General features: G+C 69.5%; 396 protein-coding genes, 1 tRNA gene, 38 pseudogenes and 2 riboswitches. Of the genes and pseudogenes, 213 read left to right on the top strand and 222 right to left on the bottom strand.

The genetic code is table 11. The annotated features are described in order from the left end of the window. Positions 1–553 precede the first annotated feature (553 nt). From ABZ840_RS08095 to ABZ840_RS08080, 4 genes are all read left to right on the top strand, one after another. On the top strand, positions 554–2035 hold the full coding sequence (locus ABZ840_RS08095) for an FAD binding domain-containing protein (RefSeq protein ID WP_361555077.1): 1482 nt from the start codon (positions 554–556) through the stop codon (positions 2033–2035). Continuing rightward, positions 2032–4461, top strand: coding sequence for a xanthine dehydrogenase molybdopterin binding subunit (xdhB, locus tag ABZ840_RS08090; protein ID WP_361555074.1), 2430 nt, complete (start codon positions 2032–2034; stop codon positions 4459–4461). The genes ABZ840_RS08095 and xdhB overlap by 4 nt, the downstream gene beginning before the upstream one ends. Before the next feature lies 1 nt (position 4462). After that, on the top strand, positions 4463–5272 hold the full coding sequence (xdhC, locus tag ABZ840_RS08085; RefSeq protein WP_361555071.1) for a xanthine dehydrogenase accessory protein XdhC: 810 nt from the start codon (positions 4463–4465) through the stop codon (positions 5270–5272). A gap of 166 nt (positions 5273–5438) precedes the next feature. Then, entirely contained in the window at positions 5439–5816 is a 378-nt protein-coding gene (locus ABZ840_RS08080) for a nuclear transport factor 2 family protein (protein WP_361555068.1), read from the top strand. 121 nt (positions 5817–5937) lie between these two features. Here ABZ840_RS08080 and ABZ840_RS08075 read toward each other — a convergent pair whose 3' ends face one another. From ABZ840_RS08075 to ABZ840_RS08065, 3 genes are all read right to left on the bottom strand, one after another. Then, positions 5938–8802 carry a M48 family metalloprotease gene (locus tag ABZ840_RS08075; protein WP_361555065.1) on the bottom strand — a complete coding sequence of 955 codons (2865 nt, stop codon included), beginning with the start codon at positions 8800–8802 and terminating at the stop codon, positions 5938–5940. Further along, complete coding sequence (locus ABZ840_RS08070; RefSeq protein WP_361555062.1) at positions 8799–9320, bottom strand: hypothetical protein; 522 nt, start codon at positions 9318–9320, stop codon at positions 8799–8801. Before ABZ840_RS08070 ends, ABZ840_RS08075 begins: the two co-directional genes overlap by 4 nt. Positions 9321–9503: 183 nt before the next feature. Further along, complete coding sequence (locus tag ABZ840_RS08065; RefSeq protein ID WP_361555059.1) at positions 9504–10442, bottom strand: SDR family oxidoreductase; 939 nt, start codon at positions 10440–10442, stop codon at positions 9504–9506. A gap of 245 nt (positions 10443–10687) precedes the next feature. Here ABZ840_RS08065 and ABZ840_RS08060 point away from each other — a divergent pair, with 245 nt between their 5' ends. Next, positions 10688–11530 carry a helix-turn-helix transcriptional regulator gene (locus ABZ840_RS08060; RefSeq protein ID WP_361555056.1) on the top strand — a complete coding sequence of 281 codons (843 nt, stop codon included), beginning with the start codon at positions 10688–10690 and terminating at the stop codon, positions 11528–11530. A gap of 91 nt (positions 11531–11621) precedes the next feature. Here ABZ840_RS08060 and ABZ840_RS08055 read toward each other — a convergent pair whose 3' ends face one another. Next, a complete protein-coding gene (locus tag ABZ840_RS08055; protein WP_361555053.1) occupies positions 11622–12179 on the bottom strand; it encodes a DUF3291 domain-containing protein in 558 nt (185 codons plus the stop codon). Between the two features lie 268 nt (positions 12180–12447). Between ABZ840_RS08055 and ABZ840_RS08050 the strand changes: the two genes are divergently transcribed. Next, complete coding sequence (locus ABZ840_RS08050) at positions 12448–12936, top strand: helix-turn-helix domain-containing protein (protein WP_361555049.1); 489 nt, start codon at positions 12448–12450, stop codon at positions 12934–12936. A gap of 115 nt (positions 12937–13051) precedes the next feature. On the opposite strand, the gene ABZ840_RS08045 is transcribed toward ABZ840_RS08050, so the two are convergent. Beyond that, a complete protein-coding gene (locus ABZ840_RS08045; RefSeq protein ID WP_361555046.1) occupies positions 13052–13711 on the bottom strand; it encodes an NAD(P)H-dependent oxidoreductase in 660 nt (219 codons plus the stop codon). Between the two features lie 456 nt (positions 13712–14167). Here ABZ840_RS08045 and ABZ840_RS08040 point away from each other — a divergent pair, with 456 nt between their 5' ends. Beyond that, positions 14168–15214: an XRE family transcriptional regulator gene (locus ABZ840_RS08040; protein ID WP_361555043.1), complete on the top strand. Its 1047-nt coding sequence runs from the start codon at positions 14168–14170 to the stop codon at positions 15212–15214. A gap of 74 nt (positions 15215–15288) precedes the next feature. Here the strand turns inward: ABZ840_RS08040 and ABZ840_RS08035 are convergent, their stop codons facing one another. From ABZ840_RS08035 to ABZ840_RS08010, 6 genes are all read right to left on the bottom strand, one after another. Further along, the gene (locus ABZ840_RS08035; protein WP_361555040.1) at positions 15289–15930 is read right to left on the bottom strand and encodes a S26 family signal peptidase; all 642 of its coding nucleotides are present in this window, start codon (positions 15928–15930) and stop codon (positions 15289–15291) included. 12 nt (positions 15931–15942) lie between these two features. Beyond that, positions 15943–17955, bottom strand: a complete 2013-nt coding sequence (locus ABZ840_RS08030; protein WP_361555037.1) for an ABC transporter ATP-binding protein — start codon at positions 17953–17955, stop codon at positions 15943–15945. Next, entirely contained in the window at positions 17955–18503 is a 549-nt protein-coding gene (locus ABZ840_RS08025) for a hypothetical protein (RefSeq protein WP_361555034.1), read from the bottom strand. The genes ABZ840_RS08030 and ABZ840_RS08025 overlap by 1 nt, the downstream gene beginning before the upstream one ends. Continuing rightward, positions 18500–19219, bottom strand: coding sequence for a MauE/DoxX family redox-associated membrane protein (locus ABZ840_RS08020; RefSeq protein WP_361555031.1), 720 nt, complete (start codon positions 19217–19219; stop codon positions 18500–18502). Before ABZ840_RS08020 ends, ABZ840_RS08025 begins: the two co-directional genes overlap by 4 nt. Positions 19220–19284: 65 nt before the next feature. Then, positions 19285–19485: a hypothetical protein gene (locus tag ABZ840_RS08015; RefSeq protein ID WP_361555028.1), complete on the bottom strand. Its 201-nt coding sequence runs from the start codon at positions 19483–19485 to the stop codon at positions 19285–19287. A 622-nt stretch (positions 19486–20107) separates the two neighbouring features. Then, complete coding sequence (locus ABZ840_RS08010; RefSeq protein ID WP_361555025.1) at positions 20108–20701, bottom strand: helix-turn-helix domain-containing protein; 594 nt, start codon at positions 20699–20701, stop codon at positions 20108–20110. 103 nt (positions 20702–20804) lie between these two features. Here ABZ840_RS08010 and ABZ840_RS08005 point away from each other — a divergent pair, with 103 nt between their 5' ends. The 3 genes and pseudogenes from ABZ840_RS08005 (at position 20805) to ABZ840_RS07995 (ending at position 22903) form a co-directional block, all read left to right on the top strand. Then, positions 20805–21494, top strand: coding sequence for a nitroreductase (locus ABZ840_RS08005; protein ID WP_361555022.1), 690 nt, complete (start codon positions 20805–20807; stop codon positions 21492–21494). Positions 21495–22060: 566 nt separating this feature from the next. Then, positions 22061–22486, top strand: a pseudogene (locus ABZ840_RS08000) (GNAT family protein); the annotation flags it as partial. 75 nt (positions 22487–22561) lie between these two features. Then, positions 22562–22903 carry a PadR family transcriptional regulator gene (locus ABZ840_RS07995; RefSeq protein WP_361555414.1) on the top strand — a complete coding sequence of 114 codons (342 nt, stop codon included), beginning with the start codon at positions 22562–22564 and terminating at the stop codon, positions 22901–22903. A gap of 7 nt (positions 22904–22910) precedes the next feature. On the opposite strand, the gene ABZ840_RS07990 is transcribed toward ABZ840_RS07995, so the two are convergent. After that, positions 22911–24185, bottom strand: a complete 1275-nt coding sequence (locus ABZ840_RS07990; RefSeq protein ID WP_361555019.1) for an APC family permease — start codon at positions 24183–24185, stop codon at positions 22911–22913. A 358-nt stretch (positions 24186–24543) separates the two neighbouring features. On the opposite strand from ABZ840_RS07990, the gene ABZ840_RS07985 reads away from it, so the two are divergent. Together ABZ840_RS07985 and ABZ840_RS07980 are read left to right on the top strand one after the other, a co-directional pair. Further along, positions 24544–24807, top strand: a complete 264-nt coding sequence (locus ABZ840_RS07985; protein ID WP_361555016.1) for a hypothetical protein — start codon at positions 24544–24546, stop codon at positions 24805–24807. Beyond that, a complete protein-coding gene (locus ABZ840_RS07980) occupies positions 24804–25541 on the top strand; it encodes a hypothetical protein (protein WP_361555013.1) in 738 nt (245 codons plus the stop codon). Before ABZ840_RS07985 ends, ABZ840_RS07980 begins: the two co-directional genes overlap by 4 nt. Before the next feature lie 483 nt (positions 25542–26024). On the opposite strand, the gene ABZ840_RS07975 is transcribed toward ABZ840_RS07980, so the two are convergent. The 5 genes from ABZ840_RS07975 to ABZ840_RS07955 all read right to left on the bottom strand — a co-directional run bounded on the left by ABZ840_RS07975 (position 26025) and on the right by ABZ840_RS07955 (position 30887). Beyond that, a complete protein-coding gene (locus ABZ840_RS07975) occupies positions 26025–26924 on the bottom strand; it encodes a phytanoyl-CoA dioxygenase family protein (RefSeq protein ID WP_361555010.1) in 900 nt (299 codons plus the stop codon). Between the two features lie 6 nt (positions 26925–26930). Continuing rightward, on the bottom strand, positions 26931–27818 hold the full coding sequence (locus ABZ840_RS07970; RefSeq protein WP_361555007.1) for a class I SAM-dependent methyltransferase: 888 nt from the start codon (positions 27816–27818) through the stop codon (positions 26931–26933). After that, the gene (locus ABZ840_RS07965) at positions 27815–28564 is read right to left on the bottom strand and encodes a class I SAM-dependent methyltransferase (protein WP_361555004.1); all 750 of its coding nucleotides are present in this window, start codon (positions 28562–28564) and stop codon (positions 27815–27817) included. The genes ABZ840_RS07970 and ABZ840_RS07965 overlap by 4 nt, the downstream gene beginning before the upstream one ends. Positions 28565–28603: 39 nt before the next feature. Further along, a complete protein-coding gene (locus ABZ840_RS07960) occupies positions 28604–29815 on the bottom strand; it encodes a YcaO-like family protein (RefSeq protein ID WP_361555001.1) in 1212 nt (403 codons plus the stop codon). Positions 29816–29930: 115 nt separating this feature from the next. After that, complete coding sequence (locus tag ABZ840_RS07955) at positions 29931–30887, bottom strand: HEXXH motif-containing putative peptide modification protein (protein ID WP_361554998.1); 957 nt, start codon at positions 30885–30887, stop codon at positions 29931–29933. A gap of 705 nt (positions 30888–31592) precedes the next feature. Between ABZ840_RS07955 and ABZ840_RS07950 the strand changes: the two genes are divergently transcribed. The 7 genes from ABZ840_RS07950 (at position 31593) to ABZ840_RS07920 (ending at position 38060) form a co-directional block, all read left to right on the top strand. Next, positions 31593–32735 (top strand): glycosyltransferase family 4 protein, encoded by a 1143-nt coding sequence (locus tag ABZ840_RS07950; RefSeq protein WP_361554995.1) that lies wholly within the window; start codon positions 31593–31595, stop codon positions 32733–32735. An 11-nt stretch (positions 32736–32746) separates the two neighbouring features. Continuing rightward, entirely contained in the window at positions 32747–33739 is a 993-nt protein-coding gene (locus ABZ840_RS07945) for an NAD-dependent epimerase/dehydratase family protein (RefSeq protein ID WP_361554992.1), read from the top strand. Then, entirely contained in the window at positions 33736–34347 is a 612-nt protein-coding gene (locus ABZ840_RS07940) for a sulfotransferase family protein (RefSeq protein ID WP_361554989.1), read from the top strand. Before ABZ840_RS07945 ends, ABZ840_RS07940 begins: the two co-directional genes overlap by 4 nt. A gap of 649 nt (positions 34348–34996) precedes the next feature. Next, on the top strand, positions 34997–35440 hold the full coding sequence (locus tag ABZ840_RS07935) for a cyclic nucleotide-binding domain-containing protein (protein WP_361555411.1): 444 nt from the start codon (positions 34997–34999) through the stop codon (positions 35438–35440). A gap of 137 nt (positions 35441–35577) precedes the next feature. Further along, positions 35578–36258, top strand: a complete 681-nt coding sequence (locus tag ABZ840_RS07930; RefSeq protein ID WP_361554986.1) for a CBS domain-containing protein — start codon at positions 35578–35580, stop codon at positions 36256–36258. 335 nt (positions 36259–36593) lie between these two features. Beyond that, a complete protein-coding gene (locus ABZ840_RS07925; RefSeq protein WP_361554983.1) occupies positions 36594–36854 on the top strand; it encodes an SHOCT domain-containing protein in 261 nt (86 codons plus the stop codon). Positions 36855–37163: 309 nt separating this feature from the next. Further along, positions 37164–38060 (top strand): universal stress protein, encoded by an 897-nt coding sequence (locus tag ABZ840_RS07920; RefSeq protein WP_361554980.1) that lies wholly within the window; start codon positions 37164–37166, stop codon positions 38058–38060. Between the two features lie 245 nt (positions 38061–38305). On the opposite strand, the gene ABZ840_RS07915 is transcribed toward ABZ840_RS07920, so the two are convergent. Further along, positions 38306–38899: a TetR/AcrR family transcriptional regulator gene (locus ABZ840_RS07915; RefSeq protein WP_361554977.1), complete on the bottom strand. Its 594-nt coding sequence runs from the start codon at positions 38897–38899 to the stop codon at positions 38306–38308. 96 nt (positions 38900–38995) lie between these two features. Between ABZ840_RS07915 and ABZ840_RS07910 the strand changes: the two genes are divergently transcribed. Then, positions 38996–40477 carry a carboxylesterase family protein gene (locus tag ABZ840_RS07910; RefSeq protein WP_361554974.1) on the top strand — a complete coding sequence of 494 codons (1482 nt, stop codon included), beginning with the start codon at positions 38996–38998 and terminating at the stop codon, positions 40475–40477. A 1116-nt stretch (positions 40478–41593) separates the two neighbouring features. Then, positions 41594–41830: a hypothetical protein gene (locus ABZ840_RS07905; RefSeq protein WP_361554971.1), complete on the top strand. Its 237-nt coding sequence runs from the start codon at positions 41594–41596 to the stop codon at positions 41828–41830. A 437-nt stretch (positions 41831–42267) separates the two neighbouring features. Here the strand turns inward: ABZ840_RS07905 and ABZ840_RS07900 are convergent. After that, positions 42268–42507 (bottom strand): annotated as a pseudogene (locus ABZ840_RS07900) (flavoprotein); the annotation flags it as partial. 647 nt (positions 42508–43154) lie between these two features. On the opposite strand from ABZ840_RS07900, the gene ABZ840_RS07895 reads away from it, so the two are divergent. The 3 genes and pseudogenes from ABZ840_RS07895 to ABZ840_RS07885 all read left to right on the top strand — a co-directional run. After that, complete coding sequence (locus ABZ840_RS07895) at positions 43155–43301, top strand: hypothetical protein (protein ID WP_361554968.1); 147 nt, start codon at positions 43155–43157, stop codon at positions 43299–43301. 154 nt (positions 43302–43455) lie between these two features. Further along, positions 43456–43818, top strand: a complete 363-nt coding sequence (locus ABZ840_RS07890) for a metalloregulator ArsR/SmtB family transcription factor (protein WP_361554965.1) — start codon at positions 43456–43458, stop codon at positions 43816–43818. 397 nt (positions 43819–44215) lie between these two features. After that, positions 44216–44341: pseudogene (locus tag ABZ840_RS07885) on the top strand (MerR family transcriptional regulator); the annotation flags it as partial. 39 nt (positions 44342–44380) lie between these two features. Here the strand turns inward: ABZ840_RS07885 and ABZ840_RS07880 are convergent. The 3 genes and pseudogenes from ABZ840_RS07880 to ABZ840_RS07870 all read right to left on the bottom strand — a co-directional run. After that, positions 44381–45365: pseudogene (locus ABZ840_RS07880) on the bottom strand (ArsO family NAD(P)H-dependent flavin-containing monooxygenase); the annotation flags it as partial. Beyond that, a complete protein-coding gene (gene arsB / locus ABZ840_RS07875) occupies positions 45362–46465 on the bottom strand; it encodes an ACR3 family arsenite efflux transporter (protein WP_361554962.1) in 1104 nt (367 codons plus the stop codon). The pseudogene ABZ840_RS07880 and the gene arsB, both read right to left, overlap by 4 nt. Next, positions 46465–46776, bottom strand: coding sequence for a metalloregulator ArsR/SmtB family transcription factor (locus ABZ840_RS07870; protein WP_361554959.1), 312 nt, complete (start codon positions 46774–46776; stop codon positions 46465–46467). The genes arsB and ABZ840_RS07870 overlap by 1 nt, the downstream gene beginning before the upstream one ends. Positions 46777–46867: 91 nt before the next feature. Here ABZ840_RS07870 and ABZ840_RS07865 point away from each other — a divergent pair, with 91 nt between their 5' ends. Then, positions 46868–47281: an arsenate reductase ArsC gene (locus ABZ840_RS07865; RefSeq protein WP_361554956.1), complete on the top strand. Its 414-nt coding sequence runs from the start codon at positions 46868–46870 to the stop codon at positions 47279–47281. A 294-nt stretch (positions 47282–47575) separates the two neighbouring features. Here ABZ840_RS07865 and kdpB read toward each other — a convergent pair whose 3' ends face one another. Beyond that, the gene (gene kdpB, locus ABZ840_RS07860) at positions 47576–49678 is read right to left on the bottom strand and encodes a potassium-transporting ATPase subunit KdpB (RefSeq protein WP_361554953.1); all 2103 of its coding nucleotides are present in this window, start codon (positions 49676–49678) and stop codon (positions 47576–47578) included. Between the two features lie 803 nt (positions 49679–50481). Between kdpB and ABZ840_RS07855 the strand changes: the two genes are divergently transcribed. Then, complete coding sequence (locus ABZ840_RS07855) at positions 50482–50571, top strand: K(+)-transporting ATPase subunit F (RefSeq protein ID WP_361554950.1); 90 nt, start codon at positions 50482–50484, stop codon at positions 50569–50571. Between the two features lie 22 nt (positions 50572–50593). On the opposite strand, the pseudogene ABZ840_RS07850 reads toward ABZ840_RS07855, so the two are convergent. After that, a pseudogene (locus tag ABZ840_RS07850) lies at positions 50594–52406 on the bottom strand (amino acid transporter). Positions 52407–52665: 259 nt separating this feature from the next. Beyond that, complete coding sequence (locus tag ABZ840_RS07845; RefSeq protein WP_361555408.1) at positions 52666–53040, bottom strand: hypothetical protein; 375 nt, start codon at positions 53038–53040, stop codon at positions 52666–52668. A 577-nt stretch (positions 53041–53617) separates the two neighbouring features. Between ABZ840_RS07845 and ABZ840_RS07840 the strand changes: the two genes are divergently transcribed. Continuing rightward, entirely contained in the window at positions 53618–55468 is a 1851-nt protein-coding gene (locus ABZ840_RS07840) for an APC family permease (RefSeq protein ID WP_361554947.1), read from the top strand. Positions 55469–56330: 862 nt separating this feature from the next. Here ABZ840_RS07840 and ABZ840_RS07835 read toward each other — a convergent pair. Beyond that, positions 56331–56456, bottom strand: a complete 126-nt coding sequence (locus tag ABZ840_RS07835; RefSeq protein ID WP_361554944.1) for a hypothetical protein — start codon at positions 56454–56456, stop codon at positions 56331–56333. Positions 56457–57582: 1126 nt separating this feature from the next. Between ABZ840_RS07835 and ABZ840_RS07830 the strand changes: the two genes are divergently transcribed. The 3 genes and pseudogenes from ABZ840_RS07830 to ABZ840_RS07820 all read left to right on the top strand — a co-directional run. Then, positions 57583–57828, top strand: coding sequence for a hypothetical protein (locus ABZ840_RS07830; RefSeq protein ID WP_361554941.1), 246 nt, complete (start codon positions 57583–57585; stop codon positions 57826–57828). 334 nt (positions 57829–58162) lie between these two features. Next, positions 58163–59266 carry an alcohol dehydrogenase family protein gene (locus ABZ840_RS07825; protein ID WP_361554938.1) on the top strand — a complete coding sequence of 368 codons (1104 nt, stop codon included), beginning with the start codon at positions 58163–58165 and terminating at the stop codon, positions 59264–59266. Positions 59267–59367: 101 nt separating this feature from the next. Next, positions 59368–59586 (top strand): annotated as a pseudogene (locus tag ABZ840_RS07820) (hypothetical protein); the annotation flags it as partial. A gap of 281 nt (positions 59587–59867) precedes the next feature. Here ABZ840_RS07820 and ABZ840_RS07815 read toward each other — a convergent pair. Both ABZ840_RS07815 and ABZ840_RS07810 read right to left on the bottom strand, forming a co-directional pair. Next, positions 59868–60647 carry a 2-keto-4-pentenoate hydratase gene (locus tag ABZ840_RS07815; protein WP_361554935.1) on the bottom strand — a complete coding sequence of 260 codons (780 nt, stop codon included), beginning with the start codon at positions 60645–60647 and terminating at the stop codon, positions 59868–59870. Positions 60648–60738: 91 nt separating this feature from the next. Then, positions 60739–62079: an MFS transporter gene (locus ABZ840_RS07810; protein ID WP_361554932.1), complete on the bottom strand. Its 1341-nt coding sequence runs from the start codon at positions 62077–62079 to the stop codon at positions 60739–60741. Positions 62080–62646: 567 nt separating this feature from the next. Here ABZ840_RS07810 and ABZ840_RS07805 point away from each other — a divergent pair. From ABZ840_RS07805 to ABZ840_RS07785, 5 genes are all read left to right on the top strand, one after another. Then, entirely contained in the window at positions 62647–64053 is a 1407-nt protein-coding gene (locus ABZ840_RS07805; RefSeq protein ID WP_361554929.1) for an LLM class flavin-dependent oxidoreductase, read from the top strand. Between the two features lie 81 nt (positions 64054–64134). Next, positions 64135–64695, top strand: coding sequence for a flavin reductase family protein (locus ABZ840_RS07800; protein ID WP_361554926.1), 561 nt, complete (start codon positions 64135–64137; stop codon positions 64693–64695). Positions 64696–64816: 121 nt separating this feature from the next. After that, positions 64817–66307: an aldehyde dehydrogenase (NADP(+)) gene (locus tag ABZ840_RS07795; protein WP_361554923.1), complete on the top strand. Its 1491-nt coding sequence runs from the start codon at positions 64817–64819 to the stop codon at positions 66305–66307. 136 nt (positions 66308–66443) lie between these two features. Continuing rightward, positions 66444–67760 (top strand): NAD(P)/FAD-dependent oxidoreductase, encoded by a 1317-nt coding sequence (locus ABZ840_RS07790; RefSeq protein WP_361554920.1) that lies wholly within the window; start codon positions 66444–66446, stop codon positions 67758–67760. 206 nt (positions 67761–67966) lie between these two features. Further along, entirely contained in the window at positions 67967–68206 is a 240-nt protein-coding gene (locus ABZ840_RS07785; RefSeq protein WP_361554917.1) for a helix-turn-helix domain-containing protein, read from the top strand. Positions 68207–68231: 25 nt separating this feature from the next. On the opposite strand, the gene ABZ840_RS07780 is transcribed toward ABZ840_RS07785, so the two are convergent. Beyond that, positions 68232–69023: an IclR family transcriptional regulator gene (locus ABZ840_RS07780; RefSeq protein WP_361554914.1), complete on the bottom strand. Its 792-nt coding sequence runs from the start codon at positions 69021–69023 to the stop codon at positions 68232–68234. A gap of 450 nt (positions 69024–69473) precedes the next feature. Here ABZ840_RS07780 and ABZ840_RS07775 point away from each other — a divergent pair, with 450 nt between their 5' ends. Together ABZ840_RS07775 and ABZ840_RS07770 are read left to right on the top strand one after the other, a co-directional pair. Further along, positions 69474–70127 carry an HD domain-containing protein gene (locus ABZ840_RS07775; protein WP_361554911.1) on the top strand — a complete coding sequence of 218 codons (654 nt, stop codon included), beginning with the start codon at positions 69474–69476 and terminating at the stop codon, positions 70125–70127. Then, positions 70115–71113 (top strand): DJ-1/PfpI family protein, encoded by a 999-nt coding sequence (locus ABZ840_RS07770; protein ID WP_361554908.1) that lies wholly within the window; start codon positions 70115–70117, stop codon positions 71111–71113. The genes ABZ840_RS07775 and ABZ840_RS07770 overlap by 13 nt, the downstream gene beginning before the upstream one ends. A gap of 21 nt (positions 71114–71134) precedes the next feature. Here ABZ840_RS07770 and ABZ840_RS07765 read toward each other — a convergent pair whose 3' ends face one another. After that, positions 71135–72337, bottom strand: coding sequence for an MFS transporter (locus ABZ840_RS07765; protein WP_361554905.1), 1203 nt, complete (start codon positions 72335–72337; stop codon positions 71135–71137). A gap of 84 nt (positions 72338–72421) precedes the next feature. Next, positions 72422–73294 carry an alpha/beta hydrolase gene (locus ABZ840_RS07760; protein WP_361554902.1) on the bottom strand — a complete coding sequence of 291 codons (873 nt, stop codon included), beginning with the start codon at positions 73292–73294 and terminating at the stop codon, positions 72422–72424. A 99-nt stretch (positions 73295–73393) separates the two neighbouring features. On the opposite strand from ABZ840_RS07760, the gene ABZ840_RS07755 reads away from it, so the two are divergent. Further along, positions 73394–73948 carry an ABATE domain-containing protein gene (locus ABZ840_RS07755; RefSeq protein WP_361554899.1) on the top strand — a complete coding sequence of 185 codons (555 nt, stop codon included), beginning with the start codon at positions 73394–73396 and terminating at the stop codon, positions 73946–73948. A gap of 156 nt (positions 73949–74104) precedes the next feature. Here the strand turns inward: ABZ840_RS07755 and ABZ840_RS07750 are convergent, their stop codons facing one another. Continuing rightward, a complete protein-coding gene (locus tag ABZ840_RS07750) occupies positions 74105–74800 on the bottom strand; it encodes a flavin reductase family protein (RefSeq protein WP_361554896.1) in 696 nt (231 codons plus the stop codon). Between the two features lie 65 nt (positions 74801–74865). On the opposite strand from ABZ840_RS07750, the gene ABZ840_RS07745 reads away from it, so the two are divergent. Further along, positions 74866–75585: a winged helix-turn-helix domain-containing protein gene (locus tag ABZ840_RS07745; protein WP_361554893.1), complete on the top strand. Its 720-nt coding sequence runs from the start codon at positions 74866–74868 to the stop codon at positions 75583–75585. A 45-nt stretch (positions 75586–75630) separates the two neighbouring features. On the opposite strand, the gene ABZ840_RS07740 is transcribed toward ABZ840_RS07745, so the two are convergent. The 4 genes and pseudogenes from ABZ840_RS07740 to ABZ840_RS07725 all read right to left on the bottom strand — a co-directional run. Next, positions 75631–76236: a class I SAM-dependent methyltransferase gene (locus ABZ840_RS07740; protein WP_361554890.1), complete on the bottom strand. Its 606-nt coding sequence runs from the start codon at positions 76234–76236 to the stop codon at positions 75631–75633. Positions 76237–76430: 194 nt separating this feature from the next. Further along, a complete protein-coding gene (treS, locus tag ABZ840_RS07735; protein WP_361554887.1) occupies positions 76431–78659 on the bottom strand; it encodes a maltose alpha-D-glucosyltransferase in 2229 nt (742 codons plus the stop codon). A 194-nt stretch (positions 78660–78853) separates the two neighbouring features. Beyond that, positions 78854–79855: a Gfo/Idh/MocA family oxidoreductase gene (locus ABZ840_RS07730; protein ID WP_361554884.1), complete on the bottom strand. Its 1002-nt coding sequence runs from the start codon at positions 79853–79855 to the stop codon at positions 78854–78856. A gap of 44 nt (positions 79856–79899) precedes the next feature. Further along, positions 79900–80079 (bottom strand): annotated as a pseudogene (locus ABZ840_RS07725) (methylmalonate-semialdehyde dehydrogenase (CoA acylating)); the annotation flags it as partial. A 37-nt stretch (positions 80080–80116) separates the two neighbouring features. On the opposite strand from ABZ840_RS07725, the gene ABZ840_RS07720 reads away from it, so the two are divergent. The 3 genes and pseudogenes from ABZ840_RS07720 to ABZ840_RS07710 all read left to right on the top strand — a co-directional run bounded on the left by ABZ840_RS07720 (position 80117) and on the right by ABZ840_RS07710 (position 80867). Then, positions 80117–80341 carry a hypothetical protein gene (locus tag ABZ840_RS07720; RefSeq protein WP_361554881.1) on the top strand — a complete coding sequence of 75 codons (225 nt, stop codon included), beginning with the start codon at positions 80117–80119 and terminating at the stop codon, positions 80339–80341. 144 nt (positions 80342–80485) lie between these two features. Further along, positions 80486–80587, top strand: a pseudogene (locus tag ABZ840_RS07715) (cysteine hydrolase); the annotation flags it as partial. 121 nt (positions 80588–80708) lie between these two features. Beyond that, positions 80709–80867 (top strand): hypothetical protein, encoded by a 159-nt coding sequence (locus ABZ840_RS07710; RefSeq protein WP_361554878.1) that lies wholly within the window; start codon positions 80709–80711, stop codon positions 80865–80867. 521 nt (positions 80868–81388) lie between these two features. Here ABZ840_RS07710 and ABZ840_RS07705 read toward each other — a convergent pair. From ABZ840_RS07705 to ABZ840_RS07685, 5 genes are all read right to left on the bottom strand, one after another. Continuing rightward, positions 81389–82747: a SidA/IucD/PvdA family monooxygenase gene (locus ABZ840_RS07705; RefSeq protein WP_361554875.1), complete on the bottom strand. Its 1359-nt coding sequence runs from the start codon at positions 82745–82747 to the stop codon at positions 81389–81391. Beyond that, the gene (locus ABZ840_RS07700; protein WP_361554872.1) at positions 82744–83340 is read right to left on the bottom strand and encodes a GNAT family N-acetyltransferase; all 597 of its coding nucleotides are present in this window, start codon (positions 83338–83340) and stop codon (positions 82744–82746) included. The genes ABZ840_RS07705 and ABZ840_RS07700 overlap by 4 nt, the downstream gene beginning before the upstream one ends. Beyond that, entirely contained in the window at positions 83337–85202 is a 1866-nt protein-coding gene (locus ABZ840_RS07695; RefSeq protein WP_361554869.1) for an IucA/IucC family protein, read from the bottom strand. The genes ABZ840_RS07700 and ABZ840_RS07695 overlap by 4 nt, the downstream gene beginning before the upstream one ends. Then, complete coding sequence (locus ABZ840_RS07690) at positions 85199–86710, bottom strand: aminotransferase class V-fold PLP-dependent enzyme (protein WP_361554866.1); 1512 nt, start codon at positions 86708–86710, stop codon at positions 85199–85201. The genes ABZ840_RS07695 and ABZ840_RS07690 overlap by 4 nt, the downstream gene beginning before the upstream one ends. 109 nt (positions 86711–86819) lie before the next feature. Continuing rightward, positions 86820–88634 carry an IucA/IucC family siderophore biosynthesis protein gene (locus tag ABZ840_RS07685; RefSeq protein WP_361554863.1) on the bottom strand — a complete coding sequence of 605 codons (1815 nt, stop codon included), beginning with the start codon at positions 88632–88634 and terminating at the stop codon, positions 86820–86822. A gap of 193 nt (positions 88635–88827) precedes the next feature. Here ABZ840_RS07685 and ABZ840_RS07680 point away from each other — a divergent pair, with 193 nt between their 5' ends. Next, the gene (locus ABZ840_RS07680; protein WP_361554860.1) at positions 88828–90333 is read left to right on the top strand and encodes a DHA2 family efflux MFS transporter permease subunit; all 1506 of its coding nucleotides are present in this window, start codon (positions 88828–88830) and stop codon (positions 90331–90333) included. A gap of 94 nt (positions 90334–90427) precedes the next feature. Here ABZ840_RS07680 and ABZ840_RS07675 read toward each other — a convergent pair whose 3' ends face one another. From ABZ840_RS07675 to ABZ840_RS07665, 3 genes are all read right to left on the bottom strand, one after another. Then, positions 90428–92491 (bottom strand): iron ABC transporter permease, encoded by a 2064-nt coding sequence (locus ABZ840_RS07675; protein ID WP_361554857.1) that lies wholly within the window; start codon positions 92489–92491, stop codon positions 90428–90430. Beyond that, positions 92491–93483 (bottom strand): iron-siderophore ABC transporter substrate-binding protein, encoded by a 993-nt coding sequence (locus ABZ840_RS07670; protein WP_361554854.1) that lies wholly within the window; start codon positions 93481–93483, stop codon positions 92491–92493. Before ABZ840_RS07670 ends, ABZ840_RS07675 begins: the two co-directional genes overlap by 1 nt. Positions 93484–93599: 116 nt before the next feature. Then, positions 93600–94385, bottom strand: a complete 786-nt coding sequence (locus ABZ840_RS07665) for an ABC transporter ATP-binding protein (protein ID WP_361554851.1) — start codon at positions 94383–94385, stop codon at positions 93600–93602. 184 nt (positions 94386–94569) lie between these two features. On the opposite strand from ABZ840_RS07665, the pseudogene ABZ840_RS07660 reads away from it, so the two are divergent. Then, a pseudogene (locus ABZ840_RS07660) lies at positions 94570–95034 on the top strand (IclR family transcriptional regulator C-terminal domain-containing protein); the annotation flags it as partial. A 170-nt stretch (positions 95035–95204) separates the two neighbouring features. Here the strand turns inward: ABZ840_RS07660 and ABZ840_RS07655 are convergent. Both ABZ840_RS07655 and ABZ840_RS07650 read right to left on the bottom strand, forming a co-directional pair. Next, on the bottom strand, positions 95205–96719 hold the full coding sequence (locus ABZ840_RS07655) for a carboxylesterase family protein (RefSeq protein WP_361554848.1): 1515 nt from the start codon (positions 96717–96719) through the stop codon (positions 95205–95207). Positions 96720–96742: 23 nt separating this feature from the next. Beyond that, a complete protein-coding gene (locus tag ABZ840_RS07650; RefSeq protein WP_361554846.1) occupies positions 96743–97657 on the bottom strand; it encodes an MBL fold metallo-hydrolase in 915 nt (304 codons plus the stop codon). A gap of 177 nt (positions 97658–97834) precedes the next feature. Here ABZ840_RS07650 and ABZ840_RS07645 point away from each other — a divergent pair, with 177 nt between their 5' ends. Beyond that, complete coding sequence (locus ABZ840_RS07645) at positions 97835–100642, top strand: AAA family ATPase (RefSeq protein ID WP_361554843.1); 2808 nt, start codon at positions 97835–97837, stop codon at positions 100640–100642. A 404-nt stretch (positions 100643–101046) separates the two neighbouring features. Here ABZ840_RS07645 and ABZ840_RS07640 read toward each other — a convergent pair whose 3' ends face one another. Then, a complete protein-coding gene (locus ABZ840_RS07640) occupies positions 101047–101430 on the bottom strand; it encodes a hypothetical protein (RefSeq protein WP_361554840.1) in 384 nt (127 codons plus the stop codon). A gap of 397 nt (positions 101431–101827) precedes the next feature. Further along, complete coding sequence (locus ABZ840_RS07635) at positions 101828–102376, bottom strand: TetR family transcriptional regulator (RefSeq protein ID WP_361554837.1); 549 nt, start codon at positions 102374–102376, stop codon at positions 101828–101830. Between the two features lie 110 nt (positions 102377–102486). Between ABZ840_RS07635 and ABZ840_RS07630 the strand changes: the two genes are divergently transcribed. Beyond that, on the top strand, positions 102487–103731 hold the full coding sequence (locus tag ABZ840_RS07630) for an MFS transporter (RefSeq protein WP_361554834.1): 1245 nt from the start codon (positions 102487–102489) through the stop codon (positions 103729–103731). A gap of 112 nt (positions 103732–103843) precedes the next feature. On the opposite strand, the pseudogene ABZ840_RS07625 reads toward ABZ840_RS07630, so the two are convergent. Further along, positions 103844–103924, bottom strand: a pseudogene (locus tag ABZ840_RS07625) (sugar O-acetyltransferase); the annotation flags it as partial. Positions 103925–104256: 332 nt separating this feature from the next. Here ABZ840_RS07625 and ABZ840_RS07620 point away from each other — a divergent pair. Continuing rightward, entirely contained in the window at positions 104257–105390 is a 1134-nt protein-coding gene (locus ABZ840_RS07620) for a serine hydrolase domain-containing protein (protein WP_361554831.1), read from the top strand. A gap of 1163 nt (positions 105391–106553) precedes the next feature. On the opposite strand, the gene ABZ840_RS07615 is transcribed toward ABZ840_RS07620, so the two are convergent. Both ABZ840_RS07615 and ABZ840_RS07610 read right to left on the bottom strand, forming a co-directional pair. Next, the gene (locus tag ABZ840_RS07615) at positions 106554–107222 is read right to left on the bottom strand and encodes a nitroreductase (RefSeq protein ID WP_361554828.1); all 669 of its coding nucleotides are present in this window, start codon (positions 107220–107222) and stop codon (positions 106554–106556) included. A 328-nt stretch (positions 107223–107550) separates the two neighbouring features. Beyond that, the gene (locus ABZ840_RS07610; RefSeq protein ID WP_361554825.1) at positions 107551–108036 is read right to left on the bottom strand and encodes a MarR family winged helix-turn-helix transcriptional regulator; all 486 of its coding nucleotides are present in this window, start codon (positions 108034–108036) and stop codon (positions 107551–107553) included. Between the two features lie 204 nt (positions 108037–108240). Between ABZ840_RS07610 and ABZ840_RS07605 the strand changes: the two genes are divergently transcribed. After that, a complete protein-coding gene (locus ABZ840_RS07605; protein ID WP_361554822.1) occupies positions 108241–109821 on the top strand; it encodes an MFS transporter in 1581 nt (526 codons plus the stop codon). Positions 109822–109988: 167 nt separating this feature from the next. Here ABZ840_RS07605 and ABZ840_RS07600 read toward each other — a convergent pair whose 3' ends face one another. Next, positions 109989–110195 carry an EF-hand domain-containing protein gene (locus tag ABZ840_RS07600; RefSeq protein WP_361554819.1) on the bottom strand — a complete coding sequence of 69 codons (207 nt, stop codon included), beginning with the start codon at positions 110193–110195 and terminating at the stop codon, positions 109989–109991. A 406-nt stretch (positions 110196–110601) separates the two neighbouring features. After that, a complete protein-coding gene (locus ABZ840_RS07595) occupies positions 110602–111540 on the bottom strand; it encodes an aldo/keto reductase (RefSeq protein WP_361554816.1) in 939 nt (312 codons plus the stop codon). Between the two features lie 92 nt (positions 111541–111632). Between ABZ840_RS07595 and ABZ840_RS07590 the strand changes: the two genes are divergently transcribed. Next, positions 111633–112253, top strand: coding sequence for a TetR/AcrR family transcriptional regulator (locus ABZ840_RS07590; protein WP_361554813.1), 621 nt, complete (start codon positions 111633–111635; stop codon positions 112251–112253). Positions 112254–112347: 94 nt separating this feature from the next. Further along, entirely contained in the window at positions 112348–113112 is a 765-nt protein-coding gene (locus tag ABZ840_RS07585; protein WP_361554810.1) for an SDR family oxidoreductase, read from the top strand. A gap of 12 nt (positions 113113–113124) precedes the next feature. Here the strand turns inward: ABZ840_RS07585 and ABZ840_RS07580 are convergent, their stop codons facing one another. From ABZ840_RS07580 to ABZ840_RS07530, 11 genes are all read right to left on the bottom strand, one after another. After that, positions 113125–115404, bottom strand: a complete 2280-nt coding sequence (locus ABZ840_RS07580; RefSeq protein WP_361554807.1) for a M20/M25/M40 family metallo-hydrolase — start codon at positions 115402–115404, stop codon at positions 113125–113127. After that, positions 115401–116234, bottom strand: a complete 834-nt coding sequence (locus ABZ840_RS07575) for an SDR family oxidoreductase (RefSeq protein ID WP_361554804.1) — start codon at positions 116232–116234, stop codon at positions 115401–115403. Before ABZ840_RS07575 ends, ABZ840_RS07580 begins: the two co-directional genes overlap by 4 nt. After that, positions 116234–117562, bottom strand: a complete 1329-nt coding sequence (locus ABZ840_RS07570; protein ID WP_361554801.1) for an MFS transporter — start codon at positions 117560–117562, stop codon at positions 116234–116236. Before ABZ840_RS07570 ends, ABZ840_RS07575 begins: the two co-directional genes overlap by 1 nt. Continuing rightward, complete coding sequence (locus ABZ840_RS07565; protein WP_361554798.1) at positions 117559–118515, bottom strand: polysaccharide deacetylase; 957 nt, start codon at positions 118513–118515, stop codon at positions 117559–117561. Before ABZ840_RS07565 ends, ABZ840_RS07570 begins: the two co-directional genes overlap by 4 nt. Before the next feature lie 106 nt (positions 118516–118621). Beyond that, a complete protein-coding gene (locus tag ABZ840_RS07560; RefSeq protein WP_361554795.1) occupies positions 118622–119641 on the bottom strand; it encodes an Lrp/AsnC family transcriptional regulator in 1020 nt (339 codons plus the stop codon). Positions 119642–119672: 31 nt separating this feature from the next. Continuing rightward, positions 119673–119888 carry a hypothetical protein gene (locus tag ABZ840_RS07555; protein WP_361554792.1) on the bottom strand — a complete coding sequence of 72 codons (216 nt, stop codon included), beginning with the start codon at positions 119886–119888 and terminating at the stop codon, positions 119673–119675. 58 nt (positions 119889–119946) lie between these two features. After that, on the bottom strand, positions 119947–120918 hold the full coding sequence (locus ABZ840_RS07550; RefSeq protein ID WP_361554790.1) for a cyclase family protein: 972 nt from the start codon (positions 120916–120918) through the stop codon (positions 119947–119949). A gap of 15 nt (positions 120919–120933) precedes the next feature. Then, on the bottom strand, positions 120934–121689 hold the full coding sequence (locus ABZ840_RS07545; protein ID WP_361554787.1) for an IclR family transcriptional regulator: 756 nt from the start codon (positions 121687–121689) through the stop codon (positions 120934–120936). Positions 121690–121847: 158 nt separating this feature from the next. After that, entirely contained in the window at positions 121848–122129 is a 282-nt protein-coding gene (locus ABZ840_RS07540) for a hypothetical protein (RefSeq protein ID WP_361554784.1), read from the bottom strand. Between the two features lie 15 nt (positions 122130–122144). Beyond that, positions 122145–123482, bottom strand: a complete 1338-nt coding sequence (locus tag ABZ840_RS07535; protein WP_361554781.1) for a TRAP transporter large permease subunit — start codon at positions 123480–123482, stop codon at positions 122145–122147. After that, entirely contained in the window at positions 123479–124870 is a 1392-nt protein-coding gene (locus ABZ840_RS07530; protein WP_361554778.1) for a DUF1932 domain-containing protein, read from the bottom strand. Before ABZ840_RS07530 ends, ABZ840_RS07535 begins: the two co-directional genes overlap by 4 nt. Before the next feature lie 89 nt (positions 124871–124959). Between ABZ840_RS07530 and ABZ840_RS07525 the strand changes: the two are divergent. Further along, positions 124960–125231 (top strand): annotated as a pseudogene (locus ABZ840_RS07525) (helix-turn-helix transcriptional regulator); the annotation flags it as partial. Positions 125232–125419: 188 nt separating this feature from the next. Here the strand turns inward: ABZ840_RS07525 and ABZ840_RS07520 are convergent. Then, positions 125420–126163: a LamG-like jellyroll fold domain-containing protein gene (locus tag ABZ840_RS07520; protein WP_361554775.1), complete on the bottom strand. Its 744-nt coding sequence runs from the start codon at positions 126161–126163 to the stop codon at positions 125420–125422. A 299-nt stretch (positions 126164–126462) separates the two neighbouring features. Between ABZ840_RS07520 and ABZ840_RS07515 the strand changes: the two genes are divergently transcribed. The 6 genes from ABZ840_RS07515 (at position 126463) to ABZ840_RS07490 (ending at position 135990) form a co-directional block, all read left to right on the top strand. Then, positions 126463–127344: a hypothetical protein gene (locus ABZ840_RS07515; RefSeq protein WP_361554772.1), complete on the top strand. Its 882-nt coding sequence runs from the start codon at positions 126463–126465 to the stop codon at positions 127342–127344. Between the two features lie 5 nt (positions 127345–127349). Continuing rightward, entirely contained in the window at positions 127350–128663 is a 1314-nt protein-coding gene (locus ABZ840_RS07510; protein ID WP_361554769.1) for a hypothetical protein, read from the top strand. Between the two features lie 11 nt (positions 128664–128674). Continuing rightward, positions 128675–130681, top strand: a complete 2007-nt coding sequence (locus ABZ840_RS07505) for a hypothetical protein (protein ID WP_361554766.1) — start codon at positions 128675–128677, stop codon at positions 130679–130681. Positions 130682–130685: 4 nt separating this feature from the next. Beyond that, positions 130686–132191 (top strand): penicillin-insensitive murein endopeptidase, encoded by a 1506-nt coding sequence (locus ABZ840_RS07500; RefSeq protein ID WP_361554763.1) that lies wholly within the window; start codon positions 130686–130688, stop codon positions 132189–132191. Positions 132192–132204: 13 nt separating this feature from the next. Beyond that, complete coding sequence (locus tag ABZ840_RS07495; RefSeq protein WP_361554760.1) at positions 132205–133074, top strand: amidohydrolase family protein; 870 nt, start codon at positions 132205–132207, stop codon at positions 133072–133074. Positions 133075–133236: 162 nt separating this feature from the next. Then, positions 133237–135990, top strand: coding sequence for an AAA family ATPase (locus ABZ840_RS07490; protein WP_361554757.1), 2754 nt, complete (start codon positions 133237–133239; stop codon positions 135988–135990). A gap of 100 nt (positions 135991–136090) precedes the next feature. Here ABZ840_RS07490 and ABZ840_RS07485 read toward each other — a convergent pair whose 3' ends face one another. Next, a complete protein-coding gene (locus ABZ840_RS07485; protein ID WP_361554754.1) occupies positions 136091–136684 on the bottom strand; it encodes a TetR family transcriptional regulator in 594 nt (197 codons plus the stop codon). Positions 136685–136794: 110 nt separating this feature from the next. Here ABZ840_RS07485 and ABZ840_RS07480 point away from each other — a divergent pair, with 110 nt between their 5' ends. Then, positions 136795–137010, top strand: a complete 216-nt coding sequence (locus tag ABZ840_RS07480; protein WP_361554751.1) for a hypothetical protein — start codon at positions 136795–136797, stop codon at positions 137008–137010. A 96-nt stretch (positions 137011–137106) separates the two neighbouring features. On the opposite strand, the pseudogene ABZ840_RS07475 reads toward ABZ840_RS07480, so the two are convergent. Both ABZ840_RS07475 and ABZ840_RS07470 read right to left on the bottom strand, forming a co-directional pair. Continuing rightward, a pseudogene (locus ABZ840_RS07475) lies at positions 137107–137961 on the bottom strand (IS5 family transposase). Positions 137962–138095: 134 nt separating this feature from the next. Then, entirely contained in the window at positions 138096–140156 is a 2061-nt protein-coding gene (locus tag ABZ840_RS07470; RefSeq protein WP_361554748.1) for an NACHT domain-containing protein, read from the bottom strand. Between the two features lie 197 nt (positions 140157–140353). On the opposite strand from ABZ840_RS07470, the gene ABZ840_RS07465 reads away from it, so the two are divergent. Continuing rightward, entirely contained in the window at positions 140354–141394 is a 1041-nt protein-coding gene (locus ABZ840_RS07465) for a vWA domain-containing protein (RefSeq protein WP_361555405.1), read from the top strand. Between the two features lie 160 nt (positions 141395–141554). On the opposite strand, the gene ABZ840_RS07460 is transcribed toward ABZ840_RS07465, so the two are convergent. Both ABZ840_RS07460 and ABZ840_RS07455 read right to left on the bottom strand, forming a co-directional pair. Next, positions 141555–142109, bottom strand: a complete 555-nt coding sequence (locus ABZ840_RS07460; protein WP_361554745.1) for a hypothetical protein — start codon at positions 142107–142109, stop codon at positions 141555–141557. A gap of 266 nt (positions 142110–142375) precedes the next feature. Continuing rightward, a complete protein-coding gene (locus ABZ840_RS07455; RefSeq protein ID WP_361554742.1) occupies positions 142376–143206 on the bottom strand; it encodes a helix-turn-helix transcriptional regulator in 831 nt (276 codons plus the stop codon). Positions 143207–143383: 177 nt separating this feature from the next. Between ABZ840_RS07455 and ABZ840_RS07450 the strand changes: the two genes are divergently transcribed. Further along, positions 143384–144127: an SDR family oxidoreductase gene (locus ABZ840_RS07450; protein WP_361554739.1), complete on the top strand. Its 744-nt coding sequence runs from the start codon at positions 143384–143386 to the stop codon at positions 144125–144127. 42 nt (positions 144128–144169) lie between these two features. Further along, positions 144170–144949, top strand: a complete 780-nt coding sequence (locus tag ABZ840_RS07445) for a glucose 1-dehydrogenase (protein ID WP_361554736.1) — start codon at positions 144170–144172, stop codon at positions 144947–144949. A gap of 43 nt (positions 144950–144992) precedes the next feature. Here ABZ840_RS07445 and ABZ840_RS07440 read toward each other — a convergent pair whose 3' ends face one another. Beyond that, positions 144993–145904, bottom strand: coding sequence for an alpha/beta hydrolase (locus tag ABZ840_RS07440; protein ID WP_361554733.1), 912 nt, complete (start codon positions 145902–145904; stop codon positions 144993–144995). A 67-nt stretch (positions 145905–145971) separates the two neighbouring features. Here ABZ840_RS07440 and ABZ840_RS07435 point away from each other — a divergent pair, with 67 nt between their 5' ends. After that, a complete protein-coding gene (locus ABZ840_RS07435) occupies positions 145972–146568 on the top strand; it encodes a CGNR zinc finger domain-containing protein (RefSeq protein ID WP_361554730.1) in 597 nt (198 codons plus the stop codon). 159 nt (positions 146569–146727) lie between these two features. Here the strand turns inward: ABZ840_RS07435 and ABZ840_RS07430 are convergent, their stop codons facing one another. Next, the gene (locus ABZ840_RS07430; RefSeq protein ID WP_361554727.1) at positions 146728–148080 is read right to left on the bottom strand and encodes an MFS transporter; all 1353 of its coding nucleotides are present in this window, start codon (positions 148078–148080) and stop codon (positions 146728–146730) included. A 45-nt stretch (positions 148081–148125) separates the two neighbouring features. Between ABZ840_RS07430 and ABZ840_RS07425 the strand changes: the two genes are divergently transcribed. From ABZ840_RS07425 to ABZ840_RS07400, 6 genes are all read left to right on the top strand, one after another. Further along, positions 148126–148470, top strand: coding sequence for a helix-turn-helix domain-containing protein (locus ABZ840_RS07425; protein WP_361554724.1), 345 nt, complete (start codon positions 148126–148128; stop codon positions 148468–148470). A gap of 37 nt (positions 148471–148507) precedes the next feature. Beyond that, a complete protein-coding gene (locus ABZ840_RS07420) occupies positions 148508–149062 on the top strand; it encodes a hypothetical protein (protein ID WP_361554721.1) in 555 nt (184 codons plus the stop codon). 280 nt (positions 149063–149342) lie between these two features. Next, on the top strand, positions 149343–150365 hold the full coding sequence (locus ABZ840_RS07415; RefSeq protein WP_361554718.1) for a DUF2599 domain-containing protein: 1023 nt from the start codon (positions 149343–149345) through the stop codon (positions 150363–150365). A 389-nt stretch (positions 150366–150754) separates the two neighbouring features. Continuing rightward, a complete protein-coding gene (locus ABZ840_RS07410; protein WP_361554715.1) occupies positions 150755–151279 on the top strand; it encodes a hypothetical protein in 525 nt (174 codons plus the stop codon). 318 nt (positions 151280–151597) lie between these two features. Next, positions 151598–152827, top strand: a complete 1230-nt coding sequence (locus ABZ840_RS07405) for a serine hydrolase domain-containing protein (protein ID WP_361554712.1) — start codon at positions 151598–151600, stop codon at positions 152825–152827. Between the two features lie 186 nt (positions 152828–153013). Continuing rightward, complete coding sequence (locus ABZ840_RS07400; protein ID WP_361554709.1) at positions 153014–154576, top strand: AMP-binding protein; 1563 nt, start codon at positions 153014–153016, stop codon at positions 154574–154576. Between the two features lie 51 nt (positions 154577–154627). On the opposite strand, the gene ABZ840_RS07395 is transcribed toward ABZ840_RS07400, so the two are convergent. Next, positions 154628–154966, bottom strand: coding sequence for a hypothetical protein (locus ABZ840_RS07395; protein ID WP_361554706.1), 339 nt, complete (start codon positions 154964–154966; stop codon positions 154628–154630). 481 nt (positions 154967–155447) lie between these two features. On the opposite strand from ABZ840_RS07395, the gene ABZ840_RS07390 reads away from it, so the two are divergent. Both ABZ840_RS07390 and ABZ840_RS07385 read left to right on the top strand, forming a co-directional pair. Continuing rightward, a complete protein-coding gene (locus ABZ840_RS07390) occupies positions 155448–156398 on the top strand; it encodes an L-histidine N(alpha)-methyltransferase (RefSeq protein WP_361554703.1) in 951 nt (316 codons plus the stop codon). A gap of 105 nt (positions 156399–156503) precedes the next feature. Continuing rightward, positions 156504–157112 carry a TetR/AcrR family transcriptional regulator gene (locus ABZ840_RS07385; protein WP_361554700.1) on the top strand — a complete coding sequence of 203 codons (609 nt, stop codon included), beginning with the start codon at positions 156504–156506 and terminating at the stop codon, positions 157110–157112. 54 nt (positions 157113–157166) lie between these two features. On the opposite strand, the gene ABZ840_RS07380 is transcribed toward ABZ840_RS07385, so the two are convergent. Together ABZ840_RS07380 and ABZ840_RS07375 are read right to left on the bottom strand one after the other, a co-directional pair. Continuing rightward, the gene (locus ABZ840_RS07380) at positions 157167–157931 is read right to left on the bottom strand and encodes a glucose 1-dehydrogenase (protein ID WP_361554697.1); all 765 of its coding nucleotides are present in this window, start codon (positions 157929–157931) and stop codon (positions 157167–157169) included. Between the two features lie 254 nt (positions 157932–158185). Continuing rightward, entirely contained in the window at positions 158186–159217 is a 1032-nt protein-coding gene (locus tag ABZ840_RS07375) for a phosphotransferase (RefSeq protein ID WP_361554694.1), read from the bottom strand. Positions 159218–159465: 248 nt separating this feature from the next. Here ABZ840_RS07375 and ABZ840_RS07370 point away from each other — a divergent pair. The 7 genes and pseudogenes from ABZ840_RS07370 to ABZ840_RS07340 form a co-directional block, all read left to right on the top strand. Beyond that, a pseudogene (locus ABZ840_RS07370) lies at positions 159466–161730 on the top strand (type I polyketide synthase); the annotation flags it as partial. Next, positions 161718–162083, top strand: a pseudogene (locus tag ABZ840_RS07365) (acyltransferase domain-containing protein); the annotation flags it as partial. The pseudogenes ABZ840_RS07370 and ABZ840_RS07365, both read left to right, overlap by 13 nt. A gap of 260 nt (positions 162084–162343) precedes the next feature. Beyond that, positions 162344–162862, top strand: a pseudogene (locus ABZ840_RS07360) (polyketide synthase dehydratase domain-containing protein); the annotation flags it as partial. Positions 162863–164037: 1175 nt separating this feature from the next. After that, positions 164038–165048, top strand: a complete 1011-nt coding sequence (locus ABZ840_RS07355) for a zinc-binding dehydrogenase (protein ID WP_361554691.1) — start codon at positions 164038–164040, stop codon at positions 165046–165048. Further along, a complete protein-coding gene (locus ABZ840_RS07350) occupies positions 164952–165788 on the top strand; it encodes a beta-ketoacyl reductase (RefSeq protein WP_361555402.1) in 837 nt (278 codons plus the stop codon). Before ABZ840_RS07355 ends, ABZ840_RS07350 begins: the two co-directional genes overlap by 97 nt. Positions 165789–165856: 68 nt before the next feature. Further along, positions 165857–166327, top strand: a complete 471-nt coding sequence (locus tag ABZ840_RS07345; protein WP_361554688.1) for an FAD-dependent oxidoreductase — start codon at positions 165857–165859, stop codon at positions 166325–166327. Then, complete coding sequence (locus ABZ840_RS07340; RefSeq protein WP_361555399.1) at positions 166239–167111, top strand: hypothetical protein; 873 nt, start codon at positions 166239–166241, stop codon at positions 167109–167111. The genes ABZ840_RS07345 and ABZ840_RS07340 overlap by 89 nt, the downstream gene beginning before the upstream one ends. 179 nt (positions 167112–167290) lie before the next feature. On the opposite strand, the gene ABZ840_RS07335 is transcribed toward ABZ840_RS07340, so the two are convergent. Together ABZ840_RS07335 and ABZ840_RS07330 are read right to left on the bottom strand one after the other, a co-directional pair. Further along, positions 167291–168403 carry a SagB/ThcOx family dehydrogenase gene (locus tag ABZ840_RS07335; protein WP_361554685.1) on the bottom strand — a complete coding sequence of 371 codons (1113 nt, stop codon included), beginning with the start codon at positions 168401–168403 and terminating at the stop codon, positions 167291–167293. Positions 168404–168786: 383 nt separating this feature from the next. Further along, positions 168787–169797 carry a RimK family alpha-L-glutamate ligase gene (locus tag ABZ840_RS07330; RefSeq protein WP_361554682.1) on the bottom strand — a complete coding sequence of 337 codons (1011 nt, stop codon included), beginning with the start codon at positions 169795–169797 and terminating at the stop codon, positions 168787–168789. Between the two features lie 1005 nt (positions 169798–170802). Between ABZ840_RS07330 and ABZ840_RS07325 the strand changes: the two genes are divergently transcribed. From ABZ840_RS07325 to ABZ840_RS07315, 3 genes are all read left to right on the top strand, one after another. Further along, the gene (locus ABZ840_RS07325) at positions 170803–171234 is read left to right on the top strand and encodes a hypothetical protein (RefSeq protein ID WP_361554679.1); all 432 of its coding nucleotides are present in this window, start codon (positions 170803–170805) and stop codon (positions 171232–171234) included. 39 nt (positions 171235–171273) lie between these two features. Next, the gene (locus ABZ840_RS07320) at positions 171274–172770 is read left to right on the top strand and encodes a hypothetical protein (RefSeq protein WP_361554676.1); all 1497 of its coding nucleotides are present in this window, start codon (positions 171274–171276) and stop codon (positions 172768–172770) included. 180 nt (positions 172771–172950) lie between these two features. Beyond that, complete coding sequence (locus tag ABZ840_RS07315) at positions 172951–174051, top strand: glycosyltransferase family 4 protein (RefSeq protein WP_361554673.1); 1101 nt, start codon at positions 172951–172953, stop codon at positions 174049–174051. Between the two features lie 100 nt (positions 174052–174151). On the opposite strand, the pseudogene ABZ840_RS07310 reads toward ABZ840_RS07315, so the two are convergent. Together ABZ840_RS07310 and ABZ840_RS07305 are read right to left on the bottom strand one after the other, a co-directional pair. Then, positions 174152–175004: pseudogene (locus ABZ840_RS07310) on the bottom strand (arsenical-resistance protein); the annotation flags it as partial. Next, complete coding sequence (locus ABZ840_RS07305; protein WP_361554670.1) at positions 175001–175405, bottom strand: metalloregulator ArsR/SmtB family transcription factor; 405 nt, start codon at positions 175403–175405, stop codon at positions 175001–175003. The gene ABZ840_RS07305 and the pseudogene ABZ840_RS07310, both read right to left, overlap by 4 nt. 79 nt (positions 175406–175484) lie before the next feature. Here ABZ840_RS07305 and ABZ840_RS07300 point away from each other — a divergent pair, with 79 nt between their 5' ends. Further along, a complete protein-coding gene (locus tag ABZ840_RS07300; RefSeq protein WP_361554667.1) occupies positions 175485–175934 on the top strand; it encodes an ArsI/CadI family heavy metal resistance metalloenzyme in 450 nt (149 codons plus the stop codon). A gap of 2 nt (positions 175935–175936) precedes the next feature. On the opposite strand, the gene ABZ840_RS07295 is transcribed toward ABZ840_RS07300, so the two are convergent. Then, complete coding sequence (locus ABZ840_RS07295; protein WP_361554664.1) at positions 175937–176368, bottom strand: hypothetical protein; 432 nt, start codon at positions 176366–176368, stop codon at positions 175937–175939. Between the two features lie 337 nt (positions 176369–176705). Between ABZ840_RS07295 and ABZ840_RS07290 the strand changes: the two genes are divergently transcribed. Then, the gene (locus ABZ840_RS07290) at positions 176706–177365 is read left to right on the top strand and encodes an ANTAR domain-containing protein (RefSeq protein ID WP_361554661.1); all 660 of its coding nucleotides are present in this window, start codon (positions 176706–176708) and stop codon (positions 177363–177365) included. 286 nt (positions 177366–177651) lie between these two features. Further along, positions 177652–178281 carry a GAF and ANTAR domain-containing protein gene (locus ABZ840_RS07285; protein ID WP_361554658.1) on the top strand — a complete coding sequence of 210 codons (630 nt, stop codon included), beginning with the start codon at positions 177652–177654 and terminating at the stop codon, positions 178279–178281. A gap of 64 nt (positions 178282–178345) precedes the next feature. Here the strand turns inward: ABZ840_RS07285 and ABZ840_RS07280 are convergent, their stop codons facing one another. The 10 genes and pseudogenes from ABZ840_RS07280 to ABZ840_RS07235 form a co-directional block, all read right to left on the bottom strand. Then, positions 178346–178690: a MerR family transcriptional regulator gene (locus tag ABZ840_RS07280; protein ID WP_361554655.1), complete on the bottom strand. Its 345-nt coding sequence runs from the start codon at positions 178688–178690 to the stop codon at positions 178346–178348. 400 nt (positions 178691–179090) lie between these two features. Further along, positions 179091–179408: an SCO5918 family protein gene (locus ABZ840_RS07275; protein WP_361554652.1), complete on the bottom strand. Its 318-nt coding sequence runs from the start codon at positions 179406–179408 to the stop codon at positions 179091–179093. 157 nt (positions 179409–179565) lie between these two features. Further along, positions 179566–181059: a DEAD/DEAH box helicase gene (locus ABZ840_RS07270; RefSeq protein WP_361554649.1), complete on the bottom strand. Its 1494-nt coding sequence runs from the start codon at positions 181057–181059 to the stop codon at positions 179566–179568. 241 nt (positions 181060–181300) lie between these two features. After that, a complete protein-coding gene (locus ABZ840_RS07265) occupies positions 181301–181504 on the bottom strand; it encodes a cold-shock protein (RefSeq protein WP_361554646.1) in 204 nt (67 codons plus the stop codon). A 397-nt stretch (positions 181505–181901) separates the two neighbouring features. Then, the gene (locus ABZ840_RS07260) at positions 181902–182543 is read right to left on the bottom strand and encodes a DNA alkylation repair protein (RefSeq protein WP_361554643.1); all 642 of its coding nucleotides are present in this window, start codon (positions 182541–182543) and stop codon (positions 181902–181904) included. Positions 182544–182715: 172 nt separating this feature from the next. Further along, positions 182716–183036: a toxin Doc gene (locus ABZ840_RS07255; RefSeq protein WP_361555396.1), complete on the bottom strand. Its 321-nt coding sequence runs from the start codon at positions 183034–183036 to the stop codon at positions 182716–182718. Between the two features lie 408 nt (positions 183037–183444). After that, positions 183445–183885 carry a TrmO family methyltransferase gene (locus tag ABZ840_RS07250; protein WP_361554640.1) on the bottom strand — a complete coding sequence of 147 codons (441 nt, stop codon included), beginning with the start codon at positions 183883–183885 and terminating at the stop codon, positions 183445–183447. Between the two features lie 79 nt (positions 183886–183964). Then, positions 183965–184570, bottom strand: a pseudogene (locus ABZ840_RS07245) (endo-1,4-beta-xylanase); the annotation flags it as partial. A gap of 305 nt (positions 184571–184875) precedes the next feature. Next, the gene (locus ABZ840_RS07240) at positions 184876–185970 is read right to left on the bottom strand and encodes a non-reducing end alpha-L-arabinofuranosidase family hydrolase (protein WP_361554637.1); all 1095 of its coding nucleotides are present in this window, start codon (positions 185968–185970) and stop codon (positions 184876–184878) included. Between the two features lie 898 nt (positions 185971–186868). Further along, entirely contained in the window at positions 186869–188029 is a 1161-nt protein-coding gene (locus ABZ840_RS07235; protein WP_361554634.1) for an agmatine deiminase family protein, read from the bottom strand. A 285-nt stretch (positions 188030–188314) separates the two neighbouring features. Here ABZ840_RS07235 and ABZ840_RS07230 point away from each other — a divergent pair, with 285 nt between their 5' ends. Continuing rightward, positions 188315–188896, top strand: coding sequence for a helix-turn-helix domain-containing protein (locus ABZ840_RS07230; protein WP_361554631.1), 582 nt, complete (start codon positions 188315–188317; stop codon positions 188894–188896). 270 nt (positions 188897–189166) lie between these two features. Here ABZ840_RS07230 and ABZ840_RS07225 read toward each other — a convergent pair. The 4 genes and pseudogenes from ABZ840_RS07225 to ABZ840_RS07210 form a co-directional block, all read right to left on the bottom strand. Continuing rightward, positions 189167–189456, bottom strand: a pseudogene (locus ABZ840_RS07225) (sodium-independent anion transporter); the annotation flags it as partial. Next, positions 189417–189644: a hypothetical protein gene (locus ABZ840_RS07220; RefSeq protein WP_361555435.1), complete on the bottom strand. Its 228-nt coding sequence runs from the start codon at positions 189642–189644 to the stop codon at positions 189417–189419. The gene ABZ840_RS07220 and the pseudogene ABZ840_RS07225, both read right to left, overlap by 40 nt. Positions 189645–190152: 508 nt before the next feature. Then, the gene (locus tag ABZ840_RS07215) at positions 190153–191130 is read right to left on the bottom strand and encodes a polyphosphate kinase 2 family protein (RefSeq protein WP_361555393.1); all 978 of its coding nucleotides are present in this window, start codon (positions 191128–191130) and stop codon (positions 190153–190155) included. Positions 191131–191357: 227 nt separating this feature from the next. Further along, on the bottom strand, positions 191358–191891 hold the full coding sequence (locus ABZ840_RS07210) for a histidine phosphatase family protein (RefSeq protein ID WP_361554628.1): 534 nt from the start codon (positions 191889–191891) through the stop codon (positions 191358–191360). 287 nt (positions 191892–192178) lie between these two features. On the opposite strand from ABZ840_RS07210, the gene ABZ840_RS07205 reads away from it, so the two are divergent. Together ABZ840_RS07205 and ABZ840_RS07200 are read left to right on the top strand one after the other, a co-directional pair. Beyond that, complete coding sequence (locus ABZ840_RS07205) at positions 192179–192409, top strand: DUF1269 domain-containing protein (RefSeq protein ID WP_361554625.1); 231 nt, start codon at positions 192179–192181, stop codon at positions 192407–192409. 43 nt (positions 192410–192452) lie between these two features. Further along, positions 192453–193433, top strand: coding sequence for a S8 family serine peptidase (locus tag ABZ840_RS07200; protein WP_361554622.1), 981 nt, complete (start codon positions 192453–192455; stop codon positions 193431–193433). Between the two features lie 80 nt (positions 193434–193513). Here ABZ840_RS07200 and ABZ840_RS07195 read toward each other — a convergent pair whose 3' ends face one another. From ABZ840_RS07195 to ABZ840_RS07155, 9 genes are all read right to left on the bottom strand, one after another. Then, on the bottom strand, positions 193514–194788 hold the full coding sequence (locus tag ABZ840_RS07195) for a diacylglycerol kinase family protein (RefSeq protein WP_361555390.1): 1275 nt from the start codon (positions 194786–194788) through the stop codon (positions 193514–193516). A gap of 490 nt (positions 194789–195278) precedes the next feature. Then, positions 195279–196406 (bottom strand): serine hydrolase domain-containing protein, encoded by a 1128-nt coding sequence (locus tag ABZ840_RS07190; protein WP_361554619.1) that lies wholly within the window; start codon positions 196404–196406, stop codon positions 195279–195281. Positions 196407–196450: 44 nt separating this feature from the next. Then, a complete protein-coding gene (locus ABZ840_RS07185; RefSeq protein WP_361554617.1) occupies positions 196451–197395 on the bottom strand; it encodes a hypothetical protein in 945 nt (314 codons plus the stop codon). Next, positions 197392–198159 (bottom strand): hypothetical protein, encoded by a 768-nt coding sequence (locus ABZ840_RS07180; RefSeq protein ID WP_361554614.1) that lies wholly within the window; start codon positions 198157–198159, stop codon positions 197392–197394. Before ABZ840_RS07180 ends, ABZ840_RS07185 begins: the two co-directional genes overlap by 4 nt. A 44-nt stretch (positions 198160–198203) precedes the next feature. Then, the gene (locus ABZ840_RS07175) at positions 198204–198407 is read right to left on the bottom strand and encodes a hypothetical protein (RefSeq protein ID WP_361554611.1); all 204 of its coding nucleotides are present in this window, start codon (positions 198405–198407) and stop codon (positions 198204–198206) included. Between the two features lie 205 nt (positions 198408–198612). Continuing rightward, positions 198613–199836 carry a glycerate kinase gene (locus ABZ840_RS07170; RefSeq protein ID WP_361554608.1) on the bottom strand — a complete coding sequence of 408 codons (1224 nt, stop codon included), beginning with the start codon at positions 199834–199836 and terminating at the stop codon, positions 198613–198615. A 146-nt stretch (positions 199837–199982) separates the two neighbouring features. Continuing rightward, entirely contained in the window at positions 199983–201590 is a 1608-nt protein-coding gene (locus ABZ840_RS07165; protein ID WP_361554606.1) for an SLC13 family permease, read from the bottom strand. A gap of 391 nt (positions 201591–201981) precedes the next feature. Beyond that, the gene (locus ABZ840_RS07160; RefSeq protein WP_361554603.1) at positions 201982–203349 is read right to left on the bottom strand and encodes an AMP-binding protein; all 1368 of its coding nucleotides are present in this window, start codon (positions 203347–203349) and stop codon (positions 201982–201984) included. A gap of 225 nt (positions 203350–203574) precedes the next feature. Beyond that, positions 203575–204108, bottom strand: a complete 534-nt coding sequence (locus tag ABZ840_RS07155) for a hypothetical protein (protein ID WP_361554600.1) — start codon at positions 204106–204108, stop codon at positions 203575–203577. Positions 204109–204287: 179 nt separating this feature from the next. On the opposite strand from ABZ840_RS07155, the gene ABZ840_RS07150 reads away from it, so the two are divergent. Then, positions 204288–204737: a DUF6314 family protein gene (locus ABZ840_RS07150; protein ID WP_361554597.1), complete on the top strand. Its 450-nt coding sequence runs from the start codon at positions 204288–204290 to the stop codon at positions 204735–204737. Positions 204738–204806: 69 nt separating this feature from the next. Here the strand turns inward: ABZ840_RS07150 and ABZ840_RS07145 are convergent, their stop codons facing one another. Then, complete coding sequence (locus tag ABZ840_RS07145; protein WP_361554594.1) at positions 204807–206003, bottom strand: cytochrome P450; 1197 nt, start codon at positions 206001–206003, stop codon at positions 204807–204809. A gap of 135 nt (positions 206004–206138) precedes the next feature. Between ABZ840_RS07145 and ABZ840_RS07140 the strand changes: the two are divergent. Next, a pseudogene (locus tag ABZ840_RS07140) lies at positions 206139–206384 on the top strand (helix-turn-helix domain-containing protein); the annotation flags it as partial. A gap of 93 nt (positions 206385–206477) precedes the next feature. Continuing rightward, positions 206478–206861 carry a MarR family transcriptional regulator gene (locus ABZ840_RS07135; RefSeq protein WP_361555387.1) on the top strand — a complete coding sequence of 128 codons (384 nt, stop codon included), beginning with the start codon at positions 206478–206480 and terminating at the stop codon, positions 206859–206861. A gap of 69 nt (positions 206862–206930) precedes the next feature. Here ABZ840_RS07135 and ABZ840_RS07130 read toward each other — a convergent pair whose 3' ends face one another. Both ABZ840_RS07130 and ABZ840_RS07125 read right to left on the bottom strand, forming a co-directional pair. Further along, positions 206931–208052 carry a serine hydrolase domain-containing protein gene (locus tag ABZ840_RS07130; protein ID WP_361554591.1) on the bottom strand — a complete coding sequence of 374 codons (1122 nt, stop codon included), beginning with the start codon at positions 208050–208052 and terminating at the stop codon, positions 206931–206933. A 150-nt stretch (positions 208053–208202) separates the two neighbouring features. After that, a complete protein-coding gene (locus tag ABZ840_RS07125) occupies positions 208203–208874 on the bottom strand; it encodes a DUF4097 family beta strand repeat-containing protein (protein ID WP_361555383.1) in 672 nt (223 codons plus the stop codon). Between the two features lie 267 nt (positions 208875–209141). On the opposite strand from ABZ840_RS07125, the gene ABZ840_RS07120 reads away from it, so the two are divergent. After that, entirely contained in the window at positions 209142–209894 is a 753-nt protein-coding gene (locus tag ABZ840_RS07120; RefSeq protein WP_361554588.1) for a helix-turn-helix domain-containing protein, read from the top strand. Between the two features lie 15 nt (positions 209895–209909). On the opposite strand, the pseudogene ABZ840_RS07115 reads toward ABZ840_RS07120, so the two are convergent. Further along, a pseudogene (locus tag ABZ840_RS07115) lies at positions 209910–210649 on the bottom strand (HTH domain-containing protein). A gap of 128 nt (positions 210650–210777) precedes the next feature. On the opposite strand from ABZ840_RS07115, the gene ABZ840_RS07110 reads away from it, so the two are divergent. Continuing rightward, positions 210778–211239 (top strand): VOC family protein, encoded by a 462-nt coding sequence (locus ABZ840_RS07110; RefSeq protein ID WP_361554585.1) that lies wholly within the window; start codon positions 210778–210780, stop codon positions 211237–211239. 48 nt (positions 211240–211287) lie between these two features. Here the strand turns inward: ABZ840_RS07110 and ABZ840_RS07105 are convergent, their stop codons facing one another. Next, on the bottom strand, positions 211288–211818 hold the full coding sequence (locus tag ABZ840_RS07105; protein ID WP_361554582.1) for a hypothetical protein: 531 nt from the start codon (positions 211816–211818) through the stop codon (positions 211288–211290). A gap of 155 nt (positions 211819–211973) precedes the next feature. On the opposite strand from ABZ840_RS07105, the gene ABZ840_RS07100 reads away from it, so the two are divergent. The 4 genes from ABZ840_RS07100 to ABZ840_RS07085 all read left to right on the top strand — a co-directional run bounded on the left by ABZ840_RS07100 (position 211974) and on the right by ABZ840_RS07085 (position 214879). Continuing rightward, the gene (locus tag ABZ840_RS07100; protein ID WP_361554579.1) at positions 211974–212540 is read left to right on the top strand and encodes a Chromate resistance protein ChrB; all 567 of its coding nucleotides are present in this window, start codon (positions 211974–211976) and stop codon (positions 212538–212540) included. A 47-nt stretch (positions 212541–212587) separates the two neighbouring features. Continuing rightward, on the top strand, positions 212588–213733 hold the full coding sequence (locus ABZ840_RS07095; protein WP_361555380.1) for an MFS transporter: 1146 nt from the start codon (positions 212588–212590) through the stop codon (positions 213731–213733). A 112-nt stretch (positions 213734–213845) separates the two neighbouring features. Next, positions 213846–214226, top strand: a complete 381-nt coding sequence (locus ABZ840_RS07090) for a DUF393 domain-containing protein (protein ID WP_361554576.1) — start codon at positions 213846–213848, stop codon at positions 214224–214226. Between the two features lie 140 nt (positions 214227–214366). Continuing rightward, a complete protein-coding gene (locus ABZ840_RS07085) occupies positions 214367–214879 on the top strand; it encodes a hypothetical protein (RefSeq protein WP_361554573.1) in 513 nt (170 codons plus the stop codon). 33 nt (positions 214880–214912) lie between these two features. Here ABZ840_RS07085 and ABZ840_RS07080 read toward each other — a convergent pair whose 3' ends face one another. Continuing rightward, positions 214913–215842, bottom strand: coding sequence for a LysR family transcriptional regulator (locus ABZ840_RS07080; protein WP_361554570.1), 930 nt, complete (start codon positions 215840–215842; stop codon positions 214913–214915). Positions 215843–215956: 114 nt separating this feature from the next. On the opposite strand from ABZ840_RS07080, the pseudogene ABZ840_RS07075 reads away from it, so the two are divergent. Beyond that, positions 215957–216483, top strand: a pseudogene (locus tag ABZ840_RS07075) (sugar O-acetyltransferase). Between the two features lie 155 nt (positions 216484–216638). Then, positions 216639–217145 (top strand): DinB family protein, encoded by a 507-nt coding sequence (locus ABZ840_RS07070; RefSeq protein ID WP_361554567.1) that lies wholly within the window; start codon positions 216639–216641, stop codon positions 217143–217145. Positions 217146–217163: 18 nt separating this feature from the next. On the opposite strand, the pseudogene ABZ840_RS07065 reads toward ABZ840_RS07070, so the two are convergent. From ABZ840_RS07065 to ABZ840_RS07045, 5 genes and pseudogenes are all read right to left on the bottom strand, one after another. Continuing rightward, positions 217164–217372: pseudogene (locus tag ABZ840_RS07065) on the bottom strand (IS5/IS1182 family transposase); the annotation flags it as partial. Between the two features lie 77 nt (positions 217373–217449). Further along, the gene (locus ABZ840_RS07060) at positions 217450–218256 is read right to left on the bottom strand and encodes an inositol monophosphatase family protein (RefSeq protein ID WP_361554564.1); all 807 of its coding nucleotides are present in this window, start codon (positions 218254–218256) and stop codon (positions 217450–217452) included. A 65-nt stretch (positions 218257–218321) separates the two neighbouring features. Beyond that, positions 218322–219941 (bottom strand): TIGR03086 family metal-binding protein, encoded by a 1620-nt coding sequence (locus ABZ840_RS07055; protein WP_361554561.1) that lies wholly within the window; start codon positions 219939–219941, stop codon positions 218322–218324. 193 nt (positions 219942–220134) lie between these two features. Continuing rightward, on the bottom strand, positions 220135–220632 hold the full coding sequence (locus ABZ840_RS07050) for a hypothetical protein (protein WP_361554558.1): 498 nt from the start codon (positions 220630–220632) through the stop codon (positions 220135–220137). Positions 220633–220714: 82 nt separating this feature from the next. Then, the gene (locus tag ABZ840_RS07045) at positions 220715–221245 is read right to left on the bottom strand and encodes a hypothetical protein (protein WP_361554555.1); all 531 of its coding nucleotides are present in this window, start codon (positions 221243–221245) and stop codon (positions 220715–220717) included. Between the two features lie 586 nt (positions 221246–221831). Between ABZ840_RS07045 and ABZ840_RS07040 the strand changes: the two genes are divergently transcribed. Then, positions 221832–222542 carry a hypothetical protein gene (locus ABZ840_RS07040; RefSeq protein WP_361554552.1) on the top strand — a complete coding sequence of 237 codons (711 nt, stop codon included), beginning with the start codon at positions 221832–221834 and terminating at the stop codon, positions 222540–222542. 173 nt (positions 222543–222715) lie between these two features. Here ABZ840_RS07040 and ABZ840_RS07035 read toward each other — a convergent pair whose 3' ends face one another. Further along, entirely contained in the window at positions 222716–223117 is a 402-nt protein-coding gene (locus tag ABZ840_RS07035) for a PPOX class F420-dependent oxidoreductase (protein WP_361554549.1), read from the bottom strand. A 408-nt stretch (positions 223118–223525) separates the two neighbouring features. Between ABZ840_RS07035 and ABZ840_RS07030 the strand changes: the two are divergent. Beyond that, positions 223526–224062: pseudogene (locus tag ABZ840_RS07030) on the top strand (sigma factor-like helix-turn-helix DNA-binding protein); the annotation flags it as partial. 144 nt (positions 224063–224206) lie between these two features. Here the strand turns inward: ABZ840_RS07030 and ABZ840_RS07025 are convergent. Further along, positions 224207–225151: an NADP-dependent oxidoreductase gene (locus ABZ840_RS07025; RefSeq protein ID WP_361555377.1), complete on the bottom strand. Its 945-nt coding sequence runs from the start codon at positions 225149–225151 to the stop codon at positions 224207–224209. A 288-nt stretch (positions 225152–225439) separates the two neighbouring features. Here ABZ840_RS07025 and ABZ840_RS07020 point away from each other — a divergent pair, with 288 nt between their 5' ends. Further along, on the top strand, positions 225440–226180 hold the full coding sequence (locus ABZ840_RS07020) for a class I SAM-dependent methyltransferase (protein ID WP_361554546.1): 741 nt from the start codon (positions 225440–225442) through the stop codon (positions 226178–226180). A gap of 116 nt (positions 226181–226296) precedes the next feature. Next, positions 226297–226773 (top strand): SRPBCC family protein, encoded by a 477-nt coding sequence (locus ABZ840_RS07015; protein WP_361554543.1) that lies wholly within the window; start codon positions 226297–226299, stop codon positions 226771–226773. Here ABZ840_RS07015 and ABZ840_RS07010 read toward each other — a convergent pair whose 3' ends face one another. Further along, positions 226774–228231 (bottom strand): MFS transporter, encoded by a 1458-nt coding sequence (locus ABZ840_RS07010; protein WP_361554540.1) that lies wholly within the window; start codon positions 228229–228231, stop codon positions 226774–226776. Positions 228232–228372: 141 nt separating this feature from the next. On the opposite strand from ABZ840_RS07010, the gene ABZ840_RS07005 reads away from it, so the two are divergent. Then, positions 228373–228870: a helix-turn-helix domain-containing protein gene (locus tag ABZ840_RS07005; RefSeq protein ID WP_361554537.1), complete on the top strand. Its 498-nt coding sequence runs from the start codon at positions 228373–228375 to the stop codon at positions 228868–228870. A gap of 73 nt (positions 228871–228943) precedes the next feature. Continuing rightward, positions 228944–229017, top strand: a tRNA-Met gene (locus ABZ840_RS07000). A gap of 255 nt (positions 229018–229272) precedes the next feature. Here ABZ840_RS07000 and ABZ840_RS06995 read toward each other — a convergent pair. From ABZ840_RS06995 to ABZ840_RS06985, 3 genes are all read right to left on the bottom strand, one after another. Continuing rightward, positions 229273–230622 carry a DUF4157 domain-containing protein gene (locus tag ABZ840_RS06995; protein WP_361554534.1) on the bottom strand — a complete coding sequence of 450 codons (1350 nt, stop codon included), beginning with the start codon at positions 230620–230622 and terminating at the stop codon, positions 229273–229275. A 143-nt stretch (positions 230623–230765) separates the two neighbouring features. Next, on the bottom strand, positions 230766–231206 hold the full coding sequence (locus ABZ840_RS06990) for a VOC family protein (RefSeq protein ID WP_361554531.1): 441 nt from the start codon (positions 231204–231206) through the stop codon (positions 230766–230768). A gap of 132 nt (positions 231207–231338) precedes the next feature. After that, a complete protein-coding gene (locus tag ABZ840_RS06985) occupies positions 231339–231953 on the bottom strand; it encodes a LysE family translocator (RefSeq protein WP_361554528.1) in 615 nt (204 codons plus the stop codon). A gap of 320 nt (positions 231954–232273) precedes the next feature. Here ABZ840_RS06985 and ABZ840_RS06980 point away from each other — a divergent pair, with 320 nt between their 5' ends. The 4 genes from ABZ840_RS06980 to ABZ840_RS06965 all read left to right on the top strand — a co-directional run bounded on the left by ABZ840_RS06980 (position 232274) and on the right by ABZ840_RS06965 (position 236091). Further along, positions 232274–232999 (top strand): DUF4232 domain-containing protein, encoded by a 726-nt coding sequence (locus ABZ840_RS06980; RefSeq protein ID WP_361554525.1) that lies wholly within the window; start codon positions 232274–232276, stop codon positions 232997–232999. A gap of 209 nt (positions 233000–233208) precedes the next feature. Then, positions 233209–233916 carry a tRNA-dependent cyclodipeptide synthase gene (locus tag ABZ840_RS06975; RefSeq protein ID WP_361555374.1) on the top strand — a complete coding sequence of 236 codons (708 nt, stop codon included), beginning with the start codon at positions 233209–233211 and terminating at the stop codon, positions 233914–233916. After that, a complete protein-coding gene (locus ABZ840_RS06970) occupies positions 233900–235093 on the top strand; it encodes a cytochrome P450 (protein ID WP_361554522.1) in 1194 nt (397 codons plus the stop codon). Before ABZ840_RS06975 ends, ABZ840_RS06970 begins: the two co-directional genes overlap by 17 nt. Before the next feature lie 131 nt (positions 235094–235224). After that, positions 235225–236091 carry a GNAT family N-acetyltransferase gene (locus ABZ840_RS06965; RefSeq protein WP_361554519.1) on the top strand — a complete coding sequence of 289 codons (867 nt, stop codon included), beginning with the start codon at positions 235225–235227 and terminating at the stop codon, positions 236089–236091. 95 nt (positions 236092–236186) lie between these two features. Here ABZ840_RS06965 and ABZ840_RS06960 read toward each other — a convergent pair whose 3' ends face one another. Beyond that, a complete protein-coding gene (locus ABZ840_RS06960; protein WP_361555371.1) occupies positions 236187–236510 on the bottom strand; it encodes a rodlin in 324 nt (107 codons plus the stop codon). Positions 236511–237213: 703 nt separating this feature from the next. Here ABZ840_RS06960 and ABZ840_RS06955 point away from each other — a divergent pair. After that, complete coding sequence (locus tag ABZ840_RS06955) at positions 237214–237903, top strand: PepSY domain-containing protein (protein ID WP_361554516.1); 690 nt, start codon at positions 237214–237216, stop codon at positions 237901–237903. 252 nt (positions 237904–238155) lie between these two features. Here the strand turns inward: ABZ840_RS06955 and ABZ840_RS06950 are convergent, their stop codons facing one another. Continuing rightward, positions 238156–240483 carry a hypothetical protein gene (locus tag ABZ840_RS06950; RefSeq protein WP_361554513.1) on the bottom strand — a complete coding sequence of 776 codons (2328 nt, stop codon included), beginning with the start codon at positions 240481–240483 and terminating at the stop codon, positions 238156–238158. A 23-nt stretch (positions 240484–240506) separates the two neighbouring features. After that, positions 240507–242510, bottom strand: a complete 2004-nt coding sequence (locus ABZ840_RS06945) for an FAD-dependent oxidoreductase (RefSeq protein WP_361554510.1) — start codon at positions 242508–242510, stop codon at positions 240507–240509. A gap of 526 nt (positions 242511–243036) precedes the next feature. Here ABZ840_RS06945 and ABZ840_RS06940 point away from each other — a divergent pair. After that, positions 243037–243375 carry a peptidase inhibitor family I36 protein gene (locus tag ABZ840_RS06940; protein WP_361554507.1) on the top strand — a complete coding sequence of 113 codons (339 nt, stop codon included), beginning with the start codon at positions 243037–243039 and terminating at the stop codon, positions 243373–243375. Between the two features lie 100 nt (positions 243376–243475). Here ABZ840_RS06940 and ABZ840_RS06935 read toward each other — a convergent pair. The 5 genes and pseudogenes from ABZ840_RS06935 to ABZ840_RS06915 all read right to left on the bottom strand — a co-directional run bounded on the left by ABZ840_RS06935 (position 243476) and on the right by ABZ840_RS06915 (position 247923). After that, a pseudogene (locus ABZ840_RS06935) lies at positions 243476–244038 on the bottom strand (cysteine hydrolase). Between the two features lie 405 nt (positions 244039–244443). Continuing rightward, positions 244444–244917: an NUDIX domain-containing protein gene (locus tag ABZ840_RS06930; protein ID WP_361554504.1), complete on the bottom strand. Its 474-nt coding sequence runs from the start codon at positions 244915–244917 to the stop codon at positions 244444–244446. A gap of 36 nt (positions 244918–244953) precedes the next feature. After that, entirely contained in the window at positions 244954–245403 is a 450-nt protein-coding gene (locus tag ABZ840_RS06925; RefSeq protein WP_361555368.1) for an NUDIX domain-containing protein, read from the bottom strand. Positions 245404–245408: 5 nt separating this feature from the next. After that, positions 245409–246326, bottom strand: a complete 918-nt coding sequence (locus ABZ840_RS06920; protein WP_361554501.1) for an alpha/beta hydrolase — start codon at positions 246324–246326, stop codon at positions 245409–245411. 139 nt (positions 246327–246465) lie between these two features. Beyond that, positions 246466–247923, bottom strand: coding sequence for a cytosine permease (locus tag ABZ840_RS06915; protein WP_361554498.1), 1458 nt, complete (start codon positions 247921–247923; stop codon positions 246466–246468). A 336-nt stretch (positions 247924–248259) separates the two neighbouring features. Between ABZ840_RS06915 and ABZ840_RS06910 the strand changes: the two genes are divergently transcribed. From ABZ840_RS06910 to ABZ840_RS06895, 4 genes are all read left to right on the top strand, one after another. Then, positions 248260–249384 carry an LLM class flavin-dependent oxidoreductase gene (locus ABZ840_RS06910; protein WP_361554495.1) on the top strand — a complete coding sequence of 375 codons (1125 nt, stop codon included), beginning with the start codon at positions 248260–248262 and terminating at the stop codon, positions 249382–249384. Then, entirely contained in the window at positions 249381–249980 is a 600-nt protein-coding gene (locus ABZ840_RS06905) for an amino acid synthesis family protein (RefSeq protein ID WP_361554492.1), read from the top strand. Before ABZ840_RS06910 ends, ABZ840_RS06905 begins: the two co-directional genes overlap by 4 nt. Next, the gene (locus ABZ840_RS06900; RefSeq protein WP_361554489.1) at positions 249977–250528 is read left to right on the top strand and encodes an amino acid synthesis family protein; all 552 of its coding nucleotides are present in this window, start codon (positions 249977–249979) and stop codon (positions 250526–250528) included. Before ABZ840_RS06905 ends, ABZ840_RS06900 begins: the two co-directional genes overlap by 4 nt. 218 nt (positions 250529–250746) lie before the next feature. Beyond that, entirely contained in the window at positions 250747–251436 is a 690-nt protein-coding gene (locus tag ABZ840_RS06895) for a GntR family transcriptional regulator (RefSeq protein ID WP_361554486.1), read from the top strand. Between the two features lie 93 nt (positions 251437–251529). Here ABZ840_RS06895 and ABZ840_RS06890 read toward each other — a convergent pair whose 3' ends face one another. From ABZ840_RS06890 to ABZ840_RS06870, 5 genes are read right to left on the bottom strand one after another with little or no spacing between them, the layout of a single operon-like run. After that, positions 251530–252573: an LLM class flavin-dependent oxidoreductase gene (locus tag ABZ840_RS06890; protein WP_361554483.1), complete on the bottom strand. Its 1044-nt coding sequence runs from the start codon at positions 252571–252573 to the stop codon at positions 251530–251532. Between the two features lie 19 nt (positions 252574–252592). Beyond that, positions 252593–252862, bottom strand: coding sequence for a tautomerase family protein (locus tag ABZ840_RS06885; protein WP_361554480.1), 270 nt, complete (start codon positions 252860–252862; stop codon positions 252593–252595). A 1-nt stretch (position 252863) separates the two neighbouring features. Next, positions 252864–254351: an aldehyde dehydrogenase gene (locus ABZ840_RS06880; RefSeq protein WP_361554477.1), complete on the bottom strand. Its 1488-nt coding sequence runs from the start codon at positions 254349–254351 to the stop codon at positions 252864–252866. Continuing rightward, a complete protein-coding gene (locus tag ABZ840_RS06875) occupies positions 254344–255075 on the bottom strand; it encodes an alpha/beta hydrolase (RefSeq protein ID WP_361554474.1) in 732 nt (243 codons plus the stop codon). Before ABZ840_RS06875 ends, ABZ840_RS06880 begins: the two co-directional genes overlap by 8 nt. A gap of 6 nt (positions 255076–255081) precedes the next feature. Further along, positions 255082–255633 carry an amino acid synthesis family protein gene (locus ABZ840_RS06870; RefSeq protein ID WP_361554471.1) on the bottom strand — a complete coding sequence of 184 codons (552 nt, stop codon included), beginning with the start codon at positions 255631–255633 and terminating at the stop codon, positions 255082–255084. A 794-nt stretch (positions 255634–256427) separates the two neighbouring features. Between ABZ840_RS06870 and ABZ840_RS06865 the strand changes: the two genes are divergently transcribed. The 4 genes and pseudogenes from ABZ840_RS06865 to ABZ840_RS06850 form a co-directional block, all read left to right on the top strand. After that, positions 256428–256853, top strand: coding sequence for an ester cyclase (locus ABZ840_RS06865; protein WP_361554468.1), 426 nt, complete (start codon positions 256428–256430; stop codon positions 256851–256853). A gap of 26 nt (positions 256854–256879) precedes the next feature. Beyond that, positions 256880–257383 carry a flavin reductase family protein gene (locus ABZ840_RS06860; RefSeq protein ID WP_361554465.1) on the top strand — a complete coding sequence of 168 codons (504 nt, stop codon included), beginning with the start codon at positions 256880–256882 and terminating at the stop codon, positions 257381–257383. 7 nt (positions 257384–257390) lie between these two features. Further along, positions 257391–258116: a GntR family transcriptional regulator gene (locus ABZ840_RS06855; RefSeq protein WP_361554462.1), complete on the top strand. Its 726-nt coding sequence runs from the start codon at positions 257391–257393 to the stop codon at positions 258114–258116. Between the two features lie 35 nt (positions 258117–258151). Further along, positions 258152–258511 (top strand): annotated as a pseudogene (locus ABZ840_RS06850) (hypothetical protein); the annotation flags it as partial. A 128-nt stretch (positions 258512–258639) separates the two neighbouring features. On the opposite strand, the pseudogene ABZ840_RS06845 reads toward ABZ840_RS06850, so the two are convergent. Next, positions 258640–258849 (bottom strand): annotated as a pseudogene (locus ABZ840_RS06845) (TetR/AcrR family transcriptional regulator); the annotation flags it as partial. A 124-nt stretch (positions 258850–258973) separates the two neighbouring features. Between ABZ840_RS06845 and ABZ840_RS06840 the strand changes: the two are divergent. Together ABZ840_RS06840 and ABZ840_RS06835 are read left to right on the top strand one after the other, a co-directional pair. After that, positions 258974–259378: a cupin gene (locus tag ABZ840_RS06840; protein ID WP_361554459.1), complete on the top strand. Its 405-nt coding sequence runs from the start codon at positions 258974–258976 to the stop codon at positions 259376–259378. Positions 259379–259492: 114 nt separating this feature from the next. Further along, complete coding sequence (locus ABZ840_RS06835; RefSeq protein WP_361554456.1) at positions 259493–259627, top strand: hypothetical protein; 135 nt, start codon at positions 259493–259495, stop codon at positions 259625–259627. A gap of 249 nt (positions 259628–259876) precedes the next feature. On the opposite strand, the gene ABZ840_RS06830 is transcribed toward ABZ840_RS06835, so the two are convergent. Continuing rightward, a complete protein-coding gene (locus ABZ840_RS06830; protein WP_361554453.1) occupies positions 259877–260371 on the bottom strand; it encodes a DUF6233 domain-containing protein in 495 nt (164 codons plus the stop codon). A 58-nt stretch (positions 260372–260429) separates the two neighbouring features. Between ABZ840_RS06830 and ABZ840_RS06825 the strand changes: the two genes are divergently transcribed. Then, a complete protein-coding gene (locus ABZ840_RS06825; protein ID WP_361554450.1) occupies positions 260430–260945 on the top strand; it encodes an NUDIX hydrolase in 516 nt (171 codons plus the stop codon). Between the two features lie 77 nt (positions 260946–261022). On the opposite strand, the gene ABZ840_RS06820 is transcribed toward ABZ840_RS06825, so the two are convergent. Continuing rightward, entirely contained in the window at positions 261023–261529 is a 507-nt protein-coding gene (locus ABZ840_RS06820) for a hypothetical protein (RefSeq protein ID WP_361554447.1), read from the bottom strand. 2 nt (positions 261530–261531) lie between these two features. Here ABZ840_RS06820 and ABZ840_RS06815 point away from each other — a divergent pair, with 2 nt between their 5' ends. Together ABZ840_RS06815 and ABZ840_RS06810 are read left to right on the top strand one after the other, a co-directional pair. Next, positions 261532–262617, top strand: a complete 1086-nt coding sequence (locus tag ABZ840_RS06815; RefSeq protein WP_361554445.1) for a terpene synthase family protein — start codon at positions 261532–261534, stop codon at positions 262615–262617. A gap of 195 nt (positions 262618–262812) precedes the next feature. After that, positions 262813–263541, top strand: a complete 729-nt coding sequence (locus ABZ840_RS06810) for a response regulator transcription factor (protein ID WP_361554442.1) — start codon at positions 262813–262815, stop codon at positions 263539–263541. Here ABZ840_RS06810 and ABZ840_RS06805 read toward each other — a convergent pair whose 3' ends face one another. Further along, positions 263542–265263: a GAF domain-containing protein gene (locus ABZ840_RS06805; protein ID WP_361554439.1), complete on the bottom strand. Its 1722-nt coding sequence runs from the start codon at positions 265261–265263 to the stop codon at positions 263542–263544. 126 nt (positions 265264–265389) lie between these two features. Further along, positions 265390–266259: a universal stress protein gene (locus tag ABZ840_RS06800; protein WP_361554436.1), complete on the bottom strand. Its 870-nt coding sequence runs from the start codon at positions 266257–266259 to the stop codon at positions 265390–265392. 618 nt (positions 266260–266877) lie between these two features. Between ABZ840_RS06800 and ABZ840_RS06795 the strand changes: the two genes are divergently transcribed. Beyond that, entirely contained in the window at positions 266878–267603 is a 726-nt protein-coding gene (locus ABZ840_RS06795) for a CBS domain-containing protein (protein ID WP_361554433.1), read from the top strand. A gap of 298 nt (positions 267604–267901) precedes the next feature. On the opposite strand, the gene ABZ840_RS06790 is transcribed toward ABZ840_RS06795, so the two are convergent. Continuing rightward, the gene (locus ABZ840_RS06790) at positions 267902–268372 is read right to left on the bottom strand and encodes a DIP1984 family protein (RefSeq protein ID WP_361554430.1); all 471 of its coding nucleotides are present in this window, start codon (positions 268370–268372) and stop codon (positions 267902–267904) included. Positions 268373–268684: 312 nt separating this feature from the next. Here ABZ840_RS06790 and ABZ840_RS06785 point away from each other — a divergent pair, with 312 nt between their 5' ends. Continuing rightward, positions 268685–269593, top strand: a complete 909-nt coding sequence (locus ABZ840_RS06785; RefSeq protein ID WP_361554427.1) for an aldo/keto reductase — start codon at positions 268685–268687, stop codon at positions 269591–269593. 36 nt (positions 269594–269629) lie between these two features. Here ABZ840_RS06785 and ABZ840_RS06780 read toward each other — a convergent pair whose 3' ends face one another. From ABZ840_RS06780 to ABZ840_RS06765, 4 genes and pseudogenes are all read right to left on the bottom strand, one after another. Next, positions 269630–270112, bottom strand: coding sequence for a spore-associated protein A (locus tag ABZ840_RS06780; protein ID WP_361554424.1), 483 nt, complete (start codon positions 270110–270112; stop codon positions 269630–269632). A gap of 244 nt (positions 270113–270356) precedes the next feature. Beyond that, a complete protein-coding gene (locus ABZ840_RS06775) occupies positions 270357–272213 on the bottom strand; it encodes a coagulation factor 5/8 type domain-containing protein (protein ID WP_361554421.1) in 1857 nt (618 codons plus the stop codon). A 17-nt stretch (positions 272214–272230) separates the two neighbouring features. Then, positions 272231–273109 (bottom strand): annotated as a pseudogene (locus ABZ840_RS06770) (chitinase); the annotation flags it as partial. Between the two features lie 605 nt (positions 273110–273714). Then, positions 273715–275532: an NAD(P)/FAD-dependent oxidoreductase gene (locus ABZ840_RS06765; protein WP_361554418.1), complete on the bottom strand. Its 1818-nt coding sequence runs from the start codon at positions 275530–275532 to the stop codon at positions 273715–273717. 233 nt (positions 275533–275765) lie between these two features. Here ABZ840_RS06765 and ABZ840_RS06760 point away from each other — a divergent pair, with 233 nt between their 5' ends. Beyond that, entirely contained in the window at positions 275766–276890 is a 1125-nt protein-coding gene (locus tag ABZ840_RS06760) for a GAF domain-containing protein (protein ID WP_361554415.1), read from the top strand. A 145-nt stretch (positions 276891–277035) separates the two neighbouring features. Here the strand turns inward: ABZ840_RS06760 and ABZ840_RS06755 are convergent, their stop codons facing one another. The 4 genes from ABZ840_RS06755 to ABZ840_RS06740 all read right to left on the bottom strand — a co-directional run bounded on the left by ABZ840_RS06755 (position 277036) and on the right by ABZ840_RS06740 (position 281017). Beyond that, entirely contained in the window at positions 277036–277812 is a 777-nt protein-coding gene (locus ABZ840_RS06755; protein WP_361554412.1) for a chaplin family protein, read from the bottom strand. A gap of 411 nt (positions 277813–278223) precedes the next feature. Further along, positions 278224–279684: a family 43 glycosylhydrolase gene (locus ABZ840_RS06750; protein WP_361554409.1), complete on the bottom strand. Its 1461-nt coding sequence runs from the start codon at positions 279682–279684 to the stop codon at positions 278224–278226. A gap of 21 nt (positions 279685–279705) precedes the next feature. Further along, positions 279706–279840 carry a hypothetical protein gene (locus ABZ840_RS06745; RefSeq protein WP_361554406.1) on the bottom strand — a complete coding sequence of 45 codons (135 nt, stop codon included), beginning with the start codon at positions 279838–279840 and terminating at the stop codon, positions 279706–279708. Between the two features lie 148 nt (positions 279841–279988). Continuing rightward, positions 279989–281017 (bottom strand): LacI family DNA-binding transcriptional regulator, encoded by a 1029-nt coding sequence (locus tag ABZ840_RS06740; RefSeq protein WP_361554403.1) that lies wholly within the window; start codon positions 281015–281017, stop codon positions 279989–279991. Positions 281018–281191: 174 nt separating this feature from the next. On the opposite strand from ABZ840_RS06740, the gene ABZ840_RS06735 reads away from it, so the two are divergent. From ABZ840_RS06735 to ABZ840_RS06705, 7 genes are all read left to right on the top strand, one after another. After that, a complete protein-coding gene (locus ABZ840_RS06735; RefSeq protein WP_361554400.1) occupies positions 281192–283018 on the top strand; it encodes a sugar-binding domain-containing protein in 1827 nt (608 codons plus the stop codon). 41 nt (positions 283019–283059) lie between these two features. Continuing rightward, positions 283060–284379: an extracellular solute-binding protein gene (locus ABZ840_RS06730; protein ID WP_361554397.1), complete on the top strand. Its 1320-nt coding sequence runs from the start codon at positions 283060–283062 to the stop codon at positions 284377–284379. Between the two features lie 21 nt (positions 284380–284400). Beyond that, positions 284401–285357: a sugar ABC transporter permease gene (locus ABZ840_RS06725; protein WP_361554394.1), complete on the top strand. Its 957-nt coding sequence runs from the start codon at positions 284401–284403 to the stop codon at positions 285355–285357. A 1-nt stretch (position 285358) separates the two neighbouring features. Then, a complete protein-coding gene (locus ABZ840_RS06720; RefSeq protein ID WP_361554391.1) occupies positions 285359–286306 on the top strand; it encodes a carbohydrate ABC transporter permease in 948 nt (315 codons plus the stop codon). 48 nt (positions 286307–286354) lie between these two features. After that, a complete protein-coding gene (locus ABZ840_RS06715; protein WP_361554388.1) occupies positions 286355–289276 on the top strand; it encodes an alpha-glucuronidase family glycosyl hydrolase in 2922 nt (973 codons plus the stop codon). Between the two features lie 72 nt (positions 289277–289348). Next, entirely contained in the window at positions 289349–290212 is an 864-nt protein-coding gene (locus ABZ840_RS06710) for an alpha/beta fold hydrolase (protein WP_361554385.1), read from the top strand. Positions 290213–290350: 138 nt separating this feature from the next. Beyond that, complete coding sequence (locus ABZ840_RS06705; RefSeq protein WP_361554382.1) at positions 290351–291973, top strand: amidase; 1623 nt, start codon at positions 290351–290353, stop codon at positions 291971–291973. 152 nt (positions 291974–292125) lie between these two features. Here ABZ840_RS06705 and ABZ840_RS06700 read toward each other — a convergent pair whose 3' ends face one another. The 3 genes from ABZ840_RS06700 to ABZ840_RS06690 are packed head-to-tail and all read right to left on the bottom strand — an operon-like array spanning position 292126 to position 293742. After that, positions 292126–292407 (bottom strand): DUF6510 family protein, encoded by a 282-nt coding sequence (locus tag ABZ840_RS06700; RefSeq protein ID WP_361554379.1) that lies wholly within the window; start codon positions 292405–292407, stop codon positions 292126–292128. A 1-nt stretch (position 292408) separates the two neighbouring features. Then, positions 292409–293173 carry a ferredoxin reductase gene (locus tag ABZ840_RS06695; protein WP_361554376.1) on the bottom strand — a complete coding sequence of 255 codons (765 nt, stop codon included), beginning with the start codon at positions 293171–293173 and terminating at the stop codon, positions 292409–292411. Beyond that, positions 293143–293742: a sulfite oxidase-like oxidoreductase gene (locus ABZ840_RS06690; RefSeq protein ID WP_361554373.1), complete on the bottom strand. Its 600-nt coding sequence runs from the start codon at positions 293740–293742 to the stop codon at positions 293143–293145. The genes ABZ840_RS06695 and ABZ840_RS06690 overlap by 31 nt, the downstream gene beginning before the upstream one ends. A gap of 246 nt (positions 293743–293988) precedes the next feature. Here ABZ840_RS06690 and ABZ840_RS06685 point away from each other — a divergent pair, with 246 nt between their 5' ends. After that, the gene (locus ABZ840_RS06685) at positions 293989–294162 is read left to right on the top strand and encodes a hypothetical protein (RefSeq protein WP_361554370.1); all 174 of its coding nucleotides are present in this window, start codon (positions 293989–293991) and stop codon (positions 294160–294162) included. 34 nt (positions 294163–294196) lie between these two features. Here the strand turns inward: ABZ840_RS06685 and ABZ840_RS06680 are convergent, their stop codons facing one another. From ABZ840_RS06680 to ABZ840_RS06670, 3 genes and pseudogenes are all read right to left on the bottom strand, one after another. After that, on the bottom strand, positions 294197–295426 hold the full coding sequence (locus ABZ840_RS06680) for a cation:proton antiporter (RefSeq protein WP_361554367.1): 1230 nt from the start codon (positions 295424–295426) through the stop codon (positions 294197–294199). A gap of 461 nt (positions 295427–295887) precedes the next feature. Next, positions 295888–296568 (bottom strand): annotated as a pseudogene (gene cobF, locus ABZ840_RS06675) (precorrin-6A synthase (deacetylating)); the annotation flags it as partial. 74 nt (positions 296569–296642) lie between these two features. Then, the gene (locus ABZ840_RS06670) at positions 296643–298067 is read right to left on the bottom strand and encodes a DUF2254 domain-containing protein (protein WP_361554364.1); all 1425 of its coding nucleotides are present in this window, start codon (positions 298065–298067) and stop codon (positions 296643–296645) included. 300 nt (positions 298068–298367) lie between these two features. On the opposite strand from ABZ840_RS06670, the gene ABZ840_RS06665 reads away from it, so the two are divergent. The 3 genes from ABZ840_RS06665 (at position 298368) to ABZ840_RS06655 (ending at position 302111) form a co-directional block, all read left to right on the top strand. Then, positions 298368–300269 (top strand): alkyl sulfatase dimerization domain-containing protein, encoded by a 1902-nt coding sequence (locus ABZ840_RS06665; RefSeq protein WP_361554361.1) that lies wholly within the window; start codon positions 298368–298370, stop codon positions 300267–300269. Positions 300270–300291: 22 nt separating this feature from the next. After that, positions 300292–301515, top strand: a complete 1224-nt coding sequence (locus tag ABZ840_RS06660; protein WP_361554358.1) for a cation:proton antiporter — start codon at positions 300292–300294, stop codon at positions 301513–301515. A 119-nt stretch (positions 301516–301634) separates the two neighbouring features. Next, positions 301635–302111: a hypothetical protein gene (locus ABZ840_RS06655; RefSeq protein WP_361554355.1), complete on the top strand. Its 477-nt coding sequence runs from the start codon at positions 301635–301637 to the stop codon at positions 302109–302111. Between the two features lie 98 nt (positions 302112–302209). Here ABZ840_RS06655 and ABZ840_RS06650 read toward each other — a convergent pair whose 3' ends face one another. Further along, positions 302210–302548: a DUF664 domain-containing protein gene (locus tag ABZ840_RS06650; protein ID WP_361554352.1), complete on the bottom strand. Its 339-nt coding sequence runs from the start codon at positions 302546–302548 to the stop codon at positions 302210–302212. Positions 302549–303202: 654 nt separating this feature from the next. On the opposite strand from ABZ840_RS06650, the gene ABZ840_RS06645 reads away from it, so the two are divergent. From ABZ840_RS06645 to ABZ840_RS06615, 7 genes are all read left to right on the top strand, one after another. Further along, the gene (locus ABZ840_RS06645; RefSeq protein ID WP_361554349.1) at positions 303203–303910 is read left to right on the top strand and encodes a BTAD domain-containing putative transcriptional regulator; all 708 of its coding nucleotides are present in this window, start codon (positions 303203–303205) and stop codon (positions 303908–303910) included. 114 nt (positions 303911–304024) lie between these two features. Continuing rightward, positions 304025–304147 (top strand): lasso RiPP family leader peptide-containing protein, encoded by a 123-nt coding sequence (locus tag ABZ840_RS06640; protein ID WP_361554346.1) that lies wholly within the window; start codon positions 304025–304027, stop codon positions 304145–304147. 15 nt (positions 304148–304162) lie between these two features. Next, the gene (locus tag ABZ840_RS06635; protein ID WP_361554343.1) at positions 304163–306007 is read left to right on the top strand and encodes an asparagine synthase-related protein; all 1845 of its coding nucleotides are present in this window, start codon (positions 304163–304165) and stop codon (positions 306005–306007) included. Between the two features lie 15 nt (positions 306008–306022). Then, positions 306023–306277, top strand: coding sequence for a lasso peptide biosynthesis PqqD family chaperone (locus ABZ840_RS06630; RefSeq protein WP_361554340.1), 255 nt, complete (start codon positions 306023–306025; stop codon positions 306275–306277). After that, positions 306274–306810, top strand: a complete 537-nt coding sequence (locus ABZ840_RS06625) for a lasso peptide biosynthesis B2 protein (protein WP_361554337.1) — start codon at positions 306274–306276, stop codon at positions 306808–306810. Before ABZ840_RS06630 ends, ABZ840_RS06625 begins: the two co-directional genes overlap by 4 nt. After that, positions 306797–308566, top strand: a complete 1770-nt coding sequence (locus ABZ840_RS06620; protein ID WP_361554334.1) for an ABC transporter ATP-binding protein — start codon at positions 306797–306799, stop codon at positions 308564–308566. The genes ABZ840_RS06625 and ABZ840_RS06620 overlap by 14 nt, the downstream gene beginning before the upstream one ends. A 43-nt stretch (positions 308567–308609) precedes the next feature. Next, positions 308610–311597, top strand: coding sequence for a BTAD domain-containing putative transcriptional regulator (locus tag ABZ840_RS06615; protein ID WP_361554331.1), 2988 nt, complete (start codon positions 308610–308612; stop codon positions 311595–311597). A gap of 22 nt (positions 311598–311619) precedes the next feature. On the opposite strand, the gene ABZ840_RS06610 is transcribed toward ABZ840_RS06615, so the two are convergent. Both ABZ840_RS06610 and ABZ840_RS06605 read right to left on the bottom strand, forming a co-directional pair. After that, positions 311620–311961 (bottom strand): hypothetical protein, encoded by a 342-nt coding sequence (locus ABZ840_RS06610; RefSeq protein ID WP_361554328.1) that lies wholly within the window; start codon positions 311959–311961, stop codon positions 311620–311622. A 396-nt stretch (positions 311962–312357) separates the two neighbouring features. After that, on the bottom strand, positions 312358–312549 hold the full coding sequence (locus tag ABZ840_RS06605) for a DUF1272 domain-containing protein (protein WP_361554325.1): 192 nt from the start codon (positions 312547–312549) through the stop codon (positions 312358–312360). Between the two features lie 322 nt (positions 312550–312871). Here ABZ840_RS06605 and ABZ840_RS06600 point away from each other — a divergent pair, with 322 nt between their 5' ends. From ABZ840_RS06600 to ABZ840_RS06580, 5 genes are all read left to right on the top strand, one after another. Then, positions 312872–313387, top strand: coding sequence for a hypothetical protein (locus ABZ840_RS06600; protein ID WP_361554322.1), 516 nt, complete (start codon positions 312872–312874; stop codon positions 313385–313387). Positions 313388–313692: 305 nt separating this feature from the next. Then, positions 313693–314115, top strand: coding sequence for a hypothetical protein (locus ABZ840_RS06595; protein ID WP_361554319.1), 423 nt, complete (start codon positions 313693–313695; stop codon positions 314113–314115). Positions 314116–314159: 44 nt separating this feature from the next. Then, a complete protein-coding gene (locus ABZ840_RS06590; RefSeq protein ID WP_361554317.1) occupies positions 314160–317642 on the top strand; it encodes a hypothetical protein in 3483 nt (1160 codons plus the stop codon). A 160-nt stretch (positions 317643–317802) separates the two neighbouring features. After that, a complete protein-coding gene (locus tag ABZ840_RS06585) occupies positions 317803–318699 on the top strand; it encodes a hydrolase (protein WP_361554314.1) in 897 nt (298 codons plus the stop codon). A gap of 26 nt (positions 318700–318725) precedes the next feature. Continuing rightward, positions 318726–319184, top strand: coding sequence for a GNAT family N-acetyltransferase (locus tag ABZ840_RS06580; protein ID WP_361554311.1), 459 nt, complete (start codon positions 318726–318728; stop codon positions 319182–319184). Positions 319185–319251: 67 nt separating this feature from the next. On the opposite strand, the gene ectB is transcribed toward ABZ840_RS06580, so the two are convergent. After that, positions 319252–320529, bottom strand: coding sequence for a diaminobutyrate--2-oxoglutarate transaminase (gene ectB, locus ABZ840_RS06575; protein WP_361554308.1), 1278 nt, complete (start codon positions 320527–320529; stop codon positions 319252–319254). Further along, entirely contained in the window at positions 320526–321005 is a 480-nt protein-coding gene (locus ABZ840_RS06570) for a hypothetical protein (protein ID WP_361554305.1), read from the bottom strand. The genes ectB and ABZ840_RS06570 overlap by 4 nt, the downstream gene beginning before the upstream one ends. Positions 321006–321929: 924 nt before the next feature. On the opposite strand from ABZ840_RS06570, the gene ABZ840_RS06565 reads away from it, so the two are divergent. Then, positions 321930–322613, top strand: a complete 684-nt coding sequence (locus ABZ840_RS06565; RefSeq protein WP_361554302.1) for an AfsR/SARP family transcriptional regulator — start codon at positions 321930–321932, stop codon at positions 322611–322613. Between the two features lie 111 nt (positions 322614–322724). On the opposite strand, the gene ABZ840_RS06560 is transcribed toward ABZ840_RS06565, so the two are convergent. Beyond that, entirely contained in the window at positions 322725–323546 is an 822-nt protein-coding gene (locus ABZ840_RS06560) for an APH(3'') family aminoglycoside O-phosphotransferase (protein ID WP_361554299.1), read from the bottom strand. Between the two features lie 484 nt (positions 323547–324030). On the opposite strand from ABZ840_RS06560, the gene ABZ840_RS06555 reads away from it, so the two are divergent. From ABZ840_RS06555 to ssuE, 7 genes are all read left to right on the top strand, one after another. After that, positions 324031–325722 carry an amino acid adenylation domain-containing protein gene (locus ABZ840_RS06555; RefSeq protein WP_361554296.1) on the top strand — a complete coding sequence of 564 codons (1692 nt, stop codon included), beginning with the start codon at positions 324031–324033 and terminating at the stop codon, positions 325720–325722. Continuing rightward, entirely contained in the window at positions 325719–326936 is a 1218-nt protein-coding gene (locus ABZ840_RS06550) for an acyl-CoA dehydrogenase family protein (RefSeq protein WP_361554293.1), read from the top strand. Before ABZ840_RS06555 ends, ABZ840_RS06550 begins: the two co-directional genes overlap by 4 nt. 66 nt (positions 326937–327002) lie before the next feature. After that, complete coding sequence (locus ABZ840_RS06545) at positions 327003–327572, top strand: hypothetical protein (RefSeq protein ID WP_361554290.1); 570 nt, start codon at positions 327003–327005, stop codon at positions 327570–327572. A gap of 39 nt (positions 327573–327611) precedes the next feature. After that, on the top strand, positions 327612–327842 hold the full coding sequence (locus tag ABZ840_RS06540) for a phosphopantetheine-binding protein (protein ID WP_361554287.1): 231 nt from the start codon (positions 327612–327614) through the stop codon (positions 327840–327842). 33 nt (positions 327843–327875) lie between these two features. Continuing rightward, entirely contained in the window at positions 327876–328610 is a 735-nt protein-coding gene (locus tag ABZ840_RS06535; RefSeq protein WP_361554284.1) for an alpha/beta fold hydrolase, read from the top strand. 115 nt (positions 328611–328725) lie between these two features. Continuing rightward, positions 328726–329583 (top strand): PAS domain-containing protein, encoded by an 858-nt coding sequence (locus ABZ840_RS06530; protein WP_361554281.1) that lies wholly within the window; start codon positions 328726–328728, stop codon positions 329581–329583. Positions 329584–329674: 91 nt separating this feature from the next. Then, a complete protein-coding gene (gene ssuE, locus ABZ840_RS06525; RefSeq protein WP_361554278.1) occupies positions 329675–330208 on the top strand; it encodes an NADPH-dependent FMN reductase in 534 nt (177 codons plus the stop codon). Between the two features lie 19 nt (positions 330209–330227). Here the strand turns inward: ssuE and ABZ840_RS06520 are convergent, their stop codons facing one another. After that, a complete protein-coding gene (locus ABZ840_RS06520) occupies positions 330228–330458 on the bottom strand; it encodes a hypothetical protein (RefSeq protein WP_361554275.1) in 231 nt (76 codons plus the stop codon). Then, a complete protein-coding gene (locus ABZ840_RS06515; RefSeq protein WP_361554272.1) occupies positions 330455–331675 on the bottom strand; it encodes an MFS transporter in 1221 nt (406 codons plus the stop codon). Before ABZ840_RS06515 ends, ABZ840_RS06520 begins: the two co-directional genes overlap by 4 nt. A gap of 54 nt (positions 331676–331729) precedes the next feature. On the opposite strand from ABZ840_RS06515, the gene ABZ840_RS06510 reads away from it, so the two are divergent. The 3 genes from ABZ840_RS06510 (at position 331730) to ABZ840_RS06500 (ending at position 334850) form a co-directional block, all read left to right on the top strand. After that, on the top strand, positions 331730–332488 hold the full coding sequence (locus tag ABZ840_RS06510) for a helix-turn-helix transcriptional regulator (protein ID WP_361554269.1): 759 nt from the start codon (positions 331730–331732) through the stop codon (positions 332486–332488). Between the two features lie 288 nt (positions 332489–332776). After that, positions 332777–334081, top strand: coding sequence for a radical SAM protein (locus ABZ840_RS06505; RefSeq protein WP_361555365.1), 1305 nt, complete (start codon positions 332777–332779; stop codon positions 334079–334081). Between the two features lie 103 nt (positions 334082–334184). After that, positions 334185–334850, top strand: coding sequence for a 1,4-alpha-glucan branching protein (locus tag ABZ840_RS06500; RefSeq protein WP_361554267.1), 666 nt, complete (start codon positions 334185–334187; stop codon positions 334848–334850). Between the two features lie 76 nt (positions 334851–334926). Here ABZ840_RS06500 and ABZ840_RS06495 read toward each other — a convergent pair whose 3' ends face one another. The 7 genes from ABZ840_RS06495 to ABZ840_RS06465 all read right to left on the bottom strand — a co-directional run bounded on the left by ABZ840_RS06495 (position 334927) and on the right by ABZ840_RS06465 (position 344566). Then, complete coding sequence (locus ABZ840_RS06495) at positions 334927–337197, bottom strand: AbfB domain-containing protein (protein WP_361555362.1); 2271 nt, start codon at positions 337195–337197, stop codon at positions 334927–334929. Between the two features lie 157 nt (positions 337198–337354). Continuing rightward, on the bottom strand, positions 337355–338389 hold the full coding sequence (locus ABZ840_RS06490; RefSeq protein ID WP_361554264.1) for an ABC transporter permease: 1035 nt from the start codon (positions 338387–338389) through the stop codon (positions 337355–337357). Next, entirely contained in the window at positions 338386–339348 is a 963-nt protein-coding gene (locus tag ABZ840_RS06485; protein ID WP_361554261.1) for an ABC transporter permease, read from the bottom strand. The genes ABZ840_RS06490 and ABZ840_RS06485 overlap by 4 nt, the downstream gene beginning before the upstream one ends. Next, positions 339341–340900 (bottom strand): sugar ABC transporter ATP-binding protein, encoded by a 1560-nt coding sequence (locus ABZ840_RS06480; protein ID WP_361554258.1) that lies wholly within the window; start codon positions 340898–340900, stop codon positions 339341–339343. Before ABZ840_RS06480 ends, ABZ840_RS06485 begins: the two co-directional genes overlap by 8 nt. A gap of 93 nt (positions 340901–340993) precedes the next feature. Beyond that, positions 340994–342088, bottom strand: coding sequence for an ABC transporter substrate-binding protein (locus ABZ840_RS06475; RefSeq protein ID WP_361554255.1), 1095 nt, complete (start codon positions 342086–342088; stop codon positions 340994–340996). 205 nt (positions 342089–342293) lie between these two features. Beyond that, positions 342294–343325, bottom strand: coding sequence for a LacI family DNA-binding transcriptional regulator (locus tag ABZ840_RS06470; protein ID WP_361554252.1), 1032 nt, complete (start codon positions 343323–343325; stop codon positions 342294–342296). A gap of 170 nt (positions 343326–343495) precedes the next feature. Next, positions 343496–344566, bottom strand: coding sequence for a glycoside hydrolase family 43 protein (locus ABZ840_RS06465; RefSeq protein WP_361554249.1), 1071 nt, complete (start codon positions 344564–344566; stop codon positions 343496–343498). A gap of 199 nt (positions 344567–344765) precedes the next feature. Here ABZ840_RS06465 and ABZ840_RS06460 point away from each other — a divergent pair, with 199 nt between their 5' ends. The 3 genes from ABZ840_RS06460 to ABZ840_RS06450 all read left to right on the top strand — a co-directional run bounded on the left by ABZ840_RS06460 (position 344766) and on the right by ABZ840_RS06450 (position 348149). Beyond that, complete coding sequence (locus tag ABZ840_RS06460) at positions 344766–345899, top strand: DUF1269 domain-containing protein (protein ID WP_361554246.1); 1134 nt, start codon at positions 344766–344768, stop codon at positions 345897–345899. Positions 345900–345929: 30 nt separating this feature from the next. Beyond that, entirely contained in the window at positions 345930–346349 is a 420-nt protein-coding gene (locus ABZ840_RS06455) for a PLDc N-terminal domain-containing protein (protein WP_361554243.1), read from the top strand. A gap of 75 nt (positions 346350–346424) precedes the next feature. Further along, positions 346425–348149, top strand: coding sequence for an alpha/beta-hydrolase family protein (locus tag ABZ840_RS06450; protein ID WP_361554240.1), 1725 nt, complete (start codon positions 346425–346427; stop codon positions 348147–348149). A gap of 53 nt (positions 348150–348202) precedes the next feature. Here ABZ840_RS06450 and ABZ840_RS06445 read toward each other — a convergent pair whose 3' ends face one another. The 6 genes from ABZ840_RS06445 to ABZ840_RS06420 form a co-directional block, all read right to left on the bottom strand. Continuing rightward, complete coding sequence (locus ABZ840_RS06445) at positions 348203–348874, bottom strand: CPBP family intramembrane glutamic endopeptidase (protein ID WP_361554237.1); 672 nt, start codon at positions 348872–348874, stop codon at positions 348203–348205. 73 nt (positions 348875–348947) lie between these two features. After that, positions 348948–350648 (bottom strand): MFS transporter, encoded by a 1701-nt coding sequence (locus tag ABZ840_RS06440; RefSeq protein WP_361554234.1) that lies wholly within the window; start codon positions 350646–350648, stop codon positions 348948–348950. Then, on the bottom strand, positions 350641–352134 hold the full coding sequence (locus ABZ840_RS06435; protein ID WP_361554231.1) for an alpha-amylase: 1494 nt from the start codon (positions 352132–352134) through the stop codon (positions 350641–350643). The genes ABZ840_RS06440 and ABZ840_RS06435 overlap by 8 nt, the downstream gene beginning before the upstream one ends. Continuing rightward, a complete protein-coding gene (locus tag ABZ840_RS06430; protein WP_361554228.1) occupies positions 352131–354824 on the bottom strand; it encodes a glucosidase in 2694 nt (897 codons plus the stop codon). Before ABZ840_RS06430 ends, ABZ840_RS06435 begins: the two co-directional genes overlap by 4 nt. Positions 354825–354943: 119 nt before the next feature. Beyond that, on the bottom strand, positions 354944–355705 hold the full coding sequence (locus ABZ840_RS06425; protein ID WP_361554225.1) for a sulfite exporter TauE/SafE family protein: 762 nt from the start codon (positions 355703–355705) through the stop codon (positions 354944–354946). Between the two features lie 87 nt (positions 355706–355792). Next, positions 355793–357466 carry a glycosyl hydrolase family 28-related protein gene (locus ABZ840_RS06420; protein WP_361554222.1) on the bottom strand — a complete coding sequence of 558 codons (1674 nt, stop codon included), beginning with the start codon at positions 357464–357466 and terminating at the stop codon, positions 355793–355795. Positions 357467–358149: 683 nt separating this feature from the next. Between ABZ840_RS06420 and ABZ840_RS06415 the strand changes: the two genes are divergently transcribed. Then, positions 358150–358545, top strand: a complete 396-nt coding sequence (locus ABZ840_RS06415; RefSeq protein ID WP_361554219.1) for a helix-turn-helix transcriptional regulator — start codon at positions 358150–358152, stop codon at positions 358543–358545. A gap of 33 nt (positions 358546–358578) precedes the next feature. On the opposite strand, the gene ABZ840_RS06410 is transcribed toward ABZ840_RS06415, so the two are convergent. Beyond that, positions 358579–360138: a PucR family transcriptional regulator gene (locus ABZ840_RS06410; RefSeq protein WP_361554216.1), complete on the bottom strand. Its 1560-nt coding sequence runs from the start codon at positions 360136–360138 to the stop codon at positions 358579–358581. Between the two features lie 249 nt (positions 360139–360387). Between ABZ840_RS06410 and ABZ840_RS06405 the strand changes: the two are divergent. Together ABZ840_RS06405 and ABZ840_RS06400 are read left to right on the top strand one after the other, a co-directional pair. Then, positions 360388–360507: pseudogene (locus ABZ840_RS06405) on the top strand (FAD-binding molybdopterin dehydrogenase); the annotation flags it as partial. Next, positions 360504–361936 (top strand): annotated as a pseudogene (locus ABZ840_RS06400) (molybdopterin cofactor-binding domain-containing protein). The pseudogenes ABZ840_RS06405 and ABZ840_RS06400, both read left to right, overlap by 4 nt. Here the strand turns inward: ABZ840_RS06400 and ABZ840_RS06395 are convergent. After that, the gene (locus ABZ840_RS06395) at positions 361912–362601 is read right to left on the bottom strand and encodes a M24 family metallopeptidase (RefSeq protein ID WP_361554213.1); all 690 of its coding nucleotides are present in this window, start codon (positions 362599–362601) and stop codon (positions 361912–361914) included. The pseudogene ABZ840_RS06400 and the gene ABZ840_RS06395 overlap by 25 nt on opposite strands. A gap of 103 nt (positions 362602–362704) precedes the next feature. Next, positions 362705–363352 (bottom strand): phenazine biosynthesis FMN-dependent oxidase PhzG, encoded by a 648-nt coding sequence (gene phzG, locus ABZ840_RS06390; protein WP_361554210.1) that lies wholly within the window; start codon positions 363350–363352, stop codon positions 362705–362707. A gap of 294 nt (positions 363353–363646) precedes the next feature. On the opposite strand from phzG, the gene modA reads away from it, so the two are divergent. Genes modA through ABZ840_RS06375 form a run of 3 tightly spaced genes read left to right on the top strand, consistent with a single transcriptional unit; the run spans position 363647 to position 366416 of the window. Further along, positions 363647–364459: a molybdate ABC transporter substrate-binding protein gene (modA, locus tag ABZ840_RS06385; RefSeq protein ID WP_361554207.1), complete on the top strand. Its 813-nt coding sequence runs from the start codon at positions 363647–363649 to the stop codon at positions 364457–364459. Then, complete coding sequence (modB, locus tag ABZ840_RS06380; RefSeq protein ID WP_361554205.1) at positions 364456–365304, top strand: molybdate ABC transporter permease subunit; 849 nt, start codon at positions 364456–364458, stop codon at positions 365302–365304. The genes modA and modB overlap by 4 nt, the downstream gene beginning before the upstream one ends. Beyond that, positions 365301–366416, top strand: a complete 1116-nt coding sequence (locus ABZ840_RS06375) for an ABC transporter ATP-binding protein (protein WP_361554201.1) — start codon at positions 365301–365303, stop codon at positions 366414–366416. Before modB ends, ABZ840_RS06375 begins: the two co-directional genes overlap by 4 nt. Positions 366417–366497: 81 nt before the next feature. Here ABZ840_RS06375 and ABZ840_RS06370 read toward each other — a convergent pair whose 3' ends face one another. Then, complete coding sequence (locus tag ABZ840_RS06370) at positions 366498–366998, bottom strand: peptidylprolyl isomerase (protein WP_361554198.1); 501 nt, start codon at positions 366996–366998, stop codon at positions 366498–366500. A gap of 182 nt (positions 366999–367180) precedes the next feature. Here ABZ840_RS06370 and ABZ840_RS06365 point away from each other — a divergent pair, with 182 nt between their 5' ends. Beyond that, on the top strand, positions 367181–367609 hold the full coding sequence (locus ABZ840_RS06365; RefSeq protein WP_361554195.1) for a hypothetical protein: 429 nt from the start codon (positions 367181–367183) through the stop codon (positions 367607–367609). Between the two features lie 55 nt (positions 367610–367664). Continuing rightward, positions 367665–368422, top strand: a pseudogene (locus ABZ840_RS06360) (alpha/beta hydrolase). A gap of 83 nt (positions 368423–368505) precedes the next feature. Here the strand turns inward: ABZ840_RS06360 and ABZ840_RS06355 are convergent. Continuing rightward, positions 368506–368979, bottom strand: coding sequence for a carboxymuconolactone decarboxylase family protein (locus ABZ840_RS06355; RefSeq protein ID WP_361554192.1), 474 nt, complete (start codon positions 368977–368979; stop codon positions 368506–368508). Positions 368980–369216: 237 nt separating this feature from the next. Here ABZ840_RS06355 and ABZ840_RS06350 point away from each other — a divergent pair, with 237 nt between their 5' ends. The 4 genes from ABZ840_RS06350 to ABZ840_RS06335 all read left to right on the top strand — a co-directional run bounded on the left by ABZ840_RS06350 (position 369217) and on the right by ABZ840_RS06335 (position 372926). Beyond that, entirely contained in the window at positions 369217–370428 is a 1212-nt protein-coding gene (locus tag ABZ840_RS06350; protein ID WP_361554189.1) for an FAD-dependent monooxygenase, read from the top strand. A 201-nt stretch (positions 370429–370629) separates the two neighbouring features. After that, on the top strand, positions 370630–372153 hold the full coding sequence (locus ABZ840_RS06345; protein ID WP_361554186.1) for an NAD-binding protein: 1524 nt from the start codon (positions 370630–370632) through the stop codon (positions 372151–372153). Further along, positions 372154–372345 (top strand): hypothetical protein, encoded by a 192-nt coding sequence (locus ABZ840_RS06340; RefSeq protein ID WP_361555432.1) that lies wholly within the window; start codon positions 372154–372156, stop codon positions 372343–372345. 107 nt (positions 372346–372452) lie between these two features. Beyond that, positions 372453–372926 carry a carboxymuconolactone decarboxylase family protein gene (locus ABZ840_RS06335; RefSeq protein WP_361554183.1) on the top strand — a complete coding sequence of 158 codons (474 nt, stop codon included), beginning with the start codon at positions 372453–372455 and terminating at the stop codon, positions 372924–372926. A 260-nt stretch (positions 372927–373186) separates the two neighbouring features. Here ABZ840_RS06335 and ABZ840_RS06330 read toward each other — a convergent pair whose 3' ends face one another. Beyond that, positions 373187–373960: a TetR/AcrR family transcriptional regulator gene (locus ABZ840_RS06330; RefSeq protein ID WP_361554180.1), complete on the bottom strand. Its 774-nt coding sequence runs from the start codon at positions 373958–373960 to the stop codon at positions 373187–373189. An 89-nt stretch (positions 373961–374049) separates the two neighbouring features. On the opposite strand from ABZ840_RS06330, the gene ABZ840_RS06325 reads away from it, so the two are divergent. Then, positions 374050–375726 (top strand): CocE/NonD family hydrolase, encoded by a 1677-nt coding sequence (locus ABZ840_RS06325; RefSeq protein ID WP_361554177.1) that lies wholly within the window; start codon positions 374050–374052, stop codon positions 375724–375726. 44 nt (positions 375727–375770) lie between these two features. Here ABZ840_RS06325 and ABZ840_RS06320 read toward each other — a convergent pair whose 3' ends face one another. Beyond that, on the bottom strand, positions 375771–376055 hold the full coding sequence (locus ABZ840_RS06320; protein WP_361554174.1) for a hypothetical protein: 285 nt from the start codon (positions 376053–376055) through the stop codon (positions 375771–375773). A gap of 234 nt (positions 376056–376289) precedes the next feature. On the opposite strand from ABZ840_RS06320, the gene ABZ840_RS06315 reads away from it, so the two are divergent. Further along, positions 376290–377672 carry a PAS domain-containing protein gene (locus tag ABZ840_RS06315; protein ID WP_361554171.1) on the top strand — a complete coding sequence of 461 codons (1383 nt, stop codon included), beginning with the start codon at positions 376290–376292 and terminating at the stop codon, positions 377670–377672. A 19-nt stretch (positions 377673–377691) separates the two neighbouring features. On the opposite strand, the gene ABZ840_RS06310 is transcribed toward ABZ840_RS06315, so the two are convergent. Together ABZ840_RS06310 and ABZ840_RS06305 are read right to left on the bottom strand one after the other, a co-directional pair. Next, positions 377692–378420, bottom strand: a complete 729-nt coding sequence (locus ABZ840_RS06310; RefSeq protein ID WP_361554168.1) for a GAF and ANTAR domain-containing protein — start codon at positions 378418–378420, stop codon at positions 377692–377694. 3 nt (positions 378421–378423) lie between these two features. Continuing rightward, positions 378424–379194 (bottom strand): hypothetical protein, encoded by a 771-nt coding sequence (locus ABZ840_RS06305; RefSeq protein ID WP_361554165.1) that lies wholly within the window; start codon positions 379192–379194, stop codon positions 378424–378426. 300 nt (positions 379195–379494) lie between these two features. On the opposite strand from ABZ840_RS06305, the gene ABZ840_RS06300 reads away from it, so the two are divergent. Continuing rightward, complete coding sequence (locus ABZ840_RS06300; protein WP_361554162.1) at positions 379495–380253, top strand: DUF6071 family protein; 759 nt, start codon at positions 379495–379497, stop codon at positions 380251–380253. Here the strand turns inward: ABZ840_RS06300 and ABZ840_RS06295 are convergent. Genes ABZ840_RS06295 through ABZ840_RS06280 form a run of 4 tightly spaced genes read right to left on the bottom strand, consistent with a single transcriptional unit; the run spans position 380234 to position 385702 of the window. After that, positions 380234–381205 carry an endo-1,4-beta-xylanase gene (locus ABZ840_RS06295; RefSeq protein WP_361554159.1) on the bottom strand — a complete coding sequence of 324 codons (972 nt, stop codon included), beginning with the start codon at positions 381203–381205 and terminating at the stop codon, positions 380234–380236. The two genes, ABZ840_RS06300 and ABZ840_RS06295, sit on opposite strands and share 20 nt — an antisense overlap. Then, positions 381202–382257, bottom strand: a complete 1056-nt coding sequence (locus tag ABZ840_RS06290; protein ID WP_361554156.1) for a UDP-glucuronic acid decarboxylase family protein — start codon at positions 382255–382257, stop codon at positions 381202–381204. Before ABZ840_RS06290 ends, ABZ840_RS06295 begins: the two co-directional genes overlap by 4 nt. Next, a complete protein-coding gene (locus ABZ840_RS06285) occupies positions 382254–383609 on the bottom strand; it encodes a glycosyltransferase (RefSeq protein ID WP_361554153.1) in 1356 nt (451 codons plus the stop codon). The genes ABZ840_RS06290 and ABZ840_RS06285 overlap by 4 nt, the downstream gene beginning before the upstream one ends. Before the next feature lie 41 nt (positions 383610–383650). Next, entirely contained in the window at positions 383651–385702 is a 2052-nt protein-coding gene (locus tag ABZ840_RS06280; protein ID WP_361554150.1) for a carbohydrate binding domain-containing protein, read from the bottom strand. Positions 385703–385974: 272 nt separating this feature from the next. Here ABZ840_RS06280 and ABZ840_RS06275 point away from each other — a divergent pair, with 272 nt between their 5' ends. Then, a complete protein-coding gene (locus ABZ840_RS06275; protein WP_361554147.1) occupies positions 385975–386394 on the top strand; it encodes a TOBE domain-containing protein in 420 nt (139 codons plus the stop codon). 40 nt (positions 386395–386434) lie between these two features. Here the strand turns inward: ABZ840_RS06275 and ABZ840_RS06270 are convergent, their stop codons facing one another. The 3 genes from ABZ840_RS06270 to ABZ840_RS06260 all read right to left on the bottom strand — a co-directional run bounded on the left by ABZ840_RS06270 (position 386435) and on the right by ABZ840_RS06260 (position 393248). Beyond that, positions 386435–390283 (bottom strand): bifunctional nitrate reductase/sulfite reductase flavoprotein subunit alpha, encoded by a 3849-nt coding sequence (locus ABZ840_RS06270; protein ID WP_361555359.1) that lies wholly within the window; start codon positions 390281–390283, stop codon positions 386435–386437. 210 nt (positions 390284–390493) lie between these two features. Continuing rightward, on the bottom strand, positions 390494–391708 hold the full coding sequence (locus ABZ840_RS06265) for an amidohydrolase family protein (protein ID WP_361554144.1): 1215 nt from the start codon (positions 391706–391708) through the stop codon (positions 390494–390496). Between the two features lie 148 nt (positions 391709–391856). Next, positions 391857–393248: an MFS transporter gene (locus ABZ840_RS06260; RefSeq protein WP_361554141.1), complete on the bottom strand. Its 1392-nt coding sequence runs from the start codon at positions 393246–393248 to the stop codon at positions 391857–391859. Positions 393249–393422: 174 nt separating this feature from the next. Between ABZ840_RS06260 and ABZ840_RS06255 the strand changes: the two genes are divergently transcribed. After that, positions 393423–394367 (top strand): MurR/RpiR family transcriptional regulator, encoded by a 945-nt coding sequence (locus tag ABZ840_RS06255; RefSeq protein ID WP_361554138.1) that lies wholly within the window; start codon positions 393423–393425, stop codon positions 394365–394367. A 26-nt stretch (positions 394368–394393) separates the two neighbouring features. Here ABZ840_RS06255 and ABZ840_RS06250 read toward each other — a convergent pair whose 3' ends face one another. From ABZ840_RS06250 to ABZ840_RS06235, 4 genes are all read right to left on the bottom strand, one after another. Further along, positions 394394–394801 (bottom strand): hypothetical protein, encoded by a 408-nt coding sequence (locus ABZ840_RS06250; RefSeq protein ID WP_361554135.1) that lies wholly within the window; start codon positions 394799–394801, stop codon positions 394394–394396. Between the two features lie 155 nt (positions 394802–394956). Next, positions 394957–395592: an SUKH-4 family immunity protein gene (locus tag ABZ840_RS06245; protein ID WP_361554132.1), complete on the bottom strand. Its 636-nt coding sequence runs from the start codon at positions 395590–395592 to the stop codon at positions 394957–394959. Between the two features lie 237 nt (positions 395593–395829). Continuing rightward, the gene (gap, locus tag ABZ840_RS06240; RefSeq protein WP_361554129.1) at positions 395830–396828 is read right to left on the bottom strand and encodes a type I glyceraldehyde-3-phosphate dehydrogenase; all 999 of its coding nucleotides are present in this window, start codon (positions 396826–396828) and stop codon (positions 395830–395832) included. Between the two features lie 136 nt (positions 396829–396964). Then, entirely contained in the window at positions 396965–397921 is a 957-nt protein-coding gene (locus ABZ840_RS06235; protein ID WP_361554126.1) for a helix-turn-helix domain-containing protein, read from the bottom strand. Positions 397922–398433: 512 nt separating this feature from the next. Between ABZ840_RS06235 and ABZ840_RS06230 the strand changes: the two genes are divergently transcribed. After that, a complete protein-coding gene (locus ABZ840_RS06230) occupies positions 398434–398790 on the top strand; it encodes an STAS domain-containing protein (RefSeq protein ID WP_361554123.1) in 357 nt (118 codons plus the stop codon). Between the two features lie 88 nt (positions 398791–398878). Here the strand turns inward: ABZ840_RS06230 and ABZ840_RS06225 are convergent, their stop codons facing one another. Further along, positions 398879–399487: a TetR/AcrR family transcriptional regulator gene (locus tag ABZ840_RS06225; protein WP_361554121.1), complete on the bottom strand. Its 609-nt coding sequence runs from the start codon at positions 399485–399487 to the stop codon at positions 398879–398881. Positions 399488–399650: 163 nt separating this feature from the next. Here ABZ840_RS06225 and ABZ840_RS06220 point away from each other — a divergent pair, with 163 nt between their 5' ends. The 3 genes from ABZ840_RS06220 to ABZ840_RS06210 all read left to right on the top strand — a co-directional run bounded on the left by ABZ840_RS06220 (position 399651) and on the right by ABZ840_RS06210 (position 400982). Continuing rightward, positions 399651–400238, top strand: a complete 588-nt coding sequence (locus ABZ840_RS06220) for a hypothetical protein (RefSeq protein WP_361554119.1) — start codon at positions 399651–399653, stop codon at positions 400236–400238. Between the two features lie 292 nt (positions 400239–400530). Beyond that, positions 400531–400785, top strand: a complete 255-nt coding sequence (locus ABZ840_RS06215; protein ID WP_361554116.1) for a hypothetical protein — start codon at positions 400531–400533, stop codon at positions 400783–400785. Beyond that, positions 400770–400982: a MarR family transcriptional regulator gene (locus tag ABZ840_RS06210; protein ID WP_361554113.1), complete on the top strand. Its 213-nt coding sequence runs from the start codon at positions 400770–400772 to the stop codon at positions 400980–400982. The genes ABZ840_RS06215 and ABZ840_RS06210 overlap by 16 nt, the downstream gene beginning before the upstream one ends. A gap of 484 nt (positions 400983–401466) precedes the next feature. Here the strand turns inward: ABZ840_RS06210 and ABZ840_RS06205 are convergent, their stop codons facing one another. After that, positions 401467–401928 carry a MarR family transcriptional regulator gene (locus tag ABZ840_RS06205; RefSeq protein WP_361554110.1) on the bottom strand — a complete coding sequence of 154 codons (462 nt, stop codon included), beginning with the start codon at positions 401926–401928 and terminating at the stop codon, positions 401467–401469. A 143-nt stretch (positions 401929–402071) separates the two neighbouring features. On the opposite strand from ABZ840_RS06205, the gene ABZ840_RS06200 reads away from it, so the two are divergent. After that, positions 402072–402443 carry a VOC family protein gene (locus ABZ840_RS06200; RefSeq protein ID WP_361554107.1) on the top strand — a complete coding sequence of 124 codons (372 nt, stop codon included), beginning with the start codon at positions 402072–402074 and terminating at the stop codon, positions 402441–402443. A gap of 78 nt (positions 402444–402521) precedes the next feature. On the opposite strand, the gene ABZ840_RS06195 is transcribed toward ABZ840_RS06200, so the two are convergent. Together ABZ840_RS06195 and ABZ840_RS06190 are read right to left on the bottom strand one after the other, a co-directional pair. After that, positions 402522–403118: an MBL fold metallo-hydrolase gene (locus ABZ840_RS06195; protein WP_361554104.1), complete on the bottom strand. Its 597-nt coding sequence runs from the start codon at positions 403116–403118 to the stop codon at positions 402522–402524. A gap of 78 nt (positions 403119–403196) precedes the next feature. Further along, positions 403197–403538, bottom strand: coding sequence for a VOC family protein (locus tag ABZ840_RS06190; protein WP_361554101.1), 342 nt, complete (start codon positions 403536–403538; stop codon positions 403197–403199). Positions 403539–403704: 166 nt separating this feature from the next. Between ABZ840_RS06190 and ABZ840_RS06185 the strand changes: the two genes are divergently transcribed. Further along, positions 403705–404340: a GNAT family N-acetyltransferase gene (locus ABZ840_RS06185; protein WP_361554098.1), complete on the top strand. Its 636-nt coding sequence runs from the start codon at positions 403705–403707 to the stop codon at positions 404338–404340. 67 nt (positions 404341–404407) lie between these two features. Here ABZ840_RS06185 and ABZ840_RS06180 read toward each other — a convergent pair whose 3' ends face one another. Further along, entirely contained in the window at positions 404408–405817 is a 1410-nt protein-coding gene (locus tag ABZ840_RS06180) for a short-chain fatty acyl-CoA regulator family protein (RefSeq protein ID WP_361554095.1), read from the bottom strand. A 426-nt stretch (positions 405818–406243) separates the two neighbouring features. On the opposite strand from ABZ840_RS06180, the gene aceA reads away from it, so the two are divergent. The 4 genes and pseudogenes from aceA (at position 406244) to metE (ending at position 412745) form a co-directional block, all read left to right on the top strand. After that, positions 406244–407527 carry an isocitrate lyase gene (gene aceA, locus ABZ840_RS06175; RefSeq protein WP_361554092.1) on the top strand — a complete coding sequence of 428 codons (1284 nt, stop codon included), beginning with the start codon at positions 406244–406246 and terminating at the stop codon, positions 407525–407527. Positions 407528–407622: 95 nt separating this feature from the next. Next, positions 407623–409220 (top strand): annotated as a pseudogene (aceB, locus tag ABZ840_RS06170) (malate synthase A). Then, positions 409217–409824: pseudogene (locus tag ABZ840_RS06165) on the top strand (3-hydroxyacyl-CoA dehydrogenase family protein). Before aceB ends, ABZ840_RS06165 begins: the two co-directional pseudogenes overlap by 4 nt. A 218-nt stretch (positions 409825–410042) precedes the next feature. Next, positions 410043–410262: riboswitch (cobalamin riboswitch) on the top strand. A gap of 164 nt (positions 410263–410426) precedes the next feature. Beyond that, positions 410427–412745: a 5-methyltetrahydropteroyltriglutamate--homocysteine S-methyltransferase gene (gene metE / locus ABZ840_RS06160; RefSeq protein ID WP_361554089.1), complete on the top strand. Its 2319-nt coding sequence runs from the start codon at positions 410427–410429 to the stop codon at positions 412743–412745. 74 nt (positions 412746–412819) lie between these two features. Here metE and ABZ840_RS06155 read toward each other — a convergent pair whose 3' ends face one another. From ABZ840_RS06155 to ABZ840_RS06135, 5 genes are read right to left on the bottom strand one after another with little or no spacing between them, the layout of a single operon-like run. Next, positions 412820–413611, bottom strand: a complete 792-nt coding sequence (locus tag ABZ840_RS06155; RefSeq protein ID WP_361554086.1) for an enoyl-CoA hydratase — start codon at positions 413609–413611, stop codon at positions 412820–412822. Then, positions 413608–414504 (bottom strand): 3-hydroxyisobutyrate dehydrogenase, encoded by an 897-nt coding sequence (gene mmsB, locus ABZ840_RS06150; protein ID WP_361554083.1) that lies wholly within the window; start codon positions 414502–414504, stop codon positions 413608–413610. The genes ABZ840_RS06155 and mmsB overlap by 4 nt, the downstream gene beginning before the upstream one ends. 20 nt (positions 414505–414524) lie before the next feature. Beyond that, positions 414525–415622, bottom strand: a complete 1098-nt coding sequence (locus tag ABZ840_RS06145) for an enoyl-CoA hydratase/isomerase family protein (RefSeq protein WP_361554080.1) — start codon at positions 415620–415622, stop codon at positions 414525–414527. After that, positions 415619–416767, bottom strand: coding sequence for an acyl-CoA dehydrogenase family protein (locus ABZ840_RS06140; RefSeq protein WP_361554077.1), 1149 nt, complete (start codon positions 416765–416767; stop codon positions 415619–415621). Before ABZ840_RS06140 ends, ABZ840_RS06145 begins: the two co-directional genes overlap by 4 nt. A gap of 6 nt (positions 416768–416773) precedes the next feature. Next, the gene (locus ABZ840_RS06135) at positions 416774–418297 is read right to left on the bottom strand and encodes a CoA-acylating methylmalonate-semialdehyde dehydrogenase (protein ID WP_361554074.1); all 1524 of its coding nucleotides are present in this window, start codon (positions 418295–418297) and stop codon (positions 416774–416776) included. 227 nt (positions 418298–418524) lie between these two features. Further along, a riboswitch (cobalamin riboswitch) is annotated at positions 418525–418704 on the bottom strand. 166 nt (positions 418705–418870) lie between these two features. Between ABZ840_RS06135 and ABZ840_RS06130 the strand changes: the two genes are divergently transcribed. The 9 genes from ABZ840_RS06130 (at position 418871) to ABZ840_RS06090 (ending at position 429628) form a co-directional block, all read left to right on the top strand. Further along, positions 418871–420679, top strand: a complete 1809-nt coding sequence (locus ABZ840_RS06130; protein ID WP_361554071.1) for a methylmalonyl-CoA mutase family protein — start codon at positions 418871–418873, stop codon at positions 420677–420679. Then, the gene (gene scpA / locus ABZ840_RS06125) at positions 420679–422859 is read left to right on the top strand and encodes a methylmalonyl-CoA mutase (protein WP_361554068.1); all 2181 of its coding nucleotides are present in this window, start codon (positions 420679–420681) and stop codon (positions 422857–422859) included. The genes ABZ840_RS06130 and scpA overlap by 1 nt, the downstream gene beginning before the upstream one ends. Before the next feature lie 12 nt (positions 422860–422871). Beyond that, complete coding sequence (meaB, locus tag ABZ840_RS06120) at positions 422872–423858, top strand: methylmalonyl Co-A mutase-associated GTPase MeaB (protein WP_361554065.1); 987 nt, start codon at positions 422872–422874, stop codon at positions 423856–423858. 178 nt (positions 423859–424036) lie between these two features. Then, positions 424037–424390, top strand: a complete 354-nt coding sequence (locus tag ABZ840_RS06115; RefSeq protein ID WP_361554062.1) for a hypothetical protein — start codon at positions 424037–424039, stop codon at positions 424388–424390. 95 nt (positions 424391–424485) lie between these two features. Beyond that, the gene (locus ABZ840_RS06110; protein ID WP_361554059.1) at positions 424486–425046 is read left to right on the top strand and encodes a DinB family protein; all 561 of its coding nucleotides are present in this window, start codon (positions 424486–424488) and stop codon (positions 425044–425046) included. Between the two features lie 55 nt (positions 425047–425101). Beyond that, a complete protein-coding gene (locus tag ABZ840_RS06105) occupies positions 425102–426253 on the top strand; it encodes a hypothetical protein (RefSeq protein WP_361554056.1) in 1152 nt (383 codons plus the stop codon). A 120-nt stretch (positions 426254–426373) separates the two neighbouring features. After that, positions 426374–427402, top strand: coding sequence for an L-threonine 3-dehydrogenase (gene tdh / locus ABZ840_RS06100; protein WP_361554053.1), 1029 nt, complete (start codon positions 426374–426376; stop codon positions 427400–427402). Positions 427403–427529: 127 nt separating this feature from the next. Then, positions 427530–428717, top strand: a complete 1188-nt coding sequence (locus tag ABZ840_RS06095) for a glycine C-acetyltransferase (RefSeq protein ID WP_361554050.1) — start codon at positions 427530–427532, stop codon at positions 428715–428717. Beyond that, positions 428714–429628: a LysR family transcriptional regulator gene (locus ABZ840_RS06090; protein ID WP_361554046.1), complete on the top strand. Its 915-nt coding sequence runs from the start codon at positions 428714–428716 to the stop codon at positions 429626–429628. Before ABZ840_RS06095 ends, ABZ840_RS06090 begins: the two co-directional genes overlap by 4 nt. 283 nt (positions 429629–429911) lie before the next feature. Here ABZ840_RS06090 and ABZ840_RS06085 read toward each other — a convergent pair whose 3' ends face one another. Further along, positions 429912–430439 carry a winged helix-turn-helix domain-containing protein gene (locus ABZ840_RS06085; protein ID WP_361554043.1) on the bottom strand — a complete coding sequence of 176 codons (528 nt, stop codon included), beginning with the start codon at positions 430437–430439 and terminating at the stop codon, positions 429912–429914. A gap of 223 nt (positions 430440–430662) precedes the next feature. Between ABZ840_RS06085 and def the strand changes: the two genes are divergently transcribed. Next, a complete protein-coding gene (gene def / locus ABZ840_RS06080; protein ID WP_361554040.1) occupies positions 430663–431349 on the top strand; it encodes a peptide deformylase in 687 nt (228 codons plus the stop codon). 36 nt (positions 431350–431385) lie between these two features. On the opposite strand, the gene ABZ840_RS06075 is transcribed toward def, so the two are convergent. From ABZ840_RS06075 to ABZ840_RS06065, 3 genes and pseudogenes are all read right to left on the bottom strand, one after another. Then, on the bottom strand, positions 431386–431838 hold the full coding sequence (locus ABZ840_RS06075; protein WP_361554037.1) for a GNAT family N-acetyltransferase: 453 nt from the start codon (positions 431836–431838) through the stop codon (positions 431386–431388). Positions 431839–432022: 184 nt separating this feature from the next. Then, a pseudogene (locus ABZ840_RS06070) lies at positions 432023–432391 on the bottom strand (GNAT family N-acetyltransferase); the annotation flags it as partial. Positions 432392–432452: 61 nt separating this feature from the next. Continuing rightward, positions 432453–433625: an epoxide hydrolase gene (locus ABZ840_RS06065; protein WP_361554034.1), complete on the bottom strand. Its 1173-nt coding sequence runs from the start codon at positions 433623–433625 to the stop codon at positions 432453–432455. 103 nt (positions 433626–433728) lie between these two features. On the opposite strand from ABZ840_RS06065, the gene ABZ840_RS06060 reads away from it, so the two are divergent. Continuing rightward, positions 433729–434304, top strand: coding sequence for a CGNR zinc finger domain-containing protein (locus ABZ840_RS06060; RefSeq protein WP_361554031.1), 576 nt, complete (start codon positions 433729–433731; stop codon positions 434302–434304). 29 nt (positions 434305–434333) lie between these two features. Here the strand turns inward: ABZ840_RS06060 and ABZ840_RS06055 are convergent, their stop codons facing one another. Beyond that, positions 434334–434693, bottom strand: coding sequence for a GNAT family N-acetyltransferase (locus ABZ840_RS06055; RefSeq protein WP_361555356.1), 360 nt, complete (start codon positions 434691–434693; stop codon positions 434334–434336). 226 nt (positions 434694–434919) lie between these two features. Here ABZ840_RS06055 and ABZ840_RS06050 point away from each other — a divergent pair, with 226 nt between their 5' ends. The 3 genes from ABZ840_RS06050 to ABZ840_RS06040 all read left to right on the top strand — a co-directional run bounded on the left by ABZ840_RS06050 (position 434920) and on the right by ABZ840_RS06040 (position 436767). Beyond that, positions 434920–435459, top strand: coding sequence for a GNAT family N-acetyltransferase (locus tag ABZ840_RS06050; RefSeq protein WP_361554028.1), 540 nt, complete (start codon positions 434920–434922; stop codon positions 435457–435459). 99 nt (positions 435460–435558) lie between these two features. Next, a complete protein-coding gene (locus ABZ840_RS06045; RefSeq protein ID WP_361554026.1) occupies positions 435559–436011 on the top strand; it encodes an Rrf2 family transcriptional regulator in 453 nt (150 codons plus the stop codon). A 6-nt stretch (positions 436012–436017) separates the two neighbouring features. Next, complete coding sequence (locus ABZ840_RS06040) at positions 436018–436767, top strand: glucose 1-dehydrogenase (protein ID WP_361554023.1); 750 nt, start codon at positions 436018–436020, stop codon at positions 436765–436767. A gap of 11 nt (positions 436768–436778) precedes the next feature. Here ABZ840_RS06040 and ABZ840_RS06035 read toward each other — a convergent pair whose 3' ends face one another. Beyond that, positions 436779–437264 (bottom strand): GNAT family N-acetyltransferase, encoded by a 486-nt coding sequence (locus ABZ840_RS06035; protein WP_361554020.1) that lies wholly within the window; start codon positions 437262–437264, stop codon positions 436779–436781. A gap of 98 nt (positions 437265–437362) precedes the next feature. On the opposite strand from ABZ840_RS06035, the gene ABZ840_RS06030 reads away from it, so the two are divergent. Further along, positions 437363–437632 (top strand): hypothetical protein, encoded by a 270-nt coding sequence (locus ABZ840_RS06030; protein WP_361554017.1) that lies wholly within the window; start codon positions 437363–437365, stop codon positions 437630–437632. A gap of 27 nt (positions 437633–437659) precedes the next feature. Here the strand turns inward: ABZ840_RS06030 and ABZ840_RS06025 are convergent, their stop codons facing one another. Beyond that, positions 437660–438220 carry a DinB family protein gene (locus tag ABZ840_RS06025; RefSeq protein WP_361554014.1) on the bottom strand — a complete coding sequence of 187 codons (561 nt, stop codon included), beginning with the start codon at positions 438218–438220 and terminating at the stop codon, positions 437660–437662. Positions 438221–438288: 68 nt separating this feature from the next. Then, positions 438289–439545 (bottom strand): MFS transporter, encoded by a 1257-nt coding sequence (locus ABZ840_RS06020; RefSeq protein ID WP_361554011.1) that lies wholly within the window; start codon positions 439543–439545, stop codon positions 438289–438291. A 178-nt stretch (positions 439546–439723) separates the two neighbouring features. On the opposite strand from ABZ840_RS06020, the gene ABZ840_RS06015 reads away from it, so the two are divergent. The 4 genes from ABZ840_RS06015 (at position 439724) to ABZ840_RS06000 (ending at position 443382) form a co-directional block, all read left to right on the top strand. After that, the gene (locus ABZ840_RS06015) at positions 439724–440725 is read left to right on the top strand and encodes an ArsR family transcriptional regulator (protein ID WP_361554008.1); all 1002 of its coding nucleotides are present in this window, start codon (positions 439724–439726) and stop codon (positions 440723–440725) included. A 174-nt stretch (positions 440726–440899) separates the two neighbouring features. Continuing rightward, the gene (locus ABZ840_RS06010) at positions 440900–441463 is read left to right on the top strand and encodes a hemerythrin domain-containing protein (RefSeq protein WP_361554005.1); all 564 of its coding nucleotides are present in this window, start codon (positions 440900–440902) and stop codon (positions 441461–441463) included. Positions 441464–441648: 185 nt separating this feature from the next. Continuing rightward, positions 441649–442248: a hypothetical protein gene (locus tag ABZ840_RS06005; protein ID WP_361554002.1), complete on the top strand. Its 600-nt coding sequence runs from the start codon at positions 441649–441651 to the stop codon at positions 442246–442248. A gap of 27 nt (positions 442249–442275) precedes the next feature. Next, on the top strand, positions 442276–443382 hold the full coding sequence (locus ABZ840_RS06000) for a hypothetical protein (RefSeq protein WP_361553999.1): 1107 nt from the start codon (positions 442276–442278) through the stop codon (positions 443380–443382). A gap of 24 nt (positions 443383–443406) precedes the next feature. Here ABZ840_RS06000 and ABZ840_RS05995 read toward each other — a convergent pair whose 3' ends face one another. Both ABZ840_RS05995 and ABZ840_RS05990 read right to left on the bottom strand, forming a co-directional pair. Next, positions 443407–444729: an amidohydrolase gene (locus tag ABZ840_RS05995; RefSeq protein WP_361553996.1), complete on the bottom strand. Its 1323-nt coding sequence runs from the start codon at positions 444727–444729 to the stop codon at positions 443407–443409. A gap of 81 nt (positions 444730–444810) precedes the next feature. Next, on the bottom strand, positions 444811–446073 hold the full coding sequence (locus ABZ840_RS05990; RefSeq protein ID WP_361553993.1) for an amidohydrolase family protein: 1263 nt from the start codon (positions 446071–446073) through the stop codon (positions 444811–444813). Positions 446074–446364: 291 nt separating this feature from the next. Between ABZ840_RS05990 and ABZ840_RS05985 the strand changes: the two genes are divergently transcribed. The 3 genes from ABZ840_RS05985 to ABZ840_RS05975 all read left to right on the top strand — a co-directional run bounded on the left by ABZ840_RS05985 (position 446365) and on the right by ABZ840_RS05975 (position 448527). Further along, positions 446365–446580, top strand: a complete 216-nt coding sequence (locus tag ABZ840_RS05985; protein ID WP_361553990.1) for a cupin domain-containing protein — start codon at positions 446365–446367, stop codon at positions 446578–446580. A 44-nt stretch (positions 446581–446624) separates the two neighbouring features. Further along, positions 446625–446921, top strand: a complete 297-nt coding sequence (locus ABZ840_RS05980) for an antibiotic biosynthesis monooxygenase family protein (RefSeq protein WP_361553987.1) — start codon at positions 446625–446627, stop codon at positions 446919–446921. 94 nt (positions 446922–447015) lie between these two features. Next, on the top strand, positions 447016–448527 hold the full coding sequence (locus ABZ840_RS05975) for a cellulase family glycosylhydrolase (RefSeq protein ID WP_361553985.1): 1512 nt from the start codon (positions 447016–447018) through the stop codon (positions 448525–448527). Here ABZ840_RS05975 and ABZ840_RS05970 read toward each other — a convergent pair. The 3 genes and pseudogenes from ABZ840_RS05970 to ABZ840_RS05960 form a co-directional block, all read right to left on the bottom strand. Further along, positions 448502–449443: an FGGY-family carbohydrate kinase gene (locus ABZ840_RS05970; RefSeq protein ID WP_361553982.1), complete on the bottom strand. Its 942-nt coding sequence runs from the start codon at positions 449441–449443 to the stop codon at positions 448502–448504. The genes ABZ840_RS05975 and ABZ840_RS05970 overlap by 26 nt on opposite strands. 289 nt (positions 449444–449732) lie before the next feature. Beyond that, a pseudogene (locus tag ABZ840_RS05965) lies at positions 449733–449999 on the bottom strand (FGGY family carbohydrate kinase); the annotation flags it as partial. 126 nt (positions 450000–450125) lie between these two features. Then, positions 450126–450293 carry an FAD-linked oxidase C-terminal domain-containing protein gene (locus tag ABZ840_RS05960; protein WP_361553979.1) on the bottom strand — a complete coding sequence of 56 codons (168 nt, stop codon included), beginning with the start codon at positions 450291–450293 and terminating at the stop codon, positions 450126–450128. Between the two features lie 211 nt (positions 450294–450504). On the opposite strand from ABZ840_RS05960, the pseudogene ABZ840_RS05955 reads away from it, so the two are divergent. Together ABZ840_RS05955 and ABZ840_RS05950 are read left to right on the top strand one after the other, a co-directional pair. Further along, positions 450505–451608: pseudogene (locus ABZ840_RS05955) on the top strand (pectate lyase); the annotation flags it as partial. A gap of 139 nt (positions 451609–451747) precedes the next feature. Continuing rightward, positions 451748–452173, top strand: a complete 426-nt coding sequence (locus tag ABZ840_RS05950) for a pyridoxamine 5'-phosphate oxidase family protein (RefSeq protein WP_361553977.1) — start codon at positions 451748–451750, stop codon at positions 452171–452173. Between the two features lie 16 nt (positions 452174–452189). On the opposite strand, the pseudogene ABZ840_RS05945 reads toward ABZ840_RS05950, so the two are convergent. The 5 genes and pseudogenes from ABZ840_RS05945 to ABZ840_RS05925 all read right to left on the bottom strand — a co-directional run. Continuing rightward, positions 452190–452743: pseudogene (locus ABZ840_RS05945) on the bottom strand (response regulator transcription factor); the annotation flags it as partial. Beyond that, a pseudogene (locus ABZ840_RS05940) lies at positions 452743–453185 on the bottom strand (ATP-binding cassette domain-containing protein); the annotation flags it as partial. The pseudogenes ABZ840_RS05940 and ABZ840_RS05945, both read right to left, overlap by 1 nt. A gap of 147 nt (positions 453186–453332) precedes the next feature. Further along, entirely contained in the window at positions 453333–454856 is a 1524-nt protein-coding gene (locus ABZ840_RS05935; protein ID WP_361553974.1) for a GMC family oxidoreductase N-terminal domain-containing protein, read from the bottom strand. Positions 454857–454961: 105 nt separating this feature from the next. Beyond that, the gene (locus ABZ840_RS05930) at positions 454962–455744 is read right to left on the bottom strand and encodes a PIG-L family deacetylase (RefSeq protein ID WP_361553971.1); all 783 of its coding nucleotides are present in this window, start codon (positions 455742–455744) and stop codon (positions 454962–454964) included. Between the two features lie 57 nt (positions 455745–455801). Next, entirely contained in the window at positions 455802–456290 is a 489-nt protein-coding gene (locus ABZ840_RS05925) for a hypothetical protein (protein WP_361555429.1), read from the bottom strand. Between the last annotated feature and the right edge of the window lie 123 nt (positions 456291–456413).

Here is a 456413-nt window from a genome sequence, read left to right as displayed (position 1 = left end):
ACGTCCGCAGGGTTCTTGCCGTCGCGCATCCGGACCGAGAGCCGGCGCGTAGACAGACGCGATGACGACGTGATGGCCGACAAGACTGCGTCCTGGCTGCCCGGCAGCCGTCGGCTCCCTCTGCCCTGGCGCTGCGCACGACGCTGAGGCCGCAGTCGACGCCAGGTCGAGATGGCCAATAGCAACCTCTTGACGCGTGTACTCACTGCGGCTAGCTTTCCGTAGGAACTGCGTCATGATCACTGAGAGGAGGCGACCGGCAGATGTACACCAGCTCTGATCTGGGTCGCCTCGCCCAGTGCACGGTCTGGGTTCCGGGCCGCATCGCGCACGGCTGCTGAATACGCTGTCTTCACGTGCCCTTTGACGGCACTTTCCGGGTGTCCCGCCACCTCTTCTCCGGGTACCCGTCTTCCTCCTTTCCGCATGCCGACACTGTCGTTGCGTGCGTCTAGCTTCCGCTTCTCTCGCGTGGCGGGCCTGACACAGAAAGCTGCCTTGAATTGGCGAACATAATGAATCGACCGGTCGTGTGCCGAAGGGAAGGCCTGGCATGGTAGAGGCGCAGATCACGGTCAACGGAGAAGAAACACCGATTTCACCTGCCGCCCCTCACACCACGGTGTTGGATTTCCTGCGTGAGCGTGGCCTCACGGGCACCAAGGAGGGCTGCGCCGAGGGTGAGTGCGGCGCGTGTTCGGTGCTGGTGGCGCGTCCCGGAGTGGACAAGCCCACCGACTGGGTGGCGGTCAACGCCTGCCTCGTCCCGGTCGCGGCGCTGGATGGTCAGGAAGTCATCACCTCTGAAGGTCTGGCCGCGGAGGGCGAGCCCGGTACGCCGCCTGCTCTGCATCCGGTGCAGGAGGAGATGGCCGTCCGCGGCGGCTCTCAGTGCGGCTACTGCACGCCAGGGTTCATCTGCAGCATGGCAGCCGAGTACTACCGGCCGGGCCGCTGCGCACACGCGGAGCAGGAGCAGGAGCAGGGACCGGCCGAGAACGCCGACGCCGAGCACGGGCCGAACGGCTTTGATCTGCACTCGCTGAGTGGAAACCTTTGCCGCTGCACCGGCTACCGGCCGATCCGCGACGCCGCGTACGCGGTCGGCCTGCCCACCGACGAAGACCCGCTGGCACAGCGTCGCGACCAGTCCCCGCCCGTGCCCGTCGCCACTGAGTACGCCCGGGACGACAGGGTTTTCCTGCGTAGGAACACGCTCGCCGAGACGCTGCACGAATTGCGCGAACGGGCCGATGCCATCGTGGTCGCCGGCTCCACCGACTGGGGTGTAGAGGTCAACATCCGTTCCCGCAGGGCGGATTGTGTGATCGCCGTGGACAGGCTCGCCGAAATGCGCGAGCTGCGCGTCGAACCGGATTACCTCGAGATCGGCGCGGCGCTCACCCTCACCGAGATCGAGCGTCGTCTGGATGGCGACGTCCCGCTGCTGGCGGAGTTGTTCCCGCAGTTCGCGTCCCGGCTGATCCGCAACGGTGCGACCCTCGGCGGCAACCTGGGCACGGGGTCCCCCATCGGCGACAGCCCGCCGGCGCTGCTCGCGCTGGAGGCGTCGCTGGTGCTTGCTGACGCCGACGGCGAGCGCGTGGTCCCGCTCGCGGAGTACTTCACCGGTTACCGGCAGAGTGTGCGCCGTCGGGACGAGCTGATCCGCGCGGTGCGTATCCCGCTGCCGCTGTCACCCGTCGTGGCCTTCCACAAGATCGCCAAGCGGCGTTTTGACGACATCTCCAGCGTGGCGGTCGCCTTCGCGCTGGACATCGAGGACGGAATCGTCCGCAAGGCGTGCATCGGCCTGGGCGGCGTGGCCGCCACCCCGATTCGCGCCCTCACCACGGAGGCAGCTCTGGTGGGCAAGTCGTGGACGGAGGAGACTGTGGCGGGTGCAGCCAGCGTGCTCCAGGCAGAGGGCACGCCGATGAACGACCATCGCGCCAGCGCCGACTACCGCTCCGCGATGCTCGGCCAGAGCCTGCTGAAGCTGTACGCGCAGACCACCGAGGCGGTGTCGTCATGAGCCAACTGTCCCAGCGTCCCGAGAAGCCCGTCGTCGGCGTCCCCATGCCGCACGAGAGCGCCAACCTGCACGTCACCGGTACCGCGCTCTACACCGACGACCTGGTCCAGCGCACCAAGGACGTGCTGCACGCCTACCCGGTGCAGGTCATGAAGGCCCACGGCAGGATCACCGCGCTGCGCACCGAGCCCGCGCTCGCCGTGCCCGGCGTGGTACGCGTACTCACGGGAGCCGACGTGCCCGGCGTCAACGACGCCGGCATGAAGCACGACGAACCGCTCTTCCCGAATGAGGTCATGTTCCACGGCCACGCCGTCGCCTGGGTGCTCGGCGAGACCCTGGAGGCGGCCCGGCTCGGAGCGGCGGCCGTCGAGGTGGAACTCGACGAACTCCCCTCCCTGGTAACGCTGCAGGAAGCAATCGCGGCAGGCAGCTATCACGGCGCCAAGCCCTTGATGGTGCACGGCGACACCGACGCGGGCTTCGCCGAATCCGCCCACGTATTCACCGGCGAGTTCCAGTTCTCCGGACAGGAGCACTTCTACCTCGAGACGCACGCCGCGCTGGCCCAGATCGACGAGAACGGGCAGGTGTTCATCCAGAGCAGCACCCAGCACCCCTCCGAGACTCAGGAGATCGTCGCGCACGTGCTCGGCTTGGCCAGCCACGAGGTGACGGTGCAGTGTCTGCGGATGGGCGGTGGCTTCGGCGGCAAGGAGATGCAGCCGCACGGGTTCGCTGCCATCGCCGCGCTCGGCGCCAAGCTGACCGGCCGCCCGGTCCGGTTCCGGCTCAACCGGACCCAGGACCTGACCATGTCCGGCAAGCGCCACGGTTTCCACTCCACGTGGAAGATCGGCTTCGACGCGGACGGCCGCATCCAGGCCCTGGACGCCACGCTGACCGCGGACGGCGGCTGGAGCCTGGACCTGTCCGAGCCGGTGCTGGCCCGCGCGTTGTGTCACATCGACAACACCTACTGGATCCCGAACGCACGCGTCGCCGGCCGTATCGCCAAGACCAACACGGTCTCCAACACCGCATTCCGCGGCTTCGGCGGCCCGCAGGGCATGCTGGTGATCGAGGACATCCTCGGCCGTGTCGCACCGCAGCTCGGGCTGGACCCCATGGAGCTGCGGGAACGCAACTTCTACCAGCCCGGCCAAGGCCAGACGACACCGTACGGACAGCCGGTCACGCAGCCCGAACGCATCTCCACTGTCTGGCACCAGGTGCAGAACGAGGCCGGCCTCGCCGATCGTAAGCGCGAGATCGCCGCCTTCAATGCCGCACACCCGCACACCAAGCGGGCCCTTGCGCTCACCGGCATCAAGTTCGGTATCTCCTTCAACCTCACCGCCTTCAACCAGGGCGGCGCGCTGGTGCTGATCTACAAGGACGGCTCCGTCCTGATCAACCATGGCGGCACCGAGATGGGCCAAGGCCTGCACACCAAGATGTTGCAGGTGGCCGCGACCACACTGGGCATTCCGCTGCACAAGGTCCGCCTCGCCCCGACGCGTACCGACAAGGTGCCCAACACCTCGGCCACCGCCGCGAGTGCCGGTGCCGACCTCAACGGTGGGGCGGTGAAGAACGCCTGCGAGCAGTTGCGCGAGCGGCTGCTCCAGGTGGCCGCCACTCAACTGGGCGCGAACGCCTCGGACGTACGCATCGTCGAGGGCGTCGCGCGAGCTCTGGGCAACGCCACGGAGCTGGCCTGGGACGACCTGGTGCGTACCGCGTACTTCCAGCGCGTTCAGCTGTCGGCGGCCGGTTTCTACCGGACCGAGGGTCTGCACTGGGACGCCAAGACCTTCCACGGCTCACCGTTCAAGTACTTCGCTCATGGCGCTGCCGCGACGGAGGTCGAGGTGGACGGCTTCACCGGAGAATACCGCATCCGCCGCGTGGACATCGTGCACGATGTCGGCGACAGCCTGTCCCCGATGATCGACATCGGTCAGGTCGAGGGTGGCTTCGTACAGGGTGCGGGCTGGCTGACCCTTGAGGACCTGCGCTGGGATACCGGTGAAGGTCCGAACCGTGGCCGGCTGCTCACCCAGGCCGCGAGCACCTACAAGCTGCCGAGCTTCTCGGAGATGCCCGAGGAATTCAACGTCACGCTCCTGGAGAACGCCACCGAAGAAGGTGCCGTCTACGGGTCCAAGGCTGTGGGAGAACCTCCGCTGATGCTGGCGTTCTCGGTGCGCGAGGCACTGCGGCAGGCCGCTGCCGCGTTCGGGCCGAGCGGGGTCGGTGTCGAGTTGGCATCACCCGCAACGCCGGAAGCGGTGTACTGGGCAATCCAGAATGCTCGTCGGGCTGCTCTCCAAGCCGACGCCTCTCAGGAGGAGGTTGCCACCGGCGGACGGGCCGTCGGCCGCCGAGCAGGAGTCGCTGCTGAAGAGTTGAGCGGTGCCTGACATGGCCTGGGTCGCTGCGGTCGCACGGTTGCGGGCCCGCCGGGAGTCCGGCGTGCTCGTGACCGTGGCGACCGTGCGCGGCCACGCGCCGCGCGACGCCGGCGCGAAACTCGTCGTGGGTCAGAGCGAGACGTGGGGTTCGATCGGTGGGGGCAATGTCGAGGCCGTCGCCATCGACCGGGCCCGGGAGATGATCGCCGCGTCCAAGCCGGAGCCGGAACTGCTGGATTTCGCCCTGAATGACAAGGTGGTCAACCGGCACGGCGTGCAGTGCTGCGGTGGCACGGTTTCGATCCTGCTGGAGCCGCTGCCGGCCGTGCAGGCGGTGGCAATCTTCGGCCTCGGCCACGTCGGGCTGGAACTGGCGCGCATCCTGTCGCGCCAGGATCTCGACCTCCACCTCATCGACACACGCTCCGACATGCTCACGCAGGAGCGGCTCAACCCGCTGTCGGACGCGGTGGCGCAGGTCCATGTGCATCACACGCCGTTGCTTCCCGAGGAAGTGCTGGCGGAGCTGCCGCGCGGCGCCCACGTCCTGATCATGACCCACGATCACGCCGAGGACGCGGCGTTGTGCGACGCCGCTCTGCGCAGCCAGCAACTCGGCTCCATCGGGCTGATCGGATCGGCAGCCAAGTGGGGCCGGTTCCGCAAACGCCTCGCCACAGAGGGCGGCCACGACGAAGCAACCATCGCTCGCATCAAGACCCCGATCGGGATGGCAGACATCACCGGCAAGGAACCAGCAACCATCGCTGTGAGCGTGGCTGCCGACTTGCTGCGCACTTTCGAAACCGAGGTGACCTGAACTCGGGCTCGTGAGCGTCACCGGGCGTACCGGATCGGGACGCCCGCAGCTTGTGCTGCCGGGGCTTCCCCATTCATACTGCCTGCCGCCTGTTGTCGGGAGCAGAGGCTCCCGACAACGGCCCGCCTCTCGTAGACAGCCGAGTCTTTCACGGCATACTACGCTTATGGATCATGTAAAGGCGCAAAGCTTCGTTGCCTCCTGGATAGCAGCGTGGAACGCGCACGACCTGGACGCTCTACTGACACACTTCACCGACGACGTGACCTTTCGCTCGCCGGTAGCCGCGCAGCTGCTCGGCGGTGACGGAGTCATCCGCGGAAAAGAGGCGCTGCGCGCCTACTGGGCGGAAGGGCTACGACGCATACCCGACCTGCGGTTCGAGGTGGTCGGCAGCTACGTGGGTGTGAACAGCCTGGTCATCAACTACCGCAACCAAAAGGGCGGCTTGGTCAACGAGGTGCTGCTCTTCGACGGTCCGCTGGTGAATGAGGGGTACGGAACTTACCTGGGCGAGGACGCCAACCCCGCTGGCGCCCGGTGAGTTGAGTCTGTGGGTTTGCCCCCAGGCGGTCGTCGCATGGGGGCAATTGGACGCCGGACAATTCAGGTCGGCGCAGGAGGCAACGCGCCGGGCTGTTGGGCACCGCTCCCACCCTCAAGGCCTACGGGCTGGGATTCGGGGCCGCTGCCCGGATCTCGTCGAAACGGCGTCCCATCTTCTCGCTGAAGGCTGCCGCTTTGTCGATGTCGTCCATGGACTTGTTGAATTCTCGTTCATCGCCCTGGTCGAAGCTGTGTGAGCAGGCCTTTGCCGCCTTCTGCATGAGGGCGTTGTGCTGCTGCCACTGCTCGTCGGCGCGGGCGTCCGGGATCGGGAAGTATTTTCCGGCGTCCTTGGCGATCCGGCCGAATTTTCGGCAGATCGGCTCGAAAGCGGATTCTTCGATGATTCCTCCCGCGTCGGCGCCTTTGGTGAACGCATCACCGAGAGCATGATGGGCGTCACCGAAGCGGTTCAGGAGGTCTCCCCCACCGAACTTCAGCCAGTACTCCAGTTGTGCTCTTTGGATTACCGGGGTGCCGGCCGCGGCGCGGGGTACCTGCGAATAGGCGCGGTTCCGGTTCTCCAGCCCCTCGCCCGATGTTCCCTCCCGGTCGGTCTCCGCCGCGGCCGCCACCGTGGCGGACATGACGACGGTGCATATGGTGGCCACGGCAGTCCGCCGGAGGTAGAGCCTTCGCCGGTTCTCCGGCTGCCGAGCGGCCACCGAATGTCCCTGGTCGCGGCCTCGGAGTCGTTGAAACGCCAGCACGGCCGTAGCGGCGATGGTGACGACGAGTGCAGTGGAGATGAGCACAGGTGCCAGGAGTGGCCAGGTGACAGTCCATGCGGGCGACGGCACCCAATGGCACGTGGAGGCCAGGGTGCTGAGGGGCTCGATGCATCCGTCGACGGACATCAGGAGGTGGGCCCCCAAGAGACCCGTCAGCGCAGTGATTTCGGCGGTCAGCAGGGTGCTGTAGAGCGGGTAGCGACCCAGCCGGTTGGCGAGGAGCGCACCGGTCGTCGCCGAGAAGGTCACCAGGACGACGAGCATCCAAGCGCTCAGGCTCACCGAGTACAGGCCGCCACGCTGCCCCGATGGCGGCTGCCAGGTGTGCAGGTATGCCTTGGCGACAGCGATGCCGCCCCAGCTGGCAAGGCCGCCCAGCAGCGCGGCCAGCAGCACGGGCCGCAGCGGCGGCAGTGCCGGCCTGGACTCCTCCGCCGTGCTCTCTCCCGAAGCTTGCCCCTCTCGGTGGCCCCGTCCGGTCGTCCAGGCCAGCAGCGGCACCACGCACAGCGCGCAGACAGCAGTCAGAACAAGGGGCTGGATGAATCCGGTGAACACTTCGAACCACACAGAAAGCGCAAACACCATGCCCTGGTGCTCAGCGACCGGCCCGGGGAAGGTCAGCTCCGTCTCCCGGCGGGCCGCATCCATGTCGAACCATCCGCCGACCAGATTGATCCCGAACGTGTCCCACCAGACCATCCACGCCGTCAGCAGCAGACAACCCACCGCCATGACCAGCAGCATGGCCGGCCCTCGTACCCGCCGGGGCCATGCTCTCAGCCACAGCTGCGAGGACTCCGCAATCCACCAGGCGAAAAGCACCCCCGCGGCCACGACCGCGGCAAGAACTTCAGCATGGGGCGGCAACCAGCGCGTAGTGGATACCTGCTGCGTCGCCACTGCGCCGACAGCCATCCCTGCACCCAGCCACAATCCAGCACGCACACCGGACAGCACGCGCCTTTCGGTGAGCACGGCATGGGCCACAGCACGCCACAGCGCAATCCCCGCAACCGCGGTGACCGCAGCGGCCCCCAGCAGCGGCACCACATACTCACGCCATCCACTGCCGCCGCCCAGCAAGGTCCCTGCCTGATTGGTGATCACCGGCGCGGCGATGCCGGTCAGGAGCATCGGCAGTGCCTGCACGCCGAACAGCATCGCGGGATCCTCCAGCGCGCCCCGCCGCAGGTCCCAGCGGGGATGGGTACGCCACACCTCGACAAAGCGGGCCCAGCTGCGCCTGAGCCGCCCTTCGGGCCCGGGCGGCACCGGAACCGCCCAGCCGCGCGGGTCCGCGCCCCCGCTCACCGCCGCCAGGTCGGCGTACACCTCGCGCATCCGCAGTACGTCGGCGCGGGCCAGGTACACCAGCACGGTCAGGAACGCGGAAACGATGAGCGCCCGCCACACGGTCATCTGCTCGGCGTGCCGGATGGGCGACTGGAACGATGTGACGATGGCTGCCACGCACCACACCAGGTACGGCAGCAGGACCAGGGCGAGGAACACCCGCCACAGGGCGACGGTGGCGTACGTCAGCGTGACGTCGCCGTTGCGCACGTGGGCGAACTCGTGCAGCAGCACCGCCCGGAAGCCCTCCGGGTCACCGGACCTGCGGGCCAGCAGGCCGGCGTGGAGGCAGACGGTCGGACGCCGGTTGCTTCCGTACACCGCCGCGCCGGCCGACAGCGCGGTGGGCGCGACGACGAACCGCGGTGTGCGGGCCAGCCCGGCCTGGGCAGCCGCTTCGTGCAACGTACTGCGGATCTCCCCCGTACGGTCGACGTCCTCCAGCGGAACGTGCCGGCCGCGCCACATCTTCCAGGCCGGCAGGGCCCGGAACACCAGCGCGGACGCTAGAAGTACCAGGACGGGCCACAGGAGGCCGAGGAGGTCCGGCGGCGGCTCCGGGGCGTACCGGGCTTGGCAGGCCTCCAGGGCTTCGGCGTGCAGGACCATGCCGATGCTGCTGGCCATGTCGTCGATCCGGTTCGGGTCAACGCCGGCGGCGAGCATGCAGCCGAACGAGTTCGCGTCCGTCTCGCTGAGGCGGCGGGTGAGCGAGACGCTGATCATCATCGAGCCACTGCTCACCAGCAGCAGGATGACCAGCAGTACGAAGCGCGGGGTGGTGCCGGCGCCGATCGCCCGCTCATCGAACCGGCGCCGCAGGTCCGGCGTGGTCATCGCGGCTGGTCCTCGTCCGCGGCTTCGTCCGCAACGTCGTCGGCGGGCCTGTCCTGCCCGCCCTGGGCGGTGAGCGCGAGTCTGACCACCACCGCGTCGGCGATCGTCTCCGCGCGCCGCGCGCTCAGACCGCGCTCAGCACCCACCCTGAGTACCAACTCGTGTACCTCACGCAGCTGTTCATGACTCAAGGCCGGGACCACCGTTGGTTCCGCCCGCCTGCGGAAGACCCTCCGGCCGACCGCCTTCACGCCCCTGGTGGCGCTGATCGCGGCTTGGCCGCCGAGCTGGCGCGCCGCTTCATGCACCGCGAGCCACACCACGGGGGTGACCAGTACAGCCACCTCGTCCAGCCCGAACCCGAGCGGATCCTGCTCACTGCGCCCGCGGCCCATCCGCCGGGCCACGACCTCCTCGTCCAGCGCCATCAGCCCGTCCACCACGGGCAGTTCCACCGCGGCGATTTCGGCCACCACGTCCCTGACCACATCGCCGGCCCGTACCCCACCAGAGGTCATGTCCCCCGCCCTCCGTGCCACCGCCTGAAAACCGAAGCCTCAGGATGCACTCCCACAACAGATTCGCCAACAGCCGTGCATGGCAACGGACATCGCAACCAAGGGCGGCAGCGCCTCGCGGCCGATGAGGAGAGGCAAGAGGAACTGAACTGGGGCCCACAGAGCCGCCCGCCGCCTCCGCCGTCACGCGCAGCGCACCCCGGCCAGCTCCTCGGACACTTCCCAGATCCGCTGGGCATCGTTCGTGCTGCGCAGGCGGCTGTAGAGCTTCTGCTGCGCGGGTGGGCCGCCGAGGTGGCCCGGGCCGCTGGGGCCGTAGAACGCTCCGCGTTCGGCGTGCGGCGACGTGGCCGCGTACAGCGCGGGCAGCGCTGCGGTGCGGACCGTGCCGAGGAGGATGCCGCTGGCGGACAGGGCGCGGATGACGCGTACGCCCCAGGTGTCCCTTGCGCGGCCCACCTCTGGGCGGGCGGCGAGCAGGTTCGAGGGGGCGACGCCCGGGTGGGAAAGGTTGCTGGTGATTCCCCAGTCGCCGACTGCGCTGCGACGATCGAGTTCCCTTCCGAAGAGGCCGAACGCAATCTTCGATTGGCTGTAGGCGCGCATGCCGTCGTAAGAGCGTTCCCAGTGCAGGTCGTCCCAGTTGATGGCGTTCCGGTTCGCCGCGACGCTGATCTGCGACGTCACGCGCGCCCGACCGGCCCGCAGCAGAGGCAGCAGGTGGGCGACGAGCGCGAAGTGACCGAGGTGGTTGGTGCCGAATTGCAGCTCGAATCCCTCCGCGGTCGTCTGCTGCTCGGGCGGTGTCATGACGCCGGCGTTGTTGACGAGCAGGTGGATCGGGCGGTCCTCCGCCAGCAGCGTCTTCCCCAGCGCGGCCACGGAGGCGAGCGAGGACAGATCCAGCGTACGCAGTGACACGTCCGCGCCGGGGACCTGCGCACGGATGGCGTCTAGAGCCGCCTCGCCCTTGCTCGGGTTGCGGACAGGCAGCACCACCTCTGCGGCGGCGGCCGCAAGACGGGTCGCGATGCCGAGTCCGATGCCATCGCTCCCGCCGGTGACGACCGCGCGCTTACCGGACAGGTGGGGAACGGTGATGTCGAAGTCGGTGCGTGGCATGGGTTCGCTCCTTCGGTGTCGTTGCTTCCACCGTGACCGAATCCGCCGAAGCGGTGCAGGGCCTGCCGATCCCTGATCGGGAGGCCGGGGATATGCCGACAGCTTGCCGTGTCCGCAGGTCAGCGCCGATCCGCTAGCACACTGCGGTCGTCTCGTGGCCGGAGAGGGGGATCGACAATCCGTGGCTACGCCGCCGCAGCGACGGTAGAAAGGGAAGTGGCACAAAGGAGAGGACGCAAGGACCCGTGGAGATCGACAGGACCGGACTGGCTGCCTTCCTCCGGCGTAGGCGGGAGCTGCTGCAGCCCGAGGACGTCGGACTCCTGCGGGGACAGCGCCGCAGGACCAGTGGCCTGCGCCGCGAGGAGGTCGCGGCGCTGTGCCACATGTCGACCGACTACTACGCGCGGCTGGAACGGGAGCGCGGCCCGCAACCCTCCGAACCGATGATCGCCTCGATGGCGCAGGGCCTGCATCTGTCCCTGGACGAACGTGACCACCTGTTCCGTCTGGCCGGACACAACCCACCCGTCCGCGGCGCGGTCAGCCAACACGTCGGACCCGGCCTGCTGCGCATCCTCGACCGCCTGGCCGACACCCCAGCCGAGATCGTCACCGAACTCGGGGAGACCTTGCGCCAGACTCCGCTCGGCGTCGCTCTGACCGGCGACACCACCCGGTTCACCGGACCGGAGCGAAGCATCGGCTACCGCTGGTTCACCCTCCCGCCCACCCGCGCACTGTACGCGCCGGAAGACCATGCTCTGCTCTCCCGCATGTTCACCTCCGGACTGCGCCAGGTCGCCACCCTGAGGGGCCCGGACTCCCGGGCGGCCCACTACGCCGACCTCCTCCTGGAACGCAGCGAGGAGTTCCGGAGCCTGTGGGACACGCACGAGGTGGGCGTCCGCCCCGCCCAGGTCAAACGCTTCCTCCACCCCGAGGTCGGGCCCCTGGAGCTGAACTGCCAGTCCCTCCTCGACCCCGACCAGTCACACCACCTGCTCGTCTATACCGCCACCCCCGGCACTGAGAGCCACGACAAGCTGGGCCTGCTCTCCGTCATCGGCACCCAGACGGTCGGCTGACTCTGATGCGGACGCGGTGGCAGACACGGGGGTGACTGTGGAACCTGTGTTGTGTCTTCGGGGGGCCGGCGAAGCCGCTCGGGCTTCTTTGTCAGCGAACCTGGTCGCTCGTCGGCCCGATGCCTTTGATCCTGGGTGGAGTTCCGTCCGGGGCAAACGAGTGCTGGAAGGTGAAGGCGTGCGGCGTGGAGCCGTGGTCGTGAAGGTGTTCCAGTCTGGAAACCCCTTCCTGCCAGGTGGGTATCACGCCGTCGGAGACCCACCAGAACACGTAATTCGGGTGTGCTGTCCTCTCGAACCAGTCGTAACGCCTGTTCAGCGCGTCACGGTGCAGGCCGGTGTAGATGGCGTCGAAGGCGGGGCGCAGGTCGGTCCAGAGTGAGAGGGTCGCGGCCAGGGCGATGGTTTCCACCGTACGGCCCTTGCCGTACCAGGTCGGTACGGCGAACTGTCCCCATGCGCCCCAGTCCAGGTCGAAGTGCGCGCCCCGGCTCCCGTCTGCCGCTTCAGCGTGAGCGAGGTACCCGGGGTGCTGGCTGATCTTCCGATAGACGGCCTCACCAATGTCGTAGAACTCGCACGTGAGAGGTGTGGGATCGGCGAGAGGTGACTTCAGGACGCTGAATGTGTACAGCGCAAGATGGGGCATGCGTCTCTCCTGAAGGAACTCCTGGGCGACCGTGGGCGATCGCCGAAGACCAGGTGAAGGTAGCCGCTTCTGTGAGCCATGTCGACGTTGCGTTTTTCCTGTTCAAGTGCCTTCGTGCATCGATCATTTCGAGGGCTGGGGCGGCTATGGGCGGGGCAGGCTGCGAGGTACCAGTGATCCACTTCGGCTGATCGGTTCGCCCGCCATGCCCGCCCGCACCCCCTGACCGCCGGCCCCAAGTGCCACCGAACGCGTACGGTGAAAGACCGTGGCCTATTGCCACAAGACCGAGCACCGGCTGCGGGTGCGTGCGCAGGTCGTGCTGCACGCCGCGCGTCGACGTTCCCACGCGTGCATCGCCCGGGAGACGGGGCTGCATGTGGACACCGTGCGCCGCTGGCGTGGCCGGTTCGCCCAGGCGGGCCTGCCCGGGCGCAAAGACCGCAGGCGCTGCGGCCGGCCAGCCTCGGGCACACCACTGCATGCCGCCGAGGCCAAGGCGCTGACCTGCCGACTTCCTGCAGAGACTGGTGTGCCGCTCCCACACTTGTCGTGCCCGGAAGTGGCCCGCGAGACCGCTCCGGCGGGGCATCCATATGCAGCTCAGCCACGGCTCCACGCCGCCCCGCGGCACCAAGGCACAGCCCCACCCCACACACACCGCCCGGCCCCGGAGAAGGCAGCATTCAACGTGACGAGACTTGCCCCGCACGGTCTTGACGCAGAGATCCAAGGTCCCCACATCAGCCGTACCTAAGGCCGAACGCCGACCACACAGCCGACTACAAACAAGCAGGAACTCCGCCCCGTCGAGGGCATTCGTATGCCACTGGCTCCACGGCTGCCACGAAGCCAATGGCAGCCGGCCCGGGTCAGTCCTCGGCGCGCTGGGTCACTGGTGCGTCGGTGCGGTCGCCGGGGAATTCGTACCAGCGACGCTGCAGGCAGACGAACTGCACGTCGGCGCAGACCAGCCGCATGAACCCGGCGACGGTTTCGGCCAGCCGCTTCTCTGCTCCGGGGTGGGAGAGCCGACCGTCCTCGGTGAAGCCCTCGTGCGCACGCGGCAGGCTGAACATGTCGGGGTAGACCCGCGTCCCCAGGTGCTCCAGCGGGACCCGCAGCGCCCACAGACCGCGGTTGCCGCCGATCATCGACGGTGAGGACGAGAGCAACAGCGCGTGCTTGGTCTTGAAGGGCTGTGGTCGGACACGTGACACCCAGTCGATGGCGTTCTTCAGCAGTCCCGGAACGGAGGCGTTGTACTCGGGAGACGAGATCACGAACGCATCGCAACGATTGATCCGCTCGGCCAGGGCCAGGGCGCCGGCCGGCAGCCCTTCCGTGTCCTCCACGTCGCCGTCGTACAACGGCATGTCGAATTCCCGCATGCCGGCCAGATCGACCTCGGCGCCACTCTCGGCGACCAGGTGCGATGCCAGGGCGGCCAGTCGCGCGTTGGTGGAGTGAGCGCGCAGGGCCGCGCCGAACACCAGGACGCGAACAGCAGCCGGTTCCATCTCTGCAGCCATTGCGGCCCCTCCCTTCCGTCGGGCGGCCGTACCAGCGGCCAGTCTTCCGCAGCCCGGCCCGCCGCACCAGACGGCAGAAAGGCCGCCGACGCACACGTGACGCTGTTCGGGTGACGTCGTGAGTCGTGACGTCGTGAGTCGTGACGTCGTGAGTCGTGACGTCGTGGCGTTGTGACGACATCACCATGCGATGCCCCAGAGGCCCCACGCTGCACCGGCTGCGACACATCGCGGACTGTTTCGCGGACGCTCACCGAAGCCACCGCCCGATCGCGGCGAAAATGAGCGTGTCCTGGAATACGTACGCACGCTCCCCTTCCCTCCGCGTCATGACAGCGGAAGACCTCCTGCAGGCGCTGCAAAAGGCCACAAACCGATAGACCACATCTGTCCCTGCTTCCTCGGGAGTGGCAAGCTTCTCGCCCAGACAGCTCTTACGGCAGGGCAGGGGGAACGATGAGGGACGAACGATTAGAACCGGAAGGCATCACCGAGGTGGCCGCATTCATGGCGGGGCTGCGTCGGCTGCGCGCACTGTCCGGACTGACCTTCCGGGAACTGGCCCGCCGGGCCGAATCAGAAGGGCGCACCCTGCCCGCCAGCACGCTCGCCGCCGCTCTTGGCCGGGAGAAGCTGCCCAGGGCGGAAGTCGTGGAAGGGCTCGTCCGTGCCTGCGGCTGTCCGCCGGACACCGTCGCCGCCTGGCTGGCGACACGCAGCAGGCTTGCCTGCCCCGGCCCTGAAACCCCCGCGAGCACCGCCTCGGCCACAGCCCCTGACCAGGGCACCCCGGCCGATGCGACGACCGCGGTACGACGCAGCCTCCTGGGCCTGCGCCGGCGGACGGGAACGTACATCGCTGCGGCGGGTGTCGCCACCGCTGTCACCCTCGGACTGGTCCTGTACGCACAGACCGGCTCCGCGGCCGATGGGGCCGATGACACCAGGCCGGGGCGGACCGCCGCTTTGAGTGAGACCACCGCGCCGCTGACCCGTTCCGCGTCCGTACCGGAGGGCAAGTACCTTATCCGCGCCGCGCATTCAGGACTCTGCCTCGCCGAACGCGTCGGCGAGGGGTCGGGACAGGTCCATCAGGACGAATGCGCCAATGCGATACCGGATTACGCCCTGGAAAGATTCCCCGACGGCACGTATCAGATCCTCTCCCAGCACCCCGAGTTCGGGCCGGGATGCATGGGCGTGACGGACCGGCGTACCTCCGACCTCGCCCCGGTCGCCGACGACTTCTGCGGACGGCGGGGCCCTGCCGAGCGCTTCGTACTGGAACGTGTGGACGACACGGCCGTCACCGGCACGGCAAAGGCCGGCCTCGGCACCTCACCCGACAACGACTTGTACCGGCTGCGCCCACGCCATTCGCAGAAGTGCCTGGGGTTCACGCCATCGGCGACGTCCGGCGGGCGCGAAGGGCAGCCGCTGCTCCAGTTGTCGTGCGACCCGAAAGCCGAGGGGCAGTTGTTCGCCTTCGACCCGGTGACGTGACGTGACGAGGGTGACAGCGGTTCCGGCCCAGGGAGGTGCCATTCCTGGCAGTGGGGCCGCTCCTGGCGTTCGTGCTAGCCCGGCAGGCGGCGATGTCCGTGATGTCCGCGACGGCGGTCCTGGCGGGAGCGCCGGGCGGCCCGGCCGAGCGGCCGTACGACGACACCGAGCACCTCCTCGGTCGAGTAGTAGCCGAAGCGGCGTGAGTCGAAGCTCTGTGCCTGGTTGTCCCCGAGCAGCACGAGCCTGCCCGGCGGAACGGTGGTCTCGGGAACTTCCGCCAAAGACGGGACGCGGTCGCGCGGTACCGCGTCACCAGGCACCGCGGCGACCCGCTTGATGATCCACTCGAAGTAATCGGGGTCGTCGGGGCCCATCACAGCGCGCCCGAGCACCGCGAGCTCCCCCACCGCCCGGACGGGGCCACGTCGGACGAGAACACGGTCCCCGCCCAGAAGCGTGGGCTGCATGCTCGCGCCCCGGACCGTCACGACCACCCATCGGCCGCGCAGCAGCGCACGGCCGATGGCCAGAGCCACCCAGGGGACGGGCGCCAGGAGGAGCAGCCACACCACAGGTGCGGGCCGGCGCAGCACCGCCAGCAGTGCGGCTGCGGTCAGCAGGGCCAGTCCGATGAGCAGAGGACCGCGTACCGGGCGGGCGAAGCCTTCGCTTCGGCGGTGCGCAGGAGGCGCGGGAGGTGCAGGAAGGGTCATGGTCGTGTGTCCTCAGTCGCGCGTGGCAGCCCGGTAGCCGGATGCCTGGAGTGTGAACAGCCGTGCGTACGTCCCGTCGAGTTCGAGCAGTTCCTCGTGGCTGCCTGCCTCCGCGACGCGGCCGTCCTCCAGAACGACGATCCGGTCGGCACCCCGTAGTGCGCCGAGGCGGTGCGAGATGAGCAGGCTGGATCGGCCAGTGCGCGTACGCTGCAGGGAAGTGTGGATCTCGGCCTCGGCCTCGGCGTCGAGACCGGAGGACGGCTCGTCAAGTATCAGAAGTTCGCTGGCATTGCGCAGCAACGCCCTTGCCAGCGCGAGCCGTTGGAACTGTCCACCGGACAGCACCACGCCCGTCTCCGGGTCGTCCTTGTCGCCTTCCATCATGAATGTGCGGGAGAGCAGGGTGTCATAGCCGTACGGAAGGCGGCTGAGGGCATCGTGGATGCCTGCCTCGCGTGCGGCGCTGGTCAGACGCTCGCGGTCGTCCAGCGCACTGAGGTCCCCCAGGGCAATACTCTCGGCAGCGGTGAGGTCGTAGTTCATGTAGTCCTGGAACACGACCCCGATCCGTCGGCGCAGTTCCACCGGGTCCACGTCGCGCAGGTCCACGCCGTTCCACCGGATCGCACCTCTCACCGGGTCGTAGAGCCGGCAGAGCAGTTTCACCAGGGTGGTCTTGCCCGCGCCGTTCAGGCCGACCAGCGCAACGGCCTGTCCGTACGGGATGCGGAGGCTGACGCCCCGCAGGATCCACGGATGGTCCGCCGAGTAACGGAACCACACGTCGTCGAACTCGATCTCCCCGCTCAAGGCGGGCAGATCGCGGGGCTTCTCGGCGACCGGCAGGTCCTCCGCCGCGGTGGTGACGGCGACGAAGTGGCCGAACATCAGCAGCGACTGGTGGGTTCCGGCGAGCGCCCCCGCCAGGCCCACCAGCGCGCCCTGCACGGCGACGACGGCGGTGAGAAACATCGCCACGTCCCCCAGGGACAGTGCGCCCCGGCTCGTTGCTGTCACCGCCCAGATCAGGCCGCCGCCCGAGACGAGGGCCCCCAGCACTCCCAGCCCCGCCTGCCAGGTGACTTCCCTGCGGTCCACCGTCCGCCGTTCGGCGTTGGCGGCGCGGCGCTCCGCCAGCATCCGGCTCCTCAAGTGGGAGGCGGTTCCGAACAGCCGGATCTCCTTGGCGGCCGCCGCACTCGACAGCAGGTGGCTGTAGAACATCTCGCGGCGTTCGATGGGACCGACCGTGGCCGAGGCCCGTGCGCGCTGCCGGGACAGCGCCACCTCCGCGATCAGCGTGGGGATGCCGGCGAAGAGCACCAGGACCGTCATGCCCGGATTCAAGGTCCACAACGACATCAGGAACCCGGCGAGCACGAGCGCCGACTGGCCCAGGCGCAGCAGGCCGTCCACCGCCTGGAGGGGCATCGTCCCGCCTGCCTGTTCGGCCAGGCGCAGCCGGTCGAGGAATGCGGGGTCCTCGAAGCGGGCGAGACCCACGAACCGCTCAACCGCACGGAACAGCTGGTCCTGTGCCCGCAGGCCGACCGAGCGGTCGAGTTCCGTACGCAGGTACTCGGCTCCCTGGGGCCCGACAGCGAGGAGGACTCCCGCGAGGGCGAACCCCACCGCCGACCACATCGGATCGAAGGCAGGGGTACGGCCCGAGCCCGACAGGCCGTCGAGGATCAGCTTCGTCAGCCAGGCAGCCGCGACCGGCAGGACACCACCCACCAGAGTCATGATCACGTAGAGGGAGAAGGTCCCGGGCGCCGCGGCGCAGGCCAGGCGGCAGGCCGTCCGTAGGACTGCCGGCCCCCCGCCCTCCCCCGAGTCCTTCGGGCCGCCGTCCCCTCCTGGGATGTTCGGGCCGCCGTCCTCTCCCGGGGCCTTCGGGGCGCTGTCCCCCTGCGGACGGAGCGTCTCCCCCTTCACGGCGGTGAGGCCCATTGCCGCGCCCCCGGAAGCGCCCGGCGGCCCGTCGGCTGCTGCTGCGGCGGCGATCGCAGGCTCGGCCATCAGATAAGAGCACCCACCGGCTGGTCCAGGTCGATACTGTTGGCGCTGACCCGTACCTGACCGAGCTCGTCCCGTGCGACGCGCAGCATCGTCGGGAAGGCCGACACCTTGAACGCTCCGGCGACAGGGCCCATGCCGTTGGTCACCACGACTCGCGCGACCGGAGCCAGCGCCGAGGCGAACTCCTGCTCCTTGCCGCCGTCCTCGTCCACCACCACGAGTGTCTGGTTTCGGCCGCCGGGCAGCTTCTTGGCGTACTCGACGAATCGCGGCATCTTCTCCCGGCAGGGCGAACAGTCGTGCATGAAGAAGGCCACGACACAGTCGTCGCCGAGGTCGTCGCGGCCCACTTCCTCACCGTCAAGCGTGACGGCGGCGAACTCACCGACCTCCAGCCCGACGGGTACGTCCGACTCGCTCGGGCCGCCCCGCTGGGCCAGCATGTCGCTGTGCGCGCGCAGCCGCTTGACCACACCGATCGTCAGCAGGATGTTCAGGCAGCACAACAGCCCCAGGACTACAACGAGAGCTATGAACAGCGCATTCATCGTTTCACTCCATTTCGGATGTGCGGACATTTCGGAGGCGTGGACGCATCGGATGCATCGGCCCCTTCGAGCGCATCGGATGCTTCAGGGATGACGAGCGGGGCGGAGGGAGCCGAGCGCCCCGAGCGGGAACGTTCACGGGCCGGAACGGGGACGACGGTCCGGTCCCGGGCAACCGGGGCAGGTACGGCGCCACCCGGCCGGAACAGCGAGGCGATCTCATCGAGCACGGTGACCAGGCCACCCAACGCGACTCCGGCACAGACAGCGACCAGCACCCCGGCCCACTCCAGCGGCCCGCGGGCCGCGGTCGATGCGAAGGCACCGGTGGCTGCTGCCGCGGCGAGCAGCACATTGCGCAGTACGTGGTGCGGCGCGAGCGCCGTCGCAGACGACCCGAAACAGCGGCACGGCCTGTTGTTGCCGCGTCGCAGCAGGACCGCGATCGCACCGGAGAAGACGAGCAGAAGCAGGCCCGCCACAGCGAAGCCCGCAACCACGAGGAAGCGCGAGGGGGCGGCGAGGCAGAGGACCAGGGCGAGTTCACCCGACACGACGCAGACGGCGGCCGGCGCTGTCAGGCGGTCCGGCAGCAGCCTCATGGCCCGCAAGGACGCCCGGAATTCCCGGTGCGACGATGGGCCCAGCTTGCTCAGGGACGAGATCAGGAACACGACGCCGACGAGGCAGCGCAGGCCGATGGCCAGGTAGTGCATGACAGACATCCACCTCTGCTGGGAAGAGCGGCGCCACGTGGGCGCCGCCCCCGTTTCAGACCCGGTCAGCAGGAGCGCGCGCCGCACCAGGTGCTCTTGACGACACAGCCCTGTCCGTCACAGCAGTACGCCTTGCACTGCTGGTTGCTGGGGCACTGCCAGCACGCCTTGAACCACTTGCAGCCACATTGCGCCGCGGACGCCTCGATGCTGGGCACGAACCGCTCCAGCAGACCTGCGCCGATGGCTTCCAGCTTCTTCAGCAAGGGAATGTTCCTCTCTTCCGGGTCACTCAGCCCTTCGTGGGCCGAGCCGGAACGAGATTCACCAACCCCGAGACACCTGGGCAATCCCTCCGGCGCACCGGGACAGTACGGAACGGTTCCGTCCCCGTTCCATAGCGAACATGCAGGTCAGAGCAGCATTCGGGGCTGTCCCGGACAGTCCGGTACACCGCCGCACGACCATGCGCTCGCCCGCCTGACCGGCCAGGCGGGCGATGAGGGCCTTGATGACGTGTTGAACGCTCACGGTGGATCCGATGGCCCGTTTCGCTCTCACCGCCCACAGCAGCAGGAGCTGTTTGGTGGCCAGACCACCCGGGAGGACTCCAGCGTCCCAGCGCCACCACCCGACCGTACGGACGCTCGAACAGAGTCGTCTGAGGCAGCCGACGCCGCATCCGGATAGCCTGCCCCTTCGGCCCGGTCCGCGTTGTTGCGGTCGCCCGCGGGCCTTGAGTCGGCCAGGCTTCGGCGGCCTCTTTTGGATCATTCGCTGGGTAAGCGAGCTGACAGACTTCTCCCCCGGCCCTGGAACCGCCGGGGGCGATGTGCGAGTGCAGGCTGTGCCGGCACCGGGTGCTTCCCACCGCGAGCGTCGTCCTCGTCAGCTCGTGCCTGGCAGAGCGTTCTCCAGGAGGACCTCTGCTGCCGCCCGGGCGTGGCGCCCGTAGTCCGCATCACTCAGCACCATGGCGCGGCTGGCGGCCCCGTCCGCGAGAGTGACGAGTTGTTCGGCGAGTGCGGCGGGCTCGCGGCAGCCCAGTTCCGTTACCAGCGCGGTTACCAGCTGCACCATCAGCAGCTTCTGTTCGCGGGCGTAGGAGTGGACCGCGCTCTGTGGGTCGGGGAACTCTGCGGCGGCGTCGATGAACGGGCATCCGCGTACGGGAATCGCGCTTGCCGCAAGCGGGGCGAACAGTGCGAGGATCCGCTCTCTCGCCGGGATGTCCTCACGAGTCAGCGCGCTCTCCAGGGTGTGCCCCGTCGAGGCGAGATCTTGAAGATGGGCGATGACCAGGTCGCTCTTGGTTCGAAAGTGCGCATAGAGGGTGCGCTTGGACACCGGCGCCTGCTCTGCGACCTGTTCCATGCCGGTCGCGTTGATCCCTTGGGTCGCGAACAGTTGGGCGGCGGCGGCCAGGATGCGTTCGCGCCCACCGCGCCCCTGCCGTCGAGTCGTCGCCATCACCGTACCCATGAGGGAAGTATACGTTCCCGTTTACTTCAACGGGAGTGAGGGGTTACCGTAGAGCCGCAAGTAAACGCATACGTTTACTTAAGCGTCCCTTGAGGAGAGTTCCATGAGCGGCCTGGCTTCCACCGAACTGAGCGACTACGCGGAGAAACTGATACGCGGTCGCCACGCGACACGCGCGTTCCGCCCCGAAGCCGTGCCCGGGGAGACGATGCGTGCAATCTTCTCTCTTGCCGGCACCGCTCCGTCCAACTCCAACGCGCAACCGTGGCGGGTCGAAGTCGTCAGCGGCGCGAGGCGCGAACACCTGGCGGACGCCTTGCAGGCGGCCCATGCCCAACAGCGCGCCTCGGCCGACTTCCCGTACTCCGAGGGCATGTACGCCCCCGTCCACCAGAAGCGGCGGGCGGCGTTCGGCACCGACCTGTACGGAGTGCTGGGAATCGAGCCTGACGACTCCGCGGCACGCGCGGCCTACAACGCGGAGAGTCTGCGCTTCTACGGGGCACCCCACGCCGCGTTCCTGTTCGTCACCGGTGACGGCGGGGCACGACTGGCCGCCGACGTCGGCGCCTACATGCAGACGCTGCTTCTGGCCATGGCCGCATACGGCGTGGCCAGTTGCCCGCAGGGGCTACTCAGCTTCTACGCCGACACCATCCGGAACGAACTCGGCGTCACCGAAGGCAAGCTGCTCGTGGGAATCTCCTTCGGCTACGCCGACGAGAGTGCGCCGGTGAACCGTGTCAGGACCGAGCGGGCCGCCCTCGATGCCACCACTGCCTTCCACGTCTAGCCACCTTCGTTTGAGTCATCCGGCCGGGCGAGTGTCCTGCCGGGCGAGGCCCGGCAGGATGCTCCCCCACGGCCTCAGCCGCAGGACGGGTCCGCTGCGTCCGGCGGGCTGTACCGCGTCATCTCTGGAGCGAGTACGAACTCCCGACGGGACCAGCCGTGGATGGGTCGGCTGCAAGCGCAGCCGGGTTCGCGCGGATGCCCACGGAAGGCAAACGGGTGCAACAGCGGTTGACCTGCAGCAATGGCGCGGCTGGGCAAGCAGTCGGCCAAGGGGCGTTGCGGATATTTCACGGTAGGTGATCCGAGAGGAGCAGTGCCGTGGACGACCGCCAGGATGCCTTTTCATGTCTGACCACCGAGTGGGCGTGGGTGTGCGCCAAGCCAACGTCGACGTGGCCCTCGGATGGCTGCACGACGCCGGCGTCCTCACTGCCAGGGGACTGCCTGATCTGGCGTTGGAGGATCTTCTGCCGCTGATGCAGAAGCGGGACCGTGCGCAGGGGCGGGTGCACAGTGATTGCTGGCTGGGTGCTTTGCTACGCCATGCAACGACGCAGGGCCCCGCCGCGCAGCGAATACGCACTGGCGATCATCGAACGCGACGGCGGCGAGCTGATCGGGTACAGCCGACTCGCCCTGGACCCTCATCAGCAGCGCGCCGCCACCTTCGGCTTCGCGCTGCGCCCCCATGCATGGGGCGTACGGTACGGCGTAGAGGCCGTTCGGCTCCTCCTCGGTCTCGGCTTCGAGGAGCTGGGCCTGCACCGCATCTGGGGTGCCCGCTCGCCTCTCAACGAGGCTTCCGCCAACACGATGGCGCGAGCGGGCATGGTCGAGGAGGGCCGAATCCGCGGGCGCATCCAGAAGGCCGGCCAATGGCGGGACTCAGTGGTGCACGCGATGCTAAGTGACGAATGGTCCCGCGCCACCGAACATGGCGAACACAGCGGGGACGTTTCTTCCGATCAGTGCCCTGGTGACGCCCGATAGCCCACGCCTTTTGGCACACCCGATGGGCGACTGCCGGCAGCTGCTCGGTCGGCTCCGGCACAGGAACGGGTGCCGATATCGGATTCGTCACCGCCGCCGGAGGTGGGCCAGGAGCGGGAGTTCCAGCGGGGCGCGGTACGGCTGCACATCCTGCATCACGCGGCCAAGGAGGAGATCCACGGCGCGTGGGTGACCGAGGAACTGGCCCGTCACGGCTACCGGATCAGCCCCGGCACCTTGTATCCGGCGCTGCACCGGCTGGAGGCCGACGGCCTGCTGGTGTCCGAGCAGCAAGTGGTCGGCGGCCGTACTCGCCGGGTCTACAAGGCCACTGACACCGGGAAGAAGGCGCTGGCTGCGGATCGCGGGGCCCTTGAGGAACTGGCCCGCGAAGTCCTCGGAAACGAGGCGCTGTAGGGGCCGGTCATCGGCCTGTGGTCCTGTTGGCCGCCGTGTGGCGTACTCCGTAGGCGGCGGCTCCGATGACCAGCACGATGGCGCCCCAGATCACCGAGGTCGCCGGGAGGGCGAAGGCCAGCACCAGGCAGCCGGCCAGCCCGAGGACGGGGATGATCCGCGCAGGGCGGCCCTCGTCCGGGCCCAGTGTCCAGGCGGAGGCATTGGCGATGGCGTAGTACGCAAGGACGCCGAAGGAAGAGAAGCCGATCGCGCCGCGCACGTCGGCCGTCGCAGCGAGCACCGCCACCACGACGCCGACCGCGAGTTCGGCACGGTGCGGCACCTTGAACCTGGGGTGTACGGCGGCCAGGCCGTGGGGCAGATGCCGGTCGCGGGCCATCGCGAGGGTGGTGCGGGAGACACCCAGGATCAGCGCGAGCAGCGATCCGAGCGCGGCCACGGCAGCCCCGACGCGCACGACTGGCACCAGCCAGTCGGCGCCCGCGGCCCGGGCCGCCTCCGACAGCGGTGCGACGGCACCGGACAGGCCTCCGGGCCCGAGCACCGTCAGGACGGCGACGGCCACGGCGGCGTAGACGACCAGGGTGATGCCGAGTGCGAGCGGGATGGCCCGGGGGATGGTGCGGGCGGGGTCACGGACCTCCTCGCCGAGGGTGGCGATGCGGGCGTACCCGGCGAAGGCGAAGAACAGCAGGCCCGCCGCTTGGAGTACCCCGCCGAATGTGGTGTCGTCCCCGACCTCGAGCCGGTCCCCGCTGGACACGGAGGAGGTGAGCGCGGCGACCACCACAGCGGCGAGCACCGCCAGGACCACAGCCACGATCGCCCGGGTCAGCCAGGCGGACTTCTGCACCCCGGTGTAGTTCACCGCGGTCAGCGCCACCACCGCGGCGACCGCGACCGCGTGCGCCTGGCCGGGCCACACGTACGAGCCGACCGTGAGCGCCATCGCCGCGCAGGAGGCGGTCTTGCCGATCACGAAGGCCCACCCCGCCAGGTAGCCCCAGAAGTCTCCCAGCCGCTCGCGGCCGTAGACATACGTGCCACCCGAAGCCGGGTAGCGGGCAGCCAGCCGGGCAGAGGAAGTGGCATTGCAGTAGGCGACCACGGCGGCGAGCGCCAGGCCGAGCAGCAGTCCGGAGCCGGCCGCGCGGGCGGCCGGGGCGAGCGCCGCGAAAATCCCGGCGCCGATCATCGACCCCAGGCCGATCACCACGGCGTCGGCCACTCCCAGTCTCCGGTGCAGTTCATCCGGCGTTGCGGTCGATGGCTTGCTCATGGCTCACTCCTCGGCAGCCCAGCTCGATCTTTACGGAATCCGACGTCGGGAGACGATACGTGACCCGGCAATGCGCCACCGAAGTCGAGAAGAACGTGGCAAGCCTCCTCCGGTCGCCTCACCAGGCACGGGCCGGCATCGGCCACGGAGCGGCGGTGACTGGTGGGAGTCGTGAGCGGTCCGGCTGACCGGTCACATGTCTGTGCGCGCGTGCCGCCCGTCTGCGCAGCTGCTTCGCGGGGCTCGGCAGATACGTCGGAATTTCTTTGGCTCGCTGTCACATCTGGGCACTTGCGAGTCCTTCTTCAGAGCGCGCGGCGCAGTGGGTGGCAGCGTGCCTGGAGAAGGGGTGGTCACGATGCGTGATCGGAAGGCGGGGCTCGGAGAGCTGGGCGGGGGTGAGCAGGTGCTGGTGGACGCGCGGCGGCGAACGATGCGGTTGGCGGTCGCGCTGGTGATGGAGCCGTTCACCGCCGGCACGCTCGCTGCGTTGCGGACGTATGTGTCGCAGTACGCCGAGGTGGCGCATGCCGCGTTCGGGGCGCTCCAGCGGCAGCCCGAGCCGGCGCTGTTCCAGCGCATCGACGAGCTGAGCGGTGGCACCTCCGGGAGTCGTTCGTGACGTGGCCCCGCACGGCAGCGGAGGAGACGGCCGCCCGAGGGGTGGATGTCGTGGAGCCGGTGGAGACGGGGTGGGCGGCGAAGTCGACGGGTGCCATGGCGAACCGGACAGCGCTGATCCGGTGGGGCGCGTGGACGCTTGTGCTGGGCGGGCCACTGCTAAGCGGCTGGGCCGTCGCTTTGGCCGGCGCGACCACCATGACGCCGGTACGTGTACAGCCGCAGCGAGTGACCCGTGAGGACACGGTGGGGCCGGCCCGCTTCGCCGAGCAGGCCGTCGCCGCCTACGTACGGGCCGGCCAGGGAGCATCGAGCAAGGAGCTGGCCGCTCTCTACCCGTCGGCCGCAGATCTGACGTGGTCCCAGGAGGGCGGGGCGCAGCGGGTGGAGTCGATCTCGCCGGTGCGGGTGCGGAAGGTGTCCGGCGGCTACTGGTCGCTACCTCTCCCCCGGCACCGCGCTGCGCTCCATCTCACCCGCGCCGTACTCCTCTGTGGGCATCACCTCGATCGCCGAGCACAGCGACAACCCGGCCGAGCCAGGCCGACAACCGGGCGGGGCGAGCGGCGGAACCTGGTGGAGGTCGAAGCCGGTGACCGTCAGGGCACCGTGCGGCCGATGACGTACGCAATCCAGCTGCGCGGCCGCGATGGCCGGTGGGAGGTCGCAGCCTTGGAAGCCGCCCCTGCCCTGAAGACGCCGAGCAGTGGAGAGAAGAACGGAGCAAGCCGGTGATGCAGATGGCGGGGACGTTCGCTGACGTCACGGCCTTGGGGCAGCAGGCCATCACTTTCTTGAAGGTGCTCGTGCTGGGCGGCATGTATCTGGTGTCGATCGCCTGGGTGTGGCGGCAGACCAAGTCGATCGTGAAGGCGACGGTCGCGGCGCTGGGCGGTGCGGCGGTGCTGGCGATCGGAGTATGCGCCGTGTCCAGTCGGCCGACCGCCCATGACGCAGAGCAGCAGCCTGGCGGGGCGGGGCGGGGCGGCGGCGATCATCGCGGCCTCCTGGCCAGGCGGCGCGTACGAGCCGCCGTGGGAGCCGCCGGCACCAGACCAGGAAGTTCAGCAGGTGGCCCGCCAGCGAGTGGTCTCGGTGCTGGTGCCCTGTTGGCCAGGACCGCGGCCGTGGCCGACCGCGGTATCAGGGAGAGGCAGCGCGATGCGCATTCCGGTCCGGCATGTCGCGGGCAATGTGATCTTCTGGGGGATTGCTTCTCTACCGGCGTGCACGGAGCGGCAGGTATCGGCCTGTGGAGCGGAGCAGATGACGGGCCCGGCCTGCGGTCAGTGTTGAGCGCAAGGGTGCCAGCGGCGCGAGAGGGGTGCCGAGGAGGCGGGGGTCGGCGTAGGGGACCCAGCCGGTGGCGCGCGGGTGGTAGCGGGGCGGGCCGAGGCAGATCCGCTTGGTGATCACCCAGCGGGTCTCGGGGCCAGTGTTCGGGCGGGTGGCGTGGAGGTGGTCACCGGCGAAGAGCAGCACATCGCCCCGGCCGAGTTCGACCTCGACCGGCTCGCCGATCTCCTGGTGGGGATCGAGCCGTACGCCGTCGTGCCGCAGAGGGCTCCGATAGGCGTCCGGCCAGAGGAGCAGACCGTTGTCTCGCCGTACGCGGCTGACGGCCATCCAGAGGTTCACGGAGTTGACCGCGGTGTTGAACCAGGAATCCACGTGCGCATCCGTGGGGATCAGGAAGCCGGTGTAGTTGCGCAACTGCCCTTCCTGGCCGTCGGCGCAGCTCCGGGGCGGCATGATCCGCACCCCGAGGTGGTCACTGACGTACAGTCGGCGGCGTTGCGGTGACAGTACTTCGATGAAGCTCAGCAGAAGCTGATGGGCGGCCGGTCGTACGCGGCGGTCCAGCTCGTCGCGGACCGACCGGACCTCCTCCATCCCCGCAACCGTGTGCAGTTGCTCCAGGCCGTGGTCCGCGATGCGGTGTGCCGCATCCGAGGAGGCCACCGCCGCGACGCATTCCGAAGCAGCGCGGGTGAATGGCCGGTCCGGGGCGAGCTGATCCAGACCTCCGCGGACCACGATCAGGTGGCCCGCCAGTACGTCACGGAGGTCCAGTTCGCAGAGCGTCGACTCGCGTACGGCTGCCAGGGATACGGTCATCGTCGCCTATTCTCCGTCGGACTGCGGGCCGGTTCGCTCCTCAGCCGGCTTGTCGGGTGGCCTGGAGGCGCGCAGGGAGAAGGACAGGGGCATGGCCGGCAGGCCTTCCGGCAGCCTCCACCAGCCGTCCGCTCCCTGTTCCATGAAGGGCAGCAGACGCCAGCCCACGAAGGGCCACTCGTGCAGGAACTCGATGCGCAGTCCGGCGCCCGCAAGGGCGCTGATGACATCGCCGAGGCTGTGGCCCCATACGTGCTCAGCACCGGAGATCTGCTGATCGGGGACGGCGGTGGGGCTCCGGTACTCGAAGGCCAGTGGCTTCTCCTCGCCGAAGTAGGAGTAGCGCAGCTTCAGGCGGGGTTCCTGGACGTGATTGTCGAGCATCCAGGCTGCGGGGTGGGACTCGAAGACATAGACGAAGCCGCCCGGCGCGGTGAAGTGGGCGACGACTTCTGCCCAGCGGTTCAGGTCGGGCAGCCAACCCAGGACCCCGTGGGAGGTGTAGACGATGTCGTAGGTTCCGTCGAGGTGGGCGGGCAGATCGAGGACGTCGGCCTCGACGAAGACGGCGGTGGGATCGATGTCCGCGGCCAAGGAGCGGGCCGTGGCCACACCTTCGGAGGAGAAGTCGACGCCGGTGACGCGGGCGCCGAGCCGAGCCCAGGACAGCGTGTCCACACCGACGTGGCACTGCAGGTGGAGCAGCGAGCGGCCGTGCACCGCGCCGACCTCGGCGCGTTCCAGTGCCCGCATCCGGGATCCGCCGGAGCGGAATCCTGCCAGATCGTACTGGGCTGACGCGGCTTTCAGCGGGGTCCACTGTTCCCACAGCTCGCGGTTGCCGAGTACGTACGCCTTCGGGTCGCGGGATCCGCCCGCGTTCGCCGCCTTCATACGGACGTGGGCAGTTCGTAGACGCTGACGTGGTAGCTGCTGCGGTCGCCGAAGGGGGCACCGGACCAGCCCCCGAGGCGCTCGCGCAGTCGCAGACCCGCCGAGGCCGCCATGAGATCGAGCTCGCCGGGGGCGGCGTAGCGGAAGGTGACCCTGACGTGCTGGAAGAGGCCGTGGTCGAGAACGAGGTAGTCGGAAACGTAGTGCTGGGTGGCGGGATGGATACGGCGGGCCCGGAGCACCGAAGCGCCGGTGGCGGACTGGACAGGCTGCGCGCCGGTGGTGCAGTCGGCCGCCAGGGCCTCAGGCATGTGTGCGTCGAGGACGAACAGGCCGCCCGGTAGTAACCGTTGTGCGACGCGCGCGAAGCACCGCAATTGTGTCTCCTGGGAGGGGAGTTCGAAGAACGTCCCGTTGGCGACGTAGACGAGGGCGAACTTCCCGTCGTGCTCGACGTCCGCGAAGTCACCGGTGCTGACGCTGATGTGCTCACCCCCGGCCTTGGTACGAAGGCGGTCGAGCATGGTCTCGGCGGCATCGATGCCGTGCACCTCGTATCCGCGCGCGGCCAGGGGCAGGGCGACGCGCCCGGTTCCGATGCCCAGTTCCAGCAGGGGGCCGTCCGGAGCGCCGGCGGTCAGCCGTGCCAGCAGGGCGACCGTGGCGTCTGTGGTCTGCGTCGGCGGAGCGAACCAGTCGTCGTAGCGGTCGGCGAAGTCGGTCGCGTATCCGGGGGCCGCGGTCATCATGCTCCTCTGCGGGAAGCCTGGACGGGAGGGGAACGGTCAGCCGAAAGGATGGGGCGGGGCTGCGGAGCTTGGGTGGGAAGTGGACGGCAGGGGCAGGGTGCCGGGGGCGACCAAGCGGAGGATCACCGTTTCCTCGCCATGGAGGTCGGTCGGCGTCGTGTCGATGGCGATGACGTCCTCACCGGTGTGCTCGGCCAGCACGCGCACCGGATCGTGAGGCGGCCGCTGCGACGCACCGTCAGTGCCACACACCGGGTCCGCCCACCCGTGGGTGGTCTCCCCCGATGCGGGAGGTGCCGGCCCGGAGTCGCGCGAGGCGCCGCAGGTCCAGCGAGCGAGCGCGTCCTGATGCCCCTGGTACGTCCACAGGGCGTGCTCGAGCGCGGACACCGGCCCATCTGTCGCCGCCAGCCGCTGACGAGCCTGGTGGGCGGCGGGTGTGTTCATGCTCCAGCGCACCATCAGTGCCTCGTAGGAGGCGCTGGCGAGCAGTTCTTGGTGGCGGCCGGGCGGGCCGCATCGGGCGCCGAAGGTCTGCTCCCGCCGGTCGGGCGTATGCAGACACACCGCGACCGCGTGGGCTCCGGGCACGGAAACGGTCAGCGCGGTGCCGACCAGGCCGAACTCCTCGCACACGCGCCGTACTGCGGGCGGGAGTTCGTTGTCGACAGGCCGTACGGCGGGGGGATGCTCTGCCGGGCTCTGCCAGCTGCGGCGCAGCAGGTCACGCTCCAGCGTCTCCCAAGCCGCGTGCCCGATCGCGGCGCCGCGTTGCGGGTGGGCGGCCAGACCGGTGGAGCCGACGCGGACGGGGACGGCACAGCCCTCCGGTGCGCGGTGCTGGAGGAAGACCAGGCCGGCGGGGACCAGCACCTCGGTGTCACGAAGGAGGGATCGGCCACCCACCCAGAGCTGGCGTAGGTGTCTGCCCACCTGCCCGGTCCACGGCGCCGGATCGAGCGCGGGTGCCCCACGGCGCAGCAGTCCGCTGTGGTCGGCGACGAGGGCCGCGCGGGACTCCGCGCACCGGCCCGCGAGGACGTTGCCCAGGCGCTCCAGGAGTTCGCTTCGGGAGCGCAGCGCGACGTCACCCGTCTCGGTTCCGGCGGCGCTGCCGATGAGCACGCGGTCTCCGCCAGCGCTCGCGGACGTGCCGAACATCGGGCTGCGGGCGGCGACGCGGCCGAACAGCAGCGGTGCCGCGAAGGGGTAGGGCGCGAACGCCTGGGGCGACCAAGTGGCCGGCATGGCGGGCACGGTGCGCGGGGGCATGCGGGCTCCCGGAGCGGGGCGGAGGGCCGGCGACGGTGTTACACCTCCGGCATCGGAACGCGCGGGGAATGTCATGGCCTCGGGCCGACGGTCAGGCGGCGATGGGCCGTAGCAAGTCGTCGCACTGCTCCAGGACGGCTCTCCCGTGGCCCGTGAGCAGCGCGGGGCGTTCGTACAGTGTGCCGATCGCCTGCCGGGCGCCGGTCGACAGATGGTCCCGGCGGGAGGACAGGGCAAGGGCGGTCGGGGCGTCGGACAAGAGCGCGGCAATGCCCGAACGGGCCGTGTCATCCGTGGTGCGGTACTCCAGGAGCCGTTCGTAAAGGGCGGTGCACCGGGCCAGGACCACGGCCTGCTGGAACAACCCCGCGAGTGGACGTGGGTCGGGCCGCAGCGGAGTCCTCACACGAGCTGTGTCAGCTGCCTGAACGGTGAGAAACGGGGTGCTCAGCTGCGCGGCGTTGCAACGAGTGTGTGTGCCCTCGTGCACCAGCGCCTCGGCGAACCTGACCGGGCCGGGCAGGCCGCGTGGGCTCGCACCCAGGCGAGCACGGTTGATGTACACCGCGCCGTGGGTCGTGAAGTCGGTGAAGCCGTCGATCGCGCGCCCCTCCAGGAGCGCCACCTGCGCCACGCAGGCGCGCAGTTCCGCCAGCATCCGGGGCCAGCGGGCCGCCAGGAGTGCGCAGCTGTCGTCGAACACGGCGCGCTCTGTGTCCCGCCAGGGCGCCACCCGGGACCCGCCCATCGTGTCGGCAGCGGCGGGCAGCATCGCGAGCGCGCGTTCGGCGGAACGGGCGAGGTACGGTGCCGGCCGCGCGGGCTCCAGGCCAGCGCGGGGCGCGTTGGCCTCCAAGGGCCACCGCTCGGCGACCTCGTCGAGTGCCGGGCGGCGCCCGGCCTGCACGGTGAAGGCAGCGGCGACCGCTTCCGGACGAACGGTGGCCGGAACGGGAATCCCGGCCGAGGTCAGGACGGAGCACACCACTCTTCCGACGGCCTCCTCGTCACGCGCGGCCTCACGCGCGTCGGGATCTGCCCGCAGCACCGACTCACCTCCACCGAGTGCGCGTCCTTTCGGCGTACCGCATACGGGCGGGCACGGCCGGCACGCGGTCGTGCCCGCCCACTGTGCTGCCGCCGATGCCGACCCGGCCCCAGCGGCCCCTCCGGCGCCGTCGGTCAGTCCTGGTCCGGGATGTCGATCATCAGCGCGTACTCGGGAAGTTCTTCGGTGACCTGCTCGACGTCCATGCCGGCACGGGTCTCTTCCTGGTTCTCCATGCGGTCCTCCATGCTGTTCCGGTCGCGGCCGCCATCCGGGGCCGTACCTGACGAGGCACCAGCCGTGCTCGACGGGGTGCCGATGGTGCGCGCATGTGCACTCTGTTCCGACTCTCCAGGACTACCGCAGGACCATTCCACCCGCCATCGCGTCCGCACGGCCGCGTCGGGAAACCGGCCATCGGGAGAATGTCCTGCGCCCGCCACCGTCGTCCTACGCCCATGCCGACACGAAATCCCTGGCCAGGCCGGGGCCGGCGCCCCGACGCGGTATGTCGGCTGTGGTCCGCAGTGAGTACGGAGGTACGGCAGGCTCGGCCAAAATGACCGAGAACCGCGCCGGGCACATCCCGCGTGCGCCGCTTCGCGCCCGTCATGCTGTCGGACGTCCTACGGCACGGTTGTCCCGGCGCAATGAGGCGGCGAACATGGGCGGGCGTTTTCTCCACGCCCCGGAGGAGCCTCAGCCATGCGGATCGCCTATCTGCACTCCGGCAGCATCCCGTCGATCTATGCCAATGGCGTCCATGTCATGCGGATGTGTGATGCCTTCACCGATGCCGGACACGAGGTCGTGCTCTACGCTCTGCCAGGGGCGACACCCGTCGAGGACGTGCACGGTTACTACGGCACTCGCAACCGCTTCGGAGTACGGACCGCGGCCCAGTCACACCTGCCCGGTCTCGGTGTGTGGTCACGCGCCCTGCGGGTCCGCACCGACTTGCGCCGCCAGGGCCCGCCCGACCTGCTGTACGGGCGTGACCTACGTGCGCTGCTCGCCTGCTCCGACCTCGCCCCGCTCGTGTACGAGACCCATCTGCTCTGGTCCAGCCCGGTCGTCCGCGGCCTCGAACGCCTGCTCCTGCGCAGCAGCAACCTCCGTCGCGTGGTGTTCGTGTCCCAGGCGCTCGCGGATGACTACCGTGCCGCCTTCTCCGGCATCGACTCGCTGCGCGGCGCCGACCTGGTCACCGCTCATGACGGCGCCGACCCGGTCCCCGACACGGGCCCCGTTGCGCAGCTGCCCGGCCGCGCCGGGGCATTGCGGATCGGGTACGTCGGACACCTCTACCCCGGACGCGGCATCGACGTCATCCTCGGCCTCGCCGAGCGTCTTTCCGAGGCCGACTTCCACATCGTCGGCGGCACCAGCACCGACCAGGAGCACTGGCAAAGCCGGAGCCGGCTGCCCCATGTCCACTTCCACGGCCATCTTCCACCGGCCCTACTCGGCTCCTACTACCGGGCATTCGACATCGTCCTGGCGCCTTATCAGCGCAAGGCCTACTGTGCCGGAGGCGTCGGCGAGATCAGCCGGTGGGTGTCCCCGATGAAGCTCTTCGAATACATGGCGTACGGCAAGGCGGTCATCGCCTCGGACCTGCCCGTACTGCGCGAGGTTCTCACCGACGGGGTCAACTGCCTGCTGTGCCCGCCCGACTCCCCGGAGGCGTGGGCGGCGGCCGTGAAACGGCTGGGCGAAGACCCTGATCTGCGTATCGCTCTCGGCAACGAGGCACGGCGCCGACTACTGCACCACCACACGTGGCGGGCCCGCGCCGAGCAGGTACTGCCCAGCGCGCCCGGACACCCCACCGCCGGTGAATGCTGATGCGGGCGGTGGTGACAGGAGCAGCCGGATTCATCGGCTCCCACCTGTGCGCGCGCCTCCTCGCCGCCGGCGACATCGTCCTCGGCATCGACGCGCTCACCGAGTTCTACGACCCGGCTCTCAAGGTGCGTAACCTGCACACGCTCAGGCCCCACCCCGCATTCACCTTCCACTGTGCCGATCTGCTGGAGACCGACCTCACACCGCTCCTCGCCGACGCGGAGGTCGTCTACCACCTGGCAGGGCAGCCTGGCGTCCGGCCCTCGTGGGGCACGGAGTTCGAGCTCTACGTCCGTCGCAACCTGCTCGCCACCCAGGTACTGCTGGAGGCTCTGCTGAACCGGCACCGCAGCCGCCCGTTACGCAAGCTTGTCCATACTTCCAGCTCCTCGGTGTACGGAGACGCACCGACCTTTCCCACTCCTGAGACAGCCCTCCCCAAACCGGTGTCGCCGTACGGCGTCACCAAGCTGGCGGCCGAGCACCTGTGCGAGCTCTACCGTTCTTCCCACGGTCTGCCCAGCGTCTCGCTGCGCCTGTTCTCCGTGTACGGGCCCCGCCAGCGGCCCGACATGGCCTTCGCCCGGCTGATCGCGGCGGCCCGCATGGGCGAGCCGTTCCCGCTGTACGGCGATGGCGAGCAGACCCGTGACTTCACCTACGTGGACGACGTCGTCACCGCCCTCCGTAACGCGGCCCGCTCGGGCTTCACCGGAGTGGCGAACCTTGGTGGCGGCTCCCCGGTCTCCATGAAGCACGCGGTCGCGACCGTCGAGCAGCTCATCGGCCCGGTCACTGTCCAGCGGAACCCCGCCGGCCCAGGAGAAGCCCGCCACACGGGGGCCGACATCGCCCTCGCCACCCGGGCCTTCGGCTACCGGCCCCGCACGGAATTGCACCACGGGCTGACCGCCATGGCCCAGTGTGCGGCCAACGAGGGCCCGATCCCGTCGGCCCCCGCTCCCCCGCACCTCCTTGCCGCCCGCCGAGGAGGCCGCCCATGACCGGCGCCCCGATCCGCCCGGCCCGCCCCAAGGTCTTCGGCCTGGGCCTGTCGCGCACCGGCACCCGATCGTTGACCGCGGCATTGCGCACACTCGGCTTCGACGTCGCCCACTACCCGAGCGATCCCGCCACCTACCGAACCCTGCTCGCCGGCACCGCCCGTTTCCCCCTTCTCAACCAGCGGGACGGGATCACCGACATCACCGTCGTGCCGTACTACGAGGAGCTCGACCACATCTGGCCGAGCGCCAAGTTCATCCTGACCGTACGAGACGAAAGCAGCTGGCTCCGCTCGTGTCGGGCGCATTGGGAACGGCCGACAGCGAGCAAGAGCGACTGGGGCGAGAACTACGCGGAGCTTCAGCGCTTCCTGCGCGCCGCCGTCTACGGCTGCCTCGACTTCAATGCCGACCGGTTCGCGCGGATTCATCGTCGCCACGTCGAGCAGGTGAGCCACTACTTTGCAGGCCGCCACAGCGATCTGCTGGTCCTCGACATCGTCGGCGGCGAGGGCTACGAACTGCTCGCGCCATTCCTCGGCGTCAAAACCCCCGGCACGCCCTTCCCCCACGTCAACCGCGGAACCACCGTGACCGGGCCGACATGACCAGCACGCCATGCGCCCCTGTGCGGCGGTGGGTCGCGACCAGGCGGGCAACCGGCTGAACTGGGCAGAACGCGAGCGCGCTCGGGGGGCCACGAGCCCGGCACCCAACCTCGCAATTCGCCACGGCCGACCCGGCAAGGCTCACGTCGTCCAGCAACCCGCCCACTCACCTCGGCCGTCAACCACCGGCACCAACCACACCCATGCCGGAGCGGGACGACCGCAGACCTGACCGGCACCTCCGGTGCCACCGGGCACGCACCCGCAGCACGATGGCAGAACGCAGCAGGCCACAGGGGTACCTGCACACCGAACCACAAGCGGCCCACCTGTCGACAGCACCCCGCGTCCTCGCGCCCTTGCGCCCTTGCGCCCTTGCGCGAGGAGGCCGCAGCGTCAAAGGGCCGAACGCGCACCCGTATCGCGACCGTCGCCCGGCCGAACCCGGCACTGGCCGGACGGCCACGGCCGGACAGGCGCGACCTGTGGGCTGTCCGGTCCCTGACGGGGACGCTTCGGCCCATGTCGACGGGGCCCGTCTGCGTACGACGCTGAGCGTGACCGGGCAGCAGGAGACCACGGGCCGCGTGCAGGCGACCGAACGGGTCAGCTGGCCGCACCAGGAAGGTGGTGAACGGTGATGAAGACCATGACGGGGCGGTTGGGGGCCCTCTCGGCGGAGCAGGGCCGGAAGTTGATGGCGTTGGGGCACGAAGTGTCCTTCCCCGCGGGTACACGGATCTTCGAGGAGGGCCGACCGGCCGATCGGTTCTGGATCCTCCGCAGCGGCGCCGTCCAGCTCGACCTGCATGTACCGGGCCGACGGTCGGCAGTCATCGAGACCTTGGGTCAGGGGGACCTGCTCGGCTGGGCGTGGCTCTTTCCGCCCCGCAGCTGGCACCTCGGGGCGGAGGCACTCAGTCTCGTACGGGCCTGGGAGTTCGACGCGGAGACGGTACGCGGGCTGTGTCATGAGGACCCGGTATTGGGACGTGATCTGGTACTGGCCGTTGCCGAGGTGATCGGGCAACGGCTGCAGTGTGCGCGTACGCGTCTGATGGATCTGTACGGGCCCTGCGGGAGCGGTGTGTAATGCCCCTGCCCCTGCCCCTGCCCCTGCCCCGGAAGCAACCGCCGCTCACCTCACCGGTGCACCGGTCGGTGCCCGCCAGCCGGCCTGCTCGGCCCACTTCCTCGACCTGACCGTCGACCGTTCCTGAGGAGTACGTCATGCCCGGCACCCCTCCCGTACCGCAGTCTCCGCACACCGTCGACGACGTGATGACCCGCACGGTCATTGCGGTGGGCCGCGACGCTCCGTTCAAGGAGATCGTCAAGACGATGGAGCAATGGAAGATCAGTGCGCTCCCCGTCCTGGAGGGCGAGAGCCGTGTCGTCGGCGTGGTCTCCGAAGCCGACCTGCTGCCCAAGGAACAGTTCCGCGACCACACCCCCTCCCGCATCGAACAGGCCCGGGAGCTGGAGGCCCTGGTCAAGTCCGGCGGCATGACCGCCAGTGAGCTCATGACCGCACCGGCCATCACCGTGCACGCCGACGCAACGATCGGTCAGGCCGCCCGCACCATGGCCGTCTACAAGATCAAGCGGCTGCCTGTCATCGACTCCGAAGGGCGTCTGGAAGGCGTGGTCAGCCGCAGCGACCTGCTGAAAGTGTTCCTCCGGGAGGATGCCGACATCGCCGAGGAGGTCCGTCGCGAGATCATCGGCCCGCTGTTCCACTCACACGGCCAGGAGGTCACCATCGAGGTGAACGACGGGGTGGTCACCGTCCGCGGTGAGATCAAGGACTGCTCCCTGGTCCCGGTGGCCGCCCGCCTCATCCGCAGCGTGGAAGGCGTGGTCGACGCCGACATGCACCTGACCGGGACCCACCACCGCTCGCCGTCCTGAGCCGTGCAGGACCGCTGGAGACAGCTCGTGAAGTACCTCGACGAATACCGCGATCCCTACGCCGCGAATGACCTGGCCATGCGGGGCGGCATGCCGGTCGTACTGCCCCTGGTCCTGGTCCTGGTCCTGGAAGAAAGAGTTCCCTTCAGAGATCTCCGCACGGTGATGGGCTCCGTGGGAAGGACGGCGAGCGGCGCGGACATGCCGTTGGAGAACAGCTGCCCCGCATGTGCTGACGGTCGCGATCCGGCAGGGCCGACCGGCAGCGGGCAGGGCTGGCCGGCCCATGGCTGCCGTTCCCCCGTCGGCGCACGCTTGGGTCGACTCTCCGGGAGGTGAGTGACGTGATGTACGGATACGGCACCGGCATGACCGGCTGGGGATTCCTCGCGATGGCGATCGCGCAACTGATCTTCTGGGGCCTGCTGCTCGTCGGGGTGGCGTTTCTCGTCCGGAACCTCGTCCGCAACCACCCTGATGCAGGCATACCGCCCACTCATCAGACGCCGCAACAGGTTCTGGCGGAGCGTCTTGCGCGCGGCGAGATCGATGAGGAGGAGTACCAACGCCGCCTCACGGCCTTGCGGGGCAGCTGACCCGATGTCCCGGAGTACCGGCGCACAGGCCTGCCCCGTCCGTTGCGCTGAGGCTCGACTCGTCCACGACTGCCAGGACGGTATCCCGTCGCCGAACCCGGCGGCAGCAGTTTCGGGCTGCAGCTCGGTCTCGTCAACCACACGGTGTTGCGCGCAACGTCCGGACGCCGAGCGCGTCCACGCCGCCGATGCGCTCCGACCAGCACCAGGTCGACGGTGTGCGATGCCGAGCGGCCCCTGTGACCCACAGCCTGGCGGAACCAATCCCCCGCGCATGACCACCAGGCAAAACGGCCGGAGGAGGTATGTATGTCTCAGCCGCCGCAAGCACCGCACGGCCGGGTGGTCGTCGGATTCGACGGCTCGGCGCACGCCGAACGGGCTCTGGACCGCGCGGCCGACGAGGCACGGCGCCGAGGCACGGCCCTGGAGATCCTGGCCGGCTGGCCCTGGCCCAAACGCCCGCTGCCCGACTACGGGGTACAGGACGACGAGGGCAAGCTGCTCTACAGCAGCGCACGACGAATGATGGACGGCGCCGTGGCACGAGCACGATCGCGCGCGCCGAACACCACCATGATCCCCTCGTTGACCACGGAATCCGCCGCAGAGGCACTCCTGCGTTGCGGACGCACCGCCTCACTGACTGTCGTCGGTACTCGCGGACACGGCGGATTTGCAGGTCTGCTGCTCGGTTCGGTCAGCCTGCGGGTAGCGGCACACTGCACCAGCCCGGTGATGGTGGTGCGCGGCGACGTGGACCGCGTCCGCGACACAATCATCCTCGGCCTGGCGTCGGAGGCGGAAACGGACGTGAAAGCCCTGCGTTTCGCCTTCGACGAAGCAGCCCGTCGTGACGCCGGACTGCGGGTACTGCACGCCTGGCGGTCCCCGGCCCCGCGCTCCGACCAGGCCCGGCCCTCGCAACTGGGCTGGGACGATGTCGAAGGGCTGCGCAAGGCCGCCGAAGCGGTCCCCCAATACGCCGTCGCCAGTCTGGCACAGGAGTATGCCGACGTCCGGGCCTCCGCAACGGCCGTCTGCCAGAGCCCGCCACAGGCGATCGTCGAGGCCAGCCGGGAGGCCGATGCCATCATCCTGGCGGTACACCGCCGACCGCGCCACTTCGGTCTTCAACTGGGCCCGGTCACCCACGCGGCCCTCCACCACGCCCACTGCCCCGTGGTGCTGGTACCCACGGACTGACACGCGCCAGGAAGGCCGGCCTCCGAGGAGGGCAAGCGACGCTCGGCTCACTGCGACCACCTCGATGCTGCCGTGCCAAGAGTTGTCGTGACCCCACTACACCGCGCGATGCCGGCATGCCGGCATCGCGCGCGAACCGTCCCGCTGTCCGCTGGTGCGCCATGCGGACGAGGCAGTCAGGCCGGGCCGTGGCCCGCGGCTGCGGAGGTCACGCAATACGGCCGTCCGCCGTGGATGCGGGCGTTCTAGCCGAACAGCCTGTCCAGGTGCTGATCCACGGCCGTGAGGACCTCCTGGGGTTCGATCACGTCCAGTTCGATCAGGGTAGCGAAACCAGTGAGCGCGAAGAGCAGGTTGGTCTCGGTCCTCGGGTCACGGTCGGAACGGATGTGTCCGTCCGTGATCGCCTGGCGGATCAACTTCTCTACCTGTGCCCGCGCTTGGAGCATGCCGTCGCGTGTGCGCGTGAGGACGTTCTCGTCGTGCAGCGCCTCCAGAACGTACGCGGCGTTCATCCGGCTGGTCGCGCGAGCGTCGGCGTGCAGTGGCAGCATCTCCGTGAGTGTCAGCCGGAGCACGTCGCGAGGGTGTGGTGAGCCACCGAGTTCTTCCAGCCCCCGGCTGACACGCAGCGAGGTCTGTTCAGCGGCGAGATCCATGGCGAAGGAGAGCAGGGCCTGCCGGGAGGCGAAGTAGTGCTGCAGTTGCCCGTGGGAGATGCCGGCCTCCCGTGCGACCTCGCGCAGGCTCAGATGCAGGACTCCGCGCTGGTCCACCACCCTCCACAGTGCTCGGGCGATCGCTTCGCGGCGCTCGCGGTGGTCCACCTGTTTCGGCATCGTCCGCTCCTCCCTTCGTTCCAATACGGTTGACATAATACAGTTGACCGATAACGCTGACAAGCCTGCCGAGACCCGCCGAGGGAAGGATCTGCCATGCTTGAGCCGCCGAGGGTGCGTACCGCCGAGGGCGTCGTCGAAGGTCGTTGGCAGCAGGGGTACGCGGTGTTCCGCGGTATTTCCTACGCTCAGCCACCAGTGGGTGCGCTCCGCTTTGCCGCTCCCGTCCCGGCCCGGCCCTGGGAGGGCATTCGGCAGACCACCGAATTCGGCCCCGTCGCACCGCAGTCAGGGCCGACTCGGGCAGCACAGCCGGAGGACACGGACTGGCTGACGCTCAATGTGTGCACACCGGACCCCGGCAGGGCCGGACTGCCGGTGCTGGTGTGGATCACCTGCGGCGGCTATATGGCGGGGTCCTCCGGCGACCCGATGTACGACCCGACGGCACTGACCGCGGCGGGACTCGTCGTCGTGAGCATCAACTGCCGTATGGGAGCCGAGGGATTCGCTCTCCTCGACGGCGCCCCGGCCAACCGCGGCCTGCTCGACCAGGTCACGGCGCTGCAGTGGGTACGGCAGAACATCGCCCGCTTCGGCGGGGATCCGGACCTGGTCACCGTGGCCGGGCAATCCGGCGGGGCGGGGTCGGTCGCCGCACTCCTGACGATGAAGCCGGCGCGTGCTCTGTTCCGGCGTGCCATCACACACTCGGTGCCAGGCCTGCACTGCACGCCCGCGCTGGCGAAGCAGGTCACCGCCACGCTCGCGGACCGCCTCGGCACGGCGCCCACCGCCGCGGCACTCGCCGACATCGCCCCGCAACGCATGGCCGACGAAGTCACCGCCCTGTGCATCGACCTCCCCCAGTACCGGGAGCGCTGGGGGCGGCTCGCCCACCTGGGTATCGCGGTGTGCCCCGTGGTCGACGGCGGCGTCCTCACCGAGACGCCGTGGCCCGCCCTGACCGGTGGCCGCGCGGCCGGAGTCGACCTGCTCGTCGGCCATACCCGCGATGAATTCCGGCTGTTCAGCGTCATGATGGGCCGACGGGGCACGTTCACCGAGCAGGACGCCCGTACAGCCCTGGACGTGTTCGCCCCGGCACCGGGCGGCCCGGACGCCTATCGCGCCGCCCACCCGCACGCGAGCCCGGAAGAACTGCTGGAGACGGTGTACTCCGACGCCGCCTTCCGCATGCCCTCCCTACTGCTGGCCGAGGCGAACACCGCGGCGGGCGGCAGTTCGTTCCTCTTCGAGCTGCAACTCACCTCACCGGCTTTCGGCGGCGCCTGCCACGGCCTCGACGTCCCCTTGGCGTTCGGCACGATGGACAGCCCTACCGGCAAGCAACTCTTCGGCGATGAACCTGCGCCCGAGGCCGTCGCAGTGTCGCGTGAACTCCAGCAGGCGTGGGTCCGGTTCGCCACCACCGGTGAGCCCGGATGGCCCTCCTACGAGCCCGGCCAGCAGCTCACCCGCGTCCTGGCCACCGAATCGAGGACCGCTCCCTATCCCGAGCAGGCCTCGCGCCAGATCTGGCAGGGCCGGCCCCCCGCCCCGTTCGACCTCACGTAGAGCTGACAGCGGCGTACGGCTCCCGACCACCGCGAGGACTTGTCAACCACCCCCGGGGCTACCCTGCCAACGCAACGGGCGCAAAATCTTCCACCGGGCACAACTACCGGGACATGCTGACAGCAGCCCGGCGGAACGATCACGCTCGTCCGGGGCAACCCCAACCTCCACGTGCCGGGCCGGGCCCTCATGCCGTGCAGTGGTTCAGCCAATCGGCGATGAGGGGGTCGACATGCTGCGGGGTTGCGTATTCGGCCGGGGTGGATGGTCCGATGCCGTGGAAGAACGGGGGTGTCGGCGTCATGGACACGGATATCGGCTTCCGGGCGGTTGGCCAGGCCGCCCCCCCCCGCCATCGGACGAGATCGTCGGCGACGGTGACACCTGGTAGCCGCGTCCTCCTTGGAGGATGAGCATCGGCTTGTCGAGTCCGGCCGCGATGGCGACCCCCGTTCGTAGTCGCGCAGTTCGAGCCAGTACCGCGCGGGCAGGCCGAACGGCAGATCCGCTGCGGAGGTCGAGGGCGTCAGCTCTGCGATGTCGACGAGCAGTGCCTGCCGTTGAAAGGTTTCGATGGCTGTGGGCGAGACCTGGTCGGGGATCACGGTGGCGAGGTAGCTGATGACCCGGACGGCGGCGTGGTACAGCGGCATGTATTCCTGCGGCACGGTCACGTTCGGCGCCGTGGCGACCTCGCGGTGGGCGTGTGTCGCCTTACCGAAGCGCAGCACAGTCACCCCTGGCTGGCGATCCCCCGAGGACGCTCACCGTGCATGGCACAGCAAGCGTGCCTGTGCCGACCGCGGCCTCCTGCTCGCTGAAGCGGCCGGGCTCGGCATAGGGGACGCGACCGAACGGTAGACCCCATGACACCCGAGCACAAACGTTTCATGCCGACCGGGAGAGTCAAATGCTCCCCTGTGTGCTCCCGCGTGCGAGACGCTGCAGGACGACAGTAGAAGAAAAGCGCAGACGCGAAGAAGAGTGCGCGAGCATGCCTGGCGCCTCTCTGGCTCGTGTGCGCCCGAGAGCAGCACGCTTGAATCGTGAACGTTAGTCGCGCTGCTCGCTTCGCGGCTCACCGAACGACCAGGCCTCCACTAGAGAGAGTGACCCATGGTCGGCACCTGCAACGCCAACATCAAGACGCCCGACGCCGACGGGGGCAAGACCCGTCTCGTATTCTGTGCACGTGAGTTCGGCCACTACGACGGCGAACTCCAACCGACGATCCACAACGACGGAACCATCGACCCGGGCGGATGGCACCAGTCGGCGGCGCAAGGGGAGAACCTGCCCTGGACGTGGGCCAACTCTGCCGAGGATGTCGCGGAGGGACATACGGCAGCGTAGTGGAGCTGGGCGCGGCGCCATTGCCGAGTGCCGCAGTCCACGCCGGCCACCCAACAGTTGGAGGCCAATCTTCAACGCGACAGCTACTCGTACGCGTCGCGCGTGATGTCCTGCGCGTCAGCACTTTGGCCGCCGTAGTAGACGCCCTCTCCCTATCTACGGACAGACAAGTCGACAGGGACGCCGTATCTGAAACGTCCGCCTGGTGCGCCGCTTGTCGGGCTGGGCCAGTCAGAGCGTAGAGATAGACGAAGGCGCCGTCGGCCACGCGGCGGGCGATGCAGGCCGGCAGGCCGCTGTGGCCTGCTCAATGACGCCGGGCAGCAGTTCAGCGCGCTCCTGCCGCGCGAGCGCACATGGCAGGCAAAGCGGCGCGAGGCCGTGGCCGGGGGTTTCCCCTGGCCACGACTCCGACGCATCGAGGCGTGTCACTGCGGTCAGCAGCCGCCGGAGGAGGAGGGAGCGCCCACGCCGATCTGGAGAGTGGTCGGGGTGGCGCAGCAGCCGTCACCGGACTGGTCCGCCTCGGCGGTCTCCGGCTCGTCGAAGAGGCCGGCGCCACCGCACACACCGGTCTCAGGCAGCGAGAGCTCGACCCGTTCGGCCGCCTCCTGGTCACCGGCCAGGGCTGCGGCGATGGAGCGGACCTGCTCGTACCCGGTCATCGCGAGGAATGTAGCCGGTGGGTGCAAGCAGCTTCTCGGCTGCGGGGTCGACGACCTCGGCCCACGGGGAGAACAGTCGGACGTGGCCCCACTCCCCCACCGCGGCGCCGGCGCCCGCGCCGGCCTCCAGCACCAGCGGCCTCACGCTGTTCTCGCCGGCGCGGTACAGCTCGCTCCGTGGGCTTTCCCTCGGGGGTGAGGGCGATCGCTACCCGCATCGCGATGAAGTCGTCGCCTCGCTTCTGCGATATGCCGACCACTTGGACACGGATGTCCGCGCCAGTCAGCGCGTGACCGGCGTCCGCGCCGACGGCAACCCCTTGTCCCTCCAGGACCGCTCCCGACTCGGTGCGCGAGCGTTGGTGGCGGCCACCGGGGCTTCGACCGCCCGTACCTGGGCTTGACTCCCTCCCGCCAGCCGTAACCGGTGAAGTCCGCCCGCCGGCGCGCGCTCAACCGAGACCTGTACTTCTGACTTACCGTCATCGGTCTCGACAGCGTCCCGCTCGGCCGGGTCCTCTCCACAACGCCGACTCAGCCGGTGATCGACGACGGCCGGTACCGCACATCTCCGTCATCCGGGGCCCCGGACCGCCGACCGATGTTCACCGGCGTCGACGGCTCCCGCGTGCCCCGGCCCGACGGCCCATCGAAGAGGCGTGGACACGCTCATCCTGGCCACCGGATACCGCCCGGATCTCGGCTATCTGGCACCTCTCGGCGCCCTCGACGAGTACGGGGATCCGCACCACCGCGACGGGCGCTCGCCAGTCCATTCCGCGCTCGCCTCCGTCGGGCTGGAATGACAACTCAGCCTCTCCTTTGCCTCCATACGAGGCGTCGACAGGGACGCTCGTCGCGCGGCCCGCCGTCCGGCGGGGCATCTCACCCGTTGACGCCGCCCACGGGAGCGGCCATACGACCCTGGGCCCTTGGTTCGACGTATGCCAAAATAGACGTATGCCGAATGCCAAGTCGCAGCCGCTGCTGGACTCCGCTACGGGCGTGGAGCCGTGTTGCCCGCCACTGACCGAGCGGCCGCTGACAGCGGAGGAGGCCATCCGGACCGCCGCGATGTTCAAGGCTCTCGGCGATCCGGTGCGGCTCCGCCTGTTCTCGCTGGTCGCCTCGCACGAGGGCGGGGAGGCGTGCGTCTGCGACATCTCCGACGTCGGTGTCTCCCAGCCCACCGTGTCCCACCACCTGAAGAAGCTCAAGGAAGCCGGTCTGCTGACCTCCGAGCGCCGCGGTACGTGGGTCTATTACCGGGTGGCGCCCAGCGTGCTCGCTGCCATGGGACAGCTGTTGGCCACCGCTGCCTGACGGCCGCTCCGTCGCCCTCGACAAGGACGCGTTCAGGGGCGGTCAACCACGAATGCGGCTCATGGCCGACGGCGGGAGCGACACCTGCCGAGCTTCCAGCGCGGCGCGATGTGCTTCGCCGAGGACTCCTTGGCGGCCATCCGCAATCCCTACAGTCACGAGGGCGGTCTGCCCGAGCTTGCGGAGAACGAGGCGCCCGTCCATCTGGCGGCCGTCAACGTGCTCGCCCGTTGGGCGGATGCAACACCGTCACCCGTCACCCGTCACCCGTCACCCGCTGAGCCCGTCCGCGATTGCTCGGGCCTGACCTTCGAGCCGGGTCGAAGGTTTACCGTCGAGAGGCGAGCACGATGCGTATCTCTCAACTTGCCGAGGGTCCGGCGTCCCGGCCACCTCGCTGCGCTTCTACGAGAGCGCCGGACCCCTGCCGACAGGCCGCACGGCCTCCGGATACCGCACGTATGGCGAGGACTCCGTCGAACGGCTGGAGTTCATCGGGGCGGCCAAGCGTCTCGGGCTGCCCTTGGAGGAGATCGCCGAACTGTTGGCCCTGCGGGATTCGCAAGTGCAGTCGCGGCTCGTCCACGGCGTGGGTGCCGGTGGTGGCGATGTGCCCGCGGCGTCCGCGAAGGCCCAGCGGAGCGAGGTGGGAGAGGGCGGGGCGGAAGCCGGTGCACCAGATCACCGCATCGGCCTCGGCCCGGGTGCCGTCCGCCCACTCCACGCCCTCGGGCACCAACCGTACGAACATCGGTGAGGCTTTGAGCAGCCCGGCATCACGGGCTTCGCGCACTGGCGGTACGGCCACGATGTCTCCCAGCGAGGCGACGCCTCCGGTGTCGGGGCGGCCCTCCTCCAGGGCGTGGCGGCGGGCGGTGGCGGTGTCGAAGAGGGCACGGCCGTCGATGTCGTCGGACAGGAAGCGCGGCGGGCGCTGGGTGACCCAGGCCAGCTCGGTCTCGGTCGCCAGGTCGGCGGCGATCTGGGCGCCGGAGTTGCCGCCTCCGACGACGATGACTCGCCCCCCGGCCTTTGGCCAGGGACGCCCCGCCCCCGGCGAAGTCGGCGGGGCGGCGGTAGTCAACGGTATGCAGCTGGCGGCCGCGGAAGACCTCACGACCGCGCACGGCGGGCAGGAAGGGACGCCACCAGGTGCCGGTGGCGCTGATCACGGCGCGGGCGTTCCAGGCGCCGCTGCCGGTCTCCACCCGCAGCCGGCCCACGCCGTCCCGGTGAACTGTGGTGACACGCACCGGGCGTGGGATCGGGAGTGCGTACCGCCGCTCGTACTCGGTGAGGTAGCCGACGACATGGGCCGCGTCCGGGTACGTTTCGCCGGGTTGCACCGGCATGGGGCGGCCGGGCAGCGAGGAGTAGGCCGCCGGGGAGAACAGGCGCAGCGAGTGCCAGACGTGCTGCCACGCACCGTCCGGCGTGGACTGAGCGTCGAGGATCACGAAGTCCACGCCGAGACGGCGCAGGTGGTAGCCGGCGGCGAGCCCTGCCTGGCCGCCGCCGATCACCACCACATCCGCACGCTGCGTCATGCACTCACGCGTACGTCGGTGAACTTCTTGCGCCAGGCCAGCGACACGTACACCAGCGCCACCAGGACGGGCACCTCGATCAGCGGACCCACGACACCGGACAGGGCCTGGCCGGAGGTGACGCCGAAGGTGGCGATGGCGACGGCGATGGCCAGCTCGAAGTTGTTGCCCGCCGCGGTGAAGGCGAGGGTCGCGGTGCGGTCGTAGTTCAGGCCGAGGCCCTTGCCGAGCAGGAAGGTGCCCGCCCACATCACGGCGAAGTAGACCAGGAGCGGCAGTGCGATCCGGGCCACGTCCAGGGGCTGTGTGGTGATCGTCTTCCCCTGGAGGGCGAAGAGGATGACGATCGTGAAGAGCAAGCCGTAGAGCGCCCACGGGCCGATCTTCGGCAGGAACGTGGACTCGTAGCGCTCGCGTCCGAGCTTGTTCTCGCCGATGCGGCGGGTGAGGAACCCGGCGAGCAGCGGTACGCCGAGAAAGACGATGACGTTCAGGGCGATGTGCCATACCGGGACGTCAAGGCCCTGTCCGTCGCCCAGGCCGAGCCACTGGGGCAGCAGGTCGAGGTAGAACCAGCCCAGCAGCCCGAAGGCGATGACCTGGAAGACCGAGTTGAGTGCGACGAGGACGGCGGCGGCCTCGCGGTCGCCGCAGGCCAGGTCGTTCCAGATGATGACCATGGCGATGCAGCGGGCCAGCCCGACGATGATCAGTCCGGTGCGGTACTCCGGCAGGTCCGGGAGGAAGATCCAGGCCAGCGCGAACATCACGGCCGGCCCGACGAGCCAATTGATCACCAGCGAGGAAATCATCAGCTTCTTGTCACCGGTGACCGCGTCCAGCTTGTCGTAGCGGACCTTGGCGAGGACCGGGTACATCATGACCAGCAGGCCGAGCGCGATCGGCAGCGAGATGCCGCCGACCTCGACCTTGCTCAGGGCACTGTTCAGGCCGGGGATCAGGCGGCCCAGGCCGAGACCGACGGCCATCGCGAGGAGGATCCACAGCGCCAGAAAACGGTCGAGAGTCGAAAGCTTGGCGACGATCGAGGCGTCCTCACCACTCGGTGGTGAGGTGGTGCCGGGTTCGGTCGCGGTCATCAGCAGGCTCGCTTTCGGTCGGTCTCGCTCGTCGTACGTGCCGTGGCGGCCAGCTCACCGAAGGCTCCGGCCAGGGACTCCAGCGCCTCCGGGCGAAGCTTGTAGTAGGTGAAGCGACCACACGGCTCCGTCTCCACCACACCCGCTTCGCGCAGCACGCGCAGGTGGTTGGAGAGATTCGTCTGCCGGGCCCCCGTCTCCGCCACCAGGTGCGTCGTGCACAGGGTCTCGTGGGCGAGCAGGGACACGATCTGAAGCCTGAGCGGGTCGGCGAGGACCCGGATCAGATCAGTATTGGCTGACGTCATCATGGACTGATACTGTCACATCAGCGACTACTGATGCCATCGAGTGCTGACATCACCTGCGCCTGACGCGATACGAGACGAGAGTGTCCTCCTGATGCCCGACAAGCCCTCTGTCCTGTTCGTGTGCGTCCACAACGCCGGCCGCTCCCAGATGGCCGCGGCGTGGCTCTCCCACCTGGCCGGGGACCGCGTCGAGGTCCGCTCAGCCGGCTCCGCCCCCACCGACCGGGTCAACCCCGCTGCCATCGAGGCCATGCGCGAGGTCGGCATCGACATGTCCGCGCAACAGCCGAAGGCGCTCACCATCGACGCCGTCCAGGCATCCGACGTGTGCATCACGATGGGCTGCGGTGACGCCTGCCCGGTCTTCCCCGGCAAGCGCTACCTGGACTGGAAGCTGGAGGACCCGGCCGGTCAGGGCGTCGAGGCGGTCCGCCCGATCCGCGATGCGATCAAGAGCCTGGTGGAAGGCCTGATCAACGAGATCGCCCCGGACGAGAAGAAGTGAGCGACGCCGACGTCCGTAGCGTGACTTTCATCGACTCCGAGCTGCGGGCTTCTTCGCCGCACTCCACACTGCAAGCGCCTCGCTGTTGCGTCAGCGTGGAGTAGACGACTTCCGGCAGCACGCGGCATGACCGTGAGCCGCCGGATGTTGCGGCAGACGGTCGAGGAGGCGCCACGTGTTGTTCACACGTCTCATCCAACTGCCCGGCTGCGCAGTGCTCAAGGGATCATGAGAGTCCTTGACGCAGGCCTGATGGCTGCTGCTGCGAGGGCCGGCTCCGTCCCGTCATGTGCCTCAGGCCAGGCCGGGGACGGCCGACAGCAGCAAGTCGATCAGTTTGATGCCGACGAAGGGCAGGATGAGCCCGCCCAGACCGTAGAGCATGAGGTTGCGACGGAGGAGGTCGTGGGCCGAGGCCGGGGTGTAGCGCACGCCGCGGAGCGCCAGTGGGATGAGCGCAATGATGATCAGGGCATTGAAGATGATGGCCGAGGCGATCGCCGAGGTCGGGCTGTGCAGTCCCATGACGTTCAGCGCGCTCAGGCCCGGATAGGCTCCGGTGAACATCGCGGGGATGATCGCGAAGTACTTGGCGACGTCGTTGGTGATGGAGAAGGTCGTCAGGGCGCCTCGGGTGATGAGGAGCTGTTTGCCGATCTCGACGATCTCGATGAGTTTGGTGGGGTTGGAGTCGAGGTCGACCATGTTGCCGGCTTCCTTGGCAGCAGAGGTGCCGGTGTTCATCGCGACGCCCACGTCCGCCTGGGCCAGGGCCGGGGCGTCGTTCGTGCCGTCGCCGGTCATCGCGACCAACTTGCCGCCGGCCTGCTCGCGCTTGATCAGCGCCATCTTGTCCTCGGGCGTGGCCTCGGCGAGGAAGTCGTCGACGCCCGCCTCCTCCGCGATGGCCTTGGCGGTCAGCGGATTGTCGCCGGTGATCATGACGGTCTTGATGCCCATCCGGCGCAGCTCGGTGAAGCGTTCGCGGATACCCTCCTTGACCACGTCCTTGAGGTGAATCACACCGAGTGCCCGCGGACCGTCCCAGTCGTGCACCGCCACCAGCAACGGTGTGCCGCCGGCCGCCGCGATGGCGTCGGCGAACCAGCGGGCTTCGGGCGGGACATGGCCGCCGTACCGCTCCACCCAGTCGATCACCTCCGGTACGGCTCCCTTGCGGACGTGGCAGACGGCGCCATTGGCCCAGCGCAGGTCGATGCCGCTCATACGCGTCCGGGCACTGAAGTGCACGAATCGGGTCCGCTCCAGCTGATCCACCGGAGGCTTGCGCACGCCGTACTTCTTCTTGGCCAGGGCGACGACAGAACGGCCCTCCGGTGTCTCGTCGGCCAGCGACGAGAGCTGGGCAGCGTCCGCCAGCCGCAGTTTCGGGATGCCAGGAAGCGGGACAAGGGCAGTGGCTTGGCGGTTGCCCAGTGTGATGGTGCCGGTCTTGTCGAGCAGCAGGGTGTTGATATCACCGGCCGCTTCGACGGCGCGCCCGCTCATGGCGATGACGTTGCGCTGTACGAGACGGTCCATGCCGGCGATGCCGATCGCGGAGAGCAATGCGCCGATGGTGGTCGGGATGAGGGTCACCAACAGGGCGACCAGGACCGTGGTGGACTGGGCGGAGTCCGCGTAGCCGGCCATCGGCTGGAGCGTGACCGTCACCAGGACGAAGACGATGGTGAGCGCGGCGAGGAGGATGTTCAGCGCTATCTCGTTGGGCGTCTTCTGCCGGGACGCGCCCTCGACCAGTGCGATCATGCGGTCCAGGAACGTGTGGCCGGGGCGCGAGGTGACCCGTACGACGATGCGGTCGGAGAGTACCGACGTACCGCCCGTGACTCCCGACCGGTCGCCGCCCGCTTCGCGGATGACCGGCGCGGACTCACCGGTGACCGCGGATTCATCGACGGCGGCCGCACCGTCGACCACCTCACCGTCAGCGGGAATCAGCCGGCCCGCCTCGACCAGGACGAAGTCGAACGGCTGGAGGTCGGTGGCCCGGATGGTTTCGGTCTCGGCCCGGTCCAGATTGATGCCGACCCGCCAGTTGTCGCGCAGTCTGATGGCCACCGTGTCCGTTCGGGCCCGGCGCAGCGACTCGGCCTGCGATCTGCCCCGTCCCTCGGCGACGGCTTCGGCGAGATTGGCGAAGATCACCGTCAGCCAGAGCCAGCAGCTGATGACCCAGGTGAAGACGGTGGGGTGCAGCAACGCCGACAGTGTGGTGAGCGCGGCGCCCACAGCGACGACGAACAGTACCGGCTTCCTGATCAGTGCCCGGGGGCGCAGTTTCTGCAGGGCCTCGGGCAGGGACGACAGCAGCTGCTTGGGGTCGAAGAGCCCGGCCGGCGTGGCCCGCCGTCGTCTTCCGCGCCCGGACCGCATGACCGGAGCCCGGTCCTTGGCTGACGGCGGGGTCTTGGCCGTCGTAGGTTCGGCCGGTGCCTGCTGTGGGGCGGCAGGGAGCATACGAGGTGACCTTCTGGGGTGTGGGCGGCGGTGAGTGTGCGGGGCCGGGGCGGCCGGAGTAGTGGCCGCCGGCCCCTGCTGGGGCCGGGGTCCCGGGTCCCAGCAGAGGTGCGCGTACGTGGCGGGTTGAGGGTGCCGCCACGTACGCGCCGTCCGTCCGGACACGCACTCCGGCCGTACGTCGGTGGGTGCATCCGGGCGCTCCGACGTGGAGACGCCCGGGGCCGTCGTCCCGATGACGACCGGGGCCTCCGGCGGCCGAGCAGGAACGTATCCGAGTCGGATGCGGTGAGACGGGGTGCGGCGAGGGTTTTGTCGGCTCTCTGACGGGCGGAGGTGACGTGGCGTCAGGCCCCCGTCAAGAGAGCCCTGGGAACCGTCAGGGCGACGTCAGGGGATGCGACTGAGGTGCGAAGACGATCAGAGACTGAGCGGCGCGGAAACAGGTAACCGTCCGTCGCACGGCACGAGCAGGGCCGTGCCGGCCGCGTCCACGGGGGCGCAGCCGGACGGGCCGCGCATCAAGGCCGCGTCAGTATGCCCGCGGAAGGCGCCAATGAGGCATCAAGGCTTGAGCGTGTCGTCCATGGCGGCGGTGCGCTGCAGGAAACCTCTTCTCGCGCACATCGCGCACGCATTGCACGCCCATATCCCCTTCCCCCGACGGGAGACATTCCCCCGATTTTCGCCCGTGATGGGCAGCAAGGAGCTGATCAATCGTGACGGTGGAGAACGTCGTCGGGCTGATCGTGGCGGCGTGTCTGGTCGGGTACCTCGTGTTGTCCCGGGTCTTCCCCGACCGGTTCTGACGAGGGTGCCACGCGGTCGCCCTCAGCCGACGTGTACCCGCGGCCGCCGTTCCGGGTCCCGTTCCGCGCGGCGGAGGACCTCGCGCGTGACCGGGGCGACCTCACCGTCGCCGAAGACCAGGAAGCGCAGCAGGTGGCCGATGGGGTGGCCTTCGGTCCAGTTGAAGTAGGCGTGCGGGATCCGGCCGGTGCGGTCGCGCAGTTCCATCAGGACGGCGGCGATGGTGTTGGGCATCACCGGGCCCGCCACGCGAAGCCTCCGTACGCCGTACGCCTCTTCTCCGTGCACGGTCAGGTCGGTGGTGAAGTCCGAGGAGTCCTGGAGGAAGACCTCCAGGAACAGGACCGGCCGGCCGTCGGGGATGTGGGTTTCCTCGCGCCGGCGGTGCTCCTTGGTGGCGTATTCGGCGGCGCTGCGTTCGTCCGGGTCGTTGGCGATGATCCGCAGCGGGCCCGCGCGCGTGGCCTCGTCGACCAGCCGGGCGGCCGTGTCGTCGAAAGTGACGCCCACGGCGCGCAGTTCGAACGACCTGTGGACGCGGGAGGCGAAGGAGGTCAGCAGGATGCCGAGGATTAACAGCGACGCGATCTTGATGCCGTCGGGCCCGTTCGACGACATTGGTGACCAGCGTGTAGGCCATGACGACGGTGATGACGGCGAATCCGTACGTCGCGAAGCGGTGGCGGGTGTGGCGGGCGGCGACGGTGGAGGCGAAGGAGGCCGAGAGCATCAGCATCAGCACGCCGGTGGCGTACGCGCCGCTCTGGTCGTCGACGCTCGCGTTGAACCACAGCGTGATGAAGACGGCGATCGCCATGAAGACCAGTACCAGCGGGCGCACAGCCCGGGTCCACTCCGGTGCCATGCCGTACCGGGGCAGGTAGCGCGGTACGAGGTTGAGCAGGCCGGCCAGCGCGGAGACACCGGCGAACCAGAGGATGGCGATGGTCGAGACGTCGTAGACCGTACCCAAGGCCTCCCCCAGGTGTTCATGGGCGAGGTGCGCCAGCGCACGCCCGTTGGCGGAACCGCCGCTCTCGAACTCCTTCTGCGGGATCAGGAGGGTCGTCGCGAGGCTGGAGAGCAGCACGAAGCAGCTCATGATCAGTGCGGCCGTGGTGAGCAGTTTGCGCGTGTCGCGGATGCGCCCCGCCGGCTTCTCGTACGTGTCACCGGTGTCGCCGCGTACCTGCGGCATGACGGCCACGCCGGTCTCGAACCCGGACATGCCGAGCGCCAGCTTGGGGAAGACCAGCAGCGCCACGCCGATCATGGCCAGCGGTGAGGAGTGGCCGGCGGACAGCGCACTCGTCCAGTCGCCGATCCGCGTCGGTTCGGTAATCACCTGCCATGCCGAGGCGGCGATTACGACGAGGTTCAGGGAGAGGTAGGCGCCGACCAGGACGACGGCGACGTCGATCGCCTCGCGGAAGCCCTTCAGGAACACCGCGCCGAGGGCCGCGAGGAGAACCAGAGTGATCCAGACGTTCTCACCGTGCAGTCAGTGCGGGGCGAAGGGATTCTCCACGACGTGCGCTGAGGCGTCCGCGGCCGACAGAGTGATTGTGATCATGAAGTCGGTGGCGGCGAATCCGAGCAGCACCAGGACGAACAGCTTCCCGGCCCACCACGGCAGCAGCCGCTCCAGCATGGCGATCGAGCCCTCGCCGTGCGGGCTTTCCTTGGCGACGCGGCGGTAGACCGGCAGTGCGCCCAGCAGGGTGAGCGCGACCAGGACGAGGGTCGCCAGCGGCGAGAGCAGTCCGGCCGCGAGCGCCGCGATGCCCGGCTGATAGCCGAGGGTGGAGAAGTAGTCCACACCTGTCAGGCACATCACCCGCCACCACCGGTGGCCCTTGTGCTCGGTGGGTGGGGTGCCGTGAGGGCCTGGGTGGCGAGCGGTCTGCTCGCTCAGCCCTTTCAGGAGCCAGGCCCGCCAGCGATGCGGGCGGACTCCTGCTGCGGCTGGTGCGGCGACTCGGTGCCGGTCATCTGCGCGCTCTTCCTGCTCGGGGCCGGCGGATCAACGACATGCTGGTATCCAGCACATCGTCTCCTGAATCACGATCGGAACCCGGCAGGAAACTCCCGGACTACTTCAGGCCGGAGGTGGTGAAGAGCAGGCGTGCGGTCTCGCTGTCGAGCCTTCGCGAAAGCAGCCGTACCACCGTTGCGCCGCTGCCCAGCAGTCCCCGTTCGCCGGACGTGACGGCGCCCTGGTCCAGCAGGTGCCTGATCATGGGGTTGGCGACGAGCACTCCGGGGTCCAGCTCGACGCGGCCGCCGTACAGGTCCCGCAGCACCAGCCGCCGCGAGACGCCGTCCAGCAAACGCACCGAGACCAGGCAGTCGGTGCGCACTCGCCGCTCGCCGAGCAGACCGCGGGAAGCCAGCCACCCCGGCCCCGCGGCGACCCGCGGCGGCAGCAGTACAACCAGTAGCAGGGCGGCGAGCCCCGCCCACAGCACCGCACGCAATGGCGTCAGCTGCCCCGAGCAGCCATCGACCAGCAGAAGTAGCGCAAGGACTACGGCGGCACACAGGACCGCCTCTCGCCGGTCCCCCGCCCACTGCCGATCGCACACAACCCCATCGACCGACCACGGCTTCTCATCGACGCAGTGCTTCATGACAGTGAAGCTAGGGAATCAGCCGGCCGGCGCCCGCTGTTTTGACGGCTTGCTGGCGCGTCTTCGACGCGAGCCTGACGCCGGGGGCGCGGGGCGCGGCGGTCTCTGCCGTATGCCTCGTCAGCATCCCGTCAACGGACGCCGCGATCCCGGCAGCATCGCATCCGTGCCCGGCAGCATCGCGTCCGTGCCCGTCCGGCATCGCCGTCGCGCGGGCATGACGTACTCGGCGGGCCCCGGTGTACGGCTCCCCTCCGCACCGCACCGGGGCCCTTGCCCCACGCGTGGAACACCCGCCCCGTCAAGGTCTCGTGAAGACCACGGCCGTCGGCGCGAAGACGGCGTAAGGACAGCACGCTGTTCGATGTCGGCGGCCCGAACCTGGGCGGACCCGCGTAGCAAGGAGCACCCGCACATGTCCGTCCTGACCACGGAGCCCGGCAGCGCCCCCTCACCGGAAGCGCCGTCCGCCCCGCCCGATCCAGGTGACCGGCACCGGCTGACCGCGGTCACCGGCCTGGCCGCCCTGTCGCTCGACGCGATGGCATCGGTGGCGTACGGGCCCGAGGCGATCGTGCTGGTACTCGCCACGGCGGGCGGCTACGGGCTCGGGTTCACCCTGCCGGTGACGCTGGCCATCGCCGGACTGCTGGCGGTGCTGGTGGCGTCGTACCGGCAGGTGATCGCGGCCTTCCCGGACGGCGGCGGCTCCTACGCCGTGGCCAGGACACACCTGGGCCGGCCTGCGAGTCTGGTGGCCGCCGCCTCTCTGGTCCTGGACTACGTACTGAACGTCGCGGTGGCGATCACGGCCGGTGTCGCGGCGCTGACCTCCGCTTTTCCCGTGCTGTACGCGGACCGGCTGTGGCTGTGCCTGGTGGTTCTGGTGCTTGTGACGGGCGTCAATCTGCGCGGCACCGTCGACTCGGCGCGGGCGTTCCTCGTGCCCACCGCGGTCTTCGTCGTCTCCATCCTCACGCTGATCGCGGTCGGGTTGTTCCGTTCGGCTCCGGTAAGCACCGAGGCCGCCGCCGGACACGCCTCCGTACTGGCCGACAACGCCACCACGGTCGGCGCGCTGCTCCTGCTGAAGGCATTCGCCTCCGGTTGCTCCGCGCTCACCGGCGTCGAGGCCATCGCCAACGCCGTCCTCTCCTTCCGCACTCCCCGCGCCCGACGAGCCCAGCACGCCGAGATCGCCCTCGGCGCGATCCTCGGCGTGATGCTGATCGGGCTCGCGGTCCTGATCTCGCGCTTCGGTCTGCAGCCGGTGCAGGGCGTCACGGTGCTCGCCCAGCTCGCGGACGCCGCACTGGGCCACAACTGGGCTTTTTACGTGGTGCAGTTCGCCACGATGATCCTCCTCGCGCTGTCCGCCAACACCTCCTTCGGCGGCCTCCCCGTCCTGCTGAAGCTGCTGGCCCGGGACAACTATCTGCCGCATGTCTTCACGCTCAAGGCCGACCGTCAGGTGCACCGCCACGGCGTCCTCGCGCTGGCCGGGGTGTCGGCCGCGCTGCTGGTCTTTTCCGGCGGCGACACCAACACCCTCGTCCCGCTCTTCGCGATCGGTGTGTTCGTCGGCTTCACCCTCGCCCAGACCGGGATGGTGCGGCACTGGCGTCAGGAGCGCGGCCGCAGGTGGCGCACCAAGGCCGTGCTCAACAGCACCGGCGCGGTGCTCACGGGCGTGTCCGCCGTGGTGGTCACCGCCACGAAGTTCGCCGAGGGTGCATGGCTCATCGTGATCGCTCTGCCCCTGCTGGTAGCAGCATTCCTCACCGTGCACCGGGCGTACGCCACGATCGGCGAGCAGCTCGGTCTCGGCCGGATCCCCGACTCCCCGCACCGGGACCGTTCACTGGTCATCGTCCCCGTGTCGGGCCTGTCGAAGCTCACCAGCGAGGCGCTGACGGCCGCGGTCTCCTTCGGTGACGAGGTCCGGGCGGTGACCGTCTGCCACCCCGATGCCGAGGACCGGGCTCACAGCGAGGCACTGCAGCGCGACTGGGCACTGTGGGATCCGGACGTACCGCTGGTGCGGCTCGACTGTCCCGGCCGGGCGTTGGGCCGGCCCATCGCCGCCTACGTACGGGAACTCACGGCCATCGAGCCAGACACCCGGGTCACGGTGCTCATCCCGGAGGTGGAGCCCGCCCGGAGATGGCAGCGCATGCTGCAGAACCAACGCGGCGCCGTCGTCGCCCGCGCCGTCCGCCGGGACACCGATGCGGTCATCTGCCGACTGCGCTTCCGCCTCTCCTGACCGCACTCCGCCTGTGGCGGCACAACGCGCCTCCTGACGACATCCCCTCGTTGCCGGCTCCGTGCCGAGCCAGGTGGGGCATACCCCAGCACCAGGCACCCGGCCCGCTCAGCGCTGCGGGTCGATGGTCCGCAGCTGTCAGCCGGCCTTCGGCTCCTCCTGCTGGCAGCGAGTGGCTGGGCGGCGCGGTCCAACGACCGCCCTCCCCTACTCGCTCCCGGCCTCGTCGTGGTGGTGGACCGGAGCGAGCACTTCGTCGGCGGTGCGGGGTTCTGTGCGCGGCTGCTTGTCGAGTTCGTGGCGTTCGATGCCGGATCGCTCTCGCCCACGTCGCCGATCAGATGCGCACGCTCGGCCATACCTTGGCGGAACGCCCGCGGGAAGCTGTCCAGTGACTCCTGGGGCACTCCCAGCGCCCGCAGTCCCTGGTACGTGAATGCCACCGCAACCCAGGCGCCCTGACTCGGGGCCGCGCTGGGGAATCCGCCCTCGACCGATGGGAGCAGATGCCGCAGCAGGGCGCGGCCCGCATGGCGGTCATCGACGCGCAGGAAGACGAACCTCCCCACGTACGGCACCGGCCGTGGATGCAGCGCCCCGCTCTGGACATCGGCGATCTCGACAGCCGCTCCGGACCTGCTCGTGTGAGGCGGCCCTGCCGACCCTGCCGATGCGTTCATGTCGCCTGCGCCTCCGCAAACAGTCTCTGCCTGGGCAATCCCGCGGCGGCCGGTTCGCTCCGGCCAGCGCGGGACCATGGAGTGCCGGCCGGAGCGAACCGGCCCACCGCCGCCATGACGCGGACGCGGGCGACTGCCCGCTTCACTCCGGGATGTGCCGCCGGTCGGCCATAGGGCGAACTTCAGCCTGCGGCTTCCTCCATCAGCTTCTGGAAAGCGGGTGTGGCCCGCAGCTCCGCGGTGGCCGGGTTGTCCAGCATCGCCCGGAACTCGGGGGTGTCCAGCACCGCCTGGAACGCCTCGCTCACGCGTTGGTCCTTCCAGATCTGCTGAACGGTCAGGTCGGGACAGGAGCTGACGAAGATCCCCGCGGGGGCCTGGTGCGCGACACCAGTGCTTCACGCCTGGGTCGCTGATGCCGGGGAACCCCTCGGTGTGCGAGAAGATCCTCTCGAAGCGCCCGCCGACTGCCGTCTTGCCGAAGTCGTCGATGCAGGTGTCCCAGGAGCCGTCGAAGACACTCGCGAACATGTGCCGGGTGTCGTTGTCGAACATCACATGACGTGCGTCGTGCAGGGTACCGATCTCGCGTAGCGCCCCACGGTTCTCCACGTCAGCCGTTCCGCCGGCGAGCGTGTCGAGTTCCTTACGCAGCTCCTCCGCATGGCCCGACTTGACCTTGGTGAAGACCGTGAACTCGCTGCACACCCCGTCCTTCATGCCCGGACGCTCGGGCCGGCCCGACGAGGTGGCATCTGATGTCGTAGCCATTGTGAGTCACTCTTGCCACGAATTCATCTGAGGGTCGCCAAGCGCTCGGAAAGTGAGGCGCCATCGCCCTCTGCCCCTCTCTCCTTCACAGCGCGCCACCTGAGCCCGAGCAGCCCGGAAATCGGGCCACCGTGGGTTCGGGGCGCGGCTGTCCGGAAGCTGAACAGAGCGAACGCCGCGTGCGCCGTCCATCACGCCGTCGTTCGCCCTCCCAGCCGGATGGCCGTACGCCGACGGCCTGCTGCCGGACCGGCCTGGACCTGCGGTGACGCTGTGCAGCGGGGGTAGCGCAGGACGGCTCTCGGCCAATTCCCTCGCTTCCCGGGCATGTCGCGGAAGTCGTCGAGCTCCTGGAAGAGCGCCGCGCTGGTTATGAGGAACATCGCGTTCATTGTGCGAACATAACGCTGGAAAGGGTGGAGTGCATGCCCCGTTGAACATCGACTGTTCCTCACTGCTCGGCAGTGAGTGCTCCGGCTGAGCGGCGCGCGGTGACCGGCTGTGTAGTGGTCGGCCTCATGGGCGGCTCCACCCCCGACACCCAGCTCCGAGGCAGGCGCCTGTCGGCTCAGGGGCCCGCTGAAGGAAATCAACCGGGCGGAGGAAGTTTTCAGCAAGACGTTTCCGGCAAGCCCGTACTCACCACTCCGGAGAGATCGGACGATGAGGATCGCTGAAATTTACGTCTACCGGCACGAGCTGCCGGCCCCCAACGCCCCCTACCAATTGGCCCATGCGGAAGTCCGGTCTGTGTCCACGACACTGGTCGAGCCGGACGCCGATAACGCGCTTGCCGACTGGGGCGAGAGCTTTCTCAGTATCACCGGGGAAGAGCTGACCGCCCGTGCCGAGCTGGCCCCGCCGCACCGGCCCCCGGTCCCGGGCCACGCCTGCGCACGCCGTCACTGAACACGTTGCCCAGGCCGGGCCGCACACCACTGCGGCTTCCGCTCCCTTCAGGGAAGCGGTGCGCGGCAGATACTCCGCGCCTGAGCAACTGACCGAGGTGTACGCGTAGTGCACCGGCGCAGGTCTGCGACACACCACGAAGGTCTCCGACACACCACCGTCGTGCGTTGCTTCGCGCTGCGCGCTTCCGTTCGTACGCTGCCGCGCTGCGACGAGAACGCCCCGGACCGCCCACGATGCCGACGACCCGACCGAGTCTTCCCCTCCCACTCCCCCGGTTGCGTCATGCCCTGGACCGTGGGTGGACCTTCAACTCCGAGCAAAGGATGAGCTCTTGCTGCCCGAGACCATGTCCGCCGTGCTCCTGACCGGCCACGGCGGAATCGACAAGCTGGACTACCGAACCGACATCCCCGTCCCGTCCCCCCAGCCGGGCGAAGTGCTCATCGAGGTGGGCGCCGCCGGGATCAACAACACCGACATCAACACCCGCATCGGCTGGTACTCGAAGAAGGTGACGTCCGAGACAGAGTCCGGCGGCGCCCAGGGCTTCGACACCGTCACCGACGACGACCAGGCCACCTGGTCCGGTACCGCCCTCACCTTCCCGCGCATCCAGGGCGCCGATGTCTGCGGCCGGGTCGTCGCGGTCGGGGAGGAAGTGCCCCACGAACGCATCGGCGAACGCGTCCTGGTGCGCACCATGCTCCGCGGCCCCGTCGACTTCGCTCCCTACGCCTGCTGGACGTACGGCAGCGAGTGCGACGGCGGCTTCGCCCAGTACGCCACAGCGCCGCCCGCCGATACCTACGCAGTCGAGAGCGACTGGAGCGACGCCGAGCTGGCGGCCGTCCCCTGTGCCTACTCCACGGCCGAGAACATGCTGCACCGGGCCGACGTAGCCGCCGAGCACGTGCTGATCACGGGTGCCTCGGGCGGTGTGGGACTCGCCGCTGTGCAGCTCGCGAAGCGGCGCGGAGCGACGGTCACCGCCGTGTGCTCGGCCGCCAAGGCCGACGACGTCCTGGCCCAGGGGGCCGACCGGACCCTCGATCGCGGCGCCGATTTCGTCGCCGAGCTGGGTGCGGGCTCCGTGGACGTGGTCGTCGACCTGGTGGTCGGGCCACAGTGGCCGAGCCTCCTGGACGTGCTGCGCACCGGTGGGCGGTACGCCGTCGCCGGGGCCATCGGCGGCCCGATCAGCGAGATCGACCTGCGCACCGTCTACCTCAAAGACCTCACCCTGTTCGGTTGCACGTTCCAGCCCGACGCCGTCTTCGAGAACCTCGTCTCCTACATCGAGCGGAACGAGATCCGTCCTGTCATTTCCGCCACCTATCCCCTCGCCGAGATCGCCGCGGCACAGGAGGAATTCCTGAGCAAGAAACACACCGGAAAGCTCGTTCTCGTACCGCCGGCCACCGGGCGCGACCACTGACCGTCCGTCCTTACGCGAGGAGACCGCAGCCATGAAGATCACCCAGATCGAACTCTTCCAGGCCGATCTGCCCTACTCCGGCGGCACCTACCTGCTCTCCGGTGGCCGTACCTACACCTCCTTCGACGGCCTCCATCGTCCGCATCACCTGCGACTACGGCACCCAGGGCTGGGGCGAGTCCACCCCGTTCGGCTCCACCTGGATCGCCTCGCACGCGCGCGGCGTACGGGCCGGCATCGAGGAGATCGCCCCGCATCTGCTGGGCCGCGACCCGCGCCAGAGCGACCGTGTCAATGACGTCATGGACGAGGCCCTCACCGGCCACAACCACGCCAAGACCACTATCGACGTGGCGTGTTGGGACGCTTTCGGCAAGTCCTTCCCCGACGAGCAGCTCCCGCCCACGCTGCGGGAGGGCAACCGTGGGGGATCGCCCGGCGCGTCGACAGTGACCGTGAGGTGCAGACCCAGATGTGATCCGGACCCTCCAGTCATGGGCCTGCCCATGACTGGAGGGTCGGCGTTCTGCGGAAGGGGGCGCCACACCGGACCGCACAGCCGGTGTGGCGCCCCCCCTTGGACTGTCGCGAGGCCTTCGGTTCAGACGGCCTGGAACTCGACCTTGCCCAGGCCGTCGAACTCGGCCGTGACGACGGCCGCACGCTTCAGCGGTACCGCCTCCAGGCAGCTGCCGGGCAGGATGACCTGGCCGGGCTCGAAGACGATGCCGTACCGGGAGAGTTCGTTGGCCACCCAGGCGATGGCGGCGATCGGGTTGCCGAGGACGGCGGAGGCCGGGCCGGAGCCGACCCGCTCGCCGTCGTAGCGCAGTTCGCCGGTCATCGTCGAGAAGTCGATCTGCCCCAGTGTCTTGGGCGTGGTGCCGAGGACCATGCCGCCGACGGAGCCGTTGTCTGCCAGGGTGTCGCCGATCTGGATGCGCCAGTCGGTGAAGCGGGAGTCGATGATCTCGATGGCGGGGACGACGTACTCGGTGGCGCGGAGGACGTCCGCGACCGTGACGTGGGGTCCTTCGAGCCGGTCCTTGAGGAGGAACGCGGGCTCGACCTCGGCGTACGGCTCGATGAAACCGTCGAGGCGTACCGGCATGTTCTCGAAGTGGAAGTCGCTCGCGAGCAGGTGGCCGTAGTCGGGCCGGCCGACGCCGAAGGCCTCCTGCATGACCTTGGCGATGTTGCCGAGTTTGTAGCCGACGAGGCGGTCGCCGGCCGCTGTCCGCCGCTGGACGTTGTGCTTCTGCACGGCCATGGCATCGGCGAGCGTGAGATCGGGGTGGGTGTCGGTGATCGGCTGGATCGCCTTGTGGGTCTGGCGGGCGGCCTCGATGGCGTCGGCTATCTCCGTCAGTTCGTGTCGCATGGGCTCGCTTTCTGGTGGTGCGTGCAGGCGTCAGTCGCTGTTGTGCGAGGGCGACGGCTGGTGCTTCCGGTGGTGCGGGCAGCGGGAGTCGTCAGTGTTTGGTGCGCGGTGCCGACGTGACGGTGAGCGGCTTGCCCTTTGTCTCGGGGGCGGTGAGCTGGGTGACGACGGCGCCGACGGCGCACAGTCCGGCGGCGACGAGCATCGTCGAGCCCACACCGATGGTGTCCAGGGCGACGGGCACGAGGAAGGTGCCGGCCGCCGCTCCGATGCGGCTGGTGGCGGTGGCAAGGCCGATGCCGGCGCCTCGGATGTCGGTGGAGAAGACTTCGTTGGGGTAGACACCGGTGACCGCTGTCGACATCGCGTTGGTGTACGAGAAGAGCAGGAAACAGACGAGGATCAGCAGCGGGGACGCGGCCGGGAAGAAGCCGACCACCGCGAGCGCCGCGGCGCCCATCCAGAACTGCGGGATGACCAGCAGTCGGCGTCCGACCCGCTCGATCAGGACGAAGGTGGTCGCGGCGCCCGCGAGAGCGAGGCCGTTCACCCAGAGTGCGCCGAGGAACCCGTCTCCCATGCCGAAGCCCGACAGGACGGTGGGTGCGAAGGAGGCAATGGCGAAGTAGGGGGTGACGGTGCAGAACCAGAAGACGCAGACGAAGGCCGTGACCTTGCGGTAGTCGGCGGAGAAGAGACGCCAGAAGTTGGCCTTGCGGGTCTCTTCGCCGGCCAGGTCGGCGATCTCGTGGGCGTCCTCGAAGTACTCCTCGGCGATCTTCCGGGCCTCTTCGGTGCGGCCCTTGCTCATCAGCCAGCGCGGCGACTCGGGGGTGCCGATGCGGGCGATGAGGAGGAGGACGGCCGGCACGGCGCTGGTGCCGAGGATGATGCGCCAGTCCAGGTCCAGGGCGTGGCCGACGCCGTAGCCCACGGCGTAGGCCGCCAGATAGCCCAGGTACCAGGCGAATTCCTGGAGGGCGAGCAGCTTGCCGCGCAGGCGGGTCGGGGAGAATTCGGCGAGCAGCGGCCAGCCGATGGAGTACTCGGCGCCGATGCCGATGCCCATCAGGAGGCGTACGGCGAGCAGCTGCCAGCCGTTGTCGACGAAGAACTGCAGCACCGAGCTGGCGACGAACACCACCAGGTCCAGGGTGAACATGCGGGCGCGGCCGAACCGGTCGGAGAGATAGCCGCCGAGCGGGCCGCCGAAGAAGATGCCGATGAGGGCGGAGGCAGCCACCAGGCCCTGCCAGGTGAGGGAGAGCCCCAGGTCTTTGCTGATGGCGGCGTTGACGGCGCCGATACCGCCGAGTACGTAGCCGTCCAGGAACATCCCGCCGGAGGAGACGCCGGCCAGGTGGCGCAGGAATCTCTTCCGTCTGCGGTCGCTGCTCGGTTTTTGCGGCGGGCTCACGGTGATGGCCGTCATCGGCGACTCCAGCTTCGGTGGTACGAGTGGAACGAGGGGCCGTTGCGCGGCGGGCGGTCGCGGACGGTACTGCGGGGCTTCGTCGGGCGGGGGTGCGCCGAGGGCCGACCGGGCAGCCGCTGAGGGTGCGCGGCACCGGAAGGCCCGAAGCCCGGTGCTGCGGGAACGTCGGTACGCGCACGCCGAGGCAAGAAGGCGGCGTGGCCGGCTGCATTGTTCGTCCCGAACGCTGCGTTCATAAATCACCGGCCGCACCGCCGACCGAAAACTTCCATGGGCTCCGGGGCGTGTCAAGAGGTGCGCGCGAGGTCGTCCACGGCAGCGGTGACCGCACGCCGAGGTTCCTCAGGTCGCCGTCTACCTGTAGGGAGGCGGCATCGCAGGCAGTCGGTCAAGTCCTGTGAGGCGGGCGCGAAAGAGCTCGATTTTTCCTTCCTCGACGCCTTGACGGACTCGCTGGTCACTCTCAATATGAACGTTGCGTTCGCATTATGAACGTCCACGCGGCCTCGCAGTAGAGCGAGGAGCCGTGGGAGAGCTCCTTGCTCGCGCTCCGGGAGGGACACCATGAGCACACAGCCCCTGAAGCTTTTCGCCTTCGACGTCTGCGCCCCCGCCCACCTGACGGCCGGATCCTGGCGGGACGCCGCCGACCAGGGTTTCCGCTACACCGACCTGAGCTACTGGACGGACATGGCGAAGATGCTGGAGGAGGCCCGGTTCGACGGGCTCTTCTTCGCGGACAACGTCGGCTATCACGACGTCTACGGCGGCAGCCCGGACGCGGCATTCCGGGACGCGGCCCAGTTCCCCATCAACGACCCGACGCTGCTGATCTCGGCGATGGCCTCGCACACCCGCCACCTGGGCTTCGGTGTCACCGCCTCGCTCACCTACGAGGCGCCGTACTCACTGGCCCGCCGTTTCTCCACCCTGGACCACTTCACCGGCGGCCGGGTCGGCTGGAACATCGTCACCTCCTACAGCGACGCCGCAGCCCGCAACTTCGGCCTCTCACAGCAGATACCGCACGACCAGCGCTACGACATGGCCGACGAATACATGGAGGTCGTCTACAAGCTGTGGGAGGGCTCCTGGCAGGACGACGCCGTCATCCGCGACGCCACGAACGCCAGCTACATCGACCCGGCCCGCATCCACTCCATCCGGCACAAGGGCCAGTACTTCGACGTCCCCGGCATCCACCTGTGCGAGCCGTCCCCGCAGCGCACCCCGATGCTCTTCCAGGCAGGCACCTCATCGCGCGGCATGAAGTTCGCCGCCAACAACGCCGAGGCCGTCTTCGTCAACACGATGACGCCCGGGATGACCCGCCGCAGCGTCGACAAGATCCGTGCCGCGGTCGCCGAGACGGGCCGTGACCCGCGCTCGGTCAAGGTCCTCGCACTGCTCACCGTCATCGTCGCCCCGACGGACGCCGAGGCGCAGGCCAAGTACGAGGAGCACGTACGCAACGTCTCCTACGACGGCGCGCTGGCCCGCTTCGCCGGCTGGACCGGCATCGACCTCTCCGGCGCCGACCCGGACATGCCGCTGGAGTACGTGGACGTCGAGGCCTCCCGGTCGATCGTCGAGATGTTCACCAAGGCCGACCCGAACCGGAAGTGGACCACTCGCCAGGTCGCCGAGTTCATCGGCATCGGCGGCACCGGCGCCGTGATCGTCGGATCGCCGGAGACGGTCGCCGCGGAGATGCGCAAGTGGCACGAGACCGCCGACGTCGACGGCTTCAACCTCTCCTACGCGAGCAAGCCCGGCAGCTGGGAGAACTTCATCGAGCTGGCGCTTCCCGTCCTGCGCAACGAGGGCCTGGTCCGCACCGAGTACGACAAGGACACCGCCACCCTGCGCGAGTCCTTCTACGGCGCCGGCCGGCGCTACACGCTCGACGGCCACCCGGCCACGAAGATCCGCTCCGCCGCACCCGGCACCGGCGCCGACTTCGCGAGCTGATCCCCGCGGCCCGTCCCGCACGGGCCGCCACCCGCACACCTCATTTCCGCCCCGCACGATGACGTCGAAGGGACCGCTGTCATGAACGCCTTCTCCATGGCCACCGCCGCCTCCGCCCCGGCCGCCTCTTCCGCCTCGGCCTCCGCCGAGAACGCCGTCGACCAGCGGGCTTTCCGCGATGTGATGGGACATCTGCCGACCGGCGTCGTCGCGATCACCGGCGTCGAGGCGGAGACCTCGCAGCCCGCCGGGATGATCGTCGGCACCTTCCAGTCGCTCTCCCTCACCCCGGCCCTGGTGACCTTCAGCGTCGACCGGTCCTCCACCAGCTGGCCCAAGATCCGCACCGGCGGCCGGTTCAGCGCCAGCGTCCTGGCCGAGCACCAGACGGACGTCTGCAAGGCGCTCTCGCGCAAGGCCGGCGACAAGTTCGAAGGCGTGGAGTGGGTCCGCTCGCCGGAGGGCTCCCCGCAGTTCCTCGGCGCCTCGGCCTGGATCGACTGCGAGATCGAGCAGGAGCTGGACGGCGGCGACCACGTCATCGTCATCGGCCGCGTCCTGCGCATGGACGGCGGTTTCGCCAATCCGCTCGTCTTCCACAAGGGCAAGCTCGGCGGATACCGCGCTCCGGTCGCTGCCTGAGCCCACGCAACGCACCGCGACAGGCACCACCGCGGCCGGCACCGCCGCCGCACACCCGCACCACCCGCACAGGTCCCGGGCCGTTCTCACGACCCGGGCCCCGCACCCGCGAAGGACTCCCGTGAACCACCCCCAGCCCGCCGAACCCGAGACCCCGGCAGGCGAACTCGAGGGCCTGCTCGGCCTGGCCACCACGGCAGCCCCCGCCTGGGCCGCCTGCACCCCGCGCGAGCGGGCCACGGCCCTCGCCACCGTCGCAGACGCCCTGGAGAGGAACGCCGATCACCTGGTGACACTCGCCGACCGGGAGACCGGACTCGGCCACGCCCGGCTCTCCGGCGAGGTCAAGCGCACCACGGGCCAGCTGCGCTCGTACGGCGAGTACGCCGTCAGCGGCGCCCCGTTCGGCGTCACCATCGACCACGCCGATCCCGACGCAACCCCGCCGCGCCCCGAACTCCGCCGCCACCTGGTCCCCCTGGGGCCGGTCGAGGTGTTCGCGGGCGGCAACTTCCCCTTCGCCTTCTCGGTCGCCGGGACGGACACCGCCTCCGCGCTCGCGGCCGGCTGCCCGGTCCTGCTCAAGGCACACCCCGGCCACCCCCAGACCTCCGCGACGACGGCCACCCTGGTGCGCGAGGCACTCGCCGACGCGGGAGCACCGCTTGGCACCTTCGGGATGTTCACCGGCCGTGAGGCGGGCGTGACCGTGCTGCGCGACGAGCGCGTCCGGGCCGCCGCCTTCACGGGGTCGGTCCGGGGCGGCCGCGCCCTGTTCGACATCGCCTCCTCCCGTCCCCGTCCCATCCCCTTCCACGGCGAACTCGGCAGTGTGAACCCGGTCGTCGTCACGGCGGGTGCACTCGCCGAGCGCCGCTCCGAGATCGCCTCCGGGTTCGTCGCCTCCTTCACGCTGGGCACCGGCCAGTTCTGCACCAAGCCCGGCGTCCTGCTGATGCCCCGCGATCCGGAGACGGTCCAGTACCTCGCCGCCCAGGTGCGGACGGCGCACGCGCTGCCGATGCTGTCGCCGCAGATCGCGGAGGGCTACCGGCGCCGCCTCGACGAGGTCGCCGCCGCTCAGCAGACCCGCACGCTGGTCGACGGCACCCTCACCACCGACGCGGACGGCCGCCCGCAGGCCTCCCCCAGCCTTTTCGTCGTCCCCTCCGTCGAGCACTTCCTGAAGGAGGCGGACGACCTGCTGGAGGAGTGTTTCGGACCGGCGGCCGTGATCGTCCCGTACGACACCGAGGACGAGGCCGCGCAGGTTCTGGAGGCGCTGGAGGGCAGCCTCACCCTCACCTTCCACACCGCGCCCGATGACCGGCCGGCCGGCCTGGTCGCACTGGCTCAGCGCAAGGCGGGCCGGGTGCTGTTCAACGGCTGGCCCACCGGCGTCGCCGTCACCGCCGCCCAGCAGCACGGCGGCCCGTACCCGTCCGCCACCTCGGCGCACACCTCGGTCGGCCCCTACGCCATCGACCGCTTCCTACGCCCCGTCGCCTACCAGGACGCCCCGGCGGACCTCCTCCCGCCCGCCCTGCGTGACGACAACCCGCTCCGGTTCCTGCGCACCGTCGACGGAAAGCCCGAGACGGCCGCCCCTTGAGCAGCTGAGCAGCAAGACGCCTCCAAGGGAGCGGAGGAGGCGGACGGAGCGCGGATTCCGGCGGGCGGGGCGGCGCCCTCCGGAACCGCACCCGAAACGCACTGACGGCACACCGAACGACCCGGAAGGGGACCCCATGGGAACGGAACAGCACGAGCAGGTCGACGTCGCGATCGTCGGAGCCGGCGTCGCAGGCCTGGTCGCGGCCCGCGAGCTCGGCCGCCAGGGACTGAAGACCCTCGTCCTGGAGGCGCGGGACCGCCTCGGCGGCCGCACCTGGACCGACCACCGCCTCGGCCGCGACCTGGAGATCGGCGGCACGTGGCTGCACTGGACCCAGCCGCACGCGTGGGCCGAGGTCAACCGCTACGGCCTGGAGGTCACCCGGGGCCCGCGCTCCGAGGAGACGTTCTGGCTCGCCGGCGACGAGGTCCGGCACGGCACCCTCGATGACTTCATGAACCTGATCGACCCGGGCATGACACGTCTTCTCGAAGAGACCATGGCCTGGATCCCGCGCCCGGACGACCCGCTGCGCAACCCCGACCTGGCCAAGGCCGACGCCTGGACCGTCCAGGAGAAGCTCGACGAGCTGAACCTGCCGGTGGCGGAGAAGAACGCCAACGAATCAGCCTGGGTCGGCCACTTCAACTCCCCGCTCGACCAGTGCTCCTTCGTCAACGCCCTGCGCTGGACGGCCGCTTCGGCCGGTGCCTGGCACCTGATGCACGAGTCCTCGGCCATCTTCCGCCTGGCCGGCGGCACCAAGGGCCTGGTCGCGGCGATTGCGGCGGACGCCGAGGCCTCAGGCAACACCGAGATCAAGCCTTCCTCGCCGGTGACGTCCCTTGCCCACGACGCCGACGGGGCGACCGTCTCCTACGGTGACGGGCAGACCGTCCGCGCCCGCCGCGTGATCATCACCCTCGGCCAGAACCTCCTCGACGGCCTCGACGTCACCCCGGCCCTGCCCGAGGAGAAGCTCGTCCCCGCCCGCGAGAAGGCCGCTTCCCAGGGCGCCAAGGCATGGATCCGCGTCCGCGGCCCGATCAAGCCGTTCTTCGCCTACTCCTCCCAGCATCACCCGCTCTCGGTCGTCCGCACCGAGTTCCTCGGCGAGGACGATGCCGTACTGGTCGCCTTCGGCGCCGACGCCACCCGTATCGACGTCAACGACCGCGACGCGATCGACGCGGCACTGAAGGTATGGCGCGATGACCTGGAGGTACTGGAAGTCGGCGGCCACGACTGGATGGCCGACGAGCACTCCCGCGAGACGTGGCTGATCCAGCGCCCCGGCCAGTTCACCGGCCACCACGCCGCACTGCAGGCACCGTCCGGCGTGCTGCACTTCGCGAGCGGCGACATCGCCAACGTCTGGGCCGGCTTCATCGACGGTGCCGTCGAGAGCGCCACCCGCGTCTCCCGGCAGGTCCGCGAGAGCCTCGCCTGACCGCCATCACCGGACTCCGGATCGGTACAAGGGGGCCGGTCCGGGCCGTCCGCGGCGCTTACCTGGGACAGCCGCCGCGGACGTGACGCGGCCCCGCCGGGCCTTCCTCCCGGCGGGGCCTCTCGGCGCTCCGCACGGCAGCGCCGCACAGCACGGACCGCGGTGCTCCCGTACGGGGTGCCGTCGAGCACGGAAGGAGGGCGCGCGTGCGAGGCGAGCCCATGGAAGAGCAGCGCGCTTACGCGTCCGAACCAGGCGGGCTCCCACCCTGGGCACTGCGACGAGCCGCGTCCGTCCTGTCCATCGAGGGGGCCCGCGCAGGGAACGGGCTGCCCGCGGGGACGGCGAGGCTGACCGCGGCCGAGCTGGCCCGCCGCACCGGTCTCAGCCGCAGCCTCGCCCGCCGCTGCCTGCACCGACTGCGCTCGGATGCACAGGCGCGCTGAAGCTGTGTACGCGCGTGTACGCGCTTCAGTCCGTCTCGTCCCACAGAGCCGCCGCAAGCCGCTCCACCGTGGTCCGCATCAGCTCCAGCGTGCTGGGGATCTGCTCCCGGGTGAAGCGGTAGCGGGGGCCGTTCACGGTCAGGATCGCGATCAGCTCGCCCGCCGGGTCACGCACCGGTCGTGACAACGACAGCAGGCCCTCCTCCAGCTCGTTGTCGATGATCCCGTACCCCTGCTCCCGGACCTGGTCCAGCTCCCGCAACAGCTGAGCCCGGTCCGTGATCGTCCCCTCGGTGAACGCCTCCAGCCGCTCCGGCAGCAGCGCGGAGACCCGCTCCCGCCCCAGCTCGGCCAGCAGCACCTTCCCCGTCGAGCTGGCGTGCATCGGGAAGTGCTGACCGCGCATGCCCTTGTTCATCACGCTGACGACGTGTGAGCCGTACGCCTCGGCGATCAGCTCAAGGTTGTCGTTCGGCGTGGCAATGGACAGGGTGACCGACTCGTTGAGGTGGTCCGCCAGCTCCTGCAACAGCGGCTGCGCGCGCTGGGCCACACCGGAGTGCGGATCCGCGTACCGCCCGAGCCGGGCCAGCTCCCAGCCGAGCACGTAATTGTTGTCGATGCGGTCCACGAACCCGGTCTGCTCCAGGCTGAGCAGCAGCCGGAACGCGGTCGGCCGGGAGATCCCCACGGCTTTCGCCAACGTGGTGACGGTGGCGCCGGCACGCGGTTGGGCCGCCAGTTCACGCAACAATCGCGCCGCCTTGACCACGGACTTGTTGGTCAGCTCTGCGGGGGCGGCGGAGTCGTCGCTCATGGGAACCTCTCGACGGCTGGACAATTACGGACTGTGCGGTAGCGGACCACCTTCACTCTACTGACCACTCGTTCGCATTTTGAACGCCTTGGTAAACATGGTGCTGGTCACACCTCCGGAGCTGGGATGATCCAGCGCGGCCGCCTACGCGGGCCTCCCCGGGCCAACTGGCCTAGCCGTGGCCTCGCGACTCGGGGGCCGGGCTGTTACGGAACGTAACTCAGGCGTCGATCACCAAGTTGTCCAACGGTTTCGAGCAGCACAGCAGGATGCCCTGCGTGCACGAGACCGGCAGGGTGATGCCCGCATGGGACGCGGCCAGGACACGGGTGCCCGGGTCGCAGTCGAATGACGCAACGCTTCCCCCTCGACCATTGCGTGTCCGTGTCTGTGGGATATACGGCCCTGCGGACATGGCGGCCGGACCCCATGTCGAGAAGACTCGACATTATGACGACGAACGCTGACGCAAACAACAAGACCACGGTGCGCGTGCCGGACACCAAGTTGGCACGGGAAGCGACCGAGCTGGTCCGCGAGCGCACCAGCGAACTGATCTACCACCATTCACGACGGGTGTACTTCTTCGGCAGCCTCCAGGGCCGCAACCGCGACCTCAGCTTCGACCCCGAGCTGCTGTACATCGGCGCGATGTTCCACGATCTGGGGCTGAACGAGCGGTTTCACACCAGCGGACGCCGTTTCGAGGTCGACGGTGCCGACGAGGCGCGCCGCTTCCTGCAGGCGCACGGAGTGCCGGAGGACAGCGTGCGCCGGGTGTGGACGGCCATCGCCCTGCACACCACCCCCGGCATCCCCGAGTTCATGGAGCCGGAGGTCGCCCTGGTGACCGCCGGTGTGGAGTACGACGTGCTGGGCATCGGCTACGCGGACATCCCCACCGAGGAGCGCGAGAAGATCGTGGCACTGCACCCTCGCCCCGACTTCAAGAAGCGCATCCTCAGCGCGTTCACCGACGGCATCCGCCACAAGCCTGAGACGACCTTTGGCAACGTCAAAGCCGATGTGCTTCAGCACTACGTGCCCGGCTTCGAGCGCGGCGACTTCGTACGCACCATCCTGGACTCACCGTGGGCGGAGTAGCGCCCGTCGCACCGGGCACGCCCCGGGTCGTCGTCATCGTGGCCTTCGACCAGGTCCAGTTGCTCGATGTCAGCGGACCACTGGAGGTCCTCACCACCGCCAACCGCTACGGCGCCCGCTATGACGTGCACGTGGTCTCCCCTGCCGGGCTCGACGTACCCACTTCCTGCGGGCTGCGGATCGGGGTGACCACGCGTACCGAGCGGCTTCCCCGCAACGTGCACACGGTGCTGGTGCCCGGACGCAGAGACTGGCAGCGCGCCACCGCCGACGACGCACTGATGTCACTCGTCAGCGCTCTCGCCGCGCGGGCACGGCGAGTGGCGTCGGTCTGTGCCGGCGCGCTTCTGCTGGCTCAGGCCGGGCTCCTGGACGGGCGACGCGCCGCCACCCACTGGGAGTTGGCAGCGCAGCTGGCGACCGCCTTCCCCCGCGTACGAGTGGCGGCGGACCCGGTGTTCGTACGCGACGGCCACGTCGTCACCTCCGCCGGGGTCACCGCGGGAATCGACCTGGCCCTGGCCCTGGTCGAGGAGGATTACGGAGCGGACATCGCACGGGAGGCTGCGCGCCAGTTGGTGGTCTTCATGGCCCGGCCGGGCGGGCAGTCCCAGTTCAGCATTCGGATGACGCCACAGCAGCCGAAGCATCCGCTGGTGCGCCGGGCGATGGACGAGGTCGCCGCGGATCCCTCGCTCCCACACGGCATCGGCGCGCTGGCCGCGGAGCTGGACGTCAGCGGTCGGCATCTGTCCCGCCTTTTCCGCCAGGAGACGGGCATGACACCAGGGCAGTACGTCGACGCCGTCCGCGTGGAGGCCGCCCAGGCCCTGCTGTCCTCCGGCACCACCTCGGTCGAGGAGGTCGCGCAGCAGGCCGGCTTCGGCTCATCGGAAACCATGCGCCGAGTGTTCCAGCAGACCCTCGGCGTCTCCCCCACCGTCTACCGGGCTCGCTTCCGCACCACAACCGCTTCCCCGACCTGATCCGCCTCGCTCCCCCGCCGGCTACCCGACCACGCGCCTGGTGGCGAAGCCGATCGCCGCGGCGACGGCGGCCAGGGCTGCGACACTGGCGAGAGCGGTTGGCAGGGAGAGCCAGCCGGCTATGAAGCCGATCGCCGGAGGGCCGAGGAGCATGCCGCCGTAGCCGAAGGTGGAGGCGATCGCGACGCCGCTGGGACCGGCGACGGCTCCGGCGCGTTCCACGGCGATGGGGAAGAGGTTGGCCAGCCCGATGCCCGTGACGGCGAAGCCGAGGAGTGCCGCCCACACCGACGGCGCGAAACACCCGAGTAGCGTGCCGGCCGTGGCGGTGCAGCCGCCGGCAACGATGGTGCAGGTGCGACCCAGCCGTTCGATGAGGGTGGTACCCGTCAGCCGCCCGATCGTCATCGCCAGCGCGAAGCACGAGTAGCCGGCCGCGGCGACACCCGGCGAGGCGGCCAGGTCCTGTTGGAAGTGCAACGCACCCCAGTCGGCCATGGCCCCCTCGCCGTACGCCGTGCACAGCGCGACCAGCCCCAGGACGGCGACCACGCCACGGGTACGGGCGTTCAGGCCTCGTGCTTCGGGCCCGGCGGCGGGCGGCGCCTTCGAGAGACCTCGGTCCGCCGGCGCCGGGCGCTCGTGCCGGAGCAGCGTACGACCGTAGACAGCGGTGACCAGCATGCCGATCACTGTCAGGCACAGCAGGTGGTAGACCGGGGAAAGGTATCCGGCTACGACCCCGCCGAGACCGGCCCCCACCATGCCGCCGAGACTGAAGGCCGCGTGGAAGGTGGGCATGACCGGCCGCTGCAGTGCGGCCACCAGATCAACGGCCGCGCTGTTGAAGGCGACATTGATGCCTCCGTAGGCGGCGCCGAAGAACATCAGGACAGCCCCCAGCGCTGGGGCGGAGTGGGTCAGCGGCGGCAGGGCGACGCTGAGCGAGAGCAACACGGCGCAGACGACGGTGACCAGGTGACTGCCGTAGCGACGGCACAGGCGTCCGGTGAGAGTCATCGTCACGACAGCTCCTGCCGAGACACCGAGCAGAGCCAAGCCGAGCACTCCGGTGGAGGCGTGGGTCTGGTGCTTGATGTCGGGAATGCGCACGACCCATCCGGCGAAGACGAAGCCGTCGAGGGCGAAGAAAGCGGTGACAGCGACACGGAGACGCGTGAGCGCGTTGTCCCGCACAGCGGTGCGCAGGTGCACTTTGTTCATCAGGGGCACAAATTCAGGCTAGGAGGGCGTCCCCAGCAAGACAAGAGGCAGCTCGTCCGCGCACACAAGGAGGCGCGGGCCCGGCTACTTCCAAGCGCGGTCAAGGAAGTCGGCGATGAGCCGGGCGATCTCCGGCAGGTGGGTTTCGAGGGCGAAGTGACCGGTGTCGAAGAGGTGGAGTTCGCCACTGGGCAGGTCGCGGAGGTAGGCGCGGGCTCCGAGTTCGGTGAAGAAGGGGTCGTTGCGCCCCCAGGTGATGAGGGTGGGCGGGGTGTACTCACGCAACCACGCCTGCCAGCGGCCGTAGCTCTCGATGTTGGTGTGGTAGTCGAAGAACAGCGCCAACTGGGCTTCCTTACGGCCCGGAAGGTCCAGGAAGTGCTGATCGAGGGTCCAGCCGTCCGGGGCGATCAGGTCGGTGTCGGCGACGCCGGTCTCGTACTGGCCGCGCGTGCCCTCGAGGGTGAGAAAGCCGCGCAGGGTGTCCTCGGCACCGGGGGCCTCCGGCTGCAGGGTGAGGAGATCTCGGGCTGCGTCCGAGAGTCCGTCCTCGTACGCATTGCCGTTCTGCGTCATCAGCCCCGCGATCCACTCGGGATGCCGTTCGGCGAGACGGAAACCGACCGGCGCACCGAAGTCGAAGACGTACATCACGAACCGATCGAGGCCCAGCCGCTGGACGAAGCCTTCGGTGACGTCGGCAAGCCGGTCGAACGAGTAGGTGAAGCCGTCCGGCACCTCGGTGTGGCCGAAGCCCGGAAGGTCCGGGGCGATCAGCCGGTAGCGAGCGCCCAGCGCGTCGATGAGCCGGCCGAACTGGTGCGACCCGGACGGGAAGCCGTGCAGGAGCAGCAGTACGGGCGCGTCCTCTCGCTCGGGAAACGACTCACGGTAGAAGACGCGGACGCCGTCCACGTCCAGCTGACGGTGAGCAGTGCGGGCAGGCGTAGCGAACATACCTAACTCCTTCATCGGCGATGTATGCATTAGGGATGTACGCATTAGGTATAGCGGTGGAGGGCTAACGCGTCAATGCGGCGAGGTAGCATTAGGTGCATGAGTGATCTCGTGCCGCTGACCGGCGAGCCACTGGCGCTGGACCTGGTCAACACCCGCCCCACCGTCGGCGAGCTGCTCGCCACCCCGGAGGATCTGCGCGCCTGGGTGGCGATGCAGGCCGAGCGGCTCCCGGACGCGCCGGAGAAGATCACCCCCACCGAGCTGGCCGCTGTGCACGCCGTACGGGAGCACGCCGCCCGCGCACTGGAACACGGCCGTCACGGCACCCGGCCTTCACAAACCGACCTGGACGCCCTCAACGAGGCACAGCGCTCCGCGCCCGCCATCAGCGAGGTGGCGTGGAACGGGACGGGGCTCACCGTCACCCGTCGCCGCGGCGGCTCATCCGCCGAGCAACTGGCTGCCTGGCTCGCCGAGGCCACCGCCGAGCTCCTGGCGGACCCGGCGATCACCAGGATCCGCCAGTGCGAAGCCGACGACTGTGTCCTGCTGTTCCTGCCCGCCCACCCGCGCCGCCGCTGGTGCTCAGCCGCCCGCTGCGGCAACCGCATGCGCGTCGCCCGCCATTACCAACGCAACAGAGCGGGCTGACCGGAGGCCCCACAGCGAATCCGGTGTCGACGTATGGGCGGCGCTGCCGTCCGCCGGCGGTACCACCGATCTGCGGTGCGGAGCTGCCGCAGCCTCTGCCGCACGCGTGCCTCGCCGGAGTGTGCGGAGCTGGTGGGTCAGCTGGACCGCCTGAAGTCAGCTGGGCGCGGTGCCATCGAGCTCCGGTTCGGCAGCAGGCCTTTCGGAGCTGCGGGGTGTCTGGGTGCGGTAGGAATGGCCGAGCTCCGGGCCGAGCCCGAAGTAGTGGCGGAAATTGTAGATGAGGGGGCTCCAGGCGGCGGGGTCGATGTGGTCGGTGCCAGGAACGACGATGCGGGGGTCGGCGTGGACTTTGCGCACGACGGCCTCGACGAGGACGAATTCGCCGGAGACGTCCGGCTGCACCCGCTCGGCGCGGGCCTCCAGCTGGATCGGACATTCAGCGACGCGAGGCGGCCGGACCAAGTGGGATGGTTCGCTGTTCAGGCCGGCTGCGGCAAACTTGTCCGGTTCAAAGCGGCAGCCCTTGGGCTTGTTCGGCGGGACCGGGTTGCGGCCGGTCAGCGGCGCCAGCTGCTCGACCGCCGGCCACTGCGCGGGGGCCGGCAGGTTGATCACCAGATCGGGGCGGCTGCCGAGGTTGCATGCGGTCTGTCCTTCACGGCCGAGTCCAAGGACAACCGTGTGTCCGAGTGCCCATGCAGAGGACATCGGGGCGAGGTTGAACGAACCGTCCTGGTTCTCCGTCGAAAGCAGCACCACGGGAGTGCCGAAGTACAGGACGCTGGGTTCGATCTGCCGGTGGGTGATGGCTGCTTCCGCAGGCAGGGTGAGGAGAGGTGCTGTGTTCACGGCAGGCAGCCTAGGGGCCGGTCGTTTCGGCGAAGACCGAAGCATCATGGGCGAGAATTGACCCCATGGACACACGGCACGTACATGGGGCCGGCCCCGATCTGGCCTCCGTGGCGAGGCTTCTGGCCGATGGCACACGGGCGGGCTTCTGTCTGGCCCTGCTCGACGGCCGCGCGTGGACGGCGACGGAACTGGCGCGCCATATGGGAGTGGCACCCTCGACCGCGACCGAGCACTTGCACGCGCTCGTGCGCGGGAACCTGCTGGCCGAGGAACGGCAGGGTCGCCACCGGTACGTGCGTCTGGCGGGCCCGCACGTCTCTGAGCTGATCGAGAGCCTCGCCGCAATGGCGCCCGAACGTGCCTCCGCTCCCCGCTCACTCTCGGCGGCCGGACGCCGAAAGGCCCTTTCCCACGCCCGCACCTGCTACGACCACCTTGCCGGGGCGATCGGGGTCGCCATCACCGACGCAATGACCGAGCGACGGCTACTGGACCTGGCGCACGGGCTCAGGCTCACCAGCGACGGGGCGACCTGGCTCGGAGATCTCGGCATCACCGTCCCGACCGGTACCCGCCGGCCGTCGGTGCGGTCGTGCCTGGACTGGACCGAACGCCGTCCACACCTGGCGGGCGCCATCGGCGCCGCCCTGTGCCGCCATGCGTTCGACACAGGCTGGATCACTCGCATCGGCACTACGCGCGCAGTCGCCGTCACCCCCCTCGGCCGACAGGCACTCCGTCACCATCTCGGCTTGCCCGCCGATCTCCTTTCGCAGAACTGAGCAAGGACCGCCTGCGCGGTGAGGGCTGCGTACGCCGAGGAGTCCTCAGCGGCGGTGGACGCTGACGGCATAGCCGCCGGCCTCGTACGGGTCGGCGTCCCAGGTGGCGAAGCGGTCAACGAGGGTCAGGCCGGCTGCGGCGCAGGAGTCGTCGTACTCCGACAGCGTGATGCTGGGCGGCACAGGCAGGTGGGCGGCGTCCAAGCCGAAGCCGGCGACCAGCAGACCGCCCGGTCGCAGGGCCGCGGCCAGGCGCTTGACCACCGTGGCTTCGGTGCCGGGAGCGAGCAACGGGAAGATGTTGCCTGCCGCCACGACGAGGTCGAAGTCGGCTGCGATGCCGAGCCGGTCCGGCTCGAACTCGGCCAGGTCAGCTTGGAACCAGGGCAGGTCCGGCGCCTGTTCCCGCGCCACTGCCAGCATCGACGCATCGAGATCCACTCCGACGCAGTCGTAGCCGAGCTCCGCCAGTCGGATCATGACCCGGCCGGTACCGCATCCGGCGTCCAGCACCCGCGCCCCGGCAGGCACGAGAGTCGCGCAGAACCGCGCCTCACCGTGCACATCCTTCCCACTACGGGCCAGCGCCGCGAACCGCGCGGCGTAGTCACTTCCGGACGTCTCTCCGGTCAGCTCATTCCAACGGCTCATGAGATCAACAATAGATCCACCGCGGGCCTCCCCCGGTCACCACACGGGGGTCATGCACGGGGCCTGAGCAGGCCGTCCAGCCCTGCTGGCGTGACACGGATGCCGAGGTGGCGTACGGCTTCACCACTACAAGAAGCCGGTGTGAACCGGCCCTGGGGTCGGCTCACACCGGCACTGTTACCGCAGTTGCGCCTTCATGGCACCGGCGGCAGGAAGACGAGACAGAGTCCGTCGTAACCGGCGACTTGGACATCGACCGACCGCAGGTCGTTGACCACGTTCACATCCTTGCCCGTCAGGGCGTCATGGGCCGTCCAGCCCGGCTCGAAGTACTCCGAGGCCACGGAGCCCGAGGCCGGCTCGGGACCGAAGTTGAGTACGGTCGCCTGGATCCTCCCGGCATCGTCGAGCCGGTGCACCATGATGAGCAGGGCGGGGTTCACCACCGACGGGATCTCGATCTGGTCGGCCGTGGCAACGCCCGTATCCTCCCGCACCCGCAGCAGGTGTTTGAGGCGCGCCGCGAAGGAGTCGGAGTCGGCGAGCTGCTCAGGGAGGCTGCCGTAGAGGCTGTGCGCCTTGGGCATGCCCGAACCGGATGTGGTTGCTTCGGGCCGGTAGCCCATCAGGTCGTAGGAGCCCCGGTGGATCCAGCGGGTGTCGCCGGTCGCGAGCAGGGGCCCGACGGCCTCCCGGTCCAAGGTGAGCAGGCCGCACAGGTCCCAGCCGGAGAGCGCGAAGACGCCGGGCTGCAGGGCATTGAACATCGCCAGAAGCAGGTGAGCGCGCTTGATGCGCTCCACGTCTTCCTGCGTGAAGCGGTCGAGCGTCGTGTACCCGAGGGCGGCCGCGATGACGCTGACCGTCGTGGAGGCGATGCCATTGGTGGTGAAGACCGCGTTGTACGGAGCATCGGGCCCGACCAGTGTCTGCACCAGCTCGCCGCGCACGTGCTCGGCGAGCTGTTCGCCTGTCACCTCAACACCGTGATAGGCGAAGAGCTCATCCTTCGACGTGGCGAAGTGCACCAGTTCGTAGGTGAGTTCGTCGTGGTTCTGCAGTGCGTGGACGAGGCCGGCAGCTGCTACCCCCTTCTCCAGGGAGAGGTTCAGCGTCAGTCGCAGGAACTCGGTGTCCCCGGTGGCCAGGGCGTGGTGGTAGGCGGGACGGTTGACGAAGTCGTACGAGAGGTCCGCGCCGGCCTCGGAGGTGACCTTGATGTCGTCGATAGTCAGGTTGAGCTCTTGGAAGGTGAAGCCGCCCAGCTTGCGCACCATGCTGGCGATCAGCTGATTGGCGGCCTCCGACAGCGGGTGCCCTTCCGACCAGGCCGGCAGGCCCTCGGCGCTCTTCTCCACGCCCAGGAAGCCGTTGGCGTCCAGGCGGAGTGCGCCGGAGCCGAGGTCGCCGAGCGAGTGAAGGGCGTCCCCGATGACGAGCCTTATGCCGGCGAAGGTGGGGTCGAGCCAGTTGATGGAGGGCTGCCCCTCCTTGAAGTAGTGCAGGTAGACCCAGCGCCGGCTGATGCCGTCCGGCCCGAGGACCGCGCGCGTGGCGCTCCAGTTGGTGTCCTTCACGCCGGGGTCGTGGAAGATGACCCGCTGAAGGCGGCCGATGATGTAGCCCGCCTTCTCCAGCGCCTCTTCGGCCTCGACGTCGAGGTTGACCGAGTCGCGTTCCGGCGGCACTTCGGGCAGCAGGTACCAGTCCTCGGGCTCGATCTGGACCATGTGGTAGATGCCCGGGTAGTCGTCGACGTTCATCTCGGCCAGCCGGAAGTCCGGGCCCTTGCCGGTGTGCCCCGGCACGATGTCGTCGATGACCGTGCCGCCCTGTTCCGCCGCGACCTCGCACATCCGCCGGAAGTCGTCCTCCGTGCCGAACGCCTCGTCGATGGCGGTGCTGATGCGGTCGAAGTGCCCGTCGACGGTGGGCGTGGCGTCCCATCCCGAGATGCCGCCGGCGCGCTTCACCGGCCCTGTGTGGACTGCCCTCACTCCGAGGTCGGAGAAGGCACGCCACAGCTCGGGGTCGGCCAGGGTGCCGAGGAAGCTGTCGCCGGGGCGGGTGATGAAGGAGATGGGGTACGCCGTGAACCACACCGGGGCGGCTTCGACGGCTGCCTTGGGATTGGGCCGTGCGAAGGGGTTCTGCCACATGATGCCCTGGCCGGTGAGCTGCACCGACAGGTCTCTGGCGTCCTGCAGCATGGAGTGGCGGCGCAGCCAGGCCACGTATTCGGGGTTGGTGCCGACCGGATCCTGCCGGCGTTCGGGAGGCTGCGGCTGTTGCTGCTGCCGCAGCCGTGCGCGCGGCCGCAGGGACCGGGGCCGCGCCGGGTAGAACTGCTCCGAGTAGGTGATCTCTGTTGGTTCGTGCCGGGTCTCGTGCGGATCGCCGGCCGTCGCCTGCTCGTCGGTCATTGACACCTTCTTTCTGCCGCTCAGCTCGTCTGCATGCGTTTCCGACCTGTGGATATGAGGGGGTCGGACGAGGTGGGCGACCCGCGCAGCAGTGATCGCCGCGCAAGCTGCACGTGTCGTTGAGCGCATGCCGGTGGCAGGGGGCACGTGAGCGACCGGTTCACGAGACCTTCTTGTGGAGTGCTGATGAGGGGCTACTGGGCGGGTGTCGTTGCCCGTTTCTCAGCCGGTAGAGCGAGCTGACGCTCTGCCGCGTCGAGAACGGCGACGATGTTGCGGGCGTAGGCCGCGTCGAGCGGATGAGCTCGTCCGTCGTGGCCGGCCACTGCTTCCTGAAACTGGTCCACCGCACGGTGGCAGGCCTCCCGCAACGTGCCGGTCGGCAGTCTCAGGGACTCGCGGCCCGCCGGGCCCCAGACGGTGATGACCGATTCCTGGGCCTTCTCGGGTGCGGTGACAGTCAGGGTCAATGAGCTGACGGGTCCACCGATATGTTCATTGCCCATATGTACCGTATCGCGCATTCCTCGTACTGCAGCGACTCGTTCCACAGGGGGCAAGAGCGACAGGATCAGGGAGAGGGCATGCGGGCCCCAGTCCCACAGCCCTCCTCGCTCCCGGCGCCAGGCCGACGCGGCGTACGGGCTCCCCGGCGTGTCGATGCTGCCGGCACAGCTCACGGATACGCCTTCCCAGGGGCCGTGTGCGGCAGCAAGGGTCCGCATACGGTCCAGCCAAGCCGCCACCTCCTTCTGGAACAGGAAGGTCATGAAGCTGAGGCTGATGACTCCCGACTCCGCGACAGCCCTGACGACGTCGTCGGCGGCGGGCACGTCCAGCGCGAGGGGCTTGTCGAGCAGGAGGTGTTTCCCGGCCCTCGCCGCCCGGACTGCCAGGGGCGCCTGGACGTCAGGTGGCAGGGCGATCGCGACCGCGTCCACTGCGTCGAGCAGCGCGTCCAGGTCGGCGAAGCCCCGGCCGCGGCCCACGTCGGCCGCGGCGTGCTCGGCCTTGGCGCCGTCGCGCCCCCAGAAACCGATGAAGTCCACATCAGGGCGTTCGGCCAGCACCGTGCCGTGACACCACCGGGCCCAGTAGCCGGTGCCGAGGACGGCGAACCGCAGCGGCGAGCCGGTCGGCCGCCGGCCTACGGCCGGGGCCGGGGCCGTGGCCGGTGCCTGGTCGGGACCCGTCATGGTGTTCTCCCGTGGGACGTTCAGGGGCGAGAGCCTACGGTACGTCAAGAGTTCTGCGCTAAACCGAGGTTGAGGCCACCTCGGCTCGGATCGAGCCAACAGGAGGTGATGACCTTGCCGCGGGTGAAGAATCTGACTCCCTCCATGCCGTGAGCGTGGCTGTCGCCGAACGGTGAGCCCTTCCGGCCGCCGAGGGAGTAGGAGGACACGGGACGCGGGGCGGGGCCGGGCATTGACGCGAAGGCGCACCAACACACCGCGGTGTCCACACAGGGCATCACCGACGAGATCGCGGCCGCCGCGCAGAGCGCCGAGGTCATCCTCTCCGACCGCGCCCCGCTGGACGCCATCGCCTACCTCCACACCGCCCTCGAGTTCCGCGGCGAGCACCTGGACGAGCTGGAACGGGAGCGCCTGCGGCTGCTCGCCTCGATCCAGCTGGGCGCGCTGCAGAGCGGAATGGGAGTCACGTGCACCGGTACGTAGGGCGGGCGGCGGCCCCCTTCACGGCGTACGGCAGTGCCGGTGTGCGCACTCGGCCGTCTTGGTCACCAGCAGCGGGTCGAGCGAGCCGGTCCCCTCGCCGATGGTGTTGATCTCGGCATTCGACCTCGAATCCCCCGCGTATTCGACACCGAACCCGAGGTGCACCGGATCCTCACCGAAAGGCTGTGCCCGCAGTGGGCAGATGTTGTCGCCGTCGAGGACTGGCTCAAGGCTCAAGGCCATCGCACCGCAATAGACCGTCTGGCCCCTCACGCGCGGGTCCACCGCGGCGTCACCTCCCACGCCACCGATGAAGCCGGAAACGGCCCGGCCCCTCCCCCGGTGATCAGCCCTTTTCTGCGCCACCTTGAAGAACGAGCCGACCGACGCCCGCCCCTGGCCCAGCCGGTCCGCGGCCCGCATCTCGACATTCCAGTGGATCGAGAGCTGGTACAGCTTGCAGTGGCTGCACAGCGGCCTCGGCTACCACACTCCCGCCGACCACGAGGCCGTCGTCGTGGCTTGACCACCACACTGATGGTGGCCGTCAAAGCGAAAACAGGCTCAGTCGACCAGGTCTTGTTCGGCGAGGCAGATGCCGTCAGCGCCGGCGTCGTCGGTCGGGTACCTGGGAGTCCAGGTGGCCGGATGGGCACCGCATATCAGGCGGGGCCCTACCGCGCGCGGCCGTCGCTGATTCGCATGAACTGCCCCCGCGCGATCCGCACCCCTCCCCCGCCGTCAGGGTGTACGGCGCCACGTGGTACACCCGTGGACTCCCCGCGGAGCCGATCCGCTCCTCAGCCACTCCTCGATCCGTTCTGCCGTCAGCGCAGGTCTGCAGCTCGCGGGCAGCTCGTCGGCAGCCCGATCGTGCGGCCTGAAGCCTGTCTCTCGGTGCGCGCAACGCCCTACGCCACACGGCCGACAGGCGATGCCGGGCCGAAGGGGATTCGGACCCGGACCGGAATCTCCTGACGACGTGACGGTCACCGCAGGGCGGTCTTGGCCACAGTCCAGCGTGGCCAAGACCGCCCCATCACGGAGTTACGAAGCCTGCCGCGGCGCCTCGAAGGCGGTGAACGCGCTGCGCTTCGGCAGGCGGTAGACGTCGCGGCCGGTGATGGCGTTGAGGATGGCGGCGTTGCGGATGGCGCCGATGTCGAGGTTGGGCGCGGAGACGCCGTGAGTGTGGATCTCGGCGTTGGCGACGAAGACCCGGCCACTCACCCCGTCGGCGAGTTCGATGGAGTGGTCGGCACGGACGACGGGGCGGCCCTGCGGGTCGCGGTGCAGCAGGTTTTCGACCGGGTCGAGGAACCGCGGCGGGCGGTTGCGGTAGCCGGTGGCCGCCACGACGAGGTCCGTGGTGTGCTCGAAGAGCTGGTCCGTGTCGCGGTGCCGGCAGGTCAGCACCGTACGGCCGGACTCGTCCACGGCCGCGTTCTCGACCGTGATGCCGAAGCGCAGTTCGGCCTCGGCCAGTCCGTGCTCCAGCTGGCGGCGGTAGAGGAGTTCGTGGATCTCTTCGAGGGTGTCGGTGGAGATGCCCTTGTAGAACTGCCACTGCTCCTTGATGAGCCTGTCCCGGACGGCCTGCGGCAGCGAGTGGAAGTACTGCATGTACGCCGGAGTGGTCAGCTCCAGGTTCATTTTGGTGTAGTCCAGCGGAGCGAACGAGGTGGTCCGCGTCAGCCAGCTCACCGCCGGACCGCCCTCAAGATTGCGGCTCAGCAGGTCGACGGCGACCTCGGCGCCCGACTGGCCGGAGCCGACGACGGTGACCTTCTGCGCGGCCGCAACGTCCGATTGCCGGTACAGGTACTCGGAGGTGTGCAGAAGCTTGTCCTGCGGCAGGCCGGCGAGCGCCTCGGGGACGAACGGCGCGGTACCGATGCCGAGGACGAGGTTGCCGGCGCGCATCCGCAGCCGGGCGCCGTCACCGCGTACGGCTTCGACGGTGAAGCGTCCGGTGGTCTCGTCCCAGTGCACGGCCTCGACGCGGTGCGAGAACTTAACGGACGGGAGCTTGGCCGCGGCCCAGCGCAGGTAGTCCTCGTACTCCCGGCGCGAGGGGAAGAAGTTCTCGCGCACGGTGAAGGTGTAGAGGCGGTCCATGTCGTGCAGGTAGGACAGGAACGACAGGGGGTGCTGGGGCGCGACCAGGGTGACCAGGTCGGCGAGGAAGTTCACCTGCATCGAGGCGTCGCCGAACATCATGCCGCGGTGCCAGGTCAGTTCGGGCTGCTCCTCCAGGACGACCAGATCGAGGCCGTCGACGGTGGAGGCGAGCGCCGCGAGGCCCAGGTTGAAGGGGCCGCAGCCGATGGCCAGCACATCGTGTTCGCTGCTGATGTCTTCGGCGCCCGGGGCGCCGACAGCGGTGGGGAGGGTCTGTGCGGTCATCGGGGCATGTCCTCCTCGCCGCGCGGATGGACGACGAACGCGGCGGTTTTGTCGGGGAGGACGACCTCTCCGGCGGGGCGGAATCCTGCGGCGTGGAACGCCTTGATCGAAGGCGCGTTGCCGGCATCGGGCTCGGCGATGACGCGGCGGCACCGGGGATCGGCCGCGAGCAGTCCCTCGGCGACGGCCCGCAGGATCTGGCGGCCCAGGCCCTGTCCGGTGCGGCTCACATCCCCGATGGCGATGTGCACGCCCAGGTCGTGCGGCGCGTGCGGGTAGTGCTCGGCGAGCCGGTCGTGCAGGACCCGGTACACCTCCACGTACGCGATGGGCTGGTCGTCGAGGCTGATCAGGCAGGGCAGGATGGCGTCCCCCGCGAGATGCCCGGCGATTTCCTCGACCCAGCGTTCGCGGGGCCATGCCTGGTGCCAGAAAGCCGCCACGTGCGGTTGCTGATTCCAGCCGTGCACCAGGTCGACATCCGCGCCGTCGGCCCGTGCCACCCGTGCGGAGAAAGGGGCGTCGAGCCTGGGGAGCGGCGGGCCGGGGATGGTGGCGTCCTGGTGAGCCACGTCTTGCTGTGGCGATGTCATCGGCGGGCCTCCATAAGGGGGTTGGGCGCGTCGAGGTAGACGGACTGGGCGTCGAGCGGCGCGACGACCTCGTCGATGCCGTGCAGCCGGGTGAGGAGGTTGCCCTTGCACGGGAGGGTGGCGGCGTCCAGCCAGCGGCGGGCGAGCCGGTCGCCGTCCGGGCCCGCCTGGGCGAGTCCGGGCAGGGCGGCGCGCAGCCGGTCGGCGAGGACGGCGAGCAGGTCCTGTTCGGTGGCCAGGCCGTCGACGGCGAGGCAGCCGATGACCGACAGGGCCTGGTTGCGCAGCAGGTAGTAGCAGAGCCGGTCGTCGACGATGGCGTCGTCGACGACGGCGAGCGTGGAGTCGTCGGCGCCGCTCAGCTTGAGCAGTCCGGGCAGGTGTGAAGTGGCCAGATAGTAGCCCTGGTTGTCGCGGAAGGTGGCGCCGGTGACCCGGCCCTGTGCGTCCAGCCGGACCAGGGTGTTCTGCTGGTGGGCCTCCAGGCCGATACCGGTCGCGGCGTACAGGTGCAGCATGGGCACCAGCACGTTGTCGGTGTAGTCGGCCATCCAGCGCTCGGCGCCGTCGGCACCCTGGGCGGCCACCAGTTCGCCGAGCAGGCTCCGGCCGACGCCGGGCCGCGGTGCGACCAGACCGACCAGGCAGCGCAGACCGTCGATGCCGTCCGGGACTTCGCGTACGGCGACATCGAGGCCGGTCAGCCGGGGGCCGCCGGGGCGGCCGGGCTCGTCGACGGCCAGCCACGCCGGGTCGCGTGTGATCCTGAAACCGGGGTGGGCCCGGAACGTCGGGTCCGCGTAGCCCCCGTCGAGCAGCCGGTTGATCTCCAGGCCGCGGCGCAGTTCCGTACGGGTGGACTCGCGGCGGGAGTTGGTCAGGCGCAGGCCGAGCGACAGCTTCAGCATGACGTCGGCGTCCGGGCGGTAGAGCGTACGGACGCTGGAGGTCGCCCACCACTCGGGGCCGCGCTCGCCCAGCGGCTCCAGTGCGCCGGACGCGATCAGCTCAGCGACGCGGGGGCGGTGCAGGACGTCCCGCGCCTGCCAGGGGTGGGCGGGCACCAGTACCCGGCCGTCGGACAGCCGCTCACCGGCGAGGTCGGCCAGCAGTGCGACGGTGTCACGGCCCGCCAGCGAGGGGGCACCCGCAACGGCGTCGTGCGAGACGATCGACGGGTCGGCGGCGAACCAGTGCAGTTTGAACGAGCCCCGCAGTTCCGGGGAGAAAGCGGCGGAGTCGTTGTCGGAGATGCCGTCCCGACTCTTGGGCGCGGGGTGGTGCAAGTGCCCGAGCAACAGGGCCTGTTCGGCGTCCAGGAAGCCGTCGACCGCGGCGGGCGGCTCCGGGTTCGTACGGCGGTCCGCGATGAAGGTGGCGACCCGGCGTACGGACTCCGCGGTGCGCTCGACGAGGTCGGCGACCTCGCCGGCGGGTACGCCGCCGGTGCGGGCGCCACCGCTGACCGCTGCCTCGGTGGACAGCAGTGCGACGGCGGTGACCGGGTCGGCAGTGGCGCCCAGGAAGCCCCCACGGCCTTCCAGGCGGACCGGGCCGAAGCGGTGCCAGCCGGTCGGCGAACAGTGGGTGACCTCGGTGACCAGGGCCAGGCCCGCGGTGGGCAGGTCGATGCGCAGGGGCCCCGCGGTGAACTCGGTGTGCGTCTCGCGCAGCCAACAGCGCAACAGCGCTTCGAGGTGGGCGTGTTCGGCGGCGCCGCGGGAGCCCAGGGTGTGCAGTGGGTCGGTGGCCGTGTCGTACGCCGTTGCGTTGGGCGACGTGGCGGACGGTGTGATCGGGGTCGTGGCGTCGTGGGACACGGCGAGTGACGCGCTCGGGGCCGTGGAGTTGGTGATGCTCATGCGGCCTCCTCCTCGGTGGGACCTGTGCAGTCGCGGCCGGCTTCGAGGACGGTGCCGATGAGACCGTCGATGTCCTCGGCCGTGGCGGTGGGGTTGAGCAGCGTGAACTTCAGGCACACGCTCTCGGGCGCGTCCGGCCCGTCCAGGCGTACCTCGGTGCGGCCGATGAGGGCGCTGCCGGACTCCAGGAGGCGGCGGCGCAGGGCGCCGTTGAGGGAGTCGGCGAGGGCCGGGTCGGCGGTGCGGTAGCGGAAGACCACGGTCGTCAGCTCGGCCGGGGAGACCAGTTCGAGTTCCGCCTCGCGGCGGATCCGCTGCTCGGCGTGGCGGGCGAGGTCATGGCAGGTGTCGATCATGCGGCCCAGTCCGGCGCGGCCGTGCGCCATCATCGTGGCGACGGCCTTGACGGCGTCCGGGCGGCGGGTGGTCTGCAGGCTGCGGCCGAGCAGACCGTCGTAGCCGGCTTCGGAGTCGTCGGCCGGGTTGAGGTAGGCGACCTTGCGGTCCAGCGCGGTGAACGCGGTGGTGTCGGAGACCAGGAGCACACTGGTGGCGGCCGGCAGCCAGCCGATCTTGTGCAGATCGAGGGTGACCGAGTCGGCCAGCTCCAGACCGGCGAGCTTGCTGCCGAGCCGGTCGGAGAAGAGGGTGCCGAAGCCGTAGGCGGCGTCCACGTGCATCCAGATGCCGTGATCGGCAGCGATCTCGGCGATCTGCGGGAGCGGGTCGATGGAGCCGAAGTCGGTGGTACCGGCGGTGGCGATCACCGCGAGCGGGGTCCGGTCGGGGCCCAGCTCCTCCAGCGCCTTTCTGAGGGCCTCGGGGCGGATGCGGTGGTGCTCGTCGGTGGGCAGCGGGTGGACGGCGGACTCGCCGAGCCCCAGTGCGGCGCAGGCACGGTGCACCGAGAAGTGCGCCAGTTCGGAGCAGAAGACCACCGGTCCGGACAGCGCCGCCACCCCGTCCTCGCGGGCGTTGACGCCGCGGCGCAGGGCGGCGGCGTCGCGGGCGAGCAGCACGCCGAGGAGGTTGGACAGCGAGCCACCCGGGGTGAGGACGCCGTCGGCACGCTCACCGAAGCCGGCCAGGCCGGTCAGTACGCGGATCAGCCAGCGCTCGACGGCGATGGCCGACGGGCCCGAGTCGTACGTGTCCAGCGAGGCGTTGCCGGCGCTGGCGAGGGCGTCCGCGGCGACCGCGACCGACAGCACCGGCGGCTGCAGATGGGCGGCGGCCTTGGGGTGGGACAGGTCGATGCCGTGCTCGACGAGGACGGACGTCAGTTTCTGCAGGGCGGCCTTGGTGCCCAGGCCCTGGGCGGGGAGTTCTGCGGGGCCGAGGTCGTCGGCCGCGGCGGCCAGGACATCGGCGGGGGTGCCGGCGGGGATCGGTCCGGCGGGGCGGCGGGTGGCCAGGGCGGTGTCGACGGCCTCGGCCAGGGCGGCGGAGACCTCGATGAGGCCCTCGCGGGAATGGGCGAGGACGGACGGGGGGAAGGGCGCCGGCACGGGGGGAGCCTCGGTCAGGGGTATCACTGCATCTCCGCGGTGTGTGCGTAGCGGCTGCTCAGCCTGTAATGGTCGTTCCGTCAGAAGAGACCTGACAGATCGGCGATTTTCAGCCTTCTTCTGCGAGCGGGTTGGGGTGAGTGCCGTTCGGATACAGGGCGTGGCGCAGTGCGCGGTCGCCGTAACGGGTGACCACGAGCCGGTCGCGGTTCAGTCCGTAGCGGGGAATCTCGGGGGTGAGCAGGTCGTACTCGGCGAACCGCTCGGCGAGTTCGGGGAACCTCTTCTGGAAGTCCAGGATCGTCTGCCGCACCAGGCGCCAGAACGTCTTCTCCGGTACGCCCAACTGGTCGGCGCACAGCGGCGCGAGGTAGCGGAAGTGGCCCACGAAGACCTGGTCCACGACGTGCTGGCGGATGACCGAGGGGTGCTTACGGGGCAGCACGTGGTCGTGGCCGTCGGGCTCCGGGCCGCGCTCGGGCACATCGGTGAAGGACACGCAGACGTCGTCGACGAAGTCCTTCAGGTACAGGCGCGTCGGCACGTCGTTCTCGTCGTAGCCGATGAGGGTGTTCTGGCCGTGCGGGTTGAAGGTCACGCCGTAGCGGTAGAGCACGTGCATGATCGGCACCAGCAGGGTGTCGAACATCTTGCGCAGCCACTCCTGCGGGGCCAGGCCCGAGGAGCGGACCAGTTCGGCGACGAAGGCATCGCCCTTGCTGTCGACGTGCAGCAGTGAGGCGAAGGTGCGCGCCCGCTCGTCCGGGTCCTTGCGGGCCGAGACCGAGTCGCGCCAGATGCAGCCCAGCGTCTCCAGGTGCTGGTACGGGGTGTCCGCCAGCTGCGAGAGGTAGGGGTGACGCACCGTCACCGATGCGACCTCGCCGAGGAATACGGTCCGGCACTCCTCGGTCAGGAAGGGGTCTCGCGCGACCAGACCGCGCAGCCACTGCGTGACGACCGGGGCGCCCATCGTGCAGTGCGGGGGTATACCGCGCCAGACCAGGGTGTTGAGGATCTTCAGCGGCAGTTTGACGTCGTACCGCTCGGGGGTGCCGACGTTGGCCATCGTACGGATGGACTGCCCGGGCAGGTACGCGTCCGGGCTGTCGCCCAGCGGGATGATGCGCTTCTGCGCGACGTCGGCGGCGTGCAGCATCTGCACGGCGTGGTCCCACTGCCAGGGGTGCACCAGCATCCAGACGTACGCGTCGGGGTCGACGTCTGCGTCCGTGAGGACCTTGGTGAAGCGGGTCCGGGTCCCCTCGTCCAGCTCGCGGGCGATGATCTCGCGCTCGGACAGCTCGGAGGTGCCGCGGAATTCGGCGAGTCCGCGATGGACGGCCAGCCACCGCAGTTTCAGCGACTGTGCCGACTCGGGGGCGTACTGACGGACGTCGGTGGCGGAGAAGCCGATCCGGCCCTTGTTCGCGACGAGCAGGTTGTGGCCGGTCATCCGGCACTCCAGCTCGGAGTGGCCCAGCTCGCGCATCTCGGCGACGGTCTCGCCGCCGTGAGTGATGCGGGCGGCGTCCACGGCCAGGGTGGCGGACAGTTCTGTGAAGTACGTCGAGATCGTCGACGCGTCGGTGCCCAGGGTCGAGGCGGATTCGAGAAGGAATCGCTGGGCGTCCCAGGCGGGTTCGGCGACCGAGTTGCCGAGCATGCTGGTGGCGGTGCGGGTGATCGACTCCGGGTCGACGCGGAGCCAGCCGAAGGCGCCGGGGGTGGCTCTGAACTCGTACGTCGTACCGCTGTCGAGGTCGACACGGTAGCGGCCGTCACCGGCGTGCACCGCCTTCAGCATGTCCTCGAAACACCACTCGCCAATGGCTTTGGCCAACAGCACGCGGTTCGCTTCGCGCCAGGCGGCCGGCTCGACGTCCGCAAGCTCGGGCACGGGGTGGTTGGGGGGAACGGGCATCAGGCATCTCCGATGTCTGTCCGGATCAAGGCAGGCTCGGTGGGCAGACCCGAGCCGGGGGGAAGATTAGGTTAGCCTTACCTAAGTCGCAAGCCTTCATTCGGACATCATGCGGCGCGCGACGTTCCGTTCGAGCCAAAGTTAGGTTAGCCTCACCAAACTGCATATGGAACCCAGCTCGAGGTGATTCACGGTGTCTTCCCGTCACCGCACTCCCCGATGGACACTCGCCCTGGTCAGTGCCGGGGGCGTGGTGATGACCCTGGACGTCACCGTCGTGAACGTCGCCCTGTCCGCCATCGCCCGGGACCTGGGCGCCGGGCTGGAGCGGGTCCAATGGACGGTCTCCGCCTATTCGTTGGCGTTCGGGGCGCTGATTCTGACCGCGGGGGCGCTGTCCGACCGCATCGGCCGCCGGACCGTGTTTACGGCGGGGATGGCTCTGTTCACTCTCGCGTCGGCCGGATGTGGTCTTGCGCCGGACGCCGTTACCCTCATTGCCGCCCGCGCGCTCCAAGGGCTCGGCGGCGCCATGGTCTTCGCGCCGGCCCTCGCGCTGATCGCCGCGGCGTACGAGGGCGCCCGGCGCCGGGCCGCGATAGCGGCGTTCGCGGCCGTCTCCTCCGCCGCCGGTGCGCTGGGGCCGGTGCTCGGCGGAGTGCTCGTCCAACTCCTCGGCTGGCGCTGGATATTCCTCGTCAATGTGCCGATCGGGGTGCTGGTCGTGGCCGGCGCGCTGACCCGGATGCCCGAGTCGGCGGCAGCGGACGAACGGCGCCGCATCGATCCGCTCGGTGCGCTGCTCGGCGTCGGCACGCTCCTGGCACTGCACTATCCGCTGGTCAGCGGTCCAGAAGCCGGGTGGACGGCACCCGAGGTGCTCGTCTCGGCGGCCCTCGGGGTCGTACTCGCGATCGCGCTGGTGATCAGTCAGCGGCGAGGTGACGGCCTGATAGATGTACGGCTGTTGCGGATCCGTGCCTTCTCGGGGGCCGCGGTGCTGGGGTTCCTCGCCCGGACGTCGAGTCTGGGCGTCCTCGCGTTCGTCACACTGTGGCTGCAGAGCACGTATGCGTACGGGCCGATGGAAGTCGGCCTCCGACTGCTGCCGTTGACGGGCAGCCTGCTGCTGGCGGGCCTGTTCGTCGCCCGGCTGCAGAAGGTGCTGTCGGCTGCCGCACTGGTCGCGGGCGGCTTCGCGCTGCAGGGGCTGGGCCTGCTCGGTCTGGCCGCGGCCGGAGCGGGCGGCGGCCAGGTCGCGACGATCGCCGGTCTGGTACTGCTCGGCGTCGGAGGGGCCGTCATCTTCCCTCCTCTGATGGGGCTGGCGGTCAGTACGGTGCCCGCCGACCGCGCCGGGATGGCCTCCGGACTGACCAACGCCTGCTCCCCGCTCGGTACCGCCACGGGTGTCGCGGTGTTCGGCGCCCTGTTCTCCGCCCGCATCGAATCCGGCCTCGGGCCGGCCTCCGGTGACCGTTCCGCGGTCGCGACCGGGCGGTTCGACGTCGTCGCCCCTGTACTGCGGCCGATCGCCCACTCCGCCTTCTCCGGCGCCTTCGTGACGGTGTGCCTGGCGTCCGCCGCCGTCTGCCTGATCGCCGTACTCGTCGCCCGCGGCACGCTCAGGTCCGAGCACACACAGGCGTCAGGCGACGCCGCGAGCCGTCCGCTCTCCGGCGCCGCCCAGTCGTCCTGAGCCAGGCCTCCGCCGCCTGACCGGCGAGAACACGCCGACCTGGCACGGCACTTAAACCCGGGACCAAACACCTGGCAGGGAGCAGAACGCCCTCTCAGGCCTCCCGGGTCCGGCGCAGCAGCCACACCAGGTACGGAGCGCCGACCAGCGCCGTGACAATGCCCACCGGAATCTCGGTCGGGGCGAGCAGCCAGCGGCCCAGGGCGTCGGAGGAGACGACCATGACGGCGCCCACCACCGCGGCCATCGGCACCATGCGGGAGGTGTCGTTGCCGACGATACGGCGAGCCAGGTGCGGGGCGACGAGACCGACGAAGCCCACCGCGCCGACCGCCGCTGCCGTACCGGCGGCCAGAACGGCGCCCGTCGCGAGGACGAGCAGCCGGGCGCGGCCAAGCTCCAGGCCGAGCGCGCGCGGCAGTTCGTCCCCGAGGGCGAGCATGTTCACCGGCCGGGCCACCACCACGAGGAGCACCGCGACCACCGCGGGCACGGCCAGCCAGCCGAGCGCCTCGTAGCCGCGGGCGTACGTACTTCCGGCCAGCCAGGTGAGGGCGGACGAGATGTTCATCTGCGAGCCGACCACCATAATGTTCACCAGGGCCATCGAGGTGGCGCCGGCGCCGAGCCCGACGAGCACCACACGGGTCGGGTCCAGTCCGGCGCGGCCGCCGTTCCGCGAGCCCCTGGCCACGAGGATCACCAGGCCCAGCATCAGCACTCCGCCGATCGCCGCGGCGATCGGCAGGGCGACCAGCGGCGCGGCCGGGACGACCAGGATGACCGCCATCGCCGCCAGCGCCGAACCGCCGGTCACGCCGACCAGCCCCGGTTCGGCGAGGGGATTGCGTACCACCGACTGCACCGCGGTACCGGCCACGGCCAGGCAGGCGCCGGCCACGGCCGCCACCAGGATGCGCGGCAGCCGGTAGGAGACGACCGCTTCGGTCATCTGCTCCCCTGAGCCGAACAGCGTCGCGCCCAACTGGCTCCAGGTGATGCCGACATCACCGATGCGCAGCCCCACGGCGATCGCCACGATCAGCGCCAGCACACCGCCGCCGATCGCGACGGTGTAGACGGGAGTGCGGCGCTGACCGGCGACCGCGACCGCCGCGCCGGTGTCGGCGTCGCCGGTGCTCACCTTGCGGGCCAGGGCCATGAAGACCGGCCCGCCGACCAGCGCGGTCACCACACCGACGGGGATCTCCGCGGGCTGGTTGGCGGACGGGGAGACGATCAGCTGAGCGATCGCGTCCGCCCCCAGCACCAGGCCGGCGGAGAGCAGCCCTCCCATCGGGATGAGCAGCGCGTGCTTGCGGATGCCCAACTGCCGCACGATGACCGGGGCAATCAGCCCGACGAAGCCGATGGGGCCGGCGAGCGATACTGCGGCCGCGGAGAGCAGCACCGCGACGAGGAGCGCGGCGGGCCGGATCCGTTCCACCCGTACGCCCATCGCCTCGGCCGTCTCGTCGCCGAGCGCAAGCAGGTCCAGCGGGCGGGCCAGGAACGGGGCGAGCAGGGCGACCACGGCGACGACCGCGCCGAGCACCAGCGGGCGCGTCAGGCTGGTCTGCATCAGGGTGCCGTTGCCCCAGAAGAAGAGTCCGCGGGTGGCCTGGACGTCCAGCATCTGCAGGAACTCGGCCGCCGCGGTGCAGGCCAGGGCCACCGTCGCGCCGGCGAGCAGCACCCGGCCCGGCGTCAGTACCCCGCCGCGGCTGAGCGTATACACCACGGCGATCGCCAGGAGGCCGCCGAGGAACGCGGCGCCACCGGCCGGGATGGGCCCCAGACTCACCCCGGTGAACGCGACCGCGACGACCGCGAGGTAGGCGCCGGCGTTCACGCCGAGGGTGTCCGGTGCCGCGAGCGGATTGCGGGTGGCACCTTGGATGAGCACGCCGGAGACGCCGAGCGCGACACCGACGACCAGTCCGGTGACCGTCCGCGGCAGGCGGGCGCCGAACAGGACGTCTTCGGTACGGGGATCGCCGCCGTGGCCAGTGAGCAGCGCGGCGATATCGCCGATGCCCACTCCGGAGGCACCGAGGCCGAGGTGGACGACGGCGACCAGGCACAGTACGAGCGACAGGGAGCCGCCCACGAGCAGGGCTCGTGGGCGGCGTCCGAGCGGATGAGCCAACGAGGTCATCAGACCTTCAGTGCCTTACCGGCCTCGTCGAGCACCTGAAGGGCGGACAGCGGACCGCCGAACAGCCAGGTACCCGGGTCGAGCGCGCGGACCTTGTCCTCCTTGACGAAGTCCAGGCCCTTCCAGACGGCGTTGTCGGCGAGTTCGCCGGTGAACGGGTTGTCCGCCTTCGCGGCCACGTACAGGAAGTTGGAGTCCTTCTCGACCTTGGTCAGGCCCTCGACGCCGGTCGTGGTCATGCCCCAGGCGTCGGACTTGCCCTTCCAGCCGTTCTTCAGGCCGGCCAGGTTCAGCACCTGGGCGGAGAAGGCGTCATCGGTCAGCATCCGGATCGAGGCGGAGCCGTTGGCGGTGAAGCCCTGCGCCAGCGCGTACTTCATTCCGGCCTTGTCGGCCTTCTCCAGCCGCTTCTTCAGGTCCGCGGCCTCGGTGTCTATCCGCTTGGTGACCTCGGCGGCCTTGTCCTCCTTGCCGACCGCCTTCGCCAGCTCGGTGAAGTTCTTCTCCATCGTTTCGAGCTGCGGCTTGGTGGTGTACTTGAAGGACGCCACCGGGGCTATCTCCCGGAGCGGCTTCAGGTTGGCCTTGGAGCGGTCGTCGTCGACCACGATGAGATCCGGCTGCAGCGCCTTGATCTTCTCCAGGCTGGGCTCGTTGCGGTCACCGACGTCGGTGACGTTCTTCGGCAGATCCGCGCCCTTGGCGGTGATCCAGGTCTTGTAGCCCTTGTTGTCGGCGTTGCCCACCGGAGTCACGCCGAGCGCCCGCAGCTCCTCGGTGTACGTCCACTCCAGCGTCACGACCTTCTTCGCCGGCTTGTCCAGGGCGACCTTGCCCCGCGCGGTCTCGATGGAGACCTTGCCGTTCGTCGCCTCGGCCCCCCCGGCCTTCTCTCCGGTCCCGCCGACGGTTCCCGAGCCGCAGGCGACCGCGGTCAGCATGAGTGCCACGGCCGTGCCGCCCGTCGCGAGGGTGCGCCGGATTCTGCGCATGATGGAATCTCTCCTTATTTACTGAGCGGGGAAAGCGGGGACTGCATGGGGGGTGGGTCCGGATCCAGGCCGGATTCAGGTCCGGATTCAGGTTCGGATCCAGGTCCGGATTCAGGTCAGGACGCGGCCGCGGACCGGGGCCGCTCCGGGAAACAGGCGAGGTATCCGGTCGACGGATCGCGGACGACGTTGACCCGCAGGCCGAACGCGTCGTCGATGACGTCCGGGGTCAGCACCTCTTCGGGAGTCCCGGACGCGGCGACCTTGCCGTCGGCGACAACCATGACCTCGTCGCCGTACGCCGCCGCCTGCATCAAATCGTGCAGCACCACGCCGCACGCGATGTTGTGCTCGCGGGCCAGACGTCGGACCACGTCCAGCACCTCGAACTGGTGCCGCATGTCGAGGTAGGTGGTGGGCTCGTCCAGCAGCAGGACGCCGGCCCGCTGCGCGAGCACCATGGCGAGCCAGGCCCGCTGACGCTCACCGCCCGACAGCTCGTCGAGCCGGCGCTCGACCAGCGGAGCGGCGTCCGTGACCTCCAGCGCCCACTCGATCGCTTCGACGTCCTCAGCGGTGTGCCGGGCGAGCGCACCGCGGTGCGCGTAGCGGCCGTGGCGTACGAGCTCACGCACCGTCACCCCGGCCGGTGCCAGCGAGGACTGCGGCAGGAACGCCAGCCGCTGGGACAGCGCACGACGGCCGAGCGACGCCAACGGCGCACCGTCGATGTGCACCTCACCGCCGACCGGCGGCAGCAGCCCCGCGACCGTGCGCAGCAGCGTGGACTTGCCACAGCCGTTGGGGCCGACCAGCACGGTGATCGCACCGGCCCGCAGGGACAGATCCACCTGCCGCAGCACCGTACGGCCCGCGTGCCCGACGTCGAGACCTTTCGCCACCAGGCGAACGTCGCCTTCAGACGACACCGAGTACCTCCAACCATCGGGACCAACGGGCGTCACTCTACAGTTTAGGTAAGGCATACCTAACTGCGCGCAAGCGATTTTCCTCGCCCGTAATCAGGTCGATATCTCCCGCAGATCCGCGCGCCCCCGGTGCACGACCACAGGACCCTATGCAGAGATGGCGACTTCGCGTAATGGGCCCGGGACGACGAATCCCTTCACCGGACACGGCGACACGTGGGGACGAGGCACCCGGGATACGAGGCGAGACGCTCGCACGCCCGTCCTCCCCTCTCCGCCGCCTCGGGCGTCATGCGCGTACGCGGCCGGACTGCCGAAATCCGCGAGCGGAGCGCATCCCCTACTCCAGAGCAGCATCCGTCGAGCAGAGAGCCGCCCTCCCGCGCCTCTTGGGGAGTCTCAGGGGGAACGGGCCCCGTTGGAGAGTCCATGGGGAGTTCCGGCCGCACCAACTCGTACGACACTGAAACACGGCGAATTCGACCTCGCCAGCGCCTGTTGCGGCGCCCCCATCTTCGACCACACCGGCCACGTCGTGACAGCCATCAGCGTCGCCGGCCTCAAGGACCGCGTGGAACCCGCTCTGTGCCGCCTCGGCCCCCTGGCCGTCGCCACCGCGGAGGCCGTCTCACGCCGCCTCGGACACAACCCGGCGCCGACGCCCGCCCAGCAGAGCTGCGCACCGAAAGACATCGCACCCAGCGGCTTGCTGGGCCATGTCTCGGCTGGCAAACGACCAATGGCGTCTGGAGTCGGCAGCTTCGACGCCCCCTCTTGTCCGGACATCGGGGGTCAGCGCCAGGCCTGTCGTTCCTGGCTGCGGGGGTCGTCGACCTGGGTCCACGCGGCGTCGATGTGCATGGTTGACCTGCGCTCGGTGTCGTACGGGTCCCAGCCGGGGTTCCCCGTCCTGGCGAACCGGACCCAGGTGGCGTGCATGCGGGCGGCGAGATGCGTGGGGGGCTTGTCAGGGCCGAGCAGGGCGGCGCGGCCGTGCAGCTGGGGGAGGTGGGAGAGATCGAAGACGAAGGGCAGTTCGACCGCATGGGTGGCGCCGAGCTGTCCGTCCAGGGCCTGGGAGCGCCAGGCGAACTCGTAGGCGTAGGTGGCGGAGCGGGGGTGGGCGGCATGTGCGCCTGCCAGGGCCCAGCTGCCCGCGCCGAACAGTGCGTCGCCCATGAGGGCGGAGCGCAGTTCGCCGAAGGACGCCTCGGGGCGTGTCCTGCGGTAGGTCTCGACGAGTTGCGCCGGATTCGGGTGCGAGCGTGCCGCCGCGTCGTCGACGTCCTCGGCGGTCGAGGTGGCGTACTTGTCCACGGGCACCAGGTAGAGATGCCCCTCTTCGGTGTTGGTCCCGATGAGCAGATCGATGTCGGCGCCGAGGCCGGCGGCGACGGATTCAGCGGGTTGGGTGTCGAGGACCAGGCTGAAGGGGCTGAGTCCGATCAGCGGGTCGTGGCGGGTCTCGGTCTGCAGGTCGATTCCCGCGAGCCGGGAGGCGGCCTCGACCAAGCGCTCGTCGGAGATTCCCGCGAAAGCGGAGAGGTCGGGTTCGATGCCCAGAACCTCGGCCGCAGCCTGAGTGACGCGGGCGGCCTGCTCGGTGGTGAACGCCCCCAGGCCGCTGCCGCTCTGGATGATCGCCCGGCGAAAGGGGCCAGTGGCTTCCGGGGTGGCGAGGACGCCGCCGACGATGGTCGCCCCGGCCGACTGACCGAAGAGGGTGACGTTGTGCGGGTCACCGCCGAAGGCGGCGATGTTCTCCCGCACCCAGCGCAGCGCGGCCACAACGTCGAGCAGCCCTCGGTTGGCGGGCGCGCCGGGGATGTCGAGAAACCCTGCGATGCCGAGCCGGTAGTTGAGGGTGACGAGGACGACGCCGTCGCGGGCGAAGGCGGAGCCGTCGTACAGCGCGGACCGCGTCGATCCGGCAACGAACCCGCCGCCGTGCACGAACACCATGACGGGCAGGTCGACGGGCAGATCGGCAGGCAGGCCGCTGTGCGTGGCGGCGGGCATCCAGACGTTGGCGGTGAGGTAGTCCTCACCGCGGCTCCAGCCGGTGCCGAAGTAGGAGGACATGTCGACGCTGCCGAGCTTGCGCTCGGACTGTGGCGCGTTGGGGCCCGGCACGGTGGCGTCCCGTACGCCCTCCCACGGCTCGTGCGGCTGGGGCGGAGCGAACCGGCCGGCGCCTCGGGGCGGGGCGGCGTAGGGGATGTTCAGGAAGGCGGTGGTGGCGCCCTGGCGCAGGCCGCGGACGGCTCCCTGCGCCGTGGTCACGATGGGGTCGGGGTGGTGGTTCATGTCTCGCGTCTTTCCGCAGGGTCTCAGGCCTGCTCGGTGTACGGGGCGAACGGGGCCCAGCCCTTGATGGCGAACTTGCTTCCGTCTCGCACCACTTCGGCGGCGCCGTGGCCGCCCAGATGCGCGGGGATCACGAGTGCGTTGTTGTCGGCCGCCCAGCCCAGCACCTTGCGGCGAGTGGCACGGGCGCCCGCGGGGTCCTCGCAGAAGCAGCTGTTGGTATCCGGTTCGAGGATCTGTGCCGGGCTGTGCAGCATGTCGCCTACGAACACCGCGCGGTCCGTGCCGGAGGTGAGGGTCAGGACGGAGGAACCGGGGGTGTGTCCGGGAGCCGCGTCCAGGCGCAGGCCGGCGTCGATCTGGTGACTGTTTTCCCACAGCAGCGTCCGGCCGGCGCGGTGCACCGGAGCCACGCTGTCCTCGAAGACGTTCTGGTTGCCTCGGCCGAGCAGCGGCTTGTGGCCGTTCTCGGGATTCCAGAAGTCGAAGTCGTCCTTCGGCATCAGATAGGTGGCGTTGGGGAAAGTGGGCACCCATTGCCGGCCGTCCAGGTATGTGTTCCAACCGACGTGGTCGATGTGGAGATGTGTGTTGATCACGATGTCCACGTCCTCGGGCGCGACTCCGGCGCGGGCGAGATTCGCCAAGAAATCCGTCTCGAGGTGGCTCCAGACCGGCGCGTACGGGCGCTCCTTGTGGTTGCCCACGCCGGTGTCGACGAGGATGGTCTTGCCCTCGCTGCGCAGCAGCCAGGTCTGGATCGCAGAATTCACGAGGTTGGTGTCGGAATCCAGGAAATGCGGCGTCAGCCAGGAGTCACCGCCTTCCCACACCTCCTTCGGGCTTTCCGGGAAGAAGGTGTCGGGCGTCATGTCGACGGAGCCGAAGTATTCCCATACCCGGGTGACGCTGACATTGCCGAGTGTGATGTGGTCCATGAGGCATCCTTGTGAATTCGGAGGAATTCCTGAACCGTACGAGCGGACTCGGCAGCCGGGGTATCCGTCACGTGACTGCACCTGCGCGCCCAGCCCGGGGGCGGGGTGCGGCCGCTTGTAGCCTGGGGACCAAGGCAAGGCGGCTCCCGTATGTGAGCCACGATTCGTGGAGACCCCGTGGACGAGCACACAGGCGACCTCGATGCGGCCACGAGACCGGAGCTGGAGCCGCAGCCGGGTGAGCCGTTCGTCGGCCGGGACGCGGAGCTGGGAAGTCTCTTCCGTGCGGTGGAGTCGGCGCCGGCCGACCCAGTGGTGATGCTCGTCGGTGGCATGGGCATGGGGAAGAGCGCCCTGCTCGACCGTGTGGCGCGTCGAGCCGAGGCGAGCGGTGCTCGCGTACTGCGCGCCGAAGGCAGTGAGTCGGAGTCGAGCCTGGCGTTCTCCGCCCTGCATCAGTTGCTGCGGCCGCTGCTGGCGGAGGTGGACGGCCTGCCGGAGAGGCAGCGCGCCGCGATCCAGGACGCCTTTGGCGCGGGACCGGCCACGCCCCCGCAAGCGAGCGCACCCGATCTGCTGTTGATCGGGGTCGCCGTACTGAGCCTGCTCTCAGCCCTGGGCGACCGACAGCCCGTCCTCTTGGTGCTCGACGATGCGCAGTGGTGCGACCGTGCATCCCTGGACGCGCTGTCCTTTGCTGCCAGGCGGCTGGCAGGTGAACCGGTCACGATGCTGATCGCAGCCCGTGACGGCGACCACCTCCCGGGATTCGACCGGCACATTCCCGCGCTCACCCTCGAACCGCTCGACAACACTGCGGCGAACCGGCTGCTGGACCAGCAACCGAAGAGTCCCACCGGCCACACCAGGACACGCATCCTCGACCAAGCAAGCGGCAACCCCCTGGCACTGGTGGAACTCGCGAGGGCAGCCACCGCCCAGGACGCGGCCGCGGGGCTGCCGTCCGCGGGCCCGCTCCCCCTCACCGATCATCTGGAGCGGATCTTCGCCGCTTGCCTCGACGACCTCCCCGCCAACACCACTCGGGCCCTGCTGCTCCTGGCCGCCATGGACAGCATCGACTCCCCCATCGCCGTCTCGGCCGCGCTGTCGAACGCCAAGGCCGACGCCTGGCTGCCGGCCGAGCAGGCCGGACTGGTCCGGCGAACCGGTCCGAACCTCCGGTTCCGCCACCCACTGGTCCGGTCCGCCGTGTACCACGCCTCGTCCGCGGACGCCCGGCGCGAGGCTCATCGCACGCTCGCCGAGCTGCTGCGGGACGAACCGGACCGGCGTGCCTGGCATCTGGCCGCCGCCTGCCCGGGTCCGGACGCCGCCGTGTCGGCGGAGCTGGAGCGAACCGCCGACCGGGCCCGTCGTCGCGGCGGCCACTCGGCGGCGGCCAAGGCCCTTCAGCGTGCAGCGGAGCTCGCGCCGCTGCACGGGGAAAGCGCGCGGCTGCTGGTCGAAGCCGCTTCGGCGGCCGTGTTCACCGGCGACCTCGCTTGGGTCGAGGAACTTGCCGCTGCGGCCCGCACCCGCACGAATGACCCGTCGCTGCTGGCTTCCGCCGCCGTGCAGGCCGGTCGGCTGGCGATCCTGACCCTGCGCCACACCACAGTTTTCTCCCGACTGGCCGATGCAGCCGAGGGGTTGGCGGTCTCCCAGCCCTCCGCCGCGCTGGATCTCTTGGCCGACGCCGCCGTGGTCCGTTTCTACTCCGGCGAGGACGCCCAGCGCCGCCGCATCCAGGAAATTCTGGGGCGCCTTCCCGAGGACGCCTCCTCCGCAGGCTTGCGCTCCTGGGTGAGGGCCGTGTCGGACCCCTTCAGCAGCAGGGACGAATTCATCTCCCTGCTCCCTCAGTTGACCGCCGAGGCGGAAGCCCGGCCGGAACAGCTCGTCACCGTCGGAATCATGACGTGGCTGCTGGACGAGACCCCGCAGGCAGTCCGCGCCTTCGACAAGGCCTTCGACCGCTGGCAGGTGCAGGGATCGCTGCCGGAGGGCCTGGGCGGCGCGGTCGCCTGGGCCTATGTGGAGCGAGGACGGTGGGACCAGGCCAGGGAGTCCTGCGCTCGCACCATCGCGGTCGGCCAAGCATCCGGCCTCGACCACGCCGCGGCGTGTGCGGCAACCGTGGATGCCACCGTGCTGGCTTACCAGGGGGACGCGCCGGCAGCCCGCGCCCGGGCCGATGAGGCGCTCACTCTGATCGATCCGCTGGAAAGCCGCTCGGTCGCGGTCTATGCCCGTCGTGCGCTCGGCGCCGCGGCGATTGCGGACGGCGCGTACGAGACCGCTTATGACCAACTCCGCATGGCTTTCACGGCAGATGGCGCGCCCGTGCACTACCACGCCTCCTACCCGGCCCTCGCGGATCTGGCCGCCGCCGCTGTGCGCACCGGCCGCCGAGAGGAAGCCGCCGCGATCGTCGAGCGTTCCGCCCAGGAGCTCGCGGACAACGCCTCACCCCGCCTGCACGCGCTGCTCAGTCGAGCCCGTGGCCTGCTGGCCGATCCCGAGGACGCCGAGCCGTACTTCCGGGCCGCCCTGGCCGACCCGGTCCTCGAGCACTGGCCCTTCGAGCGTGCCCAGACCCTGCTCGACCTCGCCGAGTGGCTGCGGCGCCGTCGGCGCATCGCGGAGGCGCGGGCGCCGCTCACCGACGCCCTGGAGATCTTCCGCCGGCTGGGCGCCCGCCCGTGGATCGAGCGCGCGCAGGCCGAATCACGCGCTGCCGGCCTCGACGTCACGGACACGGCGCCCGACGCGCTCGCCGAACTCTCCCCGCAACAGCAGCAGATCATCAGGCTCGCCGCCCGTGGGCTGACCAACCGCGAGATCGGCGAGAAGCTCTTCCTCTCCCCGCGCACCATCAGTTCGCACCTCTACCGCAGCTTCCCCAAGCTAGGCATCACCGCCCGCTCCCAGCTGCGTGACCTCATCGACGGCGCCCTCGCGCGGGCCGGCCACCAGGAGTGAGGGCGCACCCGGCCACGGAAGCAGTCACCTGAGGCATTGGGGCATCGAAGGAGCTGCCGGCGTGCGGGCGCTGGGACTTGACAGTACCGGCCGCGATGACAGCCACCTCTCGTTTAGTGGCCCGCATACCACTGGTCGTCTCCAACCTGCTCCGCCAACCGCGCCGGCCCCCTTCCGCCTCCCGTCCGGCCCGGTTCCGCCCCGTAGTCAGTCCTCAATCACCAGGCCCTTCGCTGCGTTGAGCAGCGTGAGGTTGCAGATCTCGGTGACGAACGTGCCCGGTGCCGTATCCAGGGTCGTCCTCCGCCGGGACGCGGGAACGGCCACCGCGCGGACGCGGGTGGGGCCCCGCTGCGCCCTCGGGGCCCACTCGCTTACGGACTCGGCGTCAGATCATGCGTCGGTCAGGAGCCGCCGACGTAGTCGTGCTGCCAGCTGGTGGCCTTGAAGTGGTATTTGTCGCCGGGCTTGAAGGCGAACTTCACCTTCTTGCCCTTCGAGCACGACGGCTTGGACTGGTCGGTGTCCTTGAGCCGACCGTTCTTGTACCACCACACGACGGCCTTGTAGCAGCCGGAACTGGTGTTGTTCCTGATCCAGCCCGAGGCGCCCCTGCTGTTGAGTTTATTGAACTTGACCGTGGCAAGCCTGTCCTTGGCGTCCACGGTCCGGTGCTGTGCCGGCGCAGTCGACGTTTCGGCAGTGGTGGCGGTGGCCGTCCCGGCAGTACCGAACAGCATGATTCCCACCGAGGCCACCCCGACGGTGGCCTTGGTCCGTGCGTACATCTGTCGCTCTCCTTGCTGCGCCGCTTTCCCCCGGGACGGCGCTTTCCCCGGTTGTTGCATGGAGCGCTCCAGCCACGACCGTAAACGCGAACACTGCTGATCCCGCAGTGTTTTCCGTCAACGTCACCACTTCGGCACAACAGGCACATTTCGCTCCGCTGACACCATGAACGTCAGATCGCCCCTGGTGCCGGAGCACACCCAGCCAGAGAGAGCGCCGCTGATGATCTCCTGGTCGGTCCGCACCAGCGCGCGGCGAGCGGCGTCGCCCTCATCACACGCTCAGCACGTACCAACGACCAGTTCAGGCCGCCAATGATGAGTGTGGGGACTCGTCCAGAACACGACGTCTACCCCTCGGCAACAGTTCTCGGGGAAGCAGAACAGCGCTGGCGCGTCACCCCGTGATGGCCTCCACCACGACCGCGATGTCCTCGCGACTCGTGGGCTCCTCGTCCACAGAGTTATGGATGATGAGCCCCTCGATCAGGGCATCCAGCGCGCGAGCCGTCCTGGTGTCGAAGTGGCGGCTGAGAGCGGCACGACTCGCCTGCATCCAGGAGCGCATCACCGACCGCAGCTCGGGGTTGCGGGCAGCGAAGGCGTAGAGCTCGTAGCTGAGGAGGAGTTCTCTCTCGTTGCCCACCTGCTGCCCGCAAATGATCTCCACGACGGCTTCCCGTGCCTCCTGCGGCGTACGGGCGCGTTCGAGCAACGCCCCGTATCGCGAGGACTCGGACTCGGCAAGCCGAGTGAACGCCTCGCAGAGCAGCTGCTGAAGGGAGTCGAAGTAATAGGTCACCGAGCCCAGAGGCACCGCCGCGGCCTGCGCGACGCTCCGGTACGTCACGCTGACGACGCCGCGCTCCGCGACCAGCTCCAAGGCCGCGTCGATGATGCGGTCCCTTCGACCGGGGTCATTGGGACCACGCGAAGACCCTGTCATACCACTGTGCTCCTTACGGCCGTCCGCCCAACAATGTACATTCGTACACACTTCTTGAGACTCTCGAAATATGAACATGGCCCCGCTTCCTCGCCTGTACGGAGCTCGCTATGGACCTCGCCACTCGCCGATGGCGCCGATCCCTCTTCCTCTTCTTCTTCCTGACCGGCCTGTCGATCTCCTCCTGGGTGACGCGCACTCCCGACATCCGGGACCGGCTGGGAGCGTCGACCGCCGAAATGGGCATCATCCTCTTCGGCCTCTCAGCGGGCTCGATGGTCGGGATCCTGTCCTCCGGCCCACTCGTGAGCAGGTTCGGCACCCGCCCCGTCATCGGCGTCGGCAACTTCCTCATCGTCATCAGCGTGTCGCTCATCGGTTGCGGCAGCCTGGCCTCCTGGGCGCCCGCCGTGTTCGTGGGACTGTTCACCTTCGGTGCGGGCATGGGAGCTGCCGAGATCGCGACCAACGTGGACGGGGTCGAGATCGAGCGGACCACTGGCACCACGGCGATGACGACCCTGCACGGTTGCTTCAGTCTCGGCACCGTCATCGGCGCGGTGTGCGGCATTGCCGCCACCACACAGCAACTGCCGACGTACTGGCACCTCCTGGCGGTCACCTGCGTCTCCCTGGCCATGTTCCTGTACGCCCTCAGGGCCGTCCCCTCGGGCACCGGGGTACGTACACCCACGACCACAACGCACGAGGAATTCCCCGTGGCTGCGCCGAAGGTGTGGCGGGACCCCCGGCTGGTCCTGATCGGCGTGATCGTACTGGCGATGGCTCTGGCGGAAGGCGCCGCGAACGACTGGCTGCCGCTGCTCATGGTGGACGGCCACGGACTCGATGCCGCACAGGGCTCACTGGTCTACGCCGGCTTCGCCGCGGCGATGACCATCGGGCGCTTCTGCGGGAGCTTCTTCCTCGACCGCTTCGGACGGGCCATGGTGGTCCGGGCGGGCGCGGTGTCAGGTGCTGTCGGCGTCGCCCTGGTGATCTTCGCCGACAACGCCCTGCTCGCCGGCGCCGCCGTGCTCTTCTGGGGGCTGGGCGCCAGCCTCGGATTCCCGGTCGCCCTGTCGGCCGCCGGCGACTCCGGCCCCAACGCCACAGCGCGCGTAAGTCTGGTGGCCACCATTGGGTACGTCGCGTTCCTCGTCGGACCGCCGAGCCTGGGCTTCCTCGGTGAACACTACGGACTGCGCACGGCCATGATCGTCGTACTCGCCTGCGTCACCGTGGCCATCTTCATCGCCCCGGCGGCCGGCGGTCGCGCCTCCACTGCGCAGGTCAGCGGATCGGCCCGTGAAGCCACGGGACTCTCGGAGCGTCAGTCCGAGCGACGGGGGTGAACCCGGGACGGGGCGGCCGAGGCGGATGCGGCTGCGGACGCGGATGCGGATGCAGTGAGTGACGCCCGGCGGGTCACATGCAAGCTCCGGGCCCGAGCCGTGATGCCGGCCTTCAAATTCCACGGACGACACGAGCGGGATTGCCGACCGCCACGACGTTCGCGGGAAGGTCCCGGGTCACTACGGCTCGACCACATGAGCCGCTTTCTACGGGGCCGATGGTCTCCCGTCCACCCGGCCGGTCGTCAGCCCCGTAGTGTGCATCCTGATCCCGTACTGCGCCCTTCTGCGATGGCTGAGCAACACCAAGGGACGGCGGCGGACGCTGCCGCGGCGAGTGGCTTCTCGCCGTCCACGCGGGCAACTCGCCCCCCGAAAGCGAGCCCTTCTGCTCAGCCCGTATCGGCCGGGGCGCGTATCGAACCAAGTGTGGTCACGGCTCACGACATTGGTTTCCGGGGAATAGCGGCCCGGGCCGGCCGGTTGCCGGAAGCACAAGATCAATACGACGGTTCGGGAGGGGTCATGGCAGTCCACGGCACGGTGGTCGCCGGTTTCGAGGGAGTACGGGAGGAGTTCGCCACCTTCCTCGCGGGCGAGGAGCAAGCGCCTGGCGCGCAGCTGGTGGTGATCCGGGACGGCGAACGGGTGGTGGACCTCTGGTCGGACGGGGTGACCGGGGAGTCGCTGCTCGGTGTGTTCTCTTCCACCAAGGGTGCGGCGTACCTGGTCGCCGCGCTTCTGGTCCAGGAGGGCATCCTGGACTTGGACCGCACCGTGGCCTCGTACTGGCCGGACTTCGCCGCCGAGGGCAAGGACGGCATCACCCTGCGCGAGCTGCTCGCGCACCGGGCCGGGGTGATCGGCCCGGACGCAGGCTTCACCCAGGAGGAGCTGGCCGACGACCGGGCAATCGCGGCGCGCCTGGCCGGGCAGCGCCCGTTCTGGCAGCCGGGGCAGTTCTTCGGCTACCACGCGTTCGTCATCGGCGCGCTGGTCGGTGAGGTGGTGTTCCGGGCCACCGGGCGCACCCTGCAGGAGTGGTACGAGGAGCGGATTCGCGCCCCGTACGATCTCGGCCTGTGGCTGGGCCTCCCGGAGGCCGAGGAGTCGCGTTTCCTCACCACCCTGCCGATGCTGCCGACGCCGGAGCAGGCGGCCGAGATCGAGGCCGCCGCGCACAGCCCGTACAGCCTGGCCGGCATCGCCTTCAACGAACACGCGCGGGGCAACCGTGAGCTGTACGACTTCCCGAACTCCCGCACCGTCCGCGCGAACGGCCAGGCGTCGGCGGGCGGCATCGGCACCGCACGCGGCCTGGCCGGCATGTACGCGGCGGCCGCGTTCGGCCTGGACGGCCGAGGCCCGCTCCTGAAGCCGGACACGGCCGCGGAGTTCGCCCGGATCCACTCCGAGGGCAAGGACCTGGTGAGCGGCGAGCCGCAGGCGTTCGGCCTGGGCTTCCAGACCTACGGCCCCGACTTCCCCGCCGTCGGCGTCGGCACCTTCGGCCACAGCGGCGCCGCGGGTTCCCTCGCCCTGGCCGACCCGCGGCAGGGCTTCGCCTACGCCTACACCCGCCGCCGGTTCGCCTTCCCGGGAGGCGCGGCCCCCGAGAACGAGCGCCTGCTGTGGTCGGTGGTGCGGGCGCTCGGGTGACGAGGGTGGGGCGCGGTCCGGCGATCCGGTCCGTGCCCCGCTCGGGCGTTCCTGTGCACACGGCCGTACCGTCAGCGGGCTCCGACCACATCCATGAAGGACTCGCGGAGGCCGGTGGCCGACCGCTCCGGCCGCCGCGTCGCAGGCGGTGGGCCCGCTGGTTGGCCAGGGGATGAGGATGACCACACAGATGCAGTGCGTGCGCAGGTGGCCGCGTACCGAAGGGAAGACCAGCCAACGGCCGATTCACGCCGACTGCGCATCGGACAACGGCCTGCCTGGACCAACGACCGGCTGTTCACACGAAACTGCCTAGTGGTTGCGGGCGTAGGCCGGCCCCGTCTCCCACCTGGTTGTCCGCCCCGCCTGACAGGCGGCCTCGTAGGCCCCGTCGCCGATGGCGGAGCGGGCCTGCGTCTCGCACCGTTCGCGTGCGGCGCCCCAGTCGGGCAGCCCGAGCTGCGGCCCAGCGTCTCCCACGGCTGATGGGCCATGCCGAGCAGGTGCGCGGCGCACTCGCCGAGGCCCGCAGCAGCCCTGGCAGCGACGATCAGATCCAGGCACATGGCCACGCCCAAACGGTCGTTCAGCCTCTGCTTGACCTCAACGACGGCTTGGCCGCGGTGTTGTGTCCGCAGGACAGCTCGGCCCGAGTGAGCAAGTACTCGGCGTAGGCCCGCATCCACACCTCGCCGTACCGCTCTCGCAATCGGCGCACAGATGCTCAAGGACGGCGACAGCCCTTTCCATCTCTTTCTCGAGGGTGTGCGCGTGTCCGAGAGACAAGGCGGCCGCCAGGACAGGCCGGCCCGCCCTCGCACCGGTGCCCGTCGAACAGACCCTGCACCAGGTCCTTGGCGCGCTGGGTGTCGCCACTGATCACCGCGGCGAAGGCGACCATGGCCCGTACCGCGTCCGCCGCATCGGCGTCCCCCAGGCGTTCGGCCACCTCTGCACATTCCACGGCCCGGGCCTCGGCCGACCGCGCATCTCCCAGGGGCGACAGGACCAGAGAACACACCCACAGCGCCCGAGCACGTGCTCCGACTGACCGGCAAAGCCGACAGGGTTACGCTCCCCCACGAAAGCAACACAACCCGGCGCAGCAACATGGCACGCCCCGAGCACGTGCTCCGAGCACGTCTTCGGCCGCGGGCCGGCGGTCAGTCGCCGCCGACGAATGTGACAGTTTCCCCAAGCGAGGCCCGGCCCGTACGGGCACGATCCATCGGGGCATCCACGTACCCGATCGACATGCCGCAGAAGAGGACGAGTTCGTCCGGGGGCGAGACGACCTCCGCCACGGTCTTGTGAAACTTCGCCCACGCCATCTGCGGGCAGCTGTGCAAGCCTTCGGCCCGGAGCAGCAGCATCACGGTCTGCAAGTACATGCCGACGTCGGACCACTGCGGCCGCCCCATGGCGCGGTCGATGTAGCAGAACAGGGCGGCGGGTGCGCCGAAACAGTCCCAGTTTGCGGAGGCAGCCCTCTGACGTGCCTCTATGTCCTCGCGCGGAATGCCGAGTGCGCCGTAGCGCTGCTCACCGAAAGCGGATCGGCGCTCGCGGTACGGGGAGCTCAGCGCGGGCGGGTACTGCTGGTACTCCGGCTCGTCCCAGGGATCACCTGCGGCCAGACGCTCGCCGGCACGTTTCTTGAGTACGGTCAGTGGTTCACCGGTCAGCACGTAGGTGTGCCATGGCTGGATGTTCGATCCGGATGGCGCCCAAGCCGCGGCAGACAGTACGCGCTCCAGCGTTTGCCTTGCGACAGGCCGGTCGGTGAATTCGCGCACCGCCCGTCGGCTCGTGACCGCCTCGTAGACGTCCATGCCCGCTCCCCCCCTGCCCGATCGACACAGCACGCTTCGTCACACCCAAGATGGTATCACTCGATACTTTCTCGTGTATGACTACTGCCGAGGTTGGATTCTTCAGCCTTCGGCACCCTGCCTCCGGGCCTGGTCTCGGGAAAACGCCATGGCCACGCTGATGCACATCAACTCGTCCGTGTTTCCCGGCGAGGCGGCCACATCGCGTCCCCACATCACCACCGACGCCTGACCCTCCCGGCTACGCCGCTCCGGCACGGGACAGTGGTCCACCGCGAAAGCCGTACAGCGACCGGGCGCGCCCGGTCACCATCAGGCGCAGGCAGGCTTACGCCTTGCCGTCCGCGGGGTGGGCGAACCGGGTCAGCAGATCCATCAGCTTCTCGGGCTCGCCGGGCCCCAGTTCGGCAACCAGGCGCTTTCCCAGCGGATCCGCCGCCACATGAGCTGCGTCGAAGAGTTCGAGGCCTTCGGGCGTGATCTCGACCGCCCGCGCCCGCCGATCTCCCGGAACGGCCTTGCGTACGGCCAGCCCTTTGCGTTCCAGGTCATCCACGACCCGCATGATGCCGGCCTTGTCCGACCCTGTCGCCGCCACCAAGTCCCGCTGCACCGTGGGCCCGCGGTTGGCCAACTCGATCAGTACGGCAAAGTGCCGCAACTCGATGCCGAGCGGCCGGAGCGCCTCCCCCATCACTCCGGCCGCGTGCCAGTGAGCCCGACGCAACAGCAGACCAAGGGCGAACGGCGATGCATCCCCCGGGCGATCGGTCGCACGCGAGGCGGGGGTTCGGTGAGGAGCGTCGGCGGCCATGGATCCACATTACCGCCATTCGTTCATTCGATACGGTATCGCTTGAAACCAAATGACTGGACCCACCGCCCGCATCTCCCAGCACTGGTGCGTCGACGTCATGAACCCTCGGCTGGCCCTGCCTCGCGCGAAATCCGAAGTCAGTGAGGGGACGCCACGGCGTCGCGAGCCTCTCTCGCGCCTGCCTGGGTGCATGCTCGCCCTATGAGCGACCTCTCCGCACCCGGCACAGTACGGATGGCCACCGCCCAGGGCCGCTGGGTCCTGCTCACGGCCGTCCTCGGCTCGGGCATGGCAATGCTGGACAGTACCGTCGTCAACGTCGCCCTGCCCCGTATCGGTGCCGACCTGAACACCTCACTGGCCACCCTCCAGTGGACCGTCAACGCCTACCTGCTCACCCTGGCCGCCCTGCTCCTGCTCGGCGGCGCACTCGGCGACCGCTACGGCCGGCGCCGGATCTTCCTCATCGGCATGGTGTGGTTCGCCGCATCGTCACTGCTGTGCGGACTGGCACCCAACGCCGCGGTACTCCTCACCGCCCGCGCCCTCCAGGGCGTCGGCGGAGCCCTCCTCACCCCTGGCTCGCTCGCCCTCATCCAGGCCGTCTTCCACCCCGACGAGCGGTCCCGTGCGGTCGGTGCCTGGTCCGGCCTGGGCGGCGTGGCCACCGCGGCCGGACCCTTCCTCGGCGGCTGGCTCGTGGACGGCCCCGGCTGGCGCTGGGTGTTCTTCCTCAACGTGCCCGTGGCGGCAGTGTGCGTACCCCTCGCCGCCCGTCACGTGCCCGAGACCCGCGACCCCACCGCGCACGGCCGGTTCGACGTCCGGGGTGCCGTGCTCGGCGCGCTGGCGCTGGGCGCGGTGACCTACGCCCTGATTGCCGCACCCGGCCGGGGCACGGCGCCCGACGTACTGCTCGCCGCGGTCGCCGGCGTGCTGCTCGCGGTGGCCTTCCTCCGCGTCGAACGCAAGGACCCCGACCCCATGCTGCCCCCTTGGCTCTTCGGGCTGCGGCAGTTCACCGCGGTCAATGCGGTCACCGTCTGCGTGTACGCGGCCTTCGGCGGCTTCTTCTTCCTCACCGTGCTGTATCTGCAGGTGGGGGCGGGGTACTCCGCGTTCGTCGCCGGGACCGCGCTGCTGCCCACCACCGTGCTGATGTTGCTGCTCTCCGCCCGCTCCGGCGAACTGGCCCAGCGCATCGGCCCGCGCATCCCGCTCACGCTCGGCCCGCTGGTGTGCGCCACGGGAATGCTGCTGATGATGCGGGCGGGCACCGATGCCTCGTACCGCACCGAAGTCCTGCCCGCCGTGACGGTGCTGGGCCTCGGCATGGTCCTCCTGGTGGCACCGCTCACCGCCACCGTGCTGGCCTCCGTCGATGTCACCCACGCGGGACTGGCCAGCGGAGTCAACAACGCGGCGGCACGCGCGTCCGGCCTGCTCGCCGTGGCGGCCCTGCCCCTCCTGGCCGGCATGGGACCGGAGGCCTACCGCTCGGCCACTGCGTTCGCGGCCGGCTACCGGCGGTCCCTCGTCCTCTGCGCCGTCCTCCTCGTCATCGGCGCGGCCCTCGCCTGGTTCACCCTGCGCCCCCGCATCCCGGAACGCGGAAAGGCGGAGACGACGCCGACGGTCCGGGAGAGCCAAGCGCGGGAACAGGAGAGCAACGTTCAGGAACAGCACTGCCGTCCTCAGTGCACCTACCACTGCGGCGTATCGGCACCGCCTCTCGACCCCGGCACCCCGCAATCGGTCCCGCCACGTACGAGCGGCGACTGACTCCTGTCCTGAGCGAGCTGTTTCGCGCCGCCCGTACGACCGCTGTACGGCCGGCCGTCGTCACGGACGTGTAAGTGCGCCCACATGCACGTCCTCCGGGCCCCTGCGGACCCGGAGGACGTGTACGGCGTCATCGCGCGCTCTCCGTTGCTCGACGGAGAAGACGCTCAGAGGCCCATGGAGGCCCGGAACTCCTCGAACGAGACCTTGCGGTCACCGTCGGTGTCGATGGTGTCGATGAGCGCCTGCGCGGCCTCATCGGTGACGCCCTGCTCGCCGAGTTCCTCGACGACCTTCCGGTACTCCTCTGCGGTCAGCTGACCGTCACCGTCGAGGTCGTAACGCTCGAAGACCTTCTGCGCTGCGGCTGTCATGTCTACCACGTGGGCGCCTTTCTCTCGCTGTTCCAAGACCGGCCCCACCCTAGTAGGCGTGGTCGGGTTCGTTCTCCGGTGGTGCGTCCGGGGGAACGCCTGTTCCGATCGCGTGCGTCGGCTGAGGAGGCGGATGCAGTCCGGAGGTCTTTGCAGCGGATATCTGGGAGCCGTTCGCGCGAGCCGATCTGCAGCGGCGAGCTGGGGGCATCTGCAGAGACAGGTGCTTGCTGGGCAACGTTCACGGGATGTGGTGGGTTACCGGGTACCGCCCGTGTGCCGGTCAGGCGACGTGACGCTCCGACTGCTGCGGACGAGATGGCACGCGACGTCCGGCCGGACGAGCGACGATGCAGTTCCGCCCAACTGGTGCATGGCGGGTGATGGGACCGCAGCCAAGTGACTGTCAGACGATGATGTCTCCGGGCCGCGACTGTACGGCGTTCAGGGTGGAGAGAGTCTGCTCGTCGAGTGTGATGGCGCCGACGGCGACGTTGGCCTCGAGGTGTTCGGCGTTGGCGGTACCGGGGATGAGCAGCACGTTCGGGGCGTGGTGGAGCAGCCAGGCCAGAGCGACCTGGGCAGGTGTGACGCCGAGGTCACGCGCGGCGGTGAGGACCGCGGGTTCGTCGGTGACCTTCGGCATGCCCGCGAAGGCGCTGCCGAGGGGGAAGTAGGGAACCCAGGCAATGCCTTCCTGAAGGCAGAGGCGGAGCATGTCCTCGTCGTCGCGGGCCACGAGGCTGTAGGCGTTTTGCACACACGCGATGTCCGCGGGCAGGGCGGTGCGCAGGACGTCGAGGGAGACGCTGCTGAGGCCGATCGCGCCGATTTTGCCTTCGCCGCGCAGGGCGGTCATCTCGGCGAGCTGATCGTCGAGGGGGACAGCTTGGTCCCCTTCGGCACGCAGGCCGGGGCCGGTGTCGGTGCGGCGGAGGTTGACCAGGGGGATCTGTTCCATGCCCAGTGTCGTCAGGTTGTCCTCGACGGCGGCCCGCAGCTGTTCGGGGCGCTGGGCGAGGCGGAGGGGAAGCGGGCCCTCGGTGTCGGGCTCGGCACCGACCTTGCTCACCACCATGACGTCGTCCTCCGGGCGGACGGCTTCGCGGATCACTTCGTTCACGAAGCCGTGGCCGTAGAACTGTGCGGTGTCGATGTGGTCGATGCCGAGCTCGATGCAGCGGCGCAGTATCGCGATCGCTGCCTTGCGGTCGTTGCGCAGGCGCTCCAGCTGCATCGCGCCGAAGCCGATCCGGGAGACGGTGCGGCCTGCGAGGTCCCCAGGGCCGCCGGCGCGCTGCGCGCCGGTCGCGGTGACGGGAAGAGATCGGGCGGGGGAAGCCATGGGCTCTCTCCTTCGCGTGGGATCATAGGCAAAACGGAGTCACTCCGTTTTGCTCACCGCTTCACCGTAGCACTAACCGGAGGTCCTCCGTTTTGCCTGAGACCGAGCCCCCGACCACCGGCAGCAGCGCGTCGGCGCCCGACCGGCCCGCACGCGCCGACGCGCGACGCAACCGCGACAAGCTCCTCGCCGCAGCCCGGGACGCCTTCGCCGCAACGCCGGACGCCGTTCCGCTGGACGCCGTCGCCCGCGCGGCCGGCGTCGGGATCGGCACGCTGTACCGGCACTTCCCCACCCGCGAGGCGCTCGTGGAGGCCGTGTACGCCGCGGAACTCGACAAGGTCGTCGCCAGTGCACCACCGCTCCTCGACGAGCTGGAGCCCGCGGCCGCACTGCGCGCATGGCTGACTCAGTACGCGGCGTTCTTCAAAATAAAGCGCGGCATGTCCGACACACTGCGCGCCGGCTGGGCATCGGGCACCATCGCCACGCCCGCAACCCGGGAGCGCATCACCGCCACCATCGCCATGATGCTGAGCCGCGGCGCAGAGGCCGGTTCGCTGCGCTCGGACGTCGACCCGGAGGACGTCACGATGATGGTCCTCGGCGTCTTCCTCTCCACCACGGCGACGGACTCGACGGAGAAGACCGACCAACTCCTCGACCTGATCGTCGACGCACTCCGCCCGCGCCCCGAGCCGAAGAGCCGCTGACGGGCCCGCCGCTGAACGCGTGTCACACTTAGGTTAGCCTAACTTTGCTTGATTGGGTGGAGCGAACTCCGCGGGACGCAGTCAAGGAGTGGACATGGGGAACCTCAGCGGGAAGGTCGCGCTGGTCACCGGCAGCAGTCGGGGCATCGGGCGGGGCATCGCCGAACGCCTGGCCCGGGACGGCGCTCTGGTGGCCGTGCACTACGGCAGCAACGAGGCGGCGGCCGAGGAGACCGCCACCGCCATCGCCGAGGCAGGCGGCCGGGCGTTCATCGTGGGCGCCCAGCTGGGCGTTCACGACGACGTGGACACGCTCATGGCCGGGCTGGAGACCGGACTGGGCGCGCACGGGGAATCGGCGATCGACATCCTGGTTCACAACGCGGGGCTCAACCTCATGGGGCGACCGATCGAGGTTCTCACCCCTGAGGAGTTCGACCAGATGGTCGCGGTCAACGTCAAAGCACCGTTCTTCCTCACTCAGCGACTGCTGCCACGGCTGCGCGACGGCGGCCGCATCATCAACATCTCGTCCGTCTCCACTCGGATCGCCTCCGCCCACGGCATCGGATATCCGCTCACCAAGGGCGCACTCGAAGTGTTCAGCCACACCCTGGCCAAGCACCTCGGCCCCCGCGGAATCACCGTGAATTCCGTCGCCGTCGGATTCACCCGTACCGATATGACCGCCGAAGTGCTGGCCGATCCGGCGAATATGGAGCGGAACATCAGCCTGACCGCTCTCGGCCGGATCGGCCAGGTCACGGACATCGCCGACGCGGTCGCCTTTCTGGCCTCCGACGATGCCCGCTGGGTCACCGGCACCAGGGTCGACGTCACCGGCGGCGTCGGCCTGTAGCAACCTCCGTCGTCACCGGCCGGCCAGCGTGACGAGGATGGTGGCGGCCAGCGCTGCTCGCGCGAGCATGCCGGATACGTACGTGCTCTCCGAACGGGCATGGGCGCCATGGCCGACCGCACCGATGCCGTCCAGTACCGGTACGCCGGCGGCTGCGAGGAAGTTGCCGTCGCTCGCTCCGCCGACCGAGGCCTCGGGCAGGTCGTACCCGAGCAGTCGTGCACAGGCTTTCGCCAAGCGGGCGAGTGCGGCGACTTGCTCGCTTCGTTCGAAGACGGGTCGGTTCCAGTCCCCCGTGACCTGCAATTGTGTACGGGGGTCGATGGGTTTCAGGGCTCCGAGGGCCTGCGTGATGCGTTGCTGTTCGGCGGCGGATGCCACGCGCACGTCGAGGCGTGCGGTGGCTCGGCCTGCCGTGACATTGCTGCGCGTGCCGCCTTCGATCACTCCGACGTTGAGGGAAGTTCCGGCTTCGTGGTCGCGCAGTTGCGTCAAGTGGAATATCTGGTGAGCCAGTTCGTCCACGGCACTGGCTCCTGCGGTGGGGTCCAGTCCGGCGTGGGCCTCGGTGCCGATGACCGTGAGGGCGAATAGTCCGACCCCCTTGCGGGCGGTCTTGATGGCGCCGTCGGCTGCGCCTTCGAAGACCATGGCGAGCCGGGCGTCGCGGGCTTCCTCGACGATGGCCTCGTGCGAGGCGAGGCTTCCGGTCTCCTCGTCGCCGTTGAGAATGAGGGTGAGGGCCGGGCGGGGCAGGTCGAGGGCGTCGAGCGCACGTAGCGCCCATACGGCCTGGACGAGGCCAGCCTTCATGTCGAAGACGCCGGGCCCGGTGATGAGGTCGCCCTCCCGGCGGAAGGGCCAGGTGTCCAGGGTGCCGGTAGGCCACACGGTGTCGTAGTGGCCCACCAGCATGACGGTCCGGTCGTCGGCCGCTGTCGCCCCGCGCGCCGGATAGCGGCGGATCAGGATGTCTCCGGCCTCGTCGCGCGGGAGGACCTTCTCCGTCTCCGGTGCCCCCAGGCGCTGGTCCAGCCAGTCGCGCAACCAGGTCAGGCAGGTGTCCAAGGCGTCCAGGTCGTCGCTGGCACTGCCCTGCGCCGTGTACGCCGCGAGGTCGGCGATCATCTCTTCGCGGTGGCGCTCCAGCCAGCGCTGCACTGCCGTGGCTTTGTCGCTGTCGGGCACGGAGTCAGCAGCCGGCTGTGTGGCGAGCCTGTCGAGTTCGGCGATCCGGGCTTCGGTCATCTTCTGGGGTGCGCCTTCGAGTTCGTGCAGTCCGTCCATGACGGACTGCAGCAGGGGCGTGGGCAGGCCCTCCTGTGCGGCGTACGCGATGATGTCGGTGTAGTGCGTGGTGACTTCGACGGGCCGGTGGCGTACGGCCAGGTCGCGCCAGATGCCGCTGCGGTCCTTGGTCTGAGTGCGCAGCCAGGCGGTGAGGCGGTCGAAGGCGGCATGGCATGCTGCGACGTCGCTTCCCTGCCTGAAGGGGTGAGGGTCGAAGGCGTCGAACCGCTCCAGCTTGACGCCGCGTTGGTCGGCCACGGCGAAGATCTCCCCCGTCAGCCCGGCCATGGCGGGACGGTGGCGGTCGATGAGGTCCGCCATGGGGGCGTCGGCGAGTGCTGTGGCCGCGAGCATGGCTCCGAACCCGGCCTTCGCCCACAGGTAACCCTCGACGTTGACGCTGGCCTGAGCGGGGCCCCAGCTCTGCAGGTCGGCGACCAGGTCGCGGACGCGGTCACTGACAGGCGCACCGTTGGGTTCGCCGATGACCAGGGCTCCGGCGCCACCATCTTGGATCACGCCCGGTTCGATGACGTCGGCGAAGATGTTGACGAAGGCCGCGATGGTGCGGTGGGCGCCGATGCGGCGGGCGATCAGGTCCTCGTTGAACCCGTTCTGTACGGAGACGACGTACCCGTTCGGGTCCAGGCGAGGGGCGATCCAGTCGATGGCGCTTTGGGTGGCCTGTGCCTTCACGGCCAGGAGGACACGTTCCAGGGGGCGGGTGAACTTCTCCGATCCGGCGACCGTATCCGATTCAGTGAATTCCTCCGGCGTGGCGGCAGTCACCGGGATGCTCGTTCGGCCGTCGCCCCGGGCGAGGACGAGTCCGTGCGTACGTATGGCGTCGATGTGGGTGCGGTCGGTGTCGATGACGGTGACCGGGTGGCCCGCGCGGGCGAGGGCGAACGCGAGGGTGCCGCCGATCGCTCCCGCACCGACGATGGTGTAGGCGGCTCGTTCGGAGCTGTGGTCGGCTCGTTCAGGGCTGTGGTCGCTCATCCGGCGTGTTCCTCGTGTTCCTCTGTCGTGGTGGCTGCCGCAACGGGCTCGGCGGCCGCGGTGGCGCGGGTGTCGTGGGACTGCCAGATGCGGGGCAGGTGGAGGGCTCCCGCGCTGGACCCGCCGTCGACGCGGAGGATCTCTCCGGTGATCCAGGAGGAGTCGGGCCCTGCGAGCCAGCACACGGCCCGTGCGATGTCCTGTGGCGTACCGGGGCGGCCGAGCGGGTTGGCGCTGATGGCCTCGGCGTACTCGGCGGAGACCGGATTGCAGTCGCTGTCGACCAGGACGAAGCCGGGGCTGACCGCGTTGACGCGAATGGCATGCCTGCCCAGTTCCAGGGCTGCGGCCCGGGTGGCCATGTCCAGCGCCGCCTTGGAGCTGGCGTACGGTCCGCCGCCCGGCCGTGAGCGCAGGGCCGCGCCGGAGGAGATGTTGATGACGGCACCGGGCCGGCCCGCCGCGATGGCGAGGCGGGCGAAGGCTGCGGTCGTCAGCACGGGGGCGCGGAGGTTGACCGCGAACAGCCGGTCCCAGGCGGCTGCGTCGACGTCGGCCATGTCCAGGGAGGGGTAGAGGCCCGCGGCGTTGACCAGGACGTCCACCGGGCCGTGTGCGGCCCAGGCCTCTTCGACCAGAGTGGCGGGTGCATCGGGGTCGGTCAGGTCCGCGGTGCGAGTCGCGGCGCTCGCACCGAAGCGGGAGGCGGTGGCGTGGAGTGCGTCGGGGTCGCGGTCGGCGAGCGTCAGGGAGGCGCCCTGTGCGGCGAATGCCTCGGCGATCGCGCTGCCGATGCCGCCCGCAGCGCCGGTGATGAGTACGTGCGGCATCAGTGGAATTCCTTGTCCTTGGTCTCGGGCATCGTGAGGTAGACGACGAGGGAGATCAGCGCGGCGGCGGCCACGTAGATCCACAACATGTCGCTGTGCCCGCTCTCGTGCAGCCACGTGGTGACGTAGGGGGCCGTACCACCGAAGAGGGCGACGGCGAGCGCGTAGGGCAGGGCGATGCCGGTGGCGCGCACTTCCGCCGGGAACTGCTCGGCCATGATGACGGCGCAGTTGGCGGAGTAGCCGAGGATCATCAGCATGCCTACGAGCTGGACCAGGAAGAGGCTGAGGAAGTTGTTGTGGAGCAGGTGCAGCAGCGGCCAGGCCAGGACGACGAATCCGCCGGCGAATCCGGCCATCGTCGGCTTGCGTCCGATGCGGTCCGAGAGCAGGCCGGCGAACGGCAGTGCGATCACGAAGATGATCAGGCACAGGGTCTGTGAGAGCAGGGCCGTCTTCAGTGGGATGCCGGTGGTCAAATTCGCGTACGTGGGAAGGTAGTTGACCCAGATGTAGTAGGTGAGGGTGCCCGCGATCGTGATGCCGACGACGCGGAGGGTGGCTGCCGGGTGCTCGACAAACATGGCCTTGACGGGGTTGGTGCGAGTGCGGCCGCTCCCCTGGGCCTGGGTGAAGGACTGGGTGTCCTCGACGGAGACCCGCAGCCACAGGCCCACCAGTCCGAGCAGTCCTCCAAGGATGAACGCCACGCGCCAGCCCCAGGAGTGCAGCGTTTCGTCGCTGAGCATCGAGGTGGTGAGGGTGCCCAGGAGCGAGGCGATCAGGACGCCGCCGGCGACCGAGACCTGCTGCCAGGACCCGGCGAAGGCGCGGCGGCCCCGGGCTGCGGATTCGACGAGGAAGGCGGAGGACGAGCCGAATTCACCACCGGCGGAGAAGCCCTGTACGAGGCGGGCGATGAGCAGCAGCAGGGGCGAGAGCACACCGATGGTCTCGTAGGACGGGGTGATGGCGATGATGAATCCGGCGCCCGCCATCAGGGCGACGGTGAGTGCCATGCCCTTCTTGCGGCCACGGCGGTCCGCGTAGGCCCCGAGTACCGCGGCGCCGACGGGGCGCATGACGAATCCGACCGCGAACACCGCGAGGGTCGACAGCAGTGCGACCGCGCCGTTCCCCTTGGGGAAGAACTCGTCAGCGATGATCTTCGCGAAGATCGAATAGAGCGCCCAGTCCACCCATTCGACGGTGTTGCCGATGGTGCCTGCGACGATGGCCTTGCGCTGGGCGCCATTCAGTTTGCCTGTGGGCGAGCCGCCGCTGTTCTCTCTTCGGGAGCCGGCGGGCGTGACAGATCCAGTGTTCATGGCGAGTGCTCCGGGGCGTCAGAGGCGGGGTGGGATGAGGCGGAGCTGTTCAGCATGTTGCCTGCGGTGTCGGCCAGTTGGGCGTGGGTGGCGAACCAGACGTCGCGGTGTGCGGTGATGTGGTCGAGCAGTTCCCGCAGCACCACCAGGCGTGAGCGGTGGCCGATGACATGTGGGTGCAGCGTGAGCTGGAAGACGCCGCCGGCACGGTAGGCGGCGTCGAACTCGTCCCGCCAGATCTCCCCGACGTCGCGGGGCCTGGTGTAGGGGCGGGCGGATCCGTAGCGGTCCATCGTGAAATACGGCGCGTCGTCCCGGATCCAGTCGACGGGGATTTCGACCAGTCCGGTGGGCCGCCCGCCGGCGACGATCTCGTACGGCTCGTCGTCGGCCATGAGCGAGGAGTCGTAGGCGAATCCGAGTTCGAGCATGATGTCGAGGGTGGATTCCGAGAAGTCCCAGGAGGGGGTCCGGATCCCGACCGGGCGCTGTCCGGTCAGCGTCGTGAGGGTGTCCAGGGCGCGTGCGGTCAGCTCGCGCTCATCGCTGTGGTCCAGGAGCATGTTCCGCTCGTGGATCCAGCCGTGGACGGCCAGTTCGTGCCCGTCCCGGGTGTAGGCGCGGGCTTCTTCCGGGTGGAGGAGCGCCGAGACGGCCGGCATGAAGAACGTCGCGGGTACGCCGTAGTGCGCCAGCAGTCGCAGGATCCGCGGGGCGCCGGCGCGTGCACCGTATTCGCCCTGGGCCAATCGGCCGGGGCTGGTCTCGCCGTCGCGCAGGGGGATCGTCTCGTGGTCGGAGTCGAAGGAGAGGGCGACGGCGACGCGGGCACCGTCAGGCCAGCGCTCGGGGAGCAGGCGCCGTCCGGCGCGTACGGCGTCGACGTGGCCGCGCCACGTGCTCTCGGGCCAGCGCCAGCTCTCTGCGGGCAGGCTGAAGCCTTCTGGGGGCATGATGACTCCACGGTGGTGATACGGGGCTGGGGCGGAGCGGCGATACGGCCGCTGCGGGCGGCGACGATGTGTCGTGCAGAACCGGTGGGACCAGCGGCTCAGGTGGTCAGCCGGATGGTCGGGTGGTGCGGTCCATCCGGTGCCATGAGTACTTCATCGTGACGAGGTGCAGTGTCACGTCGGAGGCGATGAGTCCGGGCAGCGTCCCGATGACGTCGCTGGTGTAGTGCAGGAGGTCGGCACGCCGGGGCAGCACCATGTGTCCGGCGAGGTTGAAGCGCCCGGTCGCCGCGGCGAGGAATTTCGTTCCCGGGTGCCTGGCGAGCTGTCTGCCCGCGGCTTCCAACTGGTCGGGCTTGATGGAGAGCCACACCATGAACTCCGCGTCGTAGCCGAGGAGGGATGGTTCGACGAGCGTGCGGAACTGGAGGATGCCGCGGGAGATGAGCCGGTCCAGAGCACGCGCGACACTGGACTCTGCACGGTCCAGGCGCCGGGCCAGCACGCTGATCTGTGTCCGGCCGTCCTCCCTCAGCGCTGTGATGATTTCCTGCTCCAGCGGGGTGAGCGCGTGTGGCGCACGGTCCCGGTCGGCGCGGTCGCAGGAGGCCGAGGACGAGGCCGGTCTCAGGTCGGCGGCTGCCGCGGGAGGAAGCAGCCCGGTGTCCCACATCGCCGCCGAGGTGAACGCCCGGATCACGGGGACCGCCTCGGTGCTCGTGATGAGGTCCGCCGCCGGCAGGTCGGTGAAGAGCATCCGCATCATCTCCTCGTTGTCACGGGCGACGAAGTCGACGATGAGATCGGCCGACCCGGTGACGACGGCCACGAAGCGGACATCGGGGCTCGCGGCGAAGCGGTCCGCGACCTCCAGTCCGCGACCGGGGCGGGCCTGCACCCGGACCAGCATGGAGGAGCCCTCCCGAGTCCGGTCCAGTTCCAGGGTGCCGATGACCCGTAGCAGCCCTCGCTCGCGCAGGGCCGTGTAGCGGCGCTGGGCGGTGGTCTCGCTGGCACCCACCCAACGCGCTACCGCGCTCCACGGGGCACGACCGTTGAGCTGGAGGGCTGCGATGACGCGGCGGTCCAGCTCGTCGATGGAGTCCGCGAGGGCTTCCTGGGTCATGTGCCGAAGCTAACCAGCGACTTTCCGCCAGTCAATGGCGGAATCCTGCATCAATGCTGGTCAGCGCGCTGGTATCCGGCATCGCGAGCCTTGAACGGAAGCAAAAGCGCAGATCCGGCCCGCTCAGGCGGATGAACAGCGCATGCAGGATTTCACCACGGCCGTTGCAGGAAAAGCCCCGCTGAACTGCCCCACTGAACTGCCCCATCGAATTGCCCCGCTGAGAAGCTCCGCTGGAGAGCTCCACCGGGTGCCCTCCCCCGGCCGAGACCCGCGAGCCGTGCCACGAGCCCTGCTGCGGGCGGTCAGCGAAGGGCTGTGGCGTTGGCGGGTGAGCCGACTCCGCCGGTGAGGTTGAGCGGTTTGACGGTAAGGAGGCTGTCCCAGCGGCCGGTGGCGCGGCAGTCCTGAGTGAGGGCCGTCAGGTTCCACAGTTCGCCCAGGGGGAGGCCCAGTTTGGCGATCAGCTCCTGATGCATCATGCCGTTGTCCTCGGGTGCGCTGTGGTGGAAGTCGCTGTTCTCCAGTACGGGGAGGACTTCGACGGCGAAGGTGTCGGTGGCCATCAGGGCGATGCGATGGTCCCAGCACCACGCGGCGAAGGCACGGCTCTGCGCGAAGCCGGTGGCGTGGCGCCGGTCACGGGTTTCGGCGCGCTGTTCGGGGGTGGTGGCAAGGTACCAGTCCGCCCAGCCGGTGTGCACCATGACCAGGTCACCTGATTCGACGTGGCAGCCCTGTTCGGCCAGGGCGTCGTCGAGGAGGTCGGGGGTGAGGGCGGGTCCGTCGGCGTGGTGCAGGGGTGTGCCGCGGTCGCGAAGCAGTCCCTCGACATCGATCAGCAGGCCGCGGCCGGCCAGGGGCAGCTCGGCCCAGAGCTGCACGCCCAGGCGAGGACTGCGGGGCGAGATGTCGTGGTCGGGTACGCCGTTGTAGAAGCCGTGTCCGGAGGCGCGGCGGTGGCGCAGTCCGTCGATCTGGGTGCTTGCCTGGAGGTGGAAGTTGTCCAGGACGTCATCGCGTGCTTGGTCGTGCTTGGCGGTGATGCGGTGCTGGGGAATGCCGCGGGCCTTGGACATGGGCGGGTCGAAGGCGTCCAGGGGGTAATCCAGGTTGAAGGCACTGCCCTGAACGACGGTGCCGGCTGCGCGGCGGATCTGGGGTGGGCCGGCGAAGTTGGCCATGCCTCGTTCGGGCTGGTCGGTGAAGAGATGCCAGCTGGAGCCTGCCGGGGCGTCGGTTCGTTCGGTGAGCTGTCGGTAGGTGGGCAGAGGCACGTGGGCGACTTTCTGTCAGGGGCAGCGCGCCGCGACGGCGTCGGCTGCCCTGCGTACTTCGTTGATGAGGCGTGTGTGGTCGTCGTCGGTGAGTTCGCCGCTGGATCCGGTGATGCTGAGTGCGCCCAGTACGTCCTCGCCGTGGCGGATGGGTGCGCTGACGGCGGTGACGTTCAGGGCGCGTTCGCTGAGGGACAGGGCGTAGCCGTCGTGCTGGACCTGCTGGAGATCGGCCCTCAGATCATCGGCGGTGATGTGTTCGCCGGAGATACGGGTGAAGGGGGCGGCCTGCTCGATGAGGGTGTCGAGTTCGGTGTCGGGCAGCCATGCGGCCAGCGCCTTGCCGGCGCCGAGGTGCAGGGGGAGCTTCTCGCCGATGGGGAGTTGGTAGCGCAGGGGGTTGCGGCCCTGGACACGCGCGATGAGTACGCGGGCGAGTCCGACACGTACGTACAGGCTGGCCGTCTGGCTGGTGGTGGCGGCCAGTTCCTGCAGGACGGGAAGGGCGATCTGGCTGAGGCGGTTGTTGACCAGGAAGGCGTGGGCGGTGGCGACGGCCGCGGGGCCGGCGACGTAGCCGGTGTCCTCCTTCGCCGCGTAGCCACGCTCGATGAGCACATTGAGGATGCGCTGAACGGTGGCGACGTGCAGGTTCGCGCGGCGTGCCACCTCGCTCAGGCGCAGGGGCTGGCGGGTGTCCTCCAGGACGCCCAGGACGTCGAAGGCCCGGTCGAGGGACCGCATGGCAGAAGCGGGTGGGGTGGTGGCCACGGAAGGACTCCTCGATGGTCTGCTCGGCACACGTTGGTCTTGATAAGAGTTATCAGCATGCGAGCGGGAAGTGGATCGCACAAGATCCACCCAGGAGGCAGAGCAATCCGGGAACAGTGGTGTTCCGGGGAGTGGTAACGATCCCGTAGACAGTGGTCCTACTGCGCGCGGCCGGCGTTCGCCGTGTGCTCGGGGAGCCGGTCGTTCTCCGCGTCGTCCCGGGCGTCCTGTGACCGTCGGTAGGAGAGGACGAAGGAGAGGATGCCGCAGATGCTCGCGGCGATGCAGGTCGGCGGCTGGGCACTGCTTTCCACCTGCATCACCCACCGGGCGTCGCCGAGGACGATGCCGAGGGTCTGACCGAGGACGGTGACGACGCCGCCGGCCAGGAAGACGAGGATGCTGAGGCGGAAGAGAGGTTGCAGGAGACGGTGAGCCATGGTGCGGCCTCCGGTTCAGACGGGCAGGACGCCGGTGGCCACCGCGGCGCCGATGAGCAGGATGGGAACGCAGTAGTAGGCGGCCAGCGGCAGGAACGTGCGGGACGGATCGATGCCGGCGATGCCGCTGGCGACGTAGATGGGGGCGCCGGACGGAGGTGAGGCGCCCTCGGTGGAGGCGAAGATGAGCACCGCGACGCAGGCGGTGGCGGGCGGTACTCCGGCGCCGACCAGGGAGGAGACGGCGACCGGGCCGATGGCGGCCATGGTGGCGCTGGCGGTGAGGGGGATGGCCACACCGACGACGAGTACGCCCACGATCAGCGCCATGGCCCACAGCGGGGCGTCCACCCCGGCCAGCAGATCCGTCAGCTGCTGCGGCAGGCCCAGCTCCCCCAACACGTTGGATGCGGAGAAGGCCGCCACGATGGTGACACCGATGACACCGAACTGGGGTGCCGCGCCGCCGAGCACCTGCCACCACTCACGGCCGGAGCGCGGCAGGTGGCGCCGTCCCAGGATCAGGACCGTGGCGATCAGCAGGACGGGTATCCAGGTGATCAGGCTGATGGCGTCGGACATCGTGGTGCCGACCCGGTCGCTCAGGGCAGCGCCGGAGGGGCCCTTGGTCAGCAGCAACGGCACCACGATCGCGGCAAAGAGGAACAGGCTCGTCCAGCCCGCGCTCAGGCTCCTGCGGAGCGGCATCAGGTCGGCGCGGTCCATCGGCTGGATCTTGTGGCGGCGCACCATGATGAACGCAGCGACCATGCGGTAGCCCAGACACCACAGGCCGCCCAGGAACAGGGGCAGCACGATGTCGTCGGTGGTGGCCATGGAGGCCACACCGGCGGTTCCCATGAGGATGAACATGGTGGAGCTGAAGGGGAAGGTCACGCCCATGCCGGCGCCCCCGGCGGCCACGGTGGCCGCGAGCTCGCCGCTGACCTTCGAGCGCTTCATCCAGGGAATCGTCACCGACCCGACCGCCGCGGTCACCGCCGCGCCGACATGGGCGATGGCGCCGAAGATGCCGGCGGCCAGGGTGGAGGTGTAGACCGGGCCACCCCGCAACCTCCCCAACAGGGAGTTGAGGATGCCCAGCAGTTGGTCGAGGACGGGGGTGCGGGCGAGCAGGTAGCTCATGAAGACGAAGGCCAGCGCGGCGAAGGTGACCTCCTCCTGCATGGCCTCGGCGAACCCGCTCCACATGACGTGCCCGATGTCCCCGCCGGCGAACAGGCCGGTGACCAGGAAGCCGACGATCAGCGCCTCGCCGATGTTGCGTTTGAGGACGGCGTTCCACACGATGATGGCCACCACGTAGCAGCCCAGTGCCCATACGGCGATCACGATGCTCCTCCTGGCGTGCCGACGGCCATGGCGCGGATGTCGGCGCGCCGCCGTGCTTCCTCGGCCTCGACTTCGCGGGCGGCGACCAGGACGGAGGCCGCGCGGTCGGCCGGGACGACGGCAACGCCGTCGCCGTCCGCCGCCACGAGGTCACCGGGCCGGCAGACCACGCCGCCCACGGCGACCGGCACACCGACCCGGCCGGGACCGAACTTGTACGGGCCGGCCGGAGTGACAGCGCGCGCCCACACCGGGAAGCCCATCTCGGCCAGGACCTCGACGTCGCGGGCGGCGCCGTCGAGCACCATACCCACCACGCCGCGTGCCCTGGCGCGCTCGGCGATCAGCTCTCCGATCAACGCACGGGACACATCGCCCTCACCGTTGACGACCATGATGTCACCGGGCTCGGCGACCTTGATGGCCTGGTGAAGCGCCTGATTGTCACCGGCCCGGGTCCACACCGTCAATGCACGGCCCACCGCCCGTGCCCCCGGCCACAACGCGCTGATGCCGGAATGCAGCAGCCCCAGCCGCTCCGTGGCATCCCCGATGTTCGCCGTCGGCAGGCCCGCGTAGGAGGCCAGCAGTTCCGGAGTCAGCCGGGTGGTGTCACGCAGCCCCTCGGCGCGGCCCGCGAGGAAGTGCAGCCGGCTGATTTCGCGCGCCAGCCCCGTATCGAGGCCGAGCTCCGCCACGAGCTCCGCGGCCGCCGCCACCTCGCGCCCCCGGCGGTCGGCGTGCTTGAACGTACCGTGGTACAGACGCTCCAGCGCACTCTCACCGTCGACGAGTTCCTTCGCGATCTGCTCGCGCACCCAGGGCTCGTCACCGGCCGCACGCCCCGCGTCCACGGCCTCCACGATGACGGCCCCCAGACCCTTCATGAACAGGCTGCGCAGCAGCTTGCGCGCCGAGGCCGCCCCGGGCTCGTCCCCCAGATCCTCCACCGGCGCCCCGAGGGTGCCGAAGTAATCCGCGATCACGGATGCTCCCTGGCCACTGGCCACCAGAGCGGTCCGGTGGCGGTACTTCGGCACTGACCCGATCACGGAAACATCCGCGAAGACCGCCCGGGAGCCCTTGGAGATCACGTCGGCGATCTGCCGCTTCAGCTCCGGCGCACCGGCGTTCATATCGGCGTAGACGGTCGTCGCCTCCAGGTGCGGGGCCACGTCCTGCGCAACGGCCGGCGCAGCCTTGGCGCCCGTAAGGCTCAGTACCAGGTCACAGCCCTGCACCGCCTCGACCGCCGTGGCTGCACGCGCCACGCCCGACGGGGTGGGCACATCGCCCGGATCGAACCCGCTCACTTCCCAGTCATGTTCCGCGAAGCCCGTCGCATACAGGGCACCGGCTTCACCCAGGCCCAGAATTCCGACCTTCATTGCCATCCTCTTCTCACACAGCGATAAGTTCTCTCATGGAGTGCGCGAGGATGTTGCTCTGTCGCAACGCAGGCGTCAAGAGCCGGCGAATGATCGATCAAATTCGGCCACGGACGAGGTCCATTGGTGAGGGTTGGGGAGGCGAGTGGGGGCGTCCGGAGAAGCCGATCGATCCGCAGGACGGACCCGTCGCGCGGTTCGCGTACGAGCTACGCAAACTCCGCGCCGAGGCAAGCACTCCGGGCTACGCGCCATGGCCCGCCGTGCGGGCTACTCCCCCGAGTCCCTCTCCCAGGCCGCGGCGGGCGAACGCCTGCCAACGCTCCCGGTGGCTCTCGCCTACGCGCAGGCCTGCCACGGTGGCGCGGAGGAGCGGCGGCACCGCTGGGAGCGAGCGCACGCAGAGGTCACGGCACTGCCGCGTGCCTCCGGACGGGAGCCGCATCGTGACCACAAGTGCCGACGACTCCGCGCGTCTGCGGGACCTCAACGCCGACTGGGTGATGGCCGCCGCCCCCGCAGTGAAGTACCCATCCCCGTCGCCCCTGTTCAGGTGGTCATCGCGTTGTAGTGCGCGGCGATGCGGTCGCCCGGGAGTTCGTACGCGTACACCGCCACCTTGCCGATGCCACCGGGGAAGAAGGAGCGGAGACCCGCGGTGGCGATGCGCATGGGGGACGTGGTGTTCGCGGGCTCGATAGTGAGCGTGGCGAGGGAGTCCTGGTCCCTCTGATCACCGTTCTTGAAGATCTTGGTGTATCCCATGGGGTACGGCGCGTCGCGCACAACGGTGTTGATGACCAGCACGTAGTAAATCCACTCCCCCACCTCCACCGGGTCCTGGAAGTAGGAGCCCACGCCCTCTCCACCTTTCCGGTTGAAGGCATAGCCGGAGATGCGGTTGGCGCGGCCCTCCGTGTTGTCCAGGGAGTACATACGAGCGGCCCACTCCCGGTTGTCCCCTCCGCCGTAGGTGATCTTCCCAAGCCAGTGGACGTAGCCACTGCTCTCCACGTTCGGCGGGGTGAGATTGTCCGGGCGCATCCAGGCCTCGATGGTGAGGATTCCGGTGGTGGGTACGGACAGCGAGTCGTCGTCGGGCACCTCGACGTACTCCGCCGGTGTGCCATCGAAGACCGAGGCGGTGTCCCCGTTGGGGAGAGGGCCGGTACCCGGGGTTCCGTGGTACGCGGCAGTCAGGTGGCCCGCCAGGGATGTCTCCTTCTCCCTGCCGCCCAGTGGGAGGTAGAGAACGGGAGTGTCGGAGAGAACGATGTCGTCATAGGCGCTCATGAGCACGTCCTTGGAAGAGCGCTGACATTCTGAAAGTCACGGCCGAGCTGCCGTAGTGCCGCTGTGAACAGCGGTGCTGGCGCAGACAGCTTGCCTGCGCACTTCCATGGTCGTACGAGGGCTGTTCTTCGTCAGGCACTGCTTTCGGCCAACGTTGCCGGGTGACCCTGGCAGTCACCTCAGGGAGAACCCTGAACCGGGCCCTGGCGCCCTTCCTGCCTGCGCGGCGTACGTTCGCGGCACCGCCGGCTTCTGGCTGGTCGACGGCTGATGGACGAGGGCCGAAGGAGTCGTTGAGCATGTCACAGTACGGGCTCATGCCGAGCGAAAGTGATGGCTACGAGACTGAGTTCGCCGCCGAGATGCAGGACCCCGGTGAGTTCGAACTTCAAGGCGCCGAGGCCGAGTTCGGCAGCGCGTCCGAGGAGTGGGAAGGTCTGCAGGAGGGCGGTGAGCCCGCGGAGAGCACCCTGCCGTCCATGGAGAGCCCACTCGGCGAGACGGACGAGGTCCAGTTGGCCGCGGAGCTGATGGAGGTGACGACCGAGGCCGAACTCGAGCAGTTCCTCGGGAAGCTTTTCAAAAACGTGTCTCGCGGGGTGGGCGGCTTTCTGCGGTCCCCCGTAGGGCGCTCGCTGGGCGGCATCTTCAAGAACGTCGCGAAGGCCGCCCTGCCCATTGCCGGCAGGGTACTCGGTTCGTTCGTCGCGCCGGGCGTCGGCACACTCATCGGCGGCAAGCTGGGATCGATGGCGGGCAACCTCTTCGAGGTCGACACGGAAGGTGCCGACCGCGAAGAGCAGGAGTTCGAGATCGCCCGCCGCTTCGTACGGCTGGCAGCCACCGCAGCGGGTAACGCCGCACTCGATCCCCGCAGGGCCGCGCCTCAGATGCTGGCGCGGGACGCCGCACTGTCGGCCGCCCGCCGTTATGCTCCGGGCCTCGCCCGGCGCTTCCGTGCCTTCGCATCCCCGGCCCCCTGGTACTGGCCGGCACCGGTGCCCACCTGCTCCTGTGCGCATGGCCAAGCCGGCTACTCGCCCCAGAGCGCGGGCCAGGAGATGCCGGTAAGCGAAGAGACCGGCCCGGATGGGATGGTTGCCGACGGTCAGGCGACTGCCCGGGCACGGTCCGGTCGCTGGATACGCCAGGGGCGCAAGATCGTCATCCTGGGGGCCTGAGCACCATGGAGGCGTACGCGGAAGCGGGCTCGTATCTGTCCGGAGAGGCGCATGCCCTGCTGGCCCGGCTCGACCGGGTGCGTCCCTTCGCGCTGTACGAGACGATGGTGCCCGCCGCCGCCCTGTCACCGGACGCACAGACAGCGATCGAACACTTCCTCGCCCGTGGCCAGGCGGATCTCCGGCGTCGGGTCCAGGCGTTTCTCGCCTGGCTCGACAGCACCGGCCGAGCGACACCGCCCGAAGTGGCACAGCGCCGCTTCGTTGCGCTGCGCGGCGGTTTCCATGACGTCCTGGGCCAGTTCGATCTGTTCCAGGAGGTCATCACCCAGCGCAGCGAACGGGAGACCGGGGTCTGGCTCTCCGGGCTGGACGTCGCCGCGGTCGAAGCGCTCACCGTGCCGGGTACGGTCCTCGACACACCGGTGCCGGTCGCCTGTTACCTGGACCGTGGGCCGGGAGGCGCGATCCGTCGGATCAACACCCGCGTACCCGGCCGCGCTCGCAGCCCCCTCGCACTGATCAGGATCCCCCGCGAACGCATGATCGGCCACGGGATAGGGGCTTCCCTGCTGCACGAGGTCGGTCATCAAGTGGCGGCGTTGCTCGATCTCGTCGGTTCGCTGCGGGCCGCACTGTACGACGCGGAGCGCCGGTGCCGGGACGCGGCTTCCCGCACCGCCTTCGCGTACTGGGGCCGTACGGTCTCGGAGATCGTGGCCGACTTCTTCGCGGTGGGAAAGCTCGGGATCGCCGCAACGCTCGGACTGATGTCGGTCGTCAGTCTTCCCCGGCGTTTTGTGTTCGTTGCGGTACCGGGCGACCCCCACCCGTTTCCATACATCCGGGTGAGACTGAGTTGCGCCATGGGCGATGCACTGCATCCGCACCCGCAGTGGCGCAGTCTCAGCAACCTGTGGGGGACGCTCTACCCCCTGCCGCGGGTACCGGATGAGCTGAGCGTTCTCGTTCGAGCGCTGGAGGGCTCGATGCCGCGCTTCGTGGATCTGCTGCTGCGGCACCGCCCGCCCTCATTGAACGGCGCGCGGATGACCGAACTGGTGCCACAGTCCGCACGTGCGCCGCAGCTCCTTGCGGCCAGGTACCGGAGTTGGGTCGTGGAGCCGTCCCTGATGCGCGCCGCACCACCGTCCGTCGTCTTCGCGGTCCTGGGCCAGGCCAGGAGCACCGCGTTGATCACCCCTGAGGAGGAGAGCCGCCTCCTGGGTGATCTGATCACGCATTGGGCGCTGTCCAGCACTCTCGGTACCGCCACGAGGTGTGCGGCACTGCCCGGCAAGGCATTCAGCGAGAGTTGAGGGGGCCGGTCATGCCCGTCACCATCGAACCTTCCTCTGCAACCGTCCAGCAAGGCGGACGCATCGCCTTCATCACCAAGGAGCAGCCCCCCAACCTTCCCGTCGAGTGGGAAGTCCTCGGAGTGCAGGACTCTCCGGTGAAAGACCGCCGTAACCCGTACCGTGCGTGGTGGAACGTGTCGCCGGAACAGTCTCCGGGTGACTACATCGTCCGCGTGGTCATCACCCTCAAACCAGGCCAGACGATCGGCACCACCGACCCCAACGACCTTGCCAACGCGGTGATGGCTGTCAACGAGGTCGACGTCGGAGAGATCACCATCCAAGTGGTCCCTGCCATTCGGCCTCCCTTCTCCTCGGGGGACAACGTCCAGGTCCAGATGAACCCCGCGGCGACCTTCCCCGAGGACGACCAGGCGCTGTGGAGCCTCATCCGCAACAGCACGGACCGCATCTCGTTCGAGGAGTACGACGCCTGGCTGGAACCGATCATGTGCAACCCCGCGCTGCTCAACGCCGCACTCAGCAAGATCGTTCCACCGCGGGAGAAGCCCGACTTGGCAGCGCTGCCGTTCCCCGGTGTCGACGCCTACCAGTTGCTCAAGAGGGCCACCGAGGTCTTCCTGCTCGCCGAGTGCGGTGTTTTCGTCTCGTCCAACAAGGACGTCATCGATAAACTGGTGGGCCGACTCGACCTGCGGGAAGAACGGGAGCGGTACGGCGAACGGGTCCTACCGGACGACCCGTTCAGGCAAGCGATCACGAACCGCTGGCGGAGGTACATCTCCGCCGATCCCAAGGGGGCAGCGGGCCATAACGACCCCGCGGTACTGCCCTACCTGGGAGTGATCCAGCGCAACCTCCCGGGGGTACTCCTCAGGAGCGCCCACAGCTTCGGCGTCGACACCTGCTACGGCATCCTTGAGGACAAGCTGCGCTACCCCTTCCTCCTGGAATTCATCTGGTCCTACTGGCATGAAGAAGGCATGCTGTGCTCCTCGCTGGACGCGGTGGCCAACCGCTTCCAGAACCTGCGGGGCACACTGGGACCCGACCCTCTGGCCCAGTTGGAGACCGACCCGCTGCGCGCGCTCGGCCAGCTGCTCTGGGGCTATGTGCAGGACGAACAACACCGGTTGACGGCAGTACGGCGGGCCTACGAGTACGACCACCAGTACGGCATCACCCAACTCCCGCTCGGCGCACCGGCGCTGCGGCCGGCAGACAGCAGGCCTCGCTTCCTGGAGGCATTCCACACCCTGCTGAACCTCACCTCGGTGTTCTTCCGGGAGGACGACGACACCACCGTGCTCGCCGACGGTTTCCCCGTGCTCAACGCGCTCAAGGACGTGCATCTGCTGCTCACCGAAGGCCAGCACAACCAGTACGGAGACCTCCCGTGGACAGCACGGCAGGAGATGCTGATCCAGGAGTGGCTGCTCTCGCGGCGGGAGATGCGCGAGTTCCTCCCCACGCGGACGATGGTCGCCTACCCGGAGCGGTGGATGGGCCAGGTCGACTGCATGAAGCGGCTGCAGGGCTGGTCGCCGGACAGTGTCATCCACTTCCGTGATCTGGGGCAGTTCGGTGAACAGCTACTGCTGTCAGTACGGTTCGGCAACTGGAACGCCGTGATCGACCGGTCACAGGCTGCCCAGTGGGCCCGCTACTGGCGTACGGAGATTCAGGGGTACGTGCACGCGTACCGCTCGGTCACCGGCGTCGACCTCGGTGTCGAAAGGACCGATGCGCGCATCGACGTGACCATGCCCGCGATTCATCTGCGCCGCCGACTGGCCGACCAGTCCGGCAGGCGGACCGTTTCCGGTGCCGAGTCCGCCACCGCACCGGCCGTTGGGTACACACCGCGAGCCCAGCTGTCGCCGCAGCCCGTGCGGCAACTGCCCGCCGTTCAGCCCCGTGTTGCCTTTCCCGGCCGGCCGTCCTCCGGTGCGCCCGCCCAGCTTCCGCCGGGCACACCGAGCCGGCCCCTGCCCGGACGACCGGAAGGCAGGTAGGGACATGACAGCTGTGCCTCCTGTCGCTCTGCAGCAGAGCACCGAAGAGGTCGCGTCGACCGCCCTCGCCCGCAAGGTGGAACGGAACCGGCAGTACGCGGCATCACTGGGGTGGGGAGCCCACCTGCCCGCGCTCCGGCGCGCGCTCAACCCCAAGCGCACCGGATGGGACGACGCCGCGCTGGTGACCGAGGCAGCCAAGTGGCAGGCCAGGACCGGTCTCGCCGCTGACGGCCTGATCGGCCCGGCAACCTGGTCCTTGCTGCGTGTCGCCGCGGGGCTCGGCAAGGACCCGGCGATATCGGCTCAGCTGCCGGACAACGGCCCCGGCTTCTACGGCACGGGCCCGGCCGACCGTCGCTACGGAAGGGCCGAGACGGTTCGGGCCCTGCAAGCGGTGGCGGCGGCCTGGCAGCAGGCGCGCCCCCGCGGCCCCAGGATCGGTATCGGTGACATCGGTCTGCGTGGCGGCGGTCCGATCACGGGTCATGGATCACACCGGCTCGGTCTGGACGTCGACATCCGGCCGCTGCGGGACGACGGTCGGGAAGCACCGGTTGTGCAGGGGCACCCCGGCTATTCCCGGGCACTCACTCAGGAGCTCGTCGACCGGCTGCGCGCCAACGGTGTACTCCGCGTGCACTTCATCCTGTTCAACGACCCGGGCGTGCGGGGCGTGCAGCGGTGGGACAACCACGACAACCACCTGCACGTGCGCTTCGCTTCCCCGAAAGCAGCACCGGCCTCGCAGACCGCCGCGCCGGCCGCCGCGGTACCGGTCCCACAGCACGCCGGCGGTGCGGCGGTCCGGCCGGCCGCGGCGGGCACAATAGCTCTCGGCACTCTGACGACACTGGCGCCCGGCCCGGCAGGTACGGCGCCTCCCTACCGGTTCAGCCCGGAGGACCTGCTGTGGACGGCACGCTTCATCATCGGGGAAAGCGGCGGCCGTGACGACCTGGAGACCCATGCGGTCCTGTACGCCATGTTCAACCGCTACGCACTGCTGACCCGCCGCCATTACGCCACCTTCGAGGCATTCCTCAGGGCCTATTCGACACCCCTGCAACAGGTCCTCAAGGACTGGCGCGCCGCCCGTCGCCATATGCACCGTCCCGACTACGTCCGTACCGGTGACACCTACAAAGCGCCCGCCCCGCCGGGAATCCCCCGTGGCCAGTTACGAGGGTTCCACCGACTGCAGCAGTCGCGGTGGGACCAGCTGCCCGACGCCGCCCGTAGCGCTGCCTTTCGCGCCCTCACCGGAGCGATTCCCAACCCCATCGGCAACGCGACCGAATTCGGCAGCACCTGGCAGTACTTCCGCGACGCACATCGCCGAAGCCCGAACCTCGCGGAATGGCAGCAGTACACCGTGGCGCTCGCACAGCGGAAGGGCTGGTCGTGGATCGGCCCGGTGCCCGGCATCGACCAGACGAAGAACGCCTTCTTCACCGACCGCAGGCTCGCCGGGCTCCCCCGCGGAGCCGTCCGCATCCTGCCGCCCTGACGGGAGAGCGGTCATGATCGTGGACTGCCATTGTCATGCGGGGCGAGGATCCGGCCTCAGCGGCCCCTGGGACACCGTGCCGTCGCTCGCAGACTACGAGTCCCGCGCCCGGGGAGCCGGCATCCGCCGTACCGTGCTGCTGCCCGTCTTCCACGAGGACTACGCGGTGGCCAACCATGACCTGGCCCGGATCGTGAGCGAGCGGCCCGAGCGCTACATCGGCTTCGCCATGGTGCACCCGGCACGGGACGCCGGCCGGGTGCACGCCCTGGTGTCGGAGGCAGTCGGCAGCTGGGGATTCCGCGGTATCAAAGTGCACCGCAGGGACGGACGGATCACCCGCGAGGTGTGCGAAACGGCGCGCCGCTTCCGACTTCCCGTGATCTACGACGTCATGGGTGAGACAGCACCCCTGGAACTGCTGGCCCGGGCCTTTCCCGACGTCAGCTTCGTCATCCCTCATCTGGGCAGCTTCTCCGACGACTGGAGTGCGCAGCTGTCCCTCATCGATCACCTGGTCCGCCATCCCAACATCCATGCAGACACCTCGGGGGTGCGCCGTTTCGATGTGCTTCGCCAGGCGGTGCTCAGAGCAGGCCCGGGAAAGATACTCTTCGGGTCCGACGGCCCGTGGCTGCACCCTGGTCTGGAGCTGGAGAAGATCCGTGCTCTGCGCCTCCCGCGCGCTGCCCAGGACCGGATCACCGGCGGCAATCTCCTGCGGCTGCTTCACAGCACGCCACCGCTCGGGCATTCCCGCAGCTGGGAGGAGCCGTGCGATTCGTCATCGAGCTGTACTACCGAGCGGATGAGGTGTACGGCCGGCTGTTCGCCGAGGGAGCGGCCGCGCCCGTACCCTTCCGCACCTGGCTGGAACTGCTGAGGCTGCTGGAGCGGCCCACGGGGCGGGATGAGCAGTCCGGCGATGCCGGGCGCGGCCCGGCACCCGGCAATGGGCACGATGCGACTTGAATCGCCGCGTCGGGGCCGCCACCGTGGTGGGTAGAGCAGAGCCCACTGACACACGTCAGGGCAGGGGGTGGCCATGCCGCATGCCGATCCGCTGCGTACGCCTGATGATGCCGCCTCCGATATCCCCTTCTTCGGCAGGGAAGAGGAACTCGCCGCCCTGAACTCATGTCTGAGAGCCGCCGCAAACGGCACCGGCCGACTGGTCCTCATCGAGGGTCGGCCGGGTATCGGGAAGACGGCACTGGTCCGGCGCTTCCTTCGGCTGGCGGACCATGTGACGACACTGGTCGCCGGCGGTGTCGAGGACGAAACGGCTCTCGCCTACGGCGTACTGGGCCGCTTCCTCTCGCCCGCCCCGGCCTCGGCGAGTGTGGCCACCGCCGAAGCCCTGCGCGAGAGAGCCGATGTCTTCGCTGCGGGATCCTGTCTGCTGGACCGGGTGAGCTGTCTTGAGGACGGCCGTACCGCTGTCCTGGTCCTGGACGACGCCCACTGGGCCGACACACCGTCGCTGCGAGCCCTTGCCTTTGCCCTGCGCCGGCTGGACACCGACCGGGTCATGGCCGTGCTGACCGTACCGGACCTGGGCGACGCCCGGCTCCCCGAGGGACTGCATCGCCTGCTCGACGACGACAGCACGCTGCGGCTGCCGCTGCGCGGCCTGCCCGTGGCCCAGCTCGCGGCGCTCAGTGCGAAGCTCCTCGCCGAACCCCTGCCCTTGTCCGCCGTCATGCGACTGCACGAACACACGCATGGCAACCCCCTGCACGCGTGTGCCCTGCTGCGGCAGGTTCCCCCGGCTCTGCTGGCATCCCCCGACACGGACCTGCCTGCGCCCCGCTCCTTCGGGCTGCTCGTCGTGGCGCGCCTGGCGCGCTGTGCGTATCCCACCCAGCAACTCGTCGCGGCGGCCAGCGTGCTCGGCGTGACCAGCCCTCTCCCACTGGCCGCCCGTCTCGCAGCCATCGAGGACCCTTTACCGGCGGTGGAGGAGGCAGCGGCCCAGGACCTTCTCCACCTGCCCCTCACCGTCGGTGCCCCGAGCCTCGCCTTTCCCCACCCCCTGATACGTGCCGCCGTGTATCACCACATCGGCCCCGCACGCCGGGCCGCCTTGCACACCCGGGCGGCACTTCTTGCGGAGGACGACTTCAGCACCCTGAAGCACCGCTTGCTGGCTGCTGCCTTCCCGGATCCACCGCTCGCCGCCGACCTGGCCGCCGGAGCCCGCCTGGCGATGCGCGCGGGTTCCGGAGCCACTGCCGCGCTACTGGCCGGCCACGCTGCCCGGCTGGCGGCGACGGACACCGCACGCGCACAGCTCGCCGTCGAGGCAACGGACGCCCTGCTGCATGACGGACGAGTCCCGGAAGCCACCGAGGCGGTCGGCGCATTGCCGGGCGATTCCGCATCCGCGTCGCACCGCTACGCCCGGGGGCGTATCGCACTCGTACGAGGCGAGGCACACGACGCCCGTGCCCTGCTCCAAGACGCATGGACCCGGTGCGCCGAACCCGCCTTGGCCCGCCGGATCGCGGAACAGCTCACCTGCACCTGTCTCATCCAGTGCAGCACGGCATCCGTACTGCACTGGGCGAACCTCGCGCAGGCCCTGCCACCAACCGCATTCGGCAGTGGGATGCTGCGATTCGCGCACATGGCCGCCCTCGGCATGGCCGGCGCCACTACCGAGGGTCTCGCCCACGTGCAGGGGCTTCCGGACCGCGTCCTGGTCCAGGAGGACGACGCCGACCTGCTGATCGGCCGGGGCGTGCTGCGCCTCTGGTCGGACGATGTCGAAGGAGGCCATGCCGATCTACGAGCGGCCCTCCCGCTCTGCCGACGTGGTCCCGCCGCACTTCAAGTGCTGGGCGGTGTGCTCCTGGGCGAGGCCGAATTCCGTCTCGGCCGATGGGACGATGCGCTCCTCCATCTTGAGTCGGCCTCTGCCACCTGCACCGACACCGGACAGCTGTGGCTGGAACCCATGGCATACGGTCAGACCGCCGTCGTACTGGCCGCCCGGGGAGAGCAAGGGCTCTCCGCCCGGTACCTCCATCCCCTGCGCTCCGGCAACGAGCAGTGTCACAACGAGCTCGGCAGGCTCCACAGCGCCAGGGCGCTGGCACATCTCGCAGCGTTACGCGACGCTCCTGAGCAGGCGGTGAGTGCCCTGCGCCCCCTGCTCGAGGGCGCTGCCCGCGTGGATCCCGGCGTGGTTCCCTGGACAGATCTCCTCGCGGAGTCCCTTGTCGAGCTCGGTGAGTACCACGAAGCGGAGGAAGTCCTGGGGCACCTGGAGGAAACGGCCTCCGCACGCCTCCGCCACTCAGCGCTGGCATCCCTCGGCCGTATCAGAGGTACTCTCCTCGCTGCCCGGCATGACAAGGAGGCCGCGGAGCGTGCATACCTCGACGGTCTCGGACACGCGGACCACGTGCGGAATCCCTTCGAACGCGCGCGTATCGGGCTGGACTTCGGCGCCTTCCTCCGCCGTTCCGGCCGCCGTTCCGAAGCCGCGGTTCATCTCCGACGCTCCATGGCAGTCTTCACGGAACTGGGTTCCGCACCGTACCTTGCCCGCTGCGAGCGGGAGTTCGCCGCGTGCGGATACGGTGGCACGTCCATCTCCACGCGAATGCCTCCGCTGACCCCTCAGGAGTTGACCATCGCCCGGCTGGTCACCACCGGCCGGACCAACCGCCAGATAGCCCGTGAGCTGATGCTCAGCATCAAGACCGTCGAATGCCACCTCAGCCATATCTACGCCAAGCTCGACAACAGCTCACGCGTGGCCCTCATCAACCGGCTCTCTGCTGGGCGCTAGGGCCTGTCCGGCGGAGCTTGTCGGCGGGCACGGGGCGGTGCCACGAGCGAGGCATGCGTGCCGGACTGCGCGGGACCCTGCAAGGTCCGCCGGACAGGCCTTAGCGGAGGACCTGCTCGATGTGGTGGTCGAGGACGCGTTCGGCGGCTTCCGGGGTGCGATAGCCGAGGGCGATGTCCACGCCGAGACTGGTGGCGAGGGACCAGCAGATGTCGGCGTCGGTACGTTCCTCGCAGCGCGGCTCGCTGCCCCGCTCCTCCCGGGCTGCCGTGATGAGGCCGGCGGTGAAGGTGAGCAGCTCGTCGTCCCCCGGCGCCAGGACCTTGGCCATCGTCGGATCGGAGACCGCCCGGCCCGCGGCCGCCAGCGCGAAGCGCATCAGCCGCGTGCTCTCCTCGGCCGGGCTGATCAGGGCGTAGAGGCAGGCGCGGAGAACGGCCTCCGGGCTGGTCGTGTCGGCGGCGGTGACCGCGTTCTCGATGGTGGCGTTCACGGCCCGTACGGCCCGGTCGAGGGCATCGCGGATCAGGGCCTGCATCGAGGAGTAGTAGTGCTGGATCTGGCCCATGGAGACGCCCGCTTCCTCGGCCACCTTGCGCAGCGACACCTGCTCGATGCCGCCGCGCACGGCCAGTGACCAGACGGCCTCGACGAGGCGCGTCCTGCGCGCTTCGTGATCCACGATCTTCGGCACGGTACCGCCGCCTTCCTCGTCACCTTCACCATGCGATCGCATTGTAAAACGAGCCCCGCCGGTTTACAGTGCAAGTGCATGGTAACCGCAGTCAGACCGAGGGGGACCCCATGAAATACGGCCTCTACCAGGCGCTCGGCATGGCGCTGCTCGTCATCGGAGCCCAGGGCGCAATCCGCCAGCTCGTCGACCACGACAACGCCGGCCTGCTGGGCTGGCTACCGGGAGGCTTCGCCGCGAGCATCACCGTGTACGTACTGGCCGTCGTGATCGGCGCGGTCATCGCGGGGTGGGCTCACGATGCTCGTAAGGCGGCCGGCGACTGACTCGGCGCGGGGGGGGAGTTGGCATCGGATCGTGGCAGCCGCGATGCCGTCGCGCCTCGGGATTCGGTGCGAGTGGATTAAGGCCTGTCCGGCTGATCATGGGCGAAGCCGGGGTCGGATCGAGGCGACGGTGACGGTGCCGTGGAAGACGTAGACGCGTCTGTCGTATCTGGTGGCCACGGCTCTGGAGTTCTTGAGGCCGTTGATCGTCCGCTCAACTTCGTTCCCCCTCTTGCAGATCGCCTTGTAGAAGCCGGCGAGCCGGCCACCCCTGCTGCCTCGGCCTCGTCAGTTGGCTCGCTGCTTCTTCGACTCGGAGACGGTGTGCTTAATATGGCGTCGTCGCAGATAGCGGCGGTTGCGGCGAGAGAAATACGCCCTGTCCCCGCCGAGGTGATCGGGTCGGGTGCGCGGATACCCGCCGCCGAGGCGGCCGACGCAAATGCGTTCCATGACCGGGATGAACTGCGGGCCGTCGCCCCACCGGGTGAGCAGCAGCACCAGCGGACGGCGGCCGCCTTCACCGGCGAGGTGGATTTTGCAGGTCAACCCGCCCCGGGAGCGTCCGAGTCCCTTGTCGGGGCGGTGCTGGCGGGGCGTGCGACTTTCCCGGCACGCGCGCCGCTCTCCTGCGGGCCCCGGCGGCGTACTGGTGGGCCCGGCAGGAGGTGGAGTCCACGCTCGCCATCGACCAGTCGATGCGACCCTCGTCTCCGCGTCGGCGAGGACGGCAGCGAAGACCTCGTCCCCCGTGCCGTCTGCCGTCTGCCGTCTGCCGTCTGCCGTCTGCCGTCTGCCGTCTGCCGTCTGCGCCGCTCGTACCGTCCTCCATCTCCCGAAACGTGCAAGCAGATCCCTGCACGGCACCCCTGTGCGGTTCCGGTACAAGATGCCGTTGATGGTCCTGCGATGGCTCGCCCAGCGGCCGCCTCGCTTGCCGGGCTCCGGCAGCTACGGCTTCAGCCGGACCCATGCATCGTTCAACAGATCTCCCCGCCCCATGAGCATGCCACCAACCACAGGTCGAGGAAGTCACATGATCCACCGGACAGGCCCTGAGGAAGTGGCAGGTCCGACGCCGAGTTTCACGCTGGCACTGCTCGTGCTGTCTCTTCGCCGGCGAGTCGTTCTTGCAGGAGACCGTGGCGGAAGAGGTGGACGCCGCCGCTCTGGCGCAGTACGCCGTGGTCACGGGCGTCGTCGAGGAAACGCAGGACGTTGAACGGTAGTCGTCGGCGGAGCGCCAGCCAGGCGCGAGTGAAGACGAACTGGCCCCACGCACTGCTCACCAGCGAGATTTCAGCCGTCATCAAGAAGCAACCGGCGAGCACGGCCAACGCCACCCTCACCCCCGCTCGTGTTCCCTGGTCCGAAGCAACCAGCGCGCCCATGGTCACGGCAAGGACCGAACCGTAGATGATGCCGGCGATCAGGGAGGTGCCCAGCGCGTAGGCGCGGTCACGGCGCAACACCGCGTCCGGGCTGGGCTGTTCGGCGCCGACGAGGGGAGGCACGTCCCAGAGCCACAGCAGGGCCAGTCCGCTCAGGCCGCCCGCCACGGCGATGGCACCTGCCGACGTGGCCGCGAGCAGCAGCCCCGCGCCGGGCTCGCCCGCGGCCCAGCCGCCCAGCAGGGCAAGCGTGCCGAGGACGCCTGCCGGCCCGAGCCCGATCGTCAGCACCCCCACACTGAAGCGACGATGCAGGGGCGTATGGCGCTCAGTGGAGCGCCACTGAACAGCAGCGGGCGGGGGCGGTGTCGTTCTGCTGGTGCAGGCACCGCCCATGATCAGGCCGACGATCCCGAAACCCGGGCCGAAGAGGGTACCGAGGCTCACCATTCCCAGGAAGGCGGCCGTCACCACGGTCATCCCCCGCAGCACCCGACGCGGCACTGCCCGGTGCAGCTCCCACCAGGCCAGCTCCTGCGTGTGCAGGCGGGACAGATGCCGGGCGAGGAAACGCAGCCGCTCCGGGGCACGGTGCGGCAGGCTACGGCCGTACGCGGTGCGGAGGAACGCATCCAGCAGGTGGTTCTCGATCTGCTCGCGGGCGGCGAACCGGCGGTCGTCGACCAGCTCCGACGGGGTGGCGTCGGCATCGCTGTACGTGGTCCGGACGAGCGTGACCATCAAAGGGGAAGAGAGCGCTTGCGCCAGCTGGCCGTGTGGTTGGTCGGCCAGTCGGTTGAACACCGGCCGCCAGATATCGGTGTGCTGCCGGCGGGTGGACAGACGGAGGTAGTCACGGATCTCGGCACTGGACAGTGGCTGGAGTTCCACGACAGCCGCACCGGTGAGTACCCGGTTGGTCAGGGCGGTTTCGTACTCCTTCGGCCGGCTGGTGAGGACGAGTGGTTCTCCGTCCGTGAGGCTGCTGTCGAGTTCGTTGATGGCAGTGGTGCGCAGGGACGGTGCCAGCTCGTCCAGGCCGTCCAGCAGCGGCATGATGCGGTGGGCGTCCACCAGCCGCCGGGCCAGAGTCGGTGCGGTCTCCGCCTGCACGCGCAGGTACGGGTAGTCTCGGCTCAATTGCTCGGCGAGCCACTCACGGAAACCGGTACGCACCGGATTCCAGGAGCGCAGCGATACCACTACCGGAATGGGACGGCCGGGCTGCCATCGTTCCAGCAGACGCCTGGCCAGGCGGGTGACCAGGACCGTCTTACCGGCCCCTGCCTCACCGAGCAGGACGAGCCGCCGCGACGGGATGCGTGCGAAGACTTCAGGAACATCCCGTACGGGGTCGTCCAGCGCACCTGAGAGGTCCAGTGGGCCGGCCGCGTCGGGAGAGCGCCGCACGACTTCCCAGTGGTCGGCCACCGGTCGGTGGGTGTTGGCCCAGCGCACCGGCAAGGGCAGTGGATCCTGCAAGCGGCGGTCCGCCTCGTCCGCCAAATAGCGGTGCAGCAGGTCCTCGTGGACCTGCTCTTCGGGGGCCCGGTCCGGTGCGTTGTGCTGTCGGCGGTGCAACGCCCAGGCGAAGAGGGGGCCGAGAAGGGCGGCCATGGAGCCCGCGACCGCAAGAACGTCCTTGAGTCCGCCCAGCGAGTAGGCGGACCACACCCAGGCCGCCATGGTGAGGAGGACCGCCGTGGCCGATCCGGCCACGGCCCAGCGCAGGTGCGTCGCCCTCCTGTGGCCCATGCCCCATGGTCCTGCGCCGGCCACGGGCCGCATAGGGAGGACGCGGCGAGCGGGCTCTGCGGGCCCGGGGCCCGGTGCAGCCGGTCCGCTCTGCAGTCGGCGCTGGAGTCGGCGCTGAAGCCAAGATCGATTGTCAGTGGTGGGTGAGAAGGTATGAGTACCGAGTGGGAAGAGGGGGACCAGTCATGTCAGCAGTGATGTCCGGAAGCCAGAACTACATCAACCACGTTGCTCTCGTGTTGGATGCCAGTTCGTCCATGTCACACCTGAGCCGCAAGGTCGTCGACGTCGCCGACCAGCAGATCGCCTATCTCGCCCGCCGATCGAAGGAGCTGGACCAGGAGACCCGTGTCACGGTGTACGTCTTCGCCGACAAGGTGGAGTGCGTCATCTACGACAAGGACGTGCTGCGGATGCCGTCCCTGAAGCAGCTCTACCGGGTCGGAGGCATGACAGCTCTGCTGGCAGCCACACTGAAGTCGCAGCAGGAACTGGCGCAGACCGCCCAACTGTACGGCGACCACAGCTTCCTGACCTTCGTACTGACCGACGGACAGGAGAACGCGAGCCACCGCTGTCCGGATGCCCCTGCCGGGAATCCGCGTGAACTGGTGCAGGCCGTATCCACGTTGATGGCAACACAGGAGGACAACTGGACGCTGGCCGTCCTGGTGCCGGACCAGATGGGCAAGCGCGAGGCCATGCAGTGCGGCTTCCCGAAGGACAACATCGCCATCTGGGACGCCACCAGCACCCAGGGCCTGGAGGAGGCAGGGCAGGTCATCCAGCAGGCCACCGAGAACTTCATGGTGGGCCGGGCCAACGGCATCCGGGGATCACGCGCGGTGTTCTCCACGGGCGCGGAGGCAGTCAACAAGGACACCATCAAGAAGGCCGGTCTCACCCCGGTGAACCCGTCGGAGTACCAGCTGATTCCGGTGGCTCGCACGGCGGCGATACGTGAGTGGGTCGTTGAATGCGGTCACACGTACCGCACCGGTTGTGCGTTCTACCAGCTGAGCAAGTCGGAGAAGATCCAGGCGCGGAAGCAGATCGCGGTGCTGGAGAAGAAGACGGACCGGGTGTACACGGGGCCGCAGGCCCGATCCCTGCTCGGCCTGCCGGACGCGGAAGTCCGCATCACCCCGGACCACAACGACGACTTCACGATCTTCGTGCAGAGCACCAGCGTGAACCGCAAGCTCGTACCGCACACACGGCTCCTGCTGATGATCTGAGCCTGAGGCAGGCATCGGAGGGGCTCCGCCGGCACGGACCGGCGGAGCCCCTCCCCGTTCAGTGGCGCAGAGGTGCAGTGGCGCAGTGGTGCAGTGGTGCAGTGGTGCAGTGGTGCAGTGGTACGCAAGCTGGGCCTACGCGGGCCCGGCATCACATCAATCACAGCGGCAACGATCTGACCTTGTAGTTCTCACCGCCGTAGAGGGACTCGTAACGAATGTCGATGAGCATGCGCTGGGCAATGAGGTCCCAGAACCAACCGTGTTCGTCTCCGTCGAAATCGTCGATGTGGATAAGGAAAACCTTCTGCCCCACGAGGACGGCTCCTCCCCCGACCAAGGTGGAGACCTTGGGTTGCATCGGGAACGACCGGATCACCGTGCGGTACGTCTCCAGGTCCCACTGCCCGATGACCTCTCCGTCGAACGTCACCACGGTCTCGATCACGATTGCCGGTCCGAGGCCGGCGTTGATGACCTCAAGACGCGCAATGTTGTCCTTGAATTCCTTCACCCGTCGGATCTGCAGCAGGGGCCGCACGGACTGCCGGTTGTGTTCCCGGACCACCTTGGTTTGAGCAAAGCTGATCGCGAGAGAGCCAAGTGCTATCGCGGACGCGCAGACAGCAATGCCCGTATCAGTGTCCACTGCCACCCCCACTGCCGTGCAGCTTTCGGTGGAGGACGAGCCTGACCTACACGCGGTTCCGCTCATGAGGCGTTCCTCGCACCTGGCACACCAACAGGGGTTTTCGATCTCCCCCACCCCAATACGGGACTCGGCGCCCAGGGACACGAGCATCACGTGCCGACCTGGGTTTGACCCCTCATCACCTCCTGCCACCTTCGTTTCGAAGACGTCGAGGCGCGGCGGTGCCTTCGATTGGCAAAAAATTACGCCCCTCTCGCCTCGCTCCCCCGCACTCCGACCTCCCTGCCCCGGCCTAAAGGTGCGCGTCACTGCCGCTACGCCCAACCGGGTCAGGATTTCTGGCGCGCGGTAGCGGTCAGCGAGCCGAGGAGGGTGAGGGCCTCGCTGCTGGGCGAGGCGGGCTCGGCGTGGTAGACGACGAGTTCCTGACCCGGGGCGGCGCGGACGTCGAAGGTCTGCATGGTCAGTGTCAGTGGCCCGACGTCGCGGTGGACGAAGCGTTTGCTCTCCAGCGCCTTGCCCCGGACATCGTGGCGTGCCCACAATTCGGCGAACTCCGCGCTGCCTTCCAGCAGTTCGGTCAACACCTGCCGCACCCGCGGGTGACCCGAAGCCGCTCCGTGGTTGAGCCGGAAACCGGCAACGGAGTTGCGCGCGACCTCGTGCCAGTCGCGGTAGAAAGCGCGGGCGGCCGGGTCGGTGAACACCACATGCATGAGGTTGCGTGAGTGCGCCCAGCCGTGGAAGAGCGCGTCGGCGATCGCGTTCGATGCCAGGACGTCGTACGCGTGGTTGTAGACGATGGCCGGGTTGTGCGGCCACGCGTCCATCAGGGCCAGCAGACTCGGCTCGACTCTGTCCACCGTGGCGGCGGCCCGGGGCTGCGGGCCGAGGCCGGCAAGCCGGAAGAGATGCAGGCGGCCGTCCTCGTCCAGCCGCAGCGCGGCGGCCAGGGCGTCGAGCACCTGCGCGGAGGGCGTACGCTCCCGGCCCTGCTCCAGGCGTACGTAGTAGTCGGCGCTGACTCCCGCGAGCAGCGCCACCTCCTCACGCCGCAGCCCCGGCACCCGGCGGTGCCCTGTGACGGGAATATTCGCCTCGGCCGGAGTGATTCGAGCGCGCCGGGTAGTGAGATAGGCGCCGAGTTCTGAGCGTGCCATACCGTCATCGTAGGTGCGGGCCCTCCCGTCATCCTGGGTGCGCTGCACCCAGGAACAGGTCGCCCTTCCTGCGGGTCCTCCGGCCGGGCCAGGTTTGAGGCCATGACCACACAGCCATCCGCGCCGCAATGCGCACAGCAATCCGCACCGCGAAGTGCACAGCAAACCGAACGCGCCATGCCGACCGACCGCAAGGTCGTCCTCGTCACCGGCGCCAGCAGTGGCATCGGCGCGGCCGTCGCCACTCGGCTCGCAGCGGACGGGCACCAGGTGGTGGCGGGGGCCCGCCGCACCGACCGGTTGCAGGCGCTGGCCGAGACCACAGCCGAGGCAGCCGACCGCTCCGGCGGCGACCTGCTCCCCGTACGGCTGGACGTAACGGACCGCGCGGACGTCGCTGACTTCGTGCAGGCAGCGCGCGGCCGCCACGGCCGGGTCGACGTCCTGGTCAGCAACGCCGGCGTCATGCCCCTGTCGCGCCTGGACTCCCTGCTCGTCGACGAGTGGGACCGGATGATCGACGTCAACGTACGTGGCCTGCTGCACGGCATCGCCGCTGCGCTGCCCGTGTTCACCGCACAAGGCTCGGGGCACTTCGTCACGGTCGCGAGCACCGGCGCCCACGAGGTCGTGCCCACCGCAGCCGTCTACTGCGGCACCAAATACGCGGCCAGGGCCATCACCGAAGGCCTGCGTCAGGAGTCCGCCCCCTTCATCCGGGTCACGACCGTCTCGCCCGGCGTCGTCACCTCCGAGCTCGCCGACACCATCACCGACCCGAAGGCCGCCGAGGCCATGCGCGCCTACCGCGCCCATGCGATCGGGCCCGACGCCATCGCCGGGGCCGTCTCCTACGCCCTCGCCCAGCCGCACGACGTCGACGTCAACGAGATCGTCGTACGCCCCGTGCACCAGCGCTGACACCCACCGAAAACCAACCAGAGCACCCAACCGGAGAACCTCATGACCACGCCCCCGCATCGTGCCACCGCCCCCGCCACGTGGGACCTCACCGGGCGAGTTGGCGTCGTGACCGGAGCCGCCCGCGGCATCGGCCACGCCACCGCGACACTCCTGCACGCCCGCGGCGCCCGACTGGTCGTCACCGACCGTTCCGAGGCCGTCGAGGAACTCGCCGCGAAAGACCCCGACAACATCGCCGCGCTCGTCGGCGACGTTGCCGACGAGGCGCTCGCCCGGGACACGGCGGCCCTCGCGACCAGCCGCTTCGGCTCGCTCGACATCCTGGTCAACAACGCCGGCCGCACCTTGAACAAGCCGGTCACCGAAACCACCGTCGAGGAGTTCGACGACCTCCTGCGCGTCAACGCCCGCGGCAACTTCGTCCAGGCTCGTGAGGCGTTCCGCGCCATGGATGCCGGTGGTGGCGGCGCGATCGTCTCCATCGCATCCGTGTCGTCACTCGTCGCCTTCGCCACGCAGACCGCCTACGCCGCGTCGAAGGGCGCCCTGGCTCAGATCACCCGGGTACTGGCCACCGAGGGCGGCCCCAGAGGCATCCGTTCCAACGCCGTACTCCCCGGGGTCATCGACACCGACATCATGGAAGGCGTCGTCGACAAAGGCCGCGAGATGCTCGCCTCCTTCGGTTCCGCCCACCCGATCGGACGGATCGGGCACCCCCACGAGGTCGCCGAAACCGTCGCCTTCCTCGCCTCCGACGCCGCCTCCTTCATCACCGGCGCACTTTTGACCGTCGATGGTGGCTGGACCGCACAGTGACGGTGGAGGGTGGAGGGTGTACGCGGCGGGCAGCAACACGCAGTCACCCTTCTCCACGACGTACGCGAGTCGCGCCGGCAGGCCCCGCCTCCGCACGAGCGCGCTCGGCCGCGAAGAAATCCACCAACACCTTGGCCGTCTCCTCGGGCCGGTCCTCGGCAATGAAGTGGCCGGCACCAGGGATCGTGACGCGTTCAGCGCCGGGGATGGCGGCGGCGAGCCGGTCACCCGTGGCGGGTGCCAGCCACTGGTCCTCCGCGCCCCACACAACGAGGGTGGGGGCGCTGACTTCGCCCAGGCGGGCCACGGCCTCGCGGGTGTCCTCGAAACTGACGGCGCAGACCTGGTCGATCCAACGCTGCTGCCCTTCGGCGCCCGCCCAGGGGGCACGGTAGGACTCTGCGACTTCCTCGGACATCGGCCGGTGGACAGCGGTGCGGAGGCGGGCGGTGACAAGGTCGTCGAAGATGTGCAACGGCATCGTGCGGTACGCCTCGGCGTAGCGCTGCTGGTGTTCGGTGAAGGGGGTGTTCCAGGGGCCGAGAACGGCGGCGTCGAGGAGCGCGATCCGAGAGGCCGGTACGCCTTCGAGCAGGTGGGCGCGCATGACGACGCCACCGCCGATGTCGTGTCCGACGAGTGCGGGAGTTTCGAGGCCCCAGTGCTCGACGAGTTCGGCGAGGGTCCGGGCCTGCTGGGCGATGGAGGGAGTGGCTCCGGGATCGAGGTCGCGATCGAGGCGGGAGGCGCCGAAGCCGAGGAGGTCCCAGACGTAGACGGTGTGGTGGCGGGCGAGAGTGGGGACGGCGTTCCGCCAGAGGTAGGAGGAGGCAGGCGTGCCGTGGACGAGGACGACGGGCGGGCCGTCGCCGAAGACGCCGGTGGCCACCTCGCCGGCGGTGACCTGTACGTACTGGTGGAGGTGCCACGGGCGGGTGCGGGAGTGCGTGGTCATGCCGACCTCTCCATAGCGGTAATGGGTATACTCGCCTTTCTTCGATTACCGTAACATGGAGTAAGGCTTGAAGTTTCTTTTTTCTGATTACACGCTCGGGGCGGGCGTTGCCACCGGCCTGATCAACACCTCTGCCCGGGTTCGCAGAAGCACCGGCGAAACGCTCACGGAACCGGCCGTGCTAGGCCGATTCCTGAGCGAGCACCATGTCCCCATGGACGCCACACCCTCCGGCGAACACCCGACCCAGCGGGACCTGGAGGAGGTGCTGGCACTCCGTCACGAGCTGCGCACTCTCCTGGAGTCCGACAGCGAGGACCGCGTCGCCGAAGGCGCGAACGCCATGGTCGCCACGGCAGGGGCGGGGCCACTCCTGGAGCGGGATGCGGACGGCCACTGGCAGTGGTACGTCGCCACCAAGCCACAGGCATCGCTCGCCGAAGGGCTCGCCGCACTGATCGGCACCGGCCTCCTCGGAGTGTTGCGCACCCTGTCCCACCACCGCATCCGCCACTGCGCCTCGCCCGTGTGCGACGGGATGTTCGTCGACACCAGCAAGGCGGGCCGGCGCCGGTACTGCATGCCCGATCTGTGCGGCAACCGCCTCAACGTCGCGAAACACCGCGCCCGCCGGCAAGCCGGCACGGGCCAGAACAGCGAGTGACACCACGACGAGGAGAGGTGAGGGCCCACACCACTGGCCAGGTAAAGGAGATCCCCCTCATAACGGTCAACAGGTGTCCGTAGGCGACATCGAGCCCGGCGGTGCCCCCGCAGCCTCCGGACCTCCGGAGTCTCCGGGAAGCATCGCTCTGACCTGATGTCACTCGTCGACGGCATCGGAAGGCGTCGGTGCAGCAGGAGCCGAGCCATGGCCCCGTACGCGGACGAAGGCGATCAGCACGATCACGCAGAGCAGAGCGACGAAGCCTGCGAAGTACTGCACTGCGGCGAGAAGTCCAGCGAGGGTAGCGAGGAAGCCGACTCCGATGACGGGCACGCCGACGCCGAGGTAGATGATCACGTAGAAGCTGGACAGCACGTCGGCGCGGCGGTCTGCCGGAGCGGCTTGGCTGACCGCGGTGAGGCCGCCGAGGAACGCACATCCCTGCCCGAAGCCGGCGACCACCGTGGCGAGGAGTAGCAGCGTCAGCGAGGACAGGCCGCCCGCGAGGGCGAGCAGCGTCAGTCCCGTGGCCAGCAGAGGGAGACCGACCAACTCCAGGTTACGCGCCGACCTTCCGTAGCCCATGAGTTGGGCGACCACGGAACAGGCCAGCATCAGTGCCACTACGGCACCGCCCAACAGGAGATTGTCGCTGCCCGCCAGAGTGGCCACATAGGTGGGGATGAGCGTGAGGAACAGCCCGATGACGGCGAATGCGAGGAAGCCGACCGTCCCACTGGTGGCGAAAGCCGCCCGCATCGCCGCGGGGATCTCCGGTCGACGAGGGCGCCACCGAGCCGCTGGGCGGGTTGCCGGCAATGTGCTGATCGCTGCCGCCGCCGGCACCAACAGCACGATCTCCACTACGAACGGCAGCACATGCGGAGCCGGTGCGTACTGAGCGAGTACGCCGGCGAGCACAGGACCCAAGCCGAGGCCGCCCACAGAAGCCACGGTCGCCATCAGTGCCGCCTTGCGCCGGTTGCCGGCGGGTTCGAGTTCCGCCAGCGATGCGGTCAATGCCCCCGAGGCCGCGCCGAGCGCGAGTCCCTGCAGGATGCGCGCCGCGAAGAGCCACTCCGTGTCCGCGGCCAGGGCGAAGGACGCCGCCCCCAGCACAGCGAGAGCCAGCGCCGGGAGCAACACTTTCCGGCGGCCGATCGCGTCCGACAACGGGCCTGCCACCAGCAGGGACGGGATCAGTGCGGCTACGTACGCCGCGAAGATCAGCGTGACGACCAACGGCGAGAATCCGAACTGTGCCGCATAGCCCCGGTACAACGGCGTCGGCAGATTCGTACCGGTGAGCAGGATCAGGAGTGCGTAAGCCGCAGCCCAGAACCTCCACTTCCCCACCGGACCGGTCCGCGCGGCCTGGATCGTGTTCGGTAAGCCCGAGGCCTCGGCCTGGGCGGCAGCGCGGCACGGCGTCCCGCCGGCGTGGGCAGCGTCAAGGCGATGGGGCAGCATCCGTTCCTCCACAATCTCATGTTCGGCATTCGCGAACATAGCAGATGTTCGCGCTTACCGAACATGCTTGGCTATGCTTCGGGGATGGCTAGCCGTACCGCAACGAAGCTTGTGCACCCCGACCGCGCTCGGTTGCAGTTCACTGCCGTTCTGGCTGCCCTGAGCGACCCGGTGCGACTGGCCATCGTCGCCCGACTGGCAGATGCCGAACCCGACGGCGAACTGGCATGCACGACCTTCGCGTTGCCGGTCAGCAAGTCCACCCAGAGCGGCCATTTCAAGGTCCTGCGGGAAGCAGGCGTGATCCACCAGCGGGACGAGGGGACGCGACGGCTGAACCGGCTCCGCCGAGAAGATCTCGACGCCCGCTTCCCCGGCTTGCTCGATATCGCCATCCCACAAGGGCACGACGTGATCGCCAGCTGGTAACGACGCCTGTCGGCGCTCTCACGAGGGGGATGAAGCGATGACATTGCATTCCGATGTGGCCGAGTTGCTGGCGGAGGCCGGCATCCTCGACGTGGACGTCGAGGATGCCGTCGCAGACGAGCACGTCCGATCGTCCGCGTACCAACGCGTTGTCTCGGTGACCGCTTCTTCGCGCAGCCGTGACCGGGACCGCGCGATCGTGGCCACGATCCTGCGCGACCCCAACGAGATGTCATCCAAGGGGGCGGTGGTCGCCCTCGTGGACAGGATCGCGATGAAGGCGACCGGTCCTGCCGAGTTCCGGCGGTGGTCGGCCGAACTGCTGCCGGAGATCGACCAGCTCAAGGCCGAGGGGTACCGCGCGTTCATCCGCCGCCGCATCCACGACTGGCTGTTCTACCTTTCCATCGAGGACGGCCACGTGCCGACACCGGCCGAGTTTGCGGAGGTCACGGACTGGATGCAGCGCTTGCTCGCCGAGGTGTCGATGTCGCCGGCGGTACTTGCCCTGATCGCCGAGTCGGCCAACACCAAGAAGACACGGAACATCGCGAAGAACCGAGCCGGGAGCCGCAAGCTGCGAGTGAAATGAGTCGGTAGTGGTAATCGGCTGGAGCGCCGACTGCCTCACCCATAACAACGGCGCTGCAGCACTGAGCGATCGGCATCCTCGTCAATACCGGGCTGGCCGTGATCGGCTTCGTGGGCGTGCTGTTGCCGGCGAAGGACACCATGGCGAGTGGACCGTATGTGAATTCCCTCCTCCCGGCCCAAATGGATGAGAGCTGATAGGTGTCAACCCCTGCGTCTCGCGGGATAGTTGAATGCCATCCGCTTTCTCATGGCCTCGCCGGGGCAGAGGAGATGAAGAGATGATCACAACGAGACGGCTGTTACGCACAAGAGCCGCCCTGTTCAAGGGCGCAGCCGTTGCCCTCGCCGCACTCGCCATGCTGACCGTACAGGCGGGGCCGGCTGCTGCCGCCGAGGAAACGTCCTGCGCGCCGCATCAGGTCGGCGGCGCCATCTTGGCGAAGTACGTCGAGATGGGCGGGGAGGGCTCGCCTCTGGGCTGCCCGACATCCGATGAGCTGCCCACCCCGAACGGGCGCGGCAGGTACAACACCTTCACCGGCGGTTCGATCTACTGGACCGCCACGACCGGCGCCCACCCCGTCTGGGGCGCCATCCGCGACAAGTGGGGAGCCTTGGGCTGGGAGGCCGGCAAGCTGGGATTCCCCCTCACTGACGAGCTGACCAATCCGGACGGCCAGGGCAAGCGCCAGCAGTTCGAGGGCGGCACCGTCTACTGGCATCCGACGCTGTCCAACGGCGCGCACCCCGTGTGGGGACGAATCGGGGAGCTGTGGGCAGAGTACGGATGGGAGGGCGGGGCGTTCGGCTACCCCACCTCCGACGAAGGGTGGGACGAGGCCTACAAGTCGGTTTACCAGACATTCTCGTCCAACAACCTGACCCTCTTCTGGAGCGCCGGCGGCGGCGTGGAAGGGTGCGTCAATGAGTGCGTGGGCTACTCGGGCACCACAGGAACCGACTGGTTCAAGGAAACCCGGGTGGAAATCCCCGTCGGAACCGGCGACGTCGTCGTCCGCGCATACCCCACGGAGGACGGTTTCCTCAACGCCCGCACCGATTTCGTCGGGGCCTGGGAGCAGGCGTGGAGCCTGGCGCCCTACCCGAACGGAGTCAGCAACACAGAGCACCGGTCCCTGTATGAACAGTTCGCCTGCCATGCGGTCTTCGCGGACAAGGACACGCCCGGACACTGGAACACCGGACCGAGTTGGGATCTGGAATCCTGGCGCAGCGACGTCAGCATGGACTATGCGACAAGCCCGATTTACGTCCTGAAACATCGGTGCAACTGGGACTGACTGCGTCCCGTAGGCGACCTCTCCCCGTGCGCCGCCCGAGGCAAGCGAGCCAGAACCCACCCGGCACGGCGCGGGCCAGCCTGGGCTTGATGCGTTAATCCACACTCTCCACCTTCGATTCGAAGACGCCAGGGCGCAGCGGCGCCTTCGATCATTCGGCCAGCAGCCAGGGCGAGCGGCGCCTGCAACCGTCCACTTGCGACCGTAGCTGGGCCGCCCGGGGCGTAGATCAGGAAGCCTGACTCCCGTGTCTCATAAGAGCCCTTTGGAGGTAATGACGCGTTTCTGACTGACGTGACGGCCGGTCGGCAGGAAGGATCAAGCGCGGCCAGGGGGTCGAGCCGCTGAGTGTCGGCCCCGTCCTGCGTCTACCCACTGAGGAGCATTTGTTGATCACGCGCCGTTCGGCCGCGCTCGCCGCGCTGGCCGTTGCTGCCGCAACGCTCACAGCACCCAGCGCACACGCTGCCGACACCCCCGACACGTCCGCGCCCGTCGCCGCAGCCTCCATCACCCGTGCCGAAGTGCTGGCCCGTACGAAGTTCTGGTTCGATCGCCAGGTGCCCTACAGCCAGAAGCGCACCGCCCCCGACCCGCAGGGCAGGGGGTACCGCACCGATTCCAGCGGCTATGCCTCCATGGTTCTGAAGCTGCCCGCACCGGGACGCAACACCCAGGGGCTGGCCGACCCTGCCATCACCCAGAAGATCACCAAGGCTCAGCTCCAGGTCGGCGACCTGCTCCTCAACAAGACCAGGCACGTCGTGATCTTCGCCGGCTGGGCCAACGCGGCCAAGACCAAGTACTGGACGTACGAGCAGACCCCGCCGAAGGTCCAGAACCGCATTGCTCCGTACCCGTACTACCCCAACAACGGGAAGTTCGAGCCCTACCGCTACCGGTTCATCAAGTAGCACTCGCGGCTGCCGGCAGAACCTCCGCCCGTCTGATGGCGGGTGATAGCGCCGTTGACACTCAGCGCCGGCCAGGCCACCGGCCACGACTGCCGCTGATATCGGCGTTATCACCCGCCTCAGCCTGTTGTTCAACTGCCGGAGGGCCACCGTCCGGCGAACTCAACGCCTGGGCTTCCGAGCTCAACGCCTGGGCTGCACGACGCACCGCGATGCGGCGACGCCGCTTCCGATGGCGCGAAGCAGCAACGAAAGTGCAGGGGAACCGATGACTTTCGTCGATGCCGCGCGGGGTGCCGCGCTTTCTAATCTCCTGCCATGCGAACAACAACCGATCACCCCAACCGGCTCAGCAGAACTGCCCGGACGACTGCCGTAGCCGTCGCCTTCGCTGCGCTGCTCGCGCCCGTAACCACCACGAGCGCCACCGCCGCCGCACCACCCGCTGCCGGGGCCGGGGCCGGGGCCGCGGCCAGAACCGGTGCCGGGCAACACACAGCAACTCAGCAGGCGTTGCAGGCTGTGGTGGAGGAGGGCCTGCCGGGGGTGGCCGCCGAGGCCTGGACAGGGAAGGAGAGGTGGTTCGGGGAAGCCGGGTACGCCGACACCTCGACTTACCGCAAGCGTTCCCGCGCGGACCACTTCCGGGCCGCGAGCATCACGAAGGTGTTTATCGCCACTGTCCTGCTGCAGCTCCAGCAGGAGCGGCGGCTCGACCTCGACGACACCGTGGATGCCTGGTTGCCGGGGGTCGTACGCGGCAACGGTAACGACGGCCGGAAGATCCGACTGCGCCAGTTGCTGAACCACACCAGTGGCCTGAGCAACTACACCGACGACCCCGAATTCGCGCGCCGCGCCGCCGGCCCCGGGTTCGCTGAACACCGCTACGACACCTACCGCCCCGAAGACCTGGTCGCACTCGCGATGAAGAGTCCCCCGCGTGACACGCCGGGTGCGGCCCACTACAGCAACACCAACTACATCCTTGCGGGAATGGTCATCGAGAAGGCGACCGGTCACTCCTACGCATACGAAGCCGAACGCCGCATCGTGCGACCGCTGGGGCTGCGTGAGACCACCTTCCCGGGCCTGCGGGCGGCCATGCCGCGCCCGCACCCGGTCGGCTACTCGCGGCTGCACAGCAAGGAACCCAATGCCCCGATCGTCGACGCCACCGAACAGAACATGTCATGGCTCGGCGCGGCGGGCGAGGTCATCTCGACGACCGGCGACCTGAACACCCTCTTTCACGCCCTGCTGCGCGGCAGGCTGCTGGCTCCGGAAGCCATGCGGGAGATGCTCACCACCGTGCACTCCGAGGAGGACGGCTTCGACTACGGACTCGGTGTGGAGTCCGTGACGCTCTCCTGCGGAGTGCGGATCTACGGCAAGACCGGCCGTACCAACGGCTCCCTGTCCGGACTGGCCGCCACCAAGGACGCCAAGCACCAGCTGGCCTTCAACATCAACGGTGACTGGCCCAAGAACGCCGCCACGTACGTCGGCGTCGTCGACGCCGAATTCTGCGCTACCCGTACGCCCTGACCCGACCCGCGCCATGGCCCCCGGAGCAGGACCCGGGGGCCATGGGATTGAGCCCCTACCGCCCCGGATAGTTCATAGGCACGTACAGGTATCTCTCACGATCCGCACGACCCCTACGACCCCGGCGACCCCAGCGACCTCGCGACCCCACGATCCCCACGATCCCCACGAGAAGAAGAGTCCTGCATGACCGACGGCCCGCCCGCATCCGCGTTCCTCAGCTATGCCAGCGCCCTCCTCGACCTGCTGTCCGGCACGCCCGCACGCCCCGTCATCACGGCTGCCGACGGGCGGCAGATCACCGCCGGCGAGCTGCGCGACAACACCTACCGGCTGGCCTGGGAACTGGCCGGACGGGGCTTCGGCCCGGGTACGACCGTTTCCCTCCTCACGGGCAACACCCCGGAGGCCCTCACGGCCCGCTACGCGGCACACCTCGCCGGCGCCCGGGTCGTCCACCTCCACAATGGCCTGGCCTCCGCCGTGCTCGCCCGCATCGCCGAGAGCACCGAGACCACACTGCTGCTCATCGACTCCACCCGGCACACGTCGGCGAAGGAGCTGCTGCCCCTGCTCGACGGCCCCGCTGTGCTCGGGCTGGGCCCCGCTCCCTTCGGTGAGGACGTACTGGCGGCCGCCGCCCGGCGTGAGCCCCGCGCCTTCACCTCGCCGGTCGGACCGGAAGACGACCTGTACATCCAGCACACGGGTGGAACTACCGGTATCCCCAAGGGGATCCGTACGACGCATGGTCCGTACGGGAGGGGGGTGGGGTTCCCGCTGCCCGATGCGGGGGATCCGCCGCGTTATCTCGCCTGCACCTCACTCGCCCGGCTCGCCGGCTTCCTCACCGACAAGACTCTGATGCAAGGCGGCTCCGTCGTCCTGCAGCACCCTTTCGAGCCCGGTGCCGTACTCGCCGCGATCGCTCGCGAACGCATCACCCACCTGTGGCTCCTGCCGGCACAGCTGCACCAGCTCCTCGACCACCCGGACCTGCCCCGGACGGACCTTTCCAGCCTCACCCGGATCACCTACGGCGGCTCGCCCTCCTCCGCCACCCGCTTGCGTCAGGCGGCCGAGGTCTTCGGCCCGATCCTGTACGGCTGGTACGCCCAGAGCGAGATCCCCGCCATCAGCGAAGCACGGCCGCACGAACACACGATCACCGGTCCCGGCGGCCGTATCACCGTCGGCCGCCCCGTGCCGGGCGTCGCCGTCGCCATCCGCGACGAAGAGGGCAGGACCCTGCCGCCGGGCGCGGAAGGCGAGATCCAGGTGCGGTCCCCCATCGTCATGTCCGGCTACTGGAAGCAGCCCGAACTCACCGCCGCAGTCCTGCGGGACGGCTGGCTGCGCACCGGCGACATCGGTTCCCTCGACGAGGACGGCTATCTCTTCGTCGCCGGCCGGCGGGACAACGTCATCATCGTGGTGGGCGGCCACGTCCATCCCACCGAGGTCGAGGACCTCCTCCTCTCCCATCCGGCCATCTCCCAGTGCGCGGTGTTCGGCGTCCGCGACGTCGACGAGACCGAACGCATCCACGCGGCTGTCGTCCCTGTGCCCGGGCACAACCCCAGCCTGGAGGAGATCCGCGCCTTCGTCAGCGCCCACAAGGGGCCCCGGTACGCGCCCGAGGCACTGCACCTGCTGACCGATATCCCGCTCACCTCGGCGGACAAGCCCGATATCGGGCTGCTGCGCACGACGCTGGCAGCACATCTCGTACCCGAAACGAAGGACTGAGCCGCCACGCGAAACGGGGGCGGACGTCGCACCGGCGCCCGCCCCCGCACGTCAGCCCGCGGTTTTCGTGTGCCAGATCGCCCGGCCGTTGGCGTAGATGACGACATTGCCGTCGTCCTGCACCGAGAGCTGGGCATCGTCGTTTCCACCGGTGTCGGAGTGCCACAGCCGACTGCCGGAAGCGTCGTACACGGCGAAGTCGCCGTTCGTTTCCAGCGCGGCCGTTTCCCCGTTCGGATACACGTTCTCTGCCTGCCAGGCAGCCTTGCCGTTGCGGTAGAGGACGAAGTTGCCGTCCTCCTGAAGGCGCAGAAGGGTGTTGCCGTCACCGGATGTCCAGGCCTGGTTGCGACCGATCAGCGTCCTGGGCCGGAAGTCCGCATTCGCCATGTCTTCCCCCTCGCATCGGTCCGGGGCCGTTCCCCTGACCGCCCGTCACAGTAACTGTGCCGAACCGAGGTATCGCGGGGGAAATAAGCCGACTTATTCGGCCGGTACGGACACGGCGATGGCCGTCCGGCAGGAGACCCGAGAGCAAACGGCCCCGCCGCTCACATCGCGAGGACGGGGCCGGCATGGAGCGCTGGGCAGGCAAGGAAACCGGCCGAACGCGAAAGGCCGCCCACGCGACCGCCCCGCCGCCCCGACCACCTGACCGGGGCACCCCGCCACTCCGACGGCGTAACGTGCCACGGCCTCCCGCTTCCCACTGGACACCCACGCCAAGCACCGTCGAGCTCACTGCCCCACCACCGCTGCGCGGGCGACGCTCCCGCAGCGGTGGTAGCAAGGGAGCAGGATTGCGGCTCGAGCACGGGAGCGACGAATGAGTACGGAGAGAGCCGCGTCCGAGGTCATCGAGGTCGTCCTCGTGCCGGACGACCCGTCCGACGGTGCAGAGAACGCATTGCGGGCCGGTCTCGCCGAAAGCCCGCGGCGGATCCCGCACCGCTACGGGTACGACACGACCGGTTCACAGCTGTTCGAAGAAATCCGGCGCCTGCCCGCGTACTACCCTCCCCGCGCGGAAGACAGGCTGCTGCGGGACCATGCGGGCGAGGTGGCGCACCTGTCCGGGGCCACCGAACTCGTCGACCTCGGAGCCGGCAGCGCGGAGAAGTCGGAGCTCCTTCTGTCAGCCATGGATGCGCACGGCCTTCTCCGCGCGTACACGGGGATCGATGTGAGCCCGGGGCCGATGAAGGCCGCGGGACGACGATTCGTAGCCCGGTGGCCGGCCGTACGGGTCACGACGGTGCACGGCGATTTCAGCGCTGCCCTGCCGTGGCTCCGAGGCCGCGGGACCGGCCGCCTCGTGGCAATGCTCGGCAATACCTTCGGCTGCCTGACGCCGCCCGAGCGATCCCGCTTCCTGCGCTCGCTCCGGGACTGCTGCGGGCCGGACGACCACGTCCTGCTCTGCGTGGACCTCTACCAGCCCGTCGAGGCCGTACGGCGGGCGTACGGAGCGGGGTTCGACGGGGAACGGCCGGTGCGCCGGCTGTTCGCGCTCAACACGCTGGCTCACCTCAACAACGAGTACGGCGCCGACTTCGAGCTCGCCTCCTTCGAGCCGGCCGTGGTCTACGACGTCCCGCTCAAGCAGGTGAGGGGCGAGATCCGCAGTGTGGCGCAGCAGCGCGTGTCGCTCCCCCGGCTCAACATCTCGCTCGACTTCGCCAGGGACGAGACGTTCTTCCACGACGTGATCCAGAAATTCGAACTCAGCCAATTGGTAGCGGAGTTGGCGGCCTTCGGCTTCGAGTGCCGGCGGCATTGGGTGGAGGAGGAGTACCAGTACGGGGCTCTTCTGCTGCGCTGAAGCAGCTGCGCTCCCCACGGGCATGGGCGTGAAACACGACCGGCCGCCGCATTACAGTGGACCGTACAGTCCATTCTGCAGTGCATCTCTCTGAGGAGGCGGGGCATGCCCGGGCAGCTGACGGCGAAGGGCATGGCGACTCGGAATCGGGTCGTTGAGGGGGCCGCAGCGGTGTTGCGGGAGAATGGTGTCGCATCGGTGACGCTGGACGACATCATGGCGCGGACTCGCACCAGCAAGGGGCAGCTGTTCCACTACTTCCCGGCCGGCAAGGAAGAACTGCTCGTTGCCGTAGCCCAGTTCGAGGCAGATCAAGTCCTGGAAGACCAGCAGCCGTATCTGGACTGCCTGGACTCGTGGGAAGCCTGGGAGCAGTGGCGTGATGTGGTGATCGAGCGGTACGAGGCCCTGGGCGACGAGTGTCCGCTCGGGGCGTTGTTTCTTCAGGTCGGGCGCTCGACGCCCGGGGCGCGGGCGATCGTCATCGAGTTGATGCGCCGCTGGCAGGCGAGTCTGGCCGCAGGCATCCGGGCGTTGCAGTCGGCCGGCCTGCTCCCCGCCGAGCTCGATGTCGATGCGCGGGCTGCGGCACTGCTGGCCGCGGTTCAAGGCGGTGTGTCGATTCTGTTGTCGACCGGACAGTCCGCCCACCTGCGCGCCGCCCTCGACCAGGGGATCGCGGACCTGCGCCGCGCGGGCAGCGCGGCGCAGTGACCTGGCGCCTGGAGGGGCCCGGCGGCTGGACGGATCTGGCGGCTGGGTGCTCGGTCAGCCGGCGATGACGGCAGCGGCGGTGCGGCCACCGTCGACGTCGAGCACGGTGCCGTGCACGAAGGCCGACTCGTCACTGGCCAGGTACGCGGCGGCGTTCGCGATGGCGTCGGGAGTGCCCACGCGGCCCGCAGGAGTGCCCTTCATCATGGCCTCGCCCGGGTGGGCCTCTCCCGGCGCGGGCGGCAGCACCACACCCGGGGAGATCGCGTTCACGCGTACGCCCTGCGGCCCGAACTCCGCAGCCCACGCTCGGGTCAGGGTTTCCATCGCGCCCTTGGTGGAGCTGTAGAGGGCGCCGACCGGGACACCCAGGCGGGCGATCCACGAGCCCAGTTTGACGATCACCCCGCCGCCGGTGTGCACCATGGCGGGAGCGACGGCCGCGGTCAGGAAGAACGGGGCTTTCACGTTCACGGCATAGACCTGGTCAAAGGTCTTTTCGTCGGTGGCAGCGGTGGTGTCGCCGGGGTAGATGCCGGCGTTGTTGACCAGGACGTCGATGCGGCCGCCGAGGACCCGCGTCGCCTCCTCGGCCAGGAGCTGCGAGGCGTCGACGCTGCCGTCCAGATCGGCCCGGACGAAGTCGGCGCTGCCGCCGCGGGCCCGAATGCCGTCGACAACCTCCTTGCCTCGGTCGGCACTGCGGCCCGACACAACAACGTGCGCGCCCTCGTCGGCGAAGGCCTCCGCGATTGCCCGCCCGATGTTGCTGGTCGCTCCGGTCACCAGGGCCGTCTTACCCTCAAGGCGCATCGACATCGTCCACTCCGTCGGTCGATTGTTCACGGTGAATACGCCCGGCCGAACCGCATTCAGCGGTCAACCGGTCGGCGCCCCGTGCATCCAGGGCGGAGTGCCACTGTGCGACGGCAAAAATGGACCCGCAAGTCCAAAATAGGAGGGCCGAAACGGGAGGCCGCAACGGGAAGGCTGCAATCGGCGCCACTCCGGCCGGACTGCCGGACTACTGGGCTACTGGGCTACTGGGCTACTGGGCTACTGAGAGACGCCTATTACGGCCGTCGTGAAGGCAGTGCCTGCAGCTCGGGCCAGCGGGTGAGCATGCCCGTACACATGGCTGCGGCGAGTCGGCCGAATTCCTTCAACTCACCATCCTCGGAACCCATTTGGCCGACGACCTGAAGACGGTGTGCCAGCCGTTGACGGGCGGTCGCAGTGCCCCATTTCCAGTCGCGGCTCGGGAGTTTGCCCAGGTAGTCGGTGGTTCCCCGCTGAGCCCGCTGGACCAGTGCGTCGCCCCGCAGCAGCCAGCCGGCGCATGCGTCGGTGAGATTGCCGTCGGCCTCGGTACCCGTCGCGTCGCGCCACGCCGTGCGGTACGCGCACTCTGCCGCTTCCAGCAGTGCCGGCGTCGGGGCGGTGACGCACCAGCAGGTGGGGAAGCCGATGCGGAGGTAGGCAAGCTCCACAATCCCGTTGCCCAGCGCGGCCTGTTCGAAGTCGATGAATCTGACGCCGCTGCTGGTGTGCAGGTCGTTGCCAGGACAGGGATCGCCGTGCAGCAGCGCAGTACGGCCCGGGGCCCGGGCCAGGCGCTCCAGCAGGCCTTCCAGCTCGGTTCGTACGCCGGGCGGCACAGCGACGTCCATCGCCTGCGCAAGCGCGAGGAAAGAATCGGTGTCGTCCCCACTCGGGCCCGACCAAGCGGGAAGGCCGTCCGCCGCGTCGCCGGTAGGGATCGTGTGGAGCCGGGCCAGTGCCGTCGCGTAGTCGACCACCCAGTCCTCGCGCGGCGCTCGCTCGTCGACGTACTCCAGTACCAGCACCCGCTCGTCCGGATCGGTGCCGAGAAGCAGAGGCACCACGGGTGGGTCGGCCCCGGACGCGAGCTGCAATGCCGCCACCTCTCGGGTGTAACCCTCAGAGGCTTCCGGGCCGCCGACGAGCTGCTTGATGACCACGCGCGTGCCGGACAACTCGGCCCGCCATACCCGCGATCGCGGGCTGCTCGCCAGCTTGCGGACCCGCCGGGGCGCGCCCAGCTCGGCCCTGAGCCTCTCCCCCAACGGCAGTCGTGACCACATGAGGTCATACTCCCATCCGCCCGGGCTCGCCTGGCCGATGATCCTCCTTTGACCCGCCAACTGGCTGATCCCGATGCGCAGAAGCTTTGGCGATCTTCAACTGCGCTACCGCCTGCGCTCCGTACACCCAAGGAATATGCCTAGCCATACGACGAAACAGCCGGGTTGACCGCAAGATCAATTTGAAGGCGTGGCGGAGAGCGTGACCGACCGCTGCCGGCTTCCCCGTGGTGAAGAATGGCCAGCCCATGCGTGCACAAGCCGGCGTCGAGGAACTCGGCGCGAGTCAGGACGAGCCCATCGCGATCGTCGGGGCCGCCCGCAGACTGCCCGGTGAGGCACGCTCCCTCGCTTCGCTGTGGCGGTTGTTGTCGGCGCGCCGGGAAACGATGCGAGAAGTTCCGCGCGAACGGTGGGGGCAGGAGGAACCGGCCGGCCTGCCCGCGCAGGTGGCGGACCGACTGCGCTACGGCTGCGTCCTGGACGAGGACGTCTATGCCTACGAGCCGGAGTTCCTCGGGATCAACGGTCAGGCGCCCTGGGTGGATCCGGAGCACCGGTTGCTGTCCGAGGTGGTCTGGGAAGCCATCGAGCACGCGTGAATTCCGGCCCAGCGACTGTCGGGTACGCCGACGGGCATGTTTTCCGGGGTCTACCAGAAGGACTACATGCTGCGTGTGCAGCGGCCTCTGGAGGAGGTCAACGCCTACGCGATGTACACCGACTTCGACAGCATCGAGCCCGGTCGCGTGGGGTTCATGCTGAACCTGAAGGGGCCTGAGGTCACTGTGGAGAGCGCCTGCGCCTCGAGGCTGGTCGCGGTGCACACCGCCTGTCAGAGCCTGCGGACCGGCGAGACGGATGTGGCACTGGCCGGGGCCGCCATGCTGACCCTGGGGCCTGAGGGTGTCATCGCCCCCGCGTTGTGGGGCGTGTTCTCCCCCACCGGGCGCTGCCATTCGTTCGATGCCGCCGCGGACGGTTACGTACGCGGTGAGGACTGCGGAGTGGTCGTGCTCAAGCGGCTGGCGGACGCGGTGCGGGCCGGGGACCGGGGGCTGGCGGTGCTGCGCGGTACGGCGGTCAATCAGAACTGCCGGGGCACGCGGCTGAGCGCTCCCTCGGAGCCGGCGCAGATCGATCTCTACCGTATGGCGCTGGAACGCGCGGGCGTCGAGGCCGGTGACGTCGGGATGATCGAGGCACACGGCCCGGGCACGGCGGTGGGCGATCCCATCGAGTTCGGTGCGGTGGCCGCGGTGTACGGCAAGGGCCGGGGGCGATGCGCGCTGGGCTCGGTGAAGACGAACATCGGCCACACCGAACCGGTTTCGGGCGTGGCGGGGCTGCTGAAGGCCATCGGCGCCGTACAGCACGGGATGGTGCCTGCCAGCCTGCATTTCCAGACCTGGAACCCGCAGATCGACCCCAGTGGCACCCGGCTGTTCGTGCCCACCGACACCACCGAGTGGCCGGTGCGGGACGGCACGCGGTTGGCCGCGGTGTCCTCCTTCGGAATCAGCGGTACCAACGCACATGTCGTACTGGAGCAGCCGCCCGCTTCCTCGCCCGCTCGGCGGAAGGCAGTCCGCCCGGTTCCTGCTGCCAGGACGGGCCCCGATCGGGCCGGTGCCCCGCTCGACCAGGCAGGTGCCGCGCTGGACCGAGCCGGTGCCGGGCTGGACCAGGCCGGTGTCGGCCTGGAGGTGTACCCGCTGTCCGCCGGTACGCCCGTAGCCCTGCGGTCCGCGGCCGCCCGCCTGGCCGGCTGGCTGAGTGGCGAGGGGTCACGGGTTCCGTTGGGCAACGTGGCGCACACGCTGGCCGTACGTCGCTCGCCCGCCCGGGAGCGTGCCGCTGTCGTCGCTGCCGACCGGACGGAGCTGGTGACACGGTTGGAGGAGCTGGCGGCCGGGACCGCTCCCTACGTCGGGGTGGCGACCGGCAGAGCGGTGCCGGACGCCGGCCGCGGCATGGTGTGGGTCTTCTCGGGGCACGGCTCGCAGTGGGCGCGTATGTGCCGGCAGTTGCTGGACCGGGATCCGGAGGTCACCCGAGTCATCGACGAGCTCGAACCGCTCGTCGCCGAGGAGTCCGGCTTCTCGTTGCGGGAGACCCTGTACAGCTCCGAGGTGGTGACCGGCTTCGACCGGGTGCAGCCGGTGATCTTCGCCATCCAGTTGGGTCTGGCGGCGATGTGGCGGTCCCACGGCGTCGAGCCGGCGGCCGTGATCGGCCACTCCATGGGCGAGGTGGCTGCCGCGGTGGCCTCGGGCGCGCTGAGCATCCAGGACGGTGCACGGGTCATCTGCCGCCGCTCCCGGCTGATCCTGCGGGCCTCCGGGAAGGGGCTGATGGCCTCGGTCGCGCTGGGGCGTGCAGAGGTGGAACGGTTGCTGGCGGAGGAGGACGTACAGGGGGTGACCGTCGCGGTCGTCGCGTCGCCGGAGAACACCGTCGTCGGTGGGGATGCCGATCGCATCCGCCGCCTCGCGGAGGAGTGGGGCTCACGCGGCGTGGGCATCCGCGTGGTCGAGGTGGACGTCGCCTCCCACACCGACCACATGGACGCGCCATCCTGCCCGCGCTCGCCGCCGCCCTCGGCGACATCGCCGGCAGGACACCGGGTACGGCCTTTTACAGCACCGTCACTGACGACCCACGCGAGCACGTTGCCTTCGACGCCGCGTACTGGGCCGACAACCTGCGCCAGGTCGTGCGCTTCGCCGACGCGGTACAGGCCGCGGCCGAGGACGGGCACCGGCTGTTCGTCGAGATCGGCCCTCACCCCGTGCTGGCTCATCCGGTGCAGGCCACGCTCACCGCGCACGGCCACCACGACACTGCCGTTGTGCCCTCGCTGCTGCGTGACACCGATGACGCGCTGGCCTTTCACACTCACGTGGCCGCGCTGCACTGCGCCGGCCATCCGCTGGACTGGGCGGACCGGTACGGTGACGGATCTCTGGCCGATGTGCCGCCGACCACCTGGGAACGCACGCGGTACGTCGTCGACGTCTCCCCCTTTCCGCATCGGCATCGACATCGGCGCCCGCATCCGCATCCGAGGGCACGTGCGTCACCGCCACCGTCGAGGCAGCAGGCCCGGACACCGCTCACTGGCGGGTGGCCAGCACGGCCTCCGACGGAACCTCCGTCCAGCACGCGCAAGCGCACCTGCATCTCACCCCCGCGGACGGCCCGCTCCCGCAGGACTGCGACCTGCAAGCCCTGTTGGCACAGTTCCCGCACGCCGTGGAGCCGACGGAGATCTACCGGCAGATGCGCGAGGAACGCGGCGTGCACCACGGTTCGCCATTCCTCGGCCTGCAAGCCCTGCACGCCGATGACGCACCGGCCGACCGCGCAGGCGCCCGCCTCCTCGCCAGTCTTCAGGTACCCGACGAGGGCCGGGCCGGCGCGCAGACGCTGCACTGCCATCCGGTCGCGCTGGACACCTGCCTTCAGGCCGTCGCGGGCGCCGTACTGCGCACCGGTTCCGTACCGGTCGGCGGCATCCTGCCGCGTCGCATCGAGGCCCCGCGTCTGTACGGGAAGCTCCCGCTGAGCGGGTACTGCCTGGTCACCCTGCGGCAGGTGGACGGCGACCGGTACGTGGCGGACTTCCGGCTGTGGGCCGACGACGGGTCCGTGGCCGCGGACGCCACCGGAGTGGAGTTCCGCCACATGCCCGCCGAGAGCGCGGAGGAGCTCTTCACCGGCCGCCTGCTCCAGGCGTGCTGGGAGCCCAGCGAACGTCCGGAGCCGAACCCGGTGCCCGGTACGTGGACCCTCCTGGCGGGACCCGGGCGCCACTCGTACGCGGCCGCCCTGGCGGAGGCCCTGGAGAAGCATGGCGCCACAGTGGACATCCGGGCCCTCACCTCAGAGGGCACCGTGGACGGCGGGGACGCACTGGTGACGCCCGCCGAGTCCGAGCACGACGCAAAGGAACCGTGCGTACCCCAGGCCGTGGTGTACCTGCCGGCCGCCGGCACGGGACCCGACTATGGCTCCGACGGTGGTCCCGACAACACATCGCTCGCCCATCGAGCGCACGAGCAGGTCGCGCACCTGGTGGCAACCGTCCGCGCACTCACACAGAACGCAGACGGCGGGACCACGCCGCGCCTGTGGACCCTCACCGGCACCGCACAACAGGTCATGCCCGAGGACCGGCCGGACCTGGGACAGTCGGGTCTGCGTGGGCTCGTACGGGTCCTCAGCTATGAGCACCCCGAGCTGCGCCCCAGCATTCTGGACGTCGATGGGCACACGCAGGTCGCGGAGGTCGCCGCCGAGCTGGTGTCCTGTCCTGCCGAGCAGGACGAGATCGCCTACCGGAACGGGACACGTCACCTGGCACGGTTGCGCAACACCCCGCTGACGGAGGAGGAACGCCACCGCACCACCGTCGACCACGGCCGCGACCAGGTGGCACTGCATCTGGCACACGCCGGCGACCTGGACTCCTTCGAGCTCGTCGCCCAGTCCCGCCGCCGGCCCGGACCGGGCGAGATCGAAATCCGCGTCGATGCCACCAGCGTCAACTTCATCAACGTGCTCCAGAGCATGGGTGTCTACCAGCGCTTCAATGCGGACGAAGAGCGCGAGCACTCGGAGGTCTGCGCCTTCGACGGCGCGGGCGTCGTCACCACCGTCGGAGACGGTGTCCAGGACGTACGGCTGGGCGACCGCGTGGCGGCGATGTTCGTGGACGAGGCCCAGTCCGCCGTCATGGCCTCCTTCGCTGTCGTACGTGCCGACTGCGTCCTGCCGGTCCCGGACGCGGTGAGTACAACGGACGCCGGAGCCCTCCCGTGTGCCTATCTGACCGCCTGGTACGCCTTGCGGTACCTGGCCCGGCTGCGGCGGGGAGAGAAGGTGTCATCCACTCGGCCAGCGGCGGCACCGGCTTGGCCGCGCTGCACCTCGCGCGGGCCTGCGGCGCGGAGGTACTGGCCACCGCAGGCAGTGAAACCAAGCGGGTGTACTTGCGCACGCTGGGCGTCGCTCACGTCATGGACTCCCGCACCCTGGACTTCGCCGACCAAGTGCGCGACCTCACCGAGGGCCGCGGCGTCGACGTCGTCCTGAACTCCCTCACCGGCCCGGCACAGTCCGCGAGCCTGGACCTGCTGGCCCACCGGGGCCGGTTCATCGAACTGGGCAAGCGGGACATCTACGCCAGCACCCGGCTGGGTCTGCTGCCCTTCCGACGCAATGTCACCTTCACCGGCGTCGACGTGCTGATGATGATGCAGCAGGACCCCGACCTGCTCGCCGAGGGCTACCGCGAGCTGGCCGGCATGCTCGCCGACGGTTCCCTGCCGCTGCTGTCCGTCACCGAGTACCCCGTGGCCGACGCATCGTCAGCTTTCCACACCATGGCCTCCGCCTGGCACACCGGCAAACTCGTTCTCACCTCGCCCACCGAAGGCACCGGCACCCTGCCCGTGCGGCCCGACGACGCCCCCGTCGTACGGCCCGACGCGAGCTACCTGGTCACAGGCCTCGGCGGGCTGGGCCTGCTGGTCGCCCGGTGGCTGGCCGAACGAGGCACCGCGGCCGTGGTGCTCACCTCCCGCACCAAACCCAACGCGGCCACCCGTACCGCCCTCGATGCCCTCACGGCCGATTTCGGCACCCGCGTGGACATCGTGTGCGGCGACCTCGCCGAGCCGGGCGTCGCCGACACCCTCGTACGTGCCGCCCAGGACACACCGGGCACCCCCTGCGCGGCGTCGTCCACGCCGCGGCCGTCGTCGAGGACGCCACCGTTGCCAACCTCTCCCCCGCCCTACTGGAGAAGGCCTGGCACCCCAAGGTGACGGGGGCCTGGCTGCTCCACCACGCCGTCCAGGACCGAACCCAAGAGCTCGACTGGTGGGTGAACTTCTCCTCCGCCGCCTCCCTGTTGGGCAACCCCGGCCAGGGCGCCTACGCGGCCGCCAACGCCTGGCTGGACGAATTCACATCCTGGCGCCGTGCCCAGGGCCTTACCGCCACCTGCATCAACTGGGGTCCGTGGGCGGAAGTGGGACGCGGCACCGGAATGGCGGAACGCGGCTACACCATGATCGCGCCCGCAGAGGGCATCGCTGCCCTGGAACGCCTCCTCTCCCACGACCGCAGCCGTAGCGCCTACACGCCCGTCGACCTGACACGGTGGCTGGAGTCCTACCCGGCCACCGCCCGCACCGCCTTCTTCGCCGAACTGGCCGCACCGGCGGCGGGCGCGGACTCCGCCGGAGGCGCCGGCAGTGCCCTACTGCAATCCCTGCGGGAGGCAGAGAGCCCCCAGCAGCGTCAGCACCTCCTCCAGCCCCAGGTCATCGACCACATCGCCACGGTCCTGCGCCTGAGAACCGACCGCTTCGACGCCAACACCTCCTTGGTCACACTCGGCCTGGACTCCCTCATGGCCCTTGCGCTGCGCAACCGCCTGCAACGCGAACTGGCCCTGGAGATCCCCACCACGGTGATGTGGACCCACCCGACGGCCCTGGCCCTCACCCGCTATCTCCTGGGCCGCCTCTTCCCCGAGCCGACGTCCACCAACGCCTCCTGACCGCCCCCGCTCCCAACTGATCGACGGGCCCACTCCCCCGTTCCACCCAACCGCTAGGTGAGCACCACATGCCCCCTCCCACCGACTCTGCCCGCACTCCCGGCACCTGGGACGTGATCGTCATCGGCGGCGGCCCGGCCGGAGCCACCGCCGCCCGCGTCGCCGCCGAGAACGGCTGCGCCACGCTGCTACTGGAACGCGCCGCCATCCCCCGCTACAAGACCTGCGGCGGTGGCCTGATCGGAGCAGCCCTCGACGCCCTTCCTCCCGGGCTTCCCCTGAAGAGGTACGACACGGCCGGGCAGTTCACCTTCACCCTCAACGGCCGCAAGGAACGCACCCTCGCCTGCGCCTCCCCGACCTGCGCCATGGTCTACCGCAGCGAACTCGACGCTGGCCCTGACCGATGCCGCCGCCGCGGCGGGCGCAGAGGTCCGGGACAGTACCGCGCTGACCGCCCTGGAGCAGCAGGGCGGCACCGTCACGGTGAAGACCAACCGTGGCGACACTCTCCACTCCCGAGCCGTCATCGGTGCTGACGGCAGCGCCAGCAAAGTCGCCCGGTACGTGGGGGTGCGGTGCGCGCAGGTCGACCTCGCCCTGGAGGTCGAGGTACCGGCCGACGAGCGGACAGCAGAACGGTGGCGAGGCCGTATCCTGATGGACTGGGTACCGCTGCCGGGCTCCTTCGGCTGGGTCTTCCCCAAGGGCGACGTCATCACCGCCGGCGTGGTGGCCGCCCGTGGCAACCCCGTAGCCCTGCGCGCCTACAAGGAGGACTTCCTCAAACGCCACGAACTCCTCGGCCCTCGTCCCCTCCACGACACCGGCCACCTGACCCGCTGCCGCCACCCCGACTCCCCGCTGGCCCGCGGGCGCGTACTGGTCGCCGGTGACGCCGCGGCCCTCGTCGACCACTGGTCCCGAGAAGGCATCTCCTACGCCCTGCGCTCAGGTGACCTCGCGGGCCGTGCCGCCATCCGCCTCGTCACCGCCGCCGACACAACGGAGGAGACCACCGCAGCCGACCACTACGGACGGCAGATCAACCACGACCTCGGGGGTGAAATGCGTGCCAGCGGCTCGCTGTCGCACCTCTTCGCCCGCAACCCCGGCCTGCTCCACACAGCCCTCACCCGCGTGCCCCCCATGTGGCGCCAGCTCGACTCCTACATCGCCGGCCACACCAGCGTCGCCACCATCATGACCACGCCTTTGGCGCGCACCGCGGCGGCCGTGGGCACCCGCCTCCCGCTCCCGCGCAACAGGCGAGCAGGCGACCCTGCACGCCAGCCGGAAGGTGCAAAGGGCACGGCCGGCTGATCGAGGCTGCGAGGAGGCCCACGGAAGAGCCCGGCGACCGCCCCGGGCATTCGACCGGTCAAGACGACGACCGACCTCCGGGGATGCACCCAGACCGTCAACTTCGGAATTCCCTGGCCCAGCCCGCTCGCCTACTTCCAGCGCTGGGCCATCGGAATACGGGAGGTCGCCGCCGCACCTCAGGCATGGAGTGGCGTATCCGTGAAGGCGTCGAGGGTGGCTGCATGCGGGGCTTCATGGGGCTCGGGGTGAGGATGGCCGGCTGCTAGGACGTAGAGCGGGGTGTGTCCGGTGTTGTCCAGCGTGCAGCGCTCGGCGAGCAGCGTGTCGACGAACGCTCCGGTCTGGGCCGGGCCGAGTCCCAGCGCGGTGGCGGTCAGAGCGAAAGTCTGTCCCAGGTGTCCGGCGTTCAGCAGGCATACCCGGTAGCAGCGAGGGGTGCTGTACTTCATGCTCATGCGTTCCAGCCGGGCGGCGAGGACCACGAGGAAGGCCGCGTTGCCTGCCCAGTCCTGGTCGGCGCACAGATGCGCTGCTTCGTCGTTGGTGAGGCCTTCGGACAGCAGTTCCAGGGAGTGCTGCAGGCTGTTGTAGTGGTACCAGCCGGGGGCGAGGCCGGCGACGTTGAGCGCGCCGAGGTAGGCGTCGAGTTCCTGGCGAGAGCCGCCGGACGGGCTGGTCCGGCGGAAGACCGCGCCGTGGCCACTGTCGATGAAATCCACCGGTCCGAAGACGGTGCTCAGAAGCGTGGCCAGCGTGTCCAGCGATACCGGAGTCGAGGTGAAGTCGCGGTGCGTGCGGCGGTCGTAGAGCACCTTGTCGTAGGCGGTGCTCAGTTCGGCGCGGCGCCGGGGCAGCAGCAGGCGCTCGGCTTCCGGGTAGCTGGTGAAGAGGGGTGGCATCGCTGCTGTCTCCGGGGTGATGTCGGTGTCCCCGGTGTTGATGCCGCTGTCGACGTAGTCGTTCTGTGTGGCGTAGTGGAAAAAGGACGCTTCCGGGTGCCACGTGGCCCAGTGGCGAGCGATGTCCTGGTCCTGGGCGGCGGAGGGGCTGTCCTCCGCCAGCAGCGCTCCGGCGTCCGCGAGGGCGGACACGGCCTCTTCAATGCTCTCGGGCGCAAGGTGGTCGAGGTTCTTGGCTGCTTCGTCCGGTGTGGTCCAGTCCTCGAAGGCGGAGAGGATCTCGGCGGCCGCCGGGTGCAACGAGGTAGGCGTGCCACGGGGGTAGGGGTGGACGATGAACATGCCCTGGTGCCAGTAGCAGGTCAGGCAGCGGGAACGGCGAAGGCGCACGGCTACTCCAGCGGCGGAACACGGCAAGGGGGCCTGGCCGAGGAACGGCGGGGGTTTGTGGCCCCCGCCGTTCGCGCGGGCTCACTTCGAGCCGTAGCTCCGGAAGCGGGCCAGGTAGTACCCGGCTCGACGGTCGGCACGAGCAGCTGCCTGAGCGTTCATTGTGATCTTGCGCATGACTGTCGCCTCCTCAGGAGATGGAGTATGTCGAAATTCGAACTAATGGCTCGAATTCGGTCATACGCATGCCCGCTCACAGCCTCAGCACTCAGAGCCACCACTCGAACCACTCGTTTGGCGGCACGGGGCCTTTGTCGAGTTGCCATCCCAACCGGGGCAGCGCGGCCACGGCGCCCCCATGAAGTACACGACTCGAAGTCCATTCACGGGCCTTCTGCTTGAACTTCAACCTTGTGCGAGGTGGCCTTGGCTCTCAGGTTGGCGGCGATGCCGCGCAGCCTCGGGCAGACAGACGACGGGCGATGCAGGCCGCGATTGCAGGGGTGATCGCGAGCAGCTCCGGCCGCCAGCCAGGGACGGCATTCACCTCGCAGACCGTGTAGGCGTTCTCCGAAGTGAACAACAGGTCCACCCCCGGCGATGTCCAGATCCAGGGCACGTGCGGCGCACACCGCCAGCTCCTCTGCCTGCGGATAGCGGCCCGTGCACAAGGTGGCGGAGCCACCCGTGGCGATGTTGGCGGTAAGGGTGCCGTTGCGGGAAGCGTGCAGTACTGCGCCCGTGGGTTCGCCGTCGACAACGACCACGCGAAGGGTACGGCCGTGCGAATGAGCCACGTGCTCCTGGAAGAGAAACGGCGTCTCCTGTGAGAGGCTGCCGGCCACCTCGCGGAGCAGGTGCGGGTCGGGAGCGAGGAAGACCTGCCCGCCGTTGGCGCCGCTGACGGACTTCACCACGCACGGTGTGCCCAGGCGGGGGCTGCGCACGACGCCTTCCAAGGGAGCAGTGGCGTAGGAGATGGTGTCGGGCACCGGCAGCCCGGCCAGGGCGAGTTCCTGCAGCTGCCAGATCTTGTTACGAGACGTCAGCTGGGCGTCGACCGTGTTGATGAGGGTGCTGCCCATGCATTCAAGGTGCCGCAGCAAAGTCACCTCACGGTCGTTGTCCATGGGGCCGGCCACCTGGCGTACGCACACCACCTCAGGAGCGGGCAGGTCCACGCCGGCCAGGGTACGTAACGCCAACCGGCCGCCTTGGACGCCGAAGAGCAACTCGTCGGTGTGCCAGACCGCGAAGCGGGAGCCGTAGATGTCGGCAAGTGCTTCAGCCAGTTCGCGAGTGGAGCGGCGCAGCACGGCCGGCCGCTGCCGCACCAGCATCCATACATCGGCGAAGCCCGGCATCGCCGGCAGGGCACGGTGCACTGTGTCCACTCCGACTCCTCACCTATTTGCCACCGCCTGTGGGGCGCCGACGGGCCAGACTCTCAGTTCGGTTGTCGCAGTGTCATGGGAGCGTAGAACGCGAACGTCGTCCTGCTCGGCAGCAGAGCACCTGCGGCTGCCAGCTGCGTCGCGTCGGAAACACGACGTTAAAATTCAAGCAGAGCAGAGCCACGCCGGCCACGGGCGCGACGGCCGTCGTCCACGAACCCGGCCGACCCCGCCAGCAACGCCTTCTACCAGCGCATCAGGTACGTGCCAGGGGGAATCGGCGTGCGAGGCGGCCCTGGCCCGATTGTCCCGAGCACGTCCCGGCCAATGTGAGTCGCTGCCGTGCGCGAGGTCCTGAGCTGCGGGAAGCTGAAGCCGCGCCGTGGGGCGCGTGGGACGGTGACGCATTGATCGCGGGGTGCGCGTGGGATGCCTGCCATCGCGTGCTGCGGAATGCGGCAAGCCACTTGCCTGGCAGGGAATCACGTCCGTGAGCATCTTCCCCCTTTCGCAGGTGCCCCGCGTCGGTCCAGCCTTATCCAGCGCGCCTCACGGCATATCGGCGCCTTTGTTTCATTTCGTACGAGTCAAGTGGGTGGCCGATGCGGGCATGGATGAGAACCGACAGACGCAGCCGGCCATCCGCCTCCGCAGCGTGACCCGGACCGTGAGCTGATCGCTCGAACCGGGTGCCCGTTCCTGCCTTGCCGTGAATCCCCGAGCCGCGCCGGCGAAAGGCCATCGACCACATCGGCCGCGGGCGATTTGTGCCGTAGAACGACGTTTCCCCATTCCCCTTCGGCAGTGACAGCCATGTCCGGGCAGGCTTCACTTCCTGTCCTGTCCTGGCTTTCCTGTCCTGGCCCGGCCTGGACTGGACTGGACACAGGTCAGCAACCCCGCGGACTCGGCAGCAGTTTCAGCCGGGACCCGGCCAAGACCGAGGACGCGTTCCAGCTCGGCAGCGTGTCCTACCCCCAAACGACACACGACGGGAGTGCCCTCATGCCTCAAGAACAATTCCTGATCTCTCCGGGAGGCCCGGTGACGATGGACCGCAACGGCGAGGTCAAATACCCCGGCATCGAAGTGGAGGCCACCGGCGAGGGCGGCAGGATTCCTCCGCAGACCATTTCCGTGACCCTCCCCTCGGGCAAGGGGCTGCGGTTCACCGGATTCACCGGCCGGCTGGTCGTGGGGAACATGCAAGGCGCCCAATGGGTGGAGAGGGAGCACCCCGACGGGGTCCTGTCGCACGACGGGCGGGTGCTCACCGTCCAGGGCGTCGACCTCGCGCTGGCGGGCAAGGGCTCAAAGTCCGCGGTTCTGGTCGAGCTGCAGGCCTTGGCCAATGCGGTGCTGGGCGACACGAGCCTGAGTTTCCTCGTAGGCACCCAGCCCGCGTCTTCCTCCTCGCTCATCCGCATCCAGCAGTAGGCCGGCTCACTTCAACACTCACACCAAGGAGTGGTGGCCATGACCGAGGCCTCTCCGCAAGTCCGCACGGCAGCAGCAAGGGACAGCGAGAATCCCAACCTGCTGAAGAACGGGAACCTGGAACAACTGCCCCCGGTAACCCCTCAGCCGAGGTCGAACCTGTATTACGACAGGCCCGTCAAGCGGCCTGGCGTGGACGGCAGCTACCTTCCCGAGTGGGATGTCTACACCAGGCCGGGCTGCGACTATGGCGGCAAGGAAATTCTCGACGTTCTCCAGCGTCTCGGCCCCCAGAACAACGATGTGGCGAAGTTTCCGGAAGCGTTCATGCGGGAGTTCCCCGAGTGGCGCAAGGCCAACTTCCTCGAAGTCAACGGCGACCGGGTCTACGGCGGCATCTCTCAGGAGATCGCGACGGAGAGCGGAGCGGAGTACGAGGTCTCCTACTGGGCTGGCAAGTCGCCCTGGGAAGGCGAGAGCAAAAACTGGGCCAACGGCATCGTCGAGGTCCGTGACAGCTACGACAAGGTGATTCACAGCGACAGCTGGGGGGTCAACAACTCCGGTACGCGGGACGCCCTGAACGTGTTCAATCCGAACTGGGAACGGCATTCGTTCACCTTCACCGCCCGCGGGGACACCACCGTGGTGAGCTTCCTCGAGGACGGCTCGCATGAACCCGGCCTCAGCCACTGCGACCCGGGCTATCACGGCGGCGCCTCGTATGCGGGGATGGTGGTACGGCTGGCCGCCCCCGCACGGCAGTTCCAGATAGCCGAGACCAGGCCGGCAAGTTCCTCGGGAAGCCCGATCACCACACCGCGGGACACCCCCTTCGGTGAGTTCGCCCTCCGCATCCTCGACACCGGCAACCGGCCGTTGTCCGGGCAGCAGGTGACGCTGGAGCTGCAGCCGCGCGGCACCGGTTCCTATTTCCTCTCCGGGGAGCGCCCCTCGGAGACGTACAAGACATCCACGGACTCCCAGGGCTGGCTGACAGTTCCTGCGGGCGCCCTGCAGGCAGGCCCCAAGGAGGGCCCGATGCAGGTCTACGCCGTCATCAACGGCAAACGGCTGACCGGCCATGCGGACCTGCAGGTCGGGGCGGGTGCCGCCGCGTTCTCGGTGTCGGCGCCTCCCCCGTGGGACCTTCGCTCGACACCGGTGGGCGCGGTCGGATATCCGGGCGTACGGGTGCGCGCCGAGGACGCAGGCCAGGTCGCCCGTCAACGGGTCTCGGTATCCCTCCCGTCGACCTCGAACAGGGGTATCGAGTTCGTCGCCGAGCGGGACAACCGCTACCAGCTGACCGTTATGAGCGCCGGCCAGGGTATGGCGTATTACCCCGGGACCTTGGCCGGGCAGACTCTCACGTTCGAGGACGTAGACCTGGCCCTGGCGGGCAAGGGGTCGGTCTCCACGCTCTGGGTCGCGGTGCAGGTCACCGGCGATGCCTCTCCGGGAGAGGTGTACCTGACCTTCCAGGTGGGTGACCACGAGCCGGTCTCCACTCCCGTCCGCGTCGTCACCGCGTAAGAGCGGGTCAGTCACCACGTACAACCGAGTTGCCCGCCGGCGCCTTCCCGTCGGCGGGCATCCGTATCACGTTTCCGTCAGCTCACCTTTCCGTCAGCCCCCACCCAGAGGGAGTGCAAGCACGTGGACACGGTGGCATCCCGCCCGCACCGGTTATCCGCAACCTCCACCCCACGCAGCATGTCCATCGCGGCCCGGGTCTACGGATATCCACCGACCCACAACGCGGGCTCGGAATGGATGCTCCACTCCATGCTGCGCCCGCTGGCCGAACGCGGTCACCGGGTCACGGTCTGGCTGTCCCACCCGGGGACCATCGAGAAACGCTATGACATCGACGGCGTGCGGGTCGTCCCCTATCAGGAGGGCACCGACTTCGCCGCCCACGCCCAACGGGCGGACGTGCTCCTGTCCCACTTCGAAAACGTGCCCCTCGTCTCCGGGCTCGCCGCCGCCCGCCGCATCCCCGTGATCGTGATCTGCCACGACAACTTCGCCAACAGCTTCCACAACGCGGCCGGCGCCGACCTCGTCGTCTACAACAGCGAATGGATCCGCCGGGAAGGAGAGATCTACTACGCCCGCTACCCCAAGGAATTCCTGCCCAAGTGCACGGTCGTCGTCCGCCCACCCGTGCTCGCGGAGGAGTACCGCACCGACCCCGGCAACAACGCCACCTTGGTGAACCTCAACCCCGACAAGGGCGGCGAACTCTTCTGGCAGATCGCCGCCTGGACCCCGGAGTGGAAGTTCCTCGGCGTCCGGGGCGCGTACGGACAGCAGATCATGCCGCCGCCCAGGCTCCCCAACTGCGAAGTCATCGACGGCGTACCGGGCAAGGAAATGCGCGAGCACGTCTACCGGCGCTCCCGCGTCATGCTGATGCCCAGCCTGTACGAATCCTGGGGACGGGTCGCGGTGGAAGCCTTCGCCTCCGGCATCCCCGTGATCGCCCACCCCACCCCCGGACTCGTCGAGTCCCTGGGCGAGGCCGGCATCTTCGCCTACCGCGACGACGTCAACGCCTGGATCCACGCCCTGATGTCCCTGCGCGACCCCGCCAACTGGGCCCGCGCCTCCCGGCGGGCCAAAGCCCGCTCCCACCAGCTCAGCGCCGCTCCTGACCTCGACATCTGGTGTGAGGCGGTGGAGTCGCTGTACGACGCCACCCGCCACGCGTCCTCGCGCCTGCGCAGGCTCGGCACCCTCGTGGGAACCGGCGAGATGGATACCGTCTCCCGGAACGACCCCGCGGGTCTGGAGGTCGAACGTCGCGCATGACCCATCAGGCTCGAGAGGTCTGCTCAATGCCGGTTTCTTCGGCGTTCGGTTCCACGTTGTTGCTGTTGACGTTGCCGTTGCTGTCGCCGTTGCCGTTGCCGGGGAAGAAACGGCGGGCGCGCAGGGCGACGTAGACCAGGCCGATCAGGACGGGGACTTCGATGAGGGGGCCGACGACACCGGCCAGGGCCTGGCCGGAAGAGGCCCCGAAGGCCGCGGTGGCGACGGCGAAGCACACCAGCAGTGGCAGGGCGAACAGGACGACGATGGTGAACAGCAGCCCGTAGAGAGCGAACGGGCCGATGCGGGGAATCAGCTTCGACTCGTACCAGGTGCGGCCCTTGGCTTTTTCGCCCAGGCGCCGCGTCAGGTAGTCGGCGGCCAGCGGGATGCCCAGGAAGATGAGCACGCTGCGGGCGATCTCCCACACGCTCACGTCGAGCCCGGTGGTCTCCAGGCTGAGCCACGCGGGCAGTACGGAGAGGTAGAACCAGCCGAGCGCGGAGAACGCGATCACCTGGAACACGGAGTTCAGGGCAACCGTACGGCGGTGGCCTCGCGGTCGCTGCAGGCGAGGTCGTTCCAGATGATGACCATGGCGATGCAGCGGCCGGGCCGACGATCCAGTCCAGGACGAGCGAGGGGACCAGCAGGCGACGGATTGAGGTCTCCCCTGCTCGAACGGAGTTGAGAGCTTGGGGATGGGTGACGGTGTCCAGGCGGTCATAGCGGACCTTGGCCAGGACCGGATACATCATCACCAGCAGTCCGAGCGCGATCGACAGCGAGACACCGGTGACGGTCACCTTCGCCAGCGCGTCCCCGAGACCAGGTACGAGGCGCCCCAGGCCGAGGCCGGCGGCCATGGCGGCAATGATCCATACGGCGAGGTAGCGGTCCAGGAACGACAGCCTGGCGGCCACGGGCGCGGTGGAGGGGGTCTCGGCGGTCATGAGGCGACTCCGGCTTCGGCGGAACGCTCGGGCAGGGGCAGGGACTGCCCGGCCTGGCGGGTGAGGATCCCGGCGAGCCGGTCGGTCATCTCCGGCAGCAGCCAGTAGTACACCCACGTTCCGCGGCGTTCGCAGTCGATCAAACCGGCCTGCCGCAGCAGCTTGAGGTGGTGGGAGATCGTCGGCTGGGACAGGTCGAAGGCCGGCGTCAGGCCACAGACGCATACCTCTCCCCCGGCGCGGGAGGCGATCATCGACAGCAGCCGCAGCCGGATCGGGTCACCCAGGGCCTTGAACACGCTCGCGATTTCCACGGCCTGGTCCGCGTCCAGCGGGACGGTGAGCAGACCTGGGCAGCAGGCTTCGGCCTCGCCGAGCACCTCAAGCTCGTGTTTCGACATGCTTCTATATTGACGAACCCCGATACAAGACGCAATCTTGAATCGAAGAATGTCAATGCAGCGCGATCAGGAGGCCCCCATGTCCCGCGTTCAGCTCGCTCTCAACGTCGCCGACCTCGAAGCGTCGGTGGAGTTTTATTCCAAGCTGTTCGGCGTCGAGCCGGCCAAGCGCCGCCCCGGGTACGCGAACTTCGCGATCACCGAGCCGCCGCTGAAACTCGTACTGATCGAGGGACAGGCGGGCCAGGACACCCGCCTCGATCACCTCGGCGTCGAGGTCGAGTCCACCGACCAGGTCGCCGCCGCCACCGCCCGCCTGAAGGACGCGGGGCTGGCGACCTTCGAGGAGAACGACACCTCCTGCTGCTACGCCCTCCAGGACAAGGTCTGGGCGACCGGCCCCGGCAAGGAGCCCTGGGAGGTCTACGTCGTGAAGGCCGACGCCGACCAACTGGGCAAGAGCCCGACCCTGGACAACGACGCATGCTGCGGCAACGAGACGTCGCCCATGACCGAGAGGACACTCTGAGATCAGGCGCGCCCGTAATGCCAAGCGGTGCAGCTGAAGCCCGCGTTGTCATCCCCGATACGGCAGAGTCGGATCGCGACCTTCTTCCCTTCAGGGATGCCCGCGGGAACCGGCTTCAGTGTGCCTGCACCCTTGGCGCGGACGGTGAATCCCTCCGTGCCCGGCTCGCCGCCGAGGTTCCACATGACATCCGTCGCGACTCCGTAGCCGTCGGCCTTCTTGTCCCACGCGATCACCTTGTCGCCCCGGTGATCGAACTTCGCCATGCCTGGGGAAGTGGAGACGACGACGTCCTTTCCCTTGGCTTCCGCCTTCTTGGTTTCCGTTCCCTTGGCTTCCATCCCCTTGGCCTGCGTCGGCCCGGCCCCGGCGGTCCCTGTCAGCAGTACCGCGCCTACGGCCGCGACTACGGTCCGGTGGATGTGCACACGCATGATGTCTCCTGGTTCTCATGGCGCCCCCGTGACGCCACGGCCACACCAGCTAGACATCGTCCGGGGCATGGCTCAAAGGGGGTTTTCAGCCCCGATGGGTGTGCCGGCGGGCAGCGACCGACCTACCAGGACGCCTCAGGTATGCGACCAACTGCGCGTGCGCACATGGCAGGCTGTTGCTGTCCGGCGCGGGCAGTGCTTCCTCTCATCGGGTGCCGCAGAGGCCAACCGCGCCGGAGAGGAGCGGAAATGGGCAACGGGAATGAGTAAGTGGTCAGCTGGTACGGCACTGCCCGGCCTGGTGATGGAGGTGGGAAGGCGACTGCGGGATGAGGCCGTGGGGGAACTGCTGTCGCTGCAATGGGCGGCGGAGCAATGCCGGACGGTGTTCGAGGTTCGGGGGGCCGGGGTGCTGCTGGCGGATCGGGAGGGCGGATTGCAGGTGGCTGCCGCGACCAGTCCGCCGGTGCAGGCGCTGCAGCGGCTGGCGGCGGCCAGGGGGCAAGGGCCGGGACCGGCGTGCTTTCGCCGCGGCTTGCTGGTGCTCGTACCCGAGTTGCCGGCTGTACGCAGCAGGTGGCCGCAGTACGCGAGCGCGGCCAGAGGTGCCGGGATCCGCTCGGTGGGCTCGTTCCCGCTGCGCGACCGGCGTGCCGGCGGCGGGCTGCTGGGAGTGTTGACCTTGTTCGACGTACGGCCCGGCCCGCTGCGTAGCCCACCGGCGGCGGTGCAGGTCGTCGCGGATGCTGCCGCTCTGGCCCTGACGCAGCGACGACTTGCGAACCAACCCCCGCCCAGGGGCGAGCAGACGGACCACGACGTGCCCGGCCGACTGCTGATCGAGCAGGCCGCGGGGGTGCTGGCCGAACAGTGGCAGAGCGACGTACCCATCGCCCTCGAGGCGCTGCACAAGCATGCCCGAAGGCAGCAGATGCCTCTCGCCGAGACTGCCCGGGCAGTCCTGGAGGGAGGGCCCGGCATCGTCCCGCTGACTTGATCGCTCAGCCCTGCCGCGATGGGTTCAGTGCTGCCACGACGGGGAAGGAGCACCGCCGGTCCGTTGCTGTTCACCGGCGTCGCGGGCCACCCTGTCTGCTCGGCGGGCCACCCCTGCCTGCTTTCCCGTTTTCGTACCGGGGCCCGAGGTCACAGGCCCCCAGGTCTGGAGGACACTGGGCCCACGCCTTCACGCCGCATCCTGCACCGTCTGCTGCCGCCATCGTCGGCGGGCAGCACTGGCCGAGAGAGAGAACGTGACAGAAGAGCACTGCAGGGCAGACTCGATGGCGGATTGCCTGGCGCAGATCACTGCCGACGTACTGCCACTGGAACAGTGTGCCCGCGCCCTGGGACTGGACGGCCTGGCACTTCTCCTGAGCCATACGGAGGGCATGGTGCCCGAGCCGGTGCAGATCCACGGCCGGCTGACCGGGCTGCTGGAGGACGTGCAACTGGTCCACGGCCAGGGCCCCAGCGACGACGCTGTGCGATACGGCCGCCGCGTGCTGGTCCCCGACCTTGCCGCCCTGCCGCCGGGCCCCTGGCCGGGCCTCGTCACGAGCATCCAGCAACTCGGCGTCAGCGCGGTCTTCGCCTTCCCGCTGCTCCAGGGCGGCATGACCATCGGAGCGCTCACCGGCCACCGCGTCACAGCGGGGCCCATGTCCCGCCGTCAGCTGACCGACGCCCGCGCCCTGGCCGAGGGCGCTGTCCGGGCCACCTCTCGCCAGCCCCACTGGCTCACCGAATCGCCCCTCCCCTTCGCCGCAGCCCACCAGGCCGCCGGGGCACTCGCCCAACGCCACGGTCTCTCACCCGACCATGCCTGGCTGCTCCTGCGCAGCCAGGCCCTGGCACACGACCAGACCCTGCTGGAAACCGCCCACGCCGTCCTCCGCAGCCGCTTTACCTGAGCGATGGCTGCGGTACGGCCGAAACCGACTGCCGGGCATCGGTCGTTACCCCGTCGCATCGTGATCAGGCAGGGGCCTCCGGCTGCGGGCCGTTGGCGCGGGCGCGCAGTTCTTCGTTTATGCGTTGGGCCTCTTCGAGCTGGTCTTCCAGGATGATGATGCGACAGGCCGCTTCGATCTGGGTGCCGGCGTCGACGAGTTCGCGGGCGCGGGCAGCGATGCGCAGCTGATAGCGGGAGTAGCGGCGGTGGCCGCCTTCGGAACGCAACGGCGTGATCAGACGGTGCTCGCCGAGGGTGCGGAGGAAGGCGGGTGTGGTGCCGAGCATCTCGGCGGCCCGGCCCATGGTGTAGGCGGGATAATCATCGTCGTCGAACTTGTCGGCGACGTGGGTACTGCGAGGGGGCATAGACCTCTTCTTTCGGGGACACGTACGGGGCCAAAGCGCCATGGCGGCACCCTGGCCCGAGCGTTCAACACCATCTGTCACTCTGCGGCCCGCGGCACCCGGTGGGTGCTTCCGTGCGGCTCCCGCCCCGCTTTGCCGCCGTGCGCTCTTCACGTTCTGAAGTATGGAACTCTCTGGAGTATGAAAAGGACGCTACACCTGGCGAACACTCATGTCTACTGTGAACACGGCAGATTTTCTGCAGGCGTCAGCGCTGATTTTCTGTCCCCGCCATGCTGCAAAGATACCCCGGCGGTGAAGAATCCAACGCACTGAGGGCTCGACCGGCGTGGCCGGTCGAGCCCTCAGTGCTGCGTGATCCGCGTTATTGCGAAAACCGCGTGATGTCGACTTGCGGCTCTCAGGCCTCCGGAAGGCGGGGGATCCCGAGCATCGCCTGAGCCCGCTGGAACGGACTCGATGTGTGCTCAGGGGGTTCCACCTGGGCAATGTTGGAGCAGGTGAAGCCGAGCCGAGTCATGGCCCGGACGACTTCGCCGGCGCTGAAATCACGGCGGTCCTGCTTGGTGACCACCGCGCCCACCTGCTTGACGGGATAGGTGCGGCGACCGATGATCACGGTCTCGCCGGTTGCCGGTTCGGGCTCGATGCCCTTCATCGACTCCAGCACGCCGTTCTTGGTGAGGTCGAAGGGGAAGCGGGCGATGATGCAGCGCATGTTGCCTCACAGAGAAGAGGAAGCGGTCCGAACAGGGGAGGCGGTCCGACGGGAAGAGGCGCATGTACCCGGGGCCCTGCCATGTTGTGCCTGAATCAGCGTCAAAGCAGCTCCTGCAGTGGTAGCGAGCTTGCTGATCACGAAGGACACGAAGGATTCAGGCCGCCACGCCGGTGGCGGACGATGCCGAAGATCCGCGCCGGTTCTGCGAAGCGGGGCGGCGCCTGCCACGGGAGGCGGAGCCGCGCTTGGGGCGTTCGACCACGGGGGCGGCGATGACGACCGGGACTCCGGAGGGCGGCTGAGCTCCGGTGATGCGGCTCAGCGCCTCTCCGCCCGAGCGGACCTGAGTGGTCTGCGGGGTGATGCCCGCGGCCACCATCAGACGGCTCATGGTGCGGCGCTGCTTCGAGGTGACCAGCGTGACCACACTGCCCGACTCACCGGCGCGGGCCGTGCGCCCGCCGCGGTGCAGATAGTCCTTGTGGTCGGCCGGCGGGTCGACGTTGACAACGAGGTCGAGGTTGTCGACGTGGATGCCGCGCGCCGCGACGTTCGTTGCCACGAGCACGGTGACGTGGCCGGTCTTGAACTGTTCCAGCGTGCGAGTGCGCTGGGACTGGGACTTTCCGGCGTGCAGGGCGGCAGCGCGTACACCGCTGTTGAGGAGGTGCTTGGTGAGGCGGTCGACGGTGTGCCTGGTGTCCAGGAACATGATCACCCGGCCGTCGCGGGCGGCGATCTCCGTGGTGACCGCGTGCTTGTCGGCGCCGTCGACGTGCAGCACGTGGTGCTCCATCGTGGTGACCGCACCGGCGGAGGGGTCGACGGAGTGGACCACGGGGTCGTTCAGGTAGCGGCGGACCAGCAGGTCGACGTTGCGGTCCAGGGTTGCGGAGAACAGCATCCGCTGACCATCGCGCCGCACCTGGTCGAGCAGCGCGGTGACCTGCGGCATGAAGCCCATATCGGCCATCTGGTCGGCCTCGTCCAGCACCGTGATGCCCACCTGGCTCAGCCGGCAGTCGCCGCGCTCGATCAGGTCCTTCAGCCGCCCGGGGGTCGCAACGATGATCTCCGCACCACCGTGCAGTGCGCGGGCCTGCTTGCCGATCGACATACCGCCGACGATGGTGGCCAGCCGCAACTTCACTGCGCGGGCGTACGGAGCGAGCGCGGTCGTCACCTGCTGTGCCAGCTCACGCGTCGGTACGAGGATCAGCCCCAGCGGCTGGCGGGGCTCGGCGCGCTGTCCGGCCGTGCGGGCCAGCAGAGCCAGTCCAAAGGCGAGCGTCTTGCCGGAGCCGGTACGCCCGCGGCCCAGTACGTCGCGGCCCGCAAGAGAGTTCGGCAGCGTCGCGCCCTGGATCGGGAACGGTACGGTCACTCCCTCCGTGCCGAGGGCGGCGAGCAACTGCTTGGGCATGCCCAGATCGGCGAAGTCGTTCACGGCAGGCAGTGCCGGGGTCACGGTCTTGGGGAGTGCGAAATCTCCCTGGCTCGCGACGGGCCGACGGCTCTGGCCGCCGGAGCGGTTCGGCCCGCCGGGACGGCCCCCGCCCGACGAAGCGAATCGGCTGCCGCCCCTCCTGGAATCGGCGCTGCCCTTGCGAGCGCGATCAAAACGGTCGTTCGTGCGTGTGCGGTTCATGAGGAACCTTCCTCGATACGGCACACGTCAAGAAATCTCACAGCGGTGGAGCGGCGCGGAGAATTGCAAGAATGAGCCGAGTGGAACGCGAAAGCGAATCTCGCCGACAAAAATGCCGCCGAAGCGCAATTATTTTCTTCGGTGGCGTGTCCCGAAGATGACCACAGTGCGAAAAAAGCCTTGCAGCTGGGGCCCGCACCCCGAAGGATGCGGGCCCCAGCTGCAAAATACGCCGTCAGCGTCAGGCGGGAACGATGTTCTCCGCCGTCGGGCCCTTCTGGCCCTGCGCGATGTCGAAGGTCACCTTCTGGCCTTCGCGCAGCTCACGGAAGCCCTGGGCAACGATGTTCGAGTAGTGGGCGAACACGTCAGCGCCGCCGTCCTCCTGCTCGATGAACCCGAAACCCTTTTCGGCGTTGAACCACTTCACGGTACCAGCGGCCATGTTATTTCTCCTTTGGGGCAGTACACCGGCATCCACACTGCGCGAATGCCATGTCGCCGCGATGATCACCCCGACCGGAAAAAGACCGGAAGTACAAAAGTGCTCTCCGTAGGCCGACAGCCGACTGGAGGGCACTTGAAGTTTTGGGAACCACAACTGCAACTGGAACCAACAGTAGCACGCTGCGATCGTCCCGGTACGACGAGAAAAACCGCTCCGCCTGTTACGGCAAAAACCCTGCTCGCGCAGGCGGCCAAATTCTCACCCGGCGAGCACAGATATTGATTGCCCGGAGCCCCACGTTCGGGAAGAGGCCGCCGGCACGCCCGACGCCGGGGCTCACCGTGGCGGCAGTCCAGGCACCGGTGAACAGCGACTTTCCACCGGCGAACACTGCCTATCCCTGCTGTCGGCGCACGATCTCGGTGATCCAGGTGGGCGCGAACGGCGACGTGCAGCCCGGGGAGGTCGGGTAGTCCTTGAGCACCTCCAGGCGCTCACCGATGTCGAGGGCACGGGTGCGGTACTCGGGATGCTCGATACCGATCTGCGCCAGGCAGTGGTTCATCGCCCACTGCAGGCGGTCCGGGGCGTCCTTCATTTCCGCCTCGATGACGTCGAGCAGTCCGGAGAGGTCGAGGCCCCCGGGTTTCTTCGCCACGCGTTCGGTGGTCAGCGCCCAGCCGGCGCTCGCGACCACGGGATCGGGATCGCCGAACCAGGTCAGGCGCAGCGCTTCCGCGTGCTGGCTCTTCTTCACCACGTAATTCACGAACCAGTCGTGCACCTTGGGTGTGCGCGTCCCCCGCAACATGGTGTCCAACTCGTCACGCGCGAACGCCTTCGGGCGGCAGATCAGCAGCGCCAGCAGCCTCGGCGCGGTGTCCTCCGTCTCCCAGAGCCGGCACGCGAGCTCCTGCTGCGTCTTCAGCCGCTTCGCGAGCGCACGCAGTTTGGTGAGGTTCACACCGTGGTCGTCACCGTGCTTTTCGTTCACCGCACGGACCTTCGGGTCCTCGAGCGCGGCCAGCTCGGCCATCACCTCAGCGACCGTTGTCCCGGTCGACGCCGTCCCGGCCACCTCAGCCTCCCGTCTCTCCCGTGCGGGAGTCACCCACCTGCGCGATTCACCCTACGACGGAAGCCGGCCACCCGTCGTACACACTGGTTCGGCTCGCGCATGATCACTGGAGGCGCAGCGGTCTCGGCGCTCAGAGGCGCCAGGACCGGATCCGCTCGGCTGCCGTGAAGACATAGCAGCCGCCGGTGAGCAGGTCTTGCGCGAGGGTGACGAGGTCGCCGTAGGGCGGGTCGATGCCCTCCCCCGAGGCGTGCATGTACGCGAGCGTGATCGCACAGGCGTAGCGGACGTTGTACGCCGGCAACGCCTTGAGGAGCAGCAACGTCTGGAAGAGCGCAGCCGCGCGCCAGGCGGGGTCGGAGTCGATGCCGAGCTGGGGCGGGTCCACGCGGTGGCGGGCGACGGCGGCCACCAGCGCGGAGAAGTCGGAGACCGTGGTCTGCTCGGGCAGGGCGGCTTCCTACTGCTGGAGCAGCCAGCGGACGTCGATGTGGAGTACGGGCGCCATGGGGCCAGGCGGCCCGGCCCTTCGGGCCCGCGGTCGGGCCGTCGTCGATACCGGCGGCCGCGATGGCCTCGGTCGGCGCGGGGTCTGCAAAGCGGCGCTGGAATTCCTGCGCGGCGGTCTTGCGGGCGCGGTGCTGGGCGATCGCGTCGGCAGTGGCGGAGCGTACGAACGCAATGAGGGCAGACATGCTCCAACGGCAGGGCTCCGGTCCCGCGACGGGAAGGCAGGTCAGAGGCCATGGCTCCCGGTACCCGGGCGGCCGCTACCTCATGCCCTGGGTCCGCTCAGGAGCGCTGCTGCCGATGCCTCGGTGGCCCACCGAGGCATCGGCTCGGCAGTTCACCGGTGCTGTCAGTCGGCCCAGTAGTCCTTGAGCATCTCGCCGGGCCAGGCGGGCTGACGGAGTTCGCCGCGGGGGCCCATCTCCTGGAAATAGGGCGACAGGTCGTAGACGGCGGTTCCGTCGACGGCGTCGAGGTCGCGCACGTGCAGGTCCAGGCCGTCGACCTTCAGGAGCCGCGGGAAGGACTGCGCGAGCTGATTCGGGCAGCGGTGATTGCGGTGTACGAACGTGCCGGTCGTCGGCCAGTCGGGGTTGTTGCGCGGACTGCGTGCGTGCAGGGCGACGTCGTCGGGTGATGCCTTGCTGAAGTGCCAGACGACCACGAGGTGGGAGAACTCTTCGAGTCCTTGAACGACCTCCGGCGGGAAGTCGCTGTTCAAGCGGATGATCGCGGTCTCGTTCCAGTGATCTTCAGTGGCGTACGCCCTGCCTTCGCCGACGGACGGCACCCCGTGTGCGGACCACGAACGGCACACGTTGCGTGCGGATGCGGGGCCCGGCGGAACGGCCGCCGGGCCCCGGCCGGTTTCAGCTCGCTGCGCTGTTCAGTGCCGCGAGGACCGCGCCGTACGCCTCCTTCTTCTGATAGTTGCCGTTGAAGGGCAGCGGGGTTTCCTGGGCGCGCCAGGAGTACTTGTCGGTGACGCCCCACACGGTGATGCCGTTGCATCTCGCGACGGCCACGCACGCCTGCGTGACCTGCCGGTACACATTGGCCTGTGCCGTGCCGGAGCCGCCGACGTCGAGCTCGGTGATCTGCACGTGCACGCCGAGGTCGGCGAAGCGCTGGAGGTTCTGCCGGTAGGTGCTGAGGTCGGAGTTCGAGGCCAGGTGGCTCTGGAAGCCGACGCAGTCGATCGGTACACCGCGGGCGCGGAAGTCCTTGACCATACGGTAGACGGCATCACTCTTGGCATTGATGCCGTCGGTGCCGTAGTCGTTGTAGCAGAGCTTCGCCTTGGGGTCGGCTGCTTTCGCGGTACGGAAGGCGTCCTCGATCCAGCCGTCGCCGAGCTGCTTCTGGAGGTTGGACTGGCGTCGGCTGCCGTCCCATTCGAACGCCTCGTTGACCACGTCCCAGGAGTCGATCTTGCCCGCGTAGTGGTCGGCGACCTTGGTGATGTGGTTGCGCATCCACTCGGCGACGGGGAACACACCGTCGGCGAGCGGGGCGTTGGGAACGGGGGCGCCGCCGGGGGTGCCGGGAGTGGGGTAGAAGACCTTGGTGAACAGCGAGCGGGCACCGCGGATCCAGTTGAACTGGCGCACTCCGACGGCGAACTCCCCGTTATAGGTCGGCAGTTCGGCACCATAGGCACGGTGCGGTGCGGAGCCGAGCAGTGGGGCACTCAGGCCCGCTGCTGCGACCGCGGTCAGGCCGAGGAAGGTACGTCGTCTCAACGACATGCGTGACTCCTTGCGTGGGGGACAGGGAGGTCTCAGCACGTGGAGCCGGTCTGGGAGGCCAGGCCTAGGCGGTAGGGCAACTGCGAGTACTCGCCTCCGGAGTTGGGGTCCCGGCCCTGGTAGAGAAGCCGGAGGTGGCAGGGGTCGATGGTCATGGTCTGGTCGTTGCCGGCGCGGATCAGCTCGCCGTGGCTGATGTCCTTCGTCCAGGCGCCGCCGGGGAAGGTGACGTTGGTGGAGCGGGCGAAGGGGTTGGCTTCGGTTGCGGCGAGCGGCTGCCAGGTACCGGTCAGGCCCTTGGAGGTGAAGGAGCGGTAGTAGCGGTTACCGTCGCTGCCGATGGCCTCCCAGATCATCAGGTAGGTGTTGGTGCCCTTGACGCGGTAGACCGCGCCTCCTTCGAACAGCGCGAAGCGGGAGTCCTGGAGCACGATCTTGGTGTTGCCGAAACCGTTCGGGAAGTTGGCGACGGTGGTCTCGGACCGGTACACGTGGCCGTTGTCGTCCGCGGAGAACAGGTAGCACTTCGCGTCGTCGCAGATCACGTAGAAGTCGAGCCAGTTGCCGTTGCCCATGTTCTGCCGGACGACGTCGGGCACGCTGTTCATCAGGTTCTTCGGCGCGGACCAGCTGGTCGGGTCGTTGATGTTCTTGGTGGTGGAGTACGACGGCAGGCCGGTCTGGTAGACGAGATACCACTCGTCCTTGGGGGCGAAGTAGAAGGCGTGCGGGGCGGCACGGTAGCCGGGGCCGATACGGGAAGCGGTCTCCAGGTGGGTCTGCTTCGCACCGGCGGCCTGGGACCAGTCGGAGAAGCTGGTCTGGGCCAGGCTCCAGTCACCGGAGCCGCGCGCAGCGGTGGTCATGAAGACGTGCCATCTGCCGTTCTTGTCCTGGACCACCGACGGGTCCTTGACGGCGACGGAGTTACTGCCGTCCTGCTGCGGTGAGATCACCGGCCCCGTGGACGTCCATCGGAAACTGCCCGGCAGGTCCTGCCGGGGGGTGGCCGCCGGTGTCGCTCCGTTGGCGGGCACGGCGAAGAACGCCGTCAGCAGGGCGATGAGCAGGGCCCCACAGGCGTGGCGGCGAAAGCGGCGGGTGCGGTGACGATGCGTCAAGTGCATTGGCAACTCCATTGCGGCTCGACTGGTGTGCATGCGGTGAAGCGGGATTGGCCGGCCGTACGACCCAGGCCGGCCCAGCGCGAAGTGTGGTCGATATATCGAACAGTGGCCGGAACTTCGGGCGTAGGAATAATGGAGCGCTTGACGGAGTCCGGTCAACGCTTTGTGCAAAATATTCTCGGCTCGACGCTCGAAAGTTTTTCGATAACTCCCCACACGTTTGGCGAAGAGGCGCCTTGAGGGACAGTGGGGAATACCCGAGTCGCGCCGGATGCCGCGCTCGGTTCGACGGCGAAGCGGCGCTCAGCTCCTCAGCGGGGACGCGCTCCGGCGGACCACAAGTTTCGTGGCGACCTACAGGCCGCGCTGCGGCGCCCTCCCCGCGTCACCGCGAGAGAGGAGCAACTCGGTGACAGCGTCGGCAATTTCGCTCCACGACTGATGCGCCGTCGCAGGCGAGGTCGAGCACCACCTTGCCGACCGCTTCCCCCCCCCCCCGCAGCCGCTTGTTCCGCCTCCTCGACGGAGCCGATGCCGTAGCGCTCGAACGGATGCGTGAGCGCACCGGAGGCCAGCTCGGTGAGAGCTTGCACAGCGCCTTAACCGTGCAAAGTTGGGTGGACCACGTTCGCCTGCCCCACACATGCGCAGATATGGGCGCCCCTCCACCAGTGTGGACACCAGTCGGCATACACCCGGACAGAGGGCCGCTCCCCCGCGTCCTTGCTTGCGGCTTACTCCCGGTACCCTGCCGACCGCCGATCCAGCTCATAAACCATCGTTGCGCATCTACCCTGACCTGCGTTAACGCCCTAGCTCACCGATACCGCTGTCCGCCGAAGCGCGCAGGACCAACGCTTCGCTCCCGGCCGTAGGTCGAGTCGCCTCCTGGGTGCGGTCATGCCGCGGGCTTGCCGGGCTGGTCGTGGGTGGAGCAGTGGATGCCACCGCCGCCGGAAGCGATGGTGTCGATCCGCAGCTGGACGATGTCCCGCTTGGGGAAGTGCTCCTGGAGGATGCCCTTCGCCCGCGCGTCGGCCTTCCGGTCACCGAACTGTGGCAGGAAGACCGAGTCGTTGGCGATGTAGAAGTTGGCGTACGTGGAGACGAAGTCGTCGCCCTCGCCCGTGATCTTGTCGAGGTCGGGCTGCGGCAGGTCAATGATCTCGAAGCGCCGTCCGCGCGCGTCCGTCGTCCTGCTGAGCACGGAGCGGGCCTGGTCGGCCGCGCGGGACCAGGAGTCCGCCGGCAGCCCGGGGAACGCCTGGTCGAGGAGGACCACGCCGGGCGCGGTGAAGCGGACGAGGCTGTCCACGTGCGCGTCGGTGATGTCCTCGCCGCGTACGCCGGCCAGCCAGACGACCTTCTCCACGCCGAGCGTCTCGATGAGCTCGTCCTCGATCCGGTTCCGACTCTTCCCGCGGTTGCGGTTGTCGTTGACGATCGAGCTCTCGGTGATGAGGAGGGTCCCCTCGCCGTCGGTCTCGAAGGAACCGCCCTCCGCGACGAGCGGCGCCCTCTCGCGGTGGATGTCGTACTCGGCGAGCAGCTTGCGGCCCACCTTGGCGTCGTTGGTGTGCTCCTGCTTGTTGCCCCAGCCGTTGAAGTTGAAGTCGATCCCGACGGGCTCGCCGTCGTCCTCGACGAAGACGGGGACGGTGTCGCGGGCCCACAGGTCGTCGACGGCGAGCGGAATGACCTCGACCTGTGAACCGCAGGCCCGCTGGGCCGCCTTGACCTGCTCGGGGCGGGCCATCATCACGACCGCCTCGTACTCCCCGATGGCCCGGGCGATGCCGGCGATGTCCTTCCGTACGTAGGGCAGGTCGTCCTCCCATACGGAGTCGAGCGCCGGCCACGACATGAACGTGCGGGTGTGACTCTCCCACTCGGCGCCGAAGCGGCGCTCGCCTTCCTCTGCCGGAGTGCGAGCCGGGGCGGAGGTCGTGCTGCCGCCCGCGCCCTCCGGGCCGCAGGCGGTGACTCCGAGGCCGAAGGCGGCGCCGATTCCGGCGAAGGCACGCAGGGCGGTGCGGCGGGAGGGGGGAAAGAGGGACACGGTGTGCTCCGATCTGGCGCCGGCGAGACTATCCAGCAGTGGGAGGCGCAGCGCGGTGACGCGGCGCTTCGGTGGAAGTCACGGGCCTTGGCTTCACGCGGTTGGCGGTCATGGTTACGGCGGGCCGGAGGCGTGAGTGGGGGGGGTGGCCGTGGGTTTCACTGTGGCACTGACTGAATTTTCAGTCAAATATGTGGGCGGGGCCGCGCCGGAGTGCATGCTGTGCGGCGGAGCCGCTCCTGACCTCGGCGAAACCGGCGCCCGGGGCCGGATAGGGTTCTTCGCATGTCCGCTCGCAGTACTCAGATCCTGGAAGCCGCCGCCCGGGTCATCGCCCGGCGCGGGGTCCGCGGCCTCCGCGTGGAGGAACTGGCCGAGGAGGCCGGGGTCTCCACCGGCCTCCTCTACTACCACTTCAAGGACCGCACGGGAGTCCTGCGTCACACGCTGGAGTTCATCAACGACCGCGCCGAGCGGTACACCACGTCCAGAGACCCCGACGCAGAGCCGCTGAGCCCGCGCGAAGAGCTCGACCAGATTCTGCTGCTGGAACTGCAGGACATCCCGCAGGTACGGGAGAACAGCACCGCCTGGGGCGAGCTGAGGGCGAGCGCCGTCTTCGACCATGTCCTGCGTGAGGATCTCGCTCGGGCAACCCTGGTCTGGGTGCAGGAGGTGGCCGCCCTGCTGGGCCAGGTGCAGCCGCTCGCCCCGGCCGCCACGCTCGCGGCAGCGGCCGAGCGGCTCACGGCCCTGCTGGAAGGCCTGAGCATGCGCTGGCTCAGCGGCGGACTCGACATCGACCAGGCCCGCACCCTCATGTCGCAGGCCATCGAGGTGGAGCTGACGCAGCTGCGGCAGCCGTAAGTCCGACGGGCCGCCGCACGCACCTGTCGACCGAGCGAACTGACCTGCCGGTGCGCCCGGTCCAGCCAGTCGCGGCGAACCTCCACTTTCCACCTGGGCTCGTGCGGCACGCGTTCGGCCCGATGGAGAACTTGAGATACGGGCCGGCGTCCCTGATCGTCCGCATGAGGTGCAGGGAGACCACCGTCACCAGTGTGAGGTTCGCGGCGTGCGGCACGATCGACTCGAGTGGGGCCCACACGACTGACGAGTCCGGCGCCTACGCGCCGGTCACATCCGGGTGGGCGGCGGAGTCCACCGGGCTCCGGTGCGGGTGCGGAAGGCGTCAACGGCGTCTTCCACCGTGACGAAGAAATGCCGCGGGTCGATGGTGTGCGTGAGACCGTAGCGTTCGATCTTGCGCCGTACCGGGTCCTTGAGCTCAGCGAAGACCAGGTGCACGCCCTGGGCGTTGAGCTTCTCGTCCAGTTCAGTACGTCGGACGCGGTGGTGTCCACGTCCGTTATGGGTTCGGCCGCGATCACGATCCACGTGGGAGGCGGGTCGCCCTTGGCAGTGCGCCCTCCGTGGGGTCTCCGTCCACCTTGCCGTCGACGAGCGCCGCATCGGACGCGATCAGGTACGGCAGCACCGCCTGCTCGATGGTTTCCGAGCTGCCCGCAGCGCGATGGACCTTGCCCACCAGGCCGTAACCGCTGCCGGAAACGCCGTAGCGGTCCGTCGGCGTCACCACCTCCACGGCCGTCATCCGGTTCATCGTCAGCGTGCCGGCCTTGTCCGAGTTGACGGCCGAGGTGAACCCCCAAGGTCTCCTCCGACGGCAGGTCCTTCACCATCGCATGGCACTCGGCGAGGTTGACGCCGCCGATCGAGAGGATCGTCTGCGTCACCGTCGGCAGCGCCTCCGGGATGGCCGCGATGGCCAGCGCGACGAGTGGCCGCGAGCATCCCGGAGATCGTGCCGAGTTCAGTGCCGGACCCCGTTGCCGTGACGATGACGGTTCCGCTGCCATGGGAGACGGGGTGTTCATGAACGCCATGTTGGACTGGTCCGCCGGCAACGCGTTCGGGCCGTCCCGTCCCAACAGGTCGGCGGCGCGTGCCGCGGACAGACCGACGGCCGGATCCACGCCGAAGGCCGTAGCGACCTCTTCCGGTGTTATCGCGTACCAACGCGGGGATTCGGCTGCTCAATGTCTCCGGGCGTATGCTCCCACAGCCATCATGACTGCCTCCGGTACGGTCCGGTCCGTGCACTACACCTGCTCCCGCCGACCGTCCTTCCCTTGCCGCTCACGGCTCTTGCCGGTGTCGGGCGCCTCGTACGGATCTGCCGGAACACCGTGCGGCGCTTCCTTCTCCAGCTCCGTCTTGGCTCGGGCGAGGTCCCTGCGGGCCGATTTGCTCATCGTCGGATACTGCGGGTCGATACCGAGCAGCGTGTGCGCGAGTACAGCTGCCGCGCAGAGCCGGGCCAGCCACTTGCGGTCCGCCGGTACGACGTACCAAGGAGCCCACGGGGTGCTGGTGGCCGAGAGCATCTGGGAGAAGGCCCGCTGGTAGTCGTCCCAGTGCGCACGCTCACGCACATCGGCCGCCGAGAACTTCCAGTTGCGCTCCGGCACGTCGATCCGCTTGAGGAACCTGACCCGTTGCTCTTCCTTGGACAGGTTCAGGAAGAGCTTGACCACCGCGAACCCGTTCTCGGCGAGATACCGCTCCCAGGCGTTGATCTCCCGGTAGCGCCGCGCCCACACGTCACCGTCCTTCGCCTGTTCGGGGAGTCTCTGGCGGTCGAGGTTCTCCGGGTGCACACGAACCACCAGGACCTCTTCGTAGTGCGACCGGTTGAAGATGGCGATCTCGCCGCGCCGGGGCAGCCGACGTGCATAACGCCACAGGTAGTCATGGTCGAGCTCCTCGGCGGAGGGCTCCTTGAAGTTCGACACGTGTACGCCCTGCGGGCTCATCCCGCTCATCACGTGGCGGATCGTCCCGTCCTTGCCGCCGGCGTCCAGCGCCTGCAGACACACCAGCACACCCCAGGCCTGCTCCGCGGCCAGCCGCCGCTGGTACTCGGCCAGCAACTCGATGCCCGTGCGCAGCAGTTCGACCCCGTCAGATTTCTTCTCGATCCCCGCTCGGGAACCGGGGTCGAAGTCCGTCATCAGGTCCACCTGCGTGTCAGGGGGGACCCGCAGCGGTTCGATGAACGTCTCGATGCGTGCGGCCATCGTGTCGGCCGTCGTTCTGCTGCGTTCGCGTTCCCGGCGCACGGATTTATCCGACGGTCGGTCCCGTTGGTGCATGTCGCATCACCTGCCGTCCATCTCGGACACTCGCTCCATGACACGAGCCGCCTGGGACCGGGGCGGCGACTGCAGCACGAGCGTACGGCGGCCCACTGGCTTGAGGAACACGTGCGGCCGCCCCCGTCCGCAGGCAGCGGCACCACTGTTCACTAGGCCCTACGCCGGTCTCCCCGAGCGACTGCCAGCCCCGTCAGCAGCGCCGTACGAGGACCGAGCTGCCCCCACGTTCCGTGCCAGGTAAGCACAGCAATCGCGGCGGTGGGGAACTTCTCCTGGACTTGTGGGATCTTTTCGCCGATGCCGTCACCTGCCACTGTCAGGATGGTGTCCCGCAGGCTCGGGTTGTGGCCGACCACCAGCAAAGTCGACACGTAGGCGGGCACCACATGCACGACTGCCAGGAGTTCCGGCACAGCCGGGTGATAGAGCCGCGGCTCATTGCGCACCGGTGGCAATCCCGCCAGTTCCGTCGCGGCCAGCTCCCAGGTCTCCCTCGTACGACGGGCCGTGGAGCACAACACCAGGTCCGGAAGCCAGTCCGTCATTACCAGCAGGCGCCCAGCAGCTTGTGCATCGCGGCGGCCACGCGCGGACAGTGGCCGCTCGTGGTCTGCCGTCCCTTGCGGACGGGCCGCTTTGGCGTGCCGCAGCAGCAGCAATCGCCGTAGGGGTGAGGTCGTCACACTGAGATCCGTCGCGTCGGAAGTTCCGTAGTTTTGATGGGACGCCCCCTGTCGTGAGCCGGCATGTGACGGCACAGGCCGCTTGCATCAGGCACGCGTTCGAGTGCGTGTGGGTGAAGTACACCGTACGCGCGGTCGTCGGGGGGAACGTCCTCGTCTCATTCGGACATCGGCCGGTTCGCCGCGCGATGCCGCCGCTCGCGCCGTGTCATCACCCCCAGCGGGGTTGCCGCCCGAAGGGATCCGTTGCTGAATGACATGCAGCGCCTGCGGAGGAAGGCGGCACGATGGACGAGACGGGGCCCATACAGCTGTTGGCGATCGTCTTCGGTCCGGACGCGACGGGCAAGGGGAGGATCGTCGAGATGCTCTTCCTGATGCCGGCCTTCGGCGCCGCGGCGGGTGCCGCGACAGACGCCGTCGCCGGCAAGCTCAGGGAGGACACGTTCATCAAGGAGGCGGCAGGCGCCCTGGAGCCCGGGCGCGCCGCGGTTTTCGCCCTCGCAGGTGCAGGCTGAGGGCCCCGACACCCGCACAGCCCTCACCGGACGGAGCGCGCACGTGTCGGAGGTGCCCATGAGCGAGTCGTTCTCCCGTACCACCGCCGTACTGGCCTGCGTGGCTCTCACCTCGGTCCTGGTCGCGGGCTGCGGTGACGACCACGAGCCCGACCCCAAGCGCGGGCAGCAGTGGGCACTGGACGCCCTGAAGCTGCCGGCGGCGTGGCAGACCGCGCGCGGGGACGACGTGGTGATCGCCGTCGTGGACACGGGGGTCGACCTCGACCACCCGGACCTCAAGAGCCGGCTGGTCCGAGGCACCGACGTCGTCGACGATGACAGCGACCCGACGGACCACAACGGTCACGGCACCCACGTCGCCGGCATAGCAGCCGCGGCCACCGACAATGGCGTGGGCGTCGCGGGCGGAGCACCGGGCGCCAAGGTCATGCCGGTGCGGGTCCTCACGGCGGCCGGATCCGGGTCCAAGGAGGACATCACCCACGGCATCCTGTGGGCGGCGGAGCACGGCGCCGATGTCATCAACCTCTCGCTCGGCGAGACCGGGCTCATGGCGAAGCTGCTGCGCGGCGGAGCCCTCAACCGGGCCATCACCACCGCCCACGACGAAGGGACGGTGGTGGTGGCCGCGGCGGGCAACGAGGGAGCCGAGACACAGCCGTACCGGCTGACCACCCCTGTGCTCGTCGTCGGTGCCAGCGATCAACACGGTAAGCCCGCGAGTTTCTCCAACTTCGGTGCCGAGGGTGCCGTCACCGCGCCGGGCGTCGGCATCCTGTCCACCCTGCCTACGTACACCACTCCACTGACGCGCGACAACGCCTCCGGGTACGGCGAGCTGGACGGCACGTCCATGGCCACGCCCTACGTCTCAGCCGCGGCGGCACTCCTGCACCAACAGGGCCGCACCCCCGACCAGATCATCGCCGATCTCAAGGAGTCCGCCCGGAACCCCGACCATCTGACCGAACTGGGGCTCGGCATTGTGGACGCACAGGCAGCGGTCACCCATGGCAAATAGCGCGGCAGCCGACAGGCCCTTGGTCGCCGGCGAAAGGCAACCGTCCCGTCCGTCAGCTGCCCGTCAGTGTTCCGTCGCCGCTACGCCGCACCGCGGACCGGACGGAAGGCGAGCCGGCAGACCCGCATCCAGTCCAACGGCGGACGGGGCTTGGGCACACCGGGGCGCGAAAGCGGCACGACCACACGGAGCGCCAAGGGCCGCACCTCGCAGGTGAGGGGGACGGGCAGCAGCAGTGCTTCGCCGTCGATGCCCACCGGTATGCGCGGGCGGTCGGCATCGATCGTCACCACCTTCGCCGTAGACCGGGTCAGTCCGGCTGAACGCTGCCCTCGCAGCAGTGCGGCTGCCTGTGCCGCGCTGGTGACCTTCACACCGATCACGCCGAGCGTGCCGCCATTCAGGTACGGACGGCGGCCCAGACCGGTGACATCCCCCATGCCGTACGGATTGTTGCTGACGAGCACGGCCTGGGGATTCGCGATGGTGACGTCGGCGGTCCGGGCTGTCAGGCGTGCTCCACGGTGTCCGGCCAGGAAGTCCGGGAGCATGTCTGCGATGGTGCGGCTCTTGCCGTCCCGGTAGGACGGGCTCTGCACCACTTCGGCGTAGGCGCCGAACGACACATTGTTCACGAAGGGTCTTCCGCCCGCCCGACCCAGGTCGACGTGGAGTTCCACGCCCTCCCGCAGCGCGTCGAGGGCCTTCGAGGGATCATCGCGGTCCAGGCCCAGGTCGAGGGCGAAGTGGTTGCGGGTTCCCGCCGGGATGACCAGCAGCGGTATGCCGTGCGAGGCGGCCACTTCGGCGACGACGGCCTGGGTGCCGTCCCCACCGGCAACGCCCAGGAGGTCGGCGCCCTTGGCGACCGCCGCTCGCGCCAGTCCAGCCACGTCGACCGTGCCCGGGGCATCCAGGAGCACGACGTCGGCTCCCAGCGCCTCCGCCTTCTCCCGCAGTCCACAACGCTCCACCTTGCCGCCGCCGGAACGCGGATTCATGATCATGAAAGGCTGTCGTGGCGGAACGGCCGGGAACTCCGGCATTGCGACCGGTCGGTCGACGCGCACCAGGGCCAGCCGGCCGGTCACGCCGGCGGACAGCCACAACGCCACGGACAGCACGGCGATCCACGTCACCTGATACCGCACGTACTGCACCAGCACCAGAGCGGGTGCCGCAACGGCCAGCACCAGGGCGAGAACTCTGGGAGCACCTCGGTGCGTGAGGGCCCACCAGATTGCCGCCACCATCACCACCAATCCGCTTGCCCCCACCCCGACCAGAACGACTGCCCTCAGTCCCGCGCACAGGAGCAGCACGGTCACGGCCGCCGCTGCAGCCAGCAACGACATGCGTGCCCACCACTGCTCCCCCACCGCCGGGCGATCCCTGGACCGCACGGGCCGTCCTCTCCGCGCCACGGTGCGACGTTGTGTCCTGCCAGTGGCCCCTTGTTGAGCGAGTCGGTGCCGACCACTCATCAGCGCCTCCCACCTGCTCCGCCCAGCTTGGCACGAGCCCGCCGCACGGCACCTTCCGCAATTCCCGGCGCCGCTGCCTTCGGCCGAGCTGTCGCAGCATGACCTTTCCTGCCTCAGAACGGCAAGGCCGTTCGAAGCCGCTCCTGCGGTAGTGCGAGAGGCACGAATGGACCCTGCGCCGCCCTCGGCCAACTCGAACATCGCCTGGCCGAGGCGGATTCCGGCGAACAGCCGGGCCAGTACCCCGGCCTGGGCACCGCTCGGCCGTCGAGTGTCTTCGACTCAGCGGCGAGCGGGACGTCGATCTCCTCGCCTATCAGCTCGCCGGTGTCTCCAACACGTGTCCGGATGGAGCGATCGCCTAGCTCTCCGGGAGCAGGCTCAGCAGGGCCTCGTACGCCCGCTGGATCAGATGATTGCCGTGGCCCGGGGCGGAGTTGGCGAGGGCGACCAGTGCGGTGTCGTGTGCGGGACTGAAGCCGGCGAATGCCGTGCAGCCGCGGGTGCCTCCGGAGTGGTGGTACAGGGTGGAGCCGTCGGGACGCGTACGGGTGTTCCACAGCAGGGCGAGGCCGGTGCCGTTGGGCAGCGTCAGGCGGGGGCGGGTGACGTCCGCGAGTGCCGTCCGCAGTGGGGCCGGAGTGGTCGCGAGAGGTGTTGGAGTGGTCGCGGGTACGGCGTCGCAGCGGGAGGACAGCAGCGCCTGGGTCAGGGTGAGGAGGTCGCGCGCGCTGGAGCGGACGGCTCCGGCAGCCGGCAGGCCCGGGATGTCGAAGGGCGGGCGGGGGCGGCCCCTCCAATGGCCAGTAACCGCGGTGTGGGGAGCCGGATCGGGCGTGCAGTTCGTGTGGTGCAGGGCGAGCGGGCCGAGGATCCGCTCGGCCAGTAGTTCCTCGTACGGCGGGCCACCGGCGGCGGCGCACAGGAGGTGGCCGAGGAGGCCGACACCGAAGTTGGAGTACCGCACGCGTGTGCCCGGCCGGGACCGCAGCCGGGTTCGGGAGAAAGCGTCGAGGAGGTCCGCGTGGGTGAAGTCGGCGTAGGGGTTGCTCAGCAGCCGGGGCAGGGCGGTGCGCAGCAGTCCGGATGGCAGGCGGGGCAGGCCGGAGGTGTGGGTGGCCAGGTGGAGCAGTGTGATGGCGGTGCCGCCGGCCGGGAGTTGCGTGCCTGCTGGCAAGTAGTGAGCAGCGGCATCGTGGAGGGCCACTTCGCCGCGGGCGTTCTGCTCGGCCAGGAGCAGGGCGGTGAAGGTCTTGGTGAGCGAGCCGACTTCGAAGCGGGTGTCCGCCGCGGCGGGGTGGTCGCCGTGGTGCGTGGTGGTTCCTGTCGCCACGAACGCCTGCTGCCCGGCGCGGTGGATGCCAACGGTGACGGCGCTGGCATCCGGGGCGGCGGACAGCAGTGCGCGTACCGCGTCCAGTCCGACGGGTGACGGCCCGGCGCGTGATTGCCCGCCGAGTGGCTCCCCGGCGGGGCCTTCGGACGTCACGCGCGGCAGGTCGTGCGTATTCGGTGGGGTGCGCGGCGCTGCCGTCATGAGGTCGAGCGGTGCGGCTCGTCCAGTACGCGGGTGAGGGCGAGCGTGCCGGCGATGACGGCCACGATGGTGGGGTGCTGGTGCGCATCGAAGCGCTGAGCGGGGTCGTCCTCGACGTCCTTGTCGTCGCGGGGCACCATGCCGTCCTCGTGCTGGATGTCGGCCAGCCGCTGCCAGTCGTCGGGATCGGTGTGCGGCGTGGGCAGGCAGTTTTCGACGATCATCAGCTCGGCCATCAGGTCCCACTGGCCGGTCTCCGCCCAGATGTCTATCCACACGGGCAGCCAGTTGGCCAGGTAGCCGGCTATGGGGTTGGGCAGCGCGCCGGGTATTCGTCCCCAGTCACTGAGATGGAAGGCGGTGTGGGTCACCGAGTAGCCGGTCATCCAGTCGATGTGCCAGGGCTCAGGGGTGTGGCCGAGCCAGGTGGCCTCGGTCATGGCTGTCCAGTCGCTCCCCACGTTCCCTTCACCGTCACGCGTCAGGCCGGCGACGCGGGCGGAGTTGGCGACTCCCAGGCGCCGGTTGGGTACGAGTTCGCCCGCGCGTGTGGAACGGAGCGCCATGGTGTGGGCGGCGAGCTGTTCCAGCTGCGGGTTCCGGTACCCGCCTCGTACGAAGTGGGCGTAGGTCTCCAGCGGGTCGGTCATCAGGGGGTGGCGCAGCAACCGCTCGTACAGCAGCCGCCCCTCCCCCAGTTGCTCCCAGCAGAACTCGAGAAGCTCGCGCGCGAGGGCGAGCTGGGAGGAGCCGGCCGCGCCGCTGCGCAGGACGAGAGAGGTGGCGAGTGCTGTCTCGCCGACGGCCTTGTAGGCATCGGCGTCATCGATGAGGTCGGGGCCGGGCAGGTCGGTGAGCGCGCCGTACTGTCGATTGGCGTGCAACCAGCCCAGGGCCCGGGAACTGACGGCGTGCGCCGTCTGCGTCACATCGGTGCTCACAGCGGTTCCTCCCTCAGCAGTTCCCGCGCGATCGCGGTGTCGAGTGCGAGGCGTCCGCCCACGCCCAGCAGCGTGAGGTGCTGGGTGAACGGCACGGGGTCGAGCGGCAGGGGTACGCCCTCGTGGTGGAGCCAGGCGAGCCAGCGGGCGAGGCGTGCGGCAGTGGGGAAGTCGCGTCGCAGCATCGAGCGGCAGGCACCGCGGGCCAGGCCCGTCACGCCGTCCCGGGCGGATGCGTGCACCGGTCCGTCCAGCCCGGGCAGGGCCAGCGGTGCCAGCGCGGCCATCCGTACCGCCCAGGACACCCAGCCCTCGCGGGCGGCCCCATCGGAGTCGGCGTCTTCCGGGTCGGCGACTGCGGGGTGCCGGCGCGGGAGTGCGTCGTCGCAGGCGGGAGGCGCTTCGGGGAGCGGAGCCGTGTGCGGCGAGGAGTGGCCGGGGGCCACCCGGGCAAGCGCGGCGACCAGACCCCAGTCGGCCCATGCCCGCAACCACGGTGCTTCGGGGCCTCGCGGCGGTGGGGGCGGCGCCGGACGGGCCGGGGGCAGCGCCGAGAGGGCGAGATCGATGACGTACGACTCCTCGTCCGGCAGAGCCCGGTGCCGCAGTACGTACGGTGCGAGCACGTCGGCGCCGAGAATGCGCACTGCCCCGAGGGCGACCGCTGTATCTCCTTCGGACTCCGCCGCCGCTTCCTCCACATAACCCGCGGCCACGCCCGTGCTCTCGACGCCCTCCAGGGCGTCGAGAGCACGAAGCGCCAAACGGTCGGCGGATTCGCGGTGCGCAGTCCGGGACCGCTGGGGAATCACCGGCGGTTCGGGTCCTTCGGCTCCTTGGGCGAAAGAAGCAGCCCGAGCAGCAGCAGGCCGATGCCGCCACCTTCCGGCGAGGGGACCGGAGCGTCGCTCAGCGGCGCTTCAGGCTGCGCCGCGACCGCCTCCAGGGTTTCCCCGTCGAGGGTCAGACCGGTTGTCCGAACAGTTTGGGAAAGCATCTCGGCTCCCTCCAACAGACTCCATCGCCCGTCTGGGCAACAGTTCGACTGTATGCACACAAACACGGCCATTCAGGGTTGAAGTAGGCCGGATGAGTGAACCGAACGGTGGTGACCAGGGACGAAGGCGGCAGAGAGGCCGGTGGCAGCCCGTCGCAGTCGCAGTCGATCGACCACCTGCCGTTGCCCGGCCCTGACGAGTGTGGTGCCCGCCTCCCCCTCACCCCGCGGTGGGCGCCGGACGGCTGCCGGCCGCCGGCGGGAGGGGGCCGCCGACGAGGGGCGGGGGTTCGGTGAGGCGGGTGCCGATCAGGACCATGCGAAGTGCTTGTTCGGCGGCGTCGGCCAGGAGTGCGGCGGTGCTTTCCATGGCTTCTCGTCGGGACATGGGGCCGGAGAGGATGCAGGCGTAGGCGTCGATGCCGACCGGGTGGGTCTGCGCGGCGCCGTGGCCGATGATGCCGGCCAGCGCGATGACCTGTTTGCCCAGCCGTTTGGCGCGGCGGGCGACTTCGGCCGGGATCTTGCCGCGCGGAGTCTGGTGGTCGAGCGCTCCCTCCGCGGTGATGACCAGGTCGGCCAGGGCCAGTTGGGCGTCGAGTTCCGCGTAGCCCGGGAGGACGTCGAAGCGGGGCAGCAGGCGAGCGCCGAGGACGGCTGCCAGGCCCGCGCCGAGTCCGCCGGAGGCCCCTCCGCCCGGCATATCTCGTACATCCGTACCGCACCGGCGCTCCAGCAGCGCGGCCCAGTGCTCCATGGCCGAGGCCAGTTCTTCGACCTGGGCGGCCGTCGCGCCCTTTTGCGGCCCGAAGGTCCGGGCGACGCCGCCTTCGCCGGTCAGGACGTTGTACGGATTGCAGGCGACGAAGATCTCGGTACCGGTCAACCGTACGTCCAGGCCGTCGAGTTCCAGCGCCGAGGCGCGGAGCAGTCCGCTGCCGCCCGCGGGAACCTGGCGGCCGTCGGTGCCGAGCACGCGGGCGCCCAGCGCGGTCAGGGCGCCCGCGCCGCCGTCGCAGGTTCCCGAATCTCCGCAGCCCACCACGATCCGTTCACAACGGTGGTCGAGGGCGGCGCGGATCAGCTCCCCGACGCCGTACGTGGTGGTGCGGCCGGGGTCGCGGGCATCGGCGGGAACGAGTGCGAGCCCGGCCGCAGCGGCCATCTCGACGACAGCGGTCAGTGGACCCGCACCGCCCAGGACGGCGATGTGCGAGGAGACGGCCTCCCCGGTGGGTCCGGTGACCGTCACCGGTACCAGCTTCCCGCCACTGGCGGCGGCCAGCGTACGGGCAGTGCCCTCGCCACCATCGACCAAAGGGACGGCCGAGACGCAGGCGCCGGGCAGCACGCGCTGGATACCGGCGCTGATCGCCGCACCGACCGCTTCGACGGCCAGGGATTCCTTGAAGCCGCTGGGAGCGACCAGAACTCGCAAGAACATGAGTCTTCCCGTTTCCTCAGCAGCGGTCCCGGTCAGGGCCGCCATCTCGTACGCGCGTCTCGTGCGCGCGCCTTGGTCGCGCATCTCGTACGCGCGCCTTGTTCACGCGTCGCAGTGTGTTCAGCGGATGTCTTGGGCGCATGTGTTCAGCGCAGGGGCAGGCCCAGCCAGGGCCAGATGGTCAGGGCGCAGCCGACGGTCACCGCGGCGGTGGCGGGACCGAGCCAGGCCGACAGGCGCAGCAGATCCCGCTCACCGAAGACCGAAGGGACGCCGCTTTGGGCGAACAGGGCGAGGGGCTTGGCCGAAGCGATGGTGGTGTGACAGAACCCGGCCGCGGCGGTCGAGGCGAAGGCCAGTGCGGCTGGTTGCAGGCCCGCGGTCGAGGCCAGTGGGATGACCAGCGGCACCAGCACCGACGACCGCGCCGAACGCGACTGGAGCATCAGATGAGAGGCCGCGCTGACCACGACGACGACCACCAGGACCATGCCCGGGCCCGCGGCGGCGGGGAAGAACAGGGAGGTGAGCCAGTCCGCCGCTCCCGAAGAGGCCAGTGCGCCGCCCAGCACGGTGGTGGTCACCATGAACAGCAGCAAGGACCACGGCACCGCGTCGAGGGCCGCCGACATGCCGATGGTGCCCCACCTGGGCGCGGTGATCATGACCGCGCCGGCCAGTGCCGTGACGGCGGGCGGGATGCCGTGCAGGTACTCGGTGCACCACAGGGCAATGACCACCAGCAGAATCGCAGCGGCCCGGGCCTGGTCGCGTCCGAGCCGCCCCCATCGCCCCAGCCGTCCGGGCCGCCGCGACTCCTGTTCGCCCCCAGCTCCGCCGACCGTTTCCCCGACCGTTTCGCCGACCGTTTCGCCGCCGGACGAGTCATCGACCGATTCACCGGACGATTCACCGGCCATTGAAGAGTCATCACGCATCCGCACCAACGGGGCGCGGCGCTCCTCCCGGTCGGTCATCGTCCGCAGTAGTCCCTCCGTGGCCAGGTGAGAGCAGATCAGTGCGAACGGCAGTCCCAGCACCAGCCACCGCACATAGCTGATGCCGCCGCCCGTAGTGCCGGCCAGTAGCTGGCTGGTGATCAGATGGGCGCCCGCACCGGTCAGGGTGGCCATGGCGGACAGCAGCACCACCGTGGGGAACAACAGGGACAGGGCACGTACGACGGTGACGCGCTCCTGTACGGAAGCCGCCAGCGCCACGAAGACGGGGAGCACCAGGGCCGCCCGGCCCGCGGTGGCCGGAAGCGCGAAGGCCGTCAGCACCAGCACCGCCGCCACCAGGTGGAACAGCTGCCGCACCGTACGGGCGCGGGAGCACAGGGCCAGCGCCACACGGGCCGGCAGGCCCGTCGCGCCGATACCCGCCGCAAGGACGAACGCGGCGATCAGCAGCCACACCGTCTCGTTCCCGAGCCCGGCGAAGAGCCGCGCCGGCGCCACGACACCGGCGACCACGAGCATCAGTACGGCGATCAGCCCCACGAAGGTGGTGTCGCCCCGCCCCGACACCCACGCCACGGTGGCCCCGGCGAAGACCGTCAGCGCGATGGCCGCCGGCGCGGGCGGTCCCGCGCCCGACCAGACGATGACCAGTGCGGCGGCCACTGCCAGCAGGACGCCTGCCCACATGATGGCGGGCAACTGCTTGCAGAGTCCGGACAGCGCTGTGGTCGCTCTGCCGGCGACCCCGGGGGCCTGCAACAGCAGACACATTCGCTTGTACAGCTCTTGCACGATGGCTTTCCCTGGTCGGTCCCGGTGCGATGCCGAGCAGCGGCCAGCGATACGGACCCCGTCATGACAGGCAGGGCAGCGGGGCCGACGAACCGGCCCCTGCGGTAGTGCCTGGCAGGCGGGCCGACCGGCCGGTGCCGAGCACGGCGCGTACGCCATGGCGGAGGCCGGCACAGTGCCGGTGACCGGCACCGACGTGAGAACGTCCGCACGCCGGTTCTGTGCATCTGACCTCCCACGACAACCGGTATCACAATCCGACAATTACGACATCAGTGATCGTGGGCATCGTTCCCGCTCCGCTCCCCGATGCCTCCCCGGTTCACCCAACCGCCGCCGATTGACGTGAGGCAGCAGCCCTGCTGCGGCCCTGCAGCGGCCTTGACCTGCGTCAATGGTCGCCGTTGAGGCGGCCGGTCACCACCAGACTGCCGTCGGTGGTGCGCCGCGCGAGCCGACCGGTACGGAGGTAACCGTCGGCGGTGAAGGCTCGTGCGTTGTGCTCGGGCGCCCGGTAAAAGCCGCGCGGGGTGTAAGGACCGCGGGCGAGGAGTTCGCCGGGCTCCCCCTCGGGCACCTCCTTGCCGTCGACGTCGACAAGGCGGATCTCGTCGTCGGGCGAGAGCGGGCGGCCGTGCGTGGCGAGCACAGCCTCGTCCGGGTCGGTCAGCAGGGTGAGGGTGAGCAGCCCCTCCGCCATGCCGAAGGCCTGTTGCAGGCGGCAGCCGCCCAGCTCGGGGCCGATCCGTTCGGCGGTCGCCCGGGGCAGGGGCTCGCCGCCGGCCTGCACGAGCCGCAGGCTGCTCAGGTCGGGCAAGTCGGCCTGGGCAGTGGGCAGTGCGTCGAGCCAGAGCTGAGCGACGACCGGTACCACCGACGTGAGGGTGACCCGCTCGCGCTCGATGGCCGCGAAGCATGCGGCGGCATCCGGGCTCTCGACGAGTACAACGGTGCCGCCGACAGAGAGAGTGCCGACGATGCCGGGACATCCGAGGACGAAGTTGGACTCGGCGGGCAGCGCGGCGAGGTACACATCGCTCTCGGTGAGCGACACCAGTCCGGCGGCGGCCCGCGCCTGATAGGCGTAGTCGTTGTGGGTACGAGGAGTGAGCTCGGGGGCCGCGGTGGCATCGCCGGAGAGCAGGAAGAAGGCCACCTGGTCGGCCGTCTGCGCGAGCCCCCGCTCAGGCGGGGCCTCGACGGATCCCAGCGGGAAGTAGTGGCAGCCCGACGAGTCGACCGCCATGCCGCCGTACGGGGATGAGGCGCCCGGCGGCTCGTAGGTGAACACCCGCCGCAGGAAGGGGCCTTGGGTCGCGATGTCCGCTGCCATAGCCATGTGGTCGAAGCCGTCGCGTATCGAGGGGCCGACGTAGCCGGCGGCCTCGGCGGTCCGCACGAGGTGGGACACCTCGGCGGCGCGGCGCGAGACCGGGCAGAGGACGGGGATCGCGCCGATGCGCATCAGCGCGAACACGGCGATGACGAACTCGGGAACGTTCGGCAGCTGGACGACGACCCGTTGCCCGGGCCTGAGACCGCGCAGCCGGAATCCGGCGGCCATGCGGTCCACACGCCGGTTCAGATTCGCGTACGTGACGCGGGTGCCGTCATGTACGAGTGCGGTCCGCGGTCCGTACTCCAGGGCCCAGTCGCGCAGCAGGTTGTCCAGCGTATAGCCACGCCAGTGCCCGGCCGCCCAGTAGCGGTCGACGAACTCCTCCGGCCAGGGCGTGCAACCGTCGAGCATGGATGCCATTCGTTTCCCTCCGCGCCGGTTCCCGAACCGGAAACCGTGCGGGTCGCGATGCGCCGCGGCGGGGCAGGGCGGCGATCTCGACACATGACCCCGCTCCCGAACCCGGGGAGCAGCCCGCCGTCGTGATCCTTGGCAGTCCAGACCCTCAACGCCCCCGTAGGCAATGCGCTTTCCCCACCACGGGTCCCGGCCGCGCTCAGCAGATCATCCAACGAGCACGATCGTTCAGCCGGTACGCGGTCGGTCGGTGCGCAATCGGTCGCCCGGCGATGGGAGGTCCGGTGGGTCGTAGCCGTCGTGGTCCTTGGGGTCGTGTGCACGCCCGTCACCGAGCAACTGGTCGGGGAGGAGCACGACCCGGGCCGTGTGGGACAACCGGTCGGGATCGGAGTCGGGGCCGAGCCATGTGTCGCCGTCCTCTGCCCGGGGGACACCGACTCCGTCGTACACATCGATGGTGTCGCACAGCAACACAGCGTCCGCTGAATCCAGCGCACACACCGCGAGCGCCACTCGCGGTTCGGGCAAGTACTGCGCCGTCTTGGTGGTGCGGTAGGTGAAGTGCACCGCGTCTCCTCGATCAGGGACCTGGGGGTGGGGCCCCACTTCCCAGTTCGTGATCTTGGCGGTGAGGGGATAGGTCACGTCGCCGCGTACCACGGTGACCTGACTCGCTGCGGGACCGGGCTTCCTCTCCTCGTCGCCGCCAGGAGCAAAGCAGCCGGTGAGAGTGGCGGTCGCAAGAGCAGTCGGAGCCATCACCCACCCTGCCGCTTGTGCACGCCTTCGTCTCCGCCGTTCCACTCCCCGCCGCCCTTCGACCGTGCCCGCTGTCCTGGCTCCGCAGATCAAGACGGGGTCGGTTGTGTGGAGGTTCCGGACTTCGCCGGAAGAGGGGTACAGGCTGCCGCTGCTGTGCCGAGTGAGAAGCTGGGGGCATGACCTCACCCGATCCCGGCGTCCGGGCCGTACCCGATGCGCTCGCCTACCTCGCAGGCAACTGGAGCGTGGAGCGTGAGCTGTACGCCGGTGAACACGTCGGCCACTTCTCCGGACGGGCCGAGTTCCGCACCGACGACGCCGACGGGTGGCTGCACGTGGAGGAAGGCGTCATGGAATGGGACGGCGCGCGGCGGGACGCCAGCCGAACCCTCCGGATGACGCCGCTCCCGGACGGCTCCGCGGAGGTGTCCTTCGCGGACGGCCGCCCCTTCCACACGCTGGACCTGCGCCGCGGCCACTGGACGGCCGTGCACCAGTGCGCCGCGGATCGCTACGAAGGCACCTTCACCGTGCTGTCGCCGGACGAGTGGCACCTGCGCTGGGAAGTCCACGGCCCGGCCAAGGACCAGCTCCTCGTCTCGGTCTACCGCCGCGCGAGTACGTGAGGCCTCGCAAGCCGCTCACGTCGCGCCGCCCCACTGCCCCACTCCCTCCTCGCTCCCGCTCGTTCGCGGTCACACGTCCCAGGTGACCGGGAGGCTCTTCACTCCGTAGATGTCCGCGGCCTCCGGGCGCAGGCTGACTTCTTCAGCCGGTACGGCCAGGCGCAGCGTGGGGAAGCGGTTGAGCAGCGCGGAGAACGCGACTCGCATCTCGACGCGGGCCAGCTGCTGCCCCAGGCACTGGTGGACGCCGTGACCGAAGGCCAGGTGCCCGCCTTCCTGCCGCTGCAGGTCGAGCGCCTGAGGATCGGTGAAGCGCTCGGGATCGCGGTTGGCGGTGTTGTACGACAGGACGACCGTCGTGCCGGCCTTGATGGTCTGGCCGCCCAGCTCGACGTCCTCCAGTGCCGTCCGCCAGAACTGCTTGGCGACGCTCAGATACCGCAGCAGCTCCTCCACGGCCCGGTCGGCGAGCGCAGGGTCTGCGCGCAGCGCGGCCAGCTGGTCCGGGTGCTGGAGCAGCGCGAAGGTGCCGAGCCCCAGCATGTTCGCGGTGGTGTCGAACCCTGCCGACAGCAGGATCAGGCCGATCCCCTTCAGCTCCTCATCGGTCAGATCGCTGTCGGTGAGGTCGCTGAGCACGTCGTCGGTGGGGTTCGCACGCTTGGCGACCACCAGCTCCGCGAGGTAGTTCTGGACCGCGGTGTAGGCCGCGATCAGCTCTTCTTCACTCGTCTCCCCGTTCATGAACGAGTCGATCTGCTCCTGGAAGGAGCCCCGGTCCTCGTACGGCACGCCCAACAGCTCGCAGATGACGATGGCGGGGATGGGCTTGGCGAATGCGGTCACCAGGTCCGCCGGCGGCCCGGTCTTCTCCATGGCGTCGAGGCAGTCGGCAGTGACCTGCTCCACGCGCTCGGTGAGCAGTCGCATGCGCCGTACGGTGAACTTGCCCATCAGCGGCTTGCGGTAGCGCCGATGCTGCGGGTCGTCCATGAGGAGAAACTCGCCGGGCGGTGCCGGCGGAATCTCGAAGTCGACCACGTTCATCAGCTCTTTGCGCGCGCTGAACCGCGGGTCGGCCAGGACCGACCGGACCATGTCGTATCCGGTGATCAGCCAGCCGGGCTTCCCTCCGGGGCCGGGGTGGGTGTAGCGGCTGATGGGGCCGTGACGGCGTGCGTCGAGCAGCTCCGCCGGCGGGTCGAAGGGGCAACCGGACTGACGCACCATCGGCGTCGTCGAGACGGTGTGGACGGACTCACCCATGACCATTCCTCATTTCGCGATAGTACGCGTTTGGGATTGCTTGAAAGCTACGTTGCGTTCGAAGTGTCGTCAATCCACTGAACAGCGTTATTCCAGCTAGCAGCAGCTAAATTGGTGCAATGACGCTGCGCTCGAATGCAATGGAGCGTTGCAATGAATGACGACGAAGGCAATACTGGCGGCATGCCAGGAGGACGGTTGACCCAGCAGGAACGCCAGCGCATCGCGGCCGGACTCGCCGAGGGACTCTCCTACGCCGAGATCGCCAGACGGCTCGACCGGCCGACCTCGACGATCAGCAGGGAGGTCGGACGCAACGGCGGCGCCGGCGCCTACCGGCCCCAGCAGGCGCACCAAGCGACGGTTCAGCGGGCCCGGCGTGGTACGCCCACTCCCCCACGCGGTGCCGGGCCGCCGGCCGGCGCGGCGGAAGAGGAGATCATTGAGCTGGCGGTCAGGTCGGGGCTGCCGAGGATGACAGCGCGCGTGCACGTCGACCTGCTGCTGTCCGAGGACGGCAGGCGCACCGCGGCCGAGCTGACCCGTAGGCTGCAGGTGAGCCCGGCCTCCGTCTCCGTGGCCGTGAACTCCCTGGTGGAGCAGGGGTATGTCCGGCGCGAGCACGATCCGCAGCGCCGCCGCGACATCTACGTCATCGACGACAACGCCTGGTACAACTCGATCGTCATCAGCGCGCGGAACACGCTCGAATCGGCGCGGGCCGCGCTGGCGACGGCGGAGACGCTCGGGCTCGACACGCCCGTGGGACAACGGATGGCCAAGGCGGGGACGTTCCTGGAGCGGGTCATCGCGGACATGCTGGAGTCGGCCGACCGCTGGCGCCCTCTCCTGACATGACGGGCGAGTCGGCTTGCCCGCTTGCCGACTCCCCCGCATCCCCGCTCACCCGCTTGCCAGTTGAAGGGGTCAGGCCGCGACCTGCTCGCCACTGAACACCACCTTGATGAGCCTGTCCAACGCCCCCTGGATCACCACTGCCGGGTTGGATTCGGCATCGCCGGTCGTCAGCCCCGCGGTCAGGGTCCTGCTGCCGTCGGGCGTACTGATCATCAGCGCGCCGTAGCCCCCTGGAGCGCCGCCGTTGTGGTGGACGATGGTGCCGCCGTGGTCCGGACCCAAGTCCTGTACGAACAGCCCCAGGCCGTAGCCGAGTTCACCGTGCGGCTTGCGCATCTCGGCCAGCAGTTCCGCGGGCAGCAGCTTGCCGCCCAGCAGCGCGGAGAAGAACGTGTGGAGGTCCTGGGTGCTGGAGATCATGTCACCGGCGCCGAAGAGAAGGGAGGAGTTCTGACGGCTGACGTCGACCACCTTCCATTCGCCGGCGTCCTCGTAGCGGTAGTAACCGTGGGCGTGCGGCCCGGGGATCTCCGGTGAGGCGCCCGGTACCACGGTGTCCCGCAGGCCGAGCGGCCGCAGGATCCCCCGGTGCATCTCCTCGGCGTACGAGCGGCCGGTGACCTTCTCGATCAGCATTGCGGCCAGCGTGTAGTTGGTGTTGCAGTAGCTCTGGCCCGCCCCCGGCTCGAACCGCGCCGGCTTCGGCAGCGCGAACCCCACGAGCCCCTCCGGCCGATAGGTGCGGAACCGGTTGTCCACCCACTCCTTGCCCGCCGAGGGGATACCCGGCACGAACGTCCCGTCGGGGTCGAGTTCGCCGGTGTAGCTGTACAACCCGCTGGTGTGCTGCAGCAGCATCCGCACCGTGATCCGCCGGTCCAGCCCGAGCTGGGGCAGGTAGTCGGCCACCGGAGCATCCAGTCCGATCGCGCCGTCGGCGACCAGTCGCAGCACCAGGGTCGCGGTGAAGGTCTTGGTGGAACTGCCCACCCAGAAACGCCCGTTCGTCTGCGGCTTGGCGCCCTCGCCCAGCTTGCGCACCCCGGCGCTGCCGACCCACTCGCCCTGCTCGTCGTGCACCCGCATCTGCATCCCGGCGAACCCGGCATCGACGAACTCCTCGATGGCCTTCTGCAGCTCCGGGCGATCCTTCCCGCTGTTGTTCTCGACAGTGCGGAGGGACTCACTCATGGTCTTTCCTCATCTCGCGATCGGACGTATTCGGTGCAGTTGAAGTGCGCAACGGCGGCCACCGCGACTGTCCACGACCTTGTTGCCGTGGGACGTGCGCAGCCCGTTCACCGCGATGGCCGGGTTGGTCATCGGTCGTGAGGGTGTTTCTCAGAGGCTGCGGGCGGCGATGTCGCCGTAGGCGGTGGTCGCGTGGATGAGCAGCTCTGCGGCCGTGCCGTCGGTGTTCTTGAGCGTGTTGTGGATCCGGCCGTAGGAGGTGCCGGCGTCGAGCGCGGCGGAGACACCGCGAGCGGCGCCGACCGAGATGTCACCGGCCTCGGTGCGCAGGGTGACCGTGCCGCTCACAGCCTCGGCGATGCGGATGTCACCCTTCGCGGTGGTGACCTCCGCGTGGCCGTCCAGGCGGCCGACGGAGATGTCGCCGGCGAGGACGGCGAGGCGGACACTCTTGGCCTCGTCGAGCTTGACCGAGCCCTGCGCGCCTTCGAAGGTGACATCACCGAGCCGCCCCACGCCCCGGAATTCGGCGCTGGCCGCCTTAGCTTCGACGCGGGAGCCGGCGGGCAGTTGGATGGTTACCTCGATGGCTCCGGAGGAGCCGAGGATCCGGTTCTTCGGCGCCGGGGCCGCGACCCGCAGGACGCCGTCGCGGTACGCGACCTCGATCTGCTCCGCCGCCTTCATGTCCCGGCTCTTCGAAGCGTCCGCGGGCAGGACCTCGACCGTGGTGTCGGTCCGGTCGGCGGCGATGAACCGGATGCGCCCCGCGGGGATGTCCAGGTCGGCGGTCACCGGGGCCGGAGTGTCGAACTTCTGGATCGTGCTCTGCTTCGTCTGCATCGTGCGCTCCTTCGGCTCTCTGTTTCTGACATTGGAAACGCTACGTTGCATTCACAGATCCAGCAATAGCTTTATTGCGAACAACCGCAATACATGCAGTTCAAAGCGAGTTTTCATTGCAACAACCTGGAAGGTAACGCAATACCCCCTCTCCACTCGTTGCAATGAAATGAAGGTGAACGCTATGCTGCACGGCCAGTGCTCCTGAGACACCAGGAGCCACGAAAGACAACGAAGGAGACCGCGATGCCGGGAGGCAGGCTCACCCAGCAGGAACGCCAGCAGATTGCACTGGGGCTGGCCGACGGCCTGGCCTACGCGGAGATCGCCAGGCGCCTCGACCGCCCCACCTCGACCATCACGCGTGAGGTGATGCGCAACGGCGGGCCCACCTCCTACCGCGCCGATCTCGCCCACCGCGCCACCCAACACCGCGCCCACCGGCGCAGGCAGGCCGCACCCCGGGGTGCCAAGGTTCCCGAACAGGCCCATGACCGCGATGCCGAGGCAGTGCGCGAGTACGAAGAGTCGTTCACCACCGTCCTCATGCAGACGGGCTCGCCCAAGATGATGGCCCGGGTGCTGGCCTGCCTCTGCATCAGCGACACGGGCAGCCTCACCGCAGCCGAACTCGTCCAGCGCCTCCGGGTCAGCCCGGCGTCCGTCTCCAAAGCGATCACGTACCTTGAGAATCAGGGCCTCGTACGCCGGGAACGCGATGAAAGCCGCCGCGAGCGCTACGTCGTCGATGACGACGTCTGGTACCAATCCATGCTGGCCAGCGCCCGCGGCACCGCCCACCTCGCCGAGATCGCACGACAAGGCGTCAGCATCCTCGGTTCAGGCACTCCGGCAGCCGTCCGCCTCGAAAACATCGCCCGCTTCGTCGACTTCGTATCCGAGAGCATCATCCGCGCCGCGGACCAGGCCCGCGACGTCCTGCACGCGAAACCCGAAACAGCCTCGGACAGCGCCACCGCATCCACCAGCGCCACCTGAGGGCTGTTCAGGCCCTCACTCCCCCATGTCCGGCACCGGCGAGACCGTCTTCCCGGCCGACAGCAGTTTCTCCGCCAGCACGCGACAGCGGCTTCCCAGTTCCGGAGGGTCCAGTACCTCGAAGTCGTGCCCCAGCAGGAGCACATGCATGAGCACGGCATCAAGGCTGCCGCCCCCGCTGAGCACCTCGCAGCGCCCGCTCCCCCGCGGTCGTACGACGGCTGCCGACGCCGGAATCTGTGCGCGTACGGTGTCGGCCGGCGCGTGCACGAGGAAGCGCGCCTGGTGCGGGCAGACCCGGCTCGCCGCCCCCTCCTGTCCTCGGGGTCGACCGGCGTGCGGCCGGTACCGAAGAACTCCACCGAACCGGAGAGCGTGCGCACCTCGTGCCGCAGCCTGGTGGGCAACACCCGGTCGAGCTTGGTCAGTGCCCGGAGCGCGGCGTCGCCGGCGGCCGCACCGCCCGCGTCGGCGAGCAGCGAGACCGCGGTGGCGATCGCCTCCTCGTCATCAAGGAGCAGCGGCGGCAGGTCCTGCCCGGGGCCGAGCTGGTAACCGCCGCCGACACCCTGGCAGGCATGCACCGGATAGCCGAGGGCGCGCAACCGCTCGACATCACGCCGTACCGTGCGCGACGTGACCCCGAGCCGCTCGGCGAGTTCGGGACCCGTCCAGACCTGGCGCTGCTGCAGCAGCCCGAGCAGGGCAAACACCCGCTCCGTCGTCCCCCGCTCCTCACCGCTCCCCACATCCATGCCGCTCACCCTGCCGGACGTAGCGGACCGATCCTGTCCGCCAGAGGTGTCACAGTGGTCCACGTCCGAGGTCTGCCGCTGCGCAGCCGCTCCCTCCACACGCACCCCGCTACGAACGGAGCATTCTGATGAGCCGCCACATTCAGATCACCTTCGACGCTCACGACCCGCGGGCCCTGTCGAGCTTCTGGCGCGACGCACTGGACTACGTCCACCCCGGCCCGCCCGGGGTCGACCTGCCCGAGGACGCCGATCCGCTGGCCGCGTGGGACGACTTTCTCGCGCGGCTCGGCGTACCGGCGGAGCAACGCAACACGAAGTCGGCCATCGAGGACCCGGACGGGCACGGCCCGCGACTGTTCTTCCAGCAGGTACCGGAGGGAAAGGTCGCCAAGAACCGCGTCCACCTCGACGTTCGCGCGGCCCCCGGACTGCAGGGAGCGGAACGGATGGCGGCGCTGGAGGTCGAGTGCGACCGGCTCGTCGCGCTGGGAGCGAAGCGGGTACGCCGCGAGGAGCCGGCTCCCCCGATGAGCGCCGGTTTCATCGTGATGACCGACCCCGAAGGCAACGAATTCTGCCTGGACTGACACGCACCTCAGCGGCGGCCACGCCACGCACCCGGCTCTCTCACTCTCTCAATGAGTGGGCGGCGGCGGCAGACAGCCGCTCTCCAAGTAATGGCCGTTGGCGTCGGCCCACACGCGGTCCTTGCTGACGGCTCCCGTGACGCAGGCGGTTTTCCCGATCCAGATGCCGTAGGAGCTCCCTCTGGCCTTGTCCGACCAAAGGCTGCGCAACCCTGTTACGGAGAGAGGATCAGAGGCGGCGAGCTCTGCGAGTACGGGCTGGACCTCTGCGGGACTGATCTTGCCGCGTCGCCGTAGGTCTTCAAGGGCCCGTTTCACCTCGGCGGCCTTCTGCCCTGCTCGCTTCTCGTCCTGCGGGCTCATCTCACCGGGTATCCGGACCCGGTTGTTGTCCGCGTAGTTCGGCGGTGCGTCGGCCCACGGCGCTCCTGTCTCGGAGGTACCGGTAGTACCTGTGGTACCGGAGGTATCAGTGCCCTGCGAGTGGGATGCGCCGGTGCCATTGAGGTTGGAGAACAGCTCGTCCCCGCTGAGCCCGCACCCCGCCAGGAGGAGAACGCCTGCTACTGCGGTGACCACCACAGCAGTGTGTTTGCGCAGAGGCATAGGTACGGGCATGGGGCAATGCTCACTGCCCGGCGTCTGAGGCACATGAGTACCGGTACTCATGTGCCTCACCGCAGTCGGCGTCGCCTGACGTCACGACATATGTAACGCCTGCTACATTCACACGCGTGACAAGCCATGAACATGCCACCCGGTGGCTCATCCTGGTGATCAAGCTGCCTGCGGCCCCGTCCCGACACCGCGTGGCGGTGTGGCGGGAACTGCGCAAGGTCGGGGCTCTCTCACTGGGCCAAGGCGTCTGGGCGGTACCGGAGGTGCCCGTCTTCGCCAACGGAGTGCAGCGCGCCCTCGAACTCACCAGCACCGCAGGCGGTCAGGGCGTAACGCTCCAGGCGTCCGGCCGCTCCGACCAGGACGCGGTCCTCTTCCAGGAGATGTTCACCGCGGCCCGCTCGGCAGACTGGACAGAGTTCCTCGCGGACTGCGGCAAGTTCGAGGCCGAGATCGCCAAGGAGATCCGGATCGCCAAGTTCACCCTGGCCGAGCTGGAAGAAGAAGAGCAGAGCCTGGAGCGGCTGCGGCGCTGGCACCGCGATCTGACCGCCCGGGACGTCTTCGGCGCCCCCGAAGCAGCCGAGGCCGGTGAACGGCTCAAGCAGTGCGCCGCCGTCTGCGAGGACTACTCCGAGCGTGTCTTCAGCGCGCTGCACTCCCCCAACGAGGACTGGTCGTGACTACTCCCCCCATAGCCCCGACCGCCCCGACCGCCCCGAGACGGGCCATGTGGCCTCTGTACGCCGCCGGCTTCACCACCGCCTTCGGTGCCCACGGAATCGCCGCCAACCTCGGCGGCTTCTCCGAGAACGCCGTCACTTCCCTCCTCGTCCTGGGCGGACTGCTCGCCCTGTACGACGGCGCCGAGGTCCTTCTCAAGCCCCTCTTCGGCTCGCTGGCCGACCGGATCGGCGGCAAGCCTGTCCTCCTGGGCGGTCTGATCGCCTTCGCCGGAGCCTCCGCGCTGTACGCGATCGCCGACAGCCCCGGCTGGCTGTGGGCCGCCCGCCTCGGCCAGGGCGCCGCCGCCTCCGCCTTTTCCCCCTCGGCCTCCGCCATGGTCGCCCGGCTCAACCCGACCGCCAAACGCGGGCGTGCGTTCGGCAGTTACGGCTTCTACAAGTCCATTGGCTACACCCTCGGCCCGCTCCTGGGCGGCGTCCTGGTGTGGGCGGGCGGCCTGCGCCTGCTGTTCACGGTGATGTTCGTGTGCGCGGCGGCCGTCGCTGTGTGGGCCGCGCTCGCGGTGCCCGTCGTGCCACCGCTGCCCCGCAAGCGGCAGACCGTGGCCGACCTCGTGCGCCGCCTGGCCGACCGGTCCTTCCTCGCCCCGACCGCCGCGCTTGCCGCTGCCACCTCCGCGCTCTCCGTGGGTGTGGGCTTCCTGCCCGTCTCCGGGGCCGCAGCCGGGCTCGGCACCGTGGCCACCGGCGCTGCCGTGTCCGTCCTGGCCGCCACAGCCGCCGTCGTCCAGCCCAGGACCGGCCGCGCCCTCGACGCCGGGCGCCTGACCTCGCGCACCGGATTGCTTACCGGGCTTCTCCTCACCGCCTCCGGCCTCGCGGCCGCCATGCTGCCCGGGTTTGCCGGTGTCCTGCTGGCCGCCGCTCTTATCGGCACCGGCACTGGGCTGATCACCCCGCTCGGCTTCGCCTCCTTGGCCGCCTCCACCCCGGAGGAGCGCATGGGCCAGACCATGGGATCGGCGGAGCTGGGCCGCGAACTGGGCGACGCCGGAGGCCCCTTGCTCGTCGCCGGCATCGCCACCGTCTCGACCCTCACCGTCGGCTACGCGGCCCTCGCCGCCCTGCTGGCAGCCGGCCCATTGCTCGCTCTTGCGCTCCGCCCCCGCACAGCGCAAGCGGCGAAGTAGTCCCGAATGCTTGCAAGGTGATCCGCCAAAATCCTTCGTCCCTGTCCGTACTCGCGTCCGCCTGCGCGGACACCAGCGTCGGTCAGCGGCCCGTACACGGCATGATGGGATCATGCGTACTCTGCCTGTATTGGTCTATGACGGAGACTGCGGCTTCTGTACCTCCGCGGTAGGGCTTGGCGAGCGGTACATCCGGCCCCGTTGCGAAGTCACCCCGTGGCAGCGCGCTCCCCTGGCCTCCTTCGGTGTTTCACAGCAACGGGCCGAGTACGAGGCGCTCTGGGTGACGCCGACGAACGCGGTCCACGGCGGCGCGCAGGCCGTAGCCAAGCTGCTGTTGAGCGCAGGCAGCGGGTGGGCCGTTCTGGGAGCGGTGCTCACCTTGCCGCCGATGCGCTGGATCGCCCACGGCGTCTACCGGCTCATCTCGAACAACCGCCAACGCCTCCCAGGAGGCACTCCGGCCTGCGCCCTACCCGCCAACCGGCAGTAACGCACCGCGGGCTGCCGCCCGAAGGCCTACGCCGGAGTGCCTATGCCTGCGGCGCATCGATGCCTTCTTCAGACTCACCGCCGATCCGAGTACACCACCAATACCTCAGCGCCCTGCACGCCGGAGTGTGGCTGCTGCCCATGGCCGTGACGGTCTTTCTCTCCTCCCTGGCCTCCACCTTCCGGCAGACCGGCAACGTCCTCGGCATCGCCGTCCTCGGGGCCGTCCTCGCCCACCCGTCTCGGCCGCGAGGCGTCAATTGGTCGTGTCTGACAAATGATCTATGCGAAGCTTCGGTGTCCGAGACCGAAGGAGGAGATATGGGAGTTGGGCTGGAACTGCACTCTGAGCGACCAGTGCGAAAGAGGTCGTCCCGGGACACCTTGCTACGGAGCTCCTACAAGCACGATGAAGCGTTGTCGAGAGTACTGAGCACCCTCTACCGACGGCACCCCGGCAAGCTCGGCTGGATAGATCCGTACGGCGACACGCTGTTCAACGAGCAGGAAGCCGAAGTTGTCCGCCAGGAAGTCGCCGTCCTGATGCAGGGATGTGCTGATGACCAGCAGAAGGCGGCTCTGCTCGACCTCGACGAGCTGCTTGAGGCGTGTGCGGCGACGCCGGGCAGCTACTTGTGGTGCGTTGGTGACTAGAAGCGCTTCGTTAGCTCTGGTTCGGTCGTCTGGTCAGCGGTCTACCCAGTCCGGCGCCCACACGTCGTGCGGGGTTCGCGGGCCTGTGGTGCGCAGATGGTCGCGTAGCGCGGTCATTACAGGGTGCTGGTCTCCGCTGCGGAACAGCAGCACGTGCGGGTAGACCGGGGTCGGGTCGTGCAACGGGATGCGACGTAGGTCGTGGGCCTGGGGCCACAGGTACCGGTCCCCGCTGCCGACGAGGGTGGCCAGCGAGGCCGAGTCGGCCAGCGTGTCCATCAGAGCCTCGTCACCGAAGTTGGGGCCGAGCGCGTCGATGCTCAGGTCGAAGGCCTCGGACAGCGCCTGGTAGAACGCCGCCCACTCCGTGCCCGGTCTGATCCCGGGGATCCAGATGCGGTGGCCGGTCAGGTCCGCAGGACTGACCCAGGGCGCGTCGGCCAGCGGATGGCCGGGCCCGACCAGGAGCTCCAGGGGTGCGTCCAGGAGTCGTTCGGCGCTGATCCCGGCCGGGACCTGGTCTGCCGGCAGGGCACGGAAGGACGCGTCGACGGTCCCTTCGAGTACCGCCTGGGCGGCCTGGGCGGCGTTCTCGTTGCTCAGCGTGACCGCGTCCAGGTCCATCTCGTGGTGAGAGCGGTAGAACCGGTAGACGGCCTGGGCCGGGGCGATGCGCCGATTGAGGACATCGACGCGCAAGGGACGGCTGCCGGGACGTACGGCTTGCTCGGCCTGCTCGATGGCCGCCAGGACCTTCTTGACGTGCGGCAGGAAGACCTGCCCGTCCAGGCTCAGCCGGGAGCCTCGGGAAGTCCGCACCAGGAGCGTGGCCTCGATGTGCCTCTCCAGGGCCGCGATCCGCTTGGAGACCGCCTGCTGGCTGATCCCCAGCCCGTCCGCCGCAGCCTGGAACTGGCCGGTCTCGGCGACGGCCACGAACGTCCGCAGCGCTTCAACATCCACGGTTCCATCCTACTTCCACAACCATTGGTTGTGTCTGGTGTGGTGCGGAGTTGTTTGATCGAGCGTTCTGCGCGGTGGTGGGATCAACGCATGTCTACCCGCACAGAGCAGGTCATGTTTGTCCAGTCGCCTGAGTTCGCGCGTCATGCGGAGCGGATCATGGAGGTGACCGATGCGACGTCTCGGCTGAACGTGCTTCCGTTCAGCGACAGCGAAGGTCGCGCGGAACTACTTTCTGTTGTGTTCGGTGGCCCGCTGCGGAGTCGGTGACGATCTATCCGCCGTTCTTTACCGAGTACGGGCTGAACACGACGTTCGGGGAGAACGTCTTCGTCAACCAGGGATGCACCTTCATGGACAAGGGAGGCATCCGTATCGGCAACGGCGTCATGATCGCCCCGAAGGTCAGCCTCATCACCGGGGGCCATCCACTGCCCCTGGCGAAGCGCCGCGAGTATCCCTCCTTCGCCCCGATCGTCATCGAGGACGACGTCTGGATCGGGACGGCTGCCGTGGTCACGCAGGGGGTGACCATCGGTGCCGATGCGGTGGTCGCTGCCGGTGCGGTGGTCACCCGTGATGTTCCTGCCGGCACCGTGGTCGCGGGAGTGCCCGCCCGGGTGATCAAGACGATCGACTGAGCCCGGCCGGGCTGCCGGCCCGGGTGCGCAGCACCTCTGCGCTCTGATCGTGACGCCAGGGCGGCGACCTGCCGGATGAGGAGCCACGTGGAGCAGGTTGGGCCCGTCGACAAATGCCTCGACATCGGCCGCCGTCATCGGGGACGCTTCGCGCGATGACCAGAATCGACGACACGCCGCCCGCGTGGGACGAGCGCACCCAGCTCACCACGTTTCTCGACTACACCCGTGACACCGCCCGCGCCAAGTGCGACGGCGTCTCCGCGGAGAACGCACGCCAGGCGCTCCTGCCGGGCTCACCACTGATGACGATGAGCGGAGTGATCAACCACCTCCGCTGGGTCGAGTACTACTGGTTCCAAGTGGTCTTCCTCGGCGAGGAAGACCGGGGCCCCTGGACCGAGGAGGACCCCGACCGCGAAATGCGTATAGCCGTCGACTTTCCGCTCACGCAGTTGCTCGACGAATACGCCGACCAGAGCGCCCGCTACCGCGAACTGGTCGCCGGGACCAGCCTCGACAAGCAGGCCCAGCGAGCCATCCGCAACGGCCTCCACGTCGACCTGCGCTGGATCCTCCTGCACCTCACGGAGGAGACAGCCCGCCACAACGGCCATCTGGACATCCTGCGCGAGATGCTCGACGGCACGACCGGAGACTAGATCCGGCGGAGATCGCAGGCGGAGCCGGAGTCGAATCAAGGCGACGGTGACGGTGCCGTGGAAGACGTCACCGCGCTTGTCGAACCTCGTGGACACCGAGACTTGCGGGCCGGCCGCCCTTGCTGCCCCTTCCTCGGCGGTCGGCCCCCTGGCCCTTCGGTTCAGGGGATGGTGTGCTTGATCTGGCGTCTACGCAGGTAACGGCGGTTGCGACGGGCGGAGTACGCCTAATGGGAAGCGAAGGTCGGTAGAAGCTGACCTTAAGGACGCGGGCCCCAGTGCCGCGATCGCGCACGGCACAGCACTAGCTTCGGCTGCGCATCATCGACATCAGCAGCCCATGAGTCTCGTCGTCGGCGGCGACCACAAGGCCACGGCCTGCCTCGCCGATCGGGGCGCCGTCGATCCCGGTGATTATGCACCGGGCCGCCCGGCACAACGCGATGCCGGCCGCGAAATGCACGCTGCTGGAGAGGTCACCGCCATCGGTGACGTACGCGGCGCGCTTACCGGCAGCGACCCAGGTCAGCGCCAGCGTCGTGGATACGACGCGGGGCCGGAACCGTTTGACGAACTCGGGGTGGGCCAGCAGATCCACCGTCCGGAATCCGGGCGCACTCGGGAATGGCGGATCCAGGTTGACGTCCACCAATCGGGTAGCGGACGTGGGCGTCAGCAGGGCGTCGTCAGCCTCGCCGTGCCCATGCCGCACCGAGGCGGTCTCCCCGTCGGTGAAGAAAACCTCGCCGCTGAACGGGTCGGCCACCGCCGCCGCGCCATCGCGCAGTGCCACGTTGACGGCCACCAGCATGTTGCCGACGGCGTAGTTCAGCGTGCCGCACAGGGGATCCACCAACCACTGACGCGCAGAGGCGGCGGCGCCCTGCTGCCCGCCTTCCTCGCCGAGCACCGCGTCACCGGGCCGTGCGGCACGGATGACACCGAGGATCGCTTTCTCGGCCTCCACATCGGCGGCGGTGGCAAAGTCCCCGGCGCCCTTGTCGATGCGGTTGAGCCGCTGACCGTACATGTTGCGGACCACGTCCGCACCGGCCCGCGCCCCGGCCATCGCGACTGCAGCGTCGTCGGAGCTCGCGTATGAGTTGATCACACCGTGCAGATTATCGAGGCACAACTACCGCCGCGGTGAACCTACCTGGGCCGAGGACAGATTACTCAGTGCCTGTCTCTCCGAGCGGATCTCGGCGCCCGTCCGAGATACCCGGCCAGGTGGTCCAAGGCCGGTGCGTCATCAGGCACCGGCTGGGGCGGGCCGAAGGAACCACCGGCGGTACGGGGCAGGTCGCCGTAGATCTCGCGTACGACGGGCAGTGCGGCTCGTGCGAGGTCCGGCAGCAGGTCGCGGTTGCGGCCGAGTGCGGTCGCCAGGTCCCATCCGTGCACGAGCAGCTCGATGACGAGTTGCTCGACCAGGCGGCGCCCGGGAGCAGGGCCGAAGGTGCGCGTCAGCATGCCCGGCTGCCGGAACGCGGTGAGGGCTTCGTTTGCAGCGGTCTCGAAGGCCGCTGCGTGGTCGGGGCCGAGGTGGTCGTCGGTATGACCGCTGGTAGGGGGCGTTCCTTGGGCCAGGCCGCCCCACAGGAGGTTCTCCCACACCAGGTGGTCCAAGAGGTCACGTACCGTCCAGTCCCCGCAGGGAGTCGGCGAGTCGAAGTCGGTCGGTCGCGTATCGCGGATGAGTGCGGCGACGGTGCTCTGGACGCGGGCGCAGGCATCCAGGACACCGCTCGGCCAGGGATCGGAGTCTTCCCGGTACAGGGCTTCGAGCTGCGTGGCGCGTGCGCCCGGCGTGGGGTTGGCGCGCAGGGCGGTGGTCAGCCAGTCGCCCGCTCGGGCGAGGCTCGGTGGTGCCGGGCGGCCACCCAGTACGCACAGCAGCTGCCAGAAGCGTTCTACGGCCGGTTCGGAGGCGGCGGTGAGTTGTTCGAGCAGGAGGCCGCGAGCCTCGGCGCCGTCAGTGGTCACCGTCGGGTCGGTGTTCGCGCGGCTGGGCAGCCAGGCGGCGACAATTTCGGCTACGACGGGGTCGGCGGCCGGGGAATCCGGTGCGGTGCCCGCGTCGATCGCTTCCCGTACATGCGCGGTCCAGGTGTCGGTCAGCCGGCGCATCTCCTCCGCCGCCGCGGGATCGTCCTCGCCCGGTCCGTGGTCGGCGGCGTACTGCGCCATGCGCCGCATCGCCGGCTGCAGCTCTCCTCCGGCGATCAGCTCGCCCAGCTCCAACCATGCCTCGATCTGGTCGTCGGTGGGGTTCTCCGGCAGATCGGCCCCGGCCGCGAGCAGCCCTTCCCGGAAGTGGGGCACGTCCAGGTCATCGAGGGTATCGGTGAGGAAGTGGTGGATCAGTGCGCGGCGCTCGTCAGGTGACATGTGGGCGGTGCGGGTCACGAGAGCGAGCCCTTCGCGGGTGGTGCGGTGGGTGACGGTGCGCAGGACTGCCTGGTGCGTACGGAGCCGGCGGATCTGCGCCTCCAGTGCCTCGATGTGTGCGGCGGCCACCTCCGCGAGACCGTCCTCGCGGTCCAGGGCGGCGCGGATCTCGCCGAGCCCCATGCCCAGGTCCCGCAACGTCCGGGCCAGCTGCAGGCGTGCCACGGCCGCGGCGTCGTAACAGCGGTATCCGGCGGTGGTACGTCCCGCCGGCGGTACCACTCCCAGGTCTGACCAGTGCCGGATCACCTTCACCGGCAGGCCGGTCTTACGCGCGACGGTCCCGATGCTCCACATGGGCCGCTGTTCGTCGTTGTGCATGGCGCCCACTTTCGACTCTCCCACGATGGGAGAGTCAAGCAGCCTCGGACAACATCCCACATCACCATCACCGCGCATCTCACGCCGCGTGCCGCACCGCGCGGCCCGGTCCTACCGCCCACCAAGGCCCGCACCTCACTCCCCCGCGGGACCCCGCGGGAAGCTCCACACCTCCACTCCCCCTATGCCGAAGGCGGCGAGACCGACCGACCCCGAGCTACGCCGCACCATCCCGTTGCTGCTGCTTGCGGCTTTCAAGGCGCTTGATGACCACGTTGGCCAGGGCCACCACGAGAGTGGCCAGCAGGGCGGGGAGCCAGGGGTGCCGAACGTGCAGACCGGGCGTGAAGTACTCGACGAACAGCACAGCAAGGAACGTCGTACCTGCCGACAAAACCATCTCCACGCTTCGCTTGACCGCTGCGGAGAGCGGGAGGAGACGCGCAGCAAGGCGCAGCGGGTAGACGAAGATGCCGGCGAGCAGCCCACAGGGCAAGCACAGCAACGCACCCCAGAACAGGGGCGCGACGCCCTCGGATTCGATGAGATTGCGGGAGAGCAGCGCGACGAGGAAGACGCCCGTCAGGACGACAATGGCCACGACGGCCGCGATGCCGAGCCCCAGCCCGGTCATGCCGAAGGCGGCGAGTACTTTCTCGCGAGAGGACAGGGAAGCCCAGGTGGGCTCTTCCTCTTTCTGCTGATGGTCTTTCACTGTGCACTCCTTGCTGCACCGGAACGGTGGTGCGGGCGGCACCTCGACGGATTGCCGAGGTGCCGCCCGTATGGTCGGTTCCTTAGAGGGCGACCATCATGATGGCCTTGGCGATGTCGTGAGCGACGTCGGTGGGAACGCCTGCCTTCACCATGGCAATGGAAAGGGCGGTCTCGCTCCAGCCCTCGACGTCCTCGATCGCGTCGGCGATCTTGTTGCCGTTGCGGGAGATGAAGCGGCCGCTCTTCTTGCTGACCTTTCCGACGATCTTGCCTGCCCAGCTGCCGCCGTGGCGCAGACCGGCGACGATCAGCTTGCGCACGATGGTGCCCATGCCCAGAGCACGCTTCGTACGCTTGTGGGCGTCGGGGTTCTCCAGCTGCTTGGCATACTCCTCGAACTCCCGGATCCGGTTGGCATCGGCGCCGTCGGCACGCATGCGGGAGACGAGGTCACGGACGTCCTCGGCGGTCGGCTGCAGCGGCTCGGCAGCCTGCGCCGCGACTGCCCGGTCGCGGTGTGCCTCGACCGCGCTCGCGGCGGGGGCGGCAACGCCGATGGTGACGGCGGTCAGGGCGGTGGCCGCGGCTATGCGGATGTGATTGTTCTTCACGTACACTTTCCTTGCAGGGCAGGGGGAAGAGGTGACGGATACGCCGCTTGGCGTGGAAACTGAACGGCCCCCGTTTTCTTCTTCCCCCTGGTCTTCTTTCTTTTACCCCCGGCCCTTCCTCTCCTATTCCGGCAGGTCAGGCCGGGTGGAGCATTGACGGTAACTCACTTTTTTCGATGATCCAAAACGGGTAACCGACAGCCGTCGACGCATCTCCCCCAAGGAAACATCGTTCAATATTGCACCAATCTCGGCGCATCAATTCAAAGATGCCGAGAAAGGCGACACGGTTGCTCGGTAGAGCAAAAACCACGTTGCCGAGTAACGCCCGGCAATGCGTTACCGGAGGAGCCGGAAGGGCCGGAGATGCCGACGGCCCGGAACGGCATGACCCGAAATCCCCTGCCAGGCCTAGGAATCCGCGCATCGCGGTGGTCCGGCCCCGCCAGAGAGGATCCGGCCGGTGAGCTGGGCGATCACGCGTTAGCCAGGCGTTAGCGGGGCGGCAGTCTCACGTCAGCGACCCCGGTCAGAGTGAGTGACGTACCGAGGAAACAACGACACCGACTACCCCGAGGAACCTCAAATGAGCTCCAGCGCCACCGTCCGCACCGCCCGTCGTCGCACCGTGCGCATTGCCGCCGCGGCCGTGATCGCAGCTGCCGGTCTCACCCTGACCGCCTGCTCCGGCTCGGATGCCGCTGGCACGAAGCCCGCGGCCCACACGGAAACGGGCGCCGCGGCCGAGTCCGGCAGTGCGGGCTCCTCCGCCGGATCGCAGGGCTCCGATGCCCAGGCGGGCTCTGGTGACAAGGTCGACTCCAAGGTGGGTGCTGCGGGCAAGCAGTCGGGCAACGCGCAGGCCACTACTTCCAAGACCAAGTCCCCGGTCCGCACGGTGACCCTGGTGGACGGCAGCAAGGCCGAGGTCTACCGGCTCGGCGAGCAGCATTACCGCGCCAAGATCATCAACGCCGGTTCGGTCCTGGCCACGCTGGAGACGGGCGAGCACGACGCCGGACTCGACGGCAACGACATGTTCGTCGTGCTCACGCTGGGCGGGGAAGTCCACTCCTGGATGGGCGGCGGGCACCAGGGGCCGGGCACGTTCAAGCTCGCGGGCGGTTGGACGGCCAAGGTCAAGAAGGTGGGCGAACTCCGTTACCGCGCGGAGATCCTCGGCACGGACGGCGCGGTGTACGGCACGATGGAGGCGAACGAGCACGACACGGGCCTCGACGCCAACGGCGTGTACATCGTGCTCAGCGCCGGCGGCGTGATCAGCGCCCACCAGTAAGTCCCTGCCCGGCTGCACGGCATTGGGCGCGTCGATAATCCACTCGACTTCGTTCACCCGGCCGCATCGCATCCGGTCAAATCCAGCGGGCCGACCGCCTCTGCTACCCCGCGGAGGCAGTCGGCTCGCTCGTGTCGACATCGGGCGGGGCGAAGGACCTGCCACCCCGCCTCTCAGCCACGAGGGCTGCTGATGCTTTCGGGCTGGATCACATAGATCACTCTGACTTGGTCGCGACCGCCGAACCACGGATACGGTCCGCCGAGATACTTCTGCGCGAGCGCTTCGATGTGGTCGACCGCCCCCTCCTTGGTCACGCGCACCACCCGTCCGCGGATCTGGACGTAGGAGCTCGGTTCCGAGGGATCGGAGACTGCGACGGCCACCCGCGGGTCACGGGCGATGTTCCGGGTCTTCTGATGCGACTCGACGCTGTTGATCAAAACGTGCTCGCCGTCGGTGTCGACCCATGTCTGCGTGAGCTGGGGCGAGCCGTCGGGCATCGATGTCGCGATGTAGCAGGTGCTGGGACGGCGCAGGAGCGCCACCACATCATCGCCGAGGGGTACAGACACGACTTCTCCAGTGACCGTTCAGTGAGGTACTGGAACAACGCTACTCAACTTGATCGCGCGATGTCGGATCTGTTCGCCGGACGGGCGACGGCCCTGGAGCGGGCCCGGTTACGGGCTTCATCGGGCAGCAGGTCGCGGACCTCGATTCGGGGCAAGCGCGTCACTGAGCCGGGCGCTCACCACTTCGCTCCCCGGGGCAACAGCAACGGCCAACTCCGGCTTCGGCCAGCTTCATTCGAGCTATCGGACTCATTGCTCTCCCCCGTTGTCACACTCACCGGCTCGGCGGTGTCTTCATGCCGACAGACGCACAGCCGATACAGCCCCGCATATGAGTGAGTAGAGGGAGAGTGGACAGTCCTCTGGCACAGCCCGCAGGTCGCCCTGGACAGCCTGGAGTTCGGCGGCGGCCCGACGGAGCGGGCAGTCTTCGTACTCCGGGAGGTCTTCGAGCTGCCGTACGGCGAGATCGCCGAGGTCGTCGGGAAGTCCGCGGCCACGGTACGGCAGATCGCGCGTCGGGCCCGCGGGCACGTGGCGGCCCGGCAGCCGCGGGTACGGGTGAGCCGGTCGGAGCATCAGGCCGTGGTGGAGCGGTTCCTGGTCGCCTTGCGGACCGGGAAGCTGCAGGAGCTTCTGGAGGTCATGGCGCCGGACGTGGTCCTGACCGCCGATGGTGGCGGGGTGGTGCCGGCTGCTCTCACGCCGATTCACGGGGTCGAGCTCGTGGTGTCGCTCCTCGCGGGCGCACACCGCAGGGTGGCCGCGATCGAGACGCAGGCCGTATGGCTCAACGGTGCGCCTGCGAGCCGGATCGCGTTCGACGGCGAGCCGGCCGCGGTGAGTCTCGACGTGGCGGATGACGGGCGGATCTCTCGCATCTACGTAGTGCGCAACCCACGGAAGCTCACGCGACTCGATATGGCCGCCGACCTGGCGAGGTGAGCCACCGCCGCTGTTCCGGTGCTGCGCGTGTTCGGGTGAGGAGAACGCCTGGGCACGCGCGACCGCACAGTGGTCGGAGGGCGGCGGCCGGAGGTCGGAGGGCGGACATCGAGGAACGCCGGTGCTCGGGCCCTCGCGGCCGCATCAGTCGACGAGCAGCACGAGTTTTCCGCGTACGTGGCCGTCCTCGCCGGCGCGGTGTGCCTCCGCGAGCTCGGCAAGAGGGAACGTCCGCGCAACCCGGAGCGAGAAGCGCCCGGCCTCGACCAGTTCGCCGATGTCGTCGAGCGCGTGGAGCGCCCGGGCGGTGTCCCCGCGACTGAACGTCACACCGTGCTCCTGGGCGCCGGCGAAGTCGGCGACCGTCACGACATGCTCGGCGCCGCCGGCGAGTTCAACGAGCTCGGGGAGTACACCGCTCCCGGCGACGTCGAGCGCGAGGTCGACGCCGCCGGGCGCGAAGGCGGCGTCACTGGGCGCGGAGCCGACGCCACCGGACGCGAGCGTGCGAACCCGCTCGACGAGGCCCGCGCCGTAGGCGACGGGCTCGGCTCCCAGTGTGCGCAGGTAGTCGTGGTTGGCCGGACTGGCGGTGCCGATCACGCGTGCGCCGCGCACCACGGCGAGCTGCACCGCGGCGCTGCCGACGCTGCCGGAGGCGCCGTTGACGAGCAGCGTGCTGCCGCTACCGACGCCGAGCTGGTCAAGCGCGCGCGTGGCCGTTTCGATGGCGGCCGGCAGCGCGGCAGCGCCGGCGAAGTCGAGCGACGGCGGGAGTGGCGCATAGCGGGACAGCACAGCCAGCTCGGCCTGGGCCGTCGCATCGGCGGAGAAGCCGAATACCCGATCGCCGACTGCGACATCCGCAACGCCCTCGCCCAGCTCGTCGACGATGCCTGCCGCCTCGTGGCCCATGGTCTGCGGAAGCTCCTCATCCATCAGCCCCCTGCGCTTCTTCCAGTCGCTCGGGTTGATGCCGGCCGCGCGCACCGCAATCCTGATGTGGCCGGGGCCCGGGTGCGGATCGGGGAGATCCACAATTTGGAGTACCTCCGGGCCCCCGAACCGGCTGAAACGGGCTGCCCTCATCATTCGCTCCGATCCCGACCATGCGACCAGGCGGGCAGGCAACCAGGTGCCGCGCTGGCTGCGCGTTCTCCAGTGCACACTGCTTGCTGTCCGCTGGCCACTGCCTCGCTGACTCGCTGACTCGCTGACTCGCTGACTCGCTGACTCGCTGACTCGCTGAGAACAACGTACGTCACGGTCGATGCTCTCCATGCGGTCACCTCATGTGCTGGGTCGCTCGCCTTCAGCTGGCGATCGCCACGCTTAAATCGCAGGCGTTGCCGGCGTCCTGCGCAGTACGGTCCGGGCATGGACGACGAAGACGGTTACTTCCCCGCGAGCGTTGCGGCGACGTACGACGAGTCGACAGCTGAGATGTCCGAGCCGGGAGTCGTGGCCGCCACGGTCGATGTGCTCGCGAATCTCGCAGGTGACGGCAGCGCCCTGGAGCTGGGCATCGGCACGGGGCGCATTGCGTTGCCACTGGCCGACAGAGGGGTTCCGGTCCATGGCATCGACTTGTCCCGGTCGATGGTTGCCCGGCTCCGTGCGAAGCCGGGCAGTGACGCCATCGGTGTGACGATCGGTGACTTCGCGACGACGAAGGTGGAAGGCACGTTCTCCGTCGCGTATCTGGTCTTCAACACGATCATGAACCTGACGACGCAGGCGGAGCAGGTGGCCTGTTTCCGCAACGTTGCGACTCACCTCGGACCTGGCGGCTGTTTCGTCATCGAAGTCATGGTTCCCGAGCTCCGAAAGCTGACGGCCGGGCAGAACGTCGTGCCCTTCCACGTGAGCCCGACCCGTTGGGCTTTCGACATCTACGACGTTGCCACCCAAGCGACGAGTTCGCATTACGTCGAGGTCGTCGACGGGCGCGGCACGTACAGGTCGATTCCCTTCCGGTATGTGTGGCCGTCGGAGCTCGACCTGATGGCTCAGCTCGCCGGCCTGCGACTGCGTGAGCGGTGGGGTGGCTGGTCGAGGGAGCCTTTCACGAGCGAGAGCGGCAAGCACGTCTCAGTATGGGAGAAGCCGGTGGGGTGATCGCTGGAGGGCGGCTTCCGCTGGGCGGCGTCCGCTTCGCTCAGTGCGACGCTTGGCACACCTCCCTGCCGTGCCTGCGAAAGGTTCGGGCCGAGATGCCGAGGAGCGTGCACACCGTGGACCAGGAGAACGTGAGCGCCACCCTGACCGTCGCCGTGTCCGCTGCGAGGGTGTTCGCGGTACTGGCGGACCCGACGACCCATGCTGCGATCGATGGCACCGGCTGGGTTCAGGAGTCCGTCGACCGGGCTCCACTGACCGAGGTCGGGCAGGTTTTCCGGATGGACATGTATCACGCCAACCATCCGCACGGCGACTACCGGGTGGCCAACAAGGTCCACGTACTCGATCCGCCGCGCGCCATTGGCTGGCGCACGGGGACGGAGAAGGACGACGGTCGCCTGGAGTTCGGCGGCTGGTTCTGGCGTTACGACCTGGTGCCGCTCGGTCCGTCGGAGACGGAGGTCACGCTCACATACGACTGGTCGGCGGTGCCGCAGTCCGTCCGGGAGTACCTCCGGTTCCCGCCGTTCGCCCCGGAACATCTCACCAACTCGCTGCGCCACCTCGCCGAGCTTGTCTCCGGTAAGTGATCAGGCCCCGTCCCCCGGGTCGACCCGATCCACATTGCTCGGCCGATGCACTGCCGAGTTGTCGCCGGGCAGCCCCGTACGGCGGGTCGTTGCCCACAGGAGCAGGGCGGCGAGGCTGAATGACGTGCCGAGGGCCGTCACCGCCGGCCAGCCCGCCGCCGCGTAGGCGAGGGAGGAGCCCAGGGCGCCGAGGCTGCTGCCCGCGGAGTAGAAGACCATGTAGCCGCCGATGATCCTGCTGCCCGCGTCGGGGCGGACCGCGTGGATCAGGGTCTGGTTGGTGACGTGGACGGCCTGGACGGCGAAGTCCAGCAGGACGGCGCCGATCGCCAGCGCCCACAGCGATTGCCGGGTCAGGGCGATCGGGAGCCAGGAGAGCGCCAGCAGTGCGAGGCCGACGCCGGTCGTGCGGTGGGCGAGTCCCCGGTCGTTCCAGCGTCCGGCCACTCCGGCCGCTATGGCTCCGGCCGCCCCGGCGAGGCCGAACGCGCCGATCGCGGTGTGCGACAGCGACCACGGCGGCTCGCTCAGGGGCTGTGCCGTACCGCTCCACAGTGTGCTGAACGCGGCGAACACCAGCAGAGCGAGCGCACCCCGGATCCGCAGCAGCGGATGTCGGACGAACAGGGCGACGGTCGATGCCACCAACCGCCCGTACGACCTCTCCCCCACTCCGGGGGTCTCCGTCACTCCGGGGGTCTCCCCCGCTGTCGGCGCGCCTGCCGAAGGCGCGCTTGCGGGCAGCACGCGGAGCAGTAGTACGGCGAGTACGACGGTGACGCCCGCGGACGCCAGGTAGACCGCCCGCCAGCCGGCGAGGTCGGCAAGGATGCCGGCGGCGGCGCGGGCCAGCAGAATTCCGGTGACGATGCCACCGGTGACAGTCCCGACGGCGCGGCCCCGCCGGGCACGTGGGGTCAGAGCGGCAGCCGCAGCGACCATCGTCTGCGCGACAACGGCGAGCAGCCCGACCACGGCGAGGGCGCCGAGCAGCGCCGCCACGCCCGGCGCCAGCCCGGCGGCCAGCAGTGCGAGTGCCAGCAGCGCGAGCTGACCTGTGATCAGCCGTCGATGGTTGAGCAGGTCGCCGAGTGGCACGAGTGTGAGCAGGCCTGCCGCGTAGCCGAGTTGAGTCACGGTGACGATCGCACCGAGCTGCCCTGAACCGAGCCCGAACCGTTCGCCGAGTGTCACCAACAGGGGCTGGGCGAAGTAGACGGTGGCTACGGAGCTGCCGCAGGCGAGGGCGAGCAGGGGCACGAGCCGGGCAGGCGGCGGCGAAACATCCGAGGCCGAGGCTACGGATTGGCCTTCATGAGATCGGGCCTCGTGAGATCGGGCCTCGTGAGATCGGGCCTCGCGGGATGGGGCCTCGCGGGATGGGGACTGCTGGGACTGCGCCTCCTGGCCGCCGGTCCCGCTGCACCCGCCGACCGCGCCGGAGCACTGAATCGCCATACCGACAGACCTCTCGCTCGACCACTCGGTTGCATCTTGCTACCACCGTGACGGTAGCCAGGCGAGGTAGCATGTTGCAACCACCCTCGGAGGAAGTCCGGAAGTCCGGAAGTCCGGGGAGCTGGAGGAGAGGAGCCACGGATGGTCGCCCGCACCCGTTTCGACGCCGACCCCTGCCCGGTTGCCCGCTCGGTGAATGCCATTGGCGACTGGTGGTCGCTGCTGATCGTGCGGGACGCCTTCGACTGCAGCCGCCGCTTCGGCGAGTTCCAGCGCAGCCTCGGCATCGCCAAGAACATCCTGACGGCGCGGCTACGCGCGCTGGAGGAGGCCGGGGTGCTGCGCAGTGCGCGCGCGGCAGACGGCGGGTCCCATCGCGAGTACCTCCTCACGGACAAGGGCCGCGCCCTGTTCCCGGTGATCGTCGCCCTGCGCCAGTGGGGCGAGGAGCAGTGCTTCACCACCGGCGAGGACCACTCCCGCCTGCTGGACCGCCGGACCGGCCGGCCGTTGCGCTCGTTGCAGATCCAGGCGGCGGACGGACGGCAGGTAGGGCCGGAGGACACCGTTGTGGAGAAGGTGCAGGAGACGGAGGGCGCCGAAACGACCCCCTCGGCGGAGGCTGGCGGAGCCCTCTGAGCGGGGTGTCAGCCACGAGGCGGAGCGTCGATTAGGCGTGCGGTCCGACACCGCGTAGAGTTGGGTTCACCGACGCGGGGTGGAGCAGCTCGGTAGCTCGCTGGGCTCATAACCCAGAGGTCGCAGGTTCAAATCCTGTCCCCGCTACTCGCCATTGGGCCCGCCAGAACATCTCTGGCGGGCCCAAGGTGTTTTCCGAGCCGCAGATGCCGGCCTTCCGAGGTGACGGTCATGCCGTACGGCCCGAGGTGATGGTCATGCCGCACGAAGTACGCTCACGCCGGCGCGACGAAGCTCACCCTCCCGTAGGGCGCATCTCGTCATCACTGACTCGGCGCAGAGAAGGTGAGCTTCGTCGCGGGCAACGCGGTCGCGGCAATGCGCTCGTACCGCTTGTCGCGGTCAGGTGCGTTGCCGGATGTCGGAGGAGGTCCAGCCGCGGTAGGGCTGGAGTGCTTCCTCTGCCAGGCCCTTCTTGATGACCTTTGCGCGAACCAGGTTGTTCACCGCGTCCATGATGGATTCGGTGATGGGCGTCGCGTCGCCACCCGCGATGATGCCCGGGTCGAAGTGCTCCTTGATAGTGGAGTTGTCGCGGGAGTGGCCCGCTCGCAGATTCCGGCCGTTGTTCGAGGCCGCGCCGACGACGCCTTCGAAGCCGGTGCTCGCCGAGGCGAACTGGCGGAACTCGTTCATGATGCCCGGCACCTTGCCGGAGGGGGCGCACGCGGTGATGAACTGCTGCACCGCGGTGTCGATCTCCACCACGCGCATTCCGTTGGCGCCGGCGGCGCGTCGGGCCTCGGCAGCGTTCTCGATGATGTGCCCGACGTAGTGATCGGACAGCCGGTGGTTCCGCGAGATGGGGACGGGATTGGCGCCGCTGGTGCTGCCGGTGCGCTGGTTCTGCTCCCAGTTGGTGGCGAGGTCGCGGTCGAAGCTGTTCTCGCCCTGGAGGCCATCCATGCGCTGCTGCGCTCGCGGCGAGTTCGGGCGGTCGCCCACACCCTGGTAGCTCAGCATCTCCTCGGTGGCCGCGTTGGAGATGCCCGGGCGGTTGTAGCCCTGCATGTGCTGCCCCTTCGGCCACCGCTGTACGGCGTGCTCGGAGGAAGGGCCAGATGCCTGCGTCTGCTCCTGCTGCTGGGTGGCAGGGGCCGTCGTCTCCGCGGGCGGGGCCGACATCACCTTGGCGGCCGTCTCCTCGGCTTCGCGTTCGAAGCGGTCGGAGGGGTCACTGACACTCAGCCCCGCGCCGTTGTCCGTCCCGGCGACCGGGCCCTTTCGCTGCTGGATGACGTGGGTCAGCTCGTGGGCCAGGGTGTGTCGATCGCTGCCCCCGTCCCCGACCACGATGTGGCTCCCGGAGGTGTAGGCGCGGGCACCGATCTCGTTCGCCGAGGCGGCTGCTGCCGGGCCGGTGTGCAGGCGTACGTCGGAGAAGTCCGCTCCGAGCCGTGCTTCCATGTCGGTGCGGGTGCTCTCGTCCAGCGGACTGCCGGGGGCGCGCAGCACTTCGTGGACGGCCGACCGCTGGATCGGCGCCTCCTGCTCGTGGTGTCCGCAGCCCGGACCGTGGGCGTGCCGCTCCTCTTCGATCGCTCGGGCGACTGCCGCGTTGCCGGCGCTGCGCTGCAGCGCTCTGAGGGCCTCCGGGCTGTGCGTGCCGGCGGCGATGGCAGATGTGGCCGGGGTGCGCGTGGCGGCGGCCTTCCGCTGCGCCTCTTCCGGCTTCCGGTCCTGTGCGTGCATCAATACCCTCTCCCTGCAGAACATTCAGCCTCGATCGCCGAAAGCGGGCAGAGCAAGGTCCGTCGGGGCACTGGTTGCCGCAGAAGGGCAGGCTGGGGTGGTTCGTTCGGGCAACAGTGCTTCCGGCGCGCTCCCCGCGGCTTTCAGCTGAGCTGCTCGGCCAGTCCGACGATGACGCCCTCGGGGCCGCGGATGTAGCAGAGCCGGTAGATGTCCTCGTACCGAACCACCTCGCCGACGAGTTCGGCGCCGTGTGGGCGCAGGCGGGCAACGACCTCATCGATGTCGTCGACCGCGAACATGATGCGACGAATCCCCGGCGTGTTCGCCGGCGCGTCCCTTGGCTCGGTACTGATCGCCTTCGGCGTGTGGAACATCGCCAGCTCGATTCGCCCGTGCCCGCCCGGGATCCGCAGCATCGCGATGTCCTGTCGGACGTCATCGATCCCGATGACACGCTCCACCCAACGTCCCTCGACCGGCCCCTTGCTCTCCAGTTCCATGCCGAGCTCGACGAAGAACGAAATGGCAGCGTCAAGGTCGTCGACAACGATGAGGACGTTGTCCATCCGCTGGATCGTCATGCCGGATCTCCTTGTGTCGGGTGTGCGTCCACAGTGGGCCCATCCGCTCCGGGGACGGAGTCGCCACGCCGTTCTCGACACCCTCCGCCGCTCTGGATCTGCTGTGCGTTGGTTCGCCGTCCAGCCGATGCCTCAGTTGTTGGTCTTCGCGAGCTGAAAGCCGAGGCCGACGAAGGCTGCGGCGAAGCTGCGGCGCATCCAGGTCAGGACCTTCGGGCGGGAGATCACATGATCGCGAACCGCTGCGGCGAACGCACCGTAGATGGCGAAGACGACGAAGGTCATCGCCATGAAGACCGCGCTCAGTTCGAGCATGTGGGGAAGGGAGTTCGTCGCGTCCACCGGAACGAACTGAGGGAGGAAGGCCAGGAAGAAGATGGACAGCTTGGGGTTCAGAACGTTGATGAGGATGGCGGTACCGGTGATCTTGGCGGCTGATGTGCTGCCGGACCGGGTGTCATCGACCTTCAATGTGCCGTGTTCGCGCAGCGTGTTCCAGGCCATGTACAGGAGGTAGGCCACGCCTGCGTATTTGAAGGCCTCGAAGACGACGGCACTGGTGTGGAGGATGGCCGCGAGGCCCGCGATCGCGGCCGCCAGGTGCGGGACGATCCCGAGCGTGCATCCGAAGGCCGCGATGACGCTCTTGCGGAAGCCCTGGGAGAGCCCGGTTGCGATGGTGTACAGGGCGCCCGTGCCGGGCGAGACGACGATGATTAACGAGGTGATCAGGAACTCGATGCTCACGAAATCGCTCCTTGGTCCATGCCATGGCCAGCTGCGTGCCGGGGGGCGCTTTGGTACCGGTGCTACTGCGACCGCCCTCGTCGGACGGTCGGCCTCACTGTGCGACTTCAGGTGCCTGGATCAGTCAACGACCGGAACAGTACTCGCTGTTGGTGCCGGCAGTTCACGAGTTACGGGTGGGGAGAGGACGCTGGTACGCCACCGCACCGCGTTAGCCGTCCGTTAGCGGAACGCCAACGCGATCTTCGAGGCTGATTGCCGTCAGAGCGCGTGCCTGGCGCTGTGTACGTTAAGGCAGTCCGATCTACGGGGGAGCACCCATGCGCAAGAACCTGATCCGCACCACCAGTCTGGCCGCTGTGGCGGCCGCCGCCGTCTTCTCGCTGAGCGCTTGCGAGGACGGGGCCGATTCCTCCGGCGCTTCGCCCGTGCCCAGCGCGGCGCAGACGCAGTCCGGTGACGAGGGGCAGGAAGCCGACGGCGGCACGGGGGGCAACGCCGGGGACGCCGGCTCCAAGGGCAGCTCGGCAGGGTCGGGCAGTGGGGGTTCGACGAGCGGCAATGGGTCCGGCGACGGCGGCAGCGCGTCCGACGGCGGGAGCAGCGGGGGCGCCGACAAGGGCGGTTACGGGCAGGTCTGTGGCGCCAACGACCTGACGTGGAACGCCAGGTCCGAAACCCAGGCGGGCGGCTACATCCTCATCTCGGTGAAGGCCAAGTCGGGTATCACCTGCACCCTCCCGGCTGCGCTTCCGGTGGTGGCGTTCGGATCCGACGGCACCGAGGCAGGGCCGGCCGAGCAGGCCGTCGGAGAGCCGGTGAAGCTCAGCGGCGGCACCATCGCCTACGCGGGGGTGAACCCCAAGACCACCAACAACGATTACGGCAAGGAACTGACCGAGATCATCGCTGCGGTGAGCAAGGACGACAAGACCGACCCGGTCAGCCTGTCCACCGGCAGCATCACCGTCGACCGGCCGATCGTCACCAACTGGCACACCGCGCCCCAGGACGCCGTTCCCGGTGACGGCCTGGACAGCCACTGAGGCGCCAGAAGCTCTCCGTCTCCCCCACTGGGGACCTCCTCCTCTTCCCCGCTGGGGAGAGGAGGAGGTCCCGAGGCAGCTACGCGGACCGGAGACGGCTGCGGCCGCTCGGGTGAATCTCCGGAGGTACCGCGTCATCGTCACATCGGAGGGAAATATACGGGCTGACCGCTGAGAGCGAACGCCGGAAGAAGTTTCCGTTGACCACTGTGACCGAGGTATTCGCCGTCCGGCCGTACACCCGCCACTGCCAGGTCATTCATGACGAAGGCGCACACGCTGTCATCGGCGTCTCCCCCGGGAACTCCTACTTCTCACACCAGCGAGTCATCGACCTCGCTTCCTGGGGCCTGCGCCACTTCGATCAGGTCGACCTGATCTACACGGACCTGCACGTCGCCGACATGTATGAAGCACTGGGGTACGGTCCGGTCGAAGCTCGCCGCAAGGCCGTGAAGAACCTGCGAGGCGTGCGCGCCAAGGTCGACGCCGCCGGCGCCGCAGCCGACCCCGACGGGACTCGGTTGCGGGGCAGCCCACTGTCCGCACTGTTGGACCTGCCCGCCTACCAGCAGCTCCGTACCGGCATCGACGCCCTCCTGACCTCGGATCCGGAATTCCGCACCGCATGCCTCCGGCTCGCCGACACGTTTCTCACCAGCAGAACGCTGGACGGCCAGGCACCCACCCATGGACAGCGAGAGGCGTGCCTGGCCTATATCTGCGCCGAGGCCCCGCTGTTCCTCGATACCCCGGCGATCCTCGGGGTGCAGTCATCGCTGAATTGCTACCACCAGCTGCTCCCCATGGCTGAACTGCTGTACGCGCGCGGGCCTGGTCTGCGTGCCTCCCGTAACCAAGGGCACGGCATCGTCACTCCCCTCGCAACAGGAGATCGTCATGACCACCACCACTGACAGCTTGCCGCGGTTCCCCTTCGATGCCCGCGGCGATCGGCTGCCTGCTCAGCTTGACGGTCTATGGCGCGATGCACCGGTCATCAAGGTGCGCACCATCGCTGGAGACGAAGCCTGGCTGGTGTCCTCGCACGCACTGTGCACGCAGGTGCTGGAAGACAAGCGCTTCAGTCTCAAAGACACCTCGGCGCCGGGAGTACCACGTCAGTACGCACTGACCATTCCGCCCGAGGTCGTCAACAACATGGGCAACATCACCGGCGCCGGGCTGCGCAAGGCGGTGATGAAGGCCCTCAACCCGAAGGCTCCCGGTGTGGAGGAATGGCTGGCCGGCCACGCCCGGAAGCTGCTTGACGCGCTCCTGATGGATGGGGCGCCGGGCGACCTCCGCGCCCAGTTCACGGTGCCGTACTCGACCGGCCTGCACTGTCACATTCTCGGGATCCCGCAGTCCGACGCGGCTCGGCTGTACCGCAGCCTGCACATCGCCTTCATGAACTCGGCCACGCCGATCGCCGGGGCGCGGATGAACTGGGACCGCGACCTCGCCCACATGACCGCGCGCCTGAACGATCCGGACACCCGTGGCCTGATGGGGGACTTGGCCGCGCTGCGTCATGACCCCGACTACGGGCACCTGACGGACGACATGCTGGCGACGGTCGGTGTCACGATGTTCGGGGCCGGAACGATCTCCACCATGGGGTTTCTGACCATGGCACTGGTGTCCCTCATGCAGCGCCCGGACCTGCAGAATCTCCTCGTGGACGACCCTTCGCTGATCCCGGCCGGCGTGGAGGAACTGCTGCGCATCAACCTCTCGATCGGGGACGGGCTGCCTCGCCTGGCGCTGGACACCGTGCAGCTCGGCGACGTCGAGGTGCAGAAGGGTGAGCTCGTCCTGGTCCTGGTCGAGGCCGCCAACCATGACCCGTCCGTATTCCCGGACCCGCACGCCGCAGATCTGGAGCGTCCCAACGCGGGTTCCCATCTGTCGTTCGGCGGCGGGCAGCACTACTGCCCGGCGACCGCGCTGGCCAAGCGGCACGCCCAGATCGCCCTGGAGGTCCTGCTCGACCGGATGCCGAAGCTGGAACTCGCGGTACCGATCGAGCAGTTGGTGTGGCGTACCGGCTTCATGAAGCGCATCCCGGAAAGACTGCCCGTGACCTGGTGAGTCGGCAGTGAGCATCGACCATGCGGTGCGCGCAACCGCGGGGGCCGTACCTGGCATACGCCGCACCGCACCGCGTCGGCCGCTCGAAAACCGGGTGCGGGCTGCCACTGCGATGGTGTGTCATCGGGGACATGGCGATCGCGTGGGGCAAGCCGGGAGTCGACGGGCTGAACGAGGCTGTGAGCGCGCTGCGGGACTGGCAGTACGACACGGCGCCGATGCAGCTGCATCCGGGGGACCTGGGCTGGTTCTGGCGGTCGGGTGCTGAAGCGACCGCCGCGGCGGTCAGGACGTGGAGCCGGGACGGACAGATTCTCGCCGTCGGGCTGCTGGACGGTCCCGGGCTGTTGCGGCTGACGATCGCGCCCGGCGCTCAGCGGGAGGAGGAGCTGACGCACCGGTTGGTCGAGGATGTGACCGAGCCGGAGCGCGGCGTGCTGCCGAGGGGCAGGGCCAGCATCGAGGCGCCGATGGGTGCACTGGTCCGGGATCTGCTGTTCGAGGAGGGCTGGAGCGCCGGCGAACCGTGGACGTCGCTGCGCCGCGACCTCTCGGAGCCGGTAAAGGACCCGGGTGTGCGGATCGAGGTGGTGGGGCCGGAACTGGCGCACGTGTTCACCGCCGTACATCGGTCAGCGTTCGACGGGTCGAAGTTCACGGAGGAGCGCTGGCACGCGATGGCGGCCGGATTGCCGTACGCCGACGCCCGATGTCTGGTCGCGTACGACGACCAGGGCAACGCGGTGGCGACAGTGGCGGTGTGGTCGGCCGGCCCGGGGAGGCCCGGGCTGCTCGAACCGATGGGCGTACACCGGGAACACCGCCGTCACGGCTACGGCGAGGCGATCACCGTCGCCGCGGCGGCCGCGCTCCAGGAGCTGGGGTCATCGAGCGCAATCGTCTGCACCCCGAGCTCCAATATCGGCGCCATCGCCACCTACAAGGCAGCCGGCTTCCAGCAACACCCCGAAGTCCGGGACCTGTACCGGGGCGCCTGACGGTGACGAGGCGGTCGTCGCAGCACCAAGGACAACAGCTGAACGCCGTGGGCGACGTCCAGCCGTCGTCGTTCGAGAACTTAGGAAATTGCTTATTAATCGGTGCCGGAGGACTGAGTGCTGTTGTGGGCGCATTGCTGGTTCTGCGGGGAGGAGAGGACGTTGACGTCCTGTACCGCGACCGGCACCAAAATGCCCACCAGCGCTCCGACATTGGCCTTCGCCGGCACCCCGACGCACAGTTCGTTCAACGTGCCCTGGACAGCCCCGAACTGCCCGCTCAGGCTTCCGTGAGTCGTCGAGTTGCCGAACGCGGTCTGTGCGCCGTTGCCGCTGAGGTTTGTCGGACCGTCGTCGAGCGCGACGGCGCTGCCGGCTCCGCCGGCGATCGCCGCGGCGGCGAGGCTGCAGGCGGTCATGGTGCTACGGATGTACATGGCTCTCTCCACAGAATGAGGACGTGTCCAAAGCCAGGAGTACATCCTGCGGCGCGGTGCCTTCACATCCATTCACCTGATCGTCGGCGTGCCCAAGACAAGCCTTCAATCGCCTTGTCCGGCAGGCTCGTACCACCCGGCCTCCGGAGGCGCGCGGCCGGGCGCTCAGCCGGGCCGATGGCAGACCGCTTCGACGTTGTTCCCATCGGGGTCCATGACGAAGGCTCCGTAATAGGACTCGTGGTACTCCGGCCAGACCCGGGGCGCGTGCAGAACTTCGGCACCGGACGCGGGGACCAGCCACAACGGGTGGCCCGTCACGCCGAAGCTGATGTTTTCGCCGAACTGCTTCTTGCGCTCGCCGCCCGATGGAGCGAGACGGCGTCGTAGAAGGCGGCGCTGGCCGCGATGTCGTGCACCTGGAGTGCGATGTGATCCAACATGCGTCAGCCCTGGACCACCACGGAGGAAAAGTCGCGCCGATCTCGTCCCGGCCGCTCCCCGGTCGGGCTGCTCGCTGCGCGGGAGGGGCGCCCTGTCACCTTCCTCGACGCCTGAAACTGAAGACCACTTCAGGGTTTCAGGTTGTGTTCAGGTTCGGTTCGGCACTGTGGTGAATGTCGGAAGGGCGCGACAGGGCCCGCCGGCGGAACCGCACCGCAACACGATCCGGAGGAACGTCCCCATGAAGGCCACCGCCAAGCGCACGCTCACCCCCCGCGCCGTCGTCCTCGGCACGGCTGCCGCCGTCGCACTGATCGGCAGCACGGGCGCCGTGACCGCCTTCGCGAGCGACGACGCCCCGGCCCCGCACTCCTCTGTCAAGCTCTCCCAGAGCGAGCGCCACCTGGACGACACCGCCAAGGACCGTGCCCAGGTCAAGGCCGACAAGGTCAGCCAGTCCGAGGCCACCGCCAAGGCCCTCAAGGCGGTCCCCGGCACCGCGACCTCCGCCGAGCTCGAAACCGCGGACCGCAACGGCTCCCTCATCTGGGAGGTCGACGTGTTCGGCAAGGACCACAAGAACCATGACGTCACCATCGACGCCGGCAACGGCAAGGTCCTGAACAAGCACACCGACCGCGCTGACGACGCCGCCCAGGACGCCGCCGAGGCCCGGGCCCAGGTCAAGGCCGACAAGATCGGCCACGCCGAGGCCACCGACAAGGCCCTGAAGGCCGTCCCCGGCACCGTCACCTCTTACAGCCTCGACGACAACGACCGCAACGGCTCCACCGTCTGGGAGGTCGACGTCCTCGGCCAGGACCACAAGAGCCACGACGTCACGATCGATGCGGCCAGCGGCAAGGTCCTCAACCAGCACGTCGACCAGGACGACCACGACGACCAGGGCAACAACGGCGACGACGACTGATCAGGCATTCAGTCAGGCGTCAGACCGCCTGCCTGGAGCCTTCCGATAATCCCCCGAAGGGGCTGTGCCCGCCGATGTCCGGCGGACGCGGCCCCTCCATCGGGTTCCGGCAATTCCACATGAACGGGAATCTTTCGATCCGGGTGCGCGACGATGAGCACACAGCTACTGTGCTCGTGCACGGCCTGGTGCGCGGTGCATCCCCCGTCGTCGCGCACCACGCCTGTCTGCATTCACGCCACTACGTCAGGCCTACGAGGGGCTGTTCCACTCGTGGAACGGTCGGTCGTTCTGGATCACGCGGTCGGCGTGGCTGCTACCGTCGGCCACGCCGATGACGCGGTAGCTGTCCTTGTGGAAGACCCAGTACCAGCTCTCACCGTTCTCCCGCTGCTTGCCGGGGACCGGCTGGATCGCGTCCACCTGGGAGATGCCCTGCAACGAGGGCCAGGAGGTCAGGGGGCTGTCGTCATAGACCTTCTCGTCGCCGTGGCCGCCGTACGCCTGGATTTTGATCATCCGGTACTTCTGGCCACCGGGGGTCGTGTGGAACAGCCAGTAGGACTGCTGCTCAGCGTCGGTCGCCACGTCGGGCACCTTCATGAAGGCATCGACATGGGTCACTCCCCCCAGTGAGTTCCACCTGCTCAGTGGCTTGTCCTGCCCGTCGGAGGAACTGACGGGGGGCGTGCCGCCGATGGCCATGTTGCGGTACACCTGGGCACCGGCCACGGTGTGGAAGACCCAGTAGCCGTCCTTCCCGTCGGTGCCGGTCTGGTCGGGCATGGGAAGGATCGTGTCCACCTTGTCCACCCCGGACGCCAAGGCGGGCCAGGAGGACACCGGGGCTGTGGAGCCGGCGAGGAGGTCGGTCGTCCTCTCGCCCCTGGCGTCTGTGACGGGCCGGGCCAGGGGGCCCTGGAAGGACCAGTAGCGGCTCGGCTCTCCCGGGACGGGCAGCATGGCGTTGATGCGCGCGCCGTGCGGGTGCAGGGAGGGGATGTCGGGCACGTCACCGTCGAGGCGCCCCTCGGTGAGCCTGCGCAGTGTGTTCATGGAGGGGGCGAAGGAGTACACGCACCCTTGGGTGAGCACGAACGTGGTGAGCTGCACCGGGGTGCTCATGCGGGTGCCCTGGGCGTTTGTGCTCTCGTGGCCGATGCGTCCGTCGGTGACCGGGGTGAGTTTTCCGCTGATCATGGCGTCGGGGCCGGCCGGAGGTTTGCGGTTCTGGGGGTTGTCGGAATTGTTGGTCCACTTGCGCTGGATGAACTCGAACTGGCCGACGATGTCGGCCTGATAGCAGCCGAAGGCCATGCCCCTGGGGTCGTCGGCTGCGCTGCCGACACTGCCGTCGGGGCTGAAGGGCTTGCCGTACGGGCTGCCGCGGCGGATGATCCTGCGCCCTTCGTTGAGCAGCGCGTCGACCTTCTTCCCGTCGTTCACCAGGCCCGCGCGAGGGGCACTCTTGCGCGTATGCGAGTACAGCGGAGTGACCAGGCCGTCGGGGTCGTCGGCGAAGTCGAAGTCGTTGTCGGGCTCGGTGTCCTGGTCGTCGCTGGGGGGCTTCATCGGGCACTTGATCAGTGAGGCTCCCGAGCCCCAGCGTCCCACCATGCGTGCGCCCATCCACTCGGCGTTGGTTTCCGGCGGTACGGCTCCTGCCTTCTTCAGCTGGTCCAGTACCTGTTCCACCTGTCCCCACCAGCCGGGCACGTCCTGCGCCATGCGGCGTACGACATGGAAGGAGCCGTCCTTCATCCATGCCGGCATCGCATCGGCGGGGTAGGACGTGCGGGGGTTGCCGGTGCTGAGGCGGTCGTAGCCGATGAGGAACTCTCCGGCGGGCAGCAGCTTGGTACCGGGCTTGCCTTTCACGTAGCCGGGGTTTTCGGGGTCCTCCTCGTCGTAGCCGGCCACGCCGGGCTGGCTGACGCCGTCCTTGAAGCCGAAGTGGTCCTTGCCCGTGAGGTTTCCGGGCAGTGTTGCGCCCTTCTGGTGGTAGACCACCACACCACCGGCCTTGCCGATGGCCTCCTTCTGCAGCTCGATGACGTGGATGAGCTCCTCGTCATCGTCGGAGGCGAGGGTGAGCACCCCATGAACGGGCTGTCCGTTTCCGTACAGCCACTTGCTGGGGGCGTTGACGTCGACGTCGCCGACGATCTCCGCACGCGCCGCCGCGCCTTGGACGTACGCGTCGAGAGTGGACTCCGGCGGCACCTTGTCGAAGATCTGTTCCTTGCCGGTGAAGAGCTGCAGCCCGGGATGGGTCACCCCGAAGTTGAGCCAGGTCACCTTCAGGTGGTCCGGGTCCTGGCCCCCGGCCGCGCTGCGGTGGCTGCTGAACTCCTCGTTGAACGCGGTGACCTGGGCCACCGTGGCGATGCGCGGGACGAGCTCCTTCAGCCATTGCCGCGCCTTGACGGGGTCGGAGAAGTGCAGGAACAACACGGTCGTGTGGTCCTTGCGGAATCCGGCGAGGATGTCGCCCTGGACCTGGGTGCTTCGGCGCAGCGGCAGTGCGGTGTCGGTGGCGGCCCGGGCGGCCGGGACGGATGGCGTGGTCGCGGTGGTCATGTCGTCCTTCCGGTGGTGGCTGGTCAGGCGAGGTGGTGGATCTCCGACGCCGTACGGATGGCCGATTCCAGGGCCCCCTCGATCCACGCCGGCTTCAGCGAGCTGTGGTCGCCGGCGAAGTGCAGCGGCCCCTCCGGCGTACCGATGTCGGGGAAGACCTCGGTGTGCTGGTCCGGCAGCAGGATCGACGCCTCGCCGTAGGAGTAGGGGTTGCGCAGCCAGCTCTGGGTCTGTCCGACGCCGGTGTAGAAGACCTCGATGCGCTGCCCGTAGACCTCCTGCAGACCGCGCAGCGCGTTGGGGTACCGGCACTCGTCATCGAGGGCGTCCCAGCGCACCGCGTCGTCCGACCAGCAGTAGGAGGCGAGCACCACGCCGCCGTCGCTTCCGACGATGCGATGGGAGGGCTGGAACATGAAGCGGTTGGCGTTGTCGCAGATGGAGCCGCCGCCGACCACGCCGAGTGCGGGTGTTTCGTTGTTGGCCAGCCAGGCGTCCGCGGCGTAGTGGGCCCGCTGGGCGTCGGTGATCCGGCGCGGGTGCTCGGACGGGTAGGCACCCAACAGGGAGGAGTCGTCGGGGATCTCGCCGTTGGCGTACGCGTCGTACAGCCCGGGGCGGATGCGTTCCAGTGCGGTCTTCCACTCGCCTTCGTCGAACGCCCACCAGCGGCGACTGAATTCGAGCAGCACCTTGGTGGCCGCGTCGTAGTGCAGCTCGATGATGGCGCGACGCTTGGGGTAGGAGAGCTGGGGCGCGACTTGCACGTGCCGCAGCCCGGAGAAGGGGATGGTGACGATGGCGAGGTCCGCGGTGAACTTCTCCCGCACCACGGCTTGTCCGTCACGCCCCTCGGACACGGTGTCCACCCACACCCGCGGTCCTGCCTGCGACACCATGGTGGCGTCGGGCTGGTCGCCGCGCTGCGGATCCCAGTACTCGATACGGGTGACCCGGCGGTCGAAGCGCACCTCGCCGCGTACCAGCTCCAGCAGTTTGTCGGCGAGTACGGCGGTGCCGCCGACCAGCTCGTAGAACTTGGTCTCGGGGCGGATCAGCGCCTCGTCGATGAAGTTGTTCAGGAACGAGAGAGGGAGGCGGGAGGTGACGTTCTGCAGGGTGCCGATCAGGTCGATGGTGCCCTCGTCCAGCCCTGCGACCTCGCGCAGGTAGCGGCGCATCGAGTAGGCGCCGTAGTCCCGGATGATCTCCTTCCAGCCCTGCAGCTGCTCCGCGGGCGGCTTGTCCTTACGCACCTTGGCCCTGAGGTCGGCCATTGCGTCGTCCAGGATCTTCGAGGCCGGAGTGTCCATAAACTTCTCGGGCACAGCGAAGGTCTCGTTGATGGCCCGCGGGCTCTCAAGGTACTTCTTGTGACGCATCCGCACGCCGTTGACCAGCACCCAGGTGCCATCCGTGACCGTGCCCTTGCCGTCCTCGCCCACGAGGAGGAAGGGGACCTTGGTGATCCCCAGCTTGTCGATCAACGCCATCAACAGCGTGTGCTCGTCGGGCAGGCGCATGGCCCCGGCCTCGGCGTGCTGCCGAGGGTCGGCGAAGGGCTGTTCCGCGTTCTCGTGCCCACCGGAGCGGAAGGTCTTGATGCGGCCGCCGGCACGGTTGCCGTTGGCCTCGAGCACGGTGACCCGGTGGCCCGCCTCCTTCAGCAGGTGAGCCGCGAACAGCCCGGAAGGCCCAGCGCCCAAAACCAAGATGTCCTTGGTTTTGGTACCGCTCCGAGGCAGCCCGTTGCGCAGCACGTCCAAGTACTGCTGTGTAAGCGGCTGTTCGTTCTCGTCCATCACCATCACCGCGCGGGCGGCGGCATCGATGCGCTCCTGGCGTACGGCGGTACCGGTGCCGCGCCTCCCCGGGCCGGTGCCGGTGTCGGTGTCGGTGTCAGGCGTTTTCGGCTGCGCCGGAATGGCGGCGCCGCCGGTCGATGGGGACGACGGGGGCGGTGACGAAACAACGTTCGCCGCTCCCTTGGGAGGCTTTCCGAATGCCCCCTCGGCAGAATCAGACATGACTGAACCACTTCTCCACAATCGCCGGGTTGCGCGCCAAGCCGACACGCATACACCGGCCGAACTACCCGCCTCCCATGGATGAACCCGTGCCACCTCAGCTGTTCATCACATCCAGCGACAATTCCTAAAAAGCCATGGCCAGCATTTATCGCCACATCAAATCGTGGCGGCCTTCGCAGCAATTGGGGCCATAGTCGGGTGATGGGCTGGAGTGATAGACACTCGCGGAAAGTAGCGCTGGTTCGTACGGGAATCCAGTTGCGTGGATTTTCCCATGTGGCGGGGGATCTCAAGAGGGATGCTCCGGTCTGCATTTATGCAGGCGCGAGTACGGCCTCTCCGTGTCAAAATGGGGATGCGCAGCCACTGACTCGGCGCAGCGAGATCAGCCGACAATACGATACTCACGCCGTCACCCCATTTGATGACTCACTCTTATGGGTTTTCCCGGCGAGCTGCCGTTTCTGTCAGGCAGGCGCGGCAAGCCTTCTTGAGGTAACCGCACCACACCAAGGGGTTGGTCATGCGCATCCGTCGTCTTCTCTTCTCCATCGCGTTTGCCTCAGGCGCCGCCGCAATGGCCGTAGCACCGGCCGGCAACGCCACCGCCGCTCCGTCCGAAAAGTGCCCCGAAGGCTATGTCTGTTTCTGGACAGGGTCTAACTTCACAGGCACTATGACGGTCCACCACGAGCCGGGCGACACCGGCTGCACTGCCGTATCGGGGACGTCCGCACGAACGGTGTTCAACAACCACAGTCGGTCTTGGAACTTCTATTCCGGCAACAACTGCGAGAGCCTCGCGTACGCGCTGGCGCCCGGTGATTACAATTCCACGGACAGGGTGTTCAGCTGGAAGTAACCCGTAGCTGATGGCTTCGCCCCTACCCGACATGCAAGACGGGAAAGGGCGAAGCCGTCGCATCTCAACAGCTGAATCGAATCTGCAGACTGGGCTACCGCTATTGATATGCGAGCTTCTTGAGCCAGTCCTCGACGGGGACGACATCCGCCCACTGCGGAAATAGCCGCTCGACAAGGACCCGGTGCACCTCTGGATCGGGGTCCAGGCAGGCATCGGGCAGAACGGTGAGGCCGAAGTCCAGGTCGTTCGCCTGGCACAGGGTGGACAGCACCACAGCGCTGGTGGCGATGCCGGTGAGCACGAGGCTGTCGATCCCGCGCGCCCGCAATACGACGTCGAGATCGCTGCCCGAGAACGCGCTCGCCCGCCTCTTGGTGACCACCACGTCGCCCGGCCGGGGCGCGACCTCGGGGTGGATCTCGGTACCCGGGGCGCCCTCGACGTAGAGGCCGGCCTGCGCGATGGCAGCAAGAGCCCTGTTGCGCGTGCCCACTTCCGGGAAGCCGGGCCGCAGCGCGATGACCACGTAGATCACGGGCATGTTCGCCGCCCGGGCTCCGTCGATCGCCCTGCGCAGGCGGGCAGGTATCCGGAGTCGTCATCGACCTGGTCCACGATGGCCCGCTGGACGTCCATCACGAGTAGGGCGCTGCTGCTCATGTCGTCTCCGAGCGGGCGTTGGAACGGGCCGGGTTCTGATGGGACGCACGGATCTTACGCGGCCTCGGGCATGGTGGTGGCGTGCCCGCCAGGTTGGGTTCGAGCATTCAGCGCGAGGGGAAACGGCGTGTGAATCGCGTCTGCGGGGGCGGTCTCCCTGCGGGGGCCGGGCGGGGAGACCGTTGGGGGGATGGGTACAGCAAATCGCATATATGCGCCTGAGGGAACGGTCCTGCACGGCATCACTCATATGGAGCATGCGAGAGCTCCGACGTGCCGGGATGGGCGGCATCGGCTTCGATCTTCACCTCCGTCACGCTCCACTGCCGCGACCAGTGCCTTTTCGCGCGTGGGGCGGCGGTCACCGGCAAGCCTAGGAAGCGGTCCCGAACCGTGCAGGTTGTCTCAGTGCTGAATCAGGCCGCCGACCGGGACGGGCGGGACGTGACCGGTTGCCGGCAGGGTCCGCGCCAAGGCGAGTCCGATGTCGACGAGCGACGACCTGCGCAGGCCGGCAACGTCGGGGAGCGGAGTCCAGACCGACTCTGCGGTTTCGCCGTTCGGCTCGGGCCGGAGTTGGCCGCCGGTGATGCGCGCCTGGTAGAAGATGCCGACATTCTGGTGTTCCGGTCCGCCGGGGACGGCGCGTTCGGCTGCGGGGATGATCCTTGAGTCCACGCCCAGCAGGCGTTCGACCACGGCGTCGCAACCGGTCTCCTCGGCGACCTCCCGGATCACCGCGTCGTACGGATCCTCTGCGTGCTCGACCCTGCCTCCCGGAAGAGTCCAGTTGGGACCACCCCTCGATGGCACATGACAGGCGAGCAGCACTCGCCCGTCTTCGATGCACACGGCGTACGCCGCCAGTCGGAAACTCATCCCCTACCTCCGGTGGTCGCGAGCGCGCGGTTCACGTTACGTGCTGGAACGAGTCGCCCAGTTCTCATCGATGCAGCCCAACCAGGCGTCTTGGTGGTCGGCCAAGGGGGTGGTCAGAGGGAGGGCGAGGAAGCGGCAGGAGAAGACCATGCCGGCATCGCTGTCCTGCCCCTGGACGCGATGGATCCAGGCATCGGGGCTCTCCGCGGGAGCTGCGAGATGGAAGAAGGCCGTGCGGCGGGGCTGCCCTGTGTCGGGGTGCGGTTTGTCCTCAACGGTGATCTGCCCCATGACTGTCGCCGCTCGCAGGCCTGTCTCTTCACGGACCTCGCGGAGCACGGCTTCGTCCAGCTCCTCCCCCGGGCGTACTCCGCCCGCAGGGATCTGGGTGCCGGCCCCGGGGGCATCGACGTGGTCGAAGACCAGCAGCTCCGGCAGGCCGCGGTGTCGGATCACGTATGCGGCGACGCGGATTCGTGGACGGATTGTCGTCACGGCTGAGCAATCCGGTCGAGCAGCCAGGAATTGATGTCGCTGAGCGCGGTCCGAGCCACTGCTGTGGGGTGCCCCGTGAAGCCGTGGGGTGACTCCGGGTAGATCCGGAGGTCGACGTCGTTGCCGACGGCGGAAAGCCGGCCTGCCATCGCGAGGTTGTCCTCCAGCAGTACGTCTGCGCTGCCGACGACCAGTAGCGCCGGCGGCAGACCGCGGAGGTCGCCGTAGAGGGGAGAGATGTCCGGGAGAGTGCGGTCCGCGACGTGGCCGGCGTAGGCCTGGAGGAAGTACTCGTCCGCAATCTTGCGTCCGGCCGGCGTCTGTGCGCTCAGGTCGTAGGTGCCGAATTGGAGCGCGGCGCCCACGAAGCCGTCGACGGCTCTCTTGTCCCTCAGCCGGAGCAGGGTCGTCATGGCGAGTGTCGCTCCGGCTGAGCTGCCGCCGATCATCAGTCGGGCTGTTCCGAAGCGGTCACGCGCTTCTTCGACGAGCCAGCGTGCCGCCGCTTCGCAGTCGTCAGGTGCGGCGGGCCAGGGGTGCTCGGGGGCCAGCCGATAGTCGACACTGACGACCGCGAGGTGCAGGGCCTCGGCGAGCCGGCGGTTCCGTACGTCTCCTCGCGCGGCGGAATCCATGTAGAAGCCGCCGCCGTGGATGTCCAGGTAGACGCCTCGCGCTCGCTTGCCGGAGGGGGTGAAGATCCGCACCGGGACGCGCACTCCCCCGGCTTCGACCATCTCTTCGCCGGCCGGTGGATCGGCAGGGAGTGGCGCGGCCCTCTTCGCGCGTACCTCCTCCAGCTCCTCCAGGGTGCTGGGGCCACGACCGGCTGCCCTCGATCCGTAGAAGGCACGGGCTTCATCGACCTGCTCCGTCGGCAGGTCGGCCAACAGATCGTCCAGCGCGAATCGCACGCGGTCCTCCACGTCACCCAGGGGTCTTGCCCGTCCTGCCCCACGCTATTGCATGCGTATCCGGCACCGACCTCGGGCGGCGTCCAGTGCTACGGACGCCGCCCGAGGATGCGCACGTTGTCAGAGGCTGTGCTCGCCGTCAGTGGTTCTGGCCGGCTACCGCCTTGGAGCGGTCGGCGTCGGTCGGCGCCTGGTGGGAGCCGTCGGCCGTGTTGCTCGTCCAGAGCGGCTTGAGCCGGTACGTCAGCAGGTAGACGAGCGAGGCAGCACCGGCGGCGACGAGCATGCTCAGGTCGCCGGCTTCCGGGAACGCCTTCGCGAACGCACCGGTGTAGAGGTTGGACTGCCAGAAGGGCACCGACGCGGCGACGCCGCCCACCCACGCGACGAAGCCCCAGTTCAGGACGCGGGAGCGATCGTAGAGCTCCGAGATGCGGCGGATGTCGGCGCGGCCGCCCAGGTAGTAGTCGAGGAGGAGCACGGCGGCGAAGGGGGCGATGAAGTAGGCCGTCAGATTGAGGAAGACCTTGAACTTGTCCTCCGTACCGGACGCCCCCCACAGGCTGACGAGGTACGCCACCGCGCAGATGCCGATGACCGCCTGGGAGCGGGTGACGGGCACCTTCAGAGTCTGGACGGAGATGGCACCGCCGTAGACGTTGAGGAAGTTCTGTGCCAGTGCCGAGAGGCCGACCGCCAGCAGGGCGGGGAAGGCGAACGGGCCGGCCAGCTGGTGGAGGGCGGTGATGGTGTCCGAGCTGCTGGCGCTGCCGCCGACGACCACTCCCAGGATGCCCAGCCAGCAGAGGGTGACGAAGTTGCCGAGGCCGGTGTACCAGGCGGTGCGCTTGACGACCTGCGGGGTGTCGGGCAGGTAGCGGGAGTAGTCCGAGGCGAAGGGCGCCCAGGCGACGAGGAAGGCGAAGAACCAGCCGCCGAAGGTGATCAGGCCGCCGGTGTTGCCGATGAAGCTCGGTGCCTGCGGGTTGGCCTCGAAGAGGTTGCCGCCGCGGACGAGGGCGACCACGGTGATCAGTGCGAACAGCGGGGTCAGGACGTACGTCAGCGCCTTCTGCAGGAAGTTGATCATGTTGTAGCCGTAGACGGCCACCACCATCTCGATCAACGTCAGCAGCGCCGCGCAGAGCCAGTACGGCAGATGTGTCAGCTCGGCGAAGGCCTTGCCGCCGAGGATGACCGTCACGGCCGCCCAGCCGACGCCGGCGAAGACGTTGATGTAGGCGACGGGCAGGAAGTTGCCGAAGAAGCCGAGCGGTCCGCGGGCCTGGATCTGCTGCGGTACGCCGAGCCGGACGCCCATCCGGGACATGACGGCCATGAGCAGGCAGCCGAGCCCGGACCCGACGACGATGGCGGCGACCGCGGCGGGGAAACTCAGTCCGAACGAGGCCGCGTTGAAGCCGAGCAGGATGATCGGGAAGTTGAGGCCGGCGGCGAACCAGACGAAGAACTGCGAACTGGGCTTCCCGTGCCGCTCGTTGGCGGGGATGTGATCGACCCCGAAGGGTTCGACCTTGGTGACCGCGCTGCCGTATACCGGTGCGGCGGCTTCCGGCGGTGGGGAGTCATGGGTCATGCCGTACTCCTGACTGGGCGAGGTGGAAGAGGGGTCACCACGGCATCGGGGCCGGGCGGCGAGAGGTACCGGGGGCGGTCTGCAGGAGTGACGTGCGTTCAAGGGTGCGGCTCATCACGGTCCCATCAGCGAAACTCTTGCATGGCAGAGGACCGTAGGTACGCGGCCATGCAGTGTCAACACTGAGGACGGAATGACTTACGGAATGCCTCCTCGACCAGCACACTGCCGCATTTGCAAGGGACGATGAGAGTCGAGCCGGACCTTGCCTTGACGGGTCACGCTCAGCAAACCTAGCCTCTCTTGCATGGCACAGCCAGAACGGAAGGACTGCGTATGAGGTTCTCGATCTTTCACAATCTGGGAGCCCCAGGGCGCCTGGGTGAGTACGCCCAGGTCATGAACGAGGCCCGGGAGTTCGCAAGCGCCGCCGACCAGGCGGGCTTCTGGTCCACCTGGTACACCGAGCACCACTTCGGGCACGAGGCGATCGAGATCACCCCGAATCCGGTCCTGATGGGCGCCGACATCGCCGCGCGCACGGAGCGCATCCGCATCGGCCAGGCAGCGAACATCGCCACCTTCTGGCATCCGCTGCGCCTTGCCGAAGACATCGCCATGCTCGACCAGCTCTCCGGCGGCCGCGTCGAGGTGGGCCTCGGCCGCGGGCTGTACGGCCGCGAAGCTCTCAACCTCAACGCGCTCGCCGATCCGCGTGACCAGGAACAGAACCGGGCGCTGTACGACGAGACGGTGGAGGTCCTGCGCAAGGCATGGAGCGGCGACTTCTTCGCGCACAAGGGCCGGTTCTACGAGTTCCCGGCGCCCGGTGTGCGGTGGAACCATCCCCTGTCACCCGCGACCGACGACTACACCTCCGATGGTGTGATCACGAAGATGCAGGTCACGCCCGCTCCCCAACAGCGTCCCCACCCGCCGCTGTGGCAGGTCATCGACAGTCCCCGGTCCATCAAGGCCGCCGCCGCCGACGGCGTCCAGGGCATGTTCTGGCTGCCGCCGGTATCGGCGCTCAAGGAGCGTTTCGAGCTTTACCGCGACACCGCCAGCGAGGCGGCCGGCCGCGAGTACGCCCTCGGCGAGGGCATCGGCCTGGTACGCGATGTCTACGTGGCGGACACCATGGAGCAGGCCCGCGCCGACTTCGAGGAGGCGCTGATGACCACGTACCGCTGGATCACGCACTGGCGCGGGCTGGGCAACCTGATGGAGGCCGGCGAGGAACTCACCGACGCCCACCAGCTCTCGTTCGACTTCCTGCACAGCCGCAACCTGCTGGTCGGCACCCCCGAGTACGTCACCGAGAAGATCGCGGAACTCCGCGCCGAGGTGGGCCTGGAGCACCTGCTGCTGTGGACCACCCACCCCGGACTGGAACACCGCAAGGCGATGCGCAGCCTGGAACTGTTCACGGAGAAGGTCATGCCGGAGTTCACCTCATGAGCGGCCTGGTGCGGAAGGTGGTGACCGTCGCCGACGAGGTCCTGCTGGAGCTCGGACGCCCGGTCGCCACACCGGTGCGGCGCGTCGCGGCCGCCGCGGTCATCCGCAACCCCTGGGCCGGACGCGGCTTCGTAGCCGATCTGCAGCCGGCGGTCGAAGAAGTTGCCCCGGAATTGGGCCAGTTGCTCACCGGCAAGCTGATCGAGACGCTGGGCGGCGTCGACCGGATCGAAGCCTTCGGCAAGGCGGCCGTGGTCGGCCTGGACGGGGAGATCGAACACGGCGGCGCGCTGATCCACACGCCCTATTTCGGCAACGTCCTGCGGGAGATGACCGAAGGCACCTCGATCATCGTCTTCAACGACGACCGGCTGCCCGCCGGCGAACCCCTCACCGTGCCGCTCTGGCACAAGACGGCCGCCGCGACCCGTACGCACTACCAGACCGTTCAGATCCGGATCCCGGACGCCCCGCGTGCCGACGAGATCGTGGTGATCGCCGGCGCCTCGTCCGGGCCGCGGCCCAACGCCCGGATCGGGGACCGCCGCACCGACCCCGTCGTCCGCCTCGCCGACCTGGAGAACGCAGCCCGATGACCGTACGCAGGATCATCACCTTCACCGAGGACGTGCACACCGAGGGCGGCAAGCCCGTCGACCCGCCTGCCCGGACAGCGGTCGTACTCGCCGTGATCGAGAACCCCTGGGCAGGTCAGGGCTTCGTCGAGGACCTCCTGCCGGGCATCGACGAGGTCGCACCGCGGCTCGGGGAGCTGCTCGCACCGCGCGTGGTCGAGGCCCTCGGCGCGCCGGTCGAGGCGTACGGCAAGGCCGCGATCGTGGGCCTCGACGGCGAGGTCGAGCACGGTAGCGCGCTCATCCACACGCTCAGGTTCGGCGACCACTTCCGCAAGGCCGCGAGCGCCACCACTCTGCTGCCCGCGGTGGAGAAGCGGGCCGCGGCCGGCGCGGTCTTCGACATCCCGCTCAAGCACCTCACCGACGCCACGATTCGTTCGCACCACCAGACGATCGAGGCCCGCGTGCCGGACGGCCCCCGGGCGGACGAGATCGTGATCGGACTCGCGGCCGCCTCCCGGGGACGCCCGCAGGCCCGGCTGGCGCCCCTGTCCACCGAGCAGTGACTGGTCCAGGCCCTCGGTAAGAGCTCACCGCGGCCGTCAGCCGTCAAAGCGCCCGGGGAGAGACCCCCACGATGGATGCGGGTCTCTCCCCGGGCGCTTGTCGCTGGGCACTCCCTGGCCACCGCACCCCGTACACGTAACAACCGGTACTTGTATGGCACCAGCACCATGCCGCATAAGTTGACGCGCAAAGCTGGGGCCCACTAGCGTCTTGTGCCATGCAAGAATCACCGGGGACTGCCAAGCGGCTGCCACGCACGAGCATGCAGGCGCGAGTGGCTGACGAGCTCCGCCAGATGATTATCAGCGGCGAGCTGCAGCCGGGGTCCAGTCTTTCCGAGATGACTCTGTCGGAGAACTTCGGCGTCAGCCGCACTCCGATCCGCGAGGCACTCAAGCAGCTCCAGATCGAAGGCCTGGTGCAGGTGCGGCCGCGGGTCGGCACCTTCGTGGCCGTGCCGTCGCGGCGTGAGGTCACCGAGCTGTTCCAGATGAAGGAACTGCTGGAGGGTGCTGCGGCCCGGCTGCTGGCCCTCCGCGGTCGGGTACCGGAAGTGGACCGGCTGCAGGCCACCATGCAGGAGGCCGACGAGGCGGTCCGAGCGGGTGACGCCGAGCGGTACGCGGAGCTGGTGCACGAATTCCACGAGCTGATCGTCGTCGGCGCTGACAACAGCAAGCTCGTAGCGCACTACCGCACGCTCATGAACCAGTTGGCGTACACCCGTCTGGTGCGCACGTCGCTGGCGCAGCCCGGCCGGCTGAGCGAGTCCGATCACGAACACCACCGCGTCCTCGACCTCATCCTCGCCAAGGACGGCGACGGCGCCGAGCGCGTGATGCGTGAGCACGTACGCCGAAGCCATCAGGCCGTCATGGCCGGCATCGACGAGCAGGAACGCGGCTGAGCGCGGATCGCCCCGGCCGGTCATGCCCTTGCGAGCATGACCGGCCGGGGCGACGCCGAACCGGCTTCCATCGCGTCGTGAAGCGCCGGCGCCTCACTGGAAGGCCGGCACGACTTCCTTGATGAACATCTCCAGGGAGTCGCGCTTCTCCTCGTGCGACAGGCTGTTGTCGATCCAGAAGCTGTACTCGTCGACGCCCAGCTGCTCGTAATGACGCAGCCGCTCGATGACCTCGACCGGGGTGCCCACCATGGCGGTCTTGTGCAGCGACTCCGGGTCGAACTCCGGCCGCTCCTCGAACTTCGACTCCGGGCTGGGCTCCAGGAACCCGTTCACCGGGGTGGTCTTGTTGCCGAACCAGGCGTCGAAGGTCCGGTAGTACCGGTTGATCGCCTCAGCGGCCGGGCGCCAGCCGTCGGGCTCGTCGGGCGAGTGGACGTGCGTGTGGCGCAGCACCATCAGCTCGGGACGCGGCACCTCGGGGTGGTTCGCCACCGCGGTGTCGAACTTCTCCTTGAGGGCGACGACCTCCTCATCGCCCTTCATCAGCGGGGTGACCATGACGTTGCAGCCCTGGGCCACCGCGAAGTCGTGGGAGGCGGGGTCGCGGGCGGCTATCCACATGGGCGGAGTGGGCTGCTGCACCGGCTTGGGCACACTGGTGGAGGTCGGGAACTTCCAGATCTCGCCGTCGTGGGCGTAGTCGCCCTGCCAGAGGGCCCGGACGGCGGGCACGAGCTCGCGCAGGTGCTTCCCGCCTTCGGCGGCCGGCAGCCCGTCCGCCATGCGGTCGAACTCGAATTGGTGCGCACCGCGGGCGAGTCCGACCTCCATGCGGCCGTTGCTGATGACGTCGAGCAGCGCGGTTTCGCCGGCGACCCGGAGCGGGTGCCAGAACGGGGCGACGATGGTGCCCGCGCCCAGGCGGATGGTCGAGGTCTGCGCGGCCAGGTGCGCCAGCAGCGGCATCGGGCTCGGGGAGATCACGTACTCCATCGCGTGATGCTCGCCGATCCACACGGTGCTGAACCCGCCGGCCTCGGCCATCAGGGTCAGCTCGGAGAGGTTCTCGAAGAGCTGCCGGTGGCTGTCCTTCTCGTCCCAGCGCTCCATGTGCACGAAGAGTGAAAATCGCATGGCTGATCCTCGTCAGTGTCTACGGAAGCGACCCGGCGCCCGGCGCGGCGTCCTGATCGCTGTGGTCTTCGGCCGTCGCAACGGCAGGCCGCGCAGCCGCGGCATCCATCTCGGTAAGGGTCGTGTCACCTGTCGCCCAGTGCGTCCGGGGTACCTCGTGGACGACGACCCGGATGTGCTCGGGGCGGGTGTTCGCGGTACGGAGCACCGCGGCATGCACCTCGTGCATCATGCTCCGGAGCTGCTCCGGCGTGCGGCCCTCGGCGATGGTGATCGCGATCTGGGGCATGTCAGCTCCGCATCGTGAACGGGTCGGCCACGGGCTCCTCGCTCGTGTTGATCCAGACGCTCTTGAGCCGGGTGTACTCCTTGATCGCTTCGGTACCGTGCTCGACGCCGACACCGCTGGTCTTGAAGCCCTGCCGCGGGGACATCGGCGACATGGCCCGGTAGGTGTTCACCCAGACGGTTCCGGCATCCAGCCGCGCCGCCATCCGGTGGGCCCGCGAGAGGTTCTGCGTCCAGACGCCGGCCGCGAGGCCGTATTCGGTGTCGTTCGCCAGGCGGACGACCTCCTCCTCGGTGTCGAACGGCATGACCGCCAGGACGGGCCCGAAGATCTCCTCGCGCACGACGCGCATGCTGTTGTCGACGTCCACCAGCACGGTGGGCTCGTAGAAGTAGCCGCCGAGGCCGCCGTCGGTGGGGTTGCCGCCGGTCAGCACGCGGGCACCCTCGTCGCGCCCGAGGTCGACGTACTCGGCAACCTTGTTGCGCTGCTCCGCGAAGGCGAGCGGGCCGAGTTCGGTGGCCTCGTCCAGCGGGTCGCCGATACGGATGGTCTTCGCGCGCTCGCACACTCGCTCAAGGAGTTCGTCGTAGACGGACCGGTGGGCGAACACCCGGCTGCCGGCGATGCAGGTCTGCCCGGCGGCCGCGAAGATGCCGGCCACAACGCCCATCGCGGCGTTCGCGATGTTGGCGTCCTCGAAGACGATGTTGGGCGACTTGCCGCCGAGCTCCAGGGTCGAGCCGATGAAACGGCTCGCGGTCGCCGCGGCGATGCGCGAGCCGGTGGCGGTGCTGCCCGTGAAGGAGATTTTCCCGAGGCCGTGGTGGTCTACCAGTGCCTGGCCGGCCTCTGCCCCGAATCCGGTGACGACGTTCACCGCACCCGGTGGGAACCCGGCCTCCAGCGCCAGCTCGGCGAGCTTGAGCACGGTGGCCGAGGTGTACTCCGAGGGCTTGATCACGACGGTGTTGCCGGCGCAGAGCGCAGGTGCCAGCTTGCTGCTGGTCAACGTGAGTGGGGAGTTCCAGGGCGTGATCGCACCGACGACGCCCAGCGGCTCGCGCGCCGTGTAGTTCAGTACCTGGCGGTCGGAGGTGGGGATGAAGTCGCCATGGATCTTGTCCGCCAGGCCGGCGTAGTAGTGGTAGTACTCCGGCAGGGTGGCCAGTTGCCCGCGCATCTCGCGCAGCAGCTTGCCGTTGTCCTGCGACTCCATGCGGGCCAGGTCTTCGGCGTTCTCCGCGATCAGGTCGCCGAGCCGGCGCAGCAGATGTCCGCGGCGGGTCTGACTGAGGTCACGCCAGCGCGGGTCCTCGAAGGCGGCGTTCGCGGCCGCCACGGCCCGGTCCATGTCGGCGGCGTTCCCGCGGGCAGCCCGGTAGAGCACCTGTCGGGTGGCCGGGTTGGTGCTCTCGAAGTATTCGCCGGACGCGGGCTCGACCCACGTGCCGCCGATGAAGTGCTGCAGCGTGGTGCGGTCAGGCATATGCGCACTCTCCGATGAAGGTGGTGAGGCAGTCGGCGAAGGTCTCGGGGCGCTCGACGGGCAGCATGTGACGCGCCTCGGGGACGACCACCGCTCGGCAGTGGGGAAGCGCCGAGGCGAGCCGGTAGGTCATCTCAGGGGTGGAGCCGGGATCGTTCTCCCCGGTGACGGCAAGCGCTCGCGTGGTGATGCTTTCCAGGTCGGGGCCGAGTTCGGCATCTGCCGTGGCGAACACGCGGTAGCAGTTGAGGAAGGACCGGACATCGTTTCCCCGCAGCGTTGCCTCGGTACGCGCAACCCATTGGGGGTCGACGCCGGTGCCGGCGTACCACCGCTCCAGGGATGCGGCGGTACTCGCCGTGAAGTCCGACTCCGACCGGCCGAGCCGGGCGAGGACGGACTCCCGCTCCTCGGGTGTCCGCCGGCACACCGAGCTGACCGAGGTCAGCGTGGCTGCCAGCTCCGGGCGGTGCAGTGCCAGGTGCTGGGCAACGAGCGCACCCAGGGAGAAACCGACGAGGTGTGAGCCGGCCGGGATCCGGTCGGCGACCCCTTCTGCCAGGTCTGCGAGTGTCACCTTGTCGTCCGCCGGCGGGCGGGTGCCGTGGCCCGGCAGGTCGGGGGTGAGCACGGTGAATCGGTCGGTCAGCAGTGCGGCGGTGGGCTCCCACATGGTGTGGTCGAGCCCGACCCCGTGCAGCAGTACGACGGTGGGCTTGCTCATGCGTGCCTACTGCTCGGTCGAGAGCGACGCCAGGCGCTGCTGGGGACGCCCCTGGGCAGCGGCGGCAAGCGCGACGAGGATTTCGTCGCGGTGGGGGGCGTCGGCGACCCGGGCTTCGACGGTCTGATGGTGCGAGCGAATGGTCGCGTCGGTGATGTGCTTCAGCGGGATGTCGAAGACAGCACCGGCATCCGCGCGCTTCTCGACTGCCGGCAGCAGGGTGGTGGCGTTGGCGGCCTTACGGAAGTGGTCGCCGAACTTGAGCGTGTGAATGAGCGCCGAGCCGTGCTCGATTTCGCCGTTCAGGCCGACGATGGCCGCCTTGCCGTAGGCCTCGGCAGGTTCACCAAGAGCATCGAGTACCGCCGGGGCCAGCAGCGCACCGAGATCGGAAGCGGTGGCCTCGATGCCGGGAGCAAGATCCTCGACGAAGCCCTGGCCGGCCCATGGGTTCTCGATCACCGCTGCGACGATGGCGACCCGGGCGGCGGGGGTGACCTGGCGGCCTCCTTCCGTGCGGATCTCCTCGACGGTGGTCACGATCTTGCGAACGTTCATGGCAGGACTTCCTTCAAGGTGGCAACGATGATGGCGGCGCCGGTTTGCGGTGCCCGATGAGGCTTGCGGTGCGCGGTATGGCTTGCGGTGCCCCTACGCCCGGGCCGGGCGATGCTCGCTCGGCGACACACTGACGAGGGTGTTTCGCCCGTACGCGAAATGTCAGCCAGGGGTGCTGGGTACGGGCAGGCCGGTGCGAGACGCTCTGCGCCCCACGAACCCCGGTGCGCGTGTCGGATGAAGGGCCGTGCCCGGATGGGGGGCCGTGCCCGCGGGTGTGCCCTGCTACCGCAGTGGCACTTGCTCGCCGCGTGGCTGTGCGGGTCGCGCACGCCCGTCGCGGTAGAGCACCAGCGTACGGAGACCGATGCTCCCGTCAGACCGATCCGCGATGAGCTCTTGCATGGCACAGACGGTAGGCATCCCACTTGCATGGGTCAAGGGGGCAAGGCCAAAGAGTTCTCCGTGCCAGCACCAGGGCCGCTTCGTCGGCACTGCAATGACCGCCTGAACTGCCCACTGTCCAATATGCACACGCACTGAGGCGATCCGTCCCCACCGGACCCTTGACACTGAATCTTCGAGACGTCTTACTACTTCTTGTATGCCAGACCAGCGCGCCTCCGGGCGCCGTTGACGTACCCGGGCAGGGAGCACATCCACTCCCCCGCTCCGCTCGGTGCGTCCCTGCACACCGAGTTCCGGGCGCCCCGCCCTTCCTCAAGCGCCCGCGGGCAGCGGCCCTGGCACCGGCTGCCCGAAGAGAGCCGGGCGCGCACCGAAAGGAGAAGAGAATGTCGACCACCGAAGCACGTCGAAAGCTCATCGAGCAGGTGTGGGCCGCGGCCTGGGGCCAGGGGGATGTCGACGCCCTCGACCAACTGCTCAGCCCCGCCTACCGCCGGCACGGCGGCGACGGACACGCGCAGAACCTGAGCGCCTTCAAAGCCTCCATCGTCTCCACCAGGTCGGCATTTCCCGACCTGGTCACCACCCTCGACGACGTCGTGGTCGACGGCGACAGGGCGGCGATCCGCTGGCACAGCAGCGGAACCCACGAGAACGCTCTTCTCGGTGTGCCCGCCACCAAGCGGCACGTCGAGGTGAGCGGCGCCACGTTCGCCCGATTCGAAGGAGATCGCATCGTCGAGGAGTTCGTGACGTGGGATCCCCGAGCGCTGCTCTCGGCACTCGGCATCATCCGGGTGGGACAGGACTGACGGCCACAATGACTAGGAGCACTTCCATGACCACGCTTTCCGCGCAGCCCGACATCGACCTGATGAAGCAGGTCAACCGGCAGTTCGTCACCGGCGTCACGGTCGTGACCGCGATGGACGAGGGCATCCCCAGGGGGCTGGCGGTCAACGCGTTCTCCAGCATCTCGCTCGACCCCGCCACGGTAATGGTGTGCGTACAGCACACCTCCTCCACACACGACTGCCTCTTCCGGGCCGACCACCTTGCGATCAACATTCTCTCCACTGACCAGCTCGACGTCGTCAACACGTTCGCAAGGAAGTCCGACAACAAGTTCAAGGACCTGGAATGGGAGGCCGGCCCGTTCGGAAGCCCGCTGATCTCTCGCAGCAGCGCACAGATGGAGGTCGAGATCCGGGAACGGCTCCAGGCCAGCACCCACACCGTCTTCATCTGCCGTGTGGTGCACGCCGCGGTCACGGAGACGCCCCCGATGGTCTACAGCGCGGGCACGTTCTTCGACGGTGGCGCCCTCGCGCCGCTGGGATGACCGGCGGATGACCACAACGACGGGGGCCGGCCCGGTGAATTGCGGCACCGACGGAGCGAAGAACGGTTCCATGCAGGTCAGGGTCACCGCCGAGATGCGGCGCCGCATCATCATGGGCGACATCGAGCCCGGCGCTCCGCTCTCGGAGATCGCATTGGCCGAGGAGTTCGGTGTGAGCCGTACGCCGGCCCGCGAGGCCCTCAAGCAGCTCCAGGCCGAAGGGCTGGTCGAGGTGCGGCCGCGCGTCGGCACCTTCGTCACCACACCGTCCCGCCGCGAGATCACTGAGCTCTTCGAAATGAAGGAACTCATCGAAGGGGCCGCCGCCCGCCTCCTCGCCCAACGCGGCCGGGTGCCGGAAATCGACATGCTGGAGCAGAACCTGCGCGAGGCCGATGAAGCCGTGGCGCAGGACGACCGGGAACGGCACGCCCAACTGGTCCAGGAATTCCATGACGTGCTCATCGTCGGCGCCGACAACAGCAAGCTGGAGGCCCACTACCGGATGCTGATGAACCAATTGGCTTACTCCCGGCTGGTCAAAACATCCTTGAGCCAGCCAGGGCGTGCCCTGGAATCCGACCGCGAGCACCATCTCGTCCTGGAGCTGATCCTTGAGAAGGACGTCGACAGCGTCGAACACATCATGCGCGAGCACGTAAGGGCCAGTCGCCGCGCACTACTGGCAGGGCTGCCCATCGGCAGTGCGGGCGCGAGCACGAAAAGGAGGTGACGCGCGACCTGGCCGACGCGGCTGACGCACACACGTTCGCCTATGACGAGCCGGGCTACCAGGCCGGTGTCTACCGGGACGTGCTGTTGCGTCGGTGGCGCAACGTGCTGGGGCGCACGATGTGGGAATTCCCCGGTGGCCGGACCGGCGGCAACCGATTCCTGGTGCTCGGCCTGGGCTCGGGCGAGGTCATCGACACCACCGTGCCACCCGACCGGGACGACCTGATCGCCTACGGGCCTCTGCTGTCCGATGACGGAACCACATGGCTGGGTACAGCGGCACTGGTCCAAGCGCCGGACGCGGAGACGGCACGCACCGTTCTGGCCCCGGACCGGTACCGGTACGCAGACATCGAGGTCCACAATTGGCAGTTCGGCGGACGGCCGTCATGAACCATCGTCAAACATCTCCGACGGACGCGTCACCCGGATCTGGGCGGTCCGTCACCCGGAGAAGCTGCGGCCGTGGGCGCGGGAGGGCTGAGCAGGACCGTGCGGCCCCGCACACGCGTCGGGGACCGTCAGTGGGTAGTGAGAAGGCCATCCACCAGGGCTCGGAGCCCATTTACGCAGGTGTCCTCGGCAGTCAACTGCGCCCATTGATCGGCGACTTGCGCCAAGCGGGGTGTCTCGCTCGCGTCGAGGTCGGCGAAGACTCGTTCCCGGTAGGTGGGACGGTCGTCCTCTGTACGCCGCCGGGCCGCTGTCGTACGGACCACGATCTCTCCGGCGCCCTCTTCGTACTCGCGGCGGTCGTGGCGATCGGCGTGCTGCCCCGCCGGCGGCGCGGGACGCCTGCCACGCCCCCGCCCCCGCCCCCGCCCCCGCAGAGAATCAACTGGAAGGAACGCCGTCATGACCACCACGCCCCTCTCCCCCGTGGATCTGTTCGCCTCGGCACTGCACCTCTGCCCCGACGATGATGTCCGAGCGGCCGAACGCCGGATGACCAGCAGCGACTCCGGCACCTGGCACGTTGCGACGTTCCACGTGGAGACCGACTCGGACGTGCACGCCGACCACTGGGAAATGCACCCGCATGCCGAGGAGGCGGTGTGTTGCCTGACCGGCGGCATCCGCCTCTGCTTCCGTCCCGCCACGCCCGGCGATGCCGAGGAGGTGGTGCAGCTGCGGGCAGGAACCGCCGCGATCGTCCCCCGCGGCCGCTGGCACCGCCTGGAACTGGATGCTCCGAGCGACCTGATGTCGATCGCCCTTCGCCACGGCACCCGCCTCGAAAAGCGCACCGACACTCGCTGAGCGGAACGCGGCCCGGCAGGCGAATCGCCGGGCCACAGCAAGCCGCATCCCGTCGTAGCCCGGCGCAGGCAGCAGCGCTACGGTATGTGCACCGCATCCGGCTGAGGGAGCGTCATGGCACGCCGCAATGGGGACGACGACGCGATCTACGACGTCGACGGCTACCCGCTGTTCGACAAGGAGCAGGCGTCCGATCCTGAGCCGCCGCCCGAGGACGATACCGAGGACGGCGACGATGGAGAGGGATGAACAAGGGCGCCGCTGGGCCGAGCCGTACCTGCTGCGCATGCCTTCGGTGCGGCACCAGGGAGACTCGAACGACCTGCGGTGTCCCGAGCACCCGGAGGCGGTGTACGTACGGCTGCTGGGCCGCATGTGGGTGTGCCCGCGATGCGTCCGACAGCGCGACGCCGGGCGCTGACCGCGACGCCGCAGGCACGATGCCCCCGCACGAACAATGGCTATGACCTGCGGCGAAAGGCGTGGTCCGGTGTCGACCTACCCCTCCGGTGCGTAGGGCAACGTCTGCAGTACGGCCTCGGGCCGGCAGACAGGGCAGGGCCGCGCACGCTCGGGATCACTCAGCCGTGTCAGAGCATCCTGGTCCGAGATCCAGGTGTCACCGGCCTGAGCGCAGTCGGAGCGGTGCACCCACTCCAGCCCGTCGCGGTCGATCGAGACGCGCCAGCGGCCCGGCGGCCCCGACCCTTGCCGGTCCGGGTTCAGGACGCTGTAGTCCTGCCCCTCGATCGGCTCCACCGTCGGGTAGCCGGCCGTGAAGCTGATGACACGGCCCTGCTGGACAGGTCCGCCGACGGCAGGCAACCGATCCGGCAGGACGATCTCCAGCGTGTACCACCAGGCGCCGGTCGGGTCCTGCTCACGACTGCGGACGGTCGCGTAGATGTCCTGGCCGTCCGGCAGGTGCACCCGCGCGTACGGCCCACGCGGCCTGTCGTCGTCGACTTCCCCAGCCATCTCTTCCTCCGCCATGGCCGGATCATAGGACGGTAGCGCCAGTGCACTCGCCCACCGAAGGAGAAGCTCCTCAGTGACGTCTGCCGAATCATTCGTCCAGATCAAGATCCGCGTCGCCGCGGCCGTATTCCATGGCGACGAGGTCGCCCTCATCCACCGCCTCAAGAACGGGCGAGATCAATACACCCTGCCGGGCGGCAACGTCGAACCCGGTGAAGCCATCCCTCAGGCCCTCGCGCGCGAACTCGACGAAGAGCTCGGACTGGACGTTGCGGCCTTGGACAGCGCCCCACAGCTGACCTGGCTCCAGGACGCCATGGTCACCCGCCCCGGCAGTACCCCGCCCCGCAAACTCCACCTCGTCTTCCGCCTTCACATCGACCGGTGCACCCGCGCCCGGCTTCGCGCCGTCGAGTACGACGACACTGTTGGCACCGGACACCTCACCTGGTGCCGCCACAAGGGCACGGCCGGCAAGGCGCTCTTCCCACCGGTCCCACTCGCCGAACTGGCCGGCCCCACCGCACCTCTCGACGCTGCCGATGCTCTCCTGCCGGCCCTGGACGACACCAACTATCAGTGGATCTGACCGACCCCGGTCGTCATGATCGACCCGGCCGGCCGCACCCGCAGGCCGAGGAACCCAGGGCTGCCCACTGCCTACTTCTAGAAGCTTCTCGCCCACTTGCGGGACTGGAAGAAGCCCATCGCGAGGAACACGAGCCCGAAGCAGAACCACATACCGGATTCCAGGACCGCGCCGACACCGACCTCCCTGAACCGCCATTCGCTGCCCCAGGCCTCGGTCACGGCGAGCTTCGTGCCGGCCCGGTAGTCGTCCGCGTTCTCGAGCTTTCCGCTCCAGCCGTCGTCGTCGCTCCGACCACGAGGGACGAAGTCGCCACCGCACTCGTAATCCGAGTTCTTCCCGCTGGGGTTGTGGTCGACGCAGTGGTCGACCGTGAACGTGCCGCGAGTGCCGACCAGTCCCGTGGCCTGCACCCCCTGGACACCGTTGACGAGGAGAGCCCCGACGCCGACAAGGAGGATCGCGAGACCGAGCAGCAGCCCGAGGGCGCGCCAGCCCCATGCCGGTTTCGGCTCTCGCTTCGGCTCGCCCTTCGACTCGCTCTGCTGCCCGTTGCTCGCCTTACGCGATATCGCATTGCCCACCGGTGCACCCTAGTACGATCGTCGGCGCTGCCGCTGATCACGACCAACGCGCTGCCGGACGGCCCACGTGCTGCTGCACCAATGCCGGCGCCTGCGAACCACAGCAGCTCGCCCATATCCGGTCCAGCGGCCTGATCAGCGCCGTCGTCGGCCAGTTCCCCGAGGCGCGGACCGACTACCTGCAACTGTTCGCCGACTTTACGGTCTACACGTTTCTCTGGGACGACGTCCTCCAGCACCGGCTCCGCACCGCTCCCCGCGCCGAGACGATCGCCGAGCTCCTGGCACGGGTCAGCCTGCTGGAACGCCCCGAAGTCGCTCCCGAACCCACCGGGCCGTGGCGGCAGGCATTCAGGGACATCGCGCGCCGCGCCCAGGAGCTCATGCCTCCCGACCGCTATGCGTCATGGGAAGCCGTCTGGCTCCGGGCCTACCTCGGCGACTGCTGGGAGGTCTTCCTCCTCGACGGAGACCACCGGCCCTCGCCCGACGAGTACCTCACGCTGCGGCGGAACACCTTCGGCCTGGCCGCCTGCACCGACGTCCTCGACCTGGTTCACCAGCGCCCCCTCACGGACGAGGAACGCAAAGAACCGCAGGTAGAGGCGCTCACCGAAACGGCCGAAGTCATCACCCTCATCGACGACGACATCTACTCAGCGCCCCGGGAGGCACTGACCGACCAGGGCGGAGGAGGCGGCATCATCTCCTTACTGGCGGACCACTATGCCTGCGACCAGGCGGAAGCACTCGCCACGACCGTGGCACTGCGCAACCGCATCCTGGCCCTCCACATGAAACCGCACAGCCGGCTGAGCCAGGAATCGCGCGAAGCGGTCACTGCCTACGCCAGCCAGGGACGTCGGGCAGCTCGTCCGGGTGGTCGTGGACATCCGGTTCACCAACCGCTATACCGCTCCCTACCTCGACGGACGAGGCGCCGTACCCGTCTCCCCCACCGTCCCCGCTCCCACCACCCGGGACACGGCAGCCGACACCACCCCGCCCCCTCTGCCCTCCTTCGACTGGTGGTGGGCCACCATCCCCGCATGACCTGCCCAGCGCCGAGCTCTGCGACCTCGCCGTAGTTCCGTCGCGCGGGCCGACCGGCGCCGTGCAAGGGACTGATGGCCCATGGCCTCCTGGGCTGCGGTGGCGACACGCTGATGGCGGGGTTGCAGGAGGGGCTGCTCCCTGAGCGCGTCGAAGGGAGTACGGCGTACCGCGGCAGCTACAGGCACTTTGCCCAGCACCATGCGTGGCACTTTGCGGGAGCGTGAATCATGAACTTCACACCGGGGCCCGATGACGGTGAGCATGAGCCCATCAGGGTGTTCCTCTTGGACGACCACGAAGTCGTCCGCCGTGGGCTGCGCGATCTCCTCGACACCGAGCCGGACATGGCGGTGGTGGGCGACGCGGCGGACGCCCGTCAGGCGCTTGCCCGTGTCCCGGCGCTCCAACCCGATGTTGCCGTACTCGACGTCCGTTTGGGCTCCTCCGAAGAGCACGGCGATGACGAAGGCATCATGGTCTGCCGGGAGTTGCGCGCCCGGCTGCCCGGTCTCGCCTGCCTGATGCTGACCTCCTTCGACGACGACGAAGCGCTCTTCGACGCCATCATGGCCGGTGCCGCAGGTTACGCCCTCAAGCAGATCAAGGGGTCGGACCTGGTGGCCGCCGTGCGGACGGTGGCTTCCGGCAAGTCCATGCTCTCCCCCGAAGTGACGGCCCGCGTCCTGACGCGTGTCCGAGGCCCGGCGACGCCCACCGGACCTCCTGAGCTCGCTCGCCTGACCCCGCGGGAACGGGAGATCCTGGACCTGGTCGGCGAGGGACTCACCAACCGTCAGATCGCCGACCGTCTCTACCTCGCCGAGAAGAGCGTGAAGAACCGGATATCCACCATCCTGTCGAAGCTCAAGGTGGAGCGACGCATTCAGGCCGCGGTGATCGCGGAGCGCGTACGCGACCGGGAGGATCCACCTCGCCCCCCTGACCAGCACACATGATCACGCGGTGGTCAGAGGCACCTGCCATACGATCCGCGTTCCGCCACCGGCCGGGGTCTCAAGAACCATGCCGCCGCCCAGCAACTCCGCGCGGCCCCGCATGTTGGCCAGGCCGCTGCCATTCCTCGGCACGCATTCCAGGCCGACTCCGTCATCCGTGACGGTGAGTACCACCTCGTCCGCCACGGACAGCGTCACGTCCGCACGGCGGGCGCGCGCGTGCCGGGCCGTATTGCTCAGCGCCTCGGTCAGTACGGCGAGGATGTGCTCGGCGATCTCAGCGGGGATGTCGGTGTCGACCGGGCCGTCCATCCGCAGCGAGGGCGTGAAGCCGAGGGCCTCGCCGACTTTGGCGACCACGTCGAGGGTACGTCGCCGTAGCCCCGCCTGCTCCCGTGGCTGGGCCGAGGTGCGCAGGCCGAAGATGGTGGAGCGGATGATTTTTATCGTCTCGTCGAGGTCGTCAACGGCCCGCCCGACGCGCAGTGCCGCTTCCGGCCGCTCGATCAGGCGAGTGGCGCTCTGCAGCGTCATCCCGGTGGCGAACAGCCGTTGCACGGCCAGGTCGTGCAGGTCACGGGCGATACGGTCGCGCTCCCGCAGCGCGTCCAGCTGCTCCGACTCCCGCCGCCTGCGGTCCAGCTCAAGAGCGAGCGCAGCCTGTTCGGCGAAGCCGGAGAGCAGGGTGACGTCGTGGTCCGTGAAGGCCGGGCGCCCCCGTACGCGGCTCAACCGGATCGAGCCCGCCTCCTGCTGGTCCCGCAACAGCGGTACCGCCACTGCCGGGCCGGTGGCCTGCGATCCGGCAGGCGCGGTGCAATCGCGGGAGTCAGCGCTCAGGTCGCCGGTGACCGCCGGCTCTCCGGTACGGGCCGCCAGCCCCACCAGTGAGCCGTTGCGCGGCACGACGGCGTCGGCAAGATGTGCGGCATCCGCACCGTGCACCACCACTGCCCGCAGCCCTCCCGTATCCGCGTCCGGCAGGAAGACGGCCACACAGTCCGCGTCGGCGAGCTCCCCGCTGTGCCGGGCGATCAGGTCCAGCGCTTCCCTGGTGTCGGCTCCGGACAGCAGGGCCCTGGTGATCTCGCCGAGCACTTCCAGCCACCGTTCGCGCGTCCGGCTCTCGTGGTACAGCCGTGCGTTGTCGATGGCCACTCCGGCGGCCACCGCGAGCATCGTGAGCACGGCCTCGTCGTCGGCGTCGAACTGCGCCCCGCCCCGTTTCTCGGTGAGGTAGAGGTTGCCGAAGATCTCGTCACGGACGCGAATCGGTACGCCGAGGAAGGTACGCATCGGCGGGTGGTTCGGAGGAAATCCGTAGCTGCTGGGGTGCTCGGCGAGGTCGGTGAGCCGCAGCGGCTCGGGGTGGCGGATCAGCTCCCCGAGGATGCCATGCCCGGATGGTAAATCTCCTATCTTCGCGGCCAGTTGTTCCGAGATGCCCACCGGAAGGAACCGGGAGAGCCGTTGTCCGTTCTCGACGACACCCAGTGCGCCGTACTCGGCGTCGGCGAGCACGACGCCCGCCTCGATGATGTGCTTCAGCACTTGTTCGACGTCCAGGTCGCTGCCGACGCTGAGCACCGCTTCAAGCAGGCTCTGCATGCGCTCGTGCGTGGCGCGGGCGCTGTCCAGGCGGAACTGCAACTCGTCGAGCAGCTGGTCCAGGCGTAACTGCGGCAACACAGAGCGGCGCTCGTGGCTCCCCGAGTTCGGCATGGAGCGCGCCTCCCCGCTCCCTCGCGACCGATTCGCTCCCCTCTCCGCAGAGTAGCCCGTTGGCGGTGTTTTGCCTCCCGCGGGCACAGGTCCCTTCGAGCCGTCATGCGAACGATCGGACACAGCTCAGCTCTCCGGTACGACCGCTACCGGGCACTGCGCGTGATGCAGCACCGTATGATTCACCGGCCCGAGCTGCAGGCCGGCGCGGCCCTGGCGCCGGCGGGCGCCCACCACGAGCAGATCGGCGCTCTCCGACGCCGCCACCAAGGTTCCGCCCGCCGGCCCCTCGACAGTGCGGCGCTTCACCGTCACCTGGCGCTCGGCCGGCTGCTCCGCGAGCACCTCCTCGAACAGGAGCTCCGCCTGTCGCTCATGCTCTGCCCGGCACTCACTGTGCGGTGCCTGGTGCTCGGACATCTCCCCGATGCCGCATCGCCATGCGTGCACGGCTTCGACCTCACACCTGCGCGCCGCCGCCTCGCGCAACGCGAAGGCCACGGCCGCCGCCTCGCGACGCCCCGCACCGATACCCAGCACCACCTTGCGCATCACGCCGGGCACACGGTTGGGGCGGCCGCGTACGACCACGACAGGGCAGCGGGCCCGCGCTGCCACGACGAGTCCGACCGACCCGAGCAGCAACGACGCCAGTCGACCGCGGCCCCGGTGCCCGACAACCACGGCCTTCGCATGGTGGGCTTCTTCCAGCAACGCCACCGTGGGGTCGTCCGGCAGGAGATGCGTGGTGACCTTGAGCCCTGGCACGCGCCGGTTGGCCCGCTCGGCAGCGACACCGATGACCTGTTCCTCCATGAGGCGTTCGGCGGATGGTTCGGTCGACAGGTCGAGGAGGTGCCCCTCGTACCTCTCCCATCGGGAGGCGTACACAATGCGCAGCGGGCAGTCGTACCGGGCGGCCGCACCCGCTGCCCACTCCACTGCCTCCAAACTTGAGTCGGATCCGTCGCATCCCACTACCAGCGGCTGTTCCATGGCTGTGCCCTTCTCCAGACCGGGCCACTCGCCATCAGCTTCGGCCGCCCGGCGCCCCGACGGCAGGGGCCGATGCGGGTCCGCCCGAGGGACTTTCGGCCCCACCGATGCGGCCGGTTCACCTGCCCTTCGAGCGTCGTCGGTGGGTCAAGGCCCCGCATGGGCTCTGCCCGGGAGTGTGGCCCTCACTGCCGATCGGCACAGCGTCCCGGGCCGTTCAGCCGCCACCGGGGCCCGCCGGCCCCCTGCGGGAGATGCCGGAAGCACCGGACGATGAGGACGCACGCAAGCCGGCGATGCAGGTGACGATGATGCAGATGACGAAGCACGTGAAGGCTGCGGAGCAACGGCGCCGGCGCCCCCCCCAATCGCCGCGGCGACCGGTGAGGATGTCGTACGTGCCCTTTTCGGGCCGACCGGCTCCCAGGGTCTACCGGTCGCCGCGGTGCCGCTGAACCAGGCCGGACACGGTGACCGCCCTGGACGCACGTATCCGGCTGGTACCCCGTACCGCACACGATCCGTACCTGCGCCGCCCGCGAGCGCCTTGCCCGGGCCCGCCACGCAGCGCAGTTGAGTTCCACCGTCTCGCGCGACCGGAAGGAAGGGAGAGGCAGGATGCACCACCGACCGATCAGCGATGTCATGAGCCGCGACGTCGTCGCCGTCCAGCGCAACACCCCGTTCAAGCAGGTCGCGGCGCTGCTCGCCCAACACGGCATCAGCGGAGTACCGGTCATCGATGGTGACGACAAGGTCCTCGGCGTGGTGTCCGAGGCCGACCTGATGGCACGGCAAGCAGCTGCGCACGACGAGGCCAAGCCGCGGCGCTTCGGGCGTCTGCACCTGGGTGGCAGGCGCATGGTCCGGGCCGAGAGCCGCGCGGTCACGGCGGGCGACCTCATGACCAAACCCGCCATCACCGTCGGTCCGCTCCAGTCCCTCACCGAAGCAGCCGGCCTCATGGCCCGCCACCACTGCAACCGCCTCCCCGTCATCGACGTGGAGGGGCGCCTGATGGGCATCGTCACGCGCGGCGATCTGGTGAGTGTGTTCCTGCGCCCCGACAACGACATCCGCACAGAAATCATCGAAGAGGTGCTGGTCCGCACCCTGTGGCTGAAGCCGCACACCGTGGAGGTCACCGTGCACAACGGCGTGGTCACCCTGGCGGGCACCCTGCAGCGCAGCAGCGAAATCCCGCTTGCTGTCCGGTTCGCCTCCCGGGTCGACGGGGTCGTCGACGTCATCGACCGCCTCGACTACCAGGAGGACGACTCCCACTTGCGCCCCAGCGAACAGGCACTGCACGGCATAGCGGAGGAGTGGCTGCGACGGATCTGACGCCCCACTGGGCAGCCCGCAGCAGAGAGTCGAGGAAGTCCGCTCGGCCCTCCATGGCCGGTCGCTGTGATGTGGAAGACCCCGAACCCGCCCTCGGCGCCCGGATCTGCACGTGGTGATGTGCCGTGCGAGGTGCACTGTTACCTGTGCGCGGTGCTGAGCTGCACTGTTGATGGGGAATCGAACCCCTGCGTTGCTCTTCACGCGCCAGGAGGGGCTGGAAAACCGCCGGCCCTCGGTGTGTGCACGCCTCCGAAACGCCTACCTGCTCCACATCGATCCGGCCTGCCGGGACCGCTCAGTCCAGCAGATCGGCCTCCCAGTTCTTCCGCTGGATCCGCACGTCGATCTCACGGATCGCTCGTGCCAGCTCGTCCGCCTGTCCGCGCAGCTCGGCGACCGGGAGCGCGGAGAGCATCTTCAGCTCGGACCGAAGCTGCCGGCCGTACCCCCGCTCGCCCGTACCCGCTGCCGCGTCGGCCGCCGCGGTGATCACCGAGTGGCGCAACCGCAGTACGTCCCGGCGCGCGAGCGCGTCGGTGAGCGTACCGTCCTCCCCCATGTCCACCGCGGCATTGGTCCGGTTGATGCGCCGGATCAACGTCTCGAGGGAGTCCATCACCTCACTGGCCTCGGCCAGCAGCAGAGCCGCGTCCTCTGCGGGTGTCTCACCCTCCTGGTAGCGCGCGCTGCTGACAACGCGCGCTCGCAGCTGTTCTACGCGCCGCGTCGCTTCCGCCCGTTCTGCCAGCGCCTCAGCAAGCTTCACTGTCTCCACCTCCCGTCCGTCGTGATCTTGCTTGAGCATACGACCGCGAGCAGCGCGAACGCACCGGGTTTTCTTCCCGGAAGCCTCACGGCATCTCCGTCGACCTCCCGACCTGCCCGACCTGCTAAGGTGCTGGCCAGCAGTAGAGCCTTCTCGGCGCGGATTCCGATCCGCCGGGGAGGCTTTTTTCATGCCCAGGCCCCGCCCCGGCACTGGTGGATCCGCTCGGCGAGCTTGCCCCACCGAGCGACGTGATCCCGCCCGCGGCCCCATGGGTTTCCCGTTCCTTGCCCACAAGAGGAGACGCATGCCATGAACCAACAGATGAACGCAACCGCAGTCCCCCGAACTTGGAAACTCGGCGACCTGACCGTCAACCGTGTCGGGTTCGGCGCGATGCGCCTGACAGGCACCGCACCGTTCGACCGCGGCGTGCCGCGTGGCCGGGAGCAGTCGATCGGCGTGCTCCGGCGGGCGGTCGAACTCGGCGTGAACCACATCGACACCGCCGCGTTCTACTTCTCCGCGACGCGCTCCGCCAACGAGCTGATCAACCGGGCGCTGGCACCGTACCCGGAGGGCCTGGTCATCACCACGAAGGTGTGGCCGGGCCGCGACCCCTCGGGCGCGTGGTGGTGGGCCGCCCCGGAGCAGTTGCGCGGCCAGGTCGAGGAAAACCTTCGCCAACTCGGCCGCGATCACCTGGACGTGGTGAACCTGCGCGTGCCGCCGAGCCGCCGGGCCGCATCGATCGGCGAGCACTTCGGCGCGTTGGCCGAGCTGCGCGACGCCGGGCTGATCCGCCACCTCGGCGTCTCCCACGTCACGTCTGATCAACTGGCCGAGGCCCGAGCAATTGCCCCGGTCGTCTGCGTGCAGAATCCGTACGGGGTCGGTGCGGCGAACGAGAGCCGGGCGCTCTTGCGCCTCTGTGGTGAACTCCGCATCGCTTTCGTCCCGTTCTTTGCGATCGCCGGGCCCGGGCGCGAGGCGGGCCCGGGACCCGGTGACAGCGAAACGGTATGCGCCGTCGCCCGCGCGCACGGTGCGTCCCTCGCGCAGGTCCGACTGGCGTGGACCATGCAGCAAGGGCCGCACGTTCTGGCGATCCCGGGGACCAGTAATCCGGACCACCTCGCAGAGAACGTGGCGGCCGGCTCTCTGCGGCTCTCGGATGAGGAGATGGAACGCCTCACCTCTCTGCGGCCGGCCGACGCATAACGGGCCGTAGCGCGAAGCAAGACCCGCGTCTGTCCGTCAGCCGCAGTGGCCGCGGCCGTTGGCGCCCACGCCGGCGATCGCGGCGTTCCACAGGATGCACTGGCCACGGGCGTCCAGGTACACCGGCCCTGCATAGGTCGTGTAGTTGCCGCTGTCCACCACGTACGGCGCGTCGCGGCCGGCGTCGATGGCGAGCGAGACGGCCATCCACACAGGCGGGTTGCCGGGCGTGTTCCGGATGGTGACGGCGCAGTTCTTGCCCGTCGACTCGTTCCAGGTCACAAAGACCGTGCCGACGTCGCCGACCGGCGTCGAGTCGACGACCTTGTAGCCGCTGCCGCAGACACCGTTGTACACCGCCTGCGCCGAGGCCGGGGACGCGACGGCGGCGGTGGTCGTCCGGGGTGCAGCGGACGCCGGAGTCGCGAAGGCGGCCACCGCGCCGACCGTGATGGTGGCCAGCGCGGCTGTCGTGGCAGCACGACGGAAGAGATTCATGATGTTCCCCCAGTTCGTCATGTGTGGCGCTCACTGCGCCTGACACATCAGACAAGGCTGGCCGTGGGATCGTTGTGCTCCGTGTGTCACCGTTCTGTCACTGTGCGGGGAGCGGCCATCCATCATGCCGGGCGTCGGACACCGCATCCGGGCAACCGAGCAACCCGCAACAACACGAACGGCCGCCGGTGTGGGGTCGGCGGCCGTTCGCTGCGGGGGGGGTGGCGTGAGAGGCGCGTCGTACGGGTGAGAGTGCTGGGCCCGCCTACGGGTAATCCACCACGTACGCCTCCTGGTTGCCCGTGTTCGCGGGGCCGCCCTGGTCGTTGATGACGTGGTTGATCGTGCCGGTGCCACCGAGCGAGACCGCCACCATGTGGTGGAACTTCACCCCGTCCGCCTTGGGCACCTGGAAGGCACGGTCTGCGGCCACCGACTTGTTGACGTTGAAGAAGCAGTAGCTGCCCAGCCCGTACGCCTGGTGGTCGGTGACACCGTCGGCCACCTTGTACGCGGCGTAGCCCTTCGTGCCGCCGTCCATCCAGGCCGCCTGGTCCGGCGGGTCGTACGGCATCTCGTTCTGGAAGAAGTACGTCCGGCCGCCGTTGCCGTTCCAGACCACCTGGTCCTTCTGGTAGTGCTCGACGAACAGGCCGTACATCGTGACGTCGTCACCGTTGACGGTCAGGCCGTTGTCCGCGGTGTTCTGCGTCCAGCCGACTCCGTCGCCGTGGTCGGCCCGCCAGATCCAGGTGTGGTCGCCGATGACGTCCGAGCTGTTGACGACGAGGCTCTTGGCCGCCTTGCCGACGCCCGCGCCGCCGACGCGGAAATAGACATCGTGGAGCGAGGAAGGGTTGGCGGAGTGGTCCGCCGAAGCGCCCTTCCGGCCCAGCTCCATCAACGTGTCCGAGCTTTCCTTGCCGGCATCGATCAGCACGCCGGCGATCGTCGCTCCGTCGGCGTCGGCCACCGAAAGGGCGGTGGCCCCGCCGTCCGGGACGAGCGTGGCGAGCCCGAGGCCGAGCACCACGGTGTCCGGCTTCGTCACCTTGATCGTGTCGTCCAGGTGGTAGACACCGGGCGTGAACAGCAGTTGCTTGCCCTCGTCCAGCGCGGCGTTGATCTCGGATGCCTTCACGCCGGGCTTGGCGATGAAGAAGTCCTCGATCGGGAGGGACTTGCCCTTCGGCGCGCCGCCGGACCACGTGGTGCCCTGGGAGTTTGTGGCGACGTCGGGGACGAAGACCTTGTACGCGCCCGCGTCGTCGACGTAGAGGAACGGCTTCTCGCGGGACTTCGGGGTCTTGTCCACCGTGGTGAACGGCGGCTCGGGGAAGGTGCCGGACGGTGGGTTGGTCGCCCCGACGAACACCATGTTCCAGTTGGAGCCTTCCCAGCCGCTCCACTCGGTGTTGCGGGACAGGTACTGCTGCTGCGACCCGGAGGAGACCGTACCGTCGACCTTGGTGTCGGCAAGCAGGCCGCCGCTGGACCAGCCGTGGTTGCGCGGGTCCAGCTGAAGGTTGCCCTTCACGTGCATGCGGCGGAACGGCGCGGCCTGCGAGACGGCCCATCGGTCGGTGCCGTTTGCCGGGGTGACGGCCAGGTTCTCGGCGCCGCGCCAGAAGTTCTGGGTGGCGTTGTCGTCGAACCAGTCGGCCTCCGCATGCACATCGCCGTTGATGTCGGTGTCGTCGGGCGACAGGCCGAGCCCGGCGATCTGCGTGTAGAAGCCGATGTTGGCGTCCACGTCGTACTTGCCCGGCTTGAACAGCAGCGCGTGCCGTTCCTGGCCGAACTGGTTCTTCTCCTGCTCCTTGAAGACGGTGTCGAGCCGGGACTGGATCTCGTCCTTCGACATCGAGGGGTCGAAGACATCGACGTTGGGGCCGAGGTCGGGGGCATCCGCCGCGGTGAGGGGCTTCTGCTGCTTCTGCGCCAGCGCCTGTGTCTGCGTCGTGGAGTGTTCGGGGCCGGCGCTCGCGCTCTGCGTGGTGACGAGCGTTGCGGTGCCGGTCGCGAGGAGCAGCGCGGTGGCGGCGGCGGGCAGGGCTCGGCGCCGTCGGTGGCGCGGCCGGTCCGCTCCGGTGGATCCCTTGCGGTTGATGTTCAGCTTCACGGTGTCTCCCCGCCCCGTCAGCCCGTGTATCCGGCGAATATCTTGGCGAACTGCCAGGGCTCCTGGTCCACTCCGGAGCAGGTGTCGTCGTTGGGATAGGCGCCGGGGCACGGGCGGTCGCGGTTGGCCGACCAGTAGGTGAGCCGGGCGAGGTGGTGTTCCTGGGCGTAGGCGCGGATGGCCTCGAAGTTCTCCGGGGTGACCCGCTCGTTGACGTCGGTGATGCCGTTCATCGACGAGACGCCGCTGTGCCGGTAGGCCTCGTCGTCGCTGTAGCCGTAGGCGTCCTTGACGGTGTTCTTCAGGCCGTCGGCGGCCTTCTTGGTCAGCTCGCCCATGTCCTGGTCTCCGGCGTCGCCGAAGTCGAACGGCATGATCGTCCAGCCGTCCACCTCCAGACCGGAGTCGGCGGCCCGCTTGATCATGCTGTCGTCCGGGCCGTCCTGGGCGCTGGGGAACGTGACGTACGTCGTCAGGCCGGCGTTGTCGGCCTTCACCTGCTTCAGCGCGTCGATCGTCTTCTGCTGCACCTGGGGGTCGTTGTAGGCGTCGCCCTCGATGTCGATGTCGATCGCCTTCAGGTCGTAGGCGTCGATCACCTTCTGGTACGCACCGGCCAGCGCCGAGGCGTCCTGGCAGCTCTGCTCCAGCTTGCTGCCACTGGCTCCGCCGAAGGAGGGGATGACGTCACCGCCCTTGGCGCGGATCGCGTCCACGGTCTTCGCGTCGACGCCGCCGGTGAGGGGGCGGCCGCCGTCCCACTGCGGGTCGCACGTGCCGCTGCTGAGAACGAAGGCCAGCGTGAACCACTTGACGCCGGTCGCGTCCATCACCGTCGCGGGATCGGGCGTATCGCCCCAGCCGTTGTACAGATACGGGGCCACGGCCTGCGGCGCGTCGGCGGCCTTGGGGACTTCGGCCGGTACGGCGTCGGCCGCCGCCATGGTCGCGCCGCCGATGACCGCAGCGGCGGCCACGCCGATCGCGCTCCGGCGGGCGAGGCGACGCGGCGACACGGAACGCAGGCGCTGAGTACTGCTGCCGTGACTGTCTTCGTGCCTGCTTCTGTGCCTGGTTCCGTGCCGTGCTGGTGAACTCATAGCGGCTCCTGTGCGGTGTGGGGGGAGAGCGTGCGTCGGCCCGTGACGGCCGCACTGCCGTCGGACCTGCGTGTGCCACGAAGTCATGCGTGTGCACCGAAGTGGTGCGTGTGCCACGAAGTGTTGAAGACCTGGACACTCAGGAGAGGGCTGGCTGCCTCTCCATACGCAGCGCACGTCGGTCCGGCCGGCCGGCAATGACTCCGGGGCCAGTCCAACTACACCTGGTCCAGACCTTGTTCACGCCTTGAGTTAACTCGTCACAAGAAGGGTCGTCAAGGGATTCGGAATCATCCGCTTCACTTCAAGAGATGAAAGCAACGGCAGCCTGGGAGAACGGCACAGCCCCGCCCCGGGGCAGCCGCGGTGCAAGGGCGCATCGCGACCGCCCCGGCTCCGGTTCACGCGAGGTGATGGACCTCCTGGAGGCCGTAGACCGGGGTGGGAAGGTCCTCGTAGCGGGCCTTCAGCTGGAGCGCGAGGTACAGCGAGTAGTGGCGGGACTGGTGCAGGTTTCCGCCGTGGAACCACAGACCCGGTTGCTGGGTGGGCTTCCACATGTTGCGTTGTTCGCCTTCCCACGGGCCGGGGTCCTTGGTCGTGTCCGAGCCCAGTCCCCAGCACTTGCCGACCCGGTCCGCCATCTCCTGGCCGCACAGGTCGGCGACCCAGCCGTTCATGGAGCCGTAGCCGGTCGCGTAAACGATCAGATCGGCGTCCAGTTCCGTACCGTCGGCGAGCACGACGCCGGTCCGGGTGACGTGATCGACCTGGCCGCGGGCGAGCTTGATCCTGCCGTCGGCCACGAGTTCGGCGGCACCTACGTCGATGTAGTAACCGGAGCCGCGGCGCAGGTACTTCATGAACAGGCCCGACCCGTCGTCGCCCCAGTCGTGCTCGAAGCCGGCCTTGGCCAGGCGTTCGTAGAAGTCGGCATCGCGTTCGCGGATCTGGTCGTAGACCGGGATCTGGAACTCGTGCATGATCCGGTAGGGCAGCGACGCGAACACCATGTCGGCCTTCTCGGTGGTCACCCCTGCGCGTACCGCACGTTCGGAGTAGAGATCCCCGAGCCCCAGTTCCATCAGGGAATCCGACCGCACGACGTGCGTCGAGGAACGCTGCACCATCGTCACGTCGGCGCCGTGTTCCCAGAGCGCCGCGCAGATGTCGTGAGCGGAGTTGTTGGACCCGATGACGACCGCCTTCTTGCCCGCGTACCGGTCCGGGCCCGGGTGCTGCGACGAGTGGTGCTGATCGCCCGCGAAGCGGTCCATGCCGGGGAACGACGGGAGGTTGGGCTTGCCCGACATGCCGGTGGCGAAGACGAGGTGGCGGGGAGTGAGCACGGTCTCCTCGCCGTCCCGGTCCACCACGACCCGCCAGGTCTCGGTCGCCTCGTCGAAGGCGGCCGAGGTGACCTCCGACCGCGTCCAGTACGGCACGTCCATCACGCGGGTGTACATCTCCAGCCAGTCCGCGATCTTGTCCTTCGGCGCGAACACCGGCCAGTTGTCCGGGAAGGGCAGGTAGGGAAGGTGGTCGTACCAGACGGGGTCGTGCAGGCACAGGCTCTTGTACCGCTTGCGCCAGGAGTCGCCCGGCCGGTCGTTGCGCTCCACGACCAGGGCGGGCACGCCGAGCTGCCGCAGCCGGGCACCGAGCGCGATGCCGCCCTGACCGCCGCCGATGACCACCACGTACGGCTGCCGGTCATAGCCCAGCTGCTCCTGCTCCAGGTCCCGTTCCTCGGCCCAGGAGCGGCGCTGGGCGATCGCGCCGTGCAGCGCTCCCTTGGGCCGCAGGTCACCCCGCGGTTCGGGGAAGTCCTTGAGCTCGCGAAGGCTGGTCAGCAACGTCCACGCGCCCTCGTCCGTCAGCCGCAGATGGCCCTTCGCCTGTCCCACCGCGGTCTCGAATTCGATCCACGCCTCGGTGACGCCATCGGCCTCCGTCGGCGCTTCGGTGGTGCGGAACCCGGACGGGTCGGTGCTGTCGAGGCAGGCGGTGAGCAGGTCCGCTACGCCGGTCCGGCCCTCCACGGTCTTGATGTTCCAGGTGAAGGCCACCAGGTCCCGCCAGTAGCTGGTGGTGGCGAACAGTGAGGCCGCGGCCGCCACGTCCCGAGCCGCGAGTGCGGCCTCGAACCGGGCGAGCCAGTCGTCGACGCGTGCCTGGGGAGAACGGTCCTGTTCCACCGCGTCCAGCGTCTGTGTCATCGGAACTCCCTTCGACCGGACGTTCATGACGTCACGCCGATCTCACCCCGGCCGGGGTACCGGCGGCAACGGTTGCGCGGAGTTGCACGCGCGCAGGACCGTGGTCATCGCGCCGGCCGGCTCCTATCCTGGAGCGGCTGACGCGACGGTGCGGTAGCCGGGAGGTGGTGCGCGTGCGCGGCGCCGTCCCACCTGGCCGTAACCTCCCGACCCACGCCCGGGACCTGGTCCGCATGCATGAGGCGGTCATGGCCGGCGCCCGCCCGCCGGTGCCGCCGCGCGCCATCGTCTCCCACTCCTGGTCTCGGATGACGGAGTTCGGTCTGACGGCGGACCGCGTGAACAAGCGCGCCATCTTCGCGGCGGACGAGGTCGCGCGGCGACGGTACGACTCACCGTTGCGCGACGTCGTCGACCGCATCGCCGAGATGTTCCATGCCGCCTCGGACGCGGCGACCATGATGCTCGTGGTGACCGACGCCGAAGGCGCCGTCCTGTGGCGGGCGGGCGCTGCGGCCGTCCGCCGCCGGGCCGACGCACTGGAATTCACCGAGGGTGCGGACTGGACCGAGGCCAAGGTCGGCACGAACGCGATCGGAACGGCGCTGGCCGAGGCCGCGCCCGTCGAACTTCTCGCCGGCGAGCACTTCGAGCAGGGCCAGCACCCCTGGTACTGCAGTGCTGCTCCGATCCACGACCCACGTACGGGCGAGCTGCTCGGGGTCATCGACGTCAGCGGCCCGGCGCTGTCCCTGCACCCCGCGGTCGGCATGCTGGTCGAGGCGGCGACGCGGCTGGCCGAGGCGGAGTTGTGGCGGTCGCATCAGAAGCGGCTGGACGCGCTGCGGCAGGTGGCCGAACCACTGCTGGCCGGGGGCAGGGGCCCCGCTCTGGTCGTGGATGACAACGGCTGGGTCGCGCACCGTGCCGGCGTTGCCGTGGCCGATCGGATCGCCGCGCCACGGGCCGGCCGGGCCGTCGCCGTGCCCGGACTCGGCGCCTGGCTGCCGGAGAGACTGCCCAACGGCTGGCTCGTCCGCCCGATGGGCCGTGGCCGCACCGTACTGCTCGATCTCGACCTGTCCGGGGCACCGGTTCTGCGGGCGAGTACCGGCGACACCACCTGGTGCCGGAGCATCACCAGGCGCCACGCTCAGATTCTCTCTTTGCTGCACGCGGCCGGTCCCGCCGGCCTGACCGCGGCCGCCCTGAGCCGGTCCCTCTTCGGCGACCCCGACCATCTCGTCACCGTCCGGGCTGAGGTGAGCCGGCTCCGCCGACTCCTGGGAGCCGTCGTGGACACCCGCCCGTACCGGCTCGCCGAAGGCGTACGGCTCACCCTTCACTCCGGGCGGTGACGACCACCGCTGACGGTCCGTGCCTGCTGCCTCCCGGGGGTTCCGGTGGCTTCCGGGGGTCCCGGTGGCTTCCGGACGGTTTCCGGGAAGCAGCAGGCCTGTCATTCGATGCGGGTCACCGTCCGCACCTGTACGGAGCGAGCGTTCAGCCGCGGGCTCGGCGGGCCCGTCGAACCAGGAACGCGCCACCGAGAAGTGCGGCCGCGCTGCCGGCGGTCGTCAGGCCGAGCCACTCGGCTCCGGTCTCGGCCAGGGCGGCGTGCGCAGGGGCCGGCGCATGAGGAGTCTTTTCGCCCGAGGCACGCGCGTCGGTTGACGGCGCGTGCGGGCGCGGTGCCTGCGGCTCGGCCGGAGGCGTCGCCTTCTCCGGAGGCGTGGGCGGCTTGTGGTCGGAGGGCGGCTGGTGCGGGTGTTCCGTCGGCGGCCGGTGGTGGGGCGGACGCTGCACCGGGCCGTCGTTCGAGCACGTGTTGCCCGTGACCGGGTTGAGGACGCCGACGACGTCGATGGTGTTGCCGCAGGCATTGACCGGCAGGTCGACCGGCACCTGGATGCCGTTGCCCGAGCCCACCCCCGGCGAGTCGCCGGTCGTGCCATGGGCCTCAGCGCCGCCGTGCTGGTGCCCACCGTGCTGGTGGCCGCCTTGGTGGTGCCCCCCGTGCTGGCCGGCGTTGTCCCGCTTGCCGTTTGCGCAGGTGTTGCCTGCCGCAGGATTCAGCAGTCCGACGACGTTCACGGTGTTTCCGCACACGTTGACCGGGACGTGTACCGGCAGCTGGGCCAGAGTGCCCGCCAGCACGCCCGGCGAGCCGGCGGCGGCGCCTGATGCTCCGGCGTCCGCGTGGGCGGTGCCGCCGACTGCTGCGAAGAGTCCCGCTGCGGTTGCCGCGACGAGCGCGACGCTCTGCAATGTCTGTCGCATTGATTCTTCTCTTGTCTTGAGTTGTGTCACACAGGCGAGGACCTGTGTGCGCTCCGGCAAGTGATGCCACGCGCGGCGTATTGGGTGGCCGGCCTCATGACCGGCTGCTGACGGCACAGCAGCGAACGGCGAAGGCGACACTGGGCAGCGCCGAATCCGCCGAACCGGTATCTGTCTGTGCAGGAACCCCCTCCCCCACCTCAATAAATGCTGCTGTTGCACGCATGCTCTTCACACATATGTCAGCTGCATTCCTCTATCGCCACGCGTACGAGCGATGATTGATATCGCTAACGACACTCTCCGGAAGAGGAAACGCGAGAAGACGTGAATCTCTCGTGAATCACCCGTATGCCGCAATCACTCGGGCCCCCGGCCACGTGACGTGGCCGGGGGAAGGAGCGGAGCGGGTCAGTTCACGTAGACCTCGGCGCGGTCGACGCTCACGAAGGAGGCCTGGGAGTCGTTGTTGTGCCGGCCGGTGACGCGGATGCGGAGCGTGTGGTTGCCGCTCGCGAGGCGGGGGCTCATGTACTGCAGGGCCTCACCGACTCGGGGTGAGCCGTGGAAGTCCACCTGCTGCTCCGGGCCGCCGTCGATGCTGATCGCCGCGTAGCCGTTGCCGACGTCCTTGACGGACAGCAGCGCGATGCGGGTGCCGGTGAAGGAGAAGGTGGCCGTGGCGTCGGCCTGATCGCTCCAGTGGTCGTCGCTCCAGAAGCACTGCGTGCCGCAGCCGGTACCGGAGTTCCAGGATCCGCTGTAGGTCAGTTTGCCCGGCCCGCTGGACCGGCCGTCGTCATTGATCCAGTAGTTGCCCGACCCGGGGTCGCCCGAGGGCAGATCCTGAGTGGCGCCGAGCGCGAGCGGCCGGCCGAGGTCGGGGCTGCCGTCCGCGCGCCAGGTGATCTTCTGGGCCCGGGTCGTACGGTTGCCGTACGTGTACGCGGACGTGGTCTTGGCGTGGTAGACGATCCAGTCTTCCTTGCCGTCCGGGGACTGGAAGAAGGCGTGGTGGCCGGGACCGAAGACGCCGCGGTCGTCGGCCCGGGAGAAGACCGCGCCCTGGTGCTGCCGCCAGTTGCCGGGGACGAGCGGATCGGCGTCCGAGGGCAGTGACATCATCCAGACCTGGTAATCGGGCTTCCCGGTGTCGCAGGTCGAGTACGTCATCCACGTACGGCCGTTGCGGTAGAGGAACTCGGGGCCCTCCCGCACCTCGGGGCAGCCGCCGGCCCCGTCGAGGGCGACGGCGTCACCGGAGACCGTGTAGGGGTTGGACATCGGGGCGATGTTGAGCCCGTTGTGCTGGTACTGGTTGATGCCGCTGTAGGCCAGATACAGGCGGCCGTTGTGCTGCAGGATGCCCGCGTCGATGGCGAAGTCGTTCGCGTGGTTGGGCGGCGCGAGCTTGGCCTTGAAGTGGTACGGCCCGGTGGGGTCGTCGCGCTCGGACTCCAGGACGTACAGGCGGTGGTGTTCGTCCACACCGTCGTCGGCCGTGTAGTACATGTACCAGCGGTCACCGAACCGGTAGAACTCCGGGGCCCAGATGTTGCGGTTTCGGGAGGCGTCCGAGTCGGTCCAGACGGTGACGGGATCGGACGAGAGCAGGTTGCCGAGGGAGGACGCGCGCCACATCCGGATGCTGTCGCCCTGCGTCGTGGTCAGGTAGTAGGACCCTTTCCAGTGGGTCATAAACGGGTCGGGCCCCGTGTTGAGCGGATTGCGGAACGTACCGGCCGCCGCGGTCCCCGCGCGCTCGGCGACCGGTGCGGCCGAGGCCGGAAGCAGCCCCGCGACCAGCGCGAGCAGGGCGACGGCGAGCAGCCCCGCACGGGCGAGCAGGGCACGGAGTGGTCTCTTGGGCATGCGGACACCTTTCGGGAGGCATCAGCCGCACCCGGCGCTGAAGCCGCAGGCCGTCAGGCAGCGGCATAAGGGGGTGCGGACATCGGGGTGGAGAGCGGCCGTCATCCCGCTCTCGAAGGCGATCATCTTCTTGCCGTGGTCCTGGGCGAACGTCATCTCTCTTGAAGATGTGGGTGTCGTGGCCCCAGTTGCTCCAGAACGCCGCTGGGTTGCCGGTCTGGGTTTTACATCGTTGAAAGGGCGCTGTAAACCCCTCGCGCGCGGCAGTTGAGAGACACGAGAAGACCAGCGCTGCGGGTGCCCCTCAGCCCCCCGAGCTCTCCCGTACGAGCAGTCGGTGTGCGGCCACCTTCTCGACGGCGGCGGCGTCGGCTTTTCCGCTGTCGGCATTTACGCTGTCGATGCGGTCCAGCAGCATGCCCACCGCGTCCTGTGCGATGCCGGGCTTGTCCGGGGCCACGGTGGTGAGGGTGGGGATGCTGTAGCGGGTGGCCTCGATGTCGTCAAAGCCCACGACGTCCAGGTCCTTCGGCACCGACCAGCCGTCCTCGTGCAGGGCGCGTACGGCGCCGAGCGCCAGGTGGTCGTTGAGGCAGAGCAGTGCGTCCGGCGGCTCCGGCCCCCGCATGAGGGCGCGGGCGGCACTCGCCCCGTCGGCCCAGCGGTAGGCGGGCACCGGCACCACGAGGTCGTCCGGCAGCGGGACGTCCGCGGCGTCCAGCGCCTTCTGATACCCCATCGTGCGCAGTCGGCCGGTGTTCCGCGGGCCGCGCAGGGCGCCGCCGATCACCGCGATCCTGCGGCGGCCGCGCGACAGCAGGTGTTCGGTGGCCTCGCGGGCCGCCACCACGTTGTCGATGGCGACGTGGTCGGCGCTGCCGGGCGGATTGCACTCGCCGAGCAGCACCAGCGGCAGCCGGGTGTCGCGCCGGGCGAGGTCGCGGGGCCGCAGGGCGAGCGGGCTGAGGATGACGCCGTCGGTGAACTCCGCGTCAAATCCCTGTACGGCGGCGATCTCGCGCTCCCGGCGGCCGCCGGTCTCCAGGATGAGGACGGTGCCGCCGCGCCGCTCAGCTTCCAGCATGATGTGGTGCGCGAGTTCCGCGAAGTAGGCGATGTCCAGGTCGGGGACGGCGAGGGCGATCATGCCCGTGCGGCCGCGGCGCAACTGGCGGCCCGCGATGTTGACCCGGTAACCGAGGGCGTCGATGGCCTCCCGGACCACGGTCCGGGTCCGGTCGGAGACGTGCTCGTAGTCGTTGAGGACGTTCGACACCGTCTTCGGGGAGACGCCGGCGTACTCCGCGACGTCCTTGATCCTTGGCCTGCCCATATGCCGTGCTTCCTTCCGCCACCGGGATCGTATCCGGCCGCCGCCGGCGGGCCGCCGGGCGGATGCGACAGGCGTGTCCGTACGAAAACTTTGCCGATCGCCAGTATTTACATCGATGTAAGTGCATGGTGGCATGAGCTCGACCCGAGTGCACCGGCACAAGCGAGGAGCAGTATGAGCAGGCCCCTGCCCACGGACGTTCCGCGTCCCGAGTATCCGCGCCCCCAGTTCGCCCGGGCCGCATGGCTGAACCTCAACGGCCGCTGGCAGTTCGAGGTGGACCGGGCGGACAGCGGCCTGGAGCGCGGGCTGCGCGACCGTGACCTCTCGGGCGAGATCACGGTGCCGTTCTGCCCCGAGTCCGAGCTGTCCGGTATCGGCGACACCGACTTCATGGAGGCCGTCTGGTACCGGCGCACCGTGACGGTCCCGGCCGAGTGGGCCGGATCGGAAGTGCTGCTGCACTTCGGAGCGGTGGACCAGGACGCCACGGTCTGGGTCAACGGCACCGAGGTGGCACGCCATCGCGGCGGTTTCACCCCGTTCACCGCGGAGTTGCGCGGCGTGGCCGCGCCCGGCGAGAACGCGGTGATCGTGGTGCGGGCGCGGGACAGCCGGCACGGTCCGCAGGCCCGCGGCAAGCAGGCCACCTGGTACGCCAACACGCACTGCCACTACACCCGGACCACCGGCATCTGGCAGACGGTGTGGCTGGAGCCGGTCCCGGTCCGCACCCGCTTCAAGCGCCCCCGCATCACCCCCGACCTGGGCTCGGGCGCCTTCCACCTGGAACTGCCCATCACCGCCAACCTGCCGGGCCACCGAGTGCGCGCGGTCCTCACCGACGAACAGGGCGAAGTGGTGCGCGCCGAGGCCCGCGCCGACCTCGACCTGTGCCCGCGGCTGGTGCTGATGCTCCCGCAGGACCGGGTACGAACCTGGTCGCCGGCCGACCCTCACCTGTACGGCCTGCGGCTCCAGCTGCTCGACACCGAGGGCGCCGTCGTCGACGAGGCCACGTCGTACGCGGGACTGCGGTCCGTCGCACTGCACGGCAAGCGGGTCCTGCTCAACGGCGAGCCCGTCTTCCAGCGGCTCGTGCTGGACCAGGGCTACTACCCGGACGGGCTGATGACCGCGCCCAGCGACGCCGACCTGGTGCGCGACATCGAGCTCGGCCTGCGGGCCGGCTTCAACGGCGCCCGGCTGCACCAGAAGGTGTTCGAGGAGCGGTATCTCTACCACGCCGACCGGCTGGGCTATCTGGTGTGGGGCGAGTTCGGCGACTGGGGCTGCGAGACCGGCGTCCGCGACGACAATCAGCGCCCGGACGCCAGCTACGTCGCGCAGTGGCTGGAGGCGCTGGAGCGGGACCACTCGCACCCCGCGATCATCGGCTGGTGCCCGCTGAACGAGACCTACCAGCACCTGCACGACCGGATCACCGGGCTCGACGACGTCACGCGGGCGATGTTCCTGGCCACCAAGCAGGCCGACCCCAGCCGGCCGGTCATCGACGCCTCCGGCTACGCGCACCGGGTGCCGGAGACCGACATCTACGACTCGCATTGCTACGAGCAGAACGTCGAGGCGTTCGCCAAGACGATGTCGGGGCTCGCCGAGGACCGCCCGTACCTCAACACCGGCCTTGACGGCCGTACTTGGTCGGTCCCGTACCGCGGGCAGCCGTACTTCTGCAGCGAGTTCGGCGGCATCTGGTGGGACCCCGCCGCAGCGGACACCGCGGCCGGCGACGAGACCGGCACGTCCTGGGGGTACGGCGAGCGGCCGCGCAGCGCCGAGGAGGTCATCGCGCGTTTCACCGGCCTGGTGGACGTGCTGCTCGATGACCCGGACATGTTCGGCTACTGCTACACGCAGCTCACCGACGTCTTCCAGGAACGCAATGGCGTCTACGGGTTCGACCGCAGCGAGAAGTTCGACATGGCCGTACTGCGCCGCGTCCAGCAGCGCGCGGCGGCCTGCGAGACCACCGGCTGAGCACCACCTTGCCGTACACCGATGCAGAGAGAGGCAGCTCCATGGTCGACCTGTCCCGGCGGGACGTGCTGCGGGCTTCGCTGGCCTCGGCCGCCGTACTGGCCGCCGGTGGGACACTCACCGGCTGCGGTACGGCCGCGGCCGCCGGTGACCCGCGTACCGTGCACCTGTGGGACCTGTTCAGCGGCGCCGACGGGGTCCTGCTGAACGATCTGTTGCGTACCGCCCGGCCGGACATGCCCGGTACCCACGTCGAGCGCACCGTGCTGGAGTGGGGCACGCCGTACTACACCAAACTCGCGATGGCCTCGGCCGGCGGGCGCGGGCCGGACGTCGCCATCGCGCACATGTCGCGACTGGCGGGTTACGCGCCCACGGGGCTGGTGGACCCATGGGACTCCGATCTGCTCGCCGAGTTCGGTGTCCGCGAGGAGGACTTCGCCGACGCGGTGTGGCGCCGCACGCAGTACCGCGGCCGAACCTACGCCGTACCGCTGGACACCCACCCCTTCATCGTCTTCTTCCACCCCGCCGTCGCCCGCAAGGCCGGGCTGCTGACGGGCGACGGTGCGCTGGACCAGGAAGCTTTCTCCTCCCCGGCGCGCTTCCTGGAGGCGGGGAGGGAGCTGGCGAAGGCATCCGGCAAGCAGGGCGTGTCCTTCGGATACGTCAATGACACGGCTCAGGGCTGGCGGCTGTTCTACGGGCTGTACCGGCAGACCGGGAACGACTTCGCACTGCCCGAGGGCGGCCCCGTCACGGCGGACGCGGACGCCATGGCCGAGGTCATCGCGTTCATGGCCAAGCTGGTCGACGGGCGCGCCAACCCCCGCCGCCTGGACTACCCGGCGGCGCTGGCCTCCTTCACCAACGGGCAGACGGCCATGACACTGACCGGGGAGTGGGAGCTCGGCACCTTCCGCGCCGCCGACCCGAAGGTCGGTGCCGCGCCCTTCCCCACGGTGTTCGGCACCCCGGCGATCTACGCCGACTCCCACTCCTTCGTACTCCCCCGGCATCCCGGTCGCAACGCGGCACAGCGCAGGCGGACGCACCAGGCGGTGGCGGCGATCCTCAAGGCAGGCCAGATTTGGGCGAAGGCCGGTCACATCCCCGCTTACGAGCCGGTGACGCGCACCCGGGCGTACGCACGGCTCGAACCGCAGTCGCGGTACGCGCGCGCCGCCGACCACGTGGTGCTCGACCCGGCGGTCTGGTTCACCGGTGCCGGGTCCGACTTCCAGAACGCCATGTCACAGGTGCTGCAGCAGGCGCTGCTCGACGGCCTGGCGCCCGACCGGGCGGCCCGCGCCATGATCAAGCGCATCAATACGGCCCTGTCCCGGCCGAGCCCCGCCTGAGCCGCCGCGAAGGAGCCATCGATGTCCACCCAGTACGCTTCGCCCGGCAGCCCGCGAGCCGCCGCCGGCACCTCCGAAGAACCCGGCACCAGACCCGAAGGGCTCGGCACCGGAGTGCGCCGTGCCGTTCCCCCTGGTCTGCTCTTCGCGCTCCCCTTCCTTCTCCTGTTCGCCGTCTTCATGCTCTGGCCGCTGGCGGACGGCCTCTGGATGAGTCTCACCGACGCCTCACTGTCCGCCCACTCCCCCTCGTTCCTCGGCCTGGACAACTATGCGGAGGCCCTGGGCGACGCCGAGATGTGGCGCTCGGTGTGGCACACCGTGTGGTTCACCGCGGTCTCCACGGTGCCGCTGGTGATGGTGGCGCTCGGCATGGCGCTGCTGGTGCACACCGGACTGCCCGGCCAGTGGGTGTGGCGGCTGGCGTTCTTCGCCCCCTACCTGCTGCCGGTAGGCGTCATCAGCCTGCTGTGGACGTGGCTCTACCAGCCGGACCTCGGCCTCTACAACCACCTGCTGAGCGCGGTCGGCCTGGACGGCATCAGCTGGCTGAGCGACGAGTCGACCGCCCTGTACGCGATCGTGATCGCCACGCTGTGGTGGACGGTCGGCTTCAACTTCCTGCTCTTCCTCGCGGCGCTGCAATCGGTGCCGGACCACCTGTACGAGGCTGCGGCGCTGGACGGAGCCGGCGCGTGGCGGCGACTGTGGCACGTGACGCTGCCTCAGCTGCGACGCATCACCTCCGTGATCGCCGTGCTCCAGGTGCTCGCCTCGCTGAAGGTCTTCGACCAGGTGTACCTGCTGACCAAGGGCGGACCCAACGGCTCCACCCGCCCCGTCGTCGAGTACCTCTACGACATGGGCTTCACCGGCTACCGGCTCGGCTACGCCTCTGCCATCAGCTATGTCTTCTTCGCCCTCGTCGTCCTCGCCTCCGCCGCGCAGTTCCTCGCCTTCCGCCGCAGGGAGAAGTGACATGACCGCCACCGAAGCCCGGGTACGCCCGGGGCGCCGCGCCCTCTCCCCCGTCCCCGCCGTATCCCGGGCCGGGCGGACGCGGCGACCGGTTCCGCAGCGCGGCCCCAACCTCACGCTGGGAGCGAGCAGGGTCTCGCGGACGCTCGCACTGGCCACCCTCTCGGTACTGGCCCTCACCTGGCTGCTGCCGATGGCCTGGGCGGTGTTCACCTCGGTCAAGTCCGAGCGGGACGCCAGCGACGCGATGCACTGGATATGGCCGCAGGCCGGCTTCACCCTGGACGGCTTCCGTACCGTGCTCGAGCGCGGTGACCTGCCACTGTGGATGCTGAACAGCTTCGTCATCTCCGCGGCGGTCACCCTGGTCACCGTGGTGGTGTCGGCGATGGCCGGCTACGCCTTCTCCCGGACCCTGTTCCGCGGCCGCCGGTGGCTCTTCACGATGTCCACGGCGGCGATCCTGGTGCCGCCGCAGCTGCTGATGGTCCCGTGGTTCCAGCAGATGCTCACCCTGAACCTGGTCGACACCTACGCGGCCGTGATCCTGCCGCAGACGGTCGCCCCGGTGATGGTCTTCATCCTGAAGAAGCACTTCGACACCATCCCCCGTGAACTGGAGGAGGCGGCCCGGCTCGACGGCGCCGGGCACGCCCGGATCTTCTGGTCGGTGATGCTGCCCCTGTCCCGTCCGATGCTCGCCGCCGTCGCCATCTTCGTGTTCATCGGCGCATGGAACAACTTCATGTGGCCGTTCATCTCCACGTCCGACCCGGCTTTGATGACACTGCCCGTCGGCATCACCTCGGTGAAGGACGCCTACGGCGTCAACTACGCCCAGACCATGTCGTCGGCGGTACTGGCCGCACTGCCGCTGGTCCTGGTCTTCGTCTTCTTCCAGCGGCACATCGTGAAGTCGGTGGCCACCACGGGCCTGGGAGGCCAGTAGCCAAAACCATCGTGCGCACCGTTCGTTCAGCGACGAAAGGGAGAACTCATGAGCTCAGGAATACGGCGCCGGAGCGTTCTGTCCGCGGCCGCGCTGGGTGGCGTGGTCGGTTCCCTCGGCCTCTCGCGGCCGGCCTCGGCGCAGCCGTCCGTCGGTACCGGACCGTCGGCGACAACGTTGTCCGCCGAGGACGGCTACGAGCTGTGGCTGCGCTACCGGCAGGTGGAGGACCCCGGACAGCTCAAGCGCTACCGAGCCGCCCTGGGGACCCTCGTCCGGCAGGGCGGCGGCCCGCTCCAGCGATCGGCGGTGGACGAGTTGGCCCGCGGGCTGACCGGCCTGCTCGGCACGCGTGTGAAGCAACGCTCCCACGCCCCGTCCGACGCGGCACTTGTGGTGGGTACGCCGACGAGCTCCTCCCTGATCCGGGAGCTCATCCCGGCGGCCGACCTGGCCGAGCTGGGCGATGAGGGCTACGTCATCCGCCGCGTCACCAAGCGCGGGAGAATCCGCACCGTGGTGGCGGCCCATGCCGACCGCGGTGTGCTCTACGGTGCGTTCCACCTGCTGCGGCTCGTGCAGACCCGACGGCCGCTGGAGCACGTCGATCTCACGGAGCGGCCCGCCGCGCCGTTGCGCGTGGCCGACCACTGGGACAACATCGACGGTTCGATCGAGCGCGGCTACGCGGGCCTGTCCTTCTTCGACTGGGAAAGACTGCCGCAACTCGACAGCCGGTACACGGACTACGCGCGCGTCCTGGCCTCGCTCGGCATCAACGGCGCCGTGATCAACAATGTCAACACGCCCGCGGACTATCTCGCCGAGCCGTTCCTGACCAAGCTGGCCGCGCTGGCCGGCGTACTGCGCCGCTACGGCGTGGCGCTCTACGTCACGGCGAACTTCGCCGCGCCCATCGACCTGGGCGGACTGGACACGGCCGACCCCTTCGACGCGGGCGTGCGCAGTTGGTGGCAGAAGAAGGCCAAGGAGATCTACGGCAAGATCGAGGACTTCGGCGGCTTCCTGGTGAAGGCCAACTCCGAGGGGCGCCCCGGACCGCTGGACTACGGACGCACCCACGCCGACGGGGCCAACCTGCTGGCAGGCGCTCTCGAACCACACGGCGGAATCGTGATGTGGCGGTCGTTCGTCCACGACGGCGACGAGAAATGGGACCGGCAGGCCTACCAGGACTTCACCCCGCTGGACGGGAAGTTCGCGGACAACGCCATCGTGCAGATCAAGAACGGCCCCATCGACTTCCAGGTCCGCGAACCGGCCCACCCCCTCTTCGGCTCGCTGCCACGCACGAACTCGATGATCGAGCTCCAGGTGACACAGGAGTACACCGGACACTCCACCCACCTGTGCTATCTCGTGCCGCAATGGAAGGAAGTCCTGGACTTCGACACGCGCAAGGACGGCGAGGGAAGCACCGTGGCCCGCGTCGTGACCGGCCGGGTGCACTCCTACACGCACTTCGGTTTCGCCGGCGTGATGAACTTCGGCGACGCCAGGAACTGGACCGGCTCCCACCTCGCCGCCGCCAACACCCACGGCTACGGACGGCTCGCCTGGAACCCGGAGCTGTCCGCGGAGGATCTGGCCGACGAGTGGACCCGGATGACGTTCGGCAACGACCCCCACGTCATCACCACGGTCTCCGCCCTGCTGCTGGGCTCCTGGCACACCTACGAGGACTACACCTCACCGCTGGGCACCGGCTACCTCACGCATCCGCCGGACGGCTCGGTGACGGGCCACTTCGACCCCAGCCCGACCACGACCACCCAGTTCCACAAGTCGAACCGCGAGGGCATCGGCTACGACCGTACCGCCGCCACCGGCAACGGCTACACCGAGCTGTACGCACCCGCGATACGGGACACCTACGAGTCGCTGGAGAACTGCCCCGAGGAACTGCTCCTCTTCCTCCACCACGTCCCCTACACCCACCGGCTGGACAACGGCACGACCATCATCCAGCACATCTACGACACACACTTCGCCGGTGCGGCACGGGTCGCGGACATGCGCAAGGACTGGGACGGACTGCGCCGCCGCATCGACCACCAACGTTTCACCGAGGTACACCGCCAGCTCGACCAGCAGCTGACCGAGGCCACGAAGTGGCGGGACACCCTCGTCGCCTACTGGTTCGAACTCAGCCGGATCCGCGACGAGCAGCGCAGCTGGCTCCAAGCGGTCATCGCCCCGGCCGCCACGGCCCTGCTGGGCGGCGAACGCAACGAGCTGCCGGTACAGCTGGTCAATGCGACCGGCTCCGGCCTGCGCACCACCGTCTCGCTGGACGTACCGGACGGCTGGCGATCCGAGCAGGCAACCGGCTACGTGACCTCACGCGGCGACACCACGGTGAAGATGACCGTCGTGCCGCCGCCGGTCCCCGCACTCGCCACCCTGCACGCGCGCCCGAAATCGGGCTCCGTTCCGGTCCTCGATTCCTCGCTGCGCAGCCTGGCCAAGACCGTCGTCGTCCCACCCGCCTCCCGATGCGTACACGCTTTGGACGCCGGACCGGGCTCGGCGCCCGTACTCAAGGACTACACCCGTCTCTCGCCCGACAGCACCTGGCACGAAGGCGCGGACTTCGGCTGGGTGGGCAACACACCGGACGCCACCGACACCGGACTCTTCGACGTCGTGCGCCGGGACTACGTACGCGACAGCGCCCCGACCGTGCTGCGGCTGAAGCTGCCCGCAGGGCGCTGCACAGCACATCTGCTCACAGGCGATCCCCACACCTTCAACAGGACGCTGATCGTCCGCGTGGACGGCGAGGAGAAGGCCCGCAGCGAGCAGCTCGACGGACGGGAGTTCACCTGGCTCCGCATCCCGCTGGACGGCGGACCCTCAGGGCGCGACGTGGACCTGGAATTCTCCGCGAAGGAGGACCAGACCTGGCATCTCAGCGCCTGCGTGGTGGTGGCCGACGACCGGGAGTGAGCGTGGAGGGACGGCCGGCAGCCCTCCGAAAACCGGAGGCCGAGTCGGGGCGTGCTCACTACGATCCGGATCATGAGTACTCACCATGCCGGTCCTACGTTCGTCCTGGTGCACGGGGCCTGCTCCAATTCGTTCATGTGGGCGCCGATTCAACGGGAGTTGGCGCTCCGCGGCCACCGCAGCTTCGCCGTCGACCTGCCGGGCCATGGGTTCGACGCCCAGTATCCGGTGGCCTACCACGCGCCCCAGGACCTCGACGCCTGGGCGGTCGAGCCTTCAAGGTTGGCCGAGGTCACCTTGCAGGACAACGTGGACATGGTGGTCGACGTCGTCCGCAGGGTTGCCCGGCACGGGCCGGTGGTGCTGGTGGGCGCCAGTCTCGGCGGTACCACCGTCACGCAAGTGGGCAACACGATCCCCGAACTGCTGGACAGGCTCGTCTACATCTCCGCGTGGTCCTGCGTTCAGCGGTCCAGCCCGGTCGAGTACATGCAGGAGCCCGAGTTCGCCGACAACCTGCTGGCCCCGCTGGCAGCATTGAACGTGGGCGACCCGGCCGGCCTCGGCGTCGGCAGGGCCAACTACCGGACGGCCGATCCCGCCATGCTCGCCGCCGCCAAGGCAGCGATCATGGCGGACGCCACCGACGAGCAGTTCCGCGCCTTTCTCAACCTCCTGCAGCCCGATGAGTCCCTCGCCGTGATGGCGGCCGACGCCCGCGGACACGCCGACACCTGGGGAGCAATCGCTCGTACCTATATCCGGCTCACCAGTGACCGCACACTCCCGGTGGCGATGCAGGACCGACTGATCGCCGAGGGTGACGCACTCACCCCTGACAACCCCTACGACGTGCACAGCCTGGACACCAGCCACACCGGCTTCTTCCTCCAACCGGCGGCCGTGGTGGCGATCCTGGAAGAGCTGATCGCCTAGAGCCGGCCCACAACGGTGAGTGGCCGCCCCGCCCCCAATGAGGGCTTTTACGCCGACCGTTCCCACCAATGGCGCAAGCGATCGAGGCGCCCTTGCGCCAGGGTGCGGCCGTATAGTCGGCTACCTCTCATGAGGAGCATGAGAAACAGGAGCATGGGGACACTGGCAGCCGTCACCCTGGTCGCGGGAACCCTGTGTGCCGCCGTGCCGCATTCGTATGCGGAAGGCGCGAATACTGGTGCCGACCATCAGCAGGCACCGGCCGGTTCACCTCCCAAGCTGGGCGTCGACCTCGACACGGTCACCATCCCGCAGTTGCAGGCACGCATGGCTCGCGGATCGCTCACCTCGTCGGCGCTGACCAGCGCCTACCTGTGGCGGATCAAGACCATCGACCCAAAGATCCACGCGGTGCTGCGTACCGACCCGACGGCGCTGCGCCAGGCCGCTGCCAGCGATGCCCGGCATCGGCACGGACGCACCCTCGGCCCGCTCGACGGCATCCCCGTCCTGCTCAAGGACAACGTGGACACCCGCGGCATGCCGACGACGGCCGGGTCCCTCGCACTGGCCGGCAGCCCACCGAGCAATGACGCACTCCTGGTGAAGCGGCTGCGGGACGCGGGGGCGGTGATCCTCGGCAAGACCAACCTCTCCGAGTGGGCCAACTTCCGTGCGGAGAAGCCGACATCGGGCTGGTCGGCGGTGGGCGGACAGACCAACAATCCGTACGTGCTCGACCGGAATCCATGCGGCTCCTCCGCCGGTTCGGGCGCCGCGCTCGCCGCGTCCCTGGCACAGGTGGCGATCGGCACCGAGACGGACGGCTCCATCGTCTGCCCGGCCGGAATGAACGGGGTGGTCGGCCACAAGCCCAGCCTCGGCCTGGTCAGCCAGGACGGCGTGGTACCGATCTCCGCCGAGCAGGACACCGCGGGGCCCATGGCGCGCAATGTGACCGACACCGCGCTCACCCTGTCGGTGCTCAGCGGCGACCGTAACGCTTCGCGCCCCGGTGGTTCCCTCGGCCTTGCGAACGGGTCGGCTCGCACGGGCGACCTGCGCGGCAAGCGGATCGGCCTGTGGCGGCTGCCCTCGCTCGGGCCGGAGGTGGACGCGCTGATGACCCGTACCGCGAAGAAGCTGCGGGCAGCGGGAGCCACGGTCATCGAGGTGACGCCCCCGTACCAGAAGCGACTCGCCGAGCTCGAATTCCCGGCACTGCTCAGTGAGTTCCACCGGGACATCGACGCCTACCTCGCCACCCGCAAGGGGCCGCAGAGCCTCGCCGAGCTCATCGAATTCAACCGCACCCACCCCGCGGAGCAGACCTGCTTCGCCGGCCAGCAGCTGTTCGAGCAGGCCCTCGCCGCGCCGCCCACCACCGACCCCTCGTACCGGGCCAAGCGAGCCGAGCTGAAGGACCTCTCGCAGCGCTCCATCGACGAGACCATGGCCGCCCACCGGCTGGACGCCATCGCCTCGCCGACGAATCCGCCCGCCTGGACGACCGACTGCGCGCGCGGCGACAACGACGTGATCCCGTCCTCCACCCCGGCGGCCGTCGCCGGATACCCGTCTCTGTCGGTACCCGCCGGGTTCGTGAACGAGCTGCCCGTCGGCGTGCTGCTTATGGCCAGTAACCACCAGGACGGCAAGCTGCTGTCACTGGGGGCCGCGGTGGAACACCGCCTGTCCGCCTGGCGAGCGCCGCACTACCTGCGGTCGGTGGGCCCCGACGCCACCCGGCCGTCGTCATAGCCGGCGGGCTCGAAAGGCTCGGAAGGACTCGAAAGGCTCGGAAGGAAGGGCGACAGAGCAGCTCACTCTTCCTTCCGAGCCAGGTCAACCGCTCCACATCACTGATCAGCCGTTCTGCCGGAGCGTCAGCTCGGTCAGGACGTCCGGCGGCTTCATGCGGGAGGCAGCGGTACGCGCATGCAGACCGCCCCGCGCAGGTCCAGCCATGCGGCGCCGGTAGCCCGTACGAGCCGGAGGATCACTGCGTCGCAGCTCGGGCAGCGGGCCACCAGGCCCGGGGCATGCGCGTACACACGCAGCTCCGCGACGTGGGCGGTCAGCCCGCAGCCGGCGCAGCGGCCGGTGGCCACGGTGACGTCCGGGGCGAACAGTTCGCCCAGGGGGCCGGCGAGTGCGTTGCCGTCTTCGTACTCCATGGTGTCCTGTCGGTCCATGTCAGCCTCCCGTGGGGCCGAAGCGTTCGGTTCTGATCCGGCGGGGGTCGTGGCCCGTGGTCACCAGCTGGGCCGCGGCGGTCTCGACGAAGCCGGTCGGCCCGCAGACGAAACAGACCGGCTCGAGCTCCGGTGGCCAGCCATGGGTCTGCAGGTCGGCAAGGTGCAGGCGTTGGGCGGGCCTCGGCCAGTTCGCAGGCGTACGCCGGGTGTAGAGGTGGGTGACCTCCAGACCGCCGTCACCGGGCTGCGGGGTGCGCAGTTCGGGGGCGTAGTACCGGTCCTCGGGAGTGCGGACCGAGTAGATCAGCCGGAAGGGGGTGCGGCTGCCGAGGCTGCGGCGGGTGCGGATCATGGCCATCAGCGGGGCAATCCCCGATCCGCCGCCCACCAACAGCACCGGGTGCGTATCGGCCGGCCGCCAGACGAACCAGCCGCCCACCGGGCCCCGGATCTCCACCAGGTCACCGATCTCCATCACACCGGCCAGATACGGCGAGACCTCCCCGTCGGGCACGCGCTGCACCGTCAGCTCGATCCGGTCGCCGTCGGGCGCGGAGGCCAGCGAGTAACTGCGCTGGGTGCTGTAGCCGTCCTCGGCGGTCAGCCGCACATCCACGTGCTGGCCGGCCAGGTGCCCGGCCCAGCCGGGTACGTCGAAAGCCAGCGTGCGGGCCGTGGGCGTCTCGTCGCGCAGGCCGACCAGCCGGGCGGCCTGCCAGGTCAGGGTGCCCTTCAGTCGCCCTGGTACCGCTGCTCGCGCCACGGGTCACCGTAGTCGTGGTAGCCGATGCTCTCCCAGAACCCCGGCTCCTCCTCGGTCAGCAGCCGCATGCCCCGCACCCACTTGGCCGACTTCCATAGGTAGAGATGCGGCACCAGCAGCCGGGCCGGGCCGCCGTGTACCGGAGCCAGGTCTTCCCCCTCGTACTGATAGGCGATCCACGCCCTGCCGCCCAGCAGGTCCTCCAGCGGCAGGTTCGTCGTGTAGCCGCCGTAGGAGTGGACCAGCACGAAATCGGCCGCCGTCTCCACCCCGGCGAACAGCGTGTCCAGCGATACCCCTTGCCAACCGGTTTCCAGCTTCGACCACTTGGTCACGCAGTGCAGGTCCACCGTCGGCCGCTCACCCGGCAGCGCCATCAGGTCCGACCACGACCAGCGGTGGCGTGTTCCGCTCTCGGTCCTGATGGTGAACTCCCAGTCCCCCCGCGCGATGCTCGGCGTGGGACCGGCCGACAGCACCGGAAAGTCCTCGGTCAGATATTGGCCGGGAGGCAGCTGCACATCCGTTGGGCGCGCCCGGCCGTGAAAGCCCCGCGAAACGATTCCCATGGATCCGCCCCATTCCCTGAGGGTAATTCCCATGGATCTGTCCCGTTCCTTGAGGGTACAAGCCGCCGACGCCCCCGGGAACGACATCTCCACTGTGGGAGGCGCGAGCGAAAATCGACCGTCGTGGCGCCGCGCCAGGAGCTGTGCAAAGGATCTGACCGCAGAACATCGAGGTGTCCGGCGGCTGCACCTCCAGCTGAGGTCACCCGAGCGTGGCGTCCAGGACATCCAGGTCGGTGTCCTTAGGTGAGCTGGTGCACCCGGGTCGGCGGCATCCCCGCTGCCTCGGCCGCCCCGGCTACCCCGGCTGTCCGCCTGCTCACCCTCCCCAGCCAGGGGCTCGACCACTACCACGAGGCGCTCGTGGCGCTCGGAACCCCTGGAACGATCAAGGTCTTCGACGAGATCGGCCGGCCCTGAGCCCAGGCAACAGGCCGGGACCGCGTAGGCCCCCTCACATGGCCTCGCCCATACCCGAGGAACGCGTCCCGGCCTGCGTCGGTGGCGCCTCCTCGCGGCCACGCAGCAACGCCAGCGCGCCCACCGGGAACAGCAGAACGGACAGCAGTCCGGCACAGACCAGAGCCGCGGCCGTGACGGGCCTCATGAGCCCCACCGTGACCCCGATCTGCGCCGCGGCGACCAGGAACGGCAGAGAGGTAGCCTGCAGCAGGCCTGCGGCCACCGACGACCGTGTCCCCAGCGAGCGCCGGTACAGCAGTGCCGGCATGCCGCGTACGACCAGCAAAGCCACCAGGAACAGCGGAACCGGCAGCAGAGCCGATGGGCTTCCGAACAGCCCCCGCAGATCCAGACCCAGGCCACTGGCGACAAAGAACACCGGAGTCAGAAAGCCGTATCCGATGGCTTCCAGCTTGGTACGGAAGTGAGGGTGGGTGGCGGAGTCCCGATCCACCAGGCCGACGACCGCACCGGCCATGAACGCCCCCAGAATGGTCTCCAGACCGAGCCTCTCGGCCAGCACAACGAACCCGACGAGCAGCACGACCGCCGCCCGGACCCGGATCTGCGCCGTGGTGTCCTGCAAGCGCAGCAGCACATCACCGAGCCTCATCGAGCGGCTCGCCAGCACCACGACCAGTGCGGCCACGGCCACCAGAACGGTGAAGCCGACCAGCAGCACGACACGGCCGCCGGTACTGCCGCCCGAGGTGGAGAACAGCAGGGACAGCAGCACCACAGCGCCGAAGTCCGCCACCGAGGAGGCCGCGATCGTGGCCTGTCCGACCTCGCTGTCCGTGTGGCCCGCGTCTTTGAGGAGTGGAACGACCAGACCCAAAGAGGTGGCCGAGAGGGCGACCGCGATCAGCAGCGGGCTCTGCACCCACCCGGCCCAACGGAAGGACACCCCTGCCGCCGTGCCAAGGACGAGGGTGGCCACATATCCGAGCAGCGCGTATCCCAGCAAGCGCCCTCGCAGCCCCTGCAGATCGATCTCGAGACCGGCCAGGAACAGCAGAAACGCGAGCCCGAGAAGGGCCACGATCTGGACCGGCAGATCGACCTGGATCCAGCCGAGACCGGCAGGTCCGAAGGCAATGCCCGCCACGATCTCCAGCACCACCGCTGGAATGCGCACGCGGGGAGCAAGGCCGAGCAGCAGCGGAGCCAGCAGCGCGATCAGTACGACCGCGAAGAGGTTGACGAACGACACATCCGGCACGCCAGGCACCTCCTACACGCCGCACCCCTCCAGCAGGTGCAGCAGAAGCTGCATGTCGCCGCCTGAACCTGACCCAGCCGGCCCCAGGCTCAAGCGGCCTGGCTGAAGCCGGCGGTGGCCGGGTTTGTGGCCACCCGGCGGCGTAGCGGGTCGTCGGATCCGCAGCGCAGCCGCTGCACAATGCGGATCACACGGCCGACCTCGCGGAACGCGGTGCAGGTGACGGTATTCCGCAAGCCGGAGCGCCGGCGCCCGAGCAGAGTGCGGTCGCTGCCCTCCCCGGCCCGCCCTTGGGCAACGTACGTCCGTGCTTCGGCCTCGGCAACGACCGCCAAGGAATACCGCAATCAGTCCCGCGCCCTGCTCATGTGAAGCCCCGACCACCAAGACAGCACGGTTCCCGCAAGCAGGCTCCCCGAACTGAGTTCAGCACTACGGGCAAATCTCACCGACACGGTCGGTCAGGCGGAGGGCGATTCGGCAGAGGGCGGCTCCGCGATGCGCAGCAGATAGGTGTCCATGATCCAGCCGTGTCGTTCACGGGCCTCGGCTCGTAGTTGCCGGATGCGGTCGGCCACTTCCCGCAGCGGGCCGGCGACCAGAAGCTCGTCCGGCGTTCCGAGGTAAGCGCCCCAGTAGATCCAGACGTCTTCCCCGTCGAACCGGGTGAACGACTCGTGTGCGTCGAGCATGACGACGATGTCTCCGTCGTCGTTCTGGGCCACGTCGGAGAGTCTGCGGGCCGGGGTGATGTGCACCGGTCGGCCCACCTGGTTCAGCGGGATGCGGTGGCGGGCGGCCAGCGACGACACACTGGTGATGCCGGGAATGACCTCCACATCGAAGGCGACGGAGCCCCGGGCCTCAATGGTGGAGAGGATCCCGATTGTGCTGTCGTACAGCGACGGGTCACCCCACACCAGGAAAGCCGCGGTCTCCCCCACCGTCATCTCCTCGCGCATCAGCCGCTCGAAGAGGTCCGCTCGCCGGGCGCGCCAGCCCTCGACTGCCGAGGTGTAGTCCGAGCGGTCCATGGGATGCCGGTCCCGGCTGGGGTCCGCCACCTCCACGACCCTGTGATCGGCCTGGGCGTGCTCCTCCAGCATGCTGTGGCGCAGGTCGGTCAGTGCGGTCTTGTCCGGTTCCGTCGCAGCGTCACCCGGTGCGAAGAGATCGCCTTCCAGTGATCGCCGCGGCTGGCCGGCACTCCGGACAACTACGGTTCACGCTTCGTGTTGCGTTCTTCCCGGGCTCGGGCACCGTGCAGCCGGACCCCGCCGAGGCCATGGGGGTCGGGCTGGGTCGCCACACTTCGCAGCAGTGGGTCGGGGAGGCAGGTGGCCGCCAGGCGTTCCAGCGCCTGGCGGCGTTCGGTGATCGGTGCTCTGCGGTCGCCGCGGTCGTCGGTGGTGGCGGCGAGCAGGCGGTCGAAGAGGGCATGCAGGCGCCGGACGATCTGCGGGTTGGCGGAGCCGTAGAGGAGTGTCTCGTCCAGGGCTAGCGAGACCAGGTCGGGCCACTCGGGTGCGGGACTGTGGATACGCGGCCGGCCGTGCTTGTCGAGCAGCCAGGCGGGGCCGAGCGGGCGGTTGGCCAGGCGGAGGAGGACGTCCTCGATCTGGTCCAGTGCCTGGACCGCCGTGGTCGGGTCGTTCACGGCGGGTGACAGCGCCCTGATGGCGATGTCGGCGAGGAGGCGGAAGCCGTACGCGGGGTCCTGCTCCACGGTGCGGCTGGGGCCGAAGCGAATGTGGGCGGTCACCTGGCGGGTCAGCCGCCCGTGCCGCGCCGTGTTGGTGCCGGTGTTGGTTCCGTTCCCGGTTCCCGTGGAAGCGTCGGTAGGGAGGGCTTTCGAGGGCTCCACAGAGGCGACCGTTGTGCCGGTGCCGACGAATGCACCCACCGCGTGCACGAAGCGCACGCGGACGTTGTGCCTCGCGGCGAGCCGGATCAGCTGGGGTTCCTCCAGCGCGAAGATCACCGATGGCCGCCCGCCGTAGACGACGGGCACCTCTGGCGGCAGCGCGTGGCTCTCCGGCGCCGGCCCCCGCCCGCCGGTGGGAGGGGGATGCGTCCCCGCCTCGGGCGGATAGACCTCGTCGATGACAGTGCGCAGCCGTGCCCCGACGGCTCGCGCGAGTCCACCGCCGGTCACGGCGTGCCGCAGGGAGGCGAGCAGGGACAGTACGGTCACGGCGTCGACCAGGACGAGGCCGACGGCGAGCGTCACCGTCAGCCGGGGGACGTTCTCGCCGCGGATCTGGCTCAGCGCCACCAGCGCGTACAGAGCGGTGCCGATCAGCAGGCCGAACAGGACCAGGTACCGGCTGAAGTGGCCGAGGGCCGCGACGAGGCGGGGCGACATGGCCTGCACGGTCTGGACGACGAGCGTGATGGCCGTGACGACGAAGCCGGCCAGGGTGATCATGCCGCCGGCGATCGCGGCGAGCGTTGCCTGCGCCGTGGAGGCGTCGAAGGTCAGGCCGGCCGCCGGCAGCTGCCGTTCCCAGAGAGGCAGCGTCCAGCCCAGCAGAGCGCCCGCCACGACCAGGAGGAGCGCGAGGGCATGGCTGCGCGTACGACGGGCGCGGTGCGTACCCCGGCTGCCCTGCGCGGTTCGCGTGCGCAGGGGGTACGTCATCGTCGGCCGGGGGTGGTGGGGAACAGCTCGCTCATCGACTCCCTCGGTTCTCAGCGCGGGACATCGGACTTCGAGCATCGGACGGCGCCGGCGGCCGCGCCAGCCCGCAGGTCTGCTCGCGTGGGCCCGCTCGGACGCCTGCACACGCGCACCGTCCTCCCGACGGCGTACATGCGGTTGTCCGGGCCGGACGGCCAGGGGAGAGTGACACTGCCCCGCGCGCCGTCGACTCACCGGCCTCCGCACAGCCTGTGGGGTCGTTGTGCCACTGGCCTCCGCACAGCCTGCGAAGGAGCTGCGATGCCTGGAAACACCGAGCCCAAGTCCGCGGAGCCGGTCATCGCGGAAGCCAACCGGGCGGTTCGGCAGCGCTTTGCCTTCGATGACGCGCAGGACCTCAAGGATGCGCGCCGCGGCTTCATGGGGACCGCGTCCGCCAACCTGATCCGCTCCCCCGACGGCCGCACCGTCTGGGACCTCGACGCGTACGGTTTCTTGGATCAGGAGTGCCCGGAAACGGCCAATCCGAGCCTGTGGCGGCAGAGCCGGCTGGCTGCCGACCACGGTCTGTTCGAGGTCGTCGAGGGCATCTACCAGGTACGCGGCTTCGATCTGTCGAACATGACCCTGGTGGAGGGCGAGCGGGGCGTCTTCGTGATCGACCCGCTGCTGTGCGCCGAGACCGCCGCCGCGGCCCTCGCGCTGTACCGCGGTCATCGCGGAGACCGGCCCGTCACCGGCGTGCTGTACACGCACAGTCATGCCGACCATTTCGGCGGAGTGCGTGGCGTCGTCCCCGACAAGGAGACGGCGAGGGGCCTTCCGGTGCTCGCGCCCGAGGGCTTCCTCGACCACGCTGTCAGCGAGAACGTCTACGCCGGTACGGCGATGAACCGCCGAGCCACCTACATGTACGGTGCCGCGCTTCCCAAGGGCGAGCGCGGCCAGATCGGCACGGGCCTGGGCCAGACCATCTCCACCGGCGCGGTCGGCCTGATCCCGCCCACCCTGTACATCGCCCGCACCGGGCAGACGGAGACGATCGACGGCATCCGGATGGTCTTCCAGCTCACCCCCGGCACCGAAGCCCCGGCGGAGCTGAACATCCATTTTCCGGATCATGCGGCGCTGTGCATGGCGGAGAACGCCACCCACAACCTGCACAACCTGCTCACCCTGCGCGGCGCCCAGGTCCGTGACCCGCGCAATTGGGCCCGCTACCTCACCGAGTCCATCGGCCTCTTCGTCGACGGCTCGGACGTCGCGTTCGCCTCGCACCACTGGCCGGTGTGGGGTCGCGAGCGTGTCCTGACGTACCTGTCGGAACAGCGGGACCTGTACGCCTACCTGCACGATCAGACGCTGCGCATGCTCAACCAGGGTCTGACGGCCCCGGAGGTCGCCGAGGTCATCGAGATGCCTCCGGCTCTGGAGCGGGCCTGGCACACGCACGGTTACTACGGTTCGGTCAGCCACAACACCAAGGCTGTCTACCAGCGGTACCTGGGCTGGTTCGACGGCAACCCGGCGCGCCTGTGGCAGCACCCACCGGTCGAGGCGGCGCGGCGGTACGTGGAGTACATGGGCGGTGCGGACGAGGTCCTGCGACGCGCCCGGCAGTGCTACGCCGACGGTGACTTCCGGTGGGTGGTCCAGGTCGTCGATCATGTGGTCTTCGCGGACCCGGACAATGCGTCGGCCCGCGAGCTGCAGGCCGACGCCCTGGAGCAGCTCGGCTACGGCAGTGAGAACGGTACGTGGCGCAATTTCTTCCTCACCGGGGCCCTTGAACTGCGCAACGGACCAGTCGGTACCCCCACCTCGACCGTCGCCTCCGACCTGCTGTCGGCCCTGACGCTGGAACAGCTCGTCGACTCTCTGGCCATCCGGGTGGACGGCCCGCGCTGCTGGGAAACGGAGATCGCCGTCCGCTGGAACCTCAAATCTGCGGACCCCCTCACCCTCCAACTGCGCAACGGCGTCCTCACCCAGGTCACCGGTACCAGCCCTGCCGCGGCCGATCCGGACGTGGAGATCGCCCTCGACGAAGAAGCCCTGCGCGCGGTGCTCGTCGGCGCCATCGCCCCCGACGAACTGGCCGAACGCGCAGGGGTCAAGGTCACCGGCGACCTGGGAAAGCTGACGGAACTCCTCGGTTTCCTCACCGACCCCGACCCCGACTTCGCCATCGTCACCCCGTGACCCGGCGACACAGCAGCAACTCATGACGCATCCCGGCACCCTCGTCCTGATCATGACCGCCGCAGTACTGGCGCCGCTGCTGGTATACGCCACACAACGCCGGCTGTCCGTACCCCTGGTCATCTTCGAGATCGCCCTCGGCATCCTCATCGGCCCGGACGTCCTCGGCTGGGCACACCCCGACAAGGTCACCGACACGCTCGCCCACCTCGGGCTGGCCATGCTGATCTTCCTGGCCGGTTACGAGATCGAGTTCGCCGATGTCCGCGGTGACACCCTGCGCCGCGCGTTGTGGGCGTGGCTGGTCTCCCTGGCCGTCGGTATCGGGCTGGCCCTCCTGATCAGCGGCGGGGAGATGTTCAAGGCGTTCGTCATCGGTACGGCACTGACCAGTACAGCGCTCGGTACGGTACTGCCGATGCTGCGCGACCGCGGTGAGCTGCGGGGCCGTTTCGGCACGGTGATGTCGGCGTTCGGGGCGGTCGGGGAGTTCGGTCCCGTGGTCGCCGTGGCGCTGTTGCTCAGCGGGCGCCGGCCGGCCGAGTCGGCCGCCCTGCTGGCCGCGTTCGGGGTGCTCACAGCCGGCGCCGTCTTCTGGGCGCTGCGTCCCCGATCGCGCTGGTTCGTCCGGCTCACCGAGCGGACATTGCACAGCAGCGGCCAGTTCGCGGTCCGGTTCGTCATGCTCCTGCTGGCCTGCATGCTGGGCCTGGCCGAGGTCTTCGGCCTCGACGTGCTGCTGGGCGCCTTCGCCGCCGGGGTCCTCACCCGCCTGGTTCTGCACCGTGCCGCGCCCGCGAGCAGTGCGGAGGTGCTCGGCAAGGTGGAGGCGATGGGGTTCGGCTTCCTGGTACCGCTGTTCTACGTCGTCACCGGCGTCGAGTTCGACCTGGACGCCCTGCTGCACCACCCCGGCACCCTCCTGCTGGTGCCGCTCTTCCTGCTGCTGTTCCTGCTGGTGCGTGGTGGGCCGGTGTACCTGTTCGCTCCCAGGGACCTGAGCCGTCGGGACCGGGTGGCCCTGCCCTTGTTCGCCTCGACGTGCCTGCCGCTCGTCGTCGCGATCACCACCATCGGCCTGGACCAGAAACTCCTCGGCTCGGACGAGGCCGCAGCACTGGTCGGCGCGGCGATGCTCTCCGTACTCCTGCTGCCCCTGCTCGCGATGCGCCTGCGCTCGCCGGCCGCCGGAGGGGGCCGCACCGGGCGTGCCTCGGCGGCGGCGAAGGAGTCGGAGGCGTGGTGAACGAGCTCCCATGCTCCCTTCACCCGTTCGGAGCACCCTCTGTGGCGACCGGCGGACGGGGGTGGACAAGGTCGAAGCAGGCTGCGGCGTTCCACGCCGCCGGACGAAAGGGCACGACCATGAGCGATCAGCCGTCCTCGGCACACCCCCCGCCCGCGTACGGCCGAGGCCGGACGCCCGGGTGGTCCGACGCCTCCTCCGGGCCGCGGGACAACAGTGGCTGGGTCACCGGTGGTGTCACCTTCGCAGGCGTCCTCATGCTGGTCAACGGCGTGCTCTTCATCCTCCAGGGCATCGCCGCGATCGCCAAGGACAACCTGTACGTCAGCCTCGACAGCTACATCTACCGGATCAACCTCACCGGCTGGGGCTGGATCCTCCTCATCCTGGGCGTGGTCGCCGTCCTCGTCGGCTGCGGCATCCTCGGTGGCCAGATCTGGGCCCGCATGACCGGCATCATGCTGGCCTCGCTGAGTCTGGTGGCCCAGTTCCTGTTCCTGCCGTACGCCCCCATCTGGTCCGTCATCATGATGGCACTCGACGTCTTCGTGATCTGGGCCCTCGCGGTCTACCACCCGGCCCGCGCGGAGACGTGACAAGCCGGCCCCGCCTGCTCTGAAGCCCTTACGTGCTACTCGCCCGTCTCCCCATCGATCAGCTCACGGGCGATGTCGAGGTGGCCGACGTGACGTGCCTACTCCTGAAGCAGGTGGAACAGGATGCGTCCGAGGGACGGAGCCTGGTCGGGTGTGGAGAACCGTCCTCCCACGCGTGCCTTGTCGGTCAGCCAGGCGAGGACGTCTTCGGCGGCGAATCCCCAGCGGAGCCATCGGCGCTCGACCCGGCCGAGGTGTTGGACCAGGCCCAGAGGGGACCGGTGCAGTGGTTCGACGGGCGTGCGGAGCTGGTCGTCGGACAGTCCGGAGATCTTCCGCAGCACCGCCTCGCGGTACCACTCCAGGTGGCCGACGCCCTTTCTCCCCCGGTCGCGCGACGGTGGCGTGGGGCATCCCGCACCCCTTGGTCTCCCCATCGGGTTCTGCCCGTACGGTCATCAGCGGAGCCATCCACTCGGGCCGCCGGGCGCTATGCGGGGAACTGCACCCGTCGCGACGAGGGTCCACTCGATGGGGGGCATCGACCGGCATCACCTGGGATCCCCCGCCCTCCCCCAGAACGGCACCGGCTTCGAGCGCCCTCGCGCACCTGGCGTACGGTTCCGGCTCGTCGGCGTCCATCAGGGCGGAACACACCTCCGGCAAGCCGCGCTGGCTGGTCGACGTCCGACGGGTACGTACGACCACGGCGTGAACGAATCGCAGGTAAGCGTCGAACAGAGTGGTGCATCCCTCCGTCACGCTGTCGGTCGAGCGCGGCGCGATTGCCATGAGCGTTCGACCGCGGGAGTGCTCGGGCCGCCTTCAACCACCCACAAGAGTCGCAACACCGCAGCTCCCGCCTACGGTTGGCCCCCGGGAAGGCGCGCATCCCGAACGCGTTATAGCTCGCGCTCGATGCTTTGATCGCGAGGTGCAAGGAGCTCCCGCGAGCCGCACAGCGAGATGACGCGTTTCGCTGGAGGACGGAACACTGTGGACCGGGATCGGGGCGATATTCCGCGATGACTCGACAGCTGACAGAACGATTACCGGAGCACCCACGAACCGAAGCCGCGACCACACCCGACGTGCTCCCCATCGCCCACCTCAGACTTCTCGGGGGCTTCCGGCTTCAGTACGGAGGTGAAGCCTCCGAGGCGGCCGAGGTCAGCGCGAGCGGCCAACGACTGCTGGCGTACCTGGGGTTACGTCAGCAAGCGACCCGCACTGTCCTCGCCGGCACACTGTGGCCGGACGTCACAGAGGACCACGCGCTGGGCAGCCTGCGCACCACACTGTGGCGGCTGCGCAATCAGCGGCCGTCAGTGGTCCGCAGCCACCAGGACACCCTCGCGCTGGAGGACTCGGTACACGTTGACGTACGCGACCTGCGCTGGTGCGCCCTGCGTGCCGTGCAGCCGGAGGCGACGGCGGACAGACGGCCCAACGTCGCCTCGCTCCTCTCCGGAGACCTACTGCCCGGCTGGGACGAGGACTGGGTCGTGCTGGAGCGCGAACGGCTCCAGCAGTTGCGCTTGCACGCTCTCGAAACCCTGGTCGGCCACCTCATCGAACACGGCGGGTACGCACTGGCGCTGGAGGCAGCATTGGAGTGCGTGCGGACGGACCCGCTGCGCGAGAGTGCGCACCGCGCGGTGGTGACCGTGCATCTGGCCGAACGCAATCTCGGTGACGCGGTCCGGCACTACCAGGCCTTCCGCCGCCTCCTGCGCCGGGAGCTCGGGGTCGAGCCCTCGGACCGGTTCCGTGCACTGATGCGCCAGGCACTGACCTGACGCACTGCGGTTCACCGCCCCGCTCACCTGCGGTGTGACGGCGAAGTGACGCGTCCGGGGCAGTCTGTCCGGCACCCACAACCGAACGTCGGCAGCGGAGAGAGGGGGTGCGCAATGCGTAGCTCGGCCTATGAGCCTCCCATGCTGGTGAAGGTCGGTTCGTTCACGGACCTGACCCGCGGTCGGAAGAAGGGTAAATACCGCGACTGTCAGGGCTGGTACTGCCCCTACCACTGATGCACTAGGAGAGGCATGACCCACTTACCCGGGTCGGTGCACGGCGAGGCGTGGTTCGTGGTCCTGCCCGATCACGCGGCCGCTCTCGCCGTGTCCCACGTACCGGCACTCGCCGGACTCCAGCGCGTCGACCACAGCTCGGGGCGTCCCTGGCTGCTCGGGCAGTGGCGCGACGGAGCCATCACCTGTGCCGAAGCCGGCCCGCTCCGGGTGGCGCTGATCGGATACTGCTCCATGACGGAGGCGGAGCTGACCGCGGCGATCCGGCCGTTGCACACCGTCCATGACGTGGACCGCCTACTGCCTCGGCTGTCCGGCGCCTTCCATTTGGTGGCGGCCGACCCGGACGGCGTGCGAGTACAGGGCACGCTCTCCGGCACCTGTCGCGCCTTCCGTGCCCGTGCCGGTCGTCACGACCTCGTCGCCAGTCGCAGCGATGTGCTCGCCCGGGTGCTCGGCACGGGCATTGATGACCGTCAGATTGCCGTACGTCTGCTGTCACCCGCCGCTCCGCACCCTCTGCAGGGCCAGTCCGTGTGGTCCGGCGTACAGGCCGTGCCGGAGGACGCGTACCTTCACCTGAGGGCTGACCGGCCCGCCACGACGACAACATGGTGGCACCCCCCTGCGGCCGACCTCTCCCTCGCTGAAGGGGCGCCACGGCTGCGCAACGCCCTCAGCGCCGCAGTGGCTGCCGCGGTCCGAGGCGGTGGGGCCCGCAGCTGCGACCTCTCCGGCGGCCTGGACAGTACCCCGGTCTGCTTCCTGGCGGCACGCCTGGCAGACCGTCTCACCACATTCTCCTTCCCGCCGGCGGGTACTGGCGATGATGACCCGTACTGGGTGAAGACGGCGCTGGCAGCGCTGCCGGATGTCGAAGCGGTCTTCGTCCCCGAGGGGGAGGCGCCCTTGCCGTTCGCGGGGGTGAGCACATCGGGCACAGTGATCGACGAGCCCTACCCGGGACTGGAGGACCGTGCACTTCTGCTGGACGTCACACGCCGCCTGCCCCACCACTCCTCCGGCCGCCACCTGACCGGGCACGGCGGTGACGAGGTGCTCGAATGCATGCTGAGTTACCTGCACGACCTCGCACGCACGCGTCCACGCCTCGCCTGGGCCCACCTTCGGGGATACCGCGCACGCCACCGCTGGCCACTGCGCGACTCACTGGCCGCACTGGCCGATCGTCGTAGCTACCGCCAGTGGTTCGCCGCCGCCCTCCCCCACCTCACCGAAGCGCCGCCTCCCGAATCGCCGACCGAACACCTGGGCTGGGGCCAAGCCCCCCGGCTCCCGTCATGGGCCACCGCCCGGGCCGTCGACGCGGTCCACTCCCTCGCCGAAGAGTCACCGTGGACACCACTCGCGGCACAGCGAGGACAGCATTCGACGCTGGAAGCCGTGCGCTTCAGCGGCCGGGCCACCCGGCTGGACGGTTGGCTGATGACAGACAGCGGCCTGCCCATGGCCGCTCCCCTGCTGGACGACCGGGTCGTCGAAGCATGCCTGGCCGTCCGCCCGCACGAACGCACCACGCCCTGGCACTACAAGCCACTCATGACGGAGGCGATGCGCGGACTGCTCCCCCACGAGCTGCTGCACCGCACGACCAAGGGCGGCGGCGTCGCGGAGGAGCTGTGGTACGAGGGCTTGCGACGCCACCGCAATGAACTGCTCGCACTCACCGAAGAGTCCCGGCTGGCCGCCCGGGGACTCATCGATGCGGTGGCTCTGCGCCGGATGTGCGCGAGCTCGTTCATGCCCGGTCCGAGCCCTCACGCGCTGGCGCTGACCCTCGCCTGCGAGGCGTGGCTGCGCGACATGGAGCCCGCGGCCGGCCGCCGTGACGATGCCTGAGGAGGACGTATGACCATGAGCCTGTCTCCGCACGTGTCCCTGACGAAGAACGATGACGGAGCCGTGCTGCTCGACGAACGCCGCGGCGACTACTGGCAGCTCAACCACACCGGCACCGCGGTCCTGGACACCCTCCTGGCAGGCGGTACGCCTGCCGACGCGGCACGCGTACTGGCTGATGATCACCCGGTCCCGGCCGACCGGGCACGCGACGATGTCACGGCCCTGATCGACTCACTGCGCTCCGCCCGTCTCGTGGAGACCTCATGAGTGAACCGGAACTTCCCGTCACGAATGAACCGGAACGCCCCGTCTTCACCACAGCCAGGACCACGCCGCATCCGGCCGAACGGCGGCGTGACCGACGGCGGATGACCCTACGGCGCAAGGCAACGGCAGGCCTCGCCGTCGGTACGGCGCGGCTTCTGGCTCGGCAGTCGCCCGCCCACATCCGTACCGTCCTCGGTGTACTGAGCCGGGGCGCCGCTCCCGCCTCGTACGAGCAGGCGGAGCGAGCCCGACGGGACGTGGTGGCGAGGAGCAGCATGTGCGCAGGGGAGGCATGCGTGGCGCGTTCGCTCGCCACCGTTCTGCTCTGCCGGGCGACCGGCGTATGGCCCACGTGGTGCACCGGCGCCCGGACCTTCCCCTTCCAGGCACATGCCTGGGTCGAGGCCGACGGCCGGCCCGTGGCAGAGCCAGCCGAGGTCGGCCAATACCGGGCCCTGATACGCATCGGACCACGCCCGTCACAACGATGTCCGCTGCCGACAGGCACCGGGACGGGTGATGTTCCTGCGTGACGCGTCCGCCGGTGTGTCCCTGCGGGCCCTCCTAGCCACCGCTCGCGGTCACGGCAGGTGCGTTGTCCTGGCTCTGCTGCTCACCCTCGTCTCCTCCGCGCTGAGCCTGGCTCAGCCGCTCCTGGCCATGCGCGCCGTCGAAGCCACCCGCAGCGGACCGGGCCTCGTCCCCCTTCTGTTCCTGCTCGCCTTTGTGTTCGTGGCGGAGGCGGTGGCCGGCGGCGGCGCGCACTACCTCCTGCAACGCGTCGGCGAAAGCATCGTTCTGGGGCTGCGTACCAGGCTCGTCTCGCGATTGCTGCGGTTGCCGATGCGCACGTACGACAACCACCGCATGGCCGACCTCATCTCCCGCGTCAACGCCGACACCACCCTGCTGCGGGACGTGGTCGCCTTCGGATCGGTCGACGTACTCTCCGGACTGCTCTTCGTCGTCGGGGCGACCGTGATGATGGTGTGGATCGATGCGTTCCTCTTCGTTCTCGTCTGCGTCACCATCGGCGTCTGCACCGGCCTCACCACATTGCTGGTGCGAGGCATCAGAACAGCCACCGAACGCACCCAGGAAAGCGTGGGCCGGATGGCGGCGGACCTCGACCGGGCGCTGTCCGCCATCCGCACCGTCAAGATCAACCATGCCGAGGAGCGCGAGGCCCGGCGCGTGACGGAACAAGCACGTGCCGCGTGGCGCGCAGGAGTCCACGTCGTCAAACTCGACGCCGTGATCGGCCCCCTGGTCGGCCTGTCCACCAACGGTACGTTCATCCTCGTCCTGGTCGTCGGCAGTGTGCGGGTCTCGCACGGAAGCCTCGAACTGGCCCAGCTCGTCGCGTTCCTGCTCTACCTCACCTACCTCGACGGACCGCTGTCCGCCCTCTTTGAGACCGCCGGCCTGATACAGCGAGGACGCGGCGCCCTGAAGCGCATCGACGGCATGGCCCGCCTCCCGGTCGAGGACCTGATCTCAGCCAACGGCCACCGTGCCACGCGTCCCGACTGCCGCACGGCAACGCCCGTACTGGAACTGCGCGACGTCCACTTCGCCTACGGCGACCGTCCCGTCCTGCGAGGCATCTCCCTCACCGTGCCGCAACGCTCCCGCACGGCCCTCGTCGGCCCCTCCGGTGCCGGGAAGTCAACTGTCTTCGCCCTCATCGCCCGCTTCTACGACCCCGACCGGGGCGACATCCTCCTGGACGGCCTGGACACCCGCCGGCAGCTCGCCCTCGGCACCTGCCGGGCCCGCATCGGCCTGGTCGAACAGGACTCTCCCGTGCTCTACGGCACCCTGCGCGACAACCTCTGCTACGGGGCTCCGCACGCCACCGAGGCCGAACTGCTCCGCGCCGTCGAGCTGGCAAACCTCGGCGATCTGCTGCGTCGGCTGCCGGCCGGCCTCGACACCCCGGTCGGCGACCGCGGCACACTCCTGTCCGGCGGCGAACGCCAACGCGTCGCCATCGCCCGTGCGCTGCTGCCCCGGCCCTCCCTGCTCCTCCTGGACGAACCCACCTCCCAGATGGACGCGCTGAACGAGGCTGCACTGACCGACACGCTGGAGCAGGTGACGGCGGAGGCGACGCTTCTCATCATCGCCCATCGCCTCTCCACGGTCCGCTCCGCCGACCACATCGCCGTACTCGACGCCGGCCGAATCCGCGCTACCGGCACGCACGACGAACTCCTACGGTCCGACCGTCTCTACCGCACGCTGGCGCAGAGCCAGTTGCTCACGCCGGGTCAGCGTAGGCTGTAAGGGATTGCTCGGTGCACGGAGACAGTCGGCCACGGGGACTGCGATGAGTGATCAGCAGACAGCGCCTGCACGGTCTTACGAACTGCTCGGTCCGTTACGTGTGCGGCTCGACACCGCACCGTTGCAACTCGGCGAGGCGCAACAGCGTGTGGTACTCGCGGTGCTCCTGCTGCACGCCAACCAACCGGTATCGACGGATCGGCTCATGGAAGCGGTGTGGGGACTGGCACCCCCGGCACGCGCGCTGAATCTGCTGCAACGGCATGTCTCCGCACTGCGCCGGGTGCTCGAACCGGGCCGGCGGCCTCGCGGGCCCTCCTCCCTTCTCACCTGGACCGACGCCGGATACCTGCTGACCGTGCCCGCCGACGCACTGGACCTGCACGTCTTCGGCCGGGAAGTGGCACGTGCGCACACCGCTCGTGCCACGGGCGATACGGCTGCGGCGGCCGACGCACTGCATGGTGCGCTGCGGCTCTGGCGGGGCCGGCTGTGTGAGGGGCTTGCCGCACCGTTGCTGGACATCGAGCGGGACCGGCTGGAGGAGCAACGACTCACCGTGCTGGAGGAGCGTATCGAGGTGGACCTGGCGCTCGGCCGGCACGCGGAGCTGGTGGCCGAGCTGACCGGGCTGGTCCGGCGCCACCCGTTGCGGGAACGGTTGCACGCTCACCTCATGATCGCCCTGTACCGCTCCGGCCGCCAGGCTGAGGCACTGTCCGTGTACCGCGACGCCCGGCTGTTGCTGGTCGACGAACTGGGCGTCGACCCCGGCCCCGAGCTGCGGCGTCTGGAGCAGGCGGTGCTCACCGCCGACCCCGCTCTGGCCTCACCGCCGATGATGCGGGCCGAAACGGTACGGGCACCTCGCATGCTGCCTGGTGACGTCATGGGCTTCACAGGACGGCACGAGCAGCTGGCTGAGCTCGATCCGCTGGCGCATCCGGGCTCGGACGACCGCGGGACGGCGATCGGTGCGGTCACCGGCGCGGCCGGGGTGGGCAAGACGGCCTTGGCGGTGCACTGGGCCCACCGAGCGCAAGAAGCATTCCCTGATGGGCAGTTGTACATCGACCTGCGCGGTTACGACCCCGAACAGCCGGTGGCTCCGGGCGATGCGCTGGCCCGGTTCTTGACCGCACTCGGACTCGACGGGCAGAGCATCCCTTTGACGATGGAGGACCGGGCGGCCCGTTACCGCAGCGAGTTGGCCGGGCGGCGCATCCTGGTGCTCCTGGACAACGCTTCCTCGGGAGAGCACGTCAAGCCGCTGTTGCCCGGGAGCCCGACGTGTGCAGTGCTCGTGACCAGCAGGGATTCCCTCGCCGACCTGGTCGCCTTGCACGGCGCCCGACGGCTCACCCTCGACTCACTGCCCACGACCGACGCTCTCGCGCTGCTGCGCCGGCTGATCGGCACCCGCGTACAGACTGCTCCCCGGGCCGCCGCACAGCTGGCCGCCTTATGTGCAGGACTGCCGCTGGCTCTCCGCATCGCTGCTGAGCTGGCCGCCGCACGTTCGCACGACGACCTGTCCGTCCTGGTCACCGAGCTGACCGACCAGCAACGGCGGCTGGACCTCCTGGACTCCGGCGGTGACCCCCGCGCCACCGTACGCGCCGTCTTCTCCTGGTCCTACCAGCAGCTGCCCGCTCCCGCTGCCCGCACCTTTCGCCTCCTCGGTCTGCACCCCGGGCCCGACATCGATCCCACCGCGGCGGCCGCCCTTATCGGCACCGGTCCGGAGGAGACCCGCCGCTCGCTCGGCGTACTGGTTCGCGCGCACCTCCTCCACCACACCGGAAGCACCCGCTACGGCATGCACGATCTGCTGCGCGCCTACTCCGCCGAACTCGCCACCCGTACCGACCCGGATGCCGACAGGCATGCCGCCCTGACCCGTCTCTTCGATCACTACCTGTCCAGCGCCACCGGCGCCATGGCCGCCTTCCATCCAGCAGCTCCACACCATCGGCCCTCCGCGGATGCACTGCCCGACGCACTGCCGACGGTCACCGGCCCAGATGCCGCCCGGGACTGGTTGGAGGCCGAACGCGACAACCTGGTCGCCGCCTGCCTCCACGCCGCACGTACGGGCCTGCACCCACATGCCCTTGGCCTCGCCGACACGCTCTCCCGCTACCTCGACGTCAGCAGCCGATATGCCGAAGCACACGCCGTGCACACCCACGCGCATCAGGCCGCCCGCCGTGCCGGCGACCGGACGGCTGAAGCCCGCGCGGTCTACCGGCTCGGAATGGTCTGCTTCTGGCAGGGCCACTACCAACAGGCACGTGATCACCTCGATCAGTCCCTCGCCCTGTTCCGGCAGACCGGCAACACAGTCGGCGAAGGCGACGCACTGAGCCACCTTGGTCTCGTCCGTTGGCGGCAGGGCCACTACCAGCAGGCCACCGAGCACCACCAGCACGCCATCGCTCTCTTCCGGCAGGCCGGCGACAGCGACGGAGAGGCCCTGGCGTTGCTCTTTCTCGGCCTGTCCGCCTGGAGGCAGGGCGAGTGCGGCCCTGCCATCGACCGGCTGCAACAGGCACTGGCCCTGTGCCGTCAGCTCGGCAACCGCTCCGGGGAGGCCTATGCCCTCACGGCCCAAGGCTGGTTCCACTGTTCTCAAGGCGACCATGAACGAGCGATCGAGCTGCACGACCAAGCCCTGCGACTCTTCCGGCAGCTCGGCAACCGTACCGGCGAAGCAGCTGCGCTCAACGGCCTCGGCGAGAGCCTGCAGGCCGGGGGCCGCACGGCCGGGGCCCGCGCCCGGCACACCGCCGCACTGACCGTGGCGACTGCCATCGGCGCTCGGTTCGAGCAGGCCCGCGCCCACGATGGCCTTGCCGTCACCCACCTGGCCACCGGCGACCGGGCCAAGGCCCACCGTCACTGGGCAGACGCCCTGGCCCTCTACACCGCTCTCGGCGTTCCCGAGGCCGGCACCGTTCTCGCCCGACTGGCCTCACTGGAACCCAAAGCCGCTGGCGAGAGCTCGACACTGCTTCTGCCCGGGCAGTAGGGAGCAAAGCCGTTGTCTCCGCTCAGCGCCGCCACCAGGGACGCAGTCGCTCTGCATCGGCGATCGCCGCCTCCACCACTTGGCCGACCTGGCGAGTCGCACGCAAGACCTCGTCCAACGTCTTCGCGCGGTTCGCCACAGTCGTCAGCTCAGCCAGAAGCGCCTCCCGGCCCGGGTACGGAGGCAGCGCCTCGGCTGCGTCCGCGATCAGGCCCCGCAGGCGCAGTCCCGCCCACTGCTCCGCCGCGGCCGACCCGAGCCGCAGCTCCGGAAAGTCGCAGAGTTGCTCGTGGACATCCGGTTCCGCATGCGTCCCTGACGAGGCCGTCGGACCATGTGTTGGGCCGTTCTTCATCTCGGTCACGCTGCCTCATCCCGCCGAGGAACGATCATGAACTTGTCGCCACGGGCGCTGTAGACGACCTGTACGTCCTCACCTGCCGCGTTGCGGCCTGCGGCCTCCGCATCCAGCCTCGGCAACGACCGCGGATCGCCCGCAGGTAACCATCGGGACTCGGCGCTTCGTCCCGGAGCGTACTCGCCCCTCAACATCCTGGCGTTCCCCAGCGAAGTGGTTGCCCAAGGATTCGTCGAGTGCTTCATGATGTGCCCACTGTCCCTGTCGTTTAAGCAATTCTGCCGGGCCCATCAACGGACTGACCTCTTCGAAGGCCCGTGAGCTCATCATTCCGGGCCGAGTTGCAGAACTCGTTGCACTGGCCGCTGCAGCGGCCCAGGGACCCTGTGGGGCGTTGCCCCTCTACCCGGCGGCAGGCACTGCCGCACGGCGGGGGCGGGCGACGAGTTCGCCGCCGCAGTTGGGGCACGTGTGCCGCATGGCGTCGCTGCAGGACACGCAGAACGTGCACTCGTACGAGCATATGCGGGCTGACGAGGTCTGCTGCAGCGCCGTGCCACATCGTTCGCAGCGGTCGCGCATCTCCAGTGCCATGGCCTCTCCTGACGAGTGTGAGTATCCGTTGCCCGGGTCCGCCGGCACCGGAGGAAGTCGAAGTCGAGTGGCCATTCTCGGAACGGGGATTTGGACCTGAAAGTGTCGGCAGGGACAGCTTTGCGCAAGATCGGGCCATCTCCCTTACCTCCCCGCCGCGAGGTGGCACGGCGAAAATCAGCCATGTTGCGCCGGGGAGACGCGAACTTCCGTACTGGAAGGTCAAGTTCGAGGGGGCGCCGGTACGTTTGCCTGAAGGAGGGCGGTTCACCAGGTCTGATGCAACCGGGTCATGAGACCGGCCCGGAAGGACGGGGGTCCGATGCTTTCGTGGGCCGAGGGCGCGCTGTACGGCGCCGGCGGCGGGCTGCTTGTCGAGGCCGTCGTGACCTTCGGGCGGCTGCACGCATGGCAGCAGGCGCGGCATGCTGCGAGGGCGGCCACCGAGGCGTTGCCGCAGCTCAGCACGTACATCGACCCGCCCGCTGATGCGCTCGCCGCGCTCTTCCGCATCGTGCTGGGCGGCGCGGCCGGCTGGCTGCTTCACGGCGAACTGGCCGGGGTGTACGCGGCCATCGCCGTGGGCGCTTCCGCGCCTGCCGTACTCGCCCAGATGGGCAGCGCCACCACCATGGCCGAAGCGCTTCAGACCGGGGCCGCTCCCGGGGCCGCGCCCGGAGCCCCTTCAGGAGCCGCCCCCGGGCCCGGACTCGCCGCACCCACCGCCCCGGCCCCGTCTCCCGCTCCGGCCCCTCCCGCCGACCCGGCTCCTCCAGCCGTCTGTGCGCAACCCGCGCCACCGGAGCCCGACCGGACGCGAGGGGAGGCAACGCCGTGAGTCGCGGATCGGTCGCCCGGCGCTCCTGGGCGTCATTCACCGGCGGACGTGGCCTCAGCACCAGCCCCCGGCGGGCAGCGGAACGCGGGCGCGACGGGTACAGCATCTGGCAGCGCACCTGGGCATCGTTCATCGGCGTTGTCCTTCCACCGCGCCGTCCCGTCCACAGCCCCGCCTCCGCCCCTGCTCCCGCTTCGCAACAGCCGCTCGCGCATCGGTCCCCGGCCCGTCCCCTTGCGCCGGGGTGGTTCACGCTGCCGCCGCTTCCCGCGGTCGGCGCGCTGACCGCCTCCGGGAGTGACGCCGTGGTCCTTGAGGCCTCCTCCCCCGACGGCCGTTCGAGGTTCCTGCTGCGCCGTCCCGCGGGCGACTCGTCCGAGTACCGACTTGAGCTGGTCGTGCGCGAGGGCGACGACGAGGACCGGCCCCTGCTGGCCACGGTCACCTACGCGCAGCCGGGCGGGGACGAGCACGTCCTCCTCGTGCCAGTGGTGCGGGGGCGGTTCGGGCCCGCCGCCTCGTACGTCCGCCTCAGTGGCTTCGGACCGGACGCGACGTGGGCCGCCACCGGCCCGTACCCCGTTCCGGCTGAGGCCGACTGGGCCCCGGCCATTGTCACGGACTCCATCGGCGCGGCGCTCAACGAGACGACCCGGGACGCCTGGCGTCGTGTGCGGTATTTCGTGGGCGAAGGGATGCGCGACGTCATCGACGGTGCGTTGCGATGACGTCGAAGAAGGCGGCATCAAGGGTGTCCAGGGAGGCAGCGTCAATGCCGTTCAGGAAGGCAGCGTCCGGCGCAGCCGGGCGGCACCGCGCCGCGGTGGACGCCGTGATCCGGGAGGCGGCGAGTTCGCAGGCCGCGGTGCACGAGCTGCTCGGAGAGCGGCAGTTGTGGTGGAAGGCCTGCAGTGAGGCGGTCCGCACGGACCCCGCCTGGCTGCGCTCCGGGCCGGCCGAGGAGCTGGCCGGCTGGATCGACGCGACAGCCCCGGACCGGTCGGCCGACGCCGTGACGCCCGCCGGCCACGCCTATCTGCTGGCCCTCGCGCTCAGCGCGCCGGAGGGCGGGGCGGCGCAGCACGACGATGCCCTGGCCCGCGTACGGAGCATGTGGGCAGGCAGCGGCTTGTTGTCCGCCCACGCCGCGCCCGGCCCCGCGCAGCCGTCCGGCCGCGGAGTCGACGGTCTTCCGGCGGACGCCGCCGAGCGGCTGAACGCCGTCCTCGAACGCGTTCCGCAGCTGCCCGGCGGCGAGGCCGAGCGGTCGCCCGCACCGGACGGCACGCTGATCACCGCCGCGCTGCTGATGGCGGGCTGCGAGCCGCGCAGACGGCCGCTCGTACAGGTACCGGTGGTGTTCGGCGAGACGGATCCCGAGGACGGCGAGGAGCCCGGCGCCACCGGCGTCCTGCAGCTCTGCGAGTTCCCCGCCGGGCCTCCGGGCCTGTATCCCGACCCCCGCTCCATGACGGGGCTGCGCAGCTCCGACGGCCAGTTCGCGACCGCCCTCGGCCGGGCGTGGGCCCTGGCCGGGCCCGGCCGCGGCTCGCGGTGCGTGCTGTGGCGCCTCGTCATCACGGACCGTCCTGCCCTTCCCCCACGGATCGAAGGTCCCTCCCTCGGCGTCGCTTTCGCCCTGGGCCTGCGGGAACTCCTACGGCATCCCCGGACACGGCGGCCCAGCATCGCCGGGGTGCGCGGCATCTTCTACGGGCTGCGCCCGCGCACCGCGGTGACGGGGGCGCTGGGCAACGGTGAGCGTCTCACCGGCGTCAGCGGCATGGAGAGCAAGCTGCTGGCCGCGCGCCGCAAGGGGCTGCGGCTGGTCGCCCCCGCCGCGAACCGGACCGACGCCGCGAACGCGCCCGAGCCCGCGGACGTCAAGTTCGCCGAAACGCTCCGGCAGGCCGACCGGTACGCCCGGCGCTTCCGCACCGCCCGCCTGGTCACCGCGATGGCCCTGGTCGCGGCGGCCGTGGCGTCCGGGGTGGTGGTGGAGCACCGGGAGTCCGCGGCCAGGGACCGGCTGACCACCGCGCACCGGATGGCCGATGTGTCGGAGGACCTGCTGCGCAACGACGTAGGGCTCGCCGGGCTGTTCGCCGAGCGGGCCTACCGGCAGCACGCCGACCCGCTGACCCGCCGCGCCCTCTTCCGCGCGGTCACCGAGAGCCCTCATCTGACCGGGAGCGTGCGGGCCGCGGGGACGGTCTCCGCGGTGGCGGCCTCGGGGGACGGTGAGCGTGCCGTTTCCGGGACCCAGGACGGCGACGTAGAGGTGTGGGGGCTCGACGACGGGCGGTTCGGCGGCCACCACGTGCGGCTGGGCCGCCTCCCCGGCCCGGTGGAGGCGGTCGCGTCCCACGGCAGCGAAGTCGTCGCGGCGGCCGACCGCCGCACGGTCAGGGTGTGGGCGAACGGGGAGGCCTCCACCACGCCCCGCCTGCCCGACGGGCAGCGGCCCACGGCGCTCGCGGTCTCCCCGTCGGGGCGCTTCGTCGCGGTCACCACGAGGACCTCGGAGTTCGAGGTCCCGAGCACGCTCTCGGTCCTGGACCGGGGCTCGGGCAGAACGCGGCACCTCGTGCTCAAGGGCATGACGTCGGGCCCGACAGCGCTCGCCTTCGACGGGGATGCGGAGCTGGTGATCCTCGAGGACGCCTACGGCAACTGGAACCGGATCTCCATGAAGCGGCTCACCCGTACCGCCGGGAGCTCCCTCAGCTTCGGCACTGCCAACGTGGTCTCCGCCCTCGCACCGGACGGCAGCCACATCAGCTCCAGCAACAAGGGCTCCTCGCTGCCGGTCTGGGCATCGCGGGGCAAGCCCGACTACGAGCATCCGAAGCTGGAGGCGAAGACGGAACCGGGTCTGACAACAGCCCTGGCCATCAGCCCCGGCGGCTCCCACGTGGCCACGGCCATCGGTTCCACCCTGCGCGTGAGCCGGACGTACCCACCTGGCGGGAAGGCGTCCGATCCCCTCACCCTCACGGGTGCCGGCGCGGTCCCCCGAGGCGCCCTCAGCTTCGTCGGCTCCGGCAGCAGCAGGCTCGTCTCGGCATCCCGCGACATGCTCAACCTGTGGGACCTGAACCAGCGCACACGTATCTCGCGAGCTGTCGGAGTCCCGATCCCGGACTCCTGCCTGGCCTGTGAGGAGCCGCGCGTGTCCGTGTCGCCGGACGGGCGCGACGCGGCGGTCATGGACAGTGGAGGAACGTGGCTGTCCACCCTGAGACTCGGTGTTCCCGCCACGAGAGAGCGGCAGCGGATGATGCCCTCCAGGGTGAAGGTCCCCCAGTTCGCGGAGCTGCTGTGGCAGCCCGACAGCAAACGTCTGACTGTGGTGGGGACGGACGGCAGCGCGGAGATCCTCGCCCGCGGACGCGCATGGCGCTCCGTCGGCACCTGGCCCGCGCTACCGAACCCGCTGCGGCTCTCCGACCCTCCCCAGCTGCTGCAGTACCTGCCCGGCGGCCGGCAGGTGGCAGAGGTGCACGCCTCCGGCACGGTCCGCTTCAGGGACGCGGAGTCCGGCAAGGTACTGCGCGAGGTGCCGGGCCCGAGGTCCATGGCTCCGACGGCCTCCTCCCGCGCCGAGCTGAGCCGCAACTACGTGGCACTGGACGCGCGGGCCGAGCATGCCGCGGTGCTTGACGGGGAGGCCATGGGCGAGCCCGGTGGCGCCCGCATCCGGGTCATCAACACCGAGTCCGGCCGCATCCGTACGATCCCCGTGGACGATGCCCGGGGCTTCACCTACGCAGGCGACCGTCTACTCGTCCAACGCGGCAGCAGCGCAATGGAGTTGTGGACCGCGTCCGGCAGCCGACGCCTCGGCACGGTCGAGGGCGCGACCGACCCCGCGGTCGGCCCGGTCACCGGCGGGAACCTCGTCGCCGGGACGACGTCCGAGGACCACACCGTCCGCCTCCTCGACCTGCCGTCCGAGAGCGCCCTCGGGACGCTCCCACTGCCCGAGGGCAACAAGGCGGAGTCGACGGGCCTCACCCTCACAGCCGACGGCAAGAAGCTCGTCACCGCGACGGAGGCCGACATCTCGGAGACCGATTCCCCGGAACCTGACGGCCCTACCACCAACGACATGGGGCAGCTCATCGAATGGAGGCTCGATCCGCGTGTCTGGATCCGTACCGTCTGCTCGTCGGCCGGCAGGGAACTCCGGCCGGGCGACTGGGAGCAGCACATGGGCACGGAGGCACCGTCGTCGCTGCGCTGCGGGAAATGACGCGCGGCGGAGGACCGCCGCGGCGCTCGCGCTGACGGCGGCGCTCGCGGTGGCCGGCTGTGGGCCGGACTCCCGCGGCCGCGCGGATGACGGCACTCCGACTCCTTCTTCCTCTGCCCCCACCGTGATTCGCCTGCCGGGCAAAGCCGACCCCTACGACATGATCCGGACCGAAGACGGAACGCTGTGGGTCACCGAGTCGGCGCTCGCGGCGATCGCGGAGATCGCCCCGTCGGGGAAGATCACCCAGCATCCCCTGCCCCGCGGCACCGGTTTCGCGCCCACCCCGGCCGACCTCCAGGAGTCCCCGGACGGCGGGATCTGGTACGCCGCCGGTGATCAGATCGGACGCCTCGGCCCGTCCGGCAAGTTCACCTGGTGGAGCGACAGTTACCGCGCACCCGGTAACGGGCCCGGTGCCAGTGCCGACGGCCCGGGCTTCCCCGACGCCCTGACACTGGGCCCCGACAACACCATCTGGTTCGAGCACTCCGAGCGCGGCTCGAAGGTCTTCAGCCGCGCAGACGCGAAACGGGGGCTGGACCGCATCACGCGGCTGAAGACCCAGTTCGACGTCGGGCCGGGCGGCATGGCCCTGGGGCCGGACGGTGCGGTGTGGTTCTCCCAGCAGAACGAATACAGCGCGAAGCAACGCGAGGGCATCGGACGGCTCACCGCCGAGGGGGACTACAAGAAGTGGCCCCTGCCCAAGAACTCGGCCCCCAACGACATCGTCGCCGGTCCCGACGAAGCGCTGTGGTTCACCGACCGGCGCGGCATCGGGCGCATCGGCACCGACGGCGGCCTCACCCATCTCCCGGTACGCGACTCCAAGTACCCCAGCGACATCGTCCTCGGGCCGGACAAGGCCCTCTGGTTCACGACGGACCATCGAGTCGGGCGCATCGCCACTCAGGGCAAGCTCAAGGGCAAAGTCTCCCTCTGGCCCGTACGAGGAGCGAAGAACCTGAGCGCCATCGTCCCCGCACCCGCCGGCAGCTTCTGGCTGGCGGACCGCGACACCGCCACGCTTCTCCGCTTCACACCGCCCAGCTGAACCACCAGAGGAGGAGGAATTTTCGCGTGTTCATAGCCGAAGAGGACACTTTCGATCCCGAGGAGATGCTGAACCTCTACGACTCGGTGGGCTGGGAAGGCTATACCAGCGACGTCGACAAGCTCTGCCGGGGCCTGAGGAACTCGCACCTCGTCAGCACGGCACGAAGTGAGGACGGAACGCTCCTCGGCCTGGCCCGGACGGTCTCCGACGACGAGCACATCTGTTACGTCCAGGATGTCGTGGTCAACCCTGCCTTCCACAGGCAGGGCATCGGCCGCGGCCTGGTCGAGCACCTCATGCGGCGCTATGCGCACTGCCGCTTCTTCCTCCTGTCCACCGACCATGAGTCGACGCCGGAGGGCAAGCGCAATCATGCGTTCTACCGGAGCCTGGGTTTCCTTTCCTACGAGGAGAAGGAGCTGGCGGGCTTTGGTCTGCCCAGGAACCGGCGCCGCGCTGACCAGCATGAAACGGATTCATGAGGGCCATCGTGCGACAGGGCACGGCGCCGGCTTCCGGACAGGGTGGTCAGCATGGCGGTCAGGGTGGTCAGGCCGTCTCCCGTATCGCGCGAGCCAGGACGTGCAGGCCCTCGTCGAGTTCGTCGGGGGTCACCGTGAGGGGCGGCAGGAGTTTGAGTACCTCGCTGTCCGGGCCGGAGGTTTCGACCAGTAGGCCGAGTTCGAAGGCCCGCGCGGCGGCCCGCGCCGCGCGATGCGTGTCATGGAACTCCATGCCCCACACCAGGCCCCGGCCGCGTACCCCCTTCACCTCTTCGAGGTGCTCGGCACTGACCGTCGCCAGCTCCTGCGCGACCTGCTCGCCCCGGAGCAGCGTCTGCTTCTCCAGCTGGTCGTCCCGCCAGTAGGTGTTGAGCGCGGCGGTGGCGGTGACGAAGGCGGGGTTGTTGCCGCGGAAGGTTCCGTTGTGTTCGCCCGGTTCCCAGATGTCGAGTTCCGGCTTGAAGAGGCACAACGCCATGGGCAGTCCGTAACCGCTGATGGACTTGGACACGGTGACGATGTCGGGGACGATGCCCGATTCCTCGAAGGAGAAGAACGCGCCGGTGCGGCCACAGCCCATCTGCACGTCATCCACGATCAGCAGCATGTCGTGGTGCCGGCACAGCTCGGCGAGTTCGCGAAGCCACCCGGCCCCGGCCACGTTGATGCCGCCCTCGCCCTGCACGGTCTCGACGATCACAGCAGCGGGACGGTCCAGTCCGGAGCCCTTGTCCGCCAGGAGTCGCTCGAACCAGGCGAAGGAAGAGACGTCGTCGAGATAGCCGTCGTAGGGCAGCGGGGTGCTGTGCACCAGCGGTACACCCGCACCCGCCCGTTTGAAGGTGTTGCCGGTGACGGCGAGGGCGCCGAGGGTCATACCGTGGAAGGCGTTCGTGAACGAGACGACCGTCTCGCGCCCCTTGACCTTGCGGGCCAGCTTGAGCGCTGCCTCGACGGCGTTGGCGCCGGTCGGGCCCGGGAACATCACCTTGTACGGCAGTTCGCGGGGCTTCAGGATCACGTCCTGGAGAGTCTCCAGGAACGCGCGTTTGGCCGTGGTCGACATGTCCAGGCCGTGGGTGACACCGTCGCGCTGAAGGTAGTCGAGCAACGCGCCCTTGAGGATGGGGTTGTTGTGACCGTAGTTCAGCGAACCCGCCCCGGTGAAGAAGTCGACGTAGGCGCGGCCCCGCTCGTCGTACAAGTACGAGCCGCGGGCACGGTCGAAGACGGTCGGCCAGCCGCGGCAGTAGCTGCGGACTTCCGATTCCAGGGTCTCGAAGACGTCAGGGTCGGGGTGAGTGACGGTGCGAGGAAGGGTCATTGCACATCCTTGAGAGGCAGAGGAGTGGACAGGCGAGTCCGGGCGGGGCGGGGAACTCGGGTGCGGCCGGCCAGAATCTCCTGCAGGAGCGCTTCCCTCTGGTGCGGCGCACCCGGGGGGCCGGTGAGGGTCCGCTGCCACCTGCGGGTGGTTTCGTGCGGACTCTCATACGTGCTCTCCTTCGGGTTTCCGTACGGACCGAGGTCGTCGGAGCGGTAGGAGGCCCGGCAGTCGAGTACGACGCCGGACTCCTCGGGAAGCAGTCGGGACAGGCCGACACGGACGGTCGCCTCGGGGAAATCCACCGTCACGGCGTCGTGGTCGCACACGATCCGAAGAGCCTCGGTCAGTCGCTCGTCACCGATGATCAGGATGAACCGGAGGGCAAGGCCCTGCCGCTCCACGGCAGTCCACGGCCGGCGCCGCTGCGCCTGGCGGACCGGTACTGCACGAAGTGAGACGCCTGTGTCGGACATGGTGAGCTGTCTCCTGCCTACAGCCCGCCATGTGCTGTCCAGGGAGGGACGAGGGGCTGCTGGTGGGGTGCGGGGCGTGCCGTGTCACGCCTGCCGTTCATGAGGGGGGTTACGGGAACGGTGAGCACTTGCGCTACTTGTTGCGCAAAGCGCTCTCTGTCAATACGGCGTTCGCCGCCCTGGACTCCTTCGACGCGGACTCGGCCGGAGGCGGAGTCGATGGGACATCGGAAGAGTTGCAAAGGGTGTTCAAGAAACGGTTAAAGAGAATGTCGAATCGCAGCTCGGACGGGTGCCCGGCAGTGATCGCCGCGGTCGTGCGCGGATGCTGTACAAGCATTGCCTCTGTGTAACGCGAGAGTTTCCGCCAACGCCCGCGAGCCACCGGAGCGGCCGGAAACCACGGTGCAGATTGCGCCATTTCAGCGTGCCACAACGGGACTCGGACACCCATGAAAGCGGTTTTGGAACCAAGAGGTGACTGCGGGTAGCGACCCCCTGCTCCCCCGCATAATTCCACGCCTGGAATGGCCGGCGGCCCTGGCGCCAGTCGTCACAAAAGGAGCGAAACGGGAGTTCATCTTTCGCCACCACAGGCGTTGTATGCAAAGTCCGGTCGTAGCTTTAACGCCACGGGAGGCCGGATGCGTCTGGTTGACCTGTGAAGCCCTGTGTATGTTCGTGTTGGCTTCTGTGAATTTCGATGGGTCACCGGCATCTGGCACGCAAAGAGATTGGTGGGCACTGGTGTATCGCTCGAAGCTTATGGACGAACTAGCTCCTGGACCGTTAGCACGAACACGCCCGCTGAACGAGGATGTTGGAGTCGCGGTTCACAGCGGAGTCCTCGGCCCCCTGCGCCTGGGTGTCTCCGCTTCGGCCGAAGGCGTCTCGATCGCACCAAAGATTCGTACGGTTATGGCCATGCTGCTGGTCCACGCGGACCAGGTGGTTCCCCTGTCCGCCTTCAAACGCGAGCTCTGGCGGGAACGACCGCCCGCCACCGGACTCCGCACCCTGCAGACCTACATCCTGAACTGCAGGAAAACGTTGTCCCAACTCACCGGGTGCCCGTCCTCCCAAGTCGCCCGGGAGATCCTGGTGACCGGCGCCGGCGGCTACGGAATAAAAAGCACCCATATCCGGCTGGACTGGCTGGAATTCCAGCGGATACGGACCCTGGGAACCAGAGCGCTGGAGCGGGGCGAGACCGAGGCCGGCATCGCACTGCTCGATGACGCGCTGGAGCTGTGGCGGGGCGACGCCCTGGTCGACACCCCGGCGGGCCCGGTACTCGACTCCAAGCGCCGGTTCTTCGAGGAGTCCCGGCTCGATGCCATAGCGATACGGGCAGAAGCGCAGATCAAGGCCGGCCTGCACCAGCGAGCCATCACCCAGCTCGCCGCGGTGACCACCATGCACCCTCTCCACGAGGGGCTGCACGCCCAGTACGTCCGCGCACTCGCCCTGGTCGGACGCCGGGCCGAGGCACTGGAAGTGCTGCGGGCGCTGCGCACCCGGCTGGTGAGCGAGATCGGCATCGAGCCCGGCACTCCGCTCAAGGACCTCCAACTGGCCATCCTGTCCTCGGAGCCCAGCGCCGTGTGAGCGAGAGGTGCGTGGTCGCGGGGCGGTGCACCACCGCGCCCCGGCCACGTTCCGCCGTACCTCGGCCACCTCGATGCGCATACTCACCACGGATGGCCCCCAAGAAACCGATCAGCCCCAGGTGAGCGGGTCGAGATGGAGGTAGAAGCGCAGGCGGTCGTGGTCGAGGGCGATGCCGTACCGCTCGGCGAAGGCCATGTCCGCACTCCGAGCCTGCTCCTCGTCCGTCCACGTCTCTCGCGCGTTGGCGAGCAGCAGCGCCAAGTCGGCGTAGCGGTCGGCCAGTCCGAGGCGGCCCAAGTCGATGAAGCCCGACACGTCCAGGGTCCGCGGATCGAGGATGATGTTGGGCAGGCACAGGTCCCCGTGGCAAACGACCAGGTCGGCGGCTTCCTGCTCCCGTCGCTGTGAGACCTGCCGGGTGAGGCGGTCCAGCAGTTCCGCGGTGGGCGTCCGCTGCTGGTCGACGGGGAGGAACTCGGGGTTGACGGCGTCGCGCGCCACGACGTCGCGCGCCACGGCGACCATGGCGTCCAGGCCCCGGCGGAAGGGACACTGAGACACGGGCGCCTCGTGCAGCCGGCGGACCGCGTCCGCGATGCGTTCCCAGGCGACCCGCAGGTCCTCAGCAGGCACCTGATCAGCAGGTATGCCGGAGACAGCACTCGTCACCAGACAGGCGCCGGCATCACCGGACCGCCAGTCGAGCACTCGGGGACCGGGTACGCCCTGAGCGCCCAGCCATGTGACCCGGTCGCGCTCGGCTTTCAGGTCGGCCGCATCCGCAGCGGGCACGCACTTGGCATACCGAGTGGCGTCTGCGCTGCGAAAGACAGCCGCTCCCGACTCGCCCGCGGTGACAGGCAACCAGCCGTCGTCTGCCACGCCGAGCAGCACCGGCGACATGGTCCGAGTTCCGCGGCGATCGCTCATGGCCGCCACTCTAGCCAGCCCGGCAAGGGAACCTGGACCGCAGATCTCCATCCTGACAACGCGCGTACCCAGGGCCTCATCCCTGACCGCGCCGACCTGTCGCAAGGACCCCACTGCCGACCCCCACCTTCAGGTACGTCTCTCCGGCCCTCGCGGGCTCGTGAAGTCTGCCACCGCGCCTCGCCGTCTCACCTTCCCACCACCGCTTCCGGGTACCTCGGAGGGCCTCCACTGCCCTTCTGGTCTGCGTCTTTGCCGTATTCATGCGCGTTCGTTGAGCGCTTGTGGGGCTCGCTTTCGACAAGACCTCGACAGGGGCTTGCCAGGCTGGCAGCGCGATCGGCCCCCGCGACGAAGTGCGGTTGCGGCGGCACTCCGCGATGGACCTTCTGCACCACCGACTGCCGCACGAAGCGCACCTCGTCCTCGCGACGCCCAGCTGACCGATCACCACTCGCCACCCCCGATGGATCCAGGAGAGACCTTGGACAGCCAGGCCTCGGCCCCGCCTCTCACCGCCACCGCAGACCCCGATCCACAGGTCCGCCCCGAACTGCCCCTGGCGCCGGGTGCGCCCGCCCGGGCCCGGGAACTGGTACTGCGCAACCCCGCGGACCTCGACTCGGCGACCGCCCTCCTCGACCACGTCGCCCGGCACGCCCGGACCCGACCGGACGCCTGCGCGGTCCAGGACCGTGAACGCACGCTGACCTACGCCGAGTTGGTCGCCCGGGTCGCCGCGGCGCGGGACGCGATGCGGATCCGCGGGGTGGGGGCCGGTGACGTCGTCGCCTGCGTCGGGCCGCGCAGTGCGCACACGCCGGTGGCCTTCCTTGCGCTGGAGAGCCTCGGGGCGTCGTACCTGCCGATCGACCTGGGCTGGCCCGAGGGCCGCGTCCGGGACGTGCTCGACCGCAGCCGGCCCGCCCTGCTGCTCGACTACTCCGACGGAACCGCCTCCGCCGCCCACTCGGCCGCCGTCGCCGAAGGGATCGGCACCCTCAGCCTGCCCACCGAGGGCAGGCCCGGCGGCCTGGACGACGGGCCGTACGGCGACCGTAGCGGCGAGGCCCGCTACACGATCTTCACCTCCGGCACCACCGGCCGCCCGAAGGGCGCCACCATCGAACACCGGGGCCTGCTCAACCACCTGTGGTCCAAGGTGGCCGACCTGGCCCTGGGGCCCGAGGACGCCATCGCCTTCTCCGCACCGCTGGTGTTCGACATCTCCATCTGGCAGATGCTCTGCCCCTTCCTGGTCGGCGGCAGGGTCGTCGTGCTCGACGACGCTGCGATGCGTATGCCGCGCTGGCTGCTCGGTGCCCTCGACACCACGGGCGTGACGGTCGTGGAGCTGGTACCCACCGTCATCGGCCGGCTGATCGACGAAATACGGCGCAAGGACGGACCGGCACTGCCGGGGCTGCGGTGGCTGCTGTCCACCGGCGAAGAGGTGTACCCCGCCCTCGCTGAGCAGGTGCTCGACACGCTCCCCCACGTATCCCTGGTCAACGCCTACGGTCCCGCGGAGTGCTCCGACGACGTCACCCTGCACGTGGTGACCCGCGCCGATCTGGCCCGGCCCCGGCTCCCGGTCGGCACTCCCGTGGCCAACTGCACCCTCCACGTCCTGCTCCAGAACGACGACGGCGCCTGGCGGCCGGCCGAACCGGGGGAAAGCGGCGAGCTGTTCGTCGGCGGCACCTGCGTCGGGCTGGGCTACCTCAACGACCCCGCCACCACCGAACGCGCCTTCTTCCACGACCCCTTCGACCCGGACTCGTCGACCGGACGGATCTACCGCACCGGCGACCTCGCCCGCGTCGAGGACGGGCTCGTGCACTACCTGGGCCGCGACGACCGGCAGGTGAAGGTCGGCGGCGTACGGATGGAACTGGGCGAGATCGAGGCCACCCTCAGCCGGCACCCCGCTGTCGAGAGCTGCGCCGTCACCGTCTCCGACGAGGGACCCGTCAGCGAACTCGTCGCCCACTACACCCTGCGCAAGGAAGTGCCGCAGCAGGAACTGAAGCAGGCGCTGAGCGCGGCCCTGCCCCCGGTGATGGTGCCGCGGCACTGGCGGCAATGGGACGCGCTGCCCCTGAGCCGCAACGGAAAGATCGACTACCGGTCGCTCACGGCGGCCCCCGCCGGCCCACGGAAAGAGGCACGATGACCACGGCAACGTCCACGGCTACGGCAACAGCAACGACCTTCGAGGGTGCGGGCCGGACCGGGGTGCCCGACCTCGCGGAACGCCTCGCGGCGGTGACCCAGGTCGCCGAGCAGCACCTGGACCGGACCGACCGGGACGCGACGTTCCCCGAGGAGGCCCTGGCACAGCTGCGCGACACCCGCCTGCTGGGCCTGCAGGTGCCCAAGGAGGAGGGCGGCCTCGGCGGCACCCTCGGCGACCTCATCGAGACCGGCCTGGTGCTCGGGCGTACCGACATGTCGCTGGCCATGATTTTCGTGATGCACTGTCAGCAGGCTGAGGCGGTGGTACGGCACGCCGCGTCGCCGCTGCGCGAGGAGCTGATCCCGCTTCTCGCCGCCGGCAAGCTGTACCTGGCCTCCGTGACCACCGAGAGCGGCAAGGGCGCGGACCTCTTCAAGTCCGAGGAGCCGCTGCACGAGACGGACGGCACGCTGGAGGTCGACCGGGCGGTCCCCATCTCGACCGGCGGCACCTCTGCCGACGGGTTCCTGATCACCATGCGCAGCCCGTACGCCACGGCCGATCACCATGTCTCCCTCGTCTACGCCCACCGCCACCAGCTGGACGTGCAGGTGGTCGGAGGGTGGAGCCCCTTGGGCATGCGGGCCACCCACAGCCTGCCGCTCAAGCTCAGCGGCCGCATCCCCGGCCATCAGGTGATCGGCGAGCACGGTGCCTTCCACCGCATCGTGCAGTCCGTCTTCGGCCCGCTCGCCCACCTCGGCTGGTCGGCCGCCTGGCTGGGCACCGCCTCCGGGGCGCTGTCCCGCGTACTGCGCCTGCTGCGCGACCCGGCCGGCCGCAAGCGCTTCGACCTCACCTCCGAGTTGCTGCTCACCCGGCTCTCCCGGGCCCGGCAGCGGCTGGAGACCGTGCACGCGCTGCTGCGCCGGACCCAGGAGCTGGCCGAGTCCGGTACGGACTGGTCGGTCACCAGCCACCAGCTGCTGCTGAACAACCTGAAGATCACGGCGGCCGAGGAGTGCCACGCCGCCGTGGAGGAGCTCATCGACGCGGTCGGCCTCAAGCACGGCTACCTCCAGGACTCGCCGACCCGCCTGGAGAAGGCCCTGCGCGACCTGCGCTCGGCCGTTCTCAACTTCAGCAACGACCGGCTGCACCTCGCCGACGGACGGCTGTGTCTGCTCGACCCGGACGTCCGGTTCCACTGAGCGACCGGCCCCCTTCGCGGTCACCTCACCCACCTCCCATCCGCACCCCACCTCCGAGGATTCGCCATGCCCGAAAACACCGCCGGAGCCCCGACCCAGAACTGGAACACCGCCCTGAAGTACATCGCGGGGCGCAAGGCAGCCGAGGAGTCCCTGGGATTCGTCGCGCACGTCAGCACCACCGTCCGCGACACCGAGGACGCGGCAGCCGTCCTCCCGGCCGTCGCCCGCGCCTGCGCGCCCTTCTTCGCCACCGCCGTCTCGCTGGACGCCGGGCCCACCCACGGGCAGGCCGTCGTCCAGGGCCCGGACGAGCTGACCGCCGTACTCAAGACGCTGCGCGACATCGCCGTGGAGGCGGGGCAGCGGCAGCTCGTCATCAGCGAGCACGAGAAGCTCGCCGCCAAGACCGACCCGCGCCACCTGGAGCTGCTGCGGGAGGGGGGCGGTGACTCGGCGGTGGTGGTCTCGCTGGACTACCGCGGGCTGTCCGGGGGCCACGTCGTCTTCGTCCGGGAGGCCAAGCACCGCCGGGGGATCTACGGTCCCTCGGATCTTGCCCTGGCAAACGAAGTGGCGGACCGCGTAGGGGCGTTCAACGCGCTCATCGGTCTGACCACCCCCGCCGGGCAGTGACACCACCGGACCGAACGCCGCACGGCACATGGAGGGCTGATGACAGCGACCTGGACGGACGTACGCGACTGGATTCTCGAACGGAATCCGGACCTGACGGACCTGGCACCCGAGACCGACATCATCGACTCGCGCCTCGTGGATTCCCTGCAGTTCGTCGAGCTCGTCCTGTACATCGAGGACCTGCGCGGAACGGCACTGGACGCGGACGCCGTCAGTCTCGATTCCTTTCGCACCCTCAAGGAGATCGAGCAGAACTTCCTCCAATGACACTGACGGCCGACATCCGTGCGGGGAGCGACGATGGGCGCTAGTACCCAACGATCCATAGTCTTCCAGGGAGATGCGGACAGCGCCGACGACGTCATCGTCTTCCTGCCGCCGGCGGGCAGCGTCACCTCGCCGTACTTCCCGATCGGCGACCTCCTCGCGGACACCCTGCCCGCCGTGCACTGCGAGACGCCGGGACGTGGCCGGCTGGCCGCCGAGGAGCCGCCCGGCTCCGTGCACGGCGCGGCCGACCGCTGGGCCGCCGAACTGGCCGAGGCCCTGCCGGGGCGCCGACTGCACTTCTTCGGACACAGCCTGGGCGCGCTGTACGCCTACGAACTGACACTGCGCTTCGAGGCCCGGCCCGAATGCGAGGCAGCCAGCCTGTCCGCGTCGGGCGCCCGCGAGCCGGGCAGTACGCCCCGCTCGCTGCTGACCACCGCGTTCGCCGCCCTGCGGGCACCGGACCGGCAGGACGGCGCCGGGGAGCAGTGGATGGACCGGGACCTGCGGATGCGGGGCGAGTACCGGACCGCCCACCAGGCGGTGCGGGCACCCCTGGCCCTGCTGTGCGGCACCTCGGACCCTTTCGCCCGCCCGGCCGAGATGGAGCAGTGGCAACGCTTCACGAGCGGCCCGTACCTGGGGCTGTCCACCTTCCGCGGCGGCCACGACTACTACCTGTCCGACCCGCGGGCGATCGCGGAGGTCATCACCCGGACCGTCCACCACAGCCGGCACCCGGAAGGCATCACGCACCCGGAGTGACAGACCGGCCCACCGAACCTGTCCCCTCACACAGCACACCGGAAGCAATCTCTCGTACCTCAACACACCGTAACCAGTCCCCTCACCTCAGCACCCCGAACGAATGGAGTCAGCAATGCCGAACGACCAGCGACCCTCGGTCGACCAGCTCATCGATGTCATCGCGAACAGCTCGGTGGGCATCACGGTCACCGACCGCTCCGGCGCCGTCGTCCTGCACAACCGGGCCCAGTCCGTGCTGATGGGCGGGGAGGCCGACCACCTGGGCGACCGCATCCTGCTCAACGGCTCGAAGGACGGCCTCAAGGAGCTGATCCAGCGCCTGGAGAAGGACCAGCGCGTGGAGAACGTCCAGGTCACCTACCGTGGCGTCGACGGCCGGCACGAGCAGACCGCCCGTGTGAACGCCGTTCTGACCGGCAGCGGCGCCGACACCCGCATCCACTGGGTGAGCCGACCGGAGCTGGGCGAGCGGCTCCCGGTCTCCAACAGCACCGTCGAGGACGTCACCTCCGACGCCTCGACCTGGATCCGCGCCGTCAACGCGCGCCCGCTGCCCACCCTGGCCCCCGCCAAGGACCAGGAGGACGTGCTGCGCGAGTTCTACGAGGTCGCCCCGGTGGCGATCCACCTGATCGGCGTCAACGGCCAGGTCATGCACGCCAACCCGGCGGACGTCGCCCTCGTCGGATACACCCCCTCGCCGAACGAGTACGTCGGTCAGCACATCCGCACCATCTACGAGGACCAGGGGCTGCTCGACGACTTCCTCGGCCGCTGGGACGAGGACTCGCCGATCATCAACTTCCGGGCCAACTTCCTCACCCGGGAAGGCGCCCCGCAGCCCGTGCTGATCTTCTCGACCGCCCAGGCCGAGGGCGGCAGCGTCACCAACACGCGGTGCTTCGTCTTCAGCGACCCGGAGCCGCAGCGCGAGCGTGACACCATCAGCGCCTTCGGCTGGCCGGCCTGACGTACGGCGGGCGGGCGCGGTCACGTACCGCGCCCGCCCGCTCCGCACTCGCCAGGTTTCCCGACCGGACCACACGACACCAGGGGTGGCTGTGTCCCACGTATTGGTCATATCCGGCAGCCCGTCAGCGACCTCCAAGACCGAAGCCATCGGCGACCACGTGGCGCGGCGCCTCGCCGAGTCCGAGTGGCACGTCGGGCATCTGAAGGTCCGCACCCTGCCGGCCGCACCGCTGATGAACGCCGACGCCACGGATCCCGCAATAGCCGGGGCCCTCGAACAGGTCGCCCGGGCCGATGGCATCGTCCTCGCCACACCGACGTACAAAGCGAGCTTCTCGGGCCTGCTCAAGACCTTCCTGGACCTGCTTCCCCAGTACGGTTTCCGGCAGAAGGCCGTGCTGCCACTGGCCACCGGCGGCAGCATGGCCCATCTCCTCGTCCTCGACTACGCCCTGCGGCCCGTGGCCGTCTCGCTGGGCGCACGGCACGTGGTGCAGAGCTTCTTCCTCCTCAACGAGCACCTCACCTTCCACGAGGGCGAGCCCCAGCTGCTCCCGGACGGCGCACGCCTCCTCGACGAGGTGATCGAGCAGTTCCGCAAGTCCCTGATCGCAGCGACCTGAGCCGGGCCGGACCGCGACGCTAGGCGGTATCGGGAGCCGCGAAGGCCGCCACCTCACCCTCGTGGAGCAGCACCACCGCCGCACAGGTGCACCGGCAGTACTCGACGCTGCCGACCGACGTGGCGTGGCTGGACATCAGCTGCCAGTCGGGCTGCTCCAGCCCGGTGCGGCACCCCCAGGCGGCCAGCGGGCAGGCCTCCGGGACCGGTGGACGGGCAACCTCGGCGGATGCGGTCGAAGGGGGCGTCACGTGGCGGCTCGCTGGGTCCCGGTCTCCTGGGCCCCGGCCTCCGGCGCGACTTCCTCACCGCCGTCTCCCAGCAGGGGCTGGGGCACGGCAGGTTCGGGCAAGGTGCGGAACAGCAGCCAGCTCAGGGCAGGCATCACGATGAGGGGCATCAGGGCCGTACGCAGCGACGTGGCATCGGCGATGCTGCCGATGATCGGGCTGGTCAGACCGCCGACGCTGACCATCAGGCCGAGAGTGATGCCGCTGGCCGTTCCCACGCGGGTGGGCAGATAGTCCTGAGCGAGCGTGACCTGCAGCGAGAACGGGACGTACAGGCCGATCGAGGTCAGCGCCACGAACAGGTAGATCGCCGGGCCCGGCACGAACACCACGCCGGCGACAGCGGCGGCCGTGACCAGGTACGCCGTGCTCACCACCGTGACCCGGTCCCAGCGGTGCGCCAGGTTGCTGCCGACGACCGTGCCGACGGCACCGCCGAGGTAGAGCACGAAGAGGGCGGCCGACCCGGCGACCGTACCGCCGCCCGTCTGCTCCCGGACGTGGAAGGCGATGAAGGTGCTCAGCCCGACGAACGCGATCGACCGGCACACCACCGCCAGTGACAGCCGGATGAACGAGTTCCAGTCGTCCCGGCCCTCCGTGGCCCCCTCGCCGCCGGCGGCCTGGGGCGCCTTCGCCAGCGCCCGCAGCACTGGCAGCGTCAGCACGCTGCCGACCAGCGCGGGCAGGATCAGCAGGGGGGACAGTCGCAGCCCGCCGGTGGCGATCACAGCGGTGACCAGCAGCGGAGCCGCGGAGAAGCCGACGTTGCCGCCCAGGGAGAACCACCCCATGGAGCTGTGGCGGCCCTTGCTGGCGACCCGCGCGAGGCGTGCGGATTCCGGATGGTAGGCGGCGACTCCGATGCCGGACAGCGCGACGAACAGCAGCGTGAGCGCGTACGAGCCGGTGATCCCGCTCAGCGCCACGCCGAGTCCGCCGAGCAGCGTACTCACCGGCAGCAGCCACGGGATGGGGTGCCGGTCGGTGAGCGCTCCGAAGAAGGGCTGCGCCACCGAGGACAGGAGGCTGGCGGCGAGCACGATGCCCGAGGCCGCGGCGTACGTGTAGGCGCGCTCGGCGACGAAGAACGGGACCAGGGCGGCCACGGCGCCCTGGTAGACGTCCACGCAGGCATGTCCCACCGACAGCAGCACGATCGACTTGTTCCTTGGCATAGCGCCATGGTCGGCCGTGGCCGCCATGCCGTACTTCCGATATTCTGCCAATCAATGAGGGAAATCCGCCATGAGTCGGTGGCGCCCACCAACGCCCGCTGGCTGGCCCCCGGCGCAGGTATCGACGCCCATCGCCACGACGACCACCAGATCGTCTACGCGGGCCGGGGCGTACTCGCCGTCACCACCGGCGCGGGCTCATGGACGGCCCCGGCCACCCGGGCGATCTGGGTACCGGCCGGCACCGTGCACTCCCACCACGCACAGGGCGAGCTCGAACTGCACCTGATCGGCCTGCCCGCCGACACCAACCCGCTCGGCCTGGACGAGCCGACCGTACTGTCCGTCGGCCCACTGCTGCGCGAGCTGATCCTCGCCTGCACCCGCGACCCGGCCGATGACGGCCCGGAACAACGCCGCCTGCGTGCCGTCCTCTGCGACCAGCTGCGGGTCTCCCCCCAGCAGCCGCTCCACGTGCCGACACCCACCGCGCCACAGCTCAAGGCGCTCTGCGAGATCCTGCACGCCGACCCGGCCGACAACCGCACTCTGGCAGCCCTGGGCAGACAGGTCGGCGCCAGCGAGCGGACGCTGTCCCGCCTGTTCAAGGCCGACCTGGGCATGACGTTCCCGCAGTGGCGCACCCAGCTGCGGCTCGGCCACGCCCTGGCGCTGCTCGCCCAGGACACGCCGGTGACGGTCGTGGCGCACCAGTGCGGCTGGTCCTCGGCCAGCGCGTTCATCGACATCTTCCGCCGCACCTTCGGCCACACACCGGGCCGCGCCGCGACCACGACCCGCCGCAATCACTGAGGGTGAACACGTACGTACCGTAAGCGGTCACCAAGGGGTATCGACGCGTCGGCAGGGCGGTCCCGTGCCGGAAATGATCCCCGAACGGGGAGGCAGGTGTGCGGGCGATTCGGGCGCAGGAGTACCGTCGGGGGCGCCCCCGGGCCGCGAAGTGAGGAGTTCGTTCACACCATGCCGTCATCCCCGACGCCGTTGCCGATGCCGTCCCCCGTGCCGTCCCGCCGGGCCCCGTCCCCCCAGCAGGACCTGCAGGGACACCCGAACCGGACCGCACTGGTCGAGGACCTGATGCAGCGCTTCCCGCACATCCCGCGCGAAGCGGTGATCAAGGAGGACCTGCTCCGGGGCGGAATGGCCTTCGACGACTCGGCGCTCAGCGACACGACCGACGAAGCGACCGGCGAGGTCAAGCCGAAGTCCTACTTCATCTTCTCCTTCGACCACCGCACGCTCCCCGAGCTGGGTGAGGCCGCACTGCGACGGCCCCCGGAGGAGGTCGTGCTCACCGGTGGCCCGTACGACCTGCGCCGTACCGTCGTCTCCGTACGCGTGAACCCGGACTCGCCCTACCGGGTGCAGGCCGGCGAGGACGGCGCCCTCGGGCTCTACCTCGACGGGAAGCGGATCTCGGACGTCGGCCTGCCGCCGATGCCGGACTACTACCGGCACACGCTGGCCAACGGCAAGTCGGTCATGGAGGTGGCACCTACCATCCAGTGGGGCTACCTGATCTACCTGACGGTCTTCCGGGTGTGCCAGTACTTCGGCGCCAAGGAGGAGTGCCAGTACTGCGACATCAACCACAACTGGCGCCAGCACAAGGCCGCCGGCCGCCCCTACACGGGAGTCAAGCCCGTCGAGGAGGTGCTGGAGGCGCTCCAGATCATCTCCGACCACGACACCCTCGGCGCCTCCAGCGCCTACACCCTCACCGGTGGCTCGATCACCTCCAAGGTGCAGGGCATGGACGAGGCGGACTTCTACGGGATGTACGCCAAGGCCATCGAGGAGCGGTTCCCCGGCCGCTGGACCGGCAAGGTCGTCGCGCAGGCGCTGCCCAAGGACGACGTCAAGCGCTTCCACGACTACGGCATCCGCATCTACCACCCGAACTTCGAGGTCTGGGACAAGCGCCTCTTCGAGCTGTACTGCCCCGGCAAGGAGCGGTACGTCGGCCGCGAGGAGTGGCACCGCCGGATCCTGGACTCGGCGGACGTCTTCGGGCCGCGCAACGTCATCCCGAACTTCGTCGCCGGCGTCGAGATGGCGGCGCCGTACGGCTTCAACACCGTGGACGAGGCCGTCGCCTCCACCACCGAGGGCCTGGACTTTTTCATGTCCAACGGCATCACCCCGCGGTTCACCACCTGGTGCCCGGAGCCGACCACGCCGCTGGGCAGGAGCAATCCGCAGGGCGCGCCGCTGGAGTACCACATCCGGCTGCTGGACGCGTACCGCTCGGCGATGCAGCGGCACGGCCTGTCCTCGCCCCCCGGCTACGGTCCGGCGGGCGCCGGCCGCGCGGTCTTCTCGGTCAGCTCCTTCATGGACACCCTGCCCGCGGAGGAAGGCGCCCCCGTCTCCGGCGAGTGACCGCGCAACGGATCACGCTCGGATAGCACCGGTCATGCGCTCCGGCTGCCCCAGGGCCGCCGGAGCGCATTCCACGTCCACACAACGGAAGAGAGCAGCAGTCATGGCCGTCATGCACCGCACCACCATCACGCCGACCAAGCTGGAACTGCTCAACTCCTGGCTGCCCGACCGCCCGTGGTACGACGGCGGCCCGGGCGGACCGAAGCTGGAGAAGGCGGGCGGCTTCCGGCTGGACGACCCGGAAGGTGAGGTCGGCATCGAGTTCATGGTCGTCACCGACGCCTCCGGTCCCCAGCTCGCCACGTACCAGGTCCCCCTCACCTACCGCGGTGCGCCGCTGGAGGGGGCGGAGCGCGCGCTCGTCGGCACGATGGAGCACGGTGTGCTGGGGAAGCGCTGGGCGTACGACGGCTGCCACGACCCGGTGCTGGTCGCCCAGTTGCTCGCGCTGATCGAGGGCCGAGCACAGGCCCAGGCTCAGAGCATCAGCAACACCCCCGACCGGGAGGTCACCGCCTCGTACACCGGCGAAGGCTCCCTCTCCACGAACTTCTCCCCCACTGCCGCCGACGACCGAGAAAGCACTGAGCTGGCTGCGCCGGACGGCGCGACCCTCCGCCTGCACCGCGTCCTGCAGCCCGCTCCGGACGCCCCGTTCGTCCCCGGGCCGGGGGTGATCGGCCACCTCACCGGTCACTGGAACCTGCCGGACGACGCCCGCGCCCGCGGAGTATTCGCCACCGTGCACGCCGGCAACCGGGCGTAAGCCTCACGACTGACCGGCCCGGTGTACCGCCACCCATCGGGCCGGCCGCTGTCGCCGTACGGTCACTACGCCGGCGTCACGGTGCCCACGGGGCCTCCACCGTCCAGGTGGTGTCCTCGGTGAACAAGGTGGGGGTGTCCCAGGCGTGTGTACCGCCCGGGGTGGCCAGCCGCAGTTCGCTGTCGTAGTGGCGCAGGTACTGGTCGGGGAAGTTGTACGCGGACAGCCGCACTCCCCCGTTGGCGCCCCGGACGGGGCAGAACGTGGCGTCGGCCCGGTACAGGTCGCCGCTGCCTGCCTCCTTGTAGACGCGGTACTCGCGGTGGCGCAGGTACTCGCCGGGGTAGTTGCGCGACTCGAAGGAGTAGCAGGTGCTGTTGGCGAGGCCGGGGACGATCTTCCACGTGGCGTCGTTCTTCAGCAGCCCGTCGCTGCCGCTGCCCACGACCTCGGTGAAGACGGCGCCGTCCTTGTGCCGCACGTACCGGTCGGTGAGGCCCGCTGTCGTCACGCGGAGCGACTTGTACTGTCCGGTGGGCAGGGTGACGGGTGCCGAGGGTGAGCGGGAGGCGTTGATGAGAGCCTGGTTGGCGGCCTTCACCCGGGCCTCGTCGACCTTGACGACCTGCCGGTCGTAGGTGAGCAGGCCGTTGGCCTCGTTCTCCACGTCGGTGATCTCGGTGTAGACCGCGGCGGAGAGCCCGCGTGGCATGCGGACCTCGCGGATCGCGTCCAGCAGGCCGACGAACCGGTTGTTGAGGTGGGCGGGGTCGGGCTGGTCCTCGTAGCTGAAGCCGCCGCCCGGGTACCACTCGTGCCCTGCCACCTTGTAGCCGAGGCCGCCGTACTCGCCGAGGACGGCGGCGCGGGTGGCGCTGGGCACGGTGGTGCCGGGGCCGACGTAGACGTGGTGGTCGACGACGTCGCCGTTGCCGCCGTCGACGGAGCCGCAGCAGTTGACACCGCTCATGTTGTCGACCAGGCGGGAGGGGTCGTACGCCTTGACGTGGTCGGCGATGCGGGCCTGGTCGTACTGGCCCCAGCCCTCGTTCTCGTTGACCCACAGCACGAGCGACGGGGAGCTGCGGTGCTGGTCGATGATGCGGTCGTACTCCGCCTCCCACTGGGTGCGGGCGGCCGAGTCCGGGGTGCGCAGGTCCATGGCGGGCATGTCCTGCCAGACCAGCAGGCCCAGCTTGTCCGCCCAGTAGAACCAGCGTTGGGGTTCCACCTTGATGTGCTTGCGGACCATGTTGAAGCCGAGATCCTTGTGTTTCTGCAGGTCGTACTTGAGCGCGGCGTCCGTGGGTGCGGTGTAGATGCCGTCCGGCCAGTAGCCCTGGTCCAGGGTGCCGGTCTGGAAGACGAACTTGCCGTTGAGTACGGGGCGCAGCACGCCGTCGACCTTCGCGACGCCGATCGAGCGCATGCCGGTGTAGCCGCCGACCGAGTCGACGGCCGACGTGCCGGACAGCAGGTCGGTCTTGACGTCGTAGAGGAAGGGGTCCTCCGGCGTCCACAGATGCGGGTCGGGAACCGGCACGGTGAATTCACTGCCGACCGGCCCGGTGGCGGTGCCCACCGTGCGGCCGCCCGTGGCGACCGTGACGCGGGCCTGATGGCCGTTGGTTCCGGCGCCGCGGACGGTGACCTTGAGGCGGTTGTTGGCGAGGTCGGGGACCATGTCGACGCGGGTGACGTGCGCGGCGGAGGTGGGCTCCAGCCACACCGTCTGCCAGATGCCGGACGCGGCGGTGTAGAAGATGCCGCCGCCGGGGTGCGGGGCGACGTCGTTGATGCGCTGCTTTCCGACGGCCTGGCCTCCGGTCTGGGTGGGGTCCCAGACGGAGACGACGACGGTGTTGGTGCCGCCGTTCAGCAGGTCGGTGATGTCGTAGGAGAAGGCGTCGTACCCACCGCTGTGCGTGGCGCCGGCCTGCCGGCCGTTGACCCAGACGGTCGTACGCCAGTCACTGGCGCCGAAGTTGAGCTGGACGCGGCGGCCGTTCCAGTCCGACGGCACGGTGAAGGTGCGCTTGTACCAGAGCTTGTCGTTCTGCGTGATCTTCCGCTGGATGCCGGAGAGCGCGGACTCGGCAACGAACGGTACCCGGATCTGCTCGGACCAGGTCGTGGGCTGCCCCGCGTCCTTGCCGGTCACCGCGAAGTCCCAGATGCCGTTGAGGTTGGCCCAGTCGGGGCGGGTGAGCTGGGGGCGCGGGTACTCCGGCAGCGGCTTGTCGGTGGGGACCCGGTTCGTCCACGGGGTGGTCATGGGCGAGGGCTTGGGGGTCCAGGCCCGGGGTGCGGCGGCCGCGGTGCCGGAGGCAGCCAGGGACGTGCCCATCAGGGTGAGCGCGGCCAGTGCGGTGGTGGCCCGTTGGGCCCACCGTCTGAGCCGGGCAACGGCGGAACGACGTGCGGCTGAGCTACGCATCGTGACTCCTTGCGGGGTGGGGTGGGAGACGTGCGCGTGCGAGAGTGGCCGGGCCGCGCCCAGGTCTTCACATCAGCTGCCGCCTGCGGCCGAGCCAGGTCTGGGCGATGACCACCACGGCCAGGAAGGCACCGCTGACGACCTGCTGGTAGGAGGAGTCCAGCGAGCCGATCTGGTTGATGACGTTCTGGATCACCTTCAGGAGCAGGACGCCGACCAGCGAGCCGCTGATGTAGCCGAGGCCGCCGGTCAGCAGGGTGCCGCCGATGACGACGGCGGAGATGGCGTCCAGCTCCATGCCGTTGCCGAGGATGGTCACGCCGGAGGCGAGCCAGGCGGCGTTGAGCGCGCCGGCCAGCCCGGCCAGCACACCGGACAGCGAGTAGACAATGATCTTGGTGCGGGCCACCGGGGCACCCATCAGTGCCGCCGCGTCCTCGTTGCCGCCCACCGCGTACACATGCTGGCCGAACCGGGTACGGCGCAGCACGACGGCGCCCGCGACGAACAGGGCCAGCATGATCCATACGGGGTTGCCGAGGCCGAGGGTGGTGCCCTGGCCGAGTTCGGCGAGGAGGGATCCCTTGCCGATGAGGTAGGTGTCGGCGCCCTCGTCCGTGAGGGCCAGCAGCAGGCCGCGTGCTCCGAGCATGGCGGCCAGAGTGACGATGAAGGGCGCCAGCCGGGAGCGGGCCACCAGCAGCCCGTTGACGAGGCCGATCGCGCCGCACACCACCAGCGGCAGCAACAGGGCGATCAGGGATCCGTGGCGTGCGCCCCAAGCGGCCAGCACACCGCCGAGGGCGAACAGGGAGCCGACGGACAGGTCGATGCCGCCAGTGATGATCACGAAGGTCATGCCCAGGGCGACGACGGCGAGGAACGCCGAACTCGTCGCCATGTTGGCGATGTTGTCGCCGGTGGCGAAGGAGTCGAGCCCGAACGACGCCGCCAGGAAGACGATCACCAGGACGGCCAGCGCACCGTGTTGCTGGCCCAGCGCGCTCAGCCGCTCGGAGCGGGCGTATCCGGCCGGTTCGGATCCGCCCGTCGGTTCGTTGCTCGCCGTGGTCACGGGCGTACCCGTCTCCGTGGCGGTCATCGCTTCCCCCGTCCCCGTGCGGCGTAGACCGCACACACGATCACTATGGCCTGGGCGATCTGGGTCCACGAGGGGGGCAGATCGTGCTTGATGAGGGTGGCGGTGAGCAGCTGGATGAGGACGGCTCCCGCCACGGTGCCGCCGATGTTGACCCGGCCGCCGCTCAGCGGGGTGCCACCGACCACGACGGCGGTGATGGCGGAGAGTTCCATCAGGTTGCCGAGGGAGGTCGGGTCACTGGCCTGGAGCCGGGCGGTGGCGAGGACGCCGGCCACGGCCGCGAGCAGCGCGGAGAGTACGTACACCACGATCAGCACGCGGCGTACCGGCAGGCCGGCGAGCTGGGCCGCGGGGCGGCTGTCGCCGATGGCGAGGAGGCGGCGTCCGAAGGTGGTGCGGCGCACCACGAAGGCGACCAGCAGCGCCAGGACGGCGGCGATCAGGATGAGGTAGGGAATGCCCACGATGTCGGCGGAGCCCAGGGAGGCCAGCGCGGGGTTGTGGAGGTCCTTCAGCTGCGGCAGCAGCACCAGGGCGATGCCCCGGCCGCCGACCATGAGGGCCAGGGTGGCCACGATGGGCTGTACTCCCACCAAGGCGACCAGCGCCCCGTTGGCCAGGCCGACGCCGGCGGCGAACAGTGCCACCACCAACAGAGCCGGAAGCAGGCCGTAGCCGAGGTAGAGGGCCGTCACCGAGGCCGCCAGTGCCATCACGGCACCGACCGACAGGTCGACGCCTTCGGTGCCGATGACCAGGGCCATGCCCAGCGCGACGATGATGACCGGGGCGACCTGCACCGCCTGCGTACGGAAGTTCTCCGCGGACAGGAAGTGCGGTGTGATGACGATGTTGACGACCAGCAGCAGTGCCACGCCGGCGTACACGCCGTAGGTCTGCAGCCATTGCAGGACGCGTGCCTTGTCCAGTGGAGCGATCCGCACGGTGGCTTCAGCCATCGGTGGCCGCCTTCCCGACCGCGTCCGGCGCCGGAGCATCCCCGGCGATGGTCCGCATCAGCTTGTCCTCGGTGACGTCGTCGCCGGTGAGTTCGCCGACGACCGCACCGTCCTTCAGTACGACCACGCGGTCGGACCCTTCGATCAGTTCCTCCAGGTCGGAGGAGATGAGCAGGACGCCCAGGCCGTCAGCGGCCAGTTCGTCCACGAGTTTCTGCACCTCGGCCTTGGCGCCGACGTCGATGCCCCGGGTGGGCTCGTCGAGCAGCAGCACCTTGGGATTCATCGCCAGCCAACGGGCCAGGAGCACCTTCTGCTGGTTGCCGCCGGAGAGTTCGCCGACCTTCTGGTGCGGCGAGGACGCCTTGATCCGCAGCCGCTCGACGAACGTGTCGACGACGCTGTCCAGGCGGGCCTCGGAGACCAGTCCGAAGCGCGAGAGGCGGGGCAGGGCGGCCAGCGCGATGTTCTCGCGGACGGAGAGGCCGGGGACGATGCCTTCGCTTTTGCGGTCCTCGGGCAGCAGGCTGATGCCCGCCCGGATGGCGGCGGGGGTGGAGCCGCCCCGCAGCGGGACGCCGGCCACCATGACGCTCCCCGAGCGCACCGGCAGGGCGCCGGAAATGGCCTTCGCCGTTTCGGTGCGTCCGGAGCCGAGCAGCCCGCCCAGTCCGACGACCTCGCCCGGCCGGATGCGTACGGAGACGTCGTGCAGCTTGTGCGCGACGCTCAGGCCGTCCGCTTCCAGCACTGGCCGGGTGTCGGCGACATGGTGATCGCCGGCGAACTTCGTCAGCCCCTCCTTGCGCACCTCGCCCAGCTCCCGGCCGAGCATCGTCGACACCAGCGTCAGCCGGTCGAGGCCGGCCAGGTCGCCGTGGTGGACGCGGCGGCCGTCGCGCAGCACGGTGACCGTGTCGCACACCGCGTACAGCTCGTCGAGGCGGTGGCTGACGTAGACCACGGCGATGCCGTCGTCGCGCAGCCGACGGATCACCGAGAACAGGGTCTCCACCTCGCGCGGTTCGAGGGAGGAGGTCGGTTCGTCCATGATGACGATTCGCGCGTCGGTCGCCACCGCACGGGCCAGCGCCACCATCTGCTGAGCGCCGACGCCGAGGGTACGCAGCGGCTGCCGGACGTCCACCCGTACGCCGTAGGTACGCAGCGTCTCCCCGGCCTCCCGGTGCATACGGGCGAAGTCCAGCAGGCCCAGCCGGGTGCGTGGCTCGCGGCCCAGGAAGAGGTTGCGGGCCACGCTCAGCAGCGGGATGAGGTTGACCTCTTGGTAGATGGTCGAGATGCCGGCCTTCTGGGCCTCCAGCGGGGTGGCGAAGGAGACCTTGCGGCCCTGGAAGGTGATGTCCCCCGCGTCGGGCCGGTGGACGCCGGTGAGGAGCTTGATGAGAGTCGACTTGCCGGCGCCGTTCTCGCCGATCAGGGCGTGGACCTCACCGGGACGCAGGGTGAGGTCCACGTCGTCCAGGGCCCGGACGCCGGGGAAGGACTTGCTCAGTCCGCGGACGGCGAGGACTTCGGCCGGGGCAGACACCTGTGCCTCCTGAAAGGGGTGGTGAGGCTGGCGGGAAGGGAAAGGGGCGGGGCGGGGCGGGCAGGGCCACGAGCGGCCGGGCCCTGCCGGGCGTCAGTACGCCTTGCCGATGTCCTGCTTGGCGTTGTCCGCGGTGTAGGCGCTGTCCTGGATGACGACGTCCTGGGGCACCTTCTCGCCCTTGGTGAAGGTGTCCAGCGTCTGGAACGCCAGCGGCCCGAACCGCGGGTTGGATTCGACGACACCGCTGATCCAGCCGTCCACGACGCCCTGGACCGCGCTGCGGGTGCCGTCGACCGTGACGATCTTGATGTCACCGGACTTCTTGCCCGCTCCCTTGAGCGCGGCCATCGCGCCCAGGCCCATCTCGTCGTTCTCCGCGTAGATGCCCTTGATCCCCGGCTTGGACTGGATGAGCTGCTCGGTGACCTGCTGGCCCTTCTCGCGGGTGAAGTCACCGGTCTGCTCGAAGACGACCTTCAGGCCCGGGGCCTTCTTCTCGATCTGCTCCTTGAACCCCTTGGTGCGTTCGGTGGTGACGTTGTTCCCCGCGGAGCCGAGCAGGATCGCGACCTCTCCCTTGCCGCCGGTCGCCTCGATCATCTGGTCGGCGGCGCGCCGGCCCTGCTCGACGAAGTCGGAGGCGATGAAGGAGACGTAGTCCTTGCAGGCAGTGGCATTGATCTTGCGGTCGATCGTCACGATCGGGACCTTCTTGGCGGCGGCCGCCTTCAGCACCGGGTCCCAGCCGTCGGAGTTGAGCGGTGCGATGACCAGCAGGTCGACGCCCTTGGCGAGCAGGTCCTGCACGTCGCTGATCTGCTTGGAGAACTGCGACTGGGCGTTGGCCGTCAGCAGCTTGACGCCGCGTCTGGAGGCTTCGTCCTTGATGGACTTCGTCTCGGCGATGCGGAACGGGTTGGCCTCCTTCTCCGACTGGGAGAAGCCGACGGTCGCGCCCTTCAGGTCCAGCTTCTTGGCGCCGTAGGCGTCGATGGTGCAGCTCTTGCTGCCGGGCTTCGGCGTGACGACCTTCTGCCCGGCGTCGGCGGCCGACGAGGACTTTTTGCCGTCCGACACGTCGTCCTCGGACTTCGCGCAACCGGTGGCGGCCAGGGCCACCGCGGCGGCGACGACCAGGAGCGCAGGACGGGCGAGGAGGTGAGGGCGGTGAGTGGTGTGCTGCATGAAGACCCCGTTCCGGGTGCCGCTGAGAGGAATTGGGGAAGCCGAACGACGAGCGGAAGTGGTGCTTCTCCCCCAGGCGTTGGACGTTGTTCGGTCCGTCGCAAGGGGTTTTTACATCGTTGGAAGGATGCTGTAAACCCTTCGTGCACGACACGCGGGCTTCGGCAGGCAAGTTGCCGACCGTCGGCGGCCGTTGGCGCGGCGCTCAAGCACGCCGGCCGTCACTCGCCGTACGGCGCCCCAGCGTGCTCTCCCGCTCGACGAGACGGTGGCTCGCCCGGATGCGCCGGTGCTCGGGCGTCCTGCCGCTGAGCCGCGCGAGCACCGACTCCACCGCGAGCCGGCCGATGGCTCCCTTGTCCGGCGACACGGACGTGAGCGTCACCGTGCCGAAGCGCCCCTCGACCACGTCGTCGAACCCGGCCACCGCGACGTCCTCGGGCACGCGCAGCCCCCACTCGTGGAGCACCCGCATCGCACCGATGGCCATCGGGTCGTTGTAGGCGAAGACCGCGTCGGGACATCGCCCGGCCCGCAGAATGCCGGTCATGGCCGCGGCGCCGTCCGCGAACCCCCAGCCGTCGGTGACGGCCGCGAGCCGGTCGTCAGCGGTCAGGCCCGCGGCGGTCAGCTCCTCGCGCCAGCCGCGCACCCGCAGTTCGGCGGGCTCGCTGCGTCCGCGCCGGGCACCGATGAACGCCACCTCCCGGCGTCCCAGGGCGACCATGTGGCGGACGGCGGCGCGGGCCGCCGCGACGTTGTCGATGGCGATGTGGTCGTACGGCAGGTCGTATTCGCGCTCGCCGAGCAGCACGAGCGGCGCGTCCTCCGCGCGGTCGCACAGGTCCTCGGCCTCCAGCTCGATGGGGCTGAGGATCAGTCCGTCGATGACCCGTGCCCGGAAGGCCTGGCTGACCAGGACCTCCTGTTCGCGGCGGCCGCCGGTGTGATCCAGCAGCACGATGTAGTCGTGCTCGGCGGCCGCGTCGATGACCGCGGCGGCAAGCTCGGCGAAGTAGGGGTTGCCGAACTCGGGCAGCGCCAGGGCGATGATGCCCGTACGCCCCTTGCGGAGGTGCCTGGCCGCGAGGTTGGGCCGGTAGCCGAGCGCGTCGATGGACCGCTGGACGCGCTCGCGCATCGCCGGTGTCACGTGCGGGTAATCGTTCACCACGTTCGAGACGGTCTTGATGGAGACCCCCGCGTGCGCGGCGACGTCCTTGAGGCTGACCCGCACGTCGATCCCTTCCCGAACGGCCCGATTCCGGTGGCCGGTGCGGGTCCCATGGCAGTCACCATCGTGAGCCGTGCGCCAAGCCTCGGTGCGCAGTTTTACAACGTTATACGGCTCGCGTGTCGCGCTGGCAAGACGATGAGCCAGGTCCGTGCGATGCCGCTGTCAACCGCTCACTCGAAGAACTTGATGCTCCAGCCGGTGTCGGTGTTCGGCCCCGGGACGTTGGCGCGGCTGTAGGTGCTGTTGCCCCACCAGGTGAACGTGCCGGTGTACCAGTACCGGTTCTCCCACGAGTACGGCGTTCCCTTCGGCACCGCGTGGAACATCAGGGGGAATTTCGGGCCCGCGGGCGGGCTGGTGTTGATGTCGCCGTTGAGCAGGACGAAGCTGTGGTGACCCGGGCCGTTGACGTACAGGGTCGGGTCCCAGCCGGACATCATCGTCGCGCGGTGGGAGCCGAACAGGCAGCCGTTCGACTTGTACCAGTCCCACACGTAGGTCGGGTCGCCGCCGGCCCGCAGACGCAGGTCGGCGAGGCAGTACTGTTCACTCCAGCTGCCGTTGGCGGAGTACACGATGTGCAGCTGCCCGTTGGGGTCCTTGATGGCTTCGGGCGCCTCGTTGATGAACGGGTTGCCGACCACCCGCTCCCAGCTCTCCCGCGGCTGCGAGATGACGTACCGGGCGCCGGTAGGTGCGGTGGGGCTGCTCATCCGGGCGATGTAGAGGTTCTGCTCGACGTTGGTGTCACCGGCCCAGCCCGACCAGACGAACCAGCGCTGCCCGTTGAAGGTGAACAGGGTCCCGTCGATGGCCCACTTGTCGTCCGGCAGCGCCAGCTTCGTCTCGGCACCGTAGCCGCTGTCCGCGGCGGCAGAGCTGATGACGTACATCCGGTGCGCCGCACCACGGCCGGCCGAGAAGTAGATGTGGTACCGGCCGCCGTCCCGCACGATCTCCGGAGCCCAGACCTCCCCGAGGCCGCGGGCGTCCGACCAGACCTGCCGGGCGGGCGCCGAGGCGAGATCGGCGGTCGAAGGGGCCTGCCGCACGGCGATGCCGCCACCGGTCGACTGTACGGAGATGTAGGTGCTGTCGACCCGGATCACGCTCGGGTCGGCGGCCCGGAGGCCGGTCTGATCCGCCCGGGCCGGTTCGGCGGACGACAGCGACAGCACGGTGGCGAGGACGCCGGCCAGCACGAAGGCGGCGGCGCCGGACAGACAACGAGAAAGCTTCATGGTCCCGTCCCATCGATTAGGCCTCTCCCATGCTGCTTTACATCGATGGAAGAGGGGCTTCGACAGCATTGCGACTCGCACTGGACATGTCAACGCATCGGAGAATGCGGGGCGTTGGGTCATTCACCCGCTACGGGGGATGCCGCCCGGCGCCATCTGCTGCTCAATGACGTGCACCCCCTATAGAGGGAGGCACATGATGACCGAGGCCGGGCCCATACAGCTGCTGGTGATCACCTTCGGCGCGGATGCGGCGTTCGAGGGGCGGATCCTCCAAGAACTGGAAGAGCTCACGGCTGCGGGCCAGATACTCGTCCTGGATCTCCTGGTCGTGCGGAAGGACACCAACGGTGATCTCGCCGCCCTCGGCTATCAGGCCGAAGGGATGGGTGACACGATCAGCGCGCTGCTCGGACTCGCACCGGGCAGCATGCGGGAAGCGGAGAAGGCGTTTCCCTCGCTGGCCCCGGGGCGTGCCTTCGGGGTGGCCGCGGACGACATCCGGGAACTCGCGGAAGCGCTGGATCCAGGTGCCACAGCGGGTTTCCTCCTCCTTGAACACCGGTGGGCGAGGAAGCTGAAAGGTGCGATCCGCGAGCAGGGCGGCGTTCCGCTCGCGGAGGGCTTCCTCACCGAGGAGGCGATGGCCCCCGTAGCCGCTGAGCTGCTCGCCGCCGCCGCGCGCCTCGACGAAGGGGCGGCAGGAGAACCAACGGAACGGACGACTGAACCCGCGACCGAACCGGCGACCGAACGGACGACGGGTGAATCCGCGGGCGGGATCACCGTCGACACCACCGACGAAACGCACAGGGCCGACGCCCGGCCCGTGGCCCAGGAGGTTCCCATGACCGGACTCGTGGTGCTCGGCTTCTCCGACAAGGAAAAGGCCGAAGCCGTCATGCGTCTCAGCAGCCAGCTCTCCCGTGAAGAGCTGCTCGACCTGGAGGATGCCGCGCTGGCGTGGCGCAGCCAGGACGGCAAGGTGCACGTCGAGCAGGCCCACAACACCACCGCCAAGGGAGCGGCCGTGGGTGCCCTGTGGGGAACGCTGTTCGGCATGCTCTTCCTGATGCCGGTCTTCGGTGCGGCGGCGGGCGCGGCGACCGGCGCCGTCGCCGGCAAGCTCCGGGACGTCGGCCTCAACGACGCGTTCATCAAGGAGACGGCCGGCGCCCTGGAGCCCGGGCGTGCCGCGGTCTTCGCGCTCGTACGGAAGTCCACTCCCGACCGGGTGCGGGAAGCCCTCCGCCCCTTCAACCCCACGGTTCTGCACACCTCGCTCACCAAGGAACGCGAAGACGAACTCATCGCCGCGCTCCACGGAGTGTGACCGCCGGCAAGCGAAAGGAAGGAGAAGTCCATGAGCGGTTCCGTCACCCTCGCGTACGACTATCCGCTTCTCGGGGTCTTCTGGACCACGTTCGTGCTGTTCATGTGGGTGCTGTGGTTCTTCCTGCTCTTCCGCGTCATCGGCGATGTCTTCCGTGACGACGAGCTGAACGGGTGGGCCAAGGCGGCCTGGATCGTCTTCGTACTCGTGCTGCCCTTCATCGGTGTCCTCATCTACGTTCTCGCCCGGGGCCGCGGCATGGGCCGGCGCGAGGTGAACAGGGCACAGGCGCAGCAGGAGGCCTTCGACAACTACGTCCGCCGGACAGCGGCGACCGGCACGTCCCGGGCCAGCCAGGCCGACGAGCTGGCGAAGCTCTCCCGGATCAGGGAGCGCGGCGACATCTCTGACGACGAGTTCCAGCGGGCGAAGGACAGGATCCTGCACTGAACTCGGTCATGCACTGACACCGGTCGCACCGGCCGCTGCTCTGTCCTGGCGCGGCCTTCCGGACGGAGGGTAGCCATGGTGGACAACACTCCAGGGCCACCGGCCGGCCCGTCCCGGAGTGCGGATGCCGCGGCGGCGGACGCCCCACGCCCGTCGCCGAGGTCCCGCAAGCGCCGGAAGCTGCTGTCCGTCACCCTCCCGGGCTGTTGGGGAGCGCTCCTGTTCGCCTGTCTCTCCTACACCCCGTCGTTGCTCCCGCGCGGCGGCATCCTGCAGGGCCTGATCTGCGGCATCAACGCGGCCCTCGGTTACGGCGCCGGTGTGCTCGCCGCGTGGGTGTGGCGGGCGTTCGCCGATCGCGAGCCCCGGCCCCCGCACCCCAGGTCCTGGGCCGCCTTCTTCCTCAGTGCGGCCATCCTGTTCGGCCTCTTCTTCGGCTTCGGGCAGTACTGGCAGCACGAAATCCGCCGGCTGATGGGAGTCACCCACTACAACATCCCGCTCGCCGTGGTCTCGCCCCTCATCGCGGCCCTGGTCTTCTGCCTCCTCCTGCTGACCGCACGCGGCATCCGCGGCCTGTACCGCCGGCTGAAGGGCCTGCTGAGGCGCTGGATCGGGCCGCGTGCGGCGACCGCGGTCGGCTGGACCCTGGTCGCCGGACTCGTCTGGGCGGTCGTCACCGGCCTGCTGCTCAACGGCTTCGTCGGCGTCGCCAACAAGGCGTTCTCCGTGCGCGACACCACGACCGAGGAGGGGGTGCGCCAGCCCTCGTCGAGCCTGCGCTCGGGCGGTCCGGGCTCGCTCGTGCCGTGGGACTCGCTGGGCCGGCAAGGGCGGAACTTCACCGCCACCGGCCCTTCGGCGAACGACATCGCGAGCTTCACCGGCCGCCCGGCGAGGGCACCGATCCGGTCCTACGCCGGGCTGGCGTCGGCCGGCAGTGCGGAGTCCCGGGCCGCCGAAGCGGTCGCGGACCTGACCCGGCAGGGCGGCTTCCGGCGCGAGAATCTGCTCGTGGTGACGACGACCGGGAGTGGTTGGGTCGATCCCGCTGCGGTGGACACGTTCGAGTACCTCAGCGGCGGCGACTCGGCCACCGTGGCGATCCAGTACTCCTACCTTCCGTCCTGGCTCTCCTACCTGGTCGACCAGACCAAGGCGCGCGAGGCGGGCCGCGCCCTCTTCGACGCCGTCTACGACGACTGGTCGAAGCTGCCGCCGGGCGACCGCCCCCGGCTGTTCGTCGCCGGGGAGAGCCTGGGATCGTTCGGCGGCGAGACCGCCTTCAGCGGCGAATACGACCTGCGCAACCGCACCGACGGCACACTGTTCGCCGGTCCTCCGGCCTTCAACACGCTGTTCCGGGAATTCAGCGACCGCCGTGACGCCGGCAGCCCCGAAGTCCTCCCCGAATACAAGGAAGGACGCACCGTACGGTTCGCCAACGACCCGGCGACGGCCATCCCGCCGGCGAACCGGCCCTGGAAGGACAGCCGGGTCCTCTACCTCATGCACCCGTCCGACCCCATCGTCTGGTGGAGCCCGCGCCTGGTCCACAGCGCACCGGACTGGATCGGCCAGCACCCCGGCGAAGACGTGCTCAAGCAGATGGTGTGGCTGCCCTTCGTGACGTTCTGGCAGGTCACCGCGGACCTTCCGTTCTCCACCGATGTCCCGGGCGGCCACGGTCACACGTACATCACCGAGTACGTCGACGCCTGGAACTCCGTCCTGCGGCCCGCGGACGTCACCGCCCAGGACCTCGACCGTCTCAAGGACATCATCGCGTCCGGGAAGTGACCGCGCAGCGGTGCACGACGCCTCCGTACGGCGCGCCGCCTGCCAGAGGCCGGTCAGCGCAGCAGGAAGCCGGCGAGGTAGCCGCACGCGTTGACCGCCCAATGCAGGCCCATGGGCGCCAGCAGGCTGCCACTGCGGCGGCGCAGCTCGCAGAAGAGCACGCCCGCGGCCCCGGTGAACAGCACCGCCGCCACGACGGCGGCCACCGCACCGAGCGTGGACCGCCCGAAGACCGGCGTCAGCGCGGGCTTCACGCTCGCCAGGTGCAGTGACGGCAGGACGTGCCACAAGCCGAACAACACACTCGACACCACCGTCGCCCACACCGCACCCCGGGCCCTGCGCACCAGGCCGTACAGCACACCGCGGAAGGCGATCTCCTCCAGCAGCACCGTGCCGAGGGGCACCGTGACCAGGACTCGCACCGCCACTTGGCCGCCGGTCAGCGCGCTGTACCGCTCGTCCGCGAACAGGGCACGGGTGGCCGGCAGCAGCGCCGCCACCGCGTAGCCCACGCCGACCAGCCCGATCAGCACCACGGCCCAGCGCGCGCCACGTCCCAGCGTGGCGGGGTCCAGCCCCGCGTCCGCCCAGGTGCCCCCGGCTCGGAAGAGCACCCCCAGCAGCAGCACGCTGACGACGAGGGCGGTCAGCCACCCCCACCCGGGCAGCCAGCGGTGGTTGACCAGGTTGGTAGCCGCCAGCACGGCCACGACGGCTGTCACGGCCGTGCCTGTGCTTATCGACCGCGGTGTGCGGGAGTGGCGGGTCACTCGCTCCTTCGCCCTGCGCCGGAGGTCACGCATGCCGCCGCTGCTCGCGTGCGGGAGCCGGGTTCCGTGCGGTCCGAGGCAGCCGTGTTGCCAGTGCGGCGCCGGACAGGGCGAAGACACCCATGGCCGCCATGGCGGCGGTCAGGCCGTCCTCACGGGCCTGGGCGTTGATGCGTACCAGCTCGTCGGCGGGCGGCCCGGTGATGCCCCGGCGGCCCAGCTCCGCCCGCAGCTGCTGGTCACTCACCGCGGTCGCCTGGACGCTGTGCTCAAGCGCGTGCTCCACGGTGGCCTTCTGGCTGCTGGTGAGGGCGGTGCTGGTGCGGGCCGAGGCCAGCATGGTATTGAGCAGGACGCCGATCATCAGCGCGCCGGCCAGTGCGATCCCCAGCGACTGGCCCAGGTAGGAGAAGCTGCGCGAGAGCCCGGCGACGTCGCTGACCCGGTCCTCGGCCGCGGAGGACTGGACGAGGTCCGGGAGCAGTGTGCACAGGCCGAGTCCGAGACCGGCGACCGCCAGCCCGGGAGCGATCTTCAGGCCGGAGCTGACCGGCTCGAACGCGAAGACGGTCATTACGGCACCGGCGGCGATCAGCAGGAAACCGACGAGGATGAGCGGCTTGCGTGTCGTGCGTCCCCTGCCGACGGCACGGGTGCCGGACGCCGCGCCCAGCACGAGCATCACGGTCGCCGGGAGCAGCGTCAGACCGCTCTCCAGTGCGTCGTAGCCCAGCGTCGTCTGCACGAATACCGGAACGAGGAAGAACACCCCCGCCAGCACGAGGAACTGCAGGCCCAGGGACAACGACCCCACGCGTGTGGTCCGGTTGCGCAGGACGGCGGGACGTACGAGGGGATCGCGTCCGGTACGTATGCGGTGTCCTTCCCACCAGGCGAACAGTGCGAGCACCACGACACCGGCCAGTCCGAACACCACCGTGGGCGAGACAGCCCCTTCGCCGAGCACGGTCCGGCCGGACAGCACAACGTCGGTGCGTGTGGTGAGGAGCCCGTACCGGCTGGCCAGCAGGGTGCCGAGCACGATCAGTCCGAAGCCCAGTGCCGACAGGACGGCGCCCAGGATGTCGAACGACGGCTGCCGGACGGCTTTCGGGCGGGGTATCCGTTGCCGGCTGATGAGAATGACGGCGACCGCGGTCACGACGGTCTCCAGGAGGAACGAGACCCGCCAGCTCAGATAGCGCGTGATCACGCCGCCGAGAAGGGGGCCGAGCGCGGCGCCCACTCCTGCCGCCGCGCCGACGAGGGTGAGGGCGCGGGTACGCGCGGCACCGGTGAACGCCAGGGTGGCGATGGACAGGATCGCCGGGAAGACCAGGGCCGCGCCGATGCCTTCGAGCAGCGACCAGCCCAGGAGCATGACCGGCAGACCGGGGCTCAGCGCGGTGACCAGGGCGCCGCATCCGTAGAGGGTGGCGCCGAGGGTGAACATGCGCAGGTGCCCCACCCGGCTGCCGAGTTTGCTGCCGGTGATCATCAGTGCGGCCATGACCAGGGCGTAGAGCGAGATCGCGGACTGCACTCCGGTCAGTGTCGTGTCGAGGTCGGTGACGATGTCGGAGACGGCGACGTTCATGGCGGTCGAGTCGTACGCCATGAGCAGCTGCTGGGTCGCGATGACGGCGAGGACGACCCGGGCAGCGCCCTCCGCGGTCCCCCGCCGAGCGGCTTCTCCGGCCCCCGCGGCCTCCCGGCGGTCAGCCACGGCCCGGCTCGACCGGCTCGACCGTGAAGAGATGCACGCCCCAGGCGTCCAGGTCGACGAAGAGTCCGGGGTCGGTCGCTTCACGACCGGAGCGTTCGTACCGGGAGTCGTCCAGCAGACCGGTCAACCGCACCTGACTGTCCGCCAGTTCGGTCCACGGCAGGCGCACCCTGGCCTGGGAGCGATGGCCGGCGAAGTTGACGACGACCACGAACCGGCCGGTCTCCCCCGCCCAGCACCAGGCGAGCAGAGCGCGATGGGAGGTGTTGTCCGGCCAGCCCTCGCACTCCAGGAGGCGCCAGTGGCCGTTGCGCATTCCGGTGTTGTGGACGGCCGCCAGAAGCCTCTCGTGGAAGGCCCGCAGCCCGGCGTCGGGCGGTTCCTCGGGGCGCCGGGTCAGGAAGACCGGGAGGTGCGTGCGGCGGCCGGTGAACTGGCCCTCGTGCCACAGCGTCGCGCCAGGGAGGGTGGCCATCACGACAGCCGCGGCGCGTTCTTCCAGCGGGCCGAGGTGTGCTGCCACCCTCGGCTCGTCGTGGTTCTCAAGGAAGCGTACGAGGCGGCGCTGGTAGTCCTCGCCCGCCCGCAGGTGCGCGCGCACGGACTCCGCGCTCTCGTGCAGGATCCGGTCGTACAGGCGCTTGTCGTAGCAGAAGTCGAACCCCTGCTGCTGGAGGGCCCATTCGAGGTCCCAGTACGCCTCGGCGACGAACACCATGCCGGGGCGTCGCTGCCGTACGCCGGACAGGACGGCGGGCCAGAAGTCCTCCTCCGGCAGTGGGCCGGCATGGCATCGCCAGGTCCTGGCGAAGATGTCGTTCATCAGCAGCATCGCCATGTCGCAGCGGACGCCGTCGCACAGCTCACCGATCCGGGCGAGCACATCCGTGGTGGCCGCGCGCATCCCCGGCGCGAACGCGTTGAGCTGCACCACGTCCGGCCAGGGCGGGAAGAACGGGTCCCGGCCACGGGCGAGGACCCGGCCCCCGGCCTCCAGGTAGGCGGCCGGGTCGCGGCGCAGATCCTCGGCGGTGCCCTGAACGAAGTACTCGGGGTGCTCGCTCACCCAAGGGCTGTCCGGCGCGAGATGGTTCGGAACGTAGTCGAGGAGCAGGCCGATACCCCGACGGGCCAGCTCGGCACGCGCCGAGGCGAGTCCCGCGTTGCCGCCCAGCGTCTCGTCGACGACATAGCGGCGGATGCAGTACGGCGACCCGGCGATGTCCTCCTCCGTCACATCCGGCAGTGCTTGCCTGAAGGCGCTGCGCAGCGCCGGGTCGCGCAGGGCGATGTCCCGGCCCACGTCGCTGCGTTCCCACACCCCCATGAGCCAGACGGCGTCGATGCCCTGCGGGGTGATCTCGTCCCAGGCGTCCTTGGGTACCTCGCCCAGGCCGGCCGGGCGGCCGGGACGGGCCTGGAGTTCGCGGAGCCACACTCGGGTGTTGACCTCGTGGATGACGGGCTGCGCCGGGAGTTTGGTCATGGTGTCCGCCTCCGGGCGGGGTCGGCCTGGAAGTCCTCGGGCGTGAGGTTCCCGAAGATGCTCATCAAGGTGGCGACCAGGCCTGTCCAGCCGGTCTGGTGGGCAGCGCCGATGCCTGCGCCGTTGTCGCCGTGGAAGTACTCGTGGAAGGAGATCAGGTCCCGCCAGTGCGGGTCGTGCCGGAATTTCTCCTGCCCGCCGTACACGGGCCTGCGGCCGTCGGCGTCGCGCAGGAAGAGCCGGGTCAGCCGCGCCGAGATCTCCTCGGCGACCTCGTAGAGGTTCATCCGGACGCCGGATCCGGTCGGGCATTCGACGGTGAAGTCGTCTCCGTAGAACGCGTACAGGTTGAGCAGCCCTCGGATGATGAGGGCGTTCATGGGGAACCACACGGGCCCGCGCCAGTTGGAGTTGCCGCCGAACATCCCGGAGTCCGATTCGGCCGGCAGATAGCCGACCCGGTATTCCTCGCCGTGCACCCAGAAGGTGTACGGGTGCTCGGCGTGATGGCGGGAGAGGGACCTGATGCCGTACGGGCTCAGGAACTCGTCCTCGGAGAGCAGGTACCCCAGGACTCGCAGCAGCTTCTTCTCATCGACGACGGAGAGCAGCCGGGGGCCGCCGGGGACGCCGCCCTGAGCCGAGGCCAGGGTGGCGGTGAGCGAAGGATGCCGGTCGGCGAAGCGGCGCAGCCGGTCGCCCAGTCCGCGCACCTTGGCCAGCTGGGCGGGCCGGAACACGGTGGCGGCACACAGCGGGAGCAGGCCCACCATCGAACGGACCTTCAGCCGGACCGCCTGCCCGTTCGGCAGCCGCAGGACATCGTAGAAGAAGCCGTCCTCCTCGTCCCACAGATCGTCCGGCAGGTCACCGGTGCGGTCCATGGCCCCGGAGATCCACAGGAAGTGCTCGGCGAACTTGAGCACGTGCTCCTCGTAGACGGCGGGGTTGTGCTCGACCAGTTCCCCGGCGATCTGCAGCATGGTCTGGCAGTACAGGGCCATCCACGCGGTGCCGTCGGCCTGTTCCAGCTGTCCGCCGGTGGGCAACGGCGCACTGCGGTCGAAGACGCCGATGTTGTCCAGACCGAGGAAGCCGCCCTGGAACACATTGCGGCCCGCGGGGTCCTTGCGGTTGACCCACCAGGTGAAATTGGTGAGCAGTTTCTGGAAGACGCGCTCCAGGAAGTCCCGGTCGGACCGGCCGGTGCGGCGCTGTTCCAGGACGTAGAGGAAGTACGCGGCCCAGGCGTGGACCGGCGGATTGACGTCGGTGAAGTTCCATTCGTACGCCGGGACCTGACCGTTGGGGTGCAGGTACCTGTCGCGCAGCAGCAGTTCGAGCTGCTCCTTGGCGAAGTCCGCGTCCACGCCCCCCAGCGCGACGGCATGGAAGGCCAGGTCCCAGGCGGCGAACCACGGGTACTCCCACTTGTCCGGCATGGCCACGATGTCGTCGCTGACCATGTGGAACCACTCGTGATTACGCATCGCCCGTTGGGGCACGCGCCACGGCTCAAGGCCGTGGTCGGCGAGCCAGGCTTCCACATCGAAGTGGTAGTACTGCTTGCTCCACAGCATCCCGGCCAGCGCCTGGCGCATGACACGCGCCTCGTCCTCGGTCGCGCCGTCCGGGGTCAGCGAGCGGTAGAAGGCGTCCGCCTCGGCCCGCCGGTCCCGCAAGACGCGGTCGAAGTCGCGGGCCAGCGGCATCGGAGAGCCGGTGGGCGCCAGGCGCAGCCGTACGGTCTCGCTGCCGCCTGCGGCGACGGTCAGGGTGTAGTGCACCGCGGCCTTGGTGCCTTCGCGCGCGGGATTGACCGCCTCGGTCTCGCCGCCCACGACGTACCGCCCGATGCCGTCCTTGACGTACGGCGAGGCGTTGGGCGATCCGAAGAGCCGCTCGTTGTTGGTCTCGTTCTCGGTGCACAGCAGCGGTACCTGACCGCCGCACCTCAGGTCGTAACTGCCCAGGTCGGGGTGGTCGGCGCGGAGCGCGGTCGTGCCGCGCGGGCTCTCGACGGCGGCCAGTCGGGGCTTGCCGGCCCCCTCCCGCCAGGACCAGGTGTTGCGGAACCACAGCGTCGGCAGCAGGTGCAGTGTGGCCTCGTCCGGTCCGCGGTTCTCGGCGGTGATCCGGATCAGGATGTCGTCCGGCGCGGCCTTGGCGTACTCCACGGTGACGTCGAAGTACCGGTCGTCGTCGAAGATGCCGGTGTCCAGCAGTTCGTACTCGAACTCCTGCCGGCCGCGGGCCCGGTTGGTGGCCAACAGGTCGTTGTACGGGAACTCGCCCTGCGGGTACTTGTACAGGTACCGCAGGTAGGAATGGCTGGGCGTGCTGTCGAGATAGAAGTAGTACTCCTTCACGTCCTCGCCGTGATTGCCCTCGCTGTTGGTCAGCCCGAACGCCCGCTCCTTGAGGATCGGATCGCGCCCGTTCCACAGCGTGACCGCGAAGCACAGCCGCTGCTTCTCGTCGCAGATGCCGCCGAGGCCGTCCTCGCCCCACCGGTAGGCGCGCGACCGGGCGTGATCGTGCGGGAAGGAGGACCAGGCGTCCCCCGACTCGCTGTAGTCCTCCCGGACCGTGCCCCACTGCCGTTCGCTGAGGTACGGCCCCCACAACCGCCACTTCCCGCCTGTCTCGGCGGCCGCTCCGGTCTGCTGCGTCTGCGCCTTCGTGGTCATCCGCGCACTCCCTCACCGCACGGTGGGACTCCGGGACTGCGTCAGTCTGGCGAGGGTTCTCCGGTCGTGCATCACCTGATGCGGGTGAGCGTGCCGGCCCGGCGGCCGGCTCGCGCGCGTCAGCGCAGCAGCAGCTGCAACCCGCCGAGCACCGTCGCTCCGATCACCAGGTGCTCGAAGAGCCGCTGGTTGATCCGGTTCACGCACCGCTTACCGAGGTAGGCGCCGGGCAGCACGAAGAGCACGAGGGCCGCGTCCAGGAGCAGTGACCGGGTATCGATCAGGCCGAGGCCGGCACTGAAAGGCAGCTTGGAGGTGTTGACGATCAGGAAGAACCAGGCCGAGGTGCCGAGGAAGCCGAGCTTCTTGAAGCCGGTGGAGATCAGATAGAGGGACATCACCGGGCCGCCCGCGTTGGCCACCATGGTGGTGAAGCCACCGAGCACACCGTACGAGCGGGTCTTCAGGCGGCCACCGCCCGCCGCGCTCTCGTCGTCCCTCTCCCCCGCTGTGTCCGCGGCGCGTCTGCGCCACACCGTGACGGCGGCCATGAACAGCAGGATCGCGCCGATCGAGGTGCGCACCACCGCGTCGTCCGCCCACAGCATGAACAGCGTCCCCAGCACCACACCGCCGGCCACCGCGGGGAACAGCCGCCACAGCGTGGGCCAGTGGGCATGGCGCCGGTAGGTGAGCACCGCCAGCACATCCCCGGCGATCAGCAGCGGCAGCAGCACTCCGGTGGATGCGCGGGCGGGCAGTACGGCCGCGAACACGGCGAGACTGATCGTGTTGGCCCCGCTGACGGCGGTCTTGGAGAAGCCGACGAGACCTGCGGCAGCGGCGAGCGCGAGGAATTCCCAGAGGGTGACAGTGAGCATAGGGAGACCGATGCTATGTCCATCGATTCCGGGGCCGCATGACCGGGGGCGGGTGCGCGGTAGCGGTATCGCCGCCGGCCGTACCGGTCATGGGCGCAGTCGCCGCTGCGCTTCGTACAGATTCCGCGGCCGGACCGCTTCGGGGCTGCCGTAGGCCTCCAGTCTGCTGTGCAGGTCACCGGTGAAGTCCGGAACGTCGATCTGGTCGAACTCGCGGACCGGGGAGATGCCGACGGTGGCGCTGTACGGGGCCAGACCGTCGATCTTCACCAGGCCGGCCCGGCCATTGGTGACACGGATGTTCCAGTGGGTGAACCGCGCGCCGAAGAGGGGACCCGCGCTGGCGTCCCCGCCGTGCCGGCCGTTGTTGTCCAGCGTGATGTCGGTACGGACGTTCGCGAAGGGCATCCCGCGGTGGCTGTCGAACGTACCCATCTCCATCCGGCCGCGGGACCAGACGTTGTAGCTGGACAGCCCCTCGACGTTGATCCCGTGCAGCTGGGTGCCCGACGGCGCGGGAACGGTGCGCTCCTCGATCGTGAAGTCCTCGACGAGGTTGTCGTGCGAGCCCTCGCGGCAGAAGTACGGATGGTGCGCGCCGCGCCCCGCCACCCGAGTGGAACGCAGGGTGCAGGCGGAGGCCGCGACGAACCCGAAGCCGTTGTCGACGTGGCGGACGGTCACGTCCTGCGCCCAGCAGTCGTACGCGCACTGGAAGACGAGACCGTTGTAGCCCTTGTCGAGCAGGTGCGGCGATTGCGGCGTCTCGACGGCTTCGAGGGTGAGCCCCTCGACGCCGGCGCCCGTAAGTGCCCGGACGTGGGTGGTGAGCTGCGGGTCCCACTCGGGGCGCATGTCGAGCGGGATCGGACGCTTGAAGGTCACCTCGCGCCCGTTGACGTGCGCGATGCGCACCGGCCACTCGTAGGGGACGTAACTGGTGAGTTTGGTCTTGTCGTCCCAGACGTACGCCTCGGGGCCGGGACCGCCGCCGGCCATGTGCTCCAGGAGGGTGTGGTCGGGGTCGTCGGACAGACGCAAGAGGACCAGGTCGCCGCGGTCGAGGCGGCTCGTGTCGTCGACCGTCACCGTCCAGGAACCGCGGCGGGCCGGATGCACGGCGGTGAGCGGACGCCACTCGTCACGCCGGTTGCCCGTCCAGCCCTCGAACGGCCACTCCTGCTTCTTGATCGCCGCGACCAGCGAGTCCCAACGGGCGCTCGGGCAGAGCCAGATGAGGCCGCCCGCCCAGGACCAGCTGGACTTGTCGCCGCCGTACCGGCTGCCGTACGGGCCGATCAGTTCGGTCAGGTTCTTGGTGGCGTGGAGTGTGGTGCGGCCGCTGCCCGCGCCGCGCAGGACGACGCCGTCGTGACCGATGCGGATGACGTCGTCGATGCGGTAGGTGCCGGGTGGGAGCGTGACGGTGCCGCCGCCGCGCCGGCCCACCGTCTCGATGGCGCGGTTGATGGCGGGAGCGGCGTCGGCCGAGCCGTCGGCGGCCGCACCGAGATCGCGTACGACGTCGATGTCCCGCGCGCCGGCGCTCCGGGCAGCAACGGGGCGGCGGTCCGGTCCTGCGCCGGCCCGGCAGCCCGCCCGGCCCACGTACGGAATCTGCGGATGCGTGAAGGGCCGGGCGGTGAACTCGTCCCAGAGGCCCGTACGGTGGCCGGCCGCCGTGGCCTCGACGGTGGGCAGTGCGGCCGACGCGGCGACGCCGATCGCACTGCCCAGGAGGGTGCGTCTACTGATCTCCATGAGCCCGCCTTCCATGGATATGAACAATGTTCATAAGAGCGACGAGCGTGAGAATGCCACGGCCCACCGGCGGGCGGAAGGGGTGCGGAGAGCTGTTGACGAAAGGAACTCAGCGGACCCGCTCGTGGCGGTGTGCGGGCTTGTTCGGCGGGCGGGTGGGCGCCCGGTCGGGACGCCGCTGAGTCGGCTGCTGGGCCGGCCGCTGGGGCACGGAAGCCGCGCTGAGCGGGGTGAGGGATGAGCTGATGGTTCGGGGCGAGAAGGGCATGGTCCGGACTCCTACCTGGTCGAAACAGCCGATCGTGGATCGTCGGTTCCCAGGAGAAGCGCGTTCCGGAAGGCACACCCGGGTGGAGATACACCACTTCCCAAGGGCATGCCTCCGTTCCGAAGCATGTTCGACGCGTGCCCGCCCTCTCCCCCGGCAAACGTTGAGCGCTACTGCCCAGGCAACTTGGAAGGGCCGGTCTCGCGGGATGCGTCGGCCGGTACGTGGGTGCCAAATCGGCGGCGGCGCCGCGTACTGGCGGAGGTACGCCGCGGCGATACAGCCATCGGGCGTCCCCTCCCGGAGGTGCGGACGCGCAGTTGTGACAACCGGGAGTGGGCCGCCCGCGCTCGGCCGGTGGTCGGTGCCGGGAGCCCTGCGCCAGTAGCTCGGCGACTGATCTATCTTGGCGTTCATGCAGTCATACACGATCGGCCAGGCGGCACGGCTGCTCGGTGTGAGTCCGGACACCGCGCGGCGGTGGGCGGACTCGGGCCGGGTGGCGACCCATCGCGACGAGGGCGGGAAGCGGCTCATCGACGGGCAGGACCTGGCCGCCTTCTCCGTGGAACTCGCCAAGGGCGGCAGTGGTGAGGAGGACGCCTCCTACACCTCGGTGCGCAACGCCTTCCCCGGCATCGTCACCGCGATCAAGCTGGGCGACGTCGCCGCGCAGGTGGAGATCCAGGCCGGTCCGCACCGGCTGGTGTCGCTGCTCACGCGGGAGGCCGTGGAGGAGCTGGGGCTGGAGGTCGGCATGGAGGCCACCGCGCGGGTGAAGTCGACGAACGTCCACATCGACCGCGTGTGAGCAAGCCGCGCGATGCCGGCGGTCGGGGTACGGTCATCGCGCGGGTGAAGTCGACGCGCGTGCGCGTCGTGGGGGCGTGGCGGAGGTGGTGCTCGGTTCCGGCGTCCGGCACAGCAGGGCCGCCCACAGGTCGAGGCGGTCCCGGAGGCTGGAGAGGTTCCGGCCGGTGAAGTGCTCGACGCGCTGGATCCGGTAGTGCACCGTGTTGACGTGCAGGTGCAGCGCCTCGGCCGTACGGGCCCAGGAGCCGTCGTTGGTGAGGAACACCTCCAAGGTGTGCAGCAGCGCGACGGAGGAACTCCCCGTGTTGAGCAACGGCCCGAGGACGGTACTGCTGTAGGAGGTGCGGACCTCGGCCGGTATGCCGGTGAGCAGCGCGTCCAGCGTGGTGAGGGCGGTGGCGTCGGCCAGGGACGAGGTGGTGGGGGCGGTCGTCCGTGCGGAGGTCAGGGCGTAGCGGGCCTCGGCCAGGGCGCCGGGCAGACCGGACACTGCGGTGGCCCGTGAGGCCAGGCCGCCGTGCAGGAGGACGTCCGGCTCGCAGGCCGCCACCAGTGGCCAGGTGTCCGCCAGGCCGGCGGCGGCCTCCTCGGACAGCACCGCGAACGCGGTCCCGTCGGGCAGGCGTCCCACCGCGGCGAACGCCGGGGCCGTCTGCGCGACCGCTTCCACCAAAGCCCCTACCGCCAATCCCTTGTTGCGAGTGCCGGTGTCGGCCACGGCCACGCGGTACGGCCCCTCCGCCGGCAGCCCGCAGGCCCGCACCGCGCCGGCCACGTCGCCCGCTTCGGGGGCGGTGAGCAGCCTGCCGAGCGCGTCCGCCGTCCGATGCTCGGCGGCTCGGCGACGGGCCCACGCTTCCTGGCAGCGGCCCAGGACGGTGGCGATCTCGTGCACCGGACGCAGCGGTGCGGCGGTGGCCTCGGGAAGGTGCAGCGACCAGCGCTCGTACGGGGTGACCGCATCGGCCTCCACGGGCACCGTCACACCGCTGTCGCCGCCGGGCAGCGCCGCGGCCTCCCCCGCGGGGAGCGGGTCGGCGCCCGGCGTGGCCGCGACGGTCCGGCCCGTCGGGGACAGCAGGTAGGCCGCGGTCCGGTCGAGGTGCGCGAAGGCGGCGGTGAGGATCAGGTCGGGGTCGGCCTCTTGGGCGACCAGCCGGTTCAGCCGGCCGCGCACGTGCTCGGGCAGGGCGTGGTGTCGGCTCAGTTCGCCCCACTGCCGCAGGTACACGGTGTCCGTGATCGCCCGGAACATCACATGGGCCGGCACGCTCGCCACCGGTACTCCGTGCCGTTCGCACGCCTCGATCAGTTCGTCGGGCACCGAGCCGTGGGTCTCCTCACCGGCGAGCAACGCGGCGGCTCCCGCGTATTTCAGGCCGGAGACGAAGCGTTCGGCCTTGTCCTTGCCGCCGTCCGCGCTCCACCAGACGAGCCCGCTGAGCACGACCTCGTCGGGCCGGACGAAGCGGGCGGGGTCCTCCAGGTCGGTGACGGTGACTCCGCTGATCTCCCGGCGCAGCGGCCCGTCCTCGGCCCAGAGGAGTCGCAGGCCGAGGGAGTCGTCCTGCAGGAGGTGTTCGACGTGCATGTGCTCCGGCTCCTCGTACGGCTGCCGGGCGGCGTCGCCTGACACCCGGCATCTCGCATTCACCAGGTGTATGCGAGTCACTGCATCGTAAATGCAAGGCGAGGTGAGCGGTATGCCTCTTGGTTGATCCACCAGGGACCGGTCCGAAAAACCTGTCGTATCCGTGCTGTGAACCAGTCGTCCCGGCCCGGCCCGCGTTGCTTCACTGACGGCCATGGACCTGAACACGGTGGTGGAGATCCGGAACGCGCGGCCGTCGCCGACGACGAATGGTTCGACGACATCCACGGGCTGCCCGAGTGGCGACGGCACATGACATTCCGTTACGCGGAGGAGATCCGCCGGGAACTGGGAGGAGCGGCACGATGAGGATCGAGGTCAACGGACGGACCCACGAAGAAGAGCCGCGCGCGGGGCAGTGCCTGCGCACCTACCTGCGCGCACGCGGCTGGTTCGGCGTGAAGAAGGGCTGCGACGCGGGCGACTGCGGCGCCTGCACGGTCCATGTGGACGGCAAGCCCGTACACAGCTGCCTGCACCCGGCCTTCCGCGCCGACGGCCACACCGTCACCACGGTCGAGGGCCTGGCCTCCCCCGAAGGGGACCTCCACCCCGTCCAGCAGAAGTTTCTCGACGCCCAGGGAATCCAGTGGGGCTTCTGCACGGCCGGAATCCTGATGACCACGGCCGCCCTGGACGAGGACAAGCGGGACGATCTGCCCCGGGCGTTCAAGGGAAACCTGTGCCGCTGCACCGGCTACCGGGCCATCGAGGACGCCGTACACGGAGTCAAGAACGTCGAGGCCCCGGCGCCCGGCGAGTCCGTCGGCCGCAGCCTGCCGCCACCGGCCCGCCCGGCGGTCACATCGCCGACGCCAAGGCCGCCCTGCTCCCCGACGGCACCTTCGACCTGGCCTTCGGTACCGCCGAATTCGGCAACGGCACGACCACCGTGCACAAACAGATCGCGGCCGGGGAACTCGCCACCACAGTCGACCGCATCACCATCCGCCAGTCCGACACCGACGTCGTACGCCACGACACCGGCGCCTTCGCCTCCACCGGCACCGTCGTCGCCGGCAAGGCCACCCTGCGCGCCTCCCGCGCCCTCGCCGACATGCTCCTCGACGTCGCCGCGGCCCATCCGCGCGTCCCCCGCGCCGACTGCCGGCTCGCGGAGGAGGCCGTCCTGTACAGCGGCGGGCGCCTGCCGCTGAAGGAGCTGTACACGGCGGCCCGCGCGGTCGGCGTCGAGTTCACCGCCGACGGCCACTTCGGCGGCACCCCGCGCTCGGTCGCCTTCAACGCCCAGTGGTTCAAGGTCGCCGTCGATCCCGGCACCGGCGAGATCCACATCCTAGGCAGCGTGCACGCCGCCGACGCGGGCAAGGTCATGAACCCGATGCAGTGCCGTGGCCAGGTCGAGGGCGGCGCCGCCCAGGCACTGGGCGCCACGCTCTTCGAAAACGTCCGCATCGACGAGCACGGCAAGGTCGACACGGCCGCCTTCCGCCGCTACCGGCTCCCCCAGTACGCCGACATCCCGCGCACCGAGGTCCACTTCATGGAAACCGCGGACGCCATCGGCCCGTCGGGCGCCAAGTCGGTGAGCGAGAGCCCCTTCAACCCGGTCGCCCCGGCCTTCGCCAACGCACTGCGCGACGCCACCGGCGTCCGCTTCACCGAACTGCCCCTGACCCGCGACCGGGTATGGCCGGCGCTGCGCGACGCGGGCCTGACGGGTCAGGAACGTATCGGGCCGGGGCGCGTGGATCAGAGCGTGAGCAGCTCCTCGTAGAACCCGCCGAAGCCCCGCTCCCGGTCGATGAGATGGATCTCCTGAATCCACTGGCAGCGGCGCCCGGACTTGTCCGTGCGCCGCAGCGGGGTGTCGTTCCCGGGCGTGACGTACGACTCGACGTCCGCTCCGTCGATCTTCTCGTGCGGGAACTCGCCGACCAGGTGCCCGGCGTGCCAGCCGCCCAGCTCCCACCCGGCCTCGGCGGCGAGCCGGGCGACTTCGGCGTGCAGCGCGGCACCGGTGATCTCCGGGTCGGCCTCGAAGAACCGCTTGCCGGCCTTGAAGACCTCGGGCAGGTCATCGCGCAGCCGGTGCTTGACCGGGTCGTCGCCGAAGACGAAGGTGCGGCCGAAGTCCGCCTCGTACTCCTCGAAGATCGGCCCGAAGTCGGCGAACACGATGTCGTCCGCGCCGATCACCCGGTCCGGCGGGTTCTCCTTGTACGGCAGGAGGGTGTTCGGCCCGGACCGAACGATCCGCTTGTGCCAGTGCCGGGTCGTGCCGAACATGTCATTCGCCAGGTCCCGGATCCGGTCGCTGACCGCCCGCTCCCCCTGGCCCGGCGCCACCAGCCCGCGCTTCTCGATCTCCGCGAAGAGCCGTACGGCCTTCGCCTGGGCATCCAGCAAGCGCGCGGCGCGCGTGGCTTCGTCGTCCGACATGCAACCGAACGTAACCGCCCGATTGCCCTTCCCGCAATGCAAATAGATCATCGTCCGCAGGCGACTTCGGCGTGCCGAGGCCGCGGCCCGACGGCTGCATTCCTCAAGGCTGCAGCCGCTCCCACGACCAGCTCTCGTCGGGCGCGCGGTCGTAGCGAAGCCTGCGGTGCAGCCGGTCCGGACTGCCGTACCAGAATTCGATGCTCTCCGGGACCAGGCGGTAGCCGACCCATCCCTCCGGACGCGATACCGGCCCGCCGGCGGTGAGCAGGTCCCGCGCACGCGCCCGCAGCGCGTGGTCGTCGGTGAGCGGGCGGCTCTGCTCCGATACGGCCGAGGCGGCTCGGGCAGCCTCGGGCCGCGCGGCGAACAGGGCATCGGAGGCGACAGGAGAGAGCACTTCGACGGGGCCGGTCACCGTGAGCTGCTGCAGCGTCTCCCGCCAGTAGAAGGACAGCGACGCCCAGGGCCGCTCGGCCAGGTCACGTCCTTTGCGACTGCCCCGGGCGCTCCCGAAGACCAGACCGCGCCCATCGAACTCCTTGATCAGCAGCACCCGGGCCGAAGGCCGCCCGCCGCCGTCGGAGGTGGCCAGGACCGCCGCGTTCGGCTCCCGCACTCCCCGCTGCGCGGCGCTGTCCAACCACGTGCTGAGCAGGTCGAGCGGTTCTGCGGGCGGGGTGTCGAACTCGGTCAGCTCCAGCGTGGTGTCCCCGGTCAGGGCCGCGGACCGTCCGGCGCTCTCGTTCATGCTCCTCCGTCACATTCGGGCTCGGCGAGGTCGCCGCGAACACGGGCAGTCGTAGCGTGCCATGGACGGGCGGCGCGGATGCACCCGCGACGGGCCGACACGTACAAACGCACATGCCATGCCATCTGCGAGAACTCTCGGCTCATGCGAAGTGACAGGAGACTTTTGCCTCGCATCTGCGGCAGTATGATCAGCGCGCCGGCGCCGTTCCGGTGGTTGCCGTATTGAGTCGACCCACGTGGCCGTCGAGAGACCGTGATGAGTCCGTTCAGGACCAGAGGGAGTGGACCCGTGATGACCCGTTCCGCGCGCCGGACCCGCCGGATGCTTCAGGTGACCGGCGTGGGCGCCGCCGCCCTGCTAGCCCTGAGTGCCTGCTCGTCGTCCGGCTCGGACTCCGCCAAGAAGTCGGACTCCTCCTCGGACAAGCTGTCCGGTGAGGTGACGGTCTTCGCCGCCGCGTCGCTGAAGGAGAGCTTCACGACGCTGAAGAAGGAGTTCGAGAAGGAGCACCCGGGGACGAAGGTCACCTTCAGCTTCGGCGGCAGCGACAGCCTCGCGGCGGGCATCACCAGTGGTGCCCCGGCGGACGTGTTCGCCGCCGCCAGCCCCAAGACGATGAAGACCGTGACGGACAAGGGTGACGCGGACGGCAAGCCGGCCACCTTCGTACGCAACCAGCTGGAGATCGCCACCCTGCCGGGCAACCCCGACAAGGTCTCCTCCCTGAAGGACCTCACCAGGTCCGGCAAGAAGGTCGTCCTGTGCGACAAGACGGTGCCGTGCGGTTCCGCCGCGCAGAAGGCGCTGGATGCCAGCCACCTCAAGCTCACCCCCGTCTCCTACGAGCAGGACGTCAAGTCCGCCCTGAACAAGGTCGTACTCAAGGAGGCCGACGCCGCGGTGGTCTACAAGACCGATGTGAAGGCCGCGGGTGACAAGGTGGAGGGCGTGGAGTTCCCCGAGTCCGCCAAGGCCATCAACGACTACCCCGTCGCCCTGCTCAAGAACTCGAAGAACGCCGAGGCCGCCAAGGCGTTCATCGCGCTCGTACAGTCCGACAAGGGCCAGCAGGTCCTGAACAAGGCCGGGTTCCTCAAGCCGTGACCTCGCTCGACAAGACCGGCGCCGCGGCCGACCCCCGCACGGGTGGGCCGCGGCGCCGCCGCGCCCGCGGGGGTGCCCCGCTCCCCCTCCTCCTGCCCGCACTGATCGGCCTCGCGTTCCTGGCCCTCCCGCTCGTCGCCCTGCTGGTCAGGGCCCCCTGGCGGGGCATGCCCGACCTGCTGACCAGCCCCGAGGTGTGGCAGGCGCTCAAGCTCTCCCTCATCTGCGCGACGGCGGCCACCGCGGTGAGCCTGGTGATCGGCGTACCGCTGGCCTGGCTGCTCGCCCGGGTCGAGTTCCCGGGGCGTGGCTTGGTCCGGGCCCTGGTGACGCTGCCGCTCGTCCTGCCGCCGGTGGTGGGCGGTGTGGCCCTGCTGATGGCCCTCGGCCGCAACGGGATCATGGGGCAGTGGCTGGACTCCACCTTCGGGATCACCCTGCCGTTCACCACCGCCGGAGTGGTGCTCGCGGAAGCGTTCGTGGCCATGCCGTTCCTGGTCATCAGCGTGGAGGGCACCCTGCGCGCCGCCGACCCGCGCTACGAGGAGGCGGCCACCACGCTCGGCGCCTCCCGCTTCACCGCCTTCCGCCGGGTCACCCTGCCGCTCATCGCCCCCGGCATCGCCGCGGGCGCCGTGCTGGCCTGGGCCCGCGCGCTCGGCGAGTTCGGCGCGACGATCACCTTCGCCGGCAACTTCCCCGACCGTACGCAGACCATGCCGCTGGCCGTCTACCTCGCCCTGCAGAACGACCCGGACGCGGCCATCGCGCTCAGCCTGGTTCTGCTGGCCGTGTCGATCGCGGTGCTGGCGGGGCTGCGGGACCGCTGGATGACCGCCTCATGACCGACACCCACAACTCCCACGACACTCACGCCACGTCCGCGGAGAATACCGTCGGTTCCCCCGGACCGGCCGCCGAGGGGCTGGACGCCCGGCTGGTGGTCGAACGCGGTGCCTTCCGCCTCGATGTGACACTGACGGCGGCGCCCGGTGACGTCGTCGCGCTCCTCGGCCCGAACGGCGCCGGCAAGACGACCGCCCTGCGCGCGCTCGCCGGGCTCGCACCGCTCTCCGATGGCCATCTCCGCCTGGACGGCGCCGAGTTGGACCGTACGCCCCCGGAGTCCCGGCCGGTCGGTGTCGTGTTCCAGGACTACCTGCTCTTCCCCCACCTCACGGCCCTGGACAACGTGGCCTTCGGACCGCGCTGCCACGGCGCGTCCAAGGCGGAGGCCCGCACCCAGGCCGCCGCCTGGCTGGACCGCATGGGCCTCGCCCAGCACGCCTCCGCCAAACCGCGGCGGCTCTCCGGCGGCCAGGCACAGCGCGTCGCACTGGCCCGCGCGCTGGCCACCCACCCCCGGCTGCTGCTCCTCGACGAGCCGCTCGCCGCCCTCGACGCCCGCACCCGGCTCGACGTCCGCGCCCAGCTGCGCCATCACCTCGCCGCTTTCGAAGCGGTCGCCGTGCTCGTCACGCACGACCCGCTGGACGCCATGGTCCTGGCCGACCATCTCGTCGTCGTGGAGGACGGCCGCGTAGTCCAGGAGGGCACCCCCTCCGACATCGCCCGCCACCCGCGCACCGACTACATCGCCCACCTGGTCGGCCTGAACCTCTACCGGGGACAGGCCCAGGGACACACGGTGCACGTGGACGGCGGCCCGGAGATCACCACCACCGAGGACCTCACCGGCTCGGTGTGCGTCGCTTTCCCGCCCAGCGCGGTGACCCTGTACCGGGACCGCCCCGCGGGCTCCAGTGCCCGCAACCTCTGGCGCTGCGAGGTGGCCGGTCTGGAGACCCACGGCGACCAGATCCGCGCCGATCTCACCGGCGAGCTGCCTCTGGCAGCCGCGCTGACCACGGCTGCCGCCGCCGAGCTCGACCTGCGCGCCGGTGCCACAGTCTGGGCCACGGTCAAGGCGGCGCAGACCCACGCGTACCCGGCCTGAGAGGACGCCTACGGAAAAGGCCCTCAGCGCCACGGTGGCCGCAGCGCAGTGAGCTGCGCTGCGGCCACCGGGTGACTGTCTTTAGAGGGTGCCCGACGCCTTGATGGCAACCTTGGCGCTGGTGGCGCCGCTGCGGGAGCCCAGGGCCTCGACCTGCTTGACGATGTCCTGGCCCTCGACGACCTCACCGAAGACGACGTGCTTGCCGTCCAGCCAGTCGGTGATGACGGTCGTGATGAAGAACTGCGAGCCGTTGCTGTTGGGGCCCGCGTTGGCCATGCTCAGCAGGAACGGGCGGTCGTGCTTGAGCTGGAAGTTCTCGTCCGCGAACTTCTCGCCGTAGATGCTCTTGCCGCCGGTGCCGTTGTGGTTGGTGAAGTCACCGCCCTGGAGCATGAACGCGGGGATGACACGGTGGAAGGTCGACCCGGCGTAACCGTAGCCGTTCTCGCCCGTGGCGAGCTCACGGAAGTTCCGCGCGGTCTGCGGCACGACATCATCGAAAAGCTTGAAGACGATCCGGCCGATGGGCTCGTCGTTGACGGTGACGTCGAAGTAGACGTTGGCTCCGTTGTCAGCCATGAGTGTGCTCCTTATCAGATATTCGGAATGAGGCGATCCGGGAGAGCTTAACCTCCCGGCATGCGCCTTTCGCGACGCGCCCGCAACGCCCGGCATGTTCAGGACAAATAACCCAGGATTTGCCGGTGCCCACCGCCCGACCAGCAAGTATCGTGGGCCCACCGAGCCCCGGGAGGGTGAGCATGACAGCACTCAAGAGGCGACTCCTCGTCCTCCTCACGGCCGCCCTGCTGCTGGCCGGCTGCGGCGAGTCCGCCGCGCAGGACTCACCCGCGGCCGAGGACGTGAGCCTCGCCATCACCGGTGGCATCGCCGGGGTCAGCCAGGGCATCGAGGTACACCCCGACGGCTCGGTCGTCCTCACCGGCCGCAAGGGCGACCCCGCGGCCCCTGACCTGACGCGCGCCGAGCACAAGAAGCTCGACTCGCTCCTGGCCGCCGTCGACTTCGCCGACCTGCCCGCCCGCAGCATCTCCGCGACCTCCGCGGACCGTTTCGAGTACCAGCTGAAGTACGACGGCCACAGCCTGGTCACCGACCGCAGCACCGACCTGGGCCCGGCCGACGACCTCATCCGCCACCTGGAGACCTGCATGCGGGCGCGCCAGTAAGCGACGCCATCGCTGCTGCTTCCCTCGCCGTTGCCGATTCCCTTGCTGTTGCCGAATCGGCAAGAACACTCGATCGGGAGTGGCGGCGGACAACGTCGCGGTGGTGCGCGCCCTGGGCGAGGAGTCAGCGGTCGTCATCGGCCACGACTGGGGTGCCACCATCGCCGCGAACTCCGCCCTGCTCCATCCGGAGGTCTTCACGGCGGCAGGGCTGCTGAGCGTTCCTTACACCCCGCGCGGCGGGCCCCGTCCCAGCGAGGTCTTCGCCCGGATGGGCGGGGAGGAGGAGTTCTACGTCTCCTACTTCCAGCAGCCCGGCCGCGCCGAGGCCGAGATCGAGCCCGACGTACGCGGCTGGCTCGCCGGCTTCTACGCGGCCCTGTCCGCCGACACCATGCCCGGCCCGGGCGCCCCGATCCCCACTTCGTCAGCCGGGCCGGGACACTGCGGGACCGCTTCCCCACCGGCGTACAGCCCGCCTGGCTCAGCGCGAGCGACCTGGACGTATATGCCGGGGAGTTCGAGCGCACCGGCCTGACCGGAGCGCTCAATCGCTACCGCAACATGGACCGCGACTGGGAGGACCTCGCCGCCCACGACGGTGCGCCCGTGCGCCAGCCGTCACCGTTCCTCGGCGGCAGCCTGGACGCCTCCACCACCTGGCCGGCCGACGCGATCGAGGCGTACCCGGTCACCCTGCCGGGCCTGGTCGCCTCGCACCTCCTCGACGGCTGCGGCCACTGGATCCAGCAAGAACGCCCGGCCGAAGTCAACCGTCTGCTGACCGACTGGCTCGCCGCCCTGCCGGCCTGACACGGCTGACACACCTACCAGCGGCTGCCGGGGCCGATCGCTTTCGCGCGGTCAGCCCCGGTTCCCCCGTACAGCGGGTCCGGTCATCCGAACTGGCCGGGCTGGTAGTCGCCGGCCGGCATCTGGAGCATGACGTTGCCGCGGTTGAAGGCATTGATGACGGCGACCACACCCACCAGTGCGGCCAGCTGGTCCTCGTCGTAGTGCTTGGCGGCGTTCGCCCACACCGCGTCCGAGACACCCCCGGCCGCATCGGCGATACGGGTGGCCTCCTCCGCCAGCTCCAGCGCCGCACGCTCGGCCTCGGTGAACACCGTGGCCTCCCGCCATGCCGCGACCAGGTTCAGGCGCACCGCGGACTCCCCGGCGTGGACGGCGTCCTTGAAGTGCATGTCGGTGCAGAAGCCGCAGCCGTTGATCTGGCTCGCGCGGAGCTTCACCAGCTCCTGCGTCGAGGCGGGCAGCGTCGACTCCTCCAGTGCCTTGCCCGCGGCGATCAGATGCTTGAAGACCTTGCCCAGGACCGGGCTGGTGAAGGGGTTCAGACGTGCTTCCATGGTGGACTCCCACGCATCGTTCCAACGGTTACACCCCTATGACGGGACAGCCCGGCCCGCTGTGACATGCCCTTGTGTGACGTGGGCCACTCTCGCTTTTCCGTCGGCGCACACCCGCGCACCGGCCCCAGCACGCCGCCACACCATGGCGGCCACCACTGGAGAGATCGACCCGCTGCTTTCGCCGCCGCACCGGCTCCCTACCCTTTTGCCGAGCACGAACGAGGGAGCTATGTGGTGGGGACCATCGAAACCCAGGTGGCCATCGTCGGCGCCGGTCCTTCCGGCCTGACCCTGGCGGGGCTGCTGCACGAGCGGGGCGTCGCCTGCGTGGTGATCGACAAGTTCGACCGCGATCAGCTGGTGGCCAGGGCCCGCGCGGGTTTCCTGGAGCGCCGCACCGTGCAGCTCCTGGGCCGGCTCGGCTGCTCAAAGCGGCTGCGCGCCGAGGGCCTGCCGCACACCGCGTGCGAGTTCCGGTGCGACGGCGAGGTCATCCGGCTGGACTACGCGGACCTGTGCGGCGACACCCCGAGTTTCGTCTACCCACAGCAGGAAGTGGTGGCCGATCTGCTCGACGGGTACGAGTCGGCGGGCGGAGCCGCTCTGCTGGGCCGTCCGGTCGTCGGCCTCGGCACCGAGCGGGAGCTGCCGGTAGTGCGGTGCGCGGACGGCACGGTGGTACGCGCCGAGGTAGTGGTGGAGGCAGCAGGTCAGTACGGACCGGTGCGGGCCGCCCTGCCCACCGAGGCCTTCACCGAGTACGACGTCCGGCACGGCGTACGGCTCCTGGGCGTCCTGGCGCAGACGCCGCCCTTCGCACCGCACACCGTCTACGGCCAGCACACCGACGGGTTCGCGGGGCAGATGCTGCGGTCGCCGGAGGTGACGCGCCTGTACCTGGAGGTGGCGGAGGACGAGAGCCTGGCGGACTGGCCCGAGGAACGCATCTGGCGGGAGCTGGACGACCGGCTGTCGCTGCCGCCCGGGGCGCTGCGGCGGGGGCCGGTGCTGGAGCGGTCCGTCGTGGAGATGCGGACGTGGGTACTGGAGCCCATGCACCTGGGCCGGGTGGCACTGGTGGGCGACGCGGCACACATCGTGCCGCCCTCGGGGGGCAAAGGGATGAACCTGGCCATGGCCGACGCCGCCGATCTCGCGGGCGCCCTGATCCGGCACTTCCGCGCGGACGCCGCCGGGGACACCCCCGGGGACGTCAGCGAGGTGCTGGCGGCCTACTCGCGGCGGCGCCTGGCCGACGTGTGGCAGGTGCAGGAGTTCAGCCACTTCATGCTCCACCTCCAGCACGGCCCGCGGCCCGGCACCCCGGACGCGGGTTATGTCGAAGCGCTCCGGCGGGCCCGGCTGTTCCGACTGCGGGACGACCCGGCCTACGCACGGGCCTTCCTGGACCGCTACATGGGCCCGGAACTCGACCCGGCACTCTGAACCGTACGGCGGCACCGCCAGAGCCCGCTCCGTCCACTGTGGCGTCGGGGGACATCCGTGGAATGGGGATATCCGCACGGTGGAATCGGGATATCCCCGCCAATGTTGGCGCAAGCTACTGGGGCAGGCCATCGGCCGGCCCGATGGGGGCCGAGCGCGATGCTGACGTGACGAGGGGCAGGCGGGCGTATGGCGGACGGCATGGGTGTGGTGGATGAGGCGAACCAGCCGCGGGAGAAAGCCAGTTCGGGCCCGGGTTCCGGGCTGTCCTCGCGCCATGCGGTGGTGATCGGGGGCGGCCTGGCGGGCCTGCTGTCCGCTCATGTCCTCGCAAGCCACGCGGAGCAGGTCACCCTGATCGAGCGGGACCGCCTCCCGAAGCAGGGGCGGGAACAGGAGCGGGACGAGGAACAGGCGGAGGGCCGCCCCGGCGTGCCGCAGGGCCGGCACCCGCACATCCTCCTGGAGAGCGGTCAGCAGGCGATGGACAGTCTCCTGCCCGGCTTCACCGAGCAGTTGGAGGCCGCGGGATCGCCTCGGGTGGGGCTGCCCGCTGACATGGTCCAGTGGCAGGAGCGGTGGTTTGCGCGGCTGCCCGCCACCCAGTCCATCTTCACGGGAACGCGTGCCCAGTTGGAGCAGCTGGTGCGGGAGCGGGTGTTCGCCAACCCCGCGATCCGGGTGGTCGACGGCGCCGACGTCGTCGGTTTGACGGGCGACGCCGAGCGGGTCCGGGGCGTGAAGCTGCGCGAGCGTGACCACGGCACTCGGCGCGAACTGGCCGCTGACCTGGTCGTGGACGCCTCCGGGCGCGGCTCGCACGCCGACCGCTGGCTGACGGAGATCGGGGCCGAGCCTCCCCAAGAGGGACGGCTGGACACCGGACTCGCGTACGCCTCCCGTCTCTACCGTGACACCCGCGGCGAACTCACACGCAACGGGACGGGGGCGGGGAAGGACCAGGAGAGCGGGCGGCGTACCGATGCGCTCGCCTATTACGTGTTCCCCACCCCGACGCACCCCAACGGCGGAGGCATTCTGCCCGTAGAGGGCGGACGCCACCTCGCCATCCTCTTCGGACTGCGTGGCGACGAACCACCCACCGACGAGAAGGAGTTCACCCAGTACGCCGCGACGCGGCTGCCGCACCCCTTCATTCACGACTGGCTGACGAACTCCGAACCGCTCTCCCCCGTCCACGGCTTCCGCAAGACCGCCAACGTCCGGCGCCGCTACGACCGCCCGGGCCGTCGCCCTGCCGGGTTCCTCGCCGTCGGGGACGCACTGTGCACCTTCAACCCGATCTACGGGCAGGGCATGGCCGTCGCCGCCATGACCGCCGTGGCCCTGCGCGACGCTCTGACGGACGCTCGCCGCACGCCCACGACCCTGCGCGTCCAGCGCGCGCTCCTGGATGCCTCGCGACAGGCGTGGGAGATCTCGGCCGGCGCCGACAAGACGATGCCGGGAGCGGTCGGGGACGAGGCCATGACCCGTACGCCGCTGGCACAGCGCCCCGCGAACTGGTACCTCAAGCGAGTTCAGGAGCACTACGCCACCGAACCCACGGTCGCGGCCGCCTTCCGCTCCGTACTCGATCTGACGTCCCCCTTCACCGCACTGTTCGCACCGAAGGTCGCCCGCGCGGTACTCCTGCGCCCGGCCCCTCCCGCACCGGTGGACCCACCCCTGCACCGGCTTTCGCGAGACGGGGACAGCGAGTGAGTGACGCCGTCGCGCTCGGCAGATCCCGATCCCGATGCGGCCATGACGCTGGTCGTGTTCGATGAATCCGCGGAGTCCACGCTCGTCGCGTCGCTTGCCGACCGCTCGTGGGATGTCGTGGTCGTGGGTGGGGGGATCCGCAAGACGGAGCAGCTTCTTCCGCTCTTCGAGCGGATCGTGAACCTGATCTGAGCTAGGTCGCCATGCCGCCGCGCAATCCGCATGTCACAGTTCGCCGGGCTGTCTCGTCCAAGAGGGTGCACCACCTACACCGACACCCACAGAGGAGTGAGTGCACCATGGAAGCTCGGTTGAACCTGATGGCCAACCCGGTCTCAGCCAAGGTCATAAAGCACCTCATCGCCGCGGGCCAGGCGCTCATGGACACGACGCTGCCGGCCGCGACGCGTCAATTGGTGATGCTCCGCGCCAGCCAGATCAACGGCTGCGCCGGATGCATCGACATGCACACCAAGGAAGCCGTCGCGGCCGGGGAGACCGCGGTACGCCTCAACCTGGTCGCCGCGTGGCGCGAGGCCACGGTGTTCACCGAGGCCGAGCGCGCCGCGCTGGAACTGACGGAGCAGGGAACCCGCATTGCCGATGCCGCGGGCGGCGTCAGCGATGCGGTCTGGGCGAACGCCGCGAAGCACTACGACGAGGACCAGCTCGCCGCCCTGGTGGCCCAAATCGCCCTCATCAACGCCTTCAACCGCAAAAATGTCATCACTCAGCAGCCGGCCGGTGACTACCAGGTGGGCCAGTACCACTGAGGGGGCCCACCGGGCTTACGGGCGAGGCTGCCTGGGTGGCCGTTGGACCTTTTTAGCCCGTGGGGGCCACCCATCTGCCAGGAGAGACAACGGCGGCGGCAGGTGTTCGCTCTCCTCGAAGCAGCTGCCGGTGGTCTCGCGCAGCAGTGAGTGGAAGTGGTGCTCCAGGGTCTCCGCCGGGTCGGGGAGCCGGCGCACCACGACCGGTCCCGGCCGTGGATCACCGCCGAGGGGCCCGCCCGTGGGTCCCGTCCATGAGATCAGCCGGCGTCGAGGCCGTCGATGAGGCGGTTGAGGAAGCGGGTGAAGGTGGCTTCGGGGGTGAGGGGGCGTGCGGGGGCGGCGAGCGCTTCGGCGAGTTCCGGGTGGTGGCCGTCGGCGGCAATGGTGGCGAGGTAACGGGCTTCGGCGGCGCTCCGGTCCGGGGAGCTCGCGGCTGCGGCCTGGGCGATCTCGTGGCTGACGTGCCCGGACACGAAGGCGGTGAGCTGAGCGAATGCCTCCATCCTGGCCGCACCGTCGAGCCCGGTGGGCCGTAGGACGGCGAGAACGCGCTCCAGGAAGGCCAGACTGTTGGGGCCGAGAGTTCGGCGGGTGGTCAGGGCTGCGGGCAGCCAGGGATGCCGCAGCATGAGGGCGCGCTGGAGGTGGGCGATGTTCTTCAGGTCGGCTCGCCAGTCACCGGTGGCCGCTTCCAGGTACGGCGATCCGCCGGCCGGTGTGTCCATGATGGGCAATTCACCGCTGACGTGGTCGACCATGAGCTCCAGCAGCGTCTCCTTGTCGGGGGCGTAGCTGTAGAGCGACATGACGCCGGCTCCGACCTTGGCGGCGACCCGCCGCATGGTGACCGCGTCGAGTCCCTCGGAGTCCGCCAGGGCGACGGCCGCCTCCGTGATCTTTTCGCGGCTGAAGGAGGGCTTGCGGCCCCTGCGGGGCTCGGAGGAGCGCAGCCAGAGTTGTTGCGGATCGACACCTGCGGCGCTGCGTTCTCCGTCCTGGGGCACGGTCTCGCGCTCCTTTCCCCTGCTCATTGCGGCTGGTCGTTGCGGCGGCACTTGCGGAGGACATCCAAGCACCCTCTATTCTCGTACACTGTACGGAATAATAGAGGAGGGGAACGATGTCAGCACGCAAGCCCGACGCCGTGGCCAGATCGCCCTGGGCGCCGCCTGCCGCGAAGCCACCGCTGTCCGCACGGATGATGCGGGCGACCTGGCGAGGGCTCCCGGCGAAACGGCACGAGGTGGGTTGGGAGCCGGGGCTGGCGGTGCCGTCCGCCGAGGGCGGCCCGCTCCTCACCGACCACTACTTCCCGCGCGCCGAGGGCGACTTCCCCACCCTCCTGGTCCGCTCGCCCTACGGACGGGGCCTGCCGTGGTCTCCGCTGTACGGCCTGCTCTTCGCCGAACAGGGCTTCCACGTGGTCCTGCAGAGCTGTCGCGGTACCGGTGGTTCGGCAGGGGCGTTCGACCTCTGGCGCAACGAGGCCGCCGACGGCCGGGCGACGGTGGCCTGGCTCCGCGAGCAGCCCTGGTTCAACGGAAGCCTGGGCACGGTGGGCGCCAGCTATCTGGGCCATGTGCAGTGGGCCCTCGCCCTGGACCCGCCGCCGGAGCTGAAGGCGATGGTGGTGCAGGTGGGGCTGCACGATCCGCATGCCTTCTTTCACGGTGGAGGCGTCCTCCACCTGGAGAACGCGCTCGTCTCCGGCGTCGGCATGACCTACCAGCACCGCGGCACCCGGACCTTCCTCAAGGCACTGCTGCGCCTACGGCGCCGGGTGCGCGAGATATCCACCGCTCGGCCGCCGTACGAGCCGTACACCTCCGGCCTGGGGGCCGAAACGGCCTGGCTGGAGGAGGCGTTGACCCGCTCGGACGCCGACGGCCCGTTCTGGCAGGGCACGTCCGTCGGGGAGGCGGCGGAGCGGCTTCGCGTGCCCACCGGCCTGATCACCGGATGGTACGACGCGCTGGCAGACCAGACCTTCGACCAGTACGGCCGGCTGCGTGCGGCCGGCTGCGAGACGGCTCTGCTCGTCGGCCCCTGGACACATACGTCCGCGTTCCAGCAGGGACTGCCCGAGGTGTTCGGCGAAAGCCTCGCCTGGCTGCGTGCGCACCTCGAAGGCGACTCCTCCGGCCTGCGCCCGACACGGGTGCGCGTACACGTCGGCGGCGAAGACGCCTGGCAGGACCTCGACGACTGGCCGTCCGACCCGGCCACAACCTCCTGGTACCCCACCACGGACGGGTGTCTCGTGCCGCAGACGCCTACGGACTCCGCACCACTGACGTCATTCCGCTACGACCCGACCGACCCCACCCCGTCTCTCGGCGGCCCGCTGCTCTCCCGCACCGCCGGCCCTCGCGACAACCACACCCTGGAGGCCCGGGACGACGTCCTGACCTTCACCACTCCCCCGCTGACCAAAGCCGTCGACGTCCTCGGCCCGGTCACCGCGCGGCTGACCGTCTCCACCGACACCGGCCACACCCACGTTTTCGCCCGCCTGTGCGACGTGGACCCGCAAGGACGCTCCGTCAACCTCTGCGACGGGCTGGGGGTCCTGAAGGCTGCTTCACAGGAGTCCGCGCAGGTCAGCGTGGAAATGGGCGCCACGGCCCATCGCTTCGCCGTCGGCCACCGCATCCGATGGCAGATCAGCGGCGGCGCCCACCCCCGCTATGCCTCATCGGACGCCGGCCCCGCACAGGCACCGGTTCGTATCACGCTCCACACCGGCTCAGAGCTGTTGCTCCCCTCCGGCTCCGGCTCCGGCTCCGGAGTCGCCTGACGGCGCCCGGGTCTCAGGAAGCCGCTCACATCACAGAAAGGCGCTCACGTCGTAGGAACCGTAGCCCCGCCTCCTGCGCGCGCCGCCTCGACGGCCGCCTGGTGGAGCTCCCGGGACTCGGCCTCCGAGGAGCAGTGGGCAGGTCCGCCGGCCATCGTGAACCAGTCCGAGGCCCCGGAGTACTGCACCGCGACCAGCGCGAGACCGTCATCGGCGGACCAGGTGGTGTGCACGGTGACGTCGCCGGTAACGGCACCGTTTTCCACCGTGGCGACACCACCCGGTCCGGCGATCACCCCGGTCGTTGTCCACGAGCTCCACTCCGTCACTGCTCTCCTCGTCGTCCGGGCGTATCGCTGCGCCACCGGAAAGTGTCACCTTCTTGATAGCCGTAATGAGCCCCGGAACGACGAGGGCGCGCAGCTCAGCACCCGACTGGCGGAGCCATGACGGCGAGTGTGCCGCCGCTCGCGCTGTCCATAAGAGAGCCAATGTCTTGTCACGCGTCCTCGGCCGAGGGCAGGGTACCCGCGGACTACAAGTGATCTGGCGAGGTGAGAACCGTGCATCCGCTGCTCCGGACAGTGTGCGAGAGTCAGGAATTCGAGGCGACCGCGGCCCCGTACTTGGTGCTCGACAGGAACCTGCACATCCAGGGCGTCAATTCGGCCTACCTGCGTGCCACCGGGCGATCGCGCGACGAGCTGATCGGTGCGTTCATGTTCGACGCGTTCCCGGACAACCCCGAGGACATCAACGCGACCGGCGTACGCAACCTCAACGCCTCTTTGGAACGGGTAATGCGCTACGGCACTCCGGACGAGATGGGGGTGCAGCGCTACGACATCCCCGACCGCGACCGTCCGGGCACGTTCCGCGTCAAGACGTGGAGCCCTGTCAATTCACCGCTTACGGATCCCGACGGGAACGTCATCGGGGCGCTGCACCATGTCGAGGACATCACCGCCGCGCACGACACCCTGCGCCGGCGCCACGAAACCGATCTGTGGGACGGCACTCGGCAGCCGCCGGCGGTGCTGCGGCGCGCCATGCCGGCCATCGCCCACTACGAGGGGACCGTCACCGCCCTGAAGGCCCCGCATGCGGCATCCGGCGGCGTGTCCGGCGGCGTACGCAGTGACCTGCCGCCCGGCGTCTCCCACGAATCATCGGACGATGTCTCCGACGCCTCGGCACATCACGCCGCCGGCACCCCCTCGCACCACACGCCCGGTGGTCCGTCGCACGGCACCGCGTCTCGTGACGCGTTATGGCACCGGATCGTCCACACCGCTCGCCAAGGATCACCCAGGAACTGCGCGGCGGCGGTGTGCTCCGCAGCTGTGCGGGAACTGCCCACCATCGACGCCGCGGCGATCACCCTGCACGGCAGGGGCCCGGTGCCGTTCCACCTCGCCTTCAGTTCCTTCTTCGCGCAGCGCGTCGAGGAGATCCAGTGGGTGACCGACGAAAGTCCGTCGTTGACCGCGTTCGAGACCGGCCAACCCGTCCTGGTGGCCGACCTGGAGCTGCTCGGCTCTTCGTGGCCTCTGTTCACCGACGCCGCGTGCAGCGCCGGCGTCACAGCGGTCTTCGCGTACCCCCTGCGCTCGACGTCCGCCTCCCTCGGCACGCTCACCCTCTACCGCAAGGGTCACACCGAACCCACGGGCCCGCCCACTCATGCGGAGACATTCGCCGAGATCGCCGCCGTCGTACTGCTCGCCGACCTGGACACTGAGATCGCCGAGGAACTCCGGGCCACCACGGATGCCGACGACATCAACACCGCGATCGGCGTCATGGCGGCGGTCCGGGGCGTCAGCGTGCGCGACGCGGCGGTGCTGCTGCGGGCCACAGCCCAGGCCAGGCGGCTACCCCTCGCCGACGTCGCCCGCGCGGCCCTCGTCCGGTACCTCCCGGGCGGCCCCGGGAACCGCTCGTGAACGGTCGTCCCAGGCGGTTTTACGCGTCGGTGAAGTTTCTACGGGGTCGCAGGCCCCTGTCGATCACGTCGGCGGCGACGGCGGTCAGGGGGCGGCGGCTGCTGCGGGCGTGGCGGCGGATGGCTTCGAATGCTTCGGGTATCGAGCAGTGCAGATGGACGCTGAGGACGCCCTTGGCCTGCTCGATGAGGACACGGCTGTGCAGGGCGGTGTACAGCTGACTGTTGAGGGTGGTCTCGGCCTCGAACCGATGGCGGTGGACCAGTCCGACGGCCGCTTGGTCGGTGAGCGCCCGCGCCAGGCGCAGTTCCTTCCCGGCCGGCTCCCTGGTGTGGAGGGTGAGCAGAGCCCCCAGCGCACGCTCGCGCAGACGCAGTGGCAGGGCGGCGGCATGGGTGTAGCCCGCTTTTCTGGCCTCGTTCGCGAAGTCGGACTGCGGCCCGGAAACACGGGCAAGGTCGACGGCGAGTACGGTCTCCGCGGTGTGGTGAGCGCGAGTCATCGGGCTGTCGGTGGCGGCGGTGACCAGGAGGTCCGCCTTGTGCGGTGGTACGGGGGTCCAGGCGCACGGGTGCAGGAAGTCGTCGCTGGGGCGGGTGAGGAACAGGACGGCGCTGGCGATGTCGAGGAGCTCCACACACCGGTCGGTCAGCGTCTGGAAGAACTCGACCAGGTCGAAGTCGTCGGACAACGTGTCAGAGAGCCGGATGAAGGTCTCCGCCAATCGTTGTTCACGGTCAGTGCTCACGTCTTACTCCGGTGAGGACGCTTCGGGATTCGTTTTGCCGCCCTCCGGGCCGCTGTGGGCGGACAGCCGCAGCTCGTGGTGGATCACGGCATGGGCGATGTCGTTGATGTCGCGGTTCGCTGCGAACGCCTCGGCTCGCAGCCGGGCCAGGGCGGCGGGCATGGAGATGTCCAGCACGGTGGCGACCATGCCGGTGGCCTGGTGCACCTCGGCCCGGTGCAGGGCCATGAGTCCGGCCGGGCCCGGCCGGGTGTCCGCCACGCCGGGCTCGGGATGGCTCAGGTGCAGACGGAGGACGAACTCGGTCAGGGCATCGCAGAGGATCAGTGCGTCGTCGACGAGCTCCCGGCTGATCATGCCTGGCGTGGCGCGGTAGCCGGTGAAGGCGCCTACCCGTATCGCGCCCAGACGAAGGGGGAACGCGAACATGGCACGTACCGGGAGTCCGGCGATGGCCGGCAGAAAGGCCGTCCACCGTTCGCCGGGCGTCTCCCGGACATCGGCCAGCAGGCACATCGCACCGTCACGCGCCGCGTCGAGCCCTGGCCCCTCCCCCAGCGTGAACTGGGCGTTCTCCAGCTGCTCGCTGACCTCGTCGCTGAACCACACCAGCTCCGCACTGTCGACAACCAGCGTCGCGGCCACTCCGTCCAGCTCCAGAGCCTCGGCCGCCTGCCCCGCCCACTGCGGCGCAAGAGTGTCCTCGTCGCTGTGTGCCAGCGCTTCCACCAACCTGCAGATGACGACACCGATCACGACGCAGCGACCCTTCACCAGTCCTACGCTGCCTGCCAGCAGGATGCGAAAAGCAAGGGGGAAGACACAACGGTGGCGTCGCATCAATTGCGAACAAAACGGCTCCGGGTCGATCAGCGAAGCGACGGCACGCACCGGCGCCGCTCCTTGACGCGATTTCGCGGTGGCGGCCTGTCACACCGTCGTACGCGCACCCCGCTCCGTGACACCATCTGCGGCGGCGGACCCCAATTCATCGCTGTGAGCGTTGCGTTGACAAGCCTGCACACCGGTGCGGCGGCCCGCCCCACGACCGTCTGGTCTTCCCGGGAGGATGCCGTGATCCGCCTCATCGTCGCCAACGGCGACAGCTACACCCAGGGCGTGGGGCTGGACGACCCGTCGCGCGAGACGTGGCCGGTGGTCCTTGCCGGAATGCTCGGCATCGACCACGTCAACCTCGCCCGGTTCGCCTCGCCGAACCGGCGTACCGTCCGGAGCACGGTGCGCCGGCTCGACGCGTTGCGCATCGAGCGGGGGCTGACCCCGCCCGAGGTGCTGATCGTCATCGCCTGGACGGAATTCCGCCGTCACGATTACTACTCGGCGACGGAACGTGTGGACCAGCGCGACCATGCGACCGACCGGGGCTGGCACCGCATGGGCATGTGGCGCCGCGGGGCGCATCAGCCCACCGACGCCTTCTTCGACCATCTCTGGTCGGAGGAGGGCGCGATCGCGGAATTCCTTCTGGACTGGGTCCTGTTCGACCACTATCTCCGCGAGCGTGGTTACCACCGGCGGTACGTCTTCACGTTCCCCTTCAGCGGCCCGGTTCCGGACATCGCGGCGGAGTTCGCCGAACAGTTGCCGGCGGACACCGTGCTGGGCGGCCTGCCGCCGCGGCCCGGCACATCGTTCGACGAGGCAGTGGAGGGACTCCCCCGCGCCGACGACGGGCACCCGCTGGCCGAAGGACACGCGTGGTTCGCCCGGCAGCTCGCCGCCTGGCTCACGGCGACGCCGCCGGACACGCGGCCGGAGCGCCCGCTCTTCCCCGTGTCGGCAGCGCGCGGACCTAGCGACCGCACGCTGTGATCGCCGCTGCTCCCAGTGCCCGGGCCATGGCCTCGCGGGCGGGCTTGGGGCGGTAGGCGTCGTCGTACAGGGTGGGGGTTCCGTAGGGGCTGCGGCTGCCTTGCGGCACCCAGGAGTCCGCGTCACCGATGCCCCAGACGGTGAGGCCGGTGCAGGCCGGCACGGCGAGGCATTCCTCGACGACGGCTCGGTAGGTTGCGGCCTGTGCCGCCAGCTTCGCTGGGGTGACCGGTGGCAGCATACGCACACTGAGTTCGGTGACGGCGACCTCCAGGCCGAGTTCGGCAAACCGGTTGAGCGTGCGGGCCAGGTCGGGCATTTTCTGCCCCAGGAGCAGATGGCACTGGAAGCCGATGCCGTGCAGGGGGATGCCCCGGTTGAGGAGAGAGGCGGCGAGGTCGTGAAGGCCCTTGGCCTTGGGGCCTTCCTCCAAGGCGTTGAACTCGTTGATGTAGAGCCGGGCTTCGGGGTCCGTGACGTGCGCCCAGGCCAATGCGTGGGCGATGTAGTCGGGTCCGAGCGCCTCGTGCCAGAGAGTGCGGCGCGGGGAGCCGTCGTCCTCGACGGGTTCGTTGACGACGTCCCAGGCGGTGACGGTGCCCGCGTAGCGTCGGGTGAGGGTGGTGACGTGCGTACGGAGGAGGGCGGTGAGTTCGGCCGGTGTGAAGTGGCCTTCGGTGAGCCAGTGCGGCAGCTGGTCGTGCCAGACCAGTGGGTGGCCGCGCAGCTCTTGGCCGTGCTGTACGGCGAAGCGGGCGATGGCGTCGGCCCCGTCCCAGGTGCGGGTGTGCCGCTCCCGCTCCACATGGTCCCACTTCATGGCGTTCTCGGGTGTGACGCTGCTGAACTCCGTTGCCGCGAGCTCCCGGTAGCGCGGTACGGCGAGGCCCCGCTCGGTGAGGGCGGCGCCGAGGCCGAGGCCGTGCCGGGCGGCAAGGTCGCGGAGGGTCAAGACAGGGCCGACGCGGACGCTGCGGTGGACCCGGCCTCGGACCCGGACCCGGACCCGGAATCGGATCCGGACGCCGATGTCGATGTCGATGTCGATGTCGATGTCGATGTCGATGCTGCCGAACGGAACCAGGAGATGGTGCGGAGCAGCCCCGCCGTCAGGCCGGTCGTCGGCTTCCAGCCGAGTTCCTGCCGCGCCCGGGTGATGTCGGGGCGGCGCAGCGACGGGTCGTCCTGAGGGCGTTCGGTGAACACGATGGGTGAGGCCGAGCCCGTCATCCGGACCACCCGTGTGGCGAGGTCGAGCATGGAGATCTCGTACGGATTGCCCAGGTTGACCGGGCCGGGAGTCGCCGCGGCGGACAGCCGCAGGAGCCCCTCGACAAGGTCGTCGACATAGCAGAGGGAACGGGTCTGCAGGCCGTCGCCCGCGACGGTGACCGGGTCGCCGCGCAACGCCTGGGTGACGAAGGCAGGCACGGCGCGGCCGTCGGCGGATCGCATACGCGGCCCGTAGGTGTTGAAGATGCGGGCGATGCCGGTGCTGGTTCCGCAGGTGCGGCGGTGGGCTTCCGTCAGCGCCTCCGCGAAGCGTTTGGCCTCGTCGTAGACGCTGCGCGGGCCGATGGGGTTGACGTTGCCCCAGTACGTCTCGGGCTGCGGGTGGACGAGCGGATCGCCGTAGACCTCGGATGTCGATGCGAGAACGAAGCGGGCGGACTTCTCCCGGGCGAGGTGCAGGAGGTTGTCCGTACCGGTGGAACCGGTGGCGAGGGTGGCGAGGGGATGGCGGAGGTAGTCGAGGGGGGAGGCGGGTGAGGCGAGGTGGAAGACCACGTCGACGGCTCCGGGAAGCACGGTGCTGTGGGTGATGTCGTGCCAGTGAAAACGGAACGGGCCGCGTCCCTCCAGCCCGGAGATGTTGCGGAGGTCGCCGGTGAGAAGGTTGTCGAGGCAGATGACCTCGTGTCCCGCGTCGAGCAGGCGCCGGCACAGGTGGGAGCCCACGAAGCCGGCCCCGCCGGCGACGACCGCCGTACTGCGGCGGCTCATGCCCGGTTCCCGGGAAGCCGACGCTCCAACAGGTACGCCTCCAAGACGCGGCCCCCTTCCCGAAAGCACTGTCCGGCTCCGCGCAGCACCGCGTCGGCCTCGTCCGTATCCAGCGGCACACCGCCGGGGCAGGCGGTCCAGGCCCGGTGCAGCTCCTCGGCGGTGGGGGCGGGTGTGGTGGCGAGGTACGGGGAGCGCATGAAGGCGGCGAGGTCACGTTCGTACGCCGTGTCGTTGCCGGCTCCGTCACTCTCGTCGTCGCCGTGGCGACGAAGGCTTGCGTGGTTCCGCAGGAGGTCGCCGTACCACTCGGGCACCCGGAGCCGCTCTCCCGGGGCGACACCGAACCGGTGGTAGTCCGGCACCACGTCCGGCGTGGAACAGGCCGCGGAGGAGACCAGGGCCTCCTGCGGCATCGCCGCCCGCTCCCACCCCGCGGTGAGTTTGTCGTGGTCCACCGTGATCAGGGGGCGGCCCCACTCGTTGCCGAGCTCTTCGAGGTAACCGATGAGGAAGGAGGCGCTCAGAATCAGGTCGTACGTCGTGAACGCCTCGCGCAGAGCGGGGTCGGACAGCTCGCTGAAGCAGCGGTGGATCCGCTCGGGCTCGTCGCACATGGCCGCGTACCAGCGACGTACGCCGCCGAGCGCCGTACCGGGGTGCCGCTTGCGGGTGTACAGGCGGACGTGGGCCCGGCCGTAACGGAGCCACCTGTGGGAGATCTCCTCCACGGCACCGGAGAGCCGGTGGGCGACCGGCGGCGCCCCGGCCAGCCACCGTATGGTGCGTCCGGCGGCGCGCAGCCTGATGCCGAAGTCGGCGTCCTCGGCGGCGTTGTTGAAGTTCGCGTCGTCGAAGCGCATGCCGAGCGGGAGCCGGTCGCGCCGCACGCCGCAGTTGGCCGTCACCAGGTACCCGGCGCCGCCCGCACCGTCCGGCGGCGCGTCGAAGAGACGCTGGTAGTTCATGTACGCGAGCAACGGGCCCGGCCCTTCGGCGCGGACCGGGGCGGCCACGGCGACTTCTCCCGGAGCGACCAGCGCCGTGGCGAGATCCGTACACCAGGTGGCCGGCAGCCGGCAGTCGTCGTCGGTGAAGAGCACGGTGTCGTGGCGCGCCGCGCTCAGGGCGGCGTTACGTGCGGCGGGCGCGCTGCGCCGGGCCAACCGGACCACGCGTACCTGAGGGGCGCCGAGGTGGGCCAGCGGGTCGGGGGACGGTGGCGTGCCGTTGACCACGACCAGTACCTCGGCATGCGGGCCGCACGCCGTCGCGGCGGCCAGCGCGGACTCGACGGTGGTACGCACCGTGGGGCGTTCGAGAGTGGTCGGGATGGCGACGGTGACGCTCAAGGGTGGCTCCATGGCGGGGGTGGGTTCGGCTCATGGCGTGGCTACCGACGGCGCAGCAGTTCGGTCAGCAGCTGCTGGTCCTTGGCACCGATCCACAGCTCGTCTCCGATGAACCGGCCGGCGGGGTACGTCTTCAACGCGCAGTGGTAGTACGGGCGGCCTGCGTCGTGGAGCAGGACGGCCGTCCGGTCGCCGAGGAGCTGCCGGGCGGCCAGCAGGCAGCGACGGCGCTTGCGCCCGTCCACCAGAACGACGTCGTACTCCCCCGGGCCCCTGGAGACCTTGGCGGGATGGTCGACGTAGTCGTCGAGGTCGGCGTCGCGGTCCGCGTGGTGGCTGATGCCGAAGTGCGGGTGCACCGGCCCCCTGTCCCAGCACACCACGTCGATGCGAATGTCGTGGCTACGGATGTCGTGGGTACGGATGTCGTCGGTCTCGTCGGCGGTGGCCGTCCCCTCGTCCATGTACCGCACGGAGACCCCGGGCCTGGCTGCCAGGTGCGGGAGCAGCTCGGTGTCGAAGTAGCCGCGGTGGTGTTCCAGGCTGGTCCAGTGGCACGGCACACCGACGTCGGCGAGCAGCTGCGGGAGGGCCAGGGTGCTGCGCCCCGAGCCCCACTCCAGGACCCGCAGAGGTTGCCCGTCCCCGAGCGCGGCGGCGTTGAGCAGCACGGTCCTGATCAGTTCGCCGTCGGCCACGCTGGTCAGGCCGTACGGGCTCGCATGGCCTGCGGAGACGGTCGCGGGACCGGACACGGTCATGGTGAAGTCGTCGATGTGGAAGGGCGCGGTGCCGTGGACCGTTTCGGCGTAGAGGATGAGCCGGGTGGCCTCGTGCGTGAGGGTGTAGGTGCCGCTGAGCCGGGTCCAAGCACCCGCCGTGACCGGAGTGTCCGGGACGACGGTGTCGTACCGGACGGTGCCGGAGTTGTGCCGCTCGATGGTGAGCTTGAGCGCGGCGGGTGCCACGCCGGGGGCGAGCCGGGCCCACAGCCGGAAGGTGTAGGCGGAGCCGGGTGTCGGTGGGGCGGGGAGCGCCAGCCGGGGGCCTTCCCAGGGCTCGGTGCGGCTGTCGCACAGGAGGCTGTGGGCTCCGCTGTGCGCGAAGGTGTCGCTGACCGCCACGCGCGCGCTGCCGACGCGGCAGGACCAGCCCTGCGTCGTGCCGTCCTCGAAGGAACAGGTCATCGGCGCGTCGGCGGCTACCGGCGCTGCGGCGGTAGATGCAGCGGGAGCATCCGGAGGTGCTGCGGGGAGACCCGGCATGGCCCCATCGCGGTAGGCCTCCCACAGTGCGCGGTTGACGAGGGGGGCGGCCGCCTGCTTCAGCGAACCGGACCAGTGCACGAAGAAGGGATGCCGGTCGTCCGGCCAGGCCACGTGCCCGTCTTCGGTGGCTCCGACCGGATGGCCGCCCCACCACTCCAGCGGCAGGTCCGTCGCTCCGGCCCACACCAGACCGCTGAGGCTGCTGAAGCGATAACCGGACGTCACCATGAGGTAGTTGAGCACCGGCTGGTCGTTGAGGCCGGGACACATGTGCGGCACGAGCTCACGTATTTCCGGCAGCCGCTCGACGATGTCCGCGAGCGACAGGCACTCCTTGCGGGAGGCGAGGAAGCCGGTGGCGCCGGCGAAGGAGATCTGCTCCTCGGTCAGCCTGGCGGTGTCCTCGATCGAGTCGTTCCATACGAACCGGCGTGTCGTGGGGTCGTTGCCGTGGGCGGTGAGGAAACCGTAGTCGGCGAGGAGGCCGAAGACGAAGTCGGCGCTGTGCAGGACGACGGTGTCGGAGTCGAAGTAGGCGAACTCGTCGAACGGCCCTTCCCACATGGCCAGTTTCCTGAAGTGTCCACGGGGCGTCCCACGGATGGCCGTACCGACCGTGTCGCACGCCGCGAGTACCTCGCGATTCTCCAGCACCGAGAAGTCATGGCTCGACTGCAGTGAGTGCAGTGCGCCGATGTCGTCGGCGAAGGGAATGAGGCACAGCGGAAGCGTCGGATTGAAGCGCCGGAAGCTGTTGAGGAACGCGGTGGCGTAGTCCAGGAACCCGTCGTTCGCCAGAAAATACACACCACGGCGGTGGGCCATGAGGCTACCTTCCCAGGTCATCGGCCGGTGCCCGCAGAACAGCACCGCAGCACCCGAACGTAGCCCCACAGATGGGGAGTTCGAGCACGCCCCAAACGGTAGGTGAGCCCCCTGAAGTGGGTGAGGCGCCGATCGGCCGATCTGCTGTGGCCGATTCGCACGGCGGCAGATCGAGCGGCGCCGCAGAGCGGAGGAACACCTTCGCAGGGCTATGGTGACCACGTAGCGACCCAAAGACAGACAAATCTCCACACTCTGCGAGGCGTCCCGTCATGAGCCTGAGCATCCGCAATCAGCTCCCCGGCACCGTCACCTCCGTCACTCCGGGCGAAGCCATGGCCACGGTCAGGGTGCGCCTCGACGGCGGCCAGGACATCACCGCCGCCATCACCCTCGACGCCGTGAAGGACCTCGGTCTCGCCGAAGGCGCCGCGGTGCACACCCTCGTCAAGGCCACGGAGGTCGCACTGGCCACCGGCCCGGTGGAAGGCCTGTCCATCCGCAACCGGCTGTCCGGCACCGTACGCGAGATCGCGACCGGCGCCGCCATGGCCTCGGTCAGGGTCTCGGTCGGCAGCGCCGAACTGACCGCGGCGATCACCAAGGACGCGGTCACCGACCTCTCCCTCACCCAGGGCTCCGCCGTCACCGTCCTGTTCAAGTCGACGGAGGTCTCGCTCTCCGCCGGGTGACGCGGCGGAGAAGCCGCGGGCGCGCCAGAGGGGACAGTGGTCAGTACACGTCCCGTACGTAGCGTTTGTCGGCGGCGAGCTGTCTGACGTACGCCGCCGCCTCGGCCTCCGTCAGGCCGCCATGGACTGCGGCGACCTCCCGCAGGGCCCGGTCGACGTCCTTGGCCATGCGGGAGGCGTCGCCGCAGACGTAGAAGTGCGCGCCGTCGCACAGCCAGGACCACAGCAGCGGACCGTCTTCGCGCATCCGGTCCTGGACGTAGACCTTGGCGCGCTCGTCCCGCGAAAAGGCGGTGTCCAGGCGGGTGAGGGTGCCCTCGGCGAGGAACGCGCTCAGCTCCTGCTCGTAGTAGAAGTCCGTCGCACGGTGCTGCTCGCCGAAGAACAACCAGTTCGGGGCGCGATGGCCGCGGGCCCGGCGCTCCTCCAGGAAGCCGATGAAGGGTGCTATGCCGGTGCCGGGGCCCACCATCACTGCCGGTGTGTCGGGGTCGGCAGGCGGGCTGAAGTGCGGCGCCCGGCGCACACTGACCGGCACCGGGGCGCCGCGCTCGGCATCGGCGAGGAAGGGCGAACACACGCCGTGGCGGGAGGCGCCGCTCAAGTTCTCGTAGCGGACGACGGAGACCGTCAGCGACACCAGGTGGGGGCCGGTGAGCGGGCTGGAGGATATGGAGTACAGGCGCGGCTGCAGCCGCCCCAGCACGTCGGCCCACTCCTGTGCGGTGGCCCTGACACCTGACTCGGCGACGACGTCGACGGCCTGTCGTCCCCAGGACCACCGCGCCAGCTCGCCCTTGTTGTCGGGCCGCAGCAGCTTCCGCAGCTCGCGTGGGTCGCGGACCCGGTCCGCCGCGAAGCGCAGCAGGTCGGGCGTGATGCGGGTGATGTCGACATGCCGCAGCAGCGCCTCGGCGAAGGGCACGTCTCCGACGCTCTTGACCTCGACGGTCGCGTCCGCGTCCAGCCCGGTGACGGCCAGCCACTCCGTCACGAGTTCCGACCGGTTGCGGGGGTGCACCGCCAGCGCGTCCCCTGCTTCGTAGACCAGCGGGGTGTCACTGTCCCGGGTGTCGAAGGTGAAGCGCCGCACTTCCTTGCCCGCACCGGGCAGGCTCAGCAGGCGGTTGCCGGCGAGGCGAGCGGTGACAAGGGCCGGGCGGAGACCGCCCGGGTGGTAGGCCAGCAGACCGGAAGGTGCTACTTCCGCCCCGGACACCGGCGGCCGAGTCTCCCGCAACGCGTTCAACGCGTCGAGTACCCCGTCGAGCCAGGCATCGGCCGCGCTCTCGGCGTCCGGTTCGCAGTCGGTGCGCGTGGCCAGCCGTACCGCGCCCAGTTCCGCCATACGAGCGTCCAGGCGGCGGCCGTGGCCGCAGAAGTCGTCGTAGGAGGAGTCGCCGAAGGCCAGGACCGCGTAGCGGTTGCCCGTCAGGCGCGGTGCGTCGGGCGCGGCGAGAGCGTCCCAGAACACAACACCGTTGTCCGGAGCTTCGCCGTCGCCGAAGGTGCTCGTGACCAGCAGCAGGTCGGCCCCGGGCGGGAGCGTGGTGGGATCGGCCTCCGCCATGGACAGCAGGGCGGCGGAATGGCCGGCCGCGGTGAGCCGGTCGGCCGCGTTGATCGCGAACTTCTCCGCATTGCCGGTCTGCGACGCCCACAGGATCACGACCTGCCGGCGCGGGGCGTCCGCCGGTGGCGGCACGGCGGCCGGCTCCCTTCTCTCCGTCCCCGCACCCACCCGGGCCGGTGCCCGCACCGTCACCGGGGTGGCCACCCTGGCCAGCGACACCGCACACACCTTCAGTTCGGGCTGGAAGGACAGTGGGTCGACGGCGTCGCTGGTCACCGCGTTGACGCTCAGATACTCCCCGAACAGGTCGTTCCAGTGGATCGGTGCGAAGCAGCAGCCCGGCCGTACCCGGTCGGTGACCACCACGGGCAGCACGGCCCGTCCGCGCCGTGAGGCGACCTCCACCGAATCGCCCTCGGCCAGCCCGAGCCCGGCCGCGTCCTGCGGGTGCACCTCCACGAACGGGCCCGGATCGAGCCTGTTCAGCTTGGCCACCTTGCCCGTCTTGGTCAGTGTGTGCCACTGGTGCGGTGAACGGCCGGTGTTCAGCACGTACGGATAGTCGTCGTCGGGCAACTCCGCCGCCGGGAGGTGCGGGCGCGCGTAGAAGACCGCCCTGCCGCTCTCGGTCGGGAAGGCCGGCGAGCCGTCCGCACCGACGTACCGGACCGGGTTGCGGTCGGGCCCCTCCGGACTCGCCGCCGGCCACTGCACCGGTGTGGCGCGCAGCCGCTCGTAGCTCACGCCGCGCAGGTCCCAGCCGGTCGCCGGGTTCCAGGCGCGCTTGATCTCCTCGAAGACCTCCTCGGCGCTGTCGTACGCGAAACCCTTCTCGTACCCCATCGCGCGGGCCACAGCGGCGATGATCTGCCAGTCGGCCATCGCCTCGCCGGGCGGATCGACGGCCGGCCGGGCGAGGGTGAGGTTGCGCTCGCTGTTGATCAGGACGCTCTCGGACTCGGTCCATAACGCGGCGGGCAGGACGACATCGGCGTACGCGTTGGTCTCCGTCTCGGCGAACGCGTCCTGAGTGATGACGAGTTCGGCTGTCTCCAGGCCCTCGATGACCGTCTTGCGGTTGGCGACGGAGGCGACCGGGTTGGTGCAGATGATCCAGCAGGCTTTGATGTCGCCGTCGGCCAGCTGCTGGAACATCTCGACGGTGCCCCGTCCCACGCCGTCGGCCCGCAGTGTGCCCGGCGCCAGCTCCCACAGTTCCTCGACGAAAGCGCGGTCCGCGTCGGCGAGCACCGACCGCTGTCCGGGCAGCCCCGGCCCCATGTACCCCATCTCCCGGCCGCCCATGGCGTTGGGCTGGCCGGTGAGGGAGAAGGGCCCGCTGCCGGGACGGCAAATCCTGCCGGTCGCGAGATGGAGGTTCACCAGCGCGTTGGTGTTCCAGGTGCCGTGCGTGGACTGGTTGAGGCCCATCGTCCAGCAGCTCATCCACTCCCCGGCCGCTCCGATCAGGCGCGCCGCCCGGCGGAGGTCGTCCTCCGCGATGCCGGTGATCCCGGCGACGGTGGCGGGCGGGTAGTCGGCGAGGAAGGCGGGCATCGCCTCCCAGCCCTCGGTGTGCGCGGCGATGAAGTCGGCGTCGGTGTCACCGTTGGCGTGCAGCAGGTGCAGCAGTCCGTTGAGCAGTGCGAGATCGGTACCCGGCTTGATCTGCAGGAACAGGTCGGCCTTGGCTGCGGTGGCAGTCCGCCGCGGGTCGACGACGATCAGCTTGGCGCCCGCCGACTTCACCCGGTCCATCATCCGCAGGAAGAGGATGGGGTGGCAGTCGGCCATGTTGGACCCGATGACGAAGAACACGTCGGCCCGGTCGAAGTCCTCGTACGAGCCGGGCGGCCCGTCCGCGCCCAGCGACAGCTTGTAACCGGTACCGGCACTTGCCATGCACAGCCGGGAGTTGGACTCGATCCGGTTGGTCCCCAGGAAGCCCTTGGCCAGCTTGTTCGCCAGGTACTGCGCCTCCAGGCCCAGCTGCCCGGAGACGTACAAGGCGACGGCGTCGGGGCCGTGTTCGTCGACGATCGCCCGCAGCCGGCGGGCGGTCTCGGCGACGGCGACCGCCACCGGCGCGGGCTGCGGCTCCTTCCCGCGGTCCGGCCGGACGAGGGCCGTGGCCAGCCGCCCCGATGCGGCGAGCATGTCGGCGGTGGTCGCGCCCTTGGTGCACAGCCGGCCGAAGTTCGCCGGATGCTCCTTGTCCCCGGTCGCCCTCAGGACCGTACGCCGCCCGTCCGGTCCCCGGCCGACTTCGAGGACCATGCCGCAGCCCACCCCGCAGTACGAGCAGACCGTCCGCACCGTCGTCGTGCCCTCACTCCGCGAACCCGGCGTGGCCACGGGCGCCTCCCTTGCTCTGCTCGGCCCGATGTCACTCCTGGTGACCGTCGGACCGAGCATCACATGGGCCTCTCCACACCCGATCAAGAAACGTTCAAGGCCGCCGCACAGGCACTCGACACGACGGTGCCCGTCCCTCTCCCCTCCCCGGGCTCCGGGTCCCCGGGTCAGTCACCCCGTGACCACCTCGCCGCCCTGCACGACGTGGCGGATGTGCTTGGGGTCGGCCAGGACGCCGATGTCGGTCAGCGGGTCGCCGTCGAGTACGAGGAGGTCGGCGTGGGCTCCCGCTTCGAGGGTCCCGACCCGGCCGGTCATGTTGACGAGTTCGGCCGCGTTCGCCGTGGCCGCCCGGATGACGTCGATCGGGTCCTGCACCTGTGCGCGCAGCCGGAACTCCTCGTTCTGGTGTCGGTGCATGCCGCCGAGCAGGTCAGTGCCGTAGACCAGGTTCACCCCGCCCCGCGCGGCACGCTCCAGGGCGGCGAGGCCGGCGCCCAGCACCTCGTCCACCTTGCGCCAGTTGGACTCCGGCAGTCCGTGCTCCCGGCCCTCCTCCTTCAGCGCCCAGTACGTGACCAGCGTCGGTACCAGGTACGCGTCATGCGCCAAGAACAGTTCCACACTGCGGTCGTCGAGCAGGTTGCCGTGCTCGATGGACCGGATGCCTGCCTCCAGGGCGCGGTTGATGGCGCGCGCGGTGTAGGCATGGGCGGCCACGTAGCGGTTGGCGGCCCGTGCCTCTTCGACGATGGCCCGCAGTTCGTCGTCGGAGTACTGGGTGGAGTCGATGCGGTCGGTGGGCGAGGCGACGCCGCCGGAGGCCATCACCTTGATGTGGTGGGCGCCCTTGCGAAGCTCGTCGCGTGCGGCGGCCCGTACCGCGTCGACGCCGTCGGCGACCCGGCCGAGCCCCGCGCAGCAGGGGTGGTCATCGCTCCGGTGCGTACCGCGGCCCCGTACGTCACCGTGCCCGCCGGTCTGGCTCAACGCCCTTCCGCAGAACAGCAGTCGGGGTCCGCGGATGAGGCCCTCGGCCTGTGCGTCGGCCAGGCCGTAGTCGGCGCCGGAGGCATCCCGGAGCGTGGTGAAGCCGCGGTCCAGCATCTGCCCCATGATCCGTGCGCTGTGCGCGGCCACGTAAGTCGGCGACAGGGAGGGCAGCTGGCCCAGACCCGCGGTGAGTGCGGTGACGTGCACGTGGGCGTCGATCAGGCCGGGCATGACCACCGCCCCGCCCAGATCGAGGGTCCGGGCACCGGGCGCCTTCAGCCCTGCCCCCGTCTCCACGATCTGCCCGTCGGCGCAGCGGAGGTCGCCCTCGGTGTACTCACCGCTGACGACATCGAGCAGTGTGGCGTTGCGCAGCAGCAGGGAATCGGTCATGTCCGGCCTCCAGCCTGGTCGACAAGGGCGCGCGGGGCAGGCACCACGAGTGGAGCCCGCATGCAGGGCGCGACGGAATCGGATGCTTCGTCGTAGCTGCCCGAGGAGCACGGCATTTCGCTTGCTGTCATGGCGAGTTGACGGGACCTCACTTCACCATGTCCTTCGCCGTCGCGGTGGGTTCGCCGCCCTCGGTGAGGTCCTCCAGCGACCGGCCGGCCGTGGACAGGCCGAAGACGACCACGCACACCACCCCGAGTACGAGCACAGCGGTGGTCAGGCCGAACACGCCGGCGAAGCCGAGGGACGCGGCGGACAGACCGATGAGGGTCGGGGCGAGGATGCTGCCGATCCGCCCGAAGGCGCTGGACAGGCCGGTGCCGCTGGCCCGGATCCAGGTCGGGAAGACCTCGGGGGTGTAGGAGTACACGCCCGCGTAGGTGCCGTTGAGGAAGAACGACAGCACCGCGCCGGCCAGCGTGATCATTACGGGGTCGTCCATCTGGCTCAGCCAGAAGGCGCTGAGGGCCGAGCCTGCCAGGTAGAGCGCGATGGTGTTCTTGCGGTCCAGCCGTTCGGACAGCCACGCGGCCGAGAAGTAGCCGGGCACCTGGGCCAGGTAGATGATGATCGAGAACTCGAAGCTCTTGGTCACGGTGATCCCACGCTGCACGAGCAGTGTGGGGATCCAGGAGAAGAATCCGTAGTACGAGAACGTGACCACGAACCAGATCAGCCAGATGATCGCCGTACGACGGGCCATCGCCGGGCTCCACAGGAATTTCAGCGCGCTGAGCAGGTTGACCTTGGGCGTGACCGTTGCGGGCCCGGCCACGGCCTCGGCCACCGGGGGCAGCGGCCGGCCGGTGGCTGCTTCGACCCGTCGTTCCAGATCGGCGACGATTCCCTCGGCCTCGGTGTGACGGCCGTTGGCGACCAGGAACCGGGGTGACTCGGGCAGGGACCGGCGCCACCACAGCAGCATCACGATCGGCAACGCGGTGATGAGCTGCGCAACCCGCCACCCCTCGGGCACGGTGGGGACGACGAACCGTCCGAGCAGTGCGGCGGCGACGAAGCCGAAGGAGAAGAACCCGGCCAGCGCGCCGACGAACCATCCGCGTCGGTTCGCAGGAACGAACTCGGACAGGAACGGGGCGATGATCGCGCTCTCCGCGCCCGCTCCTGCGCCTGCGAGCACCCGGGCGGGCAGGAAGATCTCGTACGTCGGTGCGACCGCGGCGACGGCGGAGAACGCCACGTAGAAGGCCAGGGCGTACATCATCACCTTCTTGCGGCCGATCCGGTCGCCGAGCAGTCCGGCGGCCACCGCGCCGAACAGGAACCCGAAGGGGGCCGCCGAGCCGATCAGCCCGAGCTGGCCGTTGTCCAGACTCCAGGCCGCCTGCGCGCTCGGGAGCAGGAAGGCGACCACGGCCGAGTCCATGCCGTCGAAGGTGTAGCCCAGGCCGCCGATCAACAGCAGGTAGTAGTGCGGGCGGCTCAGCGGGAGCCAGTCCAGTCGTGCCAGCAGCGACATGCCACACCTTCCGGTGATCAGCAGCGATGAGACGGCGAGCAAAGTAACCTGCGTTTTCTGTGATACGCAATACTCTTTGCACGGCTACGAAGAAGCGCACGTCACCCTGGGGCCCCTGAGGGCCCCTCTGGGAAGACCGCGCCAGCGTGGAGCCCGAGTCCTGGGGAGGGTCATGTGACAGAGTCGGCGACCACCGGAGCCGCCGCCGCGCAGCAGGCCCGGGCCGCGGACGGTTTCGAGGACTGGCTGCGGGCACACATGCCCGACCGGGGGCTGAGTCCCAAGGCCGCCGCGGTCGTCGAGGTGCTGTTGTCGCAGCCGCGCCGGGCCTCGTACGCCTCGACCGTGGAGCTGGCGCAGCTGGCGGGCGTCAATGTCGCCACCGTGACCAGAACCGCGCAGGCCCTGGGCTTCGCCGGCTGGCCGGCCCTCCAGCAGGAGCTGCGGGCCCGGTACCTGTCGTCGCTCAGCGCACCACAGGTGGCGGCGGAACACCACGGCGTAGCCGCGCCGTCCTCGGCCTCACTGCGGCGCGACCTGGACAGCCTCGCCCTCCTCAACAGGCGTTTCGATGAGGAGGCGATCCGCACCATCGCCGAGGCCGTCGCCGCGGCCCGCCGGACCGTGGTGATCGCGGACGGCAGCTATGCCGCCGTGGGCATGGCGCTGTCCCACAACGCCCGGATCGCCGGGTACGAGGTGGTGTCGGTGACCCACGGGGACGCCGAACTCGCCAACACCGTGGCGACGATGCGCGCCGACGACGTACTGATCGCCATCAGTTTCTGGCGGCTCTACGAGAGCACCATCCTCGCCGCCGACGAGGCGCGCTCCAAGGGGGCCCGGGTGTTCGCGGTCACCGACGCGGCGAGCCCGGCCCTGGCCGAGGCGGCCGAGCGCGTGCTGATGGTGCCGGCCGAGGGCGTGGCCTTCTTCCCCTCCCTCACCGCGGGTATGGCAGTGGTACAAGCTCTGGTCGCCCAGCTCGCCGCGGTCGACCCGGCCCGCACCAGCGCATCGGTCGAACAGGCCGAAGCAGCCTGGGCCCGCTTCGGCCTCCTCCACCGCCGCCCGACCCCGCCGGAGCCGACACCCGAACGTCCGGCGGGGGACGTCTGAGGAGGTGGGGGGCGAGACAGACTGCGTCAGGAGGCGGGCAGCCGCCACAACTGCGTACGCGCTCTTGCCTGTTCAGCGGGCAGCTCGCGGACGAGGTGGTAGAGGTTCTCGAAGTACTCCAGCCAGCGGTTGGGGTCCGGCAAAGCGCTCTGCGCGCGTCGGGCCCGTTCCACCGCGACCAGCGGCTCCACGTGCTCCCACACCGAGATCACCGACCCACCCAGATAGCCCGACACGGGCTCGACCTGCACCACACCGTGTACCACGAGCGCGCCCAAGTTGTCGTAGTACCAGCCCAGTTCACGTACCAGGTCCCGCCCTTCCTCCGGCAGGCCGGCCAAGCCGCGGGACAGGTCGCAGGCGGGCAGCTCCTCGTGCACGAACGACCGCGCCCGGCCCAGCCGCAGAGTGCGGTGCTCCCGAAACAGATCCACGACCACCGGCAGTGTGTTGGCGTGCTGCGAAAGCCGTAACTGCCGCCAGGACACCGCTCCTGACACGCCGAGCGCCACCAACGACACGATCAACGCCGCGACCTCCACCGAGCCTCCCCGTCATCAGTTGCAGTGCTTGCGCATCGGCCGAATTGTCACCCGTAGAGCGAGCGGGCTCCCGGGCTGGTGCCCGTGAAGCGTTGGCCCGCGGCGATCTCCTCGCCGACCACCGACCAGACGGTGTCGTCGTCCTGGAAGGGAAGCGGGTCGATGCTGCTCGTCTCCTGACGGATACGCTCGACCTCGCGCTCCAGCCGCTCGAAGTCGGCTTCCTCGTCGCCGTCGTCGCCGTCGTCGCCGCTGAAGGTGAACTCCTCCAGCAGCCGCTGGAACCGGCGGGTGACCTCGACGAGAGAGGAGACGTCCGTGTGGAGTTCCTGCACGGTCTCCTCGTCGGCGTCAAAGGCGTGCACCTTGCCGGAACCGGGGTCGAGGGCGAGGTGGGCGTTGAGCAGCCAGCCGATGACGGGCCATTCGCCTGCGTCCTGCGGGGCGTCCTCGAAGTCCTCGAAGTCCTCGATGTGGACGACGTCCTGGACGAGGGGCAGCCGGCCATCGTCCTCCTCGGGCTCACGCAGCAGAAGCGTCCCGGTGGGGGCGCCGACGGTCTGCAGGAGGCGAGCGCCCTCGGTGTCCGCCGTGGAGGGCGGGAACGCGGTTGCGGGCAGGGTCACGAGCCGGGCCTCGCCGAAAACGTCGGCGAGTTCGGTGCGGGTGACGTCGAAAAGCACTGCCGGAACTCCGAACTCGGCGTTGGCACGGGCGCCGAACGGGGACGATGAGCGGGGACGATGAGGGGGCTGGGGCTTGGCCAGGCCTCGGTCCCCGGGCCCTCGAAGAGTACCTTGATCGGCCACGGCAGTCCGGTCCCGCATCCTCCCGGAACCGGGCGTACCCGCTTCCGTGACTGGGCGCTGTGGTTGGCCCGGCTGGTCCACCACAGCGCCCAAAGGGAGCCCGGCGTCCGGTCAGCGGGTGGCGAGGAACTCGAGCGTGTCGATCACGCGGTTCGAGAAGCCCCACTCGTTGTCGTACCACGCGACCACCTTGACGTGGCGGCCGTCGACGCGGGTGAGGGCCGAGTCAAAGATCGACGAGGCGGGATTGCCCGTGATGTCGGACGACACGAGCGGGTCGTCCGAGTACTCAAGGATGCCGGCGAGCGGCCCCTCCGCTGCATCGCGGTACGCCGCCAGCACGTCGTCGCGGCTCACGTCGCGGGCAACGGTCGTGTTGAGTTCGACGATCGAGCCCACCGGCACCGGTACGCGGATCGAGTCGCCCGACAGCTTGCCGTCGAGGTTCGGCAGCACCAGGCCGATCGCCTTGGCGGCGCCCGTCGTGGTCGGCACGATGTTGACGCCGGCGGCCCGGGCACGACGGGCATCGCGGTGCGGACCGTCCTGCAGGTTCTGCTCCTGCGTATAGGCGTGCACCGTCGTCATGAACCCGTGCTCGATACCGGCGAGGTCGTCCAGCACCTTGGCCAGCGGCGCGAGCGCGTTGGTGGTGCAGGAGGCGTTCGAGACGATCGTGTGCACGGCCGGGTCGTAAGCATCGGTGTTGACCCCGAACGCGAGCGTGACGTCGGCGCCGTCCGACGGCGCACTGACGAGTACCTTCCTCGCGCCCGCGTCGAGGTGGCCGCGAGCGGCCTTGGCCGAGGTGAAGCGGCCGGTGGCCTCCAGGACGATGTCGACGCCGAGTTCGGCCCACGGCAGCTGCGCGGGTTCGCGCTCGGCCAGCACCGTGATCCGACGGCCGTCGACGACGAGGGCGTCCCCGTCGACGGTCACCGGGCGCCCGAGCCGGCCGGCCGTGCTGTCGTAGGCGAGCAGCCGGGCGAGCGTGGCGGGCTCCGTCAGGTCGTTGACGGCGACAACCTCAAGGGTGCTGTCGCGCTCCAGCAGTGCGCGCAGCACATTGCGCCCGATGCGGCCGAATCCGTTGATGGCGATGCGAGTCATGAGTGGTGTCCCTTCCCTTCCCCACCAGGCTCGCCCGCGTCCGGCGCCGCTGACAGTGGCGGGATCGCCACGGTTCAAAAGGATCCCGCCATGTCTCCCGCTACGTATCCTGCTACGCGGTGCCGTACCGGGCGGGTTACTCGCCGCGGGTGAAGGTGCGCCGGTACTCGCTCGGTGTGGTGCCGAGGATGCGCTGGAAATGCAGGCGCAGGTTCGCACCGGTGCCGAGCCCGATGTCGGCGGCGATCTGTTCGACGCTGCGCTGCGAGCGTTCGAGCAGTTCGCGGGCCAGGTCGATGCGGGCGCGCATCACCCATTGCATCGGTGTGTAGCCGGTCTCCTCGACGAAGCGCCGGGAGAACGTGCGCGGCGAGACCCCCGCCTGCCGCGCCAGTGTGTCGAGGGTGAGGGGCTCGCCGAGCCGGTGCAGCGCCCACTCGCGGGTGGCGGCGAACCGTTCGCCGAGCGGCTCGGGGACGCTGCGCGGCACGTACTGGGCCTGGCCGCCGCTGCGGTAGGGGGCCGCGACCAGACGCCGGGCCGCGTGGTTGGACGCGGCCACGCCGAGGTCGCCGCGCAGGATGTGCAGGCACAGGTCGATGCCGGAGGCGGCGCCCGCCGAGGTGAGCACGTTGCCCTCGTCGACGAACAGCACGTTCTCGTCGACCTGGACGAGCGGGTGTCTGGCCATGAGCGCCCGCGTGTAGTGCCAGTGGGTCGTGGCGCGTCTGCCGTCGAGGAGGCCCGTGGCGGCGAGCGCGAAGGCACCCGTCGAGATGGCGGCGAGCCGCGCGCCCCGGTCGTGAGCGGCGATCAGCGCCTCGACGACGGCCTGCGGCGGGTCGTCACGGTCCGGGAACCGGTAGCCGGGGACGAAGACGATGTCGGCCCACGCAAGCGCGTCGAGCCCGTGGGCGACGGAGTACGCGAGACCGTCACCACCGGTCACGAGACCGGGCGTCGCCCCGCACACCCGCACCTCGTACGGCATGCTCGCGCGGGTCGTGAACACCTGCGCAGGAATTCCGACGTCGAGCGGCTTCGCACCCTCCAGCACAAGGACGGCGACGCGATGCAGGCGGGAAGCTGGCACAGGAAGAGGTTACGTGGGGCGTGACTTCGATACGCCTACGGCACGGACCGGGCGGGCGGCACACCGGCCGGACTGCCTTCAGAATCGGCGTCCAGAAGTCCTCGTCCTTCTTCACCGTGACGAAGACGCCCTTCCTTCGCGTCTCGACGACCACACGCTTCACGAACTCCGCCCTCAGGCCGTCCGGAAGCTGCTCTGCCTGCCAGTCGCGTTCCCGCCGGGTGAGGGCCTCGGCCTGCTGGTGACCTACGGATGCGCCGGTAGCCGTGGCTGTGGCCGCGAGCGCTTTGAGGGCGTAATGCCGCCGAAGGCGTGGTGCCCGCTCGGCGCAGTCCGCGGCCCATGCGACCCTCGTCCGGTGGTCTTCCTCGCTGTACTTCTTCACCGCGTGACGATACGACGCCGGGGCGAATGGCGAGTGTCCCCGGGCCGCGCGGGCCCCCGAGGCGCGGGCGGAAGCCAACCCCGGCCGGCTTCCACCCCTGGTCCGGCCCCGACGACGAACGCCTGAAATGAGCTCACTGCGAATCGCTGTCCGAGAAGCCGCCACCGGTCCCGTAGTGGAGATCGACGGCGAACTGGACCACGTCACCTCCGATGAACTGCGCACGCGCGTCCGCGGCCTCGCCTTGAAGCCGGAGGGGCGGCTGACGATCCACCTGGCGGGGATGGAGTTCTGCGACTCCAGCGGTATCACCGCTCTGCTGGCCGCCCGCAATCACGCCATCGCCGCCGGTGCGGACATCGTCCTGGCCGCCGTGCCCGCCAACACCATGCGAATCCTCCGCATCGCCGGCCTCGACCAGGTCTTCCGCATCGAAGCTGCCGGCAGCACGAGCGCCGACACCGACACCGCCGGAGCGCTCTGACCGTTTCGGCCGCTACCTCTGCGACAAGCCCCGGCCGAGCTCGGCTGAGAACCCTCGGTCCGTCTCTCCGGCGGACACACCGTAGAGATCAGTCGACCGGCGCCGGCGCCTGCATGCGGCTCCGCACAATGCCTTCGACTCCTCGCAGGAAGGTGTCGGAGATCAGTGCCGGGTCGAAGAGGCAGCCCGCCGCCATGGCGCCGTCCCTCAACATGACCAGGTGGCGCGCATCAGCGTCTGCGGGCGTGTCGCCGACGCGCGCCAACAGGTCCGTGACGGTGTCGAGAAACCACTGCCGGTGCCGCAGAACGGCCTGATGGACCGGATGCGCCGGGTCGGGATACTCGGCCACCGCATTGAGGAAAGCACACCCCCGGAACCCCTGGGACCGGATGCCGTCGGTGATGGCCTTGGCGACGGCGCGCACCGCGTCGACGGCCGAGCCGGCGTCCGCCTGGGCATCGGCGAGCTGTCCACGCATCATCCGGTCGGCCTGGTCGAGGTAGGCCAGGACGAGGTCTTCCTTGCCCGCGAAGTGCCGGTAGAGCGTTGCGCGGGTCACCTGCGCCTCGGCAATGATCCGGTCGATGCCGACGGAGTGGATGCCCTCCGCGTAGAAGATCCGGGTCGCCGTGTTCAGCAGTCGCGTGCGCGCTTCCGATGTCTTGCCACTGCCGTCGTTGCTGGTCCGCGTCATGCTCCCCAGTCTACGCATCATGAGGGAGAACGTTCGGTCTTGACTCGGAGGCGCATCCCGCACATCATCCCGCTAGGGAGACAGAACGTTCTCCCTCGAATCCGGATTGCCGCGCTCCAACCACGCCATCGACCTCATCGCCCCGCCCCAGAAAGGCACTCCCATGGACACCCTCGTCGAACCTGCTTCCGCCTCCGCTTCCACCTCTCCCCGTGCTTCTGCGACCCTGCGCAAGCTGTACTTCCTGCGCTTCGCGTTCGCCGCCGTGTGGGCCGGGCTACTGTTCGCGACCTCCTCGAAGCTGGGCCCGCTGACTGCGGCCCTACTGGTGATCTACCCGCTGTTCGACGTGGCGGCCGCGGTCGTCGACGTACGGTCCGCCAAGGCGAACGGCGGCCCGGTCCGAGGCCTGTACGTCAACATCGCGCTGAGCACGCTGACCGGCATCGGCCTGGCCCTCGCCGCCACGTCCGGCATCCCCGCCGTCCTGCGGGTCTGGGGCGTCTGGGCCATCACCGCAGGACTCGTCCAGCTCATCGTCGGCGCCCTTCGACGCCGACTGGGAGGCCAGTGGGCGATGATCGTCAGCGGCGCCATCTCCACCCTCGCCGGTGCATCGTTCTTCGCACAGGCCGGCAGCAACGAAGCCTCGCTGAGCAGCCTCGCCGGCTACGCCTTCCTCGGCGGCGTCTTCTTCCTCGTCTCCGCGCTCCGCATGACACGCGCCGGCAAAGCCGCTGCGGCGGCCTGACGCGAGCCACCATGCACCGCGGGCCCGATCGGCACTTCCGCCGATCGGGCCGCACTCGCGGGACGGGTTCAGGCTCCGTGGCCGATCGACTGCCGAACTCACCCCCCTCTTCGACGCGAGCACCGACCCCGGCGACGGCCGTGCACGACACCGATGGCGGCTCCACTGAAGGGCGTGGCCGCGCGGGCACTGCACCTGTTGAGCAGCGCGGGCACCGCCAGCTGCTCACAGCACGGCATGTCGGGCGTGGCCCGCGTGCATCGAAAATCGAACACGTGGTCTAATTCGAGCCATGGCGCGAAGCACCCCTTTCCCTCAGGACCTGATCGACGCGCAGCGCGACTGGAACCGCACGTATGCCGCCCTCGCCGCGCGGCCGGACCGTACGACGGCGCTGCGCCGACGGCTGCAGCTGCTCTCTGCCCGGATCGCGGCACATCCGTACTGGACGGCGACCGAGCGACGCTCGGCGGCCACCCGCGCGGAGCTGCGCAGGCAGGCCCGCGCTCTTGAGGAGCGGGAGGCGGAGTCGTGCGGGAGGAGCTGAGCGAGCGGCAGGAGCGCATGCTGGCCTGTATCCGGGAGTGGATCGCCGAACACGGCGAGGCTCCGACGGTGCGGGAGATCGGCCGGCGGGTGGGGCTGTCGAGCCCGTCGTCGGCGCTGTACCAGCTGCGGCAGCTGGAGGAGCGCGGCCTGATAGTGCGTACCGGAGAGCGCACGCGTTCCTATCGGCTGCGCTGAGCGGGCCGCCCCCCGCCCCGCGACCACCGCCGTTCAGTGACCGGCTACGGGCGCGCCCGCGTGGCCGACCGGGACGATGGCCGGCGCGCTGCCGGCGAAAGCGGCGGTGATGGACCGGCCCGTCGGCAGCCCCGGGAACGTGGGAATACAGGACGACCACGGTGAATCCTGGGTGTTCCACGACGTAGTGCGGCTGCTTCGCACCGCCGAGAAGTCGGTGCCGCCGAAGACGTCCCGCAGGGCCTCGGGATCGTCGTGATTGTCCGGACCAAATGCAGCGGCAGCGGGAAGTTGCGGATGACCTCGTACAGGGCCGCGTACCCCTGCGGGCGGCCTCCGTCGACCAGGTCCCCCCGTGATCCCCACAGCGTCCGGCAGCGGATCACGCCCACTGCGAAACGTGAGAACGCACGAGCACGAGAACGAGAACGCGAGAACATCCCGTACCGAGGCGCGCACTTGGGGACAGCCATCCCGCGAAGGGTCATTCCTCCAGGGCTGCCGCGATGTGGTCGAGGTCGGTGAGCAGGGCGGTCATGCGGTCCTGCGGGATCGCGTCGACCATGCGTTGCTCGACGGCGTAGACGGCGGTTTGGACCGCGGCCAGCCGCGTGCGCCCCGCCTCGGTGAGGCGGGCGGGCCGGGCGCGGCCGTGGTCGGCGGTGTCGGGGCGGGCGATCAGCCCCGCGTCCTGCAAGCCCCGAAGGACGACGTTTCCGGACTGCCGGGTGACGAAGGTCGCGCGGGCGAGCTCGGCGTTGGACATGCCGGGGTGCAGGGCCAGGAGTTCGAGGGTGGCGTACTGCGGCACTGTCAGTCCGTGCTCACGCAGAACCTTGTCCATGGCACCGCGCAGGGCGGACTGGGCGCGCTTCAGCAGGTACCCCACGTGCTGGGTGACGTCCTCCGCGCGGTGGGGCGGCTCGGGCGGCATGCTCTCTTTCATGTCAGCATTTTGACATAGGTCGACCCGCCGCCCTACTCTCCCTAATGTCAAAGTTCTGACATGCGGCACGGCATCGCCACCTGCTGCTCACTGCGTGCGTTGTGTGCGTTGCGCGTGTTCTGACCTACGGATCGAGGAAACCCATGACTGTCGGCATCGACGGCCCCGACTTCATTGCCCTGCAGGTCCGCGACCTGGAAGCGGCCGCCGACTTCTGCGAGCGGCACCTGGGGCTGCGCCGGGCCGCGTTCTCGCCGCCGCACGCGGTCGTGTTCGACACCAAGCCGACCCCGTTCGCCGTACGCGAGCCACTCCCGGGCGTCGGCCTCGCCGAAACCGCACGGCCCGGCCTCGGCGTGGCGCTCTGGTTCCGGACCTCGGACGCCCACGCGCTCCACGATCAGCTCACCACCGCCGGAGTCAAGATCCTGACCCCGGTCACTGAAAGCCCCTTCGGGCCGATGTTCTCTTTCGAAGGCCCCGAGGGGTACGCCCTCACCGCACACGGAGGCTGACCGCAGCTGCCGGCTGTCCCGGTCACAGCGCTCAGCCGGACACGACACTCAGGGGCGGCGCTCAGGGGGGGGCGGCGCTCAGGCCGACTCGCCGGGCCTCAGGTACCGGTAGTCGGTAGTGGTCGCCTCGGCGAACCATCCGTTGACACTGGCGAGGCCGCGGTCGTTGAGCTGTGCGTCGTGCATCGCGAACGCCCGCCGCGGTGCGATCGCCTTGACGAAGTCGATCGCTTCCGCCGTCTTCACCCAGGAACCGTGGACCGGGACCAGCAGCGTGTCGATCGGCTGGTCCGGCACGTGCAAAGAGTCGCCGGGGTGGTAGACCGCCTCGTCGATGACGTAGCCGAGGTTCGCGCAGCCCGGTTGGCCGTCGTAGACGGACGCGTGGCGGCCGCCGACCGCCTGTACGCGGAAGCCGGCGGCCAGGAACTCCGCGCCGGGCGACACCCGGATCACCTCCAGCCCCGGTATGTCCGACTCGGCAGGGGCGTGGACCGGGACGCCGAGGCCGGCCAGCCGCAGGACATCGATGTGGTCGGTGTGTTCGTGCGTCACCAGCACGGCGTCCGCGCCCGTGAGCGCCGCCGGCTCGCTCCACATTCCGGGATCGATGACCAGCACACGGCCGTCCTTTTCCAGCCGCACACAAGCGTGGGTGTACTTGGTTGTCCGCATGACCCTCGAACTCAATGCGCCACATCCAACGGCGGCAGGCAGGCGGCCGGCTGATGCGTGAACAGTCCGCGTCAGCGGTCAGCGTGGAGCGCCGCCGAATCCGATCTCGTTTCCGTCCGGGTCCCGGTAGGTGACCTTGCGTACGCCGTTGGCGTAGGTCTCGCGGTCCGTGGGCTCCAGCCCCCGGCCTGCGATGCCTGCCACGCGTGCGTCGAGGTCGTCGACGAAGAGCGTGTGCATGGCGTGGCCCGCGTGTGCGGGCCGGTGCTCGACGTACACGTACCGGTGTTCCGCCAGCTCCCATACGGCTTCGGAGTCGTTCGGGAGGAACGCCGGCGGGGCGCCGAGCAGCCGCTCGTACCAGTCCAGCGCCGCCGCGTAGTCACTCACTGGGATGCCTGCGAAGAGGTCGACGGCCATGCCGCCATGCTAGGTCCACCGGCGCCCGGCATCGCGGCCCGACTCGCCCCCGTCGGTATGCGGTCGGCTTCGAGGACCGGGAATTCAGATGCCTGGGGCTGCGCGGAAGCGTAATGTGCCACCTCGGCCAGTGACCATTACTCGGTAAGTGATTCGGGAGGGCGTGATGGTTGCGGACATCGTCAGGACCTGGGTGGCGGGCTGGGCCGTGTCCCGGGGTACGCCTCCGCCGGTCGAGAAGCCCTGGGGGTTCTACATCTCGGTGGCCGACAGCCCCTCCGAGGCGGGACGCCATGTCCTGCCCAGAACCGAGGAGTCGTTGGTCCGCGACGCCGCCGCCTCGGTGTCCGAGCCGCGGACCTGGATGAAGATGCCGGCGGAGCCGGAGAACATCGAGCCGTGGATGTCCCGGGAGTGGGTGGTGGCCTGGGAGTCCACCGGACATCTGATGGCCGTTGACCTGGTCGCCACGCATCCGGTCGCGCCCGAGGGCTACACCGCGTCCGTGGAGACCGTCGGCGGCGTTACCTACGTCCGGGTGCTGGACACGGCGGGCGAGCAGGCCGCCAACGGGCAGCTGGCTGCCTTGGGGGAAGCCGTGGTCGTCGACCGCGTGGGGACCGCTGAAGCCCACCGGCGGCGCGGTCTGGGCGCCTTCGTGATGCGTACGCTCGCCGACCACGCCGTGGCGGAAGGGGCGGCCCTCGGCGTGCTCGGCGCGACCGACGCAGGGCGCGCGCTGTACGAATCGCTGGGCTGGAAGAAGCACGCGACGCTGGCGGAGTGCGTCTACCGGCCCTGAGGCCCGGCGCAGGCCGTACCAGCACATGATGGGCAGTGCGTGTGGGTCATCGAGCAGTGCGTGTGGGTCATCCCGCGGTGTCCGACACCGGATACGGTACGAACGTGGTGCTGTTCTGGTCGATCTGCAGGGCCCGGCCGAGGGGCGGGGCCGCGCGTTGGGGGCAGTCGAGGCGTTCGCAGACGCGGCAGCCCATGCCGATGGGGGTGGCGGCCGAGGCGTTGGCGAGGTCCAGCCCCGCCGAGTAGACGAGACGGTGGGCGTGCCGGATCTCGCAGCCCAGGCCGATGGCGTAGGTCTTGCCCGGTTCGCCCCAGCCGCCGCGGTGCCGGGTGACGGCGCGCGCCGTCCAGAGGTAGCGCTGGCCGTCGGGCATCTCCGCGACCTGGACGTGGATGCGGCCGGGGGCCGCGAACGCCTCGTAGACGTTCCACAGCGGGCAGGTGCCGCCCGCCCGGGAGAAGTGGAAGCCGGTCGCGGACTGCCGCTTGGACATGTTGCCGGCCCGGTCGACGCGGACGAAGGAGAAGGGAACGCCGCGCAGTCGCGGGCGCTGGAGTGTGCTCAGGCGATGGCAGACGGTCTCGTAGCCGAGACCGTAGCGGTCGGTGAGCCGCTCGATGTCGTAGCGCACCTCCTCGGCCGCCGCGTGGAAGGCGGAGTACGGGAGGATCAGCGCGGCGGCGAAGTAGTTGGCGATGCCGATGCGGGCCAGTGCGTGAGCGGGTGAGCCGGGCGGGAAGTCCTCGGCCGCCTGCCGGTCCAGGCCCTTGTCGTACTCCAGCAGGGCCAGTTGGGTCGCGAGGCGGAAGGCGCGCTGTCCGGGGCGCAGCCGGGTCGACAGGTGCAGGGTGCGGGTGGCCTCGTCGTAGTGGTGCAGGTGGCCTGCGGTGCCGGATGCGGCGAGGCGGACACCGTGCGTGTCGGCCAGCCGCGCTGTGAGCGCGCGGACGACGTCGCCGGTCCGGATGCCGATCTCCTCGGCGAGCCGCTCGGCCGCGAGGTCGGTGTCGTGCAGGTAGTTCTGGCGGCGGTAGAAGAAGTCCCGGATCTCTTCGTGCGGTGAGTGCGGCAGCGCGCGGCCGGTGTCGCGGCCGTCGGCGGCACCGGCCAGCCGTTCGGCCAGCGCCTGATTGCGGCGCCCCAGGTCGATCAGTACCTGTGCCACCGAGGGCATGCGTGAGGCCAGGTCGGCGAGGTCGGACGGGGACACCCGGGCGTCGGCGACCTCACCGGCCAGCGCCTCGCGCAGGTCCGCCAGCAGTCGGCTCGTGTCGCGCTCGGAGAAGAAGCCCGGGTCGATGCCGAACGTCTCGGTGAGCCGCAGCAGTACCGGGACGGTGAGCGGGCGGGAGTCGTGCTCCATCTGGTTCAGGTAGCTCGGGGAGATGCTCAGTGTGCGGGCGAGTTCCGCCTGGCTCATCCGGCGTTCCTCGCGCAGTCTCCGCAGCCGCGCCCCCGCGTAGGTCTTGCTCACCAGCGCTCCTCCTCCATGTGCGGAACGGTCACAGCGTACGGGGAAAGGTGCGCAGTGGGGCCTTCGCAAGGTTGGCAAAAGGCCGCGGGAAGATTCGCAAAGGTTGGCATGGCTCCACGCTTGTTGGCACTCAGTGCCAGTGCGAGAGTCGCAGTGCGGCCCACCGGAACCGACCGGCACCGCCTACAACCGGGACCCGATTACTGCTCTGACGTCGGTAATCCCGGCACTGTTGGCAGCCCGGACCGGCAGCATTGCTCACCAGTGCCTCCCCCGGTGACGGTGGGCCGCAATGCGCTTTGTGACACGAAGTGCCACTCGTACGAGTAGAACGTACGGGATTGGCAGACACAACAGACGGCAGACACAACAGACCGCACACACGACAGACCACAGACGCAACAGACCGAGGAGACGGTGACAGTCATGGCAGAGGCGAGGACGCAGGCGGCCGAGGAGCTCGCGCGGCGCTGGGCCACCGACCCCCGGTGGCAGGGCATCGAGCGCACCTACACCGCCGAGGACGTGGTCCGGCTCGCCGGCAGTGTCCGCGAGGAGCACACGCTCGCGCGGCGCGGTGCCGAGCGGCTGTGGCGGCAGCTGCACGAGAGCGACTACATCCATGCCCTGGGCGCGCTGACGGGTGGTCAGGCCGTGCAGCAGGTAAAGGCCGGCCTCCAGGCGATCTACCTGTCCGGCTGGCAGGTCGCCGCCGACGCCAACCTGGCCGGCCAGACCTACCCCGACCAGAGCCTCTACCCGGCGAACTCGGTGCCGCAGGTGGTGCGCCGGATCAACAACGCACTGCTGCGCGCCGACCAGATCGCCACTGCCGAGAACGCCGGGGACACAACGGACTGGCTCGCCCCGATCGTCGCCGACGCGGAGGCCGGCTTCGGCGGCCCGCTGAACGCCTTCGAGCTGACCAGGGCCATGATCGCGGCGGGTGCGGCCGGCATCCACTACGAGGACCAGCTCGCCTCCGAGAAGAAGTGCGGCCACCTGGGCGGCAAGGTCCTGGTGCCCACCTCCCAGCACGTCCGTACCCTCAACGCGGCCCGGCTGGCCGCCGACCTCGCCGACGTGCCCACCGTCATCGTCGCCCGCACCGACGCGCTCGCAGCCAACCTGATCACCAGCGATGTCGACGAGCGCGACGCCGAATTCCTGACGGGCGAGCGGACCGCCGAGGGCTTCCACCTGGTCCGCAACGGCATGGCTCCCGTCATCGCCCGCGGGCTCGCCTACGCCCCGTACGCCGACCTGATCTGGGTCGAGACCGGCACCCCGGACCTGGCGCAGGCCCGTGAGTTCGCCGAGGCGATCCACGCGCGGTACCCGGACCAGATGCTGGCCTACAACTGCTCGCCGTCCTTCAACTGGAAGGCCGCGCTGGACGACGACCAGATCGCCAAGTTCCAGCGGGAGCTGGGCGCGATGGGTTACAAGTTCCAGTTCATCACGCTGGCCGGCTTCCACTCGCTCAACCACGGCATGTTCGACCTGGCCCGCGGCTACGCCGAGCACGGCATGACCGCCTACGTCGACCTCCAGGAGAAGGAGTTCGCCGCGCAGGAGCACGGCTTCACCGCCGTCAAGCACCAGCGCGAGGTCGGCACCGGCTACTTCGACCTGGTCTCCACCGCCGTCAACCCCACCTCCTCCACCACCGCGCTGGCCGGCTCCACGGAGGCGGAGCAGTTCCGCTAGGCCGCCCCTCAGAGGTCGCCGTCCGGTCCGCCCGGCCGAGCGGGGGCCGGACAACCGTCCCCGTCCGCCCCCGCTCCCTCCCTCAGGAGAACCCGATGACCACCACCGCACCGCCCAACCACCGTGTCCGCGTCCTCGCCGCGCCCGGCGACCGCCACGACGAGATCCTCACGCCCGCGGCGCTGGACTTCGTCGGCCGGCTGGCCGCGGCGTTCGGCGGACGCCGCCGGGAGCTGATGAAGGAACGCCGCCGGCAGGCGCTCCGCCTCGCCAGCGGCTCCCCGCTGGACTTCCCCTGGTCACATCTGCCGTCCGGGCCGACCCCGACTGGCGGGTCGCACCGCCCGCGCCCGGCCTGACCGACCGCCGCGTCGAGATCACCGGCCCGCCCGAGCGCCGGATGGCGGTCAACGCGCTGAAGTCGGGGGCCCGGGTGTGGATGGCCGACTTCGAGGATGCCACCTCGCCCACCTGGGAAAACATCATCGGCGGCCAGGGCGCTCTGCTCGACGCCGTCCAGCGGCGCATCGACTTCACCACCCCCGACGGCAGGGAGTACCGGCTCGCCGCCGATGACCGGCTCGCCACCCTCGTGGTCCGGCCGCGCGGCTGGCACCTGGACGAGGCGCACCTGGAGTACGACGGAGCGCCGGTGCCCGCCGCACTCGTCGACTTCGGGCTGTACTTCTTCCACTGCGCGCAGCGCCAGATCGACGCCGGCCACGGCCCGTACTTCTACCTGCCGAAGCTGGAGAACCGCCACGAGGCACGGCTGTGGAACGACATCTTCATCACGGCACAGGAACTCCTGGGCATTCCGCGTGGCACGGTCCGCGCCACCGTGCTCATCGAGACGATCACCGCCGCGTTCGAGATGGAGGAGATCCTCTACGAACTGCGCGAGCACAGCTCGGGCCTCAACGCGGGCCGCTGGGACTACCTGTTCAGCCTCATCAAGACCTTCGGTCACCGCACCGACTTCCTGCTGCCGGACCGCGCGAAGGTGACGATGACCGCTCCGTTCATGCGCGCGTACACGGAGCTGTTGGTGCGCACCTGCCACCAGCGGGGCGCCCACGCGATCGGCGGCATGGCGGCGCAGGTGCCGGGCAAGGACCCTGCCGCCCGCGAAGCGGCGCTCGCCAAGGTGCGGCTGGACAAGGAGCGCGAGGCGGAGGACGGTTTCGACGGCTCCTGGGTCGCCCACCCCGGCCTCGTGCCGGTGTGCCGCGAGGCGTACGACGGTGTGCTGGGCGACCGGCCGCACCAGATCGACCGGACGCGGGACGACGTCGAGGTGACGGCGGCGCATCTGTTGTCCGTGCGCCGGATCAGCGAACGGCCCACGGCGGAAGGCGTGCGTACCAACATCGCGGTCGCCCTCCGCTACTTCGCCGCCTGGCTGCACGGCCGGGGCGCGGTCGCCGTGGACGGCCTCATGGAGGACGCGGCCACCGCCGAGATCGCCCGCGTCCAGATCTGGCAGTGGCTGCGGCACCGGGCCCTGGACCGGGAGACGGTCCTGCGGCTGCTCGACGAGGAAGTCGAGTCGCTCGGCGCCGAGTACCCGTGGGCGCCCGTCGACGAGGTGCGGGACTTGTTCGAACGTAACGCGCTGGCACGGGAGTTGCCGCTCTTCTTCACTCCGGACGCCTACGCCGCCCACCTCGTGCGCCGCGTGGAGCAGCCATGAGCGGGGACATCCGGCGGGTCGGGATCGTCGGCGGCGGGCAGATGGGCGCGGGCATCGCGGAGGTGTGCGCGCGGGCCGGGCTGGACACGGTGGTCTGCGAGGCCGACGCCACGGCGCGCCGACCGCGTAGTGGGACTGCACTTCTTCAACCCGGTGCCGGTGCTGCCCCTGATGGAAGTCGTGACCTCCCTGCACACGGCCCCGGAGACCGTCGCCGCCGTGGAGGCCTTCGCCACCGGCACGCTCGGCAGGACGGTCATCCACGCCAAGGACCGGGCAGGCTTCGTCGTCAAGGACCGGGCAGGCTTCGTCGTCACCGCGCCGCTCGTCCCCTACCTGCTGTCCGCGGTCCACATGGCGGAGTCCGGCTTCGCCACCGCCGCCGACATCGACACCGGCATGGAACTGGGCTGCGCCCACCCCATGGGTCCGCTCAGGCTCGCGTCTGATCGGGCTCGACACCGTCGCGTCGATCGCCGAATCGCTCTACGACGAGTTCAGGGAACCCCTTTACGCCCCTCCTCCGCTGCTCCAGCGGACGGTCGAGGCGGGGCTGCTGGGCCGCAAGTCCGGCCGGGGGTTCCACGTGTACGGCCGGGACTGAGCTCCCGGCACGACCGGGCGGAGGGTGCCCGGACCACCGGGCGGAGGGGCCCGGAACGCACCGCCGGCCGAGGGAACCGGCGAGTGCGCGCAGGAAACGGGCGGGAAGTGCGCGTGCGGTGCTTCCCGCCCGCTGCCCGTGTTCAGCACCGTGACCGTGTGTCTCAGCTCACCATCCGAATGACGGACGTGATCCGCCACGGAACGGGAGCGGCCCGTAGGGTGTTCGGTGCAGCTGGTTCGCCCCGCCCGCCAGGCGGGATGCGTCGCAAGAGGGAACCCGGTGGGAATCCGGGACTGCCCCGCAGCGGTGTGTGGGAACGACCGCCGTCATACGCACTGGGCCCGAGTGGGTCTGGGAAGCGACGGCCAGTAGATGTCCTCCTCGGTGAGGACGCGCCCATGAGTCCGAAGACCTGCCATCTGCCCGCGTGCGGACGACTCGTGCGCGGCATCCCGGTGACCTCGAGGGCGGGTCGGCGTTTCTTACCAGGCGGAAGCCGCGCATTGCCGCGCGAGGCCACACCCGCCCGGTGGGTCACCCCTTCGCGTTCTCGTCCCGTTGCCGGGATCTCAGGGATTCATCTCGCGAAGGAGATCTCCGTGACAGCGAAGTCCGCAGCCGCGGCAGCACGGGCCACCGTGTACGGCTACCCGCGCCAGGGCCAGAACCGGGAACTGAAGAAGGCGATCGAGGGGTACTGGAAGGGCCGCGTCACCGCTGACGCCCTCCGCGCCACCGCCGCCGAACTGCGCCGCACCAACTGGCAGCAGCTGGCCGACGCCGGCATCGACGAGGTCCCGACCGGCGACTTCTCGTACTACGACCACGTGCTGGACACCACCGTCATGGTGGGTGCGGTGCCCGGCCGCCACCGCGACGCCGTCGCAACGGACCGCCTCGACGGCTACTTCGCGATGGCGCGCGGTACGCGGGACGTCGCACCACTGGAGATGACCAAGTGGTTCGACACCAACTACCACTACCTGGTTCCCGAGCTGGGCCCGGACACGGTGTTCTCCGCCGACTCCGCCAAGCAGGTCGGCGAGCTGAAGGAGGCCGTCGCCCTGGGGCTGACGGCCCGTCCGGTCCTGGTCGGCCCGGTCACCTACCTGCTTCTCGCCAAGCCGGCGCCCGGCGTCGCCGCCGACTTCGACCCGCTGACGCTGCTGGACCGGCTGCTTCCCGTCTACGCCGAGATCCTCGCCGATCTGCGTGCCGCCGGCGCCGAGTGGGTCCAGCTGGACGAGCCCGCCCTCGTACAGGACCGCACCCCGGCCGAACTGAACGCCGCCGAGCGTGCCTACCGCGACCTCGGCGCCCTCACCGACCGCCCGAAGCTGCTGGCCGCCACCTACTTCGACCGCCTCGGCAACGCCCTGCCGGTGCTCGCGAAGACGCCCGTCGAGGGCCTCGCCCTGGACTTCACCGAGGCGGCCGCCGCCAACCTGGACGCCCTCGCCGCCGTCGGCGGGCTGCCCGGCAAGCGGCTGGTCGCCGGTGTCGTCAACGGCGGCAACATCTGGGTCAACGACCTGGAGACGTCGCTCGCCACGCTCGGCACGCTCCTCGGCCTGGCCGACCGCGTCGACGTGTCGGCCTCCTGCTCCCTGCTGCACGTCCCCCTCGACACGGCCCCCGAGCGCGACATCGCACCGCAGATCCTGCGCTGGCTCGCCTTCGCCCGCCAGAAGACCAACGAGATCGTCACCCTCGCCAAGGGTCTCGCCCAGGGCACCGACACGATCGCGGCCGAACTCGCCGCCAACCGCGCCGACCTGGCCTCCCGCGCCGGCTCCCCCATCACCCGCGACCCGGCCGTACGCGCCCGTACCGCGGCCGTCACGGAGGCCGACGGCCGACGCTCCCAGCCGTACGCCCAACGGGCCGCGGCACAGCGCGCCCACCTCGGTCTGCCCCTGCTGCCGACCACCACCATCGGCTCCTTCCCGCAGACCGGCGAGGTGCGCACCGCCCGCGCCGACCTGCGTGCGGGCCGGATCGACACGGCCGGCTACGAGGAGCGCATCAAGGCGGAGATCCAGGAGGTGATCTCCTTCCAGGAGAAGGCCGGCCTGGATGTCCTGGTGCACGGCGAGGCCGAACGCAACGACATGGTCCAGTACTTCGCCGAGCAGCTCACCGGCTACCTCGCGACGCAGCACGGCTGGGTCCAGTCCTACGGCACCCGCTACGTCCGGCCGCCGATCCTGGCCGGTGACCTCTCCCGTCCCGAGCCCATGACGGTGCGCTGGACGGAGTACGCCAGGTCGCTGACCGACCGCCCGGTCAAGGGCATGCTCACCGGCCCGGTCACCATGCTCGCCTGGTCCTTCGTCCGCGACGACCAGCCCCTCGCCGACACCGCCCGCCAGGTCGCGCTCGCGCTGCGCGACGAGGTGACCGACCTGGAGGCGGCGGGCACCTCCGTCATCCAGGTGGACGAGCCGGCGCTGCGCGAGACCCTGCCGCTGCGCGCCGCCGACCACCCCGCCTACCTGGCGTGGGCGACCGAGGCGTTCCGCCTCACCACCAGTGGGGTGCGCCCGGACACGCAGATCCACACGCACATGTGCTACGCGGAGTTCGGCGACATCGTCCAGGCCATCGACGACCTCGACGCCGATGTCATCAGCCTGGAGGCCGCCCGCTCCCACATGCAGGTAGCGCGCGAACTGGCCTCCCACGGCTACCCGCGGGAGGCCGGGCCCGGCGTGTACGACATCCACTCCCCGCGCGTGCCCAGCGCCGAGGAGGCGGCGGAGCTGCTCCGCACCGGCCTGGAGGCGATCCCCGCCGAGCGGCTGTGGGTCAACCCCGACTGCGGCCTGAAGACCCGCGGCTGGTCCGAGACCCGCGCCTCGCTGGAGAACCTGGTCGCCGCGGCCCGCACGGTCCGCGGCGAGCTGCCCGCGCACTGATTCCGGTGAACCGCTGAGGTGTCCTCCCGGACGGACGTACTTCGGTACGCCCGTCCGGGAGGCCTGAGGATGCGTCAGCGGTGGCGGAACTCCGGTGGCCGTTTGTCGGCGAAGGCGCTCATGCCCTCCTTCTGGTCGGCGGTGGCGAACACCGCGTGGAAGAGGCGGCGTTCGAAGCGGACGCCCTCGGCGAGCGTCGTCTCGAAGGCCCGGCCGACCGCCTCCTTCGCCATCATCGCCACCGGCAGCGACATGCCGGCGACGGTCTCGGCGACCGCGAGGGCCTCGCCGAGCAGGTCGGCGGCGGGCACGACTCGGGAGACGAGCCCGGCGCGCTCGGCCTCGGCCGCGTCCATGGTCCGCCCGGTCAGGCACATCTCCATGGCCTTGGCCTTGCCGACCGCCCGGGTCAGCCGCTGGGAGCCGCCGATGCCCGGAATCACACCGAGCTTGATCTCCGGCTGCCCGAAGACGGCGGTGTCGGCGGCGAGCAGGATGTCGCAGAGCATGGCCAGCTCGCACCCGCCGCCGAGCGCGTAGCCGGAGACGGCCGCGACGGTCGGTGTGCGCAGCTGTCCGAGCCGGTCCCAGGCGGCGAACCAGTCGGCGAGATACATGTCCATGTAGTCGTGGGGCCGCATCTCCTTGATGTCGGCGCCGGCCGCGAACGCCTTCTCGGAGCCGGTGATCACCACGCAGCCGCAGTCCGGGTCGCGGTCGAGGGTTTCGGTGGCGGCCACGACCTCGTTCATGACCTGGAGGTTCAGCGCGTTGAGGGCCTTCGGCCGGTTGAGGGTGAGCAGGGCGGTACGGCCCTTGCGTTCGACGCGGATCGTCTCGTGCTCCGCGGGCGGGTGCGTGGTCACGGCTGCCCTCCGTCGTGTTCCCTTATCGTGCGGACGATGCCGGAGAAATCCTCCGTAGTTCCGGCGCGCTCGGCGTAGGAGGCGTACAACTCCGCTGCACGCAGCCCAAGTTCGGCGTTGACGCCACCCGCTCGTACCGCGTTGGCGGCCAGGCCGAGGTCCTTGGCCATCAGGGCGGCGGCGAAGCCGGGGCGGTAGTCCCGGTTGGCCGGGCTCGTCGGTACGGGTCCGGGGACCGGGCAGTTGACGCTGAGCGCCCAGCACTGCCCCGACGCCGTCGACGCCACGTCGTACAGGGCCTGGTGGGAGAGGCCGAGCCGCTCGCCCAGGACGAATGCCTCGCTCACGGCGATCATGGAGACGCCGAGAATCATGTTGTTGCAGATCTTGGCGGCCTGACCGGCGCCCGCGTCACCGCAGTGGACGGCCTTCTTGCCCATGGCCTCCAGCAGCGGACGCGCCTCGGCGAATTCCTCTTCTCCCCCACCGGCCATGAAGGTCAGCGTGGCGGCCTCGGCGCCGACCACACCGCCGGACACCGGGGCGTCCAGGGCCCGCATGCCGGATGCCGCGGCCCGCTGGTGGGCCGTGCGGGCGTCGGCGACGTCGATGGTCGAACAGTCGACGAAGAGGGTGCCGGGACGGGCGGCGGTGAGGATGCCGTCGTAGAGGCCGAGGACGTGTCGGCCGGCGGGCAGCATCGTGAGGACCACGTCCGCCGCCGTGACCGCCTCGGCCGCGGACTCCGCCCGTACCACTCCTGCCGCCACGGCTCTGTCCAGGGCGGCGGCGTCCAGGTCGTGCCCGAGCACCCGGTGGCCGGACTTCACGAGATGGGCCGCCATCGGGCCACCCATGTGGCCGAGCCCGACGAACGCGACGGTCCTGCTCACCGGGTCACCCCCCGTGTGGTTCACCAAATCACCTCCGTCGTGGCGCCGTCTCCTGCGGCGAGTCCGAGTTCGCGCGCGCCGAGAGGGGCAAAGAAACGCGCGACGTCGGCGTCGGCAACCTCGGCGAGGGTGGCCGGTGACCAGCGCGGATTCCGGTCCTTGTCGATGACCTGGGCACGGATGCCCTCGACCAGGTCGGGGGTGGTCAGTGCCGCGCAGGAGACCCGGTACTCCTGGTCGAGAACGCGCTCCAGCGGGCCGAGCCGGCGGGCCCTGCGCAGCGCCGCGAGAGTAACCTTCAGGGCGGTGGGCGACCTGGCGATGAGGGTTTCGGCGGCTTCCTTCGCGGCCGGGTCGCCGTGGTCGAGCAGCCGTCCGACGATCTCCTCGACCGTGTCGGCGGCGTAGCAGGTGTCGATCCACTCCCGCCGCTCGGCCAGTTCCCCCTGTGGCGGGGTGTGCACGTGGCGGCTCAGCGCCTCCCGTACGGGCAGGCGGGACAGGTCGTCGACGAGCTGTCCGAGGGCGGCGGACGGTACGTAGTGGTCGGCTAGTCCGCACAGCAGGGCGTCCCCGGCGCCGGCCGGTGTGCCCGTCAGGGCGAGGTGGGTGCCCAGTTCGCCGGGGGCCAGGGCGAGCAGATAGGTACCGCCGACGTCCGGTACGAAGCCGATGCCGGTCTCGGGCATGGCGATCCGGGACCGTTCGGTGACGAGGCGGACGCTGCCGTGTGCGGAGATGCCGACACCGCCGCCCATGACGATGCCGTCCATGACGGCGACGTACGGCTTGGGGTAGCGGGCGATGCGGGCGTTGAGGCGGTATTCGTCGCGCCAGAACGCGGCGGAGGCGCTGCCGTCGCCGTTGCGTGCGTCGTCGTGGATCGCGCGGATGTCGCCGCCCGCGCACAGGCCTCGCTCCCCCGCGCCGGTTACCACCACCGTCTCGACGGTCGGATCGTCCTCCCAAGTGGTGAGCGCCCGGTCGATGCGGCGGACCATGGTGTGGGTCAGGGCGTTGAGGGTCTTGGGGCGGTTGAGGGTGAGGTGGGCGGCCCGGCCGGAGGTGCGCAGCAGGACGGGTTCTTCGATGCCGGTGGTGCCGGTCGCGTCGGTCATCCGAACGCCTCCGTCAGGCCGCGGGCCACAATGACGCGCATGATCTCGTTGGTTCCTTCCAGGATCTGGTGGACCCGCAGGTCTCGGACGATCTTCTCAATGCCGTACTCGCTGAGGTACCCGTAACCGCCGTGCAGCTGCAGCGCCCGGTCCGCAACGGAGTAGCCGATGTCGGTGGCGAACCTCTTCGCCATCGCGCACAGGTACGGGGCCTGTGGGTCACCGCGGTCCAGCGCCTGGGCGGCCTGCTGGACGAGGGCGCGCGCCGCGGTGAGCTCGGTCGCCATGTCGGCGAGGCGGAAGCGCAGCGCCGGTGCGTCGAGGAGCCGCTGCCCGAACGCCTCGCGGTCGGCGAGGTGGGCGAGGGCGGCGTTGAGGGCGCTGCGGGCGCCGCCGAGGGAGCAGGCGGCGATGCCCAGGCGCCCGCCGTTGAGGCCGTTCATGGCGATGCGGAAGCCCTGGCCCTCGCCGCCCAGGAGGCGGTCGGCGGGCAGCCGGACGGCGTCCAGGACGACCTGGCGGGTGGGCTGGGCGTTCCAGCCCATCTTCCGCTCGTTGGGGCCGAAGGAGACGCCGGGGTCGTCCTTGTCGACGACGAACGCGGAGACCCCGTCGGCACCGTCGCCGCCGGTGCGGGCCATCACCACGTACAGCTGGGCGGCGCCTGCCCCCGAGATGAACTGTTTGACCCCGCTGAGCAGCCAGCTTTCCCCGTCCCGCACGGCCCGGGTGGTGAGGGCCGCGGCGTCCGAGCCGGCGCCCGGTTCGGTCAGGCAGTAGCCGGCCAGGTCGTCCATGGCGCAGAGGCGCGGCAGCCATCGCTCGCGCTGCGCGGCGTCACCGTAGTGGTCGATCATCCAGGCGACCATGTTGTGGATGGACAGGTAACCGGCGACGGACGGGCAGCCGGAGGCCAGGGCTTCGAAGACGAGGACGCCGTCGGCGCGGCTGAGGCCGGAGCCGCCGGACCGCTCGCGGACGTAGACACCGCCGAGGCCGAGCCCGGCGGCCTTGCGGAGGACATCGACGGGGAAGTGCTTGTCGCGGTCCCATTCGAGGGCGTGCGGGGCGAGGTGGTCCTGGGTGAAGTCGAGGGTGGTCTCGACGAGGGCCTGCTGGTCCTCGGTGAGCAGAGTGCTGGTCATGGCGGGTCAGCCCATCGTCGGGATCGTGAAGCCGGCGCCTTCCCGGAGGCCGGCGGGCCAGCGCGAGGTGACCGTCTTGGTACGGGTGTAGAAGCGGATGGCGTCGGGGCCGTGCTGGTTGAGGTCGCCGAAGCCGGACCGCTTCCAGCCGCCGAAGGTGTGGTACGCGACGGGCACCGGGATGGGTACATTGACGCCGACCATGCCGGTGTCGACGCGCCGGGTGAAGTCGCGCGCTGTGTCGCCGTCGCGGGTGAAGATGACCACGCCGTTGCCGTACTCGTGCTCGCTGGGCAGGCGCAGGGCCTCCTCGTAGTCGGCGGCGCGGACGACGGTCAGGACGGGGCCGAAGATCTCCTCCTGGTAGATGCGCATGGCAGGGGTGACCCGGTCGAACAGGGAAGCCCCGGCGAAGAAGCCGTTCTCGTGCCCGGGGAGGGTGAAGTCCCGCCCATCCACTACCAGTTCGGCGCCTTCCTCGACACCGAGATCGACGTACGAACGGACCCGGTCGACGGCGTCCCTGCCGACGAGCGGTCCGAAGTCGGAGTCGGGGTCGTCGCTGCGGCCGATGCGGAGCCCGGCGATGCGTTCCTTGAGGCGGGCGACCAATGCGTCGGCGGTCTCCTCCCCCACGGGGACGGCGACGGAGATGGCCATGCAGCGCTCACCGGCGGAGCCGTATCCGGCGCCGATCAGTGCGTCCACGGCATGGTCGAGGTCGGCGTCCGGCATCACGATCAGGTGGTTCTTGGCGCCGCCGAAGCACTGGGCGCGCTTCCCGTGGGCGGCGGCGGTGGCATAGACGTGCGCGGCGACGGGTGTGGAGCCGACGAAGCCGAGGGCGGCGACGCGGGGGTCTTCGAGGAGGGTGTCGACGGTTTCCCGGCCGCCGTTGACGACGTTGAGGACGCCGGGTGGCAGGCCGGCCTCCAGGAAGAGTTCGGCGAGGCGCAGCGGGACGGAGGGATCCCGCTCGGAAGGCTTGAGGATGAAGGCGTTGCCGCAGGCCAGGGCCGGTGCGGCCTTCCAGAGAGGAATCATCGCCGGGAAGTTGAAGGGGGTGATGCCGGCGACCACTCCGAGGGGCGCGCGGAGCGAGTGGACGTCGATGCCGGTGCCGGCGTTGTCGGTGAATTCGCCCTTCGCCAGGTGGGGAATGCCTGCCGCGAACTCCACCACCTCCAGACCACGTTGAATGTCACCGTGGGCGTCGGCGACCGTCTTGCCGTGTTCGGAGGACAGCAGCCTGGCCAGCTCGTCCTTCTCCTGCTCGACCAGTTGGAGGAACCGCATGAGGACACGGGCGCGGCGCTGGGGGTTCCAGTCGCCCCACTCCCGCTGTGCCAGTGCGGCATCGGCGATCGCCGCTTCGGTCTCGGTCCTGCTCGCGAGGGGCACACGGGCCTGGACCTCGCCGGTGTTGGCGTCGTACACGTCGCCGTAGGACCCCGAGGTTCCCGGGGTGTGCTTGCCGCCGACGTAGTGGGTCAGCTCGCGCACGGAGGCGCGGTCGGTTGCGCGGATCATGGGTGCCTGCTCTCGTCAGGTGATCCGGGATGGCGCGCGGTGCCGTCGCACACGGACGCGGTGACGTACGTGTGCGGGGGCGCGCGAGATCGCGTATGGCGGAGGGACCGTCAGGCCGTGGCGGCCGCGTGCGGTGGGGTTCCTCGGTGAATCACGGTCGGCCGGGTGGGACCGCCGGTATCGTGAACGCGCACCGATGCCATGCGTGTCAGCTCCATCCTCGTGGACAACACGGAACATCCCGCGGCCGGTATCCTGACTCCCGGATCAGCGTGCGCCGTCCGCCTTCCCGACGTCTCTCGTCAGTGGCGTGCTGCTCGGCGGCGTACTCCCCGGTCACAGTGGCGGGACCGCGCCGGAATCGCACCGGCTTCCCTGCACCGCGGGCCTTGACGGCGACTATATAGTTGGACGTCCTAGTAATTCCACCCCCGCCGGCCCATCCGCCGCTTCTCAACGGGGGCCCGGTCCCCTACCCCGGCAGGGCGGCGGTTCATGCCACCCAGCGGAAGAGAACAAGGTCACAACCATGCCCTCTGCCGCTCCATTGTTAACGTGGCCTAACATCCGAGCATGACGGTCCTGCCTGACGACGGGCTTTCCCTGGCGGCCGAGTTCCCTGACGCGACACATGAGCAGTGGCAGCACCTGGTAGCGGGTGTGCTGCGCAAGTCGGGCAAGGAAGTCTCTGGCGCCGAGGCGGAGTACGCCCTGTCCACCGCGCTGGAGGACGGGCTTCGCACCCGTCCCCTCTACACCGCGCGCGACCACGCGCCCGACTCCGGCCTGCCCGGCTTCGCGCCCTTCGTGCGCGGCGGCCGGGCCGAGGGCAACACGGCCGGCGGCTGGGACGTACGCCAGCGCCACACGGTCGCGGACGGCGACGCCGTCCTGGCCGACCTGGAAAACGGCGTCACCTCCCTGTGGCTGGCCGTCGGCGGGTCCGGCATTCCCGTCGCCTCGTTGGGCCGCGCCCTCGACGGCGTGTACCTCGACCTGGCTCCCGTCGTCCTGGACGCGGGCGACGAGGTCGCACCGGCCGCGCGGGAGCTGCTGCGGCTGTACGAGGAGCGTGGCGTCGCCTCCGACGCCGCTCGCGGCAACCTGGGCGGCGACCCGCTGGGCCACGAGGCCCGCACCGGACGCTCGTACGACATCGCCCCCGTGACCGAACTGGCCCGCTCGTGCGCCGCGCGGTACCCCGGGATACGGGCGCTGACCGTGGACGCCCTGCCGTACCACGAGGCAGGCGGATCCGCGGCCCAGGAATTGGGCTGCTCCCTGGCGACGGGCGTCGCCTACCTCCGCGAGCTGACCGACGCCGGACTGAGCACCGAAGAGGCGTGCGCGCAGCTGGAGTTCCGGTACGCCGCGACCGCCGACCAGTTCCTGACCGTCGCCAAGCTGCGCGCGGCACGCCGGCTGTGGGCCCGGGTGGCCGAGGCGTGCGGAGCACCACAGGCGGGCGCGCAGCTCCAGCACGTGGTGACCTCGCCGGTGATGATGACGCGCCGCGACCCGTGGGTGAACATGCTGCGCGCCACGGTGGCCACACTGGCCGCAGGGGTGGCGGGCGCCGACGCCGTGACCGTACTGCCCTTCGACCACGCGCTCGGGCTGCCGGACGCGTTCGCGCGCCGTATCGCCCGCAACACCTCCACCATCCTCATCGAGGAATCGCACCTTGCCCGGGTGATCGACCCGGCGGGCGGCTCCTGGTACGTGGAACGGCTCACGGACGAGCTCGCGCACGCGGCCTGGGACTTCTTCCAGGAGATCGAGCGGTCCGGCGGGCAGGCGGCGGCACTGCGCTCCGGCATGGTCGGCGAGCGGCTGGCCGAGTCCTGGTCACAGCGGTCCGCCAAGCTCGCCGCGCGACGCGAACCCCTCACCGGGGTCAGCGAGTTCCCGCACCTGGCGGAGAAGCCGGTCGTCCGCGAACCCGCGCCCGAGCCGCCGACCGGGGGCCTGCCCCGGGTACGGCGGGACGAGGCGTACGAGGCGCTGCGGGCCCGCTCCGACGCCCACCTCGCCGCCACCGGCACACGGCCCCGCGTCTTCCTCGCCGCGCTCGGCCCGGCCGCAGCGCACACCGCCCGGCTCACCTTCGCCGCCAACCTCTTCCAGGCGGGCGGCATCGAGCCCGTCACCGAAGGCACCTTCGAGGAGAGCGGAGCCCGGGAAGTGTGCCTGTGCTCCAGCGACACGCTGTACGAGGAGCAGGCCGAGGCCGCCGCACAGTCGCTCCGGGAAGCGGGCGCACAGCACGTGTTCCTCGCCGGCCGCCCCGGCACGTACGCGGGCATCGACACCTACGTGTCCGCCGGCGGCGACGCCGTTGCCGTGCTCTCCGCCACGCTCGACCGCATGGGAGTGTCCTGATGTCCATCCCCGACTTCTCCGCGATCGACCTGGGGACACCCACCACCGGCAGCGCGGCCACCGACGAATGGCGCGCGGCCTTCAAGAAGGCCGCCGACGGCGACGACCGGCTCTGGGAAACGCCGGAAGGCATCCCGGTGAAGCCGCTCTACACCGGGCAGGACCTGGAGGGCCTGGACTTCCTGGCCACCTTCCCCGGCACCGCGCCGTACCTGCGCGGCCCGTACCCGACGATGTACGTCAACCAGCCCTGGACCATCCGCCAGTACGCGGGTTTCTCCACGGCCGAGGAGTCCAACGCCTTCTACCGGCGGAACCTGGCGGCCGGTCAGAAGGGCCTGTCGGTCGCCTTCGACCTGCCCACACACCGCGGCTACGACAGCGACCACCCGCGGGTGACCGGTGACGTCGGCATGGCGGGCGTGGCCATCGACTCCATCTACGACATGCGCCAGCTCTTCGACGGCATCCCGCTGGACAAGATGACGGTGTCGATGACGATGAACGGTGCGGTGCTGCCGGTCCTCGCGCTGTACATCGTCGCCGCCGAGGAGCAGGGCGTACCGCCGGAGAAGCTGGCGGGGACCATTCAGAACGACATCCTCAAGGAGTTCATGGTTCGCAACACCTACATCTATCCGCCCAAGCCCTCGATGCGGATCATCTCCGACATCTTCGCGTACACCTCGCAGCGGATGCCCCGCTACAACTCCATCTCCATCTCCGGCTACCACATCCAGGAGGCCGGCGCGACGGCCGACCTGGAGCTGGCCTACACCCTCGCCGACGGCGTGGAGTACATCCGGGCCGGCCGGGAGGCGGGCCTGGACGTGGACGCCTTCGCCCCCCGGCTCTCCTTCTTCTGGGCGATCGGCATGAACTTCTTCATGGAGATCGCCAAGCTGCGCGCGGCCCGCCTGCTGTGGGCCAAGCTGGTCAAGCAGTTCGACCCGAAGAACACCAAGTCCCTCTCGCTGCGCACCCACTCCCAGACCTCCGGCTGGTCGCTCACCGCCCAGGACGTCTTCAACAACGTCACGCGCACCTGCGTGGAGGCCATGGCCGCCACCCAGGGCCATACCCAGTCGCTGCACACCAACGCGCTCGACGAGGCGCTCGCGCTGCCCACCGACTTCTCGGCCCGCATCGCCCGCAACACTCAGCTGCTGATCCAGCAGGAGTCCGGTACGACGCGTGTGATCGACCCGTGGGGCGGCAGCGCGTACGTCGAGAAGCTGACGTACGACCTGGCGCGCCGCGCCTGGCAGCACATCCAGGAGGTCGAGCAGGCGGGCGGCATGGCGCAGGCCATCGACGCGGGCATCCCCAAGCTGCGCGTCGAGGAGGCCGCGGCCCGCACCCAGGCCCGCATCGACTCCGGCCGCCAGCCGGTGATCGGTGTGAACAAGTACCGCGTCGACAGCGACGAGGAGATCGAGGTCCTCAAGGTCGACAACTCCTCGGTACGCACCCAGCAGATCGAGAAGCTGCGGCGGCTGCGCGCGGAGCGCGACGAGCGGGCCTGCCAGGACGCACTGGACGCACTCACCCGTGCCGCCGGCGGTGAGGGCAACCTGCTGGAACTCGCGGTGAACGCGGCCCGCGCGAAGGCGACCGTCGGCGAGATCAGTGACGCCCTGGAGAAGGTGTACGGACGGCACGCGGGCCAGATCCGTACGATCTCCGGTGTGTACCGCAACGAAGCAGGCGAGTCCCCGAACGTGGAGCGCACCCGGGCCCTGGTGGACACCTTCGCCGACGACGAGGGCCGCCGGCCGCGCATCCTGGTGGCCAAGATGGGCCAGGACGGCCACGACCGCGGCCAGAAGGTCATCGCCACGGCCTTCGCCGACCTCGGCTTCGACGTGGACGTCGGCCCGCTGTTCCAGACTCCGGCCGAGGTGGCCCGCCAGGCCGTCGAGGCGGACGTGCACATCGTCGGGGTGTCCTCCCTGGCCGCAGGCCACCTCACCCTCGTTCCCGCGCTCCGCGAAGCGCTCGCCGAGGAGGGCCGCGACGACATCATGATCGTCGTCGGCGGAGTGATCCCGCCGCAGGACGTGTCGACGCTGCTGGAGATGGGAGCGGCGGCGGTGTTCCCGCCCGGCACGGTGATTCCCGACGCGGCGTACGACCTGGTGACACGGCTCGCGGCCGCCCTCGGCCACGGCGATCTGTGAGCCGGTGAGTCCATGGCCATCGATCTCGACACGTACGTCAAGGGCGTCCTCGACGGCAAGCGGGCGATCGTCGCCCGCGCCATCACCCTGGTCGAGTCCACCCGACCCCAACACCGTGCCCTGGCGCAGGAGTTGCTGACGGAACTCCTGCCGCACAGCGGGCGGGCCCGGCGGATCGGCATCAGTGGCGTACCGGGCGTCGGCAAGTCGACGTTCATCGACGCCTTCGGCACGATGCTGACCGGCCTCGGGCACCAGGTGGCCGTCCTCGCCGTCGACCCGTCCTCCAGCCGCACCGGCGGCTCGATCCTCGGCGACAAGACCCGGATGGAACGCCTGGCCGTCGACCCCGCGGCCTACGTCCGCCCCTCCCCCACCGCCGGCACGCTCGGCGGCGTCGCCAAGGCGACCCGCGAATCCATCGTGGTGATGGAAGCGGCCGGCTACGACGTGGTGCTGGTCGAAACGGTCGGCGTCGGCCAGTCCGAAACGGCCGTCGCCAACATGGTCGACTCCTTCCTCCTCCTCACCCTCGCCCGCACCGGCGACCAGCTCCAGGGCATCAAGAAGGGCGTTCTGGAGCTGGCCGACGTCATCGCCGTCAACAAGGCGGACGGCCCCCACGAACGCGACGCCCGCACCGCGGCGCGGGAACTGGCGGGCGCGCTCCGCCTGATGCACGGCAAGGACGCGGCCTGGACCCCGCCCGTGCTCAGTTGCAGCGCCCGCGAATCGGCCGGCCTCGACACCGTCTGGGACCGCCTGGAACAACACCGCACACTCCTGGACTCCACCGGCCGCCTGACCACCCGCCGCCGCGACCAGCAGATCGACTGGACCTGGACCATGGTCCGCGACGAACTCCTCACCCGCCTCCACACCCACCCCGCCGTAAAAACCCTCGCCCCCGACCTGGAACAACAGGTCCGGGCCGGCGAACTCACAGCCACGCTGGCGGCCGAGCGAATCTTGGGGGCGTTTGGAGAGAGGGAGGACTGAGGGGGCTGAGGGGCGGCCACCGAGGTCCGGAGCTGCATGGCGATCAGGCCGACCCCCATGTCCGTGGCTCCGAACGGATGACCGTGGGCGCAGCGGTGGCATGGCTTGCCGCTGCTCGGCCGGCCGGCGCGCCAGACTGAGAAGGGCCGCCCGTTGTCGTGCATCCCGGAGTCCGTCCATGTCCCAGTCCGCCACCGAGCCGGACGGAGCCGACACCTTTCCGGCCTTGTGCGGTCACACGCACCTCTTTCCGGGCGCCCGCTGTCGTCTCCAGGGGCTTCCCGACCCGCAGGCGTTCACCGCCCGCCCCTGGTCCATCGACGTGGACCTGCGCTTCTCCGACGCGGTGGCCGTCGACGCGGAGCTGCGTATCGATGACCGGGCCGATGACCGGGCGGAACCCGTACTCGTCGTCCCGCCTTACACCACCGGCGCGGGCACCCATATCGACGGACGCAGCTGGCTGGTCCGGGAACTCACCCCGGCAGGTGACGAGGCAGAGCTGACGATCGGCACCCGTGCCTTGAGGTGAACTTCAGGGTTCAGGACAGAACCTGACCGCAACGGTTCCTAGCGTGGTCCCGCCGACGCAGCAGGAGCAGGCAAGGAAGTAAGAAGGGGAAGACCATGACGACCGGCAAGGAAGCGCATGCCCACGACCTGGCCGAGGAATCGGCCGTATCCGGCGAGCGCGCCGAATGGCTGGAGGCACTGGCCAAGCAGCGGCACTTTCTGCGGTTCACGACCCGTGACCTCACCGACGAGCAGGCCGGGCTGCGGACCACCGCCAGCGCGTTGTGCCTGGGTGGCCTGATCAAGCACGTCACCGAGGTCGAGCGGGGCTGGGCGGACTTCATCCTCAAGGGCCCTTCGGCGATGCCGGACTTCACGGCGATGACCGAGGCCGACTGGGCCCGTCGCGAGGAGGGCTTCCGCTTGCTGCCCGGTGAGACGCTGGCCGGCGTACTGGCCGATTACGCGGAAGTGGCTCGCCGCACCGACGATCTGGTGGTCACTCTGCCCGACTTGGGCGTGGCGTGGCCGCTCCCGAAGGCCCCGTGGTTCGAGCCCAGTGCGCGGTGGTCGGCCCGTCGGGTGCTGATGCACATCATCGCCGAGACCGCTCAACACGCCGGCCACGCCGACATCATCCGCGAGACCATGGACGGCGCCAAGAGCATGGGCTGACGACCGGCGCGGTAATTGGCAGGCGATGCTGCCGGCGGGTGCCTAGGCTGCGGGAATGTCCGACCCTCGTACTGACGCGTTGCTTCTCGGGCCGCGGGGCCGTCGGCTGTGCATGGCACTCGCACAGCGGCACGGCGAGGTCTGGGAGGCCCTCTTCCACGCGGCTCATGACCCTGCCGACCAGGCGAAGCACGGAGTGCTGGTCCGGTTGTTGGGCGAGCTGGACCCGGCCGGGGTGGCCGCGGAGGCGGGCGCGTCCGGGCTGATGAGCGCGCTGGGCGACACCACGGACGCGGCGAGGTACTGGGAGGAGCCGGACGAGGAGGACTGTCTGCTCGCCGACCCGAAAATCGCCGAGGCACTGCGACCGCTCGCGCAGGCGATCGGTGATGCACCGTGGGTCGACTGGTGGTCGGAGGCCGTCGCACTGCACGACCAGGCATACGTGCAGTGGACGGAACAGGAACGGGACAAGGACCGCCCGCCGCCCACCCGTGGCACGGCCCAGGCGCTGCGGAAGTGGAAAGCGGCGGCGGTCAAGGACGAGCGGCGGGCGCAGTCGCTGCCCGAGGACCCGACGGCCGCCTACAGCGGCTGCTGGTGGTCGCTTCCTTCGGATGCCGGGATCACCGTGACCTCGCGTGCGCTGCCCTGGCTCGGCGCCGTACAGCTCATGGCTGTCGAGGACGGGGGCGGCTGGACCCGGGCGAGGGTGTGGCCCGTACGCACCTCGGACGACAGCCGGATCGCCGACAGCCGGATCTATGAGGTCACCGGGCCGCAGGCGTGGACGGAGCTGGTCGAGAGGTACCCCCTTCCGATGCGCCGTTCCCGACGGTACGACTGGTGGCGGGCGACGGGCCGTGCGGCGGAGTGGTACATCCCCGACTGGGCGGCGGTCGCCGCCGACTTCGACGCGGTGCACCTCACGGTGCTGGGGTATCTGGCCACGGCGGGACGGGCGCTGGATCTGGGGCTGCCCGGCACCACCGGAGAGCCCAGTGCCACCGTGCTCGCGGGGTGGGACCCGGATACGACGTACTGGCTCACCGACTCCACAGCGGTCGGCCGCGACGGCTCCCCGACCGACTGGGTGCTGCGCGACGGCGAGGGCAGCGACGACCCCGATGGCGACGGCGATGGCGATGAGGAGCCGGTCTGGGAGCGCCTCCAGGGCCCCCGTACCGCGAGATTCGCAGGCGCCTGAAGGTGATCTGTTGGGCGGGTTCAGAAATTCTCGATGGACGACGGTCGCATCAGGCGGCAGATTGAGTGCCGCCGCTGATCAGCCGTACCTCCCGCCCCCCTCGATGCCTGGAGTCGTGCCATGAAGGCACTCGTCAAACAACACGCCGAACCCGGCCTGTGGCTCACGGACGTTCCCGAGCCCGAGACCGGCCCCGGTGACGTACTGATCAAGGTGCTGCGTACCGGGATCTGCGGTACGGATCTGCACATCCGTTCGTGGGACGGCTGGGCCCAGCAGGCCGTGTCGACGCCCGTGGTGCTCGGTCACGAGTTCGTGGGCGAGGTGGCGGCCGTGGGTGCGGACGTCACCGACATCGCGGTCGGCGACCTGGTCAGCGGCGAGGGGCATCTGGTCTGCGGCAGGTGCCGCAACTGTCTGGCCGGGCGCCGCCACCTGTGCCGGTCGACCCTCGGCCTCGGGGTGGGGCGTGACGGCGCGTTCGCCGAGTACGTCGCACTGCCCGCGTCCAACGTGTGGGTGCACCGCACGAAGGTCGATCTCGATGTCGCCGCCATCTTTGACCCGTTCGGCAACGCCGTGCACACCGCGCTGTCCTTCCCGCTGGTCGGCGAGGACGTACTGATCACCGGCGCGGGCCCGATCGGCATCATGGCCGCCGCCGTCGCCCGGCACGCCGGCGCCCGTAACGTCGTGATCACCGACGTCAGCGAGCCGCGCCTGGAGCTGGCCCGCAAGGTGGGCGCGACCCTCGCCCTCAACGTCGGCAGGACCGACCTCTCCGAGGCACAGCGGCGGCTCGGCCTGCGGGAGGGCTTCGACATCGGCCTGGAGATGTCCGGCCGCCCCGAGGCGCTTCGGGAGATGGTCGCCAACATGACGCACGGCGGCCGCATCGCGATGCTGGGCCTGCCCGCCGAGGAGTTCCCCGTCGACTGGTCGAAGATCGTCACCTCGATGATCACCGTCAAGGGCATCTACGGCCGCGAGATGTACGAGACCTGGTACGCCATGACCGTACTGCTCGAAGGCGGCCTCGACCTCACCCCCGTGATCACCGGCTCCTACGCCTACCAGGACTTCGAGGCCGCCTTCGACGAGGCCGCCACCGCGCGCAGCGGGAAGATCATCCTCGACTGGACCGCCTGAGCGGCCTCAGCGGCGCCTGAGCCCGAACCCGGCCGCGCCTTCCAGGCTGCCGTCACGCCGCCCCACGCACATGCCTCGCGCGGCTGTCAGGCGGCGGCCCCCACCCGACTCCGAAGGAGACCCCCTCATGTACGCGTCCGTCCGTGACGACCTGCGCGCCACCCTCGACGACATCCGTGCCGCGGGCCTGGAAAAGCCCGAACGCGTCATCGGCACCCCGCAGTCGGCTTCCGTCGCCGTCAGCGGATCCACCGGCGACGTGCTGAACTTCTGTGCCAACAATTACCTCGGCCTCGCCGACCACCCCGAGGTGGTCGCCGCCGCCAAGGACGCGCTGGACCGCTGGGGCTACGGCATGGCCTCCGTACGCTTCATCTGCGGCACTCAGGACGTGCACAAGGAGCTGGAGGCCCGGCTCTCGGCATTCCTCGGCCAGGAGGACACGATCCTCTACTCCTCCTGCTTCGACGCGAACGGCGGTGTCTTCGAGACCCTGCTGGGCGCCGAGGACGCCGTCATCTCCGACGCCCTCAACCACGCCTCCATCATCGACGGCATCCGGCTCTCCAAGGCCCGTCGCTACCGCTACGCCAACCGCGACATGGCCGAGCTGGAGGCCCGGCTGAAGGAGGCGTCGGACGCCCGCCGCCGCCTCATCGTCACCGACGGTGTGTTCTCCATGGACGGCTACGTCGCCCCGCTGCAGGAGATCTGCGACCTCGCCGACCGCTACGACGCCATGGTCATGGTCGACGACTCGCACGCCGTCGGCTTCACCGGTCCCGGCGGCGCCGGCACCCCGGCGCTGCACGGAGTCACCGACCGGGTGGACATCATCACCGGCACCCTCGGCAAAGCACTCGGCGGCGCCTCGGGCGGCTACGTCGCCGCGCGCGCCGAGATCGTCGCCCTGCTGCGTCAGCGCTCGCGGCCGTACCTGTTCTCCAACTCCCTCGCCCCGGTCATCGCAGCCGCCTCGCTGAAGGTCCTCGACCTGCTGGAGTCGGCGGGTGACCTGCGCGAGAAGCTGGCCGCCAACACCCAGCTCTTCCGTACGAAGATGACCGAGGCGGGCTTCGAGATCCTGCCCGGCGACCACCCCATCGCGCCCGTCATGATCGGCGACGCGTCCCGGGCCGCCCGCATGGCTGAGCTGCTGCTGGAGCGCGGCGTGTACGTCATCGGCTTCTCGTACCCCGTGGTCCCGATGGACCAGGCGCGCATCCGGGTCCAGCTCTCCGCCGCGCACTCGACCGAAGACATCGAGCGGGCGGTGGCGGCGTTCGCCGACGCCTGGGCGACGATGGACCGGTGATCGACCCGCGCAGACTGAGAATCCTCCGGGCCGCGGCGGACCACCGTACGGTGACCGCCACGGCCGCGGCCCTCTACCTCACCCCCTCGGCCGTCTCCCAGCAGCTCGCAGCCCTGGAGCAGGAGAGCGGCCATACGCTGCTCACCCGCAGCGGAAAAGGGGTGCGGCTGACGGCGGCCGGGGAAATCCTGCTCACCCACGCCAACGCCGTCCTCAACCAGCTCGAACAGGCCGAGTCCGAGCTGGCCGCATACGCGGGCGGTACGGCGGGGGAAGTGACGGTGGCGGCCTTCGCCACCGGCATCGCCGAGGTACTGGCCCCGGCCATCGCCCGGCTCCGCACCGACCACCCCGGCATCCGGCTGCGGGTACGCGACGCCGAGGGCGATGAAGCCCTGCCGATGCTGCTCGACGGCGAGGCCGACGTCGCACTCGCGGTCGAATACCGCGGCGCACCCCGCGAGGACGACCAGCGCCTGTCCCGCGTCGCGCTCTACGCCGAGCCCTTCGACGCCGTACTGCCCGCCTCGCACCCGCTCGCCCAGCACCCGGACGTACCGCTCTCCGCACTCGCCGACGACGAGTGGATCGGCCCCTACCCCGGCAACCCCTGCCACGAGGTGATGCTCCTCGCCTGCGAGCACGCCGGGTTCCCGCTCGCGCTGACACACTCCTCGGACGACTTCCGGGCGGTGGCGGCGCTGGTGGGCGCGGGGGCCGGCGTGGCCCTCGTACCCCGTTCCGCACTGCGCGGGATCGAGCTGAAGGGCGCGGTGTCGCGCCCGGTGACCGGCCCCGCAGCCACCCGCCGCGTCTTCGCCGCCGTACGCCGGGGCGCCGAGGCACACCCGCTGTTCCGCCCCGTACTGGAAGCCCTGGCCGGCGCGGCGGACGGCCTCTCCACCTGCTGAGAAGAGGGCCCTCCGCGTGGAGAACTGCCCCTGCCCGGTCCGCTCCACGCGACCGAGGACGAGCTACGAGGCGTGGACGGCCACAGCCGCACTCCGCACGCGAAACTTCTTGGCGACGGCCTGGCCGGGGACCCTCAACTTCCCAGGCTCGCCGCCTCGTACGCCAATTTCTGCCTCACCGCCGACCACCTCTTCGCCCCGCTGCTCGCCCCCGAACGCGACGACGAAGCTTCGCGCACCTCGCCCGGATCTTCCCGCACCACGTCGGGGACGCCTGGTCTCGTTACCCCTGCTCCGCGTCGCCTTCCGGGTGCGGCAGCAGGGGGAACAGCCGGGTGATGAGTGCCACCGGTCGAGCGGCGTCGGGCCGGGCCAGGGGGCGTTGCTCGCGGTCCTGGTAGGGCGCGAGCGCCCGGCGGATCGTGTCGGCGACCCGGTTCATCTCGTCAGGCGTCAGGTAGGCGATGGCACTGAAGGCTTCGTCGTGGCGCCACTCCGGCGGCGCGTCCTCTCGCTGAGTCAGCCACCGCTGCCAGCTCTCGTCCTCCAGCCCCCGGGCCAGGTCGCCGAACGGCTCAGCTCCAGGTGCGGCCCCGTCCGCAGCATCGCCCTGCTGCCGCAGACGCCACGGACGGGCACGGCCACCGCTGTGCGGGGCCTCTTCAATGTGCCCATGCCGTGCGAGTTGCCGCAGGTGGAACGAGCAGAGACCGGAGCTGTGGCCGAGCCGGGAGGCGGCTTCGGTCGCCGTGACGGTGCCGACCTCGGCGAGCAGATCCAGCAGCGCCGTACGGACCTCGTGCTCGGGCAAACCCGCCCGAGCACGCGACTTTTCGTGCTCACGCGATTCTTCACCGGTGCCGGCCGTCCGCTCTCGCGCTGCCCGGTCCCGCGGTGTCCGGCTCCGCGGTGACCGGTCTCGCGCGGCGTTGACGTCATCTTCAGTCACTTTGCAAAGGATGCTACTTTGCAAAGCGCTTCGCAAGCCCGCCCCTTGGGACACCCGCGACGCGCCCAGAAGAGGAGAAACGGTCATGTCTGTTCATCACGAGTGGTCCCGTCCCCCCGCCGCCGACCGGCGAGTCCGCGTACAGGGGCAGCCGGTCGACACCTTTCCGGCTCTTTCCCCGGAGGCGGGGCGGGGGTCGGTTCGGAGGATCACGGTGGTGGGCGAGGAGGTACTGAGCCGCCCTTGCCGGGAGGTGACCGAGTTCGGGACTGCCGAACTGTCGGCGCTGATCGACGACATGTTCCTGACCATGTACGTGGCCGACGGCGCCGGGCTCGCCGCCAACCAAGTCGGCCTCGGGCTCCGGCTGTTCGTGTACGACTGCCCGGACGACTACGGGGTCCGGCACGTCGGCCACATCATCAACCCCGCTCTGGAGCTGCCCGACCCAGGCAGCCGGCGGCTTGTCGACGACTCCGAAGGCTGCCTGTCCGTACCGGGCGCCACCATGACGGTCCCCCGTACCGACCATGCTGTTGTCCGCGGCTTCGACAAGGAAGGCGAGCCACTCGTCATCGAAGGGACGGGGTATTTCGCCCGGTGCCTGCAGCACGAGGTCGACCACCTCGTCGGCCACACCTACCTGGACCGTCTCTCCAAGCGGGACCGCAAAGACGCATTGCGGCAGATGACCGACCGCAGCGAGGACGTCTTCGCGCGGCGGGCGGCCAAGGCCGCCGACTTGAACCATGCTCTGCGCGCCGGAGCCTAGTTCGGCCTGTCCGCCCGTCGGTCCGGCCCGGCCCAGTCAGCCCGTCGCCCCGTCGGCCTGGTCGGACAGTTCCTTGAGGAAGTAGACATCCTCGTGGCCACCCGGGACGCCCGGTAGGCGGCCGGTCTCGCGATAGCCGTGGCGCGCGTAGAAGTCCGGGGCCTGGAAGGAGTACGAGGAGACGGTCATGCGCGCGCAGCCACGCCGACGGGCCTCGGCCTCGGCTGCCTGGAGGAGCCGGGTGCCCCAACCGGCGTGGCGGTGGTCCTCATGCACCCACAGCAGCTCGATGTGGCCCAGGTCGCCCCAGGTCCAGCCGGTGAGCCCGCCGATGGTCTCGCCGTCCGCGCCCGTGACCCGAACGCTGAAATCCGTCTCCTCATCCACCCCTGTGGCAGCGTTGTTGAACTCAGTCAGCCGGTCACCGAGCAGGTCTTCAAGCTCTTTGTCGGAATCACCGGTTCGCAGGACGGGCTCATCGTTGGTCATTCCGCCAGTGTGAACCATGGCGTGGGCAGAGACCGGGCGGGCCGCACAAGGCGGCGGGAGCGCGACGGTCAGGGGCCGGTTCCCGGCAGTCCTGCCCCTGTCAGCGGCTGTGCGTACTGCTGCTCGCCTTCTCCGCTACTCCGCTGCTCCGCTCCGCGCACGCCTCGTGTTGCCGGGGCCCCGATCAAGAGAGTTCCAGTTCGCCGACTCGCTCGTCTCCGCTGATATCTCCCGTCGGCCGAAATCCCAGACCGAGGTAGAAGTCCTCGGGCCCATCGCTCCCGGGGTGCCAGGAGACCGTCAGGCGGCGGCCGCCGCGTCGGCGAATCTCATTGGCCACTGCCTGGACCGCGAAGCGACCGTAGCCACGGCCTTGCTCATCGGCCGCGATGTTGAGACGCCACAGGCCCGAACGGAAGTCCGTGCCTTCGCCGGTGAAGTCGATGTCGAAGAATGCCATCAGGAAGCCGACGATCCGATCACCGTCGAGGATGAGCCGGGGCCAAGCGACCGCTGGATGTACGTACGCCTCGGCGAGGGAATTGACGACCGGGCCAGCGCGTTGAGCCGGGCCAGGCGGTGACCGAGTGCCGGCACTTGGCGCCCGGCCGCGCTCACCGGTTGGCGGCCAGTACTGCCGCGAGGCCCTCCTGCAGGTCTTTGACGAAATACTCGGGAACCTCCAGCGACGGGAAATGTCCCCCGCTTTCGGGCTCCCTCCATCGGACGATCTGCCGGTACCGCTCCTGTGCCCAGGGGCGCGGACACTTCTCGACGTCGCGGGGGTAGGCAGTGATTGCCGACGGGACGTCGACCCGGAGTTCGGGGTCCAGCGAGTTGTGGCTTTCGTAGTAGATGCGGGCCGCCGATGCGCCGGTCCGCGTCAGCCAGTACAGGGTGACGTCGTCAAGAATGCGGTCCCTGGAAATCGTCTCGAACGGGCTGTCTTCGGTGTCCGACCACTCGGCGAACTTGTCCAGGATCCAGGCAAGAAGCCCCACCGGTGAGTCGACGAGCGAGTAGCCGATGGTCTGCGGTCGGGTCGCCTGCTGCTTCGCGTACGCCGCGCGGTGGCGCCAGAAATCTTGGGTGTCCTCGGCCCACTTGCGCTCGACCGCCGTCAGCCCGTCCGTCGTCAAGCCGGGCGGGCCCTCCGCGAACGTCGTGTGAATGCCGAGAACGTGCGCGGGGAACCTGCCGCCGAGGACCGTGGTGATATTGCCTCCCCAGTCGCCGCCGTGGGCTGCGAACTTGCCGTAGCCGAGCCTTCCCATCAGTTCCACCCAGGCAGCCGCAATCTTTTCGGTTCCCCACCCGGTGGTGGCCGGCTTGTCGCTGTAACCAAAGCCTGGCAGCGACGGGACCACGACATGGAACGCCGGCGCGTCTGCCTCTGCCGGATCTGCCAGCTCGTCCACCACATCGATGAACCGAGCAACGCTGTCCGGCCAGCCGTGCGTCAAGATCAGAGGAGTGGCATCTGCCCGCGAGGATCGGCGGTGCAGGAAGTGGATTCCCAGATCGTCGATGATCGTGCGGAACTGGCCGATCCGGTTGAGGCGCTCTTCGAACGACCGCCAGTCGTACCCGGTGCGCCAGTAGTCCACGACATCGACGAGGTCGGCGAGTGGAACGCCCTGTTCCCATCGGCGAGGGCCGGGCGCGGCGCGATGGACCGTCTCGGCCTCCGGCAGTCGCGCCGCGGCCAGTCGCGCGCGCAGATCGTCGAGGTCAGCGTCGGTTGCACGGGCTTCAAATGCTTGAACTTCGCTGGTTGGACGGGGCATGAGACCTCCTGACCATCGTGGAACCGGCTACGACCCACCGCGAACCGGCTAAGACGGTTCTAGCAGTTCTCCGAGACGCGCTGCAACCGGCTAAGGTGGTTCCATGCGTGCTGCGTTTCCTGACTTCCGCCTCGGTAATGTGCTGGCGACCAGCTTCACGGGGACCCTGTCGGAGCGTCATGGCGACGCCGTGGAGCGCATCCCCACACCGCAACGACTCATCGACTGGCTGGCGGTGAACGGCCTCGCCGTGGACTCCTGCACCACTGCCCAGCTCGACCTCGCTCGGGAACTGAGGGAGTCGATCCACGCCGCCGCGACAGCGGCCGCGATTCAGGATCCTCTCCCCGCGCCTGCTGTCCGAATCATCAATGACTGCAGCGCTCAGGGTCGGGCCGCGGCGATCCTCACGCCCGAGGGTGAGCGGCAATGGCGGCTCAGCTCGGCTTCCTGCGTGGAGGATGCCCTCAGCGTGATCGCCGCCGACGCGATCAGCATCATCGCGGGCGAACGAGACGGGAAACTGGCCTTGTGCGCATCACCGACCTGCCGAGCCGCCTTCTTCGACACCAGCCAAAGCCGCACCCGCAAATGGTGCGACATGAACACCTGCGGGAATCGCCAGAAGAAGGCGCGCTTCCATGCCAACCAGCGCAATAGGACCAGATCAGCGGAGTGATCGACACCTCGGCGCCGCCAAGCCGAGTGTCAATGCTGTGCGGCCAGGAGGATCAGTCCGGCGTCGGTGGAACGGAAGCCGCAGGCGTCGAAGTAGAAGCGTCGCAGTTCCGGACCGAAATCGACGTGGAGCCACTCACAGCCCGCCGCGCGCGCATGCTCCGCCGCCAGCCGCACGACTGCGGTCCCGATACCCCGGCGCTGATGCGAGCCTCGTGTCTTTGTGTCGATCAGGAACGCGTGGACTCCACCGTCCCACGCCACGTTCACGAATCCGACCAGGAGACCGTCGCCGTCACGGGCACCCACCCAGCCAAGGCTGTGCTGCCTGATCCGATCCCACCAGCCGGCAACAGCATTGCCGCCGTGCGACCGTACGAGGTCGACCATCTCTTCGTCGGTGATGGCATCGCGCCAGGTGCAGGAGATCGCTTCGCCTTCGCTCATCCGCCCAGCATCGCCCACAGCGCTCCGCCTGCGCTTCTCATTTGATGGGTGATGAGCGCGCTCAGCACTCCAGCCGTAGATCGTGATGTGCCTTGCGTGGGGCTGTCTGCCGCTGGAGAAAAATAGCTGGCCTCGTCGCACCATCTGGACATCTGGATAGAGTCGGGCAATGCCCGAGTTGCAGCGGCTGCATGCCGGCCATGCCCCGGCGGTCCTGGTCTTCGAGCTGGCGAACCGCGCCTACTTCGCTGCCTCGGTCCCCGACCGCGGCGACGACTTCTTCGACCAGTTCACCGACCGGTACAGCGCTTTGCTGGCTGAGCAGGAGGCCGGCATCTGCGCCTTCCACGTGCTCGTCGACGAGGACGGCTCGGTACTCGGCAGGTTCAATTTGGTCGACATCGAAGACCACACTGCGGAACTCGGCTACCGGGTCGCGCAGCATGTCGCCGGCCGAGGCGTGGCGACCACAACCGTACGAAAGCTGTGCCAACTGGCGGCGGTCCGGTACCGGTTGCGCACACTGCGAGCGGCCACCGTCCGCCGGAATGCCGCGTCCCAAAAGGTGCTGACCAAAGCCGGGTTCGCCCCCGTCGGCCCCGTCGACCCGGCCCACCTCGGTGGTAAGCCAGGCACCTGGTATCAGCGCGACCTGGTGCACGCGATCTCGCCGGAGGACCAGCTGCGGGAAGGCCGCGGCCACCGCTGATCACGGCCTGCTTTCCGGCCGGCACCTCGTGTCTCCTGTCGGCGACCCTTTGACGGCACCCGATGTAACTATTATGGTTACGTCGGAGGAGGTGATCTCGTGGCGGGCAACAGTCGGCTCACCGTGGCAGCGCACGCTCTGACGTGGATCGAACTACACCATCGACGCGAGGGTGGAATTGCGACGTCCGAGAGGATCGCGGGCAGCGTCAACACCAACCCCGTCGTGATCCGACGACTGCTCGGCCGGATGCGCGATGCCGGGCTGGTGCACTCGCGGCGGGGCGCCGAGGCGGGGTGGGTACTCGCCAGACCGCTGGAAGACATGACCCTGCGGGACGTGTACGAGGCGATCGAGCCGACGCCACTGTTCGCCGTACACCGCTCTGAACCCAATCTCGACTGTCCGATCGGTTCCGGCATCCGGCCCGTGATGCGTCTCGCTTACGCGCGTGTCGAGGAAGCCGTACGCACCGAGTTGGAGTGCATCACGCTGGCCGATGTGCTGAGGGATGTCCTGGCCGGCCCTGATCCCACAGAACTGGAGCATTGATCTGCCATGGGGCAACTTGACGGAAAGACCGCCATCGTCACCGGTGGTAACAGTGGCATCGGATTGGCCAGCGCCAAGCGGTTCGCTGCCGAGGGTGCGCATGTGTTCATTACTGGGCGACGGCAGGAGGCACTCGATACCGCACTGTCCGAGATCGGTTCGAACGCCACCGGCGTCCGGGGCGACGTATCCGATCTCGCCGATATCGACCGGCTTTACGCTGCCGTCGCTGACCAGGGGCGGCGCGTGGATGTGCTCTTCGCCAACGCCGGCGGTGGCGAGTTCTCCACGCTGGAGCATGTCACCGAAGAGCACTTCGACACCATCTTCGGCACCAACGTGAGGGGCATGCTCTTCACCGTCCAGAAGGCGCTTCCGCTACTGAATGACGGAGCCTCAGTGATCCTTACCGGCTCCACCGCGGCGGGTTCCGGTGGCGAAGCGTTCGGCGTCTACGCCGCGTCCAAGGCGGCCATCCGTTCTTTCTCCCGAACCTGGGCCAATGAGCTCAAGCATCGCAAGATCCGTGTCAACACCCTCGTCCCCGGGCCCATGGAAACACCCGGCAACGCCGGCCTCGCCCCCGATCCGGATGAGGCAGCCAAGCTCTGGGACTTCTTCGCGAGCCAAGTTCCCCTGGGCCGCATGGGCCGCCCGGATGAGGCAGCCGCGGCGGCGCTCTTCCTCGCCAGCGACCAGAGCAGTTTCGTCACCGGTACCGAACTCTTCGTCGACGGCGGCCTCAACCAGATCTGACCGCCGCAGCCTCACTTCTCCCTCGGGCTGGATGAGTGGTGGATGGCCAGGGCCAGTTGTGGCAGCACTCGGCCGGTGATGGAGCCGGAGGGGGCACTTCCTGTCCGTACGGCGCCCATCGCAAGGTAGAAGGGTTCGGCATTCGGGTCTGCGTCGATCGTCAGCCGGGTAAAGCCCAATTCGCGGCTGGTGGCGACGACATGGTCGAACAGTAGGCGGCCGATGCCTTGCCCCATGGCATGCGGCTCGACGAACATCATGCCCAGAACGCCTGTGGGTGGTTCGCTTTCGAGAGTCGTGAAGCCCAGAATGTTGCCGTCCCTGTCAGCCGCCACCGTGGCTCGCCGGCTTTCCACCTCATGCGCGCCGACGGCGAGTTCGTCTCTGCACGCGTCCAGGAACGCGGTGTCATAACCCCAGTGCGCTTTGGATCGCAGCGCCAAGTCACTGAGCGTCTCGGCTTCCGTCGGCAACGCCGGCCTGATCAGTACGCTCATTCGCTCCCCCGTATCAGTGGGTCTGTCGCCTGCCGATCTTTGCATGCTGTCGCTGTGCGACGTCGAGCAACCTTTCGGGCTCGTGCGAGGATTGCGTCGTGAATGATCTGCAGTTGCGCCTCGCCGAGGACACCGATCCCGCCACTCTTGTGCAGTTGCGGGACGACGCTGCCCGCTGGATGCTCGCCCAGGGCATCACCGGCCAGTGGCGGCCCGGCCGGCTGGACGAGGGCCATTTTCGTAAGGCCATGGCGAGTGGCGAGATCTGGCTCGCCGTGGTCGGCCACAAGGCGGGGAAGCCGCAGCCGGGTGGGGCGCCCAAGTCGTTCACGCTTCTTGAGAAAGACTGCGGGCCGGCCGTGGCCTGAGCCGGTTTCACCGCAACCCCTGCCCTGTTACTGGCCCACCCTTCCGTCGATGCGTTCGCGCAGTAGGTCGGCGTGGCCGCAGTGACGGGCGTACTCCTCGATGCGGTGGACCAGCAGCTCCCGTACCGCGATGCCGTCCTTCCCCAGGCGCACGCCCAGGTCGGAGTGCTCGGCCAGCGCGGCGTCGGTCGCGGCCTGCTCGCGCGCCAGCGTTTCGTACGCAGCGTCGACCTCGGCCTGCTCGGCTACGGCCCCGTCGAAATCGCCGTCGGGATCGCCGTAGAGCTTCGGGAGTGGTTCACCGTCGCTGATCCAGTTGAGCCAGTCCCGTTCCGTCTCCGCGAGGTGGCGAAGGAGGCCGAGCAGCGACATCGTCGACGGCGGGACCGACCGCAGGGCCAGTTGCTGCGGGGTCAGGCCCTCGCACTTCATCCGCAGAGTGATGCGGTAGTTCTTCAGGAAGTCCTGCAGCGTCGCAAGCTCACCATCAGGGCTGACACTGTCGCTGTCGCGGGGGTCGTCGTCGGGGTCGAGCCACATGTCGGGGTAGACGGTTGCCTGGCTCCATCGCGCGGGTTGATCGCTCATGCGGTCCATGTTCGGCCGTGAGAGCCCGAGCCGGCCAGTGATTTGTGGTTGCCGCGGGGACGGTGTCGTCAGGTAGAGGTAGGTGACGCCGGTGGGCAGGGCTCGGTGCTCATGGTGGTTGTTGTGGGTGTGGGCTGTTCGCTCGGCACTGTTGTGTCGCTTGTCCGGGGCCTGAGCAGGTGGCGGGTCAGTGCGAGTGCGGCCAGCAGGGCGACCAGTGCGCACACGGCGGGCCAGCCGGCCCGGGTCCAAGCGCGGACGCCGAGCCAGGAACCGGCGCTGCCGCCCAGGTAGGCGCAGGTCATGTACGCGGTGTTGAGTCTGCTGCGTGCATCGGGGCGGAGGGCGTAGACACGGGCCTGGTTGGCGACCATGCCGGACTGCATGGCGATGTCCAGGAGCAGTGTGCCGAGGGTCAGTGCCGCCAGTCCCGGCGTGCCTCCCCAGGTGCCTGCGGCGAGGATCGCGGCGGCGAGCAGCACACCGAGCGTGCAGATGAGATTGACCGGGTCGGGCCCTCGACGGTCCACCATGCGGCCGACGATCGGGGTAAAGAACATGGTTGCCGCGCCGACCAGGGCGAGCAGTCCGACGGTCTGGGCACCCAGGCCGTACGCCGGGCCGGTGAGCAGGAGCGCCAGGCAGGTCCACACGGCGGAGAAGCCGCCGAAGACCGTGGCCTGGTAGAGGCAGGAACGGCGCAGCTCCGGTTCGGTACGCAGCAGACGCAAGGGTTCGCGCAGGAGTGCGTGGTAGGGCTGTCGGGCGGTGGAGGTGGGGGGTGTGGCGGGGAGGGTGACTGCGAGGGCGAGGGAGAGGAGGAGGGTCAGGACCGCCGCTACGAGGTAGGGGGCACGCCAGCCCAGCCATTCGCCGAGTGTGCCGCTGAACGTACGGGCCAGCAGCATGCCGCCGGTGGATCCGCTGAGGAGGGTGCCGATGACCGCGCCTTGGCGGTCGGCGGCCACCAGGCCGACCGCCAGCGGGCCCACGATCTGCGCGGCCACGGTGGTGAGGCCGACGAGCGCGCCGGCGACGACGAGCGGCGGCAGAGCGGGTGCACAACCCGCCGCGAGCAGGCCCAGGCCGGTGAGGACGAGCAGCGTGACGAGGTACTTGCGGTGGGGAATCCGGTCGCCGAGCGGTACCAGCAAAACGATCCCGGCGGTGTAGCCGACCTGGGTGGCGGTCACCGCGACGGCGGCCGCATCGGGTGACACCTGCAGCCCGGTGACGAGGAGCGGGGTGACGGCCTGTGGGAAGTAGATGTTGCCGACCGCCATGGCGCAGGTGACGGACAGGAGCAGCAGCAGGCGACGGCTCATGTCAGTCCACCGGTTCGTCCACCGGTACGTCCGTCGAACCGTACGTCGGTCCGTACGTCGGTCCGTACGTCGACGACGGCGGTGGGCGCCGGCGATCGGCGCCGCGATGTTGGGGGTGTCATGGAGGGAAGTGCACGGCATCGGGGTTCTGCCGCCAATGGATGTAGCGTATGGCTTAATGATCAGCTTTGTGCTCGGTGTGGAGGACCTCGCGGACACCCGGTTCGCCCTCTCTCCCCTGCACGAAACACTGCTCAGCCTGCGGGTACTGCAGGACCCCGGTCTCTCCGCCCTGCACCTCCCCTGGCGCAGATCCGTCATCGGCGAACTCGGCGCGCTCGACACCGGTCTGCTGATGTCGCTGGTGGCCCAGCGGCGTACCATTCCCGACTTCTTGACGCCGCAGCCCGCCGGCTTCGCACCGGGCTTCGAGGAACAACTCGCCGTCGTCTGCCAGGCGCCGCCCGCTCAGGTACGCCATGACCTGCTGCTCGCGCACGCACCGGACCCGCTCCCCGAGGCCCTGCGCGCCGCCACCGCTGCGGACGATGACGATGCCGCTGTAACCGGACTCCGCGACACCATCTGCGAACTCCTGCGCCGGTACTGGGAGGTCGCCATCGAGCCGATGTGGCCCCGGATGCGGCTGGTTCTGGAGGCCGACATGACGTACCGCGCTCGGCAACTCGCTCTGGGCGGTGCGCGGTTGCTGTTCGCTGACATGCATCCGAACCTGCGGTGGGAGGGTGGGGCGCTGCACATCGACAAGATGATCAGCGAGCATCGTGTCGCAGCCTCCGGGCAGGGACTGCTCCTCGTACCGTCCGTCTTCGCACACAAGCCCGCGCCGCCGGTCAGCCCGGAGGTGCCACCGCGGCTCGTGTATCCGAGCCGCGGGGTGGCCACACTGTGGGAGCAGGCGCCGGCCGCCGACATGACCGCCCTTGTGTCCCTGCTCGGCGCGTCCCGGGCGCGGCTGCTCGGCCTGCTGGAGGAGCCGCTGGCGACGGTGGAGATCGCCCGCCGCCTCAGGGTGACGCCCAGCGCCGTCTCCCAGCATCTGCGCGTGCTGCACGCCACGGGACTGGTCAACCGGGCTCGCGACGGACGGCAGGTCCTGTACCGGCGCAGCGCGCTCGGCGACCAGCTGGCCGCCCGCGCGAGCACCACCACTCGGTAGCGCGACGCATGTCCGTTTGGCGGTCGGGCGTACGCCATATGGCGGTCGGGCGTAGGCAGTACGCCATACAGCTCTCGCCCGTGCGCAGAATTTCTGTGCGGAACGGAGAATGAGCGCGGAGTCGGCTGGTACCCGTATGTCGTCAGGGCACCTGCGAAGGAGCGAGGACACGAGATGGCACACGGCGGAAACGTCATCGACGAGCTGACCACCGACCACCGGGAGGTCGAGGAGTTCTTCTCCCGGATCGAGGCACTGCCGCCCGGTGACCCGCAGCGCAAGGAGCTGGCGGACCAGGCCACCATCGAATTGGTACGTCACTCCATCGCCGAGGAAATGCACCTCTACCCGATGGTGCGCCGCTGCCTCGCGAATGGCGACCGCACCGCCGACAAGGAGCTCGAGGACCATTCGGCGGCCGAGCACATCATGAAGCAGCTGGAGAGCTGTCAGGCCGACGAACCGGCATTCGACCGGCTCATGAGCTTCCTCATGAGCGAGATCCGCAACCATATCCAGGACGAGGAACACAATCTCTTCCCGCAGCTGCGGCAGGCGGCGAGCGCGGAAGAACTCGACGAACTGGGCGACAAGATCCGCCGGGCGAAGAAGACCGCACCGACCCGCCCGCACCCCGCGACGCCGTCCACTCCCCCGGTCAACAAGATCCTCGCCCCCGGTACGGGGCTGGTCGACCGGGCCCGCGACGCCCTCTCCGGGCGCGGGAAAACCCACTGACCCCGACGACGCGTCGCACTCATGGACCGGCCCCGGATGACGGTGAATTTCCCGCGGGGAATGCCGCGTGAGCAAGGACACGTGGGGAAGCCCACGTCATCCCCGTGATTCGCGTCATTTCTGGGGAATGACCGGAGAGATAGCGTGTGAAGGCCCTGCACCCCCTGCACTCGGACGGCTCAGCAGTGCTCGCAGATCTCTCTCCGGTCATAGCGGCGACGGCTCAGTGGCTGACACGCGCGTATCCGTCGGGCGGTGGCCCCCTGAGCTCGGCCCTCGCGGAAGCCCAGGCGCGGCAGGCCGTGACGGTCGCGGCCTGGCTGCGGTACCCCACGCCGATGGACATCGCGCTGGTGAGTGTCACCGGACCGGGCGGTTCCGCCCGCCTCGACCGGCTCGCCGGCACGGACGCCCCCGGTACGTACGGCACGGACGCCCTCGGCCCGTACGGCGAGGACGCCCCCGGCCCGTACGGCGAGGACGACGCCTGGCGCACCTGGGTGGACGAGGTGGTCGCGAGCTGGGCGGTGTGCCTGCTCAGCACTCCGGAACTGGCCGCGGCCGCGGTCACCTCCCTCGCCGACTCCTGGCACCTGACCGGGGCGCCGGTCGAGTTCCGGCGTCTGACCGAACCTGATGAGAACGACCGGCGAGCCGCCTCCCTGCTGCGCCATCCGGACCTGCACGCTCCCGTGGCGGACTTGCACCGTCGCCAGCTCCTCGATCTTCTGGGACAGGGGTCGGGCCAAGAGGCCGGCCAGGGGGCGGAACCACCCAGCAGTTGACGGCGGGGGCACGCGGAGGAGGACCCGGTGGAGTGGGACGCTGTCGCCGACGAGCTGTACAGGCTGCCGCCGGAGGAGTTCACCGCTGCCCGCAACGAGCGGGCCCGGGAAGCCCGGCAGTCCGGTGACCGCCGGCTCGCGGACGACATCCGCCGGTTGCGACGGCCGACCCTCGCCGCCTGGGCCTCGAACCTGTTCGTCCGGGACCAGCCGGACGAGGTGGAGCCACTGTTGCGGCTCGGTGAGGAACTGCGGCGTGCGCACCAGAACCTGGACGGCAAACAGCTGCGGGAGCTGTCCGCGCGACAGCGGGAGCTGGTCTCCGCGCTCGCCCGGCAAGCGCGGCAGCTGACCACGCGAGCCGGGCAGCGCCTCGGCGAGGCGGCTCAGCGCGAGGTCGAGGGAACCCTGCACGCGGCGATGGCCGATCCCGAGGCCGCACGGGAGTGGTCCGAGGGGCGGCTGACCCGGTCACTGACCCCGCCGACCGGCTTCCCCACCGTCGGTGGCATCGCGGAACCCACTGAGCAGCCCGCTGACAGGACCTCTCGCAAGCCGGCGGGCGGTTCGGACAGTAAGGCGGCTGCCAAGGCTGAGCGCGGCTCGGAACGCAAACCGGCGAAGACCGGGCCGGACTCGGACGGTAAGCCGGCGGCCAAGGCCGGCCGCGGCTCCGCGAGCAAGTCCGGCCCCAAGGCCAAGACCGAGGCCACCGGCAGCCGAGTCGTGGACCTGAGCGCCGCCCGCGCCCGCCGCGAGCGGAAGGAGAAACTCCAGCGCGCTCGGAAGGAAGCGAAGGCCGCCGGGCGTGAGGCCGACGCGCAGGAGGCAGAACTCACCGCGGCGCAGGACGCGTTGGAGGCTGCCGAGGACCGGCGGCAGCGGGCCGAGCAGCGGATTGCGGAACTGCGGGAGCAGATCCAGGAGGCCGAGCGCGAGGGGAAGGAAGCCCGCGTCGCGCGCAGGGACGCCGAGCAGCGGCTGCGCAAGGCCGATCGCGCGGCCGGCGCGGCGCGGCGTACCGCCGAGGACGCCGCCGCCCGCGCCGACCGGCTGGCCGAGGAAACGACGCGGGAGACGGCGAGGGAGGCGACGAGGGGTACGAAGCGGGAGACGACGCGTACCGGACGCTGAGTGGCTCCCCGGCCGGCAGGCGTACTAGTCGGTCAGTTCGCCGTCGCGGGCGACCACGCGACCGCCGTGCACCACCATGTCCCGCTGCGGTGTGTCCACGACGATCTGCGGCAGGCACTCGCCGCGTACGAGGATGAAGTCGGCCGGGGAGCCGGGCTTGAGGTCGGCGTGCGGCAGGTGCATGACGTCCGAGCCGCCGTCGGTGCCTACCCGGTAGCAGTCGTTGAGTTCCTCGTCGAGGCGGATGTCGGTGATCAGGCCGAGCTGGTGTGCGCGGTCGAGCATGTCCCCGTTGCCGAACGGGCTCCACGCGTCGCGCACCCCGTCGGTGCCGAGGCCGACCGCGACGCCGTGCTCGCGCAGCCGCGCGATCGGCAGCACCGTCGACTCCGAGTACGCCACCGTCGTCAGCGAGATGTCCAGGTCGGCCAGGTCACCCGCGAGGGAACCGAGTTCACGGTCGCTCAGGCTCGGCAGGCAGAAGACATGGCTGACCGTGACCTTGCCGCGCAACGACAGCGCGCGGGTGCGGTCGATGATGCCGCGCAGCGGCTTGAGGCCGTTCTCGCCGCGGTCGTGCAGGTGGATGTCCAGGCCGGTACCGTGCCGGTCGGCGATGCCGAAGACCAGGTCGAGCTGTTCGTCGAGGGCGTCGTCGAAGCCGATCGGGTCGATGCCGCCGATCATGTCCACCAGGCCCGTACGGGCGGCCTCCTCCAGCAGCTTCGCGGTGCCGGGCTTGCGGATGACGCCGTGCTGCGGGAACGCCACGATCTGTACGTCGAGCGCGCCCTTCAGCCGGTCACGGGCCGATGCCACGCCTTCCGCGCACGCCAGGTCGTACTCCGGCGCCACGTCCGCGTGGGCCCGCATCGCGCGGGTGCCGGTGGCGACCGCGCGCGCCATCAGGCCGTAGGCGCGTTCCCCGACGGGGCGGCTCTGGGTGCGGAACAGCTCCGCGTCCTGGTCGGCGTAGTCGGCGATCCCGTCCGCCGGCTTGCGGGACACCCACGCCCCGCCCCATGTCGTCTTGTCGGGGTGGACGTGCGCGTTCACGAGCGACGGGAGCGCGATCCGGCCGCCACCGTCGACGACCTGGGCCCCGGCCGGCGCCGGACGGTCGGTGATCTTGCCGTTGACGACCGTGAGGTCCACCGCCTTGGCCGACCCGAAGGGCCGTACGTTGCGGAAGACCACGGGCCGGCCGTGCCGGTCGCTGTGCTCACCCGGGGCGGCGTACGCGGCTGCGGAGGGGGAGGTGACCGCGGCGGTGCCGGCCAGTGCGGCCGCTCCGGCGATCATGCTGCGCCGGGACACTCCGCCGGAGGTAGGGATGATCGACGTCATGAAGGCAAGGCTCCTTGGGCCGAGGGCGGGATGGAGACGTGCAGAGGAAGGGAAGGCGAGGGGGTTACGGGCGCGGACGTGTCAGACCGTGACGCCCGCGTGGACGACGCGTGCCGGGTGCTTGAGCACCGTCACATCGGCGAGGGGGTCGCCGTCGAGAAGGACCGCGTCACCGGCGAAACCGGGGGCGAGACGGCCGGCCGTGGCCTGCAGGCCGAGCAGCCGGGCCGCGCTCGTCGTGGCCGTGCGGATGGCATCGAGAGCAGAGAGGCCCGCTTCGCGCATCAGCTCCACCTCGCGGCCGATGGGCTTGACCTCGCCGCCCGAGGAGTCGGTGCCCGCGGCCAGCGGTACGCCCATCTCGTGTGCGGCCAGCACGGCGCGCTTCAGTACGGGCAGGTACGTCCGGCCGCGCTCGTCCAGCACCGGGTCCGACGAGCCGATCATGCCGGCGATCGCGGTGAGGGTGGGCGTGAAGTACGTACCCCTGCGGTGCATTTCGTGCAGGGTCTGCTCGCCGACGAACACGCCGTGCTCCAGCGAGCGGATGCCTGCCGTCACCGCGTCGTGGCAGCCCTTCTTGCTGTAGCTGTGGCACAGGACGCCCTTGCCGCCGCGCTTGGCGGCGGTGACGATCTCCGAGAGCTGCTCGTAGGAGTACACCTGGGTCAGCGGGTCCTGCTCGGGCAGGCCAGCGCGCTCGTTGACGCGGGTCTTGATGACGTCGGCGCCGCGCTTGAGGTTCACCGCGACGACGCGGCGCAGAGCCTCGGCCGACCGTACGCCGTCCTTGAGGCGGGCGAGCTCGGTGAGGTCCGGGTCGGCCAGCACGGTGTCACCGAGGTCGGGCGTGACGAAGATGCCGGCGGCCTGGAGACGCGGGGCCTGCGCGGGCACCTGCCGGGCCAGCTCCCGTACGGCGATGTCCTGGTAGAAGTTGGTCGAACCGCTGCGGGCGCTGGTGGCACCGGCACGGATCGCGTCCCGCGCCTCGGTGGCGGTGTTGAGGTGGATGTGCGCCTCGACCAGGCCCGGCAGGATCCACTTCCCGTCGGCTTCGAGGATCTCCGCACCCTCCGGCACCTTGACGGCCTTCCGGGTACCCGCCGCACGGACGACCCCGCCCTCGATGACGACGACGGCGTCCTCGGTGACCTCACCGGTCGCCGGGTCCAGCAGCGTGCCGCCCCGCAGTACGAGGTCACCGCCGCGCGAGCGGCCGCGCCGGGGAGCCGCCGAGGCGGAGGTGGTGAGCGCCGCGGTGCCCGCGAGCGCGGCGGCCCCCGCGAGGACGCCCCGTCGGGTGAGCTTGCTGGACGGAGGCGGCAGGGGTGCAACACACATGGGGGCTCCTTGGCGAGCGAGCGATCTTCGGACGGCAGCGAATTTGTATACCAAGAGGCTGGAGGGCGACAAGAGATTCACCGCCTCGGACCAGCAGGAGACGCAAGAATGCCCTGGTTAGAGGCGAAATTGGAGTGCAGGAGGACCTGAGATCAACCTGCGGCCATCCGGAACGCGGGTAGTGAATTGATCTTCGGTATACAAATGACCCGCGACCTTGGAGCCGGCGCCGGCGCAAGGACCTTGGAGTACCCCGTCCCCTTCGCCGACCAGGCTGTTTAGGATGCAGTCGTGGAGATCGACGGCACCGAACACCACGTGACCCGCTTCGACACCACGTACGTCGCCGCCGGCACGCCCCACCGCTTCCGCAACGCCTCCGCCACCGAGTCCATGCGGATCCTGTGGATCTACGCCTCGGTCGACGCCACCCGCACCCTCGTCGAATCCGGCGTGACCGCGCGCGTCGATGCCGAGCACACCAAGCCGTCCACGCCCCGCGCCTGACACCCCAACAGCCCACCCCCGCCCCAGAAGAGAACTGGCACACCATGGTCACCGAGATCGCCCGGATCGAGATCCGCCCCGGCCAGGAGAAGGCCTTCGAGCAGGCAGTCTCCGAGGCCGTCCCCGTCTTCCTCGCGGCCGACGGCTGCGAGGGAATCGACCTGCACCGCAGCGTCGAGCACCCCACGCGCTACCGGCTCGTGGTCCAGTGGGAAACGGTCGAGCACCACACCGTCACCTTCCGCGCCTCCGAGGGCTTCGCCCGGTGGCGGGCGCTCGTCGGCCCCCACTTCGCCGCTCCGCCCGAGGTGGAACACGTCTACTCCGTCCTCACCCCGTGACGTTGCCCTCTTGCCGACCGCCTCCCCGGGCGCCAGGATGCGGAGTCCCGGTGAGCCCTCGGGCCACTCGCCGACCGCCCGCATCGGAGGCCACATGCGTCTGCGCCGCGCCGTCCCGCCCCTGCTCGCCTTCCTCCTCGCCTTCGGTACGGCCCTCGCCCCGGATACCCCGGCATTCGGTACGGCCCTGCCCCCCGATGCACCTCCATCGGCCGAGGCCGCGACGGGCGAGGCCGAGTCGGCGGCGATCGCCGCGCCCGTCGGCACGGTCACCACACCGGACGGCCGCACCCGGCTCACCGACCGGCAGGGCCGCGTCCTCGCGCTGCGCGGCCTCAACCTCGGCAAGACCGACACCTTGACGGAGCAGCGCGTCGCCCGCCTGGCCGCCGAAGGGTTCACGCTGCTGCGGCTCAACATCCAGTGGGAGAAGGTGGAGCCGGCACGGGGCCGGTACGACACCGCCTACCTCCGCTACCTCGACCGCGTGCTGGGCTGGGCCGACCGGCACGGCGTGCTGTTGCTCGTGGACTGGCACCAGGACGTGTTCGGCCCGGCATTCGGGCACAACGGCATCCCCGCCTGGGCCACGCGCACCGACGGCCTGCCCTTCGAGCCCAACCCCGACGACTGGTTCTCCGACTACTTCCAGCCCGCCGTCCAGGCCGCCTTCACCCACCTCTACGACGATGCTGACCTGCGTGCCGCGCAGGTCAGGGCGTACGCCCGAGTCGCCGCGACGCTGCGCGGCCACCGCTCGCTGCTGGGCTACGACCTGTTCAACGAGCCCTTCGGCCCGGTCCCCGGCGACCCGACCGACCCGGCGAACCAGCTGGCCGCCTCCGTCGCCCTCGAACAGGACCGGCTCCCGGCGATGTACCGCCGCCTGATCCGGGCCGTCCGTTCCGTCGACCACCAGGCGTGGCTGTTCGTCGAGCCGACCGTGCTGGTCGGCCAGGGCGTCCCGACCAGCCTGCCCGGCTTCGCCGACCCGCGGCCCGGGGCCGACCGCATCGGTTACGCCCCGCACTTCTACGACACGGCGGTGGAGTCCGGGCAGGACTGGGATCCGTCCGGTGGATTCGTCGAGAAGTACGAGGCGGCCATCGCCGCCTACCCGGCCGCGCACCGGCTGCCCGTGCTGGTCGGCGAGTGGGGCCCGCCCCGGGCCACCACGCCCGGCAACGCGGAACTGATCCAACGTCAGGTCGCCTCGATGCCGGGCTTCGCCTCCGGATGGGCCATGTGGTACGACTGCGACGCCGCCGAAGGAGGCGGCTACTGCGTACGCGACGCCGACGGCAGCCCGGCACCGGGCAAGGAGCCGGCGTTCGCCCCGTACGCCCGGGCCGTCGCGGGAACCCCGGGCCCCGAGTCGTACTCCCCCGCGACCGGCACGTACCGCCTCCACGTCACCACCAACCGGACCACGCGCCGCGCATGGACCGAAATCACCCTGCCGGCCACCGCCTACCCGCACGGCGCCCGGATCTCCGTCGAACACGCCCCGAACCCCGTAGTCCGGATCACAAACGGCACCGCCCGAGTCCGACTCCCCTCCACCCACCCCGGCACACCCGTCACGGTGACTGTGACGCGCCGCTAGGCCCACTGGTCGGCGCCGGCAGCGGAGCTGGAATCGAGCTGCGCTGGCCGGTGATGTCCCACGTCTCCCGGTAGATCGGGTCCGTGTGGTCCTGGATGCGGCGGTACACCTTGCCCAGGCGGGTGTAGAGGGCGTGGTGTGCGGGGTCGGGGGTGAAGACTTTTCCGGGGCGTACCATCGCCTCCCTCGCGTCGTCGAATGTGGTGTGGGCGCCCGTGCCGACGGCCGCGCACATCGCGGCGCCGAGGCCGGCGGCGTTGTTCACCTCGGCGCGGTGGGCCGGGACGCCGAACACGTCGGCGAAGAGCTGCATCATCAGGTCGGAGCTCGATCCGCCGACGGAGAGCAGGGTGTGCGTCCAGGACGTGCCCAGCTCGTCGGCCATGCGGCCGGCCGTGCCGTGGAGGGTGAGGGCGAGGCCCTCCAGGATCGAGCGGTACATGTGGTAGCGGCCCTGCCGGCCGTCGAAGCCCAGGACGGTGCCCTTGCGGTAGGGGGCTTCGGTGGGGGCGAGCCAGTCGAGGACGGTCAGCAGGCCGTCGCAGCCGGGCGGTACCTCGGCGGCCTTGGTGTTCAGGTTTTCCTCGACCGACAGGCCCGCGGCGCGGGCGCCGGCCGCGACCTCCTCGCCGAGGAGGTCGCGCAGCCAGCTGACCGTCCACATGCCCCGCCGTACGCCGAAGGACTCGTAGAGGTAAGAGTGCGGTACGGAGGCGTAGTTGGTCCAGAAACCGGTGGCGTCGGGCAGGTTGCGGGGGCCGGTCGTCATGCCGGCCACGTAGGTGCCGAGGGAGACGAGCAGGGTGCCGGAGTCGTGCAGGCCGCAGCCCAGCGCCTCGACGGCCTTGTCGTTGGCGGTGGCGACGAGGGGCAGCCCTTCGGGGATGCCGGTGTGCCGGGACGCGGCGGCGGTCACGGTTGCCGAGAACGTCGCCCGGCATGACGAGGTCGAAGAGCATGTCGCGCCGCATGCCGGTCTTCGCCCACGGCTCCTCGTCGTCGCTCCACTGCCAGGTGTCGGAGTCCAGCGGCCACATGCCCGCGTAATTGGCGGCGGTGTCCCGGAAAGCGCCGGTCAGGCGGTGTCCGATGCAGCCGGAGGAGGTCGTCACCCAACGCGCGTCGGGCACGACGTGCTCGTACGGGCGGGACACGCGGTCGTCCATCCAGCTCATGACGGGCTGGGCCAGGGTGCCGTCCGCCTTCAGGACGGCACGGCAGAAGCGGATGGTGCACAGGCCCACGCCGGCGATGTCGGCGGTGTCCCCGAGGAAGGCGGCCATGGCGCTGCGGGCCGCCGCACCGATCGACGTCCACAGGTCGTCGTCGGGGTGTTCCACGATGCCGGGGCCCGGGGTGTCGTAGGGGCGCAGGGCCTGACGGCCCTCGGACACCACGCGGCCGCGCTCGTCGAGGACGGTCACTTTGGAGCTCTGCGAGCCGTTGTCGATGCCGATGAAGTAGCGCGTCATGCTCACTTCCGGGAGGCGCGGAGCCGGACGGCGCGTTGTCCGGGCGGAGTTGGGGGAAGGGGCGGGCTCCGGGGCCGCCGGGCGGCGGTCCCCGGAGCCGGGTGGGCCGGAGAGCGACCTGACGGGTCAGGAGTCCAGCGGGAAGATGGTGCCGCGGTTCATCACACCATTGGGGTCGAAGGCCGCCTTGAGCTTGGTGAGCATGTGGTACGCGGTGCCGTGCTCCTGCTCCGTCCAGGGCGCGCGGTACGGCCGCAGTGCGGGCGCCTGGTGGGCGGGGTGACGGTACGCCACGTGGCCCCGGCCGTCATCCTCGGAGCAGAGTAACGGGCGGGCGCGGGATGTCACCGACGGGGCGGACGGCCCGGTGAATGGCCCGATCGTCTCCGTCCCGCGGAAGACAGGCTGAGCCCCGCGGAAAAGGCCGGCAACCTCGGCGCCCGCTGCGGCGACTACGGCGTACGGCACCACCACTCAGTACGCCTGGACGAGCGGAGACACGAGGATGAGACGACCAGTCGCACGGCGGCGGCTTCACGCGGCACTGGCCACTATGGCCCTGGCGGCCGCTTCCGGCGCGGTTCTGCCGGTACCGGAAGCGTCGGCCGCGGCCGGCAGCGCCACCGGCTACGCCACCCAGAACGGCGGCACCACCGGCGGTGCGGGCGGACAGACCGTACGGGCCACCACGGGGACCGCGATCCACGCGGCGCTGTGCAACCGGGCCGACAGCACTACCCCGATCACCATCGAGGTCGAGGGCACCATCAACCACGGCAACACGGCCAAGGTGTCGGGCGACAGCTGCAACACCGCGGCGGGCGTGATCGAACTCAAGCAGATCAGCAATGTCACGCTCGTCGGAGTCGGCAAAGGAGCCGTCTTCGACCAGCTGGGCATCCATATCCGCGAGGCCCGCAACATCATCGTCCGGAACGTGACCGTCAAGAACGTGAAGAAGTCGGGCTCGCCCACGTCCAACGGCGGCGACGCCATCGGCATGGAGAAGGACGTCCGCAACGTCTGGGTCGATCACAGCACTCTGGAGGCATCGGGCGGCGAGTCGGAGGGGTATGACGGCCTCTTCGACATGAAGAACAACACCCAGTACGTCACCCTGTCCTACAGCGTCCTGCGCAACTCGGGCCGCGGCGGCCTCATCGGGTCCAGCGAGAGCGACGTCTCCAACGGCTACGTCACGTACCACCACAACCTGTACGAGAACATCGACTCCCGCGCGCCCCTGCTCCGCGGTGGCATCGCGCACCTCTACAACAACCACTACGTGAGCCTCAACGAGTCCGGCATCAACTCCCGGGCCGGGGCGCGCGCCAAGGTGGACAACAACTACTTCGAGGACTCCAAGGACGTCCTCGGCACCTTCTACACCGACGCCGCCGGCTACTGGCAGGTCAGTGGTAACACCTTCGACAACGTGACCTGGTCCACCCCCGGCGAGGACAACAACCCCGCAGGCCCGAACCCGCAGTCCAACACCTCGGTCACCATCCCCTACTCCTACCGCCTCGACAACACCGCGTGCGTACCCGCCATCGTGGAACGCACCGCGGGAGCCGGCAAGAACCTCCAGGAGTCCGACGGCACCTGCTGACCGCACACCCCCCACCCGGCACGCCACGGGCCCTACGCGGTCCGCGGCGTGCCGCCACCCGTTTGCGGCGGATTGACGGGACTCTGTACTACGTCGAGAGTCGTTCGTGTACGTGGCGAGCCGTTGAGGAGATGCCGTGGCGTTGAGTCGTGAAGAGCGTGAGCAATTTCTGGCCGAGCCGCATGTCGGTGCACTTTCCGTGGCGGCCGAGGAGGGGCGGGCGCCGCTCACCGTGCCGATCTGGTACCACTACGAGCCGGGCGGTGAGCTCTGGATCCTGACCGGGAGGGATTCGCGCAAGGCCCGGCTCATCGACGTTGCCGGCCGCTTCACGATGATGGCGGACCGCGTGGCGCCCACCGTCCGGTACGTCTCCGTCGAAGGCCCCGTCACGGCGGTGGATCCCGGCACTCGTGAGGACCACCTCACGCTTGCCTCCCGGTACCTGCCCAGGGAGAAGGCCGAGGCGTTCGTGGACTTCGCGGAGCGGGAGCTGGGGCCGCAGGTGCTCATTCGTATGCGTCCGCAGCACTGGGTCAGCGCCGACATGGGCGCGGCCTGAGACGGACGGCGAGCCGTCACAGCCATCCGCGTTCGCGGGCGAGGCGTGCGGCCACGTGGCGGTTCTCGGCGCCGATTTTGGTGACGGCGGCGGAGAGATGGTTGCGGACGGTGCCGGCGGACAGCATGGCGCGGGCGGCGATGTCGGCGGCGGGGATGCCCTCCTCGGCCATCGCGAGGAGTTCGGCTTCGCGAGGAGTTCGGCTTCGCGAGGCGTCAGGGGCCAATCGCCGGCGGCGATGGCGTCGGCGGCCAGCTCCTGGTCGACGTAGCGGCCGCCGGTGTGCACGGTCCGGATGATCTGCGCCAGCTGCTGCGCGGAGACGGTCTTGGGCACGAACCCGCGGACGCCGGCGCTGAGGGCACGCTTGAGGGCGTTGGCTCCCGCGTGGCTGGTGACGATCATGGTGGCGCAGTCGGGCAGGTCCTCGCGCAGCCGGTCGGCGACGGTGATGCCGTCGCCGCGGGGCATCTGCAGGTCCAGTACGGCGACATCGGGCCGGTGGGCCCGGGCCATGGCGAGCGCCTCGTCGCCCGAGCCCGCCTCGGCCACCACCGCGATGTCGTCCTCCGGCCCAGCAGTGCCAGCGCGAGGTCGAGGCGCCGGCGCTCACCGCCGGAGAGCTGCTTGACGCGTACCGTACGCCGCTCGCCCAGGCGGGTCAGTGCCAGCGCCTCGTCCACCGGGCGGGCGCCATGGTGCACCCCGCCCACATGCGCAGGGTCTCCGCGACGGTCAGCTCGGTGGGAAACCCGCCCTCCTGGAGCATCACCCCGATCCGCGGCCGCACCGCGGCACGGTCGGCGTGCGGGTCGCGGCCCAGCACCCGTACGGTACCCGCGGTGGGTGCGGCCTGGCCCTCAAGGACCTCCAGGGTCGAGGTCTTCCCCGCGCCATTGGTTCCCAGCAGGGCGAACAGCTCGCCGCGCGCGACCGGGACGTCGATGCCGCGCACCGCGTCGAAGCCCTGGTAGCTCCGCCGCAGGCCGACTGTTTCGATGACTGTGTCCACGCCCTCAACCTTGGCGGCGGTCCGGCGCCCCGCCCCGTGTGGTCTTTCACGACCGTGCATGACCGATGTCATGCACGGTCGCCCCGGCCCCCGCGGGCACTGGAATACCCGAACACGGGGTCAGGGTGCGCGTCGACCTGCCATCGGTCAGGTCGCGGCGATGAGCAGGTCGGAGGCCTTCTCGCCGACCATGATCGTAGGGGCGTTGGTGTTACCGGACGGGACGGACGGCATGACCGAGGCGTCCGCCACGCGGAGCCCCTGTACGCCGCGGACGCGCAGCTCGGGGTCGACCACGGCGAGGGAGTCCTGGCCCATCCGGCAGGTGCCGACCTGGTGGTGGTACGTGCCGACCGCCCGGCGCACGAACTCTCGCAGGTCGTCCCGCGTGCGTGCCTCCGGCCCCGGGGCCAGCTCCGCCTTGCGCCAGGCGTCGAAGGCGCGCTGGCCGCCGATCTCCCGGCACAGCTCCACCGCGTCGACCATCGCTTCGAGGTCGTACCGCTCGGCGAGGACGTTCGGGTCGACCAGGGGGGCGGTTTCCGGATCGGCCGAGGCGAGCCGCAGCGTGCCGCGGGACAGCGGCCGGACGATGCCCGGGGCGATGGTGTACCCGTGTTCCGGTACGGGGTACGACTCGGCCGGGTAGACCAGGTGCAGGAACACCGGCTGCAGGTCGGGGCCCGGGCGGCGCGGGTCGGTGGCGGTGAACAGCTGGCTCTCCAGCAGGTTCGCCCGTCCCGCCGGCAGTGGGCGGGACGCCTCGTACACGTTGCTGACGAGGAGGTGGTCGTGCAGGTTCTCGCCGACGCCCGGCAGGTCGACGGCGACGTCGATGCCGACCTCGCGCAGGTGCGCGGCGGGGCCGATGCCGGACAGCAGCAGGGTCTGCGCCGAACCGATGACTCCACCGCTGAGTACGACCTCGGCCGCGGCGTAGGCACGGTGCAGGTCTCCCCCGGCGGCGTACTCCACGCCGATCGCGCGGCCGCCGTCCAGCAACACGCGGTGCACGTGTGCGCCGGTGGTGACGGTCAGCCGGGGGTTGTCCCGCACCGGTACGGCAAAGCTCTGCCAGGCGCTCATCCGGCGGCCGTCGCGGATGGTCGCGTGGTTGAACCCGACGCCGGCCATCGTGTCGCCGTTGAAGTCGTCCGTCCGCTCGTGCCCGAGGGCGACGGCGGCCTCGACGAACGCGGCCGCGGTGGGGTGCGGTTCGGCGATCCTGCTTACGGGCAGCGGGCCGCCCTTGCCGTGCCACGCACTCTCACCGTCGACGTGATCCTCGGACCGCTTGAACAGGGGCAGCACGCTGTCCCAGTCCCAGCCGGGGCAGCCCTCGTAGGCCCAGGCGTCGTAATCACTGCGGTGCCCGCGGATGTAGATCATGCCGTTGAGCGAACTCGATCCGCCGAGCACCTTGCCGCGGGGCCAGTACAGCGGCCGGTCGTTCGCGTGCTTCTGGGGCACGGTCATCACCGCCCAGTCCAGCGGCGACTGAAGCAGCTGCGGCCAGCCCTGCGGACTGTGCACCCGCTCGTCGCTGTCGACCGGTCCGGCCTCCAGTACGTGTACCGAGTGGCCGGCGTCCAGCAGCCGCCGGACGATCACACTGCCGGCCGATCCGGCCCCCACCACCACGAAGTCGTGCTCAGTACGTGGCTCCACCATGACGGTCTCCTCCCGCGACATCATTCACACTGCGGGAAAACCGTATGAGCCCTGGAAGCACAGCACTAGCCGACAAGCACACAGGCAGTCCCCCAACGCACCCTCTCAGGCGGTCAATTCCGTATCCCCCGCCACCTCGGCGCCGGCAAAGGAGGTGTGCCGGATGTACCACTCCGTCCCCAACAACCGCTCCTGCAGGCCCGGTTGCAGACCGGCGATCACGCCCGGCGCGGCTCCCCGCTCCACCTCGGAGCGATGCGCCAGCACAGCGGCGACCTTCTGTGCCAGCCAGGGACTGACATCCACGGTCGCGGTGACCTGCTCGTCCGGGACGCTGTACACCACCTCGCGACCACCGATCACGTCTCGCAGCGCGGACACGGCCGAGTGCGGGTGCGTGGCCAGGTACAGGGCCCGCGGCTGCCACGGGTCGCCGGCGTCCGGGTACATCTGCTGCAGCCCGGCGGCCTGGGTGGCGAGCACGGTCACCCGATGGGTGTGCACATGATCCGGGTGGCCGGGCAGCCCGCCGTAGGCGTCGTGCGTGACCACGACGTCCGGGCGGAATTCCCGGATGTGCACCACCAACCGCCGCACGGCCTCGTCGAGCGGCGCATCGCAGAACCGCTCGCATCCCGGGGCCGACGGCGGGAAACGCGCATCGGCGTATCCGAGCATCCGCGGCTCACCCGCGCCGAGAATCCGCAGCGCCTCGGCCAGCTCCGCGGCCCGCCAGGTATCCGCGGCCCAGGTAGCCGTGACAACTCCGGTACGCGCCCCGGCTGCCGCATGCCGGGCCAGCACCCCACCCGCCGACAACGACTCGTCATCCGGATGAGCAAAAACCGCCAGCAGACTCGGCACAGGCGCGGGCTCGGGCAGGGCCATGAACAGATCACCTTCCGATGCACGGGGAGCCCGATGGTACGCCCCGGGACGGGGCGGCTACTGACCACGGCTCGGGACGACCACTCCACGTGCGATCAGCCACTCGGTCAGTTCCTCAGCGCGCAGAAGTGGGAATTGGCCGGGCCACCGGCTCCAGTCCAAGCCGCTGCCCAAGTGGAGTGTCAGCACGCCCCGAACCGTTCCCAGCTCGCCTCGGACCGTGACGCTGATGTCGCCCGGACACATGCAGGTGAAGGGAGCTGCCTCCGCATCGACCTCCAGAAGAGCGGCCAGCTCGGCGATCTCATCGACGCGCCCGACCATGACGGACCGTTCACGTTCCGCAGCCCGGCGAGGAGACACCTCGACAGAGCGGGCGGCCCACCACAGAGCATCCACCTGCCTCAGCGCGACCGGCCCCTGACCGGCGGGCGGTTCGGTGCCGGGCATTACAGACGTCCTCCAGCGCTTCGATGCGGTCCTCGACGGGGGGGTCTCGCGCAGTCTTTCCCAGTCGGCCATGGCCAGGGTGAGGTCCAGTCCCATGGCGGCAGGATACGTCGCCAGGGGGCTGCCGCCGCCAGGGCACCGATCAGGTGGGGCCGTGCGGCGAGCGTCTCCCCGGTCAGCGGGAAGTTGGCCACCGCGCGCACCGTGTGCACTCCGTAG

Origin of the sequence: Streptomyces sp. NPDC047117 (genome assembly GCF_040643545.1) — a bacterium.
Classification (GTDB): domain Bacteria; phylum Actinomycetota; class Actinomycetes; order Streptomycetales; family Streptomycetaceae; genus Streptomyces.
The sequence above is the reverse complement of the archived record's forward strand: the minus strand, read 5'-3'. Positions and strand labels throughout refer to the sequence as shown.

Bases quoted from the DNA above. Each gene is read 5' to 3' on its own strand.
- ABZ840_RS07515 (WP_361554772.1), top strand. From the start codon at position 126,463: ATGTCACAGTACGGGCTCATGCCGAGCGAAAGTGATGGCTACGAGACT.
- ABZ840_RS07790 (WP_361554920.1), top strand. From the start codon at position 66,444: ATGGGAACGGAACAGCACGAGCAGGTCGACGTCGCGATCGTCGGAGCC.
- ABZ840_RS07650 (WP_361554846.1), bottom strand. From the start codon at position 97,657: ATGGACCACATCACACTCGGCAATGTCAGCGTCACCCGGGTATGGGAA.
- ABZ840_RS06875 (WP_361554474.1), bottom strand. From the start codon at position 255,075: ATGAGCAAGCCCACCGTCGTACTGCTGCACGGGGTCGGGCTCGACCAC.
- ABZ840_RS07600 (WP_361554819.1), bottom strand. From the start codon at position 110,195: ATGACAGCCGCAGCGCAGAAGGTCTTCGAGCGTTACGACCTCGACGGT.
- ABZ840_RS06425 (WP_361554225.1), bottom strand. From the start codon at position 355,705: ATGCTCACTGTCACCCTCTGGGAATTCCTCGCGCTCGCCGCTGCCGCA.
- ABZ840_RS06870 (WP_361554471.1), bottom strand. From the start codon at position 255,633: ATGAACGTTCGCAAGATCGTGACCACCGTCGAGGAGATCCGCACGGAA.
- ABZ840_RS07160 (WP_361554603.1), bottom strand. From the start codon at position 203,349: ATGGCATCCATGCTCGACGGTTGCACGCCCTGGCCGGAGGAGTTCGTC.
- ABZ840_RS06655 (WP_361554355.1), top strand. From the start codon at position 301,635: ATGAGCGATCAGCCGTCCTCGGCACACCCCCCGCCCGCGTACGGCCGA.
- ABZ840_RS06510 (WP_361554269.1), top strand. From the start codon at position 331,730: ATGAGGGAAATCCGCCATGAGTCGGTGGCGCCCACCAACGCCCGCTGG.
- ABZ840_RS06495 (WP_361555362.1), bottom strand. From the start codon at position 337,197: ATGGGCACGTCCCTGGCTGCCTCCGGCACCGCGGCCGCCGCACCCCGG.
- ABZ840_RS06800 (WP_361554436.1), bottom strand. From the start codon at position 266,259: ATGGAACAGCCGCTGGTAGTGGGATGCGACGGATCCGACTCAAGTTTG.
- ABZ840_RS06410 (WP_361554216.1), bottom strand. From the start codon at position 360,138: ATGCACGTCGAACACCTCCTGCAGGACGACTCCCTCGGCCTGCGACTC.
- ABZ840_RS06860 (WP_361554465.1), top strand. From the start codon at position 256,880: ATGACCACGCTTTCCGCGCAGCCCGACATCGACCTGATGAAGCAGGTC.
- ABZ840_RS07405 (WP_361554712.1), top strand. From the start codon at position 151,598: ATGCGAACAACAACCGATCACCCCAACCGGCTCAGCAGAACTGCCCGG.
- ABZ840_RS07530 (WP_361554778.1), bottom strand. From the start codon at position 124,870: ATGAAGGTCGGAATTCTGGGCCTGGGTGAAGCCGGTGCCCTGTATGCG.
- ABZ840_RS06840 (WP_361554459.1), top strand. From the start codon at position 258,974: ATGACCACCACGCCCCTCTCCCCCGTGGATCTGTTCGCCTCGGCACTG.
- ABZ840_RS06145 (WP_361554080.1), bottom strand. From the start codon at position 415,622: ATGACCGACGCGACCGGCACCACCGGCATCGAAGAACCCGTCCTGCTG.
- ABZ840_RS07280 (WP_361554655.1), bottom strand. From the start codon at position 178,690: ATGCCCCCTCGCAGTACCCACGTCGCCGACAAGTTCGACGACGATGAT.
- ABZ840_RS07670 (WP_361554854.1), bottom strand. From the start codon at position 93,483: ATGCGCAGAATCCGGCGCACCCTCGCGACGGGCGGCACGGCCGTGGCA.
- ABZ840_RS06670 (WP_361554364.1), bottom strand. From the start codon at position 298,067: ATGACGTACCCCCTGCGCACGCGAACCGCGCAGGGCAGCCGGGGTACG.
- ABZ840_RS06370 (WP_361554198.1), bottom strand. From the start codon at position 366,998: ATGGCTGACAACGGAGCCAACGTCTACTTCGACGTCACCGTCAACGAC.
- ABZ840_RS05935 (WP_361553974.1), bottom strand. From the start codon at position 454,856: ATGGTGGAGCCACGTACTGAGCACGACTTCGTGGTGGTGGGGGCCGGA.
- ABZ840_RS06570 (WP_361554305.1), bottom strand. From the start codon at position 321,005: ATGTCCGACACAGGCGTCTCACTTCGTGCAGTACCGGTCCGCCAGGCG.
- ABZ840_RS07775 (WP_361554911.1), top strand. From the start codon at position 69,474: ATGACGACGAACGCTGACGCAAACAACAAGACCACGGTGCGCGTGCCG.
- xdhC (WP_361555071.1), top strand. From the start codon at position 4,463: ATGGCCTGGGTCGCTGCGGTCGCACGGTTGCGGGCCCGCCGGGAGTCC.
- ABZ840_RS07240 (WP_361554637.1), bottom strand. From the start codon at position 185,970: ATGCACTTGACGCATCGTCACCGCACCCGCCGCTTTCGCCGCCACGCC.
- ABZ840_RS07295 (WP_361554664.1), bottom strand. From the start codon at position 176,368: ATGCGTGTGCACATCCACCGGACCGTAGTCGCGGCCGTAGGCGCGGTA.
- ABZ840_RS06605 (WP_361554325.1), bottom strand. From the start codon at position 312,549: ATGGCACTGGAGATGCGCGACCGCTGCGAACGATGTGGCACGGCGCTG.
- ABZ840_RS06730 (WP_361554397.1), top strand. From the start codon at position 283,060: ATGGTCGACCTGTCCCGGCGGGACGTGCTGCGGGCTTCGCTGGCCTCG.
- ABZ840_RS07220 (WP_361555435.1), bottom strand. From the start codon at position 189,644: ATGACGGCCGTGGAGGTGGTGACGCCGACGGACCGCTACGGCGTTTCC.
- ABZ840_RS05995 (WP_361553996.1), bottom strand. From the start codon at position 444,729: ATGACGTCGATCATCCCTACCTCCGGCGGAGTGTCCCGGCGCAGCATG.
- phzG (WP_361554210.1), bottom strand. From the start codon at position 363,352: ATGAACGAGAGCGCCGGACGGTCCGCGGCCCTGACCGGGGACACCACG.
- ABZ840_RS06335 (WP_361554183.1), top strand. From the start codon at position 372,453: ATGGAAGCTCGGTTGAACCTGATGGCCAACCCGGTCTCAGCCAAGGTC.
- ABZ840_RS06760 (WP_361554415.1), top strand. From the start codon at position 275,766: ATGCATGAGGCGGTCATGGCCGGCGCCCGCCCGCCGGTGCCGCCGCGC.
- ABZ840_RS07495 (WP_361554760.1), top strand. From the start codon at position 132,205: ATGATCGTGGACTGCCATTGTCATGCGGGGCGAGGATCCGGCCTCAGC.
- ABZ840_RS06465 (WP_361554249.1), bottom strand. From the start codon at position 344,566: ATGAAGCTTTCTCGTTGTCTGTCCGGCGCCGCCGCCTTCGTGCTGGCC.
- ABZ840_RS06665 (WP_361554361.1), top strand. From the start codon at position 298,368: ATGCCTGGAAACACCGAGCCCAAGTCCGCGGAGCCGGTCATCGCGGAA.
- ABZ840_RS06880 (WP_361554477.1), bottom strand. From the start codon at position 254,351: ATGCCTGACCGCACCACGCTGCAGCACTTCATCGGCGGCACGTGGGTC.
- ABZ840_RS06075 (WP_361554037.1), bottom strand. From the start codon at position 431,838: ATGACCAACGATGAGCCCGTCCTGCGAACCGGTGATTCCGACAAAGAG.
- ABZ840_RS06915 (WP_361554498.1), bottom strand. From the start codon at position 247,923: ATGACCCATGACTCCCCACCGCCGGAAGCCGCCGCACCGGTATACGGC.
- ABZ840_RS07745 (WP_361554893.1), top strand. From the start codon at position 74,866: ATGGACACACGGCACGTACATGGGGCCGGCCCCGATCTGGCCTCCGTG.
- ABZ840_RS06515 (WP_361554272.1), bottom strand. From the start codon at position 331,675: ATGCCAAGGAACAAGTCGATCGTGCTGCTGTCGGTGGGACATGCCTGC.
- ABZ840_RS06540 (WP_361554287.1), top strand. From the start codon at position 327,612: ATGACAGCGACCTGGACGGACGTACGCGACTGGATTCTCGAACGGAAT.
- ABZ840_RS06130 (WP_361554071.1), top strand. From the start codon at position 418,871: ATGACGGTCCTGCCTGACGACGGGCTTTCCCTGGCGGCCGAGTTCCCT.
- ABZ840_RS06830 (WP_361554453.1), bottom strand. From the start codon at position 260,371: ATGGCGGAGGAAGAGATGGCTGGGGAAGTCGACGACGACAGGCCGCGT.
- ABZ840_RS07155 (WP_361554600.1), bottom strand. From the start codon at position 204,108: ATGGCTCCGACTGCTCTTGCGACCGCCACTCTCACCGGCTGCTTTGCT.
- kdpB (WP_361554953.1), bottom strand. From the start codon at position 49,678: ATGCGGTCCGGGCGCGGAAGACGACGGCGGGCCACGCCGGCCGGGCTC.
- ABZ840_RS07305 (WP_361554670.1), bottom strand. From the start codon at position 175,405: ATGTCGAAACACGAGCTTGAGGTGCTCGGCGAGGCCGAAGCCTGCTGC.
- ABZ840_RS06960 (WP_361555371.1), bottom strand. From the start codon at position 236,510: ATGACCGCCTGCAGCCTCGCCGCCGCGGCGATCGCCGGCGGAGCCGGC.
- ABZ840_RS06420 (WP_361554222.1), bottom strand. From the start codon at position 357,466: ATGGAGATCAGTAGACGCACCCTCCTGGGCAGTGCGATCGGCGTCGCC.
- ABZ840_RS06450 (WP_361554240.1), top strand. From the start codon at position 346,425: ATGGTGGACAACACTCCAGGGCCACCGGCCGGCCCGTCCCGGAGTGCG.
- ABZ840_RS06185 (WP_361554098.1), top strand. From the start codon at position 403,705: ATGGTTGCGGACATCGTCAGGACCTGGGTGGCGGGCTGGGCCGTGTCC.
- ABZ840_RS07580 (WP_361554807.1), bottom strand. From the start codon at position 115,404: ATGAGCGACCACAGCCCTGAACGAGCCGACCACAGCTCCGAACGAGCC.
- ABZ840_RS07915 (WP_361554977.1), bottom strand. From the start codon at position 38,899: ATGCCGAAACAGGTGGACCACCGCGAGCGCCGCGAAGCGATCGCCCGA.
- ABZ840_RS07455 (WP_361554742.1), bottom strand. From the start codon at position 143,206: ATGGCACGCTCAGAACTCGGCGCCTATCTCACTACCCGGCGCGCTCGA.
- ABZ840_RS07965 (WP_361555004.1), bottom strand. From the start codon at position 28,564: ATGACCGCGGCCCCCGGATACGCGACCGACTTCGCCGACCGCTACGAC.
- ABZ840_RS08070 (WP_361555062.1), bottom strand. From the start codon at position 9,320: ATGACCTCTGGTGGGGTACGGGCCGGCGATGTGGTCAGGGACGTGGTG.
- ABZ840_RS07935 (WP_361555411.1), top strand. From the start codon at position 34,997: ATGACGGGGCGGTTGGGGGCCCTCTCGGCGGAGCAGGGCCGGAAGTTG.
- ABZ840_RS08020 (WP_361555031.1), bottom strand. From the start codon at position 19,219: ATGCACTACCTGGCCATCGGCCTGCGCTGCCTCGTCGGCGTCGTGTTC.
- ABZ840_RS06065 (WP_361554034.1), bottom strand. From the start codon at position 433,625: ATGCCCCGTCCAACCAGCGAAGTTCAAGCATTTGAAGCCCGTGCAACC.
- ABZ840_RS05930 (WP_361553971.1), bottom strand. From the start codon at position 455,744: ATGGCCCTGCCCGAGCCCGCGCCTGTGCCGAGTCTGCTGGCGGTTTTT.
- ABZ840_RS06035 (WP_361554020.1), bottom strand. From the start codon at position 437,264: ATGAGCGTACTGATCAGGCCGGCGTTGCCGACGGAAGCCGAGACGCTC.
- ABZ840_RS06705 (WP_361554382.1), top strand. From the start codon at position 290,351: ATGAGAAACAGGAGCATGGGGACACTGGCAGCCGTCACCCTGGTCGCG.
- ABZ840_RS07260 (WP_361554643.1), bottom strand. From the start codon at position 182,543: ATGGCCGAGCTGGCCGCGCTCGAGGACCCGAAGGTCCGTGCGGTGAAC.
- ABZ840_RS06220 (WP_361554119.1), top strand. From the start codon at position 399,651: ATGGACACCCTCGTCGAACCTGCTTCCGCCTCCGCTTCCACCTCTCCC.
- ABZ840_RS06110 (WP_361554059.1), top strand. From the start codon at position 424,486: ATGACGACCGGCAAGGAAGCGCATGCCCACGACCTGGCCGAGGAATCG.
- ABZ840_RS07905 (WP_361554971.1), top strand. From the start codon at position 41,594: ATGGTCGGCACCTGCAACGCCAACATCAAGACGCCCGACGCCGACGGG.
- ABZ840_RS07440 (WP_361554733.1), bottom strand. From the start codon at position 145,904: ATGACCACGCACTCCCGCACCCGCCCGTGGCACCTCCACCAGTACGTA.
- ABZ840_RS06190 (WP_361554101.1), bottom strand. From the start codon at position 403,538: ATGGCCGTCGACCTCTTCGCAGGCATCCCAGTGAGTGACTACGCGGCG.
- ABZ840_RS07450 (WP_361554739.1), top strand. From the start codon at position 143,384: ATGCCGACCGACCGCAAGGTCGTCCTCGTCACCGGCGCCAGCAGTGGC.
- ABZ840_RS07120 (WP_361554588.1), top strand. From the start codon at position 209,142: ATGCCGGGAGGCAGGCTCACCCAGCAGGAACGCCAGCAGATTGCACTG.
- ABZ840_RS06105 (WP_361554056.1), top strand. From the start codon at position 425,102: ATGTCCGACCCTCGTACTGACGCGTTGCTTCTCGGGCCGCGGGGCCGT.
- ABZ840_RS07465 (WP_361555405.1), top strand. From the start codon at position 140,354: ATGTCCGGAAGCCAGAACTACATCAACCACGTTGCTCTCGTGTTGGAT.
- modA (WP_361554207.1), top strand. From the start codon at position 363,647: ATGACCCGTTCCGCGCGCCGGACCCGCCGGATGCTTCAGGTGACCGGC.
- ABZ840_RS08080 (WP_361555068.1), top strand. From the start codon at position 5,439: ATGGATCATGTAAAGGCGCAAAGCTTCGTTGCCTCCTGGATAGCAGCG.
- ABZ840_RS06715 (WP_361554388.1), top strand. From the start codon at position 286,355: ATGAGCTCAGGAATACGGCGCCGGAGCGTTCTGTCCGCGGCCGCGCTG.
- ABZ840_RS07810 (WP_361554932.1), bottom strand. From the start codon at position 62,079: ATGACGGCCATCACCGTGAGCCCGCCGCAAAAACCGAGCAGCGACCGC.
- ABZ840_RS07990 (WP_361555019.1), bottom strand. From the start codon at position 24,185: ATGAGCAAGCCATCGACCGCAACGCCGGATGAACTGCACCGGAGACTG.
- ABZ840_RS07300 (WP_361554667.1), top strand. From the start codon at position 175,485: ATGTCCCGCGTTCAGCTCGCTCTCAACGTCGCCGACCTCGAAGCGTCG.
- ABZ840_RS07460 (WP_361554745.1), bottom strand. From the start codon at position 142,109: ATGAGCGGAACCGCGTGTAGGTCAGGCTCGTCCTCCACCGAAAGCTGC.
- ABZ840_RS06325 (WP_361554177.1), top strand. From the start codon at position 374,050: ATGTCAGCACGCAAGCCCGACGCCGTGGCCAGATCGCCCTGGGCGCCG.
- ABZ840_RS06785 (WP_361554427.1), top strand. From the start codon at position 268,685: ATGAACCAACAGATGAACGCAACCGCAGTCCCCCGAACTTGGAAACTC.
- ABZ840_RS06275 (WP_361554147.1), top strand. From the start codon at position 385,975: ATGAGCCTGAGCATCCGCAATCAGCTCCCCGGCACCGTCACCTCCGTC.
- ABZ840_RS07095 (WP_361555380.1), top strand. From the start codon at position 212,588: ATGTGGCCTCTGTACGCCGCCGGCTTCACCACCGCCTTCGGTGCCCAC.
- ABZ840_RS07695 (WP_361554869.1), bottom strand. From the start codon at position 85,202: ATGAGCATCACCAACTCCACGGCCCCGAGCGCGTCACTCGCCGTGTCC.
- ABZ840_RS07730 (WP_361554884.1), bottom strand. From the start codon at position 79,855: ATGACGGGTCCCGACCAGGCACCGGCCACGGCCCCGGCCCCGGCCGTA.
- ABZ840_RS07960 (WP_361555001.1), bottom strand. From the start codon at position 29,815: ATGCCGGCCACTTGGTCGCCCCAGGCGTTCGCGCCCTACCCCTTCGCG.
- ABZ840_RS05975 (WP_361553985.1), top strand. From the start codon at position 447,016: ATGCGTCTGCGCCGCGCCGTCCCGCCCCTGCTCGCCTTCCTCCTCGCC.
- meaB (WP_361554065.1), top strand. From the start codon at position 422,872: ATGGCCATCGATCTCGACACGTACGTCAAGGGCGTCCTCGACGGCAAG.
- ABZ840_RS06500 (WP_361554267.1), top strand. From the start codon at position 334,185: ATGGCCGTCATGCACCGCACCACCATCACGCCGACCAAGCTGGAACTG.
- ABZ840_RS06710 (WP_361554385.1), top strand. From the start codon at position 289,349: ATGAGTACTCACCATGCCGGTCCTACGTTCGTCCTGGTGCACGGGGCC.
- ABZ840_RS07510 (WP_361554769.1), top strand. From the start codon at position 127,350: ATGGAGGCGTACGCGGAAGCGGGCTCGTATCTGTCCGGAGAGGCGCAT.
- ABZ840_RS07920 (WP_361554980.1), top strand. From the start codon at position 37,164: ATGTCTCAGCCGCCGCAAGCACCGCACGGCCGGGTGGTCGTCGGATTC.
- ABZ840_RS07675 (WP_361554857.1), bottom strand. From the start codon at position 92,491: ATGACCTCGTTGGCTCATCCGCTCGGACGCCGCCCACGAGCCCTGCTC.
- ABZ840_RS06115 (WP_361554062.1), top strand. From the start codon at position 424,037: ATGTCCCAGTCCGCCACCGAGCCGGACGGAGCCGACACCTTTCCGGCC.
- ABZ840_RS06200 (WP_361554107.1), top strand. From the start codon at position 402,072: ATGACTGTCGGCATCGACGGCCCCGACTTCATTGCCCTGCAGGTCCGC.
- ABZ840_RS06805 (WP_361554439.1), bottom strand. From the start codon at position 265,263: ATGCCGAACTCGGGGAGCCACGAGCGCCGCTCTGTGTTGCCGCAGTTA.
- ABZ840_RS06530 (WP_361554281.1), top strand. From the start codon at position 328,726: ATGCCGAACGACCAGCGACCCTCGGTCGACCAGCTCATCGATGTCATC.
- ABZ840_RS07760 (WP_361554902.1), bottom strand. From the start codon at position 73,294: ATGTTCGCTACGCCTGCCCGCACTGCTCACCGTCAGCTGGACGTGGAC.
- ABZ840_RS06565 (WP_361554302.1), top strand. From the start codon at position 321,930: ATGCTGCTGGTCCACGCGGACCAGGTGGTTCCCCTGTCCGCCTTCAAA.
- ABZ840_RS07655 (WP_361554848.1), bottom strand. From the start codon at position 96,719: ATGAACCACCACCCCGACCCCATCGTGACCACGGCGCAGGGAGCCGTC.
- ABZ840_RS06965 (WP_361554519.1), top strand. From the start codon at position 235,225: ATGGCGATCGCGTGGGGCAAGCCGGGAGTCGACGGGCTGAACGAGGCT.
- ABZ840_RS06755 (WP_361554412.1), bottom strand. From the start codon at position 277,812: ATGCGACAGACATTGCAGAGCGTCGCGCTCGTCGCGGCAACCGCAGCG.
- ABZ840_RS07865 (WP_361554956.1), top strand. From the start codon at position 46,868: ATGCCCGACAAGCCCTCTGTCCTGTTCGTGTGCGTCCACAACGCCGGC.
- ABZ840_RS08055 (WP_361555053.1), bottom strand. From the start codon at position 12,179: ATGCCCCATCTTGCGCTGTACACATTCAGCGTCCTGAAGTCACCTCTC.
- gap (WP_361554129.1), bottom strand. From the start codon at position 396,828: ATGACTCGCATCGCCATCAACGGATTCGGCCGCATCGGGCGCAATGTG.
- ABZ840_RS06550 (WP_361554293.1), top strand. From the start codon at position 325,719: ATGACCACGGCAACGTCCACGGCTACGGCAACAGCAACGACCTTCGAG.
- ABZ840_RS07805 (WP_361554929.1), top strand. From the start codon at position 62,647: ATGAGCACACAGCCCCTGAAGCTTTTCGCCTTCGACGTCTGCGCCCCC.
- ABZ840_RS07975 (WP_361555010.1), bottom strand. From the start codon at position 26,924: ATGACCGTATCCCTGGCAGCCGTACGCGAGTCGACGCTCTGCGAACTG.
- ABZ840_RS07005 (WP_361554537.1), top strand. From the start codon at position 228,373: ATGGTCGCCCGCACCCGTTTCGACGCCGACCCCTGCCCGGTTGCCCGC.
- ABZ840_RS07145 (WP_361554594.1), bottom strand. From the start codon at position 206,003: ATGGGTGAGTCCGTCCACACCGTCTCGACGACGCCGATGGTGCGTCAG.
- ABZ840_RS06940 (WP_361554507.1), top strand. From the start codon at position 243,037: ATGCGCATCCGTCGTCTTCTCTTCTCCATCGCGTTTGCCTCAGGCGCC.
- ABZ840_RS06060 (WP_361554031.1), top strand. From the start codon at position 433,729: ATGCGTGCTGCGTTTCCTGACTTCCGCCTCGGTAATGTGCTGGCGACC.
- ABZ840_RS06835 (WP_361554456.1), top strand. From the start codon at position 259,493: ATGGCACGCCGCAATGGGGACGACGACGCGATCTACGACGTCGACGGC.
- ABZ840_RS07950 (WP_361554995.1), top strand. From the start codon at position 31,593: ATGCGGATCGCCTATCTGCACTCCGGCAGCATCCCGTCGATCTATGCC.
- ABZ840_RS06560 (WP_361554299.1), bottom strand. From the start codon at position 323,546: ATGAGCGATCGCCGCGGAACTCGGACCATGTCGCCGGTGCTGCTCGGC.
- ectB (WP_361554308.1), bottom strand. From the start codon at position 320,529: ATGACCCTTCCTCGCACCGTCACTCACCCCGACCCTGACGTCTTCGAG.
- ABZ840_RS07815 (WP_361554935.1), bottom strand. From the start codon at position 60,647: ATGCGACACGAACTGACGGAGATAGCCGACGCCATCGAGGCCGCCCGC.
- ABZ840_RS06740 (WP_361554403.1), bottom strand. From the start codon at position 281,017: ATGGGCAGGCCAAGGATCAAGGACGTCGCGGAGTACGCCGGCGTCTCC.
- ABZ840_RS06890 (WP_361554483.1), bottom strand. From the start codon at position 252,573: ATGCGATTTTCACTCTTCGTGCACATGGAGCGCTGGGACGAGAAGGAC.
- ABZ840_RS07470 (WP_361554748.1), bottom strand. From the start codon at position 140,156: ATGGGCCACAGGAGGGCGACGCACCTGCGCTGGGCCGTGGCCGGATCG.
- ABZ840_RS06615 (WP_361554331.1), top strand. From the start codon at position 308,610: ATGAGTGATCAGCAGACAGCGCCTGCACGGTCTTACGAACTGCTCGGT.
- ABZ840_RS07430 (WP_361554727.1), bottom strand. From the start codon at position 148,080: ATGTTCGCGAATGCCGAACATGAGATTGTGGAGGAACGGATGCTGCCC.
- ABZ840_RS06050 (WP_361554028.1), top strand. From the start codon at position 434,920: ATGCCCGAGTTGCAGCGGCTGCATGCCGGCCATGCCCCGGCGGTCCTG.
- ABZ840_RS07415 (WP_361554718.1), top strand. From the start codon at position 149,343: ATGATCACAACGAGACGGCTGTTACGCACAAGAGCCGCCCTGTTCAAG.
- ABZ840_RS06430 (WP_361554228.1), bottom strand. From the start codon at position 354,824: ATGACCACGAAGGCGCAGACGCAGCAGACCGGAGCGGCCGCCGAGACA.
- ABZ840_RS07780 (WP_361554914.1), bottom strand. From the start codon at position 69,023: ATGAGCGACGACTCCGCCGCCCCCGCAGAGCTGACCAACAAGTCCGTG.
- ABZ840_RS08005 (WP_361555022.1), top strand. From the start codon at position 20,805: ATGAGCGGCCTGGCTTCCACCGAACTGAGCGACTACGCGGAGAAACTG.
- xdhB (WP_361555074.1), top strand. From the start codon at position 2,032: ATGAGCCAACTGTCCCAGCGTCCCGAGAAGCCCGTCGTCGGCGTCCCC.
- ABZ840_RS07025 (WP_361555377.1), bottom strand. From the start codon at position 225,151: ATGAGGGCAGCCCGTTTCAGCCGGTTCGGGGGCCCGGAGGTACTCCAA.
- ABZ840_RS07425 (WP_361554724.1), top strand. From the start codon at position 148,126: ATGGCTAGCCGTACCGCAACGAAGCTTGTGCACCCCGACCGCGCTCGG.
- ABZ840_RS06535 (WP_361554284.1), top strand. From the start codon at position 327,876: ATGGGCGCTAGTACCCAACGATCCATAGTCTTCCAGGGAGATGCGGAC.
- ABZ840_RS06345 (WP_361554186.1), top strand. From the start codon at position 370,630: ATGGGTGTGGTGGATGAGGCGAACCAGCCGCGGGAGAAAGCCAGTTCG.
- ABZ840_RS06505 (WP_361555365.1), top strand. From the start codon at position 332,777: ATGCAGCGCTTCCCGCACATCCCGCGCGAAGCGGTGATCAAGGAGGAC.
- tdh (WP_361554053.1), top strand. From the start codon at position 426,374: ATGAAGGCACTCGTCAAACAACACGCCGAACCCGGCCTGTGGCTCACG.
- ABZ840_RS07380 (WP_361554697.1), bottom strand. From the start codon at position 157,931: ATGTCGATGCGCCTTGAGGGTAAGACGGCCCTGGTGACCGGAGCGACC.
- ABZ840_RS07970 (WP_361555007.1), bottom strand. From the start codon at position 27,818: ATGAAGGCGGCGAACGCGGGCGGATCCCGCGACCCGAAGGCGTACGTA.
- ABZ840_RS06970 (WP_361554522.1), top strand. From the start codon at position 233,900: ATGACCACCACCACTGACAGCTTGCCGCGGTTCCCCTTCGATGCCCGC.
- ABZ840_RS07700 (WP_361554872.1), bottom strand. From the start codon at position 83,340: ATGACATCGCCACAGCAAGACGTGGCTCACCAGGACGCCACCATCCCC.
- ABZ840_RS07375 (WP_361554694.1), bottom strand. From the start codon at position 159,217: ATGTGGTCACGACTGCCGTTGGGGGAGAGGCTCAGGGCCGAGCTGGGC.
- ABZ840_RS07605 (WP_361554822.1), top strand. From the start codon at position 108,241: ATGAGCGACCTCTCCGCACCCGGCACAGTACGGATGGCCACCGCCCAG.
- ABZ840_RS07135 (WP_361555387.1), top strand. From the start codon at position 206,478: ATGACAGCGCGCGTGCACGTCGACCTGCTGCTGTCCGAGGACGGCAGG.
- scpA (WP_361554068.1), top strand. From the start codon at position 420,679: ATGTCCATCCCCGACTTCTCCGCGATCGACCTGGGGACACCCACCACC.
- ABZ840_RS06660 (WP_361554358.1), top strand. From the start codon at position 300,292: ATGACGCATCCCGGCACCCTCGTCCTGATCATGACCGCCGCAGTACTG.
- ABZ840_RS08010 (WP_361555025.1), bottom strand. From the start codon at position 20,701: ATGGGTACGGTGATGGCGACGACTCGACGGCAGGGGCGCGGTGGGCGC.
- ABZ840_RS06280 (WP_361554150.1), bottom strand. From the start codon at position 385,702: ATGGCCCACCGCCGTGGTGTGTATTTTCTGGCGAACGACGGGTTCCTG.
- ABZ840_RS06545 (WP_361554290.1), top strand. From the start codon at position 327,003: ATGCCCGAAAACACCGCCGGAGCCCCGACCCAGAACTGGAACACCGCC.
- ABZ840_RS07320 (WP_361554676.1), top strand. From the start codon at position 171,274: ATGACCGAGGCCTCTCCGCAAGTCCGCACGGCAGCAGCAAGGGACAGC.
- ABZ840_RS06690 (WP_361554373.1), bottom strand. From the start codon at position 293,742: ATGGGAATCGTTTCGCGGGGCTTTCACGGCCGGGCGCGCCCAACGGAT.
- ABZ840_RS07500 (WP_361554763.1), top strand. From the start codon at position 130,686: ATGACAGCTGTGCCTCCTGTCGCTCTGCAGCAGAGCACCGAAGAGGTC.
- ABZ840_RS07910 (WP_361554974.1), top strand. From the start codon at position 38,996: ATGCTTGAGCCGCCGAGGGTGCGTACCGCCGAGGGCGTCGTCGAAGGT.
- ABZ840_RS06460 (WP_361554246.1), top strand. From the start codon at position 344,766: ATGACCGAGGCCGGGCCCATACAGCTGCTGGTGATCACCTTCGGCGCG.
- ABZ840_RS07445 (WP_361554736.1), top strand. From the start codon at position 144,170: ATGACCACGCCCCCGCATCGTGCCACCGCCCCCGCCACGTGGGACCTC.
- ABZ840_RS06140 (WP_361554077.1), bottom strand. From the start codon at position 416,767: ATGACCAGCACTCTGCTCACCGAGGACCAGCAGGCCCTCGTCGAGACC.
- ABZ840_RS07315 (WP_361554673.1), top strand. From the start codon at position 172,951: ATGTCCATCGCGGCCCGGGTCTACGGATATCCACCGACCCACAACGCG.
- ABZ840_RS07270 (WP_361554649.1), bottom strand. From the start codon at position 181,059: ATGAACCGCACACGCACGAACGACCGTTTTGATCGCGCTCGCAAGGGC.
- ABZ840_RS06600 (WP_361554322.1), top strand. From the start codon at position 312,872: ATGCTTTCGTGGGCCGAGGGCGCGCTGTACGGCGCCGGCGGCGGGCTG.
- ABZ840_RS07480 (WP_361554751.1), top strand. From the start codon at position 136,795: ATGAAATACGGCCTCTACCAGGCGCTCGGCATGGCGCTGCTCGTCATC.
- ABZ840_RS07345 (WP_361554688.1), top strand. From the start codon at position 165,857: ATGCCCCCTCCCACCGACTCTGCCCGCACTCCCGGCACCTGGGACGTG.
- ABZ840_RS07560 (WP_361554795.1), bottom strand. From the start codon at position 119,641: ATGACCCAGGAAGCCCTCGCGGACTCCATCGACGAGCTGGACCGCCGC.
- ABZ840_RS06260 (WP_361554141.1), bottom strand. From the start codon at position 393,248: ATGTCGCTGCTGGCACGACTGGACTGGCTCCCGCTGAGCCGCCCGCAC.
- ABZ840_RS07420 (WP_361554721.1), top strand. From the start codon at position 148,508: ATGACATTGCATTCCGATGTGGCCGAGTTGCTGGCGGAGGCCGGCATC.
- ABZ840_RS05925 (WP_361555429.1), bottom strand. From the start codon at position 456,290: ATGGGACTGGACCTCACCCTGGCCATGGCCGACTGGGAAAGACTGCGC.
- ABZ840_RS06735 (WP_361554400.1), top strand. From the start codon at position 281,192: ATGAGCAGGCCCCTGCCCACGGACGTTCCGCGTCCCGAGTATCCGCGC.
- ABZ840_RS06855 (WP_361554462.1), top strand. From the start codon at position 257,391: ATGACCACAACGACGGGGGCCGGCCCGGTGAATTGCGGCACCGACGGA.
- ABZ840_RS06945 (WP_361554510.1), bottom strand. From the start codon at position 242,510: ATGTCTGATTCTGCCGAGGGGGCATTCGGAAAGCCTCCCAAGGGAGCG.
- ABZ840_RS06290 (WP_361554156.1), bottom strand. From the start codon at position 382,257: ATGAGCCGCCGCAGTACGGCGGTCGTCGCCGGCGGGGCCGGCTTCGTG.
- ABZ840_RS07620 (WP_361554831.1), top strand. From the start codon at position 104,257: ATGGCAGTCCACGGCACGGTGGTCGCCGGTTTCGAGGGAGTACGGGAG.
- ABZ840_RS06435 (WP_361554231.1), bottom strand. From the start codon at position 352,134: ATGACCAAACTCCCGGCGCAGCCCGTCATCCACGAGGTCAACACCCGA.
- ABZ840_RS08095 (WP_361555077.1), top strand. From the start codon at position 554: ATGGTAGAGGCGCAGATCACGGTCAACGGAGAAGAAACACCGATTTCA.
- ABZ840_RS06015 (WP_361554008.1), top strand. From the start codon at position 439,724: ATGATCAGCTTTGTGCTCGGTGTGGAGGACCTCGCGGACACCCGGTTC.
- ABZ840_RS07395 (WP_361554706.1), bottom strand. From the start codon at position 154,966: ATGGCGAATGCGGACTTCCGGCCCAGGACGCTGATCGGTCGCAACCAG.
- ABZ840_RS06745 (WP_361554406.1), bottom strand. From the start codon at position 279,840: ATGACGTTCGCCCAGGACCACGGCAAGAAGATGATCGCCTTCGAGAGC.
- ABZ840_RS07150 (WP_361554597.1), top strand. From the start codon at position 204,288: ATGACCTCACCCGATCCCGGCGTCCGGGCCGTACCCGATGCGCTCGCC.
- ABZ840_RS07195 (WP_361555390.1), bottom strand. From the start codon at position 194,788: ATGTCGTTGCTGGCTGCAGCGGCGGCCGTGACCGTGCTGCTCCTGTGC.
- ABZ840_RS07400 (WP_361554709.1), top strand. From the start codon at position 153,014: ATGACCGACGGCCCGCCCGCATCCGCGTTCCTCAGCTATGCCAGCGCC.
- ABZ840_RS07635 (WP_361554837.1), bottom strand. From the start codon at position 102,376: ATGACAGGGTCTTCGCGTGGTCCCAATGACCCCGGTCGAAGGGACCGC.
- ABZ840_RS05990 (WP_361553993.1), bottom strand. From the start codon at position 446,073: ATGTGTGTTGCACCCCTGCCGCCTCCGTCCAGCAAGCTCACCCGACGG.
- ABZ840_RS06995 (WP_361554534.1), bottom strand. From the start codon at position 230,622: ATGCACGCACAGGACCGGAAGCCGGAAGAGGCGCAGCGGAAGGCCGCC.
- ABZ840_RS06630 (WP_361554340.1), top strand. From the start codon at position 306,023: ATGAGCCTGTCTCCGCACGTGTCCCTGACGAAGAACGATGACGGAGCC.
- ABZ840_RS06590 (WP_361554317.1), top strand. From the start codon at position 314,160: ATGCCGTTCAGGAAGGCAGCGTCCGGCGCAGCCGGGCGGCACCGCGCC.
- ABZ840_RS06625 (WP_361554337.1), top strand. From the start codon at position 306,274: ATGAGTGAACCGGAACTTCCCGTCACGAATGAACCGGAACGCCCCGTC.
- ABZ840_RS07800 (WP_361554926.1), top strand. From the start codon at position 64,135: ATGAACGCCTTCTCCATGGCCACCGCCGCCTCCGCCCCGGCCGCCTCT.
- ABZ840_RS06055 (WP_361555356.1), bottom strand. From the start codon at position 434,693: ATGGTCGACCTCGTACGGTCGCACGGCGGCAATGCTGTTGCCGGCTGG.
- aceA (WP_361554092.1), top strand. From the start codon at position 406,244: ATGGCAGAGGCGAGGACGCAGGCGGCCGAGGAGCTCGCGCGGCGCTGG.
- ABZ840_RS07575 (WP_361554804.1), bottom strand. From the start codon at position 116,234: ATGCCGCACGTACTCATCACCGGCGCTGCGGGCGGCATCGGCAGCGCG.
- ABZ840_RS06395 (WP_361554213.1), bottom strand. From the start codon at position 362,601: ATGTCGGACGACGAAGCCACGCGCGCCGCGCGCTTGCTGGATGCCCAG.
- ABZ840_RS07610 (WP_361554825.1), bottom strand. From the start codon at position 108,036: ATGGCCGCCGACGCTCCTCACCGAACCCCCGCCTCGCGTGCGACCGAT.
- treS (WP_361554887.1), bottom strand. From the start codon at position 78,659: ATGACCGACGAGCAGGCGACGGCCGGCGATCCGCACGAGACCCGGCAC.
- ABZ840_RS06780 (WP_361554424.1), bottom strand. From the start codon at position 270,112: ATGACGAACTGGGGGAACATCATGAATCTCTTCCGTCGTGCTGCCACG.
- ABZ840_RS07205 (WP_361554625.1), top strand. From the start codon at position 192,179: ATGGACGAGACGGGGCCCATACAGCTGTTGGCGATCGTCTTCGGTCCG.
- ABZ840_RS06955 (WP_361554516.1), top strand. From the start codon at position 237,214: ATGAAGGCCACCGCCAAGCGCACGCTCACCCCCCGCGCCGTCGTCCTC.
- ABZ840_RS06135 (WP_361554074.1), bottom strand. From the start codon at position 418,297: ATGATCCGCGCAACCGACCGCGCCTCCGTGCGCGAGCTGACCCACTAC.
- ABZ840_RS07870 (WP_361554959.1), bottom strand. From the start codon at position 46,776: ATGATGACGTCAGCCAATACTGATCTGATCCGGGTCCTCGCCGACCCG.
- ABZ840_RS06750 (WP_361554409.1), bottom strand. From the start codon at position 279,684: ATGCCCAAGAGACCACTCCGTGCCCTGCTCGCCCGTGCGGGGCTGCTC.
- ABZ840_RS07830 (WP_361554941.1), top strand. From the start codon at position 57,583: ATGAGGATCGCTGAAATTTACGTCTACCGGCACGAGCTGCCGGCCCCC.
- arsB (WP_361554962.1), bottom strand. From the start codon at position 46,465: ATGACCGCGACCGAACCCGGCACCACCTCACCACCGAGTGGTGAGGAC.
- ABZ840_RS07640 (WP_361554840.1), bottom strand. From the start codon at position 101,430: ATGTACGCACGGACCAAGGCCACCGTCGGGGTGGCCTCGGTGGGAATC.
- ABZ840_RS07740 (WP_361554890.1), bottom strand. From the start codon at position 76,236: ATGAGCCGTTGGAATGAGCTGACCGGAGAGACGTCCGGAAGTGACTAC.
- ABZ840_RS07020 (WP_361554546.1), top strand. From the start codon at position 225,440: ATGGACGACGAAGACGGTTACTTCCCCGCGAGCGTTGCGGCGACGTAC.
- ABZ840_RS07505 (WP_361554766.1), top strand. From the start codon at position 128,675: ATGCCCGTCACCATCGAACCTTCCTCTGCAACCGTCCAGCAAGGCGGA.
- ABZ840_RS06950 (WP_361554513.1), bottom strand. From the start codon at position 240,483: ATGACCACCGCGACCACGCCATCCGTCCCGGCCGCCCGGGCCGCCACC.
- ABZ840_RS06720 (WP_361554391.1), top strand. From the start codon at position 285,359: ATGACCGCCACCGAAGCCCGGGTACGCCCGGGGCGCCGCGCCCTCTCC.
- ABZ840_RS07265 (WP_361554646.1), bottom strand. From the start codon at position 181,504: ATGGCCGCTGGTACCGTGAAGTGGTTCAACGCCGAAAAGGGTTTCGGG.
- ABZ840_RS07170 (WP_361554608.1), bottom strand. From the start codon at position 199,836: ATGTTCTTGCGAGTTCTGGTCGCTCCCAGCGGCTTCAAGGAATCCCTG.
- ABZ840_RS06635 (WP_361554343.1), top strand. From the start codon at position 304,163: ATGACCCACTTACCCGGGTCGGTGCACGGCGAGGCGTGGTTCGTGGTC.
- ABZ840_RS06885 (WP_361554480.1), bottom strand. From the start codon at position 252,862: ATGCCCCAGATCGCGATCACCATCGCCGAGGGCCGCACGCCGGAGCAG.
- def (WP_361554040.1), top strand. From the start codon at position 430,663: ATGTCTGTTCATCACGAGTGGTCCCGTCCCCCCGCCGCCGACCGGCGA.
- ABZ840_RS07385 (WP_361554700.1), top strand. From the start codon at position 156,504: ATGCCCGGGCAGCTGACGGCGAAGGGCATGGCGACTCGGAATCGGGTC.
- ABZ840_RS07085 (WP_361554573.1), top strand. From the start codon at position 214,367: ATGGCCGTGACGGTCTTTCTCTCCTCCCTGGCCTCCACCTTCCGGCAG.
- ABZ840_RS06225 (WP_361554121.1), bottom strand. From the start codon at position 399,487: ATGACGCGGACCAGCAACGACGGCAGTGGCAAGACATCGGAAGCGCGC.
- ABZ840_RS07705 (WP_361554875.1), bottom strand. From the start codon at position 82,747: ATGACCGCACAGACCCTCCCCACCGCTGTCGGCGCCCCGGGCGCCGAA.
- ABZ840_RS07490 (WP_361554757.1), top strand. From the start codon at position 133,237: ATGCCGCATGCCGATCCGCTGCGTACGCCTGATGATGCCGCCTCCGAT.
- ABZ840_RS07840 (WP_361554947.1), top strand. From the start codon at position 53,618: ATGTCCGTCCTGACCACGGAGCCCGGCAGCGCCCCCTCACCGGAAGCG.
- ABZ840_RS07540 (WP_361554784.1), bottom strand. From the start codon at position 122,129: ATGGCTCACCGTCTCCTGCAACCTCTCTTCCGCCTCAGCATCCTCGTC.
- ABZ840_RS06725 (WP_361554394.1), top strand. From the start codon at position 284,401: ATGTCCACCCAGTACGCTTCGCCCGGCAGCCCGCGAGCCGCCGCCGGC.
- ABZ840_RS07630 (WP_361554834.1), top strand. From the start codon at position 102,487: ATGGACCTCGCCACTCGCCGATGGCGCCGATCCCTCTTCCTCTTCTTC.
- ABZ840_RS06900 (WP_361554489.1), top strand. From the start codon at position 249,977: ATGACCGTACGCAGGATCATCACCTTCACCGAGGACGTGCACACCGAG.
- ABZ840_RS07070 (WP_361554567.1), top strand. From the start codon at position 216,639: ATGACCAGAATCGACGACACGCCGCCCGCGTGGGACGAGCGCACCCAG.
- ABZ840_RS06485 (WP_361554261.1), bottom strand. From the start codon at position 339,348: ATGGCTGAAGCCACCGTGCGGATCGCTCCACTGGACAAGGCACGCGTC.
- ABZ840_RS06905 (WP_361554492.1), top strand. From the start codon at position 249,381: ATGAGCGGCCTGGTGCGGAAGGTGGTGACCGTCGCCGACGAGGTCCTG.
- ABZ840_RS06025 (WP_361554014.1), bottom strand. From the start codon at position 438,220: ATGAGCGATCAACCCGCGCGATGGAGCCAGGCAACCGTCTACCCCGAC.
- ABZ840_RS06490 (WP_361554264.1), bottom strand. From the start codon at position 338,389: ATGACCGCCACGGAGACGGGTACGCCCGTGACCACGGCGAGCAACGAA.
- ABZ840_RS06865 (WP_361554468.1), top strand. From the start codon at position 256,428: ATGTCGACCACCGAAGCACGTCGAAAGCTCATCGAGCAGGTGTGGGCC.
- ABZ840_RS07520 (WP_361554775.1), bottom strand. From the start codon at position 126,163: ATGAGCGCCTATGACGACATCGTTCTCTCCGACACTCCCGTTCTCTAC.
- ABZ840_RS06230 (WP_361554123.1), top strand. From the start codon at position 398,434: ATGAGCTCACTGCGAATCGCTGTCCGAGAAGCCGCCACCGGTCCCGTA.
- ABZ840_RS06205 (WP_361554110.1), bottom strand. From the start codon at position 401,928: ATGAAAGAGAGCATGCCGCCCGAGCCGCCCCACCGCGCGGAGGACGTC.
- ABZ840_RS07110 (WP_361554585.1), top strand. From the start codon at position 210,778: ATGAGCCGCCACATTCAGATCACCTTCGACGCTCACGACCCGCGGGCC.
- ABZ840_RS06895 (WP_361554486.1), top strand. From the start codon at position 250,747: ATGCAAGAATCACCGGGGACTGCCAAGCGGCTGCCACGCACGAGCATG.
- ABZ840_RS06195 (WP_361554104.1), bottom strand. From the start codon at position 403,118: ATGCGGACAACCAAGTACACCCACGCTTGTGTGCGGCTGGAAAAGGAC.
- ABZ840_RS05980 (WP_361553987.1), top strand. From the start codon at position 446,625: ATGGTCACCGAGATCGCCCGGATCGAGATCCGCCCCGGCCAGGAGAAG.
- ABZ840_RS07215 (WP_361555393.1), bottom strand. From the start codon at position 191,130: ATGGCCGCACGCATCGAGACGTTCATCGAACCGCTGCGGGTCCCCCCT.
- ABZ840_RS06980 (WP_361554525.1), top strand. From the start codon at position 232,274: ATGCGCAAGAACCTGATCCGCACCACCAGTCTGGCCGCTGTGGCGGCC.
- ABZ840_RS07585 (WP_361554810.1), top strand. From the start codon at position 112,348: ATGGGGAACCTCAGCGGGAAGGTCGCGCTGGTCACCGGCAGCAGTCGG.
- ABZ840_RS06330 (WP_361554180.1), bottom strand. From the start codon at position 373,960: ATGAGCAGGGGAAAGGAGCGCGAGACCGTGCCCCAGGACGGAGAACGC.
- ABZ840_RS07930 (WP_361554986.1), top strand. From the start codon at position 35,578: ATGCCCGGCACCCCTCCCGTACCGCAGTCTCCGCACACCGTCGACGAC.
- ABZ840_RS06650 (WP_361554352.1), bottom strand. From the start codon at position 302,548: ATGGGGAGACCAAGGGGTGCGGGATGCCCCACGCCACCGTCGCGCGAC.
- ABZ840_RS07890 (WP_361554965.1), top strand. From the start codon at position 43,456: ATGCCGAATGCCAAGTCGCAGCCGCTGCTGGACTCCGCTACGGGCGTG.
- ABZ840_RS08065 (WP_361555059.1), bottom strand. From the start codon at position 10,442: ATGCCACGCACCGACTTCGACATCACCGTTCCCCACCTGTCCGGTAAG.
- ABZ840_RS08075 (WP_361555065.1), bottom strand. From the start codon at position 8,802: ATGACCACGCCGGACCTGCGGCGCCGGTTCGATGAGCGGGCGATCGGC.
- ABZ840_RS06010 (WP_361554005.1), top strand. From the start codon at position 440,900: ATGGCACACGGCGGAAACGTCATCGACGAGCTGACCACCGACCACCGG.
- ABZ840_RS06265 (WP_361554144.1), bottom strand. From the start codon at position 391,708: ATGACCGATTCCCTGCTGCTGCGCAACGCCACACTGCTCGATGTCGTC.
- ABZ840_RS06365 (WP_361554195.1), top strand. From the start codon at position 367,181: ATGACAGCACTCAAGAGGCGACTCCTCGTCCTCCTCACGGCCGCCCTG.
- ABZ840_RS06795 (WP_361554433.1), top strand. From the start codon at position 266,878: ATGCACCACCGACCGATCAGCGATGTCATGAGCCGCGACGTCGTCGCC.
- ABZ840_RS08035 (WP_361555040.1), bottom strand. From the start codon at position 15,930: ATGACCCTTCCTGCACCTCCCGCGCCTCCTGCGCACCGCCGAAGCGAA.
- ABZ840_RS07325 (WP_361554679.1), top strand. From the start codon at position 170,803: ATGCCTCAAGAACAATTCCTGATCTCTCCGGGAGGCCCGGTGACGATG.
- ABZ840_RS07010 (WP_361554540.1), bottom strand. From the start codon at position 228,231: ATGGCGATTCAGTGCTCCGGCGCGGTCGGCGGGTGCAGCGGGACCGGC.
- ABZ840_RS06415 (WP_361554219.1), top strand. From the start codon at position 358,150: ATGCAGTCATACACGATCGGCCAGGCGGCACGGCTGCTCGGTGTGAGT.
- ABZ840_RS07040 (WP_361554552.1), top strand. From the start codon at position 221,832: ATGAGCTCCAGCGCCACCGTCCGCACCGCCCGTCGTCGCACCGTGCGC.
- ABZ840_RS06040 (WP_361554023.1), top strand. From the start codon at position 436,018: ATGGGGCAACTTGACGGAAAGACCGCCATCGTCACCGGTGGTAACAGT.
- ABZ840_RS08045 (WP_361555046.1), bottom strand. From the start codon at position 13,711: ATGGCTGCAGAGATGGAACCGGCTGCTGTTCGCGTCCTGGTGTTCGGC.
- ABZ840_RS06700 (WP_361554379.1), bottom strand. From the start codon at position 292,407: ATGGACCGACAGGACACCATGGAGTACGAAGACGGCAACGCACTCGCC.
- ABZ840_RS06930 (WP_361554504.1), bottom strand. From the start codon at position 244,917: ATGAGTTTCCGACTGGCGGCGTACGCCGTGTGCATCGAAGACGGGCGA.
- ABZ840_RS06910 (WP_361554495.1), top strand. From the start codon at position 248,260: ATGAGGTTCTCGATCTTTCACAATCTGGGAGCCCCAGGGCGCCTGGGT.
- ABZ840_RS06620 (WP_361554334.1), top strand. From the start codon at position 306,797: ATGTTCCTGCGTGACGCGTCCGCCGGTGTGTCCCTGCGGGCCCTCCTA.
- ABZ840_RS06765 (WP_361554418.1), bottom strand. From the start codon at position 275,532: ATGACACAGACGCTGGACGCGGTGGAACAGGACCGTTCTCCCCAGGCA.
- ABZ840_RS07230 (WP_361554631.1), top strand. From the start codon at position 188,315: ATGTCCGCTCGCAGTACTCAGATCCTGGAAGCCGCCGCCCGGGTCATC.
- ABZ840_RS07275 (WP_361554652.1), bottom strand. From the start codon at position 179,408: ATGCGCTGCATCATCGCCCGCTTCCCCTTCGACCTCACCAAGAACGGC.
- ABZ840_RS07985 (WP_361555016.1), top strand. From the start codon at position 24,544: ATGCGTGATCGGAAGGCGGGGCTCGGAGAGCTGGGCGGGGGTGAGCAG.
- ABZ840_RS06585 (WP_361554314.1), top strand. From the start codon at position 317,803: ATGATCCGGACCGAAGACGGAACGCTGTGGGTCACCGAGTCGGCGCTC.
- ABZ840_RS08040 (WP_361555043.1), top strand. From the start codon at position 14,168: ATGAGGGACGAACGATTAGAACCGGAAGGCATCACCGAGGTGGCCGCA.
- ABZ840_RS07940 (WP_361554989.1), top strand. From the start codon at position 33,736: ATGACCGGCGCCCCGATCCGCCCGGCCCGCCCCAAGGTCTTCGGCCTG.
- ABZ840_RS06020 (WP_361554011.1), bottom strand. From the start codon at position 439,545: ATGAGCCGTCGCCTGCTGCTGCTCCTGTCCGTCACCTGCGCCATGGCG.
- ABZ840_RS08025 (WP_361555034.1), bottom strand. From the start codon at position 18,503: ATGAATGCGCTGTTCATAGCTCTCGTTGTAGTCCTGGGGCTGTTGTGC.
- ABZ840_RS07685 (WP_361554863.1), bottom strand. From the start codon at position 88,634: ATGCCCGTTCCCCCCAACCACCCCGTGCCCGAGCTTGCGGACGTCGAG.
- ABZ840_RS06355 (WP_361554192.1), bottom strand. From the start codon at position 368,979: ATGGAAGCACGTCTGAACCCCTTCACCAGCCCGGTCCTGGGCAAGGTC.
- ABZ840_RS07755 (WP_361554899.1), top strand. From the start codon at position 73,394: ATGAGTGATCTCGTGCCGCTGACCGGCGAGCCACTGGCGCTGGACCTG.
- ABZ840_RS06455 (WP_361554243.1), top strand. From the start codon at position 345,930: ATGAGCGGTTCCGTCACCCTCGCGTACGACTATCCGCTTCTCGGGGTC.
- ABZ840_RS07615 (WP_361554828.1), bottom strand. From the start codon at position 107,222: ATGGACGTCTACGAGGCGGTCACGAGCCGACGGGCGGTGCGCGAATTC.
- ABZ840_RS07570 (WP_361554801.1), bottom strand. From the start codon at position 117,562: ATGAACACTGGATCTGTCACGCCCGCCGGCTCCCGAAGAGAGAACAGC.
- ABZ840_RS07130 (WP_361554591.1), bottom strand. From the start codon at position 208,052: ATGAGTGAGTCCCTCCGCACTGTCGAGAACAACAGCGGGAAGGATCGC.
- ABZ840_RS08030 (WP_361555037.1), bottom strand. From the start codon at position 17,955: ATGGCCGAGCCTGCGATCGCCGCCGCAGCAGCAGCCGACGGGCCGCCG.
- ABZ840_RS06810 (WP_361554442.1), top strand. From the start codon at position 262,813: ATGAACTTCACACCGGGGCCCGATGACGGTGAGCATGAGCCCATCAGG.
- ABZ840_RS06215 (WP_361554116.1), top strand. From the start codon at position 400,531: ATGGCGCGAAGCACCCCTTTCCCTCAGGACCTGATCGACGCGCAGCGC.
- ABZ840_RS07285 (WP_361554658.1), top strand. From the start codon at position 177,652: ATGGCGGATTGCCTGGCGCAGATCACTGCCGACGTACTGCCACTGGAA.
- ABZ840_RS07595 (WP_361554816.1), bottom strand. From the start codon at position 111,540: ATGGCTTCCCCCGCCCGATCTCTTCCCGTCACCGCGACCGGCGCGCAG.
- ABZ840_RS06640 (WP_361554346.1), top strand. From the start codon at position 304,025: ATGCGTAGCTCGGCCTATGAGCCTCCCATGCTGGTGAAGGTCGGTTCG.
- ABZ840_RS06375 (WP_361554201.1), top strand. From the start codon at position 365,301: ATGACCGACACCCACAACTCCCACGACACTCACGCCACGTCCGCGGAG.
- ABZ840_RS07565 (WP_361554798.1), bottom strand. From the start codon at position 118,515: ATGCCCCCAGAAGGCTTCAGCCTGCCCGCAGAGAGCTGGCGCTGGCCC.
- ABZ840_RS07090 (WP_361554576.1), top strand. From the start codon at position 213,846: ATGCGTACTCTGCCTGTATTGGTCTATGACGGAGACTGCGGCTTCTGT.
- ABZ840_RS06990 (WP_361554531.1), bottom strand. From the start codon at position 231,206: ATGACGATCCAGCGGATGGACAACGTCCTCATCGTTGTCGACGACCTT.
- ABZ840_RS07765 (WP_361554905.1), bottom strand. From the start codon at position 72,337: ATGAACAAAGTGCACCTGCGCACCGCTGTGCGGGACAACGCGCTCACG.
- ABZ840_RS06095 (WP_361554050.1), top strand. From the start codon at position 427,530: ATGTACGCGTCCGTCCGTGACGACCTGCGCGCCACCCTCGACGACATC.
- ABZ840_RS06475 (WP_361554255.1), bottom strand. From the start codon at position 342,088: ATGCAGCACACCACTCACCGCCCTCACCTCCTCGCCCGTCCTGCGCTC.